General features: G+C 66.6%; 415 protein-coding genes, 4 tRNA genes, 3 pseudogenes and 2 riboswitches (2 of these 424 running past the window's edge). Of the genes and pseudogenes, 273 read left to right on the top strand and 149 right to left on the bottom strand.

The annotated features are described in order from the left end of the window. Together ERC79_RS08030 and ERC79_RS08025 are read left to right on the top strand one after the other, a co-directional pair. A protein-coding gene (locus tag ERC79_RS08030; RefSeq protein WP_242676774.1) for an FUSC family protein crosses the window boundary here: on the top strand, positions 1 to 7 show its final stretch. It extends 1139 nt beyond the left edge of the window; only the last 7 of its 1146 coding nucleotides appear in the window; its start codon lies beyond the left edge, outside the window; the stop codon is at positions 5 to 7. A gap of 70 nt (positions 8 to 77) precedes the next feature. Then, complete coding sequence (locus tag ERC79_RS08025) at positions 78 to 1004, top strand: cation diffusion facilitator family transporter (protein WP_131577213.1); 927 nt, start codon at positions 78 to 80, stop codon at positions 1002 to 1004. Between the two features lie 7 nt (positions 1005 to 1011). Here the strand turns inward: ERC79_RS08025 and ERC79_RS08020 are convergent, their stop codons facing one another. Continuing rightward, positions 1012 to 1935, bottom strand: coding sequence for an SDR family oxidoreductase (locus tag ERC79_RS08020; RefSeq protein ID WP_131577211.1), 924 nt, complete (start codon positions 1933 to 1935; stop codon positions 1012 to 1014). Next, positions 1932 to 2396 (bottom strand): pyridoxamine 5'-phosphate oxidase family protein, encoded by a 465-nt coding sequence (locus ERC79_RS08015; RefSeq protein ID WP_131577209.1) that lies wholly within the window; start codon positions 2394 to 2396, stop codon positions 1932 to 1934. The genes ERC79_RS08020 and ERC79_RS08015 overlap by 4 nt, the downstream gene beginning before the upstream one ends. A gap of 63 nt (positions 2397 to 2459) precedes the next feature. Between ERC79_RS08015 and ERC79_RS08010 the strand changes: the two genes are divergently transcribed. Beyond that, a complete protein-coding gene (locus tag ERC79_RS08010) occupies positions 2460 to 3422 on the top strand; it encodes a YafY family protein (protein ID WP_131577207.1) in 963 nt (320 codons plus the stop codon). A gap of 23 nt (positions 3423 to 3445) precedes the next feature. Here the strand turns inward: ERC79_RS08010 and ERC79_RS08005 are convergent, their stop codons facing one another. After that, entirely contained in the window at positions 3446 to 4405 is a 960-nt protein-coding gene (locus ERC79_RS08005) for a DUF389 domain-containing protein (protein ID WP_131577205.1), read from the bottom strand. Between the two features lie 103 nt (positions 4406 to 4508). Between ERC79_RS08005 and ERC79_RS08000 the strand changes: the two genes are divergently transcribed. Next, complete coding sequence (locus ERC79_RS08000; RefSeq protein ID WP_131577203.1) at positions 4509 to 5426, top strand: aminotransferase class IV; 918 nt, start codon at positions 4509 to 4511, stop codon at positions 5424 to 5426. A 71-nt stretch (positions 5427 to 5497) separates the two neighbouring features. Next, positions 5498 to 5806: a chorismate mutase gene (locus tag ERC79_RS07995; RefSeq protein WP_131577201.1), complete on the top strand. Its 309-nt coding sequence runs from the start codon at positions 5498 to 5500 to the stop codon at positions 5804 to 5806. A 66-nt stretch (positions 5807 to 5872) separates the two neighbouring features. Here ERC79_RS07995 and ERC79_RS07990 read toward each other — a convergent pair whose 3' ends face one another. After that, the gene (locus ERC79_RS07990; RefSeq protein ID WP_131577200.1) at positions 5873 to 6652 is read right to left on the bottom strand and encodes a site-2 protease family protein; all 780 of its coding nucleotides are present in this window, start codon (positions 6650 to 6652) and stop codon (positions 5873 to 5875) included. A 27-nt stretch (positions 6653 to 6679) separates the two neighbouring features. Next, positions 6680 to 7354 carry a hypothetical protein gene (locus ERC79_RS07985; RefSeq protein WP_131577198.1) on the bottom strand — a complete coding sequence of 225 codons (675 nt, stop codon included), beginning with the start codon at positions 7352 to 7354 and terminating at the stop codon, positions 6680 to 6682. Between the two features lie 327 nt (positions 7355 to 7681). On the opposite strand from ERC79_RS07985, the gene ERC79_RS07980 reads away from it, so the two are divergent. Continuing rightward, positions 7682 to 8971 (top strand): adenylosuccinate synthase, encoded by a 1290-nt coding sequence (locus ERC79_RS07980; protein ID WP_131577197.1) that lies wholly within the window; start codon positions 7682 to 7684, stop codon positions 8969 to 8971. Positions 8972 to 9067: 96 nt separating this feature from the next. Here ERC79_RS07980 and ERC79_RS07975 read toward each other — a convergent pair whose 3' ends face one another. Further along, entirely contained in the window at positions 9068 to 10270 is a 1203-nt protein-coding gene (locus tag ERC79_RS07975) for an FAD-binding oxidoreductase (protein WP_131577195.1), read from the bottom strand. A 193-nt stretch (positions 10271 to 10463) separates the two neighbouring features. Here ERC79_RS07975 and ERC79_RS07970 point away from each other — a divergent pair, with 193 nt between their 5' ends. Beyond that, positions 10464 to 11828, top strand: a complete 1365-nt coding sequence (locus tag ERC79_RS07970; RefSeq protein WP_131577194.1) for an ammonium transporter — start codon at positions 10464 to 10466, stop codon at positions 11826 to 11828. A gap of 90 nt (positions 11829 to 11918) precedes the next feature. Here the strand turns inward: ERC79_RS07970 and ERC79_RS07965 are convergent, their stop codons facing one another. From ERC79_RS07965 to glnT, 5 genes are all read right to left on the bottom strand, one after another. Next, positions 11919 to 12566: an XRE family transcriptional regulator gene (locus ERC79_RS07965; RefSeq protein WP_131577192.1), complete on the bottom strand. Its 648-nt coding sequence runs from the start codon at positions 12564 to 12566 to the stop codon at positions 11919 to 11921. Positions 12567 to 12763: 197 nt separating this feature from the next. After that, the gene (locus tag ERC79_RS07960) at positions 12764 to 14113 is read right to left on the bottom strand and encodes an FMN-binding glutamate synthase family protein (protein ID WP_131577191.1); all 1350 of its coding nucleotides are present in this window, start codon (positions 14111 to 14113) and stop codon (positions 12764 to 12766) included. A 24-nt stretch (positions 14114 to 14137) separates the two neighbouring features. Beyond that, positions 14138 to 14836 carry a protein glxC gene (locus tag ERC79_RS07955; RefSeq protein ID WP_131577190.1) on the bottom strand — a complete coding sequence of 233 codons (699 nt, stop codon included), beginning with the start codon at positions 14834 to 14836 and terminating at the stop codon, positions 14138 to 14140. Further along, positions 14824 to 15720 (bottom strand): glutamine amidotransferase, encoded by an 897-nt coding sequence (locus ERC79_RS07950; RefSeq protein ID WP_131577188.1) that lies wholly within the window; start codon positions 15718 to 15720, stop codon positions 14824 to 14826. Before ERC79_RS07950 ends, ERC79_RS07955 begins: the two co-directional genes overlap by 13 nt. Positions 15721 to 15750: 30 nt before the next feature. Next, complete coding sequence (glnT, locus tag ERC79_RS07945) at positions 15751 to 17124, bottom strand: type III glutamate--ammonia ligase (protein ID WP_131577187.1); 1374 nt, start codon at positions 17122 to 17124, stop codon at positions 15751 to 15753. A gap of 302 nt (positions 17125 to 17426) precedes the next feature. Between glnT and ERC79_RS07940 the strand changes: the two genes are divergently transcribed. The 5 genes from ERC79_RS07940 (at position 17427) to ERC79_RS07920 (ending at position 20942) form a co-directional block, all read left to right on the top strand. Next, positions 17427 to 17804, top strand: a complete 378-nt coding sequence (locus ERC79_RS07940) for an ethanolamine utilization protein (protein ID WP_131577185.1) — start codon at positions 17427 to 17429, stop codon at positions 17802 to 17804. A gap of 8 nt (positions 17805 to 17812) precedes the next feature. After that, positions 17813 to 18331 (top strand): dimethylamine monooxygenase subunit DmmA family protein, encoded by a 519-nt coding sequence (locus ERC79_RS07935; protein WP_242676773.1) that lies wholly within the window; start codon positions 17813 to 17815, stop codon positions 18329 to 18331. A 2-nt stretch (positions 18332 to 18333) separates the two neighbouring features. After that, positions 18334 to 19275 carry a PDR/VanB family oxidoreductase gene (locus ERC79_RS07930; protein WP_131580859.1) on the top strand — a complete coding sequence of 314 codons (942 nt, stop codon included), beginning with the start codon at positions 18334 to 18336 and terminating at the stop codon, positions 19273 to 19275. Next, on the top strand, positions 19272 to 20267 hold the full coding sequence (locus ERC79_RS07925) for a DUF3445 domain-containing protein (RefSeq protein WP_165497055.1): 996 nt from the start codon (positions 19272 to 19274) through the stop codon (positions 20265 to 20267). The genes ERC79_RS07930 and ERC79_RS07925 overlap by 4 nt, the downstream gene beginning before the upstream one ends. A gap of 63 nt (positions 20268 to 20330) precedes the next feature. Continuing rightward, positions 20331 to 20942: a hypothetical protein gene (locus ERC79_RS07920; protein WP_131577184.1), complete on the top strand. Its 612-nt coding sequence runs from the start codon at positions 20331 to 20333 to the stop codon at positions 20940 to 20942. A 41-nt stretch (positions 20943 to 20983) separates the two neighbouring features. On the opposite strand, the gene ERC79_RS07915 is transcribed toward ERC79_RS07920, so the two are convergent. From ERC79_RS07915 to ERC79_RS07900, 4 genes are all read right to left on the bottom strand, one after another. Continuing rightward, positions 20984 to 21643 (bottom strand): MBL fold metallo-hydrolase, encoded by a 660-nt coding sequence (locus ERC79_RS07915; protein ID WP_131577182.1) that lies wholly within the window; start codon positions 21641 to 21643, stop codon positions 20984 to 20986. Beyond that, complete coding sequence (locus tag ERC79_RS07910; RefSeq protein ID WP_131577181.1) at positions 21643 to 22731, bottom strand: S-(hydroxymethyl)mycothiol dehydrogenase; 1089 nt, start codon at positions 22729 to 22731, stop codon at positions 21643 to 21645. Before ERC79_RS07910 ends, ERC79_RS07915 begins: the two co-directional genes overlap by 1 nt. Before the next feature lie 142 nt (positions 22732 to 22873). Next, the gene (locus ERC79_RS07905) at positions 22874 to 24136 is read right to left on the bottom strand and encodes a LuxR C-terminal-related transcriptional regulator (RefSeq protein ID WP_131577179.1); all 1263 of its coding nucleotides are present in this window, start codon (positions 24134 to 24136) and stop codon (positions 22874 to 22876) included. A gap of 57 nt (positions 24137 to 24193) precedes the next feature. Beyond that, positions 24194 to 24412 carry a hypothetical protein gene (locus tag ERC79_RS07900; protein WP_131577178.1) on the bottom strand — a complete coding sequence of 73 codons (219 nt, stop codon included), beginning with the start codon at positions 24410 to 24412 and terminating at the stop codon, positions 24194 to 24196. 62 nt (positions 24413 to 24474) lie between these two features. On the opposite strand from ERC79_RS07900, the gene ERC79_RS07895 reads away from it, so the two are divergent. After that, positions 24475 to 25956 carry a PLP-dependent aminotransferase family protein gene (locus ERC79_RS07895; RefSeq protein WP_131577177.1) on the top strand — a complete coding sequence of 494 codons (1482 nt, stop codon included), beginning with the start codon at positions 24475 to 24477 and terminating at the stop codon, positions 25954 to 25956. A gap of 49 nt (positions 25957 to 26005) precedes the next feature. On the opposite strand, the gene ERC79_RS07890 is transcribed toward ERC79_RS07895, so the two are convergent. Further along, entirely contained in the window at positions 26006 to 27103 is a 1098-nt protein-coding gene (locus ERC79_RS07890; RefSeq protein ID WP_131577175.1) for a CaiB/BaiF CoA-transferase family protein, read from the bottom strand. Positions 27104 to 27236: 133 nt separating this feature from the next. On the opposite strand from ERC79_RS07890, the gene ERC79_RS07885 reads away from it, so the two are divergent. The 5 genes from ERC79_RS07885 (at position 27237) to ERC79_RS07865 (ending at position 32962) form a co-directional block, all read left to right on the top strand. Beyond that, complete coding sequence (locus ERC79_RS07885) at positions 27237 to 27617, top strand: VOC family protein (RefSeq protein WP_131577174.1); 381 nt, start codon at positions 27237 to 27239, stop codon at positions 27615 to 27617. Further along, entirely contained in the window at positions 27571 to 28341 is a 771-nt protein-coding gene (locus ERC79_RS07880) for an alpha/beta fold hydrolase (RefSeq protein WP_242676772.1), read from the top strand. The genes ERC79_RS07885 and ERC79_RS07880 overlap by 47 nt, the downstream gene beginning before the upstream one ends. A 623-nt stretch (positions 28342 to 28964) precedes the next feature. After that, positions 28965 to 30257, top strand: coding sequence for a Rieske 2Fe-2S domain-containing protein (locus ERC79_RS07875; protein WP_165497054.1), 1293 nt, complete (start codon positions 28965 to 28967; stop codon positions 30255 to 30257). 487 nt (positions 30258 to 30744) lie between these two features. Then, the gene (locus tag ERC79_RS07870; RefSeq protein ID WP_131577170.1) at positions 30745 to 31710 is read left to right on the top strand and encodes a PDR/VanB family oxidoreductase; all 966 of its coding nucleotides are present in this window, start codon (positions 30745 to 30747) and stop codon (positions 31708 to 31710) included. A 643-nt stretch (positions 31711 to 32353) separates the two neighbouring features. Next, positions 32354 to 32962 (top strand): GntR family transcriptional regulator, encoded by a 609-nt coding sequence (locus ERC79_RS07865; RefSeq protein WP_165497053.1) that lies wholly within the window; start codon positions 32354 to 32356, stop codon positions 32960 to 32962. 260 nt (positions 32963 to 33222) lie between these two features. Here the strand turns inward: ERC79_RS07865 and ERC79_RS07860 are convergent, their stop codons facing one another. The 7 genes from ERC79_RS07860 to ERC79_RS07830 all read right to left on the bottom strand — a co-directional run bounded on the left by ERC79_RS07860 (position 33223) and on the right by ERC79_RS07830 (position 45122). Next, the gene (locus tag ERC79_RS07860) at positions 33223 to 34707 is read right to left on the bottom strand and encodes a 2-hydroxymuconic semialdehyde dehydrogenase (RefSeq protein WP_131577166.1); all 1485 of its coding nucleotides are present in this window, start codon (positions 34705 to 34707) and stop codon (positions 33223 to 33225) included. Between the two features lie 60 nt (positions 34708 to 34767). Further along, positions 34768 to 35871 (bottom strand): beta-eliminating lyase-related protein, encoded by a 1104-nt coding sequence (locus ERC79_RS07855; RefSeq protein WP_131577164.1) that lies wholly within the window; start codon positions 35869 to 35871, stop codon positions 34768 to 34770. A 239-nt stretch (positions 35872 to 36110) separates the two neighbouring features. Further along, positions 36111 to 37529, bottom strand: a complete 1419-nt coding sequence (locus ERC79_RS07850) for an aldehyde dehydrogenase family protein (protein WP_131577162.1) — start codon at positions 37527 to 37529, stop codon at positions 36111 to 36113. 10 nt (positions 37530 to 37539) lie between these two features. Then, positions 37540 to 39102, bottom strand: a complete 1563-nt coding sequence (locus ERC79_RS07845) for a GMC family oxidoreductase N-terminal domain-containing protein (protein ID WP_131577160.1) — start codon at positions 39100 to 39102, stop codon at positions 37540 to 37542. A gap of 362 nt (positions 39103 to 39464) precedes the next feature. Next, on the bottom strand, positions 39465 to 40721 hold the full coding sequence (locus tag ERC79_RS07840) for an amidohydrolase (RefSeq protein WP_131577158.1): 1257 nt from the start codon (positions 40719 to 40721) through the stop codon (positions 39465 to 39467). Positions 40722 to 40806: 85 nt separating this feature from the next. After that, positions 40807 to 42132 (bottom strand): MFS transporter, encoded by a 1326-nt coding sequence (locus ERC79_RS07835; protein ID WP_131577156.1) that lies wholly within the window; start codon positions 42130 to 42132, stop codon positions 40807 to 40809. A gap of 554 nt (positions 42133 to 42686) precedes the next feature. After that, complete coding sequence (locus ERC79_RS07830; RefSeq protein ID WP_131577154.1) at positions 42687 to 45122, bottom strand: tetratricopeptide repeat protein; 2436 nt, start codon at positions 45120 to 45122, stop codon at positions 42687 to 42689. Positions 45123 to 45378: 256 nt separating this feature from the next. On the opposite strand from ERC79_RS07830, the gene ERC79_RS07825 reads away from it, so the two are divergent. From ERC79_RS07825 to ERC79_RS07800, 6 genes are all read left to right on the top strand, one after another. Next, positions 45379 to 45558 (top strand): hypothetical protein, encoded by a 180-nt coding sequence (locus ERC79_RS07825; protein ID WP_131577152.1) that lies wholly within the window; start codon positions 45379 to 45381, stop codon positions 45556 to 45558. Positions 45559 to 45900: 342 nt separating this feature from the next. Beyond that, positions 45901 to 45992: riboswitch (glycine riboswitch) on the top strand. A gap of 253 nt (positions 45993 to 46245) precedes the next feature. Continuing rightward, positions 46246 to 49044, top strand: coding sequence for an aminomethyl-transferring glycine dehydrogenase (gene gcvP, locus ERC79_RS07820; RefSeq protein ID WP_242676858.1), 2799 nt, complete (start codon positions 46246 to 46248; stop codon positions 49042 to 49044). Then, complete coding sequence (gene gcvT, locus ERC79_RS07815) at positions 49041 to 50156, top strand: glycine cleavage system aminomethyltransferase GcvT (protein WP_131577148.1); 1116 nt, start codon at positions 49041 to 49043, stop codon at positions 50154 to 50156. Before gcvP ends, gcvT begins: the two co-directional genes overlap by 4 nt. Positions 50157 to 50240: 84 nt before the next feature. Continuing rightward, a complete protein-coding gene (gcvH, locus tag ERC79_RS07810; RefSeq protein WP_131577146.1) occupies positions 50241 to 50645 on the top strand; it encodes a glycine cleavage system protein GcvH in 405 nt (134 codons plus the stop codon). After that, positions 50642 to 51913, top strand: a complete 1272-nt coding sequence (gene glyA, locus ERC79_RS07805; protein ID WP_131577144.1) for a serine hydroxymethyltransferase — start codon at positions 50642 to 50644, stop codon at positions 51911 to 51913. Before gcvH ends, glyA begins: the two co-directional genes overlap by 4 nt. Before the next feature lie 3 nt (positions 51914 to 51916). Further along, positions 51917 to 53299: an L-serine ammonia-lyase gene (locus ERC79_RS07800; RefSeq protein ID WP_131577142.1), complete on the top strand. Its 1383-nt coding sequence runs from the start codon at positions 51917 to 51919 to the stop codon at positions 53297 to 53299. Between the two features lie 58 nt (positions 53300 to 53357). On the opposite strand, the gene ERC79_RS07795 is transcribed toward ERC79_RS07800, so the two are convergent. Together ERC79_RS07795 and ERC79_RS07790 are read right to left on the bottom strand one after the other, a co-directional pair. Continuing rightward, a complete protein-coding gene (locus ERC79_RS07795; protein WP_131577140.1) occupies positions 53358 to 53999 on the bottom strand; it encodes a bifunctional 4-hydroxy-2-oxoglutarate aldolase/2-dehydro-3-deoxy-phosphogluconate aldolase in 642 nt (213 codons plus the stop codon). Continuing rightward, a complete protein-coding gene (locus tag ERC79_RS07790; RefSeq protein WP_131577138.1) occupies positions 53996 to 55618 on the bottom strand; it encodes a D-aminoacylase in 1623 nt (540 codons plus the stop codon). Before ERC79_RS07790 ends, ERC79_RS07795 begins: the two co-directional genes overlap by 4 nt. Positions 55619 to 55834: 216 nt before the next feature. Between ERC79_RS07790 and ERC79_RS07785 the strand changes: the two genes are divergently transcribed. Next, on the top strand, positions 55835 to 56938 hold the full coding sequence (locus ERC79_RS07785; protein WP_347563582.1) for a sugar kinase: 1104 nt from the start codon (positions 55835 to 55837) through the stop codon (positions 56936 to 56938). A 4-nt stretch (positions 56939 to 56942) separates the two neighbouring features. Beyond that, positions 56943 to 57695 (top strand): IclR family transcriptional regulator, encoded by a 753-nt coding sequence (locus ERC79_RS07780; protein ID WP_131580855.1) that lies wholly within the window; start codon positions 56943 to 56945, stop codon positions 57693 to 57695. Positions 57696 to 57898: 203 nt separating this feature from the next. Here the strand turns inward: ERC79_RS07780 and ERC79_RS07775 are convergent, their stop codons facing one another. From ERC79_RS07775 to ERC79_RS07760, 4 genes are all read right to left on the bottom strand, one after another. Continuing rightward, a complete protein-coding gene (locus tag ERC79_RS07775; RefSeq protein WP_131577134.1) occupies positions 57899 to 59290 on the bottom strand; it encodes a gluconate:H+ symporter in 1392 nt (463 codons plus the stop codon). Beyond that, positions 59287 to 59709: a Rid family hydrolase gene (locus tag ERC79_RS07770; protein WP_131577132.1), complete on the bottom strand. Its 423-nt coding sequence runs from the start codon at positions 59707 to 59709 to the stop codon at positions 59287 to 59289. The genes ERC79_RS07775 and ERC79_RS07770 overlap by 4 nt, the downstream gene beginning before the upstream one ends. A 99-nt stretch (positions 59710 to 59808) precedes the next feature. Beyond that, positions 59809 to 61113 (bottom strand): alanine racemase, encoded by a 1305-nt coding sequence (locus ERC79_RS07765; protein ID WP_131577130.1) that lies wholly within the window; start codon positions 61111 to 61113, stop codon positions 59809 to 59811. Beyond that, on the bottom strand, positions 61113 to 61781 hold the full coding sequence (locus ERC79_RS07760; RefSeq protein ID WP_131577128.1) for an RraA family protein: 669 nt from the start codon (positions 61779 to 61781) through the stop codon (positions 61113 to 61115). The genes ERC79_RS07765 and ERC79_RS07760 overlap by 1 nt, the downstream gene beginning before the upstream one ends. Positions 61782 to 61898: 117 nt before the next feature. Between ERC79_RS07760 and ERC79_RS07755 the strand changes: the two genes are divergently transcribed. The 6 genes from ERC79_RS07755 (at position 61899) to ERC79_RS07730 (ending at position 67976) form a co-directional block, all read left to right on the top strand. Beyond that, positions 61899 to 62597, top strand: coding sequence for a GntR family transcriptional regulator (locus ERC79_RS07755; protein WP_131577126.1), 699 nt, complete (start codon positions 61899 to 61901; stop codon positions 62595 to 62597). 216 nt (positions 62598 to 62813) lie between these two features. Then, the gene (gene purT, locus ERC79_RS07750; RefSeq protein WP_131577124.1) at positions 62814 to 64016 is read left to right on the top strand and encodes a formate-dependent phosphoribosylglycinamide formyltransferase; all 1203 of its coding nucleotides are present in this window, start codon (positions 62814 to 62816) and stop codon (positions 64014 to 64016) included. After that, complete coding sequence (locus ERC79_RS07745) at positions 64013 to 64495, top strand: DUF456 domain-containing protein (protein WP_131577122.1); 483 nt, start codon at positions 64013 to 64015, stop codon at positions 64493 to 64495. Before purT ends, ERC79_RS07745 begins: the two co-directional genes overlap by 4 nt. Positions 64496 to 64575: 80 nt before the next feature. Next, entirely contained in the window at positions 64576 to 65019 is a 444-nt protein-coding gene (locus ERC79_RS07740) for a helix-turn-helix transcriptional regulator (RefSeq protein ID WP_207390441.1), read from the top strand. 10 nt (positions 65020 to 65029) lie between these two features. Continuing rightward, a complete protein-coding gene (locus tag ERC79_RS07735; RefSeq protein WP_207390440.1) occupies positions 65030 to 65440 on the top strand; it encodes a VOC family protein in 411 nt (136 codons plus the stop codon). A gap of 121 nt (positions 65441 to 65561) precedes the next feature. Continuing rightward, entirely contained in the window at positions 65562 to 67976 is a 2415-nt protein-coding gene (locus tag ERC79_RS07730) for an excinuclease ABC subunit UvrA (protein ID WP_131577118.1), read from the top strand. An 11-nt stretch (positions 67977 to 67987) separates the two neighbouring features. On the opposite strand, the gene ERC79_RS07725 is transcribed toward ERC79_RS07730, so the two are convergent. Then, positions 67988 to 68728 (bottom strand): amidohydrolase family protein, encoded by a 741-nt coding sequence (locus ERC79_RS07725; protein ID WP_131577116.1) that lies wholly within the window; start codon positions 68726 to 68728, stop codon positions 67988 to 67990. 101 nt (positions 68729 to 68829) lie between these two features. Next, positions 68830 to 70209, bottom strand: coding sequence for an FAD-dependent oxidoreductase (locus tag ERC79_RS07720; protein WP_131577114.1), 1380 nt, complete (start codon positions 70207 to 70209; stop codon positions 68830 to 68832). Between the two features lie 314 nt (positions 70210 to 70523). On the opposite strand from ERC79_RS07720, the gene ERC79_RS07715 reads away from it, so the two are divergent. The 5 genes from ERC79_RS07715 to ERC79_RS07695 all read left to right on the top strand — a co-directional run bounded on the left by ERC79_RS07715 (position 70524) and on the right by ERC79_RS07695 (position 75316). Next, positions 70524 to 70946 (top strand): hypothetical protein, encoded by a 423-nt coding sequence (locus ERC79_RS07715; protein ID WP_131577112.1) that lies wholly within the window; start codon positions 70524 to 70526, stop codon positions 70944 to 70946. 68 nt (positions 70947 to 71014) lie between these two features. Next, positions 71015 to 71434 (top strand): rhodanese-like domain-containing protein, encoded by a 420-nt coding sequence (locus ERC79_RS07710; RefSeq protein WP_131580851.1) that lies wholly within the window; start codon positions 71015 to 71017, stop codon positions 71432 to 71434. Further along, the gene (locus ERC79_RS07705; protein ID WP_131577110.1) at positions 71431 to 72654 is read left to right on the top strand and encodes an O-succinylhomoserine sulfhydrylase; all 1224 of its coding nucleotides are present in this window, start codon (positions 71431 to 71433) and stop codon (positions 72652 to 72654) included. Before ERC79_RS07710 ends, ERC79_RS07705 begins: the two co-directional genes overlap by 4 nt. 69 nt (positions 72655 to 72723) lie before the next feature. Further along, positions 72724 to 74079 (top strand): bifunctional adenosylcobinamide kinase/adenosylcobinamide-phosphate guanylyltransferase, encoded by a 1356-nt coding sequence (locus ERC79_RS07700; protein ID WP_131577108.1) that lies wholly within the window; start codon positions 72724 to 72726, stop codon positions 74077 to 74079. 94 nt (positions 74080 to 74173) lie between these two features. After that, positions 74174 to 75316, top strand: a complete 1143-nt coding sequence (locus tag ERC79_RS07695) for a serine hydrolase domain-containing protein (RefSeq protein WP_131577107.1) — start codon at positions 74174 to 74176, stop codon at positions 75314 to 75316. Between the two features lie 12 nt (positions 75317 to 75328). Here the strand turns inward: ERC79_RS07695 and ERC79_RS07690 are convergent, their stop codons facing one another. Continuing rightward, the gene (locus ERC79_RS07690) at positions 75329 to 76126 is read right to left on the bottom strand and encodes an HAD-IIA family hydrolase (protein WP_207390439.1); all 798 of its coding nucleotides are present in this window, start codon (positions 76124 to 76126) and stop codon (positions 75329 to 75331) included. 14 nt (positions 76127 to 76140) lie between these two features. Beyond that, positions 76141 to 77142: an alpha/beta hydrolase family protein gene (locus tag ERC79_RS07685; RefSeq protein ID WP_131577104.1), complete on the bottom strand. Its 1002-nt coding sequence runs from the start codon at positions 77140 to 77142 to the stop codon at positions 76141 to 76143. A gap of 275 nt (positions 77143 to 77417) precedes the next feature. On the opposite strand from ERC79_RS07685, the gene ERC79_RS07680 reads away from it, so the two are divergent. The 3 genes from ERC79_RS07680 to fgd all read left to right on the top strand — a co-directional run bounded on the left by ERC79_RS07680 (position 77418) and on the right by fgd (position 79692). Next, positions 77418 to 78131, top strand: coding sequence for a hypothetical protein (locus ERC79_RS07680; protein ID WP_131577102.1), 714 nt, complete (start codon positions 77418 to 77420; stop codon positions 78129 to 78131). Continuing rightward, entirely contained in the window at positions 78128 to 78601 is a 474-nt protein-coding gene (locus ERC79_RS07675; RefSeq protein ID WP_131577101.1) for an RDD family protein, read from the top strand. Before ERC79_RS07680 ends, ERC79_RS07675 begins: the two co-directional genes overlap by 4 nt. 77 nt (positions 78602 to 78678) lie before the next feature. Further along, positions 78679 to 79692 carry a glucose-6-phosphate dehydrogenase (coenzyme-F420) gene (gene fgd, locus ERC79_RS07670; RefSeq protein WP_131577099.1) on the top strand — a complete coding sequence of 338 codons (1014 nt, stop codon included), beginning with the start codon at positions 78679 to 78681 and terminating at the stop codon, positions 79690 to 79692. Positions 79693 to 79719: 27 nt separating this feature from the next. Here the strand turns inward: fgd and ERC79_RS07665 are convergent, their stop codons facing one another. Then, the gene (locus tag ERC79_RS07665) at positions 79720 to 80229 is read right to left on the bottom strand and encodes a nitroreductase/quinone reductase family protein (protein WP_131577098.1); all 510 of its coding nucleotides are present in this window, start codon (positions 80227 to 80229) and stop codon (positions 79720 to 79722) included. A 39-nt stretch (positions 80230 to 80268) separates the two neighbouring features. Here ERC79_RS07665 and pta point away from each other — a divergent pair, with 39 nt between their 5' ends. The 3 genes from pta to ctaD all read left to right on the top strand — a co-directional run bounded on the left by pta (position 80269) and on the right by ctaD (position 85407). After that, positions 80269 to 82365 (top strand): phosphate acetyltransferase, encoded by a 2097-nt coding sequence (gene pta / locus ERC79_RS07660; RefSeq protein WP_131577096.1) that lies wholly within the window; start codon positions 80269 to 80271, stop codon positions 82363 to 82365. Next, positions 82362 to 83552 carry an acetate kinase gene (locus ERC79_RS07655; RefSeq protein WP_131577095.1) on the top strand — a complete coding sequence of 397 codons (1191 nt, stop codon included), beginning with the start codon at positions 82362 to 82364 and terminating at the stop codon, positions 83550 to 83552. Before pta ends, ERC79_RS07655 begins: the two co-directional genes overlap by 4 nt. Before the next feature lie 85 nt (positions 83553 to 83637). Further along, a complete protein-coding gene (gene ctaD, locus ERC79_RS07650) occupies positions 83638 to 85407 on the top strand; it encodes a cytochrome c oxidase subunit I (protein WP_131577094.1) in 1770 nt (589 codons plus the stop codon). 216 nt (positions 85408 to 85623) lie between these two features. Here ctaD and ERC79_RS07645 read toward each other — a convergent pair whose 3' ends face one another. Next, positions 85624 to 87888: a serine/threonine-protein kinase gene (locus ERC79_RS07645; RefSeq protein WP_131577092.1), complete on the bottom strand. Its 2265-nt coding sequence runs from the start codon at positions 87886 to 87888 to the stop codon at positions 85624 to 85626. A 71-nt stretch (positions 87889 to 87959) separates the two neighbouring features. After that, complete coding sequence (locus ERC79_RS07640; RefSeq protein ID WP_207390438.1) at positions 87960 to 89309, bottom strand: hypothetical protein; 1350 nt, start codon at positions 89307 to 89309, stop codon at positions 87960 to 87962. 157 nt (positions 89310 to 89466) lie between these two features. Here ERC79_RS07640 and ERC79_RS07635 point away from each other — a divergent pair, with 157 nt between their 5' ends. Further along, positions 89467 to 90306, top strand: a complete 840-nt coding sequence (locus tag ERC79_RS07635) for an NUDIX hydrolase (protein ID WP_131577091.1) — start codon at positions 89467 to 89469, stop codon at positions 90304 to 90306. Between the two features lie 4 nt (positions 90307 to 90310). Here the strand turns inward: ERC79_RS07635 and ERC79_RS07630 are convergent, their stop codons facing one another. From ERC79_RS07630 to ERC79_RS07615, 4 genes are all read right to left on the bottom strand, one after another. After that, the gene (locus ERC79_RS07630; RefSeq protein WP_131577089.1) at positions 90311 to 90730 is read right to left on the bottom strand and encodes a pyridoxamine 5'-phosphate oxidase family protein; all 420 of its coding nucleotides are present in this window, start codon (positions 90728 to 90730) and stop codon (positions 90311 to 90313) included. Positions 90731 to 90817: 87 nt separating this feature from the next. Next, positions 90818 to 91555 (bottom strand): thioesterase family protein, encoded by a 738-nt coding sequence (locus tag ERC79_RS07625; protein WP_131577088.1) that lies wholly within the window; start codon positions 91553 to 91555, stop codon positions 90818 to 90820. Next, a complete protein-coding gene (locus tag ERC79_RS07620; RefSeq protein WP_131577086.1) occupies positions 91552 to 92952 on the bottom strand; it encodes an MFS transporter in 1401 nt (466 codons plus the stop codon). Before ERC79_RS07620 ends, ERC79_RS07625 begins: the two co-directional genes overlap by 4 nt. Before the next feature lie 117 nt (positions 92953 to 93069). Next, positions 93070 to 93462 carry a phage holin family protein gene (locus tag ERC79_RS07615; RefSeq protein ID WP_131577085.1) on the bottom strand — a complete coding sequence of 131 codons (393 nt, stop codon included), beginning with the start codon at positions 93460 to 93462 and terminating at the stop codon, positions 93070 to 93072. A gap of 261 nt (positions 93463 to 93723) precedes the next feature. Between ERC79_RS07615 and ERC79_RS07610 the strand changes: the two genes are divergently transcribed. Then, positions 93724 to 95016, top strand: coding sequence for a glycosyltransferase 87 family protein (locus ERC79_RS07610; protein ID WP_242676770.1), 1293 nt, complete (start codon positions 93724 to 93726; stop codon positions 95014 to 95016). Between the two features lie 51 nt (positions 95017 to 95067). Here the strand turns inward: ERC79_RS07610 and thiE are convergent, their stop codons facing one another. Then, complete coding sequence (thiE, locus tag ERC79_RS07605; RefSeq protein ID WP_131577083.1) at positions 95068 to 95760, bottom strand: thiamine phosphate synthase; 693 nt, start codon at positions 95758 to 95760, stop codon at positions 95068 to 95070. Positions 95761 to 95786: 26 nt separating this feature from the next. After that, positions 95787 to 95898, top strand: a riboswitch (TPP riboswitch). On the opposite strand from thiE, the gene thiO reads away from it, so the two are divergent. From thiO to ERC79_RS07560, 9 genes are all read left to right on the top strand, one after another. After that, positions 95896 to 96963, top strand: coding sequence for a glycine oxidase ThiO (gene thiO / locus ERC79_RS07600; RefSeq protein WP_131577082.1), 1068 nt, complete (start codon positions 95896 to 95898; stop codon positions 96961 to 96963). Its footprint overlaps the riboswitch before it by 3 nt. 14 nt (positions 96964 to 96977) lie before the next feature. Beyond that, the gene (gene thiS, locus ERC79_RS07595) at positions 96978 to 97187 is read left to right on the top strand and encodes a sulfur carrier protein ThiS (protein WP_131577080.1); all 210 of its coding nucleotides are present in this window, start codon (positions 96978 to 96980) and stop codon (positions 97185 to 97187) included. A 1-nt stretch (position 97188) separates the two neighbouring features. Continuing rightward, positions 97189 to 97938, top strand: coding sequence for a thiazole synthase (locus tag ERC79_RS07590; RefSeq protein WP_165497051.1), 750 nt, complete (start codon positions 97189 to 97191; stop codon positions 97936 to 97938). A gap of 77 nt (positions 97939 to 98015) precedes the next feature. Then, entirely contained in the window at positions 98016 to 98573 is a 558-nt protein-coding gene (locus ERC79_RS07585) for a pentapeptide repeat-containing protein (RefSeq protein ID WP_242676769.1), read from the top strand. A gap of 110 nt (positions 98574 to 98683) precedes the next feature. Beyond that, positions 98684 to 99649, top strand: coding sequence for an ATP-binding cassette domain-containing protein (locus tag ERC79_RS07580; RefSeq protein ID WP_131577074.1), 966 nt, complete (start codon positions 98684 to 98686; stop codon positions 99647 to 99649). Continuing rightward, positions 99646 to 100398 carry an ABC transporter permease gene (locus ERC79_RS07575; protein WP_131577072.1) on the top strand — a complete coding sequence of 251 codons (753 nt, stop codon included), beginning with the start codon at positions 99646 to 99648 and terminating at the stop codon, positions 100396 to 100398. The genes ERC79_RS07580 and ERC79_RS07575 overlap by 4 nt, the downstream gene beginning before the upstream one ends. Positions 100399 to 100479: 81 nt before the next feature. Beyond that, positions 100480 to 101451 (top strand): helix-turn-helix domain-containing protein, encoded by a 972-nt coding sequence (locus tag ERC79_RS07570; RefSeq protein ID WP_131577070.1) that lies wholly within the window; start codon positions 100480 to 100482, stop codon positions 101449 to 101451. Between the two features lie 91 nt (positions 101452 to 101542). Then, positions 101543 to 103000: a M20/M25/M40 family metallo-hydrolase gene (locus ERC79_RS07565; protein WP_131577068.1), complete on the top strand. Its 1458-nt coding sequence runs from the start codon at positions 101543 to 101545 to the stop codon at positions 102998 to 103000. A 144-nt stretch (positions 103001 to 103144) separates the two neighbouring features. Beyond that, complete coding sequence (locus ERC79_RS07560) at positions 103145 to 103942, top strand: adenylate/guanylate cyclase domain-containing protein (protein WP_242676857.1); 798 nt, start codon at positions 103145 to 103147, stop codon at positions 103940 to 103942. A gap of 45 nt (positions 103943 to 103987) precedes the next feature. Here the strand turns inward: ERC79_RS07560 and ERC79_RS07555 are convergent, their stop codons facing one another. Beyond that, positions 103988 to 104653 carry a TetR/AcrR family transcriptional regulator gene (locus ERC79_RS07555; protein WP_131577064.1) on the bottom strand — a complete coding sequence of 222 codons (666 nt, stop codon included), beginning with the start codon at positions 104651 to 104653 and terminating at the stop codon, positions 103988 to 103990. Between the two features lie 107 nt (positions 104654 to 104760). On the opposite strand from ERC79_RS07555, the gene ERC79_RS07550 reads away from it, so the two are divergent. Both ERC79_RS07550 and ERC79_RS07545 read left to right on the top strand, forming a co-directional pair. Then, positions 104761 to 106212, top strand: a complete 1452-nt coding sequence (locus ERC79_RS07550) for a carotenoid oxygenase family protein (RefSeq protein ID WP_278249734.1) — start codon at positions 104761 to 104763, stop codon at positions 106210 to 106212. 173 nt (positions 106213 to 106385) lie between these two features. Continuing rightward, complete coding sequence (locus ERC79_RS07545; protein WP_131577060.1) at positions 106386 to 106571, top strand: hypothetical protein; 186 nt, start codon at positions 106386 to 106388, stop codon at positions 106569 to 106571. On the opposite strand, the gene thiD is transcribed toward ERC79_RS07545, so the two are convergent. Both thiD and ERC79_RS07535 read right to left on the bottom strand, forming a co-directional pair. After that, the gene (gene thiD / locus ERC79_RS07540; protein WP_131577058.1) at positions 106572 to 107423 is read right to left on the bottom strand and encodes a bifunctional hydroxymethylpyrimidine kinase/phosphomethylpyrimidine kinase; all 852 of its coding nucleotides are present in this window, start codon (positions 107421 to 107423) and stop codon (positions 106572 to 106574) included. A 158-nt stretch (positions 107424 to 107581) separates the two neighbouring features. Continuing rightward, the gene (locus tag ERC79_RS07535) at positions 107582 to 108451 is read right to left on the bottom strand and encodes a hypothetical protein (protein ID WP_131577056.1); all 870 of its coding nucleotides are present in this window, start codon (positions 108449 to 108451) and stop codon (positions 107582 to 107584) included. A 1336-nt stretch (positions 108452 to 109787) separates the two neighbouring features. Between ERC79_RS07535 and ERC79_RS07530 the strand changes: the two genes are divergently transcribed. Beyond that, on the top strand, positions 109788 to 110594 hold the full coding sequence (locus ERC79_RS07530) for a hypothetical protein (RefSeq protein WP_131577054.1): 807 nt from the start codon (positions 109788 to 109790) through the stop codon (positions 110592 to 110594). A 69-nt stretch (positions 110595 to 110663) separates the two neighbouring features. Here ERC79_RS07530 and ERC79_RS23365 read toward each other — a convergent pair whose 3' ends face one another. Both ERC79_RS23365 and ERC79_RS23360 read right to left on the bottom strand, forming a co-directional pair. Next, a complete protein-coding gene (locus tag ERC79_RS23365) occupies positions 110664 to 110969 on the bottom strand; it encodes a hypothetical protein (RefSeq protein WP_165497050.1) in 306 nt (101 codons plus the stop codon). 69 nt (positions 110970 to 111038) lie between these two features. Further along, positions 111039 to 111278 carry a hypothetical protein gene (locus ERC79_RS23360; RefSeq protein ID WP_165497049.1) on the bottom strand — a complete coding sequence of 80 codons (240 nt, stop codon included), beginning with the start codon at positions 111276 to 111278 and terminating at the stop codon, positions 111039 to 111041. 139 nt (positions 111279 to 111417) lie between these two features. Between ERC79_RS23360 and ERC79_RS22955 the strand changes: the two genes are divergently transcribed. Continuing rightward, positions 111418 to 112020 carry a hypothetical protein gene (locus ERC79_RS22955; protein ID WP_165497048.1) on the top strand — a complete coding sequence of 201 codons (603 nt, stop codon included), beginning with the start codon at positions 111418 to 111420 and terminating at the stop codon, positions 112018 to 112020. An 89-nt stretch (positions 112021 to 112109) separates the two neighbouring features. On the opposite strand, the gene ERC79_RS07515 is transcribed toward ERC79_RS22955, so the two are convergent. Next, positions 112110 to 113078, bottom strand: coding sequence for an alpha/beta hydrolase (locus tag ERC79_RS07515; RefSeq protein ID WP_131577052.1), 969 nt, complete (start codon positions 113076 to 113078; stop codon positions 112110 to 112112). A 188-nt stretch (positions 113079 to 113266) separates the two neighbouring features. On the opposite strand from ERC79_RS07515, the gene ERC79_RS07510 reads away from it, so the two are divergent. Continuing rightward, positions 113267 to 113626 carry a GNAT family N-acetyltransferase gene (locus ERC79_RS07510; RefSeq protein ID WP_131577050.1) on the top strand — a complete coding sequence of 120 codons (360 nt, stop codon included), beginning with the start codon at positions 113267 to 113269 and terminating at the stop codon, positions 113624 to 113626. Positions 113627 to 113755: 129 nt separating this feature from the next. Then, positions 113756 to 114118: a GNAT family N-acetyltransferase gene (locus tag ERC79_RS07505; protein WP_131577048.1), complete on the top strand. Its 363-nt coding sequence runs from the start codon at positions 113756 to 113758 to the stop codon at positions 114116 to 114118. Here ERC79_RS07505 and ERC79_RS07500 read toward each other — a convergent pair whose 3' ends face one another. The 3 genes from ERC79_RS07500 to ERC79_RS07490 are packed head-to-tail and all read right to left on the bottom strand — an operon-like array spanning position 114119 to position 115787. Continuing rightward, positions 114119 to 114919 (bottom strand): exodeoxyribonuclease III, encoded by an 801-nt coding sequence (locus ERC79_RS07500; RefSeq protein WP_131577046.1) that lies wholly within the window; start codon positions 114917 to 114919, stop codon positions 114119 to 114121. A gap of 18 nt (positions 114920 to 114937) precedes the next feature. Then, a complete protein-coding gene (locus ERC79_RS07495) occupies positions 114938 to 115195 on the bottom strand; it encodes a GNAT family acetyltransferase (protein ID WP_131577045.1) in 258 nt (85 codons plus the stop codon). After that, a complete protein-coding gene (locus ERC79_RS07490; RefSeq protein WP_131577044.1) occupies positions 115182 to 115787 on the bottom strand; it encodes a peptide deformylase in 606 nt (201 codons plus the stop codon). The genes ERC79_RS07495 and ERC79_RS07490 overlap by 14 nt, the downstream gene beginning before the upstream one ends. Positions 115788 to 116015: 228 nt before the next feature. Between ERC79_RS07490 and ERC79_RS07485 the strand changes: the two genes are divergently transcribed. The 6 genes from ERC79_RS07485 (at position 116016) to ERC79_RS07460 (ending at position 121198) form a co-directional block, all read left to right on the top strand. Further along, positions 116016 to 116342 (top strand): DUF3263 domain-containing protein, encoded by a 327-nt coding sequence (locus tag ERC79_RS07485; RefSeq protein WP_131577043.1) that lies wholly within the window; start codon positions 116016 to 116018, stop codon positions 116340 to 116342. 72 nt (positions 116343 to 116414) lie between these two features. Beyond that, on the top strand, positions 116415 to 116972 hold the full coding sequence (locus ERC79_RS07480) for a LytR C-terminal domain-containing protein (RefSeq protein ID WP_131577042.1): 558 nt from the start codon (positions 116415 to 116417) through the stop codon (positions 116970 to 116972). 62 nt (positions 116973 to 117034) lie between these two features. Beyond that, positions 117035 to 117739, top strand: coding sequence for a superoxide dismutase family protein (locus tag ERC79_RS07475; RefSeq protein ID WP_131577040.1), 705 nt, complete (start codon positions 117035 to 117037; stop codon positions 117737 to 117739). A 96-nt stretch (positions 117740 to 117835) separates the two neighbouring features. Further along, entirely contained in the window at positions 117836 to 118954 is a 1119-nt protein-coding gene (locus ERC79_RS07470) for a glutamate--cysteine ligase (RefSeq protein ID WP_131577038.1), read from the top strand. A gap of 24 nt (positions 118955 to 118978) precedes the next feature. Beyond that, positions 118979 to 120316, top strand: coding sequence for a phosphatase PAP2 family protein (locus ERC79_RS07465; RefSeq protein WP_131577036.1), 1338 nt, complete (start codon positions 118979 to 118981; stop codon positions 120314 to 120316). A gap of 9 nt (positions 120317 to 120325) precedes the next feature. Then, entirely contained in the window at positions 120326 to 121198 is an 873-nt protein-coding gene (locus tag ERC79_RS07460) for a DUF559 domain-containing protein (protein WP_131577034.1), read from the top strand. Positions 121199 to 121255: 57 nt separating this feature from the next. Here ERC79_RS07460 and mnhG read toward each other — a convergent pair whose 3' ends face one another. From mnhG to ERC79_RS07430, 6 genes are read right to left on the bottom strand one after another with little or no spacing between them, the layout of a single operon-like run. Then, the gene (gene mnhG, locus ERC79_RS07455; protein ID WP_131577033.1) at positions 121256 to 121594 is read right to left on the bottom strand and encodes a monovalent cation/H(+) antiporter subunit G; all 339 of its coding nucleotides are present in this window, start codon (positions 121592 to 121594) and stop codon (positions 121256 to 121258) included. After that, positions 121591 to 121851 carry a monovalent cation/H+ antiporter complex subunit F gene (locus tag ERC79_RS07450; RefSeq protein WP_131577031.1) on the bottom strand — a complete coding sequence of 87 codons (261 nt, stop codon included), beginning with the start codon at positions 121849 to 121851 and terminating at the stop codon, positions 121591 to 121593. Before ERC79_RS07450 ends, mnhG begins: the two co-directional genes overlap by 4 nt. Beyond that, entirely contained in the window at positions 121848 to 122420 is a 573-nt protein-coding gene (locus ERC79_RS07445) for a Na+/H+ antiporter subunit E (RefSeq protein ID WP_131577030.1), read from the bottom strand. The genes ERC79_RS07450 and ERC79_RS07445 overlap by 4 nt, the downstream gene beginning before the upstream one ends. Beyond that, complete coding sequence (locus ERC79_RS07440; RefSeq protein ID WP_131577028.1) at positions 122417 to 124018, bottom strand: Na+/H+ antiporter subunit D; 1602 nt, start codon at positions 124016 to 124018, stop codon at positions 122417 to 122419. The genes ERC79_RS07445 and ERC79_RS07440 overlap by 4 nt, the downstream gene beginning before the upstream one ends. Then, positions 124015 to 124569 carry a Na(+)/H(+) antiporter subunit C gene (locus ERC79_RS07435; protein ID WP_131577027.1) on the bottom strand — a complete coding sequence of 185 codons (555 nt, stop codon included), beginning with the start codon at positions 124567 to 124569 and terminating at the stop codon, positions 124015 to 124017. Before ERC79_RS07435 ends, ERC79_RS07440 begins: the two co-directional genes overlap by 4 nt. Beyond that, complete coding sequence (locus ERC79_RS07430) at positions 124566 to 127403, bottom strand: Na+/H+ antiporter subunit A (RefSeq protein WP_131577025.1); 2838 nt, start codon at positions 127401 to 127403, stop codon at positions 124566 to 124568. Before ERC79_RS07430 ends, ERC79_RS07435 begins: the two co-directional genes overlap by 4 nt. Positions 127404 to 127616: 213 nt before the next feature. Between ERC79_RS07430 and ERC79_RS07425 the strand changes: the two genes are divergently transcribed. Beyond that, positions 127617 to 128027, top strand: a complete 411-nt coding sequence (locus ERC79_RS07425; protein ID WP_207390498.1) for an NUDIX domain-containing protein — start codon at positions 127617 to 127619, stop codon at positions 128025 to 128027. Here ERC79_RS07425 and ERC79_RS07420 read toward each other — a convergent pair. Next, the gene (locus ERC79_RS07420; RefSeq protein ID WP_131577023.1) at positions 128024 to 129337 is read right to left on the bottom strand and encodes a hypothetical protein; all 1314 of its coding nucleotides are present in this window, start codon (positions 129335 to 129337) and stop codon (positions 128024 to 128026) included. The genes ERC79_RS07425 and ERC79_RS07420 overlap by 4 nt on opposite strands. A 20-nt stretch (positions 129338 to 129357) precedes the next feature. Continuing rightward, positions 129358 to 131538: an AAA family ATPase gene (locus tag ERC79_RS07415; RefSeq protein WP_131577021.1), complete on the bottom strand. Its 2181-nt coding sequence runs from the start codon at positions 131536 to 131538 to the stop codon at positions 129358 to 129360. Between the two features lie 194 nt (positions 131539 to 131732). On the opposite strand from ERC79_RS07415, the gene ERC79_RS07410 reads away from it, so the two are divergent. Further along, a complete protein-coding gene (locus tag ERC79_RS07410) occupies positions 131733 to 132632 on the top strand; it encodes a DUF559 domain-containing protein (RefSeq protein WP_131577020.1) in 900 nt (299 codons plus the stop codon). Between the two features lie 105 nt (positions 132633 to 132737). Here the strand turns inward: ERC79_RS07410 and ERC79_RS07405 are convergent, their stop codons facing one another. The 3 genes from ERC79_RS07405 to ERC79_RS07395 form a co-directional block, all read right to left on the bottom strand. Beyond that, positions 132738 to 133577, bottom strand: coding sequence for a phosphatidylcholine/phosphatidylserine synthase (locus tag ERC79_RS07405; RefSeq protein ID WP_131577018.1), 840 nt, complete (start codon positions 133575 to 133577; stop codon positions 132738 to 132740). Beyond that, entirely contained in the window at positions 133574 to 134287 is a 714-nt protein-coding gene (locus tag ERC79_RS07400; RefSeq protein ID WP_131577017.1) for a phosphatidylserine decarboxylase, read from the bottom strand. Before ERC79_RS07400 ends, ERC79_RS07405 begins: the two co-directional genes overlap by 4 nt. A 91-nt stretch (positions 134288 to 134378) precedes the next feature. Next, positions 134379 to 134846: an SRPBCC family protein gene (locus ERC79_RS07395; RefSeq protein WP_131577016.1), complete on the bottom strand. Its 468-nt coding sequence runs from the start codon at positions 134844 to 134846 to the stop codon at positions 134379 to 134381. A gap of 154 nt (positions 134847 to 135000) precedes the next feature. Between ERC79_RS07395 and ERC79_RS07390 the strand changes: the two genes are divergently transcribed. The 3 genes from ERC79_RS07390 (at position 135001) to groL (ending at position 138239) form a co-directional block, all read left to right on the top strand. Further along, positions 135001 to 135780, top strand: a complete 780-nt coding sequence (locus ERC79_RS07390; RefSeq protein WP_131577014.1) for an HAD-IIA family hydrolase — start codon at positions 135001 to 135003, stop codon at positions 135778 to 135780. 110 nt (positions 135781 to 135890) lie between these two features. Next, a complete protein-coding gene (locus tag ERC79_RS07385) occupies positions 135891 to 136412 on the top strand; it encodes a DUF6764 family protein (RefSeq protein ID WP_131577013.1) in 522 nt (173 codons plus the stop codon). A 201-nt stretch (positions 136413 to 136613) separates the two neighbouring features. After that, on the top strand, positions 136614 to 138239 hold the full coding sequence (gene groL, locus ERC79_RS07380) for a chaperonin GroEL (RefSeq protein WP_131577011.1): 1626 nt from the start codon (positions 136614 to 136616) through the stop codon (positions 138237 to 138239). A gap of 93 nt (positions 138240 to 138332) precedes the next feature. Here groL and ERC79_RS07375 read toward each other — a convergent pair whose 3' ends face one another. Then, complete coding sequence (locus ERC79_RS07375; RefSeq protein ID WP_131577010.1) at positions 138333 to 138539, bottom strand: PspC domain-containing protein; 207 nt, start codon at positions 138537 to 138539, stop codon at positions 138333 to 138335. A gap of 299 nt (positions 138540 to 138838) precedes the next feature. Between ERC79_RS07375 and ERC79_RS07370 the strand changes: the two genes are divergently transcribed. Beyond that, entirely contained in the window at positions 138839 to 139672 is an 834-nt protein-coding gene (locus ERC79_RS07370; RefSeq protein WP_131577008.1) for an alpha/beta fold hydrolase, read from the top strand. Between the two features lie 127 nt (positions 139673 to 139799). Further along, positions 139800 to 139940 carry a hypothetical protein gene (locus tag ERC79_RS22950; RefSeq protein ID WP_165497047.1) on the top strand — a complete coding sequence of 47 codons (141 nt, stop codon included), beginning with the start codon at positions 139800 to 139802 and terminating at the stop codon, positions 139938 to 139940. 71 nt (positions 139941 to 140011) lie between these two features. Here ERC79_RS22950 and ERC79_RS07365 read toward each other — a convergent pair whose 3' ends face one another. Beyond that, positions 140012 to 141064 carry an alpha/beta hydrolase family protein gene (locus ERC79_RS07365; RefSeq protein ID WP_131577007.1) on the bottom strand — a complete coding sequence of 351 codons (1053 nt, stop codon included), beginning with the start codon at positions 141062 to 141064 and terminating at the stop codon, positions 140012 to 140014. A gap of 70 nt (positions 141065 to 141134) precedes the next feature. Next, complete coding sequence (locus ERC79_RS07360) at positions 141135 to 143180, bottom strand: prolyl oligopeptidase family serine peptidase (protein WP_131577006.1); 2046 nt, start codon at positions 143178 to 143180, stop codon at positions 141135 to 141137. Positions 143181 to 143982: 802 nt separating this feature from the next. Here ERC79_RS07360 and ERC79_RS07355 point away from each other — a divergent pair. From ERC79_RS07355 to lpdA, 4 genes are all read left to right on the top strand, one after another. Beyond that, positions 143983 to 144711: a hypothetical protein gene (locus tag ERC79_RS07355; protein ID WP_131577004.1), complete on the top strand. Its 729-nt coding sequence runs from the start codon at positions 143983 to 143985 to the stop codon at positions 144709 to 144711. Positions 144712 to 146811: 2100 nt separating this feature from the next. After that, entirely contained in the window at positions 146812 to 147081 is a 270-nt protein-coding gene (locus ERC79_RS07350; protein WP_131577002.1) for a transposase, read from the top strand. 511 nt (positions 147082 to 147592) lie between these two features. Continuing rightward, positions 147593 to 148396, top strand: a complete 804-nt coding sequence (locus ERC79_RS07345) for a hypothetical protein (RefSeq protein ID WP_131577000.1) — start codon at positions 147593 to 147595, stop codon at positions 148394 to 148396. Positions 148397 to 149839: 1443 nt separating this feature from the next. Then, positions 149840 to 151246 (top strand): dihydrolipoyl dehydrogenase, encoded by a 1407-nt coding sequence (gene lpdA / locus ERC79_RS07340; protein WP_131576998.1) that lies wholly within the window; start codon positions 149840 to 149842, stop codon positions 151244 to 151246. Positions 151247 to 151359: 113 nt separating this feature from the next. On the opposite strand, the gene ERC79_RS07335 is transcribed toward lpdA, so the two are convergent. Both ERC79_RS07335 and ERC79_RS07330 read right to left on the bottom strand, forming a co-directional pair. Then, entirely contained in the window at positions 151360 to 152061 is a 702-nt protein-coding gene (locus tag ERC79_RS07335; RefSeq protein WP_131576996.1) for a GTP pyrophosphokinase family protein, read from the bottom strand. Positions 152062 to 152087: 26 nt separating this feature from the next. Further along, positions 152088 to 152657, bottom strand: coding sequence for a carboxymuconolactone decarboxylase family protein (locus ERC79_RS07330; protein WP_131576994.1), 570 nt, complete (start codon positions 152655 to 152657; stop codon positions 152088 to 152090). Positions 152658 to 152904: 247 nt separating this feature from the next. On the opposite strand from ERC79_RS07330, the gene ERC79_RS07325 reads away from it, so the two are divergent. From ERC79_RS07325 to ERC79_RS07295, 7 genes are all read left to right on the top strand, one after another. After that, positions 152905 to 153663 carry a TetR/AcrR family transcriptional regulator gene (locus ERC79_RS07325; RefSeq protein WP_131576992.1) on the top strand — a complete coding sequence of 253 codons (759 nt, stop codon included), beginning with the start codon at positions 152905 to 152907 and terminating at the stop codon, positions 153661 to 153663. Positions 153664 to 153800: 137 nt separating this feature from the next. After that, positions 153801 to 154994, top strand: coding sequence for an ABC transporter substrate-binding protein (locus ERC79_RS07320; RefSeq protein WP_131576989.1), 1194 nt, complete (start codon positions 153801 to 153803; stop codon positions 154992 to 154994). Between the two features lie 15 nt (positions 154995 to 155009). Further along, positions 155010 to 155885: a branched-chain amino acid ABC transporter permease gene (locus ERC79_RS07315; RefSeq protein ID WP_131576987.1), complete on the top strand. Its 876-nt coding sequence runs from the start codon at positions 155010 to 155012 to the stop codon at positions 155883 to 155885. Beyond that, positions 155885 to 156925, top strand: a complete 1041-nt coding sequence (locus ERC79_RS07310; protein WP_131576985.1) for a branched-chain amino acid ABC transporter permease — start codon at positions 155885 to 155887, stop codon at positions 156923 to 156925. Before ERC79_RS07315 ends, ERC79_RS07310 begins: the two co-directional genes overlap by 1 nt. After that, a complete protein-coding gene (locus tag ERC79_RS07305; protein WP_131576983.1) occupies positions 156922 to 157692 on the top strand; it encodes an ATP-binding cassette domain-containing protein in 771 nt (256 codons plus the stop codon). The genes ERC79_RS07310 and ERC79_RS07305 overlap by 4 nt, the downstream gene beginning before the upstream one ends. Beyond that, entirely contained in the window at positions 157689 to 158402 is a 714-nt protein-coding gene (locus ERC79_RS07300; protein ID WP_131576981.1) for an ATP-binding cassette domain-containing protein, read from the top strand. The genes ERC79_RS07305 and ERC79_RS07300 overlap by 4 nt, the downstream gene beginning before the upstream one ends. Further along, positions 158399 to 160051 carry a class I adenylate-forming enzyme family protein gene (locus ERC79_RS07295; protein WP_131576979.1) on the top strand — a complete coding sequence of 551 codons (1653 nt, stop codon included), beginning with the start codon at positions 158399 to 158401 and terminating at the stop codon, positions 160049 to 160051. Before ERC79_RS07300 ends, ERC79_RS07295 begins: the two co-directional genes overlap by 4 nt. On the opposite strand, the gene uca is transcribed toward ERC79_RS07295, so the two are convergent. The 7 genes from uca to ramB form a co-directional block, all read right to left on the bottom strand. Continuing rightward, positions 160041 to 163628 carry an urea carboxylase gene (gene uca, locus ERC79_RS07290; protein ID WP_131576977.1) on the bottom strand — a complete coding sequence of 1196 codons (3588 nt, stop codon included), beginning with the start codon at positions 163626 to 163628 and terminating at the stop codon, positions 160041 to 160043. The genes ERC79_RS07295 and uca overlap by 11 nt on opposite strands. Positions 163629 to 163676: 48 nt before the next feature. Continuing rightward, positions 163677 to 164369: an urea ABC transporter ATP-binding subunit UrtE gene (urtE, locus tag ERC79_RS07285; protein ID WP_131576975.1), complete on the bottom strand. Its 693-nt coding sequence runs from the start codon at positions 164367 to 164369 to the stop codon at positions 163677 to 163679. Positions 164370 to 164371: 2 nt separating this feature from the next. Then, positions 164372 to 165175, bottom strand: a complete 804-nt coding sequence (urtD, locus tag ERC79_RS07280) for an urea ABC transporter ATP-binding protein UrtD (protein ID WP_131576973.1) — start codon at positions 165173 to 165175, stop codon at positions 164372 to 164374. After that, on the bottom strand, positions 165172 to 166269 hold the full coding sequence (gene urtC, locus ERC79_RS07275) for an urea ABC transporter permease subunit UrtC (protein ID WP_131576971.1): 1098 nt from the start codon (positions 166267 to 166269) through the stop codon (positions 165172 to 165174). Before urtC ends, urtD begins: the two co-directional genes overlap by 4 nt. After that, positions 166266 to 167150, bottom strand: a complete 885-nt coding sequence (gene urtB / locus ERC79_RS07270; protein ID WP_131576969.1) for an urea ABC transporter permease subunit UrtB — start codon at positions 167148 to 167150, stop codon at positions 166266 to 166268. Before urtB ends, urtC begins: the two co-directional genes overlap by 4 nt. A 36-nt stretch (positions 167151 to 167186) precedes the next feature. After that, entirely contained in the window at positions 167187 to 168455 is a 1269-nt protein-coding gene (gene urtA / locus ERC79_RS07265) for an urea ABC transporter substrate-binding protein (RefSeq protein ID WP_131576967.1), read from the bottom strand. Between the two features lie 197 nt (positions 168456 to 168652). Continuing rightward, positions 168653 to 170062, bottom strand: a complete 1410-nt coding sequence (gene ramB, locus ERC79_RS07260) for an acetate metabolism transcriptional regulator RamB (RefSeq protein ID WP_131576965.1) — start codon at positions 170060 to 170062, stop codon at positions 168653 to 168655. Between the two features lie 116 nt (positions 170063 to 170178). On the opposite strand from ramB, the gene ERC79_RS07255 reads away from it, so the two are divergent. The 6 genes from ERC79_RS07255 (at position 170179) to ERC79_RS07230 (ending at position 177017) form a co-directional block, all read left to right on the top strand. Continuing rightward, positions 170179 to 170397: a hypothetical protein gene (locus tag ERC79_RS07255; RefSeq protein ID WP_131576963.1), complete on the top strand. Its 219-nt coding sequence runs from the start codon at positions 170179 to 170181 to the stop codon at positions 170395 to 170397. 354 nt (positions 170398 to 170751) lie between these two features. Further along, positions 170752 to 171501 (top strand): hypothetical protein, encoded by a 750-nt coding sequence (locus ERC79_RS07250; RefSeq protein ID WP_131576961.1) that lies wholly within the window; start codon positions 170752 to 170754, stop codon positions 171499 to 171501. A gap of 400 nt (positions 171502 to 171901) precedes the next feature. After that, the gene (gene aceA, locus ERC79_RS07245; protein ID WP_131576959.1) at positions 171902 to 173191 is read left to right on the top strand and encodes an isocitrate lyase; all 1290 of its coding nucleotides are present in this window, start codon (positions 171902 to 171904) and stop codon (positions 173189 to 173191) included. Positions 173192 to 173284: 93 nt separating this feature from the next. Then, positions 173285 to 174181, top strand: a complete 897-nt coding sequence (locus ERC79_RS07240) for a 3-hydroxybutyryl-CoA dehydrogenase (RefSeq protein ID WP_131576957.1) — start codon at positions 173285 to 173287, stop codon at positions 174179 to 174181. 115 nt (positions 174182 to 174296) lie between these two features. Further along, positions 174297 to 176585, top strand: coding sequence for a 5-methyltetrahydropteroyltriglutamate--homocysteine S-methyltransferase (gene metE / locus ERC79_RS07235; RefSeq protein ID WP_131576955.1), 2289 nt, complete (start codon positions 174297 to 174299; stop codon positions 176583 to 176585). A 210-nt stretch (positions 176586 to 176795) separates the two neighbouring features. Beyond that, positions 176796 to 177017 carry a hypothetical protein gene (locus ERC79_RS07230; protein ID WP_131576953.1) on the top strand — a complete coding sequence of 74 codons (222 nt, stop codon included), beginning with the start codon at positions 176796 to 176798 and terminating at the stop codon, positions 177015 to 177017. A gap of 18 nt (positions 177018 to 177035) precedes the next feature. Here the strand turns inward: ERC79_RS07230 and ERC79_RS07225 are convergent, their stop codons facing one another. The 3 genes from ERC79_RS07225 to ERC79_RS07215 all read right to left on the bottom strand — a co-directional run bounded on the left by ERC79_RS07225 (position 177036) and on the right by ERC79_RS07215 (position 180244). Next, on the bottom strand, positions 177036 to 177899 hold the full coding sequence (locus tag ERC79_RS07225) for a polyphosphate kinase 2 family protein (RefSeq protein ID WP_131576951.1): 864 nt from the start codon (positions 177897 to 177899) through the stop codon (positions 177036 to 177038). A 61-nt stretch (positions 177900 to 177960) separates the two neighbouring features. Further along, positions 177961 to 179334, bottom strand: a complete 1374-nt coding sequence (locus ERC79_RS07220; RefSeq protein ID WP_131576949.1) for an AarF/ABC1/UbiB kinase family protein — start codon at positions 179332 to 179334, stop codon at positions 177961 to 177963. Positions 179335 to 179491: 157 nt separating this feature from the next. Next, positions 179492 to 180244, bottom strand: a complete 753-nt coding sequence (locus tag ERC79_RS07215; protein ID WP_131576947.1) for a TetR/AcrR family transcriptional regulator — start codon at positions 180242 to 180244, stop codon at positions 179492 to 179494. Between the two features lie 186 nt (positions 180245 to 180430). On the opposite strand from ERC79_RS07215, the gene ERC79_RS07210 reads away from it, so the two are divergent. The 5 genes from ERC79_RS07210 to ERC79_RS07190 all read left to right on the top strand — a co-directional run bounded on the left by ERC79_RS07210 (position 180431) and on the right by ERC79_RS07190 (position 184573). Then, positions 180431 to 181681: a DUF445 domain-containing protein gene (locus tag ERC79_RS07210; RefSeq protein WP_242676855.1), complete on the top strand. Its 1251-nt coding sequence runs from the start codon at positions 180431 to 180433 to the stop codon at positions 181679 to 181681. A 105-nt stretch (positions 181682 to 181786) separates the two neighbouring features. Continuing rightward, positions 181787 to 182260: a helix-turn-helix transcriptional regulator gene (locus tag ERC79_RS07205; RefSeq protein WP_131576945.1), complete on the top strand. Its 474-nt coding sequence runs from the start codon at positions 181787 to 181789 to the stop codon at positions 182258 to 182260. Further along, positions 182253 to 183101 carry a heparin-binding hemagglutinin gene (locus ERC79_RS07200; protein ID WP_131576943.1) on the top strand — a complete coding sequence of 283 codons (849 nt, stop codon included), beginning with the start codon at positions 182253 to 182255 and terminating at the stop codon, positions 183099 to 183101. The genes ERC79_RS07205 and ERC79_RS07200 overlap by 8 nt, the downstream gene beginning before the upstream one ends. A gap of 85 nt (positions 183102 to 183186) precedes the next feature. After that, positions 183187 to 183480 carry a DUF2516 family protein gene (locus ERC79_RS07195; protein ID WP_131576942.1) on the top strand — a complete coding sequence of 98 codons (294 nt, stop codon included), beginning with the start codon at positions 183187 to 183189 and terminating at the stop codon, positions 183478 to 183480. 64 nt (positions 183481 to 183544) lie between these two features. Further along, positions 183545 to 184573, top strand: a complete 1029-nt coding sequence (locus tag ERC79_RS07190; protein WP_131576940.1) for an alpha/beta hydrolase — start codon at positions 183545 to 183547, stop codon at positions 184571 to 184573. Between the two features lie 10 nt (positions 184574 to 184583). Here the strand turns inward: ERC79_RS07190 and purU are convergent, their stop codons facing one another. Both purU and ERC79_RS07180 read right to left on the bottom strand, forming a co-directional pair. Then, positions 184584 to 185471 carry a formyltetrahydrofolate deformylase gene (gene purU / locus ERC79_RS07185; RefSeq protein WP_131576939.1) on the bottom strand — a complete coding sequence of 296 codons (888 nt, stop codon included), beginning with the start codon at positions 185469 to 185471 and terminating at the stop codon, positions 184584 to 184586. Between the two features lie 17 nt (positions 185472 to 185488). Further along, entirely contained in the window at positions 185489 to 186331 is an 843-nt protein-coding gene (locus ERC79_RS07180) for a class I SAM-dependent methyltransferase (protein ID WP_131576937.1), read from the bottom strand. Between the two features lie 38 nt (positions 186332 to 186369). Here ERC79_RS07180 and deoC point away from each other — a divergent pair, with 38 nt between their 5' ends. Continuing rightward, positions 186370 to 187059, top strand: coding sequence for a deoxyribose-phosphate aldolase (gene deoC / locus ERC79_RS07175; RefSeq protein ID WP_131576936.1), 690 nt, complete (start codon positions 186370 to 186372; stop codon positions 187057 to 187059). A 15-nt stretch (positions 187060 to 187074) separates the two neighbouring features. On the opposite strand, the gene ERC79_RS07170 is transcribed toward deoC, so the two are convergent. Beyond that, on the bottom strand, positions 187075 to 189006 hold the full coding sequence (locus ERC79_RS07170) for an NAD(P)/FAD-dependent oxidoreductase (protein ID WP_131576934.1): 1932 nt from the start codon (positions 189004 to 189006) through the stop codon (positions 187075 to 187077). 195 nt (positions 189007 to 189201) lie between these two features. On the opposite strand from ERC79_RS07170, the gene ERC79_RS07165 reads away from it, so the two are divergent. Genes ERC79_RS07165 through ERC79_RS07150 form a run of 4 tightly spaced genes read left to right on the top strand, consistent with a single transcriptional unit; the run spans position 189202 to position 193209 of the window. Next, positions 189202 to 189840 carry a nitroreductase family protein gene (locus ERC79_RS07165; protein ID WP_131576933.1) on the top strand — a complete coding sequence of 213 codons (639 nt, stop codon included), beginning with the start codon at positions 189202 to 189204 and terminating at the stop codon, positions 189838 to 189840. Continuing rightward, the gene (locus tag ERC79_RS07160) at positions 189837 to 191447 is read left to right on the top strand and encodes a class I adenylate-forming enzyme family protein (protein WP_131576931.1); all 1611 of its coding nucleotides are present in this window, start codon (positions 189837 to 189839) and stop codon (positions 191445 to 191447) included. The genes ERC79_RS07165 and ERC79_RS07160 overlap by 4 nt, the downstream gene beginning before the upstream one ends. Then, positions 191444 to 192088: a TetR/AcrR family transcriptional regulator gene (locus tag ERC79_RS07155; RefSeq protein ID WP_131576930.1), complete on the top strand. Its 645-nt coding sequence runs from the start codon at positions 191444 to 191446 to the stop codon at positions 192086 to 192088. Before ERC79_RS07160 ends, ERC79_RS07155 begins: the two co-directional genes overlap by 4 nt. Beyond that, positions 192088 to 193209: a CaiB/BaiF CoA-transferase family protein gene (locus ERC79_RS07150; protein WP_131576928.1), complete on the top strand. Its 1122-nt coding sequence runs from the start codon at positions 192088 to 192090 to the stop codon at positions 193207 to 193209. Before ERC79_RS07155 ends, ERC79_RS07150 begins: the two co-directional genes overlap by 1 nt. Here the strand turns inward: ERC79_RS07150 and ERC79_RS07145 are convergent. Continuing rightward, complete coding sequence (locus ERC79_RS07145) at positions 193206 to 193949, bottom strand: DUF2993 domain-containing protein (RefSeq protein ID WP_131580845.1); 744 nt, start codon at positions 193947 to 193949, stop codon at positions 193206 to 193208. The genes ERC79_RS07150 and ERC79_RS07145 overlap by 4 nt on opposite strands. A gap of 141 nt (positions 193950 to 194090) precedes the next feature. Here ERC79_RS07145 and ERC79_RS07140 point away from each other — a divergent pair, with 141 nt between their 5' ends. Then, entirely contained in the window at positions 194091 to 194702 is a 612-nt protein-coding gene (locus ERC79_RS07140; protein WP_131576927.1) for a type IV toxin-antitoxin system AbiEi family antitoxin domain-containing protein, read from the top strand. Positions 194703 to 194713: 11 nt separating this feature from the next. On the opposite strand, the gene ERC79_RS07135 is transcribed toward ERC79_RS07140, so the two are convergent. From ERC79_RS07135 to ERC79_RS07125, 3 genes are all read right to left on the bottom strand, one after another. Next, positions 194714 to 196555, bottom strand: a complete 1842-nt coding sequence (locus tag ERC79_RS07135) for an HNH endonuclease signature motif containing protein (RefSeq protein ID WP_131576925.1) — start codon at positions 196553 to 196555, stop codon at positions 194714 to 194716. Between the two features lie 78 nt (positions 196556 to 196633). After that, positions 196634 to 197134, bottom strand: coding sequence for a DUF2505 domain-containing protein (locus ERC79_RS07130; protein WP_131576924.1), 501 nt, complete (start codon positions 197132 to 197134; stop codon positions 196634 to 196636). 45 nt (positions 197135 to 197179) lie between these two features. Beyond that, positions 197180 to 197683, bottom strand: coding sequence for a DUF2505 domain-containing protein (locus ERC79_RS07125; RefSeq protein ID WP_131576922.1), 504 nt, complete (start codon positions 197681 to 197683; stop codon positions 197180 to 197182). A gap of 71 nt (positions 197684 to 197754) precedes the next feature. On the opposite strand from ERC79_RS07125, the gene ERC79_RS07120 reads away from it, so the two are divergent. The 6 genes from ERC79_RS07120 (at position 197755) to ERC79_RS07095 (ending at position 202816) form a co-directional block, all read left to right on the top strand. Further along, positions 197755 to 198801: a UDP-N-acetylmuramate dehydrogenase gene (locus tag ERC79_RS07120; protein ID WP_165497204.1), complete on the top strand. Its 1047-nt coding sequence runs from the start codon at positions 197755 to 197757 to the stop codon at positions 198799 to 198801. Positions 198802 to 198864: 63 nt separating this feature from the next. Continuing rightward, positions 198865 to 200049 carry an Ig-like domain-containing protein gene (locus ERC79_RS07115; protein WP_131576919.1) on the top strand — a complete coding sequence of 395 codons (1185 nt, stop codon included), beginning with the start codon at positions 198865 to 198867 and terminating at the stop codon, positions 200047 to 200049. Between the two features lie 159 nt (positions 200050 to 200208). Beyond that, on the top strand, positions 200209 to 200997 hold the full coding sequence (locus ERC79_RS07110) for an ESX secretion-associated protein EspG (protein ID WP_242676768.1): 789 nt from the start codon (positions 200209 to 200211) through the stop codon (positions 200995 to 200997). Positions 200998 to 201076: 79 nt separating this feature from the next. Continuing rightward, complete coding sequence (locus ERC79_RS07105) at positions 201077 to 201583, top strand: YbaB/EbfC family nucleoid-associated protein (protein ID WP_242676767.1); 507 nt, start codon at positions 201077 to 201079, stop codon at positions 201581 to 201583. Further along, positions 201576 to 201890 (top strand): type VII secretion target, encoded by a 315-nt coding sequence (locus ERC79_RS07100; protein ID WP_242676766.1) that lies wholly within the window; start codon positions 201576 to 201578, stop codon positions 201888 to 201890. The genes ERC79_RS07105 and ERC79_RS07100 overlap by 8 nt, the downstream gene beginning before the upstream one ends. Further along, complete coding sequence (locus ERC79_RS07095) at positions 201890 to 202816, top strand: hypothetical protein (protein WP_131576916.1); 927 nt, start codon at positions 201890 to 201892, stop codon at positions 202814 to 202816. Before ERC79_RS07100 ends, ERC79_RS07095 begins: the two co-directional genes overlap by 1 nt. Positions 202817 to 202859: 43 nt before the next feature. On the opposite strand, the gene ERC79_RS07090 is transcribed toward ERC79_RS07095, so the two are convergent. Further along, complete coding sequence (locus ERC79_RS07090; protein WP_131576915.1) at positions 202860 to 203912, bottom strand: DUF2804 domain-containing protein; 1053 nt, start codon at positions 203910 to 203912, stop codon at positions 202860 to 202862. Positions 203913 to 203922: 10 nt separating this feature from the next. Further along, positions 203923 to 204681, bottom strand: a complete 759-nt coding sequence (locus tag ERC79_RS07085) for an SDR family oxidoreductase (protein ID WP_131576913.1) — start codon at positions 204679 to 204681, stop codon at positions 203923 to 203925. 313 nt (positions 204682 to 204994) lie between these two features. On the opposite strand from ERC79_RS07085, the gene ERC79_RS07080 reads away from it, so the two are divergent. Further along, positions 204995 to 206245: an ROK family protein gene (locus ERC79_RS07080; RefSeq protein ID WP_131576911.1), complete on the top strand. Its 1251-nt coding sequence runs from the start codon at positions 204995 to 204997 to the stop codon at positions 206243 to 206245. Here the strand turns inward: ERC79_RS07080 and ERC79_RS07075 are convergent. Next, on the bottom strand, positions 206238 to 207242 hold the full coding sequence (locus tag ERC79_RS07075; protein ID WP_131576909.1) for a tocopherol cyclase family protein: 1005 nt from the start codon (positions 207240 to 207242) through the stop codon (positions 206238 to 206240). The two genes, ERC79_RS07080 and ERC79_RS07075, sit on opposite strands and share 8 nt — an antisense overlap. A 193-nt stretch (positions 207243 to 207435) precedes the next feature. On the opposite strand from ERC79_RS07075, the gene ERC79_RS07070 reads away from it, so the two are divergent. The 7 genes from ERC79_RS07070 to ERC79_RS07045 all read left to right on the top strand — a co-directional run bounded on the left by ERC79_RS07070 (position 207436) and on the right by ERC79_RS07045 (position 213437). Next, the gene (locus ERC79_RS07070; protein ID WP_131576907.1) at positions 207436 to 208614 is read left to right on the top strand and encodes an MFS transporter; all 1179 of its coding nucleotides are present in this window, start codon (positions 207436 to 207438) and stop codon (positions 208612 to 208614) included. Positions 208615 to 208635: 21 nt separating this feature from the next. Next, positions 208636 to 209508 carry an alpha/beta hydrolase gene (locus tag ERC79_RS07065; RefSeq protein WP_131576905.1) on the top strand — a complete coding sequence of 291 codons (873 nt, stop codon included), beginning with the start codon at positions 208636 to 208638 and terminating at the stop codon, positions 209506 to 209508. Between the two features lie 26 nt (positions 209509 to 209534). After that, positions 209535 to 210866 carry a D-inositol-3-phosphate glycosyltransferase gene (gene mshA, locus ERC79_RS07060; protein WP_131576903.1) on the top strand — a complete coding sequence of 444 codons (1332 nt, stop codon included), beginning with the start codon at positions 209535 to 209537 and terminating at the stop codon, positions 210864 to 210866. Continuing rightward, positions 210863 to 211405 (top strand): YbjN domain-containing protein, encoded by a 543-nt coding sequence (locus tag ERC79_RS07055; protein WP_131576902.1) that lies wholly within the window; start codon positions 210863 to 210865, stop codon positions 211403 to 211405. Before mshA ends, ERC79_RS07055 begins: the two co-directional genes overlap by 4 nt. A 415-nt stretch (positions 211406 to 211820) precedes the next feature. Continuing rightward, positions 211821 to 212150, top strand: a complete 330-nt coding sequence (locus tag ERC79_RS07050) for a transglycosylase family protein (protein WP_131576900.1) — start codon at positions 211821 to 211823, stop codon at positions 212148 to 212150. Between the two features lie 287 nt (positions 212151 to 212437). Further along, complete coding sequence (locus ERC79_RS22945) at positions 212438 to 212605, top strand: hypothetical protein (RefSeq protein WP_165497008.1); 168 nt, start codon at positions 212438 to 212440, stop codon at positions 212603 to 212605. A 31-nt stretch (positions 212606 to 212636) separates the two neighbouring features. Next, positions 212637 to 213437 (top strand): helix-turn-helix transcriptional regulator, encoded by an 801-nt coding sequence (locus tag ERC79_RS07045; protein ID WP_131576898.1) that lies wholly within the window; start codon positions 212637 to 212639, stop codon positions 213435 to 213437. A 275-nt stretch (positions 213438 to 213712) separates the two neighbouring features. On the opposite strand, the gene ERC79_RS07040 is transcribed toward ERC79_RS07045, so the two are convergent. Together ERC79_RS07040 and ERC79_RS07035 are read right to left on the bottom strand one after the other, a co-directional pair. Next, on the bottom strand, positions 213713 to 215479 hold the full coding sequence (locus ERC79_RS07040) for an ABC transporter ATP-binding protein (RefSeq protein ID WP_131576896.1): 1767 nt from the start codon (positions 215477 to 215479) through the stop codon (positions 213713 to 213715). Then, on the bottom strand, positions 215476 to 217215 hold the full coding sequence (locus tag ERC79_RS07035) for an ABC transporter ATP-binding protein (RefSeq protein ID WP_242676765.1): 1740 nt from the start codon (positions 217213 to 217215) through the stop codon (positions 215476 to 215478). The genes ERC79_RS07040 and ERC79_RS07035 overlap by 4 nt, the downstream gene beginning before the upstream one ends. Positions 217216 to 217438: 223 nt before the next feature. On the opposite strand from ERC79_RS07035, the gene ERC79_RS07030 reads away from it, so the two are divergent. From ERC79_RS07030 to ERC79_RS23355, 7 genes and pseudogenes are all read left to right on the top strand, one after another. Further along, entirely contained in the window at positions 217439 to 218452 is a 1014-nt protein-coding gene (locus ERC79_RS07030) for an ABC transporter substrate-binding protein (protein WP_242676764.1), read from the top strand. Next, positions 218449 to 219423 carry an ABC transporter substrate-binding protein gene (locus tag ERC79_RS07025; protein ID WP_131576892.1) on the top strand — a complete coding sequence of 325 codons (975 nt, stop codon included), beginning with the start codon at positions 218449 to 218451 and terminating at the stop codon, positions 219421 to 219423. The genes ERC79_RS07030 and ERC79_RS07025 overlap by 4 nt, the downstream gene beginning before the upstream one ends. Before the next feature lie 36 nt (positions 219424 to 219459). Next, entirely contained in the window at positions 219460 to 220350 is an 891-nt protein-coding gene (locus tag ERC79_RS07020) for a siderophore-interacting protein (protein ID WP_131576890.1), read from the top strand. A gap of 26 nt (positions 220351 to 220376) precedes the next feature. Continuing rightward, positions 220377 to 221423 (top strand): Fe(3+)-siderophore ABC transporter permease, encoded by a 1047-nt coding sequence (locus ERC79_RS07015; protein ID WP_242676853.1) that lies wholly within the window; start codon positions 220377 to 220379, stop codon positions 221421 to 221423. Then, the gene (locus ERC79_RS07010; RefSeq protein WP_242676763.1) at positions 221420 to 222517 is read left to right on the top strand and encodes an iron chelate uptake ABC transporter family permease subunit; all 1098 of its coding nucleotides are present in this window, start codon (positions 221420 to 221422) and stop codon (positions 222515 to 222517) included. The genes ERC79_RS07015 and ERC79_RS07010 overlap by 4 nt, the downstream gene beginning before the upstream one ends. A gap of 23 nt (positions 222518 to 222540) precedes the next feature. Next, on the top strand, positions 222541 to 223377 hold the full coding sequence (locus ERC79_RS07005) for an ABC transporter ATP-binding protein (protein WP_242676762.1): 837 nt from the start codon (positions 222541 to 222543) through the stop codon (positions 223375 to 223377). A gap of 1063 nt (positions 223378 to 224440) precedes the next feature. Then, positions 224441 to 224554, top strand: a pseudogene (locus ERC79_RS23355) (IS30 family transposase); the annotation flags it as partial. Positions 224555 to 224644: 90 nt separating this feature from the next. On the opposite strand, the gene ERC79_RS06990 reads toward ERC79_RS23355, so the two are convergent. After that, entirely contained in the window at positions 224645 to 225610 is a 966-nt protein-coding gene (locus ERC79_RS06990) for an ABC transporter substrate-binding protein (protein WP_131576886.1), read from the bottom strand. A gap of 125 nt (positions 225611 to 225735) precedes the next feature. Here ERC79_RS06990 and ERC79_RS06985 point away from each other — a divergent pair, with 125 nt between their 5' ends. The 3 genes from ERC79_RS06985 to ERC79_RS06975 all read left to right on the top strand — a co-directional run bounded on the left by ERC79_RS06985 (position 225736) and on the right by ERC79_RS06975 (position 228597). Continuing rightward, positions 225736 to 226491 carry a phosphoglyceromutase gene (locus tag ERC79_RS06985; RefSeq protein ID WP_207390496.1) on the top strand — a complete coding sequence of 252 codons (756 nt, stop codon included), beginning with the start codon at positions 225736 to 225738 and terminating at the stop codon, positions 226489 to 226491. 172 nt (positions 226492 to 226663) lie between these two features. After that, on the top strand, positions 226664 to 227911 hold the full coding sequence (locus ERC79_RS06980; RefSeq protein ID WP_131576882.1) for an ATP-binding protein: 1248 nt from the start codon (positions 226664 to 226666) through the stop codon (positions 227909 to 227911). Further along, positions 227908 to 228597 (top strand): response regulator transcription factor, encoded by a 690-nt coding sequence (locus tag ERC79_RS06975; protein ID WP_131576880.1) that lies wholly within the window; start codon positions 227908 to 227910, stop codon positions 228595 to 228597. Before ERC79_RS06980 ends, ERC79_RS06975 begins: the two co-directional genes overlap by 4 nt. Before the next feature lie 24 nt (positions 228598 to 228621). Here ERC79_RS06975 and ERC79_RS06970 read toward each other — a convergent pair whose 3' ends face one another. Then, entirely contained in the window at positions 228622 to 229416 is a 795-nt protein-coding gene (locus ERC79_RS06970) for a hypothetical protein (protein ID WP_131580831.1), read from the bottom strand. 66 nt (positions 229417 to 229482) lie between these two features. Here ERC79_RS06970 and ERC79_RS06965 point away from each other — a divergent pair, with 66 nt between their 5' ends. From ERC79_RS06965 to ERC79_RS06955, 3 genes are read left to right on the top strand one after another with little or no spacing between them, the layout of a single operon-like run. Continuing rightward, positions 229483 to 230436, top strand: coding sequence for a Ppx/GppA phosphatase family protein (locus tag ERC79_RS06965; RefSeq protein ID WP_131576878.1), 954 nt, complete (start codon positions 229483 to 229485; stop codon positions 230434 to 230436). Then, positions 230433 to 231395, top strand: a complete 963-nt coding sequence (locus ERC79_RS06960; protein WP_131576876.1) for a hypothetical protein — start codon at positions 230433 to 230435, stop codon at positions 231393 to 231395. Before ERC79_RS06965 ends, ERC79_RS06960 begins: the two co-directional genes overlap by 4 nt. Positions 231396 to 231435: 40 nt before the next feature. Further along, positions 231436 to 232278 carry a sugar phosphate isomerase/epimerase gene (locus tag ERC79_RS06955; RefSeq protein ID WP_131580829.1) on the top strand — a complete coding sequence of 281 codons (843 nt, stop codon included), beginning with the start codon at positions 231436 to 231438 and terminating at the stop codon, positions 232276 to 232278. A 9-nt stretch (positions 232279 to 232287) separates the two neighbouring features. On the opposite strand, the gene ERC79_RS06950 is transcribed toward ERC79_RS06955, so the two are convergent. Next, entirely contained in the window at positions 232288 to 232704 is a 417-nt protein-coding gene (locus ERC79_RS06950; protein WP_131576874.1) for a hypothetical protein, read from the bottom strand. A 120-nt stretch (positions 232705 to 232824) separates the two neighbouring features. Between ERC79_RS06950 and ERC79_RS06945 the strand changes: the two genes are divergently transcribed. The 7 genes from ERC79_RS06945 to ERC79_RS06915 all read left to right on the top strand — a co-directional run bounded on the left by ERC79_RS06945 (position 232825) and on the right by ERC79_RS06915 (position 238195). Continuing rightward, complete coding sequence (locus tag ERC79_RS06945; protein ID WP_131580826.1) at positions 232825 to 233487, top strand: MerR family transcriptional regulator; 663 nt, start codon at positions 232825 to 232827, stop codon at positions 233485 to 233487. A gap of 14 nt (positions 233488 to 233501) precedes the next feature. After that, positions 233502 to 234350 (top strand): thioesterase family protein, encoded by an 849-nt coding sequence (locus ERC79_RS06940; RefSeq protein WP_131580823.1) that lies wholly within the window; start codon positions 233502 to 233504, stop codon positions 234348 to 234350. A 69-nt stretch (positions 234351 to 234419) separates the two neighbouring features. Beyond that, complete coding sequence (gene proC / locus ERC79_RS06935; RefSeq protein ID WP_131576873.1) at positions 234420 to 235235, top strand: pyrroline-5-carboxylate reductase; 816 nt, start codon at positions 234420 to 234422, stop codon at positions 235233 to 235235. Positions 235236 to 235372: 137 nt separating this feature from the next. Continuing rightward, a complete protein-coding gene (locus ERC79_RS06930; RefSeq protein ID WP_131576871.1) occupies positions 235373 to 235615 on the top strand; it encodes a helix-turn-helix domain-containing protein in 243 nt (80 codons plus the stop codon). 197 nt (positions 235616 to 235812) lie between these two features. Next, positions 235813 to 235914, top strand: coding sequence for an AURKAIP1/COX24 domain-containing protein (locus ERC79_RS06925; protein ID WP_003402602.1), 102 nt, complete (start codon positions 235813 to 235815; stop codon positions 235912 to 235914). A 176-nt stretch (positions 235915 to 236090) separates the two neighbouring features. Then, on the top strand, positions 236091 to 237170 hold the full coding sequence (locus tag ERC79_RS06920; protein ID WP_131576869.1) for an NAD-dependent epimerase/dehydratase family protein: 1080 nt from the start codon (positions 236091 to 236093) through the stop codon (positions 237168 to 237170). Then, positions 237167 to 238195, top strand: coding sequence for a lysophospholipid acyltransferase family protein (locus tag ERC79_RS06915; protein ID WP_131576867.1), 1029 nt, complete (start codon positions 237167 to 237169; stop codon positions 238193 to 238195). The genes ERC79_RS06920 and ERC79_RS06915 overlap by 4 nt, the downstream gene beginning before the upstream one ends. Here ERC79_RS06915 and ERC79_RS06910 read toward each other — a convergent pair. Then, positions 238153 to 239235, bottom strand: a complete 1083-nt coding sequence (locus ERC79_RS06910) for an HAD-IB family hydrolase (protein ID WP_131576865.1) — start codon at positions 239233 to 239235, stop codon at positions 238153 to 238155. The two genes, ERC79_RS06915 and ERC79_RS06910, sit on opposite strands and share 43 nt — an antisense overlap. Before the next feature lie 181 nt (positions 239236 to 239416). Here ERC79_RS06910 and ERC79_RS06905 point away from each other — a divergent pair, with 181 nt between their 5' ends. The 13 genes from ERC79_RS06905 to ERC79_RS06845 all read left to right on the top strand — a co-directional run bounded on the left by ERC79_RS06905 (position 239417) and on the right by ERC79_RS06845 (position 250401). Next, positions 239417 to 239680 (top strand): glutaredoxin family protein, encoded by a 264-nt coding sequence (locus ERC79_RS06905; protein WP_131576863.1) that lies wholly within the window; start codon positions 239417 to 239419, stop codon positions 239678 to 239680. 207 nt (positions 239681 to 239887) lie between these two features. Further along, positions 239888 to 240685, top strand: coding sequence for a redox-sensing transcriptional repressor Rex (locus tag ERC79_RS06900; protein ID WP_207390437.1), 798 nt, complete (start codon positions 239888 to 239890; stop codon positions 240683 to 240685). Next, positions 240682 to 242052 carry a glutamyl-tRNA reductase gene (locus ERC79_RS06895; protein ID WP_131576860.1) on the top strand — a complete coding sequence of 457 codons (1371 nt, stop codon included), beginning with the start codon at positions 240682 to 240684 and terminating at the stop codon, positions 242050 to 242052. Before ERC79_RS06900 ends, ERC79_RS06895 begins: the two co-directional genes overlap by 4 nt. Then, on the top strand, positions 242049 to 243053 hold the full coding sequence (hemC, locus tag ERC79_RS06890; protein WP_131576858.1) for a hydroxymethylbilane synthase: 1005 nt from the start codon (positions 242049 to 242051) through the stop codon (positions 243051 to 243053). The genes ERC79_RS06895 and hemC overlap by 4 nt, the downstream gene beginning before the upstream one ends. A 72-nt stretch (positions 243054 to 243125) precedes the next feature. Beyond that, positions 243126 to 244691 (top strand): bifunctional uroporphyrinogen-III C-methyltransferase/uroporphyrinogen-III synthase, encoded by a 1566-nt coding sequence (locus tag ERC79_RS06885; RefSeq protein ID WP_131576856.1) that lies wholly within the window; start codon positions 243126 to 243128, stop codon positions 244689 to 244691. A 76-nt stretch (positions 244692 to 244767) separates the two neighbouring features. Further along, positions 244768 to 245757: a porphobilinogen synthase gene (gene hemB, locus ERC79_RS06880; RefSeq protein ID WP_131576854.1), complete on the top strand. Its 990-nt coding sequence runs from the start codon at positions 244768 to 244770 to the stop codon at positions 245755 to 245757. After that, positions 245754 to 246326 carry a hypothetical protein gene (locus tag ERC79_RS06875; RefSeq protein WP_242676761.1) on the top strand — a complete coding sequence of 191 codons (573 nt, stop codon included), beginning with the start codon at positions 245754 to 245756 and terminating at the stop codon, positions 246324 to 246326. The genes hemB and ERC79_RS06875 overlap by 4 nt, the downstream gene beginning before the upstream one ends. Positions 246327 to 246559: 233 nt before the next feature. Beyond that, the gene (locus ERC79_RS06870) at positions 246560 to 246982 is read left to right on the top strand and encodes a hypothetical protein (protein WP_131576852.1); all 423 of its coding nucleotides are present in this window, start codon (positions 246560 to 246562) and stop codon (positions 246980 to 246982) included. Then, positions 246951 to 247460 (top strand): hypothetical protein, encoded by a 510-nt coding sequence (locus ERC79_RS06865; RefSeq protein ID WP_242676760.1) that lies wholly within the window; start codon positions 246951 to 246953, stop codon positions 247458 to 247460. The genes ERC79_RS06870 and ERC79_RS06865 overlap by 32 nt, the downstream gene beginning before the upstream one ends. Further along, positions 247457 to 247714, top strand: a complete 258-nt coding sequence (locus ERC79_RS06860) for a hypothetical protein (protein WP_131576849.1) — start codon at positions 247457 to 247459, stop codon at positions 247712 to 247714. Before ERC79_RS06865 ends, ERC79_RS06860 begins: the two co-directional genes overlap by 4 nt. A 5-nt stretch (positions 247715 to 247719) precedes the next feature. Continuing rightward, positions 247720 to 248001, top strand: coding sequence for a metal-sensitive transcriptional regulator (locus ERC79_RS06855; protein WP_131576847.1), 282 nt, complete (start codon positions 247720 to 247722; stop codon positions 247999 to 248001). A 34-nt stretch (positions 248002 to 248035) separates the two neighbouring features. After that, complete coding sequence (locus ERC79_RS06850) at positions 248036 to 248239, top strand: heavy-metal-associated domain-containing protein (RefSeq protein WP_131576846.1); 204 nt, start codon at positions 248036 to 248038, stop codon at positions 248237 to 248239. Positions 248240 to 248280: 41 nt separating this feature from the next. Further along, positions 248281 to 250401, top strand: a complete 2121-nt coding sequence (locus ERC79_RS06845) for a heavy metal translocating P-type ATPase (RefSeq protein ID WP_207390494.1) — start codon at positions 248281 to 248283, stop codon at positions 250399 to 250401. A 9-nt stretch (positions 250402 to 250410) separates the two neighbouring features. Here ERC79_RS06845 and ERC79_RS06840 read toward each other — a convergent pair whose 3' ends face one another. Then, positions 250411 to 251043 (bottom strand): SUMF1/EgtB/PvdO family nonheme iron enzyme, encoded by a 633-nt coding sequence (locus tag ERC79_RS06840; RefSeq protein WP_207390493.1) that lies wholly within the window; start codon positions 251041 to 251043, stop codon positions 250411 to 250413. Positions 251044 to 251259: 216 nt separating this feature from the next. Here ERC79_RS06840 and ERC79_RS06835 point away from each other — a divergent pair, with 216 nt between their 5' ends. Further along, a complete protein-coding gene (locus ERC79_RS06835; protein WP_131576842.1) occupies positions 251260 to 252444 on the top strand; it encodes a PQQ-dependent sugar dehydrogenase in 1185 nt (394 codons plus the stop codon). Positions 252445 to 252454: 10 nt separating this feature from the next. Next, positions 252455 to 253381: a cyclase family protein gene (locus tag ERC79_RS06830; RefSeq protein ID WP_131576840.1), complete on the top strand. Its 927-nt coding sequence runs from the start codon at positions 252455 to 252457 to the stop codon at positions 253379 to 253381. Between the two features lie 24 nt (positions 253382 to 253405). On the opposite strand, the gene ERC79_RS06825 is transcribed toward ERC79_RS06830, so the two are convergent. Continuing rightward, the gene (locus ERC79_RS06825; RefSeq protein ID WP_207390436.1) at positions 253406 to 254383 is read right to left on the bottom strand and encodes a hypothetical protein; all 978 of its coding nucleotides are present in this window, start codon (positions 254381 to 254383) and stop codon (positions 253406 to 253408) included. 118 nt (positions 254384 to 254501) lie between these two features. Between ERC79_RS06825 and ERC79_RS06820 the strand changes: the two genes are divergently transcribed. Then, positions 254502 to 254897 carry a nitroreductase family deazaflavin-dependent oxidoreductase gene (locus ERC79_RS06820; protein ID WP_131576839.1) on the top strand — a complete coding sequence of 132 codons (396 nt, stop codon included), beginning with the start codon at positions 254502 to 254504 and terminating at the stop codon, positions 254895 to 254897. A gap of 120 nt (positions 254898 to 255017) precedes the next feature. Here the strand turns inward: ERC79_RS06820 and ERC79_RS06815 are convergent, their stop codons facing one another. Next, positions 255018 to 256319, bottom strand: a complete 1302-nt coding sequence (locus ERC79_RS06815; protein WP_131576837.1) for an HNH endonuclease signature motif containing protein — start codon at positions 256317 to 256319, stop codon at positions 255018 to 255020. 47 nt (positions 256320 to 256366) lie between these two features. Between ERC79_RS06815 and ERC79_RS06810 the strand changes: the two genes are divergently transcribed. After that, a complete protein-coding gene (locus ERC79_RS06810; RefSeq protein WP_242676852.1) occupies positions 256367 to 257029 on the top strand; it encodes an OB-fold nucleic acid binding domain-containing protein in 663 nt (220 codons plus the stop codon). Between the two features lie 117 nt (positions 257030 to 257146). Here ERC79_RS06810 and ERC79_RS22940 read toward each other — a convergent pair whose 3' ends face one another. Then, complete coding sequence (locus ERC79_RS22940; protein ID WP_165497046.1) at positions 257147 to 257320, bottom strand: hypothetical protein; 174 nt, start codon at positions 257318 to 257320, stop codon at positions 257147 to 257149. A 291-nt stretch (positions 257321 to 257611) separates the two neighbouring features. Here ERC79_RS22940 and ERC79_RS06800 point away from each other — a divergent pair, with 291 nt between their 5' ends. Next, the gene (locus ERC79_RS06800; protein WP_131576836.1) at positions 257612 to 258418 is read left to right on the top strand and encodes a putative protein N(5)-glutamine methyltransferase; all 807 of its coding nucleotides are present in this window, start codon (positions 257612 to 257614) and stop codon (positions 258416 to 258418) included. Here ERC79_RS06800 and ERC79_RS06795 read toward each other — a convergent pair. Then, the gene (locus ERC79_RS06795; protein ID WP_131576835.1) at positions 258412 to 260334 is read right to left on the bottom strand and encodes an acyl-CoA dehydrogenase; all 1923 of its coding nucleotides are present in this window, start codon (positions 260332 to 260334) and stop codon (positions 258412 to 258414) included. The two genes, ERC79_RS06800 and ERC79_RS06795, sit on opposite strands and share 7 nt — an antisense overlap. A gap of 149 nt (positions 260335 to 260483) precedes the next feature. Here ERC79_RS06795 and hemL point away from each other — a divergent pair, with 149 nt between their 5' ends. The 6 genes from hemL to ccsB are packed head-to-tail and all read left to right on the top strand — an operon-like array spanning position 260484 to position 266618. Further along, positions 260484 to 261806 (top strand): glutamate-1-semialdehyde 2,1-aminomutase, encoded by a 1323-nt coding sequence (hemL, locus tag ERC79_RS06790; RefSeq protein ID WP_131576834.1) that lies wholly within the window; start codon positions 260484 to 260486, stop codon positions 261804 to 261806. A gap of 43 nt (positions 261807 to 261849) precedes the next feature. Then, complete coding sequence (locus ERC79_RS06785; protein WP_131576833.1) at positions 261850 to 262533, top strand: histidine phosphatase family protein; 684 nt, start codon at positions 261850 to 261852, stop codon at positions 262531 to 262533. Then, a complete protein-coding gene (locus ERC79_RS06780) occupies positions 262530 to 263135 on the top strand; it encodes a TlpA disulfide reductase family protein (protein ID WP_131576832.1) in 606 nt (201 codons plus the stop codon). Before ERC79_RS06785 ends, ERC79_RS06780 begins: the two co-directional genes overlap by 4 nt. After that, positions 263132 to 263959, top strand: coding sequence for a cytochrome c biogenesis CcdA family protein (locus ERC79_RS06775; RefSeq protein ID WP_131576830.1), 828 nt, complete (start codon positions 263132 to 263134; stop codon positions 263957 to 263959). Before ERC79_RS06780 ends, ERC79_RS06775 begins: the two co-directional genes overlap by 4 nt. Then, positions 263956 to 265653, top strand: a complete 1698-nt coding sequence (locus ERC79_RS06770; protein ID WP_131576828.1) for a cytochrome c biogenesis protein ResB — start codon at positions 263956 to 263958, stop codon at positions 265651 to 265653. Before ERC79_RS06775 ends, ERC79_RS06770 begins: the two co-directional genes overlap by 4 nt. Then, entirely contained in the window at positions 265650 to 266618 is a 969-nt protein-coding gene (gene ccsB / locus ERC79_RS06765; protein WP_131576826.1) for a c-type cytochrome biogenesis protein CcsB, read from the top strand. The genes ERC79_RS06770 and ccsB overlap by 4 nt, the downstream gene beginning before the upstream one ends. 117 nt (positions 266619 to 266735) lie before the next feature. Here the strand turns inward: ccsB and ERC79_RS06760 are convergent, their stop codons facing one another. Both ERC79_RS06760 and ERC79_RS06755 read right to left on the bottom strand, forming a co-directional pair. Continuing rightward, positions 266736 to 266975, bottom strand: a complete 240-nt coding sequence (locus ERC79_RS06760; protein ID WP_131576824.1) for a hypothetical protein — start codon at positions 266973 to 266975, stop codon at positions 266736 to 266738. A gap of 66 nt (positions 266976 to 267041) precedes the next feature. Then, positions 267042 to 267254 (bottom strand): BldC family transcriptional regulator, encoded by a 213-nt coding sequence (locus tag ERC79_RS06755; RefSeq protein WP_131576822.1) that lies wholly within the window; start codon positions 267252 to 267254, stop codon positions 267042 to 267044. Between the two features lie 442 nt (positions 267255 to 267696). Between ERC79_RS06755 and ERC79_RS06750 the strand changes: the two genes are divergently transcribed. Both ERC79_RS06750 and ERC79_RS06745 read left to right on the top strand, forming a co-directional pair. Continuing rightward, positions 267697 to 268047, top strand: a complete 351-nt coding sequence (locus ERC79_RS06750) for a DUF4229 domain-containing protein (protein ID WP_131576820.1) — start codon at positions 267697 to 267699, stop codon at positions 268045 to 268047. Further along, positions 268044 to 269138: a PLP-dependent cysteine synthase family protein gene (locus tag ERC79_RS06745; RefSeq protein ID WP_131576818.1), complete on the top strand. Its 1095-nt coding sequence runs from the start codon at positions 268044 to 268046 to the stop codon at positions 269136 to 269138. Before ERC79_RS06750 ends, ERC79_RS06745 begins: the two co-directional genes overlap by 4 nt. Before the next feature lie 12 nt (positions 269139 to 269150). Here ERC79_RS06745 and ERC79_RS06740 read toward each other — a convergent pair whose 3' ends face one another. Next, positions 269151 to 269528 (bottom strand): GNAT family N-acetyltransferase, encoded by a 378-nt coding sequence (locus ERC79_RS06740; protein WP_207390435.1) that lies wholly within the window; start codon positions 269526 to 269528, stop codon positions 269151 to 269153. A 47-nt stretch (positions 269529 to 269575) separates the two neighbouring features. Between ERC79_RS06740 and ERC79_RS06735 the strand changes: the two genes are divergently transcribed. Next, positions 269576 to 270253 carry a TetR family transcriptional regulator gene (locus ERC79_RS06735; protein ID WP_131576816.1) on the top strand — a complete coding sequence of 226 codons (678 nt, stop codon included), beginning with the start codon at positions 269576 to 269578 and terminating at the stop codon, positions 270251 to 270253. Beyond that, on the top strand, positions 270250 to 271179 hold the full coding sequence (locus ERC79_RS06730) for a TIGR01777 family oxidoreductase (protein WP_242676759.1): 930 nt from the start codon (positions 270250 to 270252) through the stop codon (positions 271177 to 271179). The genes ERC79_RS06735 and ERC79_RS06730 overlap by 4 nt, the downstream gene beginning before the upstream one ends. 49 nt (positions 271180 to 271228) lie before the next feature. On the opposite strand, the gene ERC79_RS06725 is transcribed toward ERC79_RS06730, so the two are convergent. Then, entirely contained in the window at positions 271229 to 271540 is a 312-nt protein-coding gene (locus tag ERC79_RS06725; RefSeq protein WP_131576814.1) for a hypothetical protein, read from the bottom strand. Positions 271541 to 271809: 269 nt separating this feature from the next. Here ERC79_RS06725 and ERC79_RS06720 point away from each other — a divergent pair, with 269 nt between their 5' ends. Then, entirely contained in the window at positions 271810 to 272580 is a 771-nt protein-coding gene (locus tag ERC79_RS06720) for a lysophospholipid acyltransferase family protein (protein WP_131576812.1), read from the top strand. Between the two features lie 15 nt (positions 272581 to 272595). Here the strand turns inward: ERC79_RS06720 and ERC79_RS06715 are convergent, their stop codons facing one another. Next, complete coding sequence (locus ERC79_RS06715; RefSeq protein WP_131576810.1) at positions 272596 to 272925, bottom strand: succinate dehydrogenase; 330 nt, start codon at positions 272923 to 272925, stop codon at positions 272596 to 272598. Positions 272926 to 273041: 116 nt separating this feature from the next. Here ERC79_RS06715 and ERC79_RS06710 point away from each other — a divergent pair, with 116 nt between their 5' ends. The 3 genes from ERC79_RS06710 to ERC79_RS06700 are packed head-to-tail and all read left to right on the top strand — an operon-like array spanning position 273042 to position 274163. Next, a complete protein-coding gene (locus ERC79_RS06710) occupies positions 273042 to 273383 on the top strand; it encodes an inorganic pyrophosphatase (RefSeq protein ID WP_131576808.1) in 342 nt (113 codons plus the stop codon). A 38-nt stretch (positions 273384 to 273421) separates the two neighbouring features. Continuing rightward, positions 273422 to 273802, top strand: coding sequence for a phage holin family protein (locus tag ERC79_RS06705; protein ID WP_131576806.1), 381 nt, complete (start codon positions 273422 to 273424; stop codon positions 273800 to 273802). Between the two features lies 1 nt (position 273803). After that, the gene (locus ERC79_RS06700) at positions 273804 to 274163 is read left to right on the top strand and encodes a VOC family protein (protein WP_131576804.1); all 360 of its coding nucleotides are present in this window, start codon (positions 273804 to 273806) and stop codon (positions 274161 to 274163) included. An 11-nt stretch (positions 274164 to 274174) separates the two neighbouring features. Here ERC79_RS06700 and ERC79_RS06695 read toward each other — a convergent pair whose 3' ends face one another. The 13 genes from ERC79_RS06695 to ERC79_RS06635 all read right to left on the bottom strand — a co-directional run bounded on the left by ERC79_RS06695 (position 274175) and on the right by ERC79_RS06635 (position 284569). Continuing rightward, entirely contained in the window at positions 274175 to 275044 is an 870-nt protein-coding gene (locus ERC79_RS06695) for a 1,4-dihydroxy-2-naphthoate polyprenyltransferase (RefSeq protein ID WP_131576802.1), read from the bottom strand. A 226-nt stretch (positions 275045 to 275270) separates the two neighbouring features. Next, complete coding sequence (locus ERC79_RS06690; RefSeq protein ID WP_131576800.1) at positions 275271 to 275786, bottom strand: hypothetical protein; 516 nt, start codon at positions 275784 to 275786, stop codon at positions 275271 to 275273. Between the two features lie 224 nt (positions 275787 to 276010). Next, positions 276011 to 276568 carry a hypothetical protein gene (locus tag ERC79_RS06685; protein ID WP_131576798.1) on the bottom strand — a complete coding sequence of 186 codons (558 nt, stop codon included), beginning with the start codon at positions 276566 to 276568 and terminating at the stop codon, positions 276011 to 276013. A gap of 311 nt (positions 276569 to 276879) precedes the next feature. Further along, positions 276880 to 278043 (bottom strand): o-succinylbenzoate--CoA ligase, encoded by a 1164-nt coding sequence (gene menE / locus ERC79_RS06680; protein WP_131576796.1) that lies wholly within the window; start codon positions 278041 to 278043, stop codon positions 276880 to 276882. 26 nt (positions 278044 to 278069) lie between these two features. Continuing rightward, a complete protein-coding gene (locus ERC79_RS06675; protein WP_131576794.1) occupies positions 278070 to 278372 on the bottom strand; it encodes a DUF3349 domain-containing protein in 303 nt (100 codons plus the stop codon). A 22-nt stretch (positions 278373 to 278394) separates the two neighbouring features. After that, complete coding sequence (locus tag ERC79_RS06670; RefSeq protein ID WP_131576792.1) at positions 278395 to 278745, bottom strand: DUF3349 domain-containing protein; 351 nt, start codon at positions 278743 to 278745, stop codon at positions 278395 to 278397. A gap of 59 nt (positions 278746 to 278804) precedes the next feature. Continuing rightward, positions 278805 to 279077 carry a hypothetical protein gene (locus ERC79_RS06665; RefSeq protein WP_131576790.1) on the bottom strand — a complete coding sequence of 91 codons (273 nt, stop codon included), beginning with the start codon at positions 279075 to 279077 and terminating at the stop codon, positions 278805 to 278807. A gap of 13 nt (positions 279078 to 279090) precedes the next feature. Further along, a complete protein-coding gene (locus tag ERC79_RS06660; RefSeq protein ID WP_131576788.1) occupies positions 279091 to 280287 on the bottom strand; it encodes an inorganic phosphate transporter in 1197 nt (398 codons plus the stop codon). A 149-nt stretch (positions 280288 to 280436) separates the two neighbouring features. Beyond that, the gene (locus ERC79_RS06655; protein ID WP_131576786.1) at positions 280437 to 280817 is read right to left on the bottom strand and encodes a VOC family protein; all 381 of its coding nucleotides are present in this window, start codon (positions 280815 to 280817) and stop codon (positions 280437 to 280439) included. A 2-nt stretch (positions 280818 to 280819) separates the two neighbouring features. Beyond that, a complete protein-coding gene (locus ERC79_RS06650) occupies positions 280820 to 281269 on the bottom strand; it encodes a hypothetical protein (protein WP_131576784.1) in 450 nt (149 codons plus the stop codon). Between the two features lie 47 nt (positions 281270 to 281316). After that, a complete protein-coding gene (locus ERC79_RS06645) occupies positions 281317 to 282939 on the bottom strand; it encodes a RecQ family ATP-dependent DNA helicase (RefSeq protein WP_242676758.1) in 1623 nt (540 codons plus the stop codon). 4 nt (positions 282940 to 282943) lie between these two features. Beyond that, the gene (locus ERC79_RS06640) at positions 282944 to 283564 is read right to left on the bottom strand and encodes an alpha/beta family hydrolase (protein WP_131576782.1); all 621 of its coding nucleotides are present in this window, start codon (positions 283562 to 283564) and stop codon (positions 282944 to 282946) included. 111 nt (positions 283565 to 283675) lie between these two features. Next, on the bottom strand, positions 283676 to 284569 hold the full coding sequence (locus ERC79_RS06635; protein WP_131576780.1) for a 1,4-dihydroxy-2-naphthoyl-CoA synthase: 894 nt from the start codon (positions 284567 to 284569) through the stop codon (positions 283676 to 283678). 84 nt (positions 284570 to 284653) lie between these two features. Between ERC79_RS06635 and ERC79_RS06630 the strand changes: the two genes are divergently transcribed. Genes ERC79_RS06630 through ERC79_RS06620 form a run of 3 tightly spaced genes read left to right on the top strand, consistent with a single transcriptional unit; the run spans position 284654 to position 286796 of the window. After that, entirely contained in the window at positions 284654 to 285304 is a 651-nt protein-coding gene (locus ERC79_RS06630) for a PaaI family thioesterase (RefSeq protein WP_131576778.1), read from the top strand. A gap of 2 nt (positions 285305 to 285306) precedes the next feature. Continuing rightward, on the top strand, positions 285307 to 286302 hold the full coding sequence (locus ERC79_RS06625; protein WP_131576776.1) for an o-succinylbenzoate synthase: 996 nt from the start codon (positions 285307 to 285309) through the stop codon (positions 286300 to 286302). A gap of 47 nt (positions 286303 to 286349) precedes the next feature. Next, positions 286350 to 286796, top strand: coding sequence for a hypothetical protein (locus ERC79_RS06620; RefSeq protein ID WP_131576774.1), 447 nt, complete (start codon positions 286350 to 286352; stop codon positions 286794 to 286796). Positions 286797 to 286846: 50 nt separating this feature from the next. Here ERC79_RS06620 and ERC79_RS06615 read toward each other — a convergent pair whose 3' ends face one another. Continuing rightward, positions 286847 to 287437 carry a flavin reductase family protein gene (locus tag ERC79_RS06615; protein ID WP_131580810.1) on the bottom strand — a complete coding sequence of 197 codons (591 nt, stop codon included), beginning with the start codon at positions 287435 to 287437 and terminating at the stop codon, positions 286847 to 286849. A gap of 78 nt (positions 287438 to 287515) precedes the next feature. Between ERC79_RS06615 and menD the strand changes: the two genes are divergently transcribed. The 5 genes from menD (at position 287516) to ERC79_RS06590 (ending at position 293450) form a co-directional block, all read left to right on the top strand. After that, complete coding sequence (menD, locus tag ERC79_RS06610; RefSeq protein WP_131576773.1) at positions 287516 to 289162, top strand: 2-succinyl-5-enolpyruvyl-6-hydroxy-3-cyclohexene-1-carboxylic-acid synthase; 1647 nt, start codon at positions 287516 to 287518, stop codon at positions 289160 to 289162. 7 nt (positions 289163 to 289169) lie between these two features. Further along, the gene (locus ERC79_RS06605; protein WP_131576771.1) at positions 289170 to 289592 is read left to right on the top strand and encodes a DUF3592 domain-containing protein; all 423 of its coding nucleotides are present in this window, start codon (positions 289170 to 289172) and stop codon (positions 289590 to 289592) included. A 36-nt stretch (positions 289593 to 289628) separates the two neighbouring features. Then, positions 289629 to 290303: a phosphatase PAP2 family protein gene (locus ERC79_RS06600; protein WP_278249724.1), complete on the top strand. Its 675-nt coding sequence runs from the start codon at positions 289629 to 289631 to the stop codon at positions 290301 to 290303. Positions 290304 to 290326: 23 nt separating this feature from the next. Then, positions 290327 to 291025, top strand: coding sequence for a demethylmenaquinone methyltransferase (locus ERC79_RS06595; RefSeq protein ID WP_131576770.1), 699 nt, complete (start codon positions 290327 to 290329; stop codon positions 291023 to 291025). 142 nt (positions 291026 to 291167) lie between these two features. Further along, the gene (locus tag ERC79_RS06590; RefSeq protein WP_242676757.1) at positions 291168 to 293450 is read left to right on the top strand and encodes a LuxR C-terminal-related transcriptional regulator; all 2283 of its coding nucleotides are present in this window, start codon (positions 291168 to 291170) and stop codon (positions 293448 to 293450) included. Positions 293451 to 293465: 15 nt separating this feature from the next. Here ERC79_RS06590 and ERC79_RS06585 read toward each other — a convergent pair whose 3' ends face one another. Beyond that, positions 293466 to 294737: a geranylgeranyl reductase family protein gene (locus ERC79_RS06585; protein WP_131576767.1), complete on the bottom strand. Its 1272-nt coding sequence runs from the start codon at positions 294735 to 294737 to the stop codon at positions 293466 to 293468. Positions 294738 to 294853: 116 nt separating this feature from the next. Between ERC79_RS06585 and ERC79_RS06580 the strand changes: the two genes are divergently transcribed. Further along, on the top strand, positions 294854 to 295909 hold the full coding sequence (locus ERC79_RS06580; protein WP_131576765.1) for a polyprenyl synthetase family protein: 1056 nt from the start codon (positions 294854 to 294856) through the stop codon (positions 295907 to 295909). Between the two features lie 114 nt (positions 295910 to 296023). Continuing rightward, entirely contained in the window at positions 296024 to 296926 is a 903-nt protein-coding gene (gene htpX / locus ERC79_RS06575; RefSeq protein WP_131576764.1) for a zinc metalloprotease HtpX, read from the top strand. A gap of 93 nt (positions 296927 to 297019) precedes the next feature. Here htpX and ERC79_RS06570 read toward each other — a convergent pair whose 3' ends face one another. Continuing rightward, a complete protein-coding gene (locus ERC79_RS06570; RefSeq protein ID WP_131576762.1) occupies positions 297020 to 297511 on the bottom strand; it encodes a YajQ family cyclic di-GMP-binding protein in 492 nt (163 codons plus the stop codon). A 166-nt stretch (positions 297512 to 297677) separates the two neighbouring features. Here ERC79_RS06570 and ERC79_RS06565 point away from each other — a divergent pair. From ERC79_RS06565 to ERC79_RS06440, 26 genes are all read left to right on the top strand, one after another. After that, a tRNA-Tyr gene (locus ERC79_RS06565) sits at positions 297678 to 297760 on the top strand. A gap of 441 nt (positions 297761 to 298201) precedes the next feature. Continuing rightward, positions 298202 to 298274, top strand: a tRNA-Thr gene (locus tag ERC79_RS06560). A gap of 45 nt (positions 298275 to 298319) precedes the next feature. After that, a tRNA-Met gene (locus ERC79_RS06555) sits at positions 298320 to 298392 on the top strand. Between the two features lie 62 nt (positions 298393 to 298454). Continuing rightward, the gene (gene rpmG, locus ERC79_RS06550) at positions 298455 to 298622 is read left to right on the top strand and encodes a 50S ribosomal protein L33 (RefSeq protein WP_031937658.1); all 168 of its coding nucleotides are present in this window, start codon (positions 298455 to 298457) and stop codon (positions 298620 to 298622) included. A gap of 126 nt (positions 298623 to 298748) precedes the next feature. Beyond that, positions 298749 to 299264, top strand: a complete 516-nt coding sequence (hadA, locus tag ERC79_RS06545) for a (3R)-hydroxyacyl-ACP dehydratase subunit HadA (protein WP_131580805.1) — start codon at positions 298749 to 298751, stop codon at positions 299262 to 299264. After that, positions 299251 to 299676, top strand: coding sequence for a (3R)-hydroxyacyl-ACP dehydratase subunit HadB (gene hadB, locus ERC79_RS06540; RefSeq protein ID WP_131576761.1), 426 nt, complete (start codon positions 299251 to 299253; stop codon positions 299674 to 299676). The genes hadA and hadB overlap by 14 nt, the downstream gene beginning before the upstream one ends. Before the next feature lie 162 nt (positions 299677 to 299838). Then, a tRNA-Trp gene (locus tag ERC79_RS06535) sits at positions 299839 to 299911 on the top strand. A 33-nt stretch (positions 299912 to 299944) separates the two neighbouring features. Beyond that, positions 299945 to 300466 (top strand): preprotein translocase subunit SecE, encoded by a 522-nt coding sequence (gene secE, locus ERC79_RS23350; RefSeq protein ID WP_165497045.1) that lies wholly within the window; start codon positions 299945 to 299947, stop codon positions 300464 to 300466. Between the two features lie 59 nt (positions 300467 to 300525). Beyond that, positions 300526 to 301326 (top strand): transcription termination/antitermination protein NusG, encoded by an 801-nt coding sequence (gene nusG, locus ERC79_RS06525; RefSeq protein ID WP_131576759.1) that lies wholly within the window; start codon positions 300526 to 300528, stop codon positions 301324 to 301326. 79 nt (positions 301327 to 301405) lie between these two features. Then, positions 301406 to 301840 (top strand): 50S ribosomal protein L11, encoded by a 435-nt coding sequence (gene rplK / locus ERC79_RS06520; RefSeq protein WP_131576757.1) that lies wholly within the window; start codon positions 301406 to 301408, stop codon positions 301838 to 301840. 124 nt (positions 301841 to 301964) lie between these two features. After that, entirely contained in the window at positions 301965 to 302678 is a 714-nt protein-coding gene (gene rplA, locus ERC79_RS06515; protein WP_131576756.1) for a 50S ribosomal protein L1, read from the top strand. Between the two features lie 489 nt (positions 302679 to 303167). Beyond that, complete coding sequence (rplJ, locus tag ERC79_RS06510; protein WP_131576755.1) at positions 303168 to 303725, top strand: 50S ribosomal protein L10; 558 nt, start codon at positions 303168 to 303170, stop codon at positions 303723 to 303725. Positions 303726 to 303814: 89 nt separating this feature from the next. Then, positions 303815 to 304198, top strand: a complete 384-nt coding sequence (gene rplL, locus ERC79_RS06505) for a 50S ribosomal protein L7/L12 (RefSeq protein ID WP_131576753.1) — start codon at positions 303815 to 303817, stop codon at positions 304196 to 304198. Positions 304199 to 304429: 231 nt separating this feature from the next. Continuing rightward, positions 304430 to 305473 (top strand): ATP-binding cassette domain-containing protein, encoded by a 1044-nt coding sequence (locus ERC79_RS06500; protein ID WP_278249733.1) that lies wholly within the window; start codon positions 304430 to 304432, stop codon positions 305471 to 305473. Between the two features lie 12 nt (positions 305474 to 305485). After that, positions 305486 to 306280 carry an ABC transporter permease gene (locus tag ERC79_RS06495; RefSeq protein ID WP_131576752.1) on the top strand — a complete coding sequence of 265 codons (795 nt, stop codon included), beginning with the start codon at positions 305486 to 305488 and terminating at the stop codon, positions 306278 to 306280. 4 nt (positions 306281 to 306284) lie between these two features. Beyond that, complete coding sequence (locus tag ERC79_RS06490; protein ID WP_131576750.1) at positions 306285 to 307145, top strand: ABC transporter permease; 861 nt, start codon at positions 306285 to 306287, stop codon at positions 307143 to 307145. Next, positions 307142 to 308479 carry an MCE family protein gene (locus tag ERC79_RS06485; protein ID WP_131576749.1) on the top strand — a complete coding sequence of 446 codons (1338 nt, stop codon included), beginning with the start codon at positions 307142 to 307144 and terminating at the stop codon, positions 308477 to 308479. Before ERC79_RS06490 ends, ERC79_RS06485 begins: the two co-directional genes overlap by 4 nt. Positions 308480 to 308487: 8 nt before the next feature. Continuing rightward, the gene (locus ERC79_RS06480; protein WP_131580798.1) at positions 308488 to 309561 is read left to right on the top strand and encodes an MCE family protein; all 1074 of its coding nucleotides are present in this window, start codon (positions 308488 to 308490) and stop codon (positions 309559 to 309561) included. Continuing rightward, entirely contained in the window at positions 309558 to 310553 is a 996-nt protein-coding gene (locus tag ERC79_RS06475) for an MCE family protein (RefSeq protein ID WP_131576747.1), read from the top strand. The genes ERC79_RS06480 and ERC79_RS06475 overlap by 4 nt, the downstream gene beginning before the upstream one ends. Before the next feature lie 2 nt (positions 310554 to 310555). Continuing rightward, a complete protein-coding gene (locus ERC79_RS06470) occupies positions 310556 to 311794 on the top strand; it encodes an MCE family protein (protein WP_131576745.1) in 1239 nt (412 codons plus the stop codon). Positions 311795 to 311805: 11 nt separating this feature from the next. Beyond that, on the top strand, positions 311806 to 313044 hold the full coding sequence (locus tag ERC79_RS06465; protein WP_131576743.1) for an MCE family protein: 1239 nt from the start codon (positions 311806 to 311808) through the stop codon (positions 313042 to 313044). Next, a complete protein-coding gene (locus ERC79_RS06460) occupies positions 313044 to 314294 on the top strand; it encodes an MlaD family protein (protein ID WP_131576741.1) in 1251 nt (416 codons plus the stop codon). The genes ERC79_RS06465 and ERC79_RS06460 overlap by 1 nt, the downstream gene beginning before the upstream one ends. A 40-nt stretch (positions 314295 to 314334) precedes the next feature. Beyond that, positions 314335 to 314952: a mammalian cell entry protein gene (locus ERC79_RS06455; RefSeq protein WP_131576739.1), complete on the top strand. Its 618-nt coding sequence runs from the start codon at positions 314335 to 314337 to the stop codon at positions 314950 to 314952. Positions 314953 to 315038: 86 nt separating this feature from the next. After that, the gene (locus tag ERC79_RS06450; protein ID WP_131576737.1) at positions 315039 to 315863 is read left to right on the top strand and encodes a mammalian cell entry protein; all 825 of its coding nucleotides are present in this window, start codon (positions 315039 to 315041) and stop codon (positions 315861 to 315863) included. Positions 315864 to 316244: 381 nt separating this feature from the next. Beyond that, positions 316245 to 319751 (top strand): DNA-directed RNA polymerase subunit beta, encoded by a 3507-nt coding sequence (gene rpoB / locus ERC79_RS06445; protein WP_131576735.1) that lies wholly within the window; start codon positions 316245 to 316247, stop codon positions 319749 to 319751. A 145-nt stretch (positions 319752 to 319896) separates the two neighbouring features. Then, positions 319897 to 323853, top strand: a complete 3957-nt coding sequence (locus ERC79_RS06440; protein ID WP_131576733.1) for a DNA-directed RNA polymerase subunit beta' — start codon at positions 319897 to 319899, stop codon at positions 323851 to 323853. 73 nt (positions 323854 to 323926) lie between these two features. Here the strand turns inward: ERC79_RS06440 and ERC79_RS06435 are convergent, their stop codons facing one another. Next, positions 323927 to 324691 (bottom strand): acyl-ACP thioesterase domain-containing protein, encoded by a 765-nt coding sequence (locus tag ERC79_RS06435; RefSeq protein ID WP_242676756.1) that lies wholly within the window; start codon positions 324689 to 324691, stop codon positions 323927 to 323929. Between the two features lie 229 nt (positions 324692 to 324920). Here ERC79_RS06435 and ERC79_RS06430 point away from each other — a divergent pair, with 229 nt between their 5' ends. The 5 genes from ERC79_RS06430 to ERC79_RS06410 all read left to right on the top strand — a co-directional run bounded on the left by ERC79_RS06430 (position 324921) and on the right by ERC79_RS06410 (position 330332). Beyond that, entirely contained in the window at positions 324921 to 326615 is a 1695-nt protein-coding gene (locus ERC79_RS06430; protein ID WP_131576731.1) for an FAD-dependent oxidoreductase, read from the top strand. A gap of 96 nt (positions 326616 to 326711) precedes the next feature. Next, on the top strand, positions 326712 to 327677 hold the full coding sequence (locus tag ERC79_RS06425) for an NADPH:quinone oxidoreductase family protein (RefSeq protein WP_131576729.1): 966 nt from the start codon (positions 326712 to 326714) through the stop codon (positions 327675 to 327677). 149 nt (positions 327678 to 327826) lie between these two features. Then, positions 327827 to 328297 (top strand): MarR family transcriptional regulator, encoded by a 471-nt coding sequence (locus ERC79_RS06420; RefSeq protein WP_131576727.1) that lies wholly within the window; start codon positions 327827 to 327829, stop codon positions 328295 to 328297. After that, positions 328294 to 329784, top strand: a complete 1491-nt coding sequence (locus tag ERC79_RS06415) for a DHA2 family efflux MFS transporter permease subunit (RefSeq protein WP_131576725.1) — start codon at positions 328294 to 328296, stop codon at positions 329782 to 329784. Before ERC79_RS06420 ends, ERC79_RS06415 begins: the two co-directional genes overlap by 4 nt. A 197-nt stretch (positions 329785 to 329981) precedes the next feature. Further along, positions 329982 to 330332: a hypothetical protein gene (locus tag ERC79_RS06410; RefSeq protein WP_131576723.1), complete on the top strand. Its 351-nt coding sequence runs from the start codon at positions 329982 to 329984 to the stop codon at positions 330330 to 330332. A gap of 29 nt (positions 330333 to 330361) precedes the next feature. Here the strand turns inward: ERC79_RS06410 and ERC79_RS06405 are convergent, their stop codons facing one another. After that, the gene (locus ERC79_RS06405; RefSeq protein ID WP_242676755.1) at positions 330362 to 331219 is read right to left on the bottom strand and encodes a metalloregulator ArsR/SmtB family transcription factor; all 858 of its coding nucleotides are present in this window, start codon (positions 331217 to 331219) and stop codon (positions 330362 to 330364) included. Positions 331220 to 331367: 148 nt separating this feature from the next. On the opposite strand from ERC79_RS06405, the gene ERC79_RS06400 reads away from it, so the two are divergent. From ERC79_RS06400 to ERC79_RS06370, 7 genes are read left to right on the top strand one after another with little or no spacing between them, the layout of a single operon-like run. Then, on the top strand, positions 331368 to 332159 hold the full coding sequence (locus ERC79_RS06400) for a TIGR03084 family metal-binding protein (RefSeq protein WP_131576719.1): 792 nt from the start codon (positions 331368 to 331370) through the stop codon (positions 332157 to 332159). A gap of 56 nt (positions 332160 to 332215) precedes the next feature. Next, positions 332216 to 333883, top strand: coding sequence for an acyclic terpene utilization AtuA family protein (locus ERC79_RS06395; protein ID WP_131580793.1), 1668 nt, complete (start codon positions 332216 to 332218; stop codon positions 333881 to 333883). Next, complete coding sequence (locus tag ERC79_RS06390; RefSeq protein ID WP_131576717.1) at positions 333880 to 335061, top strand: acyl-CoA dehydrogenase family protein; 1182 nt, start codon at positions 333880 to 333882, stop codon at positions 335059 to 335061. Before ERC79_RS06395 ends, ERC79_RS06390 begins: the two co-directional genes overlap by 4 nt. Continuing rightward, the gene (locus ERC79_RS06385; RefSeq protein WP_131576715.1) at positions 335058 to 336656 is read left to right on the top strand and encodes a carboxyl transferase domain-containing protein; all 1599 of its coding nucleotides are present in this window, start codon (positions 335058 to 335060) and stop codon (positions 336654 to 336656) included. Before ERC79_RS06390 ends, ERC79_RS06385 begins: the two co-directional genes overlap by 4 nt. Positions 336657 to 336674: 18 nt before the next feature. Then, the gene (locus tag ERC79_RS06380) at positions 336675 to 338711 is read left to right on the top strand and encodes a biotin carboxylase N-terminal domain-containing protein (RefSeq protein WP_242676754.1); all 2037 of its coding nucleotides are present in this window, start codon (positions 336675 to 336677) and stop codon (positions 338709 to 338711) included. After that, on the top strand, positions 338708 to 339871 hold the full coding sequence (locus ERC79_RS06375) for an acyl-CoA dehydrogenase family protein (RefSeq protein WP_131576713.1): 1164 nt from the start codon (positions 338708 to 338710) through the stop codon (positions 339869 to 339871). The genes ERC79_RS06380 and ERC79_RS06375 overlap by 4 nt, the downstream gene beginning before the upstream one ends. Positions 339872 to 339881: 10 nt before the next feature. Then, positions 339882 to 340664 carry an enoyl-CoA hydratase family protein gene (locus ERC79_RS06370; RefSeq protein ID WP_131576711.1) on the top strand — a complete coding sequence of 261 codons (783 nt, stop codon included), beginning with the start codon at positions 339882 to 339884 and terminating at the stop codon, positions 340662 to 340664. Between the two features lie 52 nt (positions 340665 to 340716). Here ERC79_RS06370 and ERC79_RS23695 read toward each other — a convergent pair whose 3' ends face one another. Further along, positions 340717 to 340845: a hypothetical protein gene (locus tag ERC79_RS23695; RefSeq protein ID WP_278249723.1), complete on the bottom strand. Its 129-nt coding sequence runs from the start codon at positions 340843 to 340845 to the stop codon at positions 340717 to 340719. Positions 340846 to 341042: 197 nt separating this feature from the next. Here ERC79_RS23695 and ERC79_RS06365 point away from each other — a divergent pair, with 197 nt between their 5' ends. The 7 genes from ERC79_RS06365 (at position 341043) to tuf (ending at position 347538) form a co-directional block, all read left to right on the top strand. Further along, positions 341043 to 341672, top strand: a complete 630-nt coding sequence (locus tag ERC79_RS06365; RefSeq protein WP_131576709.1) for a TetR/AcrR family transcriptional regulator — start codon at positions 341043 to 341045, stop codon at positions 341670 to 341672. Positions 341673 to 341689: 17 nt separating this feature from the next. After that, a complete protein-coding gene (locus ERC79_RS06360) occupies positions 341690 to 342241 on the top strand; it encodes a DUF3558 domain-containing protein (RefSeq protein ID WP_131576707.1) in 552 nt (183 codons plus the stop codon). A gap of 1 nt (position 342242) precedes the next feature. Further along, entirely contained in the window at positions 342243 to 342776 is a 534-nt protein-coding gene (locus ERC79_RS06355; protein ID WP_131576705.1) for a DUF3558 domain-containing protein, read from the top strand. A 377-nt stretch (positions 342777 to 343153) separates the two neighbouring features. Then, positions 343154 to 343528 (top strand): 30S ribosomal protein S12, encoded by a 375-nt coding sequence (rpsL, locus tag ERC79_RS06350; protein ID WP_131576703.1) that lies wholly within the window; start codon positions 343154 to 343156, stop codon positions 343526 to 343528. Then, on the top strand, positions 343528 to 343998 hold the full coding sequence (rpsG, locus tag ERC79_RS06345; protein ID WP_131576701.1) for a 30S ribosomal protein S7: 471 nt from the start codon (positions 343528 to 343530) through the stop codon (positions 343996 to 343998). Before rpsL ends, rpsG begins: the two co-directional genes overlap by 1 nt. Before the next feature lie 154 nt (positions 343999 to 344152). After that, positions 344153 to 346255: an elongation factor G gene (gene fusA / locus ERC79_RS06340; protein ID WP_131576699.1), complete on the top strand. Its 2103-nt coding sequence runs from the start codon at positions 344153 to 344155 to the stop codon at positions 346253 to 346255. A 92-nt stretch (positions 346256 to 346347) separates the two neighbouring features. Next, positions 346348 to 347538 carry an elongation factor Tu gene (gene tuf, locus ERC79_RS06335; RefSeq protein WP_131576697.1) on the top strand — a complete coding sequence of 397 codons (1191 nt, stop codon included), beginning with the start codon at positions 346348 to 346350 and terminating at the stop codon, positions 347536 to 347538. Positions 347539 to 347659: 121 nt separating this feature from the next. On the opposite strand, the gene ERC79_RS06330 is transcribed toward tuf, so the two are convergent. The 6 genes from ERC79_RS06330 to ERC79_RS06305 form a co-directional block, all read right to left on the bottom strand. After that, a complete protein-coding gene (locus tag ERC79_RS06330; RefSeq protein ID WP_131576695.1) occupies positions 347660 to 348298 on the bottom strand; it encodes a pentapeptide repeat-containing protein in 639 nt (212 codons plus the stop codon). Positions 348299 to 348370: 72 nt separating this feature from the next. Continuing rightward, positions 348371 to 348934 (bottom strand): hypothetical protein, encoded by a 564-nt coding sequence (locus ERC79_RS06325; protein ID WP_131576693.1) that lies wholly within the window; start codon positions 348932 to 348934, stop codon positions 348371 to 348373. Continuing rightward, the gene (locus ERC79_RS06320) at positions 348931 to 349905 is read right to left on the bottom strand and encodes a DUF6286 domain-containing Asp23/Gls24 family envelope stress response protein (protein ID WP_242676753.1); all 975 of its coding nucleotides are present in this window, start codon (positions 349903 to 349905) and stop codon (positions 348931 to 348933) included. The genes ERC79_RS06325 and ERC79_RS06320 overlap by 4 nt, the downstream gene beginning before the upstream one ends. Then, entirely contained in the window at positions 349898 to 350077 is a 180-nt protein-coding gene (locus ERC79_RS06315) for a DUF2273 domain-containing protein (protein ID WP_127915643.1), read from the bottom strand. Before ERC79_RS06315 ends, ERC79_RS06320 begins: the two co-directional genes overlap by 8 nt. Beyond that, entirely contained in the window at positions 350074 to 350385 is a 312-nt protein-coding gene (locus ERC79_RS06310) for a hypothetical protein (protein ID WP_207390434.1), read from the bottom strand. Before ERC79_RS06310 ends, ERC79_RS06315 begins: the two co-directional genes overlap by 4 nt. After that, the gene (locus ERC79_RS06305) at positions 350382 to 350864 is read right to left on the bottom strand and encodes an Asp23/Gls24 family envelope stress response protein (RefSeq protein WP_131576689.1); all 483 of its coding nucleotides are present in this window, start codon (positions 350862 to 350864) and stop codon (positions 350382 to 350384) included. Before ERC79_RS06305 ends, ERC79_RS06310 begins: the two co-directional genes overlap by 4 nt. A 182-nt stretch (positions 350865 to 351046) precedes the next feature. Between ERC79_RS06305 and ERC79_RS06300 the strand changes: the two genes are divergently transcribed. The 3 genes from ERC79_RS06300 (at position 351047) to ERC79_RS06290 (ending at position 353834) form a co-directional block, all read left to right on the top strand. Next, positions 351047 to 351745 (top strand): SDR family oxidoreductase, encoded by a 699-nt coding sequence (locus ERC79_RS06300; protein WP_131576688.1) that lies wholly within the window; start codon positions 351047 to 351049, stop codon positions 351743 to 351745. Positions 351746 to 351845: 100 nt separating this feature from the next. Beyond that, complete coding sequence (locus ERC79_RS06295; protein WP_207390433.1) at positions 351846 to 353048, top strand: FAD-dependent oxidoreductase; 1203 nt, start codon at positions 351846 to 351848, stop codon at positions 353046 to 353048. Between the two features lie 18 nt (positions 353049 to 353066). Then, positions 353067 to 353834 carry an aspartate/glutamate racemase family protein gene (locus tag ERC79_RS06290; RefSeq protein ID WP_131576686.1) on the top strand — a complete coding sequence of 256 codons (768 nt, stop codon included), beginning with the start codon at positions 353067 to 353069 and terminating at the stop codon, positions 353832 to 353834. A gap of 10 nt (positions 353835 to 353844) precedes the next feature. Here ERC79_RS06290 and ERC79_RS06285 read toward each other — a convergent pair whose 3' ends face one another. From ERC79_RS06285 to mftR, 5 genes are all read right to left on the bottom strand, one after another. Then, positions 353845 to 354498 (bottom strand): TetR/AcrR family transcriptional regulator, encoded by a 654-nt coding sequence (locus ERC79_RS06285; protein WP_131576685.1) that lies wholly within the window; start codon positions 354496 to 354498, stop codon positions 353845 to 353847. A gap of 25 nt (positions 354499 to 354523) precedes the next feature. Next, on the bottom strand, positions 354524 to 354886 hold the full coding sequence (locus ERC79_RS06280) for an SPW repeat protein (protein ID WP_131576683.1): 363 nt from the start codon (positions 354884 to 354886) through the stop codon (positions 354524 to 354526). A gap of 192 nt (positions 354887 to 355078) precedes the next feature. Then, positions 355079 to 356134, bottom strand: coding sequence for a ferredoxin--NADP reductase (locus tag ERC79_RS06275; RefSeq protein WP_131576682.1), 1056 nt, complete (start codon positions 356132 to 356134; stop codon positions 355079 to 355081). A 150-nt stretch (positions 356135 to 356284) separates the two neighbouring features. Next, the gene (mftM, locus tag ERC79_RS06270) at positions 356285 to 357097 is read right to left on the bottom strand and encodes a mycofactocin oligosaccharide methyltransferase MftM (protein WP_131576681.1); all 813 of its coding nucleotides are present in this window, start codon (positions 357095 to 357097) and stop codon (positions 356285 to 356287) included. Further along, positions 357094 to 357720: a mycofactocin system transcriptional regulator gene (gene mftR, locus ERC79_RS06265; protein ID WP_131576679.1), complete on the bottom strand. Its 627-nt coding sequence runs from the start codon at positions 357718 to 357720 to the stop codon at positions 357094 to 357096. The genes mftM and mftR overlap by 4 nt, the downstream gene beginning before the upstream one ends. Before the next feature lie 124 nt (positions 357721 to 357844). On the opposite strand from mftR, the gene mftA reads away from it, so the two are divergent. From mftA to ERC79_RS06230, 7 genes are all read left to right on the top strand, one after another. Beyond that, a complete protein-coding gene (gene mftA, locus ERC79_RS06260) occupies positions 357845 to 357937 on the top strand; it encodes a mycofactocin precursor MftA (protein WP_131576678.1) in 93 nt (30 codons plus the stop codon). Positions 357938 to 357939: 2 nt separating this feature from the next. Beyond that, on the top strand, positions 357940 to 358242 hold the full coding sequence (gene mftB / locus ERC79_RS06255; protein WP_131576677.1) for a mycofactocin biosynthesis chaperone MftB: 303 nt from the start codon (positions 357940 to 357942) through the stop codon (positions 358240 to 358242). Between the two features lie 61 nt (positions 358243 to 358303). Beyond that, entirely contained in the window at positions 358304 to 359524 is a 1221-nt protein-coding gene (gene mftC, locus ERC79_RS06250; RefSeq protein WP_131576675.1) for a mycofactocin radical SAM maturase, read from the top strand. A gap of 35 nt (positions 359525 to 359559) precedes the next feature. Next, positions 359560 to 360738, top strand: coding sequence for a pre-mycofactocin synthase MftD (gene mftD, locus ERC79_RS06245; protein WP_131576674.1), 1179 nt, complete (start codon positions 359560 to 359562; stop codon positions 360736 to 360738). Positions 360739 to 360762: 24 nt separating this feature from the next. Continuing rightward, positions 360763 to 362763: a mycofactocin system FadH/OYE family oxidoreductase 1 gene (locus tag ERC79_RS06240; protein ID WP_131576672.1), complete on the top strand. Its 2001-nt coding sequence runs from the start codon at positions 360763 to 360765 to the stop codon at positions 362761 to 362763. A 10-nt stretch (positions 362764 to 362773) separates the two neighbouring features. After that, positions 362774 to 363586 (top strand): mycofactocin-coupled SDR family oxidoreductase, encoded by an 813-nt coding sequence (locus ERC79_RS06235; protein WP_131576671.1) that lies wholly within the window; start codon positions 362774 to 362776, stop codon positions 363584 to 363586. 47 nt (positions 363587 to 363633) lie between these two features. Continuing rightward, positions 363634 to 365547, top strand: coding sequence for a mycofactocin system FadH/OYE family oxidoreductase 2 (locus ERC79_RS06230; protein WP_131580784.1), 1914 nt, complete (start codon positions 363634 to 363636; stop codon positions 365545 to 365547). Between the two features lie 194 nt (positions 365548 to 365741). On the opposite strand, the gene ERC79_RS06225 is transcribed toward ERC79_RS06230, so the two are convergent. After that, positions 365742 to 366224 (bottom strand): ricin-type beta-trefoil lectin domain protein, encoded by a 483-nt coding sequence (locus tag ERC79_RS06225; RefSeq protein WP_207390432.1) that lies wholly within the window; start codon positions 366222 to 366224, stop codon positions 365742 to 365744. A gap of 887 nt (positions 366225 to 367111) precedes the next feature. On the opposite strand from ERC79_RS06225, the gene mftE reads away from it, so the two are divergent. From mftE to ERC79_RS06205, 4 genes are all read left to right on the top strand, one after another. Beyond that, positions 367112 to 367804, top strand: a complete 693-nt coding sequence (gene mftE / locus ERC79_RS06220; protein ID WP_131576670.1) for a mycofactocin biosynthesis peptidyl-dipeptidase MftE — start codon at positions 367112 to 367114, stop codon at positions 367802 to 367804. Between the two features lie 73 nt (positions 367805 to 367877). Next, a complete protein-coding gene (gene mftF, locus ERC79_RS06215; RefSeq protein WP_131576668.1) occupies positions 367878 to 369275 on the top strand; it encodes a mycofactocin biosynthesis glycosyltransferase MftF in 1398 nt (465 codons plus the stop codon). A gap of 2 nt (positions 369276 to 369277) precedes the next feature. Then, a complete protein-coding gene (gene mftG, locus ERC79_RS06210; RefSeq protein ID WP_131576667.1) occupies positions 369278 to 370759 on the top strand; it encodes a mycofactocin system GMC family oxidoreductase MftG in 1482 nt (493 codons plus the stop codon). Positions 370760 to 370800: 41 nt separating this feature from the next. Continuing rightward, positions 370801 to 372108, top strand: a complete 1308-nt coding sequence (locus ERC79_RS06205; RefSeq protein WP_131576665.1) for a GAF domain-containing protein — start codon at positions 370801 to 370803, stop codon at positions 372106 to 372108. A 15-nt stretch (positions 372109 to 372123) separates the two neighbouring features. Here ERC79_RS06205 and ERC79_RS06200 read toward each other — a convergent pair whose 3' ends face one another. Further along, positions 372124 to 373731 (bottom strand): AMP-binding protein, encoded by a 1608-nt coding sequence (locus tag ERC79_RS06200; RefSeq protein WP_131576664.1) that lies wholly within the window; start codon positions 373729 to 373731, stop codon positions 372124 to 372126. 272 nt (positions 373732 to 374003) lie between these two features. On the opposite strand from ERC79_RS06200, the gene adh reads away from it, so the two are divergent. The 6 genes from adh (at position 374004) to ERC79_RS06170 (ending at position 380017) form a co-directional block, all read left to right on the top strand. Next, entirely contained in the window at positions 374004 to 375527 is a 1524-nt protein-coding gene (adh, locus tag ERC79_RS06195) for an aldehyde dehydrogenase (protein ID WP_131576663.1), read from the top strand. Positions 375528 to 375603: 76 nt separating this feature from the next. Continuing rightward, on the top strand, positions 375604 to 376629 hold the full coding sequence (gene adhP, locus ERC79_RS06190) for an alcohol dehydrogenase AdhP (protein WP_131576661.1): 1026 nt from the start codon (positions 375604 to 375606) through the stop codon (positions 376627 to 376629). Further along, the gene (locus ERC79_RS06185) at positions 376626 to 377156 is read left to right on the top strand and encodes a DUF779 domain-containing protein (RefSeq protein ID WP_131576659.1); all 531 of its coding nucleotides are present in this window, start codon (positions 376626 to 376628) and stop codon (positions 377154 to 377156) included. Before adhP ends, ERC79_RS06185 begins: the two co-directional genes overlap by 4 nt. A gap of 113 nt (positions 377157 to 377269) precedes the next feature. Continuing rightward, positions 377270 to 378682, top strand: coding sequence for an ethanolamine ammonia-lyase subunit EutB (locus tag ERC79_RS06180; protein ID WP_131576657.1), 1413 nt, complete (start codon positions 377270 to 377272; stop codon positions 378680 to 378682). Beyond that, positions 378679 to 379431 (top strand): ethanolamine ammonia-lyase subunit EutC, encoded by a 753-nt coding sequence (eutC, locus tag ERC79_RS06175; RefSeq protein ID WP_131576655.1) that lies wholly within the window; start codon positions 378679 to 378681, stop codon positions 379429 to 379431. Before ERC79_RS06180 ends, eutC begins: the two co-directional genes overlap by 4 nt. Before the next feature lie 40 nt (positions 379432 to 379471). Then, positions 379472 to 380017, top strand: a complete 546-nt coding sequence (locus ERC79_RS06170) for a hypothetical protein (protein WP_131576653.1) — start codon at positions 379472 to 379474, stop codon at positions 380015 to 380017. A gap of 27 nt (positions 380018 to 380044) precedes the next feature. Here ERC79_RS06170 and ERC79_RS06165 read toward each other — a convergent pair whose 3' ends face one another. The 6 genes from ERC79_RS06165 to ERC79_RS06140 all read right to left on the bottom strand — a co-directional run bounded on the left by ERC79_RS06165 (position 380045) and on the right by ERC79_RS06140 (position 389360). Further along, the gene (locus ERC79_RS06165; protein WP_131576651.1) at positions 380045 to 380830 is read right to left on the bottom strand and encodes a TetR/AcrR family transcriptional regulator; all 786 of its coding nucleotides are present in this window, start codon (positions 380828 to 380830) and stop codon (positions 380045 to 380047) included. A 37-nt stretch (positions 380831 to 380867) separates the two neighbouring features. Next, positions 380868 to 382475 (bottom strand): FAD-dependent monooxygenase, encoded by a 1608-nt coding sequence (locus ERC79_RS06160; RefSeq protein WP_131576649.1) that lies wholly within the window; start codon positions 382473 to 382475, stop codon positions 380868 to 380870. Between the two features lie 171 nt (positions 382476 to 382646). Then, entirely contained in the window at positions 382647 to 384344 is a 1698-nt protein-coding gene (locus ERC79_RS06155; protein WP_131576647.1) for an AMP-binding protein, read from the bottom strand. Positions 384345 to 384387: 43 nt separating this feature from the next. Continuing rightward, on the bottom strand, positions 384388 to 386709 hold the full coding sequence (locus tag ERC79_RS06150; protein WP_131576645.1) for a hydantoinase B/oxoprolinase family protein: 2322 nt from the start codon (positions 386707 to 386709) through the stop codon (positions 384388 to 384390). Positions 386710 to 386720: 11 nt separating this feature from the next. Then, positions 386721 to 388823: a hydantoinase/oxoprolinase family protein gene (locus ERC79_RS06145; protein WP_131576643.1), complete on the bottom strand. Its 2103-nt coding sequence runs from the start codon at positions 388821 to 388823 to the stop codon at positions 386721 to 386723. 108 nt (positions 388824 to 388931) lie between these two features. Continuing rightward, the gene (locus ERC79_RS06140) at positions 388932 to 389360 is read right to left on the bottom strand and encodes a thioesterase family protein (RefSeq protein ID WP_131576641.1); all 429 of its coding nucleotides are present in this window, start codon (positions 389358 to 389360) and stop codon (positions 388932 to 388934) included. Between the two features lie 205 nt (positions 389361 to 389565). Between ERC79_RS06140 and ERC79_RS06135 the strand changes: the two genes are divergently transcribed. The 7 genes from ERC79_RS06135 to ERC79_RS06105 all read left to right on the top strand — a co-directional run bounded on the left by ERC79_RS06135 (position 389566) and on the right by ERC79_RS06105 (position 396050). Then, the gene (locus ERC79_RS06135; protein WP_131576639.1) at positions 389566 to 390324 is read left to right on the top strand and encodes a maleate cis-trans isomerase; all 759 of its coding nucleotides are present in this window, start codon (positions 389566 to 389568) and stop codon (positions 390322 to 390324) included. A 25-nt stretch (positions 390325 to 390349) separates the two neighbouring features. Next, positions 390350 to 390997 (top strand): VOC family protein, encoded by a 648-nt coding sequence (locus tag ERC79_RS06130; RefSeq protein WP_131576637.1) that lies wholly within the window; start codon positions 390350 to 390352, stop codon positions 390995 to 390997. Then, entirely contained in the window at positions 390994 to 391239 is a 246-nt protein-coding gene (locus ERC79_RS06125; RefSeq protein WP_131576635.1) for a hypothetical protein, read from the top strand. The genes ERC79_RS06130 and ERC79_RS06125 overlap by 4 nt, the downstream gene beginning before the upstream one ends. After that, complete coding sequence (locus ERC79_RS06120) at positions 391236 to 392471, top strand: alpha/beta hydrolase (protein WP_131576633.1); 1236 nt, start codon at positions 391236 to 391238, stop codon at positions 392469 to 392471. The genes ERC79_RS06125 and ERC79_RS06120 overlap by 4 nt, the downstream gene beginning before the upstream one ends. A gap of 82 nt (positions 392472 to 392553) precedes the next feature. Next, the gene (locus tag ERC79_RS06115) at positions 392554 to 393888 is read left to right on the top strand and encodes an MFS transporter (RefSeq protein WP_242676752.1); all 1335 of its coding nucleotides are present in this window, start codon (positions 392554 to 392556) and stop codon (positions 393886 to 393888) included. Further along, positions 393885 to 394796 carry an SDR family NAD(P)-dependent oxidoreductase gene (locus ERC79_RS06110; protein WP_131576631.1) on the top strand — a complete coding sequence of 304 codons (912 nt, stop codon included), beginning with the start codon at positions 393885 to 393887 and terminating at the stop codon, positions 394794 to 394796. The genes ERC79_RS06115 and ERC79_RS06110 overlap by 4 nt, the downstream gene beginning before the upstream one ends. 72 nt (positions 394797 to 394868) lie before the next feature. Next, positions 394869 to 396050, top strand: a complete 1182-nt coding sequence (locus ERC79_RS06105) for an acetyl-CoA C-acyltransferase (RefSeq protein ID WP_131576629.1) — start codon at positions 394869 to 394871, stop codon at positions 396048 to 396050. A 142-nt stretch (positions 396051 to 396192) separates the two neighbouring features. Here the strand turns inward: ERC79_RS06105 and ERC79_RS06100 are convergent, their stop codons facing one another. Continuing rightward, a complete protein-coding gene (locus tag ERC79_RS06100) occupies positions 396193 to 396939 on the bottom strand; it encodes an SDR family oxidoreductase (RefSeq protein WP_131576627.1) in 747 nt (248 codons plus the stop codon). Positions 396940 to 397213: 274 nt separating this feature from the next. Here ERC79_RS06100 and ERC79_RS06095 point away from each other — a divergent pair, with 274 nt between their 5' ends. The 6 genes and pseudogenes from ERC79_RS06095 to ERC79_RS06070 all read left to right on the top strand — a co-directional run bounded on the left by ERC79_RS06095 (position 397214) and on the right by ERC79_RS06070 (position 406736). Beyond that, the gene (locus ERC79_RS06095; protein ID WP_131576625.1) at positions 397214 to 398461 is read left to right on the top strand and encodes an amidohydrolase family protein; all 1248 of its coding nucleotides are present in this window, start codon (positions 397214 to 397216) and stop codon (positions 398459 to 398461) included. A gap of 207 nt (positions 398462 to 398668) precedes the next feature. Beyond that, complete coding sequence (locus tag ERC79_RS06090) at positions 398669 to 401941, top strand: protein kinase (RefSeq protein ID WP_131576623.1); 3273 nt, start codon at positions 398669 to 398671, stop codon at positions 401939 to 401941. 77 nt (positions 401942 to 402018) lie between these two features. Further along, positions 402019 to 402433 (top strand): annotated as a pseudogene (locus tag ERC79_RS23345) (IS701 family transposase); the annotation flags it as partial. 331 nt (positions 402434 to 402764) lie between these two features. Next, positions 402765 to 404381: an amidohydrolase gene (locus tag ERC79_RS06080; RefSeq protein WP_131576620.1), complete on the top strand. Its 1617-nt coding sequence runs from the start codon at positions 402765 to 402767 to the stop codon at positions 404379 to 404381. 28 nt (positions 404382 to 404409) lie between these two features. Continuing rightward, on the top strand, positions 404410 to 406035 hold the full coding sequence (locus ERC79_RS06075) for an NAD(P)/FAD-dependent oxidoreductase (protein ID WP_131576618.1): 1626 nt from the start codon (positions 404410 to 404412) through the stop codon (positions 406033 to 406035). A 326-nt stretch (positions 406036 to 406361) separates the two neighbouring features. Further along, positions 406362 to 406736 (top strand): cupin domain-containing protein, encoded by a 375-nt coding sequence (locus tag ERC79_RS06070; RefSeq protein ID WP_131576616.1) that lies wholly within the window; start codon positions 406362 to 406364, stop codon positions 406734 to 406736. A gap of 1209 nt (positions 406737 to 407945) precedes the next feature. Here the strand turns inward: ERC79_RS06070 and ERC79_RS06065 are convergent. Then, the gene (locus tag ERC79_RS06065; protein ID WP_131576614.1) at positions 407946 to 409298 is read right to left on the bottom strand and encodes a lipase family protein; all 1353 of its coding nucleotides are present in this window, start codon (positions 409296 to 409298) and stop codon (positions 407946 to 407948) included. A 509-nt stretch (positions 409299 to 409807) separates the two neighbouring features. Continuing rightward, entirely contained in the window at positions 409808 to 411154 is a 1347-nt protein-coding gene (locus ERC79_RS06060) for an MFS transporter (RefSeq protein ID WP_131576612.1), read from the bottom strand. A gap of 655 nt (positions 411155 to 411809) precedes the next feature. Here ERC79_RS06060 and ERC79_RS06055 point away from each other — a divergent pair. Then, positions 411810 to 413225, top strand: a complete 1416-nt coding sequence (locus ERC79_RS06055; RefSeq protein WP_131576610.1) for a PLP-dependent aminotransferase family protein — start codon at positions 411810 to 411812, stop codon at positions 413223 to 413225. Between the two features lie 753 nt (positions 413226 to 413978). Here ERC79_RS06055 and ERC79_RS06050 read toward each other — a convergent pair. From ERC79_RS06050 to ERC79_RS23340, 5 genes and pseudogenes are all read right to left on the bottom strand, one after another. Continuing rightward, complete coding sequence (locus ERC79_RS06050; RefSeq protein ID WP_131576608.1) at positions 413979 to 415343, bottom strand: MFS transporter; 1365 nt, start codon at positions 415341 to 415343, stop codon at positions 413979 to 413981. 688 nt (positions 415344 to 416031) lie between these two features. Beyond that, positions 416032 to 416991 carry an MBL fold metallo-hydrolase gene (locus ERC79_RS06040; RefSeq protein ID WP_131576606.1) on the bottom strand — a complete coding sequence of 320 codons (960 nt, stop codon included), beginning with the start codon at positions 416989 to 416991 and terminating at the stop codon, positions 416032 to 416034. A gap of 87 nt (positions 416992 to 417078) precedes the next feature. Then, a complete protein-coding gene (locus tag ERC79_RS06035) occupies positions 417079 to 417480 on the bottom strand; it encodes a RidA family protein (protein ID WP_131576604.1) in 402 nt (133 codons plus the stop codon). Then, positions 417477 to 419114, bottom strand: a complete 1638-nt coding sequence (locus ERC79_RS06030) for an FAD-dependent monooxygenase (RefSeq protein ID WP_131576603.1) — start codon at positions 419112 to 419114, stop codon at positions 417477 to 417479. Before ERC79_RS06030 ends, ERC79_RS06035 begins: the two co-directional genes overlap by 4 nt. Positions 419115 to 419327: 213 nt before the next feature. Then, positions 419328 to 419528, bottom strand: a pseudogene (locus ERC79_RS23340) (transposase); the annotation flags it as partial. Between the two features lie 111 nt (positions 419529 to 419639). Between ERC79_RS23340 and ERC79_RS06020 the strand changes: the two are divergent. From ERC79_RS06020 to ERC79_RS05985, 8 genes are all read left to right on the top strand, one after another. Next, positions 419640 to 419909: a transposase gene (locus tag ERC79_RS06020; RefSeq protein WP_165497042.1), complete on the top strand. Its 270-nt coding sequence runs from the start codon at positions 419640 to 419642 to the stop codon at positions 419907 to 419909. Positions 419910 to 419973: 64 nt separating this feature from the next. Further along, positions 419974 to 420642: a YoaK family protein gene (locus ERC79_RS06015; protein WP_131576598.1), complete on the top strand. Its 669-nt coding sequence runs from the start codon at positions 419974 to 419976 to the stop codon at positions 420640 to 420642. 117 nt (positions 420643 to 420759) lie between these two features. Next, positions 420760 to 422085, top strand: coding sequence for an MFS transporter (locus ERC79_RS06010; RefSeq protein ID WP_131576597.1), 1326 nt, complete (start codon positions 420760 to 420762; stop codon positions 422083 to 422085). 154 nt (positions 422086 to 422239) lie between these two features. Beyond that, positions 422240 to 423925, top strand: a complete 1686-nt coding sequence (locus tag ERC79_RS06005) for an AMP-binding protein (RefSeq protein WP_131576595.1) — start codon at positions 422240 to 422242, stop codon at positions 423923 to 423925. A gap of 18 nt (positions 423926 to 423943) precedes the next feature. Then, positions 423944 to 425593 (top strand): helix-turn-helix domain-containing protein, encoded by a 1650-nt coding sequence (locus ERC79_RS06000; protein WP_131580776.1) that lies wholly within the window; start codon positions 423944 to 423946, stop codon positions 425591 to 425593. A 96-nt stretch (positions 425594 to 425689) separates the two neighbouring features. Then, complete coding sequence (locus tag ERC79_RS05995) at positions 425690 to 427189, top strand: aldehyde dehydrogenase family protein (protein ID WP_131576594.1); 1500 nt, start codon at positions 425690 to 425692, stop codon at positions 427187 to 427189. Positions 427190 to 427228: 39 nt separating this feature from the next. Next, a complete protein-coding gene (locus ERC79_RS05990) occupies positions 427229 to 428341 on the top strand; it encodes an NDMA-dependent alcohol dehydrogenase (protein ID WP_131576592.1) in 1113 nt (370 codons plus the stop codon). 117 nt (positions 428342 to 428458) lie between these two features. Continuing rightward, entirely contained in the window at positions 428459 to 428719 is a 261-nt protein-coding gene (locus tag ERC79_RS05985; protein ID WP_131576591.1) for a GlsB/YeaQ/YmgE family stress response membrane protein, read from the top strand. Between the two features lie 16 nt (positions 428720 to 428735). On the opposite strand, the gene ERC79_RS05980 is transcribed toward ERC79_RS05985, so the two are convergent. Next, positions 428736 to 429380, bottom strand: coding sequence for a TetR/AcrR family transcriptional regulator (locus tag ERC79_RS05980; RefSeq protein WP_131576589.1), 645 nt, complete (start codon positions 429378 to 429380; stop codon positions 428736 to 428738). 112 nt (positions 429381 to 429492) lie between these two features. Between ERC79_RS05980 and ERC79_RS05975 the strand changes: the two genes are divergently transcribed. The 9 genes from ERC79_RS05975 to ERC79_RS05930 form a co-directional block, all read left to right on the top strand. Further along, entirely contained in the window at positions 429493 to 431061 is a 1569-nt protein-coding gene (locus ERC79_RS05975; protein WP_131576588.1) for a carboxyl transferase domain-containing protein, read from the top strand. A gap of 8 nt (positions 431062 to 431069) precedes the next feature. Next, positions 431070 to 433103 (top strand): acetyl/propionyl/methylcrotonyl-CoA carboxylase subunit alpha, encoded by a 2034-nt coding sequence (locus ERC79_RS05970; protein WP_131576586.1) that lies wholly within the window; start codon positions 431070 to 431072, stop codon positions 433101 to 433103. After that, the gene (locus ERC79_RS05965; protein WP_131576585.1) at positions 433100 to 434263 is read left to right on the top strand and encodes an acyl-CoA dehydrogenase family protein; all 1164 of its coding nucleotides are present in this window, start codon (positions 433100 to 433102) and stop codon (positions 434261 to 434263) included. The genes ERC79_RS05970 and ERC79_RS05965 overlap by 4 nt, the downstream gene beginning before the upstream one ends. A gap of 3 nt (positions 434264 to 434266) precedes the next feature. Next, positions 434267 to 434740, top strand: a complete 474-nt coding sequence (locus ERC79_RS05960; RefSeq protein ID WP_131576583.1) for a MaoC family dehydratase — start codon at positions 434267 to 434269, stop codon at positions 434738 to 434740. Continuing rightward, positions 434737 to 435597 carry a CoA ester lyase gene (locus ERC79_RS05955; protein WP_131576582.1) on the top strand — a complete coding sequence of 287 codons (861 nt, stop codon included), beginning with the start codon at positions 434737 to 434739 and terminating at the stop codon, positions 435595 to 435597. Before ERC79_RS05960 ends, ERC79_RS05955 begins: the two co-directional genes overlap by 4 nt. 4 nt (positions 435598 to 435601) lie before the next feature. After that, positions 435602 to 437563, top strand: a complete 1962-nt coding sequence (locus ERC79_RS05950; protein ID WP_131576581.1) for an acetoacetate--CoA ligase — start codon at positions 435602 to 435604, stop codon at positions 437561 to 437563. Positions 437564 to 437748: 185 nt separating this feature from the next. Next, on the top strand, positions 437749 to 438504 hold the full coding sequence (locus ERC79_RS05945; protein ID WP_131576579.1) for a GntR family transcriptional regulator: 756 nt from the start codon (positions 437749 to 437751) through the stop codon (positions 438502 to 438504). A gap of 541 nt (positions 438505 to 439045) precedes the next feature. Beyond that, positions 439046 to 459796, top strand: a complete 20751-nt coding sequence (locus tag ERC79_RS05935) for a non-ribosomal peptide synthase/polyketide synthase (RefSeq protein ID WP_242676751.1) — start codon at positions 439046 to 439048, stop codon at positions 459794 to 459796. A 21-nt stretch (positions 459797 to 459817) separates the two neighbouring features. Next, positions 459818 to 461373, top strand: partial view of a non-ribosomal peptide synthetase gene (locus ERC79_RS05930; RefSeq protein ID WP_131576576.1) — the 5' portion only. Its footprint extends 9130 nt past the window's final position; the window shows 1556 of its 10686 coding nt (coding positions 1–1556); the start codon lies at positions 459818 to 459820; its stop codon lies beyond the right edge, outside the window.

Here is a 461373-nt window from a genome sequence, read left to right as displayed (position 1 = left end):
GCAGTGATCGGACGCTCCGGTTCTCATACATGCGAATGTATGCATATGATGGGCCCGACCTACGGAGGAGGGTGATCATGGGAGCCGGTCACGGGCACAGTCACGGCAATACGGCGGGCGCGGGCGGCGTCGGTCCGTCGCACACGCGCATCCGCAAGATGGTGATCGCGCTCGGCATTCTCATCGCGTTCCTGGTGCTCGAGGTCGTGGTCGGCCTCGCTATCGGATCGCTCGCGCTACTCGCAGACGCCGGTCACATGCTCACCGACGTCGTCGGCATGTCGATGGGTTTGGTGGCGTTGCTGCTCGCGAAGCAGGGTTCCAAGGCCGCGGCCCGCACGTTCGGCTGGCACCGCGCGGAGGTGCTCACCGCGATGGCCAACGCGGTACTGCTCCTCGGCGTCGCGGCGTGGGTGATGTACGAGGCCATCGGCCGGATCGGTGACGTCCCCGAGATCCCCGGCGGCCTGTTGATGGCCACGGCCGCCGCGGGCTTGGCCGCCAACATCGTGGTGATGCTGATGCTGCGCGGCGACGCCAAGGATTCCATTGCTGTTCGCGGCGCATATCTCGAGGTGCTGGCCGACGCGGTCGGCAGCGTCGGTGTCCTGCTCGCGGGCGCTGCCCTGGTGTTGTTCGACTGGATCTACGCGGATGTCGTGGTCGGCGTCCTGATCTCGCTGTGGGTGGTCCCGCGCGCGCTCAAGCTGGCCGGTTCGGCCCTTCGGATCCTCACGCAGGCCTCGCCCGCGAATGTCGACATCGATGCGGTTCGCTCCGACCTGCGCGCCGTGCCCGGCGTCTCGGACGTGCACGACCTGCACGTGTGGACATTGACGACCGGCATGGACGTCGCGACGGTGCACCTGACCACCGATTCGGATTCGCGGCGGGTGCTGGCCGCGGCGAAGGCCGTGCTCGATGCGCACGGCCTGAGCCACGCCACCGTTCAGGTGGAGTCGGGCGTCGAGGGGTCCCGCTGCCAGGAGGACCTCACCTGGTGAGGCGCGGTCAGCGGTAGCCGTCGGTGTTCGCCGGCAGGTCGCGGTCCTGAACCTCGACGAGGTACCGCCAGCAGTCCGGGCGAGATCCGTCGATATCGGTGAAGCCGTACCGCTGCGCCAGTTGTCCGCTCGAGACGACCCGGCCGCTGAACTCGGCGGCACCTGGGTCCGCGGCCAGTGCCGTGACCGCCCGTCCGACGAACGTCGGGGTCTCCGAGATCGCGAAGTGCGGCACCCGCTCGAGCGCGTCTCGCCAGTTGTCCTCGGTGACGCCGAAGGCCTCGAGCATGTTCTCCGAACGGAGCCAGCCTGGGGTCACGGCGACGGCCGCGCCGCCGTGCGGGGCCAGCTCGTACGCCTGCGCGGTGGTCATCCGCTGCACCGCCGCCTTGACGAGGTCGTAATAGAACCCGACCTGGTGCCGGTAGGCGATGTTGTACTCGGCGGTGCCGTCGGTCATCTCGACGACCAGGCCGCCCGGCCGGCGGATCAACAGCGGCAGTGCGAAGTGGCCGGTGATTGCGTGGGTATCGATTCCCATCCGCAGCATCCGCAGGCCGCCGTCCAGGTCGTGCTCCCACAGCGTGGTGCCGAACTGGGCGTACCGGTCGCCGCCGAAGATGTCGTTGACGAGGATGTCGAGGCGTCTGTGGTCGGCGTCGATCCGTTCGACGAGGGCACGCACCTGATCGGGCTCTAGGTGGTCGACGCGCAGCGCGACGCCGTTCCCGCCGGCGGCCGTGATGAGGTCACCGGTTTCCTCGATGGTTTCGGGCCGGTCGATCTCGGACCGCCCGTCGACTCGGCTGCTGCGTCCGGTCGCGTAGACGGTGGCCCCCGCGCGGGCCAACTCGACCGCGATGGCCCGGCCTGCACCGCGCGTGGCTCCGGCGACCAGGGCGACCTTCCCGGACAGGTCCGGCGCGCTCACCGGCTGATCCTCGCGACGTCGGCGCCGGGGCGCCACAGATCGACGTGCAGGCGGTCCTCCGACACCGTGGTCAGCACCACCTCGTCGACCCCGAGTTCGAAGATGTGTGCCTCGTCGCCCGGGTTCGCCGGGTAGGAGTCGAGGATCGCCTGCTTCTCGGCGCCGGACAGTTCGCGAGCGCGGCCGGAAATCTTGGCGTCGCCGCCCTCCATCGTGTGATGACCCGGATTGGAGTGCAGCGAGTACCGCGGATCCCGCCGGAGGTCTGCTGCCTTCCGCGCGCCGGGCATCGATCCGAGCACCAGCAGGCCCCGGAAGGTTTCGACCTCGGTGCCGCTCACTCGTGGTGAACCGTCGGCGCGCAGCGTCGCCAGGACATGGTGTTTGTGCGCGGTGAGCCGTGCGTGCACCGCCTCGGCGAGCGCCGGGGCCTGTTCGCTGAATTCCTGCCAGGTTGCCATGACACCAGTGTGCGGACCCATCACTGACATCTTGTGTCAGTGATTTTCTCGTAGACTTCCGGCGTGCGCTCCAGTCGACTGCTCGACCTGATGCTCCGCCTGCAGGGCGGTCCAGGGACCACTGCGGCGCGGCTGGCCGATCAACTCGAGGTATCGGTGCGCACGGTGTACCGGGACGTCGCGGCGCTGCAGGCCGCGGGTGTGCCGGTGTGGACCGAGAGCGGGCCGGGTGGCGGAATCCGCCTGCTCGACGGCTGGCAGTCCAAGCTCAGCGGGATGACGGGTGCGGAGACGTCGGCGCTGATGCTGTTGGGCGTGCCGGCCGTCGCTCAGGATCTGGGACTGTCCGACATCACGGCTCGCGCCGAGTCGAAACTGCTGGGGGCCCTGCCGCTTCCACTGCGGGCGGGGGCGTTGCTGTGGCGCGAGCGGCTGCACGTCGACGTGCCGGGCTGGTTCGCCACCACGCCGTCGGTAGAGCAGCTCCCGGCCGTGGCGCAGGCGGTGCTCGAGGGGCGGCGGCTGCGGATCCGCTATCGCAGGGGCGCCGATGGGTCGACCCGCACGCTCGATCCACTCGGTCTGGTAGCCAAGGCAGGGACGTGGTATCTCGTGGCGCGGCATCGGGACCGGACGCTGTCGTACCGGGTGTCGCGGATCGAGAGCGCACTGGTGCTCGATGCCCCGGCCGTGCGCCCGGACACCTTCGACCTGGCTGGGTGGTGGTCGGCGTCGATCGCCGAGTTCGACCGTTCGCTGCTGCGATACGCCTGCCGAGTGCGGCTGTCGCCGTACGCGTGGCGGCGACTGCCGGACATCGTGGGCGAGGAGGCGGCCCGGGTGGTACCCGGTGAGCCCGATGAAAGTGGTTGGGTGGCAGTCGATCTGATGCTCGAGGCTGAGGAGGTGGCGTTGGGCCAGCTCACCGCGCTCGGTGCTGGTGTCGAAGTGCTCGCACCCGAGTCGCTGCGTGCGGGGTTGTGTGAGGTGGGGGCGGAGGTCGCCCGGCGGAACGCGGGGTGCTGAGGGCCAGGGGGAGTGGGGAGCCGTCAGAGCATCCGGCGGACCTGACGCTGTCCCGCGCGGCGCAGGGACAGCCGCGACCACACGGCTTGCTGGAAGGCCAGGGTCGCCCAGCCTGCGATGGCCATGCCGGTCAGGTTCAGCGCCAGCTGCAGAGTGCTGCCCAGGATGGCATCCTTGACGCCGAACACGATGCCGAGTGCCACGTTGCCCGCCGCCGGCACCGTCGTCACCGAGATGAACACCCCGGACAGTCCGCCGAGCTTGGATGAGGTGAGTGAGAGGACCCCGGCGGCTGCGGCGATGACTGCGACGATGAATGACCACTTGTCGGGGGTGTAGATGAAGGCGGTACTCGGTCTGGGGCCGGTCACATCGTCGATCGTCACCCAGCCCAGCCAGCGGGTGAATAGGGCCATGGCAGCGGTGACGGCGATCGCGACCGCGAACCCGACCAGGAGCGTGCGGGCGGCCAGCGTCAGGAGGGCGAACCGGCGCCGCACCAGGGCCACCCCCAGTGCGGCGATCGCCCCGAACTCCGGTCCCAGCACCATCGCGCCGATGACGAGGATCTGGGAATCGGTGACGATCGCGATCGCAGCCAGCATGGTCGCGAGTGTCATGAAGCTCAGATAGGTCCAGTTGAGTTCGGTGTCCTCGTAGGAGCGCTGCGCGACCTCCGCCCACACGACCGCGTCGGCGCTGCTGCCCGGAGCTTTCAGCTCGGCGTCGAACCCGCCCTGGGAGAGCCATGCGTGGACCGGTTCGATCTCGATGCTGCCGTGGTGGTGGAGATCGGTCGCCCGTAGCAGGTCGACGACGTCGTTAGCGGCCTCCCTGGCGACGTCGGCGAATATGAGGTCGCCGGGAGGCCGGAGCGAGGCGCCACGCACCACCGCGAGACCGCTGACTCCTGGATCCGCTTCGAGGATCGCGACGGCGTCGTCTGTCAGTTCGGTCGGCGCCAGGATCCTCAGGTGCAGCATGTCTACCAGTGTGCCGGGCGCGTCTGGGGATGTCGTGGGCCGGGGCCGACTCGGTACAAATTCGCTTCCCTACGGTCGGTGCGGGTGGATAGCATTGCCGGCCATGGCTGATCCGCATTCACACGTCTACTTCGGTGACCGGCTCGTTCCCACGCGGGAGGCGACGCTGAGTGTCGCGTCGTCTGCGGTCTTGTACGGCCTCAGCGTGTACACAGTCTTCCCGGTGCACGTCGACGGCGAGTCTCGCCGCACCGCGTTCCGGCTTCGCGACCACTATCGACGACTTGTCGAGTCCTGCAAGATCATCGGCATCGACCGGTTTGCCGACGAGTGGAGCTTTGACCGATTCGTCTCGGTGACAAAGGAACTCGTTGCGGCCAATGCGCCGAAATCGGATGTGTTCGTGCGGGCTACCGTGCACGTCGACGCGACTATTCCCGGCACCCGGGTGCGCGGCTGTCACACCACCGTCTCGATGTTCGTCTACGACGCGACGCCGATCGTTCCGCAGGACGGCATGCGCCTGAAGACGAGCATGTGGCGCCGGATCCCGGACGACGCGATCCCGTCCCGCGCCAAGGTCAACGGCGCGTACGTGAACTCGGTCCTCGCCAAACAGGACGCGATCGACGCCGGCTACGACGACGCAATCTTCCTCGACGGCAACGGGCACGTGTGCGAGCTCAGTGCCGCCAATATCTTCCTCGTCCGCGGCGGCACGCTCATCACCCCCGACGTGTCGTGCGACATTCTCGACGGCATCAACCGGCGGACACTACTGACGCTGGCGGCGGAGGACGGCATTCCCGTCGTCGAGCGCGCCGTCGACCTCACCGAGCTGTACATTGCCGACGAGGTGTTCGCCACCGGGACCTCCGCCGGCGTCGCGCCGGTGCTCGAGGTGGACGGCCGCGTTGTCGGGGACGGTCTCACCGGGCCCGTCTGCCAGGCGCTGCGCAAGCGCCACACGGCGGCTCTGCGCAGTGACGAGCTACACGGCTGGGTCAGCGACCTGGGGTGATCGGTGCCCGATTGAGATCGGGTAGTGAACTACCTACGCGTGCGGGGGCCGCTCTACCTAGCGTTGACGGCATGACCACGGGAACACATCTTGCACAGGCAACGGGCACGTCGGCTGCGGAGCACCCCCCGGACGCCGACATCGAGAAGCTGCGCGGCGAGATCGACCTCTTGGACGCGCAGATCCTTGGAGCGATCCAGCGTAGAACCGAGCTCTCCCGTCTCATCGGTGAAGTCCGCATGCTCGGCGGTGGCACCCGATTGGTGCACACGCGCGAGATGCGGGTGCTTTCGAGGTTCGACGATCTGGGCCCGGAAGGGCACACACTGGCGCTGCTGTTGCTCAGATTGGGCAGGGGACGTCTGGGTCATGCCATGTGACGAGGCTGGCCCCGACCCGGAACCGGTCGGGGTCAGCGTTGTCATGTCCCCAGCGGGGGACGAATCTCAGCGCATCCAGAACTGCATGAGGTGGTTGCCGAGCGCCGCGTACACCTCGGGCACACCGGACAGTGCGAACAATGCGTAGATCGCGTCGAAGAACGCGACATTGACCTGTGGGACGAACAGCAATCCGATGAGCACCAGCATTCCGAACGGCTTGAATCTGTCGAACTTCTGACGGGTACCCGGCTGCAGGTGCGGCTCGATCGCGCCGTAGCCGTCCAGGCCCGGGACAGGCAGCAGGTTCAGCACAGTCGCCATCACCTGCAGGAAGGCCAGGAAGCTCAGCCCGGACCAGAACACCCGGTGCTCGCCGTCGAGGCCGAAGATCCGGATCGAGACGAGCAACGCCACGGCCGCGGCAGCGTTGACGGCGGGACCGGCAAGGGAGGTCCGAGTCTGGACGCGGGCCGGCATCGTTCCGGTCCGCAGGTATACCGCTCCGCCGGGCAGGCCGATCCCGCCGAGCGCGAGGAACATCACCGGCAGGCCGATCGACAGCAGTGGCTGGGTGTATTTACGCGGATCCAGGGTGAGGTAGCCGCGCATCACGACATCGTGATCGCCGTTTCGCCATGCGACCAAGGCGTGTGCGAACTCGTGCAGGCACAACGTCACGACCCAGCCCGCGACGACGAGTAGGAACACTCCGATCTGGCCCGACAGCTCGCCCATCGGTGTTCGCCACGCGAGCACCCCACCGAGCACTGCGATCGCCACGATGCCGAGGAACACCGGACTCGGCCGAACGAGAGCGGTCCGGGTACCGGCGTCGTAGGTCATGTGTCCAGTATCCAGCGCTGCACAGCGTCAGGCGCCGTAGACGAGTAGCCAGTCCTGGTGGTGTCGGTAAAAGGTCGAGCGTTTGACAGGCCGCTGAGTCCGGACGCCGTCGCGGATCAGCACCGCCGAGGGTGAACCGAGCTGGACTGCCCGTCCGGCCACCCACCGGTATCCGCCGAACCAGCGTCGTTTGTCGACGGCCGCGCGCAGACCGGGAAGCTCGGCGGTCGGAACGATGCGCAGGCCCGGGACGGTGCCGGAGAACAGCCGGGTGTCGTCGACGTACGCCTCGCCCACCAGTTCGCCGTCGTGCTCGGATCCGTAGATCCGGGCCTCGCCCACCAGTGCGAAGCCGGCGTCGTCGCGGATCAGCGGTAGTGGGCGCGCCACGCCGGAGACGGCGATCGCTGCGGCCTTCGATCCGGTCCGGATCCCGTACGCGTAGGTTGCGTCCGATCGTTCCTCGGGGACGTAGGCGAGCTCGACGTGAAGGCGCTCGGCGCGCATCAGCCGAGTCAGGGCGGCGGCGAAGGCGCCGTCGTTCCCGACGATCACCAGCCGGGGATGTTCGGTCGTCTCGAGTCGCGCGAAAGCCTCGTCGAAGTCGTCCTTGTCCGGCAGTTCGGGGGCGCAGAGCACATCGAGCGCCCGCAGTGCGATAGGCAACGGCGCGTCACCGCATTTGAGCACTATCGGGGTCATGGCACTCCTCGCGGGGATCTCCCCACTGCGGTTCGGAAATGGGCGGTTCGGACGGGACAACAGACTGTCCGGCGCACGCCGGTGGGCGTGCGACGGTATGCGGACACCGAACGTACGCCGCACGCAAGGTCATTTCGATGTCTACCCGAATCGATATGGACGCCGCAAACGGTCGGGGCCGCCCTGGGCCTGTGCGGAACGTCTCCGGCGGGCTCGAGGGCCGGTCGGAGCCGGGCCTCGGCTAGACTGTGCGTCCGGCCACTGCCTTAGACACGGCAGGACCATGCAGTCGGATACGTCTGCACGTCGACCGTAGGAGACAGGGAAATGCCGGCAATCGTCCTCATCGGTGCCCAGTGGGGCGACGAAGGTAAGGGCAAAGCTACCGATCTATTGGGCGGACGCCTGCAGTGGGTCGTGCGGTACCAGGGTGGCAACAACGCGGGGCACACCGTCGTCCTGCCGAACGGCGACAAGTTCGCCCTCCATCTGATCCCCTCGGGCATCCTCACACCGGGCGTCACGAATGTGATCGGCAACGGTGTCGTGGTGGACCCGGGTGTGCTGCTCGAGGAGCTGGCCGGGCTGGAGGAGCGCGGTGTCGACACCAGCAGACTGCTGATCTCGGCCGACGCGCACCTGATCATGCCGTACCACGTGGCCATCGACAAGGTCACCGAGCGCTTCCTCGGCGCCAAGAAGATCGGCACCACGGGCCGCGGCATCGGCCCCTGTTACCAGGACAAGATCGCGCGTGTCGGGGTCCGCGTGGCCGATGTCCTGGACGAGAAGATCCTCACCCAGAAGGTCGAGGCGGCACTCGAGTTCAAGAACCAGGTGCTCGTCAAGATCTACAACCGTAAGGCCCTCGACCCACAGCAGGTGGTCGACGAGGTCCTGACGCAGGCAGCCGGCTTCAAGCATCGGATCGCCGACACGCGCCTGCAGCTCAACCAGGCCCTCGACGCCGGCCAGACGGTTCTCCTGGAGGGCTCGCAGGGCACGCTGCTCGATGTGGACCACGGCACGTACCCGTACGTGACCTCGTCGAACCCGACGTCCGGCGGTGCCGCGGTGGGCTCGGGCATCGGCCCCACCAAGATCACGACGGTCCTCGGCATCCTCAAGGCGTACACCACGCGTGTCGGCTCCGGTCCGTTCCCGACCGAGCTGTTCGACGAGTTCGGCGTGTACCTGGCGGACAAGGGTGGCGAGGTGGGTGTCACGACCGGACGCGGTCGCCGCACCGGCTGGTTCGACGCCGTGATCGCGCGTTACGCGACCCGCGTCAATGGCATCACGGACTACTTCCTCACGAAGCTCGACGTGCTGTCCAGCCTGGAGACCATCCCGATCTGCGTCGCGTACGACGTCGACGGCGTGCGCGTCGACGAGATGCCGATGACACAGACCGATATTCATCATGCGAAGCCGATCTACGAGGAGATGCCGGGCTGGTCCGAGGACATCTCCGGTGCCCGCACCTTCGAGGAGCTGCCGGTCGCCGCGCAGAACTATGTGCTGCGGCTCGAGAAGCTCTCGGGGGCATACATGTCGTGCATCGGCGTCGGCCCGGGCCGCGACGAGACCATCGTCCGCCGCGACATCCTGGCATAGCACCACCTGTCCCGTGTTCGGGGCGGAGGCCAGCGAATGGACCCTTCATGCGCTCTCGGCGCGTGCAGGGTCCATTCAGCTGTGGGGGACGGCTGCTCAGCGCATCTCGCCGGCGCCGGCGTAGGGGTGCCGGCTGACGAGCGGCTTGCCCTCGTCGAAGCGGCTGTAGCGGAAGTCGTCTCCGTCGACGGCGGCGTCGCTGCTGACGCCGTCGAGCAGTAGATCCGCGGCCAGGCGTCCGACGGCCGGGGAGATCTTGAAGCCGTGGCCGCTGAAGCCCACCGCGAGGAACAGTCCCTCGGCGGGCGAAGGGCCGATGATCGGGTTGTAGTCGGGCGTGATGTCGTAGCAACCGGCATAGGACGACGCGAGGCGTGCGTCAGGCATGTTCGGCAGGATCCGGTCGAGTTTGCCGATCGCGGTCTCGACGAACTGGTCGGTGGCGCGGTTCAGATACGCGTCCGGGTCGGCGAACTCGGGTGCCGAGTGGTCGCTGTTACCGACCAGCAGGTGTCCGTTCGGTTCGCGTCGAATGTATTGCAAATTCACCAGATCCGAGAAGGTTGGGACTTCCGGGGTGGGTTCGCCCTGGTCCACCAGCACCAGCTGTTCGCGCTGCGTGCGGATCGGCAGATTCACGCCCGCGGTCGCTGCCAGCGCGGGGCTCCACACTCCGGTCGTCAGTACTACCGTGTCGCAGTGGATCTCGGATCCGTCGGCGCACACGACGCCGCGGACCCCGTCCTTCCCGTCCTGGATCAGGCGAACGACGCTGGTGGACTGACGAATTCGCACTCCAAGCGTACGGGCTCTGGCGCCGTAGGCCATTCCGGTCATATAAGCGTCGCCGTGTCCACCGAGCGGCTCGTAGGCGAATCCGGCGAAGTCGTCGAGGTGGATGCCGGGCCACATCGTCCGGACGGCATCGGCGTCCACCAGCTCGACCGGGACTCCGATGGCGCGATGCATATCGACATTGGCGCGCAGGGGCGCGAGGTTGGCCGCGCCGACGCCGACGACGTATCCGGTCTGCCGGAACCCGATGTCGGTTCCGAAGAACTCGCGGGCGCGGGAGAACACGTCGACGCCGTGCCATGCCATGGCCGCGAGTGACGGAACACCGTAGTGGCAGCGGACGATTCCGCTCGACTTGCCCGTCATTCCTGAGCACAACGTGTCGCGTTCGAGCACAATCACGTCGCTTTCACCCCGGTCGGCGAGCTGCCACGCGATCGCCAGTCCCTCCAGCCCGCCGCCCACGATCACGATCCGCGCGCGCTCTGCCGTGTTGTCTGCCATCTGAACCTCCAGGTCGAATGTTTCCTATTGATTGACAGTGTTGCATAACGAGAAACATTCGCAACCCGGGTTTCATGTGCGGACCCTGTTACGCAGTGTTCACCGCAGCTACTCGCAGCCCTTACAGCCACCGATCACTCTCAGATGATCTCGATTCCCCGTGAAAGACGGGCCGACACAAGGGTGGGCAGATATGGAGCAGGCTCTCGCGGCTGCCGATACCGCATGGTTATTGGCCGCGTTCACTGTTGTTGCGTTGATGATCCCCGGACTCGCGCTGTTCTACGGCGGCATGGTGAGCATTCGCAACTCGCTCAACATGATGATGATGACGTTCGGCTCCTTCGCCGTCGTCGGTGTGCTGTGGGTGCTCTTCGGCTACTCGACCGTCCTCGGTAACTCGTTGGGCGGCTTGGGCATCCTCGGCGATCCACTCGAGTTCGTCGGACTGGGTCAGCTGCTCGATCCCGCCTCGGAGCCCGGGCTGCCGCCCGCTCTGGTGGCCGGGTACCAGATGCTGTTCGCAGCTATCACCGTTGCGCTCATCTCGGGCGCATTGGCCGACCGGATCAAGTTCGGTTCGTGGATGCTGTTTGCTGGGTTGTGGGTCACGCTCGTGTACTTCCCGGTGGCACACTGGGTGTTCGCGTTCGACTCCGATGACGGCAGTGTTGTCGGCGGCTGGATCGCAAACAAGCTGGGAGCCATCGACTTCGCGGGCGGCACTGCGGTCCATATCAACGCGGGCATCGCGGCGCTCGCGATGGTCCTCGTGCTCGGCAAGCGCCACGCCTTCCCGAACATGCCTCGGCCGCACAATCTTCCGTTGACCCTGCTGGGTGCCGGAATCCTGCTGTTCGGATGGTTCGGTTTCAACGGCGGGTCGGCCCTCGCGGCGGACAACGCGGCATCCGTCGTCATCCTCAACACCGTGTCCGCGGCCTGCGCCGGCATCTGTGGCTGGCTGTTGGTGGAGCGGCTGCGTGAGGGTCGGCCCACATCTCTGGGCGCGGCGTCGGGTCTCATTGCGGCACTGGTCGCGATCACTCCGGCCTGCGGCGCGGTGTCGCCGATCGGAGCCTTGTTGATCGGTGCGGCCGCAGGTGCGCTGTGCTGCTTCGCGGTGTCGCTCAAGTTCCGTCTCGGATACGACGACGCTCTCGACGTCGTCGGTATCCACCTCGTCGGCGGCATTCTCGGTACATTGCTGATCGGCCTGCTTGCCACCGAGGACGCGCCCAACGGTGTCGCGGGGCTGTTCTACGGTGGAGGCCTCGGACTGCTGGGTAAGCAGGCGCTGGCGGTGGCTGCGGTGCTTGCCTATTCGTTCGCGGTCACGTGGATCATCGCGAAGGTCATCGACCTCGTGATGGGTCTGCGAGTGCGGCCCGAGGACGAGCACGAGGGCCTCGACGTCACCGAGCACGGTGAGACCGCGTACGTGACGGAGACGGTCGCGGTGACGGTGTCGGGCTCGGGTCCCGTGGATCCGGCTGCGGTAGCGAATGCTGCGGAGCAGTTGGCAACCCGCGCCGCCAGTGCCGAGCAGCGCACGTAGCGCATTCGCTCGGTATCGAATACGCCAAGACGCGTCCGGAGATTCAGCCTCCGGACGCGTCTTGGCGTCCCGCAGTCTCGGTGGGGGACTTCAGTCCTGATGGTTGTCCGGGTATGCGGTGACTGCGAGAAAGCGAATCGGCAACTGCACCAGTTGGTTCGGTCCGTGCAGTCCCTCGCCGTCGAGTAGCAGTGAGTCACCTGGCCGCAGGCGGTACTCGCTCTCGCCGTGGCCGTAGACCATCTCGCCCTCGAGCATGTAGATCAGCTCGGTGCCCGGATGCTGGAAAAGCGGGAACACCTCGCTCGCATTGGTGAGGGTGACGAGCACCGGTTCGAGGCGCTTGTGCTGCCCGCGCAGGGCCCCGAGCAGTTCGTAGTGGTGGCCTACTCGGGTACCGCGGCCGACGATCACTGCACCGCTTCCGGATTCGACGAAGACCGCGTCGCGAGCGGTATCGGCGCCGCGGAACAGCGACGTGACGGGGACGTCGAGTCCTGCAGCCAGGCGCGCGAGGGTCGACAGACTGCACGACGTCTGCGCGTTCTCGATCTTGGAGAGCATCGCCTTGGAGATCCCGACCTTCGCGGCCATGTCACCCACCGACAGCCCACTTGCGAGGCGCAGTTTGCGGACCTGAACGGCGATGACGCGCTCGAGGTCGACGCCGGTGGGGGTGTCGGCCGGCACCTCCCGCTCGGTGGTGTCGCGATGCACGGGGCGCTTGGACGGACTCATTGCCCCACAGTAGCGCCCCGTCCACTGTCAGTGGACGGGGCGTGGAACCGGCGCCGGTTCGCGTCGCACAGGGGCTGACGGGATCCCACAGTCGTTCGGCACGATTTGCGGTGTGATCCCGTCAGAAGCGGTGCTGTCTCGGCAGGCGCGGTGTGATCCCGTCAGAAGCGGTGCGACGCCATGCCGCGGTGGCAATCTCAGAGGCGCCCCGGGATCCAGTCGGTGCCGGCGAGCGGGACCCGGGCCATCGCCGACGCCTCGACCGTCAGGGCAACCAGATCCTGCGGCTCGAGGTTGCGCAGGTGCGACTTGCCGCATGCGCGGGCGAGGGTCTGCGCCTCCATCGTCAGCACCCGCAGGTAGTTCGCGAGCCGGCGTCCACCCTCGATCGGGTCGAAGTTCTTCTGCAGCTCCGGGTCCTGCGTCGTGATGCCCGCGGGGTCCAGTCCGGCCTGGAAGTCGTCGTAGAAGCCGGCCGCCGAGCCGAGCGCCTCGTACTGCTTCTGGAAGCGGGGATGATTGTCGCCCAGAGCGATCAGCGCGGCGGTGCCGATCGCGACGGCATCCGCGCCCAGCGCCATCGCCTTCGCGACGTCGGCGCCGGAGCGGATGCCGCCGGACACGATCAGCTGCACCCCGCCGGATCCCCCCGTCGCTCCGCTCGCCCCGCCGCGATGGACGTCCAACTCCTGCAGCGCCTGCACCGCCTGCGGGATCGCGGCAAGCGTGGGGATGCCGACATGCTCGATGAACACGTCTTGCGTCGCGGCGGTCCCGCCCTGCATGCCATCGACGACGATCACGTCGGCGCCGGCCTTGACGGCGAGCTTGACGTCGTAGTAGGTGCGGGTGGCACCGACCTTGACGTAGATCGGCTTCTCCCAGCCGGTGATCTCGCGCAGTTCGATGATCTTGATGGCGAGGTCGTCCGGACCGGTCCAGTCGGGGTGACGGCAGGCGCTGCGCTGGTCGACGCCGATCGGCAACGTGCGCATTGCGGCGACACGGTCGGTGATCTTCTGCCCCAGCAACATTCCGCCGCCCCCCGGCTTGGCGCCCTGGCCCAGCACGATCTCGATGGCGTCGGCCTGGCGCAGGTCGTCGGGGTTCATGCCGTACCGCGACGGCAGGTACTGGTACACCAGGGTCTTGGACTGGCCGCGTTCTTCGGCGGTCATGCCGCCGTCGCCGGTGGTGGTCGAGGTGCCGACCTCGCTGGCGCCGCGGCCGAGGGACTCCTTCGCCCGACCGGACAGCGCGCCGAAGCTCATGCCCGCGATAGTGATCGGGATGTCCAGGTGCAGAGGGTGCTTCGCGTGCCGGTCGCCGAGCACGACGTCGGTGTCGCAGCGCTCGCGGTAGCCCTCGAGCGGGTAGCGGGACATCGACGCACCCAGGAACAGCAGATCGTCGAAGTGCGGGAGTTTGCGCTTGGCGCCCCAGCCGCGGATGTCGTAGATGCCGGTCTCGGCGGCGCGCTGGATCTCGTGGATGACGTCGCGGTCGAAGGTCGCGGATTCGCGCAGACCGGGGGTGTGCGTGGTCATGGGGCCTCCTGGAAGTGGCGCGCGTCAGTACGACGAGGCGTTGTCGACGTGGAAGTTGTAGAGCTTGCGGGCCGAGCCGTAGCGGGTGAACTCGGTGGGGTCGGCGTCGAACCCGGCGGCGTCCAGCAGTTCCCGCAGTTCGGTCAGGTGTTCGTTGCGTATCTCTTTCTTGATGCAGTCCGCACCGAGCGAGGCGACGGTGCCGCGCACGTAGATGCGGGCCTCGTACAGCGAATCACCAAGGGCCTCACCGGCGTCGCCGAGCACGACGAGGCGTCCGGCCTGACCCATGAACGCGCTCATGTGGCCGATGCTGCCGCCGACGACGATGTCCACGCCCTTCATCGAGATGCCGCACCGGGCGGCGGCGTTGCCCTCGATGACGAGCAGGCCGCCGTGCGCGGTGGCGCCCGCCGACTGCGACGCGTCGCCGGTGACGCGGACGCTGCCCGACATCATGTTCTCGGCGACGCCGACTCCGGCGTTGCCGTCGATCGTCACGCTCGCGTGCTGGTTCATGCCGGCCGCGTAGTAGCCGACGTGGCCCTCGATCCGCACGTCGATAGGTGCATTCAGGCCGCACGCGAGGGCGTGCGCACCGGCCGGTTCGACGACGCTGACCGACGCCGGGGCCGCGGTGGCCTGCAGCGCCGCGTTGAGGGCGCGGGTGCCGACATCCGAGACGTCGTACGTGGTGGTCGGGGCGGCGGTCAGCGGTGCCATACGTAAACCTCTTCCGGCTCGGGTTCGAAGATGCGGGCGCCCTCGATGCCGGGCAGCCCGGCGAGGGCGCGGTACTCGGATGCCATCGCGACGTAGTCGACGTGTTCGGCGATGATCGCGGGCTTGCACGCGATCGGGTCGCGCACCACCGCGAACGAGTCCTGCGTGGAGACAAGCAGCGTGTAGAAGCCGTCGAACCGCTCTCCGAGCATGCGCAACGCCTTCTCCAGGTCGACGCCCTCGGCGAGTTGCTTCGCGACGAATCGGGCGCCCACCTCGGTGTCGTTCTCGCTGTCGAAGGCGACGCCGTCGGCCTCGAGTTGCCGCTTGACGCTCAGGTGGTTCGAGAACGACCCGTTGTGCACCAGGCACTGGTCGGGGCCGACTGCGAACGGGTGCGAACCCGCCGCGGTGACCGCGGATTCGGTGGCCATGCGGGTATGCGCGACGCCCTGCCAGCCGGAGGCGGCGGGCAGTCCGAACCGGTGCGCGAGGTCGACGGGATCGCCCATGCCCTTGAGGACGGTAACGTCGTCGCCGAACCCGATGAGGATGGCACCGGGGGCCGCACCGAGTGCCGCGTCGGCCAGGGCCGATGCCGGAACTGCCCCGTGCAGGACGGTGTTCGGTCCGGCGTCGATGCCGACGACGGCGGTGCCGAGCGCGATCCCGACCGTCGCGGCAAGCGCCTCCGCGTCGGTATCGGCGTCGAGCAGTGTGACGGTCGAGTGCCCGGGCGGCGACCAGGTGGGGTCACCGTAGATGGCCATGCCCGCCGAGTCCGGTCCGCGGTCCACCATCTGGCCCAGCATTCCCGTGAGCAGCTCGCCGAGCCTCGGGTGCAGCGAGGGCTCTCTCAGATGGAGCCCGACGATTCCGCACATATGTTGTCTCCCTTGGGTTTCCTGTGAACGTCAGAACGCCGTGAGGTAGGTGTCCAACTCCCACGGCGTCACCGTGTTGTGCCAGTCGAAGAACTCCTCACGCTTGAGAGCGGCGAAGTAGTCGGCGACGCCGGTGCCCGCCGCGTCGAGGGCGCCGGTGACGACCGCGTCCTTCGCGAGCGCATCCATCGCGTGTAGCAGCGTCATGGGCAGATCGTCGGGGCACACGCCGCCGCCGGGTGCACCGGGGTCGGTACCGCGTCGAACACCGTCGAGGCCGGCCGCGATCGTCGCGGCCGACGCCAGATACGGGTTGGCGGAGCCGTCGCCGCCGCGCAGTTCCACGCGGTTGGCGTCGGGCACGCGCAGGTAGTGGGTGCGGTCATTGCCACCGTACGTGGGCCGGCGCGGCGACCACGTCGCCCCGCTGCTCGTCGAGATCGCCCCGGTTCGCTTGTAGGAGTTGACGGTCGGTGCGAGGACCCCCTGCAGGGCGCCGGCGTGTTCGAGGATGCCGCCGATGAACGAGTACGCCGTGGCCGACAGTCCCAGACCGCGCGGGTCGGCCGCGTCGGGGAACACCGGTTGGTCGCCCCGCCACAGCGACAGGTGCATGTGCATACCGCTGCCGGTCCGGTCGGCGAAAGGCTTCGGCATGAACGTTGCGGTCATACCGCGCTGTTCGGCGAGGACGGAGATGAGATAGCGCAGCGTCATCACCCGGTCCGCGGTGGTGAGGGCGTCGGCGTACTGGAAGTTCTGTTCGAACTGGCCGTTGCCGTCCTCGTGGTCGTTGGCGTAGTTACCCCAGCCGAGTTCGTTCATCGCTGCCGAGATCGCGGTGAGGTGCTCGTACATTCGGGTGACATCGCGGGCGTCGTAGCAGGGGCGCCGGGACGTGTCGAGGGCGTCGGCGGTGCGCAGTGTCCCGTGCTCGTCGCGGGCGACGAGGAAGTACTCGATTTCGGTGCCCACCTTCACTTCCAGGCCCAGTTCGGTGGCTTGCGCGAGCACCTTTCGAAGTATCACCCGCGGCGCGAACGGCCAGGGTTCGCCCTCGACGTGCGGGTCGCAGTGCACCAGCGCAAGTCCGGGACGCACGAACGGGATCGGGGTGAATGAGGCGAGATCGGGTATGGCCACCAGGTCGGGATCCTTCGGAACCTGGCCCATCGCACCGGCGGCGTACCCGGCGAATCCGACGCCGTCTTGCTGGAGCTCGTCTGCTGCCTCGACCGGAACGAGTTTGGCGCACGGTTTGCCGGCGAGGTTGGTGAACACCGCGAGGATGAACCGGGTGCCGGTGGCCCGAGCGAGCGCAGCGAGGTCGCGGTGCTCGGGGGCGTTCGGCGTCACGGCGGCCGGAATGCGCATCACGGTGAGATCGGCGGGGTCGAGCGCCATGTGTACTCCTCGGATTCGGCGACAAGTTGTTTCACTAGGGGAATCGATGTCGCATATGAGGAAACACGGAGTCGATGACGGTCGCGTTACGGGCGGGTGAGGTTGTCGTGACGGCCGCGCAGGGGCGGTGTCGGGAGGGCGCTGACCGGGACCTGTTGCCGTGAAAGATGATTCGTTTACAAGGGTTAACCGTGGCGTAATCACCTGCGGGTTTCACCTCATTACTGTTCGTTTCACGTCAGCGACCGTCGCTTGATTCGTCGCCGCATCGCCTTCCTTTCGCTACATCACGAGGAGCAGACATGTCCGACACCGCCACCACGCCCGCGTTCCGGGTCAGCCCGGACTTCTGGAAGTCGCTGCCGCAGATGTCCCAGGCCGAGTTCCCCGGTACCGAGGGGTATATCGCCGACGTCTATCCCAATCCCGACGGGTCGCCGATGGCCGCCGGCTATTTCGAGCTGTTCCACACCGACGCGCCGCTCGACTATGTCTACGAGTACGACGAGATGAAAGTGGTACTCGACGGCCGGTTCCGGCTCGAGAACCTCGACACCGGCCAGGTGGAGGTGGCCGGGCCGCGTGATGCGATCTTCTTCCCCGCCGGTTCGCGGATCCGTTTCACCACTCCCGATCGGGCGCTGGCGTTCTACGTCGGCCTGCGGTCGTTCGCGCCGTAGGAGGCGACGTGAGCGTATGCATGGAGACCACCAGTGTGCCTCGGTGGGACGTGGAGGCGCGGACGCTCGCCGACGGCGGACGCAGCGTCACCGTGCTGTCGTTCGGCAGAGCAGCCGAGCCGCGGGCGCGGGCGCTCGTCGCGGGCTTCGGGGGGCGTCGCGTCAGCTGGCTGCGGATGCCGCCGGGGTTCACGGCCGGTGCCGAGGCCGTACTGGGGCGCGAGTTGGCTGCGGCCCGCGTCGGATGGCGTCTGGTCCTGGTCGGTGACGAGGTGACGGTGTTGCAGGCACGGGCGCTGGCCGTCGCCGCAGGGGCGCTGGATCAGGAGATCCTCTCCGACGTGGTCGGCACCGACTCGCGCCGAGTGTACTGCGCGCACTGCCATCAGATGCACATCACGGACACTGCGGTGGGAGGCCGCAGTACCTGCCCTACCTGCGGCGTCACCCTGGTCGTCTACCACCATCTCTCACGCCGTCACGGCGCCTATCTCGGATACATGTGCGATGCGGAGGAACGCCCTTGACGATGCTTGTTGTCGGCTCGCTCTCCGACCTCACCGACGACGTCCGGCACCTGCGTCTCGTCGATCCCGGCGGCGCGGCTTTGCCGGCGTACGCTCCCGGTAGTCATGTCGTCCTCGAGTGTGGGGTCGGTCCGGACGGACTTCCACGTCGAAATGCTTACTCGCTCACGGGATCCGGAGTGGAGCCCGATTCGTACGCGCTCTCGGTTCGCCGTGACGACACCGGACGCGGTGGTTCGCGGTGGATCCACGCGCTGAGCCTCGGCGACAGCGTCGAGGTGAGCCGCCCGCGCAGCGCTTTCGCGCCGGTGTCGACCGCCAGGCACCATGTGCTGGTCGCGGGCGGGATCGGGGTCACGCCCATTCTGTCGCACGCCCGGGCGGCCGTGCGTTGGGGGCGATCGTTCGAGGTGCACTACGTGTTCCGGGGCGGTGACGGGCCGCACTTGGACGACCTGATCAATCTGTGCGGCAACAGTTTGCAGACGTACCGGGGCTCGAGCGAGTTGTGGTCGACGCTGGCACCGGCTCTGCTCGACCGCCCGCTCGGCACTCACCTGTACACGTGCGGTCCCGCGCCGCTGATTGACGAAGTGCACGATCGTGCGCGGGCCGCGGGTTGGCCACCCCAGCGAATCCACCACGAGCACTTCGGGATCGCTGCCCTGGAACCGGGAACAGCGTTCACCGTTCGATTGCGGAGCACGGGTGCCGACGTCGAGGTGCCGTCCGGGACGAGCCTGCTCGATGCGCTGGAGCAGCACGGCGTGGCGGTGCCGAACCTGTGCCGTCAGGGTGTGTGCGGCGAATGCCGTGTTCCGGTTGCCGCAGGTGCCGTCGCGCACCGTGATCTGTATCTGACCGAGGACGAGAAGGCCGCGGGTGACTGTGTGATGCCGTGCGTGTCCCGTGCCGAAGGCCCGCGATTGGAGCTGGAACTGTGAGTACTGCAACGGATTCCCGGGTGGCCACCTTCCCGTTCCCGTTCGCCCACGACACCTACCGCTACAGCACCAATGTCGAACCCGCCGGTGGCCGGGTGGTCACCGCAGCGGGTGGCTGGGGCGAGCACGTCGTCGACGTCGACGAGCGCTATCTGACCGAGCTCGCCGAACGCGACCGCATCCTGGCTGCGGATCCCACCCGGTTCCAGGCGTTGCCGCACATGGAGATCGCGCAATGGGATGCAATGCTCGCGATCATGCGCTCGCTGTCGGCGTCGTATCCGAGGACGATGTCGCTCGAGCGTGACGGAGGGCTCTGGCGGTGGACCAACCACGCCCTCGACCTCGAGCAGGCGTTCGTGCACGGGGAACGTGCGACGCTGCCGGAGCCGCCGCTGCGGTTCATCGGCCGGCAGATCCAGGAGGACGTCGTGCTGCTGGACCAGCGGGAGGGTCAGCTGTGGGGTGACGCGGGACTGGTGACGTTCGCGGCCGACTGGTCGCTGCGGTTCGACGTCGGGATGAGCTTCCTGCAGATCCACGGCCCGGTCCCGCGGATCCACACCGAGGGCGTGATTACGCGAGCGCAGAGCTTCCTGATGCGGCTCGAGTCGGGGCAGCAGTTTCGGCGCACCAACTGGACCCTCACCGTGGATGGCCGGCTCGACACCTCCACCGAGACGTACCCGGAGTGGGGCAGGGACCGGCGGACGCTCGCGGACGGTCCACTTGCCGAGGTGGGGGAGCGGCTGCACCTGCGAGTGGAGGTCCAGCACCTGATCCGACTCGGCGCCTCGGGCGCGATCATGTTCCTGGTCCGCACCCATATGCTGCCGTTCACCGACATCGCGCTGGTACCCGCATGGGCACAGCGTCTGCACTCCGTCCTCTCCGAACTGCCCGACGATATGGCCGAGTACAAGGGCATCACGCGGATCCGGCAGCCCGGCATCGACTGGCTGGCCGACTGCCGCACCCGGTCCGGGAGCTGACGGGGCCGCGCTGCGCGGACGAATGGACCATTCCGGAGGGGGGCGGCGATTACGATCGGCGACATGGCCCTTCTGTATGCCGCCCAGCTCTCGCCCACCAAGCCCGAACTGATCTCGGCCTGGATGCCGTCGGCGCCCTACTATCCGGGCGGAACGCCCACGCTCACGCCGGTCGGCGCGTACCGGTTCGACGATCCCGCCGGTGAAGTCGGTATCGAGGCCCACCTGGTGCGCGACACCGACGGTGCGATCTACCAAGTGCCGCTGACCTACCGATCGGCACCGCTCGCGGGCGCACGGTTGGCGGGCGAGATGGAGCACTCGGTGCTCGGACACCGCTACGTCTACGACGCCACGACCGACCCCGTCTACGTGCAGCAACTGCTTGCGACGATCTACGGGGGCGGCCGTGAGGCCGAGCAGTACGTCCATATCGACGGCGCCGAGCCGAGGCTGATCGACAACACCGCTTACGCCTCGGGCAGTGGCGTGACCGGTGTCGAGGCGCCCACGGTCGGTGATGTCCGTGCGGTCGCGGATGGTACCGACACTGTGATCAGTGCCGGTGGGATCACTGTCGTGGTGCATCACCGTCCGGTCGAGGTCGAACCGGACGGACCCGTCTTGTCCGGTGAATGGGACGGTGGGCGAGGAGTCTTCGCGTCGGTGCGCTGACTCCCGCCGCCCGTCGGCCTCCCTGGCCGAAGAAGGTGGGGTCAACTACCCCGCGCGATCCACTCCTCGAGGTGCGGAGCCTCGGTGCCCACGGCCGTGTCGTCACCATGGCCGGTGTGGACGCGGGTCTCCGCCGGCAGCGCGAACAGCTTGTCGCGGATCGACCCGATGATGGTCGGGAAGTCCGAGAACGAGCGTCCGGTGGCGCCCGGACCGCCGGAGAACAGAGTGTCGCCGGAGAACAGCTCACCGGCCTCCGGCAGGTACAGGCACGTCGAACCGGGGGAGTGGCCCGGAGTGTGGATGGCCTGGATCTCGGTGCCCGCCACCGCGATCCGCTGACCGTCCTCGAGCGCCAGGTGCCGCACTCCCGGATGGGTCATCTGCCACAGGACGTCGTCGGCCGGGTTCAGGTAGATCGGGGCATCGAGCTTCTCGGACAGTTCCGGTGCGACCGTGACGTGGTCGTTGTGCCCGTGCGTGCACACGATGCCGACCACCTTGCGGCCGCCGACGGCGTCGATGATCGGCTGCGCGGTGTGCGCGGCGTCGATGACCAGCACTTCGTCGTCGTCACCGACGAGCCAGATGTTGTTGTCGACGTCCCAGGCGCCGCCGTCGAGTTCGAACGTGCCCGACGTGACGACCCGGTCGACCCTGAGCTTTCCGCTGTGTCGATTCCCCGTCGCTTCGCTTGCCATTACAGGACCACCACCGAGCGCAGCACCTCTCCGCGGTGCATCGTCTCGAACGCCTGCTCCACGTCCTCGAGTTTGATCCGCTCGGTCACGAACTTCTCGAGCGGCAGACGGCCCTGCTGGTACAGGTCGACGAGCATCGGGAAGTCGCGCTCGGGCAGGCAGTCGCCGTACCACGACGACTTGAGCGAGCCGCCACGCGAGAAGAAGTCCACCAGCGGCATCTCGAGTGTCATGTCCGGGGTGGGGACGCCGACGAGGACGACGGTGCCGGCCAGGTCGCGGGCGTAGAACGCCTGCTTCCACGTCTCGGGGCGGCCGACGGCGTCGACCACGACATCGGTGCCGAAGCCGTCGGTGAGGTCCTGGATCGCCTCGACGACGTCCTCGACCTTGGACGCGTCGATGGTGTGGGTGGCGCCCAGTTCGACGGCCCACTCGAGCTTCTTGGGATCCCGGTCGATCGCGATGATCTTGTTGGCGCCGGCCAGGCGCGAGCCCATGATGGCGGCGTCGCCGACACCGCCGCAGCCGATGACCGCCACCGAGTCGCCGCGACTGACGTTGCCGGTGTTCATCGCGGCGCCCATGCCGGCCATGACGCCGCAGCCGAGCAGGCCGACGACGGCCGGGTCGGCGGTGGGATCGACCTTGGTGCACTGTCCGGCGTGGACGAGGGTCTTGTCGGCGAACGCGCCGATGCCCAGGGCCGGGGTCAGTTCGGTGCCGTCCTCGAGGGTCATCTTCTGCTTGGCGTTGTGGGTGTCGAAGCAGTACTGCGGGCGACCGCGCTTGCACGCGCGACACTTGCCGCACACCGCACGCCAGTTGAGGACTACGAAGTCACCCACCTCGACGGTGTCGACACCCTCGCCGAGGGCCTCGACGATGCCCGCGGCCTCGTGTCCGAGGAGAAACGGGAACTCGTCGTTGATGCCGCCGTCGCGGTAGGTGAGGTCGGTGTGGCAGACCCCGCACGCCGCGATCGCGACGACGACCTCGCCCGGCCCGGGATCGGGGATCGTGATGTTCACCAGTTCGACGGGCGCATCCTTCGAGCGGGCGATGACGCCCCGTACCTGCTGCGGCATGATTTCTCCACTCCATTCGGTCGACGTGAACGCACGGGCGCACATATCGTCAGGTGCGCATCCCACTACGAGGCTAGTCAGGAGTGGGCGGCGCGGGGACTGGCCGAGTGGAGGGGTGGGCCTGGCCGAACGGTCAGGGTGATCAGAGGGTGGGGCGGATTCCGGCCTCGCTGCCCAGCGCCGCGGCCTCCGCACGGGTAGCGACGTCGAGCTTGCGAAGCACCCCTGCGACATGGAACTTCACGGTGCTCTCGCTCACGCCGAGGCGTTCGGCGATGGCGCGGTTGCGGCGACCGGCGACCAGGTGCCCGAGCACCTCGAGTTCCCGTGGGCCGAGGTCGGTCAGGGCGTGGTGGGTCGTCGGTGCGGTCGGTGCATGCAGCGGCAGGGTCGCAAGGACCCGCGAACCCCAGCCCGCCGTCGACTCGATCTCGACGGCCCCACCCAGCGACTCCACGCGGGGACGGAGTTGCCGGTCGAGGTCGGCCGAGTCGGCGAGGCCGCGGCCGTCGTCACGGATATCGACCACCAGATCGGATTCGGAACACAGCCACGCGATGCGGATACGGGTGACCTCGGGCTGCGCGGACAGTGCCAGCACCGCCCCGCGGACGACGGCCCGCGCAGCGTGGGCCAACTCGCCGGGCACGGCGCGTCCGGCGACGGCGGGTTCCACGAGGTCGAGTGCGATGTCGCGGTGACGCAGCAGTCCACGAAGTTCGCCCCGCAGCCTCGCGAAGGCGGTGACGACGGATTCCTCCGCGAACTCGCGGTGCGTGTCGACGGCGGTCCGCAGCCCGATCAGCGCCGCCGACGCCGTTTCCCTGGCCGCGTCTCGGGCCCGGCCGTCGTCGAGGTCGGCGGACCGCAGCGTCGACAGCAGCGTTTCGAGCGTGGTGGCGTGTACCTCGGTCAGTTCGGCGATGGTGCGTGCCCTCTCGGCGGATGCAGCGCGCGACTCGGCGAGGTAGGCGGGGCTCGCGCCCTGCACCTGCAACTGGATGCCGGTGGCGACGATCCCGAACATCGACCGCGCGGTCTCCAGCGGCAGAGTCCGCGACAGCGCGCCGGTCGGAACGATCACCAGGAGTGTGTCGGTGCGGTCGAGGATCGCATAGACCTCGCGGGGCCGCCCCGCGATCGTGGCCTGGCCGCGGAAGATCCGGCCGTGATCGAGACCTGCTCGGAGAGAGTCTAACTCGGCGATCGTCACCCGATCGACGATGTCGGGATCGCCCGCCGTCTTGCGGGGGCGTCCGGTGCACTCGCGGGTGAAGATGACCAGCGCCGAGTGCGGAACGGTGCCGGCCAGCAAGGCCGAGAATCGTCGGCCGATGTCGGAGAGCCGGCCGACGAGAACGTCACGCAGGCCGTCCAGCAGCTCGTCGGGTGCGGTGTCGTTCACGCCGCCACGATATCGGCACCAGGAAGCGGCGGGTCGTGGCGGTGCATGCCTCTCCAATCAGTCCAGTTTCGGCATGCTGGCCCGGACTCCGCCGGGATCCCGATCGGGTTCGGGTGGCCCGCTCTGCTTCGGGTACTCGTTCAAGATCCCGGCCAAAGGTGCTGCAGGGCGGAACTGTTCGAGCCGAAAGGGTCCCCATCGATCTCCTTTGGGAGCGTAGCGGTAGACGAATGCAGCCAGTCCGGCGATGCAGGCCAGGGTGATCAGAGTGCTCATGATGGCCATTCTCAGCGGAGGTGGCATTGAAATGAACGGCCAGTTTGCGAATACTGGACCGCATGATGATGCATGCACTCGGCGCGCGGGCGGTGGCGCGCGACCTCGGCGCCTGGCAGGACGAGTCCGGACGCCGCTCGACGCGTCCGGCATACCGTGCGCTCGCGGACGGCATCCGGCTCCTCGTGCACGACGGTCGTGTGCCGCTGGGAACGGCCCTGCCGAGTGAGCGCGAGTTTGCGTCGGAGCTCAATGTCAGTCGCACGACGGTGACGACGGCCTACTCGGTGCTCCGTGACGAGGGTTACCTGGTGAGCCGGCAGGGCTCGCGGAGCACGGTGACGCTACCGCCGGCCGTCGACTCGAACCGGCGGCGGGTCCATGTGCATCTGCCAGTGTCCGACGGTGCGGGGGTAGATCTCAGCTATGCCGCGATGGTGGCGCCGGCGGAAGAGATCAGTGAGGCGTACAGTGCTGCGCTGCAGTCGCTTCCGCCCTTCCTGGACACACACGGCATGGAGCCGGTGGGTATCACAGTGCTACGGGAGGCTGTTGCGGCACGCTACCGGGCGCGAGGGCTCGAGACCGACACATCGCAAATCATGATCACCTCCGGAGCTCAGCACGCAGTCCGGCTACTGCTCGGTGTTCTCACTGCGCCGGGCGAGCGGGTGATTGTCGATCATCCAACCTATCCCAATGCGCTGGAAGCACTTCGGCGGGTCGGTGCCCGCCCCGTTCCGGTCCCGGTTCGACCCGAGGGCGGTGCGTCCCGCGCCTGGGATCTCGACGGAATACGCAGTGCAGCAAGGCAGACCGCTGCACGGATGGCGTACCTCCTACCGGATTTCCACAACCCGACAGGGCTGTGCCTCGACGAGCAGGGGCGGGCGGAGCTCGCTCGGATCGCCCGTGACACCCGAATGACACTCGTCGTCGATGAGACGATGGTCGACGTGTGGCTCGATGCGCCTCCGCCACCTCCGGTGGCGGCGTTCGCGCCAGGATCCGCGGATGCCGATGTGGTCACAGTCGGCTCGATTTCCAAGTCGCACTGGGGTGGTCTGCGGGTGGGCTGGATCCGCGCGAACCCGGAGCTGATCACCCGGCTCGTCGGCTCGCGGTCCGCGCTGGATCTCGGCACTCCCGTGATGGACCAGTTGGCCGCGCTGCATCTGCTCGAGCGTGGGGATGCCCCGATCGAGGTCCGCCGAGAATTACTCCGCACGCAGCGCGCGGCGCTGCTCGACGAACTGTCGGTCCGGCTGCCGGACTGGGTGCCCACGGTTGGCACCGGCGGGATGTCGTTGTGGTTGCGGATGCCGGCGCCGGTGTCGACGGCGCTTGCCGCGACGGCGCCCAGTCACGGTGTCGTCCTCGCCTCCGGCACTCGGTTCGGAGTCGAGGGCGCCTTCGAACGGTTCGTTCGGCTGCCGTATGCGCGCCCGGTCGACGAACTGCGGCGCGCCGTCGCCGGCGTCGCCGCAGCCTACGACGGGCTCGGCGTCGCGCGTGAGCCCGCTGAGCCAGCGTTGGTGGTGTAGGGGCCCGTGCGTGGTTGGGGTGGCTGGGGACTCCCCAACCACGCACGGGCTACTGCCACAACGTGTCGATGTCCGTCGCGGTGCGGGCCGGTGGCAGCGGCGCGCGGGTGGGTGTGCGGGAGAAGCGCGGCGCCGGGTAGTGCTGGGTGACACCGTCGACCTCGATCAGCGAGCCGCGCGCGGCGATGTGCGGATCGCTGGGCGCCTCGGCGAACGTGAGCACCGGGGTGGTGCACGCATCGGTGCCGTCGAAGATCTTGGTCCACTCGTCGCGCGACTTCGACAGGAAGCGGTCGGTGAAGATCTCACGCAACTCGGTCCAGCGGGCGGCGTCGTGCTGGCCCGGCAGTTCCGCGGGGTCGAGCTCGAGGCGCTTCAACAGCTCGGCATAGAACTGGGGCTCGATCGCGCCTACCGCCATGTACTTGCCGTCGGACGTCTCGTAGGTGTCGTAGTACGGGGCGCCGCCGTCGAGCATGTTCACGCCGCGCTCGTCGCTCCACATGCCCGATCCCCGGAAGCTCCACATCATGTGCGACAGCGCGAGGGTGCCGTCGACCATCGCGGCGTCGATCACCTGTCCCTGACCGGACGTCTGCCGCTCGACGAGCGCGGCGAGGATGCCGAACACCAGGAACATCGAGCCGCCGCCGAAGTCGCCCACCATGTTCAGCGGCGGCACCGGGCGTTCGCCCTTGCGGCCGATCGCGTGCAGCACGCCCGTGAGGGAGATGTAGTTGAGGTCGTGGCCGGCGGAGTGCGCGAGCGGGCCCTCCTGGCCCCACCCGGTCATGCGGCCGTAGACCAGGCGCGGATTGCGGGCGAGTGCCACATCGGGGCCCAAGCCCATGCGCTCGGTGACACCCGGACGGAAACCCTCGATCAGGACGTCTGCGCGCTCGAGCAGTCCGAGGACCTTCTCGATGTCGGCCGGATCCTTGAGATTGGCCTCGACGACCTTGCGGTTGCGCTGGATCTGGCTCGCACGCTTCCCCTCGGCAGGCAGCTGCCCGGCACGCTGGATGCACACGACATCCGCGCCCAGATCGGCGAGCAACAGCGCGGCGTGCGGGCCCGGACCGAGCCCGGACAGTTCGACGACGCGGATCCCGGCGAGCGGGCCCTTGCGTTCGGCACCTGCAGTCACGTCTTACCTCATTCCTCGATGGTTGGACCTGCAATGAAGTGACGTTAACCCCTGAGGGCGGCATGCTGTGTCCCGGGCCACGGGCGCGACCCACTCTTGCCACGTGCCTAGGCCTGGGCGCACAGTGGATGGCATGGCGTTCCCTGGAGAGCTCGTCGCATTTCTGGCCAGCACCGACCTGGACGTGTCGTCGATGTTCTATGTCGACACGCTGGGTATGACCGTCACCGAGCGGACGCCGTTCGCGCTGGTTGTCGAAGGCGGTGGCGGCACAGAACTCCGGATCACCCTGGTGCAGTCGAAGGCGGACACCGGCTACACCGTGCTGGGCTGGCGCACGAAGGACCTGGCGGCGACGGTGAACGAGTTGCGGGGCAAGGGTGTCGAGTTCCTCCGCTATCAGGGCATGGATCAGGACGAGTACGACGCGTGGACGGCGCCGGACGGCACCCGTGTCGCATGGTTCCGTGACCCGCACGGCAACGTCCTGTCGGTTCACCAGCCAGCGAGCTGAGTCGGTGGGGTTCGTCGATGCGGGTGGCGCGCGCCTGCACTACGAGGTGTGCGGTGCCGGTGAGCCGTTGGTGCTGCTGCACGGCAACAGTGAGAGCCTCGGGTACTTCGGCGCACAGATGCCCGTCTTCTCCGAGCGCTACCGGGTGGTCGCGCTCGACACCCGCGCACACGGCGAATCGACCCGCGGCGATGGCGTGCTCGACTTCGCGAGGCTGTCCGACGACGTCGTCGCCGTCCTCGACGCGCTCGGTATCGACAGCGCACACATCCTCGGCTACAGCGACGGTGGAAACACCGCACTCACCCTGGCGCTGCGCGAACCCGAACGGGTGCGGTCACTGATCATCAACGGCGCCAACCTCGATCCGCACGGGCTGGGCGCGAAGTTTCGCGTCCCAGCCACTCTCGCATGGATCGCCGGTGGTGTCGTCGCACCGCTGTCGGCTCGGGTGCGACGGCAGCGGGAATTGCTCGAGCTGATGGTCCGGCACCCGCACATCGCCGCGTCGGATCTCGGGTCGATCGCGGTACCGACGCTGGTGATCGTGGGGGAGGGCGACGCGATTCCGCGCAGTCACACCGAGTTGATCGCGCGGTCCATTCCCGGCGCCGAGCTGACGATCGTTCCCGACGCCGGACACGCGTGCGCCGAGGAACGCCCAGCTGCGTTCAACGCGGCCGTGCTCGGGTTCCTGGCCTGTGCGGACACATTCGGCCAGTGACGCCTGTCGGATCGTTGACCGGGTAGTTCTCGGCGCCGTGGGCGTGGGCGGGGCGCCGACAGTGGTGGCCGGCGCCCGCAACGAGGGCAACAACTGGATCGTCGAACATGTCAGGTCGCGATCGCGCCCGACTCCCTTGACACAACGCGCGTAGTGCCTTCATGATTGAAGACAATTTTGAAGGGTGGCAAATATGCCAAGCGCGAGCTTTCACGGGAGACGCCCACAACCCTGTGGGGTCCAACCCCTTTGCCTGAGTTCGCCGGTGAGGTGCGACAGCGGTCGGGTTCTTCCCTCGGCGATTTCTCACCTATGGGCCGAATATGACTGAGTTGGAAAGCTTTTCGTCGCGATTCCGGATCGTCGGCATTTTCATGATGTCGCCACGGCCACAGCCTGTGGACCGAATGTTCCCAACTGTTGCAGCCTGCTGCATCGCTCCTGTCTTGCCGTCGCGAGGTGGTTCTCGATACACCGACGGGACAACAACAGGCCAGCAGCATCGTTCGCAACATCTCGTTGACTTTCGAACCTGCTAGATCAACCCACCAGAACCCTAGGAGTGCGAGATGCTCAAGACCGCCGACAACGAAACTTTGTGCCGCGTAGGCCCAGGAACCCCGATGGGGACTTTCATGCGGCAGTACTGGGTACCAGCCGCGCTGTCCTCCGAGCTTGTCGCTGGGGGCGCGCCGGTGCGGGTGCTGCTTCTCAGTGAAAAGCTCGTCGGCTACCGGACCGCCGCAGGCGAACCGGTGTTGATGCCGCACAACTGCCCACATCGAGGTGCGTCCTTGTTCTTCGGCCGCAACGAATCCGGCGGGGTAGGCGGAGACGGGTTGCGATGTGTGTACCACGGCTGGAAGTTCGGGCCGGACGGGCGATGCGTCGATATGCCGAATGAGCCGGCCGAGAGCACATTCAACGATCAGGTCCGGGCCCGTTCATACCCATGCCGTGAAGCCGGTGGGCTGGTATGGGCGTACCTTGGTCCGCGCGCAGATCCTCCGCCGATGCCGGCGTTCGAGTGGTTCGATGAGCCTGCTGAGTCCCAGCTGTCCTGGGCATTCCAGCGTGAATGCAACTGGTTACAGGCACTCGAAGGCGACATCGACACCAGCCACTTCGGGTTCCTGCACGTAGGACACGCGGCAGCGGAAGACGCTCCCGAGGACAGTTTTCTGCGCTATGCAATCGAAGACCGAGCCCCACGCTACAAGGTCCTCGATACCGAATTCGGTGCAACTTACGGAGCGTACCGTCAGGCAGGTACCGAAGCGGAGCTGTACTGGCGGTTCGCGCACTTCCTCTTTCCCTTCTTCACCATGATTCCGACTGGTGTCCTAGGCACGAAGTGTGGCTTGCGTGCCTGGGTACCGATGGACGACACCCATACGATGGCCTTTCACAGTGAGCCCACAGGGGTCCGATTCGAGGCGCCTGCCAGTCAGCGGATCGGGCTGACCGAGCGGGAGCAAGATGCCCGCCGGACACTCCCGAATTCGCCCGACTGGCACGGCCGATTCCGACTGGCCCCGAATCGCGAGAACGATTACTTCCTGGACCGCGAGCTGCAGTTGAGCAACGAGAGCTTTACGGGGATTACCGGAGTGACAGTTGAAGATCAGGCGATCACCGAGAGTATGGGTGAGATCGTCGACCGCTCGGCTGAGCACCTCGGAAGCTCTGACGTCATGATCATTCGCGTCCGGCGTCGGCTGCTGCGGGCCGTGCGCGCTCTCGCGAATGACGCGACCACTGTGCCTCCAGGTCTGGAATCGCCGGACGCGTACCGCCAGCGCTCCGGAGGCGTGGTCCTGCCCGCAGCCGCCGACTGGATGGAGGCCACAGAGCAATTGCGCGCCGCTGGCTCCACCCACAGCGAACTGGACCCGACCCGAGCACGAGGGGCTTGAAAATGTCCGGCGCACAGTGGTATTTGGACATTCCTTATGTTCTGACGGTCGCCACAGTACCGGGGCCGGACGGGATCTGGCAGTGCCGGCTGTCCTATGACGAGTTGCCGAACTGCGTCGCCACAGCCGCCAACATTCTCGAGGCCCTGGAGCACGTTGAGCAAGCACGTGAGGATTGCCTGGCTCGGCTGCATCGATCCAACACACCGATCCCCATACCCCGCCCCGCACTCCCCGTTTGATGTCTCGTCTGGATAGACGCGAGCGCGAGGCGTCGGCCACGCACCGTGGTCAACGCCTCGCGCTGGGGCGGTTTGCTTCCGGAGTCGCCGAGTAGCGATCGGATGCCGCTTTCCCCGCACAGTCAAGAAGTCTCACTGTGCGGGGTGTAGGCCCGCATCGCCTTGATGTTGATCGAGGGGACCCCGTCCCTCAGCACGAGGTCTGTCTCGGCGCGCTCCTGTCCGCAATACCGAAGGAGTCCGAAATGAAGAAGGCTGATCTTTCCGTGATCGTGGAGCGGAAGAAGGTTGTGAGCGACGGTGTGGTCTCGCTCTGGTTGTCCGACCCCGACGGTAGGCCATTGCCGTCGTGGCAGCCGGGCGCCCACATCGACCTGGTCCGAGACGACGGACTTCGACGCCAGTACTCACTCTGCGGTGAACCTACCGCCAAACAGTGGCGACTCGGCGTTCTCCGCAATGACGCCCCTGACGGCGTGTCCACTTGGGTGCATGATGTTTTGCAGGCAGGTACCCAAGTCACGGTGTCACCACCCCGCAACCTGTTTGCCTTCACACCGTCGCCGGGATCGCCGGGCAGCATCATCTTCATCGCTGGTGGGATCGGTATCACGCCGCTACTGCCGATGATCGCTACCTGTCGTGATCGTGGTCTCGATTGGACTCTCTGGTACGGAGGCCGCACCCGCGAATCCATGGCATTTCTGGAGGAATTGCCAAAGAGTCAGCGGGTCCACATCTACCCCCTGGACGAGTGCGGGCCGCTACCGCTGGACACGATAGTCGGTGAATACGCTGGTGGACAACGGATCTACTGTTGTGGACCGTCCTCTCTGATCGATGCGGTGCGGTCTCACGGCAAGTCCTGGCCGGACGATACAGTCCGGTTCGAACGGTTCACGAAAGCGAATACCAGCGCCGACGAAACGGCGTCGAACTCCGCGGGTACCTTCGAGGTCGAATGCGCACGGTCCGGTCGCACGATCCGAGTCGACGCGAACGAATCCATCATCACCGCGCTCAGTCGTTCCGGAATTGAAGTCGAATCGTCCTGTCAGCAGGGATTCTGCGGGTCCTGTGAGACCGGCGTTCTGGCAGGCCTTCCTGACCACCGGGACGATGTGCTGAGCCCCGACGACCGGGAGGAGAACTCGAGCATGATCGTCTGCGTCTCACGCTCGTTGACGGATCGGCTCGTCCTCGATCTCTGAACTTCTCCAGGGCGAGTTGCCGGACGGCTCGTGAAACATCGAATGAGGCTCGAGCTTCTGTGGGCCCCGGCGCGTGTACGTGTCGGTTGAATGACGAGTCTCGGATTCGATTGTGAACCAAGCTGATCCCGGGACCGAGGGTGTGATTCTGTCAGACGGCATCCTCGCCGAGGGAGCGTACCGCGATTGGGATCGGCTGCCTTCCTCTGCGGCAGGCGACGAGCGTGTCCGAGGATCGCGACCTCCTGCGCCACCGGGGGAACCGCGGAGCCCGGATCCAGTACCTGCGACGTCGGCGCGGACCCGGCGGCACGTCGAAGAGTGCATGCGGAACCTTCCCTTGCCGCAGGCGGGCCGAAAAACCCCACCGTCGGGTTGATCTGAATCTCACCCTGCATCCGGGCTGCTGTGAACTGCTGGACTCACCCTCACATGCGGGGATCGTGCCGCCATTGCACACAAATTTGTGCTGCTGCACCGAACAGTCGATCGATCTGCAGAATTACACGAACAGGGATGGCGACCACCTGCGGGCAGCTAATCGTGGGTGCGCTATACCTGATAGTCTCGATTTATGTCGACCTTTGTCCCACCCGGGAGCCGGACAACTGCCAAGGTTCTGCAGATGATAAGAGCCGCAATCTTGAACGGCGACCTGGGGCCGGGCGAGCAGATCAGGCAGCAGGTGTGGGCAGAGCGCTGCGGTGTCAGCCGGCCGCCCGTTCGTGAGGCGCTCGAGATCCTGACGAACGCGGGGCTGCTGATGCACAGCCTCAATCAGGGTTACTTCGTGGCTAAGTACAGCATCCACGAGATGCACCAGCTGTACACCATGCGCCGACTGCTCGAACAGGAGGCGATCCGGACGCTGGAATGGCCCGACCCCGAGCAGCTGGAAGCCATCCGCAACAGGGCCTCCCTGATAGAGCCTCATGTCAAGGAGGGGCGGCCGGATCTGGCCATGCAGGATGTTGTCGCATTCTTTTTGGACGTCTATCGGCTTTCGCCAAGCAATTTGATCGTGGCCGAGATAGAGCGCCTGTGGACCGCTACCGCTTCCTATCGTTCCCGGAACTACGATGTGGTAGCCGCCCCGCAGGGCTCTACCATGCGTTTCGAACAAATCATCGTAGCGCTCGCAGCGTGCGACCGTGAGCAGCTCGCCGAGCTTATGGACCGCCCCACCAGACAGGGCCTCCAACTATCGCGCGGCGCATCGCAAGAGTTGGAACCTATCGCTGAGACTGGATGAAGCGACACCGAAGACGAGCTGTCCCGGAGAGCGTGATTCTGTGACCATCGCCCATTTGCAGACCGGCGTACCGCTGAGCTAATTCTCGGTGATTCACGCCCGGGGCGGAGGGGCAGCCCCTTCTGCAAGGGTTCGCCGGGGTGAAGCTTGCCGGTAGAGTCCGTTGCCCCGCGCGACGAGGGGCGGCTACGTGAACAATGCACACCCCAAGTATTTCTGGATGATTCTGCGGTTGCAGTGATTCGTCCTGATCCCGAGAATCAGAGTTTCACGCACACATTCACCGGTTCCGAAAAGAAGTCGAGAGAATACTCGCCGCCCTCGCGGCCGATACCTGATGCCTTCAATCCACCGAATGGTGTGCGATGGTCACGCAGATTCCAGCAGTTGACCCATACGATACCGTTCTGCAGACGGGGAGCAACCCGATGCGCTCGCGACAGAGAACTGGTCCACAGGCTTGCAGCCAGGCCGAACGCGCTTTCGTTCGCCAGTTCTACGGCCGTTGCCTCGTCGTCGAAGGGGGCAACGTGACAGATCGGCCCGAAGATCTCCTCTCGGACAGTACGAGCGTCTCGGGATAGACCGGTAATCACCGTCGGATCGACGAAGAACCCACTGTCCCGCTCGTCTCCGAATACCGGAACACCGCCGCCGGCGTGGATCTTCGCACCTTCCTGCTCGGCCAATCGGTAATAGCCGAGCACCTTGCTCCGATGGTCGGCCGATGCCAACGGACCCATCCAAGTGTCGGCGTCGTAGGGGCGTCCCACGGACAGGTTCTTGGCTCGGTCCGCAAGTGCCGCGACAAAATCGTCGAAGATCGGTCGTTCGACGTATACGCGTTCGGTACAGAGGCAAATCTGCCCCGCATTGGTGAACGCGGACCGTACCGTACCCTCTACCGCGGCGTCGAAGTCGGCGTCAGCGAAGACGAGGGCGGGGTTCTTCCCACCGAGTTCGAACGAGACCGGCGTCAGCTGTTCGGCGGCCGCTCCCATGATGGCTCTACCGGTGCCGGAGTCTCCGGTGAAGGCCACCGCATCGATATCAGGATGGCTGGTGAGATGGGCACCCGCACTTCCACCCCCGAAGCCGTGCACTACGTTGAACGCCCCCTCGACCAGGCCACAGTCGTGGATCACCTCGGCAAGCATGGTTGCTGAAGTGGGCGTCAGTTCGGAAGGCTTGGCGACGATGGCGTTGCCGGTGACCAACGCGGGCGCCACCTTCAGGCTCAGCAACAGCAGGGGCAGGTTCCATGGCGCCACGATTGCGACGACACCACGAGGCCTGTGCACTGTGTAGTTCAGTGCCCCGGCTCCGTCTGGGGTGGGTGTGGTGAAGGCTCGTTCGGATCGAGCCCACGCGAGATCCGCATAGGCGCGGAAGGTTTCGATGCTGCGGGGAATGTCCACGCTTCGAGCCAGAGATTCAGGTTTGCCAGTATCTGCCACCTCTGCCGCTACGAACTCGTCGAACCTGGCCTCGATGCCGTCAGCGATCGCACGCAGCAGAGCGCAACGCTCCTCCACCGAGGACTGGCCCCAAGGGCCGAGGAGGGCAGCGCGGGCCGCCTGTACAGCCGCGTCGACGGTCGCTGCGTCGGCTTCGGGTGCGCAGCCGACGACGGAACCGTCAGCTGGGTGAATTACATCGAACGAGGTGCCTGTGTCGGAAAATTGTCCGCCGATGTAATGCCGGGGCTGGGTGTGTGCGGCCTCGCTGGTTTCCTGCTCGTTCACGGTCGACTCTGCCTTTCGTTCAGGGGATGTTCTTCTATTGCGAATACTGATCCCAACGCATCAGTCACATGCGGTGGGATCGTCGCCGGACGTGCTTCTCGCAGCTGCGACAAGTCCGTCTACATCGTTTGGTGAGGTGTCGAAGGAACAGACGAGCCGCACTACGCCGGTCGATTGCTCCCAAATATTGGCCCCGAAGTCCTTACGCAGTCGGAGGGCGATCGCGGGGGGCATCGTGGCGAAGACGGAGTTGGCTTGGACCGGGTGGACTAGTTGTACCCCCGCGACCGAAGACAGTTGCTGCCCCAGATAGGTCGCCGCTGCGTTGGCCGCTGTCGCGTTTCTGCGCCATAGCTCATCGTTGAGCAATCCCACGAACTGCGCGGCCACGAAGCGCATCTTCGACGCCAACTGTGCGGACTGCTTGCGGATGTAGCGGAAATCGCGGGCCATTGCCAGACCAGCTGCGGTGCCCGCGAACACCACTGCCTCACCGAGTAGGAGTCCGTTCTTCGTGCCGCCGAAGGTGAGCACATCAACGCCGGCGGCGATGCTGACATCTGTCAGCGAGGACCTGGCGGATACGGCGGCGTTCGCGAGGCGGGCTCCGTCCATGTGGACCAGCATCCCCCGACTGTGGGCCCACTCTGCCAGGTCGGCTACCTGATCTGGCCGGTACACGGTCCCGAGTTCTGTGGCATTGGTCAGGGAAAGGACGGCAGGCACGACTTGGTGCTCGCCTCGATTCGATTGGGGGAGTGAGGCGTCGATTCGGTCGGGGGTCAACAGACCGTGCTCGGCGGGTACGGGAAGCACCGTGCTACCTGTGAAGCGCGTCGGTGCTCCGCACTCGTCGGTGAATAGGTGTGCAACGGTCGAACACACCACAGCCTGGTGGGGCCGAAGCATCGCGGACAGTGCTGAAACGTTGGCGCCGGTACCGTTGAGAACAAGAAACGCCTGGCTGCCGGCGCCGAATTGCTCGGCGAGTAGCCGGAGCGCGTCAGCTGTCCAGCGGTCGGCGCCGTACGCGGGCGCATGCCCGATGTTTGCCTCCGCGATTGCGGCGAGGACAGCCGGGTGGATGCCGGACGCATTGTCGCTGCGGAAGCCACGGCCAGCATCGGCTCCGTCGTGGAAGTCGCGATTGCTCTGCTGATGCATCGTTGTCATCCGTATCGCTGGTTTGTAGGTGCTCGCCGTCGGTGGACGCCAGTTGGTGAGGACGCAATTATCGTTCGTTCGCCGCAGATGAATCGACCGGTTATGCCGATTCGATCCCGCGAAGTGACGTCACCGATGATCTGGGAGGCCGGTCGAAGACGCTCATCGACCTCGCGCCGGTAGAGATTCCCTTGGGTAGTCTGCACTCTGGTACGGGTGGTCAGGGAACAGATGGTGGATCACGATCGCAAGGTTGGCCGGTATACCGAGGTAGGTCGGGTCGCCGCATCGTAGGTCGCATGGGAGCCTGTCGCACCCATGCCGCTGTTCTTGGCGGGCTCGTGGATGCTGTTCGGGCCGCCGCCACGCCATTGGTTGATCCAGATCTGGCCTGCGGGAAGGGTCGCGGCTGCCTCGGCGTGCTCGGCATTGTTCGTGTAGACGGTGGCCCCGAGGCCGTAGTGAGATTTCGCGGCGCACTCGAGGGCCTCCTCGAACGTGGAAACCACTTTCACTGGAGCAACCGGGCCGAAGGTTTCCTCTGTCATGACTGACATCGTCTCGTCCACATTGGTCAATACAGTTGCCGGATAATAGAATCCGGGACCTTCCGGCACCGTACCGCCGGTGAGAACGGTTGCTCCCCGCTCGACGGCGTCCATCACGTGCTCATGCACGAGGTTGCGCTGGCGTTGGTCGATCAACGGTCCAAGTTCGGTTGAACCGGAGGAGGATTCGGTGATCCTGTACTGCGCCGCTGCCTGAACCAACTCGTCGACGAATCGCGTCGCGATGTCGGAATGGACATAGATCCGTTCCATCGAGGTGCAAAGCTGTCCGGTGTTCATGAATGCGCCACGGGCGACCGCCGCCGCAGTCGTGACCGGGTCGACATCTGAGTCGACAATGACGGGATCCTTACCTCCAAGCTCCAGGATCGTGCGACGCAACGCGGCACCAGCGCTGGCGCCGACCCGACGGCCGGTGTCCACCGAGCCGGTGAAATGCACGAGTCCGATATCCGGATGCTCGACCAGTGGGGCACCAGCCCTGGAGTCGCCGAGGACGAGACTGACAACGCCGGGTGGTAGCGGTGATCTGTCGAGGAGTCGGACTGCGGAGAGTGGAGACTTCTCCGATGGTTTGATGACGACGCTGTTCCCCGCAGCCAGGAGCGGCCCGAGTGTCGAGAGCACACCCGCGAGTGGGTAGTTCCAAGGGGCAATGAGGGCAACGACCCCTACCGGCCTTCTCAGGATCCTCGTCTCGCCGTCGCCGTCCGCGATCACGGACTCGAATTCGTAGGTGAGAGCCTGCGCCGCGCTCGTTTCAAAGGCGTTGGCAGCGCGAATGATGGCCGTGCGCCCCACCTCTGGTGGTCGGCCCATCTCGAGGTACTCGGCCCACGCCAGAGCGTCTGCCTGATCTGCGATGGCGCGGGCCCACTCGGTAATCTCCCGCACTCGCTTCTCGACAGGGAGTGCAGCCCAGGAGCGCTGTGCCACTGCTGCGCCCGCGACGGCCAAGTCCACGTCCTCCGACGCTCCAGCGGGATAGCGTGCAACGACTTCTTCCGTGGCAGGGTTGACCAAGTCGGAGTAGGAGTCGGCGCAGGACTCGGTCCAAACGCCCGCGATGAGGTTTCGAAGGAATTCCATTCGCGTACTCCTAGTCGATCCGGTCGGCCATGAGCTCGCCGACCATGACGGCAGCAAGATGGGTGTTGGCCCGGGGGACAGTGGGGAAGATCGAGGCATCGACGACGTGCAAGGCTTCCACTCCGAGTACGCGGCAGTCGGAATCGACCACGGTGGTCGACTCCGCGGGGTCGCCCATGCGACACGTGCTGGTCGCGTGCTGTGCGTCCATCGAGGTCTCGAGCAAGAACTTGTCAAGCTCGTCGTCGTTGTCCAGCACACCGAAAAGCCGCTCGTTGAGCCGATCCACAGAATACTGCCGGATTGGCTCGACTTCATCGTGGCATGCGAGGTCGACGAGGTGGCGGATGCCGCTGCGCATTCGGGACAAGTCCCGTTCGTCGGAGAGCATCCGTTCGTGCACCTGTGGTTGCACCGTGGGATTCGAAGATGTCAGGGTCACAGATCCTCTCGAGTACACCTGATCGAGCCACAAGCCGAAGGAACCCATTCCTGACAGGTCGGGAATCTCCATGGCGAGGACTGTCTGGTTTCCTGCGACCAACATCATGTCCAGGAACTGCCCGGCGGGGTCATCGCTGGTGTAGCGAACGCACACGTTCGTGTGGCGGTCATCGACCGTGTTCACCATCGATTGTTTGTTCAGCGGGATCCGAACGAAGTTCAAAGGATGATCCTGCAATCCCCGCCCGACTGGCAGATCGCACCGCACGTCGATACCGAGGTCTTCCAGGTGAGCGGCCGGCCCGATGCCGGATCGAAGCAGGATCGCCGGCGAGTGGATGGAACCGGCGCACAACGCAATTCGATCAGCGTGGTGCACATCAGAACGATCTCCGGACAGAACCTGCACGCCGACCGCACGGTCTTCGTCGAAGACAATCCGGTCGACCAACACGTCACCGCGGATGGTGAGCGTGTTCAGATCGCGTGCCGGCTCCAGATACGCGTCGTTCGTCGACACTCGACGACCGTCGCGGGAGTTGATTGGGTACGGCGAGACACCCACTGCGCCTGGTGCGTTCACGTCTTCCGCCCAGCCATGGCCGGCGGCCAGCGCGGCGCGGTACAGCGCGCCGTCCACTGAACCCCATGCCTCCTTCGGCGTGCGGTGGATCGGGATCGGACCGCCCCGTCCGTGATAGGGCATCTCGCCGAACATTTCGTCGTCCTCGAGTCTCGCGAAGTACGGCAGCACGTCCTCGCGGGACCAGCCCTTGCAGCCGGTCCGAGCCCAGTCGTCGAAATCCTCCATCGGAGGGCGGATTGCAATCTGGCCGTTGATCGTCGAGCAGCCACCCATTCCTCGGCCGCGCCAGAACGGTGCGGGATCCTGCTTGTCGGTACGGGAAGCGTTGAGTCCCTGCCACACATAGGCTTCGCAGGCTATGGGATCACTCAATGCCCGCCAGGGATTCGGTGAGCGCCACACATCGGGCAGTTCGGCCGACCGGTAGTCGGATCCAGCCTCGAGTAGTAGCACCCTTTTCCCTTGGGCCGCCGACCGCGCCGCAAGGGCGGTCCCTGCGGATCCGGCACCGACCACGATGAGGTCCCATCCGTGCTCTGCCATAACTTCTCCTAACGCAGTCAACTATCGGACCGATTTTCTGTGTGGCGCATGTCACGCATACTCACGGTCAGGGTATGTCTTCAATTTTGCAAACGCAACTGTATCGGCGGTGATCCCGGCCGGATCGGCGGCGGATCGGCGGATCGGCGACTCGAGGCACTGGCCGGAAGGTCGGGTGCGCAGGGCGACAGAGGGGATACACGACGGTCTCAGAATTTCCGGGTGTGCTCTTGGAGCCGATCGCTCTGTTCGTGCAGCCGAAGTGGTCACGCCTGCGGCAACCCGGCACCCAACCATGACAGATCCGACGAAGTCCTACCGGGTGCATACAGTTCACGGACTCGTGCCTCGACAGGTCGGACTCAGTCCGCGCTGAGCCACGCAGCCGCGGCCGTCACCAGCGCTGTTACACCAGTGGTCAGCGTTGGCTGCACTGCTGGAGCAAAGAGAGGGGAGTGATTGGAGGGGATCTGCTCTTCGATCTTGCCCTCGGCCAGTGCCTCCGCGTAAGTCTTCGGGTCGACGCAGCCGAGCGCCCAGTACACCGAGGGAGCGCCAGCTGCCTTGCCGAACTCCCCGACGTCCTCACTGATCATGATGGGGTCGATCTCCACTACTTGGTCGTCACCGAGTTCGGACTTCAGGGCTTGGACGACACGGTCGGTGGCACGTGGGTCATTGACTGTGGCGTCGAATCGGGACAGCTCTGTGATTTCTGGCGGCCTGGGCGACCCTGCGGAGATGCACTCGGCTTCGATGACGCGGCGAACCGCCGCCTCAACACGTTCGGTGACGCCGCGGTCATACGTGCGAATGCTGAGTTTGAGGTCGGCGTGGTCGGGGATGATGTTGGCCTTGGTACCGGCGTGCAGGGCTCCGACGGTGAGTACGACCTGTTCGTTCGCGGCGACCTCTCGTGAGACGATTGTCTGCAGTTTCATCACGATCGACGCCGCCATCACAATTGGATCGATACCGGTTTCGGGTCGCGAACCGTGCGCGCCTCGACCGAAGACGCGGGCTTCGAAGCTGTCTGCAGCCGCCAGCATTGCGCCGGCCCGATACCCGACGGTGCCCGCCGCGTAGGGCAGCACGTGCTGACCGAGTACCACGTCGGGGTTGCCGACAATGCCGAAGACGTCGTCCTCGATCATTCGGAGCGCCCCTCCGCGGCCCTCCTCGGCCGGCTGGAAAAGCGCAACGAGGGTTCCGGACCAGAGGTCGGTCGACGTCGCCAGCTGCTGCGCAGCGCCGAGCAGGCAGGTGACGTGGACGTCATGCCCGCAAGCGTGCATGAGCGGCACAGCCTGGCCAGTCTCGTCGATCATCGTCGCAGTACTCGCATAGTCGAGCCCCGTCTTCTCCTCCACCGGGAGTGCATCCATATCGGCGCGCAGCATCACGGTCGGCCCATCACCGTTGCGAAGTACGCCCACCACCCCGGTCACACCGATACCCTCCGTGACCTCGTAACCGGCCTTGCGCAGCGACTCGGCGACGATTCCCGCAGTGCGGTGCTCGGAGTAAGCGAACTCCGGATGTGCGTGTAGGTCGCGGTAGATATCCTCGAGTGTCGGCATTGTTCCGGGCAGCGAATCGAGCATTCTGCTAATTGACATGGAAATCCTTACGTCGCTTGGTCGGATGGGTAGCGCCTAGGTCCGGCGCCCGCGAAGTTGTGGTTGCCTGGAAGGTTCGGCGACATCAGGCGGCTTGGCCCCTCAGGACTCTTCGGGCGTCGCGATCCGGATCCACCATCAGCACGATGATGATTCCTCCGACGACCACTGTCAGGCCGATGAGCTGGAAGATCTGATTGTAGCCCGATGCCGATGTGGCTGCCCTGTCGAGCAGAACGCCTGACAGCGCAGGCGCGAACAACCCCGCAAGTGATTGCACGGCAAGGAAGGTCCCCAGTGCGCCAGGCTGCTGAGCGGCCGGTGTGATCTGTGAGACGACTGCGTTCATCACCGGCATCACGATCAACATGAACCCATAAGCCGCGACGAGGATCGCCACCGAAGTCCACGCCCCGCTCGAATACGGCAGTAGGGCCAGCATTCCGCCGCCGACGATCAGGGCCCCTCCCGGAAACAGGCCGCGCCACACGCGGCTGTTACCTCCGCGCGAGAGCTTTCGGTCCGTCAGCCAACCGGCGCCGACCATCGTGATCAGGGCAGCAATGCTGGGGAGCCCGAACATGCTCCCGGCCTGCACCCGGGAGAAGCCGAGGCTGGCTTCGAAGTATGAGGGGAGCCAGGTGAGAACCACCGAGATCATGGCGTAAACCGAAAACGTACCGATTGCGCCGCCGATGAAGCTGGGGCTGAGTGCGATTCGTCTGAAGGGGACGCGGACCTGCTCTTCACATTCGCTCCGTTCCTTCTTGCCGCGCGGCGCAGCGTACGGTCCCGGGCGTCCGATGAACGCCCAAGCGAGACACCAGAGAAGTCCCACCAATGCCAACGAGATGAATGCGGCACGCCAGCCCCAGGAAACCACGATCAATGTCAGCACTGGTGCGATGGCGATCTTGGCAATCGATGCTCCGGATGCAATGCAGGCCGAGGGAAGGCTGCGCTTTTCCTTCGGGAACCATTCGAAAACGGCGGCATTGGCGACCGGCGCGGCAGGTCCTTCAGCGGCTCCGAGTCCGATCCGACTGATCAGCAATGTCAGCGCGCTGGCTGAGACCAGTACCGGGATCACCGTCGCCGACCACAGCGCGGCGATTGTGAACAACACCCACTTGGTCTTCACGCTATTGGCGACGAATCCGACAACTAGTCCGCTGATGCTGAACAGAAAGAAGACTGCACTACCGATCAAACCGAACTGCGCGGAGGTTAGGCCGAGTTCTTCCTTGATGGGCTGTGCGGCGATGCCGAGCACCGCCTTGTCGGCCCAGTTCAGAACCATGAAGATCACTAGTGCGCCGGTGATGGTCCAAGCCATCTTGGTGTTGGTGCGAGATGGCTCGTCCGCTTCGGGCGGTGGAGCCTGAACAGCGTCAGCTCGGTCAACGGTCATGTGCGTCGTTCCTTTCGGGTGGAAGCGAACTGCATTGGTACGGAGATTGATTCACGCTTACGGGAGTGCAATGGCGGCGAGCTCTGCATGGCGGCGAGCTCTGCACACGGCGGCGATCGCTTTCGTGATCCCGGGGCTGCTGAGTTGATCTGGTGCGGCGCACGTCGGCTACTCTCCAGGTTTCGGGAGGCCGGGTTCTGGTGAGGCCCTGCGACTCACGCGGCTTCTGTGCCCGGTGTGGGTAGTCAGGTCGCAGTCTGTGAGTCTGGGTGAGTGTTGTGGCCGATCGATAGAGTCTGCCCTTCTGCTGGACCCCGGGTAGCGATGAATTGCAGATCGCTGCATCGCCACACGGTCCAGGCGGGCCCCGAATCGGGACTTCCGCGGCCTCGTCAGATATCCAGCCCAGCTCGATCCGCTGGGAAGTGTGGCGCACATCACGCTGGAGTACTGCGACAGCTTATGTCTTCAATTTTGATAACGCAATGGTCGATTGTGGGCAGGTTGGACCGCGGCGGTCGGCGATCCCAGCCGCAGGGTCTTCGCCGCCCATGTCATCGGCAGTCCGCGACCCACGCCGCCACCTGTGCCCGAGAGGTGAATCCCAGTTTGGCCAGAATGTGCTCGACGTGGCCGCTCACAGTGCGGGGGGAGATCACCAGGCGCGTTGCGATGGCCTTGTCGGTCAGGCCCTCGTTGACCAGTCGGGCGATCTCGTTCTCACGTCTGGTCAGTGTTGCGCTGACTGGAGTTCGGGTCGTCTGGACCGTGGCGGGCGGGGGCTGCCGGGCCGACTCGTCGAGGGCGTACGCAAGGACGTCTGCGAAGCTCATCGATACGCCCAGTAGCCGGGCCGATTCGAATCCGGCTTCGCCGAGTGCATGGGTGGCCACGCGTACGCACTGGTCGTGATGGTGGTTCAGATGGAAGAGCAGGATCGTCGCGCTGCCTACTGACTTCTCCAGTTCGGTGGCAGCTCCCATCAGCACCGCAGCACGATGCGCATCCCGCTCGTCGGCATGGATCCATGCGAGCGCTTCCAGGCACACGGCGACGGTCCGTGGGTTCTCGACATCCCGTGCCAATCGAAGCGACTGTTTCAACAGGTGAAGTGCTCGGGCGCAATCACCCTGACGCCAAACAGCGACTGCCAACGCCCACAAGGAGTACGACCGGAAGACTGACTCGCCGCAGGACTCCGTGATCTCGATTACCCGCTCATAGCACTCGATCGCGCAGGCGGTCCTTCCGAGTCGCGTGTAGGTCACCCCGAGCATATGTAGCGCACCGACTTGTCGAGGATCGTTCCGAACTGCAGTCGATCCGCTCGCCCTTTCCAAGCATAGGCACGCATGCCGTAGGTCTCCGAGGAACAACGCGACAAGGCCGTCGGCGTGGTTGATGACCGTCTGGACCGATGAATCATCAACCTGTTCGGCAAGAGTGTGTGCCTTCTCAACCATCGCCCTTGCAGCCGACAGATCGCGTTGGAACCCGGCCAATATGCTGGCGGCGTCGAGCGCCTTCACCCGTGCCAGAGTTGCCCGCTCGGGTGCCGCCGCTAGCAGTCGCTCGAGCCATCGCCTGCCTTCGCCCAGTAGTCCCCGAGACATCCAGAACCAGTACATCGCCGCGGCAATTTGCAGCCCGGCCTCGGCCTCACGCCCGGTTTCCAGGCTGAACTCCAACGCTTCACGCACATTCGGGATCTCCCGCCCGAGGAGAGCTAGCCAGTCCGGCTGCCGGGAGCTGACCCACTCCTCTTCTGCGGTGAGAACCAGGTGCTGGCACCAGTTCCGGTGACTATCGCGCACCGACGACAGGACCCCCGACTGTCCGAGTTTCGTGCGACCGTAGTCGCGCAACGTCTCGAGCATCCGATACCGCGTCGAACGGGACGGCACCCGGACCAGGATCGATTTGTCCACAAGAGAGGTCACCACATCGACCAGGTCGAACGACGAATTCGGATCGGCACACACATGCTCGGCCGCGTCGATTTCGAAACCGCCGGCGAACACCGATAGTCGGGCCCACACTCGCTGCTCGATCGGGGTACACAGCTCGTAACTCCAGTCGACGCACAGCCGGAGTGTCTGCTGTCGTGCCGGGGCCACTCGGCTACCGCGGGTCAGCAACGCATATCGGTCAGTGAGACGACCGAGAATCTCCTGCGGCGACATCGCTCGAAGTCGGGCGGCGGCCAGCTCGATCGACAACGGCAACCCGTCCAGACGGTTACAGATCCGGGCCACCGCGACTCGGTTCTCCTCGGTGAGTTCGAAGCTGGGGACCGCGGCGGCGGCGCGGTCGGCGAACAAGGTCACCGCGTCGAATCGGGGAAGAGCTTGCAGGGCCGGCTGGTGATCCGGGTCCGGGACGGTCAGCGGAGGCACTGGCAGTACCGCCTCGCCGCCGATGTTGAGGGGCTCACGGCTGGTCGCCAAGATCGTCAGCCGTGGACATGCCAGCAGCAGGGACTCGACCAACTCAGCCGTCGAATCGATCACTCCCTCGCAACCATCGAGCACCAGCAGCAGATCGCGTGTCACGAGGAATTCGGTCAGGGCTTCCTGTGGGCTCCGGCCCGGATGGTCACCAACCTCGAGCGTTGCGGCGACCACGTCGTTCACCAACGACGGGTCGTGGACCTCTCCTAGCTCGACCAGCCACACACCGTCGGAGAAACTTCGTTTCGCCTTCTCCGCCAGACGCAACGCGAGCCGCGTCTTGCCGACACCCCCGATGCCGATCAACGTCACTAGTCGCGACGACGACATCATCTTTCTGACATCGGCCAGTTCGGCACGACGCCCTACGAAGCTGGTCAGTTCCGACGGCATGTTTCCCCGTCGGTTCCGTTCCGGCATCTTCGTAGGTGAATGCCTGTCCCGGTCGATCGCCACGGCGTCACCGCACCCGGACACCTTCAGCTGAACGGTGTCGGGAAGGGCCGAATGCTGCGCGTCCGGAGACTCATCTTTGGCCATGGTTGTGCACTTTTCTCAGACTCTGCATCTCAGACTCTGCATCTCAGACTCTGCATCTCAGACTCTGCACGTCCGCAGGTGCAATCGATGCCCCGCTGCCCGCGTGTGACTCCAAGTGTCGCCCTCGGGAATGGGCTTCGAGTCGATCCGCATCCACACCAAGCCTGCTACATGTTTCTATTGGGAAGGCGTGAGAGAACTGGCGGCTGTGGCGAGCGTTCGGCTACCCACGCCCCGCCGTTTCAGTCTACCTTGCGTGTGTTGGACAGAGCTCGACGTTCGCGGTCCGCACGCTGGGCGCAACCAGGGTGACGTCGCGGACCTTGGCGAGGGCATCGACGCCGACGCAGCGGCTTCCTTCGATCCACTCGTCCTATTGCTCGGCGAGCACGGCGCCGCCGCGCCGCCGCGTGCGTGCGGTCGGGGAGGGTTCTGACGCCGTCCGTCCCGCAGGATCTGCTTGTCGAGTCGTTCCTGCGAATCGTTTGGTCATGTCTGTCCCCAGGCCTGGGACACGTTGGGCACCAGCGGATTCAGAGGGCGGTTCTCCGGGTCACCGCAGGCGAGGTCCGCGATCAGGTGAAGAACCAGCGGGCCTGGCTCGAGGACCGGGACGTATCGGACGCTCGCGCTCGCCTAGCTACGGGAACGAAAAACCAAGCGATAAAACGGGAATCGGACTTGGGGCTTGCTTGCAAAGGGCGCAATCGCGGATCGGGGAAGGGACACCCGGCCGCGCTGTGTGTACAGTGGGCCGCATCACAAGTGAATACGCCGTCGACGCGCAGCGGGAGAACCTCCATGACGGAGGCGCCGTAGGAGCAAACTCCTCCCCAGGAATCTCTCAGGCCCCAGTACCGCAGCGCAGAGGCAACTCTGGAGAACAGGACCGGTCTCGCGGCCGGGCCTTACCGAAGGTGTAGAGCGTGCCGCGTGATGCGGTGCGTCCAGACTCTCAGGTGCCAAGGACAGAGCGGGGAGGTGTTCCTAGTCGTTGTCCGGTGCGGTCCGGACACCACCGAAACCGGAGTATCTCTTGTTCGACCAGACACGCGATGGCGCCCAACTCATCGGAGAGTTTCCCGCCCGCCACATCGGCCCGAACGTGCCGGCGACTCGGCACATGCTCGCCACCCTCGGATATGACAGTCTCGACGCACTCATCGATTCCGCTGTACCCGAACAGATCCGCAGCAATCGGGCTCTCGACTTACCGGAAGCTCGGAGTGAACAGCAGGTTCTCGCCGACCTGCGCGCACTAGCCGATCGCAACGAGACCCGTGTGCAGATGATCGGGCTCGGGTACCACGACACCGTCACTCCCGCGGTGCTGCGCCGAAACCTCCTCGAGTCCCCAGCCTGGTACACGGCCTACACGCCGTACCAGCCGGAGATCTCCCAGGGCCGGCTGGAGGCGTTGCTGACGTTCCAGACAGTGATCGAGGAGCTCACCGCGTTGCCGCTGGCGGGTGCCTCGCTGCTCGACGAAGCGACCGCAGTGATGGAAGCAGTGCTGCTGATGCGTAGGGCGAACAAAGCCAAGTCGTCAACGCCGCGGGTGGTCATCGACGCCGATACGCTACCGCAGACCCTGGCGGTAGTTCGCGGTCGCGCCAAGGCCGTCGGTATCGCTGTCGAGGTGGCCGACCTGACCGATGGAATTCCCGAAGGTGACTTCTTCGGCTTGGTGCTGCAGGCGCCGGGATCCACCGGCGTGGTCCGAGATCTCGCACCCGTGATCGCGGAGGCGAAGGAGCGCGGAGTGCTGACCACCGTTGCTGCCGACCTGCTGTCGCTGACCCTCCTCACGCCCCCGGGGGAGCAGGGTGCGGACATCGCGGTTGGTTCTGCCCAGCGTTTCGGTGTCCCATTGTTCTTCGGCGGCCCCCACGCCGGCTTCATGGCCGTGCGTGATGGGCTGGAACGGATGCTGCCCGGGCGCCTGGTCGGCGTCTCGGTAGACGTCGACGGAAATCCCGCTTACCGACTCGCGCTGCAAACCCGTGAGCAGCACATCCGCCGAGACAAGGCAACCAGCAACATCTGCACAGCCCAGGCCCTGCTGGCGAACCTCGCCGCCATGTACGCCGTTTACCACGGCCCGGAAGGGTTACGCGCCATCGCCGAACGCGTCCACAAGCACGCGAGGGCACTAGCGGCCGGTATTCGCGCTGCAGGCCACGACATCGTGCACGACAGCTTCTTCGATACTGTCCTCGTACGCGTCCCCGACTCCGCTCGTCAGATAGTCGACCGTGCCGATCGGGGCGGCATCAACCTCCGAATGGTCGACGCTGATCATGTCGCGATCGCGTGCGACGAGTGCACCACCGACGACATCGTGGCCCGGGTTCTTACCGTGTTCGGCGCCGAGGTGCAGATCTCGTCGGCGTTCGCGCTCGACGCCTCGTTGCTGCGGACGACGGCCTACCTGCGGCACGATGTCTTCCACGCGCATCGATCCGAGACCTCGATGCTCCGGTACCTGCGCGCACTCTCCGACAAGGACCTCGCGCTCGATCGGACGATGATCCCGCTCGGCTCGTGCACGATGAAGCTGAATTCCGCGGTGGAGATGGAACCGATCAGCTGGCCCGGGTTCGCCTCCATCCATCCGTACGCACCGGTGGATCAGGCCAGTGGCTACCTGCAGCTGATCCGCGGCCTGGAGCGTTGGCTGAGCGAGATCACCGGCTACGACCGAGTCTCGTTGCAGCCCAACGCTGGATCCCAGGGCGAACTCGCCGGTTTGCTCGCGATCAGCAGTTACCACGAGAGCCTCGGTGAGACCGACCGGGACGTCTGTTTGATCCCGCAGTCCGCGCACGGCACCAACGCCGCGTCTGCTGTGTTGGCGGGCATGCGGGTCGTGGTGGTCGCGACTGCGGACAATGGGAACATCGATCTCGACGACCTCCGAACCAAGATCGCCGCACATGAAGGTAGGGTCGCGGCGATCATGCTCACCTACCCGTCTACCCACGGCGTGTACGAGACGGACGTACAGACGGTGTGCGACCTCGTGCATGTCGCCGGCGGGCAAGTCTACGTCGACGGCGCCAATCTGAACGCCCTCGTCGGTCTGGCCCGGCCGGGCCAGTTCGGCGGTGACGTATCGCACCTGAACCTGCACAAGACGTTCTGCATCCCGCACGGCGGCGGCGGACCTGGCGTCGGCCCAGTCGCAGTGCGCAAGCACTTGGCCCCCTTCTTGCCGGGCAACCCCGTTCGCGCCGATCAACTCGGTGCTCCCGTCTCGGCTGCCAACTATGGATCAGCCGGAATCCTCCCGATCACCTGGGCGTACATCGCCTTGATGGGTCCCGACGGGCTGACCGAGGCAACCAAGAAGGCGGTCCTCGCGGCCAACTATCTCGCGAAGTCACTCGATGCGCACTTTCCTGTGCTCTACACAGGCCCGTCCGGACTGGTCGCGCACGAGTGCATCCTCGATCTGCGCCCACTTACCAGGGCCACAGGCGTGACCGCCGAAGACGTAGCCAAGCGGTTGATCGACTACGGATTCCATGCCCCAACGTTGTCCTTCCCAGTCAATGGAACCTTGATGCTGGAACCCACGGAATCCGAGAACCTCGCCGAACTGGACCGTTTCATCGAGGCGATGATTGCCATCCGCCGCGAGATCGACCTCGTCGACGAAGGCGTGTGGCCGCTCGAGCGCAGTCCGCTGCGTCAGGCGCCGCACACCGCGGAGCAGGTGACCGCCGATACCTGGGACCTGCCCTACCCGCGGCGCACGGCGGCCTACCCGATCGCTTCCCTGCATGCCGGCAAGTACTGGTCACCGGTCCGCCGTATCGACGGCGTCCACGGCGACCGCAATCTCGTCTGCTCGTGCCCGACGCCCGAGGCCTTCGAGACCGTCGCCGATACCGCACCGAAGCAGGAGGCATTCGCATGACCATTGGAGTGCCCCCAGTGTCACCGCTTCTCGCCGAGCACACCACCCTTGGTGCGAGTTTCACAGATTTCGCCGGCTGGCAGATGCCGCTCAAGTACGACAGTGAACTGGCAGAACACCGAGCGGTCCGTACTACCGCGGGCCTGTTCGACCTCTCCCACATGGGGGAGATCGGCATCCGGGGGGCCGATGCCGGAGTTCTGCTGGACTACGCGCTGGTCGGTGAACTGTCGAAGATCGGGGTCGGTCGTGCCAAGTACTCGTTGCTGTGCAACGTCGACGGTGGGGTGATAGATGATCTCATCGTTTACCGGCTTGCCGATGATCACTTCCTCGTCGTCGCCAACGCCGCCAACTCGCCGGCGGTTTACGGTGAACTGTCCGCGCGGGCTCAGGGATTCGCGGTTGCTGTCACCGACCTTTCGATCGAGACAGCGTTGATTGCGGTCCAGGGGCCGGCGTCCCAGGACATCGTCACCGCCCTAGTCCAGGACGAGCAGGCTCAGCTCGTCGACGACCTGAGGTACTACACGGTTGCCTCCGCGGAGGTAGCGGGCCTGCAGGTACTGCTCGCCCGGACCGGCTACACCGGTGAAGATGGCTTCGAGCTGTACGTGCCGAATGCCGGCGCCGTGCGGCTATGGCGGGCGCTATTGGCTGCGACGATCGAACGGGGCGGCGCAGCAGCCGGACTCGCGTGCCGCGATACGCTGCGACTCGAGGCCGGGATGGCGCTCTACGGCCATGAGCTCACCCTCGATACCAACCCGTATGAGGCCGGGCTCGCCAAGGTCGTCCGCCTGAACAAGGACTTCGTCGGCCGCGACGCCCTACAGGCGTTGTCGGAAACGGCACCGCAGCGCCGCCTCGTGGGGCTCGCCGGGACCGGACGCCGCGCGGCCCGCGCCGACTACACCGTGCACGACGCGGCCGGTGACCTGCACATAGGCACTGTCACCTCGGGTGCGTTGTCTCCGACGCTGGGGCACCCGATCGCACTCGCTTTCGTCGACGTCGTGCACAGTGAACCTGGCACCGCCGTCACCGTCGACATCCGCGGCAAGCTCGAGCGATTCACCGTCACACCGGCGCCGTTCTATCGCCGCTCCTGATCCGGTTCGCCCCGCGCTCCGCTCGGATCGCCTCGCCCGCTGTCACTGATTCGTGACCGAAGCCCACAACCGTTAGGTGTTCTCATGTCTTCCAACGCTTTTCCCAATGACCGCAGCTACACCGCTGACCACGAATGGGTCGCTATCCACCCGGGTCATCCGCTGCCCGACAACCCGGTCCGCGTCGGCGTCACCTCGATTGCCGTCGACTCACTCGGCGAGCTCGTTTTCGTCGAGCTTCCAGAAGTGGGGTCGACCGTCGTCGTCGGCGAAGCGTGCGGCGAGGTCGAGTCGACCAAGACTGTTTCCGATCTGTACCCACCGGTCAGCGGCCGGGTAACGCTCGTCAACACCGCCGCCGTTGACAGCCCCGAGCTCGTCTCCGCCGACCCATACGGGGAGGGCTGGCTGTTCGCGGTTCAGCCGACCGACGCCGGTGAGCTGCTCACCGCCGCCGAGTATGCCGAGAAGAATGGAGTCGACGCATGAGCGTCCTTGACCACCATCTGGCGGACTTCGACCCGGAGATCGCCGCGCTGATCGGCAAGGAGCTCGAACGCCAACGCACCGGACTCGAGATGATCGCCTCGGAGAACCATGCCCCGCTCGCGGTTATGGAGGCACAGGGCTCGGTCCTCACCAACAAGTATGCCGAAGGCTACCCCGGTCGCCGCTACTACGGCGGCTGCGAGCACGTCGACGCGATCGAGCAGATCGCGATAGATCGCACCAAGGCGCTGTTCGGCGCCGAATTCGCCAACGTGCAACCGCATTCGGGTGCCACTGCGAACGCGTCGGTGATGCATGCCCTGATCAAACCGGGCGACACCATCCTGGGGCTGTCCCTCGCCGATGGTGGGCACCTTACGCACGGTATGCGGCTGAACTTCTCCGGCAAGCTGTACAACGTCGCAGCCTATGGCGTGTCGGAGCACGATCACCTGATCGACATGGATGCCGTCGCCGCGGCGGCGCGCGAGCACCGTCCGCAGCTGATCATTGCGGGATGGTCCGCCTACCCGCGTCACCTCGACTTCGCCCGGTTCCGCGAGATCACGGACGAGGTCGGTGCGTATCTGATGGTCGACATGGCGCATTTTGCCGGCCTGGTCGCCACGGGGTTGCATCCGTCGCCGGTGCCGCATGCGCACGTAGTGACGTCGACGACGCACAAGACCCTCGGCGGACCGCGCGGCGGCATCATCCTCACCAACGACGCCGATATCGCCAAGAAGATCGACTCGGCCGTGTTCCCGGGCCAGCAAGGTGGCCCGCTCGAACACGTAATCGCTGGCAAGGCAACGGCATTCAAGATGGCATCGGAGCCCGCGTTCGCCGAGCGTCAGCAGCGCGTCCTCGACGGCGCGAAAGTGCTTGCCGAGCGCCTCAGCCGACCCGACGTGACGGGAGCTGGTATCAGCGTCCTGACCGGCGGCACTGATGTCCATCTGGTGCTCGTCGACCTGCGCAATGCCGCCATCAACGGCCGACAGGCCGAGGACTGTCTCGAAGCGATCGGAATCACCGTCAACCGCAATGCGGTCCCCTTCGACCCGCGACCGCCGATGGTGACCTCTGGCCTGCGGATCGGGACCCCCGCGTTGGCGGCGCGCGGATTCGACCGTGCGGACTTCGGGGTTGTCGCTGATCTCATTGCCCGCGCACTCATCAACTCGGACAAGGGGACTGAGACCTCCGAACTGGCGCAGAAGGTGCGCGTGCTCGCCGACAAGTACCCTCTCTACCCGGAGCTGTAACCGATGACAATTAGTGTGTTCGAATTGTTTTCAGTCGGTATCGGACCGTCGAGTTCACACACGGTCGGTCCCATGCGGGCGGCTGTCCGGTTTGTCGCCCATCTCGACGAGCACGGACTGTTCGCCGATGTCGCGGGTGTCCGGGTGGACCTGTACGGATCCCTCGCTGCCACCGGCGCGGGGCACGGAACCATGTCCGCCATCCTCCTCGGACTCGAGGGCAACCAACCAGCAACGATCGAACCCGACGTCATGGAGCGACGGCTCGCCGAGGTGAGGGCCGCGCGCGGGATTCGGCTCGGGGGAGTTGTGGACGTCCTGCTCACCGAGTCCGAGATCGTCCTGCACCCGCTCACTTTCCTCGACTTCCACCCCAATGCGATGACGCTGACCGCGACAGGCCGCGACGATCGCGATGTGTACACGCAGACCTACTACTCGGTCGGCGGCGGGTTCGTCGTCACTGCCGATGAGTCCGACACCCGATTGGCTCCGCCCGCTACTGAGTTCTCCTTTGAATCGGGGCGTGAATTGCTCGGCCTCACAGACCACTTCGGTGTCACCATCAGCGATGTGATGCTTGCGTACGAGTGTGTGCGCTGGAGCGAACATCAGGTCAGGGCTCGCCTCCTGCACATTCGCGACGTGATGGTCGCGTGTGAGAGACGAGGAATTTCTCGCGGTGGCTACTTGCCTGGGAATCTTCAGGTGCGTCGCCGGGCGAAGGACTGGTATGAGCGACTCGCCGCCGAGGACCCGGACCGGAGCCCGGCGTACGCCGAGGACTGGGTGAACCTTGTTGCGCTGGCTGTCAACGAGGAGAACGCTTCTGGCGGTCGCGTTGTCACCGCTCCGACCAACGGCGCGGCCGGGATCATCCCCGCCGTCCTCCACTATGCGGCTCACTACACTTCGGCAGGCCGAAGCGACCCGGACGAGACCGCGATCCGATTTCTCCTGGCCGCTGGGGCGATCGGATCGCTCTACAAGGAGCGAGCATCGATCTCCGGAGCAGAGGTCGGGTGCCAGGGCGAAGTCGGATCGGCTGCATCCATGGCAGCCGCAGGACTCGCCGAGATACTAGGCGGCACACCAGAGCAAGTCGAGAATGCTGCCGAGATCGCCATGGAGCACAGTCTCGGGCTCACCTGCGATCCGATCGGCGGGCTCGTCCAGATCCCTTGCATCGAGCGTAACGCCATCTCTGCCGGCAAGGCTATAAACGCGGCCCGAATGGCATTGCGTGGAGACGGAACCCACCGTGTCAGCCTGGACCAGGTGATCGAAACGATGCGGTCCACCGGAGCCGACATGAGCTCGAAGTACAAGGAGACGTCAATGGGTGGCCTTGCCGTCAACGTCTCGGTGAACCTCGTCGAGTGTTGACCCGTCTGGCCACGGTCGGATGTACCCGCACTTCGATCACGAGTGTGGGCCGAATGACTCAGCTACTCTGCCGGGATCGCAGCTCTGCTACGAATGCCTTTGCCCGATCGGTGATGTCGCTCCAGGCCCCCGCCTCGACACTGGCGGGAGGGACGACGCTGGTCCCCGCGCAGACCGCTAGTGCGCCCGCTTCCAGGTAGGCATGGGCATTGTGCTCGTTGATTCCGCCGGACGGGACCAGTTCGACATCGGGGTAAGGCCCGTGCAGATCTGACAAGTGGCCGGGACCCAACGTGCGAGCAGGAAAGATCTTGACAGCGGTCGCCCCGAGATCCACCGCCATCGCAACCTCGGTTGGTGTGAAGGCGCCGAGGAACACGGGGACTGCTCGGTCGGTGGCGACCTTCGCAACACCGGGGCGGATTCCCGGAGTGACCAGGAATCGCGCTCCCGCATCGATAGCGGCGCGTGCCTGATCGTCGGTCATCACAGTGCCGACACCGAGAATCGCACCGACCTGCGTTGCGGCAGCTACGGCACCGCTGATGTGCTGCACGACATCGGGAGTGGTGAAGGTGAGTTCCACCGTTCTGATTCCCCCTGCTACAAGGGCCCGGCACAGTTCGGATGTATCGGGAATGCGGTTGGCGCGTACCACTGCCAAGACCTGGTCGTGTCGCAGAATGTCGATCTCCGTCACTTGACGAATCCTCCCTCGTGGCGCCGCAGAGATCTCCCGGCCAGAGCGCCGGTCAGAACTCCGTTGTCGAGCGCGAGCTGGCCGCGGACGAACACATGCGAGATACCCACCGCCGCTTGCCGTGGCTCCGCATAGGTTGCGGTGTCGGAAATCGCTTCCGGGTCGAAGATCACCAGGTCCGCCGCGAAACCGCTACGGACGAGACCGCGGTCTGTCAGGCGCAACCGGGACGCGGCGCGGCCGGTCAGATGGCCAACGCACTCCTCGAGTGACATCAATCCGAGGTCGCGGCTGTAATGGCCCAGATACCGCGCGAAGGTACCCCATGCTCGCGGGTGGGGTTTCGCGCCGATCAACAGTCCGTCGCTGCCGCCGGTATGTCTCGGATGGTGCATGATCGCCCGGACGTTCTCTTCGTGACCCACATGCTGCAGAATCCCCGTGCCCAGCTGATCGCGGATGAGGATCTCGACACAGACATCAAAGGGAGGCCGGCCTTCGTGTTCCGCGATCTGCGCGATTGTGTGGCCTACATAATCCCCGAGCCGGGCATCCTCGACTCCGCTGATCTCGATCGTGTCCCACTCTGCTGTCACACCGTGGCAGCCGTCCGAACCGTTGACTTCGAGATCTTCACGGATTCTCCTCAGCGAGAGGGGGTCCGACAACCTGGACAGAGTCTCCTCGGGCCCACCGGACGAAGCCCAACTCGGTAAGATCGCAGAGAGCGTGGTGGCGCCCGGAAGATACGGGTAGGTGTCAAGGCTTATGTCTGTACCATCAGCTGTCGCTCTGTCGAGCAGCGCCAGTAGTTCTGGTGCTCGATTCTTGTTCGGGCCGAAGTTCAGGGTGGCATGGGCCAGGTGGAGGGCACAGCCTGACCTGGTGGCGAGCTCGACCATTTCTGCGTATGCCTCGATCGCGCCCGCTCCGTACGAACGATGATGCGGAGAGAAATAGCCGCCGTAGTCGGCGACGGTCTCACACAATGCCAGCAACTCGTCGTTGTCGGCGTACATGCCGGGCGTGTAGGTGAGTCCCGCGGACAACCCCACCGCTCCTTCCCGCATTGCCTGGGCGACAATCTCTTTCATTGCAACGATCTCGTTTGCGGATGCCGGCCGGTCGTCCCATCCCACTACGAGCGCCCGTACGACTCCGTGTGGCACCAGGTAGGCAACATTGGTGGCAACGCCCAGATCGAGCCGGTCGAGGTACTCGCCGACCGACCGCCAGCAGAAGTCGAAATCCTCCGGGTCGGTGTTCCAGCCCGCGATCTTCCGGCGCACCACGGCAAGGACATCGTCGGTGACAGGAGCGTAGGACAGCCCGTCCTGCCCGAGCACCTCTGTTGTCACTCCCTGGGTGATCCGTGCCGGGTGCAGTGGGTTGAGGAGAATCTGAAGATCGGAGTGAGCGTGCATGTCGATGAATCCGGGTGCCAGTACCTGCCCCTCGGCATCGATGACCCGATCAGCGGCCGGGCTCACGGCGGACTGGTCGGCTGCCCGCGGAAAGATCTCGGCGATTTTGTCACCGGCCACGAGTACATCGGCACGGTAGCGAGGGGTCTCGGTGCCGTCGACAACTGTGGCGGAGCGGATGAGTGTGGTCGTCATCTCGAATCCTCGGAATGAAGGTCGGTTACAGATTGATCAGGAACGGATCGGCTGCGTTGGTGCCGACACGCATCGACATCCGCCGACTTGGTTGGTCGAATCAGTACAGGGCGATTTTGAAAACGGAAAACCGCCTGGAACTGCATCGTTGCATTATGCGCAATCTACATTGCATTTTGTCTACGCCATGTTTAGCATTGAGTCGAACCATCGTCAATGGCCCTCCGCGAATCCCACTGCGCGCCGGGCGCTTTGTCGAATCATCCGATGGCAGAGGAACGACGCGTGCAACTTTCGACCTTCACTCCCGTCGACACCCATCGGGTCGTCTGCCTCGGAGAGGCACTGGTACTGGTCTGTGATGAAGCTGCAGATGCAAATCCGGCCACCGCTCATCTTGGGGGAGCGGAGGCCAACGTCGCGGCCGGTCTAGCAGCGCGAGGCATCCCTACCTCGTGGGTTGGGAGGGTCGGTAAGGACGCGTATGGCGATCTCATTCGGTCCGAGCTCGGTCGGCGCGGTGTTGATGTGTCGGCGGTTGAATCCGACCCGGACCGCCCGACGGGCTATTACCGCAAACGGAAGTCAGTTGACCCCGAAGGCGAGCACTGCACGGAAAGCGAGTACCACCGCGCTGGCTCTGCCGCCTCCGCCATGGGCCCGCAGTTCCTCGATCAAGGCCCGGTGCGGCGCGTCCTCCATCGGGCTACCGTGATCCATTGCAGTGGTATCACGGCCGCTCTCTCGGAATCCTGTGCCGCGTTGATGCAGCGCCTGGTCGGCGAGAGGGAGAGCTCAGGGGCACTGATCAGCTTCGACGTGAACTGGCGCGAACAGCTATGGCCGCACGGCGATCCCGGGATGGTCGTCGAGTTGGCGAGGCTCGCCGACATCGTCTTCGTCGGCGCCGACGAAGCTGTCCGGGTATTCGGATCGGAGGATCCTGCTGCGCTGCGACGGATTCTGCCCGGTCCCCGGATGCTGGTGATCAAGGACGGAGCGCGGGGTGCACTCGCGGTCGACATCGCAGGCCGCATCGACTTCGTTCCGGCGCTGACGGTGGACGTTGTCGAACCCATTGGCGCCGGAGATGCTTTCGCCGCCGGGTTTCTCGCCGGGATGGCACTGGGCGAAGAGGTCGGACAGTGCTTGCGCCGAGGCCATATCGGCGCTGCCGCTACCCTCACGGTCGAGTTCGACTCCGCGCCGCAGCCGCCAGCCGAGGTTGTCGCCGAACTTCTGTCCTGCCCAGAATCGGTCTGGGCCACAACGCGAGTCGATTCCAGTGGATTCGTCGCGACCGAAACCTCGGGGGATTAGTTCGATGAGTCAAAGTGTTGCTCGTGCACTGCACCTACTGGTTCAGCTGGGTCAAGGCCCGGCCAATCTCGACACACTCGCTGAGGCGACCGGGGTCCACAAGACGACGGTGCTCCGACTGCTTCGAACATTGACCGAAGCGCGGTTCACATTCCGGGACAACAACAACCGATACCACCTCGGTTCTCGAATTTTCGAATTGTCCGAACAGGCGATCGATCAGCGAGAGATCCGCCAGATAGCGTCGCCGCACCTCGCCGGGTTCAATGAAAAGTACGGTAGAACAACTCATTTGGCAGCTGCTGAATCCGGGAACGTGGTGTACATCGACAAGTTCGAATCTCACGACCAGATTCGGATGTACTCGCGTATCGGCCTACTGGCCAATCTCAATTCGACGGCCGTCGCCAAAGTGATCCTGGCCGACCTTCCTGATGCCGTACTACGAAGCACCGTGGCGTCCATGGACTTTACCCGCAGGACTGCGAATACGATCACAACCCCGGAGGGCTTTCTTGCGGAGATCGAACTCGTTCGACGGCAGGGGTGGGCGCACGACAAGGAAGAGAACGAGCCGTCGATAAACTGCATCGCCGTGCCCGTCCGCGGCGCCACGGGGCGAGTGCTCGCCGCTGTGTCGGTGTCGGTCCCGAACGTGGTACTCGGCTACGAACAACTCCTCGAATTGTTGGAACCACTGCACGCCGTGGCCGCGGCAATCTCGGCCGACTGCGGCTACCGCTCGCACAGCTCCTGAAGTAGATTTCAGAACTGTTTTGCAGCCGATGCCGTCGGCGCTCGTCGGAACCTGCAATTCGCACCATCTGCGTGCTCGTCGCCCTCCCTTCTGGAGGACCGTGAGCGGTGAGAGCTGTTCGTGTGCAGTCACTCTCGTTCGACTTGCGTCATGGACCATCGGTCACCCGCACATGTCTGCACTGTGCGGGTGACCGGGGATGGTCAGACGATCAAACCGAGCACCATCACGCCCGCCAGTCCCGAAACGGAGATGAGTGTTTCCATGACGGACCACGTCTTGAATGTGTCGATGAGGCTGGTACCCATGTACTCCTTCACGAGCCAGATACCTGCGTCGTTGAAGGAGAAGAAGAGCGACCCGGCACCGATTGCCAGAACGACCAGGGCGGGCTCGGTCCCTTGAACCTGAGCCATCACGGGAACCATGATTCCGGCAGCAGTCACGGTGGCGACCGTGGCCGAGCCGGTCGCGAAGCGAATCGCTACAGCGGTGAGCCACGCAAGGAGTAGGGGTGACATCTGCGAGGATTCGGCGGCCTTTCCGATGGCGTCACCGACTCCGGTATCGAGCAGCATCTGTTTGAAGGCGCCGCCCGCGCCGACGATGAGCGTTACCGCCGCAATCGGCGGGAAGGCACTGCCGACGAGTTCGGTGAGACGGGTAGCACCGGTGCCCCGGAGGATTCCGAAGGTGAACATCGCGACGATGACCGCGATGAGCATCGCGATGAGGGGATCGCCTATGAACTCGGCAAACGCCCGAATTCCACCGGTGCCCTCCTCGGTGCTGAAATCCACGACTGTCTTGAAGAGCATCAGCAGCACGGGCAGGAGCAATGTGCCGAGAGCAATCCCGAATGATGGCGGGTTCTGGGCCTTCTCTCGGCTCAGAAACTCCTCGACCATCGCCTTCGGGAGAGTCGGATTGACCGTCTTGGAGATGAAGTTACCGAAGATCGGCCCGGCGATGATCGCTACAGGAATTGCGACGATGAGTCCGTAGACCAACGTCTTACCGAGGTCTGCTTCCAGCGCCTTGATTGCGATCAGTGGGCCCGGATGTGGTGGAACCAAGCCGTGGAGAACCGATAGTGCCGCAAAGGCAGGAATTGCCACCTTCATCGGTGATCCACCGATCCGATGGCTTACCGCAAAGATGATCGGGATCATCAGTACGAACCCAACCTCGAAGAACAGCGGGATACCGATGATGATCGCGATCAGAGCCATCAACCAGGGAACAGCCCGAGGTCGAGCGCGGTGGAGCAGCCGTTCGACGATGACATCGGTCCCGCCGGAATCGGCCATGAGCTTTCCGAGAATGGAGCCGAGGACCACGAGCCCGGCGATCGCCCCGAGCGTCGCCCCCATTCCGGCTTCGAATGTCCCGACGATCTTGCTGGTACTGAGGCCGGCGGTGAAGCCCAGAAGCAGTGTTGCAATGGTCAGAGCGACGAACGCATGAACTTTGAAACGAAGGATCAGCACGACCGCCACTGCGATGGAGAACATCGCCCAGAGGATCAGCGTGGTGTCCTGGGTGGTCCACGTATTGCCGGGCGCGGCGAGCACCCCGGCGAGGGTTTCCGTCATCGAGACTCCTGGCGCGGTTGCGGTGGCGAGTCCAGCTCAGGACGCAGAGCTGCGACGACGTCGATCTCGACGCGAATCCCCCACAATTCGGATCCCACAGTCGTTCGAGCGGGAAGCGGCGCAGGGAAATGATGACGATAGACCTTGTCGAACGCACGGAAGTCCTGCGCGAGATCGGCCAGATGCACGGTTGCCTTCACCACATCGGACAGGTCGAGACCCTCCACAGCCAGGACCGCCTCTAGGTTCTTGATCGTTTGTTCGGTTTGGTCGGCAACGGTGGTGCCGACGATCTCACCGGTCTCCGGATGCTGCGGACCCAAGCCCGCGGTATAGAGAAACCCGTTGGCCACAATGGCCTGCGAGTAGAAGGCTCCGGGGGCGGCAGCCTTGGTGGTCGATACTTGACGTTTACTCATTTTGATCCCTCGCATTCAGGATGTAGTGATCGCCGCATGCATTGCGGCGCAAGTGCGTACAACTGCACCCTTGAATCGGTGCAGGTCAGGAGAATCGATTCAGAAGAAGGTCTGAACACAGTCGATGACGCGGTGGTCGTCGTCTACCACCGGGATGAGCTTCCATTTGTCGAAAGCGGTGCAGGGATGCGAGATTCCGAATCGCACCCAGTCCCCGACCTCCAGCTGCCCCCGGACGTCGCCGCGCAGATACGCGTGCTGGTCGTTGACCTCCTCGACGACAATGCCGCGTAGGTCGACAGTGCTGCCGTCCCGGCGCCGGACCGCCTCGGCGAGCGGCAGATGAATGTCGTACGGAACGTCACGTTTACCGGCTCCGACCAGGGCCAATCCGGGTTCCGGTATGGACAGCACGGACCCCCAGATCTCGATCGCTGCGGTCAGGCCGGGTTGTTCCGGCTCGTTCAGTGGGGATCGGCTGAAAGGGGAGAGCTCGGCGAAGTACTCCGAGTCGTGGGTGAGGTAGGCGCCACTACGAACTACGACCTGGACCTGGTCCGAATCCCAGCCACGCGTCAACTCGTCGGCGACAAGGTCGAAGTACGCGCTCCCACCGGCCGAGACGAGGAAGGGCTCGACAGGATTCGGGTCGTCGACTGGACCCAGTACCTGCCGGACTGCTTCCGCAACTGAACGCAACTCGCGCAGGTATCCGCGGATGACCTCCAACGAAGCCTCATCAGCGTGGTGAGCAAGCACGCCTTCGAAGCCGGAGACGCCACGCACCTTCAGCCGCGGGATCTCGGCGGCGCGGTTCGCAACTGCCATCACACCGGTCGAAGTCCGGTTTCCGGTCCTGCCCCCCGGGGCGCCCACCTCGATCAGTACCTGTAACTGATTCGATCCTGGGATGGTGTCCAAGGCACCCGCCAACAGCTCGACCCCCGCTACGGAGTCGACATAGCAGAGAAACTCGAACCCTGGGTCGGCGTCCATTTCGGTCATCAGCCAGGCGACCGCTGCAGGGTCGACGAGTTCGTTCGCGAGCAGGATGCGGCTGGCACCGAACGACCGATACATTCGTGCCTGCGACGGGGTCGCAACTGTGACGGCCCAGGCGCCGGCATCGAGCTGTCGCTGCACGAGCTGCGGAGCCATCATGGTCTTTCCGTGCGGCGCGAACAGGACACCGTGCCGACGGCAGAAGTCGGCCATCGTCGAGATGTTCGTGCGTAGGGCACTGTCCCTCAGCACCATGATCGGAGGAAGGAACCCTGCATCGAACAGGGAGGGGCCGCCTGCCGAGAAATCCTGCACGGTCGTACCGCCGGGGAGAACGGGAAACCCCTTCACGGTGCTGTCGATTACGTAGGCGTCCAGGGCGGCCAGGCGTTCTCGGTTCATCACAGGACTCCGTACTTGGCGTAGGCCGCGGTCGCGGTGGACCCTCCCAGCACCGCATCGATGAACTGGCGCTCGCTGGCGCGCTTCGTAAAGGCACTCGCAACCACTTCTGCTGCTCGCGCGGACGGAACGACGACGACGCCATCGGAATCGCCGAATATCAAGTCCCCCGGCTCGATACGCACGCCATCGATCAAGCAGGGTGTCCGGTGCGACACGATTTCGTGCCGGCCCATGCTGTCGTACGGAATCGTGCCCGCGGAGAAGACCGGAAAGCCGACCTCCCTGGTCTGTCGGGTGTCGCGCACCAGGCCGTCCGTCAGCGCGCCTACTGCGCCGCGGGTGCGGCTCACATTGGAGAGCAATTCGCCCCACACCGCCAGGTCCGTCGCCCGGGCAGTGGGGGTCACGAAGATCTCATCGTGACCTATTGCGTCCAATGCGGATACAAGCCCGCGAAACGGTGCGGCCGGAACGTCGTAGACACGCTGAATGGCGACGGGGAAGGCAAAACCCGCCATGACGTGATGATTCTCCAGCGGCGCGATCCCGGTACCGAGCGCTTGTCTCCGCAAGCCGAGACCGTCGAGTGCGTCGCAGATCACAGACGCCGTCAGTTCTGATCGCACGCGTTCCAGATCGATGGACTCGCAGGGATGGTCGGTCATCGCATACCTCAATCGTTTCATCGCTAATCGTCAATCGATTGGCGTTTTTGCTATAGTGGTGACCTGCATCACTTCTGTCAACCCCTGGCGGGCTTGTGAACGAAACGAGGACTACGCGTGGCAGCTTCTCCCCATCCGTCCGGCGACCTGTATGCCCCCGTCGGCCGGTTCAAACTGTCCGACCAGGTCTACGAGCGGCTCAAGAACGCCATCGCCTGTGGCGAGCTTCAGCCGGGCGAGCGCCTTGGCGAGCAAGACATCGCACGACGAATGTCGATCAGCCAGGCACCGGTACGAGAGGCTTTGCTGCGGTTGACCCGTGAACGGCTGGTACTTCAGATACCCCGAAAGGGCAGCTTCGTAGCGGAGATCAGCGAGCAGGAAGCGCGTGATGCGTACCAGGTTCGGATACCGCTCGAGCGCCTGGCAGCCAAGCTTGCCTGCGCGCAGACCAGCCCCGAGTTCATCAGCGCGCTCGAAATGGACCTTGACCGCATGCGCGAGGCCGCGGCCGCGGACGACCTGCGGGCGATGATCGAGGCGGACACGTCCTTCCACCGCCGAGTCTGGCAAGTCGGTGGCAATCCGTTGATGTCCGAAATCTGGGCGATGGTCGAAGGCTGCGTGCGCGGCTTCACGCTGGTCAGCAATCGCCTCTTCTACGCGGATCTCACTGAGATCAGCGAGACTCACGCACCGTTGGTCGAGGCACTGCGAATCGGTGATGCCGAGGTTGCCGCGGACCTGTTCGAGACCCATGCGGCGACCGTGTGGGACCGCATCGACTCGCCGACCGAAGTCGACTCCACTTGGTGACATTCGGGAATACCGCATCAGGTCCGGTAGTCGGTGCCGATCGTTCCTCGATCTGCTCGAGGCGCTGTGGGCCCGTTCGTCGGGCGCGAAGTACTTCCACACCACGAAAAGCTGTATCGGCAGGAGGGCCCGTCCTTCCCCTGGCAGCGTCGGACGGGCGTGGAGGCCGACTCCCATCGCGGCAGAATGACCGGACCAACCGCATATAGTCCGACCATGCGTGATGACATACCGTCCCGGATCGGCACCCCCCTGAGCCCGAGCGCCACCCGCGTGATGCTGCTGGGCTCCGGCGAGCTCGGCAAGGAGGTGATCATTGCGCTGCAACGCCTCGGCGTCGAGGTGATCGCTGTCGACCGCTACGCAGACGCCCCCGGGCATCAGGTGGCGCACCGCGCCCACACCATCGACATGGGTGATCGGGAGCAGTTGCTGCGCCTGATCGAGGACGAGTCCCCGCATTTCGTGGTGCCGGAAATCGAGGCCATCGCTACCGAGACGCTCGCCGAGGTGGAGGAGCGCGGCCTCGCCGTCGTCATCCCCACCGCCCGCGCGACGCAGCTGACCATGAACCGCGAGGGCATCCGCCGCCTCGCCGCCGAGGAACTGGGCCTGCCGACGTCTCCGTATGCGTTCGCGGACTCACTCGATGAGGTTCGCGCTGCCGCGGAGCGGATCGGGTTCCCGTGCGTCATCAAGCCGGTGATGTCGTCGTCGGGCAAGGGGCAGTCCGTGGCCCGCAGCGCCGAGGACCTCGAAAAGTCCTGGGATTACGCGCTTTCCGGTGGCCGCGTGAACAAGGGGCGGGTGATCGTCGAGGGCTTCGTCGACTTCGATTACGAGATCACCCTTCTTACCGTCCGTGCTGTAGACGGCACCCACTTCTGCGCACCGATCGGGCACCTGCAGGACTCGGGCGACTACGTCGAGTCGTGGCAGCCGCAGGCGATGACCCCGACCGCCCTCGCGGCCGCCCGTGAGGTCGCCGAGAAGGTCACCGCCGCGCTCGGTGGCCGCGGCATCTTCGGCGTCGAACTGTTCGTCAAGGGTGACGACGTCTACTTCTCCGAGGTGAGCCCGCGCCCGCACGACACCGGCCTGGTGACGTTGCGCTCGCAGCGGTTCTCGGAGTTCGAACTGCACGCCCGCGCGATCCTCGGTCTGCCCGTGGACACGACGCTCGCGGCGCCCGGCGCGTCCGCCGTCATCTACGGCGGCGTCGACGCCGTGGGTGTCGGATTCGAGGGCGTCGCCGACGCGCTGGCTGTCCCCGAGACCGATCTGCGCCTGTTCGGCAAGCCCGAGGCGTTCACCCGCCGGCGCATGGGCGTCGCGGTGTCCACGGGACCCGATGTCGAGACCGCACGTGAGCGGGCCCGCGAGGCCGCGTCGCGGGTGCGCGTCGTCGTGCCGGAGTGAGCGCCGGCGTCGAGGTTCTGCTCGGCCTGGTGATGCTCGTCGGGCTGGTCGGCATTGTCGTGCCGATCCTGCCCGGCACGCTGCTGATTGCCGCCGCGCTGCTGGTGTGGGCGATCCTCGACGCCACCTCCACCGGATGGATCGTGTTCGCGGTGGCCACGCTGCTGCTCGTGGCTTCGGGGGTCGTCAAGTACACGTGGCCGGGCAGACGGATACGCGACGCCGGCGTCCCCAACCGGTCGGTGATGTTCGGTGGACTGGTGGGGATCGTCGGCTTCTTCGTCGTCCCCGTCATCGGACTCTTCCTCGGCTTCCTGCTGGGCACGTATGTCGCCGAGGCCGCCCGGCACCGAACTCACCGCGACGCGTGGACCTCGACCGTGCACGCCACCAAGGCCGTCGGGTTGTCGATTCTCGTCGAACTGTTCGGTGCGCTTCTCGCGGTCGGGCTGTGGCTCGCCGCGGTGCTCCTCCTCTGATTCTGGGCTGATGGTCCTGGGCTGATGGTTCTTAGCCGAGGCCCTGGGCAACGAGGGTGCAACGTGGCACGATCGCGCAGGTGAGTAGGACACCAACCGAGGCGCAGCGCCTGCGCGATCTCACACTGCTGCGCCGCGTGCGCGACCGGATGGACCGGGACTATGCGCGGCCGCTGGACGTCGAGGCACTCGCCCGTGGCGTGCACATGTCCGCCGGGCACCTGAGCCGCCAGTTCCGACTCGCGTACGGCGAGTCTCCGTACAGCTATCTGATGACGCGGCGCATCGAACGGGCGATGGCGCTGCTGCGCCGCGGCGACCTCAGCGTCACCGAGATCTGTTTCGAGGTCGGCTGCTCGTCACTGGGAACCTTCAGCACGCGGTTCACCGAGCTGGTCGGTGTGTCACCCAGCACGTATCGGCGCCAGGCGGAGCGGGCAACGGAGGAGATGCCGTCGTGTGTCTCGAAACAGGTGACCAGACCGATCAGGAATCGAGAAGCGCGACCGGCGCACTGCACTTAGCGTGACTGCCATGGACATCACCATTCACTCCGCCTTCCTTCCGCACACCGACCACGAGGCCTCCCTGGCCTTCTATCGCGACCTTCTCGGCTTCGAGGTCCGCAAGGAGGTCGGCTACAACGGGATGTACTGGATCACGGTCGGCCACCCGGACCAGCCCGGCACCTCCCTGGTACTGCATCCCCCAGCCGCCGACCCCGGCATCACCGACGACGAACGCCGCACGATCACCGAGATGATGGCCAAGGGCACGTACGCCATCCTCACGCTCGCGACCCCCGACCTCGACGAGACCTTCGCGAAGCTCGAGGCCGGCGGCGCGGACATCGTCCAGGAACCGATCGACCAGCCGTACGGCATCCGCGACTGCGCCGTCCGTGATCCCGCAGGCAACCTGCTGCGCATCAACGAGGTGCGCTGACAGGTGGGACGCCATGTCCGTATAGGGCCCGTATAAAGGTTCGGGTAGGCGCACACGAAGTGAGACACAGAGACCGCAGGCCGCTGGGGCGGTTCCACTCGACGGATGGAGAGAACTGAGTATGGCCACGACGACGAACACGCAGTCGACCGGGCTGCACGCCGCCGACAGCCACGATCTGATCCGCGTGCACGGTGCGCGCGAGAACAACCTCAAGAACGTCAGCGTCGAACTGCCGAAGCGTCGGCTGACAGTGTTCACCGGCGTCTCGGGCTCGGGCAAGAGTTCGCTGGTGTTCGCGACGATTGCCGCGGAATCGCAGCGGATGATCAACGAGACCTACAGCGCCTTCGTACAGGGCTTCATGCCGACGCTGGCGCGGCCCGACGTCGATGTGCTCGACGGTCTGACGACGGCGATCATCGTCGACCAGGAGCGGATGGGCGCCAACCCGCGCTCCACCGTCGGTACCGCGACCGACGCCAACGCGATGCTGCGCATCCTGTTCAGCCGGCTCGGGAAGCCGTACATCGGTTCGCAGCAGGCATTCTCGTTCAATGTCGCCTCTGTCAGCGGCGCGGGGGCGATCACCGTGGAGAAGGCCGGCCGGACCGTGAAGGAGCGCCGCGCGTTCAGCGTCACCGGCGGAATGTGCATGCGCTGCGAGGGTAGGGGCAACGTCTCCGACTTCGACCTGACCGCGTTGTACGACGACAGCAAGTCGCTGAGCGAGGGCGCGCTGACGATCCCCGGCTACAGCATGGACGGCTGGTACGGCCGAATCTTCCGCGGCTGCGGCTTCTTCGACCCCGACAAGCCGATCGCCGAGTTCACCAAGAAGCAGTTGGACGATCTGCTCTACAAGGAGCCGACCAAGGTCAAGGTCGACGGCGTCAACGTCACCTACGAGGGGCTCATCCCGAAGATCCAGAAGTCGTTCCTGGCCAAGGACCGCGAGGCGATGCAGCCGCACATCCGGGCGTTCGTGGACCGGGCGATCACGTTCCAGACATGCCCCGAATGCGAGGGCACACGCCTGAGCGCGGAGGCGCGGTCGTCGAAGATCGACGGGGTCAGTATCGCCGACGCCTGCGCTATGCAGATCAGCGATCTCGCGGACTGGGTGCGCGGGTTGGACGGGCCGCCGGCGACAGGAGAACGGGTCGCCGTGGAAACGGTGGCGCCGCTGCTGAAGTCGTTGGGCGAGACGCTCGACTCGTTCGTCGAGATCGGGCTGGGCTACCTCAGCCTGGACCGTCCAGCGGGCACGCTGTCGGGTGGAGAGGCGCAGCGCACCAAGCTGATTCGTCACCTCGGCTCCTCGCTCACCGATGTCACGTATGTCTTCGACGAGCCGACCATCGGCCTGCACCCGCACGACATCGCGCGGATGAACGATCTGCTGCTGCAATTGCGGGACAAGGGCAACACCGTGTTGGTCGTCGAGCACAAGCCCGAGGCCATCGCGATCGCCGATCATGTCGTCGACCTCGGCCCGCGCGCCGGCACCGACGGCGGTGAGATCGTATTCGAGGGCACCGTCGACGGGCTGCGCTCGAGCGGCACCCTCACCGGAAAACACCTCGACGACCGCGCGTCGGTGAAGCCGTCGGTACGGAAGCCCTCGGGGGCGCTGGAGGTGCGCGGAGCCTCCACCCACAACCTGCTCGATGTCGACGTGGACATTCCGCTCGGTGTCCTCGTCGTGGTGACCGGTGTCGCAGGTTCCGGTAAGAGCTCGCTGATCCACGGATCGGTGTCCAAGCGGGACGGTGTGGTTGCGATCGATCAGGGCGCGATCAAGGGATCGCGGCGAAGCAATCCGGCGACCTACACGGGCCTGCTCGAACCCATCCGCAAGGCTTTTGCGAAGGCGAACGGTGTCAAACCCGCACTGTTCAGTGCCAACTCCGAGGGTGCCTGCCCCAACTGCAACGGCGCCGGCGTCCTCTTCTCGGACCTGGCGATGATGGCCGGCGTCGCGACGCCCTGCGAGGTGTGTGAGGGCAAGCGGTTCCAGGCCGAGGTGCTGGACTACACATTCGGCGGCAAGGACATCAGCGAGGTGCTCGGGATGTCGGTGGCGCAGGCGGAGGATTTCTTCCGGACGGGTGACGCGAAACTGCCTGCCGCGCACAAGATTTTGTTGCGTCTGGTGGACGTCGGCCTCGGCTACATCAAGATCGGGCAACCTCTCACCACGCTCTCTGGCGGTGAACGACAGCGCCTCAAGCTCGCCACCCACATGGGCGAGAAGGGCGACGTCTACGTCCTCGACGAGCCCACCACGGGTCTGCACCTTGCCGATGTCGAGAACCTGCTCGTCCTGCTGGACCGTCTTGTCGACTCCGGCAAGTCCGTCATCGTCATCGAGCATCACCAGGCGGTGATGGCGCACGCCGACTGGATCATCGACCTCGGCCCCGGCGCCGGTCATGACGGCGGCCGGATCGTCTTCGAGGGAACACCGCGGGCACTGGTAGATGCCCGCTCCACCCTCACCGGCGAGCATCTCGCGGCCTACATCGGCGCCTGACCGGGCGGGTCTCAGGATCCGCAGCGATACCACTCACGCGCGTTGCCGCCGAGTACGGCCTCGAGGTCGTCGCCCACCGCGTCGGCGATGATGTCGATGTCGGCGGCCTCGAACGCGCGTCGGGCACGGGTGCCGGGCAGGTCGGTTCCGAACATGAGCGCCTTGGGATTGACGGCGTGGATCCGGCGGATCGCGTCGCCGACGTCGTCGATGGAGGTGCGGCCGAAGCCGGTGGCCTTCACCTTGGCGCCACGGTCGACGAGATCGAGCAGATAGCGCAGGCCCCGCGTCGACATGCCCAGGTGGTCGATGCTGACCGCAGGGAGCTTCGCAAACACCGGCTCGAGGGACAGCAGCAGCGTCGCGTCCACATAGAACTCGGCGTGCCAGCCGACGAGTTCGTACGCGCGCTGCGCCTGCGTTGCGAGCAGTCGGACATCGGTGGCGCTGCGCCGCAGGTTGAATCGGACCGCGCGCACACCGGCACGGTCCAGTGCGAGGATGTCGTCGTCGGTGGCGTCGGCCGCCAGATGGGTTACGCCCACCCAGCCGTCGCCGAGTTCCTCCAGCGCAGCGAGCAGCCCGGGCTGCCCGGTGCCCTGGTACGACGCGGTCACCACGGCGCCGCCGTCGACACCGAACCCGGCCATCCGGGCGCGGTAATCGTCGATGGTGAACGGCTCGGGCAGGTACCCGTTGTTCTCCACCAGCGGGAACCGCGGGTCGATGATGTGTACGTGTGCGTCAAACACGTTGTTCATCATGCCCCGTAGAACGGCTGAGAGGTCCCTTCACGCGCGGTGAGCGCATGAAAGGACCTCTCAGCTCGTGGGCCCGCAGCTCGTGGGCCGGGTCAGGCCCGGTGCGGCTCGCTGGCGCGCAACATGTCCTCACGCTCGACGACCTTGATTCGCTCGCGGCCCTCGGGCTCACCGAGGGAACGCTCGTGGGCGTCGAGGCGGTACCAGCCCTGCCATGTGGTGAACGGGACGCCCTTGTTCTCGAGGAACTCGATGATCGCATCCAGGGCGGGCTCCGCCGGATCGGCGAATCCCGGGGCGTCCTCGAGCAGGCACGCAATGGTCTCGTTGGCGTCGCCCTTGGTGTGGCCGATGAGACCGACGGGGCCACGCTTGATCCAGCCCGTGACGTAGGTGGCCGGGATGAAGCGCGATGTGCCGCTCGCAGTGTCCTCGGAGAGGACGCGTCCGGCCTCGTTGGGGACGGTCCCGGCCTGCTCGTCGAACGGCAGCTGCGCAATGTTCTGTGACAGGTAGCCGACGGCGCGGTACACGGCCTGGACGTCCCAATCGTTGAACTTGCCGGTGCCTCGGACGTTGCCGGTGCCGTCGAGCTCGGTTCGTTCGGTCCGCAACCCCACGACCTTGCCGTTCTCCCCGAGAACCTCGTGCGGGGACTCGAAGAAGTGCAGGTACAGCTTGTGCGGGCGGTTGCCCTGGTCGCGGATGGCCCAGTCCTGCAGCGTGTTCGCAACCATGTCGACCTGCTTGGAGCCACGGCGCGCAGCCTCGGAGCCCTCGTCGTAGTCGATGTCCTCGGGGTCGACGATCACCTCGATGTTGGGCGAGTGGTCGAGCTCGCGCAGCTCGAGCGGAGTGAACTTGGCCTGCGCCGGGCCACGACGGCCGAACACGTGGACCTCGACGGCCTTGTTGTTCTTGAGGCCCTCGTACACGTTCGCCGGGATCTCCGTGGGCAGCAACTCGTCGCCGGTCTTCGCCAGGACGCGGGCGATGTCGAGTGCGACGTTTCCGACGCCGAGCACCGCGACCTTCTCGGCCTCGAGCGGCCACGTACGCGGGACGTCCGGGTGGCCGTCGTACCAGGAGACGAAGTCGGCGGCGCCGTAACTGCCGTCCAGGTCGATGCCCGGGATGTTCAGCGCGCGGTCGGCGTTGGCGCCGGTCGAGAAGATCACCGCGTCGTAGAACCGGCGGAGGTCGTCGAGCGTGATGTCGGTGCCGTAGTCGATGTTGCCGAGGAGGCGGACCGCGTCCTTGTCGAGCACCTTGTGCAGGGCAGTGATGATGCCCTTGATGCGCGGGTGGTCCGGTGCCACGCCGTAGCGGATGAGTCCGAACGGGGCCGGCATCCGCTCGAACAGATCGATGCTCACCTCGGTGTCGGACTTCATGAGCGCATCGGCGGCATAGATTCCGGCCGGGCCGGCACCGACGATGGCCACGCGCAGTGGACGAGTCTGGTCAGTCATCTGAGGCGAACTACCTTTTCGATTGGACGGACGTGCTTGTGCTGTACGCCAGGTGTGCGTGAGTTCTCAGCTTAGAGCTAAGTCCTGCCTAACACTCGGTGCTGCCTGGCTGCCGTGGGGACGTTGTATGCCGTCCCCTCGATTTCATGCTAGAACCCTCCGAATGGGCGGCGCCGAGCGGAGGACAACGGCTCCTGATTTTCCCGGGTCGAACCGTCTGCCGGTAGGCAGTTCACAGTTGAGGGGCCACAAGTTTGGTTTGTGCCCTCTGCGGCCAGGTTGAATTGCCGGACGTCGGAAGCGAGGATCCACGCATGACCGACACGCAGGAGCCAGTCGAAGACCCCCGCCGTACGACCGCAAAGCCCTTCATCTTGGCGGTTTCGATCGTCGCGCTGGTGATGATCGCCATCGTGCTCGCAGCGTTCCTGTCGCCGGCCGAGGAGAACCTCACCGAGTCCGACCGGCTCAACGCCACAGTCGGCGACTTCGCCCGTGCGCACAACAATGGTGACGCGATCGCGATGGACCGGATGGTGTGCCAGGAGTTCGCCGAGGACCGCTCGCCGTTCGCCGGCCGTGACGGCGAGATCACCGTCTCCGCGGTCGAGTCGGCCCAGGTCACGGGCGATCGCGCCACGGCCGTCGTGAAGGTCGGTGCGAAGGACGGTAAGGGAGACGTCACCTCCACTTGGAACTTCACCCGCGGCGACGACCGTTGGCTCGTCTGCAACTGACGCCAACTTCTCCCGATTTTCGACCATCCACGGAAGCGGCGGGCATGACACTGTGAAAAGCTGCAATGGTGAGCTACGCAGGTGACATAACGCCGCAGCAAGCCTGGGAGCTGCTGCGCGAGCATCCGGAAGCCGTGCTCGTGGATGTGCGGACCGACGCGGAATGGCGGTATGTCGGAGTTCCCGACACGTCGTCGATCGGCCGCCGGACCGTGCTCATCGAATGGGTGAGCTATCCCACGGGTGCGCGCAACGAGTCCTTCGTCGACCAGCTGTTCGCGGCGGGCATCGACGAAGGCGCGGAGCGTCCGGTGATTTTCCTGTGTCGCTCCGGTCAGCGCTCGATCGGTGCGGCCGAGGCTGCGACAGCTGCCGGCATCGGACCCGCCTACAACGTGCTCGACGGGTTCGAGGGCGGGCTGGGGGCTGACAACCATCGCGGAACCAGCGGCTGGCGTGCAGTGGGCCTGCCGTGGCGGCAGTCGTGAGCGCAATCCCGCAGGGTGGCTCCTTCCGCAAGACACTGCCCGACTGGGTGCGCCCGGCAACGCTCGGCGTACGCGGCGGCACGATGCGGTCGGGCTTCGAGGAGACGTCCGAGGCGATCTACCTCAACTCCGGGTTCGTCTACGAGTCTGCCGAGGCTGCCGAGCAGGCGTTCACCGGCGAGGTCGATCACTTCGTCTACTCCCGCTACGGCAACCCGACCGTGAAGATGTTCGAGGAACGGCTGCGGCTGCTCGACGGTGCCGAGGGCTGTTACGCCACGGCATCCGGCATGTCCGCGGTGTTCACGGCGCTCGCCGCGCTGCTCGCCAAGGGTGATCGCCTGGTTGCCGCGCGCAGCCTGTTCGGATCGTGCTTCGTGGTGTGCAACGAGATCCTGCCCCGCTGGGGCGTGGAGACCGTGTTCGTCGACGGCGAGGACTTGGATCAGTGGGAGCAGGCGCTGTCGGTGCCGACCGCGGCCGTGTTCTTCGAGACACCGTCGAACCCGATGCAGACCCTCGTCGATGTCCGCAAGGTGTCGGAGATGGCGCACGCCGCGGGCGCGAAGGTAGTGCTCGACAACGTCTTTGCCACCCCTCTGCTGCAACGCAGCCTGGATCTGGGCGCCGATGTGATCGTGTATTCGGGAACCAAGCACATCGATGGTCAGGGTCGCGTCCTCGGTGGCGCGATCCTGGGCCCGAAGGACTACATCGACGGCCCGGTGCAGCAGTTGATTAGGCACACCGGACCGGCCCTGAGCCCATTCAACGCGCACACCCTGCTCAAGGGGCTCGAGACGATGCCGCTGCGCGTGCGCCATTCGGTCGACAGCGCACTGCGGATCGCGAAGTTCCTCGAGGCCGAGGCGGCGACCCGTTGGGTCAAGTACCCGTTCCTCGACTCGCATCCGCAGCACGAGCTGGCGACATCGCAGATGAGCGGCGGCGGCACCGTCATCACGTTCGAGCTCGATTCGGCGGAAGGTGAAGGCAAGAAGCGCGCCTTCGAGTTGCTGAACAAGTTGCAGATCGTCGACATCTCCAACAATCTCGGCGATTCGAAGTCGCTCATCACCCACCCGGCCACCACCACGCATCGCGCCATGGGTCCGGAGGGACGCGCCGCGATCGGCCTGTCCGACGGCGTCGTGCGCCTGTCGGTGGGCCTCGAGGATCCCGAGGACCTGCTGGAGGACTTGACGCAGGCGCTGCGCTGACACTTCCTTGTGTCCGGAGTCCTTAGTGTCCAGAGCGTGTGTCCAGAGCGCGAACGGGAGGGTTGAGCCATCGAGGTCGTACTGCTGGGCACCGGCAGCGCCGACGGGTGGCCCAACCCCTTCTGCACCTGCGCATCGTGCCGCACGGCTGCGGTTCGAGGCGAGATCCGAGGCCAGACGGCGGCACTCGTCGACGACACGATTCTGCTCGACTGCGGACCCGAGGTCCCGCGTGCTGCCGTCCATGCCGGACGCTCGCTGGCCCGCGTCCGCCACATCCTGTTCACGCATGCACACCCCGACCACGTGGGGCCGGCAGCGCTGCTGTTCCGCGCGTGGGTCCGCCGCGACGAACCCCTCGACGTGATCGGTCCCGCCGAGGCCCTGGACCTGTGCCGGGACTGGGTGGGTCCCGACGATCCGGTGAACTTCGTCCCGGTTGGCGCTGGCGATCGGATTGCACTGGGCGGCTACACGATTCGGGTACTCGAAGCGGCGCATACCGCGGTTCGAGACGGTGACAGCGTGCTCTACGACATCACCTCACCCGGTGGCGACCGGATGCTGTGGGCCACCGACACCGGTCCGCTGCCGGCGTCGACGCTCGACGCTGTCCGGAACGCGGCATACGGCGCGCTGTTCCTCGAGGAGACGTTCGGCACCCGCACAGACCTCGGTGCCGGACACCATGACCTGACCACCTTCCCTCGCACCCTCGCCGCGTTGCGCGAGTCCGGCGCAATCACCGCCGCCACCGATGTGGTCGCCGTGCACCTGAGTCACTACAATCCGCCGACAACGGAACTGGCGGCGCGGCTTGCACCGTGGGGTGCTCGGGTGGTGGCGGACGGCGCGACGGTGACAGTGGGCGCGCGCACGACGACCGCGTCGCCGGGCATTCGTCGCACCCTCGTCCTGGGCGGCGCCCGGGCCGGCAAGTCCACGTACGCGGAGGCGCTGCTGGCGGCGCACCCGCGGGTGACCTACCTGGCGACGGGCGGGGTGCGCGAAGGCGACCGCGAGTGGGCCGAGCGGATCGCGCTTCACCGGGCCCGACGCCCGGACGGCTGGACCACCGTCGAGACCACCGATGCTGCTGCGGTGCTCCGCGGCGCCCAGGAACCGGTGTTGCTGGACTGTCTCGGCACCTGGCTCACCGGGCGACTCGACCACCACGGCGTGTGGAACGGCGGGGACTGGAGCGCCGTCGGCGCCGATATCGCAGACCTCCTCGGCGCGGTCCGTGCGGTGTCGGTGCCGGTCGTTGCCGTCAGTAACGAGGTGGGCAGTGGCGTGGTGCCGCCCACTCCGGCGGGTCGCCGATTCCGGGACCTGCTGGGCCGGGTCAACTCCGCCGTTGCAGCCGAGTCCGAGTCGGTGGTCCTGGTCGTGGCGGGTGTGCCGACGCTGCTGCAGATGCGCTGAACCGGAGTTTCCGCCGATCACGGCTCCACCTGCGGGCGTTCGTTCTAGCCTGAGTGCGGGGCCGTTGCGGGGGCAAGCCCGATTCGGGGTTTTCATGACATCTGTACAGGGTCAATGTGATTCGTCGTTCGAAGGTGTTCGCGAGGTGTTCGAGGAGAGCTTCGCCGACGGGCAGAATCTGGGCGCAGCGGTGGCGATATTCGCCGACGGACTGCCGGTGGTGGACCTGTGGGGTGGTGTTGCCGATCGGAGCTCGGGACGGCCATGGGCCTGGGACACCTCTTGCGTGGTGTTCTCGTGTACCAAGGCGGTGACGGCGGCGTCGGCACTGTTGCTCGCCGAACGCGGCTACGTCACCCTCGATGCGCCCGTCGCCCAGTGGTGGCCGGAATTCGCGGACAACGGCAAGGGTGACGTCACGGTCGAACACCTTCTCAGCCACCAGGCCGGGCTGCCGGCGTTCGCCACACCGGTATCGGTCGCGCAGGCCGCCGATCCGGTCGCGATGGCGGACCGACTCGCGGCGCAGACCCCGGAGTGGGAGCCGGGCACCGACCACGGGTACCACGCGCTCACCTTCGGATGGTTGATTGCAGAACTGGTGCGACGGCACACCGGACTCACGGTCGGCGACTTCGTGCGAAAGGAGTTCGGCTCCGACCTGTGGATCGGCGCGCCGCCGGGCGTCATCGCCCGGGCCGCGCGCATCAGCGTGCCGCGCCGGGGCGAGCCGAAGTCGCCGCTCACGGATGTGGCGACCCAGACGCGGGTTGACGCAGCCTACGCCGAGCCTGGGTCGTTGATCTTCCGTGCCACCTCGAATCCTGCTGCGTCGTACAACGATCCGGTACTGCTCCGCGGGGGCTGGCCGGCTGCGGGCATGGTGACGACGGCCCGGGCGCTCGCGCGCTTCTATCGCGACCTGATGTTCGGCGTGAGCCTGCGCCCCGATACATTGCGTGAGGCGATCCGGGAGCGGGTCCGTGGACCGGACCGAGTGCTGCTCACCGACAGCGCGTACGGGCTCGGGTTCATGCGTCCGGCACAGAGTTTCGAGCTTCCCGAGGCGGCTCGTGCCGCTGCGTTCGGGCATCCCGGCGCTGGTGGCGTCGTCGGCCTCGGAGACCCGGAACACCGCCTGGCGCTTGCGTTCGTACCGAACCTCAAGCGCGACTACTTTGCAGGTGACCGCCGGGCCTACCGGCTGATCGAGGCGGCGTACGCGTCGATCACGTGAAACAATCGCGTCTCAGAACGGATTCGAGGTGCGTCCGACCAAATCGGCCACCGACTCGAGTACGAGTGTCGGGCGGTACGGGAACGTCTCCATCGACTCACGGGTGGAGATGCCGGTGAGCACCAGGATGGTTTGCAGCCCGGCTTCGAGCCCGGAGACGACATCGGTGTCCATCCGATCGCCGATCATCAGAGTGTTCTCCGAATGCGCTCCGATGGCGCGCAGCGCCGACCGCATCATCAGCGGGTTCGGCTTGCCGACGTAGTACGGCTCGCGCCCGGTCGCGCGGGTGATCAGGGCTGCGACCGAACCGGTGGCCGGCAGCGAGCCGTCTCGGGACGGACCGGTGGCGTCGGGGTTGGTGGCGATGAACCGAGCGCCGCGTTCGACCAGTCGGATCGCGGTGGTGATCGCCTCGAACGAGTACGTGCGGGTTTCGCCGAGTACCACGTAGTCGGGATCATTGTCGGTGAGGACGTAGCCGATCTCGTGCAACGCGGTAGTGAGGCCGGATTCGCCTACCACATAGGCACTTCCGCCGGGGCGCTGGTTCTTCAGGAACGTCGCGGTGGCCAGCGCCGAAGTCCAGATGGACTTCTCGGGGATGTCGAGTCCACTGCGCAGCAGTCGCGCCCGCAGATCCCGTGGGGTGCGGATCGAGTTGTTGGTGAGGACGATGAACGGGGTTTCGGCCTCCTGCAGTTCGGTCAGAAAGGCGTCCGCGCCGGGAATGATGTGTTCCTCGTGGACCAGTACCCCGTCCATGTCCATCAGGTATGTCCAGCCGGGGTTCTGCTCGTCAGTACTCACGTCTCCAGTATCCGTCATGCCCCGATCGCGGGTCCGAGTACCGCCCACGAATCCTGCATCTCGGCCTCGAACAGTCCCCACGAGTGACTGCCCTCGCTGCGGTAGACGACGGTGGCGGGAATGCCGAGCGAGCGCAGGCGCGCATCCATCACCGCCGTGCACCCCTTCGTGATCGCCTCCACGGTGCCGCCGCCGATCGCTTGCGGGATGGTCAGCAGCGGGTTGTGATCGTCGATGGGGCCGGGTAATCCGGACGCTGCGGACAGGAACAATGCCTTGCCGCGCAACCGTTCTGCCTGCACTACCGGATCGTGCTGGATCCACAGCGGGCCACCGATCGGCCCCCACATGTTGGCCGCGTTGCCGCCGCCGCGCAGCTCCACCATCGATCGCACCATCGCCTGACCGTTGGGATCGCTGGTCTGCGCGCAGCCGCTGTACGAGCCGACGCCGCGGTAGACGTCGGGCGCCTGGATCGCGAGGTCCAGGACCGGGCCGGCACCCATCGACACCCCTCCGATCGCGTTGACGCCGGTGGTGCCGAACTGGCGGTCCACCACCGCGGGCAGCTCGCGGGTGAGGTATGTCTGCCACTTGTTGCGGCCCAGCACCGGATCGTCGGCGACCCAGTCGGTGTACATCGAGTATTTGCCACCCACCGGAAGCACCACGTTGACATTCTTGTCGGCGAAGAACTGCGCGACCTTGGTGTTGTTGAACCACGAGATCCCGTCCTCGCCGCCGCCGATGCCGGTGAGCAGGTAGAACGTGGGTGCCGGACCGCCGGTGGCCGGGTGGATCACGTCGTTGGGGATCACCCGGTTCATCGACGGCGAGTACACGAAGATGCGGGTGATCGTGTTGCTCACCTGGACGACGCCCTCGACGTATGCGCCCGCCGGGGCCGCGTGGGCGGAGAACGTCCCACCGAGCAGCGTCCCTACCAGCAACCCCGTGAGTGAGATCGAGTGGAGGATCCGGCGTCTGACACGGGCCGTCGTCCCAGGGCTTCTCATCGCGCACCTCCGGTCGGATCGACCTGAATTGCTGTCCGGCTGAGTGAAGCTCACGCCAGCATATCCGCACCGAGATGGAGTGGAGGCGGGATCGAGAGCGCGCGTCCGATTCGGGAGCGGATGTCGCGGTGTGTGCGGATTCGTGGACGACGGTTGGCCGCACATGGCCGAGCCTCGGGGGCGGAAGCTCTCTCCGGGGTGGGCGCCCGAGCGCCTTCGAGTTCCAGCGAGCAACCGAACGTGCATTTCCCGCCGGTTCGGTCTTGGATGTCGGTATGGACGGCAACCGAACTCCCGACCCGGTCCGCCTCGCGGCCGGGTCCGTCGCATTCGTCGGCGACGCGCTGCGATTCGCGGCGGGTACGACACTGGACCTTGCGCGCCGCGTGCCCGGGGTGGATGCGGGGCTGGCGGCGCTCGAGTCGCGTGGCGCCGAGACCTTGCGCGCGGCGGACGCGTTGACCGATCGCTTGCTGCATGCGGTGCTGCGCCGGGTGGTGGCGGCCGCCTTGACGGAGGTGGACATCACCGCGGTGGTCCGGGACCACGTCGACCTGGACACGATCGCCGAGGGGATCGACATCGAGCGGATCGTCGACCGAGTGGACGTCGACGCGATCGCGGCCCGGGTGGACATCGCGCCCATTCTGGACCGGGTGGACGTCAACGACATCGCCGCACGGGTCGATATCGAACAAATCATCGACAGGGTGGACGTGGACGCCATTGCGGCGAAGGTGGATGTGGACGCGGTGATCGAACGGGTCGATCTGGTCGATCTGTCGAACAGCGTCATCGAGGGCGTCGACCTGCCGCGGATCATCCGCGAATCGACGGGGTCGATTTCCACCGAGGCCGTGCGGGGGGCCCGCAGCCAGGGCATGCAGGCCGACGACGCCGTCGCCGGGTTCGTCGGCCGATTGTTCGGCAGGGGCGAGCCGGACGTGAAGACCGAGGGCGAGCGGGACGCCGACGGCGGTGCTCGGTGACGGGCGCCCGGCAGGATGACCCGCCGCACCGGCCCGCCGGCATCGTCACTCGCGGCCTCGGCGCGTTGATCGACATCGGGGTGGTGCTGTTCCTGATGGGTGGAATCTACGTGGGACTGATGTTCATCCGGTTGCTCTTCTCGCCGCAGGACTTTCGCTTCCCGCAGGCGCAGTTTCTGCTGTCCGCCACGACGTTCGTCGCGTTGTCGGTGCTGTATCTGACGGTGTGCTGGGGGACCAGCGGGCGGACCGTCGGTGCCGTGGCGATGGGGCTGCGGATGGTCAGCCGCAACGGCCGCCTGGTGCGGTGGCCGCGGTGCGCGGCCCGTGCGGTGCTGTGTGTGCTGTTCGGTTTCGGGCTGTTCTGGGCGGCCGTCGACCCGCGGCGGCGCTCCCTGCAGGACATTCTGTTGCGCACGTCGGTGGTTTACGACTGGCGGGCGGATCCCGGCCTGGTCGAGCATCGTTGAGACCGGACTCTGCCCCCGGAGACCGCTGCGGGGCATACTCGAACCCACATCGAATCGGGTAGACGATCGGAGAACCGGTGGTACAGGGATTGAAGTTGGGCTTGAAGGCGTCCGCGGAGCAGTTCGGTCCGCGCGACCTGGTGGAACTGGGCGTGATGGCCGAGGAACACGGCCTCGACAGCGTCACCGTCAGCGACCACTTCCAGCCCTGGCGGCACAACGGCGGCCATGCGCCGTTCTCGATCGCATGGATGACCGCCGTGGGGGAGCGCACTCAGCGTCTGCAGCTCGGCACCTCGGTGATGACTCCGACGTTCCGCTACAACCCGGCCGTCGTAGCGCAGGCGTTTGCGACAATGGGCTGCCTGTACCCAGGACGCGTCATGCTCGGTGTCGGCACCGGGGAGGCGCTCAATGAGATCGCGACCGGATTCAAGGGCGAATGGCCCGAGTTCAAGGAGCGTTTCGCGCGCCTGCGCGAGTCGGTGCAGCTGATGCGTGAGCTGTGGACCGGCAACCGCGTCGACTTCGAGGGCGAGTACTACCGCACCAAGGGCGCATCGATCTACGACGTTCCCGAGGGCGGCATCCCCGTGTACATCGCCGCGGGCGGTCCCGTCGTGGCGCGCTACGCGGGTCGCGCCGGCGATGGCTTCATCTGCACGTCCGGTAAGGGCATGGACCTGTACACCGAGAAGCTGATGCCCGCGGTAACGGAGGGCGCCGAAAAAGTGGGGCGCAACGTCGCCGACATCGACCGGATGATCGAGATCAAGATCTCGTACGACACCGATCCTGCGGCCGCGCTGGAGAACACCCGCTTCTGGGCACCGCTGTCGTTGACGCCGGAGCAGAAGCACAGCATCGAGGACCCGATCGAGATGGAGGCCGCTGCCGACGCGCTGCCGATCGAGCAGGTTGCCAAGCGCTGGATCGTGGCGTCGGATCCGGACGAGGCGGTCGCGCTCGTCAAGCCGTACCTCGACGCGGGTCTCAACCACTTGGTGTTCCACGCGCCCGGCCACGACCAGAAGCGGTTCCTCGACCTCTTCGAACGCGACCTCGCGCCGCGCCTGCGTGCCCTGGCCTGACAGTTGCCGTGAAGCGGGTCCAACTTCTCAGCGGCGGGTGAGCGCGAACATCCGCAGGTTCCGGTCGGTGCGGCCCTGATACACCGCGTAGGCACCGGCCAGTTCGATGAACTGCTGGTAGAGCCGGTCCTTGTCCTCGCCGGTGACTTCAGTGGCGAGGACGGGGATGTCGCGCCCGGCCATCGTGACACTCACTGCGGGGTGCGCCAGCAGGTTCGACGTCCACGCCGGGTGGTGCTGCTGCCCGAAGTTGCTGCCCACGACCACGAGGCGGTCGCCGTCGCGGATGTAGAGCAGCGGGGTGGTTCGCCGCTGCCCGGACTTGCGGCCGACGGTGTTGAGCAGCACTGTCGGTGCGCCGATGGGGCCCAGGACGGTGTACCGGCCCTTGCTGCGTTCGAGCAGTCTGCGGTCGACTCCGGCGAGCCGGCGGATGGTCCACGACCCCAGTCGGGTGGACGCAAACGCGGTGCCCGGGCGACGCAGGATGCTGTTCTCCGAACCCCATCGCACGTCCGGGAATGACGATTCGCTCATGGACGCCGATTATGCGCGATCGTCACTAGGCTGTCGCTCATGGCTGATTCGGGCAATGTATCGAGCGTTTACATCGCTTCGCCGGAGGGGGATACCGGAAAATCGACCGTCGCACTGGGCGTGCTGCAGATGCTGTGCGCGTCGACGGCACGGGTGGGGGTGTTCCGCCCCATTGCGCGCGGCACCGACGAGACGGACCACATTCTCGAGCTGCTCATCGACCACACCACCGCCGACCTGAACTACGAGCAGTGCCTCGGTGTGACTTACGAGCAGGTGCATGAGGATCCCGACGGCGCCCTCAGCGAGATAGTCTCGCGCTACCACCAGGTGGCCGAGCACTGCGACGCGGTGGTGATCGTCGGTTCCGACTACACCGATATCGCCAGTCCCAGTGAGCTCGGTTACAACGCCCGGATCGCGGCCAACCTCGAGGCGCCGGTACTGCTGACACTGCGCGGGGTACATCGCAGCCCGGTGGAAGTACGTCAGCTGGCGCAGCTGTGCGCGGTGGAGCTGGGCGCGCAGCACGCGCACCTGGTCGCGATCGTGGCGAACCGTTGCGCGCCGGAGATGCTCGACGAGTATGCCTCGGCCCTCGAATCATTGGGGGTGCCGGCGTGGAGCCTGCCGGAGATCCCACTGCTGGTCGCGCCCACGATGGCCGAGCTGCTCGATGCTGTCGAGGGCCGCTTGTACAGTGGCGACACCGCGCTGATGCAGCGCGAGGCGCTGAAGGTGATGGTGGGTGGGATGACGGCGGAACACATCCTCGAACGCCTCGGCGAGGGCACGGTGGTGATCGTGCCCGGTGACCGTTCCGACGTTCTCCTGGCGATGATGAACGCGCATGAGGCGCAGGGATTTCCGTCACTTTCCGGCATTATCATGAACGGCGGAATCGCGCCGCACCCAGCGATTGCGAAGCTGATGGCGGGACTCAATCCGCGGCTGCCGATCCTGGCCACCGAGATGGGCACGTTCGACACCGCCCATACTGCGGCTCAGACCCGTGGCCGGGTGGCGGTCGGCTCGCTGCGCAAGGTCGATACCGCGCTGAGTCTGATGGAGCGCCGGGTGGACGCTCCGACCCTGATCGAGCGGTTGCGTCTGCGAATCCCGTCGGTGATGACTCCACAGATGTTCGAGTACCAGCTGATCGACCGGGCTCGCTCGGACCGCAAGCACATCGTCCTCCCCGAGGGCGAGGACGATCGAATCCTGCGGGCCGCTGGACGCCTGCTCCGCAGGCAGGTGGTGGACCTGACGATCCTCGGTGAAGAGGCGAAGGTTCGGGCCCGCGCTGCCGAACTGGGGGTGGACCTCTCGTCGGCGCTGGTGCTCGATCCCACGCAGTCGGACTACATCACCGAGTTTGCGATCGAGTACGCCCGATTGCGCGCCCACCGCGGTATGACGGTGGAGCGCGCCCGCGAGGTCATGGCGGACATCTCCTATTTCGGAACAATGATGGTTCACAGGGGGCTTGCCGACGGCATGGTGTCCGGTGCCTCGCACACCACGGCCCATACGATCCGGCCGTCGCTCGAGATCATCAAGACACAGCCCGGAGTGTCGACGGTGTCGAGCGTGTTCCTGATGTGTCTGTCGGACCGGGTGCTCGCGTATGGGGACTGCGCCGTCGTTCCGGATCCCACGGCCGAGCAGCTCGCCGACATTGCGATCTCGTCGGCCGGGACCGCGGCTCGGTTCGGAATCGACCCGCGGGTCGCGATGCTGTCGTACTCGACGGGTGATTCGGGGTCCGGGGTGGACGTCGACAAGGTGCGCACCGCGACGGCTCTGGTCCGCCAGCGGCGTCCGGACCTGTTGGTGGAGGGCCCAATCCAGTACGACGCCGCCGTCGAGCCGACGGTTGCGAATGCGAAGCTGCCCGGATCGGAGGTCGCCGGCCGCGCTACGGTTTTCGTGTTCCCGGACCTCAACACCGGCAACAATACGTACAAGGCGGTGCAGCGTAGTGCCGGTGCCGTCGCGGTGGGGCCGGTGCTGCAGGGCCTGAACAAACCAGTGAACGACCTGTCCCGGGGCGCGCTGGTGCAGGACATCGTCAATACCGTCGCGATCACCGCTGTCCAGGCACAGGACGGTCCCGAGAAGGATATGACATCGTGACCGAATCTATTGTGCTGGTAATCAATTCGGGGTCTTCCTCGATCAAGTTCCAGCTGGTGCATCCGGTGACGGGGGACGCGATCGGGTCCGGTCTGGTGGAGCGGATCGGGGAGCCGGTGGGCCGCATCGTCTACCGGTATGCGGGCGGGGTGATGGAGCGTGAACTGCACCTTCCCGATCACATTGCCGGCCTGCGAGCCGCGGAGGCTGTGATCGCCGAGACCGGCCCGCCGCTACGCGAGCGTGGCATCGTGGCCGTAGGGCACCGGGTGGTCCACGGCGGCGCGGTGTTTCACGAGCCGACCATTGTCGACGACGCCGTGCTGAAGGAACTGCGCCGGCTGTCCACCCTCGCGCCGCTGCACAACCTGCCCAACGTGATCGGCATCGAGGTGGCGCGCCGGCTGCTGCCGGACGTCCCGCATGTCGCGGTGTTCGACACCGCGTTCTTCCATACGCTGCCCGATGCCGCTGCGACGTATGCAATCGATGCGGAGGTGGCCCGCACGAACCGGATCCGCCGCTACGGTTTTCATGGAACCTCGCACGAGTACGTGAGCGGCAGAGCGGCGGACTTCCTGGGTCGCGACGGCGCGGACCTTCGCCAGATCGTCCTGCACCTCGGGAACGGCGCATCGGCGTCCGCGATCCGGGGCGGGCGGGCGATCGACACGTCGATGGGCATGACCCCGCTCGAGGGCCTCGTGATGGGCACCCGCAGCGGCGACATCGACCCGGGTGTCATCCTGTATCTGCACCGGAATGCCGGTATGAAGGTGGATGAGATCGACGACCTGCTCAACCGGCACTCAGGGCTCAAGGGCCTGTGCGGGGAGAACGACTTCCGGTCGGTGCTCGAACTCGTGGCCGACGGCAATCCCGACGCGAAGCTGGCGTACGACGTGTACGTGCACCGGCTGCGCCGCTACATCGGCGCGTATCTCGTAGAGCTCGGCGGCGTCGATGCCGTCACCTTCACCGGAGGGGTGGGGGAAAACAATGTCGACGTCCGCCGCGACTCCCTTGCCGGACTCGAGGGTCTCGGTATCGTGATCGACGAGACCCGCAACGAGTCGCCGGAACGGGTGGCGCGCCGGATCAGTTCCGACACCTCGGCGGTCGAGGTGTTGGTGGTGCCCACCAACGAGGAGCTCGCCATCGCACGGAAGGCGATCGCGCTCTCCTGACTCGGAAAAGTGGTGCCACTAGGCCGGTGTGATCGGGACCTTCGACCCTCGTGGCGGAACCATCGGAAGTCCGACTATTTCGGATATGGTTGCCAACCCCGAGATCGACCTTGCTCCAACGCGAACGCCGACGCCATCACGACCGGCGCCGGCCCGCCGCGCGACAGTGGGACCCAAGGGCTCGTTCATCTACAAGATGATCACGACCACCGATCCCAAGGTGCTCGGTGTCATGTACCTGGTCACCGCGTTCGCGTTCTTCCTCATCGGTGGCCTCATGGCGCTGCTGATGCGGACCGAGTTGGCGATCCCGGGCTTGCAGTTTCTGTCGAACGAGCAGTTCAACCAGCTGTTCACGATGCACGGCACGATCATGCTGCTGCTGTACGCGACTCCGGTCGTGTTCGGCTTCGCCAACTTTCTGGTCCCTCTGCAGATCGGCGCGCCGGACGTGAGCTTCCCACGCCTCAACGCGCTGAGCTACTGGATGTATTTGTTCGGTGGTCTCATCGCGACGGCCGGCTTCATCACCCCGGGTGGCGCCGCCGACTTCGGGTGGACCGCCTACGTGCCGCTGTCGAATGCGGTGCACTCGCCGGGTCTGGGCGCCGACCTGTGGATCATCGGATTGACTCTCGGTGGTGTCGGCACCATCCTCGGTGGCGTCAACTTCATCACCACCATCGTGTGCCTGCGTGCCCCCGGCATGACCATGTTCCGGATGCCGATCTTCACGTGGAACATCCTCATCACGTCGCTGCTGATTCTGCTGGTGTTTCCGCTGCTCGCGGCCGCGCTCATCGGTCTGTGGGTGGACCGTCACCTCGGTGCGCATCTGTTCGACCCGGCGACGGGTGGAGTCATGTTGTGGCAGCACCTGTTCTGGTTCTTCGGTCATCCCGAGGTGTACGTCATCGCGCTGCCGTTCTTCGGCATCGTCTCGGAGATCTTCCCGGTGTTCTCCCGTAAGCCGATCTTCGGCTACAGCGGCCTGGTGTACGCGACCATGGGTATTGCGGCACTCTCGATCGCGGTGTGGGCGCACCACATGTATGCGACGGGAGCCGTTCTGCTGCCGTTCTTCTCGTTCATGACGTTCCTCATCGCGGTTCCGACCGGGGTGAAGTTCTTCAACTGGATCGGCACGATGTGGCGCGGTCAGCTGACGTTCGAATCGCCGATGCTCTTCGCGGTCGGCTTCCTGGTGACCTTCCTCTTCGGTGGGTTGTCGGGCGTGCTGCTGGCCAGCCCGCCGATCGACTTCCACGTCACCGACTCGTACTTCGTTGTCGCGCACTTCCACTACGTGCTGTTCGGCACCATCGTGTTCGCCACCTACGCGGGCATCTACTTCTGGTTCCCGAAGATGACCGGCCGGATGATGGACGAGCGGCTGGCGAAGGTTCACTTCTGGCTCACCCTGGTCGGTTTCCATGCGACCTTCCTGGTGCAGCACTGGCTGGGCGCCGAGGGCATGCCGCGTCGTTACGCGGACTACCTGCCGTCCGACGGCTTCACCATGCTGAACTCGATCTCGACGGTCGGCTCGTTCATCCTGGGCGCTTCGACGCTGCCGTTCCTGTGGAACGTCTTCAAGAGCTACCGCTACGGCGAGGTCGTCACGGTCGACGACCCGTGGGGCTACGGCAACTCGCTCGAATGGGCCACCAGTTGCCCGCCGCCGCGGCACAACTTCACCGAGCTGCCCCGGATCCGCAGCGAGCGTCCGGCCTTCGAGCTGCACTACCCGCACATGGTCGAGCGCATGCGCGAGGAGGCACACGTCGGAATCGGCCACGACAAGGGTAAGGGCGCCGGCAGGGAAACCGAGTTGCGGCACGAATCGAGGGTCTGACGATGGACGACGGGACGCGGTACGGCAACTGGATGGTCGATGTTCCACCCGTCGAACTGCGGCCGGATCCGGGCCGGATGCTGGCCCCGATGCTCTCCCTGGCATTGTCGTTGGCAACCCCACTGGTACTGCCGGTTCCGGTGACCGCACTGCTCGTCGCGGCCGCGCTGGGATGGATCGTGTCCCGAGTCCGGGAGGCCGGCAGGGGAGTACGGCTCAGAACAGGCTCCGCGGCCGCACCGCATTCGCCAGGTCGACCAGGGTGTAGCGGTGAGTGGGAGCGGGGGCGACGCGGGCCATCGCCCGCAACGCCGCCTCGGTGCCCGCCCGCAGGCCGCGTTCGGTGAACGGAACGCCCAGCAGCGGTTCGCGTCCCGTGGTGGTGTTGTGCCCGGAGAGGAGCCATTGCAGGGCGGTACCGAGCACCACGGTGCGCATCTGCGGCCCGCGTCGCTCGCCCGGGGGGAGGGCGCTCACCCGACGCGCCGATTCGCGCAGTGTCGATTCTTCGATGGCCCCGATCGGACGCTCCGAGAGGAGCGTCAGCACCGACGTCATCCGGGCCACCGTGTAGTGGCGTGAGCTCACCGGCACGCGGTCCAGCGCGTCGACGGCTGCCCGGTAATCGCCTTGCGCGGTGAGCTGCCGGGCCAGCCCGAAACCCGCGCTGACGATGTTGCGGTCGGTCCGCCAGACGATGCGGTACGAGCGCTCGGCGATCGACCGCCAGTGGTCGACATCGATATCGTGGCCGTGCTGGATCACCAGTTCGGCGGCAGCGGCCACCGCGAGCTCGGGAGCGGACTCGCCGGGCATCGCTGCGAGCACGGATTCGAAACGGCCATGAGCGGATTCGTGCCGACCGCCGAGCAGGTCCGCAAGCCCCCGGTACCAGTCGATTCGCCATTCGTCCGGCCGGTCGCGTGCCAGCGTCTCGAGTAGTTCGTCGGCTCTCTCGCCGCTACCGAGGTCGAGGTGGGCGCGGATCTCGGCGAGCATCAGCTCGAGCGACGGGGCCGTTACACCGGGACGCGTGAGTTCCTGGTCCCGGGTTCGTCGCAGCGCATCGAGTGTCAGCTGTGGTTCGCTGTGCGCCGCGGCGGCCACGAGGTGGGCGCTGGGATCGTCCGGGTCGACCAGGGGGACAGGCAGCGCCTGCGCAACCGCGTGCGCGCTGAGCGTGGCGTCCCGCTCGATGCCGTCCGCGAACACGTCGGTCTGCTCCACGAACTCCTCGGCGCCGAACGTGGCGCGCTGCGGGCTGAACACCGGCGACATGCCGGGATGTTCTCGGCCGGTCTGCTGGGCGAGGATCTCCCGCAGCACCCCGGTGAGTTGTCCGGCGATCTCATCGGCAGAGCGGAAGCGCCGCAAGGGGTTCGGATTGGTCGCCCGTAGAAGTAGCCGGCGGAACGAGACGTACTGCGCGAGCAGTGGCGCCTCATCCGGGGAGGGCAGGCCGTCGAGGTAACGGCCGTTCTCGGAGGGCAGGTCGAGGGTGAGGGCTGCGAGCGTGCGGCCCACCGTGTAGATGTCGGAGGCCACTGTCGGGCCGGTCTCGGGGACCTCCGGAGCCTGGTATCCGGGGGTCCCGTACAGGTAGCCGTAGCTTTCGATCGGGGCCACGGCGCCGAGATCGATCAGCTTGACCTGTTCGTCGGTGAGCATCACGTTCTCGGGCTTGAGATCGTTGTAGGCCAAACCGATCGAGTGCAGGTAGGCCAGCGCCGGCAGGATCTCGAGCACATAGGCGATAGCCTCTTCGACTGGCAGCCGTTCCGGCCGCGAATGCGTCGCGAGTATGTCCCGCAGCGACGCGCCGCCGACGTACTCCATCACCAGGTACCCGCACGGTTCGCCATCGGCGCGTGGATGTTCGACGAAGTTGTAGATGCGCACGATGCTCGGATGAGCCACCTCCGCGAGGAACTGGCGTTCGGCGAGCGCGACCGCGTGGGCCTCGGAGTCGCCGAAGTGCAGCAGCCCCTTGAGGACCACCCAGCGGTCATCGACGTTGCGGTCGACGGCCAGATACACCCAGCCGAGGCCACCGTGGGCGATGCAGCCCTGTACCTCGTACTGTCCCGCAACCAGTTCGCCGGGCGAGAGCAGTGGCGCGAACTGGAATGGTGCCCCGCAGTGCGGGCAGATTCCGGACGTGGCCCCGGGCCCGTCAGCGGTGGTACGCCCGACCGGCCGGCTGCACCTCCAGCAGAACCGTTTACGCTCGGGCACATAGGGATCGGTCAGAACTGCCGATGTGGGATCGCGTCGCGGAACAGGCGGCACCTCGACCAGACCTCCGCCGAGCCGGCGGCGCAGGGTAGTGCGGGCACGCTGGGTGCGGTCGCTGCGTCGTCCCGTGGTCTGGGACACCTCTTGGGTGGGTGTCGGTTCACCGAGGCCGGGCGACGCGCGCGTCACCGCGATCTCATCCGCTTCGTCCGGATCGTTCTCTCCCGCAGTCTTTCCGGTCATCACTCCTCGGCTCTGTCGATTGCCTCAGTTCGATGCAGCGTCGGCGGTCGTCGGGGCGCGGGCCCGATGGGCGGTCACTGGTACTCCCTCAACCGGGGCCACAGCCCCACCGGGATGCCGATCGCGGCGACAACGGTCAATACCACCGCGCCCGGCCCCAGCGCGGACAGCACTGTCGATGAGCGAGAGATGTCCCGTCGGAGCTCCGCCCGCGCGCTGTCGGCGGCGTTGGTGAGCGCGCCGTCCACCGCCGAGAATTGTGCGGCCGAGCTGTCCGGATCGGCGCCCGCCGTCATCGCCGCGGCAGACATCCAGTCACCGCTCGACAGCGCGTCCAGCATGCGCTGGTGGGACGCGTCCCACTGGCTCAGCTCCACCGAGGCACGGGCGACATCGTCGCGGCCGATACGGGCCGTGTACGTGTCGAGCAGATTGTGCAACTCGGTGGTGGCGGCGTTGAACGCCCGGGCGTGGTTCTCGGACTCGTCTCGCCGGACCAGCTGCAGGGTCTCCTCGGTCCGTGCCTGCTGCGCGAGGATGCGTGCGGCATCGAGTGTCGTGAGCGGACGCGAGCCCTCGGTCACCGCCCGGTGCGCACTGGTCGCCGAGACGAGGCCGGCGATCAGCATCCATGCGAGCAGCACAGCCACCATTGCGGTGGTGAACACCAGGCCCGGGTTGAGCGTGCGCCGGGTCCGCCGCGCCATCACGATCTGCGTCGCGACGAACGCGATCAGCAGCGCCACCAGCAACCCGATCGGCGTCCACAGGGGACGTCCGAATCCTGACTGCGGTGCCGTGGCGGCGGCGGCCCGCTCACTGTGCAGGGCCTCCGCGAGCGGCAGCAACCGGGTCTGCATCAGGGTCGATGCCTCTGCCAGATACGCCCCACCCATCGGATTGCCCGCGCGGTTGTTGGTTCGCGCGGTCTCCACCAGGCCCGTGTACACCGGCAGGTCGGTGGAGATTTGAGTGAGCAGCCGTCGGCTGGTGTCGTCGCCGGGCAGACCGTCCGATGTGGACACCAGCTCGGCCGCCGCCGTCCCGACCGCCTGCGTGTACGTATCGCGCACCGCCTGCGGCTCCACCCCTCCCGAGAGGAAGGCAGTTGCCGCGGCGGCATCGGCCACCGACAGCGAGGCGTACAGGTTTTGCGTCGATTGGGCGAGCGGTTCGGTGGTGGTGAGCAGCGTGTCGATCTCCTGCTTGCGCTCGTTGACCGTGGCCGACGCGATCAGGCCCACAGCGAGCGTGCCGAGCAGCAGTGCGACGCCGACCGCGAGCAGCCGCGCCGGGGTGGACCGCAGCAGTTCGCTGAGGGGAATCTGGGGTGAGAGGGCAGTCGAGGTTTCCCGCCGGGTCGGATCCCCCGACGGCTTCCGCTGCGTCGTGTTCCCCAGTATCGCGTAGTGATGCCGTGTCACGGCAGTCGCCTCGGCTTCCGAAGGTCATGTGGTTCGGGTCCGTATGCCGAGCATATAAGCAGGACCGGCAGGTTGATCCGCCATTGCGGTCCTGTCGCGGGGAATACTGTGGGGACAGGCGAGTGGCTCGGCGAACAGGGCAGGTGAGGGGTACTCCATGCGCGGTGACGGAGACGGGTGGGCAACCACCCCGGACGGGGTGCGACATTGGGGTCGGCACGGCGCGGCGGGGCTGTTGCTACGCGCTCCGCTGCCGGGCGGATCGGCCTCGGTCCTGCTCCAGCATCGAGCGGCGTGGAGCCACCAGGGCGGCACGTGGGCCCTGCCGGGCGGCGCGCGGGACAGCCACGAGACCACCGTCCACGCGGCAGTCCGCGAGGCGCAGGAGGAGACGGGCATCGACGTGGACGCGGTGCAGGTGCGCACCGAGCGGGTGACCGCGAGCGTCGACGGCGGCTGGACGTACACGACGGTGATCGCCGACGTGTCGGCGCCACTGCCGGTTGTCCCCAATGGTGAGAGCACCGAGCTGCGCTGGGTGCCTGAGAACGAGGTGGAGTGCATGCCGTTGCACCCCGGCTTCGCGGTGGCCTGGCCGACATTGCGCACCACCGAGATGAGGGTGCTGTTGGATACCGCGAACGTGCTCGGTTCGCGACCGAACGGTTGGTGGCGTGATCGCGCGGGCGCGACGACGGACCTGCTGGATCGGATCGCACAGGTGCTGCCGCGCACGATCGAACTGCCCGACGGCGGATTCGGCTGGCTGCCGCGGATCGAGGCTGTGCTCGAGGGTCAGGCCCGCGGCGCCGAGTATCTCGACGCCCGGGTACCGGTGCACGCGGCCGGGGGCAGCGGCGACGACGCAGTGGCCGCGCTCGCGTCGGGGGCAGCGACCCTGACCGCAGTCGTCACCGCCGACCGCGGCCTACGCGGACGGTTGCCGGCCTCGGTGCTGGCGCTGTCACCGTCCACCGTGCTGGCGTGGCTGGACTGATCGGTCAGCCGCGGTTGATGACGAACCGTCGGCCGGTGATCGACGTCGGCCGGATCTCCACGAAGTTGAACTTGTCGGTGGGCACCCACGACTGCAGGTCCAGCGCTTCGGCGGCGTTGATCTCGTCGAACCGCACCAGCGTGCGGGCCGCACCGTGCACGACGACGCTCCAGCCCGCGGTGTCGTCGGCGTGGTCCGCCTGGAAGGCGACCTGTGGGTGCACGGTGATCTCGGCGAGCTTGTCGCCCTCCGCGGTGCGGAAGTACACCTTGTCCTCGCGGACCGCGTAGTTCACCGGATAGATCTCCGGCGTTCCGTCTATCACCACGACGAGCCGGCCGAGGCGGCCGGTGCGCAGTTGCTCCCAGCTCTCCTGCTCGGTGAGCGCGGTGACGGGTCCGGTGGTGCGGGGCTGGTCCGGCATGTCTGCTCCGATCCTCGATGACCTTCTACCGTCGACTCTGCCCCCTCGTGAGGTCGCATGCCAGCAGGTTGGAGTGTGAGCTGCGCATCAGTGGTCGAGGATCCGGCGGAGTTGCCGAGCCTGCGCGGCGAGTTCACCGCTGGAGGTGAACAGTTCGGTCTCGTCCACGCACAGGTCGGGTGTCCACCACACCGTTCGGTGCCGCAGCCGGTGCCATGGTCCGGCCGAGGTGTGCACGGCCGGCGCGAAGTGAGCGGTGATCTCCGTCGTCGGGATCGGCACAGGCATGGTTCGGGTTGCGAACAGCCCCGGGGGCAGGGCGTCGAGCAGGATCGCCGCGCGTTCGACGCCGGTGAACTCTAGTGTCGGGAGGAGCCGGATCCACACGTCGAATTCGGGTTCGGCGCCACCCGCGAACGGCCGGGCCGAGTTGATCGGCCGGATGTCGAGGTGCTGCGAGAACGGTACGAAGTCGACCGGAATATCCAGGGCGGGAAGCTTCTCCGGATTGTCCGCGGCATCGGACATCGGCGCATGGACGGCGGGGGCGATGTTGCGCGACAGCCGGACAAGTGCCGTGGCGGCCGAGTCGAGGTCCACCTGCACGCCGGGCGAGCGGCCCCCGTGCCCGGGGCGGACCGTGGCGGCAATCGGACCGGGGCGCACCGGGGCGTAGAAGTGCGCGGTGGCGGCGACGGGAACCGCATCGGTCTCGACGGCCGCGGCGCGCAGCATGGCGGCGAGCACGAGCCCGCCGTGGATGCCGTCGAACGCGCGCCACGTGTCGTCGAAGTGTCCGGGGAACGGGGTGAGGGTTGTGGTCATACCGAGAACTCCTGTGCAGTAACGGTTTGCTGGATACGTGGGGCGGCGGGGCGCGGCGACATCGCGAGCGCAGTAACGGCGCCGAGCGCCGCGAGTCCGGCGATCGTCCACCATGCGGCGGTGAAGCCGGAGGCGGCGAGCACCGCGACCAGGACGGCGATGCCGAGGACGCTGCCGATCTGGCGGCTGGTATTGACGACGGCGCTACCGGTCGCACCCTGCGCCGCGGGCAGTGTCGCGGCGGCGGTGGACAGGATCGTGGGCAGGGCCAGTCCGACGCCCGCACCGACGATCAGCCAGCCGGGCAGCAGGCCGGTCGTGTAGTTGGCGGTGGCTTGGCCCTGCCCACCGACGCTGAGGAGGATCAGTACGGTGCCGCCCCCGCACAGTGTGCTGCCGAGTGCGGTGACGACACCGGTCGGCAGGCGTCTGCTCAGGATCTGGCCGACCACCGCGAACGCCGGCACCAGCATCGGTCCGGGTGCGATTGCGAGTCCGGTGCGCAGCGCGGAGTAGTCCCACTGGTTCTGCATCCACAGTATGTTCGCGAGAAGTCCGGCCGCGAACGACGCACTGAACGCGATCGCGGTGACATTGGCCCATGCGAAGGGACGCACCCGCAGCAGCGCCGGGTCGAGGAGGGGGTTCCGGTGCCGCACAGTGCGGCGGGCGAACCAGGCGAGCGCGAGCACTCCGAGGACAGCGGCCGCGAGCGTGCCGGAATGTGTCCATCCCCATTCGGGGCCCTGCACCAGGGCGAGGGACACTGCGCCGACGCCGAACGCGAGGACGGCCGCGCCGGTGAGGTCGACGGCGGTCGGGTTCGGGTCACGGGATTCGGGCACCGTGCGCGCGGCCACCCACAGTAGGACCAGTCCGATGGGCACGTTGATCAGGAAGATCCAGCGCCACGACGCGGCCACGAGCAACCCGCCGACGACAGGTCCGAAGGCGGCCGCCGCTGCGCCCGTCGCGGCCCACAGTCGCACGCCGAACGCACGTTTGGCGTCGGGCATGGCGGCGATGACCAGACCGAGACTAGCGGGGGTGAGGGCGGCGGCTCCTGCGGCCTGGAGCAGCCGGAATGCGACCAGTGCCCACAGCGACGGTGCAAAGGCGCATGCCGCGCTGGCGACGGTGAACAGCGCGAGTCCGGCGAGGAAGGCGCGGCGGCGTCCGATCCGGTCGGCCCAGCGGCCGGCGGGTATCAGCAGGGCGGCGTAGACGATCGCGTATCCGCTGAGTACCCAGCTCAGGTGCGCGAGCGAGGTGCCGGGAAAGTTGGCGGCGATGTCGTCCAGGGCGACGTTGACGATGAAGAGATCCAGGCTGGCCACGAACGGGGCGCCGGAAAGGACTGCAAGAAGCACCCCTGAACGCTGACTTTTGTTTGCCATGGTCAGGAGTGTGGACCCTGGCTATCACTTTTACAAGTCAGAACGTTTTGCGCACTTGTCGTGACTTCAGGGCGACGGATTCAGCGCGAAGTGCGCAAGACGCGCGGGCGGGGAGCGTCAGGAGGCGGAGTTGCGTCCGTTCTCCACCTTGTTCTTCACCAGCACGATCGGGAGGAGGACGGTCGCGAGGGCGGTCGCCAGCCACACGACGATGGTCGCGAGGATCCACGTCCGCCAGCCCGAGATGGACAGGCCACCGAACGCCGATGCAATGATCAGGGCGACGAAGGTGGACACCAGGCCGATCCCGCCGAGGAAGGCCGACGCGTTCTTGGCGGCGACCTTCATGATGAACGGCGACAGCACGCTCTGCGCGATCGCGAACACGACGACTGCGGTGGCAAAGCCGGATGCGCTCACCGACACCTCTGGCAGAAGCCACACGGCGGCGAGGATCCCGATCGCGGCGGATCCCAGGAAGATCGCGGCCCGTATCAGAAGGCGAATCATGTTACGGCCCTTTCGTCCCGACCCGGAGATCTCCGACGGATCGCGTGGTCGACTGGGGTGGAGTCTATCCAGCTCCGTATCGGGCGCGTCGCAGGTTGGTCGCTCGGCCGTGTTGGGCGCGTTGACATGCAATGCCGGCCTCCCGGACTGTGCAGCCTCTGGAGGTGGGCGTTGACGGCAGTCATCGCCGGTATCGTCTGGTGCGGGTTCCCGCTCCGGGAGTGGATTGTGCCCGCCTCGGCTTAGTTGCTTAGGCTCCGTATGAAGTTCGATCGAGGTATCGGATTCACGAGGGGGCGATCGCTGGTGCACGACAGGTCGCGCGGTTCGGTTGCCGCGCCCGAAATGCCTCGTCGGGTGTGGGATCTTGCGGTCCTGGCGTTGTGGGCGGCGGTCTCGGCGGTGCTGGTGTCGACCACCGTCCGCCTGTGGATGCCGAACATCGGCTTGTTCTCCGGTGGCGCCGATCTGGACGTGTACCGCGACGGCGCCCGGCACGTGATGGAGCACCTGCCGCTCTACACCCAGCCCGTCATCCACGGACTGCTCTACACCTACACTCCCTTCTCGACGCTTGCCTTCATCCCGCTCGGACTGCTGCCCATCGGTACCGGTCGGCACGTGTGGATGGGGATCAATCTGGTTCTGCTGGTGGTGATCGTTGCGCTGTGCTGGCGGATGCTCGGTTACCGGATCACCCCGTACGTCGTGACCTTGTCGGCGTTGCTGGCGGTCGCGTGTACGTTTCTCGAACCGGTCCGCACGACGCTGTTCTACGGCCAGATCAATCTCGTACTCATGCTGCTGGTGCTGTGGGATACCTCACGCGGCGAGCGCAGCAAGCTCGAGGGCATCGGTGTCGGCATCGCGGCGGGCATCAAGCTCACGCCGGGGTACTTCGTCCTCTACTACCTGGTACTGCGCCAGTGGCGGGCTGCGGCGGTGGCGGTCGGAACCATCGCGGCAACGATCGGGCTGAGCTGGCTTGTGCTGCCCGATGATTCGCGGCAGTACTGGACCAAGACGTTCTTCGAGTCCACCCGGATCGCGGCGGACACACACCCGTCGAACCAGTCGCTGCGGGGTGTCATCGCGCACCTGACCGGTGCGTCGGCGCCGCTGTGGCTGTGGCTGTCACTTGCAATGGTGGTGGTGGCCGGGAGTATGTGGGTGGTGTGGCGGCTGTATCACGGCGGGGAGCGCCTGCTCGCGGTGACGGTGACCGGCCTGACCGCCGCGGTGGTGTCCCCGTTCTCGTGGAGTCACCACTGGGTGTGGTTCGTGCCGTTGTTGGTGTACATCGTGCACCGGACGCTGACGAATCGCTGGTGGTGGATGGCCGCGCTGGTGGTGTACCTCGCTGCCGGCGCCTGGCCGTACCGGTGGGAAGAGGACAACGTGGTGGTGGGGCTGTTCTTGTTTCCGCCATGGTGGACCATCGCTGACGTGCTGATGAACATCTACGTCCTGCTGTACGTCGCGGTGATGATCGGCGCGACAATCATCGCGCGCCGCGCTGGACGCCCCATCCCCGACAGCGCCTTGCGCACTTAGCGCGGTTTCGCCGCTCGAGATCTCGCGACAAGTGCGCAAAGCGCGGGGAAGCTAGCTGCGCAGGGCGTCGGAGAGCGCCTGCGCGGCGGCTTGCGGGTCCTCGGCCGCGGTGATGGCGCGCACGACGACGACGCGGGTGGCGCCGGCGTCGAGGATCTCCGGCAGGCGCTCCTGGTCGACGCCGCCGATCGCGAACCAGGGCCGCACCGGCTGCGCCTCGGCGGTGCTGCGGACCAGGTCCAGCCCCGACGCCGTCCGCCCCGGTTTGGTAGGCGTGGCCCAGACCGGTCCGGTGCAGAAGTAGTCGACGTCCTCCTCGATCGCGGCGAGGCTGGCCTGTGCGCGGTTGTTCGTCGAGCGTCCGATCACGACGTCCGGGCCGACGATGCGGCGCGCATAGTGCACGGGCAGGTCGTTCTGGCCGAGGTGCAGGACGTCGGCTCCCGCGGCGAGCGCGAGGTCGGCGCGGTCGTTGACGGCGAGCAGCGCGCCGTGCCGGCGGGTCGCGGCACCGATCACCGCGAGCGCGGCCAACTCCTCCTTGACCTCCAGCGGTCCCAGCTCGCGCTCGCCGGCCGAGCCCTTGTCGCGCAGCTGGATGATGTCGACGCCACCGGCGAGCGCCGCCTCGACGAAGTGAGCCAGATCGCCCTTGTCGCGGCGGGCATCGGTGCAGAGGTAGAGACGCGCGTCCGCGAGTCGCTCGCGGGGCGTCAGGCGCTTGACGGACTGGGAGGCATGCACACCTGAAACGGTAGTCTCTAGCGTGGATGAATCAACACGGGAGTCCCGAGGGGTACGGGGCTGAGAGGGGGCCTGCCGGCCCCGACCGTCATACCTGACCCGGATCATGCCGGCGCAGGGAGTGAGGTGGAGTGAATGACCCGATCGGTATCCGTCGTCGGCGGCGGAGTGATTGGCCTGTCGATCGCCTGGCGCGCGGCACAGCGCGGCTGGGCGGTGACGCTGTACGACCCGGCGCCCGGTAGCGGCGCCTCGTGGGTGGCGGGCGGAATGCTGGCACCGCTGTCGGAAGGCTGGCCCGGCGAGGAGAAGGCGCTCGCACTGGGTGCGGCGTCGCTGCAACGGTGGCCCGGCTTCGGCACCGAACTCGAACGTATCGCGGGCGTGAGTCTGGTCACGTCCGACGATTCGCTGACCGTCGCTCTCGACGCCGCCGACGCTGCGGACCTGCACACGATCGCGGAGTGGGTCGAGACGCAGGGCCACGAGCTGCGCATCCTGAACCGCGCTCAGATCCGCGAGCTCGAACCGTCGCTGGGCCGCGGGATCCGGCTGGCGCTGCAGGCGCCCACCGAACTGGCCGTCGACAATCGACTGCTGGTACAGGCGCTGCGGACCGCGACGATCGCCGCCGGTGTCGAACTGGTCGAACGTGCGGTGACGGATCTCGACGAGCTCACCACCGATCAGGTGGTGCTGTCGGCGGGCTCGAACTCCGCGCAGCTGTGGCCGAACCTGCCGGTGCGCCCGGTCAAGGGTGAGATCCTGCGCCTGCGGGCCCGCCCGGGAGTGACGCCCGCGCCGCGCCGCACCATTCGCGGCAGCGTGCACGGACGGCCGTCGTACCTGGTGCCGCGCGCCGATGGCATCGTGGTCGGCGCAACGCAGTACGAGTCGGGACACGACACACAGGTCACCGTCGCCGGTGTCCGAGACCTCATTGCCGACGCGGAGGCACTGATGCCCGCGATCGGCGAGTACGAACTCTACGAGGTGAAAGCTGGTCTGCGACCGATGAGTCCGGACAACCTGCCGATCATCGGCCGGGTCTCGGACCGCATGGTGCTCGCCACCGGGCACGGCCGCAACGGCATCCTGATGACCCCGGTGACCGCGGACGCAACGGTCGCGATCCTCGATGGCACACCCCTGGCGGAGGCGGAAAGCGCCGCCGCCGAACGATTTTCACCTGTAAGAGCATGACAAGCGAGGTTTGGATGAGTGAGATGTTCGGGATTACCGTCAATGGTGAGGACCACGAGTTCGACGGATCGTTGACGGTCACGGAGCTACTGGACCGGCTGGAACTGCCGCAGCGCGGCATTGCGGTCGCGGTGGACGGGACGGTGTTCCCGAAGACGCGTTGGGACGAGCCGGTGGGTCGCGGCTGGGACATCGAGATCCTCACGGCAGTGCAGGGTGGCTGAGATGGGCAAGCTCACGATCGCCGACCGCACCTTCGGCTCCCGCCTGATCATGGGCACCGGCGGCGCCGCGAACCTCGCGGTGCTCGAGGAGGCTCTGGTGGCATCGGGCACCGAGCTGACGACGGTCGCGATGAGGCGCGTCGACGCTGTTGGTGGTACGGGTGTGCTGGACCTGCTGCGCCGACTGGACATCGCGCCCCTGCCGAACACCGCGGGCTGCCGCGGCGCGGCCGAGGCCGTGCTCACCGCGCAGCTCGCGCGCGAGGCGCTCGAAACCGACTGGGTGAAGCTCGAGGTGATCGCCGACGAGCGCACCCTGCTGCCCGACGCCATCGAATTGGTCAGTGCCGCAGAGCAGCTGGTAGACGACGGCTTCACCGTTCTGCCGTACACCACGGACGATCCGGTACTTGCGAAGCGCCTCGAGGACGTGGGCTGCGCCGCGGTGATGCCGCTGGGGTCGCCGATCGGTACCGGCCTGGGCATCTCGAACCCGCACAACATCGAGATGATCGTCGACGCCGCGAACGTCCCTGTCATCCTCGATGCCGGTATCGGCACCGCGAGCGACGCGACGCTCGCGATGGAACTGGGTTGCGATGCGGTGCTACTCGCGACGGCCGTCACCCGTGCGAAGGACCCGGCGCTGATGGCGTCGGCGATGCGCGGCGCGGTCACCGCCGGTTACGAAGCCCGGCACGCCGGCCGCATCCCCAAGCGGTTCTGGGCGCAGGCGTCATCGCCGATGTGACGGATTGATCGAATTCTCTGACCGGCGGCCGCCGCGACACCTAGGCTCGGAGGGACTGTTCCGTCCGTCCAATCCCCGTGAGTAGGACCGCCATGTCGACGACGCTGAACCCGGAACTCTTGAACCTGCTCCGCTCGGACGTCGTGGCGTGGAACGCCAGACGTGACGAGCTGTCGGACGCGCCCGATCTGCACGGCATCGACCTTTCCGGGGCCGATCTCGCCGGGGCCAATCTCACGGGGGCCAACCTCGTGGGCACAGATCTGTCGGGAGCGGATCTCACTGCGGCAGAACTCGGGGGCGCTGATCTGACCGGGGCCAATCTCGCCGGGGCGATGGCGGCGGACGCCGACTTCACGAACGCACATCTGACGAATGCGAACCTGTCGGGCGCGGTGCTCACGCTGTCGTTCCTGACCTCGACGTATCTGGCGCACGCCGTCCTGGCGGGGGCCGATCTTTCCGGCGCCTACATGACCGGCGCGTACCTTGGGGAGGCGGACCTGACGGGGGCGCGGCTGGCGGGTGCGTACCTGGCGCACGCGGATCTCACTGGCGCGGTGCTTTCCACAACGGATGTCAGCGGCGCGGATCTCACCGATGTGACGATGCCGGACGGCGTCATCCGGGCCTGAGTCCGGGTGATCCCTGACAGCGTCTCGGGGTCTGTGTCATCCCTGGGGATGACGCGCGAATAGACCCTCGGCCGATGTGCAGAAGGTCCTGATCGGGCAGAGTGGTCCCCATGATTGAAGTGAGCGGACTGACGAAGGCCTACGGGTCGACGAAAGCGGTGGACAATCTCACGTTCTCCGTGAAGCCGGGCATCGTCACCGGCTTCCTCGGCCCGAACGGTGCCGGTAAGTCGACGACGATGCGGATGATTCTCGGACTGGATACGCCGACGGCGGGTACCGCGCTGATCGAGGGGGTGCCGTATCAGCAGCTCAAGCAGCCACTTCGCACGGTCGGTGCGCTGTTGGACGCGAAGTGGGTGCACCCCAACCGGTCGGCGAAGGCGCATCTGCAGTGGATGGCGGCGGCCAACTCGCTGCCTGCATCACGTGTGGACGAGGTGCTGCGGTTGGTGGGTTTGAGCGAGGTTGCGGGTAAGAAGGCGGGTGGGTTCTCGCTGGGTATGTCGCAGCGGCTGGGTCTGGCCGGTGCGTTGCTGGGCGATCCGAAGGTGTTGCTGTTCGACGAGCCGGTCAACGGTCTCGATCCCGAGGGCATCGTGTGGATCCGCAAGTTCATGCAGAGCCTCGCGGCGGAGGGCCGTACCGTGCTGGTGTCGAGTCATCTGTTGTCGGAGATGTCGCTCACCGCAGAGCATCTGATCGTGATCGGGCGTGGTCGGTTGATCGCGGACACGAGCGTCAAGGACTTCGTCGACCGTTCGTCGGAGTCGTCGGTGCGGGTGCGTAGCCCCCAGCTCGACGCGTTGCGCAGTGTCCTGACCGGGCAGGGTTTCGCGGTCCGCGAGGATGCGGGTGTCGATCATCAGCCGGCGTTGCTGGTCTCGGGTGCGGTGACCGACGACATCGGTGCGCTCGCCGGTGCCAACGGAATCGTCCTGCACGAGTTGGCGTCTCAGCGTGGTTCGCTCGAGGAAGCGTTCATGAAGCTCACCGGTGACGATGTGCAGTATCACGCGCAGGTCGCCGGAGTGCCCGTCGACGGTGCGCAGAACATGGGAGGTGCGCTCCGATGAGCGTGTTGAATGCAGAACGTATCAAGTTGACGTCCACCAAGTCGCCGATGTGGTGCTCGCTGATCGCGGTCGTCGTCAGCATCGGATTCGCGGCCATCATGGGTGCGGCGTACAAGTCGCTGGTGTCGTCGGGCGACAATTCGATGGGCGAGTTCACGGTCGCCTACACCCAGGCCGGCGCGGCGCAGTTCGGCGCCATGCTGGTGATGATCATGTCGGCGCTGGCCGTCACCACGGAGTACCGGTTCGGCGTCATCCGCACGACCTTCCAGGCGATCCCCAACCGGACCCAGGTGATCGGGGGCAAGGCGCTGCTGCTGGCAGCCGTCGCCGCCGTGCTCGGTCTCGTGATCGCGCTCGCCTCGTTCTTCGTAGCGCAGGCGATTTCGGGGGAGTCGCTGTCGATCGGGGCGGGAAGCAACGCCCGTGAGCTGTTCGGCATCCCGATCTACTACGCCCTCCTGGCCGTGCTCGCGGTCGGTGTGGGCACGCTGATCCGTCAGTCGGCGGGTGCGATCTCGCTGCTGCTGCTGTGGCCGCTGGTGATCGAGAGCCTCGCGACGATGATTCCCAAGGTGGGCAAGTACATCGGCGAGTTCGGCCCGTTCAACAATGTGTCGTACTTCCTCGGATCCGGTGGCGCCTATGACTTCCATTGGGGCCCGTGGGGTGCGCTGGCGTACTTCGCAGCGTTCGTCGCGGTCGTGTTCGGCGCCGCACTGTTCGTGGTGAACAACCGCGACGCCTGATATCGCTCTCGAAGCGCCCGGCCGGACTTCCCGGCCGGGCGCTTCGGCTATCTTCGGCCCTGACGACGGAAGGGGGACGCGATGCGGATCGGGATCCTGGCCTACGAGGGCTGCCTGGCGGCCGAGATCTTCGTGTTCTCCGATCTACTCCTCATCGCCAACCGTGTGGTGCGCCAGGCAGGTGGACCGGCAGAGGATCCGTTCCAGGTGTCGGTGATCTCGGCGTCGGCGGCGCCGGTGGCAGCGGCCGGTGGATTCCCGATCGGAGCCCAGCGGTGGGGTCACCGGTTCGATCGGCTGATCGTGCCGGGGTTCGAGCTGGTTCCGGCCGAGGATCTCGATCCTCGGCTGGGGCTGTGGCGCCGCGAGTCCGCATTCCTCCGCGCGGCCGCGGCGCGGGGGACCCACGTCGCTTCGGTGTGCGTCGGCGCATTCCTGTTGGGCGAGGCCGGACTTCTCGACGGGCGCCGATGCACGACGTCCTGGCTGTTCGCCTCGGAGCTTGGCCGACGGTATCCGCAATCGATCGTTCAATCGGAGTCGCTGGTGGTGCGCGATGGCCGCGTCACCACCACCGCCGCGTTCAGTGCCGCACTCGATCTCGCGACGGACATCATCCGCGAACACCTCGGTGACGATATTGCCCGCGCCACAGCCAGAATCACGCTCGTTGCCGAGAACCGCACGAGCCAGTCGCCCTACGTCGTCGAGTCGATGCTGCCAACCGCGCGGGGACCGTTCGCACAGGAGGTCGCGGACTGGTTGGTGGCGCATCTCGCCGATCCCTACGACCTGAACCGTCTGGCGGACGCATTTCACGTGAGCACCCGGACGCTGTTGCGCCGCTTCCGCGCGGAGGCAGACGAGTCGCCGCTCACGTTCTTGCAGCGCGCGCGGGTCCGCGCCGCCAAACGACTCCTCGAGACCACCGATCGGCCCCTGGGCGAGATCATCGAGCGCATCGGTTATCAGGACGCGGGAACGTTTCGCCGTCTCTTCGTCACGCAGGTGGGTGTCAGCCCCGCCGATTACCGGCGAAAGTTCCGTGCCTGACGGGCTTTCCAACCCGGAGAGCTCGCCGTTCTTGGGCACGCCTCGCGGAGCGAGCGGGGTGAGCGTGCCGTGATCGGTTACGCTTCGCGACATGCGAAAGAGGGTGGCGTTCGTCATAGGACTGGCCGGCGCGCTGGTGGTCTCGGGGTGTAGCGATTCGGAGGACCCCGGTCCGCCGATCGACGGGCCGGGCCTCGCGGCGGCGATCAGCACCGACGCGGTTGTCGGTGATCTCGAGCAGCTCGAGCGGATCGCGACCGAGAACGGTGGCAACCGCGCGGCCGGCACACCCGGCTACGACGCGAGCGTCGACTATGTGGTGGGTCAGCTCGAAGATGCCGGATTCGATGTGGAGACACCGGAATTCGATGTGGAAGCCTTTTCGGCGACCACGCAGACACTGCAGGTTGCCGGTCGTGACATCCCGGTGCAGGCGCTGACGTACTCACCGGCGACCCCGGCCGGTGGGTTGGCAGCCCGGCTGGTGCCGGTGCCGTCGGACGACACCCCTGGCTGCGAGGTCACCGACTACGACGGCCTGGACGCGGCCGGCGCGGTGGTGCTGGTGGACCGCGGATCGTGTCCCTTCGTGCAGAAACAGCAGGTGGCGGCGGAGCGGGGTGCGGCCGCGGTCCTCGTAGCCAACAACGAGGATGCCGATCTGGCTGCTGGCACGCTCGGCGAGAGGGACGAGGTGCGCATCCCCACCGCTGGTATCAGTAAGGCCGACGGCGCGGCGCTGCGGCAGGGTGGCGACGTGACGCTCACACTCGACACAAGGATCGAAATTACCAAGTCCCGCAATGTGATTACGCAGACCAAGACCGGCTCCTCCGGCAATGTCGTCATGGTGGGAGCGCACCTGGACTCGGTGCCGGAGGGCCCGGGCATCAACGACGACGGGTCCGGCGTGGCGGTGCTGCTCGAAACAGCGCGCCGGCTCGGTGCGAAGCCGAACGTCGACAACGCGGTGCGGTTCGCGTTCTGGGGCGCCGAGGAGATCGGCCTGCAGGGCTCCGAGGCGTATGTGAACGGTCTCGACGACGCGGCCCGCGCGGATATCGCGATGTACCTGAACTTCGACATGGTCGGCTCGCCCAATGCCGGATTCCTCGCCTACGACGGCGACAATTCCGGCAAGGCGGGCGACGGTCCGGGGCCGGAGGGATCGGCGGGAATAGAGCGCACTTTCGAGGCGATCCTGTTGCAGTTGGGCATTTCGCCGGACGGCACCGCCTTCGACGGCCGCTCCGACTACGGCCCGTTCATTGCGGTCGGAATCCCGGCTGGCGGGCTGTTCACCGGCGCCGACGAGGACAAGACCGCAGATCAGGCAGCGAAATGGGGCGGGCAGGCGGATGCGGCGTTCGACCCGAACTATCACAAGACCAGGGACACGCTCGCAAACGTGGACCGGCAGGCGCTCGCCATCAGTGCCGAGGCGATCGGATACGGCATCGGACATTATGCGCAGTCCATCGGCGGGCCGAACGGGGTGCCAGCGGCAGGGGATGCGCGCACCTCTGCGCGCGCCGACGCGGGGAAATAGACGCCGAATTGGCCGCACGCTGGACCTCTGCGGGATCCATCGGGCGCGATTATCCTTGCCGGGGTGAGTGACGACTCGCTCGACGACGGCGCCACCCCGGACCCACCGCAGGTGGATGCCGGTGCCGAGGGTGGGTCTGCAACGGTGACGGGTTCGGTCGCGAAATGGGTGCGTGACACCGACCGGCAGCCACAGCTCGTGGACGCGGTCCGGCGGATCCGGCGGGCGCTTCCCGGCGATCCCGCGTTCGGTGACCCGCTGTCGACTGCCGGTCCGGGTGGGGCCCGGGCGGCAGCCCGCCTGATCGACGCAGGTCCGGGCGCTTCCCGCGAGGTGAGCATGGCGGCGCTCCAGGTGCTGCAGGCGGTCCTCGAGAAGGCCGAGAGGGCATGGGGCAGCCCTGCGGACGGTGAGGTCACGATCGTCTTCACCGACCTGGTGGGATTCTCCAGCTGGTCGCTGTCTGCTGGTGACGGCGCCACCCTCTCGCTGCTGCGGGAGGTCGCTACGACGGTGGAGCCGGCGATGAGTGAATACGGCGGCCAGGTCGTCAAGCGGCTCGGCGACGGACTGATGGTGGTGTTCGACCACCCGGACAAGGCGGTGGAGGCGGTGTTCGCGGCCCGTGCGGCGCTGGCGACGGTGACACACGACGGCTACCGTCCCCGCATGCGCGTAGGCCTGCACACCGGGAAGCCACAGCCCATCGGGGCCGACTGGTTCGGCGTGGACGTCAACGTCGCGGCCCGGATGATGGAGCTCGGCGGCAATGGCAACGTCGTGATGTCCGGCAACACGTACGACGCGATCGGCGCGGAGCGGCTCGCGGAGTTGGGCCTGGTGGCCAAGCGGTACCGGCGGGGGCTGCTGGCGGCGCCGCAGCGAGGAGTGCCGGAGGATCTGCGGATGTTCGTGCTGCGGCCGGCACCCACACCACGGTGAGCCTGTTGGCCGGAGGTACGAGGTCTTCTCCGACGTGCCGGCCGCTCAACCCCCGTTGGACTCGACCCTCTCGGTAGGGGTCTTGTCCATTGCAGACGCAATTGTGGCGTCTCGGTCTGCACCGAGTCCGACGATCAGATTGAGCAACAGCGGAGTGAGGATGAGCTCCTCGGCGTTGCCGTTGGTGCCGAAATGACCAGCGATTTCGAGGAGTAGGAACCCGTGTAGTGCGCTCCACAGTTGTGAGGCGACAAGATGCGGGTCGGCCGGGTCCAACCGTCCTGCCTCGATCGCCCGATCCGCCAGTGACACCAGCATTTCGAATGTGTGCAGTCCAGCCGCGGCGATATCCGCTGATTCTGGACGGTAGCCGCCCAGTGAAGCGCTGCCGAACATGACGGAGTACAGCTCCGGGTTGTCGAGCGCGTTCGTTCGATACGCACGGGCGGCTTCGGCCAGGTCCAGAATCGCGTCGTCGGTCTGGGGGACCAGCGCAAGTGCTGTTCCGAGACGGGTGAAGCCCTCCTCGACGATCGCGGCAACCAGATCGGGCATCGAACCGAAGTGGGTGTAGACCGACATGGTGGAGGTGCCGGCCTCGGCAGCGACCCGACGGGTGGAGAGCGCTGCGGGACCTTCAGAAGACAGTAGACGTGCACCGGCCTCGAGTAGCCCCATCCTCATCGACGGATCCACGCTGCGTCTGGCCATGTTTCGGATTATTCCACGCGGCGGTTCGTCAACCACTACTTTGGGTGACGCCAGCTATGTCATCTGATATCACGGCTGTTATAGATGCGATCAGGGGTGGGACCACGGTGGGGAACATGTATCTCGAAGGTGGATTCGGACCGGTGAGGGAGGAGCTGACTCTTACGGACCTGACGGTCACGGGTGCTATCCCGAACTATCTCGACGGCCGCTATCTGCGCAACGGGCCGAACCCCAGCGCCGAGGTCGATCCCGAAACCTACAACTGGTTTGCCGGTGATGGCATGGTCCACGGGCTGCGGATTCGGGACGGGAAAGCGGATTGGTACCGCAATCGCTTTGTCCGCAACGCCGAGGTGTCGGTCAGGCTCGGCGAGCGGCCACGAAGGATCTCGCGCGGCGCGGGCTACGGTGCGGTCGGCGCCAACACGAACGTGATCGGGCATGCTGGGCGCACGCTTGCCCTGGTTGAGGCCGGGGTCGCGAACTTCGAGTTGACGGACGAGCTGGAGACGATCGGGACGTGCGATTTCGACGGCACGCTGCCCGGCGGCTACACCGCGCATCCATTACGCGATCCGCTCTCCGGTGAACTGCACGCGATCTCGTACTTCTTCGGCCGCGGAAACACCGTGCAGTACTCGGTCATCGGCAAGGATGGGCGCGCGCGACGTCGACTGGACATCGAAGTGGGTGGAAGCCCGATGATGCATGGTTTCGCGCTTACCGAACAGCACGTGCTGATCTTCGATCTGCCTGTCACGTTCGATCCACGTCAGGCGGCGGCGATAACGGTGCCCCGGCCCCTCCGCTGGACTGCACAATTGGTGTTGTCGGCAATGGTCGGACGCGTCCGGATCCCGGACCCCGTCGGGTTCGCTATGGCGGAGAGGGCGCCCGGGAACAGCGGATTTCCGTATTGCTGGGACGATTCCTATTCAGCCCGGATCGGTGTCCTGCCCCGGGACGGCGTGGCATCCGACGTTCGTTGGTTCGAGGTGGATCCCTGCTACATCTTCCATCAGGCGAACGCATACGACGACGGAAACACCATCGTCCTCGATGCTGTCCGTCATGAGCGTGTCTTCGACAACAACCGTCTCGGGCCGACCGAAGGCGCACCGACGATGAACCGGTGGGTCCTCGACCTGAATTCCGGCCGTGTTCGCGAACAACTGCTTGATGGTCGGACGCAGGAGTTCCCCCGCATCGATGAGCGGCTGATCGGCCGTCGGCACCGTTACGCGTACGCACCGATCATGGACCGGGTCGATGGACATCCGTCCGGCACATTGCTCAAACACGACCTTGTTGCCGGCGCCGCAGTCTCGAAGGACTTCGGACCTGGAAAGGAGCTCGGCGAGTTCGTTTTCGAGCCCGCTGCACCGGATGCGTCCGAGGACGACGGCGTGCTCATCGGATTCGTATACGACAGAGCGGCCAATCGCAGCGACCTGACTTTCGTCGACGCTGAGACACTGGAGACCGTTGCGGCTGTGCATCTTCCAGCGAAGGTGCCACACGGATTCCACGGAAACTGGATTCCCGAGACCGGATGATCAGTGCCGATGGCGCCTGATCTCGGTGAAGGTGCTCGTCATCGGAGGGTTCCGAGGACGGGCCACATCGGGTCTCGTCGATGACTCTGATCCGGTAGCAGGCCCTAGCGGACCATTCGGACGACTTCGCGAAACTGTTGCCGCCCCCAGTACCCGGCGCGCACACTGGGGGCGTGGCCGAGCCCGAGCATCCACAGCGAACACCCTTTTACGGGGTGCTGATGATCATCGCGGCACTGGCGGCAGCGATCGTGGTGAGCTACTACGGGCCCACGTGGCTCCGGATTGCCGTCTACATCCTCGCGGTACCGGTGGTGGCCGTCGGTTTCGTCATGACTTTGCGGGACTACTCACGCTGATCAGGCGTTTTTCGGGTCCAGTCGCCACAGCGGCGACACTGGACCGTGTCCGGCGCCCAGGTCGTACGACGCCTCGAGGCACTTGGTGACCCACTCTTTGCCGAACGCCACCGCGTCGGGCATTCCGTAGCCGTTGGCGAGCGCACACGCGACGGCCGCAGCAAGGGTATCGCCGCCTCCGTGATCGTTGCCGGTGTCGATCCGTGGGCTGGTGAACTCGTGGAAGGTGTCACCGTCGAACAGCAGGTCGGTGCTCGATGTCGACGAGCGCAGGTGCCCGCCCTTGACCATCGACCACTGCGCGCCGAGTGCGTGCAGAGCCTCGGCGGCGCGGCGCGCGGTGGCGTCGTCGACCACCTCGATGCCGGTGATCAGACGCACCTCGTCGAGGTTGGGTGTCACCAGCGATGCGATGGGGATGAGAGTGTTCCGGACGGCGTCGAGCGCCTCCGTGTGGAGCAGTGGATCGCCGTGCATTGACGCGCACACCGGGTCCACTACCAGCGGGATCGAGCCATCGCGGCCGATGCCGACCTCGGTGCATACCTGCGCGACGGCCTCGATGATCGCGGTGGACGCGAGCATCCCGGTCTTGGCGGCGGCGACGCCGATGTCCTCGACCACGCAGCGCACCTGCGCGGCCACTGTTTCGGGCGGGATCTCGTGGAATCCGCTGACGCCCATCGAGTTCTGCACCGTCACCGCGGCGACCGCGACACACGCGTGCACCCCGCACAGCGCCATGGTGCGCGAATCGGCCTGGATGCCCGCGCCGCCGCCCGAGTCGGTGCCGGCGATGGTGAGGGCGCGGATCGGGGTCTGGCCGGTCGGCGTCAGGGGCAGGTAGTTCACGGCCTCGAGCCTACCCATGCGATCGGGTGCGGCGACCGCTGGTGCGAGGCGTTCATTCCGAGGCTGGGTGAGAGCACCCGCGACGTGAGTCGTCCCGGCGCCGGAAGGATACCGGCACCGGGACGAGGTCAGCGGTGGATCAGGTCATGCAAGGTGGATCAGGGCTCGAGCAGTTCCCAGCCCGCCACGTTGTAGACGGCGCTGGTGGTGGACAGGGAGTTGCCGGTGCCCGCGGAGGGCAGGCCCGCCCTCAGGTTGACAGCCCAGTTCAGGGATCCGAGCGGGCCGCATCCGGTGGCGCCGGGGACGGCGAAGTCCGCTGCCTCGTGGGTGGCCTGGGGCCAGACGCCACCGGGTACGTCGGGTCCGTTGGTAGAGATCCACTCGGCCGTCCCGGCCTCGACGAGATCGAGGGAGAGGTTGATCGGGTTGGCGGCGGAGCCGATGTAGCAGTTGTCGCCGAGGAGCGGGTTGGACAGCTTCATCCGCACAGGAAGCTGCACCGCGAGGTTGTAAGGGTCGACGGCGGGCAGGGCGACCGCTTCGACCGTTGCCTGGATGGCCGTGGGGCCGAAGTTCTCGGCTGAGGCGGCGCCGAATGCTCCGCCGGGGACGGTGATCGGGTTGGCGTACACGCCGAACTTGCCGTCGTCGGCGGCCGGGACGAAGGTTTGGATTGTGGGGTCGTCGGCGTCCTGGGAGACACCGCCGGCGATCATCAGGCTGCCGTCGGGGACCGCGACGTCGAGGTTGCCGATGCGCATGTCGCCGTCCCGGATGATCACCGTCATACAGGTGCCCAGGTCGGTGACGGGGTTGTAGACCAGATCGAGCTGGCAGGTGTCCCAGTTCTCGAACTCGTACGGCGTGCCGGGTGTGGCCGACGAGCCGGTAGAGGAGCCGCTGCTGCCGGAAGAGCCGGACAGGCTGCCGGAGCTGCCTTCGGCGGCGTTCGCCACGCCGCCACCGGCCAGGGCCAGCGCAGCCACGGCGGCCAGGACGGTGGAGCGTGTGGTCTTGTTCTGCACGTAGTACCCCCATACGTTTACTCGTGTCCACAATCCTGATTCGGTCGAATCCTGATAGGTGGTCCCGAGATGTTTACTGTCAGAGCAGGTGTCGGTCACGAGCGGCGAGTCGGGCTCGGGCTCGATGCCGTGGCGTCGGGGTGAGTCGGATGCCGGTTGGCGAAGGGGCTTACCGAGCGGTGGTGCAGCTCGGTAAGTTCCCCCCCGGGTTCCCCGTCCTGGGTCAGAGGCGAATCTGACCGCGAGCGTGTACGGATCGTTACATATACGACGCGGCCGAGTGAAGGTTTTGAAGAGAATTGATCGTGCTTTACAGGATTTCGAAAAATGAACTGCAGTACAGCAATTCGGTCGGTTCGCGCAGGTTGCGTATGGATCCGCGTGCAGGAGCGGCATGCGTCAACTCAATCGTCGGCGGTGGATCAGGGCATGCGGGGTGGATCGGGGCGCGATCAGTTCCCAGCCTGCCACGGTTGCAGACGGGGCGGTGGTGGACGGGGAGTTGCCGGTGCCCGCAGAGGGTGGGTCTGCCTGCAGGCGCACGGCCCAGTTCATCGAGCCGCAGAGCCCACGTCTGGTAGCTCCGAGGGCGGCGACCCTGCTATGTGGCGGTTTCGAGGCGATTCACGAATCCGAAATCGGAATCGGAAGATGTACTGCGGTGAAATCTTTGAGCTAAATGTCGTGTTTCGCGTACCGCAGGGCTGTGTATCGGCTCGGCGGTGATCGAAGCAATTCGATCGAGGCGGAAGGTCTGAGTCGAGGTGCCAGGCGATGAACGGTGGAACCAAGTGTTTGCGTCGAGATGGCTGGAGTTCGAATAGGAAGCCTGTGGCGGCGCGTCAGGAAGGTCCGCGGTTTTCGACAAGAGTGTCCGAAGATGTTGTGCACCAATGTGTATGGAATGCGACGTGGGGAACCCGGGCTCACGTTCGGCGATCATTGTGAGGTAGAGGATCGCGACTATCCAAGGGCCACAACATGTGTCGGACGGTTGTCTAAGTCAATGGGGGTCTCGACACGCCCGGAAATGGGATCGGCAAAAACCGTCACGCAGCGGCGTCGTGCATGTAACGATCTGTTACACGCTCACGGTCAGGCTGGCATCAGGCCTGGCTGAGGATGGGGAATCTCGGGGGAGACCGGGATGAGCACAACTCCGCTCATCTCGGACTAACGCCACCAGCGCATGCCCGACTCACTCCAACGCCATGCATCGCGCCGAGTCTCAGTGTGTTTCGAGGCGATGCTCTTCTGTCAGAAGTGCGCTCGGGCAGGAACATCGAACTCGCTCGAATAGGCCTGGCTGGGTGAATATTCCGTTTGGGGGTTCTACGTGCAAAAACTCATGGCCCGCTCCACGATCCTGGGTGCGGTGACAGCTCTGGCGCTGGTCGGTGGTGGTGTGGCGACCGCGGCCGCCCCCGCAGCGGGGGCGAAGTACGAATTCAAGAATTGGGACACCTGCCAGCTCGACAAGGTCTACGACCCTGTCACCGATCTCGGCACCTGTATGACCGTCGTGGTTCGGGACGGCACGATGCGCATCGGTGGCCTGGACGTTCAGATTGCGGATGGAAGCTTGATGATTGCCGGTGGTGTCAGCCAGCCTGATCCGGCCAATCCGACTAATCAGGTCTTCGTTCCCGCCGCAAACGATGGCAAGTTCGGTGTGTACTCGAAGTCGATCAGTGTCCCGGGTGGCGCACTCGGCACCAGTTCGTCCGAGGACTTCGGCCCCACCGCCATCCAGGCAACGGTCGAGGCGGTCGCCCTGCCCGACGTCCAGCCCTACACCCTCGGTGTGGAACTCCCGGTGCGGCTCAAGCTGTCCAATCCGCTGCTGGGGAACAACTGCTACATCGGTTCTGCGTCCAACCCGGTCCGTCTTTCACTCGATCTTCAAAATGCTGGTGCTGCGCAATGGATTTCGGATACAGTTCCCGGTGTGCCGGGTGGGGTCTGGCCCCAGGCAACCCACAAAGCCACCAACTTTGCCGTGCCCGGCGCTAGCGGGTGCGGGCTCTTCGGCTCGCTGAACTGGGCCGTCAACCAACGTGCGGGCCTGCCCTCGGGTGGCGGAGGGAACTTCCTCTCCACCACCAGCTCGGTCTACAACGCTGCGGGATGGGAGCTCCAGTAGCTCTGCAGTTCGATTCATTCCGTGAATGCCTTTCCTCCGCAAACCGTTCATCCGAACGGGGGCTCTACCTCACACAAAGGAGAAGTAGATGACGAAGAAGGTTCTCAATCGTGGTAGCGCGGTTCTCGCTGTCGCGGCAGTTGCGACGTTGACGGCTGCGGGGATGTCGTATGCCTCGACGACGATCACTCCCGCCAACACGCCGGTGACCGCGACGAGCAGTGATCTCCGGATGACCACCCCGGGGTACACCATGCGCTGCACCAATGTGTCCGGCAGTGGATCGACCCCGGCCGCCCCCGGCAACAGCAATCCCTCCGTCGGCGGGATCCCGATCGACATCACCACCGTGAGCATGTCGAGCTGCACGCTCAACGGTCAGACTGCGAATGTCGCAACCAGCGGGGTCTGGAAGCTGAATGTCAATCACGATGGTGCGTCCCCTCAGGGTTCGCTGATCATCCCCGCCGGTGGAGCGGTGGTAACCGTGCCGTCGAGTGGTTGCTCGATCACGGTGGGAGCGAGCACGATCGGGCCACTGCCGTATGCGAAGCCGTCGGTGACGGCGTCGAATTCCGGGACGATCAACTTCAACTCGAGTGGTGGCGGCGTGTGCCCGCCGGCAGGCCCCGGTACTGCCAACTTGACGGGCAAGCTGACGTTCACGCCGGGGGTGGATGTCACACCGTGACCCTGGCCTGAACTCGACCGTCCCGGTGCTCGTGTTGATGGGTACCGGGACGGTTGATGCAGTATGAGTTCAGATTGGGTTGGCTGCAAGGAAGATTCGAGTATCTCTCCTGAGGGCAATGAGGAGAAACGAATGGCGACGAAGGTTCTCAATCGCGGTAGTGCGGGTCTGGTCGTCGCAGCGGTTGCGATGTTGGCGGCTCCGGGGATGTCGTACGCCTCGACGACGGTCACTCCTCCGGATACGCCGGTCGTAGTGACGAGCAGTGAACTCCGGATGTACACCCCCGGATACACCCTGCGGTGCACGGATGTCTCGGGTTACGGGATGATTCCGGCCGCGCCTGCCAACAGCAGTCCTTCTCCCGGGGGAATCGCGATCGATATCAGTTCCATGAATCTGTCGAGCTGCGCACTCAACGTTCAGCCGGTGAGTGTCGTGGCCAGTGGGATCTGGAGACTGATGGTCGATCACGACGGAGCGTATCCACGGGGCTTCCTGATCATCCCTGCCGGTGGGGCGGTGGTTACAGTTCCGCCGATCGGTTGCTCGATCACTTTGGGTACGAGCACGATCGGGCCGCTGCCATACACGAAGCCATCGGTGATTGCCTCGAACACAGGGACCGTCAACTTCAATTCGACGGGTGGAGTGGGGTGCCCGCCAGCAGGGTCCGGTACGGCCACCTTGAATGGCAAGTTGAGGTTCTCGCCGGGGATCGATATCTTGCCATGACCCGAATCTGGTCGGATTGAAATTGATTGGATGCAAGTAAGATTCGACTATTCGCATCAGTGTGTAGGAACGGGCCTCGCGGGTTTGGGCTATTCCAGCTCCCCGGCGCCGTAGAGGGCGCGCTTCAAGGTCGTGGTGGCAAGTAGCATCCCGGTTCGCGCAGCGTGGGTATCGGCGAGGGCATTGAGCATCATGAAATCGTGGATCATCCCCTGGAACCGCACTGCTGTAACCGGAACGCCCGCGGCGCGCAGCTTGTTCGCGTACGCCTCGCCCTCGTCGCGCAGCACGTCGGCTTCGCCGTTGATCACCAGCGCCGGTGGCAGCCCCGTCAGTTGTTCGGTGGTGGCCCGCAGCGGCGAGCACGTGATCTCGGCCCGATGTGCCGGGTCTGTTGTGTACTGGTCCCAGAACCACCGCATCGCCTCCATGGTGAGGAAGTAGCCGTGGGCGAACTGGCGGTACGAGTCGGTATCGAACTCGGCGTTGGTCACCGGATAGAACAGCACCTGCTGCCGGAAGCGCGGGCCGCCGCGCTGCTTGGCCATCAGCGTCAGTGCGATCGTCATGTTTCCGCCCACGCTGTCGCCGGCAACGGCGATCCGCGTCGGGTCGAGATCGGCATCTGTGCCGTGGTCCGCGATCCAGATCGAGGTGGCGTACAGCTCCTCGATCGCGGTCGGGTACTTCGCCTCGGGGGAGCGGGTGAAGCTCGGAAACACCACGGCAGCTTCGGATCCCACGGACAGATTGCGGATCAGGCGGTCGTATACGTCGGCGTCGCCGAACACCCATCCGGCGCCGTGGTTGTACTGGATCACCGGTAGCGGTCCGGCCGCCCCGCGTGGGCGCACGATCCGGACCGGGATCTGCCCGGACGGCCCGCCGTCCACTACGCGGTCCTCGATCTCCACGGGTGGCTTGGCGATGTCCCCCGACTGCACCTCGTCGAACTGCGCCCGCCCCTCCTCGATCGGGAGCTCGTACAGGAAGGGTGGCTCGGCGGTGGCGTCGGCGAACTCCTGAGCTGCAGGTTCGAGAACCGGTTCGAGCGGCATCGGAACATCCTTCCGGCGTGCAAGGCGGTGTTCCTCGATTGTCTGCCCGCGCACGCTCACGGCCAACGGCTTTTGTCGGGAAAGCTGGATGCAAACATTTGGTCAAACGCCTGACAGGGGGTGAAGGTGCCTGTAGAAATAGTGGCGTGGATCACAGTATTGCATCGAAGCCGTCCAGAGGAGGTGTCGTGTTCGCCGATTCGCCCCGCGCCGACGTGACCGACAACGCCGACCAGAACCGATTCGAGCTGCGGCTCAATGGAGACCTGGTGGGGATCGTCGGCTACTACGACACCACGCCGGTTGCCGGAATGCGGCCGGGAGGCCGTCGCGCGGGTGCGCGGGTGGTGTCGTTCATGCACACCGTCGTGGTGGAGGACTTCGGCCACCAGGGACTCGCTGCAGTCATGGTCCGGCGTGCACTCGACCAGGCTCGGGACTACGGCTGGCGGGTCCGTCCGGTGTGCACGTACGTCCAGCGTTTCGTCGAGGCCAACCCCGAGTACCGCGATCTGATGGTGCCCCTCGAGGTCGTCTCCCTCAACTGATCGAGCTCAACTGATCGAGCTCAACTGATCGAGATTCGGTAACGAGCCAGTGGCGCATCCGCATCGAACTACCCCAACTGTCCCGAAACGGACTGCGCCGCCGCCGTGCCTTCTGGTTTCATAGCTGATGTGAACTACGCCACAGTCGAATCTGGTGCGCCGGGCAGCACGGCCCCGGCGACCGGCCCGGCTGTCTGCGTCGTCGACAGCCCGCCCCACGAACGCTATGAACTGTGGGTAGGGGGCGATCTCGTCGGCATTCTCGGCTACCAGCGTGACAGTGCCGCCAGGTCCGGTGACGTGCTCACGCTGCTGCACACCGTCGTCCGGGAGGACCGCGGCGGCAGAGGCTGGGCGGCCGTGCTGGTACGTGAGGTACTGGATCGGGCGCGGCGCGAGGGCACGAGGATCCGCCCGGTCTGCACCTACGTGCGACGCTTCCTCGGCATGCACACCGAATACCTGGACCTGCTCGACGAGCAGGGAGTCTGATCAGTCCAGATCGACCACGACCGGTGCGTGGTCGCTCGCGCCCTTCCCCTTGCGCTCGTCCCGATCGATGTGCGCGCCCGTCACCCGGGCCGCGAACGCGGGCGAGCCCAGCACGTAGTCGATGCGCATGCCCTGGCGCTTGGGGAACCGCAACTGCGTGTAGTCCCAGTAGGTGTAGACGCCCGGGCCAGGCGCGTGCGGGCGCACCACGTCGGTGAAGCCGGTATCGGCGAACGCGTCGAACGCGTCCCGCTCCGGCTGGGACGTATGCGTCTTGTCCTCGAAGAACGCCGGATCCCACACGTCCTCATCGGTGGGCGCGACATTCCAGTCGCCCACCAGCGCGATCTGCGCGTCCGGGTTGCCGGCCAGCCAGCCCTCCGCGTCCGCACGCAGCTTCGCGAGCCACTCGAGCTTGTAGACGTAGTGCGGATCCGTCAGCTCACGGCCATTGGGCACGTACAGGCTCCACACCCGCACCCCGCCCACCGTCGCGCCGATTGCGCGGGCCTCCTGTGCGGCCTCCGCCTCCGGATCCTTGTTGAACCCGGGCTGGTCCGCGAACCCGATCTGTACGTCCTCGAGCCCGATGCGCGACGCGATCGCCACGCCGTTCCACTGGCTCAGGCCCACGTGTGCCACCTCGTAGCCGGCCTCGGTGAACCGCTCGTACGGGAACTGCTCGTCCTTGCACTTGGTCTCTTGCATTGCCAACACGTCGGTGTCGGTGCGGGCCAGCCAGTCCACGATCCGGTCGGTTCGGGCACGGACCGAGTTCACATTCCACGTCGCGAGTCGCACACCGCAGAGGATAGTCAGCTAGTCCGACAGTCGCCGGACCCGGCTGTCGGACCGGCGCACCGGCTTGGGGCCCAGGGCCTTGAGCCGCACCACGTCGCCCCGGTCCACCTCGACGACCCGGCCGTCGGCGGTGCGGACCACGACCGCCGGCTCGAGCTGCTCGAGCGTGCCGATCACGTCGGTGAGCGGGTGGGTGCCACCGGGCGGCAGGCGATACCGCACCACCACCCGGCCACCGATCACCGGTGGACCCAGCGGAGGGTCAGTCTTCGTCATCGTCCTCGTCATGACCGAACGGGTCGTCCACCGTGCCCGGCGTCCAGCTCAGGTCCGGCACACCCCACCCGGCGCGCTTGATCGTCTTCTTCGCGGCCCGGGCGTTGCGGCCGATCAGTACGTCCACATACAGGAACCCGTCCAGGTGTCCCGTCTCGTGTTGCAGCATGCGAGCGAAGAACCCGTGACCCTCGATCTCCACCGGATTGCCCTCGGCATCCGTGCCGGTGACCTTCGCCCAGTCGGCGCGGCCCGTCGGGAACTGCTCGCCGGGCACCGACAGGCAGCCCTCGACGTCGTCGTCCTCGTCCGGCATGGTCTCCGGGATCTCCGACGTCTCGAGTACCGGGTTGATCACCTCACCGCGGCGGCGGATCGACTTGCCTGCGGAGTCGACGTCGGGGCAGTCGTAGACGAACAGTCGCAGCGGCACACCCACCTGGTTTGCCGCCAGGCCGACGCCGTTGGCAGCGTCCATCGTGTCGTACATGTCGCCGATGAGTTCGGCGATTTCGGCCGGCGACTGGGTCACCGGCTTGGTCGGCTCGTGCAGTACGGGGTCGCCGACGATCCGGATCGGAAGAATTGCCATGGTCACCAAGGATAATGGGCGTGATATTCGCGGCGCGCCCCACCGGAACCCGGTGCTCGCAGCGGTGATCATGGTTCAATGGCCACGAAGGACATCAGTGTAATTCGTGCTCGCGTCCGCAGTTGTCGTATCAGCGTCCGTGCACGGTGCTGGGCCACCGTTTCGGCTGGCCACCGGGGGCACGTGGATTCGCTGAGGGCGAGCGGAATCTAGCAGTCGAGGAGAGAGATGGACGGCGCAGCAGCGCGGAACCAGCTTGAACGCACCGACGGCGCGTCGGGCAACGAGGTCGGCGAGGACGGCCTCACCCGACGCGAACACGACATCCTCTCCTTCGAACGACAGTGGTGGAAGTACGCCGGCGCCAAGGAAGAGGCCATCAAGGAACTCTTCTCGATGTCTGCCACCCGCTACTACCAGGTGCTCAACGCGCTCGTCGATCGTCCCGAGGCATTGGCCGCCGATCCGATGCTGGTCAAGCGCCTGCGCCGACTGCGCGCCAGCAGGCAGAAGGCCCGCGCTGCCCGCCGGCTGGGCTTCGACATCTCCACGTAGGCCCGCCACCAAATCCCGGCCGTCGTCACCTCGTTACGGGAACAGTCCGACGCGCCGATTAAGGTCGGAACAGTGACCACCCCGAACCCAGAGTCGTCAGGCCCCCCACTGCGAGCGCTCGCGATGGTGTTGATCGCCCTTGCGATCCTCTTCGCCGGGCTGGGTGCCGCCTCACTGGGCAGCTCGGACTCCGGCGATGCGGCACCCGAAGCCGCTCCCACCACGACGTCCGCGCCCGCCGTGGCGCCGGTGCGCACCACCACAACCGCGGCGCCCACCACTACGGCAGCCGAGACGACGACGGCGGCCTCGGCCACCAGTTCCGTGTCGACCACCACCTCCGCGCGAGTCGACAAGTCGGTACCGGTGCGGGTGTTCAACAACAGCACGGTCTCCGGCCTGGCCGCGCAGACCGCGAACGAGCTGACGTCGAACGGCTGGGATATCTCCGAGACCGGCAACTACAGTTACGGGCAGATCCAGACCACCACCGTGTACTACGGCAGCAGCGCCTCCGAGAAGGCTGCTGCACAGGCCATCGCTGCCGAGCTCGGCGTCAAGGCCGAACCGCGTTTTGCCGGAATCGCCAGCGCGTCGCCCGGCGTGATCGTGATCGTCACCTCCGGATAACTCACAGCCACCCGCTAGCTATGATCATCCGCAGATTTCACCCACCTCGAAGGAGCGGTCCGATGGCCTCGCATTCCACCCGTCGCAAGTCCTGGCGAGTCGTGACCCCGCTGGTGGCGATCGCCGCGCTGGGTCTCACCGCATGCTCGAACAACGAGGAGCCCACCGACGTCCCCGGCACCACCCCGCCGGTGTGGACCGGTTCCCCCGCCCCCGGTGGCGCCGAGAGCGGATCCGCGCACGCCACCACCACCGAGGCCGGCACCGTCGAGGTGCAGCTCAAGGACGCCAAGGGGGTCAACGCCGGTACCGCGTCGTTCGCCGAGGAGGACGGCTACGTTCAGATCACCGTCAACGCGCAGGGTCTCGAGCCCGGTTTCCACGGCCTGCACGTCCACTCGGTCGGCAAGTGCGAGCCCAACTCGGTCGCCCCCACTGGCGGCGAGCCCGGCAACTTCCTCTCCGCCGGCGGCCACTTCCAGGTAGCGGGACGCACCGGTCACCCGGCCAGCGGCGACCTCACCTCCCTCGAGGTCCGCGAGGACGGCAAGGGCTATCTGGTCACCACCACCGACGCTTTCACCCTCGACGACCTGAAGAACGGCGGCAAGGGCACCGCGTTGATGATCCACGCGAATGCCGACAACTTCGCCAACATACCCACCCGCTACACGCTGCCCGACAACGCCGCGGTCCCGGACCAGGCCACCCTGTCGACCGGCGACGCCGGCGGCCGCGTGGCGTGCGGTGTCATCGGCGAGTACTGACGCTGAACCGACGCGAGAGCTGACAACGGCGGGGCCATCACGGCCCCGCCGTTGTGCGTCCTGCAGGCGCCCGGGTGCTGTGGTTGGATCGGCAATGTGGCAGTCCACTTTGCCGGTTCGCCGCGTCCCACCCTGGGCGTCGAGTGGGAGATCGCGTTGGTCGACAGGATCACCCGTGATCTCTCCAACTCCGCCGCCGACGTGCTCGACGCTGTCGGCGAGCTTGCTGACAAGCCCCGCGTCACCAAGGAATTGCTGCGCAACACCGTCGAATTCGTGACGGGCGTCTGCGACAACGTCGGCGAGGCCATGGACGACTTGTCGGAGACCATGTCACTGGTGCGCAGCGCCGCCGACCCGCTGAGCGTGGACCTGATGTGTGCGGGCACGCACCCGTTCGCGCAGTGGTCCACCCAGCTGATCACCCGCACCCCGCACTACGACGAACTCATCGAACGCACCCAGTGGTGGGGCCGGCAGATGCTGATCTGGGGTGTGCACGTGCACGTCGGAATCTCGTCCGCCGAGAAGGTGTTTCCGATCCTCAATGCTCTGCTGTTGAAGTACCCGCATCTACTGGCGCTCTCGGCGTCGTCGCCGATGTGGACCGGAGTCGACACCGGGTACGCCAGCAACCGGGCGCTGATGTTCCAGCAGCTACCCACCGCCGGTCTGCCGTTCCAGTTCGAGAACTGGACACAGTTCGAGGGCTACGTCGACGACCAGCTCACCACCGGCGTCATCGACAACCTCGGCGGCCTGCACTGGGACATCCGTCCCGCGCCCCGCTGGGGCACCATCGAGGTCCGCGTGTGCGACGGTATCTCCTCCCGAACCGAACTGAGCGCCCTCGTCGCGCTCATCCACTGCCTCATCGTCGACCTCGACACCCGGCTCGAGGCGGGGGAGACCCTGCCGTCGATGCCGCCGTGGCACGTGCAGGAGAACAAGTGGCGGGCCGCCCGATATGGCCTCGACGCCGAGGTGATCCTGGGTGCCGACAGCCGCGAACGGCTCGTCACCGACGATCTCGACGACCTGCTCGAGCAGCTCACCCCCACTGCGGTGAAGCTCGGCTGCGCCGACGAACTGGCCCGCGTCGCCGATATTCCCCGCCGCGGCGCGTCGTACCAGCGTCAGCGCAAGGTGGCCGCCGCGACCGGCGGGGACCTGCGCGCCGTCGTTCGCTCCCTCGTCGACGAACTCGACACGTAAGGCCGGATTCACCCGCCGTTTACTATGGACGGCGTGTTGACGGACGGTGGCGCACGTACAGAGCCGATACGGTTCGACGATCGAACCCGGAACCTCGTGCTCTCCGGGGTCGTTGCCGCCGGTGTCGCCATCCTGATCGCGCTGCAGATCTTCGCATCCACGCGTGGCTTCCAGGGCCCACTCGAGAGTCTCTTCAACGATTTCGCAGGCACCCCCAAGTCGGCGTCCGTGCCGTGGGCGGGCCTGGCACTCGCGATGGTGGGGCTGACCAACCGGCAGCGGGTGCTGGCGCTGTCGAGTGCGGTGGGCATCGATGTCGTGATCGCCGCAATCCGGTACCTGGCCGGAGGACCGCTCACCGTGGGCAACGGCGCGGTGATCGTGCTGACCGCGATCGGCGTCTATGCAGGCCTGGCGTGGCAGGGCGAACAGCGCCGCAGCGCGCTCATGGGTGTCGGCCTCGGTGCGCTGCTCATCGTCGCCACCAAATTCGGGGACGTATGGCTGCACATCACGGTCCTTGCCGGACCCGATGTCCTCGACCCGTATGTCCAGCTCGCCGACCAGGCCCTCGGCAACCCGGCGTGGGTGATGGGGAACGTAGTCGACGCCCTCGGCTCCGTCGGCTACGCCGTCCTGCACTGGGTGTACATCGAGTTGCCCGTTGCCGCGATCGCCGTCGCGCTGTATCAGCTGCGCAAGGGCTGGCCGTCGCATCACCTGGTGCGCACTTTTCTGTTGATCGGACTCGTCGGACCCGTCTTCTACATTCTGTTCCCCGTCGTAGGCCCGATCTTCGCGTTCGGGCCCGACGGCAACGGGTTTCAGGTCGGCGACTTCTGGCCCAGCGTCGTGCCCGTCGATCTGACGCCGTCGGCCATGCCCTTCGACGGCGTCACTCCCCGCAACTGCATGCCCAGCCTGCACACCGCGTGGGCGCTGGCGCTGTTCCTGCATTCCAGGCAGGGGCCGTGGTGGTTGCGCTGGGGCGGCACGTTCTGGCTGGTGTGCACCCTGGCGGCGACGCTGGGGTTCGGCTACCACTACGGGGTCGACCTCATCGCCGGCGCCGTCCTGACGCTGACGCTCGAATCCGCACTGCGCGCCCCCGAACGGGGCTGGGGCGCGTTCCGGGTGAAGCTGGTCGTCGGTGGCGCGGTGCTGCTCGCGGCGCTGCTGCTCAGCTACCGCTACCTGGCCGTGGAGATCGCCGAGTACCCGGCGTTGTCGGCGCCGCTGCTCCTGGGTGTCCCCGCGCTCTTCGCCTTCGCGTACTGGCGGGCGTTCTACCGGGACCGCGAGCTAGTCGAAATTGCGTCGGATTCGGTCGAAACCGCACCAGAACGACTAACTCGCGGATAGCTTTCGCGGGTGGCGCGCAGATCCGAGCTTCCCGAAGGCCCGATACGACGGGCGCGGCTGCTCGCGACGCTCACCCCGGCGCGCATCGCGCGGGAGTACGTGCCGGTCCTGACCGGTATCTACGTCCGCGCCGACCAGCCGGTGGATTTCGCACAGCGCTCGCGGGCCCTGGCCGTCGCGCACCCCGATGCAGTTCTCGCCGGCTGGTCGGCCGCGGCGCTGCACGGCTATCGCTACATTCCCGAAGACGCGCAGCCCGAGGCGATCCTGCCGCAACCGGCCCGCCGTCGTGCGGGCGTACGGTTTCGGTACGACACCCTCGCCGACGACGAACACGAGGACGTGTACGGCTACGAACTCACCGGCCACCTGCGTACCGCCTACGACCTGGGCCGACGCCTGCCGTTCGATGACGCCGTCGCCGCCGTGGACGGGCTGTGCAACAGCGGGCTCAAGGATCCGAAGTTGGTCGGCGAGCTCATGGACCGGCATCGCGGCGATCGCGGACTCAAGCAGCTCCGACGCGTTCTCGACCTCGCCGACGCGGGCGCCGACTCGCCTTGGGAGACCCGCACCCGGCTGCTGGTGATCCGCGCGGGACTGCCCCGCCCGCAGACCCAGTACATGTTCCACGGCGCGAACGGGCGGATCGACGCGCAGGTCGACATGGCGTGGCCGCAGTACCGCGTCGTGCTCGAATACGACGGCGATCACCACCGCGAACGGCGTCAGTACGCGCAGGATGTACGGCGTCGGGCAAAGGTTCGGCAGCGGGGCTGGGACGTCGTGGTAGCCACCAAGGAGCTGGTGCTGTTCCATCCTGACGAGCTGTTGGATCGGCTCACCACGGCCCTGCGCGAGGGTGGGATGCCCGCGAGTTAGTCGAGATTTCGCGGGATCGAGTCGAAATCGAATGAAAACGACTAACTCGCGGATGGGCTAGCGGAAGACCCCCGGATCGTCGTCATGGTCCATCAGCAGTCCGTCGCGCCCGCGCTGTTCGCGGTAGGCGACACGGCCGACACTGTGCGCGATCACCGGTGCGGTGAGCAGAGTGAACAGCCCGATGAGCACGAGCATCCAGATGTCGACGTTGCCGCGCAGCCGGATCACCGCACCGATGAGCACCAGCACCAGGCCCACGACCTGCGGTTTGGTGGCGGCGTGCATGCGGGAGAGGGTGTCGGGGAAGCGGACGATGCCGATTGCGGCGGTGAGTGCGAGTAGCGAGCCCAGCAGGAGGCAAGTGGCGGCGAGGATTTCCAGAAGCGTGTTCACGAGTCGTCACTCACCCGGAATCGGGCCACGCTGATCGAGCCGACGAATCCGACGAGGGCCAGCGCGACGATGGCGGGGACGATGGTGGTGTCGCGGGTGTACGCGGTCCACACCGACAGCCCGCAGATCGCGGTTGCGATGAGGGTGTCCATCGCGACCAGACGGTCGAGACTGCTCGGTCCGGCCAGCAGCCGGTACGTGGTGATCAGGGCGGCAACCACCAACATCACTCCGGCGATGATCATGACGGCCGTCATGCCCCGTCCTCCCTGCCTTGTTCGTGGTACTCGTAGTCGCGCAGGTGCCACGGCGCCGGCTGCCAGTCCGAATCCCGCTCGAACGACGCGATGAACAGCCGCTCGAGCTGCCGGACGGACCTGTAGAACTGGTCCACCGCCTTGGCGGTGCCCACGTCGAGGACGTGGACGTACACCGCGCGCCGTGCCTGATCCAACTCGAGGACCATGGTGCCGGGGATCAGGTTGAGCACGTAGATGCACAGCGTGAGTACGAGATCGGACTTGATGCCGAGTTTGCACCGCAGTACCCCGGTGAGCGGCGGCGGACCCGGCCGGATCGCCAGCCACGCCACCTGCGCGCTCGACTGCGCGGCGTAGAACACGACCATCCACAGCAGCTTCACTATCGACAGCAGGTGTACCCGGCCCTCGACCGGCACCCGGGGCAGCGGCAGCAACACCATGATCACCAGGCCGACAGCCACGCCGCCGAGCAGGTTGGCGATGCTGAAGGTGCCCCACAACAGGATCCATACCACCGTCAGCCACGCGAGCACGCCGACGCGGAGTACCCGTTCGCGGTTCATCGGTCACCTCCCTCACCGAGCACTGCGGTGATGTAGACGTCCCGGTTCTGCAGATCCTGCGCCGCGCGGTCGGCGATGTCGATCATCGGGCCAGCGAAGATCGTCAGCAGCAGTCCTACCGCGACCAGGCCGATCGTCGGCAACAGCATGAAGATCGGCATCCGGCCCACGTCCTCGCGGTCGACGAACGCGATGTCCTCCTCGGACTCGTCGATCAGCGCCGACGGGCTCGCGTCCGCGAGGCTGCCCTCGGGGGCGTCGGCGCGGGCCCGCCAGAACGCCTTGGTCCAGACGCGGGCCACGACGTACAGCGTGAGCAGGCTGGTGGCGGTGCCGCCCGCGACCAGCATCCACGACAGGGCGCTCGGGTGCGCGACGCCGGCCTGCAGCAGCGCCACCTTGCCTATGAACCCGGAGAACGGTGGGATGCCGCCGAGGTTGAGCGCCGGGATCAGGAACACGATCGCCAGCACCGGGCTGGCCGCCGCGAGCCCGCCGAGACGGCGCAGCGACGACGACCCGGCCTGCCGTTCGATGAGACCGACCACCAGGAACAGCGTCGTCTGCACGAGGATGTGGTGCGCGACGTAATAGACGGCGCCGGACAGGCCGGAGTGCGTCGACAACGCCACGCCGAAGATCATGTAGCCGATGTGGCTGACGAGGGTGAACGAAAGCAGACGTTTGATATCGCTCTGTGCGATGGCGCCGAGGATGCCGACGATCATCGTCAGCAGGCCACACACCATGAGCACGTTGTCGAGCTCGCCCTGTGGGAACAACAGTGTGTGCGAGCGGATGATCGCGTACACGCCGACCTTGGTGAGCAGGCCCGCGAACACCGCAGTGACCGGTGCGGGGGCGGTCGGGTAGGAGTCTGGCAGCCACGTCGACAGCGGGAATACTGCCGCCTTGATGCCGAACGCCACGAGCAGCACACCGAAGATCGCCATGCGGGTGCCGGACGGGATGTCGTCGAACCGCAGTGCCATCTGCGCCAGATTGAGGGTGCCGGTTGCGGCGTACGCGAACGCGATGCCGCACAGGAAGATCAGCGACGACACCATCGACACCATGACGTACGAGACGCCGGCGCGGACCCGGTCGGCGCTGGCCCCCAGCGTCAGCAGCACGAAGCTCGCGGCCAGCAGCACCTCGAAGCCGACATACAGGTTGAACAGGTCGCCCGCGAGGAACGCGTTGGACACGCCGGCCGTCAGCGCCAGGTATGTGGGCAGGAAGATCGACACCGGCTGGTGTTCGTGCCCGTCCCGGATGCCCTGGCCGATCGAGTAGATCATCACGGCGAGCAGCACGATCGACGACACCAGCAGCATCAGCGCCGAGAGCCGGTCGACGACCAGCGTGATCCCGATCGGGGTGTCCCAGCCGCCCACCTGGATCGCGGTGGTGCCGTGCCGGTCCGCGAGAAACAGCAGCATCGCCGAGACACCGGTGACACCGATCAGTGCGGCCAGGGTGATCCAGCGCTGCGCAGTGGGTCGGCGGCCGAGGATCAGCGTGACCGCTGCGGCGATCATCGGGATCAGGACCGGCAGCGGAGCGAGCGTGCCGATGAGTGCGGGGGAGAGCGTCATCGCGTGCCTCCCCTTGATGTCTCGATCTCGTCGTCCCCGTCGTGTAGTTCCTCGTAGGCTGTGTAGTCCTCGGGATCCTCGATCTGGTCGACTGGAATCGGGTTGCCCTCCGAATCGAAGGCGTCGCCGATCTTGCTGGGCGCGCCGGTGAGTGGATCGTCGGAGCGGTCGTGGTCCGGCGCGTCGGCCGGGGTGCGCCGCTTGGAGACCTTGGTGTCCTCGGGGTCGTCCTCGACCCGGTCCGCGGTATTGATCTTGAACGAGCGGTAGGCGAGGGCCAGGACGAATGCCGCGATGCCCATCGTGATGACGATCGCAGTCAGGATCATCGCCTGCGCCAGTGGATCGGCGATCTCCTCGTGCACCGACTCGCGGCCGACGATCGGTGGATTTCCGGAGGGCCCGCCGACGGTGAGGATCAACAGATTGACAGCGTTGCCGACGAGCAGCAGGCCCAGCAGCATGCGGGTGATGCTGCGTTCGATCAGCAGATAGACGCCGGACGCAGTGAGAACTCCGATGACGACGAGGGTGGCGAGGTCCGCGCTCATCGGGCGTTCACCTCCTCCTGCGCGTCGAGGCGGGCCCCGAGGCTGCGGAGCACGTCGAGCACGAGGCCCACCACGATCAGGTACACGCCCAGGTCGAAGATCAGCGCGGTGACGACCTTGATGTGGCCGAGCAGCGGCACAGTCATCTCGAACACTGCCGACGACAGCGGCGGTGCGCCCAGGAACAGAGATGTCAGCGCCGTACCAGCGGACAGCGCCAGGCCCAGCCCGAGGATCTTGCCGGCGTCGATCGGGACCGTCTCACCGAGCTCGTAGCGTCCGCCGGCCAGATATCGCAGCACCAGCGCCAGTCCAGCGGTGAGCCCGCCCGCGAATCCGCCTCCGGGTGCGTTGTGGCCGGAGAAGAAGAAGTACACCGACAGCACCATCATCGTCGGGAAGATCAGCCGGGTGGTGATCTCGAGGACCATCGAGCGGTGTTTCGGATCGATCAGGTCGCCGCCACGCAGCCACGTCGTCTCCGTGCTTGCCGATGCCGCATCCTGCACGACGGATGGGGCGTCGGATACGCGTGGCGCGGTGCCGAAGCGACGGTGCCGGAACACCAGACTCGCGACACCGGTGGCCGCGACCAGCAGGACCGAGATTTCGCCGAGGGTGTCCCACGCGCGGATGTCGACGAGAAGCACATTGACGATGTTGCGGCCGTTGCCGATGAGGTACGCGGCGTCCGGCAGCTCATGGTAGATAGGCGTCGAGTTGCGGGCGTTCATCGCGTACGCGGCGATGGTGGCGACCGCGGTACCGACGCCGACCGCGAGTATCGCCCGTGGCAGCCGGAAGCCGATTGCCTGCCGCTCGTCCACCTCGGCCGGCAGCTTCCGCAGGACCAGCACGAAGATCACCAACGTCAGGGTTTCTACCAGGAATTGCGTGAGCGCGAGGTCCGGGGCGCCGTGCAGCGCGAAGATGACGCCGCAGCCGTAGCCGCTGAGCCCCACCAGGATCACCGCGGCCAGGCGGTTGCGCAGCACGGTCGCGGTCACCGCGGCGGCCATCATCATCAGACCGGCGGTGAACTGCAGCGGCGACTCCCACAGGCGCAGGCTCGCCCACACATCGGTGTTGATCGCGAGCAGGATCACGGGCAGCAGCACAAGCGTTGCGAGGATCGTCGATTGCGTCAGTGGAAGCGAACCGCGCTGTGTGGAACCGGTGAGGCGCATCGAGAGCGTGTCCATGCCGCGCAGGATTGCGTCGTACACACGGTCGGCGTTGCCGAGCGGCGGATGTTGGAAACGCAGCCGGGTGACGGCCCACCGGTGCGCGACGAACAACACCGTGCCGAGTGTGACGATCGCGCCGGTGAGCAGCAGGGGCAGGTTGAACCCGTGCCACAGCGCCAGGTGGTAGTCGGCGTGCGGGCCCGCGGGCAGCGTCGTCGAGTACGGCGTGAGCAGCTTTTCGAGCTGCGGGGACAGCGGTCCTGCGGCGAGACCGGCGACCGCGAGTAGGGCGGGCGGTGCCAGGGAGAGCACGCCGGGTGTGTGCATGTTCGCGACGGGGGTGCTGGGGTTGCGCAGGCGCTTGCGGCCGAACGCGCCCCACACGAACCGGATGCTGTAGGCGACGGTGAGGACCGAGCCGATCGCGATCGCGACAAGCACGGTGGTCCGCTCCCACGGCTCGAGCATGTTCGCCTGGAGGATCGACTCGAGGGCCGCCTCCTTGCCGACGAACCCGAGGAACGGCGGTAGACCGGCCATGGACGCGGCGGCCAGCGCCGCGATCGTGGCCAGCCATGGGGCGCTCGGGCCGAGCCGGGCGAGTTTGCGGATGTCGCGGGTGCCGGTGGAGTGGTCGATGATGCCGACCACCATGAACAGCGCGGCCTTGAACATCGCGTGTGCGACGACCATCGTCATGCCAGCGAGGGCCGCGTCCCGGGAGCCGATGCCGACGAGCACCATGAGGAAACCGAGCTGGCTGACGGTGCCGAACGCGAGCACGAGTTTGAGGTCGAACGAGCGCAGCGCGCGCCAGCCGGCGAGCAGCATCGACGCCAGCCCGAGCGTGATGATCGTGACCCGCCACGGGGGCGAGTCGGCGTAGCCGGGTGCCAGGCGCGCGACCAGATAGATGCCCGCCTTGACCATCGCTGCGGCATGCAGATAGCCGCTGACCGGGGTGGGCGCGGCCATCGCGCCGGGCAGCCAGAAGTGCAGCGGGACGATCGCCGACTTCGACAGCGCACCGATCAGGATGAGCACGATCGCGACGTTCGCAAGCCACCCGGTCGCCGGGTTCGCGATGACATCGGAGAGGTTGTAGCTGCCCACCTGCTGGCCGAGCATGATGATGCCGACGAGCATCGCGAGGCCGCCGGCCGTGGTCACCAGCAGCGCCTGGGTCGCGGCTCGCCGGCTGGTGGCGCGCTCGGCGTAGTGACCGACGAGCAGGAACGACAGGACCGTCGTCAGTTCCCAGAACGTATAGAGGATCAGCATGTTGTCGCTGGTGACGAGGCCGAACATGGCGCCCGCGAACGCGACCATCTCGGCCGCGAAGATGCCGAGACGGGGTTCGTCGTCGGTGAAGTAGCGCGCGCAGTACATCAGGATCAGCGCGCCGACGCCCAGAACGAGTACCGACATGATCGCGGCGAGGGAGTCGAATCGCATCTCGAGGTTCATCGACAGGCCGGGCACCCACCGGATGCTCAGGCTCTGTTCGGTGCCCCAGTTCGCGATGACCCAGCCCAGGCTTGCGAGCGGCACCAGCGAGAGCGGGAAGAATGCGTTGCGCCCCATTGATCGCACGACGAGCGGAGCCATAGCAGCGGCTATCGCGTGGGCGATCAATATGACTAGCAAATGGCACTCCGTCGGGTTGTGGGGCGGCGGGGTGACGAATCGGTGTAAGCCGAGAGTCGAGTAGGCCGTTCGCTTAGCGAAGCAAAGTGGACTACGCGGTACATCTTACTGAGTCACCAAGTGATGGCCGCAATGGGCACAAAGTGGATGAACGACTCGCGTGGTCCGCGTGGCGACGTCGTGGCGAGTAGATTTCTTCGAGTGTCAGTGGAGATGCCCACCGTGATCCGAACCGCGGCCCTCGCCTACATTCGCGACCGTCGCCTGCTACAGGCGCGCTCAGCCGGCAAGACTGCCTTCTACATGGCGGGCGGCAAGATCGATCCCGGCGAGACCCCCGAACAGGCACTGCACCGGGAGGTTCGTGAGGAGCTCGACGCGGGAATCGTCGACGGGACCGTGCGTGAACTCGGGGTGTTCGAGGCCGAGGCTTTCGGGCACCGGACGGGCACCCGTCTGCACATGACCTGCTTTCTCGCCGAGCTCACCGACGACCCACAGCCCACCAGTGAGGTCGCCGAGATCCGCTACTTCACCGAGGCCGAGTACCGCGCAATGCCCGAAATGGCCCCCGGGTCGCTCCTGGTCTTCGCTCGGCTGCGGGAGCTGGATCTGGTGGACTAGTCGGTCGGTTCGGTGCGCTCGCGGGCGCCGAGTCCCCGGATCGCCAGCGCGCAGAACACGACGACCAGCAGCAGCGCAATTCCGGCGATCCGGTTGGGCGCCGGCGGTAGGAGAGTGTCGTAGCCGCTCGACAGCGGCACCCCTGGCAGCGGCTCATATGCCCCGTTGTAGGTGATCACGGTCCGGGTTGTGGTGACCACCTCTGTGAACACCAGCGCCAGCAGGGGGACGACGAGGCCGAGTGACGCCACGGCGCCACTGTCGGGCAGGGTCGAGCCGAGGGTGAGGCCAATCCCCAGCCCGAGCACCGCGAGCCGCACCAGCAGCCAGACGCCCTCGTTGCCGAAATCGGGATCCACAGCGGTGGACAGCGGCACCAGCGCCAGGACCGCGAGACCGATCGACGGTGTCGGCCGGCGCATCGACGTGGCGAGCCCGACGACGACGGTGGTGGTACCGACGACGACGGCCAACCACGGCTCGATTCGTGTCCACTGCGCGAGCTGCGACGCGACCAGTGCGGTGGCCGCGGCGACGGCGGTTGCGGCAAGCAGGAACGGGCTCTCGATGCGTTGGGCCCAGAACTCGGTGAGCGCCACGACCAACACGAGGCAGACGCCGATGACGACCCATTGTTGCAGCGTCGAGTCGGTGGTCTGCCCGTCGATCCATGCGCCCAGTAGCCGATGCGCGAGCGCGAGCGTGACGACGGCGGCGGCGACGTTGCGGACGAGTGCGGCGTCGGCCTTCGCGGGGGCGTCGGCGTCGACCACCGCGCACGCGACGGTCAGGACGACCACCGGTATCAGCAGCCACCAGAACGGTTCGCCGAGCGTCGACGTGCTGGGCTCCCATCCGGTATCCGCGGTGTGCGCGACGACGAACGTCGACGCCACCGCCGCAACGAACGTGAGGCGCGGAAGCGGACGGGTCCAGACCGCGGCAACGGTCGCTCCCAACAGGACTCCGGCGGCCACGCACTTGGCGTAGTGCAGCAGCGTCAACTGGTCGACACCCCCGGCGCCCGACACCATCAGCCGGACGCCGATCAGCACGGCCGACGCTACGGCCGCCGAAATCCATGCCGGCCGCACAGAACCCGCGCGCTGCAGCGCCGCGTACGCCAGCACCGCGAGCACCGTCGCGACCGCGATCGCGGTGGGCACGGTGTCCAGCCACGACTCCAACTGCCGGCCCGACGCACTGAACGCCCCGCGCCATTCGGGTGGGCTGACGAGCACGAATGTGGCTAGAGCCCCGGCCAACAGCGCGGCCACTGCGGACAGGGGAGCGCGGACGTTCGAGATCACCGACCCGACGCTACAGGGGCTCAGCGGTTCTCTGCGTATGCCTTGAGATGCGCCACCTGGTCGGGGTCCAGTGACGGGCGTACCTTCTCCCGCGCGGCGGCGACGTCGGCGGCAGTGACGTCGGCGGCATCGACACTGCGTCGCATCGCTGCGAGCGCCGCCTCGCGTAGCAGCGCCGCACAGTCGGCGGCCGAGTAACCGTCGAGATCGTCGGCGAGATCGGCAATGTCTATGCCCTCGGCCAGTGGCACCGACTTGCCCGACGTCCGCAGGATCTCCCTGCGCGCCTCCGCATCCGGTGGTGGCACGAACACCAGCCGCTCGAGCCGTCCGGGCCGCAGCAGTGCCGGGTCGATGAGGTCGGGGCGGTTGGTGGCACCCAGGACGACGACGTCGCGTAGTGGTTCGACGCCATCGAGTTCGGTGAGAAGCGCGGCCACCACGCGGTCGGAGACGCCGGAGTCGGAGCTCTGCCCGCGGCGCGGGGCGAGGGCGTCCACCTCATCGAGGAAGATCAGCGACGGCGCCGAGTCGCGGGCGCGCTGGAACAATTCACGCACGGCCTTCTCCGACGAGCCCACCCACTTGTCCATCAGCTCGGCGCCCTTGACGGAGTGCACGCTGAGCTGCCCCGAACTAGCCAGGGCGCGAACGAGATACGTCTTACCGCAGCCGGGTGGCCCGTACAGCAGGACGCCGCGCGGCGGATCCACACCCAGGCGTGCGAACGAATCCGGATGCTGCAGCGGCCACAGCACCGCCTCGGTGAGCGCCTGTTTGGTCTCGACCATGTCGCCGACGTCGTCGAGGGTGACGCTCCCGATCGCGAGTTCCTCGGTGCCCGAACGTGACAGCGGGCGGATCACCTCGAGTGCGCCCAAGAGATCGTCCTGCGTCAGCCGCGGTTCCGCCTTGGTGCTGCTGGCGCGGGACGCCGCCCGCAGCGCCGCCTCGCGGCACAGTGCGGCCAGGTCGGCGACAACGAATCCCGGAGTGCGCGAGCCGATCTCGCCGAGGTTGAGGTCCGCTGTGGGTACCCTACGGAGCAACAGTTCCAGCAGTTGGCGACGTCCGGCCCCGTCGGGCAGAGACAGTGACAGCTCCCGGTCGCACAGGTCCTGCCCGCGGAGGCGGTCGTCGAGCGCGTCCGGGTGCGCGGTGGTCGCGACGAATGCCACCGACTCGGTGTCCACGGCGCGCCGCAGCTGGTCCAGGATCAGCGTCGAGACGGGTTCGCGGACTGCGGGCAGTAGCGCGTCGATGTCAGTGACCAGCAGGACGCCACCGGAGCGAACGGCGTCCACTGCGGCGGTGACCCGTTCGAGCCGCGACTGTGATTCGGCAGCACCGACCCCCGGACCGTCCAGCTCGACGACTCGGCGCGGTGCGAGCACCGAGCGGGCGAGCATCGACTTGCCAACTCCGGCCGGTCCGGTGATCAGGACTCCGAGGTGCGGTGAGGCGCCGAGGGTGTGCAGTAGTTCGGGTTCGTCGAGTGCGAGGCCCAGCCATTCGGTGAGCTTCGCGGCCTGTGTGCGCGCACCGACGAGGTCCTCCACGGGCACGGGTATCGCCTCGGGCGCGGTGACTGCTGCCGACGTCGTGAGCGTCTTGCCTGGCGCCGGCATCGCGTGTGGCACGCCGGTGCCCCAGCTCACCGCCGAATTCGGTTGCACACTCACCGGCCCGCCCGACGGGTCGACACCCGTGACGGTGAGCAGCTCCGATGTCCACTGGACACCGAACGTCCGTGAGAGCGCCTTCGAGGCCGGCGCCGTGCTGGTGCCCGGACCGAGGTCGCGTGGCAGCAGGGACACCGCGTCGCCGACGGTGAGGACCTTGCCGAGTAGCGCCTGCCGCAGCGTGATGTCGGAGATGGACTGTTGTGCCATGGTCGACCCGCTCACCGTCACCGTCCTCGCGCCGAACACGGTGACCGGAGTGACGACCACGGTCGCGTTCTCGCGCAGCCCGGCGTTGGAGAGGGTGACGTCATCGAGCAGTGCAGTGCCCGTGGGCGTTCCGGTCGGCGCCAGCCCCGCGACCGCGGCGGTCCGGCGCGCCCCGACGAGTGCGATCGCGTCCCACTCCCGCAGTCCGAGCGCCGCTAGCACCTCGGGATGCAGCCGTACCACCCCGCGTCGAGCGTCCGCGGCAGACGTGTTGAGCCGGACTGTGAGTGTCAGTTCGGGGGAGGTCACGTCTGCCAGCCTAGTGGGCCGTCCTGTCCCCTTCCCTCCCGCGCTTTGCGCACTTCTCGCGCTTCCGACGGCTCGGAATCCGCGATAGGTGCGCAAAACGCGGGGCTTCCGGGGTTGTGGACAACTCCTGGACCTGTGGATGACGGGGACTCGGGGACGGGATCGGACGCGGAGCGTCGTGCATCGTGGGCGGCATGACGGTTCCAGGGTTGCCGGAGGTGTTCGTCGGACGGGATGCGGTGCGGGACGGTGTGCTCACCGCCGCACATCTGCGCGGGCCGAAGGTGCGTCGGCTGTTCCGCGGCGTGTACTGCCCGCGGAGTGTGCGGGACAGTCATGAGTTGCGGTGCCGTGCTGCCGCGCTCACGGGGGAAGGGGCACTGGTGCTGACCGGACGGTCGGCAGCGGTCGTGCGGGGCGTGCCACTGGCGTCGATGTCGGATCCGGTGGAGGTGATCGCGCTTCCCGGACACCGCGTCAACCGTCGCCCGGGGCTGCAGGTGCGTCGGGTCGTCATCGACAAGCAGGACTACGAGCCGTGGGAGCAGATCTCGATCGCCCGGCCTGAGCGGATGATGTTCGACGTCCTTGCGACCGGTTCGTTCATTCGCGCGGTGGCCGATGCCGACCGGATCCTCCGAGCCGAACTCACGACGCAGGCGCGGATGACGGCGTACCTCGAGGATCGGCACGATCACGGCGTGGTCCGCGCACGGGAGGTCTTGGCGCTCACCGATCCTCGTGCCGAGTCGCCTCCGGAGTCCGAGCTGCGGGTGCGCATGCACTTCGTGGGCCTGCACCCGGAGCCGCAGTTGCACATCTACTCGGGACGCAAGTTCATCGCACGTGTCGACTTCGCGTTCGAGGAGGTGAAGCTGGTGGTCGAGTACGACGGCGACTGGCACGGCCAGGGGTGGGCACTGTCGAAGGACCGGGACCGCATGAACAAGCTCAGCAAGGAGGGCTGGGAGATCGTGTTCGTCACCAAGGAGATGATGCGGGACCCGGCGGCGGTACTGGACATGATCGAGGCCGCGTTACGTCGAGTGGGCGGGGGGAGTGCCAGGCGCCGCCGGGCCGAGATCCCGCGCTAAGTGCGCGAAACGCGGGAACCCGGACCCGGAACTCGCGCCAAGTGCGCAAAACGCGGGAACCCGGACCCGGAACCCGCGCCAAGTGCGCAAAACGCGGGGGACGGGCTACCGCGGCCGACGCAGTCCCAGCCGTGCGGCGGAGCGCCGGTTGCCCCCGGGGGCGCGGCGGATGGCGCGGCGCTCGGAGGGCTTGATGTCCCAGGTCTCGGGGCGGGCGGCGACCCAGCGCTGGGAGCGGACTGCGAAGGGGATGTGCACGAGGTACACCAGCACCAAGACCATCAGCAGCACGAACGGGTAGGTGACGAGGGCCGCGGCGGCGAGGGCGACGAGCACCAGAAGGCCGGCGGCCATGCCGCCCGGTACCGACACGGTCTTCATCGCGAGGGTGGGGATCCGGCTGACGATCAGTGCCGCGGACGCGAGTGTCCACACCGTGACGACACCGATCGACGACCACCATCCCTCGCCCCATTGCACGTACACGGCGATGGGGGTCAGCGCGATGAGGGCGCCGGCGGGCGCGGGGACGCCGACGAAGAAGTCTCGCGTGTAGGCCGGTTTGGTGTCGTCGTCGAGCAGGGTGTTGAACCGGGCCAGTCGAAGCACGATGCTCACCGCGTACAGCAGGGCGATGATCCAGCCGAAGTTGTTGCCGTCGAGCAGCGTCACGTACAGCACGAGGGCGGGTGCGACGCCGAACGAGATGGCGTCGGCGAGGGAGTCCAGTTCGGCGCCGATCTTGCTGGTGGCGTCGAGCATGCGAGCGATCCGGCCGTCGAGAGAGTCGAGGACGGCGGCGGCGCCGATCATCGCGAGGGCGATGCCGAGTTCATTGTCGAGCGCGAACTTGACCGCGGACAGCCCGCTGCACAGCGCGAGGATCGTGATGATGCTCGGGAGTAATCGGACCGCGTTCCGTCCGCTGGGGCGGGCTGGCGTCACGACAGCTGCGCGAGGACGGTCTCGGCGCCAATCGTCCGCTGACCACGCTCCACGAGCAGCGCGGTGCCGGCAGGGAAGTACGTGTCGACGCGGGAGCCGAATCGGATCAGGCCGTACGTGTCACCGATGGTGAGCGTGTCGCCTTCCTTGGCGTCGCACACGATGCGGCGCGCGAGCAGTCCGGCGATCTGCACGACGGCGACGTCGTGGCCGCTTGCCGTCTCGATGAGCATGCTGTTGCGCTCGTTGACCTCACTGGCGTCGGCCAGGTCCGCGGACAGGAACTGGCCGGGCTGGTGCACAACCTTCTTCACGAGGCCGGCGACGGGCGTGCGCTGGACGTGCACGTCGAGTACCGACAGGAAGATGCTCACCCGCGGCAACGGCTGATCGCCCATGCCGAGTTCGGCGGGCGGGACGGCGGAGTCGACGAGCGCGACCTCACCGTCGGCGGGCGCAACGACGACGCCAGGACGGTTCGGTGGCACGCGGTGCGGGTGCCGGAAGAACGTGGCACACGCTGCCGCGGAGGCAAGTCCGGCGCGGCGTACCCACTTGCGGTTGCGTCCCACCGCTGCAACGGCGAGCGGCGCCAGCACGAACGGCAACCCGGCGGGATGCAGCGGCGGGACCGCAGCCTTGACGAGGCCGATGACGTGGCCGACGCCGGTGGGCTGGGGGGTACCGGGGGGTGTCGGTCGACGTGCCACGAGCTCCTCTTACCTGTTCGGGTGTGCGGCGGGTCGCCGCACGAGCTAGTACAGGCTACGTGAGGGCCGAGAACCGGCGGGTCGCGATGTGCTAGCGGGACCCGACGGCGAGCGCCTCGGCCTCGTTCTTGATGCGCGCGAGCGTGGCGTGCATGCCCACGATCATGTCGGCCTCGAATGCCTCCGCGCCGCCAAGCACGTGCTTGATCAGGAACTGCGACAGCTGGCTGGTGCCGGTGGGGGCCTCACGGCGCTCGATGACGCGGGTGCCGGTCTCGGTGGCCTCGAGGGTGTAGGACCAGACGGTGCGGTTCTCGGCGATCCGGAATGCGATGGCCTTGTTCGGCTCGAAGCGGATCACCTTGGATGTCGTCGGCCACACCAGCAAGCCCTTGCGGTTGATGTTGAAGGTCTTGGTGCCCTCACGGACCTCGCCGGACACGCGCATCTTGCGGCACTGCGGACTCCACTCGCCCATGCGCTTGAGATCGGACACGATTGCCCACACGTCCTGCGGGGTGGCGGCGATGTCGATGCTGGCTTCGAGGGTGTTCGTCACGGGTCGGCTCTCCAGTTCGAGTTAGGTGGTACAGGAGGTCACGCGTACACCTGGATCGTATGCCCTGGCGCGGGTGGTGTGTGTGGCAGGTCACGAAACGATCGGGATTTCGCATCCCCTACGCGCCCCGGTTCCGGCCGATACCCTCGAAGCCATGACCGGGGTCGAGGGTGTGCTGTTCGACATCGACGGTGTGCTGGTCACCTCGTGGCGTCCGGTGCCAGGCGCGGCAGAGGCGCTCGCGGAGGTTGCCCGTGACGGCCGGCGGCGAGCGTTCCTCACCAATACGACGTCCCGGACCTGCGAGGAGATCGCGTCGACGCTGGTCGACGCGGGCTTCGACGTCCGGCCCGACGAGATCGTCACCGCGGCCCGGCTCACCACCGAGTACCTGCGATCGACGTATCCAGGGGCCCGCGTGCTGCTGCTCAATCACGGCGACGTCGCGGCAGACATGGAGGGCATCGAGTTCGACGACATCGATCCGCAGGTGGTGGTGCTCGGCGGCGCGGGCCCGGAGTTCACGCACGACGCGCTGTCCCGGGTGCTGGATCTGATGGTCTCGGGTGTCCCGGCGGTCGCCATGCACCGCGGACTGATGTGGTCGACCGCCGACGGTCTCCGCCTCGACACCGGCGCGTATCTGCCGGGGCTCGAGGAGGCGTCGGGCGCGAGGATCATCGCCGTCGGTAAGCCGTCGCTGGCCGGGTTTCTCACTGCTGCGGAGTTGGTGGGCGCGGACCCGGCGGCGATGGTGATGGTGGGCGACGACTTCCGGGGCGACGTGCTGCCGGCGCAGCGGGTGGGGATGACGGGTGTGCTGGTGCGGACCGGCAAGTTCCGTCAGCCGATCCTCGATCTGGCGGTCGACCGGCCCGATCGTCTGATCGATTCGGTGGCTGATCTGCCGGCGTTGCTCACCGAGTTGGGCTGACGCGCCGGGCTACTTCGGCTCGCTATCGAAATGCCGAGGTTCGATCGCCTGAGCAGGTACTGTCGCGGTCACGCTCAGCGCCCTCCCTTTCTCGTTCTGAAGGAGCCCGAATGTCGACCTCTTCCCGCCCGCGTGTTCTCTCCAGCCTTGGTCGACGGATGATGCGGACGGCAGCCGTTGCTGCGCTCGGATTCGGTGTGGCACTTGGGGTTTCAACTGTCGGTGCCGGTGCCGCGTCCGCGGCTCCGGTGGTGTGCACGTCGCCGGCGACGGCCAATGACATCCAGGTCTCGGAGTTCGCGAGCTGCGGTGCGCAGGCGTTCGAGCAGAGTGTGGCTCGGTCGGCCGCGATGGATAGCGGTACGGCGGTCTCCGTCGCCCAGAACTTCGGATCCTCGAACAGCTTCGCGACAGGGTTCGGGACCGCGCTCAGCGCGTCGCGCGGCAACGGCCAGTCTCTCGCGCTGGCGATCGGCGGCGGCATCGCACACTCGTGGGCCGACGACGGTTACGCGACGTTCGCGGTGGCCGGTTGGGGTTCGGGCGCGACGGCCGAGCAGGGCGGCGTCAACTGCGTCGGCCCGCTGTCCTTCGCGTGGAATCTCAGGACCGGCCAGTCCTGCATCGGGTAGAGCACGTTCGCCCAGGGCTGAGACCGCCCCGCAACGTTGCACTCAACCCACTCGAGTGCTAAAAATGCACTTGGCACTCGCGACTCGTGAGTGCCAGGTCGGAGCGGTGAGACCGGGAACCATCGACACCCCTGGTCGTCCGTCGCGGGCACTGACCCCGGCCGGCAATGTGTCACCCCCAATCCGGAGGATCACTTCGCAATGGCCAAGATCATCGCGTTCGACGAAGAGGCACGTCGCGGCCTCGAGCGTGGCCTGAACAGCCTCGCCGACACCGTCAAGGTGACGCTGGGACCCAAGGGTCGCAACGTCGTGCTCGAGAAGAAGTGGGGCGCCCCCACGATCACCAACGACGGTGTTTCCATCGCCAAGGAGATCGAGCTCGAGGACCCCTACGAGAAGATCGGCGCCGAGCTGGTCAAGGAGGTCGCCAAGAAGACCGACGACGTCGCTGGCGACGGTACGACCACCGCCACCGTCCTCGCTCAGGCGCTCGTCCGTGAGGGTCTGCGCAACGTTGCCGCCGGCGCCAACCCGCTGGGTCTCAAGCGCGGCATCGAGAAGGCCGTCGAGGCCGTCACCGCCAAGCTGCTCGACACCGCCAAGGAGGTCGAGACCAAGGAGCAGATCGCTGCCACCGCCGGTATCTCGGCCGGCGACCCGTCCATCGGTGAGCTCATCGCCGAGGCCATGGACAAGGTCGGCAAGGAAGGCGTCATCACCGTCGAGGAGTCCAACTCCTTCGGCCTGCAGCTCGAGCTCACCGAGGGTATGCGCTTCGACAAGGGCTACATCTCGCTGTACTTCGCGACCGACGCCGAGCGTCAGGAAGCGGTCCTCGAGGACGCCTACATCCTGCTCGTGAGCTCCAAGATCTCCACGGTCAAGGACCTGCTGCCGCTGCTGGAGAAGGTCATCCAGTCCGGCAAGCCGCTGGTCATCATCGCGGAGGACGTCGAGGGCGAGGCGCTGTCCACCCTGGTCGTCAACAAGATCCGTGGCACCTTCAAGTCGGTCGCCGTCAAGGCCCCCGGCTTCGGTGACCGCCGCAAGGCGCAGCTCGCCGACATCGCCATCCTCACCGGTGGCGAGGTCATCAGCGAAGAGGTCGGCCTCTCCCTGGAGACTGCCGGACTCGAGCTGCTCGGCCGCGCCCGCAAGGTCGTTGTCAGCAAGGACGAGACCACCATCGTCGAGGGTGCCGGCGACGCCGACGCCATCGCCGGTCGCGTCAGCCAGATCCGCGCCGAGATCGAGGCGTCGGATTCGGATTACGACCGCGAGAAGCTGCAGGAGCGCCTGGCCAAGCTGGCCGGTGGCGTTGCAGTCATCAAGGCCGGCGCTGCCACCGAGGTGGAGCTCAAGGAGCGCAAGCACCGCATCGAGGACGCCGTCCGCAACGCGAAGGCTGCCGTCGAGGAGGGCATCGTCGCCGGTGGTGGCGTGGCGCTGCTGCAGGCCGCTCCGATCCTGGACGACCTGAAGCTCGAGGGCGACGAGGCCACCGGTGCGAACATCGTTCGCGTCGCCCTCGAGGCTCCGCTCAAGCAGATCGCGTTCAACGCAGGCCTCGAGCCGGGCGTCGTTGCGGAGAAGGTGCGCAACCTCCCCACCGGCCACGGCCTCAACGCCGCGACCAACGAGTACGAGGACCTGCTCGCTGCCGGCATCAATGACCCGGTCAAGGTCACCCGCTCGGCGCTGCAGAACGCTGCGTCCATCGCGGCTCTGTTCCTGACCACCGAGGCTGTCGTCGCCGACAAGCCGGAGAAGGCCGCTGCTCCCATGGGCGACCCGACCGGTGGCATGGGCGGCATGGACTTCTGATCCCCTTCGGAAGTTCCGCCTGAGTTCAGGTAGACGAGAAGCCCGGGACACCTTCACGGTGTCCCGGGCTTCTTGCTGTGCGGACTGGCGCGCTCACGCATCCTGAGGCATCAGCATCCAGGCCGCGAGATAGATCAGCGCGACGGTGCCGAGCGAGACGATTGCACCGAGAACGGCGCCGAGGCGCACGAGGTTGACGTCGATGCCGAAGTACTCGGCGACGCCGCCGCACACTCCGGCGAGCATGCGCTGGTTTCGGGAACGGAGGAGCTGCCGGGGGGAGTTGCTGTCGAAGGTCATGACATCGAGTCTGGTCGGCGCGGGCGCCGGTGACCATCGGGATTCCCCCGGAGATCGACCCTGAACTTCGAGCTCGGGGTCTGCTACCGAGGGCGCACCCGGCCGACGAGCGGGCGAACACCCGTCGTACTCATTGTGTTCGGCTCGGCGGCACGCGTCTCACACCTTCTGCCGGGATCTCACACGCAATGTGTCCCAACCCGTATGTGACGCGGCGAAGCAGTGTGCGGTGCGGATTCGGAGCACTCCGAGCGACGAATACCGGCCCCGGCGGGCCGCACGGGCATAGGCTCGATGCCGTGGAGACCGTGCCGATCCAGATGCCCGACGGGACGACGACGCCGGTGCGGTTGTTCCCCGGCCGCGAGGGTGCACCGGTGGTAGTGGTCGTACCCGGTCTCGGTATCCCGGGCGGCTTCTACGACAGGTTCGCGAGCGAATTGGTGGCGCGCGGCTTCTGCGCCGCGACATGCGAGTTACGTGGACAGGGCGACAGTCGTCCGCGTCCGAGCGCGTCGAGCACGTTCGGCTACCAGGAGCTCGTGGCGGTGGACCTGCCCGCGATGTTCGAGGTGGTGCGGGAGCGGTTCGACAGGAGCACGCCGTTCCTGCTGGGGCACAGCATGGGTGGGCAGTTGGGGGTGATGTACGCGGCGCGCATCCGGGGCCGGCTCGGCGGGCTGATCCTGGTGGCGTCCGGTTCGCCCTATTACCGAGGGTTTCCTGGATCTCGATCCCCCGGTGTGCTGCTGGGATCGGCGGCGATGTCGATCACCGCGAGCGTGGCGGGCTTCTGGCCGGGCGATCGTCTGGACATCGGGGGCTTCGGTCGACAGTCGAGGGTGCTTGTCTCGGACTGGTCGCGGTTCGCGCGCAGCGGCCGGATCGAGCCCGCGGGGGCGGATATCGACTACGAGGAACGCATCGCACGATTGACGCTGCCGGTGCTGTCGATCTCGATGGAGGGTGACGACTTGGCGCCGCGCAGTTCGGCGAAGAACCTGGTCGACAAGCTGCCACAGGCCGAGGTCACCATGTGGCACCAGCCCGAGCCGCTCGGCCACAATGGGTGGATTCGGACACCGGAGTCCACGGTGGACCGAATCGTGGACTGGTTGCACGATCACAGCTGAACTTCACCCTCGGTTTTCATCCTGTGTTAACGCGTCAATGTGACTCGTAAGTGTGTCCTTGCCGTTATATTTGCCGCAGCGCTTTCGCTTCGAGGCGCGACACCACACAGGATTGCAGGGAGTTTCCATGGGTTCGTCCGAAATCATCAGCCTCCTCAACACCGTCGTCTCGCTCGTGAGCGCGCTGAACAAGCTGAGCACCGCCAGCTCGAGCGGCGCCGGCGCCGAGGGCTCGCTCGACACCGCCTCGCTGACCTCGATGAGCTAATCTCCACCACAGGTTCCGAAGGGCGGCCCCCGCGCAGATCGCGTAGGGGCCGCCCTTCGTCGTCCGGGTCGTCAGATGCCGAGCGACGCCGCGAGTGTCGGCCAGGACTTGGGCAGTTCGTCGCGCCAGTACGCCCACGTGTGCACGCCCACCGGGTTGTAGACGAACGTCGCCGGGATACCGAGTGAGCGCAGCCGGTCGTCGAGCTGGTGGGTGCAGAAGTTGGTGACGGCCTCGATCGGTCCGCCCTGCGTCACGAGCGGGATCAGGTTGGGATTGTCGAGCGTCTCGTTGGGGCCTGGCAGACCGGTGGCTGTCGAGATGTACATGGCAGTGCCGCGTAGCTTCTCGGCGCCCCGGACAACGTCGTGCTCCGCCCACAGCGAGTCGGTGAACGGGCCCCACATGTTCGCGATGTCGCCGCCGTAGCTCGAGACGACGAGCTCCATCTGCCGCTGACCGAGCGCACCGGTGGACTCGTAGCAGCCGCTGTAGGCGGCGACGCCGCGGTACAGGCCGGGCGAACGCATGGCGAGCATCATCGCCGATTGCGCGCCCATCGACAGGCCGGCGATCGACGCGAGGCCATTGCCGTCGAAGCGATCGTCGATCAGCGGCGGCAGCTCCTTCGTCAGGAACGTTTCCCACTTGTAGTTGCCGAGGACGGGGTCGGGCCGGTCCCAGTCGGTGAAGTAACTGGCCCTGCCGCCGGTGGTCATGACGACGTTCACCGGTTTGTCCTCGAAGAACTGCACCGCGTTGCCCTGCGTGGTCCAGTTGCTCATACCGCGGGCGGCGGACCGGCCGTCGAGCATGTACAGCGTGGGCCGCGGGATGGAGATGTCACGGGGCAGCAGCACCTGCACCTCCTGCTCGGACAGCATCGCGGGCGAGTACACGAACACGCGCAGCCAGCGGTCGGTGATGTTCTCCACGCGGGTGATGTGGGCACCCGCAGCGACCTGAGCGGACGCCGGTACCGCCGCGTCCTGTGCGGAACTCGGGATGCCCCCGGCCACGGCCGTCGGCGCGACGCCCAACAGTGCACCCGTCGCGGTGGCCGCGACGAGGGCCGAGGCCCCGAGTCGGCGCAGCGACGGGCCCGCGTTCGCGTCGGATCTCATGTGGCAGCTCACTTTCCCGCAGTTGTCTGATTCGGGCGAATGGTAGCCCAGGGCGCTGAACCCCTGGGCGTCACCGGGCCAGCTGCGACCACAGGAACGTGTACGTGAGCGCCGACTTGAACGCGGCCTGTGCGTTGTCGGCGGCGCCGCCGTGGCCGCCCTCGATGTTCTCGTAGTAGTAGCAGGTGTGACCCTCCTCCTCGAGTCGGGCCGCCATCTTGCGGGCGTGCCCGGGATGGACGCGGTCGTCGCGGGTGGACGTGGCGATGAGGATCGGTGGGTAGGACGTGTTCGCGTCGGTGTTCTGGTATGGCGAGTACTCGGAGATGAACGCCCAGTCGTCGGGGTTGTCGGGGTCGCCGTACTCGGCCATCCACGACGCTCCCGCCAGCAACAGGTGGTATCGCTTCATATCGAGCAGCGGCACCTGGCAGACGATGGCGCCGAACAACTCCGGGTACTTGGTGAGCATGATGCCCATCAGCAGTCCGCCATTGCTGCCGCCCTGCGCGCCGAGCTGCTGCGGGGTGGTGATGCCACGGGCGACGAGGTCGCGGGCCACCGCCGCGAAGTCCTCATGCACCTTGTGCCGGCCTTCGCGCACCGCCTGGGTGTGCCACTGTGGCCCGTACTCGCCGCCGCCACGGATGTTGGCGACCACGTAGGTGCCGCCGCGCTGCAGCCATGCGGTGCCGTTGATTCCGCTGTAGCCGGGTGTCATCGAGTTCTCGAAGCCGCCGTAGCCGTAGAGCAGCGTCGGCCCGGCGGGCGCGTCCTCGCGGCGCGCGACGAAGAACGGGATGCGGGTGCCGTCAACAGATTCCGCGAAATGCTGTTCCACGGCGAGGCCGGCGGTCTCGAAGAACGCGGGTGCCGACTTGAGCGCCTCGAGCGGTCCGCCGACGGTGCCTGAGAACAGCGTCGCCGGGGTGAGGTAACCGCTGGAGTTGAGAAAGAAGTCGTCGCTCTCACGCGGGTCGGTGTCGATGATCTCGGTTGACGTCAGATCAGGGAGACCTTCGAGCGGTGTTGTCTCCCAGCCATTGTCGACCGGGGTGAGGGCGTGGACGTGGGACTGGACGTCGGAGAGCGTCACCATCAGCAGATGGCTGCGGGTCCACGAGTACTGCTCGAGTGACGTGTGCTCGTCGGGCTCGAACAGGACGGTGAGTTCGCGCGCGCCGGCGAGGAAGTCGTCGTACCTCGCGGCCAGGAGTGCACCAGCCTGGTAGGTGATGTCGCCGACAGTCCATGGTGAGCGGGTGCGGATCAGCAGCCACTCCCGGTAGACGGAGATGCGCGCGTCCTCCGGAGTATCGACGTGGACGAGTGTGCCGTCAGCGAGGAGTTGGAAGCGCTGCGAGGTGTAGAAGTCGATGGCCCGCTCGACGAAGCTGCGCTCGAATCCCGGGGTGCTGTCGTGCCACGCGGAGATCGCGACGTCGGACTGCTCGCCCTCGAACACGGTGACCGCGTCGGTGAGCGGGGTGCCGCGATGCCAGCGCTTCGCCAGTCGCGGATAGCCCGAATCGGTGAGGCTTCCGTCGCCGAAATCGGTTCCGATGTAGACGCTTTCGGAATCGATCCACCCGATGTCGGTTTTGGCTTCCTCGACGCGGAAACCACCCGCGGCGTCCTTGAATGTGAGGGACGCGAGGTCGAACTCGCGTACGACGACGGCATCCGCGCCGCCGCGGGAGAGGCTGATCAGCGCGAGGCTCTGCTCGGGGCGCAGCACCTGCGCGCCCGACCATACCCAGTTCTCGCCCTCACGGTCGGCCAGCTCGTCGACGTCGACGAGGATCTCCCACTCCGTTGTGTCGCTGCGGTATTCGTCCATCGTGGTGCGGCGCCACAGGCCGCGGACATGCTCGGAGTCGCGCCAGAAGTTGTAGAGATACTGTCCCCGCCGACGGGAGTACGGGATACGTGCATCGGTGTCGAGAATCGCGCGAATGCCCGATTCGAGTTCACTGAACTCTGTGGTGCCGGCGAACTCGGTGACGGTTCTGTCGTTGTGCGAGCGAACCCAGGCGAGGGCGTCGTCGCCGGTGACATCCTCGAGCCAGAGGTGCGGATCATCGGACGGGGTGGAGGTGGCTGGGTGGTGCGTCATGTGACCATTGTGATGGGTAGATGCGCTCTGTCCTGATACGAGTCGATCACTCGATTCTTATCCTACCGAAAAGACCCTGCGGAGTTCGAGTGAAGTTGAACCGCAGTGCAATTGCACTCAAGTTCAATTTGAACTGCAGTGCAATGTTATCTAAATGTCGAAAAATTTAGCGCAACGGAAACTTTTGCCTTACGCTTCGGTTACGGCTTGATGCTGGATCGATATTCACCCGAGAAGTGGTTGGGTGTTTGCGCACAAGGAGGTGCAATGGGTCCGATTGTGGGGAAGGAAACTTTCTACGCCATCCTGGGAATCTGCCATCGTCGATCCCATCGATCCCATCGATCCGGTCGCCCACGTCCTGTCGGCGGCAGTCATATTCTGGGGGATCAATCCGCCCTCGAATCAGATGTGCAGTTCCATTCCGGTCTGGTGTTCCCGCTTGCGGACTACCATGCTGAAAACAGGGACTACGAGCGGTCGCCTCCACGGGGTGCCAGCTCCGGTTGATCAACCCTGATCGGCGCAGCTTGTGCTGGGCGAGCGGAATTTCTGCTGGTTTCGACCGGGCCTTTACTTCTCTATGGGGATTTTCTCCATAGCTCATCTTCTTCTCTGCCGACCGAATCGCCATGTCATTAGTGGCGTCTCGACTGTCCGCGGTTTAGGTTTCATTTCTTGGAGGGAGGTGGTGTCGTGTATCCGGGTTTCGATTCTTCGAATTCCCGGCAAGATTGGTCAACCTGAGTTCGAATGATCTCGGAAAGATGCTCAATCAACCTGTCTCGAAAAAGGAGTGGTAATGGCTACATCTATTGCTCGGCGTGCATCTGTAGGAATCGCAACTTCAGCTGCGGCCGCAGCGCTGTTGCTCGGGGCCGCTGGACCTGCTTCGGCGACCTTCGCTGGGGCCACGACGACCAGCTTCAACAACGCTTGTGTTGGGCAGATCACGAGTCCGCCCACGACTGCTCACCAGGTCGAGCCCTTCTCGGTCACGGCCAATCACGTAGGCGTCGCTCCGGCTGGCTCGACCAATACGTTCAGGATCCAGACCGGCGCGCAGACCACTCCGGGTTCGGCCTTCGGGTATACCTTCCGAGGCCTCGAGAAGATCCGACTCGTCTACACGGTCGATCCGGCGACCTTCGTCAGCGCTTCGATCGTCGGCTCGGGTTCCGGTTTCTCGGGCACTCCGCAGCTGACGCTGTCGGGAACAAAGCTGGTTCTGCAAGGTACCGGGACCACCGGGTTGTCCGTCGGCGCCAGCACGACGTATCAGTTGCCGGAGATCGAGGTGTTGACGACCAATCCGGTCCTCGACGTGAAGTTCGACACGACGGGCACAGCCGCACAGTACGGAAACTACTCGGCGAACTACTTCACGTTCATCTCGAAGGCCAAGCCGTGGATCGGCGCGGAAGTCAGGGCGGAAACCTCGTGCATCCCGGCAAATGGGCCGCTCGGGGACCCGCAACTCAGCACTTACCCGACGCTGAATGCGGGTGCAACTGCTCCCAGCCATCCCTGATCGCTTGACCGGCCGTAGTGACGGTGCGCGGATCGAAACCGGCACAAGTCACGGGCCGTAGAAGACCGGCGCCGCCCTGTGTAGTCACCTGCACAGGGCGGTGTCCTTCTTCGTGTGCTCACTGTTCGACGCGTTTCACTGGTCAGCTGAAGACGCCCCCATTCGTAATGAAGATGTGTGCCTCGTCCGAGCGGATGTCCGAGTCGGCCCGTCGGGGTGCTCCGGTCCCGAGCCGATCTCTGATGTGTATCGCTTCGGGACATGCTTGACCGGTCGTTGTCAGGACTTACCCAACGGATCACCGACCGGGGAGGTCATCGTGACGTGTGCCCGCAGCAGTCCGGATCTGTGGGACGCGTCGTCACCACCGACGGTGGGAAGAACGGCGGATCGCCTTCGAACCGCGCCGCGAAGTCGGGAACGGCGCCCTATCCGTATTGGCGATCCATCGGGTCCTGATGCGTAACAGGTTGGTGGATCCTCAAGAGCGGCACTACGAACGGGTGTACTAGGAGACCCATGCACCTGTGGCAGCTCGATCAGGCAGGCAGGAATTTCGTCACCGACGGCCGCGGGTGCAAGATACTCACCGGTACCGACGACCACTCCAGATTCGTTGTCGTTGCCACTGTTCTCGCCAAGCCGTCGGGCACCGCTGTGTGCGAGCCGTTTATCGCTGCCATGGATCGCTGGGGTGGGCCGGACGCTTCCACTGAATACTGCGCTGCGAACTACTCGATGAGACAGGATCGGATCCACGCCTACGGTTCTTGTTGACGAGCCGGCGTCAGGACGGACCTCCCGCGGCTGACCACCTCTACCTCGAACGGCTTCAGATGCCGGGCGTCCGGCCCGGACGGCCCTCCCCGACAGCCGCGGTAGTCGACGCCACTGATACCAGCTCCAACTCTGCGTCGACACCGCCGGAACCAGGGTCACGTTGCACATCGATGGTGGCCTCATCCGCGCGACCGCCGAAAGAACCTGATCCAGAAGATGGTCAATCCCCTCGACGTCGATGAGATTCGAAGGTTGACAGGAGCGCGGGAGACATCGACACCACTACCTCCTGTATGAAGGGCAACGCCGTTGAGCTTGCGGGATGCCGAGTTGAACCTGGGGTGGCCCCCGGTGGTTGATGTCCCTGTGGTCGAGGCAGTCTCTGCTGTAGAAGCCACGTCGCGATCGCGGCGCCGTCCGTCTAGGCGGCGCCGAGCGGCTCACCTACGAGCAATGGTCGACGCTGCGCTACACACCGACATTCGCGGGTCCTAACGGGGACATCACTGCGGCAGGGGGCATTGCCCTGGACGAAGTCCTCGCCGGTGGGGACCTCCGAGACGCTTCTTCGGGATATGTTGGTGTGCAACGACAGTGGATCATAGGTTCTGGCAGGGCACCCGAGACCTGGGGGCCGAGGGGGATGGTCGAGGGGACGAGAGCGTTGTTCGGGCCGCCAAGAGTACGGGTGACCCGCGTGTTCAGACGTGTCGGCGGCAGCCGGATCGTGTGAACGTTGTCATCGACGAGGGCGCCGCCGCAGTCTCCCTGTCGATGGGATGTTGTCCACCCCGTTGAGGCGCGGGTGACCAAGGCCCCTGAGGGCGTCTACTACAGAAGATTGAATCATGTTGCGGTAGAACGAAACTAGATAATCGCATCAGCGGCACGCGTGCGCATTCATCCAGCACGCCGATCGGTTGCTCACTCAACCGGATCCGATGCGGGTGTGTGGATGGGTGGTCGATCCGTGGGCGACCAGTTTCGTCGACCTGTCCGGCGTCCAGGTACGGCTGGGGCAGAACGAGACCCTGGAGACGCGAGGATCGGCGCGGCGGCAGGATCAGCCCCGAGTTGGCGAACTGGATACCACCGACCGACCGACCTTGGTCAGGGCCGGGTTCACGAGCTGCTTCAGCTGGAATTGATCGACCACCAAGGTTGCATTCGGTAACCGGCCCGCGGCTCGGGTCGCGTCAGTGATCCGCGACGAGCGAAAATGGTTGTGGGACAAACAGTTTGTTGCGGTGTGGACCGCAATCGTCGACGAGGGCTCGAGTCCCCGGATCCTGTCTGCATACGCCGAGAGGGAGGGGAACTGTGGACGTCGTTGTCGACCGTTCGGGTCAGCGGGGGCTGGCACCTGTCGTGGCACCGGCTGCACACCTTCCTCGCCGGTGTAGCGACTCGCGCATCTCCGAACTACCCACGATGGCCAAGGCTGCCGAACTGCGGTGGCCGGAGATCTATGTGCTTGTCCTCATCGGGATCATCAACGCCCGCACCGAGGGCTGCAACCGGCTGGTCAAATCCGTGAGGCGAACGGTGTGTGGATTCCGGAACCGGAAGAACCCCGCCCATCGAATGTGATTCCACTGCAGCCGAGTCGAGCGCGCCGCGGCGCTTGATTATTTCCCCGATTGAATCTGGCGCGGTTGAGCGCATCATCCAGAGCTTCTGGTTGCGCGAATCAATACTGAGGCTTAGGAAAAGGATCGTGGATCCGAACGCCTGCGCGGTTCTTGTAGTACGAATCTCGAGTGTCCAGCTTTCGGGGAGATCATGCTTTCCATTCTCGTGCGGAATGGATTCCCGTGGAGGTGGCCTGCTCGGTGTGGTTGCTTGACGGGCGGGAAATTTATTGCGCTGGACTGGTTCTCGTCGACGATTTAGTGGAAACCTCCGTTTTGTCCAAGTTTTTACTATCCAGTTTTCCGGACGGATCGCGATCTATTTGATCTACTTGAGATGTGCCGGGGGATTGTTTGTCAATCGGATATCGAATCTAGCGCTGGAGTTCCCGGCAGTCGTGTTGCGACTCCTCCGCGACCTGTGCGACCAGTAAGAAACTGCATTCAATCGACCAGGAAATGGGGTAACCATGTCTGTCTCTGTTGCTAGGCGTTCTGCTGCCGGTGTCGCGGTCTCCGCGGCGGCGGTAGGACTCGTTCTCGTATCCGCCGGCCCGGCCACTGCTCACAACACCACCACCAACTTCAACAACGCCTGTGTCGCGCGAACGGGCACCTTCATCGGCAACATTCACCAGCCGAGCCAGGCGGCGTCGGTCTCGGTCGATCATCCGGGCTCCACTCCTGGTGCCTACATCATCAAGCCGGGACCGCAGACCGTCCCGACCTCCGCTTCCGGTGGCACAGTTGTCAACCTGTCGCGGATCGCTGTGGTGTTCAAGATTGATCCCGCTACCTATGTCTCGTCCTCGGTTGTTCCGGGCTCGTCGACCAACGTCAGTGGTACTCCGCAATTGACTCGAGTCGACATCAATTTGAATGAGGACCCGGCGGGCTCGTACCTCGCCTTACACGGCGGTGCGACGATCAGGGATGCAGTCGAGAAGATCCCCGCCATCGACGCCAACAGTCCCGACGCCGGCCTCACGGCACTCGCCGGGACGACATTCACTCTGCCGTCAGTCGAGGTCGTCACCACGGCTCCCGCTGGCGTGAATCCTCCGGTGTACGCCAAGACCGACGGGAACTCGGGCTTGTACGGCAGCACGAAGAACTATCTGACGTTCCTGTCGAAGGCTACCCATCCGTTGTTGCCCGGTCCGCAGTATGTGCCGACGATGTGCATGCCGAGCGACATGCCGGTTCCGCCGCGCGGCAACAGCGACCTGAACACCGCGATTCCACTGAACGGTGGTGCGGGCAACCTCCACTAACCGATTGAGGTAGTGCTTGGTTGTGATCAGAATCGGAAACTCGAGGTCTACCGCGATCCTGCCGCCTTCGATCCTCCGAGTGAACCGGTAGCAAGGATGTGAAGCCGCCCTGCCTGCTTGGTGTGCAGGGCGGCTTCACCGCGTTGTGATCTAGGCGGCTGATTCGCTCGAGTATGTCTGCCCGGCGGCACTTCTGGTTCCGTGTGAACACCGACTCCTGTCGTAGGGGGGCATGAAAGTTCGTGGATCAGCCTCGATGTGATTTCGCTCTTGGGTGACAATGTTGTTCGTAGTCGATCGACTGCCTTTGGGGGCTGACATTTCTCGCTCCGAGCGTCTGCTGGCTGTGTGCCGATGCGATCGATGGTGCGGATTCGCGACTCGACTCGTTCGAGCCTTGGCCATGCCGGGTCCATCCGTCGCCAGCGGGCCGGATCATCCGCAACGGCATTGCCGACTTCGGCGAAGGCAGGGAGATCGGACGCGCGTTTCAGCCGATCGAAGCTACTCGGATCGGGGGCGGCGACGCCCGAGCACTACAGGGCACGACGGGAGGATAACGGTCTTCGGCGCGCCGCCATACCTGCCCGCTCGAATCCCGGGGGTCAGCGCGATCGACGAGCCGGTTCGCGCCTGCGAGGGCGAGTGGGGGTGAAATTTCGAACATCCTGGACGCTTGCCCAGCTTTAGTCCCGATTCTGCGTACAGGCCCCTGCATCCTGGTTTATATTTCGATCACGGTCAGATAAAAGACCGTCTTCCCGCCCGGGCTACCAGGGGGTGTGTCGCACCGTACCAGGCGGTTTCGCGGGCGGGTTGTAGTGGGGCTTCGTGGATTCGGACTGCCAGGGTTCCCTGGTTCTGTAGGCCTACGCCGGATCTGTGCAAGGTCACACGGGAATAACAATGCTCGGCTCAACTCCTCCCCTTCGAAAGGCACCACAATGAACACTGAGGCCCTCTTCGCTGCTCTCATCGGAGTCATCGGCAACTTCATCAACTTCGGCAGCGTCACCAACATCAGCTAGTCCGGCCACTCCTCAGCCAGTCAGTCATCGTTCGTCAAGGTAAGGAAATGCAATGAACCTGGAGGCCCTCTTCTCCGCTCTCTTCGGAGTCATCGGCAACTTCGTGAACTTCGGCAGCGTCACCAACATGAGCTGAGCTCGATCAGTAACGGTACGTAGAAAGGCGACTGCTATGAACCTGGAAACTCTTTTCTCCGGCTCGCTCGTCACGATCCTCGGTCTCGGCATGAGGAGCAGTGTGGGAGACGTCGGGAGCACCTTCTCGTTCAGCTGAGCAATCGCACCTCCGACCCCAGCCGTCGCGGCGGCTGGGGTCGCGGGTGTTCGCAGACCTCGGGCCGTCAGGCGGTACCCTACCGTCGAGTAAGCGACCATACGGGGACAGGGATTCGGGTCGGGACTAGGCTAGGGCCTCGTGACCTCACACTATGACGTCGTTGTCCTCGGAGCCGGTCCCGGTGGGTACGTCGCTGCTATCCGCGCGGCACAGCTGGGCTTGAAAACCGCCATCATCGAAGAGAAGTACTGGGGCGGTGTCTGCCTGAACGTGGGCTGCATCCCCTCCAAGGCGCTCCTCCGCAATGCGGAGCTGGCCCACATCTTCCATAACGATGCCAAGACCTTCGGCATCTCGGGAGACGTGACCTTCGACTTCGGCGCTGCGTTCGACCGCAGCCGCCAGGTCGCGGACGGCCGCGTCAAGGGCGTGCACTTCCTGATGAAGAAGAACAAGATCACCGAGTATGGGGGTCGCGGCAGCTTCACCGACGCCAAGACCATTGTGGTGAGCAAGGCCGACGGGTCCACGGACACCGTCACCTTCGACAATGTCATCATCGCCACCGGCACCAAGACCCGGCTGCTGCCGGGCACCTCGCTCAGCGAGAACGTCGTCACTTACGAAGAGCAGATCCTCACCAAGGAACTACCGGGCTCGATCCTCATCGTCGGTGCGGGCGCCATCGGCATGGAGTTCGCCTACGTCCTGCACAACTACGGCGTCAAGGTGACCATCGTCGAGTTCCTCGATCGGGCCCTGCCCAACGAGGACGAGGACGTCTCCAAGGAGATCGCCAAGCGCTATAAGAAGTACGGGATCGACATCAAGACCTCCACCGGGGTCAAGACGATCACCGACAACGGCGCCGCCGGCGTCACCGTCACCATGGCCAAGAACGGCAGCGACCAGGTCGAGACCGTCGTCGTCGACAAGGTGCTGCAGGCGATCGGCTTCGCGCCGCAGATCGAGGGCTTCGGCCTCGAGAACACCGGCGTCCAGCTCACCGAGCGCGGCGCCATCGCGATCGACGAGCGCATGCGCACCAACGTCCCCGGCGTCTACGCCGTCGGTGACGTAACCGCCAAGCTGCAGCTCGCGCACGTCGCCGAGGCGCAGGGTGTCGTCGCTGCCGAGACCATCGGCAACGCCGAGACGATGGAGCTGGGCGACTACCGGATGATGCCGCGCGCCACGTTCTGCCAGCCGCAGGTCGCCAGCTTCGGTCTCACCGAGGCGCAGGCCAAGGCCGAGGGCTACGACGTCAAGGTCGCCACCTTCCCATTCACTGCGAACGGCAAGGCGCACGGTCTGGCCGATCCCTACGGCTTCGTCAAGCTCATCGCTGACAAGAAGCACGGCGAGCTGCTCGGCGGCCACCTCATCGGCCCCGACGTCTCCGAGCTGCTGCCCGAGCTGACGCTGGCCCAGAAGTGGGACCTCACGGTCAACGAGCTCGCACGCAACGTGCACACGCACCCGACGCTCAGCGAGGCGCTGCAGGAGGCCATCCACGGCCTCGCGGGCCACATGATCAACTTCTGACGGATCACCCCGCCGCATCACCTAGCTCGCGAGAAGCCCGCACAGGATTGTGCGGGCTTTCTTGCTCTCCGGGATCGGGAGCAGCTTCCGACCGAACGAGGCAGACGGCAGGCCTAGCTCTGCAGCCGCAGGTTGAGCGCGTCGAGCAGCTGTGGTGGCAGCGCGAGCTCGGGGGCGTCGTCTACGACACCCGGTTGAGCCTTGAGCTTGGCGAACTCGTCGTTGAGCCGTTCCATCTTCATATCGAGCCGGTGCGCGGTCTCGGCGGCCTCGGTGAGCTCGGCCAGCAGCTCGGGTGGGACCTCCCGATTGAACTTGTAGTAGATCTTGTGTTCGAGGCTCGCCCAGAAGTCCATTGCGATGGTGCGGATCTGGAGTTCGATCGGCACCTGCTGCACGCGGTCGCTCATGTACACGGGCACCTCGACGATCAGGTGCAGGCTCTTGTAGCCGTTGGGTTTGGGGTGCGCGATGTAGTCCTCCACTTCGCGCACCTCGATGTCCGGCTGGCCGGTGATCATGTCGGCGACGCGGTACGTGTCGGAGATGAAGCTGCACGTGATCCGCACCCCGGCGATGTCGAGAACGTTCGCGCGGACGTCGTCGAGAGTGAGCGGGATGCCGATGCGCTGTGCCTTGCGCATGATGCTCTCGGGCGTCTTCAAGCGGGACGTGACGTGCTCGATGGGGTTGTTCAGATTGATGTGGGTGAACTCGTCCTCGAGGACGCGCACCCGCGTCATCAGCTGGGCGATTCCGGACCGGTACGACATCATGAAACGGGAGAAATCGGTTCGGAGTTGCTCAGGGTCCACGCCATCAGTGTGCCATCGGTGGCGGATCAGAAGTCCGGCTGGACTCGCAGGGTGTCGATCGTGGTGGCCAGTCCGTCGTATTGCGTGACCAGCAGGCAGAACTCGACGAGCCGTCGATCGTCGAGGTGCGCGGCCAGCGCCGACCACTCCGGATCATCGACGTTCTTGCTGGTCACCAGCTGATCTACCGCCGTCAGCATAGCTCGGTGCCGGGGGCTCCAGTCGGGATCGGACGGGCCGGCCAGCACCCGCTCGAGGATCTGTGGCGTCACCCCGGCGCGGCGGCCGAGCCGGATATGGTGATCCATCTCGTACTCGCAGTCCCGTAGGTGCGCGACGCGCAGGATCACCAGTTCGATTTCGAACCGCGACAGCTTGGTGCCGGGCAGCAGCATCAGGACACCGGAGTAGTGCAGCCAGCCGCGGAACAGTCCACCGGTGCGGCCGAGCGTGCTGAATAGTTTGGCGTCGCGGGTGCGCGAGCCGAGCGAGAGCACCCGCCACGTGGCCCAGTTCACCGGCCCGAGATCCTTGAACCGTCCCGGCTGGATCCGCGGCGTGGCGTGGTTACCGACCTTCTCTTCGTACGCGGTCACGCGGCCCTCCTGAGTGCTCCGGCGGTTCGATCGCCCTCTGGGCGGGCGGACGCTGACACGTCGGGCGCCCACCAGCCTGGAGCGTAGACCGGCGAGCCCGCCGCGGGACGGCTTTCCGTGTGGTGGCAGGGCGGCCCCGACGCGATCCGGGTCAGCCGGCCGAGCCGTGTAACATCAGATCGTCAAGCAAGCGTTCGATTGGGATGGGTCGGTACTGCATCCGGCACCGTTGAAGGGGAGTCGTCAGGTGGGATCGACCCGGCGAGAAGAAATTCTATTTCACGCGGCGAAGCTGTTCAGTGAGCGCGGCGTCGCGAGCACCACCGTGCGGGACATCGCCGACGAGGTCGGCATCCTGTCCGGCAGCCTCTATCACTACTTCGGTTCCAAGGATGCGATCGTCTTCGAGATCGTCATCGCGTTCGTCGACGACCTCAACGAGCGCTACGAGGCGGCGCAGGTCACCGGGGAGACCGGCAGGGAGCGCCTCGACCATATGGTGGCCGTCTCGTTCGAGGCAGCCGCCGATCATCCGTTCGCCACCGAGATCTATCAGAACGAGAGCGGGCTCTCGTCGCAGCCGGATGACAGCCCGATCTCCGTGGCGGTGCGCCGGGCCCACGATTACTGGGCCGACGCCATCGCCCGCGGCGTCGAGTCGGGCGAGTTCCGTCAGGACATCGATCAGCAGCACTTCCACCGAATGCTCCGCGAATCCGTGTGGTCGACGGTGCGATTCAATCGCGCCTCGCTCGCGCATGATGCTGAGCGTCTGCGCCACGACCTGATCGCGGTGTTCCTCGACGGGTTCGCGTCGGGTGGGCCGGCGGGATCGGCCTCGGCCAAGGCTGCGCCCGGACCCGTGCGGCAATCCGAGGTCACCGGTCGAGTTGCGGCCACCGCGAATGCTCCCGCGGCGAACGATTCGGAACTCGACGACCTGCGACGCGACGTCCGCGAGCTCAAGGAAGCGATCCGCGAACTGCGTCTGCTGCGCGGGAACTGAAACCCTGTCCCATCGCTGATCTCTCGCCACGTTGACTTCCAAGTGTGACGCAGGGCATACTCCTGTCGCGTTTGGTCAATCAAGCGGTTGCTTGATTGACCAAGCGCTTGAAGGTCGGCTTGAGACGGGAGTCGGTTGTGAGAATCGGAAGGGTCGTCGTTGCGGCGGTGGCAGCTGCCGTGGGAACCCTCGGCGTCGCTGGATGCGGATCCGCGGGTGAGGTGTCGCCGGACGAGATCGTGATCGGTCTCGACGAGGACTCGACCGGTCCCGGTGCGTCGTACAGCACCATCGCCGGTAGCACCGCCAGGCTCGCGGTCGATCTGGTCAACGCCGACGGCGGGATCAACGGCAAGCGGGTGCGCCTGGTCGTCGAGAACGACGAGTCCAGCCCCACCAAGACACCGTCGATCATCCGCAAGCTCGTCGACCACGGCTCGAGCGCGATCCTGCTCGCCACCGGATCGGGCTCAGTGATCCAGGCGAAGTCGGTGCTGCAGCAGTCCGAGATCCCGGCCATCGCGCCGGTCGTGCTGTCCGACGCGTTCGCGAACAAGCCGGACAACGGCTACTCGTTCATGATCCCGAATTCTCTCAAGCAGTACGCCGAGGTTTACTGCGGCGCGTTCGAGAAGATGGGCTACAAAACGCTCGGCATCCTCGGTGACGCCAGCGCGTCGATCGACGGCATCATCAAGACGCTGCGGCCCGCGCTCGAGAAGTGCGCCACCGTCACGGCCGTCGAGAAGGCGCCCGTCGACGCCGCCGACCTCACCGCGCAGGCTTCCCGGGTCACCGGCACCAAGCCCGACGCGATCCTCGTCGCCAGCATCGGCGGACACTTCGAGATCCTCGCGCACAACACGCTCGCCAAGATCTACCCCGACGCGCAACGCTTCTCGCTCGCCTCGATCGGCAACCAGCCCAAGTCGTGGGCGCTTGCCGACCCGGGTGCGCTCACCGGCATGGTCTACATGGGCAGCCTCAGCGCGAACAATCCGCGTACCGCGGAACTGACCGAGAAGATTCGTGCGGTCAAGGGCGCGGACTACCAGCTCACCGCGTACGACGCGCAGGCGTACGACGCCGTCATGATGCTCAAGCGTGCCTTTGAGATCGCCGGTGACCACACCGACCGGACGAAGGTCCGTGACGCGCTGCAGCAGGTGTCGGGGATACCTGCGACGTTCGGCCAGGAGGGCCTGACGCTGTCCTACGGCCCCGAGGACCATCTCGCCCCCGACAGCTTGTGCGGCCTGGTGCTCGTCGGGTTCGGTGCCGACAACAAGCCGGCCGGTCCGTGGGCGTCCTACCAGCCCCCGTGCGGCTGACGAAGGAGAGAACTGATGACTGATCCTCAACTCTGGCTCGCCGCGCTCGAGATCGGCGCCTTCTTCTCGCTGATCGCCCTGGGCATGTACCTCGTGGTGGTGGGAGCGGACTTCTTCAACTTCGCGATGGGCCCGTACGCGATGGCCGCGGCGATGGCGTGCAGTTTCGTTGTCGTCGACCACGGCGTCCCGCTGTGGCTCGCGCTGCTGCTGGGCCTCGTCGTGGGTATGGCGCTGTCGGTGATCACCGAGAAGCTCGTCGTTCAAAAGGTCCAGAAGCGTTCGGGCCGTGGCGAACTGCCCGCGCTCGTCGCGGTCACCGCGGTCTTGTTCGGGGTGCAGCAGTTGGCCGGCACCATTTTCGGCCGCACGCCGCTGCCCGGACAGCAGCTGTTCGACTTTCAGCCGGTCACCGTCGCCGACGCCACCGTCGACAGCTCGTCGATCGTCCTGATCGTCGGCACCGTCGTCGTGTTCGTCGTGGTGGGGCTGTGGCTGCAGGCGACGCAGACGGGCCGGCTGCTGCGCGCGGTCGGTGACAATCAGGAGGCCGCGCGTGTCCTCGGACTTCCGGTGAACCGGGTTCGCCTGGTTGCCTTCACCGTCGCCGGACTCATCGCCGCCATCGCCGGACTGCTGTTCGCGCCCAAGGCGGGTGTGCAGTTCACGAGCGGGCTGTCGTGGACGCTCACGGCTTTCATCGCCCTGGTGATCGGCGGCACCGGACGCAGCTGGGCGCCGCTGATCGGCGGTGTGCTGCTCGGCTTCGTGCAGGTGTTCGCGCCGTACTACTTCGGCGCCAGTGCCGCACAGACCGCGATCCTGCTGATCGCGTTGGTGTTCTTCGCCTTCCGGCCGGAGGGCCTGCTCTCGAGGAAGGTCCGCGTCTGATGTCGACTCTCACGTCACCGCCGTCGGAGGCGGCAGCGCCGGCACGTCCCGCGCGGGCACGCCGGTCGCTCACCAACATCGCGATCGAGGCGGGCATCACGCTCGTCGTCGTCGCCGGGGTGCTGGTGTGGATGGGTCCGAGCCTGTATCGGCAGGACCTCGTGTTCCTGGCCGCGACGTACTCGCTGATCGCACTCGGCATGTACATCCCGTTCGTCATGGCCGGGTCGCTGTCGATGGCGTACAGCGCCTACGCCGCGATCGGCGCGTACGCCGTCGCTCTCATTTCGGCGAAGACCGGGCTGTCGATGTGGTGGGGCTGGGTGATCGGCGCCCTCGTCGCGGCAGTGGCCGCGGTGATCCTCGCGCTCGCGACGCAGAAGCTGTCCGGCTTCTATCTGGCCGCCGTCACGCTGCTGTTCGGAATCGCTTTCGAGCACTGGCTCATCGACGGCCCCAGCTTCACGGGCGGCTCGGCCGGCATCTCCGGCGTCGAGGCCGTCAGGCTGTTCGGGTGGCAGCCACCGCGCTACGCCCTGGTGGTGCTCGCGATCCTGTTCGTGTGTGCGATCGCGGTGATCGTCGACCGGATGCGGAAGTCGGTGTGGGGCCTGACCGTGCGGGCGGCGCGGGACAACAAGAACGCCGCCCGGTCGTCGGGGGTCAACCCGGCCCACCTGACGGTGACCGCGCTCGCGATCGGTGCGGCGATCGCGTCGACCGGCGGCTCACTGTTCACAGTGTCCGTGCAGGCCGTCACGCCCGAGACCTTCACGCTCAGCATCGTGTTCCTGGCGATCTTCATGCCGATCATCGGCGGACGTAACAGCGCGTGGGGCGCCCCGCTCGGTGCGCTCATCGTCGTGATCGTGACTCTCAACATGCCCGGATACCAGGGCAGCGGCGAACTGCTGCTCGCCGCCGCGGTGCTGCTGATCCTCATCGTCGCGCCGGGTGGCGTGATCGGCTGGGTGAGTGCGGCATTAGACAAGGTGACCGGCCGCGGAGGTTCGAGCGAGCAAGGAAGGGATCGGACGTGAGCGTGCTGCTCGAGGTCTCGGGCCTCACCAAGAACTACGGCGGTGTCCGTGCCGTCGACGACGTCTCGTTCACCGTCGCCCCCGGCGAGGTGGTCGGTCTGGTCGGCCCCAACGGTGCCGGTAAGACGACGCTGGTGGACTGCATCTTCGGGACGCAGAAGACGGACTCCGGCACCGTGCGCCTGGCCGGTCGCACGCTGACCGGGCCGAGCGAGAAGCGGGCCCGGCACGGGCTGTCCCGCACCTTCCAACATCCGCAGCTTGCACTGGAACTGAGCGCCGTCGAGAACATCGTGCCCGCGCTGTACGGACGCCGGATGCGCACAACGCTGCATTCGCTGTGGTGGGCGCTCAAGGGGCCGTTCGAGAACTGGGACGCCACCGCAGACCGGGCGCGCGCCGTCGCGCACGAGTACGCGATCGACGACACCACCAGCGCCTGCGGCGAACTGAGCCTCGGCGGGCAGCGCCTGGTCGAGGTGGCGCGCGCGATGGCCACGGATCCGCAGGTGCTGCTGCTCGACGAGCCGTTCGCCGGCGCCGACCACACGGGCATCGCGGCGATCGCCGGGGCGGTGCGCAAGATTCAGGCGCAGGGTCGCGGCGTCGTGCTGGTCGACCACAACGTCGACCTCATCGCCGAACTCGCGACGACCGTCGTGCTGCTCGACTTCGGATCCGTCGCGTTTCACGGCGCGCCCGCCGAATGCCTCGCCAGCGACGCGATGCGTGAGGTCTACTTCGGTGCAGGAGAGGAAGTGTCATGACCACGCTCGAGGTGACGCACCTGAAGGTCCGGTACGGATCGGCTCTCGCGGTCGACGATGTCTCTTTCACGGCGCTGTCCGGGACGGTGACGGCGATCGTCGGTCCCAACGGCGCCGGCAAGTCGAGTCTGTTCGGGACGGTCTACGGTTCGGTCCGCGGAACCGGGCAGGTGACGATGGACGGCCGCCGCGTAGACGGCCTGCCCGCGCTGCAACGGGTCCGTGAGGGCTTCGCGTACGTCCCACAGGGCCGACAGCTGTTCATGAAGATGTCGGTGCGTGAGAACCTGCAGGTCGGCGCCGACCTGCTCGGCTTGAATAAGGATGCGATCGACTCGGCGTTCGACCGGTTCCCGGTGCTGCGCGAGCGATCCGGCAGCTACGCCGGTGTCCTCAGCGGTGGCGAACAGCAGATGCTGGTGCTGGGGCGGGCGCTGTTGGCCACGCCGAAGGTGTTACTGCTCGACGAGATGATGACGGGCCTGGCACCGAAGATCGTCGCCGAACTGCGTTCGCTGGTGGCGGGTCTCGCGGCCGAGGGCGTGACGGTCCTGATCGCCGAACCTGCGCTGGCGGCGCTGAAGTCGGTGGTCCAGCGTGGCTACGTGATGCAGCGTGGCCGGATCGTCGACACCCGAGGAGACGCTCCGTCGCTCGACGCCGCGTACCAGCAGTCGATGGGCATGATGGAAGCGACAGTGGAGCAGTGACGGTGACCGAACGATTCTCGACCACCGCGGACGGCGAGCTCGGCGACTTGGAGGTCGGCGACTTCGCGGTCGATCCACGCAAGCTCGACGGTTTGAGCGTCAGTGAGCTGGTGCGGCACTGGGCTCTCACGATCGGCGAGCGGATCGCGTTCATCACGCCGGACTCGAGGATCTCGTGGGCGAGTTACGACTCGACCGCCGATCGGATCGCGTCGGCGCTAGCGGCGGTGGGTGAGGAGTCCGCCGTCGCGCTGTACCTGCCGGACACGATGGTCTTCCATGCCGCGCTGTGCGCCGCATACCGCACCGGTCGGATCGCGGTCGGTATCGGATCACGTTCGGGCGTCAAGGAAGTGGCGCACCTGAGCACCCGTGCCGGGTGCCGGACGCTGATCACCACACGGTCGCTGCGCGGGCAGGACACCGCGGCCCTCGTCGCGGAACTGCGGGAGCGGACCGGCGGACCGGAACACGTGATCTACGTGGACGACCTCGGCTCCGTGGAGGTCGAGGACGCCGCCAGCGAACCGGTCGAGATCACCGACCGGCGATTCGACGCCACCAGTCCGCGTTTCGGCGTCGACGACGTCTCGCTGCTCAACTCCACGTCCGGCACCACCGGGCGGCCGAAGCTGGTGACCCAGACCGAGCGGCGCTGGATCGGCTTCTCCGAGCTGGCTGTTCGGTCCGGGAGGCTCACCGGCGACGACGTCTTCTTCGGTGCGGTGCCGGCGCCCTTCGGCTTCGGGCTGTGGACGTCACACTTCCTGCCAGCGCTGCTCGGCGCGCCGAACGTGGTGGTCGAACGGTTCAGCGCCGACACCATGGTCGACCTGCTCGAGCGGGAGCGGGTGACGGTACTGAACTGTGTCAGTACGCAGTTCAAGATGCTGCTGCGGTCAGAGCGGGCACAGTCCGCCGATCTAGGCTCCCTGCGCGCGATGTTCACCGGCGGCGAGGCGGTGCCGTACTCGGAAGCACTCGCGTTCGAGGAGCGGACCGGTGCCGCCGTCCTCCAGTTCTACGGTTCCAACGAAACCGGGGCGGTGAGCGTCACGACCGTCGACGACGACGCCGACACCCGCCTGCGCACGTGCGGGCACGTGGTCGACGAGGCGCAGGTCCGGGTTTTCGACGACGCGGGCACAGAGGTGCTCGGCGCCGAGCGCCGCGGCCAGCCCGGCGTGAACGGCCCCCTGATGTGCCATGGCTACTGGGACGATGACGCCGCGAACGTCGAGTTGTACACCGACGACGGCTGGATGCTGCTCGGCGACGTAGTCGAGATCGACGCGGCCGGACGCCTCCGGGTGGTAGGCCGCAAGGCCGACATCATCATCCGCGGCGGCAAGAACATTTCGGCCGTGGAGGTCGAGGAGTACGTCCGCGCTCATCCGGCGGTCACGATGGTGACGGTGGTCGGTGTGCACGACGCCCTGTTCGGCGAGAAGGTGTGCGCCGTCGTGGTGACTGCCGACGGCACCGAACTGACCGCCGATGAGCTGTCCACGTGGCTCGCCGCACAGGGCGTCACTCGCGAGTACATCCCCGAGCATGTCGTCACCGTGGACGAGCTCCCGCTGGCGCCCGGCGGCAAGGTCGCCAAGGGATCCGTCAAGGTACTCGCGGAGCAGCGCCTCAGCCGATGACCGCCAGCGGTGTTCCAGGCGCGACCTTCGCACCCGGAACCACGAGCACCTGTAGGACGGTGCCCGACTCGGGGCAGGAGACCGGCATCTCCAGCTTCATCGCCTCCAGGATCACCGCCGGCTGGCCGGTTGATACCTGTTGTCCCGGTGAAATTTCCACGCGCCATACGTTGCCGACCATCGGTGCCTCGATCACGACGGCGCCCGGTGGAACGTCCACGCTCGGCGAATCCGGCTCTGGGACCGGCGGGGCCTCGTTCCGGTCGAACTCACCGGACGCATGCCATGCCCGTTTCTCCGTCTCGAAGGCCGCACTCTGCCGGGCCTCGAACTGCGTGATCGAGTCCGCGTTGGCGTCGAGGAACGCCAGATGCTCGGCGAGTGAGAATGTCCCCTCGCTGATGTCGGCGTCGAATCGTCCTGCGCGAGACTCCAGCCGCGCTTCCTCGAGCTGGTCGGGGGTGACGGGCTCCCACACGATCCGGTCGAAGAACCGGAACAACCACGGCTTGCCCGCCTCGAACGGCCCGCGCTGCCGGTAGCCGGACCAGATCGGCACCGTCCGCCCGATCAGCTGGTAGCCGCCGGGCGACTCCATGCCGTAGACGCACAGGTACTTGCCGCCGATGCCGACGGCGTCGGACGGCGTCCACGTGCGCGCCGGGTTGTACTTCGTGGTCACCAGCCGGTGGCGCGGATCCAGCGGAACCGCCAGTGGCGCTCCGAGATACACGTCGCCGAGACCGAGGACCAGGTACTCGGCGTCGAACACGGTGTCGCGGACCTCGTCGACACTGTCGAGTCCGTTGATGCGCCGGATGAACTCGGTGTTCGACGGCAGCCACGGCGCGGTGTCGCGGACGCCGCTGCGGTATCGGTCCAGCGCATCGGCGATGGACGGGTCGTCGAACGAGAGCGGCAGCCGCACGGTCCGGCTCGGCACCACCAGGTCGTGCGTGGCGGGAAGTTGTTCCTCGAGTTCCTGTAGCAGCCCCAGGAGCCGCGGCTGCGGAAGGATGTCGGGATCGATGTGCAGGTGCAGCGAGCGTACGCCTGGGGTGATGTCGACGATGCCCTCGACTCGCAGCTGCGCCAGGGCCTCCGACAGCGCGTGTACCCGCATCCGCAGGCCCAGGTCGAGTGTCATCGGCCCGTACTCGACGAGGATGTTGTCGTCCCCGCCGCGCCGATACGCCACCATCGGGCGGTCGTCACCCTCGGCGGTGCGCGCCAGCACGCCACCGTCGCCACGCGAGATGCGCACGGCGGGAGAGTCCTTCGCGCGCTCGGAATCCGACCGCCGCAGCGCGTCGGCGTCCTCGTCGTGTACGGGCACGAACCGCACCGCGTCGCCAGGCCGGATCTGCCCCATCTTCCAGCGGTGTGCGCTCACCACCGTCAGCGGGCAGGCGAACCCGCCGAGACTCGGGCCGTCCGGTCCCAGCAGAATCGGAGTGTCGCCCGAGACGTTCAGTGAGCCCACGCTGTACGGGTTGTCGTGCAGGTTCGACGGATGTAGTCCGGCATCACCGCCGTCGGGGCGTGACCATGTGGGCTTGGGCCCGTCGAGGCGGATGCCGGTGCGGTTGGCGTGACTCGCGGTGGTCCAGGTGGTCTCGTAGAACTGCGTCATGTCTGCTTCGGTGAAGTATGACGGTGCGGGCTGCGGCCCCTCCATGACGGCGAGGTGCCAGGTGTGGGTGAACTCGGGGCGGGTGTCGAGCGGCACCGGTGCGGCGTCGGTGAGAACGTCGGTGGCATCGAGGATGCCCAGCACGTCCCCGGTGGCGACGGCTCTGCCGGTGACACCGCCGAACCCTCCCAGCGTGAACGTCGACGCGCTGCCGTGGAAGAGTGGGATGTCCAGGCCGCCGCGCACCGCGAGGTACGTGCGCAGCCCAGCACCGGCGGGGGAGCCGATGTCGAGCACGGAACCTGCGGCGATGTCGATCGCTTCCCACATCGGTGCGGGCAGGCCGTCCACGGTCACCGGCACGTCGGCTCCGGTGACACACACGGTCGCCGGGACGGAGAACTCAAGCCGCGGACCCTGCAACGTGCACTCGAGACCGGGCACGCCGACCGGGTTGCCGACTGCAGTGTTGGCGAGGCCGAACGACAGGTCGTCCATCGGGCCCGATGGTGGAATGCCCACCTCCCACAGGCCGATCCGCCCCGGAAGATCCTGCACCGTGGTCATCGTCCCGGCTCGCAGCACGTCGATACGCGGCCCGGTCGACGGCACGTCCGTGAGGGACGCGGTGGTGTGCTCGGCGACCGGCCCCGCGCAGATGTGGCGCAGCTGCGGCAGATTTGTCTGTACGCCGTACAGATGGGTTGCGGCTAGGGCCGCACCGAGCGAATCGAATGCGTCCTCGCGGGTGGCGCCCCGGGTGACGATTTTCGCGAGCATCGGGTCGTAGTGCGCGCTCACCTCGGTGCCGGTGCCGACCCACGTCTCGATGCGGGCCGAATCCGGGAACTGCACGGACGTAAGGATTCCGGCACTGGGTCGGTAGTCGCGCCCGGGATCCTCGGCGTACACGCGGGCCTCGACGGCGTGCCCGATGATCGCGGGCCCGGACTCCGGCAGCCCGTCGAGCATCTGCGTGTCACCGGCTGCGAGGCGCAGCATCCACTCCACGAGGTCGACCCCCGTCACCTCCTCGGTGACCGGATGTTCTACCTGTAGCCGGGTGTTCATTTCGAGGAACGAGGCCTCGCAGCGATCGACGTCGTAGACGAACTCGACGGTGCCTGCCGAGCGGTACTGCACCGACGACGCCAAATCCCGTGACAAGCGCAGCAGATGCTCGATCACCTCTGGAGACAGCCCGGAAGCCGGCGCCTCCTCGACCACCTTCTGGTTGCGGCGCTGCAAGGAGCAGTCGCGGGTGCCCAGGCTCAGTGTGCGGCCGTGACCGTCGCCGAACACCTGTACCTCGATGTGCCGGGCACGGGCGACGAAGCGCTCCAGGAACACTCCCGAGGACGAGAAGTTCGCCGCCGCCAGCCGTTGCACGGTCTGGTGAGCCGCGCGTAGGGCCGCGGGAGTGAAACATGCCTGCATCCCGATGCCGCCGCCCCCGCCGACCGCCTTGAGCATTACCGGGTAACCGATGCGGTCCGCCTCGACCAGTGCATGGTCCACCGACTCGAGCAGCCCACTGCCGGGCACCAGGGGGACTCCCACGGCCCGGGCCGCCTCGCGCGCGGTGTGCTTATTGCCGAACACGCGCAGCTGGTCCGGGGTGGGGCCGACGAACGCGATACCGGCCTGAGCGGCAGCGGCCGCGAATTCTGCCTTTTCCGAAAGGAACCCGTAGCCTGGATGGATCGCCCCAGCGCCGGTCGCGAGCGCGGCCGCGATCACCAGATCGGCGCACAGGTACGACTGTTCGGCTGGTGCCGGGCCGAGCCGGACGGCCGCGTCGGCCATCTCGACATGCATTGCGGAGGCGTCCGCGTCGGAGTGGACGGCGACCGTCTTGAGGCCCAGCTTGCGGGCGGAACGAATGATGCGGCAGGCGATCTCGCCGCGATTCGCGATGAGGAGGGTGTCGAAACCGTGAGACACGGGAAGGGCTCCTTCGATCGATTCGGGGAGTGGCCCTGGATGGGCTCGTCAGATGGCCATGGCGTCGCGCACGACGGACTCGGCGTCGGCACCTCCGGCGCCACTCGACGTGACGCGGCCGGACTCGAGGATGTAGTAGCGCTCGGCGGATTGCAGAGCGAAACCGATATGCTGCTCCACCAACAGGACCCCGAGATTGCCGCGGAGGGTGAGCTCGACGATCGCGGCCTCGATCTCGGCCACCACAGACGGCTGGATGCCCTCCGTCGGCTCGTCGAGCACCAGCACCCGAGGCTCGGTGATCAGTGCCCGCGCGATGGCGAGCTGCTGGCGCTGACCTCCGGACAGCAGCCCGGCCCGGCGACTCAGGAGTGGTTCGAGTGCTGGGAACAGTGCGAGCTGCTGCTCGATGAGCGCCTTGCCACGCTTGCGACCGTCGGCGACCACCTGCAGATTCTCGGCACACGTGAGCTGCCCGAACGATTGCTGCCCCTGTGGGACGTATGCCAGGCCGCGGGCGACGCGGGCGCTGGGGCGCAGCCTGGTGATGTCGTCGCCGTCCAGCAGCACCTTGCCCGACGTGCACTTCGCGAGTCCGACGGCGGCGCGCAACAGGGTGGTCTTTCCGGCGCCGTTGTGCCCCATCACCGCGGCGACGCCGTCGGCAGGCACGGTGACGGTGGCGCCGTGGATGATCTCGGTGCGGCCGTAGCCGGTGTGAATGTCGATGAGTTCCAGCATGATCAGTGCTCCTCGAGGACATCGACGGCCGCGGTGGTGCCCAAGTACACCTGCTGGACCATCGGGTCGGCCTGGATCTCCTCGACACTGCCGTCGGCGATCACCTTGCCGCGGGCCAGCACCGTCACCGATGTCGCGAACGCCCGCATGAAGTCCATGTCGTGCTCGACCACGACGACGGTTCGTTCACCGCCGATGCGGCGCAGCAGGTTTCCGGTCTCCTCGCGCTCGTCGTGGCTCATCCCGGCCACCGGTTCGTCGAGCAATAGGACGTCGGCGTCCTGCACCAGCAGCATGCCGATCTCGAGCCACTGCTTCTGACCGTGCGCGAGGATCCCGGCCTTGCGGTCGCGCAGGTGGGTCAGGCCGGTCGTCTCGAGGGCCTCCTCGATGTGCGGCAGGACGGCCTTGCGGCGGCGCAGCAGCGTCAGCGCAGAACGTCCGGCTCCGGCGGCGATGTCGAGGTTCTGCAGCACCGTGAGCTGATCGAACACCGATGCGGTCTGGAAGGTTCGGCCAACTCCCTGCCGGGCGATCTTGTGGACCTTTTGTCCGAGCAGTTCGACGCCGGACTTGGTGACCGAACCGGTGGCCGGGACCAGGCCGGTGACGGCGTCGACCAACGTCGTCTTGCCGGCGCCGTTGGGGCCGATGAGGAAGCGCAGATCCCCCTGCAGAAGAGTGAGATTCACGCCGTCGACGGCGGTGAAGCCGTCGAACGTGACACGCAGGTCACGGATCTCGAGGTACTGGCTGGACATTCCGGCGTTGCCGCCGAGTGCCGGCTGGTGCTGGGTGAGGTTCATCGCGCGGCCTCCATCTCGCGGGCGGGCTCGGATTCGGGATCCGGCGGGGGTGTGGTGACGAGGGTCCGGCGCCGCAACAGCGTTGCGATCCCGGCGATACCCGCGGGGAAGAACCCGATCACGACGATGAACAGCAGACCCTGCGCGTATGTCCATGCCGAGGGGAAGTTCTCGGACAGCGTGGTCTGCGCCCATGCGACGCCGATCGCGCCGAGCACCGGGCCCAACAGCGTCGTGCGCCCGCCGATCGCGACGCCGATGAGGAACGCGATCGAGGGAACGATGCCGACGTCGGCGGGGGAGATGATGCCGACGATCGGCACGAACAGTGCGCCCGCGAGGCCCGCGAAGAAGGCTGCGACCGTGTACGCGACCACCTTGATGTTCGCGGGGTCGTAGCCGAGGAAGCGGACGCGCTCTTCCTGATCTCGCACCGCGACCAGCAGTTCGCCATAGCGCGAGTTCATCAGCTGACGGGTGAGGGCGACGACCGCCAGCAGCACCGTGGCCGCGATGAAGAACAGCATTCGCTTGTTCGTCGGATCGGCCAGGTTGAATCCGAAGAAGGTGCGGAAACGATTGAGGCCGTTGGAACCGCCGATCGACTGCTGGCCGATCAGCAGAATCGCGAACGCCGCCGCCAGGGCCTGCGACAGGATCGCGAAGTAGGCGCCCTTGACCCGGCGCTTGAACACGCCGAGACCGAGCAGAAACGCGACCAGGGCGGGGACGACAAGGATCGCGGCGATGGTCGTGAACGGTGACGCGAACGGCGTCCAGTAGCCGGGCAGCTGGCGGATCCCCGCGATCTGCATGAAGTCAGGCACCGCGTCGCCGCGAAGTTCCGCGTCGGCGATCTTGAGGTGCATCGCCATGATGTAGGCACCGAGGCCGAAGAACACTCCCTGGCCCAGGGTGAGCATTCCGCCTCGGCCCCAAGCCAATCCGATGCCCACCGCGACGATGGCGAAGCACAGGAACTTGGCCAACAGGTTGAGTCGGAAGTCCGAGAGCAGGGCCGGAGCGAGTCCGAGCAGCACGAGAGCGGATGCGGCGAATCCCGCCCACGCCCGGTAGCGACTGAGCACGGTCATGCCAGGCTCCTTGTCTTGGCGACGAACAGCCCCTGCGGGCGGGCCTGGAGGAAGATGACGATGAGCACGAACACGATCACCTTCGCGATCGACGCGGTGGTGGAGTACTCGATGAACGAGTTGAGGATGCCCAGCGCGAACGCCGCCACCACCGCGCCCGCGATCCTCCCGAGGCCACCGATCACGACCACGAGGAACGCGTCGATCAAGTACGACTGCCCGATCGTCGGGCTCGTCGATCCGATCAGCGTGAGAGCGACGCCGGCCACGCCGGCCAGGCCCGAGCCGATGAAGAACGTTGTCACATCGGTTCGTCGCGAGGAGATTCCGCTGGTCTCCGCGAGATCGCGATTCTGGACCACCGCGCGAATGCGCCGGCCCATCGAGGTCTTCGCCAGTGCGAAGGACAGCACCGCGACCGCGACGAGCGCCAGCATCAGAATGAAGATCCGGGTCTTCGGGACTACTGCGCCGAGGATCTCCACACCGCCCGAGAGCCACGACGGCGCAACGACGTTCACTGCGGGGGCACCGAAGATGTCGCGTGCCAGCTGCTGTAGTACCAGTCCGACGCCGAAGGTCACCAGCAGCGTATCCAGCGGACGGTGGTACATCCGCCGGATCAGGGTGGCCTCGAGCAGGACGCCCATCAGCCCGCCGACCACGAAACCGACCAGCAGCGACAGCAGCAGTGACGCCCCGGCGCTCGAAACGACCTGCTGCACCACGTAGGCGGTATAGGAGCCGGCCATGATGAACTCGCCGTGGGCCATGTTGATCACGCCCATCTGGCCGAAGGTCAACGACAGTCCCAGTGCCGCCAGTAGCAGGATCGACCCGATGCTCAGGCCGGTGAACAGCTGCCCGATCATCACATCCATCGGTGCTCGCCCTCCCTCTCGTCGTCTGCGAACGGACTAGCTACCGGAGCCGGACAGCCCCGCTGCCCATTCGTAGTTCGCGAGGTACGGGTCGGGCTGGATCGGGCCGTCGGACTCCCATACGGTGTAGATCAGTCCATCGCCACGGATCTCGCCGATACGAGCGGTCTTGGTGATGTGATGGTTGTCGCCGTCGATGGTGACGAGGCCCTCGGGCGCTTGGAAGGTGACGCCGTCGGCGGCGGCCTGGATGTCGGTAACCCCGAACGAACCGGCCTTCTCCACAGTGTTCTTCCACAGGTACACCGACGTGTAGGCCGCCTCCATCGGATCGGACGTGGGCTTGTTCGCGCCGTATCTGGCCTGGTACGCGTCGACGAACTTCTTGTTCGCCGGCGAGTCGACTGTCTGGTAGTAGTTCCACGCCGTCAGCTGGCCATCGACGTTCGCGACACCGATACCGCCCACTTCCTCCTCGGCGATGGACACCGAGACCACCGGCATGTCAGCGGCTTTCAGTCCCACATTGGAGTACTCGCGGAAGAATGCCACGTTGGAGTCACCGTTGAGGGTGTTGAAGACGGCATCGGCGTTCGCGGTGCGGACCTTGTTGACGATGGTCGAGAAGTCGGTGGAGCCGAGTGGCGTGTAGTCCTCGCCCTTGATCTCGATGCCGTTGGCCGCGGCGTACGCCTTGATGATGCGGTTCGCGGTCTGCGGGAACACGTAGTCGCTGCCCACCAGGTACAACGACGTGACGCCCTTCTCCTTCAAGTAGTCCAGGGCCGGCACGATCTGTTGATTGGTGGTGGCGCCGGTGTAGAAGATGTTGGGTGAATCCTCGAGGCCCTCGTACTGGACGGGGTAGTAGAGCAGCGAGTTCCGGTCCTCGAAGACCGGCAGCATCGCCTTGCGACTCGACGACGTCCACCCGCCGAAAACTGCTGCGACACAGTCGCTACTGATGAGCTTCTCGGCCTTCTCGGCGAACACCGTCGGCTCCGATGCGCCGTCCTCGGCCACGATCTGGACCTGCTTGCCCAGCACGCCGCCCGAGTTGTTGATCTCCTCGACGGCGAGGGTGATCGAGTCACGGACGGTGACCTCGCTGATCGCCATCGTGCCCGACAGTGAGTTCAGGGAGCCGACCTTGATCGTGTTCCCCGAGGTGTCGACGCAGGATTCTGTGGCGCCGGCGGCATCGGCGGTGGTGTCGGAGGCCTTGCTGCCGCAACCGGCGAGGACCAGACCGAGCGCGGCGAGGGCGGCGGGGGCGGTGAGAGCACGCTTGGAGAAGGTGGGCATGGACGGCCTTTCCGTCGGAGGTGTGACGCTGAGCTGCCGAAGAGGTGCGTATACGACGCTGTATCCGTGATCGCAGACAGTAGGCGGAAGTTGTTGCGCCGGAATGTCTGTCGATGACGAGTTCGTGTCGGGTGTTACGCACGCATGAACGGCTGCTCACACCGCAGGCGGAGAATGGTGGAACAGGTGCCGGAGAATCAGCGAATTGTGTACGGCGAGACCGAGCTTCGGTGCTCGTTGATGTCGAGTTCCTTGCCCAGAGGCGGGAAGGCGCGCTGCGGGCAGTTCATTCGTTCGCACACGCGACAGCCGGCGCCGATGGGAGTGGTCGTGCCGCCGCCCAGGTCGAGGCCCTCTGCATACACGACACGGGAAGCGTGCCGCAGTTCGCAGCCGAGGCCGATCGCAAACGTCTTACCGGGCTGGCCGTACCGCGATGCGCGACGCTCCACGGTGCGGGCCACCCACAGGTAGTTGCGACCGTCCGGCATCTGCGCGATCTGCGTCATGATCTTGCCGGGGTACGCGAATGTTTCGTACACGTTCCACAGCGGGCAGGTCCCGCCGCTCGATGAGAAGTGGAACCCGGTGGCGGACTGTCGCTTCGACATGTTTCCCGCCCGATCCACCCGGACGAACGACCACGGCACTCCGCGCTGCTTGGGGCGCTGCAGCGTCGAGAGCCGGTGGCAGATGGTCTCGTAGCTGATCGCGTAGAACGCTGAGAGTCGTTCGATGTCGTAGCGGAAGTCCTCCGCGATCTCGTGGAATTGGCCGTAGGGCAGCACTGTCGCGGCCGCAAAGTAGTTCGCCAGACCCAGCATCGCGAGCGAGCGCGCCTCATCGGAGGTGAAGTTGCCCTCGTCGACGAGCTTGCGCAGTAGATCGGCGCACTCGAGGTAAGCGAGTTCGGTCGCGAACTTGAACACCTGCTGCCCGCCGGACAGGTGCGGTGAAATCTCCAGGACCCGTGTCTCCGGGTCGTACCGGTGCAGCACGTTCTCGCCGAGGTCGATACGCCGTACGATCTGGACGTCGTGCACGTTCTCGAGGCGTCGGGCGATGCCCTCGGCGATGTCGCCGCGATGGAAGCGCATTCGCGCGGTGAGCTCCTCGGCCGCGGTATCCAGGTCGTGAATGTAGTTTTGACGCTGGTAGAAGTAGTCGCGGACTTCCTCGTGCGGCATCGTGATCGAGCCGCTCCCGCTGCCGTCGCTGAAACGGTCCTCGGTGGCGGCGGCAAGTTGCGCGGTGGTGTTGCGGTAGCGCCGGTGCATGTTCACCATCGCCTTCGCCAGACCCGGATGTGAGGACACCATCTCCGCGATCTCCTGTGCATCCGCGTCGATGCCCATGTCGTTGTCGAGCGCGACCTCGCGTAGTTCCGCGATCAACCGGGTGTCGTCCTGAGACGAGAAGAATGTGGTGTCGACCCCGAATACCTCGCTGATCCGCAGCAGCACCGGCACCGTCAGCGGGCGCACGTCGTGCTCGATCTGGTTGAGGTAGCTGGCGGAGATGTCCAGCGTCTTCGCGAGTGCGGCCTGACTGAGGCCGCGTTCGGTACGGAGCTGTCGTAGACGTGCGCCGACGAAGGTCTTGGACATGAACTCAGAGTACGAGGGGATTGCTAAGCGTGCAAAGGGTTGGATTAGCACGGGCGGATGAGGGGCTCCGGGTCGAGTGGATTGCGCGTATGCCCCCGCCGCAGGAAGCTGAACCCATGAACGGGGTGGAGGCAGTGCTGTTGGGCGTCGGTATCGCTGTTGTGACATGGCTGCCGTTCGCCGGCCTGACATCTTTGGGTGCGCGCCGCCGCGGTCAGGTGAGGACGCTGGCGGTGCTCAGTGGCGCGTTGTTCCCTGTCACCTGGGTGGTGTGGTACTTGCGCGACGAGCGTCGTGCCGAACCCGACAATGTCACGTGTGCAGACCGGTCATGACGTTTGTCGACAAGTCTTGACATCTCGGTCCCGGTGGAAAAGGCTGGGCAACAACCAGCACGCATTTTCGTAAAACATTGTTTGCGAGGCGGTTTGAGGCGGTCGGCGAGGGCCTGCACGTCTCGGACGCAATGATGCCGACGCCCAACAGGCCGACGGGCGTCTCCGGCTCACGCCAGCCCCCTGAACAGGGCGTGGGCTTTCCCCCGTTCAGGCGGTTCGGGTCCAGGGATCGCGAGGACTCCGGCTCGGTCAGTTCCGTCAGAGGTCACGATGATCTTTACCTCGAAGCGCCGCTCGCGGAGCGCGCGCCGGCAGTCGAGGGCGTTCACACCGCCCGTTGCGGAGGGCTGTGTGGCACCTGTGGCACCCGTGGTGGCGGCTGAACCAGAGGAGGCTTTCGGTGCCTCCGTCACCGCCCGATGGCTCGTCCTCACGACCGATGTCAATCCATCGTTCGCCCGGGCGGTGCTGCCCGAGGGCCTCGGTATTCCTGAGCAACCGCAGATCGCGGTGTGGATCGTCGAACCGCTGTCCTCCGGTTCGGCCGAGGTCGGTGACCCGTTCGACCGTCTGTTCGCAGGCCTGTCGTGTAGCTGCCTGCGGCCCGGGGATCTGCAGGCGAGTGCGTTCACATCGGACATCCTGGTGGGCTCGCCCACCACGGATCGCGGCGGCCGGGACGCCTTCGGCTTGCCGGCCATCCCGCACACGGGGCTCGCGCTCGTCAACGGGGTCGGCGGTATGGGACTCGCAATCTCCCCGGTCAGTGGCGACGGCCGCGGACTCGTGGGCACCGTCGCGCTCGACGGCTGCGGATCGCAGCAGACGCGGCTGACACCCGATTGGCTGGCCCGGCAGAGCTGGCGCGAACGACCGATGCGCCGACAGGGGACGACGGCCCGCGCAGCCGCGTCCGGCACAGCCGCTGACGGGTTGGTCCACACGCGATGGAAGCTCACTCGCCTGTCGCCGATCGTCGAGGGCTCGGCGGTTCTCGAATGCGCCGAGTTCGGTTCGCGCGGCTATGACATCTCGGCCACGGTGACATCGCTCGACGCTCGCTACGGCTTCGCACGCGTGACAATCCTCGGCAGGGACTAGCCGGCAGGGCTGGTCGGTAGGGGTCCGTCCCTACCTGCCGTGATTGCAGTCACAGTTTCCGTGCGGCCCTGGCTTCTCTCCGACTGTGGTCGTCTTTTCGACGTGGCCGAGTTCGGGTCCGATCGGCGCATCAGGTTTCCCGGTCAATGCCGAGGTAGATGCCTACTTGCGGGTAACTTTCATGCCTACTGGACGGTAAGCCAAGCGACCGTCTGGCCGCTAGGAACATTTGCAAGCTTTGCTGATTGGATTGAAAACCTAGCGAAGATTGGCATTAGCAACAGGTAGACGACCGTTTTCGTCTGTGCCATTGTCGGTTTGTACATCCGAACGGCCTGGCAACGATGTGAAGCAGTACATCCGTACCGGGCGACGCAGCAGAGAAGAAGTGGAGCTTTCGATGTCGACCACCGGAACCCCGAAGACCGCAGAGCAGATCCAGCAGGATTGGGACACCAATCCGCGCTGGAAGGGAATCACGCGCAGCTACACGGCCGAGCAGGTCACCAAGCTCCAGGGCACCGTCGTCGAGGAGCACACCCTCGCTCGCCGCGGCTCGGAGATCCTCTGGGACCTGGTGAACAACGAGGACTACATCAACTCGCTCGGCGCCCTCACCGGCAACATGGCGGTCCAGCAGGTCCGTGCCGGGCTCAAGGCCATCTACCTGTCCGGTTGGCAGGTCGCCGGTGATGCGAACCTCTCCGGCCACACCTACCCGGACCAGAGCCTCTACCCGGCCAACTCGGTTCCGGCCGTCGTGCGCCGCATCAACAACGCCCTCCTGCGCGCCGACGAGATCGCCAAGACCGAGGGTGACACCTCGGTTTCCAACTGGCTCGCTCCGATCGTCGCCGACGCCGAGGCAGGCTTCGGTGGCGCGCTCAACGCTTACGAGCTGCAGAAGGCCATGATCGCCGCCGGCGCCGCCGGCGTGCACTGGGAGGACCAGCTCGCGTCGGAGAAGAAGTGCGGCCACCTCGGTGGCAAGGTGCTCATCCCCACGCAGCAGCACATCCGCACCCTCACCTCCGCGCGTCTGGCTGCTGACGTCGCCGACGTCCCGTCGGTCATCATCGCCCGCACCGACGCCGAGGCCGCGACCCTCATCACGTCCGATGTCGACGAGCGCGACCGCGAGTTCCTCGACGGCACCCGCACCGCTGAGGGCTTCTTCGGCGTCAAGAACGGCATCGAGCCCTGCATCGCTCGCGCCAAGGCCTACGCCCCCTACGCCGACCTCATCTGGATGGAGACCGGCGTGCCGGACCTCGAGGTCGCGAAGAAGTTCGCCGAGGCCGTCCGCAGCGAGTTCCCGGACCAGCTGTTGGCCTACAACTGCTCCCCGTCCTTCAACTGGAAGGCGCACCTGGACGACGCGACCATCGCGAAGTTCCAGAAGGAGCTCGGCGCGATGGGCTTCAAGTTCCAGTTCATCACCCTGGCCGGCTTCCACTCGCTCAACTACGGCATGTTCGACCTGGCCTACGGCTACGCCCGCGAGGGCATGACGGCCTTCGTCGACCTGCAGGAGCGCGAGTTCAAGGCTGCTGCGGAGCGCGGCTTCACCGCCATCAAGCACCAGCGTGAGGTCGGCGCCGGCTACTTCGACACCATCGCCACCACTGTCGACCCCAACACCTCGACGGCTGCTCTCAAGGGCTCCACCGAAGAGGGCCAGTTCCACTAGGCCTTTCGACCTCCCGGGGAGGGATCGGCGGGGTGTCCTCCACGCCTGATCCCGCCCCGGGGTCCGACCTCCACTTTCCGAAAAGGAGCTGACGTGACCAGCGAAAAGATTCAGCGCGTCGGCGTGATCGGCGCCGGCATCATGGGTTCCGGAATCGCCGAGGTGTGCGCTCGTGCACACGTCGACGTGCTGGTGTTCGAGCAGACCCGCGAGCTCGCGGCAGCCGGACGCTCCCGCATCCTGCGTTCGCTCGACCGCGGCGTGAGTAGCGGCAAGATCACCGAACGTGAGCGGGAGCAGGCTGCCTGGCGGCTGCGCTTCACGTCCGATCTCGGCGACTTCGCAGACCGGCAGCTCGTTGTGGAGGCCGTTCTCGAGGACGAGAAGGTCAAGAGCGAGATCTTCACCGAACTCGACTCTATTGTCACGGATCCGGACGCGGTGCTCGCATCGAACACGTCCTCGATCCCGATCATGAAGCTGGGCATCTCGACGAAGGCGCCTGAGCGCGTTATCGGCATGCACTTCTTCAATCCGGTTCCCGTCCTACCGCTCGTCGAGCTGGTCACCACGCTCAAGACCAGCCCCGCGGTGTCGGAGCGGGCGGAAGCCTTCGCGAGTGAGGTGCTCGGCAAGCAGGTCGTGCGCTCGGCGGACCGTTCAGGTTTCGTCGTCAACGCGCTCCTGGTGCCGTACCTGCTCTCCGCAATTCGGATGGTGGAATCCGGTTTCGCCACCAAGGAAGACGTCGACAAGGCGATGGTGCTCGGATGTGCGCACCCGATGGGTCCGCTCGCGCTGACCGATCTGGTGGGACTTGACACCGTCAAGTCGATCGCCGACTCGATGTACGAGGAGTTCAAGGAGCCGCTGTACTCGGCACCGCCACTGCTGCTGCGGATGGTCGAGGCAGGGCTCGTCGGCAAGAAGTCGGGCGCCGGCTTCTACGAGTACGCCGACAACGGCCGTGTCACCAAGAAGGCAAGTTAGAGCGCACTTTACGGCAACACCAGCCAGCTCCTCGGCGCCCGTGCGCCTTCTCCGCAGCCTCGGCAGTGGGAAAGGCGCACGGGCGCAAGGTGCTTGAAGGGAAAGGTCGACCCGCATGTCCGCCGCAAACACCGCCGGGTACGGATCCAGCATCCTGGGATACCCGCGTATCGGTCCCCGTCGTGAACTCAAGCGCGCCCTCGAGGCGTACTGGCACGGCACGGGATCCCGGGCCGAACTCGTCTCCGTCGCAAAGGAACTGCAGGAGGAAACGTGGAGTGAACTGGCTGCCACCGGGCTGAGTCAGGTGCCGGGCAACACGTTCTCGTACTACGACCACGTCCTTGACAACGCGTTGATGTTCGGCGCGATCCCCGAGCGGTTCACCCCGCTGCAAGGCGAGCTGGACCCGCTCGACTTCTACTTCACCATGGCTCGCGGCCGCCCGGACTTCCCGCCGCTCGAGCTCGTGCGTTTCTTCGGCACCAACTATCACTACCGTCAGCCCGAACTCGATGAGCGCACCACGTTCTCATTGCATTCGGAGACCCTGCTCGACGAGTTCGAGCGCGCCAAGGCCCGCGGTATCGAGCTGCGCCCCGTGGTTCTCGGACCGGTCTCACTGTTGCTGCTGTCGAAGGTCGCGCCCGGGTCCACGCAGGAGGGGTTCTCCACACTGGATCTGCTCGATCAGCTGCTGCCGCAGTACGAGGCCCTGTTCGAGCAGCTCGCCAAGGCCGGCGCCACCTGCGTTCAGCTCGACGAGCCGTGCTTCACCGAGGACCGCACCCCCGCGGAACTGGCAGCGCTCGGTCGCACATACGACAAGCTCGCACACGCCCCGCTGCGTCCGCGCATCCTCGTGACCGGCCCGTACGGCCGGCTCGGCGAGGCGCTCGCGGTGCTCGCCGCCACGCCGGTCGAGGCACTCGGCCTGGACCTCGTCAACGGCCGGATCACCGCCGAAGAACTCGCGAAGATCCCCGGCATCAAGCGCAAGCGCCTGTATGCCGGCGTCGTCGACGGTCGCAACGTGTGGCGCGTCGACCGCTTCAACACCCTTACCTACCTGAACCAGATCAAGGATGTCGTTCCGGACCTGGTGGTCTCGACATCGTGCTCACTGCTGCACGTGCCCTACGACGTGCTCATGGAGTACGACCTGCCCGGTGATGTCGCCGACCGCCTCGCCTTCGCGAAGCAGAAGGTCGGTGAGGTGGTCTCGCTCGCGAAGGCGCTCACCGAGGGTCCGTCGGACCGCTGGCGCAAGAAGCCGACGTCGGTGCACTTCAAGCAGAAGCACGACGTCCGTTCGCGTGTCAACGCCATCAAGCCCGAACACCGCGTCCGCGCGCCGTACGAGGAGCGCCGCGTCGCGCAGCAGGCCCGGCTGAACCTGCCGCCAGTGCCGGCCACGACGCTGGGCTCGTTCCCGCAGACCGACGCGATCCGTCAGGCCCGGTACGACCTGGGCCAGGGCCGTCTCGACTGGGACGAGTACTACAAGCGCATCCAGGACGAGATCGCCCGCACGATCGCGTTGCAGGAGGACATCGGCCTGGACGTGTTCGTGCACGGCGAGCATGAGCGCAACGACATGATCCAGTACTTCGCCGAGCTGCTCGACGGTTACGCGTTCACCCACAACGGCTGGGTGCAGGCGTACGGATCGCGATGCACCCGTCCGCCGGTGTTGTACGGCGACGTCCGGCGACCGAAACCGATGACGGTGGAGTGGATCTCGTTTGCACAGTCGCTGACCGACAAGCCGGTCAAGGGCATGCTCACCGGGCCGGTCACGATGCTGGCTCGCTCGTTCGTGCGGCAGGACCAGCCGCTGCACGAGACTGCAGACCAGCTGGCGCTCGCCATTCGTGACGAGATTGCCGACCTCGAGGCCGCCGGCATCGCGATCATCCAGGTCGACGAGCCGGCGATCCGGGAACTGTTGCCGCTCCGGGAAACCGGGCGCAAGGAGTATCTGGACTGGGCAGTGGATGCGTTCCGTCTCGCTACCGGGGGCGCCAAGCCCGAGACGCAGATTCACACGCATCTGACCTACTCGGGACAGCGCTCGGTGGTCGACGCCATCGAACGACTCGACGCCGATGTCACCGCGATCGTCGCGACGCGCTCCATCACCTGGGTGCTCGACGCGATAAAGGAGAAGGCGCTCACCCACGGCGTCGGACCCGGTGTGTACGAGAGCCGTTCGGCACGGATTCCGGACATCGACGAGCTCGATGCGCTGCTCACCGAGGCCGCCGAATCGGTGGATCTCGACCGGCTGTGGGCAAACCCCGACGGCGGACTCAAGACCCGCCACTATTGGCAGCTGGAGCCGTCGCTGCGCAACCTGGTTGCGGCGGCTCGGCGATTGCGACGGCGTGCCACGCAGGGGTAGGCACGCCGTTCGGCGCGCGCCGGGACCGGATCGTCTGCGGGTCCGGCCCCGGCGCGCTGTGTCTGTTCGGCCAACCAGCACCGAGGTGCGATACCGCTTCGTGATCGACGCGGCCACCTTCTGATATCTGCGGCACCTGCCGTCCCTCCTCGATGTGGCGTAGCGTCGTGTCACAGACCTCGACGCCCGATCTCGAGGAGGGATTGTCAGATGACTCTGAACGACTTCGCTGGATGGGCCGGTTACGGACTCGCCTTACTGGGCATCGCGACCCTGGGGCTGTTCCTCGTGGCCGCCGGCAGTGGATTCGGGGGGTGGGCCTTGATCGCGGGATTGGCGAGCCTTGTGTTGCTGGCCGGTTCCGCCGGAATCTTCGGCGGCGTCACCCATCACGACCACAAGGTTCATCACAGCACCCCACACATGCTCTGATCAGGGCACATGCTCTGATCAGGAACGGGCCAACCGTTCTTTCTCGACCTCGATGTCGAACTCGGCCGGGGGCCATTCCAGGTCGAGTCGAGCGAGCGCATCTATGAGTAGCTCGGTGACGGCAATCCGGCTGTACCACTTGCGATCACACGGAACCACATACCACGGCGCGTAGTCTGTGGACGTCCGGTCGAGCATCGCCTGGTAGGCCTCCTGGTACTGCGGCCACAGCGCCCGCTCGGTGACGTCGCCCGGGTTGTACTTCCAGTGCTTGTCCGGCCGCTCGAGCCGTTCCGCGAGCCGGGCCTTCTGTGTATCCAGCGAGACGAACATGGCAACCTTCACCAATGTGGTTCCGGCGTAGGTGAGTTCGCGTTCGAACTGGTTGATTTCCTCGTACCGGCCGCTCCACACGTCCTCCGGCACCAGGTTGTGCACCCGGACCACGAGCACGTCCTCGTAGTGCGACCGGTCGAAGACTCCCAGTTGTCCGCCTCGCGGTAACGCCTTGTTGATCCGCCACAGGTAGTGGTGCCGCTTCTCGTCGCGTGTGGGCACTCCGAATGCGGCGTGGTCGACGCCCTGCGGGTCCACATGGCCGATCACGTGCCGGACCATCCCACCCTTGCCTGCGGTATCCATGCCCTGCAGGATCAGCAGCACTGACCGCTTGTCTCCCGAGCGCCCGTTCGCGTACAGCTTCTCCTGCAACGCCGAGAGAACTGCTCCGCGTTCCTCGAGTAGCCGTTCGCCGTCCGCCTTGTTGCCGGTGAAACCCGGCGTCGCTTTGGTGTCGATCTTCGCGACCTTGGTGCCGGGTCCCGCGCGCAGCGCCAGGGCCGCCGGGGTGGTCCACAGTTCCTTCTGATCGCGCGCCGTCATGGTCAGACTGTGCCATAGCGAGACGGGCCTTTGCCGAGGTTCGGCGGTCGGCGTGTTCCGTTCACCGACTGGGGCGCCACTTCTCCTCCGCCACACCGAGTTCGGTGGCAGCGGGGTCACCGTACGTCCATTCGCGGCTGATGCGGTGCCAGTTGGCGCACGCATCGAGTTGGCCCAGAACGCCGAAGGTCAGGAATTCGGCGCGTCGGGAGAACAAGTGCTCGGGCGGCAGGGTCTGACTCTTCATGCCCGAGAACTCGGCCGCCCGGGGATCGATCGCGAGGAGGAACCCGGCGTTCGCCATCTCCGGCGTGATGGCGATCTCCTCGTCGACCAGATTCCATTCGGCGGCGGCGAACACATATTCGAGGCACTCGTCAGGTGTCACCTCGGCAGCACGGGAGATGACGCCGCGGCGAACCATCAGCGCGTACAGGTCGTCCGCGCGGCCCTCCGTCGCGGCGCGCAGGCAGCGCTTCTCGAACTCGACGTGTTCGGCGTCCATGCTGTTGAACAACCCGAAATCCACGAACCCGACCCTGCCGTCGGTGCCGAGCAGCACGTTGCCGGGGTGCGGGTCCCCGCAGAATTCGTGGTATCGGTAGAGGGAGCCGATGTAGAACCGGAACAGGATCTCGCCGATCCGATTTCGCTCGTGCTGAGGCAGTGAACGGATCTGACTGAAGCTTGTGCCCTCGAAGAACTCGCTCACCAGCACCCGTCGGGTGCTCAACTCGGGGAGACTGTCCGGCACGGCGATGAACGGGTGGTCGGCGTACGTCGCCGCAATCCGGTGCTGAGTCTGCGCCTCGCGCTCGTAGTCGAGTTCGCCCTCGAAGTTCAGCTGCAGCTCTTCCAGCAGCGGCGGCATCGAGAACGACGGTACTGACGACCTCCAGATCTTGAGGAACATCGTCAGGTTCTTCAGATCGGCGCGGATCGCAGCGTCGATGCCGGGATACTGCACCTTCACCGCGACCTCGCGGCCGTCGTGCAGCCGTGCCCGGTACACCTGGCCGATCGATGCGGCCGCCACCGCCTCGGAATCGAACTCGGCGAACACCTCGCTCAAGGGCCGCCCGTAGTCGGCCTCGATCACCGCGCTCATCGTCTCGAACGAGGTTGTCGGCGCCTGGTCTCGCAGCGCGGCGAGCTTGCGCTGGAACTCATCCCGATGGTTCTCGGGTACCAGGTCGAGGTCCAGGATGGAGAGCATCTGGCCCAGCTTCATCGCGACCCCCTTCATGCCCCCGAGGACCGTGACGAGCTGGTCCGCGGCGGCGATCGCGGACTGTTCGGAGAGCCGTGCGCGCACCTCCTCCGAGCGCCCGACCATCGACAGGCGGGTACCCGCGTTTCGGATCGCGCGACCGGCTGCGACCTGGCCGAGCCTCGATCCGCGGAGGAGCCGGGACGTGGGGACCTTGTCGGCCAACGAAGACCTCCGGAAGGGGAGAAGAGGCGGCGAATTGCGGCGGGTGGGGAAGCCGAGGGCACATGCCACAGGTCACCCTAGAGCAGGCGGTCGGCGTCCTCCATCACGGGAAAGGGCGGGTGCGACAGGCCCTCGGCAAGGCACAACACCGGATCGGTCAGGCGTCCTCGGCCGCAGACTTCTCGAGCAGCGGATGCGGCGCCGCTTTGAAACGCGCCGGCGATCCGTTGGTCGCCGCGATCCCCGAGATTCCGCCCCACGTCATCATCACGAGGTAGTCGATGAGGTCCTCGGTCGACATCGACTTGTTCGAGATCCACCAGTGCGTCGCGAGCTGGACCGCGCCGACGATCCCGTACGCCCACGGCACGGATCCGCCCGAGTCCATGTCCATACCCCGCAGCCGTTCGCCGAGCACGGTGGCGAGCAGGTCGGCGATCATCCGCTCCGATTCGGCGACCACATCGCGATTGGGCCCGGAGCTGTTGGCCATGACGTACAGGTACACCTCGGGGTCCGCAGACACCGTCTCCACGTAGGCGGAGATGGCGACCCGGGTGAGCTCGAACTCGTCGAGGTCCTCGGCGATCGCCTCGTACATGCGTGGCGCGAGGATCGTCTCGACGTACCGAATCATGGTCGCGCTGGTGAGGTCGTTCTTGTCGGTGAAGTAGCGGTAGAGGACCGTCTTCGAGACACCGATCTCGGACGCGATGTCGTCCATGCCGATGTCCCGGCCGCGCGTGCGGATGGCCGAGATCGTGCCGTCGACGAGTTCCTCGCGGCGGGCGATCTTGTGCTCGCGCCAGCGCCGTTTGCGACCGTCCGGCTTCTCGCTTCTGACGGTTGTCTCGGATTCGGTTGTCTGCTGCGCATCTGCGGTTTGCTTCGGCACTTGGTTTCGCCACATCCGTTCGGTTTGATCCAGAAGGCCAGTTTAGTGGGCATCCTCACGGGGCGTGACGGCTGTCTCGGGCCCATGATCACGGATTTCGGCACAATGTCGGTTGTGCAGCCACTGCAGTCCGCCCAGCCTCCCCGTCGGTCCGAGGACAGATCCCCGCCGACGCCGACGACCGCCTCGCCGTTCGTCGGCATGTTCGACGACACCGCCAAGAAGCGTGACTTGCGGAGAATGAAGGCGGTCGCGACCGGCTTCCTCGTCTTCGCCACCGTCGTCTACCTGTTCTGCCGCTGGCAGGAGGCCCGCGGCGCCGGCGCCTGGGTCGGTTATGTGCGTGCGGCGTCGGAGGCGGGCATGGTCGGCGCGCTGGCCGACTGGTTCGCGGTGACCGCGCTGTTCCGTCATCCGCTGGGGTTGAAGATCCCGCACACCGCGATCATCAAACGCAAGAAGGATCAGCTGGGCGAGAGCCTGAGTCACTTCGTCGGCGACAACTTCCTGGCACCCGAGGTGGTGTCGGCGAAGGTCGAGGCCGCGCAGATCCCGCTGCGCTTGGGCACCTGGATGGCCGAGCCCGTGCACGCCCATCGGGTCGCCGCCGAGACCGCGACACTGCTGCGAGGGGTCGTCGAGGTGCTCCGGGACGAGGATGTCACCGCGATCATCGACAACACCATCGTGCGCCGTATCGCCGAACCCGACTGGGGCCCGCCGATCGGCAAGGTGCTCGCCGAACTGCTGCGTGAGAACCGGCAGATGCCGCTGCTGGATCTGCTGGCCGAGCGCGCACATCAGTGGGCGCTGAACAGTCAGGAGACGATCGACCGGATCATCAGCCGCGATTCGCCCTCGTGGTCGCCGAAGTTCGTCGACGCCATGCTCGGCGACAAGATCCACCGCGAGCTCGTCGAGTTCACGTGGAAGGTGCGCTCCAATCCGGAGCACGAGGTGCGGCTCGCCGCCAACCGCTTCCTGATCGACTTCGCCGACGACCTGCAGAACGACCCCGCCACGATCGCCAAGGCCGAGTCGATCAAGGCCGAGATCATGGGCCGCGAGGAGATCACCGGCCTCGCTGCCGCGACATGGCGGGTGGCCAAACGGCTGATCATGGAGTCGGTCGACGATCCGGACAGCACGCTGCGCCGCAAGGTCGCCGAGAACGTAGCCGGTCTCGGCGAGCGGCTGCGTGACGACGCGGACCTGCGGGCCAAGGTCGACGGCTGGCTTCTCTCGGGTACTCGCTACATCGCGGAGAACTACACCGACGAGATCACCGCGGTCATCACCGAGACCGTAGAGCGCTGGGACGCCGAGGAGGCGAGCCGCAAGATCGAGCTTCAGGTGGGCCGGGATCTGCAGTTCATCCGCATCAACGGCACCGTCGTCGGATCCCTCGCGGGCCTGCTCATCTACACCGTCTCGCAGCTTCTCTTCGCCTGATCAGAGGCGGTTTCTTCGACTCGGGATTCCGGGTGCTAACAAAGTGCTTGCAATTGTTAGCGCCCTGTTCTACCGTGGGAATTGCGAACAGAACAGGGAGTACTGATGGTCGATGAGCCCGACGACATGAGCGGTGCTGCACGAGCGGTGAGCAATGCCGCTCAGGACATCGGCGGCTTCATCCGCTCGCAACGGGAGGCGGCGCAGGTGTCACTGCGTCAGCTCGCCCAGCTCGCGGGCGTCAGCAATCCCTACCTGAGCCAGATCGAACGCGGGCTGCGCAAGCCGTCCGCCGATGTCCTCGCTCAGATCGCGAAGGGCCTGCGGGTCTCCTCGGAGGTCCTGTACATGCAGGCGGGGTTCCTCGAGCAACGCCCGCACGGTCCAGTCCGGGACGCGCTGCTGGCCGACGGTGCCATCACCGAACGGCAGAAGCAGGTGCTTCTCGAGATCTACGAGTCGTTCCGTCGCGAGAACGACCCGAAACAGTCCGAATCCGCCGCCGATCAGGCCGACCCCTCGGACGAACCAGAGCACGAGATCGCAGATCCACTCGACAGGAGATCCGAGAATGACTGATCCGAAGATCATCGAAAACGTGAAGACCCCGTTCTATGCTGCCGTCGGTACCGGTGACCTGGTGGTCCAGGCCGTCGCCGACGTCGTGGCGCAGATGCGTTCGCGCGCCGAGGACACCAACACCGATGTGTCCGGCCGCATCGAGGAGGCGCGCGAGCGCTGGGCCAACCTGCCCGCCGAGGTGTCCGAGGGCGTCGAGCAGCTGCGCGAGCGTCTCGCGGCGCTGCCGTCCGAGCTGCCCGAGGAGCTTGCCGAGCTGCGTGAGCGCTTCACCGCGGACGAGCTCCGTAAGGTGGCCGAGGCCTATCTCAAGGTGGCTTCCGACCTCTATGTCGCGCTCGCGGAGCGTGGCGAGGAAGCCGTCGACCGTATCCGTAAGCAGCCGGCCGTCGAGGAGCAGATCGAGCGCGCCGAGGCGGTGTTCGGTGACGCCGTCGAGCTCACCGAGGAAGCCCTCGGCACCGTGGCGCGTCAGACGCGTGAACTCGGCGAGCAGGCCGCCAAGCTCGCGGGCCGTGCTGCCGGACGCATCAGCGACGTCGCCGACGAGGCCGCGGTGGTGCTGTCCGAGACCGGCGACTCCGTTGCGAACCGCGTCGTCGGAGCTGGTGCGCGTGCGGAGTCCACCTCCGCCGCCGCTGCCGAGCGCGTCGAGGCCGCGGCCGAGGCCGCGGCGCCGAAGCCCGCCGAGAAGCCGGCTCCCGCCGCGAAGCCGGCCGCCCATGCTCCCGCCAAGAAGGCCGCACCGGCCAAGGCGCCCGCTGCCAAGGCGACCCCGGCTGCTGCCGCGAAGAAGGCTCCGGCCGCCAAGAAGGCTCCGGCCAAGAAGACCACCCACTGATTCGGTGACCATCGCGCGAGGATCCCCACGCTCCCGACTGCGTGGGGATCTTCGCGTCGGCGCCCTCGATTCGTAGGATGGTTACGTGTTCAACGTTCAAGGGATCACTGGTCTGATCATGTTCGCGCTGCAGCTGCTGGCACTTGCCGCGGCAGCCTTCGCGATCTTCCATGCGGTGCGCCAGCGAAAGGATGCCTTCACGGCCGTCGACAAGCTGACCAAGCCGATCTGGCTCGGCATTCTCGTCGCTGCCCTGTTCGTAGTGTTCTTGTTCGGTCCGGTGCACCTGCTTGGACTGATCGCCGTGGTCGCGATCTGTGTGTACCTCGTCGACGTGCGTCCGCGTGTGGACGATGTCCAGCGCGGACCGCGCTGGTAGCTCCTGGCTGATCGGCCGGGGCCATGAACGAGTACCGCAGCCAGCGGAGCAAAGGGGCGGAAGAGTGACCGCACGGAACCGGCACAAGGCGCTGTGGCTCCTGATCGGCGCCGCAGGGTTGGGCGCAGTGGCAGGCGGCGCCGTCGTCGCATTGCGGGCGCGAAGGGTTGCCGCAACAGCAGGTTCCGAGGCCGAGGCGTCGCTGTTCGACACCCCAGACCTCGAGCCGGAGATCATCCCCGTCACCACTGCCGACGGCGCCGAACTGCACGTGCGGGCCTACGGTTCTCCCGATGCCGATCCGATCGTGCTCAGCCATGGCTGGACATGTTCGGCCGACTTCTGGAACCCGCAGGTCAACGCGCTCGCTGGGAAGTATCGGGTCATCACCTACGACCAGCGCGGTCACGGGCGCAGTGGTATCGGTAATGCCCCGCTCAGCCCCGACGTACTGGCCGACGACCTGGCCGCGGTTCTCGCTGCGACGGTCCGCGACGGCCGCAAGGCCGAGATCGTCGGCCACAGCATGGGCGGCATGAGCATCGTGGCGTGGGCCGGCCGCTACCCCGAACAGGTGCAGCAGTATGCGAGTTCAGTGCTGTTGGCGAGCACCGGCACCGACAGCCTGATCGCCGAGACCACGGTGATCCCGCTGCCGCAAGGCTTCCCGCGTGTGCCGGTTCCGGTGGGTCGGGCCGTGCTGGGTTCGGTCATGCCGATGCCCACCTCCCCGCTCACCGCCCGCGCTATCAAGTACGTCGCGATGGCCCCGGGGGCGACCCCTGCCGAGGTCGAGTTCTGCGAACGCATCGTCTCGGAGTGCCATCCGCGTACCCGCGGCGGTTGGGGCGCCGCCATCAGCACCCTGGACATCAAGGACGGCCTGAAGAACCTGGACGTGCCGACCACCGTGATGGTGGGTACCGCCGACCGGCTCACCCCGCCGTCGCATGCCCGCCGGCTGGCGCAGGCGCTCGACGACGCCGAGCACCTCGAGCGTTTGATCGTGCTGAAGGGTGTCGGTCACATGACTTCGGTCGAGGCGATCGACGAGTTCAACGCCGAGGTCGAGCGCCTGCGCGGTCTGGCGTAGCGGTCAGCTTTCAGCTGAAGACGACGGTCTTGCGGCCGTGCACCTGAACGCGGTCCTCCAGGTGCCACCGCAGTCCGCGCGCGAGCACCAGCTTCTCGATGTCGCGGCCCTGGCGCACCATGTCGGCCACCTCATCGGTGTGGTCGACGCGGATGACGTCCTGCTCGATGATCGGGCCCGCGTCCAGCTCGGCCGTGACGTAGTGGCAGGTGGCGCCGATCAGCTTCACGCCGCGCGTGAAAGCCTGGTGGTACGGGCGGGCGCCCACGAACGACGGCAGGAAGCTGTGGTGGATGTTGATCGCACGTCCGGCCCAGTGGTCGCACAGCTCGGCGGGGAGCACCTGCATGAAGCGGGCCAGCACCACCGCATGCGGGTCGTGTGCGTCGACGAGCTTGCGTACCTGCTCGAACGCGGGGCCACGCTCGGCTGGGTCCTTCGGGAACGATACGTAGTGGAAGTCGACGCCATGTCGCTCCGTGACCCGCTCGAGGTCCGGGTGGTTACCGATCACGGCGGCGATCTCGCACGGTAGCTCGCCGGCGGCGACCCGGCCGAGGAGATCGTGCAGGCAGTGGCCCTCCTTGCTGACCAGCAGCACGACGCGCTTGCGCTCGCCGGTGTCGGTGAGCGTCCACTCGGTCTCGGGGCCGAGTTCCTCGGCGACGGCCGCGAACTTCTCGCGCATCTCCTCGAGGCTCAGGCTGATCGACGACGCCCGGACCGCCTGCCGGGTGAAGAACCAGCCGGTGTCGGCGTCGGCGTGGTACGCGGCCTCGACGATCCAGCCGCCGATCTCGGCGAGGAACGCAGAGATGCGGGCCACGATGCCGGTGCGGTCGGGGCAACCCAGAGACAGGACGTAACGACGGTCGTCGGTCGAAGCAGCTGAACTCATGCGCCCAGTCTCTCAGGTCACGGAAACGCGATGACCTTTGCCGTACCGACCAGCGTCGTGGCGTCCACGGTGTGCAGGCCGCGGTCGGTGATCAGCCCCACGAAGTCCCCTCGAACCCGCTCGACGACCTCCGCGGACAGCCCTGTCAGGGTCGCACGCAGCCCGCTGCCCAGCACGAAGTTCCAGCAGAACTCCTCGGTGGCGGGGATCAGGTTCGACAGGGTGCGTACCTCCACCGCCTCGGTACCCGCGTCGGCGAGCCACGCGCCGAGCTTGTCCGGGGCGTCCAGCCGCTGTGCGGGTGTCATCTCGGTGGCGCGGTCGGGAAGTGGCTGCGGAAGGTGCGGCTCGAGTGCGTCGAGGAACGTTGTCGCGTACTCCCGCAGCGCGGTGTCGCGCCATGCCGTGACGCCGACGACGCCCCCGGGCCGTACCAGACGGCACAGCCGGGCGAATGCCTGATCCATCTCGGGCAGGAAGAACACCGCGTACGAACTGAGCAGGGCGTCGTAGCCGGCCTCCGGGACGGTGCTCGGTGGCTCCCATGTGGTGGCGTCGGCGCACACGAACTCGATGTTCAACAGCGCCCGGTCCGACGCCTTCACCCGGCCGCGTTCGAGCATCTCGTCGGACAGGTCGATCGCGTGGACCAGCCCGTTCGGTCCGACAGCCGCTGCCGCAGGCAGCGCCGACGAGCCCGTGCCACTGCCGACGTCGAGCACGGCGTCACCCGGCCGCAGGCCCGCCTGGAACGCGAGGGCCTGCCCTGTGGGATTCCACACGTCGGCGGCGACCCGGTCGAAGTCCGCGGCGGCTGCGTCGAATGTGGCGGCGATCCCCTGGGCGTCATCGGAGCTCATACGCCCCGATGCTAGCGAGCTGTGCCAAGCTTCGAGGCATGTCGGACGCCGTCGAGACCACCCTGAACCGAACCCGTGTCGCCGCGATGGTCGATCACACCCTGCTCAAACCGGAGACATCGGATGCCGACGTGCGTGCTCTCGTCGCCGAGGCTCGTGAACTGGGCGTCCTCGCGGTGTGCGTGTCGCCGTCGATGCTGCCGCTGCGATCGGTCGAGATGGGGGACCTGGTACTCGCAACGGTCGTGGGATTCCCCTCGGGCAAGCATCATTCGCTCGTCAAGGGTGCCGAGGCGCGCCTTGCGGTCGACCAGGGTGCCGCGGAGGTCGACATGGTGATCGACATCGGCGCCGCCGTCGTCGGCGAGTACAACGCGGTGCTCGCCGACATCCTCACCGTCCGGGAAGCCATCGGGGCGGGACCCGTGCTCAAGGTGATCATCGAATCGGCCGCCCTCACCGACGACGCGATCGTAGAGACCTGCCGGGTCGCGGAACTCGCCGGCGCGAACTTCGTCAAGACATCCACCGGATTCCATCCAGCGGGCGGCGCGAGCGTCGATGCGGTGCGGTTGATGGCGCAGACCGTCGGCGGCCGCCTCGGTGTCAAGGCCAGCGGTGGCATCCGGACCGCCGAGGCGGCGCTGGCGATGATCCATGCCGGCGCCACCCGGCTCGGACTGTCCGGCACCCGCGCCGTGCTGGACGGGCTGCCGGACCAGTCCTGAGTGAACCCGGCCGGATCATTCGGCCTTCGGGACCGCCTCCTCGGTGAGGTAATCGCCGAGGTCGGCTGTCCGGGTCATGTTCCAGTAGTCGATGATTCGCCACGGCAGGACGGCGACGACGCGACCGTCCTCGTTCCGGTACCAGTTGTTCATGCCCGGATGCGTCCACACCATCTTCGAGTGCGCATCGTCGACGGACTCGACGTAGCGCTCGCACACATCGCTGCGGCATTCGACGGCACCGAGGTCACCGTCGGCCATCTGCGTGATGACATCCATGATGTATCGGATCTGGCATTCCAGCATCGTGATGAAGCTGCCGCCGTGACCGAGGGCGGTGTTCGGTCCGGTCATGATGAACAGGTTCGGGAAGTCGGGCACCGTGATACCGAGGTATGCGCGCGCGTCGTGCTCGCCCCACACCTCCCGGGTGGTCCGCCCGGAGCGGCCGACGACATCCATCGGGTACAGCAACCGGTCGGTGTGGAATCCGGTGGCCAGAATGATGACGTCGAATCGGTGCTGCCGGCCGGTGTCGTCCGTCAACCCGTCCTCGGTGATCTGGGTGACCGCGTGGGTGACGAGATCGACATTGTCCTTCTGCAACATCGCGTACCAGCCGTTGTCGAGCAGCATGCGCTTACCGAAGGGCGGGTAGTCGGGGAGGCACTTCGCGATCAGGTCGGGTCGACCGTCGAGCTGTGATGTCAGATAACGTGTGTAGAACTCGCGGTGACCGTGGTTCGTGCGATTGATCGACAGCTCCGGTTCCGTCCACTCAGGGTCCACCTGCAGCGTGGGGTGGACCTTGTCGTTGAAGATCCAGGACAGGCGTGCGCGGTACCAGGAGTAGTAGAGCGGCACGTTGTCGATCAGCCAGTGGATGTCGTTGCCGACGGGTTCGAAGTAGACGTCGTTGGGGGCGATCCACTGCGGTGACCGTTGGAAGACTGTCAGCGATGCGACGTTGTCGGCGATGGCCGGTCCGATCTGCATGGCGCTGGCGCCGGCCCCGACGAGTGCGACCCGTTTGCCGGCCAGGTCGATGTCGTCGGGCCACTGCGCGGAGTGGAAAAGCGTTCCGGAGAACCGGTCCAGGCCGGGCAGCGGGGGGATCTTGGGTCGGTTCAGCAGTCCGACTGCGCTGATCAGGATGTTGGCCGTGAACACCGATTCCTCGCCGTCGGTGCCGGTGGCGCGCACCGTCCAGAGCTGGTGGGCGCTGTCGTAGGTGGCGGAGGTGACCTCTGTCCCGAACCGGATGCGTTGGTCGATGTCGAAGGCGCGGGCGAAGTCTTCGAGGTACTCCTGGACCTCGTCACGTTTGCCGAAGTGGGTGGACCAGTCGCGCTGGAAGAACGAGTAGGAGTACAGGTAGCTGGGGGTGTCCACGCCGGCCCCGGGATAGGTGTTCTCCCACCACGATCCGCCCACTTGGGTGTTCTTCTCGAGAACCAGGTGCTCGACACCGGCCTCGGCGAGTCGGTGCGATGCGAGCATCCCCGCGGCACCGGCCCCGATCACCAGCGCGTTCAGATGCATGCCTGACGCGGGTGCGGGTCGAGCCGGTTCGTCGGCTGTGAAGCCCATGATCTCGCCCATCATGGGACCGAACTCGTGCGGAACCGGCTCGCCCATCACGAAGTCCATCAACGACATCAACTCTTCGCCCTCGAGGAGTGCGTGCGCGGGCGCGCGCCCGGCGGCCCAGTCCGTGACGGCTTCGACGAAACCGGCGCGGATCTCGTCCTGGACCTCGGGGCTCAGTCCGCCGCTCTGGTTGTCGTCCATACCGCGGCTGCGGGTGGGCCGGTACCGCTCGTCGAGCCACCGCCGATCACCGGTGAGCTGGTAGGTCACCGCGAGCAGGGTCGGGACATTGCCGCCGCGAACGGCGGTCGTCAAGCGGGCAGTGTCGAGAGCGGGAGCGGCGCTGGCTCTGATCATGGCGGGTACCACTTCCTCGAGAAACTAACGTTCGTTAGTAAAGGGTATACAAGCCCGAAAGAAGATTCGTCAATACCTTGACTTACCGTAGGGCTGTAGACATGATGTGCTTCATATCACGCTAACTGCTGTAAGTTAAATGAAGGTCCGATCCGAAGTCACCGGCCCAGCAGCCGTCCCGAGAAGGAGTCACCGATGGAACTCGTCGAGGCCATGCGCACCACCGGTACCTGCCGGTATTACTCCGATGAGCCCGTGCCGGACGAGGTGCTGCACCGGGCCTTCGATGCCGCCCGATTCGGTCCCCAGGGTGGCAACCGGCAGCCGGTTCGCTGGATCGTGGTTCGTGATCCGGAGGTCCGCCGGCAACTCGCCGCGCTCTACCTCCCGCACTGGGAGGGCTACTATCAGGCAGTTCTCGACGGCGTTCGCTCGGTCGGTGCCGTGCCGAAGACGGTGGAGAGCGCCAACGACTTCGCGCACCACCTCGCCGAGGTTCCCGTGCTGATCGTGGTGTGTGCCGACCTCGAGGGACTGCACCCCACCGACGCCGAGTTGGACCGGCTCAGCGTCGTCGGTGGTGCTTCGATCTATCCCACCGTCCAGAACCTGTGCCTGGCCCTGCGCGATCAGGGCGTGGGCAGCGCCGTGACGACCCTGCTGTGCCACGACGAGATCAAGGTCAAGGAATTACTCGGGATCCCGGACGGCTTCATCACCGCCGCGCACGTCGCCGTCGGCTACCCGGCCAAGGGATTCCCGACGAAGCTGAGCCGCAGCCCCGTCGAGGACAGCGTGTCCCTCGACAACTTCGACACCCCCCTGTTCGGATGACCACCACCCTGGAAGGCGTCATGCACCCGCAGTCCTCCATCCACACCAGTCCTCTCGGCCGCGCGACCCTCGGCGACCAGCTCCGCAGGCATGCGCGCACGATCGGGGACAAGCCGGCGTTCATCAGCTACTCGGCCGATGGAACCCGCGACGTGTGTACCTACCGAGACCTCGACGAGCGAGCAGCTAGGTTCGCACACGCCCTGCTCGATCGTGGGGTGCGCCGAGGCGACCGGATCGCCGTGATGGCGCGGAACGGTATCGAGACGGTCATCGCCTACTACGGGGCGCTCAAGGTGGGCGCAGCGTTCTCCGGTATCAACGTGCTGTTCGGCGCCCGTGAGGTGGGCGACCAGCTCGCGCATCTGGAACCCGCCGTCGTGGTGGCCGGCGCCGAATTCACCGCAGTGGTCGACGCGACGCGCTCCCGCTGGTTGTCCTCCTCCTACCTGGTGATCGGCGGCGAATCGAGCGAGGACTGGATATCGTTCGAGGCCGCGCTCGCCGATTCCGGTAGCACGGAGCCCGACTGCGACGTGGACGAACACGATCTGGCGATGATCGTCTACACGAGCGGCACCGAGGCGGCCCCGAAGGGCGTGATGATCACGCACCGCAACTACCTGATCTCGACCGCACCGGCGTGGAGTTGGGGCCTGCGCACCCAGCCCGACGACGTCTGGCTGTACGTCATGCCGTTCCACACGATCGCCGGAATCGGTTCCATGACCACCCTGACGATGATGGGCGCGACCCTGGTGCTGCCTGCCTCGACGGAGGCGGGTCGGTCGTTGGAGATGATCCGGGACGAGGGCATCACCGTCATCGCCCAGACTCCGACTTTCTACATCAGCCTGTCGAACCATCCGCTCTTCGCCGCGGAGACGGTCGGCACCGTGCAGCGGTGTATGACCTACGGCGGGCAGGTGTCGCCGCACGCGATCGCGGCGTGGTCGGCGGCGGCACCGTCGGTCGTGTGGGGGACGTACTGGGGGCAGTCGGAGCTCTCGCAGCTCGGCGCCGTCGGCTGGTTCCGCACGCTCGAGGACATTCCGGACCAGGATCCCACGTGGATCGGTAAGCCCGTGTCGCACCTGGAGATCCGGGTCGTCGACGCCGAGGGGAACGATGCCGAATCGGGTGAGCTGATCTGTCGTTCACCGTCGGTGATGTCCGGCTATTTCAAGGATCCGGAACGCACTGCAGCAACGCTGCGCGACGGCTGGGTGCACACCGGCGACATCGTCCGGCAGGACGAGGCAGGCAACCTGTTCTTCCTGGACCGGAGCAAGGACATGATCAAGACCGGCGGTCTCAACGTGTCCTCGCAGGAGGTAGAGCGGGCGCTGCAGAGCCACCCCGACGTGGTGCGGGCTGCGGTGGTGGGTCTGCCGGACGAGTACTGGTCCGAGGTTGTCACCGGATTCGTCATGGTGAAGCCTGATTCCTCGACGAGTGAGGAGGAGTTGCGAGTGTATTGCCGAGATCAGCTCGCCAACTACAAGGTGCCCAAGGCGATCAACATAGTCGAGGAGCTTCCCGTGGACCCCCAGGGCAAGCTGCTCAAGCGGGAACTCCGCCGAGTGCACGGCGGTGTGCGGTCATGAACGACGACGCCGTCGCCTCGATCGAGGAGGCGAAGTCCGTCCGCGCCGCAACGGGCGGCCGGCGCAGCGAAATCCTGTCCGCCGCCGCGCGGTGCTTCGCCGAACAGGGCTATCACACCGTCGGTATGCGGGAGATCGCGACCGCCGTCGGAATCAAGGGCGCGAGCCTGTACAACCACTTCTCTTCCAAAGAAGAGATCATGTACGCGATCGCACTCGGGATGACCCGGGACCTGGTGGACCAGCACATGCCGTTGCTGGATGCAGCGGGCACGCCGACCCAGCGGCTCACCGGATTGATCAGGGCGCACATCTGCACCCTGACCGAGAAGCGGGTGGAACACCTGGTCAGTCTGCGTGAGCTCACCGCGTTGACGCCGGAGCATCTGGCCGTCGTCACCGACATCCGGAAGTACTACCAGCGCCGGATCCGCGATGTGATCGCTGCGGGCGTGCGTTCGGGTGAGTTCGCGGTCGGCAATCCCGGCCTCGCGGCGATCGCCTTGCTGGACATGATGAATGGCATCAGCTGGTGGCTTCGGGCCGATCAGGACATGGACGACCTGATCGAGAACTACGTGGGGTTCGCGCTGGACGGGATCTTGCAGTCTCGGCGGCGCGGTGACGGGGTGCAGGTCTGATGGCGGGTCCATTGACGGGCCTGCGGGTGGTCGAGATGGCCGGCATCGGTCCGGTTCCGCATGCGGCGATGATGCTCGCAGACATGGGCGCGCACGTGGTCCGAGTGCAACGGCGCAGTGCCACGACGCCGGACGACGGTGTCCGGGATGCGGACCGCGCGATGCAGCGCGGGAAGCGGATCGTTCTGGCCGATCTGAAGGACGTCGATGACCTGGCCCAGGTGCGCCGGCTCGTCGAGGTGGCGGACGTCCTGCTCGAGGGCTTCCGGCCGTCGGTCATGGAGCGGCTGGGGCTGGGTCCGGAGGAGTTCGCTGACACCAATCCCGGCCTGGTGTACGGACGGATGACCGGCTGGGGCCAGCAGGGTCCGTGGGCGGCAAGGGCCGGTCACGACATCAACTACCTGGCGCTGACCGGGTTGCTCGAGACCATGGGCCCGCACGACGGCGTCCCGGTCCCGCCGTTGAGCCTGGTCGGGGACTTCGGCGGTGGGTCGATGCTGTTGGTGCAGGGCGTGCTGGCCGCGCTGTGGGAGCGTGATCGCACCGGTCTGGGGCAGGTGATCGACGCGGCGATGGTCGATGGCGCCGGCCTCCTCGCACAGTTGCAGTGGTCCTGGCGGGCCGCGGGCCGGTGGTCCGATCGGCGGGGAACCAACATGCTCGACGGATCGGCGCCGTTCTACGGGACCTACCGCTGTGCCGACGACCGGTTCGTTGCTGTCGGCGCCCTGGAAGACCAGTTCTACGCGGCCCTCGTGGCCGGGCTGCAACTGTCGCCGGAGGACCTGCCGGATCGTTGGGACCGCGGCCGGTGGGCGGAGTTGCGAACCGTCTTCGCGGGCCGATTCGCTACCCGGACCCGGGACGAGTGGGCGGAGATGTTCGACGGCGTCGATGCCTGCGTGACGCCGGTCCTCGCGTTCGGCGAGGCCCCGGAACATCCGCACAACACCGCGAGAACATCCTTCGTGACCGTAGACGGTATCGAGCAGCCGGCACCCGCCCCGCGGTTCTCCCGCGGCGCGGGCTCAGCTCCCGGACCGGCTGTGTACGACGAGATCGACGCAGTCGTCGGCCAGTGGTGCGAGCCGGATGCGTGCGGCCGCGGCATCGGCTAGAGGATGCTGCAGCCGCTCTGCACGCTCGGGTCCTGCGGCGGCATCGTGTACTGACCGCCGTCGAGGGTCAGGTTCACGGCGTTGTCGGAGACGGTCACCGATGTCGGGGCCATCCCCAGCGGGTACTGCTGCAGGCTGTCGGTGAGGGATTGCACGATCCCGTCCACGAGCGCGGTCGGTAGGCCGAGCCCCAGGATCGCGGCGCCCACCGTCTCGACGACCACCTCGCCGTTCTGCACCGTCGGGCGCACCGTCAGATCGGCCAGTCCCGCCGGCCCGACGGCGAACGTCAGTGTCCCCGCAGCCGGGTCGGTGGTCACCGTGCTGATGAGGTTGCCCAGCGGCTGAGATTGAACGGTCGCAAGGATGCCGGCGGTCGCCCACGTGATATCGGCGGACGAGCTGCCTATTGTGCCGCTGCTCTCGGGAGAGTCGGTGATACGGATGTCATTGGCGCGGGCGTGAACCTCCATGCCCTGCGCGGGACCGAACGACGAGCCGGAGCTGTCGATCTTCACGTACGGAACGTTCTTGTCTGTCATCTGCAGCAGGACCGGCTTCCAGCTCAGGCTCACGTTCACATCGGAGCCGAGCTGGCTCTGGAACTGTGACTCCATGCAGCTGGTCGCGCGCTGCCGCAGGAACAGCTCGCCGCCGATGAGCCCGACGATGAGCACAGCGACCACGATGAGCGAGATCGTGACCGCCCTGCGCCGCTTGGTCTTCGGAGGCGTGGGCATCTGGGGTGCGTTCACTGGTGCCGACATGACAGGGATTCTTCCCGAAGACTCTGAACGGTTTCTGTGAATGAGGACTCGGTATGGACACCCATGATCATCAAAACTGTGACCTGTTCCACAGTGTCGCAGTAGGGTGGCTACATGGCGGGCTGGACAGATCCGCGGCGCGAACCCACTCCGGAGGCGGGTGAAGATCTGCGCCGTCTTGCGCTCCGGCAAGCGGGGTATTTCACGACCGGGCAGGCGCTGCGCCTCGGGTGCACTGCCGAGGATATCGGCGGCCGCCTGGCCGAGGGGTCCTGGTTGCGGATAGAACGGGATCTGTTCCGCCTTGCCTCATTTCCGCGGAGCGATCTAGAGGAATACGCAAAATGGTGTGCGTGGTTCGAGGGCGCCGCAGTGGTGTCCCACCAGAGTGCCGCCGAACTGCACGGTCTCGGTCACTTGCACCCCAGCTTTGTGCATCTGACGACGTCCGGCGCGTCACCCGCGCCGACCCGGCGGCTCGCGTTGCACCGGCGCGAACTTCGGGCCCGGGATTGCGAACAGACCGGCACGTTCGGCCTCACGACGCCGCTGTGCACGGCCCTGGATCTCGCGACCGGGGGTATCGCACAGGATCTCCTCGACGAAGTGGTCTGTGACGGAGTCGCAATCGGGCGGATCGATCCTGGCCAGCTCCGCGCCGAATGCACGGGACACCCCGAGCAGGTCATCGAACGCATCGAGCACGCACTCGGCTCGTGCTGGTAGCTGCGGCGGCATCAAGGTCGGCCCACGTGTGATCGTCCTCGACGTGATCGAAGTGTCGCGATAGCGCGGTGCTCACCATGATGATCAGCGAGTTCTGCTGTGAGTCTGCGTAGTTCGGGATCGAGGATTCCGGCGATCTGCGCGGCTGATGGTGGTCGGTCGTCGGGGTGCATGTGCGCCTCCCACCATGTGGGCGAGTCGATCAGTTCGTCGATCTCGTGCGGGGTAGGAGTCGAACCGCCCCACGCGATCCTGCGCGCGTTGACTGGTTTCGCCTGTGCCGCTCCGAGGTTGGTTTCCGGGTCTGGGCGCGGGCCAGGTTCGGTTGTGTGGGCGTGGACCGTGCGATAACCGGTAGGGAGGCTGAGCGCGGTCAGGCCGTGGGCATCGGTCCAGCACATTGCCCCGCCGTCGAGCATCGAGGCATGCCAGATCTGCATCGTCTTGCACTGGTGGTGCGCCTTACACAGGCACTGCAGATTCGATGCGATGGTCCAGCCGCCACCATCGGGGCGGTCGTGATCGAATGGCACGATGTGGTCGAGTTCGCAGCGGGCAGCGGGCACGCTGCACCCCGGGAACCGGCACGAACCATCCCGCACGCGCACTCTCGTCGCGAGCGCTGCGCTGGGGGAGTAGATGAGCGCACCCGGTGGCGCAGTGACATGCCCGCCGTGCCCGTCGGGAAATCGTCCGGCGCGCAGCTGCGGCTCGCGCCCGAGCCGGGCGCGCAGTCGGTCGATGGTCTCGCCCGCCGAACGCGCTGCGGGCACGCGGTCGCCGCAGTCGGTAATACGCGCCGGAACCGTGCCGGCGCGGCGGCAGCGGCCGAAGACGGGCACGTCGGTGGCGAGGTTCGGTTCGGACGTGCTCGCTTCGGGTGCCTCGGGTTCGGCGGGGCCCGTGCCGACGCCTTCGAGTCGGTCTACTGCCGAACCCATCTCGACGAGGATCGCCTGCCACGTGGCGTCCTCGGCGAGGACGCGCGCGAGATCGGGGTCGATCGGACCGTGCCCGGCCAGCACCGGCGGACGGCTCGACAGCCCGAGCAGCGTCGCGACATCGCAGACCAGTTGTACCAGCGGCTTGCGCCGTGCAGGCAGGTCGACCACAGATCGCATCGGGCAGTCCGGCTGCTCGCATTCGCACGTCAGGCGGGATTCGCCGTGCATGATCGCCATCAATGCGTCTGCCCGCCGGGTGCGCGCGTCGCGACCGTCGTGTCGGCACACCGTGGCCGCAACCTCGCGGATCAAGGCGTCGGCCTCACGGCCCTCCGCGGCGGTGAGTGTCGCTCGCAACGAGGAAAGCCCGTAGCGATCCGACTTCACGCAGGCGTCTCGTTCGCCGAGCATGCGTTCGCGCTGCTGAGCCGCCGCGTCTGCGTCGTGCTCGAGCACCTGCCGCTCGACCTCGCGTTCGAGGCGGCCGGGCGGAAGTTCGCGGGCCGAGGCCACCGCTCCGGGTTCGACCGCCGCGATCGTGCCCGCGGCGATCCCGGTCAACGCCCGGACCACCGCACGCACGCGGGGGTAGTCGACCTCGCCGGCGACGAATGCAGTCTTCAGCTCGGGCAGCGACTCGTCGAGCATGTCGCCGGTCTCGATGTACCGCTCGGCGATCGTGGTCGAGCAGGTGAGCCGGACCGAAACTTCGGTGGCCGCGATCCGCCACGCCTTGTCGCAGTCGCCACTCGCCGCGACCTCCGCCTCGAAGCGGGCCTTCGACAGCATCGAGGCTGCGAGCACCTTCTGCGCAGCCAGCATGTTCTCGCCGCGCGCGCCCGCCGCGAGGATGTCCGGGAGATCGACGACATCGATCTCTCTCACCCCGAAACCAGCTCCATCGAACATGCGTACGAACATACGTCGGGGTGCCGACAGATTTCGGCGAACGGTTCGGCCTCAGGGAACGACCGTGCCGTCCACGCCCTACTGTCGAGCGAGCCAGGTGGCCGTGACCTCGGCTTCCGTGCGGAACAGATCGACCAGATTCACCAGCATCAGCTGCTCGAGCCTGCCACCGATGAACGGGATGTACACCTTCGCCTCCGACGTCGTGCGCAGCGTGCAGCCCGTTTCGGTGCCGAAGAGTTCGATGGTTCCCGTGAGGCTGCCCGGGCCTGCCGGGATGGACGCCTCGTAGGTGCCGGTGACGGGATCGCCGAACGGGGTGTACCGCTCCTTGCGCGTGATGATCAGGTCCTTCTTCAGGACTGTCTGTGCGATCTCCGGCAGGTCCTTGCGCGGCAGCACGTGGTGTAGCACCAGGTCGATTCCGCCGTCGTGAATGTCGAGCGTCTCGACGCGGTTCTCCGAGTACTTACGCATCTCCTCCATCCGCGCCTCCCAGTAGTCCGGGTCGGTCAGCGCGGCATACACCCGCTCGGCAGGGTGGGTGAACCGTGCTGAGTAGTCGATGCGGCGGGCCATGACCGGCAGATTACCGGCTCCGGTCCGCACTGTCGGAGAAAGTGACTACTCGGCCGCATCCGTCCAGTGCTCGGTGAAGTCCTGTTCGGCGTCGAGGAGTTCGAGCACCTGACCTGCGATCACGGACTCGATCTTGCTGCCGATCAGCGGGATCTTCACCTCGACCTCACCTGCCAGGACCAGCAGCGACCCGTCGCCATCCGGGGTCAGAGTCATGGTCCCGCGGACGTGCCCGGGGGTGCCGTCGACGTCGGCGGTGAAGGTGCCTTCGGCGCGATCGCCCTGCAGCGCACCCCAAGATTCGGCGCGGCTGATGATGAGGTCACCCGGACGGATCTTGGTGACGACCGGCGGTAGATGCTCGGCCGGGACGGCCTGGGCCATCGTGACATCGATTCTGCCGTCGCCCGCGACGATGCTCGTCAGCTGCGCGCTGGGGCCGCCGACCTTCGCCAGCCGGGCGTGCCAGTAGCGCTCGTCGGTGAGCGCCGCGTGGACCGTGGCTACGGGGCGGGGGTAGTGCGCGGAATGCTCGATGCGTCGTGCCATGGACGGCACGCTACCGTTTGTACGTGTTGGATCCACTCATCCGGGGGCAGCTTGACGACGCCGGTGCCCAGTTGTCCGAACAGGTGCCGCTGTCGACCCTGACGACCCTTCGGCTCGGCGGCCCGGCGGCGCTGCTCGCAGAATGTCCGTCCAGCAGGATCCTCGTCGACGTCGTCCGAGTGCTCGACGACGCCAGGGTGCCGACGCTGATTCTCGGCGGCGGCTCCAACCTGGTGATCTCCGATGACGGATTCGACGGTGTCGTGGTCCGCGTCGCCGACGCCGGGGTGGAGCTGGGTGAGGAGTCGGTGCTGGCGCAGGCGGGCGCGGTATGGGACGACGTCGTCGCCAAGACCGTCGCCGCCGGGCTCGGTGGGCTCGAGTGTCTCTCCGGGATCCCAGGTTCGGCGGGTGCGACGCCCGTGCAGAACGTCGGGGCCTACGGCGTCGAGGTGGGATCGTTGCTGCGCCGCGTGCAACTGCTCGACCGGGTGACCGGTGAGGTGCGCTGGGTGGAGCCGGATGCGCTCGGGCTCGGATACCGCACCAGCGTTCTCAAGCACCGCGACGATGCGCTCGTGTTGGCGGTCGAGGTGGCGGTGCGCCCCGACGGGTCGAGCGCGGCGCTGCAGTACCGCGAACTCGCGTCTGCGCTCGGTGCCGAGGAGGGTGAGCGACGCCCCACTGTCGACGTTCGCGAGAAGGTACTCGGACTGCGCCGCGGCAAGGGCATGGTCCTCGACGCCGACGACCACGACACGTGGAGTGCGGGCTCGTTCTTCACCAATCCGGTGGTATCCGATGTGAACCTGCCCACGGTTCTGGATGCGATCGCGTCGAAGGTCGGTGCGGACGTACGGATCCCGCAGTTTCCCGGCGCGGCGGGCACCAAGCTGTCCGCAGGCTGGCTCATCGAGCGGGCCGGATTCGGCAAGGGCTATCCCCGTGCGGATGCGCGGGTTCGGCTGTCCACCAAGCACACTCTCGCGTTGACGAATCGGGGCAGCGCGTGTACCGGCGATCTTGTCGCCCTTGCCCGTGAAGTCCGCGACGGTGTCGAGGCGGCGTTCGGGGTGCGGCTCGAACCGGAACCCGTCACGGTGGGCTGCGTCATCTGATCGGCATCGCGACGCGACCGGAGTGATGAAAGCCACTGTTGCGCGGCGAGTACCGTTGAACCCGTGCATGATCTGCGGATTCGGGCAATCAGAACGCGGCTGTCGGCGGTAGTTGCTGTTCTGCTGGGCGCGGCTTTGTTGGCGGGTTGCACCGTGGCAAACGGGTTGGAAGACATTGCATCCGCCCCGGAGGTTCCGGCCCCGCACGTCGTCCAGACGCCGGCCGCCGGCGCGAAGAACGTCAGCCCGATTGAGCCGATCAGGATGACGGTGGTCGACGGGACATTCGAGACAGTCGCGCTCACCAATGCCGCGGGCAAGCCTGTGCAGGGCGAGCTGATGCCCGACAAACATTCGTTCGCGATCACTGAACCACTCGGCTATGGGGCCACCTACACGTGGTCGGGCAACGCCGTCGGCGCTGACGGCACGAACGTGCCGCTCGCTGGCACGTTCACGACAATCGAACCGGATACGACGACGTCGGTGCGAACCAACATCGCTGACGGACAGGTTGTGGGCGTAGCGGCACCGCTCATCCTGCAGTTCGACGGCCCGATCGCCGACAAGGCCACTGTCGAGAGGGCGCTGCACGTCACCACCGTGCCGCCGACTCCGGGTTCGTGGGCATGGTTGCCCGACGATCGTGGGGCCCGTGCACATTGGCGCCCACAGAACTACTGGGCGCCGGGCACGACCGTCCACGTCGACGCCGGGCTGTACGGCGTCGATTTCGGCGGCCGAGCCTATGGCGCGAGTGACGTGAGCCTGGACTTCTCGATCGGCCGCAGTCAGATCGTCAGGGCGAACGCGCCCAGCCATCGCATGCAGGTGGTGCGCGACGGCGTGACGATCATGGACATCCCCGTCAGCTACGGCGAGGGCAACGAGGCGCGCAATGTCACACGCAGCGGCATTCACGTAGTCAGTGAGAAGCACGAGGACTTCCTCATGTCGAACCCGCCGTACTACGAGAATGTGCGCGAGCGGTGGGCGGTGCGCATATCCAACAACGGCGAATTCATCCACGCCAACCCCGCAACCGTCGGTGTCCAGGGCGCGTCGAACGTGACGAATGGGTGTATCAACCTGTCGCTGTCGGACGCCGAGGAGTACTTCGGCACAGCGATGTACGGCGACCCGGTGGAGGTCACCGGCACCCGCATCGATCTCTCGGCCGCGGACGGCGACATCTACGACTGGGCCATCGACTGGCCCGTCTGGCTGTCGATGTCGGCGCTGGCCTGAGCCTCGACAACCGGCGCGAAGGACGCCGAGATCCCGTATGCATCCCGCGGCGCGCATGAAGAGTCCGGGGAGTTGGGTTCGCCGGCAATGGAACCGGTCGCGGCGGGGATGCGTCTATCCACTGTGAGCGGTGTTGTGCACTCGGGGAGGAGTGACGGGGTGGGGGTTCGGATCGCCGGTGATCGGCCGATGAGCGGCGGAAGTTGGCGATTCACCGGTCTGGAATTCCAGGTCCTGTGGGCCCAGCTGGGCAGGGACCGACTGCCCTACCCGCTCCGATTCCGGCCCATCGCGGACACCCAGGACGACCTCGACCGGCAACGCCGCGCGGCTGCCCGGCAGTGGGCGCCCCGCGTCACCGAGACACTGCATCGACACCTGAATGCGCTCGCCGAGCCTGCGGTCCGGGTCGAGGTATGCGGCTACGCAGGTGCCGGCCTGGATGCCAAGGTTCGGATGCACGCCGGGATCCGGGGCGCATCGGGCGCGCTGGCGATCCAGCTTCCGGGCGTCGACGACGACACCGGCGGCGACATCTACCTGCACTGCGTTGCCCCGGCGCAGCTCGCGCACGCGATCGTCGCTGCACTGCCGGCGGCGCCCGCAGGCACCCGGCGGCCACTCACATTCCGGCGTGCCGACCTCGACTCCGGAGGTGGCCCGATTCTCGTTTCCGCCGGTAGCACCCGGACGAGGGACGAAGTGAACGGCTTCTTCCGCCGTCCGCGCACCGGGATAGGCGAGATCACCGCGTTCGCCGGCGTCGCCTACGACAGCAGGCCCACCGAGGATGGCATTGGACTGCACTGGCTCGACTTCGCCGACGACGGCCGGTACTCGGTTCGCGGGGTTGACAACGTCGTTGCGGCGCCCGTCTCCGCAGCCGACCTCGCATCCGAGATCGCGAGGCTGATGGCCCGGGTGCAGGCCCGCGCCGCCCGCTGCTGAGCCGGATCCCGATCTCGACGGAACCGAATCCGCGCCCGCTGCGTCTACTCCATCGAGAGCGGACAACATGGGGGGTGCGATGACCGACGATCAGGCTCGTGAGCAGCTGCGGCAGCGCAATGCGGTTCTGCGCGAACAGGTCGGCGCGATGCTCGAGGACGTGAAGACGCAGTGTGAGGCGCTGTCTCAGGCGCAGGCCCTGGTGGCGGCGAGCACCGGTGAGGCACTGTCGGCAGACGGCCTTGCCCGGGTCACCGTCGATGCATCGGGTGTCGTCGTGTGCGTGGACCTGGTCGCCGAGACCTTCACCCGGACCACCCCCACCAAGCTCGCACAGTCGATCACCGAGGCCGCGCGGGACGCGTCCGCCCAGGTGCGGTCGAAGACCGCGGAGATCATGGCGCCGATAGCCGGTCTCGGTTCCCGCATTCCCGACCTGCCGGACCTGGTACCCGGCGCGCCCAGCATCCGGAATCTGGTGCCCTCGATGGCCACCGAAATGCCAGCTGAACCGCAAGCCGCACTCGAATACGACGACGAATCCGCTTGGGGTGCAGCGATTCTGCGGGAGGCGCATCGTGAGTAGTCACATATGGGTCGATCAGGAGCATCTGCGGCGTGCGGCACCGGCGTTCGACGGACTGTCGGATGACCTCGCGGCGGCGCGGGCGACGCTGCAGCTGGCACTCGAATCCGAGGGCGCCAGCTGGGGCTCCGATGCGCCCGGTATCGCGTTCGAGGGCTCCTACCTGCCCGCCGCCAACTCCGCGATCGTTGCGCTGGAGACGCTCACCCGCGCGCTGGCGGCGGTCGGCGACAACCTGCGTGAGACGGCGTCTGTCTACGAGGCCACCGACACCGGGTTCGGAACGTTGCTGGGCGGGGGTCGCTGATGGGGATCGAGATTCCCGGCGCGCTGCGCACCGTCGCCGCGGTAGCGGTGGGACAGGAGTGGCCGGAGGCAGACGAGGCATCGCTGCGCCGGCTGGCGGATGCATGGGGAACCGTCGCCAATACGGTCACCGCACTCGGCGCCGACGGCGACAGCGCAATGCAGTTCGCGCTCGCGGGCCTGATCGGTGATGCCAACGACGCGATGGCAGGCTACTGGGACACAGTCGGTGGTGACAGCGGTGTGATGGCGGAACTGGCCGCGGTATGCCGTCAGCTCGCCGACTCGTGCGAGACCACCGCCGCCGACGTCGAAGAAGCCAAGTTGGCGATCATCGCCGCGCTGATCGCTTTGGCTGCCGAGATCGCGGCGCTCACGGCGTCGGCGGTCGCGACGTTCGGCGCCAGTACTGCAGGGATCCCGATCGCGGAGCTCGCGACCCAGGCGACCGTGCGGATCATTCTCGCGGAACTGTTCCAGAAGATGTTGCAGCAGGCCCTGATCGGCGCGGTGAAGGAGGTGGCGATCACAGGTGGTATCCAGGTTGTGCAGACCGTCCAGGGCAACCGCGACGGGCTCGATCTCGGTGATCTCGCCAGGAGCGCCGGGTCCGGCGCGATTGGCGGAGCCGTCTCTGCCGGGCTCGGTCGGGACGGCGGTTACGGCGGTCTCCTGGTCGACAAGGTCGAGGGCGCGGCAGCCAAGGGCGCGACCTCGATTGCTGTGGACGCGGCGGTAGGCGCGGCAGGCGCCACCGTCGGCGACATCGCGACCGGGCAGGGGGCCAGTTGGGATAGCGCCGGCCGCGGCGCCGCCGAAGGCGTGCTCGGCGGTCAGCGGGCGAGTACGCAGCCCGGCGCCGCGGACCCGTCGACCACACCGTCACCGACTCCGTCCGGGTCGGGTTCACTGAACATGGGTCCCTAGGCTGAGCCGCCGCGCGATTGTCGGCGACGAGCGGTAGCGCCCGTCACCAGCGGTTGCGGACCTCCTCGGCGAAGCCCAGTAGGTCCGCAACCTGGACCTGGCTGCCGTCATCGAGAACCACATGCCCGGTGAACCGACCGAACACCTGGTGTTGGATCGATCGCAGCACCTTCAGATCCGTCGATGCCGCCCGGTCGATGATCGGCTCGAACAGCATCTCGAACCGTCCGTCGTTGCTGCTGAACTTCCACGGCGCGCCGTCGTAGGTGCCCTCCGGCAGGTGGAACGTGACCCGGTCGAGCTTGTGGGCGACACCGTCGACGAACACCATGTTCTCGCTCGCAGCGGACGTATCTCCGAACCCGTACCCGATGTTGAAGCCGAATGGGCGCCCGTCGACCACGCCGGAGGCCGACCCCCAGTACCACGTGTTGTCGTAGGTCCACACGCCGCGGCCCCAGTCGAACACGCCGAAGGCCGTTGCCGGATCGAATTCGAAAGTCGTTGTACCGACGATGATTTCGCCTCGCGCGGGGAGGCAGTTGATCTTCTGGTTGTAGTAGAACGCCTTGGGGGCCTTCGGGAACGGGGTGGCGATCACCATCCGGTCGGGAGCGGAGCCAGCGGAGCGACCTGAGGGCGCAGTCGCGGGCGGGCCGAGATGTACCGCACCGCGCAGGCCGCGTCCGCCGTCGAAGCCCGGATGGTCGACGGTCAGCAGGCGTCCGCCGTCGGCGTGCCGGAACGCGAGCCGCATCTGCTTGCGATCCACCACCACGTCCCCGGTATCGGCGCTCGCGGGTAGCCCCATCCGGCCCATCGGGAACGGCAACACGATGTTCTCGGTGCACTCGCGGCGGGCCCGGAAGTCGAGCCACGACACCCCGAGCAGCCCCATGTACCCGTTGTCGGCGACCGTCAGCGCCAGTCCGTGATCGGGAGTGAGGATGCAGTAGTAGTCCCACTCCTTGATCCGCCATGACGGCGCGGACACCGCCGAGCGGTCGTAGCGACGGATCTCCGCGCTCGCCCACCCCGCTTCGGCGAGACGTCCGCGGGCGTCCAGGAGCTCGCCCGGCTGCAATCGGTGCTGCATGGCCGCGAGGCTACCGGGACTCGGTGCTGGTGCGGTGGAATCGGCCCGGATCGGCCTGATCGCGCGGTTTGACGATGATCTGGTCCAGGTTCACGTGCGGCGGCCGGGATGCGACGAACCCGATGATCTCCGCGATGTCCTGGGCCACGAGCGGTGTGATGCCCTCGTACACCTTCGCGGCGCGCTCGGCGTCGCCGTCGAACCGGACCAGCGAGAACTCGGTGTCCACCGCGCCCGGTGCGATCTCCGTCAACCGCACGGGCCGGCCGAGCAGTTCCCCACGCAGGGTGCGGTGCAGCACGGCCTGCGCGTGCTTTGCGGAGGTGTAGCCGGAGCCGTTGTCGTAGGCGGAGAACGCCGCCACCGACGTGATGGTGACGATCAGGCCGTCGCCGGATTCGATCAGCTTGGGCAGCAGGGCCTTCGTCACGCGCAGGGTTCCGAGGACATTGGTCTCCCACATCCAGCGCCAGTCGTCGAGATCCGCTTCGAGGACCGGGGCCAGGCCCTTGGCGCCACCGGCGTTGTTGACGAGCACGTCGACACGGGGGAGCACCGCGCAGAATGCGTCCACCGAGTCCTCGTCGGTGACGTCCAGCTCGAGTGCGGTGCCGCCGATCTCCTCGGCGATCGCCTCGAGCCGGTCGAGCCGGCGGGCCCCGAGGACCACGTGAAAGCCCTGATCGGCGAGGGTGCGGGCGGTGGCTTCTCCGATGCCGGAGCTCGCTCCGGTGACTACTGCGACGCGGGTGTCGGGTGACAGGCTCATGAGCCGATCGTAGTGCCGGCGCGTGCAGCGGGGATTGGTGAGCGCCGCCGCGGATGCTAACTTTGCCGGTATGCCATCCGGCCGTCGTATCTCATCACGGGTCACCTATGTGACCGCCGCGCTGGGTTCTCGGCTGCCTCTGGCGCGGGAACTGTGTTGTCCCTGCATCGACATTCGCCGTAGTTCCGCGCTGCCCACATAGCATTCCTTCGCCGATCCGCTGACCGGAGAGGTCCGCCCGATCGCGGTCGGCAGCGCGTCATCCGATCGCGTCGACATCCGTCCCGATCCGGGACGAGGCCAAGGACTCCGCATGCTCACCGCCGCACCTTTTCCGCCAACCCGGCCGCGAAACCGGCCGCGAATTGTCGCACCCAGTCTCGGAATCGCCGACGGTCCGGCCGCGTCGGTATTCCGGGTCGCCGCCGCAGGCGGGCCCATCTCCCGTGACACCGCTAGGCGCGCAGTCGATTCGAGCGTCGTGACGGTGAACCGTCAGGTGTCGGCCATGCTGTCGGCTGGGCTACTGCGCGAACGCCCAGACCTGGTGGCGTCCGGCGGGGTCGGACGACCGCGGGTGCCGTTCGAGGTCAACCACGAGCCTTACCTCACCGTCGGCGTCCACATCGGCGCGGTTGTCACCAGCGTCATCGCCAGCGACCTTCGCGGGAAGATCCTTGGGGCGGTGGAGATTCCGACGCCGACGGGGAAGGCGGAATCGGTGCTGGCCGCTGTCACCGGCAGCGCACGCGGTTTCGTCGCGCGCTGGCGCCGTCGCCGTCCGCTGTGGGTCGGTGTTGCACTCGGTGGTCGCGTCGACCCGGAAACAGGAGTCGTCGACCATCCCCGACTCGGCTGGCAGGCTGCCCCGGTCGGCGACATCGTCGGGGCCGGTTTCGGGTTGCCGGTATCCGTGGCCGCGCACGTCGAGGCGATGGCCGCCGCCGAACTGCTACTGACTCCGCAGCGGGCGGACGGCGCGGACGTCCGTGGCGGCGGCCTCTACTTCTACGTCCGCGAAACTGTCGGATTGGCAATGACACTCGATGGCCGGGTGCACACGCCGTCCACCGGCCCCGGTTCGATCGCGCACCTGCCGACTGGATCGGACGCGAAATGCGGCTGCGGTGCGACCGGCTGCCTCGAGGCCACCGTCAGCGATCGGGGCGTCCTGCTTGCTGCGCAGCGGGCAGGGATCCTGCCGGTCGGCGGCTCTCTTCCCCCGGTCTCGATGCTCTATCGGTCGGCGAGGTCGGGATCGGCAGGGGCTCAGACGATTTTGACCGAACGGGCGCGAGTGCTGGGCCGGACAGTAGCGATGCTGCGGGACTTGTTCAATCCCGACCGGGTGATCCTGGGAGGTCAGGCGTTCACCGACTATCCGGAGGGTGTTCCGCACGTGTCCCGGGCGCTGTCGCAGGCGTCCCGGATGACGAGCGCGGACACCCGCATCACCGGGTTCGGCGATCGTGTCCAGGAGCATGCCGCGGGTGTCGTTTCGCTCAGTTCGCTGTACTCGGATCCGCTCGCCGCCATGCGCAAGGCGGTGGCTGGGGCTAGGTAGCCTGTTCCCGTCGCCGCACCTCGGCTGCTGCGCGGGCGATTCCGCCGTGCTCGAGACCGGCCAGCCGCGATGTCCCTTTCCACACGCATCGGCCATCGCGGCGAACAGTCACGCGCAGGGAGCCTCCGAGATGTTCCAGCGCGCCCGGTATGTTGCGCCGCTCCGCGGGTAGCGGTACCGGCAAAATGTGGGCCGCGCTCAGCGGTGCGCATCCGTCGATCTCGACACTCCACCGGCGGTCGCCGCCGCGTAACCGCCAGTGCTCGTCGGTCACCTGCGCGCGGACGGGGGAGACGACGGGAGTGCACAGCCGCACGACCGTGCCGTCGGGCAGCGCGACCACGACGGAGGTGACCTCGGTGCGCAGTGGGCCGGCGGTCACCTCGCCGCCTGCGAAGGCGACGCACGCGGCGGGATCGTCGAAGCCCTGCGCCTGACCCCACCACCAGGAGTCCGGAAAACCGCCCTTGCCCCAGTTTTTCTCGCAATACACCTGCGCGCCGTCGAGGTCCCATGTCTCGTCGCCCACCGTCGCCGTACCCTCCGCCCGGCCGCCGAGCAGCCACGGATGCCAGTACTGATTGAGGGCGGGAACGATGTGGAAGACGCCGGAGCCGCCCAGCCCGCGGCGCGGCCACCGCACCGGGTCGGTGATCCGGACGTCGAGCCGCGCGCCGGGCCCGAGGTCGACCCCGAGTCGATCCTGCGTGCCGCGGAACGCACCCCCGGCGAATACACCGAGTCCGTCCGGGTCAGCCTGTGCCACAGGATGTTCAGCGGTGCGCAGGAAACCTCCGGGATGCACCGCGAGGCCGAGGGTGGCCCAGTGGCCGTCGGGCGCACGATTGATCCCGGCGAGCGCGATCACCACTCGGTCCTGCTCGCGCTGCGTGAACCGCCAGAAATAGCCCTCCATCGCGACGTCGTGCGCGGCGAGCAGATCGCCGAACGGTAGATCGGCGCCGGTACTGCGGTAGCGCGCAAGGAGGCCGGGCATGCCTGATTCTAGGTCCGAGTCGACGATCTCCGCAGACGTTGACGGCAACTACCCGGAGGTTCGGGGAAGCAGACCGGAACGCTCATGCGGTCAAACCGTGGGACCACGGACCGGGAACCGGACGAGGGTGCGAAACTTGTCACGCCGGCACCACCCACGCCGCCTCGAGGAAGCGTCAGGAGATATACCGGGAATGATTGGTACGTACCGGGAGATCTTCGCCATCCGGGGCACTGCTGCTTTCTCCGCGGCTGGGTTCCTGGCCCGCCTGCCCATCGCGATGGTCGGCATCGGCATCGTGACGATGCTGTCCCAGCTGCGCGGCGGCTACGGCCTGGCCGGTGCACTGGCCGCGGTGTTCGCGCTTTCGTACGCCGCGATCACCCCGCTCGTCTCCCGGGCCGTCGACCGGTATGGACAGGGCCGGGTGCTGCCGACCGCGTCAGCGGTCAGTGCCGCCGCTCTTGCCGCAATGCTGCTGTGCGTGCGGCTCGGGGCGCCCGATGCGCTGCTGTTCCTGCTCGCCGTCCCGGCGGGCTGCATGCCCACCATCGGTGCGATGGTACGGGCTCGCTGGACCGCGCTGTATCGCGGGAAACCGCAGCTGCAAACCGCATTCGCGTTCGAGTCCGTCGTCGACGAGGTGTGTTTCATCGCCGGTCCGGTGGTGTCGGTGGGGCTGTCGGTGGCGGTGTTCCCCGAGGCCGGCCCGTTGCTCGCGCTGATCCTGCTCGTGATCGGCACGCTCGTCCTCGTTGCCCAGCGCGGCACCGAACCCGCGGTGCGAGATCGCAGCGAGGGCGGTGGCGACTCGGTGGTGCGCAATCCGGCGGTGTGGGTGCTGGTCGCGGTGATGTTCGCGATGGGCACGATCTTCGGCTCCATCGAGGTAGTGAGCATCGCGTTCGCGGACGAACAGGGCACCAAGGGTGCGGCCACGATCGCCCTCGCGCTGTTCGCGGGCGGGTCGGCGGTCGCCGGGATCGTGTTCGGGGCGCTGCGTCCGGCCCGGGCGCTGCGCCGGCAGTTGGTCCTCGCTAGCGCCGCGGTGGCGGCGTTGCTGTGGCCGCTGCTGATGGTCGACTCGATCCCGACCCTCACCGCCGCGCTCGCCCTCGCCGGCATCAGCATCGCTCCGACTTTGATCGTCGCGACCACACTCGTCGAATCGACGGTGCCGGCCGCGAAGCTGACCGAGGGCATCACCTGGACCGTCACCGGACTCGGTGTCGGGGTGGCGCTGGGATCGGCGCTCGCAGGGCAGATGATCGACCACTTCGGCACGCGGACGGGGTTCGCCGTCCCGATCGCGGCCGGCGCGGTCGCGTTCGTCGTCGCGGCCGGGACCAACCTCGCGCGGCGCGGTCGTTGAGCGCACCCCTAAGGTGACCGCATGGCCATTCGCGAGATCGTCAGCGCCGACGGCACCACGATCGTCTATCGAACGCTGGGTGACCCCGATTCGCGTCCGCTGGTGCTGCTGCACGGCTGGGCGCAGTCGTCGAGGTGCTGGGGCGAGCCGGTGCTCGACCAGTTCGCCGCGGACCACCATGTGATCGCCGTAGACCTGCGCGGACACGGGTACTCCGACGCCCCCGCCGCAGGCTACGACAACTCCGCGAACTGGGCCGCCGACGTCGATGCGGTGCTCACCGCCGAGGGCGTCACTGCCGGCGCAGTGCTGCTCGGCTGGTCCTACGGCGGCCTGGTGATCTGCGACTACCTCGCCGCCCACGGCACCGCCGCGGTCGACGGTGTCGTCCTCGTCGGCGCGATCACCAGCATCGGCCGCGGCGAGCGGGGCGGCCGGGTCGGAGCCGCGATGAAGGCGGCGATCCCCGCCGCGATGGCTGACGATCCGGGCACCGCGATCGAGGCGCTCGGCAGTTTCGGCGACGCCCTCACCGGCCCGGTCGACGGCACGCTCGACGGCAAGGGCGCCCGGTCGCAGGCGCTGTTGGGGGCCAGCCTGTCCACCGCGCCGCGGGTGCGCTCGGCCCTGTTCGCGCGAGCTGTCGGCCATGACGACCTACTGCGCGCCCTCGACATACCCGTGCTGGTGCTGCACGGCACTGCGGACACCGTCGTCGACGTCTCCGCTGGTGAGCACGCGGCCGAGCTGATCCCGGACGCGCGAGCGTCGTACTGGGAGGGCTGCGGACACGGTCCGTTCGTGGAGGATCCGGAACGATTCGTCGGCGACGTGCGCGAATTCCTGGCCGACGTCCACTCCCACGCGCGTGCGTCCGGCGCAATTACTTCCTGAAACCGGCGACAGGGCAGTATGGACGCGTGACGAAGCACAGCACGCGGCCTCAGCGGGTGGCCGTTCTCTCCGTTCACACGTCGCCGCTGGCGCAGCCCGGCACCGGCGACGCGGGCGGAATGAACGTGTACGTGCTGCAGACCGCGATCCAGCTCGCGCGGCGCGGCGTCGAGGTCGACATCTTCACCCGGGCGACGTCGTCGGCCGATCCGGTGGTGCAGGACGCCGCACCGGGTGTACGCGTCCGCAATGTCGCGGCCGGCCCGTACGAGGGGCTCGACAAGCACGAACTGCCCACCCAGTTGTGCGCGTTCGCGGCGGGCGTCCTCCGAGAGGAGGTGCGGCACGAGCCCGGCTACTACGACCTGGTCCACTCGCACTACTGGCTTTCGGGCCAGGTCGGCTGGCTGGCCCGGGACCGATGGGGCGTACCGCTGGTGCACACCGCGCACACGCTCGCGGCGGTGAAGAACGCCGCGCTGGCCGACGGTGACACGCCCGAGCCGCAGGCCCGGCAGATCGGCGAGCAGCAGGTGGTCGCAGAGGCGGATCGGCTGATCGCCAACACCGCCGACGAGGCCGCCCAGCTCACCTCGATTTACGGGGCATCGCCCGACAGGGTGGACGTGGTCGCGCCCGGCGCGGACCTGTCCCGCTACCGGCCCGGCGACCGTCTTGCGGCGCGATCGCGCCTCGGGCTCGACCCCGACGAGACCGTCGTGACGTTCGTCGGACGGATCCAGCCGCTCAAGGCCCCGGATGTACTGCTGCGGGCGGCCGCCGAGGTCATTGCGCGCGAGCCGGGGCTGCCGCTGCGCGTGCTGGTGGTGGGCGGCCCGTCCGGCACAGGTCTCGAGCGTCCCGACTCGCTGATCGACTTGGCAGCTGCGCTGGGTATCACGGCACGCGTGACGTTTCTGCCGCCGCAGCCGCCGGACCGCCTCGCCGAGGTGTATCAGGCATCGAATCTGGTTGCGGTACCGAGCTATTCGGAGTCATTCGGCCTCGTGGCCATCGAAGCGCAGGCCTGCGGCACTCCGGTTGTCGCCGCTGATGTCGGGGGGCTGGGCGTCGCTGTGCGGGACCGTCAGACCGGTCTGCTGGTGGACGGGCACCGCACCGATGATTGGGCGGATGCGCTGCAGTCGCTCGTGACGGCTCCGGACTGGCTGGACGAACTGGCGGCACGGGCGCCGCGGCACGCGGAGAACTTCTCCTGGGAACACACCGCCGAGGGGCTGCTCGAGAGCTACCGGGCAGCGAGCGCAATGTACGACCGAACTGACGGCGGCGAATTCTCGCCCCGTAGGACGCGCGGGCTGCGGAAGCTGCGCCGGACGAGCGGAGTGCGAGCATGAGTGAGCCGGGCCGGACAGCCGATGTCATCGACACTGCGTTGCGGGAACGCGAACTCGACTACACCCGCAAGGGTGAGGGCCAGTTCGTCGTGGATCTGCCCGGTGAGCACAAGTTGAAGACGACGGCGCTGCTCACCGTCGGAAATCACGGCGTCAGGGTCGAGGCATTCGTGTGCCGCAAACCGGACGAGAACTTCGAGGGCGTCTACAAGTACCTGCTGCGCCGTAACCGCAGGCTGTACGGGGTGCATTACACGATCGACAAGATCGGCGACATCTATCTGGTGGGCCGGATCTCGACACACGCGGTGACCGGTGAGGAACTGGATCGCGTGCTGGGGCAGGTGCTCGAGGCGGCCGACGGCGACTTCAACGTGCTGCTCGAGCTGGGCTTCGCGAGCTCGATCAAGCGCGAATGGGCCTGGCGCGTCTCGCGTGGGGAGTCGCTCGCGAACCTGCAGCCCTTCAAGCATCTCGTCAAGGGTGACGAGGGCACCGCGCAGGGGCCCGGTTGGGCTGTCGATCCGGGGTCTCGCTGACGTCTCCGGGGCCTGTCCGGGTGTTATCCAGCCGAGATTTCGTGAGCCCGTTCACTAGTTTATTGTGATCTGAGTCACATAACGGATATGCAACGACGTGCGCACCGCGCCTCGGTTCTTGCGGGTTGCGCTGGGACTTTTACCTGTTCATGGCCCTTTTCGCGTACGGGCGTCTCAGAAAATCGTCCCGTGACCTTTCCGTGATGACGGCCTACGTTTGTTATCAGCCCGGTACGACAGGGCAGAGCAACACCAGCAAGACACGCAAGGCCCGGCCCGCAGCCGCTGACTCTGCCCCGCGGGATCGGAAAACAACCTTCCAGGGGCAGAGGCGAGGCCCATCGAGAGCCCGGATCGACATCCACGTCGTCCGCCGGCCGCCTCGCCAGCAACACGGAGAGGATCCACCCCGAAAATGGCTAAGTTCAACGTCAAGCGCACCCTCGGTACCGTCGCCGCCACCGCCGCCCTCGTCGCCGCCCCCTTCGCGATGAGCGCCGGCACCGCCAACGCCGCGTCCGGCAACTGGGATGCCGTTGCACAGTGCGAGAGCAGCGGCAACTGGGCGGCCAACACCGGCAACGGCTTCTACGGCGGCCTGCAGTTCACGGCAAGCACCTGGCAGTCCTTCGGCGGTTCCGGCATGGCGCACCACAACTCCCGCGAGGAGCAGATCCGCGTCGCCGAGAACGTGCTCGCCGGTCAGGGTCGCGGTGCGTGGCCGGTGTGCGGCCAGTACCTCTGAGACCACTGATCGAACCCTTCGACTGACGGGACCCTTCGCGCGCTGCGAGCGCACGTGAACTGCTCCCCGGAAGCTGGACTGAGAAATTCAGTTCGGACTTCTGGGGAGCAGCTTTATGAGGCCGACGAGTTCACCGTCCGAGGATCAGCGTGTTGCGGTGGGCGTTGTTCGAGTCCGGTGTGGGTGATCGCACGGCCGCTTGCAGTTGGGAGCGGGCCTGCCGTCGGTCAAACGGTTGTACGACCGGTGACGGGTTCGTGGAACGGGAGCGTTGGTGGCAAAACGTCGTGACAGGCACCAGCAGGGCAGGTCTGCTGCCGGCGTTGCATGCGGTCACGGAGGACTGGCCGCCGGGCACGACCCGGGAGAGCTACCTGGACGGACTCGACGTCCTGATCGGCGGTTACGTCCAGCGATTCGGCCATCGCGATGGCCGACGCCCGGAAGGTACTTAGGTTTACCTAAATCGCTTTGTATACTTCGCGCATGTCGATTGCATGCGAGTCTCGGCCGTTGCTCGGTCCGCCGGCGGTCGAGTACCCGTACTCGATGACGACCGGGACGCATCGGTGCTCGATCCGGCAGGCGTGGCGCCCGCACAGCCATCCCGAGCACGAACTGCTGTGGGGGCCGACCGGGGGAAGCCTGCAGGTGACGGCGGGGGGCGTCGACTGGATCGTGCCGCCCGACACCGGAGTATGGGTGCCGGCCGGAACGGTGCACGCCGCCGTGGCAGGACCGGGGACCAGTTTCTACTGCACGTTCTTCCGACCCGAGGCTCGGGCATGCCCCTGGACTCAGCCCGGCCTGTTCGAGGTCAGTCCGCTTCTGCGGGAAGTGCTGCTGCACATGCACCGCGAGAACATGCCCCATGCGGCGCGCGCCCGCGCCGAGCAGGTAGCGTTCGACATGCTCGCGCCGCTCGACGAGACGACCGACGTCGTGCCGATGCCCGCCGATCCCCGGGCCCGGGTGGTGGCCGAAGCGCTGCTCGCCAATCCCGGCGACCGGCGCAGCCTCGCGGAGTGGTCCGAGTCGGCCGGCGCCAGCGTCCGGACGCTGACCCGGGTGTTCTCGCAGGGGACCGGAATGACCTTCGCGCAGTGGCGCACCGACGTCCGGATCCGCGCCGCGATCCGCTATCTCAAGGCGGGAGTGCCGGTGTCCGTCGTCGGTCGGCGGGTCGGCTACGACACCTCCAGTGCCTTCGTCGCGGTCTTCCGCCGGGCCACGGGGCGAACGCCGGGCACCGTGCTGGCCGAGCATCGGGTGCGGTCGAGCACGTAGGCTCCGTTCATCGGTTCGACGCGCGGGCCACCCGGTGGTAGCCCGGGACTCCGACTTCTCGGTGATGGCCGAATTCGGTTATCAGTTGGCGCTTTCGGGCAACGTGGGCCGCGCGACAGCTCACTAGTTTGAAGGATGTCCCCTATATCCGGACCTCAACAGCGGCCTTGCCTTGACTGCGACAGCGCTCGCCGCAGATATCGCGGAACAGGTCCAGGTCATGCGCTGACCTCCGGTCGGTCGGTCGGGTGCTGGTCGATGGCCGTTGCCGTCGACTAGCGCGCCGATTCCCACGCGGCCCACAGCTTCGCGTAGACACCGCCGGCCGCGACGAGGATCTCGTGCGGGCCGTCCTCGACGATTCGCCCGTCCTCCACGACCAGCACCCGATCGGCGAGCGCTGCCTGCGAAAGCCGGTGCGCCACGGTGATCGTCGTCCGTCCCCGACCGAGTGCGGCAGCGGCCCGGTCCAGCTTCCGGGCGCCGGCGCTGCCCGCCTCGGCCGTCGCCTCGTCCAGGATCAGCACGGCCGGGTCCAGCAGTGCGACCCGGGCCAGGGCGAGTTGCTGCGCCTCGGTCGAGGTGACCGGCGCACCCCCGGCGCCGACGAACGTGTCCGGGCCGTCGGGCAGGGACCGCACCCAGTCGCTCGCGCCCACGACGGCCAGGGCCTCCATCAGGTCGTCGTCCGACGCGTCGGGCCGCGCCAGGCGCAGATTGTCCGCGATCGATCCCGCGAACACATGGGTCTCCTGCGAGACGAGGACGCACGTGCGGACCGCGTCCTCGGCCGCGAGCAGGCTCCGGTCCACGCCGCCGATCTCGACCCGCCCACGATCGGGATCATGCGTTCCAGCAACGAGTTTCGCCAGGGTCGACTTGCCGGCGCCGGTCGGACCGACGAGCGCGACACTGCTGCCAGCCTCGATCCGCGTACCGATCCCGTCGACGACGGGACGGACTCCGGCGCGGTACGTGAACGAGACTCGTTCGAGCGCGACGCATCCGTCCGTCGGGGTCGCCGGTTCGGCAGGATCCTGCGGACGAGGCATTAGGGTCACGCCGACGAGTCGCGACAGCGCGATCGATCCCTCCTGCAACTGGTCGAACACTGCCAGCGCGGAGGAGATCGGGTCGAACAGTCGGTGGAAGAACAGCGCCGCGGCGGTCGCGGCACCCAACGTGATCTGACCGTTCTGGACCAGTAGGAACCCGACCCCCAGAACCGCTGAAAGTCCCAGGGCCTCGGCCAGGTTCAGGCGTCCGAAGAACCGGGTGCGGAGCTTGGTGGTGAGCAGACTGAGCCGGACCGCGGCGAGCGATCGTGACTCGATCTCCCGCTCGTGGGCCGGCGCCAGGCGCAGCGCTCCGACGGTGTCGACGTCGGTGAGGGAGTCGAGCATCTGCTGCGCCCGGGCACCCTCGGCCTCCCGCTCCTGCCGGTACACCGGCGCCGACGTGCGCAGGTACCAGCGCAGCGCACCGATCTGGATGGGCGCCACGATCACCGCCGCGATCGCGAATCGCCAGTCCAGGCCGGCCAACCCGACGAGCGTCAGACCGATCGTCAGTGTGGCGGTCGCGAACACCGGGACCGACCGCGAGACGGCCTCCGCAACCAGGTGGACGTCGCCGGAGACGCGCGAGATCAGATCGCCGCGTCCGGCCTCTTCGAGATCCTCCTGCGGAAGGTCGAGGGCGTGGTCGAGAACCTCCTCACGCAGGTCGGCCACGAGTGTTTCACCGACCCGCGCGATCAGGTAGTTGCTCACCGCGACCATTACCGACTGCCCGACGGCGATCGCGACGAGCGCGCCGGCGAGCCAGCCGACGGTTCCGAGGACGTCCGATTCCGCGCGGGTGACCGCGTCGACCATCGCGCCGAGGGTGAGCGGCGTGCACAGTCCCACTGCGGTGCCGACGGTCAGGGCGACCACCGCGGCGACGGCCCCGATCCGGTGGCGGCGGAGCAGGCGCCACAGTTCCGCGCGGGTCCGCGCGGGGGAGGCGGTGGGCAGCAGCGTGCGTTCGGTCGTCGTCATGCGGTCACCATCGATCGGTAGGCCTGGGCGCCGGGATTGCCTGCGGCGTCGAGTAGTTGGGCATGCGTGCCCTCGACGATCCCGGCGGCGCCGGGGCCGAGGACGATCACCCGGTCGCAGATGCCGAGCAGCACGGGGCTGGTGGTCAGCAGCACGGTCGCGCCGTCCGGGCGCAGGGCCCGGATGCCGTCGGCGATACGCGATTCCGTCACCGAGTCCACCGCCGTGGTGGGGTCGTGCAGGACCAGGACGGGTGGGTCGGCGGCCAGGGCCCGGGCCAGCGCGATCCGTTGCCGTTGCCCGCCGGACAGTGACCGGCCCTGCTCGGTGACGTGCGTGTCGAGTCCCGCCGGCAGTGCCGTCTCGATCTCGTCGACTGCGGCGGCCGCCACGACCGGCGTCAGATCGGCTCCGGGGACGGCGGCGACGCCGACGTTGGCGGCGACCGACCCGGAGAACAACGCCGCATCGTGGGGCGGCGCGAAGACCGCCGAGCGCAGCTCGTCGATCGGCACCCGATCGATCGGGGTGTCACCGATCCGGATCGTCCCGGCCACCGGAGTCACCCGCCGGGCGAGACAGTCGACGAGGTCGCTCGCGTGCCGGCCGCTGCCGGTGACGACACCGAGGATTTCGCCCCGTCGAACGGCGAAAGTGATGTTCTCGAGGTGCGTGGTGTGCAGCCCGTCGACGGTGAGCGTGGTGGTGTCGGTGACGGGTTCGGGGCTCGTGGCCGGCCGGACCGCGTGGCCGGTGCCGAGCAGGCGAGCGACCCGCGTGGCCGACGCACGGGTACGAGCCAGGCCGGCGCCGAAGTAGGCGACGTCGACGAGGGGGCCCTGTAAGAACTGGGCCAACCCCACCACCGCGATCAACTGGCCCACCGAGATGGAACCCGCGACGGCCATCCGGGCACCCACGAACGCGATCAGCGCCAGAAACCCACTGCCCACCAACGTGTTCGCAGCCGAGTACAGCGACTGCGCGCGCTGCGCACTCATCGTCGCGTCGAGAGCCGAGCGACTCGCGGTGCGGTAGCGGGTACTCGCCTGGCCCGTCGCCCCCAATCCGGAGAGCACCCGCAGGCCACCGATCATGTCGGTGGCCAGGGCTCCGGCGTGCGCGCTCCGGTCCTGATCGATCTCGCTGCGGCGCTCGAGCGGCTTCGCGAGCCACTGCATCAGCAGCAGCACCGGCGGCGTGGCGATCAGGACCAGCAGACCGAGCGGGACCGAGATCAGCAGCAGCGACACCGCTGCGGTCAGCACACCTAGAGCGGCGGCGAGTTTGGTCGACAGTGTGTGCGTGAAGTAGGCGACGCCGGAGGCGTCGGCGGTCGCGATCGAGTACACCTCGCCCGGCATCCGACGCGGACTCATCCCGTGGGGATCGAGGGTGCGGCGCGTGATCGCCATGCGGAGAGAGTGGGCGCCGTACTCGCTCACCCCCGCGGCCGCCCGCGCGGCGAAACGCCAACTCAGGGTGAGCCCCGCGAACAGCACGCCGATCACCAGGACCCATCGGCCGAACGCGGCCGCATCGCTGGTCGCGACGGCCCGGTCGATGACAGCACCGATCACGACGGGCACTAGGGCCTCGGCGACCTGGTGGCCGGTGAAGCCCACGGAGGCGCCCGCGAGTCGGCGCGCCCGGCCGTCGTCGTTGAGCGCCTGACGGATCACGGCACGCGGCGTGGGACCGTCCGAAGGGGAGGAATCAGGGGTGGAGTCGGACACCCCGGTCACGTTAGGTGTGCTCCGGTGTCGTCGGAAGCTGTGAACCTGCCATCGCCTGTCGGATTGTGGACATTCGGTGGGAAATGGCCGATCTGCGATACTACTTGGCGCGTTCGGGCAGCTCAGGGCGTCGCGCATACGTGGACGCTCCCGTAGATTGAGGTGAGCCTTACCTCGCTTCGACGACCATTCGGCCGGCGACCGGACCCACCTGGAGAACGCTGTGACACCTCTTCCGACGCTCGTTCCGGACACGGTGCGACGCCTCGACCCCGACCGGCAGTGGGCGGAGCTGACGGCGGCACTGACCCGGCGTGGATTCCTCGGTGCCCTCGGCGTCGGCGCCGCGCTCCTGGCCGCCGGCTGCGGTTCGGGTTCTGCTGCCGATTCCTCCGAGGCCGAGACCCGCACCGTGACCACGCCGCTCGGCACGTACGAGGACCCCGTGTCGCCGAAGCGGGTGATCGCCGTCGACTCCCGGCTCGACCTCGAACCCGCTGTCGCCCTGGGACTTCCTCTCATCGGTTACAACCACAGCCGGGCCCGGGCCTGGGTGCCGGTCGATCCGACGGTGCCCTACCTCGGGGAGAAGCCGAATCTCGAGCAGATCCTCGGGCTCGCTCCGGATCTCATCATCTGCTGCAACGCCGGCGGCGACTGGTGGCCCACCGACCGGTTGCAGGAGATCGCGCCGGTCCTCACCACCGACTTCGGGGTGGATTGGCGCGAGAACTTCGCGGGACTCGCGAACTGGCTGGGCGCGACCGATCAACTCGCGAGGATCGACGCCGAGTACGAGGCCTTGATCGCCGAGATCGCGGCCCGGCACCGGGCACTGAAGTCGTCCACCACGGTGGCCTCCATCTCGTACCTGCCCAGCGACCGCATGGTCTACGTCACGAGCACCAAGAACCAGGGCAAGGGCCTGCTGCCCACCGAGGCGACGCTCACCGAGATCGGCGGACGCTCGCCGAGCCGATCGATGTTCTCCGACGCCGAGAACGGCCTGTCGCTCGAGCACCTCGATCTGATCGCCGAGTGCGACGGGTTCATGTTCACCGGTAGTCGTGAGGAATACGACGCACTGATGTCGGAGACGCTGTGGAGCAGGCTGCCCGCGGTGCAGGCTGGCCACGTCACCCTGCTCGAGGGCGAGACGTACTACGGCTCGGTCTACACGGTGCCGATCGTGGCCCGCGGTTGGGACGCGCTGTACACGCGGATGGCGGCGGCATGAGCGTCCCGACCATCACCGTCGCACCCGACGACGTCGAGTGGGCGCGCCTCGTCGACCGGCTGACCCGGCGCGGATTCCTCGGCGGCATCGGGGCTCTGGGGGCGACCGCATTGCTGACGGCGTGCGGAACCTCCGGTGCCGGGACGGAATCGTCTGCGGCGCAGTCCAGTCGCACCGTCACCACGCCGCTCGGCACGTACGACATTCCGACGTCGCCGCAGCGCGTCGTCGTCATCGACTCGCGCCTGGACCTGGAACCGGCTCTGGCGCTGGAGCTCCCGGTGATCGCGCACAGCTACGACGCGCCGGCGCCGTGGCTGCCGGAGATCACGGCGGAGGAGATCGCGTCACCGGTCAACCTCGAGCAGGTCCTGCGCCTGCAGCCGGATCTCATCGTGTGCGTGAATCTCGACAACGAGATGTGGCCGGCGCCGGCGCTGCTCGACATTGCACCGGTTGTCACCACCGAGTTCAGGATGCCGTGGAAGCAGAACATGAACCAGCTCGCGGACTGGCTGGGACGGACCGAGACGTTCGACCGCGCCATGGCTACGTACGACGATGCCGCGGCGGGTCTCGTGGACCGGCACGGCGAGACGATCCGGCAGGCCCGGATCGGCATCATCAGCCGACAGCCGGCCGAGTTCAGGATGGTGCACGACACCACCGCCTACCTGCCTCCGCAGGTGTACACGGACCTCGGCGGGACGCTGGGAACGATCGGAACACTCGGGAACGCGGATGCGTTCGGCATGGAGTCTCTCGACCTGCTCGCCGACCTCGACGGGCTTCTCGTCCTGTCGACCGGCGCCGAGCTCGGTTCTCTCACCACCGATCCGTTGTGGCAACGGGTCCCGGCGGTGGCGCGCGGTCGTGTTCAGGTCGTCGAGCAGCTCATCCAGTACGGCTCCGTGTACTCCGCCATCGAACTCGTCGCGCAGTACGACACGCTGCTCTCCCGGCTCGGCTGAGCCGAATCCCATTCTCGAAACGAGGAATACCTTCTCATGGAACTACTTCGCGGCACCGTTGTCGAGGCTGCCCCACTGACCCCCGGCATGGTTCGGATCGTCTTCGGTGGTCTCAGGGACTTCACATCCGCCGGTATCGGTGACGAGTATCTGCGGCTGCACTTCCCGGTGCCGGAGACGGGCGAATTCGTGCTTCCGGAGATCGATCCGAACGCCACGAACGGCCGCGGTTGGACGTACCCGGACGGCAAGGAACCGTCACCGTGCCAGCCGTACACCGTCCGTCGCTTCGATGCCGAGCGCGGCGAGATGACGATCGACTTCGTGGTCCACGAGGGCGGGGTGGCCAGCGACTGGGCACAGTCCGCGCAACCCGGCGACATGCTGTACCTGGGTGAGTCGCGTGGGCTGTACGAACCGCCGGCGCACACCGACTGGCAGATCTTCGTCACCGATGCCACGGGCCTACCGGCGCTGGGACGCCTGGTGGAGGAACTACCCGCCCACGTGCGGGCGACGGCGATCGTGGAGGTTGCCGACGCGAGCCACGAGCAGCTTATCGCGTCCGCCGCGGACGTCGAGTTCGTGTGGCTGCACGGCACCGGCAACGGCATCGCCGCCAGTGCGCTGCCCGAGGCGATTCGCCGCCTGAGCATCCCCGACGGTGCCGGGTACGTGTGGGTGGCGGGGGAGAGCACGATGCTCCGTGACATCCGCAAGTACCTGCGCCACGATCTCGGCCTGCCCGGCGACGCATACAAGGTGATCGGGTACTGGACGTACAAGGCCGAGGAGTGGCGCGCCCGCTACGACGCCCTCGACGACGCCGTCAAGGCGCGCCTGGATTCCGCCTGGGAGGACACCGAGCGCGACGAGGAAGAGATCCGCGACGAGGTGGACCGGACGCTGGAGAACGCGGGATTGTGACTGCCACCGTCTCCACCGAGGGGGAAGTGCGGAGTGAGGCCCTCGAGGCGGTGGACCGGCCGCAGGGTCTGGCCCGCATCAATACTCGCCGGGCGCTGGGCCTGCTGCTGTGTGTCGCGGCGCTCGCCGTCGTGGTGCTCGCGAGCATCGCGGTGGGGTCGAAGGGTATCCCCGTCGGTACCGTGATCGACGCGCTGTTCCGCTACGACGACTCCACCGACCACGTGATCGTGCGGGAGCTCCGGGTGCCGCGCACCGTGCTCGGTCTCCTGGTCGGTGCGGCCCTGGGCGTGGCCGGTGCACTGATCCAGGCGATGACGCGAAACCCGTTGGCCGATCCCGGAATCCTCGGAGTCAACGCCGGAGCCGGTTTCGCGGTCGTCATCGCGGTCGGCGTGTTCGGATTCACCAGCATCTGGTCGTACATCTGGTTCGCCTTCCTCGGCGCCGTCGTCGCGACCGTCGTCGTGTACGCACTCGGTTCGGTGGGCCGCGGCGGAGCGACACCGGTGCGGCTCACGCTGGCCGGTGTCGCGATCGGTTCGGTACTCGGCGGCGTCTCGTCGGCGATCACGCTGCTGGATCCCACCGCGTTCGACCAGATGCGGCACTGGAGCGCCGGCACCCTGGCCGGCCGATCGATGGAGGTGGCGCTCGGCGTCTCCCCGTTCATCGCGATCGGTCTGGTGCTCGCGCTCGTGATCGCCCGCCCGCTCAACGTCGTCGCCCTCGGCGACGACCTGGCCCGCACACTCGGCGCGCAGATCCTGCGCACCCGGGTTATCGGCGTCATTGCCGTCACGCTGCTGTGCGGCGGCGCGACGGCCGCTGCCGGGCCCATAGGGTTCGTCGGGCTGATGGTGCCGCACGTCGCACGCTGGTTCGTCGGCCCCGACCAACGCTGGATCGTGCCGTACACCCTGGTGTGCGCGCCGATCCTTCTGCTCGGCTCGGACATCCTGGGCCGCATCGTGATTCGGCCCGGTGAACTGCAGGTCGGTGTGGTGACGGCGTTCGTCGGAGCGCCCGTCCTGATCTGGCTCGTCCGGCGACGCAAGGTGAGTGGGCTGTGACGACGAAAACGACGACGAAAACGACGACGAAAACGACGACGAATACGAGTGCGGACATAGACTTCGGTCGGTCGACGCGGATCGTGCGCCCCGGTAGCTGGTCGGCGCGCATCGACGTGCGGACCACCGTCGTGTGCCTGGTGCTGGCCGCGATCACCGCCGTCGTCGCGGTGTTCGCACTCGGCAGCGGCGACTACTACGTGCCGCCCGGCCGAGTGGTGCAGGCGCTGTTCGGCGACGTCCCGGCCCGCGTCCACATGGTGGTCGTGGAGTGGCGCCTGCCCCGAGTCCTGCTCGCGATCATGCTCGGTGCGGCACTCGGGATGAGCGGCGCGATCTTCCAGTCGCTCACCCGGAATCCGCTCGGCAGCCCCGACATCATCGGCTTCAGCTCCGGCGCCTACACCGGTGCACTCGTGGTGATGTTGCTGATCGGCGGCAGCTACTACCAGGTGAGCGTCGGCGCGCTGGTCGGTGGCATCGCCACGGCCGCCGTCGTGTACTTGCTCGCGTACAAGCGTGGAGTGCAGGGCTTCCGGCTGATCATCGTCGGCATCGGTATCAGCGCGATGCTCGCGTCGGTGAACACGTGGCTGATCCTCAAGGCCGACCTCGAGGCGGCGATGTCGGCCGCGGTGTGGGGTGCGGGCTCGCTCGGATCCCTCGGCTGGCAACAGGTGGGCCCGGTCGCGGTCGTGCTCGTCGTGCTCGTCCCCGCGATCCTGATCCTCGGCGGCCGGATGCGGATACTCGAGATGGGCGACGACGCCGCCAAGGCGCTCGGGGTGCGGACCGAACCGACCCGGCTGGGTCTGGTGGTGCTCGGCGTGGCACTGACCGCGATGGTCACCGCCGCGGCCGGACCGATTGGGTTCGTCGCCCTGGCCGCCCCCCAGTTGGCCCGGCGAGTGACCCGCAGCGCCGGGGTCGCGCTGGTGCCGGCCGCCGCGATGGGCGCTGCGCTGCTGATGGTCAGCGACTTCGTCGCGCAGCGGGCGTTCGCGCCGCACCAGCTGCCGGTGGGCGTGGTGACCGTGTCGATCGGCGGCGTGTACTTCGCGTGGCTGCTCGCACGAGAGGCGCGCAAACAGTGATCGCGTCGGATACGAGGAACGAGATGAACAGCATGACAGCGGACACCCTCGCGACGGCCAATCGGCTGCGGGCCGAGGATCTCACCATCGGCTACGACAAGACGGTGATCTCCGAGCACCTCGCCGTCGAGATCCCGAACGGTGGCTTCACCGTGATCGTCGGCCCCAACGCCTGCGGCAAGTCGACGCTGCTGCGGGCGCTGTCGAGGCTGCTGGTCCCCAAGCATGGGCAGGTCCTGCTCGACGGTCGGGCGATCGCGTCCTTCCCCGCCAAGGAGGTGGCACGCCGCCTCGGCCTGCTGCCGCAGACGTCGATCGCGCCGGACGGTAGCACCGTCGCCGATCTCGTCGCGCGCGGACGCTACCCGCACCAGAAGCTGCTGCGACAGTGGTCCCGCGAGGACGAGGATGCCGTCGTCGGCGCGATGGCCGCGACCCGCGTGACGGAGCTGGCCGGGCGGCTGGTGGACGAACTGTCCGGTGGCCAGCGCCAGCGGGTCTGGGTGGCGATGGTGCTCGCGCAGCAGACGCCGCTGGTGCTGCTCGACGAGCCCACTACGTTTCTCGACATCGCGCACCAGATCGAGCTGCTCGAACTGTGCCGCGAGCTGAACGAGACCCGGGGGCAGACCCTGGTCGCGGTGCTGCACGACCTCAACCACGCGTGCCGCTACGCGAGCCACATCATCGCCATGAAAGACGGTGCGATAGTCGCCGAGGGCGCGCCGTCGGACATCGTCACCGAGCATCTCGTCGAGGACGTCTTCGGCCTGCCGTGCCGCATCATCGACGACCCCGTCACCAACACGCCGCTCGTCATTCCCCTCGGGCGGCCGCGACTCTCCGAAGGAGTGGGATAACCACACTGCTGTCGAATCGCCCTGTATCCGAACAAGAGTGGGCCGCCATCGTGGACGAGCCGAGCCGAGCCGAGCCGGCGCCGTGGCGCTGGCGGGCTGCTCGACCGGCAAGACGGCCGCATCCGCTGAGACCGTGCCGTACCGATGGGGCGACTTCATCGGCCAGGTGCGCCGGAGGATCCGCAGCGCGTCGTCGTGCTCGACGACCGCGTCGACCTCGAATTCGCGATGATGATGGCGTACCCCATCGTCGGGTCCGGGAACTCGTGGCTGCCGAACCAGCCCATCGGATTCCAGTTCCCGGGCCGCACCGTCGCCGGCGCGCAGGCCGTGAACACCTTGGGCCGCTCCACGATCAACTACGAGGCGTTGCTCGATCTGGTGCCCGACCTGATCGTGATGACAAAGAGTCGGTTACAACAGCGACTGGTACGGCAACCAGCGGCTCGCGTCCATCGCGCCGCTGCTCGTGGTGGGCGACGACGTCGCGCGGACCGGCGTCTGCATCGACGCCGGACTCGATCTGCCGTACCGCGACGACCACAACGCCGACAACTCGATCGAGCTGCCCCTCGAGTGACTCGACCGGCTGTCCGACATCGACTTGATCATCGTGCCGCCGCCAAGGCCGGAGCCGTCCCTCCGACCCGCGTCAGCCCGCCGTGGCTGCGGTTGCCAGCGTTGCAGGCCGGCAAGATCACCACCGATGCCCGCTACAACCAGGGCTTCGCGCTCACGGCGACTCTCCCTCGAGGTCCTCGAGGAGGGCAAGCCCGAGGCGAAGCGTCGCTGTCTGGAGTTGATCGCGGAGGGTTGGTCGACCACACGAGCGGCGCGTGGGGTCGGGGTCCACGAACGCACCCCGCGAGACTGGCGTCAGGGAATCCGGCATTCCGGCAACAGGCGGATCCGTCCGGACGGCCGGGTCGTGGACCACAACCGCCACGCCGTCTACAAACAGCCGGTGACCAGTGCGACCTGTGATGACACCGCGCGGCCGAGGATAAGCGACCGCCACTGCCGGAACACGGTCCTGAGGGAAGCGATCGAGGAAGGCTTGTCGCCGAAGGGCACCGAGCTGAGTGTCTACGGTCCCGAGTGTCTCGAGCACGTCGATCAGGAACTCAACGGCCGACCACGCAAAACGCTCGGCGGGGATACCCCAGCCGAGCGTTTAGCCGTGATCCAATCACCGCGAATTGACAGGCAGTGTTGCGATGACCCCTTGAAACCGCCCCACTCACCGGGGGCCGAGTCTCGTTCGGGGTCAGGCGACCTCGCGGGCGTTCTCCATCGCCGTGGCCACCTCCGCGAACCAGGCCGCGTAGTTGCCGTAGGTGTTGGGGCGCTTGTCGTCCCAGTCGATGACCTGACCGGCCGTGACGGCGGGCAGGCGGACGAAGACGGGAGAGGCGGCGAACGCCTCGTGCGACCGCACGTACTGCATCACGATGTCGGCGGGATAGGACGGCACCTGTTCCCAGCTCACGTCGGCCCATCCCGTGTCGCCGTCCGGTCCGGAGAAGTTGACGCCCAGCCCACTCAGGTAGCCGAGCTGGGCGAGCTTGGTGGTCCCCGTGTACAGCGAGCTGCTGTCGCCGTTGAGCGGGAGTAACGAGATGTCGGGGCGTTCGGCCGCGACCTTCCGGATCCGGTCGGAGTTCGCGTCGAAGGCCGCCTTGTCCGCCTTCGCGGCGTCGCCGTCCCCGCCGAGAGCCTCGGCGAGGTTGCGGTACTCGGTCAGGACGTCGGGCAGCGGAACACCGGAGAATTTCACGGCCGTGAACGGTGCGACCGTGTTGACCTTGTCGGCCATCGGTTCGTCCCACCACGTCCACGACGTGGGGTCGTCGGAGTTGCCGTAACCGATCACCAGATCGGGGTCGAGGTCGGCGAGCGCCTCCATGTTCATCTCGCCGTCGTTGCCGACGATCGTCATGGTGGAGACATCGGCATTGCCGGTGGCTTGGCCGCCCGTGATGCCGTACCCGAAGATGCCGGCGGGGCGGATGCCGTAGTCCCAGAGCGCGGCAGCGGAGTAGGCGTCGACGACGATCCTCTTCGGTGCGGCGTCGAGGGTGATGGTGTTGCCGTAGCCAGTCGTGTAGCTCCAGCCCTCACCGTCCGATGGGTGCGCTGTCGGAGTGGACTCGGCGGTGGAGCAGCCGGTCGCGACGACGGCGGCCGCACCGAGGAGGGCGGTCAGCTGTGCGGCCGCGCGGGTGAACTTCATGGGAAGCCTTTCGTAAAATAGGTGTGCCTAACCTAATTCTAGATGTCCGTTTCGTGGTGTGTCACGTCGCCGCTCACCGCCCTGTCCTGACGGCTCGCGCGCCCGCGGAAGCACGTCATGCCAGGATTGACGCCATGAGTACCGGAACACTTGTGCTGCTCCGCCACGGCGAGAGCGAATGGAACGCGCTGAATTTGTTCACCGGCTGGGTGGACGTGCACCTCACCGACAAGGGCATGGCCGAGGGCAAGCGTGCCGGTGAACTGCTCGCCGAGCACAACCTGCTCCCGGACGTTCTGTACACGTCGCTGCTGCGTCGCGCGATCAGCACCGCGAACCTCGCGCTCGATGCGTGTGATCGCCACTGGATCCCCGTCATCCGCGACTGGCGGCTCAACGAGCGCCACTACGGTGCCCTGCAGGGCAAGAACAAGGCGCAGACCAAGGCCGAGTTCGGCGAGGACCAGTTCATGCTGTGGCGCCGCAGCTACGACACCCCGCCGCCGCCGATCGAGGCCGGTAGCGAGTACAGCCAGGATCAGGACGTGCGCTACGCCGACCTGCCCGAGGTGCCGCTGACCGAGTGCCTGCTCGACGTCGTCAAGCGCCTCATCCCGTACTGGGACGAGACCATTGCGGCCGACCTGAAGGCGGGCAAGACCGTCCTGGTCACCGCGCACGGCAACTCGCTGCGGGCGCTGGTCAAGCACCTCGACGGCATCTCCGACGAGGACATTGCGGGTCTGAACATCCCCACCGGTATCCCGCTGCGTTACGACCTGGACGAGAACCTCGTGCCGCTGAACCCGGGCGGTACCTACCTCGATCCGGCGGCCGCCGCAGCCGGCGCCGCGGCCGTCGCGAACCAGGGAGCCAAGTAGCCCGGCCGTTCGTACGCTGAGAGGCCTCCGCCGTTTCCGTTCCGGAAGCGGCGGGGGCCTTTCGCAAACGACAGGTGAACTACCGGGAAACGTCAGCTCTCGGGCCCGTGACGTGCGAGAAAACCGTCACACCCGCCTTCGTTGTCGTGCTACTCGAACGTACGATTCACGTGTGACTGTTGTTCAGGCCGTGATGTTGGCCGTGGCGACCGCGATCGTCGGCGGTCTGATCGCCGGGGTGTTGATGCCCCGCCTCAACTCCCGTCACGCTCGGCGGCAGCAGGCCCAGTCCGGGCTGACCATGTCTCAGGTCCTCGATCTGATCGTCCTGGCCTCCGAGAGCGGCATTGCCGTTGTCGACAAGTTCAACGATGTCGTGTTGTTCAATCCGCGCGCCGAGGAACTCGGGCTGGTCAGCAACCGGATGATCGACGACCGAGCGTGGGTGGCCGCGGCGCAGGTCCTCGAGACCGGTGAGCCCGTCGAGGTGGATCTCACCGTCCGCGCCGCACAGCGTGGGCGCGACAAGATCGCGGTGCGTGGCGTCGCCCGCCTGCTCAGCGAAGAGGACCGCCGCTTCGTCGTCGTGTTTGCCGACGACGACTCCGAGCAGGTACGCATGGAGGCGACGCGGCGCGATTTCGTCGCCAACGTCAGCCACGAACTCAAGACCCCGGTAGGCGCGATGGGGCTTCTCGCGGAGGCGCTGCTCGAATCCGCCGACGACCCCGATTCGGTCCGATACTTCGGCCAGCGCGTGCTCACCGAGTCCTCCCGGCTCGGCAACATGGTCACCGAACTGATCGCGCTGTCCCGGCTGCAGGGCGCCGAGAAGCTGCCCGACCTCGAAGTGGTCGATGTCGACGATGTCGTCGCCGAGGCGCTGCGCCGCTCCACCGTCGCGGCCGAGGCCGCCGAAATCACGGTCCACGCCGACCCGCCCAAGGGGCTCGAGGTGCTCGGCGATCGGACGCTGCTGGTGACAGCGCTGTCGAACCTCGTCGAGAACGCCATCGCATACTCGCCCAAGGGGACCCCCGTGACGGTGAGCCGATCCATGCGCGGCGACAACGTCGCGATCTCGGTGACCGACCGTGGCATTGGCATCGCGAAGGAAGACCAGGAGCGGGTCTTCGAACGCTTCTTCCGAGTCGACAAGGCGCGGTCCCGTGCCACCGGGGGTACCGGTCTGGGGCTGGCGATCGTCAAACACGTCGCCGCCAACCACAACGGCACCATCGACCTGTGGAGCCGGCCCGGCACCGGTTCGACATTCACGCTGCACATCCCCGCGCATATCGAATCCGTCGACGACACCGACGAGGCGGACTATCCCGCCGCGACGCGCAAACCCGCAATGATCGATAAGAAGGCCGCGACGCTCAGCGACGCGGCAACGAGTTTGGAGGCCAACCGTTGACGCGTGTGCTGATTGTGGAGGACGAGGAATCGCTGGCCGATCCGCTGGCGTTCCTGCTGCGCAAAGAAGGCTTCGAAACCACCGTCGTCGGTGACGGGCCGTCCGCGCTGGCCGAGTTCGACCGCTGCGGCGCCGACATCGTCCTGCTCGACGTCATGCTGCCCGGTATGAGTGGCACCGACGTGTGCAAGCAGTTGCGCGCCAAGTCGTCGGTCCCGGTCATCATGGTCACCGCCCGCGACAGTGAGATCGACAAGGTGGTCGGACTCGAACTCGGTGCCGACGACTACGTCACCAAGCCGTACTCGGCGCGTGAGCTCATTGCCCGGATCCGTGCGGTGCTCCGGCGCGGCATCGATACCGAGCCGGAATCCGGCGGCGACGACGGGGTGCTCGAGGCCGGGCCGGTGCGGATGGACGTCGAGCGGCACCTGGTGCACGTCGACGGGGAACCCGTGACCTTGCCGCTCAAGGAGTTCGATCTGCTCGAGTACCTGCTGCGCAACTCCGGGCGGGTGCTCACCCGTGGACAGCTCATCGACCGGGTGTGGGGTGCCGACTACGTTGGCGACACCAAGACCCTCGACGTTCACGTCAAGCGGCTGCGCGCGAAGATCGAAGGCGATCCCGGCAAGCCGAAGCACCTCGTGACGGTGCGTGGGCTCGGCTACAAGCTCGAGGAGTAGCGGCTCACTCCCGTGACGGACGGGTCAGTCCTGCGACCGCTGTGCTCTTTCCTGAGCGGCAGTGGTCGCAGGATGCACCGCTATCAGGCCCAGACCCTCTCGGCGCCGACATAGCGCCGCCAGCACGTCGTATGCGGGCTTGCCGAGCAGTTCGGTGAGTTCCGGCGCATACGACTGCCACACCGGCTTGGTGCCGACGTGCGCGTCGGGGGAGCCGGAACAGTACCAATCGAGATCCTCGCCGCCCTCGCCCCAGCCGCGACGGTCGTACTCGGTGACCGTGGTCTCGAGGATCTGGACACCGTCCGGGCGGTCCACCCACTCCTGGGTCCGCCGGATCGGCAGCTGCCAGCACACGTCCGGCTTCACCTCCAGTGGCTCGATGCCCTTGCGCAGCGCCATCTGGTGCAGCGCGCAGCCGATGCCGCCCTCGAAGCCTGGACGGTTCAGGAAGATGCAGGCGCCCTTGTAACGACGGGTACGCAGCGCGGGCTCGTCCTCGAGGTCGTCCTCCTCCAGATAGCCCTTCTTGCCGAGACCCTTCTCCATCAGCTGCCAGTCCGCGGGTGTGAGCAGCCTCACGGAGGCGTCGAGCTTGTTCTTGTCCTCCTCGTCGGACAGGAACGCGCCGTGCGAGCAGCAGCCGTCGTCGGGGCGATCCGGGACCGTGCCCTGGCACGCTGGCGAGCCGAAGACGCAGGTCCAGCGCGAAAGTAGCCACGTCATGTCGGCTCTGATGGTGTGTTCGGAGTTCTCCGGATCGATGAACTCGATCCACTCACGGGGGAAATCGAGATCCACTTCCGGCGTGGGGACCATCTTGTGGGAGCCGCCGGTGTTGCCTGCTGTCACAGTGCCCGACGGTAGACCCAGTACCGTAACCGTGTGCGCCTTGGGGTACTCGACGTCGGAAGCAACACCGTCCACCTGCTCGTAGTGGACGCTCATCGTGGTGGGCACCCCACCCCGATGAGCTCAACGAAAGCCACACTGCGGCTTGCGGAGAACACGGACGACCGTGGTGACATCACGTCCCAGGGGGCGGACCGGCTGGTGACGACGGTCAACGACTTCTCCGGAATCGCCCGGTCCTCCGGATGCGGTGAACTGATGGCGTTCGCTACTTCCGCGGTGCGCGATGCCAACAACTCCGAGGCCGTGCTGTCCCGGGTGCGAGCCGAAACGGGCGTCAATCTCGAGGTGCTCTCCGGTGTCGACGAGGCCCGCCTGACGTTCCTCGCGGTGCGTCGCTGGTACGGGTGGAGCGCCGGACGCATCCTCAACATCGACATCGGCGGCGGCTCGCTGGAACTGACGTGCGGCGGCGACGAGGACCCCGATACCGCGTTCTCGCTTCAGCTCGGCGCAGGTCGGCTGACCCGCGACTGGTTGTCCGAGGACCCGCCCGGCAAGCGTCGCGTGGCGGTGTTGCGGGACTGGCTCGACGCCGAACTGGTCGCACCGGCCAAGCAGTTGCGCGCGGCCGGTGAGCCGGACCGTTGTGTCGGCACCTCCAAGACCTTCCGCTCGCTCGCCCGGCTCACCGGTGCGGCGCCGTCCACGGCAGGCCCGCGGGTGACGCGGACGCTGACCGCGAGCGGTCTGCGCCAACTGATTGCGTTCATATCGCGGATGACGGCGTCCGACCGTGCAGAATTGGAGGGCGTGAGTGCCGACCGCTCCCAGCAGATCGTGGCCGGTGCTCTCGTTGCGGAGGCCAGCATGCGTGCGCTCGGGGTCGACGTCCTCGAGATTTGCCCGTGGGCGCTGCGGGAAGGTCTGATCCTGCGCAAGCTCGATACGGAGATGGGTGGAGAACTGGTGGTGAACGCTCGATGACGGAGCCCGATGGTGTCGACACAGACAGCCAATCGATCTCGGTTGCGGAGCTGTTGGCCCGCAACGGTCAGCGGGTCGGCGCCGGTGGCGGCGGCCGACGCCGGCGCGGCGTCGCGGGCGGCATTTCCGTCGCCGAGCTGACCGGTGAATTCCAGGCCGTGGGTAGCCCGCCGGCGGCCGAGCCGGAACCGGAGCCCGAGCCGTCCGCCGACGACGCCCCGGTGGTCGCCGAAACGCCCGCTCTCGAGCCCGAGGCCACCGCGGTGTTCTCCCTTGCCGATCTCGACGCAGAGGACGCTGCGCCTGAGCCGAGCAAGCCGGAGCCGAGCAAGCCTGAGCCGAGCAAGCCGGAGCTGAGCAAGCCGGAGCCGAGCAAGCCGGAGCCGAGCAAGCCGGAGCTGAGCAAACCTGAGCCGAGCAAGCCCGAGCCGAGCAAGCCCGAGCCGAAGCCCGACGATGCTCCAGCAGCCGACGCCCCGGTGCTGCCGCGTGCCGACCGACAGTCCGTGACGGCGACGACCGTCCTCGCGCCGCCGCCAGCGCCGGCTTTCGCACACAGCAGTGAGCCCGAGCCCAGGCTGCTGTCCGGCCAGACCCTTGCCGGAGATCTGCTGCGGCAGTCGAACAATCCGCACGAGTCCGCCGAGGATCTCGCGGACGATGACCTCGATGACCTCGACGATCTGCCCGAGGCCTCCGGCGCCAAGCAGTGGGCGGTTCTGCTGGGGCAGGGCGCCGTCGCCGTCGTCGCGGGCGCGCTGATGTTCAAGGGCTTCGAGAAGCTGTGGGACATGCTGCCGATGGTGGCGCTGATCCTGGCGGTCCTGGTCATCGTCGGACTGGTGGCGATGGTGCGGATCCTGCGCCGGACCGACGACATCACCAGCCTGGTGATCGCGGTCGTGGCGGGTGTCTTCGTGACATTGGGTCCGCTCGCGTTCCTGCTCAGCACGAGCTGACCGGACGCCGGCGCAGGGAAAGGTCGTGGGGAGCGAACGCATGCCGGACCGGAAGATTCTCGTCGGATTGTCCACCGCGTCCGTCTATCCGGAAAACACGGAGGCGGCGTTCCGCTATGCGGCCGAGGTCGGCTACGACGGCGTCGAGCTGATGGTGTGGGCCGAGTCGGTCAGCCAGGACATCTCGGCGGTGAAGAAGCTGGTGCGCAAGTATGCCGTCCCCGTGCAGGCCGTCCACGTTCCGTGCTTGCTGATCTCGCAGCGCGTGTGGGGCGCCGACCCCGCCGCGAAGCTGGATCGGTCGGTGGCCGCGGCCGAGGCGCTGGGCGCGTCGAACGTGGTGGTACACCCGCCGTTCCGCTGGCAACGGCGCTACGCCGACGGCTTTGCGGATCAGGTGGCGGAGCTCGAGGAGAAGACCGGCGCTGTCGTGGCGGTCGAGAACATGTTCCCGATGCGGGCGGACAGCTTCTTCGGTGGCAAGGAGAAGTCGGCGGAACGGCTGCGCCGACGCGGTGGACCGGGTGCGGCGCTGTCGGCGTTCAGCCCGTCGTACGACCCCACGGATTCGGGTCATCAGCATTACACGCTCGACCTGTCGCATACCGCGACCGCTGGTATGGACGCGCTCGAGCTCGCGGAGCGGATGGGCGGCGGGCTCTCGCACCTGCACCTCGCCGACGGGCGCGGCGCTTCGGTGGACGAACACCTCATTCCCGGCCACGGCAGTCAGCCGTGTGTCGAGGTGTGCCGCCATCTGGTGGACGGCGGATTCGCCGGGCAGGCCGTGGTCGAGATCAACACCCAGAACGCGCGTACCCGGTCCGAGCGCGCGTCTATGCTCGGGCAGGCGCTGAGCTTCGCGCGTAAGCATCTCAACTGACCGGCATGGTCACAGTGCGGAGACACCCGCGCTGATCACCGCGATCCCGGAGATCACCAGACCCACCGCGAGGCAGGCCGCCCCGACCCAGATCGCGGCCAGCATCGGCCCGGGCTTCACCGGATCGCGTCCGAGGACGGACAGGAAGAACCCGGCGGGAATGAAGATCGCGGACACCAGCACTGCGATGGCGCCGGCCGCGGCCCAGCCGCGGCTCGCATCGACCACTGCGGTCAGGGTTGCAAGGACGAGACCGAGCGTGACCAGCACGCCGGCGTGAGCATGTCCGGCGCGGAAGAAGCTCTTCTGCAGGTCGTTCGCGCCCTGATGGCCGGTGAGGATGCGGAGCAGGAACGCGCCGCCGGAGGCAATGCCGACGACGGTGAGGACCGTGACGCCGACGACGATCGTGAGAAGGGGATCCATGGTGAGCTCCTCGGGTGCGCTAGGCTTGAACTCAAAATTGGATAGTTAAACTATCCAGTAGGCGTCATGGTCGACCCGCTGCGGGCCGGTGTCAAGAGTCGTCGCGGACGAAGGGGTGCGGTGCGGGTCTCCGAGCTGGTTGTGGTGAGCGGCGTGCCGCTGGCAACCGTCAAGTACTACCTGCGCGAGGGACTGCTCATGCCCGGAGCGGCCAGCAGCGCCACCCAGTCCGAGTACGGCGAGGAGCACGTCCGCCGGCTCGCGTTGATCAAGGCGCTCGCGGGCGCGGGTCTGCCCATCAACCGGATTCGCACCATCGTCGGCCTCGTCGACACCCCGGCGGACACCGTCTTCGAGACCTTGGGCCGCGCCCTGGCCGCGCTGCCGCCCTACGCGGCCGAGGCCGGGGGCCCCGACGAGTATCCCCGCGCGCGTGCGGTCCTCGAGCGGCTCGGGCAGGTGTACGACCCCACCTATCCGGCGGTCGCGCAACTCGAGCGTGCGCTCGCGGCGGCCGAGGATGTCGGCATTCCGATGACCAGCGAACGGCTCGACGCCTATGCCCCGCACGTTCGCGCCATTGCCGAGGTGGACCTTCAGCTCATGCCCACCGACTCGGTCGCATCGGCCGTCGAGTACGCGGTGCTGGGGACCGTGATCTACGAACCCGTGCTCGCGGCCCTGCGCCGGCTCGCGCACCAGGACCTCGGTGCGGGGATGTTCGCCGACCGCACCTTCGACACCGTTGCCACCCCCGACCCCCACGAACAGGACGACCAGTGACCCTCGAAACCTCCATCTCCACCCACCCGTTCCGGGACCTGACCGATGTCTCCCCCCAGGGTGACGGCCGGTATCGGGCGCACATCGACCCCATCTGGACCATCGGACCCAAGGTGCACGGTGGGTGCATGATGGCGCTGTGTGCGGCGGCGGCGCGGCAGGAACTGATCGGCACCGCGCCGGGCGGGACGACTGTCGACCCGGCTGTGCAGCCGCTCGCGGTGAGCGCCAACTACCTGGCAGCGCCGGACCCGGGCGACGTCGACGTCATCGCGACCGTACGCAAGCGGGGCCGTCAGGTCTCGCTCGTCGACGTCGAACTGTCACAGGCGGGCCGACCCGCGGTGCACGCCGCGGTGACCCTCGGAGTGCCGGACTCGGGGGATCCGCACTACGCACAGGTGCAGTCGCTCGCCCAGCTGCCCGCGGAGCCGCCCGCGGAGGCACACGTGCTCACGAAGGACCACCCGATGGCCCAGGTCGTGCACGTCTCGCAGGGGTGTGATCTGCGGGTGGACGGGTCGTCGGCACACTTCCTCAGTGGCAAGCAGGGTGAGCCGCAGGTGCGGATGTGGGCGCGGCCGTGGACGGAGGACGAGTCGGATCCGGCCACCGCGGCGCTGTTCGCGCTGATGACCGGTGACATCTGCGCGCCGGTGACGATGAACCGTGGCATGTTCGGCTGGGCCCCGACCGTTCAGCTCACGACATACCTGCGGCGGCAGCCGGCCCCGGGGTGGTTGCGCGTGATGGCCAACTCGACCGTCCTCGGCGGTACCTGGTTCGAGGAGGACCACACCGTCCTCGACTCGACGGGCGCCGTCGTCGTACAGAGTCGGCAGCTGGCCATGATCCCTCGCTGATTCCCCGCTGGTACCGGACCTGCGGTACCGGAGCCGATGCCGAATTCTCGTCGTGGCAGGCTTGTTGCCATGACGAGAATTGCGGTGATCGGTGGCGGCAAGATCGGCGAGGCGCTGATCTCTGGACTGTTGCAGGGCGGCCACGCCACCCGGGACCTCGTGGTGGCCGAGCAGTACGAGCCACGTGCTGCCGAGCTGGCGTCCACCTATTCCATCCGGGTCACCACGATCGCGGATGCGGCCGACGGCGCCGATGTGATCGTCATCGCCGTCAAGCCGGCCGACGTCGAGTCGGTGATGGCCGTGCTCGCTACCGTAGATCTCGACGGCGAACAGGAGCAGGTACTGGTCTCGCTGGCCGCCGGCATCCCGACGGTGAGGTACGAGGTGAAGCTGCCGGCCGGCTTCCCTGTCGTGCGGGTCATGCCGAACACGCCGATGCTGGTCGGCCTGGGCGCCAGCGTCATCGCACCCGGTCGCCACGTCAAGCCCGAACACCTGGACTTGGTGCGCGGCATCCTCGCGACCGTCGGCACCGTCAGCATCGTGCCGGAGTCGCAGATCGATGCGGTCACGGCCGTCTCAGGCTCCGGACCTGCGTACTTCTTCCTCACGGTGGAGGCGATGGTCGACGCCGGTGTAGCGCTGGGACTGACCCGGGCCACTGCCACCGAGCTCGTCGTGCAGACGATGGTCGGATCGGCGGCGATGCTGGCCCAGTCCGGCGAGAGCGCCACCGAGCTGCGGGCCGCGGTGACGTCGCCGGGTGGAACCACCGCTGCAGCGCTGCGTGAACTCGAACGCAACGGCCTGCGGTCGGCGTTCCACGACGCGCTCGCGGCCGCGCGGAACCGGTCTGCGGAGCTGGGCGCGGCGTCGGAGTAGATCGCAGTTGTCGATCTTGTTTGCAACACCCGTCGCATCAATCCCACTGGTCCCGCTAAGCTCGTGTCAGCACGTGCGTGTCTGTTCCGCCGGAGGGGAAGCCGGCGGCGCGACATGTGCCGGAGGTAATTGGATAGATGGCATCCATCGACAAGCCCGACAAGCCCTCCAAAGGGCCTGCAGAAGGGCAACCCGGCCTGGCCGGGACGCAGTTCCTCACGGTTGCAGAGGTTGCAACGCTGATGAGGGTTTCGAAGATGACGGTGTATCGGCTCGTGCACAGTGGCGAGCTGCCTGCTGTTCGTGTGGGGCGGTCATTCCGCGTCCACGCGAAAGCTGTACACGACTATCTGGAGACCTCGTATTTCAATGCCGGCTGACCAGCCGGAATGAAAAGGGTGAGCCTGGTTTTTCTCTAGCGCACCCGTCCCGGTACGATCATTAGTCGTCGTACCAGCCAGCCGGTGTCGTCAGGCGCTGCGCTAGTGACAACGAGGCCTTCAAGCGCCAGATGAAGACACAGGCGTACGTGACCGGCGTGCGCTGAACGCTAGAGAAGAACGTGAGGGAATCCACCATGGGTTCAGTGATCAAGAAGCGCCGCAAGCGCATGTCGAAGAAGAAGCACCGCAAGCTGCTTCGTCGTACGCGGGTGCAGCGTAGGAAGCTCGGCAAGTAAGCTTTGCGCTTGGATGCCCGTCCCCTCTCCGAGGTGGCGGGCATTCGGGTACCAGGGGGAAGTCGCGTTGCCCGAACCGCCGGTGTTGCCGATGTGTAAAAGGCTCGCGCAGAACTGTTGTGCCGTCCCGCAGATTCGTTAGGCTCCCCGTGGGGCGATTTGGACTGGGGGCGCGGATGAGTCTTGACGAACGGGGTGTGCAGCCACCGAAGGTGGTGCTGGTGACAGGTGCCAGCCGGTTCCCGGGTGGATTCCTCGTGGCCCGGCTCGCCCAGGACCCGGCCATCGAGCGGGTCGTCGCCGTCGACGCCGTTTCGCCCAGCAAGGACATGATGCGGCGGATGGGCCGTGCCGAATTCGTCCGCGCGGATATTCGAAATCCACTCATCGGCAAGGTCATTCGCGGCGCCGAGGTGGATACCGTGGTGCACGCGGCCACCGTCGCTCAGGCCCCGAAGTCCGGCAGCCGCGCGGCGATGAAGGACATGAACGTCATCGGGGCGATGCAGCTGTTTGCGGTGTGCCAGAAGTCGCCGACCGTGCGCAAGGTGGTGCTTCGGTCCGCGTCCGCGGTGTACGGCGGCAGTCCCAAGGATCCGGCCAAGTTCACCGAGGAAATGGGGGCGCGGCGCCCGCCGCAGGGGGCATGGGCACGCGACTGCATCGAAATCGAGGGCTATGCCCGCGGGCTCGGACGCCGGCGGCCGGACATCGCGGTGTCGATCCTGCGGCTTGCGCCGCTGATGGGACCGCACCTGCACGGCTGGGTGGCCCGCTATCTCACGTCGCCGCTCGTCCCCAGCATCTTCGGCCGGGATGCGCGTATGCAGCTGTTGCACGAGGAGGACGCGCTGGCAGCGCTCGCCCTCGCTACGGTCGCCGGACCGGCCGGGACGTTCAACGTCGCCGGGGACGGCATGGTGATGATGTCGCAGGCGATCCGGAGGGCCGGCCGCATCGAGGTCCTGATGCCGTTTGCGCTCTTCCGTAGCGCCGGACGCGCACTGATGGGTTCGCAGATGCGGTCCTTCACCCGCGAGCAGCTCGATTACTTCCACTTCGGCTGCGGATTGGATACCACCCGTATGCGCACCGAGCTGGGCTTCGAACCGCGGTGGACGACGGTGCAGGCGCTCGACGACTTCGTGCGCGGGACCGGGCTGAACCGGGTGATCCGACCGGAATGGGTGGACTCGGCCGAATCGGCCGCGCTCTCGCTCGTGGGTGCGGCCGGCGAGAACAGGGGGCAGCAGTGAACGAGGTGGCGAAGGTGATTCCGTTGCACGGTGGCACGGGCACCCGCCCGGCGCGCAACCGTCCGGCCGGTCGACATTCGTCCGTCTCGTACACCGACCGGTCGCGGTCCACGCCACAACCCGAACCCCCGAACGAGGATCGTCTGGACGAGCAGTCGGGCTCACCGCTCGACGGTCTCCGTTCCCGCGTCGCAGATCAGGTCGCGGGTGTGGCCGGATTCCTGCGGCGTCGGCTCGCCGGCGACTACGAGGTCGACGATTTCGGGTACGACCCACACTTTGCCGACGCGGTGTTCCTGCCCGCGCTGCGACCGCTCTTCGAGAAGTGGTTCCGTGTCGAGACTCGCGGCGTCGAGAACATTCCCGAGCAGGGCGGCGCGCTGGTGGTGGCCAACCATGCCGGTGTGATCCCGCTCGATGCCCTGATGACGTCGGTCGCGGTGCACGACCATCACCCGCAGCAGCGGGCATTGCGAATGCTCGCTGCAGACCTGGCCTTCGAGATGCCGGTGGTCGGCAACATCGCCCGTAAAGCCGGCCACACGCTGGCCTGCCACCCCGACGCCGAACGGTTGCTGCGTAGTGGGGAGGTCGCTGCAGTGTTCCCCGAGGGCTTCAAGGGGATCGGGAAGCCGTTCACCGAGCGTTACAAGCTGCAGCGGTTCGGCCGTGGCGGGTTCGTCTCCGCCGCGATGCGGGCCGGCGTGCCGATCATCCCTTGCTCGATTGTCGGATCCGAGGAGATCTACCCGAAGATCGGTGACATCGCCCCGCTCGCTCGACTGCTGGGCATGCCGTACTTCCCCGTGACGCCGCTGTTCCCGCACCTGGGGCCGCTGGGGCTCGTGCCGCTGCCGTCGAAGTGGTACATCGAGTTCGGCGCCCCGATCCACACTGACACCTATGACGTCGCCGAGGCGGACGATCCGATGGTGCTGTTCGAGGTCACCGACCACGTCCGCGAGACCATCCAGCAGACCCTCTACCGCCTGCTGGCGCAGCGGCGCAACGTCTTCATGGGCTGACGCCGCTGCGGCGCCTCGGTCGGGACCCGCTCGCGGCGACGGCTGAGGATTGCCCCCACCGCTCCGCCGACGGCTCCGAGCAGCAGCGCCGTCGGCACGCCGATCTGTGCGGCCTTACGTCCGGTGCGGAAGTCGCGTACCTCCCAGCCGCGGGTCTTCGCGAGCTCGCGAAGGTCGGCATCCGGGTTGACGGCCACCGCGGTGCCGACCAGCGACAGCATCGGGACGTCGTTGTAGCTGTCGGAGTATGCGGTGCAGCGTTTGAGATTGAGCCCCTCACGGACCGCGAGCGTCCGTACGGCGTGGGCTTTGCCGAGGCCGTGCAGGATATCGCCGACGAGACGGCCGGTGAAGACGCCGTCCTTGCTTTCGGCGACGGTGCCCAGCGCCCCGCTGAGCCCGAGGCGCTTCGCGATGACCTGGGCCAGCTCTACCGGTGTCGCGGTCACGAGCCACACCTGCTGGCCGGCATCGAGATGCATCTGCGCCAGCGCGCGGGTGCCGTCCCAGATCTTGTCGGCGATCACTTCGTCGTAGATCTCCTCGCCGAGTCGGGCGAGTTCGGCGGTGGAGCGTCCGGCTACGAACGAGAGCGCCTTCTCTCGGCCCTCGGCGACATCGTCGCTGTTCTCCTTGCCGGTGACCCGGAACTTGATCTGTTTCCATGCGAAGTCGACCAGGTCGGAAGTCCTGAGGTACTTGCGAGCGGCGAGTCCGCGGGCGAAGTGAATGATCGACGCGCCCTGCACCATCGTGTTGTCGACGTCGAAGAAGGCAGCTGCGGTCAGATCACTCGGCACCGCGGGTTCGGCGGGCGGCTCGGCAGTCTCGGGTTCCTCACCCTCGAGCGCGGCGGCTTCGAGCGCGGCAGCCTCCTGAAGAGCGAGCGCGGCGTCGGCGCTCGCCTCGCCGGCGAGGTTCGCGCGCAGCTCGGCTTCGCTCGGGCCCAGCAGATTCCGGATCCGGCGCCGACCCGGGCGCAGAATCCCGGACAGCCCCACACCGAATCCAGCGCCGTTCGGCAGTGATCGCCCAGGCACTCGCACCTCCCGCGTCGCAGATACCCCTGGCTCACCCTAGCCCGCGCGGTGGGGTGCATTCCGATGGATCCGGGCTCCTCCCGCGGGGTGTGATGTTCGTCTCCAAACGGAACGGTTCGGAACCCGGGGGAAGGGCGACGGCGCGGGTCGCCTCGCCCGACCCTGGGGGACACTGGTGTACATGGATCAGCCGCGAAACCGGATCACCCTTCTCACGCGCGCCGGTTGCGGCGCGTGCGTCCCCGCGCGGGAACTGCTCGAGGCGATCTGCGTCGAGTTCGAACTCGAACTGACCTGCACCGACGTCGACGAGGCCGCGGCCACCGACCCCGATCTGCGGGCCGAGTATGGGGACCGGCTGCCCGTCGTCCTCCTGGACGGACGCGAGCACAGCTACTGGGAGGTCGACGAGGAACGACTGCGCGCGGACCTCGCCGTGAGCTGAGTTCGTCCCACCGGTCGCCGGGCCGGTCGAGGAGTGGGAGAGGTCACCCCGCCCCGTCGCGGCGGTCGCTTTGCAGGTGAGAGCACGTCCGGCAGCGGTTGAGCAACTTTGTGCATGGCTTCACAAGCGGTTACCGTGGTGTGAACAAAAGCCCCGGACCACTGCGAAGGCCGGGGTACACGGCCGGCCGGACTAGGAGCCATCGACGTGACCGAACAGCACCAGGCGCAAGGGCCCGTGGCCCACGACGTCACCGGGGCTGATTCGACCACCGCTGCCGCGCCCACCGCGCCAGCCCTGCAGCACCGGGATATCCCTCAGGCTACGGTGACCCGTCTGGCCACCTATCTGCGGGTCCTCGGATTGCTCGCTGACGAGGGCACGATCATCGTCTCCAGTGAGGAGCTCGCGACCGCGTCGGGCGTCGGTTCCGCGAAGCTCCGCAAGGACCTTTCCTTCCTCGGGCCCAACGGTGTTCGCGGTGTCGGCTACGACGTCACCCGGCTGCGCGCCCGCATCGAGTCCGCGCTCGGTCTCGATCGTGGACATCGGGTCGTGCTCGTCGGTGTCGGCAATCTCGGCCGCGCGCTCGCCGGCTACGGAGGGTTCGATCGCCGCGGGTTCTCCATGGTGGGCCTGTTCGACAACGATGCGGCACTGGTCGGTTCCCGGGTCGGTGGGCTGGACGTGCGGAACGTGACCGAACTCGAGGACGCCTGCCGCGAACTCGAGGCCACGATCGGCGTCATCTCGACCCCGGACGACGCCGCGCAGGCCGTGTGCGACCTCCTGGTGCGCGCCGGACTGCGGTGCATCCTGAGCTTCTCGCCACTCGCCCTCGAGATTCCCGACCACGTAGAGATGCGTCGAGTCGACCTCGCGATGGAGATGCAGGTGCTTTCCTTCAACATGGCGCGTAACGAGGAACAGTTTCCCCAGCAGGTTGCCGCTGCGTCCGCGGCGGCCGGTGCCACGACCAGAAATGGACCGGTGATCAGACCGTGAGTGTGCTCCTCGTCGGGATCTCGCACCGAAGCGCTCCCGTGTCGATCCTCGAGCGGATCGCGGTGACCGACACCGACCGCCCGAAGCTGACGGACAAGATGCTCGCCTCGGCGCACATCTCCGAGGCGATGATCGTCTCGACGTGCAACCGCATCGAGATCTACGCCGTCGTCGACGCCTTCCACGGTGCGCTCACCGAGCTAGGTGAGCTTCTCGCCGGCCACTCGGGTCTCGATCTCGCCGAATTGCACAAGCACGTCTACGTCCGTTACAGCGAGGCTGCGGCCGAGCATCTGTTCGTGGTCGCGAGCGGGCTCGATTCGATGGTGATCGGTGAGCAGCAGATTCTCGGGCAGATCCGCTCCGCATACGCGGCGGCCGATGCCCAGCAGGCGGCCGGCCGGGCACTGCACGAGCTGGCCCAGCAGGCGCTGCGGGTCGGCAAGCGGGTGCACTCGGAGACCGGAATCGACGCCGCCGGTGCCTCGGTGGTGTCGGTGGCGCTCGATCGCGCCGCCGGGATCCTCGGCGGCGGGCTCGCCGGGCGTACCGCGGTCGTCCTCGGCGCCGGTGCGATGGGTGGTCTGTCGGTTGCGCATCTGACCCGCGCCGGGATCGGGCGGATCCTCGTGGTCAACCGCACCCGGGAGCGGGCTGAGCATCTTGCGGCCACTGCCGTCGGTAACGGCATCGATGCCGTCGCAATGGGATTCGACGACGTGTCGGACGCGATGGCGCAGGCCGACGTGCTCGTCACCTGTACCGGTGCGGTCGGCTCCGTCGTCACCCTCGCTGACACCCACCGCGCGCTGGCCCAGAAGGGTCGCGAGTCGGGCCGCCCGCTCGTGATCTGCGACCTGGGTCTGCCCCGCGACGTCGAACCCGCTGTCGCCGGCCTGCCCGAGGTGGTCGTGCTCGACATGGAAGCCCTGCAACGCGATCCGGCCGCCGGCGCTGCCGCGTCCGACGCGGATGCCGCGCGCGAGATCGTCGCCGCCGAGCTCGCCCAGTACCTTGCTGCCCAGCGGCTCGCCGAGATCACTCCCACCGTAACGGCGCTGCGCCAGCGCGCTGCCGAGGTGGTCGAGGCGGAACTGCTGCGGCTCGACTCGCGACTGCCCGGTCTGGACGATCCGCAGCGCGACGAGGTGGCCCGCACGGTCCGCCGCGTGGTCGACAAACTTCTGCACGCCCCGACGGTGCGGGTCAAGCAACTCGCGTCCACACCGGGCGGCGACACCTACGCCGAGGCGCTGCGCGAGCTGTTCGAGCTGCGGCCCGGATCGGCCGAGGCCGTCGCGGCGCCGATCGATCTCGGTGATGTCGTCACCGGACACGCTGTTTCACGAAAGGATGCGCAGGCATGAGCACCGACGCGGCCTCGTCGCCGGTCACCGGCCTGAACGGGGACACGGCGACCCGCACCCTGCGGATCGGTACTCGGGGAAGCCTGTTGGCGACGACGCAGGCCGGCACGGTCCGGGACGCGTTGATTGCCGCCGGCCATCCCGCCGAGCTCGTGATCATCAAGACCAAGGGTGACGTCACTGCCGGACCGGTGCAGCGCATCGGCGTCGGCGTGTTCGTCGCCGAGTTGCGTGAGGCGCTCGCGGCCGGCGAGGTGGATGTCGCCGTCCACTCGTACAAGGACCTGCCAACCGCGCAGCCCGACGACCTGCTGATCGCGGCGGTCCCCACCCGTGAAGACCCGCGCGATGCGCTCGTCGCCCGCGACGGCCTGGTGCTCGGCGAGCTGCCGGCCGGATCCCGGATCGGCACGTCCGCGCCGCGGCGCCGCGCCCAGCTGCGCGCGCTCGGTCTGGGCCTCGAGATCGAGCCACTGCGCGGCAACATCGACACCCGTCTCGGCAAGGTGGCGTCCGGTGAGCTCGACGCCATCGTGATCGCCCGTGCGGGCCTGTCCCGTATCGGCCGGACCGACCGCATCACCGAGACACTCGATCCGGTCCAGATGCTGCCCGCGCCGTCGCAGGGCGCGCTCGCAGTCGAGTGCCGCACCGACCGCCCGGACCTGATCGCGTTGCTCGGCGAGCTGGACGACGCGCCCACACGGGCCGCGGTTGTCGCCGAGCGGGCCCTGCTGGCCGAGCTCGAGGCCGGTTGCACCGCCCCGGTCGGGGCAATTGCCGAGGTCGTCGAGTCGATCGACGATGACGGCCACGTATTCGAGGAACTGTCCGTGCGCGGCTGCGCCGCTGCGATCGACGGTTCGGATGTGATTCGGGCGTCCATAGTGGGATCGCCCGAGCGTGCGGACGAGTTGGGACGCGCGGTGGCGCGCGAATTGCTCGAGCTCGGCGCACGCGATCTGATGACGATTGCCGAGGACGGTGATGCCGATGTTTGACGTGCTTGACCTCCACAGGCCCGATTTTGCAGATATTTCCTATCGACATGAGACCGCACTGGAGAACTACCGATGAGCCGAGTCCGCAAGAACACCCCCGGACGGATCCTCTTTGTGGGATCGGGGCCCGGTGATCCGGCGCTGCTCACCGTCCGCGCACGGGACGTGCTCGCTTCGGCGGCGCTGGCATTCACCGACCCCGACGTAGACAAGGGCGTGACCGCTCTCGTCGGCACCGCGCTGGGCCGGGATCCGGAGACCGACGAGCCGATCGCCGAGGTCCGGCCCGCCCTCGGTGAGCCCGCCGAGGTCGCCAAGACGCTGGTCGCCGAGGCCAAGAACGGCCACGACGTGGTTCGTCTCGTTTCGGGTGATCCACTGACCACCGATTCCGTCATTGCCGAGGTTTCGGCCGTGGCCCGCACCCAGGTGGTGTTCGAGGTGCTCCCTGGTCTGCCCTCCGGCTCTGCGGTGCCCAGCTACGCAGGTATGGCGCTCGGCTCGGGTCACACCGAGGCGGACGTGCGCGGCGAGGTCGACTGGGCGGCGCTGGCCGCGGCCCCCGGCCCGCTGGTGCTGCATGCGAGCGCCGCGCATCTCGCCGAGACCGCGAGTGCGCTGGTCGAGAACGGGCTGGCCCCGCAGACACCGGCCGCGATCACCGTCCGCGGCACCACACGCCAGCAGCGCACTGTCGAGGCCACCCTCGCGACGCTCAACGACGTCGGCTCCGAACTGGTCGGCCCGCTGATCGTGACGGTCGGCAAGATCGTCGCACAGCGCAACAAGATGTCGTGGTGGGAGTCCCGCGCGCTGTACGGCTGGACCGTGCTGGTTCCGCGCACCAAGGATCAGGCCGCCGATATGAGTGATCGTCTCGTGACGCACGGCGCGATCCCGATCGAGGTTCCGACAATCGCCGTCGAGCCACCGCGTAGCCCGGCGCAGATGGAGCGTTCGGTCAAGGGCCTGGTCGACGGCCGCTACCAATGGGTGGTGTTCACCTCCACCAATGCGGTGCGCGCCGTATGGGAGAAGTTCGAGGCCTTCGGGCTCGATGCGCGTGCGTTCTCCGGTGTGAAGATCGCTTGTGTCGGGGAGGCCACTGCCGCCAAGGTCCGCTCGTTCGGCATCACGCCCGAGCTGGTGCCGTCGGGCGAGCAGTCCAGTGAGGGCCTGCTCGCCGACTTCCCGCCGTACGACGACGTCTTCGACCCCGTCAACCGCGTCCTGCTGCCCCGCGCCGATATCGCCACCGAGACCCTCGCGGAGGGCCTGCGCGAACGCGGCTGGGAAATCGACGACGTCACCGCGTACCGCACCGTGCGGGCGGCGCCGCCGCCGGCCGAGACCCGCGAGATGATCAAGACCGGCGGCTTCGACGCCGTGTGCTTCACCTCGTCGTCGACCGTGCGCAACCTCGTCGGCATCGCCGGTAAGCCGCATGCCCGCACTATCGTCGCGTGTATCGGACCCAAGACTGCGGAGACGGCGATCGAGTTCGGTCTGCGGGTCGACGTCCAGCCGGAGACAGCGCAGATGGGCCCGCTCGTCGAGGCACTCGCCGAGCACGCCGCCCGACTGCGCGCCGAGGGTGCGCTGCCCCCGCCGCGTAAGAAGTCCCGCGCGAGGCGCTGACGCACCCGTGCGCCTTTCCGGTGGCGGACACCACCACAAAGGCGCACATGCCCGACGAAGGAGGGCCCAGGTTCCCGTGTTTCCAGTTCACCGTCCCCGTCGACTGCGCGGTACTCCCGCGCTCCGCCGACTGGTTGCCGAGACATCGCTCGAGCCGCGTCATCTCGTGCTGCCGATGTTCGTAGCTGACGGCATCGACGAGCCGCGGCCGATTTCGTCGATGCCGGGCGTCGTCCAGCACACGCTCGACTCGCTGCGGAAGGCGGCGGCCGATGCTGTCGCGGCCGGTGTCGGCGGGCTCATGCTGTTCGGCGTGCCCCGCGAGGAGGACAAGGATCCGGAGGGTTCGGGTGCCACCGACCCGGACGGCATTCTCAACCGTGGCCTGGCCGGGTTGAAGGCCGAGCTCGGTGACGCGACGGTGCTGATGGCCGACACGTGCCTGGACGAATTCACCTCGCACGGGCACTGCGGTGTGCTGGCGGAGTCCGAATCGGGGGGCGTCCGGGTCGACAACGACGCGACGCTCGCCAGGTATGTCGACATGGCGGTCGCGCAGGCCGACGCCGGCGCCCACCTGCTCGGACCCAGCGGCATGATGGATGGCCAGGTCGCTGCGATCCGCAAGGGGCTCGACGCCGCGGGCCACGTCGATGTGGGACAGCTCGCGTACTCGGCGAAATACGCGTCCGCGTTCTACGGGCCGTTCCGCGAGGCCGTCGGCTCGTCGCTCGAGGGTGATCGCCGCACCTACCAGCAGGATCCGGCCAACCGTCGTGAGTCGCTACTCGAGGTGGATCTGGACCTCGCTGAAGGCGCCGACGTGGTGATGGTCAAGCCGGCCATGTCGTACCTGGACGTACTGCGCGAGGTCGCCGACCGTTCGACCGTCCCCGTGGCCGCGTACCAGATCTCGGGGGAGTACGCGATGATCACCGCTGCGGCCCAGAACGGGTGGATCGACCGCGATGCCGCCGTCCTCGAATCGTTGCTGAGCATCCGCCGCGCGGGTGCCGACATCGTCCTGACCTACTGGGCCGCCGAGGCTGCGGGGTGGCTGTCGTGACCGATCAGTGGCCCGGCACGCCCGAAGGCATGCCGCAGTACCCGGCCGTGCCGCCGGTGCCGCCCGCCGGTCAGGACAAGCGGCCGGTGCCGACCGATGTCGTGACGGCGTTCCAGCTGTGGTTCGTAGTCGCGGCGCTCGGCATCGTGTATCTGGTCTCCGCGCTGGCTTTCGTGTACGGGGACCGGACCGCATTCGTCGACCAGCTGATGGACGAGGTGGCCAAGCAGCCCGATGTCGATCTCTCGCGTTCGCAGGCCGAGCAGCTCCTCGTGGTCGGGCTCGTGATCACGGGGATCTTCCTCAGCGTCGTGCTCACCGGTCTGCTGGCGCTGTTCGACTTCAAGATGCGCAAGGGCAAGAACTGGGCGCGGATGCTGCTCACGATGGTCGGGGTTTTCACCGTGTTCTCGGCGATTCCGACGGTGTTCGGGATCGGTGCTGCGACCGGACCGGCGGCCCTCGTCATGGGCGGTGCGGGGATCCTGCAGGCCGTCGCGGCGATCGGTGCGATCGTGCTGATGCACCGCAAGGAATCCAACGAGTACTTCCTGAACCCCGCGCGCTGACGATGCGGGGATTTCCCCCGACGCCAGGTATTGTGAGAAAGGTCACATGACCTAGGGGGTGGCGATGCGCGTCGAACATCGAGCCGGTGGGCGCCGGGAACTGCTGTGGTTTGCGTTGATCGCCCTGTTCGGCCTCGTGATGATGCTGTTGCTGATCGTTCCGGGCGTGCTCGCCGCGCCGTGAACCGCCCCGCTCGGCGGGCGCCACACCGCGATGACGCAGGATGGGGGGCGTGAGCGAGCGATCACCCCGACCGGTCTCGGTGGCCTACTGGATCTGGGTGCTGTGCGCGGCCCTGATGGTCCTGTTCGGGCTCCTGGCAGTGACAACCTCGGCGGACGCCATTCGTGGGCGCATGCCGGGCAGTTCGGGTGTCGATACGTTCATGTGGCTGTTGCGTGGAACGGGGGCGGCCTGGTTGGTGTTCGGCCTGGCGCTCGGCTTCCTGGCGGCGCCGGTGCGTGCGGGTGACCCGCGGCTGCGGACGGTGACCGTCGCGCTGTCCGGGGTGTTCGCCCTCGCCGCGATCGCGGCGGCGGTGATCGGCGTCGTCTCGCCGTTGCTCCTGGCCGTTCCGATATTGCTGCTGGTGGCGAGCGTTCTGGTGTATCGGGAGGGTGCACGTGAGTGGTTCGGTCGTGACCGGTCCGGATAGCCCCGAGGGGGCGTTGTTCTACGAGCCGGGTGGTCGGTGGCGCGTGGTTGCCTACGGTCCTGTGTTCTGTGTGATCGCGCTCGTCATCGAGCTGTTCACCGGACCGGTGGTGCACTGGTTCGCGCTCGCGCTGTTCGCTGCGATGCTTGCTGGAATCGTGTATGTACAGGTGGCGGCCGCGCGTCGGCACGTGAGCGTGCTGCTCACCGACACGACGCTGCGGCAGGGTGCCGAGGAACTGCCGCTGAGCGACATCGAGGCGATTCTGCCTGAGGCCGACTCGGATGCCGACGAACCGGAACGGTGGGAGAGTGCGCGCAGCCTCGGCGAATTGTCCGGGGTGCCGCGGCGGCGAACCGGGATCGGGTTGCGGCTGCGCGGCGGCTCGCTGGTGCAGGCGTGGGCCCGCGACGACGAGGTCCTGCGCGAGGAGTTGACCGCGGCGCTCGCGCGCGTGCACGGAGGGAAGTCGAGATGAATCGTCCGGTCGCGCCGATCGCCGAAGCGGTGGGGGTGCTCCTCGCGCTCGCGTTGGCGGGGTGGTGTGCGGCCCGTGGCGTGACGACGAGCGAGTTCGGGCCCATCGCGCCCGACGCGCCGTCATTCACCTCGGTGCACTACGTGGGATCGTGGATCACGGCGGCGTTCGCATCGGTGCTCGTCGCGGGATTGCTCGCGCTCGATATCGCGCGCAGACGCCGCTCCTGTCGGTACCCGCAGGGGGTATTATGAACGACATGAACGGATACAGCCCGCAGCAGGAGGACCTGCTCAAGCGTCTACGGCGCATCGAGGGTCAGGTGCAGGGCATCTCGCGCATGATCGCGGACGATCGCTACTGCATCGACGTGCTCACCCAGGTGTCGGCGGCGACGTCGGCACTGCAGTCCGTCTCGCTCAAGCTGCTCGAGGCGCACCTCGCCGGGTGTGTCGTCGAGGCGGCCAGGAAGGGCGGCCCGGAAGCCGACGCGAAGGTCAAGGAAGCATCCGACGCGATCGCGCGTCTGGTGAAGTCCTAGCAGGGGTGCGATCCTCGAGTACAGGAGATTTGCGATGGAGCACACCTACACCGTCAAGGGCATGACCTGCCAGCACTGCGCCGCCGCCGTCGCCGAGGAGATCGGCGAACTGTCCGGGGTCACCGGTGTCGACGTCGATGTCGAATCCGGACGGGTCGTGGTCCACAGCGACTCGCTGATGGACACGATCGCCGTCGCCGCTGCGGTCTCGGAAGCGGGTTACGAGCTGGTCCAGTGACCGTCACCGGGCTGCGTACTGTCGAATTGGACATCGGCGGGATGACGTGCGCGTCGTGCGCAGCCCGGATCGAACGCAGGCTCGGCAAGCTCGACGGCGTCGACGCGACCGTCAACTACGCCACCGAACAGGCGCATGTCCGTTTTCCGGAGTCGGTACCGACCCAGGACCTGATCGACGTGGTCGAGAAGGTCGGCTACACCGCGACGGTCGCAGCACCGGAGAAGCGCGCCGCGGAGGAGACCGGCGATCTACTCGGCGCTCGCCTGGTGGTCGCGATCGTCGCATCCGTGCCCGTGGTGCTGGTGTCGATGGTCCCGCCGCTGCAGTTCCACTACTGGCAGTGGGTGGCCTTCGCGCTCACCACGATCGTGGTGTTCTGGTGTGGGTACCCGTTCCACCGCGCCGCACTCGTCACCGCGCGTCACGGCATTTCCACCATGGACACGCTCGTCTCGCTCGGCACCCTCGCCGCGTACGGGTGGTCGCTGTGGGCGCTGGTCTTCGGCACCGCCGGGTTCATCGGCATGACCCACGAGTTCACCTTCCGTCCCGGTGCGCACGATGCTTCCGGGCAGATCTACCTCGAGGTTGCGGCCGGGGTCACCACGTTCCTGCTCGCCGGCCGGTATGCGGAGTCGCGCGCCAAGCGTCGATCCGGAGCGGCGCTGCGGGCGCTTCTCGCGGTGGGCGCCAAGGACGTTTCGATGCTGCGCGACGGCATCGAACAGCGGCTTCCGGTGTCGGCGTTACGGGTCGACGACGAGTTCGTGGTGCGACCGGGGGAGAAGATCGCCACCGACGGGCGCGTGGTCCGGGGCAGGTCCGCGATCGATACCTCGATGCTCACCGGCGAGTCGGTGCCGGTCGAGGTGGCGGAGGGCGACACCGTTGCCGGCGGCACGCTCAACACCGACGGGCTGCTCACCGTTCGCGCCGAACGCGTCGGAGCCGACACCCGGTTGGCGCACATCGCGAAGCTGGTCACCGAGGCGCAGAGCGGCAAGGCGCACGCGCAGCGGCTCGCGGACCGGGTGTCCGCCGTGTTCGTGCCGGTAGTGCTCGCGATCGCGGCGGTGACGCTCGCGGTGTGGTTGCTACTGGGACGGGAGGTCACCGAGGCGTTCACCGCGGCCGTCGCGGTGTTGATCGTGGCCTGCCCGTGCGCACTGGGCCTGGCGACACCGACGGCGCTGCTCGTGGGGACCGGGCGCGGGGCGCAGCTCGGCATACTCATCAAGGGACCGGAGGTGCTCGAGCAGACCCGCCGCATCGAGACCGTCGTGCTCGACAAGACCGGCACCGTCACCACCGGACGGATGGAACTCGAGCGGGTGGTCGCGGTGCTCGGTGTGGACCGCGACCATGTGCTCGCGCTCGCCGCCGCGGTGGAGTCGGGGTCGGAGCACCCGGTGGCGCAGGCGATCGTGCGTGCAGTACCCGGGGTGCTACCGGTGAGTGGGTTCGTCAACCGGCCCGGCATCGGGGTGGAGGGAGTGGTCGACGGTCACTCGGTGCAGGTGGGGCGAGCGACGGGCGCGATGCCGCCCGAGTTGCATGGCCTACTGCCGGACGGACTGACCTCGGTGATCGTGTCGTGGGACGGCGAGGTACGCGGTGCGCTCGTCGTCGCGGACGCCGTGAAACCGACCAGCGCCCAGGCAGTTCGGGAGATCCGGGCTCTGGGCATGACGCCGGTCCTGCTCACCGGCGACGCGGAGGCTGTCGCGCTCGCCGTGGCGCGGGAGGTCGGGATCGACCGGGTGATCGCGGATGTGTTGCCCGCTCAGAAGGCCGAGACGATTGCGCGGCTGCGGAAGGAGGGCGCCGTCGCGATGGTCGGAGACGGCGTCAACGACGCGGCCGCCCTCGCCACCGCCGACGTCGGGATCGCGATGGGCACCGGCGCCGACGCCGCGATAGAGGCCAGCGATCTGACTCTGGTGCGCGGCGACCTGCGGTCCGTGCCCGACGCGATCCGGCTGTCCAGGCGCACCCTCGGCACCATCAAGGGAAACCTGTTCTGGGCGTTCGCGTACAACGTGGCCGCGATTCCGCTCGCCGCGACCGGGCTGCTCAATCCGATGATCGCGGGTGCCGCGATGGCGCTGTCCTCACTGTTCGTGGTGGGAAACAGCCTGCGGCTGCGGCGGTTTCGGTGATCCTCCGGGTCACAGTGAGCGTGCCAGTCGGAAACCGAGGTCGTCGATGGCGAAGGTCGGATGGCTACGGCGGCGGCACGACGCCCCGCACCCCCGCGCCTCCTCGGCCCAGCTTCCGCCGCGGAACACCCGATAGGACCCGTACACCTCCGCGTCGTAGACGTCCCAGCACCACTCCCAGACGTTTCCCAGCATGTCCTGCAGACCCCATGGATTAGGCGCCTTCTGCCCGACTTCGTGCAGTGCTCCAGCGGAATTGTCTCGGTACCAGGCAATATCGTCGATCGGTCCGTATCGATATCCTGTGGTTCCCGCCTTGCAGGCGTACTGCCACTCGGCCTCGGACGGCAGCCGGTACCCGTCCGCGTCCCAGTTGCAGACGACATCCTGACCGTCGAACGAATAGCATTCCTGCAGTGCTGAGTCCCGCGACAGCCGATTGCAGAAGTCGATCGCATCGTTCCACGAGACGTTGACCACCGGTGTCGCGTCGCCGGGACGGGTGCCGATCGGCATGTGACCCGCATAGAGTGCGGTCGTGACGGGATGGCGGGCCAGCAGGAACTCTCGCACCGGCACCGTCCACTCGCTCTGCTTTCGGTCGTCCCGTAGTCGAACGTCTCCGGCCGGGATCCGCACCATCGTCCGATCGAGATGTCCGGCTGTCCTGCTCGACATGCCATCTCCTTGTCGGCGAATCGAGATTTCGTGCTCGACTGCGTAACTCGTTGACATGCAAGCTAATCCGTTTCACCCTGTCAAGGGTTGTGATCGGGCGGGTATTCCGATGGGGCATTTGTCCGTACCGTCCGGTATGGTCCGCAAGGTTATCGGCGGTGGCAATGGGAGGGCCAGTTCGTGCGTAGGTCATTCATCGGATCGGGTGCGCTAGCAGCAGCCGCGCTCATCGGTCTGGCGACGGCGCCGGTCGCGTGTGCGGAACCGGCGGGGACGTTTCCGGAGCTGGCGGTCACCACTGTCATGGGCGAGCTGTCCAGGCCGTGGGACGTGGTCGTGGCCCCGGACGGTGCGGTTCTCACCGGCGAGCGGGCCGGGCGCTTCGTCGTGAAGCGGGCCGACAACACCGTCGGTGACGTCACCGCGGATCTGTCCGACCTGTACGCCGAGGGCGAGACTGGACTGATGGGTATCGCGCTCGACACGAACTTCGCGGCCAACCGCACGCTCTACACGTGCCAGGGTCACCTCGGCGGTGACTCCGGACCGCTCGGCTCGCTCGACACGGGATCGCTGGGCAGCGCGGGCAATGACATCCGTGTCGTCGCGTGGGCCGTCGACCCGGGGTGGACCACTATGACGCGTACCGGCGACGTCCTGACTGGTCTGCCGGTGGGTGAGGGTGGACGCCACGGTGGCTGCCGCATCCTCGCCCACCCGGACGGCACGCTGTACATCGGTACCGGCGACGCCGCGATCCCCACAGTGCCGCAGGATCGGAACTCCCTGGGCGGCAAGGTGTTGCACGTCAATCGTGACGGTTCGCCCGCGGTCGGGAATCCGGATCCGGCCAGTGCGGTCTTTACTCTCGGGCATCGCAACGTGCAGGGGTTGGCGCTGCAGCCGGGGACCGGCCGACTCTACGAGATCGAGCAGGGCACCAGCCGCGACGACGAGGTGAACCTGCTCGCCGCCGGCAACAACTACGGCTACCGCCCCGATCGGCGGCCCGGCCGCTACGACGAGAGCGTTCCCATGACCGACCCGGGGCGCGTTCCGGGTGCGGTGGCGGCCGTGTGGAGTTCGGGTGCCCCCACCATCGCGACCCCTGGCGGGACGTTCGTGTCCGGTGCCGGTTGGGGTGACTGGAACGGGGCATTGGCCGTCACGAGCCAGCAGGGGAAGAAGCTGCTGTTCCTGAAACTGTCCGGCGACGGTACCGCCGTCGCCGACATCTCCTCGGCGCTGACCGGTGAATACGGGCGCCTGCGCTCGGCCACACCGATGCCGGACGGCAGCCTGCTGATCACCACCGACAACGGTTCCGGCGACAAGGTTCTCCGCGTCGCGCCGGCCGCGGGCTGAGGCCATCGCTGTGTGTTCACCCGAGGTGATGACGCAGGTCCATCGCACCATCCGCGACGGTGCGGCGGTGAGTCGGCGCAGCATGCTCGGCGTGGTAGGACTGGCGGCGCTGGGAGCCACGCTGACCCCCCGAACCGCCGGTGCGACGCCGGTGCCCACGCCCGCCGCGCCGCCGATCTCGATCACGGCCCGCTCCATTGTCGATCTCACGCACACCGTCAGCGCCGACTTCCCGGTGTGGCCCGGCAACAACTCTTTCGCGATGGAACCGGTCGTCGTGATCGACCCCCCGCCGGGACCGTTCGGTTCGCTTTCGGGGTCGGCGGAAGGATCGTCGGGCCCCGCGCGGGGCGAGTTCCTGGTCAACAAGCTCACCTACTGGGAACACACGGGCACCCACATCGACGCCCCTGCCCACAAGATCGCCGACGGCGCCACCGTCGAGGAACTGCCGATCGAGGACTTCGTCGCGCCCATCGCGGTCGTCGACATCTCGGCGAAGGCTGCAGTGGACGCCGACGCCCTCCTGACAGTCGCGGATATCGAGGCGTGGGAACGCGAGCACGGCCGTGTGCCCGCTCGGTCGATCGTCGCGATGCACTCGGGCTGGGAGGCGCGCCTCACCGATCCCGTGCGGTACGTCAACCGCGACATGGCCGGAACACCGCACTCCCCGGGTTTCGACCCAGATGCGGTGACGTTCTTGGTAGAAGCGCGCGACATCGTTGCGATCGGTGTGGACACGCTCAGCCTCGATGCGGCGAGCAGCCGCACCTACGGCGCGCACGTCGCGGCCCTCGGTGCCGGTAAGTACGGCATCGAATCGCTCGCGAACCTCGCCGCCCTCCCGCCCGTCGGTTCCACCGTCGTGGTCGGCGCGCCCAAACACCGGGGTGGTTCCGGCGGGCCGTGCCGGGTGCTGGCGTTCGTCGACTAGCCGGTCCTCGATCGACCGGGCTGCTCAGTTGGTGATCACGGGCTCGCCGGGATGCAGCGCGTCCTGTAACGCCGCGAGGGCATCGCCATCGAGTTCGGCCTGGTGCACCATCACCGCCCAGTCGTGGTCGTCGGTCGACCAGCGGTGGGCGGTGTTGTGCCATCGGAGATTCCACGGCTCGGTCGAGCGGGGTCGTCGGGCGAGCATGCCCGAGGTGAAACCGGCGGCGATGGAAGCCTGGAAGGCGCCGGTTTCCTCGTCGAGTGTGTGGACTTCTTCGACTCGTAGTGGGATTGCTAGCCGAACATTCGGCAGGTGGTCGGAGACGTTGGTACGGAACCACTCCCGCTTTTCGTTCCGTTCGGCGCGGTGCACCGCGGCGCGCTCGCGGCCCTCCTCGTCGAAGTCGCGGGTGGGGCCGGTCCAGGTGAAGAGTTCGGGATCGACGGGGTCCCCGACGGAAAGTTCGATGTAGGCGACACGGGTCTCGGCCGTGTCGTTGCCTTCCGAGAGCACCGCGCCGCTCTCGCGGTCGATCACCATGCGCAGCAAGCCAGTCTTGCGTGGAGGTGGCACCAGATCCACGGCCCAGCAGTCCCTGCCCAGGAATGTGACGGTCTCGATCGGTCCGGCGGGGCGTGTGTAGTCGTCGCCGAGCCAGTCGTGAGCGGGCCGATTGATCAGCAGCTCGCCCCCGGTTCCGAGGTAGCGGACACGTCCAGCGCTGCTGTGCAGCGGCGGCCCGTCAGGTTGCTCGAACCGCCAGGCGGTGATGCCGTCCGTGATGAACAAGGGTTGTCCGTCGAGGGTCTCGACTCGGACCTTGGAGCGCTCGCGCCAGATCCGCACATCGCCGCCGCCGATCCCGACGAACATCGGTGCATCCCCCGCGAACGCGAAGTTGATCCGCTCGGGTTCGTTCTCCGTCTTGCGGATCACGCCCCGGATCGGCAGGCTCGGCCCGTCCGCCATGCTGACCAGAACCTCGACCCATGCCGTCATCGTTCCCCCTCCGAATCGTCCCGTTCGTCCCAAGTTACTTGGGCGGCCGGCCCGCACGGTGGTCGATCGCGGGCGAATTGCCGGTGACACGCGCCGCGGCGGCGCTCATACTTCGGTTATGGCATACCTGAAACCGCCGCTGCTGGTTCGCGAGGTGTTCAACCGTATCGCCCTCGCGACCGGCGTCAGCGGAACCGAGAAGATCACTGTCACCGGCCGTCGTAGTCACGAACCCCGATCGGTGCCCGTCGTCCCCGTCGATGTGGATGGCGTGCGCTACCTGGTTTCCACCCGCGGCGAATCCGAGTGGGTACGTAACCTGCGTGCCAGCCCGGAGGTGGAGGTGAGCCGTCGCGGTCACACCGCGCACTACACCGCCACCGAGGTTCCTGTCGGCGACCGGGACCCGATCATCGAGGCGTACCGGGTGAAGGCGGGCAGGACGGTGCAGGGGTACTGGGACAAACTGCCGGATCCCGTCGACCACCCGGTGTTCGCCCTGACGACCGGCTAGTCGCAGGGCTCAGGGCTCAGGGCCCGGCCGCCGCCTGACCCGCAGATCGCCGCCGAGAATGCCGCGGCCCGCGTGCCATCCCGCGATAGCCGGCACCCGGTTCGGGTGCCGGCTATCGCGTCATGCGGCCTGTGGGCCCGCCCGATTGTGGGCCGGGACTGGCTTCTTGTAGGGATCGATGGTGCTCGGTGGGGTGAACCACGGTGTTCTGTCGGTGCCGATCTTCACTTGCCAGTGGGAGTGGTGCAGCAGTGTGTGGTGGTAGCGGCACAGGAGTACAAGGTTGTCGAGGTCGGTGGGTCCGCCGTCGGCCCAATGCATGACGTGGTGGCCCTCGCAGTGGGCGGGCGGTGCTCCGCAGCCAGGGAAAGCACAGCCGTGATCACGGGCGATCAACGCGCGCCGCTGCTTCTTCGACACGGTGCGGGTTGTTCTCCCCAGGTTCAGTGGCACTCCGTCGCTCATGACGATCGGGGTGAGGTGGCAGTCGCACGCCAACCTGCGGGCAGTCGCGATCGAGAGTGGGCCCATGTGGGGCATGCGTGCGATGTCTTTGTCGCCGAACAGGTCCGGGTCACCGTCTGACCCAAGGCTCTCGTGCTCTGCCTCACTGCGGGCAAGATCGGAGGCATTCACGTGCAGGGACAGGTGGGGTCGTTCTCCGCCTTCGATCGGTGCGTTGCCGGAGTCGAGGTAGCGGCGCAGGATTTCCGCGAACGCATCGGCTCGCTGCCGTGCCGGCGTACGGGCACCGGCTGGGTCGTCGGCCGGGTTGCGTGGCTTCGTCAGTGCGGACAGCGCGGTCAGGAGCATCTCACCGGTCACGGCATCGAGATCACCCTTCACCGCGACGCGCCCGTTCAGCGTTTTCGAGGCGTGGAACTCGTTGCGCTCAGTGTCTTCGCTCGGCGGGAGTTCGTCGGATTCGAAGATCCGCTCGAGCTTGCTGATGCAGCTGCGGACCGTCGTGGTGGTGGCGGTGGGTCCGGTGGCGCTGTCCAGCAGCACTTTCCGGCACGCATCCAGTGCTTCGTTCGGCATGCCGCGCGGCGGGGTTTCGCAGAACTTTCCGATCAGCGCGGCATGCTCGGCGGAAATGTCACCCGCGTTGAAGGCGTCGGCGATCTCGGGTTGCCGGCCGAGCATCCGCCCCAATGCGAGGATCCGTCCCGCGGTCGACACTTCCAGCAGCGTGTTGGCGGCGAGCCACTGTTTGACGCTGCGGAATCCGAGGGTGTCGAACGAGACGGCACGCTCGTGGACCTCGGCGACGGCAGCAGCACGTAGTGCTTCGAGTTGTTCGAGCGCATGGCAGATGCCGAGGGTGGTCTGCAGTAGCGCGATTTCGGTGAGCCCGCGCATGTCGTCAGGCCGCAGTGTGGTGACTGCGATCCCCGAATTGTTGAGTCCCCCCGGATTCATGCCCCAAGTTTAGTTCGAATGCATGTTCGAGTCAATGGTTGTCTGGAATGTCGTGGTGTGGTGGCACCGCGACGGACCCGATCGCCCACACCTCCCGGGACAACAACCAGGAGGTGAGCATCGTGCCACGCATCCTCAGTTCAGCACTGTCCACGACATCCGCATCGAAGCCCGGTGAACCCGTCACTGTCGAAGGCTCGGTCCACCGCCGCAGACAGCTCGCAACCGTGACGTTCGTCGTCGTTCGAGACCGTTCCGGTTTCGCGCAGGTCGTCGTGACCGACTCTGTAGTCCGTGGCGAAGTCGCGAACCTGCCGGAGGAAACCGTGGTCCGTGTGACCGGCACGCTCGCAGCGAACGAAAAGGCGCCCGGCGGCGTCGAGATCGTGGAACCGACCATCACTGCATTGAGTGAGCCGTCGCAGCCTCAACCAGTCGAGCTTTGGCGGCCGAAGCTCAAGGCCCCGCTGCCGACCATGCTCGACCACGCAGCACTGATCTGGCGGATCTCCCTCGACGTCGAGTTCGGTTTCATCGGCGACCACCGCGACGTCCTCTCGCTGCTACGGGACAGCCTCGCTGCACGGAATGCCCCCCACACGGAGGCTTCGCCATCGGCCTCGACCGACTTGTCTCACGACTACTCGAAGCCGACAACATCCGCTGCGCCGCCCTGTTCCCCCCGCGACATCCACCGAATCCAGCCCTGACGGCACCGGCGGTGCGGGCGAGACTTGCCCGCATCGCCTCAGGCTCACAATCTGCCAGATCCGTGACTCGAGACAGACTCGTCGCGCCCAGACCTATTGGCAGGGTCCTGCCGCCGGCTAGGAGGCGGCCTCAGCCGACGCGCGTCCGAGGCGGTCCGCGGTGTCCGTCTCCAGGCGGTGCAGTCCGGGGGCGGTGAATCTGCTGACGTAGAAAGTGTTCCGATACCGGACTCCGGGGGTTTCCTCCCAGCGGTAGTACTCCTCGGTGGCCTTCAAGGCGGATGGACGCATCGACAGTTCACCCCGCGTGCCCACCCCGAAGGGGCGTGGCGTGAGGTATCGAGTGCCGCTGATGGACCCGCACCAGGCAGGCGTGTTGTCGCGGGTCGGTTCGGCCCACGCGGATTCCACGGCGACCGACAAGCCGACGGAGAAGCGCCGGACGAACGGCGCCGTCTCCAGGAGCGTCCGTCACCGGCGGACAGTTCGAACCACTTCGGCATAGAACAATCGCAGGGATCAGCGCTCCGGCTCGCGGTAGTCTCGCTGGACAAGCCTCTTCGGTATCTCGAAAGGCGATTCGTGCACGCTCCCGAACCGGACACTCCGCATTGCGCGCTCGCGACGGTCGTCGCGACGCTGCGCGCGGCCGGATGCGTGTTCGCCGAGGACGAGGCGCGCCTCCTCGTCGACGCGGCGACGCACCCCGGCGAACTGGCCCGAATGGTCGAACATCGCACTTCCGGCGTGCCCCTCGAACATGTCCTCGGGTGGGTCGAGTTCTCCGGTGTGCGAATGGAAGTCGACGCCGGGGTGTTCGTGCCGCGTCGGCGCAGCGAACTGCTCGTCCGGCAGGCCGTCGCTCTCCTGCACCCGGGTGACGTCGTCGTCGATCTGTGCTGCGGGTCCGGCGCGGTGGGTGTTGCGGTCGCCGCCGCGTCAACGGGCGTCGAACTCCATGCCGCCGACGTCGATACCGCCGCAGTCCGGTGCGCGCGGCGCAACGTCGAATCCGTGGGCGGGCACGTACACGAGGGCGACCTGTTCGACGCGCTGCCCGCGACCCTGCGGGGACGCGTCGACGTCGTGGTCACCAACGTCCCGTACGTGCCCAGCGAGGCGATCGCACTGATGCCGCCCGAGGCTCGCGACCACGAACCGCAGATCGCGCTCGACGGCGGACCCGACGGCCTCGACTTCCAGCGGGCGGTGGCCGCCGAGGCTCCCCGATGGCTCCGGCCCGGCGGTCACCTGCTGGTCGAGACCAGCGCCCACCAGGCGGCCACCACGGCCGACATCGTCACGCGCGCAGGACTACTCGCGCGGATCGTCCGGTCCGGCGAACTCGACGCGACCGCGGTCGTGGGAACCTGGCGCGTCGACTACTGACCGTCGAGCATCGCCGCCCGTGCGAGAGCGTCCGGCACACCCAACCCGTCGACCAGTGTCGCGGCGTGTGGTCGGAGCGTCCGGCAACGCTCGTTGATGCCGCGCTGTACCGACTTGGCACGCTCGACGGACAGGTGCCGGTGCTCCATGAACCACGCCTTGTCCTCGTCGATCACCGTGAGGGCGAACAGATCGCACAGATCGCCGAGCAGGCCACGCGCGGTCTCGTCCTCGCACGCGTCGATGCCTGCGATGAACGCTTCGAGCACCACCCGGTCGATGTGGGCGCGGGCGGCGTGCAGCACATGATCCTGCACGAAGTTGAAGGCGTCGAACGGATCGTCCTCGCGTTTGCGTGCGCCTTGCAGACGGCGGGCGGCAGTCGCGAGCAGGTACTCCTCGCGGTCCTCGAGCATCGTCAGCTGGGTGCCGCGGTTGAAGAGGCTGCCGTCCTCCTCGTTGTCCTGCCGGGTGTCGAGGATGGTCTGGATGATCTGCTGCGCCGCGGTGCGGGTGCGGACCGCGTCACCGAAGGCGTTGGCGGCGAAGGCCATCCACTCGATGGGGTTCATCCCGCGAACCTCGTCGGCGTACTGGGTGAGCAGTTCCTTCGCGACGAGCTGGGTGAGCACGGTGTTGTCGCCCTCGAACGTGGTGAACACATCGGTGTCCGCCTTCAGCGCCGTCAGCCGGTTCTCCGCGAGATAGCCTGCGCCGCCGCACGCCTCACGGCACTCCTGGATGGCGCGGGTCGCGTGCCACGTGTTCGCGGCCTTGAGTCCGGCGGCGCGGGATTCGAGCTCACGCTGCTCGCCGGGATCGACGGCATCGGATGTCTGGATGTCATGCATCTTCGCGACCAGTTCGTTCTGCGCGAAGCCCAGCGCGTAGGCGCGGGCGATGTGCGGTAGCAACCGCTGCTGGTGCACCAGATAATCCATGATCAGCACCTCGGGATCCGGCGTGCCCTCGTCCCCGTCGGGTGCACTGAACTGCTTGCGCTGCAGCGCGTATCGGGTGGCGATCGTCAGCGCAACTCGGGCGGCGGCGGCCGCGGCCCCGCCGACGGTGACGCGGCCACGCACGAGTGTGCCGAGCATCGTGAAGAAGCGACGGTTCTTGTTCTCGATCGGCGACGAGTACACGCCAGTGGCATCCACCGAGCCGTAGCGGTTGAGCAGGTTCGTCCGCGGCACGCGCACGTGCTCGAACATGATGCGCCCGTTGTCCACACCGGGCAGGCCGCCCTTGAGGCCGCAGTCCGACGTCGTGACCCCGGGCAGGTCGCTTCCGTCGGCGTCCCGGATCGGCACGAGCAGGCAGTGCACACCGTGCGATTCGTCCCCGACGACCAACTGCGCGAACACCGCGGCCATTCGGGCGTGCTCGGCCGCGCCACCGATGTAGTCCTTGCGCGACGACGGGGTGGGGGAGTGGACGACGAACTCGTCGGTGGCCGGGTCGTACGTGGCTGTGGTCTCGAGGCTCTGCACGTCGCTGCCGTGCCCGGTTTCGGTCATCGCGAAGCAGCCCAGCAATTCGAGATCGATCATCGGGCGCAGGAACTCGGTGTGATGGTCCTCGGTGCCCAGATTCTCGATCGCGCCGCCGAACAGTCCCCACTGCACGCCGGCCTTCACCATGAGCGACAGGTCGGACATCGCGAGCATCTCGATCGCGGTGACCGCCGCGCCCGGATCGCCGGCGGTGCCGATCTCGACGCCGAAGCCGCGGTCGACGTAGCCGGACGCCGCGAGCACTCGCAACTGCTCGAGCGTCTTCGCGCGTGCATGCTCGATGTCCGGGGTGTAGTGCGGACGGAACTCTTCGGACGAGAGATCGACCCGCGCCTTCTCGCGTACGTCCCCCCATCGTCCGTCGAGAGTGGTCCGAAGGAAGTCCGGGGTGGTGGTCATGACCCGACGGTAATGCGGGCCGGACGACCCTGCTGGGGAACTCCGGTAGCAGCGGACCTGCGAGGATGGAGGCGCAAAAGCGGTGTGATTCCCGCCACCTCCTACACCCTGTCGTTGGCAAATTCGACAGAACTGGGACACTGGAATCCGTGACTGCTGCCTCCGCTGGACCCGACCTTCGCGACACCCGTTCCACCCAGCTCTTCGAGCGGGCGGCCAAGGTCATTCCCGGCGGCGTCAACTCCCCTGTCCGCGCGTTCGGTTCCGTCGGCGGCGCGCCCCGCTTCATCGCCTCGGCGTCCGGCTGCACCCTCACCGACGTCGACGGCAACGACTACGTCGACCTCGTGTGCTCGTGGGGTCCGATGATCCTCGGCCACGCCCACCCCGCCGTCGTCGAGGCGGTGCAGAAGGCCGCCACCACCGGACTGTCCTTCGGCGCGCCCACCGAGGGCGAGATCGCGCTCGCGGAGGAGATCGTCGCCCGGGTCGCTCCCGTCGAGCAGGTACGTCTGGTCAACTCCGGCACCGAGGCCACGATGAGCGCGGTCCGCCTGGCCCGCGGCTTCACCGGCCGTTCCAAGATCATCAAGTTCTCCGGCTGCTACCACGGCCATGTCGACGCGCTGCTCGCCGACGCCGGCTCGGGCCTGGCCACCTTCGGCCTGCCCACCTCACCCGGTGTGACGGGCGCGCAGGCCGAGGACACCATCGTCGTGCCCTACAACGACCTCGAGGCCGTCCGTGCCGCCTTCGCCGCGAACCCCGGCGAGATCGCGTGTGTCATCACCGAGGCTGCCGCCGGGAACATGGGCGCCGTCGCGCCGCTCCCCGGTTTCAACGAGGGCTTGCGCGCGCTCACCACCGAGCACGGCGCGCTGCTGATCATGGACGAGGTCATGACCGGCTTCCGGGTCAGCCGCTCAGGCTGGTACGGACGTGAGGGTGTCGCCGGCGACCTCTACACCTTCGGCAAGGTCATGAGCGGTGGGTTGCCCGCCGCCGCGTTCGGTGGCCGGGCCGACGTCATGAGCCGGCTGGCCCCCGAGGGTCCCGTCTACCAGGCGGGCACGCTGTCCGGAAACCCTGTCGCCGTCGCGGCGGGACTGGCGAACTTGCAGGCCGCCGACGACGCGGTGTACGCCGCACTCGAGCGCAACGCCACGCGGCTCGGCACCATCCTCGGTGACGCGCTCGCTGCGGAGGGCGTCGCGCATCGCGTCCAGTACGCGGGGACTCTGGTCAGCGTGTTCTTCACCGAGGATCCGGTCACCAACTACGCCGAGGCCAAGGCCAGCGACACCTGGCGGTTCCCCGACTTCTTCCATGCGTTGCTCTCGCGGGGCATCTACGCGCCGCCGAGCGCGTACGAGGCGTGGTTCGTCTCGTCCGCCCTCGACGACAACGCCTTCTCCAAGATCGCCGACGCCGCACCCCATGCGGCCAAGGCCGCCGCAGCCGCCCAGAACTGACCGCAGCAACACCGCCTGACCACCGAACGCAGGGACCACCACCGTGACCGACGCCCCGACCGGCGCTGACAAATCGAGCGCTGCCGCCGACCACTCCGACACCCGGACCATCGTGCACGTGCTCCGGCACGGCGAGGTGCACAACCCGAGCGGCATCCTCTACGGACGTCTGCCGAATTTCCGGCTTTCGGTGGCGGGCGAGTCGCAGGCCCGGTCGGTGGCGTCGGTGCTGGCATCCCACGACATCACCCACGTCGTCGCGTCCCCGCTCCAGCGCGCGCAGGAGACCGCCGCACCGATCGCGGAGAAGCACGGGCTGACGATCGCGACCGACGCCAACCTCATCGAGGCCGGTAACGAGTTCGAGGGCCTCAAGGTGGCGGTCGGCGACGGTGCGCTGCGCCGCCCGCGGCACTGGTGGAAACTGCGCGACCCGTTCACCCCGTCGTGGGGCGAGCCGTACCTGCAGATCGCACACCGCATGCTCGCCGCGGTGAATGCCGCGCGCGTCGCGGCTGTAGGTCACGAGGCGGTGTGCGTGAGTCATCAGCTCCCGGTGTGGACGCTGCGCCGGTTCCTGCAGGGTGAGCGTCTGTGGCACGATCCGCGCAACCGTCAGTGTGGCCTCGCGTCGCTGACATCGCTGGTTTACGAGGGGGACACCCTCGTGGACATCGTCTACTCCGAGCCGGCCGGTGCGTCGGACCCGAGGGTGACCGGCGCATGAAGTTCCCTTCCCTGCGATTGGCGGCCGCGGCGTGTTCGCTCGTCGTCACCGCGACAGTGGCCGGATGCGCCACTGGTGACGACGCCGTCGCCCAGGGTGGGACGTTCGTGTTCGTCTCGCCCGGCGGCAAGACCGAACTGTTCTACGATCCGCCGTCGGACCGCGGCACCATCGGTAACGTTTCCGGGCCCGACCTGATGACCGACGGCAAGACGACGTCGCTGTCGGATTTTCCGGACCAGGTGGTTGTGCTCAATGTGTGGGGCCAGTGGTGTGGGCCGTGCCGCGGAGAGGCCGACGATCTCGAGAAGGTCTACGAGAACACCAAGGACCTCGGCGTCCAGTTCCTCGGCATCAATGTGCGCGACCACACCAAGGACAAGGCGCAGGACTTCGTGATCGACAATCGGGTGACGTACCCGTCGATCTACGATCCGGCGATGCGTTCGCTGCTCGCGCTCGGCGAGAACTACCCGACCAGCGTCATTCCGACCACGATCGTGCTCGACCGTGAACATCGCGTCGCCGCGGTCTATCTCAAGGAACTACTGGCAGACGATCTCCAGCCTGTGGTCGAACGCATCGCCCGGGAACAGGGATGACCGGCGACATCATCCTGCTCGCCGGGGTCGGCGATGCGTTTCAGACGACTGCGTCCACTGGCCCGCTGCTGCTCGCGCTCGGCGCGTGTGTACTCGCCGGACTCGTGTCGTTTGCGTCGCCGTGCGTCGTACCGCTCGTCCCCGGTTACCTTTCGTACCTGGCGGGAGTGGTCGGCGCGGATGCGCCCGCGGTCACCTCGGCAGAGGCCGCGACCCGGACGAAGACCATTCGTGACGGTCGCCTGCGGGTCGCCGGCGCCGCGGGTCTGTTCGTCGCCGGGTTCACCGTGGTGTTCGTTCTCGCGACGGCGTCGGTCTTCGGGGCGATCCAGGCGCTGTCGATCAACCGCGAGGTGCTCCAGCGTGTCGGCGGTGTGGTCACGATCGCAATGGGCCTGGTCTTCATCGGCCTCGTCCCGGCGTTGCAGAAGGACACCCGTCTCGCGCCGCGCCGCATCTCGAGCCTTGCCGGCGCACCGCTACTCGGCGCGGTGTTCGCGCTCGGCTGGACGCCGTGCCTGGGGCCGACGCTGGCCGGGGTCATCTCGGTCGCGTCCGGCACCGACGGAGCGACTGCGGCGCGCGGCGTCGCACTCATCGTCGCGTATTGCCTGGGGCTCGGCCTGCCGTTCGTGCTCGTCGCACTCGGATCCGCCCGCGCACTGCGGGGCGTCGGCTGGCTGCGCCGCAACAGCCGAGCCATTCAGATCTTCGGCGGAATCATGTTGGTGGCGGTCGGCATCGCGCTGGTCACCGGCGCCTGGGACCAGTTCGTCGGCTGGGTCCGTGACGCATTTATCTCGGAGGTGACCCTGCCGATATGACGGCACAAGACAGTCCCCGTCCGCCGCGGCAGTCGCTGCCCGGCCGGATCGTCGCGCTCGGTCGCAACTCCTGGCGCGCCCTCACCTCGATGCGGACCGCCCTGGTCCTGCTCTTCCTGCTCGCCCTTGCCGCGATTCCCGGCGCGCTGCTCCCGCAGCGCAGCCTCAATGAGGGCAAGGTCAACACCTACATCGCGTCCCGGCCCACTCTCGGGCCGCTCATGGACAAGCTCGAGCTGTTCGACGTGTTCGGCAGCTTCTGGTTCACCGCGATCTACGTGCTGCTGTTCGTTTCGCTTGTCGGCTGCATCGTCCCGCGCTGCGTGGAGTACGCGAAGGCGCTGCGGGCCAAGCCGGTCGCCGCGCCGCGCAATCTCGGCCGGCTCCCGCACCATCGCAGCGAGACCGTCGACGAGGACCCGAAGGCCATGGCCGAGCGGGTCCGACGCCAGCTCCGCGGCTGGCGCATCGTCGAGCGAGAAGGTGGCGAACGTGCGCAGCACCCCGGTGAGATCACGCTTTCCGCGGAGAAGGGCTTCCTGCGGGAGGCCGGCAACCTGGTCTTCCACCTCTCCCTCGTGGCGCTGCTCGTCGCGATCGCCGTCGGCAAGCTGTTCAGCTACGAGGGCAACGTCATCGTCATCGCGAACAATGGTGCGGGACTGTGCACCACGTCGCCGGCGGTGTTCGACTCCTTCCGGGCGGGCAACGAGCGGGACGGAACCGGTATGGAACCGCTGTGCATCCGGGTCAAGGACTTCACGGCCGACTACCTCGAGAACGGTCAGGCCGAGATGTTCACCTCGAACATTTCGTACCAGGCCGGTGACGACCTCGAGACGAACACATGGCAGGACGCGCAGCTCAAGGTCAATCACCCGCTTCGCGTCGCCGGGGACCGCGTCTACCTGCAGGGTCACGGCTACGCGCCGACCTTCACCGTGACGTTCCCGAACGGTCAGACGCGAACGGAGACCATACAGTGGCAGCCCGACGACGCGACGACGTTCCTGTCGAGTGGCGCGATGCGCTTCGATCCGCCCGGCGGCCTGTACCCGAACGAGGACGACCGGCGTAAGAACCAGATCGCGATCGAGGGTCTGTTCGCGCCGACGGCCCTGTTCCACGGGAATCTGCTGTCGTCGAGTTTCCCGGCGATGAACGATCCGGCGGTCGCGATCGACATCTACAAGGGCGACACCGGGCTGGACACGGGTAACCCGCAGTCCCTGTTCTCACTGAACAAGGAAATGATCAACCAGGGCCGACTGGTCAAGCAGGAGCGCGTCAACCTCTTCCCCGGGGAGAGCAAGACCCTCGCCGACGGTACCCAGGTGCGGTTCGACGGTGCCGTCGACTTCGTGAACCTGCAGGTCTCGCACGATCCGGCCCAGCAATGGGTGCTGGTGTCGTCACTGTTCATGATGGGCGGACTGCTGGTCTCGCTCGTCATCAAGCGCCGGCGCATCTGGGTCCGGATCTACCCGGTGAACGGTCCAGGAAAGGATGCCGACACCGCGTCGGCTACATTGACCGAGGATGAACGACGTACCGTAGTAGAGCTCGGTGGTCTCGCCCGGACCGATCAGGCCGGATGGGGCGACGAGTTCGATCGGTTGAGCACCCGATTGTTGGGTGACGCCACGTCATCGCGGACAACACGAGCGCGCGACGCGCAGGAGATGAATTCATGACGATCAACGAGACACTCGCTCAGTACAGCGACTGGTCGTTCGAGTCGGCGTTTGCCGTCTACGTCCTGGCGACGGTGCTGCTGATCGCGCGGTACGCCTCGATGCGGGCCCGGGTCGTACAGGAGCGCGAACTCGTGGCCGCGGGCGGCGTCGATGTCGCGGCGACCGCGCAGATGCCCGGCCGGGTGGTCGAAGCACCCGGTAAGACCTGGTCGGAAAAGCTCGGCGGCATGGGTTATGCCCTGCTGATCGTCGGTGTCGTCCTGCACGTCGCGTCGATCGTGCTCCGCGGGTTCGCCACCGAGCGGTTCCCGCTCGGCAACATGTACGAGTTCGTCACGATGGCGTGCGCGGCTGCGATGATCGCGGGCATCGTCGTGCTCCGCAAGACCGCGGACCTGTGGGTGTTCCTGCTGGTGCCCGTGCTGATCCTGATGTTCCTCGCCGCCACCGTGCTGTATGCCGACGCGGCCCCGGTGGTTCCGGCACTCAAGTCCTTCTGGCTGCCCATCCACGTCACGATCATCAGCGTCGGCAGCGGCATCTTCATGGTCTCCGGTATTGCGAGCATGCTGTTCCTGTACCGGATGAAGTTCCCGATGGGCGAGGAGAGTTCCGGGCCCTTCGGCAAGATTGCACAGCGTCTGCCCGACGCACAGACCCTCGACCGGCTCGCGTACAAGACGACGATCGTCGCGTTCCCGCTGTTCGGTGCCGGCATCATTCTCGGTGCGATCTGGGCCGAGGCGGCATGGGGACGGTTCTGGGGCTGGGATCCCAAGGAGACCGTCTCGTTCATCGCATGGGTGATCTACGCGGCGTACCTGCACGCCCGGGCTACCTCGGGCTGGCGGGACACCAAGGCGGCCTGGATCAACATTGCGGGCTTCGTGGCAATGCTGTTCAACCTGTTCATCATCAACATGGTGGTGTCCGGCCTGCATTCCTATGCGGGTCTGACCTGATCGACACGCAAGTCGAGACCGGGTAAGTCGAAACAGAGCAGAGACGGGTGCGCCCGGGCCGATCGGCCCGGGCGCACCCGTCTCTGTTCTGCTGTTCGCCTGTTCCTCAGCCCGGTTCTAGCCCTCTGGATCGGGGGGCGTGTCCGAACCGGGTCGATGGTCGGACTGCCGACGGTGGGTGTCGCGTTCGACGCGCCACAGGAACTCGGGATCGTCGTCCGGGCCGCGAACGCTGCCGCGGCCACCACCCGCGCCACTGCCAGGACCCCGAGCGGCAGTGGCCGCGGTCGGCCCGAATGCCTTCCAGAACAGCACGGCGAGCGTTACCAGGCCGATCAACGCCAATAGGTAGATCACGGTGCACCTCCTGATACGAGGGTAGCCGTGTCCGGGCCGGTCGGGTATCGGCCGGCCGATCGGCGTCTAGGCGTGGTGCGCCTCGGTGGTCAGGGATGAGAGGAGCGCGAGCACCTCGGCTTCCCGGAACCGTCGGTGACCGCCAGGGGTGCGCAGGGACCCGAGCCGGCCGGCGTGCGCCCAGCGCGTGACGGTCTTGGGGTCGACGTGGAACAGTGCGGCAACCTGGCCCGGGGTCAGCAGGGCTTCCTTGGCGCCGTTGTAGGTGGGTGCGCTCATCGATCCTCCAACAATTCGGGGCCGACCCGAGGGTCCGCCAGGGGATTCGTGGACCGGTCGGAATGTTGACCGGCTCCGACATCGTGGCACTACACCCCCCAGGTACTCGAACGATCTAAAGTTGGTAAAGGGGAGGTAATAGACAAAACGGGCGAGTCGGGCGGCAAATCGAGGTCTTCATACCGGATCCCCGAAATCGCTGACGGCGTCGGGTCGGACCCCCTTATGGTGGTTCTGTCTGTCCGTTGTCAACGATTCGAAAACGGCCACCGATTCGAAAGCGGCCACTCGAACCCCGTCACGGTTGTCAGTCGACCTGATTCAGGAGTTCAGTCCCGACATAGCCGGGACCGGCGTGGTGCCGTTCGTCTTCGCGGCGGTGGACGACGGTCGGATCGGGACACACACAGGTCGCAAACTCGGTGATGGGTAGGCTGAGGTGGTGAGTGATGCAGCGCAGAATCGTCCGGATCGGCCCCGCGAGCAGGCCAGTAGCGATGGAGTGACGAAGGGGCGCCTCGCGCGCGATGTCGCGCTCTACTCGGTGGCGCGACTCGGGCTGGTTGTCGTGCTCGCCGTTGCCATCATCGGCGGCGCCAAACTGTTCGACGTCGAGATTCCGCTGCTCGTCGCTGCGATCTTCGCGGTCCTCATCGCACTGCCGCTCTCGCTCGTGCTGTTCGCGAAGCTGCGGCGTCGGGTCAACGAATCCATCACGGCGATCGACGCCCAGCGTCGCTCGGACAAGGCCGACCTCCATGCCAAGCTTCGGGGCGAGGACCAGAACCGGTGACCACCGTTCTCGACCGCAGGAGCTCACGGTCCTGGGTCGACAACGCGGTGCGCCTCATCGAGGCCGACGCCCAGCGCAGCGCCGACACACACCTGCTGCGATACCCGCTGCCGGCGTCGTGGAACGTCCAGCTGTACCTCAAGGACGAGTCGACGCACATCACCGGCAGTCTCAAGCACCGCCTGGCGCGCTCGCTGTTCCTGTACTCGATCTGCAACGGCTGGGTCACCGAGAACACGACGGTGATCGAGGCGTCGTCCGGTTCGACGGCCGTCAGTGAGGCGTACTTCGCGAATCTGCTGGGCCTCGAGTTCGTCGCCGTGATGCCGGCGAGCACCAGCCCCGCCAAGATCGCGCTGATCGAGGCGCAGGGCGGCCGCTGTCACTTCGTCACCGACCCGTCGAGCATCTATGCCGAGTCGCAACGCCTGGCCGCCGAGACCGGTGGGCACTACTTGGACCAGTTCACACATGCGGAGCGGGCAACCGACTGGCGCGGCAACAACAACATCGCGGAATCGATCTTCACGCAGCTCCAGCAGGAGGATCACCCGGTCCCGGAATGGATCGTCGTCGGTGCCGGTACCGGCGGCACCGGGGCAACGATCGGACGGTTCCTGCGGTACCGGAAGCTCGACACCGGACTGTGCGTCGTGGACCCCGAGAACTCCGTCTTCTTCGACGCGTGGCGCTGTGACGACTGCACCATCACGTCCACATCGGAGCGGGGCTCCCGCATCGAGGGCATCGGCCGGCCACGTGTCGAGCCGTCGTTCGTCGGTCAGGTAGTCGACCGCATGGTCAAGGTGCCTGACGCCGGTTCCGTCGCGGCCATGCGGCACGCCAGCGACGTGCTCGGGCGCAAGGTGGGCGGTTCCACCGGTACCAACCTGTGGGGTGCGTTCGGGCTCGTCGCCGAGATGCTCGCGTCGGGTCGTAGCGGCAGCGTCGTGACACTGCTGTGCGACGGTGGCGAGCGCTACTCCGGTACGTACTTCAGCGACGACTGGGTGGCGTCGGAGGGAATCGATCTCACCGGTCCCGCGGCGGTGCTCGACGAGTTCGCGCGCACCGGGCGCTGGACGGGGTAGGCCGGTCCGGACCTACGGCCTGATCGGGACGTGCCGGGTCATGGCGACGCGCGGCCACCGATCGAGCCCGCGCGTCGCCTCGTGATCGCGGACGGCCCGCAGCCCGGGGCCGAGATCTTCGGTGGCCAGAATCTCGAACCCGATCCGTGTGTAGTACGGCCCGTTCCACGGAACGTCGACGAATGTCGTGAGCGTCAGCTCGGGCAGTCCGCGGTCGCGCGCCCATTCGGCGACGTGGTGCTCGACGTGCGCACCACCGTCGACGATGTCGACCAGGCAGTACGCGACCGGCGGCGCTGAACCCGTCGCCCACACCCAGGCGCGCCCTTCGGTCCGGTAACTCTCGAACAGCGTGAAAGTGCATCGGTTCGTGCACTTGAACGTGTTCAACTCTGAGGCTACCCTCAAGTTGAACACGTTCAAGTGAGGGGGATGTCGTGGGCGATCGTGGGAACGAGACCCGAGAGAAGCTGGTGGAGACCGCTTTGCGGCTCTTTCGTGACGAGGGTTTCCAGTCGACGACCATGCGCCGGATCGCTGGGGAGGCAGGCGTTTCGCTCGGTAACGCCTACTACTACTTCGCGAGCAAGGACGAGCTCGTTCATGAGCTGTATCTGGTGATTCAGCGCGATCACCGCGACCGGGTGCTTCCGCTTCTGCGTGAGGGCGGCTCACTCGAGGAGAACCTGAGAACGGTTCTGCACGCCGGACTCGATGTCATGGCTCCCTATCACGGCTTCGGCGGCACATTCCTGCAGAGTGCGCTACCGACCACATCGCGATCCAGCCCGTTCTCGGTCGAGTCGACCGACGCGCGAGCGATGGCAATCGATCTGATGCGCGATGTTCTGATTGCCTCTCGGCAGAAGACGCCGCTGTCATTGGAGAAACAGTTTCCCACGCTTCTGTGGCTCACCTATCTCGGTGTGACGTTGCACTGGGTCACCGATTCGTCTCCAGGGCAGGTACGCACCCGTGCGCTGGTCGACGGACTTTCCCCTGTGGTTGCCAAGGCAGTCAAGCTCGCCCGATTGCCAGTTGCCCGGAGCATCGTCAGCGATCTCGCCAGATTGATGACCAATGTCAGTACGCGAGAAGGGGTCACCACGCGATGAGCACCATGAAGAGCGTCGTCATTTGCGGAGCGTCAGGCTACATCGGGCAGTACCTCCGCCGCTCGCTCGAAGCGGACCAGGTCGCCGTGCGGACGATCGGCCGACGCGACTCGAGTGATGCGACCTGGTCCGATGAACAAGGCGTCGTCGATGTTCTCAGCGGTGCGGATCTGGTCGTCAACCTCGCCGGCCGCTCGGTGAGCTGCCGTTACAACAAACGCAACGCCGATGAGATCTTCGCATCGCGGGTGGAAACCACCGCCCTACTCGGGCGCGCGCTGGCTCGCACGCCGCAGCCGCCGTCGCTGTGGGCGAATGCCAGCACCGGCACGATCTACCGCGACGCGCGTGATCGACCGATGGACGAGACGACCGGCGAACTCGGCCAAGGATTCTCCGTGGCTGTCGCACGAGCCTGGGAGCAGGAGCTACGCGATGCACCGACACCCATCCGGAAGGTCGCGCTCCGGATGTCGATCGTGCTCGGAGCCGGCGGCGGGGCGATCAACCCCGTCATCAATCTGGCCCGCCTTGGCTTAGGCGGCAAAATGGGCGACGGTCGGCAGATGTTCAGTTGGGTGCACATTGCTGATGTCGTTCGTGCGATCGCCCATGTCTTCGAACGCCAGGACATCTCCGGCCCCGTCAACATCGCTGCGCCGTTCCCTGTCACAAATGACGAGATGATGCGTGAGATGCGCGCGGTGCTGGGTCGGCGGCGAGGGTTGCCGACACCCGGCTGGATGCTGGAACTCGGTGCACGGGTGATCCGCACCGAGGCTGAACTGGTACTCAAGAGCCGTTGGGTCGACCCGGCTGTGCTCGCAGAGACCGGCTTCGAGTTCCAGTATCCAACTCTGGGGTCGGCGTTGCACCAGATCGCCCGGGAGACTCCACGCGGCCTACTTCCCGTGGCGCTCGGCTGAACGACAAGACTCCGGATAGTGCGTGTTGGCCCGCAACGCGGGCCGTAGCTCAGCTCTCGAGCGAGGGCTTGGCGACGATCTGCGAGGCGATCGCGGTGCCGGCGGCGACGGCGGCGACGGACGGCCACGCGCCGATCTTCTTCGCTAGCGGGTGCGAGCCGCCGAACGCCCCCACATAGGTGCCGAGGAGTGCCGCGGCGCGGCCCGGGCCGGAACTCTTGGCCCAGCTGTAGGTGCACACGCCGCCGACTGCCGCGAGCACCACGCCGCCCAGCTGGCGGTTGCCGGTCTGACGTGCGACGGCATATCCGCCTACGAGTCCGGCTGCGGCGAGAGCGGAGGTGGCGGTCTTGTTCAGCATCGAGGTGATCTCCCGTTCAGAGTGCGTGTCAGGGTTGTGAGAAGTGTGACAGTCGATTTCGAGGCTACGACAGGTCGGTGCCCGTGCCGACATGAGAACCCTCACGCGCGCCGATTCTCGCTATCCGGGTAGACGTCTGCACCCGCGGCGCTGGTCGCCGCGTTCCACGAACGTCCGGGCGGAGCTCCGCTCGGATGCCACACAACCTACGTAACCGTAAGTTGTGTACCGTCGAACCCGGATGAGGCGATCGGGAACGGAGGCTCGGCATGGGCGGGCTCGATTTGAACAGGCTGGTGCAAGGGCGTGCGACGCGGCCCGAGGTGGCCCTCGGCAACTTCGAGGCGGTCTACGACTACTACGTCGATCACCAGCAGAACCGGCTTGTCGCGCGCGCAGCCTATGCCGCGCTCAGTGCGCGATACCGTCCGCGGATTCGATACGCCGCAGGCGCTCGGGAACAGCTGCGCGATCTGCTCGCGTCGGGGACGCGGCTGATCGTCTCGGCGAACCACCTGTCGGACAGTGACCAGTACACGCTCGCCGCGACCGCGTGGCAGACTCCGCTGCGCCGTGCGATCGGCCGCACTCGGGTGCTTGCCAAGGATGAGCTGTTCGCCGAGCCTGGACTCCGCCGCAAGGTCGACATGATGGGTTCGATCCCGGTGTTCCGCAGCAAGAATCACGGACTTCGCGCGGTAGCAGAGGCGGGACGACGGATGATGGACATCTCCGCCGAGCGACTGCGCCGAGGGGACGTACTGGCGATCTTCCCGGAGGGGACCTGCAATGACGGCGACCCGACGCGCGTGCAGCTGATCAACAGCGGTATCGGCCATATCGCCGTGAAGGCTCGCAAGCTCGGCGCCCCTCCTGCGCTGCTGAGCATCGGGATCAGTTATCGCCCGGACGGCGTCCGGTCGGCGAGCGTGTTCGTCGGGGCGCCGATCGTCGAACTGCCGTCGACACCGATGGATATCGCGCGCACCGTCGCGGATGATCTGCAGCTTGTCGTCGACGGTGCTGTCGCGCGGCGCTGACGGCCCGGGGCGCAGTCAGCGGGTGGCCGCGCCGTAGGCCTCGATGCAGCCCTCCGTGAAACTCGGAGTGTCGAGTTCTCCGACCTGGATGACGCCACCCCGATACCAGACCTGGATGTTGGCGGAAAGGGCTGCGCCCTCGTGACACCACTGCTCGAGTTGTTCGTCGGTCGGGTATCCCGCATTGATCTGGTTGTACATCAGCGCCTGGCTCTCGCCGTATTCGCGTCCGGCGGCGAGCGACGGGTCGTCGCCCAGTGCGAAGTGGCCGGCGACAAGGGTGACCGCGACGAGCAGTGTGGCGGCAGCGAAGGCAGTCAGCCAGTTGTCGCGCAACGCGATCATGAGCAGATGGTAACCATACCGAACGGTACATTGTCTGGGTTTTCGGTTCAAGCGGCCGGATCGGGCACCGTGCCGAGTTCGATCCGCACGTGCGGTCGGCGTGGCAGTCTGAGGTCATGGACTCGTTCTTCGCGGCACTCGATCAGCTGGTCCGTCGCGTCCCGTTGCGGATCGATCGACCCCGGGGCGCAGCGCACCAGCGCTTCCCCGAGGTGATCTATCCCGTCGACTACGGGCATCTCGAGGACATCGGGGCCAGCGACGGCGAGGGCGTCGACGTGTTCCGGGGGTCGGCGGCCGGTGCCGGCATCGTCGGGATTGCGCTCACCGCGGATCTGACCAAGCGGGATGTCGAGGTCAAGGTCCTGCTCGACTGTTCGGAAGATGAGATATCGCTGATCGAGCACCTGCTGCACGAGCGTCTGCGTTTGAACGCGAGCATCATCCGGCGCCCGTGAGATGTCCGCATCGCGGGGGTTCGTGCCAGCATGTGCGTATGACATTTCTGATACGCCTGGTGATCAATGCGGTCGCCATCTGGCTTGCGTCGCAGTGGGTGAACGGCCTGGTGATTGCGGACTCCGGCGAGGGAGCAGGCACGGACGTCCTGATCATTCTCGGTATCGCGCTGGTTTTCACGGTGGTGAATGCGTTTGTGAAGCCGATTGTGCAGTTGCTCTCACTTCCGCTGCTCATACTTACGCTCGGCCTGTTCACTCTGGTGATCAACGCGTTGATGCTCATGCTCACGTCGTGGATCAGCTCGCAGACCGACTGGGGCTTGAGCGTCGACGGCTTCTGGACCGCGGTGTGGGGTGCCCTGATCATCTCGGTCGTGAACTTCGTGCTCAGCGCGCTGGTTCCGGACGACAAGTGACATGAGCGTTCGTCGGGTCGTTCCGGACATCCGATCGAGGTCGTTCGACGAGAGCCGAAACTTCTACGGCGCACTCGGATTCGTCGAGGTGATGAACCAAGGGTGGGTGATGACGATGGGGTCGCCGTCCAACCCCACTGCGCAGGTCACGTTCATGGGTGCCGATGCGACCGCGCCGGTGCACCCCGACATGAGCGTCGAGGTGGACGACGTGGATGCGATCCACGAGGCGATGGTCGCGCGTGGCGCGACCATCGTCCATCCGTTGCAGGACGAGGAGTGGGGCGTGCGGAGGTTCTTCGTGCTCGACCCCGACGGCCGCGTCGTCAACGTGCTCGGGCATCGCACCGAGCAGGGATAGCTGAGAACGGGTCAGCCGAGCCCGAGTGCCAGTCCGGTGGCCGTGGCCCACACCAGCATCGACATGCCGGTGACCGCGAGAGCAGGGATCAGCGCGGGGCCCCGGCCACCGCTGCGTACGGGTGCGTTGGCCTTGATCGCGAGCGGGAGTGCGATCAGACCCACCAGCGCCCACGGCGTGCGGGCCAGAAGCGCGAGCGTCACCACGAACGGCACCACCAGCAGCGCCAGGTGCAGCATGCGGGTCCGGGTGTCGCCCAGTTTCACTGCGAGGGTGATCTTCCCGGACTCGGTGTCGGTGGGGATGTCGCGCAGATTGTTGGCGACCAGGACGGCGCTCGAGAACGAGCCGACCGCAATCGCGGCGAGCAGGCCCGCCCAATCGACCCGGCCGGCTTGCACGAACTCGGTGCCCAGCACCGCGACCAGACCGAAGAACACGAACACCGCGATCTCGCCGAAACCGCTGTAGCCGTAGGGGTTCCTGCCGCCCGTGTAGTACCACGCACCGAGGATGCACACCGCGCCCACCAGGATCAGCCACCACGCCGAGACCAGCGCGAGGGTGATGCCCGCGACCGCGGCCACGGCGAAGCAGCAGATCGCAGCGGCCTTGACCGCACCCGGCGAGGCCAGCTTCGAGCCGACGAGGCGCAGCGGGCCGACGCGTTCGTCGTCGGTGCCGCGGATGCCGTCCGAGTAGTCGTTCGCGAAGTTGACGCCCACGATCAACGCGACCGACACCACCAGCGCGAGCAGTGCTTTCCACCACACGGCGGCGCCGAGGGACGCCGCCGCGCCGGTACCCGCGAACACCGGTGCGATCGCATTGGGAAGGGTGCGCGGGCGTGCGCCCTCGATCCACTGGGAGACAGATGCCATGCGCCGATCCTTTCACCTCGGCCGGATCGGGTGGCCGCACGGTCCGGCCGCACTCGTCGAGGATGGGTGGGGGGACACCCCGCCGACGCGTACTGGCCGGTGACGCCCATGAGGGAGCGCACCGCGAGGGGTTCCCAGACGATGTCGCGGTCGAAGATCAGGGATGCGACCGTGATACGGAGCGGGGCCGCAGCGCCATGCTGCGGCCCCGCTGGAGAACCTGCAGTTACGCGACGATGGCGCCGAGCAGACCGCCGAGGTCTATGTCGCCCAGGCTGCCCGTCAGCATGCCGACGCTGCCGTACGTCTCACCGATGCCGATGAGTTGTGGCTCGCCCAGCACGGGATCCGGAGAGAGGATGGAAACACACCCGCCGATGAAGGCGTATGCGCCATCGGCAAGCGGTGGGGTGGTGTAAGTCTTGGTGGTTCCCGCCGTTGCACCGTCGTGGACACTGTTCCACGCCACGAAGCCCGGCTCCAGGAGCTTGGTGGGATCTTCCGTCAACGCAGGTACCTTCGCGGAGTCGATGGCTGCCGCGACACAGGTACTCGTCTCGTCCTGGTTGGGGTTGGTGATCGTCACATTGACGACGTTGCCCGCGACTTCGGTGACCAAAACTGGTGGCTCGAGTCCGGCCGGAGCGGCGGAGGCCAACGCGGGAGCGGCTAGGACGGCGGCAGCGGCAACGGCGCTGCCGACGGCTGCGCGCGAGAGAAGGGTCGTGGTACGGATGCGCATAGTCGGACCTTTCGGGGCATGGGGGAGTGATGATCTCGGCGCGGGCCTACCAAACTAACTCGTGACCAAGATCACTTGCGGACAGCATTGACGGTGAATGCGGTTATGGCAAGTGGAAGTTGAAAAAGTGGACGTTTGTACTAGAAAAGCGCGGTGGTGCAGGCATCCCCGACTGGTGCCCGCACCACCGCGCCCGATTCGGTGTGGTGTCGAGAAGTCTGTGGCTACTCGGCCGGCTGTGCCGAGCCGGTGGTGAGGGCCGAGATCAGCGCGTCGACCTTTCCTGTGGTGACGAACTCGATGATGTTCTCGAGGCCGCCGTTCTTCAGGCTGCCGAGCATCGCGTCCTCGGGCAGGCTCACGCCCTTCGGCTGGCTCAGCACCGGGGTCGGGGAGGAGGCCGAGGTGCACTCGCCGAAAACGGCGTACAGCCCACCGTCGAGGTTCGGCGTTGTGTACGACTTGGTGCTGGAGGCGGCCACGCGGTCTGCCTTTGCGGTCTTCCAGATCGCGAAGCCGGGTTCGAGGATCTTCGACGGGTCGGCCTGTAGCTCCGACGTCCGCGACTCGGGAATTGCGAAGGCGCCGCAGCTCATCGATCGATCGGTATTGGTGTTCTTGACGGTGACCGCGATCGTGTTTGCCACGGAGTTGGCGGTGATCGTGGGTGCCTTGACTGCCGGTGCGGCCGTCGCCAGCGCAGGAACCGCGAGTGTCGACGCCGTGATCAGCGCGACGCCACCGAGGGTGCGGGCGAGGATGTTTCGAGTACGCAAATGCATGTACAACCCCTTGTCGATTCAAGTCTGCGGACAAGTGATCGCGGCCCTCGGTCCCCCGAAACCAAGATCACTTTCGACAGCATCAGCGCTCAATGGACTTCTCGCAACAGGAAGCCCGCGGAATCCCAAAACGAGGTGGCATTGCGGGAGATGAATCCTCGGGGCGGCAGGTGAGAAATGTCTCTGATCAGCGAGAATTGCAGTGGCGTAAGTAAATTCGCGAATCTATAACGATATTGTTTCGGTGAACAAACTGGTTGGGCGTTCAATTGTTTGTTCAACTATCTGGGTATATTTCGGGCTCGCTGACCTCAACTCCAGGATTCGCGTAGCGCCTGTCGATCGATCTTTCCGGGCCCGCGGAGCGGCAGCGCATCGACCAGGCGTAGCTCCCTCGGTGCCGCCGTCACATCGAGCGCGGCGCTTACGTGTTCACGTAACTCCACGAGGGTCGGGCGCGCTCCGGGTGTCGCGACGACCGCCGCTACCACGCGCTGGCCGAGGCGCTCGTCGGGAACGCCCACCACGGCGCACTCACGCACGGCCGGATGCTCTGCGAGAACCGCCTCGACCACCTGCGGCACCACAGTGAGCCCACCGGTGGAGATGGCCTCGTCCAGGCGTCCCCGGATCGTCAGGATTCCGGCGTCGAGGGTGCCGGCGTCGTCGGTGCAGAACCAGCCCGGCTCGGCAAACGCGGGGTGGTCGGGCCGCCCGCGGTACCCGGCGGCAAGCATCTCGCCGCCGAGCAGCACCCGCGAGTCCGCCGCGATTCGCACTCGTGCACCATCGATTGGGACGCCGTCGTACACGCAACCACCGCACGTCTCGCTCATGCCGTAGGTCCGCACAATCGTCAGCCCCGAATCCACGGCACGCCGCAGCAGGGGTGCCGGTGTTGCGGCACCACCGAGAAGCACCGCGTCGAGCGACGCGAGCGCCTCCATCGCGGCAGGATGGTCGAGGGCCTTGACCAACTGCGTCGGCACCAGCGATGTGTAGCGCCGCGGACCGTCCATCGCGTCGACTGCGGGCGGCAGGGCGGACGGATCGAACCCACCGGCGACATCCATGACGACCGGCGCCGTTCCGGCGAGGATGCTGCGCATCAACACCTGTAAGCCCGCGATGTGGTGGGCCGGCAGGGCGAGCAGCCACGAGCCCGGTCCGCCGAGGCGGCGGTGGGTGGATTCGCCGCTCGCCCGCAACGCCCTGGCGGTGAGCATCGCGCCCTTCGGTATGCCCGTCGTCCCCGACGTCGCCACGACGAGTGCGACGTCGCCGGCCTCGGGGATGTCGTCGATGGGCTCGCCGGGGCGTAACGCCTCACACAGCCGCGCGGTCTCGCGGTCGTCGCGCTCCGGTACCGGCAACAACGGCGGGCCGGCACCGTCGAGTGCGGCCTCGAGCAGGGGGAGGATCGACGCGACGGCAACGCCGGTGGGAACCGGCAGGGTCTTCAGGAGCGCGCTCACACCCCGATGCTTTCACGCGGGCGAGGTCACGTCCGGGGCGGTCCGGCCAGTGGCCACCCACCTGCGGACAGGTGGGAGCGCACTCGATCCACATCGGTTTCGAGTGGCATCTCGTTGGTGATCTTCGTGATCAGCACCTGGATGTCGGTCTTCGAGATCGGTAGATCGCCGTGCTCGATCAGAGCCGCGGCAACGATGTCGACCTCGTCCTCGGACAGGCGGCGGGTGAGCAGGGCGAGCAGGGGGACGTAGTCCTGTTCTGGGACGCCGTTGGGGTACCCGGCGCGCAGCCAGTCGATGATCGTCGAGAGAAACGGAGGCAGGCTCAATGGTGCTCCTGAACTCGGTCCGTCAGCTCTGGCTGCCGGGCACTTCCTGATCGTCGGCGATAACGGGCCAACCACCCGCCACGAGGCGTTCCGTGACCCGTTCGAGGTCCTCTGCGGTCGGCTCCTCGTGGATGACGCCCGCGATGATGCTCTTGAGGGCGTCGTAGTCGACGTGACGGTCCGGGTGTTCGTGCGCCGTCTCGATGGACAGCTCGACCACCTGGCTGATCTCCTCGTCGGTGAGCCGGCGCCCGAGAACGGCGAGCAGCGCGAAGTGATCCTTGGCGGGAACGCCCTCCGGATATCCGGCGCGGAGCCAGTCGAGTACCGAGCGCAGCGTGCTCTTGTGCGCCGAGCGGTGCGTGTCATTCATCACGGATACGGTCACTTTCACGAGGGGAGCGGGGGAGCTGGTTCTGTGCGCTGCCCCACTCAGAAGACGTGGATGCCGAAGCTGCTTTCGAGGAAGCCCTGCATCAACATCAGTATCCCAGCGATGATCGCAATCAGCACGACGGCGAAGCACACTGCCGCGCCGAGCTTCCCGGCAGCCGATGGCAGGGGTGCCCCTTCGGCGTCCGGGTGAGTGCCTGCGGACAGTGACTTGAGCCCGAGTGCGAAGATCGCCGGAAGCCCTGCGCCGAACAGAAGTCCCACGAGGACGACCTGCCATAGCGAATTGGCGGTTTGGGTCAGAAGATTCATCGGTCGCCTCCCCTCAGTGGTTCGCGCTGGTGTGGTCGGCGTCGGCGTCGGCGTCGGCGTCGGTGGCGGCGGGCGTTGCCCGCCCACCCTCCCACTCGGCGTTGACGTTGGTCGGATCGATCGGCGCACGGCGCGAGCGCATGTACATATAGCCGGACAGGGCAATCAGCAGCGCGAACACCACCAGAACTCCGGGCAGGCCGCCGATCACGTGCGCCAGTGCCCAGCAGATCGCACCGGCAATGCCTGCGGACGGCAGCGTTATCAGCCAGGCGACAGCCATCCGGCCGGCGACACCCCAGCGCACCTCGGCACCCTTGCGGCCCAGGCCGGTGCCCAGGATCGAGCCGGTCGCGACATGCGTTGTCGACAGGGGCAGACCCAGGTGGCTGGACGTGAGGATGATCGCGGCGGACGCCGATTCGGCGGCCATGCCCTGAGGCGCCGCGATCTCGACCAGGCCTTTGCCGAGCGTGCGGATGATCCGCCAGCCGCCGAGGTAGGTGCCGAATGCAATCGCGATTGCGCAGCTGAGCTTGACCCAGAACGGCATTTCCGCATCCGCGGAGATCGAACCGTGTGCGACGAGTGCCAGGAAGATCACGCCCATCGTCTTCTGGGCGTCGTTGGTGCCGTGTGCGAGGGAGACGAGGGACGCCGAGCCGACCTGGCCGATGCGGAACCCGCGGCCGCGGGTTTCTTCGGGGACTGCCCGAGTGATCCGGTAGATCAGCCACGTGCCGACGGCCGCCACCAGTGCGGCGACGACGGGTGCCAGCAGCGCGGGCACGATCACCTTGCTCAGGACTCCGCCCCACTCGACACCGCTCATGCCGATCGAGGCGATGGCGGCACCGATCAGGCCGCCGAAGAGTGCATGGGACGAACTCGACGGCATCCCGAACAGCCACGTGGTGAGGTTCCAGAGGATGCCGCCGACGAGACCCGCGAACACTATGAGCAGGAGGTCCTCGCCGCCGACCGTACCGAGGTTGACCACGCCTTTGGCGACGGTCGCGGCGACTTCGACAGACAGGAAAGCGCCGACCAGATTGAGGGCCGCCGACAGTGCCACTGCGACCTTCGGTCGAAGCGCGCCGGTGGCGATGGATGTGGCCATCGCGTTTCCGGTGTCGTGGAAGCCGTTCGTGAAATCGAAAGCGAGGGCAGTGACGACCACTACCAAGAGGACGACGAGCTCTGCGGTCACATGCGAATTGTGCGTATCGAACGCGTAAAAGTACAGCGAGCATCTCGTGAACGCGTGATGAACCGGTCCTCGTTCCCCGATCACCTCGCGCGACGGTCACATGGGTGTGTGAACAGTCACTTTTTCGGGAGCGACCGGCCTCGTGTGGATCAGCGCAGATCCCGTCGGATCGGATGGTTCTCCGGGATCTGGACCAGCACGATCGGGACGTCGTCCGGGTCGGCTATCCACATCTCCTGCAGGCCCCACGGCTCCTCGCGGGCCTCACGCACGATCGGCACACCCGCGAGAACCAGCTCGTCCCGTGCGTCAGGTAGGTTGCGCACCTGCATCCACAGCGCGCCCGCGAAGCGGACGTCGAGTTCGCTGGCGCCGTGCGAGGTCACTTCGATCAGTCCCTGACCGGCGAAGAACACTGTGCCGCCGGGGTATTCGCGGGCGATCGCCAGCCCGAGGAGATCGCGGTAGAACGCCAGAGTCACCTCGTAATCCCGCGGCCGCAGGATCGTTCGGCTACTGAGAATCTCCACGCTCATCCCTCCTGCGCGGGCCTGGCCTCGTGTCCGGGCCGGTCCCGGGTACGCCGTTCTTCCTTCATCTGCGCCTCGAACAGGTGCCGTCGCCCGCCGAGCAGGATGTCGCGCACCGCCTTCTCATGTTCGCGGAACTCCGACCAGTAGCCGTCGTCGAACTCCTCCACTACTTGGAACGACCACCGTCCCTCGAGTACGTTGCGCCCGACCATCGCGGTCTGCAACCGCTCCGCGCACGCGGCGTGCCCCGCATCGATCAACTGATCCACCGACTCGCCGAGTTGGAGGTCGGCCCGGCCCATCAGTTGGTGGAACGCGTACAGATGTCCCCGTGCCTGCTCCACGGTCTCGAGCGCTTCCGACAGCTTGCCGACCGCGGCGATGGTCTCGTCGGTGACACCATCCGGCCGGCGGTGTTCGGGCGCAGGTTTCTGACGGTCGACGGTCATGGGTCCAGTCTGCCTGGCGTGGCGTGGCGATCGCGTCGGTATACCCCTCACGGGACCCGTTGCAGCAATCCGGTGCCGCCGATCGCATCCAGTGAGAGGATCCGATAGCCCTGTTCGTCGAACAGGACAGTGATCCGATCCGGTTCCACTCGCATCACCACGCCGTCGCCCCACGCGCGGTGCCGCACCCGCGTGTCGACCGGAAACTCCGATCGGGTGGAAATGTCTGGGGTGGCAGGTGAGTCGTCATTGTCGCAGTTCCCGCACGGCCGATCGGGGTGGACGGGATGCTCGCCGAAGTACTCGAGCAGGAATCGCCGTCGGCACCCACGGGTCTCGGCGTAGCCGCGCATCATCTCTACCCGGGACCGGTCGATGCGCTGGTCGACGGTCGCGACACGCACCGCCGCCGCGACCGCGGACTCGGCGGACATCCCGGTCGTGGCGATCCCGGCGCGCCCATCCGTCACTGCGCCCGCCCGTACCAGCAGGTTCACCGCGTTGGTGACCGTTCGGGACCGCAGATCGACGTGGGGTCTCAACTCGCGCAAGGGGATCGGGGTCGAGGGGACCGCCTGATAGATCCGCCGGAGCGCATCCTCGTGAGGTCTTCGGGTCGCGAAGAAAGTGCGCAGCGCCAGGTCCTCCGGACGATAGAACAGCACCGCCAGAGCGGGTTCGGAGTCGCGACCCGCACGGCCGATCTGCTGGTAGTAGTCGTCCAGCGAGTCGGGCACCGACTCGTGCAGCACATACCGGACGCCGGGCTTGTCGATGCCCAGCCCGAACGCCGATGTCGCCACCACGACGTCATACCGGTCATCCAAGAAGCCCTCGTGGATCCGCGCACGCTCGGCCGCCCGCATCCCGCCGTGATATCCGGCTGCGTGCAGACCGGACTCGGTGAACCACTGCGCGTACTGCTGCGTCGCACGGCGGGTCGCGACGTACACCAGCCCGGTGCCGTCCACGGTGTGGATCCGCGCGAGCAATGCCCGGCGCTTGTCCTTCGCGGTGGTGCACCGCTGCACCTCGAGCCGCAGGTTTGGTCGGTCGAAGCCGCCCGCGACCAGGACGGGATCGCGCATCCGCAACTGCGTGACGATCTCCTCCCGAACCGGCGGCGAAGCCGTCGCGGTCAGCGCCAGCACCGGAGGATGCCCCAAGCGTTCGATCGCGGCGCCCAGGCGCAGGTAGTCGGGCCGGAAGTCGTGGCCCCACGCGCTGATGCAGTGCGCCTCATCCACCACGATCAGCGAGACTCCGGAGCGATCGATGCGGGCGAGGGTGTTCTCGTCGGCCAGTTGCTCGGGGGACAGGAACAGGTATTCGGCACCGGCCTGTTCCACTGTCCGCCAGGCCGTCTCGGTGGCGCGCCGGCCCAGCGTGGAGTTGACGGCGACCGCGATCGGCGCGTCGTCGGCCGACTCGATGCCCGACACCTGATCGCGCTCGAGCGCGATCAGCGGGGAGATCACCAAGGTCATGCCTTCGCGTAGTGCCGCGGTGACCTGGTAGATCGCCGACTTGCCGTACCCGGTCGGCATGGCCGCTACGACATCGCGGCCGGCGAGTAGCGGCGCCATCGCCTCGAGCTGCCCGGGTTTGAGCCGGTCCCAGCCGAAGTCCTCGCGGGCCACCCGGCGCAGGTCGTCGGAGCGGTTGCACACGGTGTCAGCCGTCGCCGTGCGCGATGAACCACTCGCGGGCCTGTTCGGCGACGATCTCGAGTGTGCCGGGTTCGGCGAAGAGGTGTGTGGCGCCGGGGACGATTCGTAGCTCGTGCTCGCACGTCATCTGTGCGGCGGCGAGTTCGTTGAGCTCGATCACCGTGGTGTCGAGCGACCCGACGAGCAGCAGCGTCGGCGCGCGGACCGCGGGGAGCCGGGCGGCGGCCAGGTCTGGCCGTCCACCGCGGGAGACCACCGCCGTGATGTCTGCGCCGGGCTCGGCGGCAGCCCACAACGCCGCGGCGGCGCCGGTGCTCGCACCGAAGTAGGCGATCGGCGGCATACCGTCCCGTAGTAGCTCGGTGACCTGCGTGAGCCGGTGCGCGAGTAGTTCGATGTCGAACACCAGCCGGCGGTCGCCCTCCTCGTCGGGGGTGAGCAGGTCGAACAGCAGGGTGGCGAGACCTGCGCCGTGCAGGTGCTCGGCAACGAACCGGTTCCGCGGACTGAACCGGCTGCTGCCGCTGCCGTGCGCGAACATCACCAGACCGCTCGCGTCGTCCGGTTCGGTGAGCGTTCCCGACAGTGCGACGTCGTCCAGGGGGAGAGCAAGCTCGGTGCCCATCTATCCATTGCACACCCGATCGGGGATGCACTCCAACCCCGTGTCGCTCCACAATCGGCGGTGCCGCGCCCGCGATCGGCGGCGCGGCACGACGAAAACTGGAGCGTCAGCTCAGAAGTACCAGGGGTACGGCGACCAGTCCGGGTCGCGCTTCTCGAGGAACGAGTCCCGGCCCTCGACGGCCTCGTCGGTCATGTACGCCATCCGGGTGGCCTCGCCGGCGAACAGCTGCTGGCCGACCAGTCCGTCGTCCTGCAGGTTGAACGCGTATTTGAGCATGCGCTGCGCCTGCGGCGATTTGCCGTTGATCTTGGTGCCCCACTCGATCGCGACGTTCTCGAGCTCGTCGTGGTCGACGACCTTGTTCACCGCGCCCATGTGGTGCATCTCCTCGGCGGTGTAGGTGTCGCCGAGGAAGAAGATCTCGCGGGCGAACTTCTGGCCCACCATCTTCGCGAGGTACGCGCTGCCGTAGCCGCCGTCGAAGCTGCCCACGTCGGCATCGGTCTGCTTGAAGCGGGCGTGCTCGCGCGAGGCCAGCGTCAGATCGCACACGACATGCAGGCTGTGCCCCCCGCCTGCGGCCCAGCCGTTGACCAGAGCGATCACGACCTTCGGCATGAACCGGATCAGCCGTTGCACTTCGAGGATGTGCAGGCGCCCGGCGCGGGCCTTGTCGACAGTATCGGCGGTCTCGCCGGACGCGTATTGGTAGCCGCTGCGGCCGCGGATGCGCTGATCGCCGCCCGAGCAGAACGCCCAGCCGCCGTCCTTCTCGCTCGGGCCGTTGCCGGTGAGCAGCACGCAGCCGACATCGGATGTCATGCGTGCGTGGTCGAGCGTGCGGTAGAGCTCGTCGACGGTGTGCGGGCGGAACGCGTTCCGGACCTCGGGGCGATCGAACGCGATGCGGACGATGCCCTGCGTGACATGACGGTGGTACGTGATGTCGGTGAGGTTCTCGAAACCGGGTACGGGACGCCAGAGCTGCGGATTGAAGGTCACGGATCCGAGGATATGCGTACCGCCAGGTGTGTCGGAGGCCACCTCGCGCAGGTCCCGGGGAACCCTCGGCGATACGGTGCAGAGATGAGCGAGCAGCAGCTACAGTCCGACGGCCGGTCCGACGCCGACGTCCACGAACATCACGGCGGGTTCCCAGTGTTCCGGCCGGTGCCGGCCGGGCCGGACTTCGGTCGCTTCGTCGAGGCGCTGCGGCGGCTGCAGGATCTCGCGGTCTCCACCCACATCCCCGACGACATCATCGACGATGCAATCGAGCGCGCCGAGGCACTTGGTGACCTGCTCGAGCCGTATCGCGTCCCCGAGGGCAGGTCGCCGGCCGGCTTCAATCCGCAGCTGCCCGGCCGCGGCAGCCTGTTGATGCTGCCGTGGATGCTCGAGAAGGTCGACGCCGAGTCGGTGCGTTCACGCGGTGTGTTCCGCCTTTACCACCGCGGCGGCAACGGCGCGGCGCACGGCGGCACGCTGCCGCTGCTGTTCGACGACCTGCTGGGCATGATCGTCCACGCGTCCGGCCATCCTGTCGCCCGCACCGGGTACCTGCACGTCAACTACCGCAAGATCACGCCGCTCGAGACGGAGCTCGTGGTGGAGGGCCGTGTCGACCGCGTCGAGGGCCGCAAGATCTTCTGCACGGCGGAGCTGCGCGACCTGGACGGTGTCGTCCTCGCCGACTGTGAGGCGCTGATGGTCCAGCTGCTGCCCGGCCAGCCCTGACCATGTTTCCGGTCGGCGACGAAATCCTGTCACGTGCCCGCGTGGTGGCGTTGCCCATGCGGGTGCGCTTCCGCGGCATCGCCACTCGCGAGGCAGTGCTGCTCGAGGGCCCGGCCGGGTGGGGCGAGTTCGCGCCGTTTCCCGAGTACGACGACGCCGAAGCCGCGCACTGGTTGCGTGCCGGGATCGAGGCCGCGTGGCTCGGCCCGCCGGCGCCGCTGCGCGAGCGTGTCCCGATCAATGCGACCGTCCCCGCGATCGACCCGGACCGGGTGCCGGAGATCCTCGCGCGGTTTCCGGGCGCGCGCACCGCGAAGGTGAAGGTCGCGGAGAAGGGGCAGACCCTTGCACAGGATGTCGCGCGGGTGACGGCGGTTCGAGAGCTGATCCCGAATGTGCGGGTCGACGCCAACGGTGGCTGGACCGTCGAGCAGGCGGTCCGCGCGCTCGCCGCGCTGACCGCCGACGGCCCGCTCGAGTACGCCGAACAGCCGTGTGCCACCGTGCCGGAACTGGTGGAGGTCCGCCGACAGTTGCCTGGCGTTCCGATCGCCGCCGACGAGAGCATCCGCCGCGCCGAGGATCCACTGAAGGTGGTCCGCGCGGGCGGCGCCGACGTCGCCGTGGTGAAGGTTCCACCGCTCGGCGGCATGCGCCGGCTGCTCGCGTTGGCTGACGAGCTCGCCGGCCACGGTGTGCCCGTCGTGGTGTCGAGTGCGCTCGATACCGCCGTCGGGATGGGTGCCGGGCTGGCGGCGGCCGCCGCGTTGCCGGGACTGCAGCTCGCGTGTGGACTCGGCACGGGAGGTCTGTTCGAATCCGATGTTGCGGCACCACGGGAGATGGCCGACGGCATGCTGGACGCGAGCCCCGTCGTCCCCGACCCGGACCGGCTCGAGGCCCTCGCGGCGCCGGCCGAACGCGCCGACTGGTGGTTCGCGCGGCTTCGCCGATGCCACGAACTGCTCGTGACCTGTGGGGACATCTCGTTCGTATAGTGTCGTGCCCGGCCAGAAATGGACCGATCGATACGGAGGCATTCAAAGTGGTTGCAGCGCTGAACGAAACCCTGTTGGACGATGCACGGAAGCCCGCGGTCCTCGCGGACGTCCAGGCGCTCGTCGACGCCGAGGTGTCGGACAAGAAGGGTGCGTCCGGTCTGGCGCTCAAGGGCGGGTACTCGGCGGTCAAGAAGGTTGGTCCGTCGATCGTTCCCGACGCCGTCGAGGGTCTGCTTCCGTCGTTCGTTGCGCGGCTCGAGCCGTTCTGGCAGGAGTTCGTGACCAGCGGAGAGGGCAGCTTCTCGGGCTTCCTGACCGCGCGCAGCGATGCCGCCGCGGACGCCCTGCTGGGCGTCACCGACGAGCGCATCGAGGGCACCGACAAGGGCGCGATCAAGAAGGTCTACTCGACCCTGCGTCCGTCCGCGAAGAAGCACGTGGTCGAGGCGCTCCCTCGACTGGGCGACCTGGTACAGAAGCACGCAGGCTGACGCCTGTGCGTGGTTGTCGAGCCTAGGGACTCGACAACCGCGCACAGGCGTCAGCCAGTCGGCCGGCTGATGCGGCGCACTGGCGGTGTCAGACCCCATTCGTCGCGGCCGAGTCTGCTCAGCGGTGCGATCGCGGTGAACTCCGGCAGGCCGTCGTCGGCAAGAGCGTCGGGTCGCACCGCCACCGCCAGCACGTCACCCATCACGACGAATGAGGTGCCCACCTCGATCACCTGGCGCAGCGAGCACTCGATCGCGATCGGTGAGTCCGTTACCCGGGGCACCCGCACCCGCTCGCTGGGCTCGCTCGCGATACCGAGGGCCGTGAACTCGTCCGCGCCCGGTTCGTACGGCGCCGAACTCGCGTTGACCTGGTCGACCATCCTTTCCGTCGCGAGGTTGACGACGAACTCGCCCGTCGCCTCGATGTTGCGGAGACTGTCCTTGCGGGTGACCGACGTGAACTGCACCACCGGAGGGCTCACGCTCGACACGGTGAAGAAGCTGTACGGCGCAAGATTCGGCACGCCGTCCGCGGACAGACTCGAGACCCAGGCGATGGGTCGGGGCACCACCGACGCGGTCAGTAACGGATAGAAACGGCCCGGAACCATCTCGGCGGGGTCGAAGACTGTGCGCACCATGCCGACCATCGTTGCAGTGACCGAGTACAGATGCCGCCTGGGACCTCGACCGCCGCGTCTGCCAATCTGGAAGGCGTGAATCCGTCCACTGCACAAGCCACCGCCGTCGTCGACGAACTGGTCCGGGGCGGGGTGCACGAGGTTGTGCTCTGTCCGGGTTCGCGCAACGCCCCGCTCGCCTTCGCGCTACAGGCTGCCGATGCCGCCGGACGGCTCCGCCTGCACATGCGGATCGATGAGCGCACCGCCGGTTTCCTGGCGATCGGCCTCGCGGTCTCCAGTGGCCGACCCGTCCCGATCGTCATGACGTCGGGGACCGCGGTTGCCAACCTCGGACCGGCGGTGCTCGAGGCCAACTACGCGCGCATCCCGCTGATCGTGCTCAGCGCCAACCGGCCCTACGAGATGCTCGGTACCGGTGCCAACCAGACCGTCGAACAGTTGGGACTGTTCGGCAGCCAGGTCCGCGCGACGATCAGCCTCGGCCTCGCCGAGGAGGCCGGTGACGAGTCGCAGCGCGGTCTCCGCTTCGACGAGCAGAACAGCCAGTGGCGCAGCGCCGTGTGCCGCGTCCTCGCGGCCGCCCGCGGCACGCGCTCCGGCAACGCCGGTCCCGTTCACTTCGACATCCCGTTGCGCGAGCCGCTGGTGCCGGACCTACGCCCGCAGGGCCTCGTTCCCCAGGGCCGGCCCGGTGGTGCGGCCTGGACCACTACCGTGAACGCGACGCTGGACGTCCCGATGGACCTCGACGTCACCGCCGACACGGTCGTGATCTCCGGCCACGGCTCCGCCCTCCGGCCCGAACTGGCACATCTGCCGACCGTCGCCGAACCGACCGCACCGCTGCACGGGCCGCCGCTGCATCCGCTGGTGCTGCCGCAGCTCAAGCCGCGACAGGCGATCATCACCGGGCGGCCGACGCTGCACCGTCCGGTCTCGAAGCTGCTCGCCGATCCGGCCGTCGCGGTGTATGCGCTCACCACCGGTCCGCGCTGGCCCGACGTCTCCGGCAACGTGCTCGCCACCGGTACCCGCGCGGTGGTCGCGGGGGAGCCTGATCCGGTGTGGCTCGCGCGGTGCCGGCACCTGACCGAGCACGCCGACAAGGCGGTGCGTTCGCAGCTGTCCGCGCATCCGAAGACCACCGGGCTGCACGTCGCGGCGGCGATCATGGATGCCCTCACCGACGGCGACCAGTTGCTACTCGGGGCGTCGAACCCGGTCCGGGATGCCGCGCTCGTCAGCTACCCGCGGCCGGGTGTGAAGGTGCTCTCCAACCGCGGTGTCGCAGGCATCGACGGCACCGTCTCGACCGCCGTCGGCGCGGCACTCGCTTACGAGAGCGAGGGCCGGACGGTCGCGCTGCTCGGGGATCTCACGTTTCTGCACGACGCGTCCGGCCTGCTGATCGGCACCGGCGAGCCACGTCCAGCCGACCTGACGATCGTGGTCGCGAACGACGACGGCGGCGGCATCTTCGAGCTGCTCGAGCAGGGCGATCCGCAGTACGCCGGCGTGTTCGAGCGGGTCTTCGGCACCCCGCACGGCATGGATCTGGCTGCGCTGTGTGCCGCCTACCGCGTCCCGCATCGCCGGGTGGGTCTGGCGGAACTGACCGCTGCGCTCATGACGCCGGGAGAGGGCGTCCGGGTGCTCGAGGTGGCGACCGAACGGTCCGGGCTGCGTGATCTGCACGCGTCGGTGCGGGCGCAGCTGTGAGGCGGTCATGAGCCCCCGAGCCGCGCATCGCGCGGCGGTGACGATCGTCGTCGTCGCCACCAGTATCTCGGTGCTCGCGGTGCTGCTGATCCTCGCGGCGTGGCGCAACGACCACACCATCGAGTCCGACATGGGCACCGCGACCGCCGAGGTGCTCTCTGCGGGATCGCTGCGGTCGGCCGTGAGTTTCGTGACTCCGGACGGCATCACCCACAATCCGGTACTCGGCGTGCTCTACCCGACCAAGCTCACCGCGGGGCAGCGCATCGACGTCGAGTACGCGCGCAGCGAACCCGATCTCGTCCGGGTCGCCGGGCGCGACGCGCGCGTCGCGATCGTGCCGGCAGGCTCGGTGATCGTGGTGACGTGGCTGATCACACTGCCCACATTGCTGATTCTGCGCCGGAAGTCGCCTACCAGGAGTTCCTGAGAAGTTCGCTCAGGAAGGGTTTCTAGACTCGGTCGGATGCGAAGGAGTTCGGAGCGCGCCGGGATGATGCTGATCGGTGCCGCGGTAGTAGTCGTGGTGCTGTATCTGCTGCGTGGCGTCAGCGCCGCGATCTATCGCGCGATCGTCCCGCACACCTCGGGCCTGCCGGGTATCGGCTTGATCGCCGACGTCGCGCTGCTCGCGCTCGTCGCGGTGTTCGGGGTGCTCGCCGCCCAGATGTGGCGCACCCGATCGCCGTACCTGGGGGAGTTGCTGATGGGCGGTGCCGGCGTCGGCATCGCGTACGGACTCAGCATGGCGGTCAAGTTGCTGGTCGGCGAGGATCGGCCATGCCGTGTCGAGCTGTCCCTCGCGGACTGCCCCGCTGCGGGGGACTGGTCGTTCCCGAGCAGTCATACCGTCATCGCTGTCGGCCTCGCGACGGCGATCGTGCTCGCGTCCGAGCGGCTGCTGTCGACGCGCCAGCGCGGTCTCGTGATTGCACTGGCGGCGCTCGTCGGCCTGGCACGTGTCCTGCAGGGTGTGCATTACCCGCACGACGTCCTCGCGGGTGCCGTCTTGGGTTCCTCGGTGACGATTGCGGTTGTCGTGATGCTCGTTCCGTGGGCGCGTGGCAAGGCGCGCTCACTCGCAGGCTCGCCCGCGCCGGATGGGAGCCGGGAGAGTCCGGCGGCGGACGTCGACGTGTGACCCGGTTGGTAGCGTTGCCGACCGTGGCAACTACACACGGGTCGCGGGCCTCGCTCGCGAAGGATCCGCACGAGGTCGCGTCCATGTTCGACGGTGTCGCCAAGCGATACGACCTGACGAACACGGTGGTCTCGTTCGGTCAGGACCGCAGCTGGCGCAAGGCCACGCGGGCGGCCCTGGACCTGAAGCCGGGGGAGCGGGTGCTGGACCTCGCGGCCGGAACCGGCGTCTCCACCGTCGAGCTCGGCCGCTCCGGCGCCTGGGTGGTGGCCACCGACTTCTCCAAGGGCATGTTGCAGGCCGGTGTCGGCCGCAAGGTCCCGATGGTCGCGGGCGACGCGATGAATCTGCCGTACGCCGACAATGTGTTCGACGCCGCGACCATCTCGTTCGGCCTGCGCAACGTCTCCGACTTCGACGCCGGACTGCGCGAGATCGCCCGCGTCACCAAACCGGGCGGACGGCTCGTGGTGAGCGAGTTCTCCACCCCGGTCTTCGGTCCGTTCCGCACCGTCTACATGGAGTACCTGATGAAGGCGCTGCCGCGGGTCGCGCGGGCCGTCAGCAGCAATCCCGACGCCTACGTCTACCTCGCCGAGTCCATCCGTGCATGGCCGACACAGGAGGAACTTGCGCTGCGTATCGAGGCCGCCGGCTGGCGGAACGTACAGTGGCGCAACCTCACCGGCGGCGTCGTGGCGCTGCACCGCGCGACCCGCTGATACACCAGTGCAGATACCGGTCAGCGAATCGTGTATCTCGTTCGTCGTCGGCGTAGCGTGACGGCAGGGGACTCCGCGAGAGGCGAGTGCGTTGCCTATGCCGACCACATCCATGAGCCGCCGCAGAGTCGGGAATCTTCCGGTGGAGTTGACGAGTTTCGTCGGCCGACGCGCGGAGGTCGCCGAGGCTCGCAGGTTGCTGACGACCGCACACCTGCTGACGTTGACCGGAATCGGTGGGGTCGGTAAGACACGTCTCGCACTGAGGGTTGCGAAGGCGTCGGAGCGGGCGTTCCCTGACGGGGTCTGGTTCGTGGAACTCGATGAACTGCACGACCCCGCGCTGCTCGCAGAGACTGTCGCCGGCGTCTTCGGGTTGCGGGATCAGTCGTCGCGGCCGGCTCGCGAACTGCTGGTCGAGTATCTGGTCGAGCGACGCGCACTGATCGTTCTCGACAACTGCGAGCACCTGGTCGATGCGGTCGCGGTACTCACGGAGTCATTGCTTCGCAGATGTCCGGATCTGCGCATTCTCGCCACCAGTCGTGAGGCGCTCGGAATCGGCGGCGAGGTGGTGCTGCGGGTGCCGCCCATGGTTGCCCCCGATCCGGGCCGGCCACGGTCGAAGCCCGGCATCCCCGAGAGCGAGGCGGTGACGCTGTTCGCCGAGCGGGCCGCGTCGGTGCTTCCAGGTTTCGACATCACCGAACACAATCGCCCCGCGGTCGCCTGGATTTGTCATCGGCTGGACGGATTGCCGCTGCCGATCGAGCTCGCCGCCGCCCGCATGCGGGCGATGTCCGCGGACCAGATACGGAACCGTCTCTCCGACCGCTATCGGCTTCTCACCGACGGGAGCAGAGTCGCACCGACCCGGCAGCAGACGCTCAGGCTGTGTGTCGACTGGAGCCACGAGCTGTGCACGCCTGACGAAAGGGTGGCATGGGCGAGGCTGTCGGTGTTCTCCGGAGGATTCGATCTCGAGGCGGCCGAGTTCGTTTGCGGGCGGGAGTTGCCGCCGGAGGATCTACTCGACGTGGTTGCGTCGCTGGTCGACAAGTCGATCCTGCTCAGCGAGAAGGCCAATCACGGGGTCCGGTATCGCATGCTCGAAACGCTCCGCCAGTATGGCCAGGAGCAACTCGCGGCCACGGGTGAGTTGTCGAATGCCCGGCGAAGGCACCGGGACTGGTTCGAAGGGCTGGTGCTGCAAGCGGACCGGGAGTGGATCGGTGCGCGGCAGGCGCACTGGATGCGGACATTGTTCGCCGAGCAATCGAACATCCGGAGCGCACTCGAGTACTGCCTGCACGAGCCAGGCGAGGCGGGTGCAGCGGTGAGGATTGCGGCGGCATTGCATGAGTACTGGTTGTGTCGCGGCATGCTGGGTGAGGGACGGCACTGGATCGCACGCGCCGTCTCCGGCAGCGATGACCGTCCCGGAGCGGATCGGGTCCGGGCACTGTGCGCGGCGGGGCAGTTCGCGGGCATGCAGAGCGACTTAGCGGAAGGGGCGGCACTCGTGGCGCATGCCAGGCGCCTGGCCGACGAGCTCGGGGATGCGGACTCGCTCGCTCTGGTCACGCACGGGGCCGGACGGATGGCGATGGTCAGCGGCGATCTCGACGGTGCCGTGGGTTCGCTGACGGATGCGCTCGCATCGTTCCGCGCGGCGGGCGACACACACCTGACTGTTCTGGCGTTACAGGGATTGGGCATTGTGCGCGGCATGTGCGGTGACGTCGAGCAGGCCGTCGCATGTCACGAGGAAGTCATGTCGATCACGGCTGCGCTCGGCGAATCCGAGTACCGTGCGCGCGCCATGTGGCTGCTCGGTCTGCAGATGTGGACGCGGGGAGATGCCGAGCGGGCCTCGGCTCTGGCGGTCGATTCGCTGCGGCTCTCCCGGATGGTCGACGACCACTTCGCGGCCGAAGGTTGTATCGAACTTCTCGCCTGGACCTGCGCTGACGGCCGATCGGAACGTGCCGCGGTCCTGTCCGGTGCTGCGGAATCGCTCAGCCGGGCGATGGGTACGCCGCCCGCGGCCATTCCGACGACGGTCGTCCATCATGAGGAGTGCCGGAGGCAGATCCGCCGTGTTCTGGGGGAACGAGAATTCGACGCCGCATTCGCGCGTGGCGGCGCGATGTCCTTCGAAGATGCTGTCGATTATGCACTCGAGGAGAAGACGCCCCCGGCGACACCGGCGGAGCCGCGGACCGCGGATGCGCACACCCTTACCCGGCGCGAACGGCAGGTCGCCGAGCTGGTCGCCCGGGGTCTGACGAACAAGGAGATCGCCTCCGAATTGGTCATCGCCCAGCGCACCGCGGAGGGCCACGTGGAGCACATCCTCTCCAAACTCGGGTTCACCTCCCGAGCGCAGATTGCCACCTGGGTTGCGGGCCAGGCAGCCGAGTGACGAGTGTGCGCAAACTCAGCTGAACGGCGGGCGGGTGTCGAGGCGCAGCGACGCTGCCCCGGATGCCCGCCACGCGCGGGCGGTCAGATCCAGATCCTCTTCGGTGACGAGATTGCCCATCACCCGTACCGCGACGGTCATCAGGGCGCGCGAGCGCAGCGCGACAGGCCCCGACGCCGGCAGGAACCGGGCCAGCGTCAGCAGGCCGGCGAGGCGGCGCGCGATCGAGAACGCGTGGCCGTAACGCTCCCGCAGGATCGCCGGCCACACGTCGCTCAGGTCGTCCCGGTCGAGGACCTCAGCGATCAGCCGTCCACCTTCGAGGCCATAGTCGATGCCCTCGCCGTTGAGCGGATTCACACAGGCCGCAGCGTCGCCGATCAGCGCCCAGTTGCGGCCCGCGACACCCGAGACCGCGCCGCCCATCGGCAGCAGCGCCGACGCCACCGAGCGCACGTCACCGTCCAGCTGCCACTCGGCTCGCCGCTGCGCAACGTACAGCTCGAGCAGCGGCCGCAACGCCCCCGGTGCGGGACGTTTGGCAGTCGCGAGCGTGCCCACGCCGATGTTGACCTCACCGGTCCCGAGGGGGAACACCCAGCCGTAGCCGGGTTGGACGGTGCCCGCCTCGTCGCGCAGCTCGAGGTGCGAGGTGATCCATGGATCGTCGCTGCGCCCGGACGTTGCGTACGCGCGCGCCGCCACGCCGAACGCGGTGTCGCGATGCCACTCGCGACCCAGCTGCTTGCCGAGCGTCGACCGGACGCCATCGGCGACGATCAGCCTCGAGCACGCGACAGTCCGGGTGCCGTCGGCCGTCTTCATTGTCACCGCGCGCACCCGGTCGCCCTCGCGTTCGACCCCGACTGCCTTGGCGCCCTGGACCATCTGCGCACCCGATTTCACTGCTGCCTGTCGAAGCCGGTCGTCGAGCTCGGTGCGGCGCACGGCGCTCCCGATGTGGGGGAGGGTGCCGCCGGGCCAGGGCAGCTCGAGTTCACGACCCCAGCCGGTCAGGCGCAGCCCCCGGTTGACCGTGTGTTCCCGGACCCACGTGCCGAGGCCCAGCCGGTCGAGCTCGGCCACCGCGCGCGGTGTCAGGCCGTCGCCGCACGTCTTGTCTCGGGGGAATGTGGCGGCATCGACGAGGAGGACGTCACGGCCGCTGCGTGCGGCCCAGTCGGCCGCCGCGGAACCGGCCGGGCCCGCGCCGACAACCAGGACATCTGTGCTTGCGGGCAGGGTCGGTGCAGCATCGGACCCAGCGGTCGGGAAATGTTCGGCCACCACCCCAGTATCTTCTCAGGCGAGGTTCGTGCACCGCGGCGAGGGCAGGTGGGGTGATGGCCGGAGAAACCGCTAGGTTCACTAGCGTGGTTACCGAGGCGTCACCGACTACAGGAATGGGTACTGACATCGTGAGCACTGAGGGGTCGGAGCAGGCCGCGGCCGCAGCGGGGTCCAGCACCGTCGTGGCCGGCGTGGATCTCGGCGACCAGCAGCTGGCCGACGTGGTCCGTGACGGTCTCGCCCGCGTCGAGGACCTCATGGTCAGCGAGCTGTCCGACGGGGAGGACTTCCTCACCGAGGCGGCCTTGCACCTCGCGAAGGCCGGCGGCAAGCGCTTCCGGCCATTGTTCACGGTGCTCACCGCGCAGCTCGGGCCCAATGCGTCGGATCCGTCGGTGGTCACCGCCGCCACCGTCGTCGAGCTCGTCCACTTGGCGACGCTGTATCACGACGATGTCATGGACGAGGCCACCATGCGCCGCGGGGCACCCAGCGCAAATGCCCGCTGGGGAAACAGCATTGCCATCCTCGCCGGTGACTACCTGTTCGCGCATGCCTCGCGCCTGGTGTCCACGCTCGGGCCGGAGGCCGTACGGATCATCGCCGAGACCTTTGCCGAGCTGGTCACCGGTCAGATGCGCGAGACGATCGGCGTCAGGGAACCACAGGATCCGATCGAGCACTACCTCAAGGTGGTGTGGGAGAAAACCGGCTCGCTCATCGCGGCCAGCGGGCGCTTCGGCGGAACCTTCTCCGGCGCCGGTGCCGATCAGATCGCGAGGCTCGAACGCCTCGGTGACGCCGTCGGCACCGCGTTCCAGATCTCCGACGACATCATCGACATCTCGTCTGCGTCCGAGCAGTCCGGTAAGACGCCGGGAACCGATCTGCGCGAGGGCGTGCACACGCTGCCCGTGCTGTACGCGCTGCGTGAGGAGGGCGCCGACGGCGACCGACTGCGCGAGCTGCTCGACGGCCCGGTCACCGAGGACGCGGCCGTAGCCGAGGCGCTCGCGCTGCTCGAGCGGTCCCCGGGTATGGCCGCTGCGAAGGCCAAGCTCGGTGAGTACGCCGATCGGGCGCGCGCCGAGCTGGCCGAACTGCCGCAGGGTCCGGCCAGTGCGGCGCTGGCGCGTCTGGTCGACTACACCGTCGAACGTGTGGGCTGACGTCAGTCCGGCATAGCGTGTCCACCAGTCCGGGAACCGTCTCGCCGGGCTGGTTCGTTGTCAGGAAAGATGCCGGCCGGGATCCGGCGTCGGTGAACAGGGAAGAGGCGAGTCGTGCACGGTTACGCAAACGGTGCCAAGACGTTCGGTCTGCTGGTTGGAATGTCGGCGCTGATCATCTTCATCGGCTCGTTGTTCCAGAATCGGAACATCCTGATCTTCTCGATCCTGCTAGCCGTGGGCACCAATGCATATGCGTACTTCAACAGCGACAAGCTGGCGCTGCGGGCTATGCACGCGCAGCCCATCACCGAGGTTCAGGCCCCGGTCATCTACAAGATCGTGCGGGAGCTCGCAACGGCTGCTCATCAGCCGATGCCGCGGCTGTACATCAGCCCCACAGCGGCCCCCAACGCCTTTGCCACGGGACGCAATCCGCGTCACGCCGCCGTCTGCTGCACCAGCGGCATCCTCGACATCCTGGATGAGCGGGAGCTGCGTGCAGTGCTCGGGCACGAGCTCTCCCATGTCTACAACCGCGACATTCTGATCTCATCGGTGGCAGGTGCGATGGCGGCCGTCATCTCCGGCCTGGCGAACATGGCGCTCTTCGCGAACATGTTCGGTGGCCGGGGCGGGCAGGGCGCCAACCCGCTTGCGCTGCTGCTGGTGTCATTGCTGGGCCCCATCGCGGCGACCGTCGTCAAGCTCGCGGTGTCCCGCTCGCGCGAGTACCAGGCGGACCAGTCGGGGGCGGAGCTCACCGGCGACCCACTGGCCCTGGCGTCGGCGCTGCGCAAGCTCGAGCGTGGCACCCAGGCGGCGCCGCTACCGCCGGAGCCGAAGATCGCGGCGCAGTCGCACATGATGATCGCGAACCCGTTCCGGGCCGGCGACAAGATGAGCCGGATGTTCTCCACACATCCGCCGATGGCCGACCGGATTGCCCGTCTGGAGAAAATGGCCGGCGGCGGCCCGTCCGACGGCGGTCTGCCGCCCACCTATCGAGAGTTCTGAGCCGACGCTGCCGGCCGCAGACCGCACACCTTCCGGGTAATCGGATGGTGTGCGGCCGGTGCGACGTACGGTGCGAGTCCGGACACCGATCGATCAGCGGTAGTTCACGAACTGCAGGGCGATTCCGAAATCCTCCCCCTTGAGCAACGAGATCACGGCCTGCAGGTCGTCCCGCTTCTTGCTGCTCACGCGCAGCTCCTCGCCCTGGATCTGGGCCTTGACGCCCTTGGGGCCCTCATCGCGGATCTTCTTCGAGATCTTCTTCGCGTTCTCGCTGCTGATGCCCTGGACCAGCGAACCGCTGAGCTTGTAGATCTTGCCGGACTGCGCGGGCTCGCCGGCGTCGAACGCCTTGAGCGAGATGTCGCGACGGATCAGCTTTTCCTTGAACACGTCGAGCGCGGCCTTGAGGCGCTCCTCGGTGTCGGCGGTCAGGGTGATGGTTTCCTCGCCGGACCACTCGATGCTCGCACCGGTGTTGCGGAAGTCGAACCGAGTCACCAGTTCCTTCGCGGCCTGATGCAGAGCGTTGTCCACTTCCTGCCGATCGACTTTGCTCACCACATCGAAGGACGAATCAGCCACTGCACACTCCCAAATTTCATCGCGGTCAACCCACTCACACAGCGGTGGGTGTCACTGACGCTATCGGTTCGCAACCGCCTGTATCCACCCGGTTTGCATATCGGGGGGTGGGTCGTTGTATTCTTCGATACGCATCGGAGCGAGTAACAAACTCTGCTTGCAGCCAGGCAGGTTGCCCGAGCGGCCAATGGGAGCGGACTGTAAATCCGTCGGCTTATGCCTACGTAGGTTCGAATCCTACACCTGCCACACAAGTTCAGCCCCGACCCTGAATGGGTCGGGGCTGAACTGTTTTCCGGGTCCCTGTGGGGACCGTAGTGATCCCGCCACACATCGACACTGTGTGATTTGCGCGGGGTGGTCTGCGCCAGTGGGTCTGCACCTGATCGATACGAACGAAACGTCCGCGCGAGACTGCAGCGTCCGGGAGCCCGCGCATGGCGGGCCGGGCGGAGTCGTCGACGGCCTCGCGTTCCGATTCGGGTGCGGCGACGCGGCAGCGTTCGCCGCGGTTGCCGAGGCTGATGCGCAGGAGCGGAGCCTGCTGTCCGTGAGGCATCCGATCGTGGGAACGCAAGTGCTCTGGGCGACCTTCGATTTACCTGGCCTGAGCTGCCAATTTGGTGGTGAAGCGAAGGTCTGTGTAATCTTCTGGAGGCTTAAGCGCGCAGAGATGCGCCGGACAGCCACGCCCCCTTAGCTCAGTCGGCAGAGCGTTTCCATGGTAAGGAAAAGGTCGACGGTTCGATTCCGTCAGGGGGCTCGCTGGATTGTGGTGCCGCAGTATTCGCGCGACACTCGACACCGAGGCGGTGTAGCTCAGTTGGTAGAGCAAACGACTCATAATCGTTGCGTCGCCGGTTCAAGTCCGGTCACCGCTACACAAGATGAATGATCCACCCTGATCGTCTCCTGATCAGATTCAAGCGAAAGAAGGCGTCCAGTGGCCTCCTCGACTGACGTACGGCCCAAGATCACTTTGGCCTGCGAGGTATGCAAGCACCGTAACTACATCACCAAGAAGAACCGCCGCAACGATCCCGATCGTCTCGAGCTGAAGAAGTTCTGCCCGAACTGCGGCACCCATCAGGCGCATCGCGAGTCCAAGTAAGTTCTTCTTCTCGGAGTCGACGCTCGCGCGTTAGGTTCACTGTCTCCACTGCCCTAACGATGTCGCGTCTACAGGGCAGGTAGGTGTTTTGCTGTGACAGAGACGGTCGTGAGAGAGCCTGAGGTGATGTTCGACCCCGCCGCACACGCGGCAGCGATGGTCGGGCACCACTATCGAGTCACCGACTTCTACGAGATCGGCCGGGAAAAGGTCCGCGAGTACGCACGCGCGGTACTCGATGACCATCCTGCCCATCACGACGAAGATGCGGCGAAGGTCCTCGGTTACGACGGTCTGCTCGCACCACTCACCTTCGTCTCGATCGTCGGCATGCTCGCGCAGCGCAAGCTGTTCGAGGAGATCGTCACGGGTTACGACCTCAGTCAGATCATGCAGACCGACCAGCGCTTGGTGTTCCACAGGCCGCTGCAGGCCGGCGATCGGCTGATCTGCGATGTGTTCTTGGAATCGTTCCGCCAGGTCGCGGGCAGTGACATCATCGTGACCAAGAATGTCATCTCCGATGTGAACGGCGAACTGGTGCAGACCACCTGGACCACGCTCGTCGCGCGCTCCGGCGGTGAAGTCGACGAGAACATCGCGCACGCTGTCAAGGATGTGATGATGCATGTCGCTCCGTAGGTTCGAGGACGTCGCTGTCGGCGACGAACTGCCCGAGCGCGTCGTCACCCTGACTCGGGGTAACCTCGTCAACTACGCTGGGGTTTCGGGTGATCCCAACCCGATCCATTGGAGCGACCATGTCGCCCGGCTGGCAGGTCTGCCGGATGTCGTGGCACACGGGATGCTCACGATGGGCCTTGGCGGCGGATTCGTCTCGTCGTGGCTGGGAGATCCGGGCGCAGTGACCGAGTACAATGTTCGGTTCACCAGCCCGGTGTACGTGGCGGCCGACAAGGCTGCCGAAGTGGAGTTCACTGGCAAGGTGAAGTCGGTGGACTCCGACAGCAAGACTGCAGTAGTCGCAATCGTGGCTCGTTCGGAGGGTCGTAAGATCTTCGGTCGGGCCACTGCAACGGTCCGTTTGGCCTGAGTGCCGGGCGGATTGGGTTTGTTCCGGGTCATTGAAGTACACTGAGATTTCTGGGGTTACTCAGGCGCTGCGCGCTGCCCTACGGTGCTGGTAAAGGCCGCGGAGGGTAGCGCGCATGTCATGTAATCGCAGATGGGTCGACCTGCTCAATCGGTCGTCCAAAGGGGCGTAGCTCAACTGGCAGAGCAGCGGTCTCCAAAACCGCAGGTTGCAGGTTCAAGTCCTGTCGCCCCTGCACCCGGATGGCCAGCGACTGAGAGGAACGACGGTGAGCGAGGAGCGCGGTAAGCGCGACGGCAGCACTCCCGAGTCTGCGGACTTCGGCCCTGTCGACGATTCAGCCGACGCGAACTCACGCGCCGACGCCTCCGCTGACGAGGCCGTAACCGGTCAGTCCGCAGCCGACGAGAGGGCCGCCACTGCGGCCCCGTCGGGCAAGCCGAGTGGCAAGCGCTCCGCGCGCCGCGCCGGCGCTGGCGAACCCATGGTCGCCGCATCCTCCGCCAAGTCTGCGGAGTCGAAGGTCGCCGTCAAGTCAGCGGCAAAGCCGGCCAAGGATTCGTCCAAGAGCGCCCGCAAGGCAGACAAGCCAGCCAAGCCGAACATCTTCAAGCGGCTTCGCCGCTTCCTGCGCGAAGTGATTGCCGAGCTCCGTAAGGTCATCTGGCCCAATCGCAAGCAGATGATCACCTACACCAGCGTGGTGCTCGTGTTCGTCGCCTTCATGGTGACGTTCATCAGCCTTCTCGACCTTGGATTCATCAAGGGCGTCACCTGGCTGTTCGGCTAACCGGGCGCGCCCGTCGGCGTTCCCGAACGATGTGATTGACGAGAGGAAGAGTGCCTCCAGTGAGCACCCCCGAGAACGACTCTGACAAGGCTATGGCCGAGGAGCGTGTTTCGGCCGAGGCGGTATCCGAAGACGGTGTGTCTGCCGACGTGGCGGTCGAGGACGCCGTCGACGCTACCGGCGAACAGGCCGAGGACGGTGCCGTGACGGAGGAGGCTCCCGAGGTCACCGAGGAAGCCGTCGATCCTGTTGCCGAGATGAAGGCGGCGCTACGGCGCGCACCCGGTGACTGGTACGTCATTCACTCCTACGCCGGGTACGAGAACAAGGTGAAGGCCAACCTCGAGACCCGCGTCCAGAACCTCGACGTCGGTGACTACATCTTCCAGGTGGAGGTTCCCACCGAAGAGGTCACCGAGATCAAGAACGGCCAGCGCAAGCAGGTCAATCGCAAGATTCTTCCCGGCTACATCCTCGTGCGTATGGAGCTCAACGACGAGTCGTGGGGCGCGGTGCGAAACACCCCCGGTGTCACCGGATTCGTCGGCGCCACGTCGCGCCCGTCGCCGTTGTCGCTCAACGAGGTCGTCAAGTTCCTCATGCCGCAGCAAGGGCAGAAGAAGCCAGCGACCGCGGCAGCAACCTCGGGCGACTCGGCCGGCGAGACCGCAGCCAAGCCGGTTATCGAGGTCGACTTCGAGGTCGGCGAGTCGGTCACCGTCATGGACGGCCCGTTCGCCACCTTGCCGGCGAGCATCAGCGAGGTCAATGCCGAGCAGCAGAAGCTCAAGGTTCTCGTCTCGATCTTCGGACGTGAGACCCCAGTGGAGCTGTCCTTCAATCAGGTCGCGAAGATCTAGAGCGGTCTCGTCAGAGACGCGCCCCTACACTTGCACGCAGTTCGCAAGAAACACACCCAGTAAGAAACAAGGAACGAAGATGCCCCCCAAGAAGAAGAAGCTCGCCGGGCTCATCAAGCTTCAGATCCAGGCTGGTCAGGCGAACCCTGCCCCGCCCGTGGGTCCCGCGCTCGGTCAGCACGGCGTGAACATCATGGAGTTCTGCAAGGCTTACAACGCGGCGACTGAGTCCCAGCGCGGCAACGTCATCCCTGTCGAGATCTCCGTCTACGAAGACCGGTCCTTCGACTTCAAGTTGAAGACTCCTCCGGCTGCCAAGCTGCTGCTCAAGGCTGCTGGTGTGCAGAAGGGCTCCGGCGAGCCGCACAAGACCAAGGTCGCGTCCGTGACCATGGATCAGCTGCGCGAGATCGCCAAGACCAAGCAGGAAGACCTCAACGCGAACGACATCGACGCGGCCGCGAAGATCATCGCCGGCACTGCGCGTTCGATGGGCATCACCGTCGAGGGCTGAGTGCAGCGGAAGCTCGCACTGGACAGCGGGTTTTTCATCCGTGGGAGGGCCGGCCAGGCCCGCAACCACAACTGAACCATTCATCCGGGTCGAACGCCCAGGGTGAGAAGTAAGGACAGAAGAAATGGCAAAGCGCAGCAAGGCGTACCTCGCCGCCGCTGAGAAGATCGACGCGGACACGCTCTACAGCCCCTTGCAGGCTGCGAAGCTGGCCAAGGAGACCTCGTCGAGCAAGATGGACGCGACCGTCGAGGTTGCCGTCCGTCTGGGCGTCGACCCCCGCAAGGCGGACCAGATGGTTCGTGGCACGGTCAACCTGCCGCACGGCACAGGTAAGACCGCCCGCGTCGTCGTCTTCGCCGTTGGCGAGAAGGCCGCCGAGGCCGAGGCCGCCGGTGCCGACGCAGTGGGCTCCGAGGACCTGATCGAGCGCATCCAGGGCGGTTGGACCGACTTCGACGCCGCGATCGCCACCCCTGACCAGATGGCCAAGGTCGGCCGCATCGCCCGTGTCCTCGGACCGCGTGGCCTGATGCCGAACCCGAAGACCGGCACGGTCACCCCCGATGTCGCGAAGGCTGTCGCGGACATCAAGGGCGGCAAGATCAACTTCCGCGTCGACAAGCAGGCGAACCTGCACTTCGTGATCGGCAAGGCCTCGTTCGACGAAGCCAAGCTGGTCGAGAACTACGGTGCGGCACTGGACGAGATCCTGCGTGCGAAGCCGTCGTCGGCCAAGGGCCGCTACGTCAAGAAGGTCACGGTTTCGACCACCACCGGACCGGGCATCCCGGTGGATCCGAACCGTACCCGCAACCTCCTCGAGGATGGCGAGTAGATCGCGACTTCTCGCGACCCGATAGACATCGAAGGCCGGTGCAGAGATTTTTCTGTGCCGGCCTTCGGCGTCGGCGGGGTGACGGTCGGTCCCGGTGCTCCGAAGTCCTGTGATCCACATCGCGTTCCGGGGCGCGGATGTCGCCGCGACTTGGTGATGTTCCCCGGGCTCGGGTACGCTCCTCGTTGGAGTTCGGTGCTGAATGCGAATTCCACCCCAAATCATGTTCTACCCAAGACCGTTGGTCACCGAGCCCAGCAATGGAGTCGGTTGAAGGTCCGGTGAATGCCGGCGACCCACGCAGGAGGACGAGGTGGGGGACGATTGTCCTGGTTCGATTCCGGTCGAGTGGACTGATCTCCTCGTGTACGCCCCGTGTGCCCTGCACCGGGGCGTTTTGCATTTCGCGGGCCGGCTTCCCAGGGTTCGATCCCAGGTGAGTGCGGCGGTTCGAAGTGGGATAACGACTGTCACGAGAGGAGGCGAAGTATGGCAAAGCCTGAGAAGGTTTCCGCAGTTACGGAAATCACCGAGCAGTTCAAGGATTCGACCGCCGCCGTGATCACGGAATACCGTGGTCTGTCGGTCACGAGTCTGACGCAGCTGCGACGCGCTCTCGGAGAGGGTGCCACCTACTCCGTCGCCAAGAACACCCTGGTCAAGCGCGCCGCTGCTGAGGCGGGCGTCGAGGGTCTTGACGATCTGTTCGTCGGTCCGACCGCCATTGCATTCATCAAGGGCGAGCCGGTCGACGCTGCGAAGGCCATCAAGGCCTTCGCGAAGGACAACAAGGCACTCGTCATCAAGGGCGGCTACATGGACGGCGCTGCGCTGTCCTTGGATCAGGTCAACCGGATCGCGGACCTCGAGTCCCGCGAGGTCCTGTTGGCCAAGCTGGCCGGCGCTATGAAGGGCAACTTGGCAAAGGCCGCTGGCCTGTTCAATGCTCCCGCGTCGCAGATGGCCCGTCTGGCCGCTGCGCTGCAGGAGAAGAAGGCTGCGGAGGGTGGGGCCGTCGAGGCTCCCGCCGACGCCGCTGCCGAATAGCTGATCCGCACCCCGCGCATCACTCTCATCACCACTCGTCCGGGTCGCGGATCGGCGACACAGGGACATAACAGGAAGGATCGCCCATCATGGCGAAGCTCACCACCGAAGAGTTGCTGGACCAGTTCAAGGAGCTCACCCTGCTCGAGCTCTCGGAGTTCGTGAAGGCGTTCGAGGAGACCTTCGAGGTCACCGCCGCTGCTCCGGTTGCCGTTGCCGCTGCCGGCGCCCCGGCTGCCGCTGAGGCTGCTGAGGAGCAGGACGAGTTCGACGTCGTCCTCGAGTCGGCCGGCGACAAGAAGATCCAGGTCATCAAGGTCGTCCGCGAGGTCGTCTCCGGCCTGGGCCTGAAGGAAGCCAAGGATCTCGTCGAGAGCGCTCCGAAGGCGATCCTGGAGAAGGTTGCCAAGGATGCCGCCGAGGCTGCCAAGGAGAAGCTCGAGGCTGCCGGCGCGAAGATCTCCGTCAAGTAAGACGGCTGTTCTCACGCTGCTTCCTCAGTGATGCAGTGAATAGAGGGTCGCTCCGTTGGGAGCGGCCCTCTTTTCTGTTTCGGGGCTGGGAGGCTCGTCGCAATCGCCCCTTTGTGATTCATTTCTTACCCATCGGTAGGAATCACTGTCATGGGTACCACTTCGATGCGATACAGTGACGCAACCCACAGTGGGCCCACGGTGGGAGCGACACGCCTGACGCAGGAGGTATTGGTGGGAGTCGAGGTAGCTGTCGAAGGACTCACGAAGTCTTTCGGCCCTCAGAAGATCTGGCAGGACGTGTCACTCACGCTGCCGGCTGGAGAGGTCAGCGCGCTGCTGGGCCCGTCCGGCACCGGCAAGTCCGTGTTCCTCAAGTCCCTGATCGGTCTGCTCCGGCCCGAAGAGGGCTCGATCATCATCGACGGAACGGACATCCTGCAGTGCTCATCACGTGAGCTCTACGAGATCCGCAAGCTGTTCGGCGTCCTGTTCCAGGACGGCGCGCTGTTCGGCTCGATGAACCTGTACGACAACGTGGCGTTCCCTCTGCGCGAACACACGAAGAAGTCCGAGTCCGAAATCCGCAAGATCGTGATGGAGAAGCTCGATCTCAATGGTTTGGTCGGCGCGGAGGGCAAGCTGCCGGGCGAGATCTCCGGGGGCATGCGCAAGCGCGCCGGTCTGGCGCGTGCGCTGGTGCTCGACCCGCAGATCATTCTGGTCGATGAGCCGGACTCCGGTCTGGATCCGGTGCGCACCACGTACCTCAGCCAGTTGCTGATCGACATCAATGCCCAGATCGACGCCACGATCCTGATCGTCACTCACAACATCAACCTGGCGCGCACGGTGCCCGACAACCTGGGCATGCTGTTCCGCAAGAACCTGGTGATGTTCGGCCCTCGCGAGGTGTTGCTCACCAGTGAAGAGCCCGTCGTCAAGCAGTTCCTCAACGGCAGCAAGATCGGTCCGATCGGGATGTCGGAGGAGAAGGACGACGCTCAGATGGCGCAGGAACAGGCGCTCGTCGACGCCGGCCACCATCACGGCGGCACCGAGGACGTTCGTGGCGTCGTGCCGCAGATGCAGGCCACGCCAGGGCTGCCGGTCCGGCAGGCCGTCGGCCGTCGTCAGGCTCGGGTGCGCGAGATCCTGCACACGCTTCCCTACGAGGCGCAGCAAGGGATCCTCGCAAGCCTGAACGAGGACACGCAGGTCCTTTCCATGTATGACGACGGAGGCCTCGAAGAGTCCACATTCGGGCGCGGATAGGGGATCCAGCGCATGGGGGGCACTCGAACATCGATGATGAAGCCGGTCACGGGGGCGCTGACCCAGGCCGGGAATATCGTTCAACTGTTCGTGGACGTGGTCCGCAGTACCTTCAAGCGGCCGTTCCAGTTCAAGGAGTTCATCGAGCAGGCGTGGTTCATCGCCAGCGTGACGATATTGCCGACCGCGCTGGTCGCGATTCCGTTCGGTGCCGTGGTCTCGCTCCAGACAGGCTCGCTGATCAAACAGCTCGGAGCTGATTCGTTCACCGGTGCCGCCAGTGTCCTCGCGGTGATTCAGCAGGGCAGTCCGATCGTGACTGCGCTACTGATAGCCGGCGCCGCCGGCTCCGCGGTCACCGCCGATCTGGGATCGCGGACGATTCGCGAAGAGATCGACGCGATGAAGGTGCTCGGCATCGATCCGGTCCAACGGCTCGTCGTTCCCCGGGTGTTGGCCATGGTGCTCGTCGCGGTGCTGCTCAACGGGCTCGTGTCGGTTGTCGGTATCGCTGGCGGCTATTTCTTCAACGTCGTCCTCCAGGGCGGGACCCCAGGTGCATACCTGGCGTCCTTCTCTGCGCTCGCACAGTTGCCGGACCTCTATATCGCCGAGGTCAAAGCGGCCATCTTCGGCGTGATCGCCGGCGTGATCGCCGCATACAAGGGGCTCACGCCGAAAGGTGGCCCCAAGGGGGTGGGCGAGGCAGTGAACCAGGCGGTGGTCATCACCTTCCTGATTCTGTTCTTCGCGAACATCATCCTGACCATGGTGTACCTGCAGGTTGTTCCGGCGAAGGGGGCGTGAGCGGATGACGATCGCGAGGGGACGCGGTGACTACGCGCTGATGCGTGCTCGGCGTTGGGCACGAAAGCCCCTGGATGTGCTTGACAACGCGGGCGAGCAGATGTCGTTCTACTCGCGGGCCATCGCATGGACGCCGCGCACGCTGCACCGTTATCGCAAGGAGATGCTGAGGCTGCTCGCCGAGGTCACCTTCGGAACGGGAGCCCTCGCTGTCATCGGCGGCACGATCGGTGTGATCGTGATGATGTCCGGGTTCACCGGCGTCGTCGTCGGCCTGCAGGGCTTCGCTGCTCTCGACCAGATCGGTAGCTCGGTGCTCACGGGCTTCCTCTCCGCGTACGTCAACACCCGGGAGATTGCTCCCATTGTGGCGGCGCTCGCGCTGTCTGCCACGGTCGGCTGTGGTTTCACCGCTCAGCTCGGTGCGATGCGGATCTCGGAGGAGATCGACGCTCTCGAGGTGATGGCGGTGCCGAGTATTCCGTTCCTCGTCACCACCCGGATGATCGCAGGCTTCGTGGCGGTGATCCCGCTGTACATCGTGGGCCTGCTTGCCGCTTACCTCGCGTCGCGCGTGGTGAGCACCGTGTTCAACGGCCAGTCGTCCGGCTCGTACGACCACTACTTCAACTTGTTCCTGCCGCCCGAGGACGTCTTGTGGTCCTTCGGCAAGGTGCTGGTCTTCGCGTTCGTACTGATTCTCATCCACTGCTACTACGGCTTCCATGCTCGCGGTGGCCCGGCCGGGGTGGGCGTCGCTGTCGGGCACGCAGTGCGTACCGCCATCGTCACCATCGCGATCCTGGACTTCTTCCTCAGCCTCGCGATCTGGGGCACGACGACCACAGTGCGGGTGGCCGGATGATCGAGTCGACATCGAAACTCCGGCGTCGTGTGCTGGGAGTGGTGTTCTTCCTGGTCTTGGCATTGTTCCTGGGGGGAACCGTGGCGAGCTACAACAAGGCGTTCACATCGGTCGTGAAGGTGACTCTGGTGACCGACACGGTCGGCAATGCGCTGCCGCGCAACGCCGACGTCAAGGTGCGCGGACTGATTGTCGGTGAGGTACGCAGCGCATCGACGGAGAATGGCCAGGTCACGTCGGTCATGGCAATCGATCCGGACAAGGCAGATCTGATCCCATCGAACGTGACCGCCCGGCTGCTACCGAAGACGTTGTTCGGCGAGCGCTATGTCGACCTCGTCATCCCGGCGAACCCGAGCCCCAACGCGATTGCGGCGGGTGCGACCGTTTATCAGGACAAGAGCGGCAATGCGATCGAGCTCGGGAAGATGCTCGACGGACTGCTACCGCTGCTGCAGGCGATTCCGCCGGAGAGCCTGGCCTCGACACTAGGGGCGCTCTCCCAGGCTGTCGACGGTCGCGGCGAGAAAATCGGGGTCACCCTCGACCAGCTCGACACGATCTTCGCCGGAGTCAACACTCGCATGCCCGACCTGCAGGCGGGGTTGCAGAGCTTCGCGACGTTCACCCAGACGTACTCCGACGCTGCGCCGCAGTTGATCAACGCGCTGGATGACTTGCGCACGACGAATGCCACGGTGGTCCAGGAACGCAAGTCCATCGATGCGCTGATGACGACGGTGACGGCGACGGGGTCGAGCACCGCTGATCTGCTGACCACCAACCGCGACTCACTGATTTCGATCGCCGCCGATTCGCGGGAGGCACTCGAGATCCTCGCGACCTACTCCGGAACCTTCGGCTGCACCTTCGCGAACTTCGCGGAGGTCATGGCGCGATCCGGTGCGATCACCGGCGAGAACTCGCCGAACCCCGGAGCCCGGGCGACGATCGAACTCGTCAACCCGCGCGGGCGCTACCTGCCCAATCAGGACGAGCCGCGGCTCATCGACACTCGTGGGCCGCGCTGCTACGAGCCGCCACCGCTGGGGACCGACATCGGGCAGTACCCGGGTGGTTCCATCCACGACGGGTCCTACCAGCTGCCGACCCGCAATGCCGGCGACCAGAACATCCCCGACGTCGCGATCCCGCAGTTCGCAGCGATGCCCGCGACGGCAACACCGGCGACCTTCGCCGGGTCGCCGATGGAACGGGAGACCTTGGCCGTCGTCTACGGCCAGGCGGCAGGCATCGACCCGGAGGAGGTGCCGTCGTGGACCACCATGATCGGCGCCCCCGCGCTCCGCGGAAAAGAGGTGAGTGTCAAGTGAAGCGACAGCTGCGAGGGGTCGCTGCCCCGCTCATCAAACTGTTGATCTTCGCGGTGGTCACCATTTTCGCGACGGGTGCACTGGCGCTCACGATCGCGAACTCGAGCGCCGGTGGCGGAACCAAGTTCGGTGCGCGGTTCACCGATGTCACCTCACTGAACAAGGGTGACGAGGTTCGTATCGCCGGTGTCCGGGTCGGCCAGGTGACCAAGATCGACATCGCGGACGACCGCGAGGCCCAGGTGGAGTTCTCGCTGACCGACCGCGACTGGCTGCCGGCGAGCACGACCGCCACCATTCGGTTCCGGAACCTCGTCGGACAGCGGTACATCGCGCTCGAACAGGGTGCCGGACAGCAGGGCTTCAAGATGACGGCCGGCGAGACGATCCCGCTGGACCGCACCAAGCCCGCAGTCAATCTGACGACGCTGTTCAACGGCTTCCGGCCGCTGTTCCAGACACTCAGCGCCGACGACGTCAACAAGTTGTCGTACCAGATCATTCAGGTATTCCAGGGGGAGGGCGGCACGGTCGAGGAGTTGGTGGCCAACACCGCGTCGCTGACGAACACTATTGCCGACAAGGACCAGGTGATCGGCGAACTGATCGACAACCTGAACCTGGTACTGGACACGGTGAACAAGCGTGACGAACAGGTCGACCAGTTGATCGTCAACACCGAGCGGCTGGTGACCGGACTGTCGGCGGACCGCGATGTGATCGGTCGGTCGGTGCAATCGCTGTCGGACCTGACGGATGCCACCGCGGACCTGCTGGTGCCCACCCGGCCGTCGATCCAGGGTTCGATCGCGGGTCTCAACACTCTGGCCGGGCACATCAACGAGAGAACCGACGACGTGAACCAGGTCCTCGCGAACCTGCCGGTGAAGATGGAGAAGCTGGGCCGCGCGGGCAGTTACGGTTCCTGGTTCCAGTTCTACCTGTGTGGTATCGACGTGGTCGCGGGTCCCGGTTCGGCGCCCGGCCTGAACTTGCCGACCGGCATGCCGACGATCAACCAGCCGATCTACACGAATGCTGCCCCGCGGTGCTACGCGGACTACGTGGACGGTGAGCGATGACCAGACGACGCAATCCCGCGGTCACCGGCGCCCTCGGCATCCTGGTGATCCTGCTCGCTACGGTCTCGGCATTCTTCCTCGACAGCCTGCCGATCATCGGCGCCGGCAACCGGTACACCGCCGAGTTCACCGAGGCTGCGGGCCTCAAGCCCGGCAACGAGGTTCGAGTTGCCGGTGTGAAGGTCGGCAAGGTGTCCGGCGTCGAACTCGACGGTGACCGGGTACTCGTGAAGTTCCAGACCAAGGACGCATGGATCGGTGATCAGACCACCGCGTCGATCCAGATCAAGACGATCCTGGGGCAGAAGTATCTGGCGCTGGATCCGCGTGGCACCGAGGTCGCGGATCCGAGCGTGCGGATCCCGCTCGAGCGAACTACATCGCCGTATGACGTCATCGACGCCTTCAGCGATGCGGCGACCACGCTGCAGGAGATCGACACGACGCAGCTGGCGTCGAGCTTCGACGTGCTGTCGCAGGCGTTCGCGGGCACCCCGGACGAGATCCGCGGATCGCTCGACGGCGTCACCCGTTTGTCGGAGACCATCGCGAAGCGGGATCAAGAGCTCAAGAAGCTCTTCGATGCGACCAAACAGACGTCTCAGATCCTCGCGGACCGCAACACCGAGTTCGAGAGGGTGCTCGCGAACGGCGGCACCCTGCTCGCGGAGCTCAACACCCGCCAGCAGGCGATCGCCCAGCTGCTCACCAGCACGCAGACGCTGTCCCGGGAACTCACCGGTCTGGTGGCCGACAACGAGGCGCAGATCGGGCCGGCGCTGACGCAGCTGCAGGGTGTGATCGACATCCTCAACGACAACCAGCAGAACGTCAGCAAGTCCCTCGAGCTCGCCGCGCCGTTCTACCGGATCTACGCGAACGTGCTGGGCAACGGCCGGTGGTTCGACTCTGCCGTCACCAACCTGATCCCGCCCGGTCTCCCCGAGATTCCCGGATACCGTGAGCCGCTGCGCACCATGGGGGGTAACTGACGATGAGTGAGGCACGGGCTCGTTCCCGCAGGTGGATTCCGGTCGCGATGGTAGTTGCTTTCGCGGTCGTGGCGGTCGGAGTCCTGTGGTGGGTGTTCCAGAACGCCGGCACCACCAAGATCACCGCGTACTTCGACAAGTCGGTCGGCATCTACGAGGGCTCCGACGTGCGGGTGCTCGGTGTCAAGGTCGGCACCGTGGACTCGGTGGTCCCGCTGGGCGATCAGGTCGAGGTCAAGATGACCGTCGACCGCGGCGTGGACATCCCGGCCGATGCCAAGGCCGCTCAGGTGACGCCGTCGGTGGTCTCGGACCGCTACATCCAGCTGACACCGGCGTACACGGGCGGCGACAAGATGGCGAGCGAGACGACTATTCCGCGCGAGCGTACGGCCACGCCGGTCGAGGTCGATCAGCTGTACGCGAGCGTCACCGAGCTGTCGGAGGCGCTCGGCCCCGACGGCGCCAACAAGGACGGCGCGCTGTCGAATCTCGTCGACACCGCCGCAGCCAATCTCGACGGCAATGGTGACGCGCTCGGCGACACGTTCACGCAGCTGTCCGCGGCGGCGCGGACGCTGTCCGATTCGCGCGCGGACATCTTCGACACCGTCAAGAATCTGCAGGTCTTCGTCAGCGCGCTGGCGGCAAACGACGCACAGGTCCGGCAGTTCAACACCCAGCTCTCCGAGTTCAGCGGCTTCCTCGCGGGGGAGAAGCAGAATCTCGGGGCCGCGCTGAACCAGCTGTCGCTGGCGTTGGGCGATGTCGCCCGGTTCGTCGAGGACAATCGCGAACTGCTCGACGGTAACCTGTCGAGCCTGACATCGGTCACGCAGACCGTCGCAGATCAGCGCGACTCGCTCGCCGAGGCGCTGGTGACGATCCCGCTCGCGATCAGCAACCTGGTCAATACTCACGATGCCGAGTCGGGCACGCTACAGATGCGCGTCGACCTGACGGACCTGCAGGACCCGTACGGTCTGGGCTGCAAGCTCATCGACGTCGCGAAGCTCAAGCCGGGCGACCCGAAGTTCGAAGCGCTCGGTCAGCAGATGAAGCCGCTGATCGACAACTGCAAGGCGATCACCGACCAGATGACTGCCGGAGTGAAGACTCCGACGCTGAACCTGCCGCTCGGGATCCTCAGCGGCGACAATCAGCAGCGCGACGCGGTACCTGGGACGGTTCCCGGCACGCCGTCGCCGCGACTGGGCGGGACACAGGGGGGCACGCCGTGACGAGTAGGCGGATGAGGGCCTGGGCTGTCGCAGCAGGCGCGTGTGTCGTTGCCCTGACGGCGACTGCATGCGGTTCCGGCGGTATCTATTCGATTCCGCTGCCCGGCGGCGCAGACATCGGTGACGACCCGATTCGCCTCAGGATCGAGTTCGAGGATGTTCTCGATCTGGTGCCGCAGTCGACGGTCAAGGTCGACGGTGTCGCGGTGGGTCGCGTGGAGAGTATCGGGGTGGCGCCCGACGGGTGGACCGCGCAGGTGGACACGGTGCTCAACCAGTCGGTGAGCCTGCCTGCGAACGCGATCGCAGAGGTTCAGCAGTCCAATCTGCTCGGTGAGAAGTTCATCGCGATCGCGGCACCTGCTCAGGATCCGTCCGCTGAACGCCTCGCGAGCGGCGACACGATTGGTATCGACCGGACGAGGCACGCCACGGATATCGAGCAGGTGCTGGGCGCGATGTCGCTGTTGCTCAACGGCGGTGGTGTCGCGCAGCTCCAGCCCATCGTCTCTGAGCTCGAGCAGGCGTTCGATGGTCGCGAGCTGAAGGTGCGCGGTCTGCTCGAGCAGGCGAATACGTTGATCGCCGGGCTCGAGGAACAGCGCGAGTCCATCACGCGTGCCCTCGACGGCCTCGATACCCTGAGTGGCCGGGTCGGCGACCAGACCGTGAAACTCGAGAAGATTCTCGATGAGCTGCCGCAGGGCGTGGAGATCCTCGCCGAGCAGCGTCCTCAGCTGATCGAGATGCTGCAGCAGGTCGATCGGCTCGGATCGGTGGGCGCCGACGTGATCAACCAGTCGAAGGACGACCTGATCACCGACCTGCGGGCGCTGCGGCCGACGCTGCAGCAGCTGGGGGAGGCGACCCCGGACATCATCACGTCGCTGCCACTGGTTCCGACCTTCCCGTTCCCGGACTCGGTCATCCCGTCGATCCACGGCGGTCAGGCCAACGTGTTCCTGTCGATCGATCTGCAGATCGGTGAAACGCTGTCCAACCTCGGCGTCGGTCAGGGCGATCCGGTTTATTACCCGCCGAAGTACGGCCCGCCGGTTCCCGTGAACCCGGACAATCCGTACTACAACGGCAACGGTCCGACGCCGGGCTGGCCCACGGTCTCGCTGCTGCCGATCCCGCCGATCGTGCCGAACCCGGTGCCGGCTCCCGGCGCCGCGGTGTCCGCCCCGTTGAACGCTCCTTCCAATCCGTTCGATGCGTTTCTGAAGCAGCTGGGGGTGGGTGAGTAATGGTCTCGCGTCTGGCCAAATGGCAGTTGGTGGCGTTCATCCTCGTCGCGGTACTGGGCGTCAGTTACGTCGGCGCCAAGTATGTCCGGCTCGACACACTCCTCGGCTTCGGCGAATACCAGGTCGACGCGCAGCTCGCCAATTCCGGCGGCATCTTCACCAACGCGGAGGTCACGTACCGCGGGGTTCCGGTCGGCCGTGTCGGTGATCTCATGCTGACGGACGACGGCGTGTCCGTCGCGCTGATGATCGACAATGGGGCGCCGCGGATCCCGGCATCGGCGAAGGCGGTCGTCGCGAACCGCTCGGCCATCGGCGAGCAGTATGTGGACCTGCAGCCGGACACCGACGAGGGCCCGTTCCTCACGGATGGCTCGGTGATCCTCGAGGAGAACACCTCCACGCCGATCCCGGTCGACCAGCTGATCGCCAGCGTCGACACGCTCGCGCGGTCGGTGCCCACCGATTCGCTGCGCACTGCGGTGGTCGAGCTGGGAAGGGCATTCGAGGGCAGGGGCGGCGACCTGCAGGTACTCGTCGATTCGATGGCACGGTTCACTGACGCCGCGAACGAGGCGCTGCCGGAGACTCTGGCATTCATCAGCGACGGCCGGACGGTCCTCGACACGCAGGCGGACCAGTCGGGGGCGATCCGCAACTTCAGCATCGGCCTCGAGCAGATCGCGGCCCAGCTCGAGTCGAGTGACCCCGACGTGCGCAGGCTCATCGGCACCGGGACGCAGGCGTCGGACACCGTCGGTACGGTGGTTGCGAACAGCGGCCAGGATCTCACGAACAACGTGAACAACCTGACGGCGACACTGGGCACGATCTCGCCCACATTCATCGCGTTGCGGCCGTTCCTCCAGTTCCTGCCCGCACTGTCGGCGGGTGCGTCCGCTGTGGCGCCGGGTGACGGCACGATCCATTTCGGCCTGGTCCTCGAGACCAACAATCCGGTGCCGTGCACTCAGGGCTACGAGGGGACGCAGCAGATCCTCGCGGAGATGCGTGCCCAGAATCCGAACTTCGACGACTCGGTCGACAACTTCCCGTTCAATGCGAACGCGCGATGCACTGTCCCGCAGGGAAATCCGACCGGTGTCCGCAGTGCCGAACGCATCGTCTATGCCGACCCGGCGATCCCGCAGCCGTGGGACAGCACGCCCAAGACCGACCCCGACAAGTTGAACCTCAACCCGATCGCGACCCAGCTCGCCACCGTCATGGGTGTCGTGCCGGCCCGGTAGCCTCGGGCAGGAACTTGTTACCGAAGAGTAAGGTTGCCGTGTGACGGAGACCACGAACAAGAACGACAACACGCTCGTCGCGGCAACCGTCGCGGTGAGTGTGCTCCTGGCTGCCGCACTCGTCGCGGCGGGGTGGTTCGGATACGGCTGGGCTCATGCGGCGTTGGTGGAGAAGCCTGCTGCGGATACGCGTGAGGCGGCCCTCGCCGACGCCCGTCAGGCCGCAATCAACCTCAACTCTTTCGACGCTGGCAACCTCGACGAGTCGTTCGCCGACATAGAGTCGTCCGTCACGGGCTCGCTCGTCGACGACCTGAATGCGACCCGCGCTCAGTTGGCGCAGCAGACCAAGGATACCGGCGCAGTCAGTCGGGCCGAGGTGCTCGGCGCAACCCTGACCTCGCTCAACATCGACGACGGCGCGGCCGACGCGCTCGTGGTGCTCGCCACCACGACGACATGGCCGAACCAATCGTCGAGCAAGGTGCGCGTCACGATGCGGATGACGATGGAAGAAGGCGAGAATGGCGTGTGGCGGGCCGCCACGGCCACGAATCTGGGTAGTCCGTCGGTGCTCGCGGAGACACCGGCCGCCGCGCCGGTCGCCCCGGGTGACGCGCCCGCGCCCGTGCCGCCGTCCGGCAGTGGCGGCCCGTAGTCCCCGATTGCCCGCCGACCATGCTGTAAGCCCCGGGGCGATGTCGCTCGTTTGCGGCATCGCTTCCCGCTGGAAGGAGTTCCTCAGTGCCTCCCATTCGCCGTAACGCCAGGCCCACAGCGACGCCCGCCCGGCGGCCCAAGATCGCCGGTGCTTCTGTTCGGGCTGGGTCGGGCGCGCAGTCGGGTCCGGGGCTCGCGACGGTCGATGACGACTCCGAGGTGCGAAGCGGGGTCTCGCTCGCGAAGGGGGGATCGGGCGAGGCTGAGGCCGCCGAGGCTGAGGCTCAGGTGGGTCCGGGCGAGGTCGAGATTGCCCCGCCGGTCCCGTCGGCTCCTCCCGCGCCGGTGGAGCCGGTCGAGCCCCAGGCGGTCGGTGAAGCCCAGGCGGTCGGCGAAGCCCCGTCGGCCGGCCGGAGCCGACTGAGCTGGTCGCTGGTGGCCATCCTCGGCGCGATTGCGGTGGTGCTGCTGGTGTTCGCGTCGGTGGTCGTGATCTGGAAGCCGTTTGCTCAGGTGAGCAACACTGCCTACGTCGACATTGCCGCCACCTCCGTGGTCACCGAGGCCACGACGACCGCGCTGACCACGTTGTATGCCTACAGCCCCGACTCGATCGACGAGTACCCCGCGAAGGCTCGCGGTGTGCTCACCGAGAACATGCGCGCGGAGTTCGACAAGACGGTCGATCCGACGGTGTCCGCGGTGAAGCAGTCCGGGACGAGCACGTCGGTCCAGCTGACCGACGTCGGGGTCAAGGTGCTCGACGGTGATCGCGCCGAACTGATCGTCAATCTCGTCGTCAGTGCCGAGAGCAACGGTGTTGCGCAGGACAGCGCGTCGGGCCCGCTGATTGTCCGGATGGAAAAAGTGGACGGCGTGTGGCTATTGTCTGACATTGCGGATCAGTAGATCCGCACGGCAGGGCGGTCAGCGCCTCCCTGCACGACGCGGTGTTTCGCGCACCCGGGCCTTTCGAGATCAAATCGCCGGGACAAGGCTTGACGCGGCGATGATCACGCGTCACTCTATCCGTGAACATTCGCGCGAAACCTCGCGCGCGGCACCCGCGACGGGTGTCCTTTCTGCTGCCCGGCTCGACATCGACTGAGTTTGGGTGTACTTTTGGACGTTGCGCTGGCTGCCTCCTGTCCACCTCTCGATCTCACTGCGGCGAAGTGATTTGCTTCCTGCTCCGGTGTCGGGGATTCGTTCGGGTTGTGACCAGCGAATTCGCCCCACAGAAGAAGCAGATACAGCGGCGGTCGCACCAGCAAGAGCGGCCCGCGTGAGGTGCTGGAAGGACGCATCTTGGCAGTCTCTAGCCAGACCAAGGCAGTTGCCGGAATCCCCGGAGCCCCGAAGAGGGTCTCGTTCGCGAAAATTCGCGAGCCCCTAGAAGTACCAGGGCTCCTCGATGTACAGACCGATTCGTTCGAATGGTTGATCGGCTCGCAGGGCTGGCGTGAGCGCGCAGCTGCGCGCGGCGACGGTGCGGTTACGGGTGGTCTCGAAGAAATCCTGGCCGAACTCTCGCCGATCGAGGATTTCTCGGGGTCCATGTCCCTGTCGTTCTCGGACCCGCGCTTCGACGAGGTCAAGGCCTCTGTCGACGAGTGCAAAGACAAGGACATGACGTACGCGGCGCCGCTGTTCGTCACCGCCGAGTTCATCAACAACAACACCGGTGAGATCAAGAGCCAGACGGTCTTCATGGGTGATTTCCCGATGATGACCGGTAAGGGCACGTTCATCATCAACGGCACCGAGCGTGTCGTCGTTTCGCAGCTGGTCCGCTCACCCGGTGTCTACTTCGACCACAATGTCGACAAGAGCACCGAGAAGGACCTGCACAGCGTCAAGGTCATCCCGGGTCGCGGTGCATGGCTCGAGTTCGACGTGGACAAGCGTGACACCGTCGGTGTCCGTATCGACCGCAAGCGCCGCCAGCCGGTCACCGTGCTGCTGAAGGCGCTGGGTTGGACCACCGAGCAGATCACCGAGCGTTTCGGGTTCTCCGAGATCCTCATGGCGACGCTCGAGAAGGACAACACCGCCGGCACCGACGAGGCGCTGCTCGACATCTACCGCAAGTTGCGTCCGGGCGAGCCGCCGACGAAGGAGAGCGCGCAGACCCTTCTGGAGAACCTGTTCTTCAAGGACAAGCGCTACGACCTCGCTCGCGTGGGCCGGTACAAGATCAACAAGAAGCTGGGCCTGAACATCGGCCTGCCGATCGAGGCGTCGACCCTCACCGAGGAAGACATCGTCGCGACGATCGAATACCTCGTGCGTCTGCACGGTGGCGACACCACGATGACCGCTCCCGGCGGCGTCGAGGTTCCCGTCGAGGTCGACGACATCGACCACTTCGGCAACCGTCGTCTGCGCACCGTGGGCGAGCTGATCCAGAACCAGATCCGCGTGGGCCTGTCCCGCATGGAGCGCGTCGTGCGTGAGCGGATGACGACTCAGGACGTCGAGGCGATCACGCCGCAGACCCTGATCAACATCCGTCCCGTCGTGGCCGCGATCAAGGAGTTCTTCGGAACCTCCCAGCTGTCGCAGTTCATGGACCAGAACAACCCGCTGTCGGGTCTGACCCACAAGCGTCGTCTGTCGGCGCTGGGTCCCGGCGGTCTGTCCCGTGAGCGCGCCGGCCTAGAGGTGCGAGACGTTCACCCATCGCACTACGGCCGTATGTGCCCGATCGAGACCCCTGAGGGTCCGAACATCGGTCTGATCGGTTCGCTTTCGGTGTACGCGCGGGTCAACCCGTTCGGCTTCATCGAGACCCCGTACCGCAAGGTCGTCGACGGCCAGGTCACCGACGATGTCGCGTACCTGACCGCGGACGAGGAGGACCGCCACGTCGTGGCGCAGGCCAACTCGCCCGTCAACTCCGCCGGTCACTTCACGGAGGACCGCGTCCTGGTCCGCCGTAAGGGTGGCGAGGTCGAGTACGTGTCCTCGCTGGACGTCGACTACATGGATGTCTCGCCGCGGCAGATGGTCTCCGTCGCGACCGCGATGATTCCGTTCCTCGAGCACGACGATGCCAACCGTGCCCTCATGGGCGCGAACATGCAGCGTCAGGCGGTGCCGCTGGTTCGCAGCGAGGCCCCGCTCGTCGGTACCGGCATGGAACTGCGTGCTGCTGTCGACGCCGGCGATGTGATCATCACCGAGAAGAGCGGTGTGGTCGAGGAGGTTTCGGCCGACTACATCACCGTCATGGCGGACGATGCGAGCCGCAAGACCTACCGGATGCGCAAGTTCGCGCGATCGAACCAGGGCACCTGCGCCAACCAGCGTCCGATCGTGGACGAGGGCCAGCGTGTGGAGGCCGGACAGGTCCTCGCCGACGGCCCCTGCACCGAGAACGGTGAGATGGCGCTGGGCAAGAACCTGCTCGTGGCGATCATGCCGTGGGAGGGTCACAACTACGAGGACGCGATCATCCTGTCGCAGCGCCTCGTGGAAGAGGACGTCCTGACCTCGATCCACATCGAGGAGCACGAGATCGATGCCCGCGACACCAAGCTCGGTGCCGAGGAGATCACTCGCGACATCCCGAACGTCTCCGACGAGGTCCTGGCGGATCTCGACGAGCGCGGCATCATCCGTATCGGTGCCGAGGTTCGTGACGGCGACGTGCTGGTCGGAAAGGTCACGCCGAAGGGCGAGACCGAGCTCACCCCGGAGGAGCGCCTGCTCCGCGCGATCTTCGGTGAGAAGGCCCGCGAGGTTCGCGACACGTCCCTGAAGGTGCCCCACGGTGAGACCGGCAAGGTCATCGGCATTCGCGTGTTCTCGCGCGATGACGACGACGATCTGCCCCCCGGTGTCAACGAGCTCGTCCGCGTCTACGTGGCCCAGAAGCGCAAGATCCAGGACGGCGACAAGCTCGCCGGCCGCCACGGTAACAAGGGCGTCATCGGCAAGATCCTCCCCCAGGAGGACATGCCGTTCCTGCCCGACGGCACCCCGGTCGACATCATCCTGAACACGCACGGTGTTCCGCGTCGAATGAACATCGGTCAGGTCCTCGAGACCCATCTCGGATGGATCGGAAAGACCGGCTGGAACGTGCAGATCGCCGGCGACGGCAGCCGCCCCGATTGGGCTGCGACCCTGCCGGAGGAGATGCTCTCGGCACCGGCCGACTCGAACATCGCCACCCCGGTGTTCGACGGCGCCAAGGAGGACGAGCTCACCGGTCTGCTCGGTGCAACCCTGCCGAACCGCGACGGCGTCCAGATGGTGGGCTCCGACGGAAAGGCCACGTTGTTCGACGGCCGTTCCGGCGAGCCGTTCCCGTTCCCGGTGTCGGTCGGCTACATGTACATCATCAAGCTGCATCACCTCGTCGACGACAAGATCCACGCGCGTTCGACGGGTCCGTACTCGATGATCACCCAGCAGCCGCTCGGCGGTAAGGCCCAGTTCGGTGGCCAGCGCTTCGGCGAGATGGAGTGCTGGGCGATGCAGGCGTACGGCGCCGCATACACCCTGCAGGAGCTCCTCACCATCAAGTCGGACGACGTTGTCGGCCGCGTGAAGGTGTACGAGGCCATCGTCAAGGGTGAGAACATCCCCGAGCCGGGCATTCCCGAGTCCTTCAAGGTGCTCCTCAAGGAGCTCCAGTCGCTGTGCTTGAACGTGGAGGTGCTGTCCTCGGACGGTGCTGCCATCGCGATGGCGGACGGCGACGACGAGGACCTCGAGCGTGCCGCCGCGAACCTGGGCATCAACCTGTCCCGGAACGAGGCCGCGACCGTGGACGATCTCGCGAACTAGTTTTCGGTCCCCGGGTCGTGGACCACGGCCTGTGACGCAGACCGTGGTCACGCGGCCCGGGGGCGCTAGAGCACATTTGAATTTGGCAGTCAGGAGAAGCGGCTTCACCCGCTGATCCACAATCCCTCTGGGGAAAGGAAGTTACGTGCTCGACGTCAACTTCTTCGATGAACTCCGCATCGGTCTGGCGACCGCGGAGGACATCCGCAAATGGTCCTACGGCGAGGTCAAGAAGCCGGAGACCATCAACTACCGCACGCTCAAGCCCGAGAAGGACGGCCTCTTCTGCGAGAAGATCTTCGGCCCCACCCGGGACTGGGAGTGCTACTGCGGTAAGTACAAGCGTGTCCGCTTCAAGGGCATCATCTGTGAGCGCTGCGGCGTCGAGGTGACCCGCGCAAAGGTGCGTCGTGAGCGCATGGGCCACATCGAGCTCGCCGCTCCGGTGACCCACATCTGGTACTTCAAGGGTGTGCCGAGCCGCCTCGGTTACCTGCTCGACCTGGCTCCGAAGGATCTCGAGAAGATCATCTACTTCGCTGCCTACGTCATCGTCGGTGTCGACGACGAGCTGCGTCACAATGAGCTCTCGACGCTCGAGGCCGAGATGGAGGTCGAGAAGAAGGCCGTCGCAGATCAGCGCGACGCCGACCTCGAGGCCCGTGCGCAGAAGCTCGAGGCCGACATCGCCGAGCTCGAGGCCGAGGGTGCCAAGTCCGACGTCCGCCGCAAGGTGAAGGACGGCGGCGAGCGCGAAATGCGTCAGCTCCGTGATCGGTCCCAGCGTGAGCTGGACCGGCTCGACGAGATCTGGACCACCTTCGTCAAGCTGGCTCCCAAGCAGCTGATCGTCGACGAGGGCCTGTATCGCGAGCTGGTCGACCGCTACGGCGAGTACTTCACCGGCGCGATGGGCGCGGAGTCCATCCAGAAGCTGATGGAGAATTTCGACATCGCGGCTGAGGCCGAGTCCCTGCGCGAGACCATCCGCAGCGGCAAGGGCCAGAAGAAGCTCCGCGCGCTCAAGCGTCTCAAGGTCGTGGCCGCGTTCCAGTCCACCGGCAACTCGCCGATGGGCATGGTGCTCGACGCCGTGCCGGTGATCCCGCCGGAGCTGCGTCCGATGGTTCAGCTCGACGGTGGCCGCTTCGCCACGTCCGACCTGAACGATCTGTACCGACGCGTGATCAACCGCAACAACCGCCTCAAGCGACTGATCGATCTCGGCGCTCCCGAGATCATCGTCAACAACGAGAAGCGGATGCTGCAGGAGTCCGTGGACGCACTGTTCGACAACGGCCGTCGCGGTCGGCCGGTCACGGGTCCGGGCAACCGCCCGCTGAAGTCGCTGTCGGATCTGCTCAAGGGCAAGCAGGGTCGCTTCCGTCAGAACCTGCTCGGCAAGCGCGTGGACTACTCCGGTCGTTCCGTGATCGTGGTCGGTCCGCAGCTCAAGCTGCACCAGTGTGGTCTGCCCAAGCTGATGGCGCTCGAGCTGTTCAAGCCGTTCGTCATGAAGCGTCTGGTCGACCTCAACCACGCGCAGAACATCAAGTCCGCGAAGCGCATGGTCGAGCGCCAGCGCCCGCAGGTGTGGGATGTCCTCGAAGAGGTCATCAATGAGCACCCCGTGCTGCTGAACCGTGCGCCTACGCTGCACCGTCTCGGTATCCAGGCGTTCGAGCCCCAGCTCGTCGAGGGCAAGGCCATCCAGCTGCACCCGCTCGTGTGTGAGGCATTCAACGCCGACTTCGACGGCGACCAGATGGCCGTGCACCTGCCGCTGTCGGCGGAGGCGCAGGCCGAGGCTCGCATCCTGATGCTGTCCTCGAACAACATCCTGTCGCCCGCGTCGGGTCGTCCGCTCGCCATGCCGCGTCTGGACATGGTGACCGGGCTGTACCACCTCTCCCGCGAGGTCGAGGGTGCGATCGGCGAGTACCAGCCGGCCACCGCCGATCAGCCGGAACGGGGCGTGTACTCGACGCCGGCCGAGGCTCAGATGGCCGTCGATCGGGGTGTGCTGTCCGTGCAGGCGAAGATCAAGGTACGCCTGACGCATCAGCGTCCGTCGCGCGAGATCGAGGCGGAGCTGTTCCCCGAGGGCTGGAACTACGGCGACGGCTGGATCACCGAGACGACTCTCGGCCGCGTCATGTTCAACGAGCTGCTTCCCCCGGACTACCCGTTCGTCAACGAGCAGATGCCGAAGAAGCGTCAGGCGACGATCATCAACGATCTCGCCGAGCGTTACCCGATGATCGTGGTCGCACAGACCGTCGACAAGCTCAAGGACACCGGCTTCTACTGGGCCACCCGTTCGGGCGTGACGGTCTCGATCTCCGACGTGCTCGTGCCGCCGGAGAAGACCCAGATCATGGAGGCGTTCGAGGCGCAGGCCGACCAGATCGAGAAGAAGTACCAGCGCGGTGCTCTCAACCACACCGAGCGCAACAGCGCCCTGGTGAAGATCTGGTCCGAGGCCACCGACGAGGTCGGTAAGGCCATGGAGGCCCACTTCCCCGACGACAACCCGATCCCGATGATCGTGAAGTCCGGCGCCGCCGGAAACATGACTCAGGTTCGCTCGCTCGCCGGTATGAAGGGTCTGGTGACGAACCCGAAGGGTGAGTTCATCCCGCGTCCGATCAAGTCTTCCTTCAAGGAAGGCCTGACCGTTCTCGAGTACTTCATCAATACGCACGGTGCGCGTAAGGGTCTGGCCGATACCGCGCTCCGCACCGCCGACTCGGGTTACCTGACCCGTCGTCTGGTGGACGTCTCGCAGGACGTCATCGTCCGTGAGGTCGACTGTGGCACCGAGCGCGGCATCGTCACCACGATCGCCGAGAAGCAGGCCGACGGCACGATGATCCGGGATGCGCACGTCGAGACTTCGACGTACGCGCGCACCCTGGCGTCCGACGCGGTCGACGCGAACGGCAACGTCGTCGTCGAGCGTGGTCACGACCTGGGCGACCCGGCGATCGACGCGCTGCTCGAGGCCGGCGTCACGCAGGTCAAGGTCCGTTCGGTGCTTACCTGCACCACCGGCACCGGCGTCTGCGCCACCTGCTACGGCCGCTCGATGGCCACCGGCAAGCTGGTCGACATCGGTGAGGCCGTCGGTATCGTCGCCGCGCAGTCCATCGGTGAGCCCGGTACCCAGCTGACCATGCGTACCTTCCACCAGGGTGGTGTCGCCGGAGACGACATCACCGGTGGTCTGCCGCGTGTTCAGGAGCTGTTCGAGGCCCGCGTCCCGAAGGGCAAGGCGCCGATTGCGGACGTCTCCGGACGGGTGCAGCTCGAGGACGGCGACCGGTTCTACAAGATCACCATCGTCCCGGACGATGGCGGCGAAGAGGTTGTCTACGACAAGCTCTCGAAGCGGCAGCGTCTGCGCGTGTTCAAGCACGACGACGGCACCGAGCGCCTGCTGGCGGACGGTGACCACGTCGACGTCGGTCAGCAGCTCATGGAAGGTGCCGCCGACCCGCACGAGGTGCTGCGCGTCATGGGCCCGCGCCAGGTGCAGATTCACCTGGTCAACGAGGTTCAGGAGGTGTACCGGAGCCAGGGTGTGTCGATCCACGACAAGCACATCGAGGTCATCGTGCGCCAGATGCTGCGCCGCGTGACGATCATCGATTCGGGTTCGACGGAGTTCCTGCCCGGCTCGCTCACCGAGCGTGCCGAGTTCGAGGCCGCGAACCGCCGCGTCGTCGCCGAGGGAGGTGAGCCCGCGGCCGGACGTCCGGTGCTGATGGGTATCACCAAGGCATCGCTGGCGACCGACTCGTGGCTGTCGGCCGCGTCGTTCCAGGAGACCACTCGCGTGCTGACCGATGCGGCGATCAACTGCCGTTCGGACAAGCTGATCGGTCTCAAGGAGAACGTGATCATCGGCAAGCTGATCCCGGCCGGCACCGGCATCAACCGGTACCGGAACATCCAGGTTCAGCCCACCGAGGAAGCACGGGCCGCGGCTTATGCTGTGCCGTCCTACGACGACCAGTACTACAGCCCGGAGGGCTTCGGCACCGGCACCGGTGCCGCGGTCCCGTTGGACGACTACGGTTTCAGCAACGATTACCGTTAGCCTGAGCTGACACGTTGGTCCCGTCCCCTTTCCGGGGGCGGGACCTTCGTGCGTTTCGGGGCGGGTTTTCCGGCTACAGCCTCTGCACCCGCGCCGCTGCACGGACGGCGCCGTCGACGAGGAACCACAGCGACAGCGCGGGTCCGTCGTCGAGGGCCCGCAGCACCACGTTGTCGCTCGCGAAGATCGGGCTCAGATGCTCGACGATCGCCCGGTGCGGAGTTTCCAGTAGGTCCGGCCGGTCCGCGAGGACTTCCTCGACCGCGTGCCAATAGGCCGCGTTGTTCACGTGGTTGAACGGGTCGATGTCCGTGACCCGCAGGGGAAAGGCGCGGTCGTCGGGTGAGCGCGGCGGCGTGGACGGCAGCCAGGGCCTCCATCTGAGCCGGTGCTCTTCGGTGGTGCGGCCCAGATCGTCGAGTAGTCCGTCGCTGATCCGCGCGGGCATTCCGCTGTGGGTGCCGATGTTGATCCAGAATCCCTCGGTCTCGATGAGGGCGTCCTCGTCGTCGGTCAGCTGTACCCGCATCGACGACCAGCGTGTCGAGTGGGCCGAGCACCAGCGGCGAAGATGTACCCGATTGGGCCACGTCGGGGCACGGTGCACGTCTATCACCGTCCGCCGCACGATCCACAGCGGATCGGTCCGATCGAAGCCGAAGGCCGCCAGGTTGTCGGTGCCGATGTCCAGGAGGTAGCGCGCGACGCCGTCGAGTCGCAGGCGATATGCGGTGTCGACGTCTCCAGTCCGGATCGGTCGGGAGGTCTCGAAGCACCGGACGTCGGCTGGCGGTGCGGCGAGAACCTGGTCTGCGGTGACGATCTGATCGGATGCCACGTGTCGTCCCTCGATTCGGCGGTGTGTCGACCGATTCTGACATCCGATCTGGCCTGCGGCGCCCCGAAACACCCGGAATTCGGGCGTCGATGCTTGTCTCGTCTCCGGTCCCCAAGTACAGTCCTGTACCTATAACTGTAACTCTACGTCACATGAATGCCGTCACATCGGTGACGGCCACGGGACATGCATCACCTCCGGTGTGGCGTGTGAAGAACGGGAACAGATCATGACCTACGTCATCACTCAGGCCTGCTGCAACGATGCCAGTTGTGTTTCTTCTTGCCCGGTGAACTGCATCCACCCGACACCGGAGGAAGCGGAGTTCGCGACCACCGAGATGTTGTATATCGAGCCGCAGGCCTGCATCGACTGCGGTGCATGTGTCGATGTCTGCCCGGTCGGCGCGATCTTCCCGGAGGATCAGCTGACGGAGTCGCTCGAGCGCTACCGCGAGATCAATGCCGACTACTACGCCCGCCGTCCGCTGCAGCCGGGTTGGGCTCCGCTCTCACCGGGAATCCCGCCCGTCCGCGATCTCGGGACGCTGCGTGTTGCGATCGTCGGCGCCGGTCCGGCGGCCTGCTATGCCGCCGAGGAGCTGCTCAAACGCTCGGATGTCGAGGTGGAGATGTTCGAGAAGCTACCCACGCCGTGGGGGCTGGTCCGTGCTGGCGTCGCGCCGGATCATCCGGGCACGAAGGTTGTCACCGACATGTTCGAGTGGTCGCTGCGGCGGGACGCGTTTCGGTTCCACCTCAATGTCGAGGTCGGTGAGCATCTCAGCCACGATGAGCTGCTGGCGCACCATCATGCGGTGATCTACGCGGTGGGCGCGCCGTGTGATCGCAGTCTCGGCCTTCCCGGGGAGGAGCTGCCGGGAAGTCACGCCGCCACCGAGTTCGTCGCCTGGTACAACGGCCACCCCGACTACGCCGATCGCATGTTCGACCTGTCCGGGGAGCGTGCGGTCATTGTCGGTAACGGCAACGTCGCGCTCGACATCGCTCGCATCCTGACGATGGATCCCGAGACGCTCGCGAGGACTGACATCGCCGATCACGCGCTCGCCGCGCTGCGCAAGAGCAACATTCGAGAGGTTGTGTTGCTGGGCCGTCGTGGCCCGGCGCAGGCGGCGTACACCAGTCCCGAATTCCTCGCGCTGGGCGACCTCGATGGTGTGGACGTAGTCATCGACCCCGCAGAGGTGGAACTCGACCCCGTGAGCCGAGCACTGCTCGACACCGACGAGGCCGGGACCGCAGTCTCGATGAAGGTCGTACTGGCACAAGAGTTCTCGCAGCGGACTGCGAGACCGGGCAACCGGAGGATCGTGCTGCGCTACCTGGTGTCGCCGACCGAGGTCCTCGGCGCGGAGCGGGTGGACGGCGTGACGATCGTCCGGAACGAACTGGTGGAGTCGGCCTCCGGCGTGCTGACAGCGCGTCCGACCGGCCGCACCGAGCGGCTCGATGCCGCCCTCGTGGTCCGTTCTATCGGCTACCGCGGCAAGCCGCTGCCGGGGATCCCGTTCGACGACCGTCGCGGGGTGATCCCCAACGATCGTGGCCGCGTGGTCGACGTCGCGGGCGAACCGGTCGCGGGGGTGTACGTCACCGGCTGGATCAAGCGCGGCCCGAGCGGCGTCATCGGTACGAACAAGACCTGTGCCAAGGAGACGGTGGCGCGGTTGACGGAGGATTTCGAGGCGCGGCGCCTGCCGGCTGCCTCCGGGAGTCGCAAGGAGCTGTCCAAGCTGCTCTCGCGCCGGCAGCCCGACCGCATCTCGTGGCGCGGCTGGGCGGCGATCGACGAGGTCGAGCGAAGCCGGGGCGTCGAGTCGGGCCGGCCGCGAGTGAAGATGACCGATGCCGGGGACATGGTCGAGGTGGGGCGCAAGCGCCGGGGGCTGTTCGGGAACTGACGGGCGCGGGGCAGTGGTGGCGGGTAACTTCGGTGCACGGGGTTTCGTCCCCGGGGCGCGGGGCGCCGGTCCCCGGTCCGGACGAAGGGTGGAAGCGTGCGCGCAGCGGTGGTGACGGATCTGACGGGTCCTTCGGCGATGGTGCTCCAGGACGTGCCGGAGCCGGACGCATCCGGCATGGTGCTGATCGACGTCAAGGCCAGCGGGGTGTGCTTCCCGGACCTGCTGATCAGCTACGGCAAGTACCAGCTCCGCCCCGAGCCGCCATTCGTGCCGGGCACGGAGGTCGCCGGTGTGGTGGTCAGTGCGCCCGAGGGCAGCGGCTTCGAGCCGGGGCAGCGGGTCCTCGCGGTGTCGAGTCTCGGTGGCTACGCCGAACGGGTCGCCGTCCATCCGCAGCTGGTGCTGCCGGTTCCCGAGGAGTTGGGGTTCGACGAAGCCGCGTCGCTGATCATCAACTACCAGACGATGGAGTTCGCGCTCGGCCGCCGCGCCCGGTTGCGGCAGGGTGAGACCGTTGTCGTTCTCGGCGCGGCGGGCGGTGTCGGCACGTCGGCGATCCAGCTCGCGAAGGCACACGGCGCCAGGGTGATTGCGGTCGTGCGTCGAGAGGGCACGGAGGACTTCCTGCGCGAACTCGGCGCGGACGAGGTACTGAGCCTCACGGAGGGCTGGGCCGGCCGGGTGCGCGAGCTCACCGGTGACCGCGGTGCCGACGTGGTGGTGGATCCGGTCGGCGGCGACGCGTTCGACGACGCGGTCCGCGCGCTCGCCCCCGAGGGGCGTTTGCTGGTGATCGGTTTCGCGGGCGGGGGAATCCCGTCGGTCAAGGTCAATCGGGTGCTGTTCCGCAACATCAGCATCGTGGGTGCCGCATGGGGGGAGTTCCTGCGCGCCGAGCCGAGCGCGCTCGCCGAGGTCCACGAGGCATTGGTGGCGCACGTGCGGGCGGGTCTGCGTCCGCTGGTGAAGGCGCGGTACCGGCTCGAGGAAGCGGCGGTGGCCCTCGCGGACCTCGAGGATGGTCGGGTGCTCGGAAAGGCCGTGCTCGTCCAGGATTGAGTGTGTTCTTCATCACGCGCTCGCCGGGGCGCGGAAACTCCGTTGCCGCAGGTAGGGAGTTTGTGTTCTGGTAGGCAGGCGGTCGAATCGCCGTACCGCTCGGATTATTTGCGTTCTTGCAATAGTTGCGCGAACGCTACTGTTGCGCCGTGGCTGAAGTGACTCCGGACGAGCTCTACATTGCAATCGAGGAATTCCTCGTGCGTCTTGTTGGCATGGGGGAATCCGAGTCGATGGACACCCTCCTCGCAATGGACCTGTCGTTCTCGCAGGTTCGCACGCTGTTCCTGCTCCTGCAGCTCGGCGAGCCTGTGGCGATCAACGAGGTCGCCGAGCGGCTGGGGCTTTCGGTGGCGGCGGCTGGTCGCAGCATCGACCACTTGGTATGCCAGAAGCTGGTTCTGCGCCGTGAAGATCCGGTCGACCGTCGGATCAAGCGGGTCTCGTTGTCGGAGGCGGGACGTAGTCTCGCTTCCCGGCATGTCGAGGACAAACGAGACGAGCTCCGAGCGTTCGCCGGGCGGCTCCCCGAAGGGGACCGTTCGCGACTGTTCGATGCCATTCAACCCATACTCGCGGGCGACGCCCTGCGGGCTCGCAGTCAGGAATTTTGCAGATGACGACGACCGAACCCGGAACCGGGGCCTCGGACAAACTAGACGGAGCGGTTCTCAAGATCGCATCCGTGGTGGTGCTCGGCGCCATCATGTCCATTCTCGACGTCACCGTGGTCAGCGTCGCGCTGCCCACATTTGCGGAGACGTTCGATACGACCTACGCGGTGGTCGCCTGGACCATGACCGCGTACACGCTGGCGCTGGCCACCGTCATCCCGGTCACGGGATGGGCAGCGGACAGGTTCGGCACAAAACGCCTGTACATGTCCGCGCTGGTGCTGTTCGTCATCGGCTCGGTCGCGTGTGCGTTCGCGTGGGACATCTCGTCGCTGATCGGCTTCCGCGTCCTGCAGGGCCTCGGTGGCGGTATGCTCATGCCGCTCGGTATGACGATCATGACCCGAGCAGCTGGGCCCGAGCGCGTCGGCCGCGTCATGGCGGTGCTCGGTATCCCGATGCTGCTCGGCCCGATCGGCGGCCCCATCCTCGGCGGCTGGTTGATCGACGCCGCCAGCTGGCACTGGATCTTCCTCATCAACCTGCCGGTGGGCATCGTCGCTCTCGTGGCGGCGTTCAAGCTTCTGCCGAAGGACCAGCCGAGCCCGGCTCAGTCGTTCGATCTCGTCGGCATGATCCTGCTCTCGCCGGGTCTGGCACTGTTCCTGTACGGCGTCTCGTCGATTCCCGAGCACGGTAAGGGACTCTCGCCTGATGTTCTGGTCCCAGTCGGTATCGGTCTCGCACTCATCATCGGCTTCGTCTTCCATGCGCTGCGCAAGAACGACCCCCTGATCGATCTGCGCCTGTTCAAGAATCGTCAGCTGACTATCGCCGTCCTCACCACGACGGTGTTCATCGTTGCGTTCATGGGCGCCGGTCTACTGTTCCCGAGCTACTTCATCCAGGTGCGCGGTGAGTCCGCGCTGACGGCCGGTCTGTTGCTCGCACCGCAGGGAATCGGCGCCATGATCACGATGCCGATCGCCGGCCGGCTGGTCGACAAGCTCGGACCCGGCAAGATCGTCCTCACCGGTCTGCCCCTCATCGCGCTGGGCATGTTCACGTTCACGCAGTTGACCGCGACGTCGTCGTACCCGCTCCTGCTCGGCTCGCTGTTCGTGATGGGCATGGGTATGGGTTGCACCATGATGCCGTTGATGACTGCCGCGATGGTGACGCTCAAGCACGAGATGATTGCCCGCGGCTCGACCCTGATGAACATCGTGCAGCAGACGGCGGGCTCGATCGGAACCGCGACGATGTCGGTCGTTCTCACTAGTCAGATGACGTCTCGCGGGCTCGACAAGGAGGCTGCGCCGCCCACCGATCCGAGCGGCGTTGCGCAGATGCTGAACGCGTCCGCCGAGTCCTTCGGTGGCACCTTCATGGTGGCGTTCGTCCTCGTTCTCGCCACGCTGATCCCCGCGTTCTTCCTGCCGCGTCGTCGTACCGTGCCGACCACTCAGGAAGTGCCGGTGATGATGCACTGAGCGCCCTCTCGATCCGGACCGCGAACCCCCGAGCGATTCTTCGCTCGGGGGTTCGTTTCGTTCGGTACGGGTGTGATGCCGGGCTTTCCGTGCGGAAAATAGCGGCCCGCCGGTCAGGCACCGGCGCGTCGGAAGCGAACGTGTCGGGGTGCGGGCCTATGGTCGCGTGGAAGCCTCGATCAGGGAAGGGGCGCATCATGGCTCGAGAGCCTGGCGTCGCGCACAACCCGGGCAACACCTCGCACTGGCACTACTACGCGGTTGTCGGAACCACCGTCGCCGGCGGTCATACCCTCGCCGAGTTCGGGCCACATTCCACCGCTGTGGCGGCACTGCAGATTGCCGTCCCCTCGGTGAACCACACGGCGTTCTCGCTCTTCGAGCAGGGCGTCGCGGGAAACATGTTGGCCGAGCCGGTTCTGGTGGAACGCCTTCCGATCACCGATTTCACGATCGAACGGCACCATCCGACTACGCAGGAGCCGGACCGGCAGTGGTCGCTCACGGGCGGGCGGCGGCGTGTGGCGGCGATCGACCTCACGGCCTGAGCGTCAGCGCTGTCACGACGTCAGCGCTGTCACGACTCGGCTCGGCGGACACGCTCGAGCAGGATGACGTCGAGCCAGTCGTCGCCGTGTCGCGCCATTGCTTCCCGGACTCCCACCGTCCGGAAGCCCGCTCGGTGCAGCAGTCTCAGCGCGGTCCGGTTCCCGGCGAGCACCGAGGTCTGGAGGGTTCGTAGCGTCGATGCGTCGGCGGCGGTGACCTGTTTCTCCAGCAGCGCTGTCGCGATTCCCCGCCCCCGCATACGGTTCTCGACGAACACCGTCGATTCCGCGACGTGCCGATAGCACCCTCGCGATGAGACGGGCGCCAGGGCTGCCCAGCCGACCACCACCCCATCCACCTCGGCGACCCAGCGGTGGCCGGGCAGCCAGCGCGCGTCGAGTTCGCGACGATCGACGGCGAGAGGGGCCAGAGTGGCGTTCGTGTGGTCGGCATCTCTCGGAATCCGGAGGACCGACTCCCAGTCGGCCTCGCCGAGCGCGCACACGCGCACATCCGACGGGTCGATGTCGCGGTGCGTTCCGCGGGTAGGGGTGGTGAGCGCGCCGATGACCACGTCGACAGGGTGAGGTAGTCGACCGGAACCGCCGCGGGCAATCGTGATGACGGTCGAGGTTCCGTCGCGGCGCAGCGCGACGATGCCCGCGTCGGCGAGCTTCCGGAGGTGGTGCGAGCACGTCGGCTGGCCGATGCCGAGAGCGCGGGCGAGCGGTCCGACGGTCACCGGTCCTGTGGCTTTGGCGAGCAGATGCAGCAGGCGGATCCGCGTCGGGTCGGAAAGGCATGCGAACAACGCGGCATAGGAGTCCGCATCGGGGAGCAGCGCATCCGCCGAGGTGAGTGTGCCGTGTGAGGGTGCCGGAATCACCGCGACACTGTATCGACCATTGATCGACCGATATCGATCGAGTGCTTCATCGACTTGCATCGATCATTGCCTGAACAAATAACAAGCAGCCGTGCTTGATTTTTTGGGATTGCGATGTGATGCTGATCTCGAGACCAGAGGAGGGCATGTGGCGGACGTGAAGAAGATCGTCGAGGACCTGCGTGCGGAGGGCGACCAGCTCGACGCGCTCGTGGCGGACCTGACCGACAGGGAGTGGGCGACTCCGACACCGGCGGTGGGCTGGACCGTCGCGCACCAGATCGGCCACCTGATGTGGACCGATCGCGCGTCCTTGCTTGCGGTCACCGACGGGGAAGGCTTCGCCGCACAGCTAGCCGAGGCATGGAAGAACCCGCTCGGTTTCGTCGACGAGGGTGCGGAGGCGGAGGCACTGCGACCGCCGGCGGAACTGTTGGCGGACTGGCGCGCCGGACGTGAGCAGCTGGCGGCTGTGCTCGAGTCGTTGCCGTCCGGGACGAAGATCCCGTGGTACGGCCCGCCCATGGGTGCCGCATCGATGGCGACTGCGCGCCTGATGGAGACCTGGGCCCACGGGCGTGACGTCGCCGACGCTCTGGGGGTCGCCACGCAACCGACCGATAGGCTGAAGCACATCGCGCGCCTCGGGGTTCGGACGCGGGACTTCGCCTACAGCGTCAACCAGCTCACGCCGCCCTCCGTGGAGTTCCGGGTGGAGCTCACCGCGCCCGACGGCACAGTGTGGGAGTGGGGGCCGCCCGACGCGCCGCAACGGGTAACCGGACCAGCCGAGGACTTCTGCCTGCTCGTCACGCAGCGCACGCACCGTGACGACACCGCCCTGCGCGCCACGGGCGCCGACGCCGAGGCGTGGCTCGGGATTGCGCAGGCGTTCGCCGGTCCCTCCGGCACAGGTCGTGACGCGAAGGCGGCCCAGTGAACGGCGCGGTCCGGATCGGAAACTGCTCCGGCTTCTACGGTGACCGCATTTCGGCGATGCGCGAGATGCTCGAGGGTGGTGATCTGGACTACCTGACCGGCGACTATCTCGCCGAGCTGACGATGCTGATCCTCGGGCGGGACCGGATGAAGGACCCGTCCCGCGGATACGCGAAGACCTTCCTCCGCCAGGTCGAGGACTGCCTGGGGCTCGCCCTGGACCGCGGCGTCAAGATCGTCGCGAATGCGGGCGGTCTCAATCCCGCCGGGCTTGCCGAGGCATTGCGTGAGGTGAACGACAGGCTTGGCCTCGGTGCGCGGATCGCGCACGTCGAGGGTGACGACCTCATCGCGCGGGTCGCAGAGCTCGGTCTCGACCGAGAGACGTCACCGCTGACTGCGAACGCCTACCTCGGCGCGTGGGGCATCGTGGAATGCCTGAACGCCGGTGCCGACATCGTGGTGACCGGCCGGGTCACCGACGCTTCGGTGATCGTCGGTCCGGCCGCAGCTCACTTTGGCTGGGCCAGAACAGATTTCGACAGGCTCGCCGGAGCTGTGGTGGCTGGGCACGTGATCGAATGCGGCACGCAGGCCACCGGCGGTAACTACTCCTGGTTCACCGAGATCGAGGACATGAGCCGACCTGGCTTCCCGATTGCCGAGATCCACGATGACGGCTCGTCGGTCATCACCAAACATGCCGGGACCGGTGGCGCGGTGAGTATCGGCACCGTCACCGCGCAGTTGTTGTACGAGATCACCGGCGGCCGCTACGCCAATCCGGACGTCACCGCGCGGATGGACTCGGTGGAGCTGTCGGACGACGGAGTCGACCGCGTCCGGATCGCGGGCGTCATGGGTGAGGCCCCGCCGCCGCAGTACAAGGTCTCGCTCAATGCGCTCGCCGGGTTCCGGAACGAGGCGACGTTCGTTGTCACCGGACTCGACATCGAACGGAAGGCGGAACTCGCTCGGCGGCAACTGGAGTCGTGGTTGACGGCGCGTCCACAGGAACTCGAGTGGACACTCGCGAGGACGGACCGTCCCGACGCCGACACCGAGGAGACTGCGAGCGCGCTGCTGCGCTGCACCGTCCGTGACACCGACCCGAACGTCGTGGGCCGGGCATTCTCGTCGGTCGCCGTCGAAATGGCCCTCGCGAGCTACCCGGGCTTCACGCTCACGGCGCCGCCCTCGAACGGACAGCCATACGCCGTCTTCACGCCCGGCTACGTCGACGCCCATGAGGTGCCGCATGTCGCGGTCCTGCCCGACGGGGTGCGCGTCGAGATTGCGCCGAGCGCCGTCACTCAGGCGCTCACGGACCTTCCGGAGCCGGTTCTGCCGGAGCCGCTGCCGCCGACCGAGACGGTGAAAGCTCCCCTCGGCACCATCGCGGCGGCGCGCAGCGGCGACAAGGGCGGCAATGCCAACGTCGGCGTATGGGTGCGGACCGACGAGCAGTTCTCGTGGCTCGTCCATGCCCTCACCGTTGGCGAGCTCGAGCGGATGCTGCCGGAGGCCAAGGGTCTGAACGTGACTCGTCACGTGCTGTCGAACCTGCGGGCGGTCAACTTCGTGATCGAGGGCATCCTCGGCCGAGGTGTCGCATCGCAGGCTCGGTTCGACCCGCAGGCCAAGGGTCTCGGTGAGTGGTTGCGCTCCCGGCACCTGGACATCCCGCAAGACCTCCTCGAATCGTCTCTGGAAGGACACGCATGAGTGTGTGGGACACACCCGAACGGCAACAGCTACGCAAGACCGTCAGTGGCTTCGTCGAGCAGGAGATCCTGCCGCACCTCAGCGACTGGGAGCGCGACGGCGAGCTGCCCCGCGAGCTGCACCGCAAGGCCGCGGCATTGGGTCTACTCGGTGCCGGTTTCCCCGAGGACGTAGGTGGTGAGGGCGGCGATCTGGTCGACGCGGTCCTGATCTGTGAGGAAATGCACCAGGCGGGTGCGTCGGGCGGGCTGTTCGCGTCGCTGTTCACATGTGGTATCGCGCTACCGCATCTCGTGGCGGCTGGCGATCCCGCGCAGATCGATCGCTGGGTGAGGCCGACGCTTGCGGGCGAGAAGATCGGCTCCCTCGCAATCACCGAGCCGGGTGGCGGCTCCGACGTCGGGCATTTGCGCACCACGGCCGTCCGGGATGGCGACCACTACATCGTGAACGGATCCAAGACGTTCATCACGTCCGCCGTCCGCGCCGACTTCGTGGTGACCGCGGTGCGCACGGGCGGCAGTGACCCTGAAAGGCGCGGCGCCGGCGGGGTGTCGCTGCTCGTGATCGAGAAGGGCACCGAGGGATTGAACGGGGCTCCCGGATTCGAGGTGACCCGCAAGCTCGACAAGATGGGCTGGCGCGCGTCGGACACCGCCGAGCTGTCGTTCACCGATGCCCGCGTTCCAGTGGAGAACCTTGTAGGCAAGGAGAATTCGGGATTTGCGCAGATCGCGCAGGCGTTCTTGACCGAGCGGATCGCGCTCGCGGCACAGGCGTACGCGAGCGCGCAGCGCTGCCTGGATCTCACGTTGCAGTGGTGCCGCGACCGCGAGACCTTCGGGCGTCCGCTGATCTCGCGGCAGGCCGTGCAGAACACAGTCACCGAGATGACCCGGCGCATCGACGTCGCCCGGGTGTATACGCGCACGCTCGTCGAACGCTCGCTGACTTCGGATGAGGACTTCGTCGCCGAGGTGTGTTTTGCGAAGAACACCGCAGTCGAGGCCGGCGAGTGGGTTGCCAACCAGGCCGTGCAGTTGTTCGGCGGGATGGGCTACATGCAGGAGAGCGAAGTGGAGAGGCAGTACCGGGATATGCGAATTCTGGGTATCGGGGGCGGGACCACGGAGATCCTGACCTCGCTGGCGGCGAAGCGATTGGGGTACCAGGCATGACGATCCTGAGGTCGGCACTGGACGTGAACTCCGCAGAGTACGCGTCGGCGGCGGAGTCGATGACGGCCAAGCTCACCGAGATCGAGGGCGAGCACGCCAAGGCGCTCGCCGGGGGCGGTGACAAGTACGTCGATCGGCATCACAAGCGTGGCAAGCTTCTCGCACGTGAGCGGATCGAGCTACTGCTCGACCCGGACTCGCCGTTCCTCGAGCTGTCCCCGCTCGCGGCGTGGGGCACCGAGTTTCCGGTGGGCGCGTCCACGATCGTCGGTATCGGCATCGTCAGCGGCGTCGAGTGCCTCGTCGTCGCGAACGACCCGACCGTGCGAGGCGGCACGTCCAACCCGTGGACGCTCAAGAAGGGCTTCCGCGCCAACGACATTGCGTTCGCGAACCGGCTTCCGGTGATCTCGCTCGTCGAGTCCGGTGGTGCCGACCTGCCGACGCAGAAGGAGGTCTTCATTCCGGGTGGCCGGATGTTCCGTGACCTCACCAAGCTCTCGGCCGCCGGCATCCCGACGATCGCGTTGGTGTTCGGCAACTCCACTGCGGGCGGTGCCTACATTCCCGGCATGTCCGACCATGTCGTGATGATCAAGGAACGGTCCAAGGTGTTCCTGGCCGGACCGCCGCTCGTGAAGATGGCCACCGGTGAGGAGTCCGACGACGAGGCCCTCGGCGGCGCCGAGATGCACGCCCGCAAGTCGGGTCTGGCCGATTACTTCGCCGTCGACGAGGCCGATGCGATTCGCATCGGCCGCAGCATCGTCAAGCGACTCAATTGGCGCAAGGAGGGACCGACGCCACGCGCCGAGGTAATCGAGCCGCTCGAGGATCCCGAGGAACTCCTCGGTATCGTGCCGCCGGATCTGAAGATCCCGTTCGATCCGCGCGAGGTGATCGCTCGGATAGTCGACGGGTCCGACTTCGACGAGTTCAAGCCCATGTACGGCTCGTCGCTCGTCACCGGCTGGGCGGAGCTGCACGGCTACCCGATCGGCATCCTCGCCAACGCCCGGGGCGTGCTGTTCAGCGAGGAGTCGCAGAAGGCCACCCAGTTCATTCAGCTCGCGAACCGATCGAACACTCCACTTCTTTTCCTGCACAACACCACCGGATACATGGTGGGCAAGGAGTACGAGGAAGGGGGCATGATCAAGCACGGATCGATGATGATCAACGCGGTCGCGAACTCGACGGTGCCGCATATCTCGATTCTGCTCGGTGCGTCCTACGGTGCTGGTCACTACGGCATGTGCGGACGCGCATTCGATCCGCGCTTTCTGTTCGCGTGGCCCAGCTCCAAATCTGCGGTCATGGGCGGTGCGCAGCTCGCAGGAGTCATCTCGATCGTCGGCCGCGCCGCCGCCGAGGCCCGCGGGCAGGCGTTCGATGCGGAGGCCGACGCCGGTATGCGCGCGATGATCGAGAACCAGATCGAAGCCGAGTCGCTGCCGATGTTCCTGTCCGGGCGTCTCTACGACGACGGCGTCATCGACCCCCGCGACACCCGCACGGTGGTGGGAATGTGCCTGTCGGCCATTGCCACCGCCCCGATCAAGGGCACCGAGAACTTCGGCGTCTTCCGGATGTGAGGACCTGTGAGGAACACTGTGAGTAGCACCGCGAGCATTTCTTCCGTCACTTCCGTGCTGGTCGCCAACCGCGGCGAGATCGCCAGGCGCGTTTTCGCTACGTGCCGCCGCGCGGGTGTGTCCACCGTCGCGGTGTTTTCCGATCCCGACGCGGCGAGCCCGCACGTGGCCGAGGCCGACGTCGCGGTCCGGCTGCCGGGTTCCACCCCGTCCGAGACCTACCTGCGCGTCGACACCCTCATCGCGGCCGCGGAGGCCGCGGGGGCCGATGCGATTCACCCCGGCTACGGGTTTCTTTCCGAGAACGCCGATTTCGCGCAGGCTGTGCAGGCGGCGGGCCTGACCTGGATCGGTCCACCGGCCAAGTCGATCGAGCTGATGGGCTCGAAGGTCGAGTCGAAGCGGATCATGGCCGAGGCCGGTGTCCCGGTCCTCGCCGAGTTGGACCCGTCTGCGGTGACCGAGGCCGATCTGCCGGTGCTCGTCAAGGCCTCCGCCGGTGGCGGTGGACGCGGCATGCGCGTCGTGCGTGAGCTCTCGGCACTGCCCCGGGAGATCGAGGCAGCTGCGCGCGAGGCTCAGTCGGCGTTCGGCGATCCGACCGTGTTCTGCGAGCGCTACCTCGAGACCGGACGGCACATCGAGGTCCAGGTGATGGCCGACAAGCACGGCACCGTGTGGGCGGTCGGTGAGCGCGAATGCTCGATCCAGCGCCGCCACCAGAAGGTCGTCGAGGAGGCACCGTCGCCGCTCGTCGAACGGCTCGAGTCCTCTTCTGGGCCAGGCATGCGCGCCAGGCTGTTCGAAGCCGCCCGGCTCGCCGCGAACGCGATCGGCTACGAGGGCGCGGGAACAGTCGAGTTCCTCGCCGACGAGCAGGGGGAGTTCTTCTTCCTCGAGATGAACACCCGCCTGCAGGTGGAACACCCGGTCACCGAATGCACCACCGGACTCGACCTCGTCGAGCTGCAGCTGCAGGTGGCGGCCGGAGCCGAACTTCCGGCCGAACCGCCTGCCCTGCGCGGACACTCGATCGAGGTCCGGCTGTACGCGGAGGACCCGGCGCACAATTGGCGACCACAGAGCGGCACTGTCGAACGGATCGAACTGCCGGGCAACACAGCGGAGTTCGAGGTGCTTGCCCAGACCGGGGTGCGGCTGGATTCCGGCGTCGAGGACGGGTCGGTGGTGAGCGTCTTCTACGACCCGATGCTCGCGAAGGTCATTTCGTTCGCGCCCACCCGCGCGCAGGCCGCTCAGGTGCTGGCGACGGCGCTGGCCCGCACCCGACTGCACGGGCTGCAGACCAACCGGGACCTACTGGTGAACGTGCTGCGCCACCCGGCATTCCTTGCGGGTGACACCGACACCGCATTCTTCGCCACGCACGGACTCGACGAGTTGTCGCGTCCGCTCGCCGACGAATCTGCGGAGAGGCTGTCGGCCTTGGCGGCCGCGCTCGCCGATGCCTCCGCCAACCGCGCCGCCGCGCGGGTGAATGCGGGCCTGCCGAGTGGCTGGCGGAACCTGCCGTCACAGCCGCAATGCAAGCGGTACAACGGAATCCACGGTGAGCACGACATCCGATACCTGTTGACCCGCTCGGGACTGACCGCGGAAGGCTTCGAGAGTGTCTCGCTGGTGTCGTCGTCGCCGGACCGCGTTGTGCTCGATGTCGCGGGGTTGCAGCGCGGCTTCGACGTCGCGCGCTACGGCGATCGAGTGTGCGTCGACTCACCGCTCGGACCGGTGGCGCTGACGGCAGTGCCGCGATTCGTGGACCCGTCGACCGTTGTGGCCGAGGGCTCGCTCCTCGCCCCGATGCCGGGTGCGGTGATCCGACTCGGTGCCGCGGCAGGTGATCGCGTCGAGGCCGGCCAGCCGATCCTCTGGCTCGAGGCCATGAAGATGGAGCACACGATCAAGGCGCCCGCCGCCGGTGTGCTCACCGAACTACCAGTCGCCGTCGGCCAGCAGGTCGACGTCGGATCCGTCCTGGCAATCGTGGAAGCCGCAGTAGTGGAAACACCGGTGGCAGAAGGAGAAAACGCATGAGCAGCTTCATCGAGACAGACGAGCAGAAGGAGCTGCGGTCGGCGGTCTCCAAGCTCGGTGAGCGCTTCAACTATCTCGACTACGTCCTGCCGAAGGCGCGTAAGGGCGAGCCGCTGACGGAGCTGTGGAACGAGGCAGGCAAGCTCGGATTCCTCGGCGTCAACCTGCCCGAGGAGTTCGGCGGCGGGGGAGCGGGCATCTACGAGCTGGCGCTGGTGCAGGAGGAGCTCGCCGCGCACGGAGCCGGTCTGCTGCTCGTCGTGGTCTCACCCGCGATCTGCGGCACCATCATCAGCAAGTACGGAACCGATGCGCAGAAGCAGGAGTGGTTGACCGCCCTCGCGGACGGTTCCAAGATCATGGCGTTCGGCATCACCGAACCCGACGCTGGTTCGAACTCGCACCAGATCACCACGACGGCCCGGCGTGACGGTGAGGACTGGATCCTGCGGGGCAACAAGGTCTACATCTCGGGTGTCGACCAGGCCGATGCGGTTCTCGTCGTCGCGCGCACCGAGGATCACAAGACCGGCAAGCTCAAGCCTGCACTGTTCATCGTGCCCACCGATGCCGAGAACTTCGTGAAGACGCCGATGGAGATGGACATCATCGAGCCGGATCACCAGTTCACGCTGTTCCTCGATGACGTCCGGCTGCCGGCAGAAGCCCTGGTGGGCTCGGAGGACGCGGCGCTGATGCAGCTGTTCGCGGGTTTGAATCCCGAGCGCATCCTGGGCGCGGCGATGGCGATCGGCATGGGTCGCTGGGCACTGGACGCGGCGGTCAAGTATGCGAAGGAACGGACCGTCTGGAAGACGCCGATCGGTGCCCACCAGGGTCTGGCACATCCGCTGGCGCAGTGCAAGATCGAACTCGAGCTGGCGAAGCTGATGATGCAGAAGGCGGCGGTGCTCTACGACAGCGGCGACGACTTCGGTGCAGCAGAGGCCGCGAACATGGCCAAGTACGCGGCCGCCGAGGCCAGCATCAGGGCGCTCGATCAGGCGATCCAGACCCATGGCGGTGCGGGCCTGGCCAAGGAATACGGGCTGTCCGCGATGCTCGGCGCGGCGCGGATCGCGCGGATCGCGCCGGTGAGCCGCGAGATGATCCTCAACTTCGTCTCCCAGCACTCGCTGGGCCTGCCGAAGTCGTACTGAGGCGGCCGGGATGACGGATCATTTCGTTCGGTACGACGTCGCCGACGGTTGCGCGACCCTGACGCTCGACTCTCCGCACAACCGCAATGCGATTTCGAGCCGGTTGGTCGAGGAGTTACAGCGGGGGTTGTCGGATGCGGCGGCCGATGATGCTGTCCGCGCGGTCGTGCTCACCCACACCGGGGGCACGTTCTGCGCGGGGGCGGACCTGTCGGAGGCGTCCGGAGCGGAGGGGAGTCCGGCGGAGCTGGCCGCTGGGCGCACACGGCAGATGACCGAGCTGCTCCGGTCGATCGTGGAGCTGCCCAAACCGGTCATCGCCCGGATCGACGGGCATGTCCGGGCGGGTGGCATGGGGCTGGTGGGCGCGTGTGACCTTGCGGTCGCGGGCCCGGAAAGCACGTTCGCGCTCACCGAGGCCCGGCTCGGGCTGGCGGCGTCGATCATCTCGTTGACGGTGCTTCCGCGGCTGACGTCCCGGGCTGCCGGGCGCTACTTCCTGACCGGCGAGAAGTTCGATGCACAGGAGGCAGAAGCGGTCGGGCTGATCAGCGAGGCCGCGCCGGATCCGGAGGCGACGGTGCGGGAGTTGGTGGCCGCGCTCCGGAAGGGGTCACCGCAGGGGCTGGCCGAATCGAAGCGGCTCACCACGATGCGGATGCTCGCCGACTTCGACCGCTACGGCGACGAGCTGGCAGGACAGTCGGCCCGATTGTTCGGCTCTGCGGAGGCCGCGGAAGGAATGATGGCGTTCTTGCAGAAGCGGCCCCCGGCGTGGGCTGTGGAGGGCTGAGACTAAGAACGGGCCCGCTCTCGTTCGAGTGGGCCCGTTCACCGGCTTCGGTTCAGCCGAGCACGCCACTGACGGTCTCGAGCGAGCCCGCGAAGAAGCTGAGGGCGGCGAAGAGGTCGCCAGCGGCGTCGGCGAAGTCGGTGAGGAACTTGAAGGCGGGGATGAGGTCGGCAGAACCCATGGTGATGCTCCTGTGTGTCGGGGTGATCGGAGGGGAGGCGATAATCCCTCCGGGCGAATTACTAACGTGTCGGGTCCGGCAAGGGCAAGCCGGATGTGACGAAGGTAACCGTCCCGAATAGCCGAAGCCATTACTCGAGGTCGCTGCGTAGCTCGTCCGAGAGCCTGCGCAGTGTTCATGAGAGGACATCAACCGCGATGCGTGCACCACAACAGGACCGGAGCCGTCTGACGCGGCAACGGCTACTCGAGGCCGCGGTCGACTGCCTGGCCGAACTCGGCTGGTCGGCCACCACGGTCGGGCTCGTCGCACAGCGCGCCGGCGTCTCCCGCGGTGCCACCCAGCATCACTTCCCCACGCGCGAGGACCTCATCACCGCGGCGCTCGAGTTCATGTTCGACGGCCGGATGGAGCAGGCGCGGCGGGAGGCCACCGAGCTGCCGGACGGCGAGGGCCGGACCGAGGCGGTGGTGATGCGGCTCGTCGACTACTACACAGGAACCCTGTTCAAGGCGGCATTGCAGGTGTGGGCGGCCGCGGCCGCCGATCCCGAGCTGCGCGCGCGGGTGGTCCCACTCGAGGAGCGCTTCGGGCGGGTGGCCCACCGCACCGCCGTCGAGAGCCTCGGTGTGGACGACTCGGATCCCGTCGTCCGCGGCCTCGTCCAGGCCACCCTCGACCTCGCGCGAGGGCTCGGACTGGCAGACCTTCTCACCGATGACTCGAGGCGCCGCGGCGAGATCGTGCGGTGCTGGGCGGCGCAACTCGATGTGGGCCTGACCGCATCGAAAGCGGACGCCGTGATGCCTGCCCCGACCGCGTCATAGCCGGTACAGTCCGCTTCGTGCCGATCAAGCTGGTGGGAGCGTTGACGGGGATTGCCCTGCTCCTCGCCGGCTGCGGTTCCGCCGCGGACGAGCCGCAGGCCGCGGACGGCGCCCACGCGGTGGGTGCCGAGACACGGTCGGCCGCCTCGGCCGGGCCGTTCTTCGGCGAGTGCGCGTCCGTCACGGACCAGGAAGTGGCCGAGACTTTCGGTGTTTCCGGATTCGGCACCGTGATCCGCAACTCCGTCGGCTGCGAGTGGCAGCTGGCCGGTCCGCGAGGTCCGCATGTCGCCTTCTCCTGGTACCGCGGCAGCCCGATCGACCGGGAACGCGCCGGATCGGACCTCATCGGCCGCCGCGGAGACGATATCGAGATCGCGGGCCGCCCCGGATTCGTGGCGTCCGCGCCGAACGCGCCCGGCCGGACGAACTCGCTGTGTGAGATCGGAGTCGGATTCGGCGCCGATTTCGTGCACTGGTCGGTGACGTACGGCGACACCGCGCCCGCAGCTGATCCGTGTGACGTGGCTGGTCGGCTCGCGCGGCTCACCGTCGAACGGGGGCGCTGAAGTGATACGGCTTCCTCGGCTCGGCGTGCCGATCGCGGCGGTGCTGCTCGCCGCCGGGTGCGGGTCCACCGTCGCCGGCACGCCGATCCCGGTGGGGGCGTTCAGGAGTGGGGCAGCGACGGAGTTCACGTCGCTGCTCAGCGAGTGTGATGCCGTTTCGGATCAGCGGATCGCCGAGGCTGTCGGTGGCGATGCGATCGAGCGGGGCTTCTTCGGCGCGATCTGCCGCTGGTCGGTCGAGGGTGCGAGCGGGCCCGCCCGCGTGACCTTCGACTGGTTCGAGGCAGGTTCGCTCGACGTCGAACGTGCGACGGCCGAGCGATTGGGCTACGCGGTGGCGGAACTCACGGTGGAGGGCCGGCGCGCAGTGCTCGCGCGGCAGCCGAAGGACCCGGCCTCGTGCGGGATCTCCGTCGGAGCCCCGGACTCCGGGGTGATCGGGTGGTGGGTGCAGTATCAGGCGCCCGGCAGGCATCCGGATCCGTGCGAGGCCGTCACGACTCTTGCGAAACTGGCATCGAGCCTCAGTCGCTGAGGTTCGGGGCCACGGAGGTTCACGTGGGGCATACCACCTCCTGCCCGCTTTGACCTCCAACCGCGCCGACGGGTATCGTTGGGGGTCGTGTCCGACCACTGGGGTCGCTTCGCAGGCTTTGCTCCGGCGTGCTCGGGCCGATTTGTGTGCCTATGCGAGGCATTGCCGTGCGCGAGTTTCTGTGGTTTCTGCAGGTACGAGCATCCGGTTGCCTGTGTGGGGGTACGCGACACGCCCGACCTCGTGTGCATGCGAGGGGCGGGTGAGGGGCAGCAGCTCTCTTGCCCCAACTGCTGGATCCCTAATTTCAGAACAGCCAAGGTTGCTTGAACGGGTTCTTGTACAAGCAGTCCGAAACCGAAGAAGAAAGCCGGTAAATGCCAACCATCAACCAGTTGGTCCGCAAGGGCCGCCGCGACAAGACCGTCAAGGTCAAGACCGCGGCCCTCAAGGGCAGCCCGCAGCGCCGTGGCGTGTGCACTCGCGTGTACACCACCACCCCGAAGAAGCCGAACTCCGCGCTGCGGAAGGTCGCCCGTGTGCGCCTGACCAGCTCTGTCGAGGTCACCGCTTACATCCCGGGTGAGGGCCACAACCTGCAGGAGCACTCGATGGTGCTCGTCCGCGGCGGTCGTGTGAAGGACCTCCCGGGTGTGCGTTACAAGATCATCCGCGGCTCGCTCGACACCCAGGGCGTCAAGAACCGCAAGCAGGCTCGCAGCCGCTACGGCGCCAAGAAGGAGAAGAGCTAATGCCACGTAAGGGCCCCGCTCCCAAGCGCCCGCTGATCGCTGATCCGGTCTACGGTTCGCCGCTGGTCACGCAGCTCGTCAACAAGATCCTCGTCGACGGCAAGAAGTCCACCGCCGAGCGCATTGTCTACCAAGCACTCGAGCAGGCTCGGGAGAAGACCGGTACGGATCCGGTCGTCACCCTCAAGCGCGCGCTGGACAACGTCAAGCCCGCTCTCGAGGTTCGGAGCCGTCGCGTCGGTGGCGCCACCTACCAGGTGCCGGTCGAGGTTCGTCCGGGTCGCTCCACCACGCTGGCGCTGCGCTGGCTGGTGACCTTCTCGCGTGCACGTCGTGAGAAGACCATGGTCGAGCGTCTCGCGAACGAGCTCATGGATGCCAGCAATGGCCTCGGTGCGGCCGTGAAGCGTCGCGAGGACACCCACAAGATGGCTGAAGCCAACAAGGCGTTCGCGCACTACCGCTGGTGACACCGCGCCAGGCCGGGGGAGCCTCTCCGGCACCGAATCCCTCGGCCTGGCGTTGTGGCTACTGTGTCGGTTCCGTCACCAGGACCGGCTGACAAGATTAAGAAGACGTGGTCCAGACGAGGACCGACACGAACGACGAGCGGGGAAGAATTCTGTGGCACAGGAAGTGCTGACTGACCTGAACAGGGTGCGCAACATCGGCATCATGGCGCACATCGATGCTGGCAAGACCACCACCACCGAGCGCATCCTTTTCTACACCGGTGTCAACTACAAGATCGGTGAGACCCACGACGGTGCGTCGACGACGGACTGGATGGAGCAGGAGAAGGAGCGTGGTATCACCATCACCTCCGCTGCTGTCACCTGTTTCTGGAACAACAACCAGATCAACATCATCGATACGCCGGGCCACGTCGACTTCACCGTCGAGGTCGAGCGCTCGCTGCGCGTGCTCGACGGTGCCGTTGCCGTGTTCGACGGCAAAGAGGGTGTCGAGCCCCAGTCCGAGCAGGTCTGGCGCCAGGCTGCCAAGTACGACGTTCCGCGCATCTGCTTCGTCAACAAGATGGACAAGATGGGCGCGGATTTCTACTTCACCGTGCAGACCATCATCGACCGCCTCGGCGCGAAGCCGCTGGTCCTGCAGCTGCCGATCGGTGCTGAGGACGACTTCGACGGTGTCGTCGACCTCGTCGAGATGAAGGCCGTCACCTGGCGTGGCGTCGTGCCGACCGGCACCGAGCCCACCATCGAGGAGATCCCCGCGGATCTGGCCGACAAGGCCGCCGAGTACCGCGAGAAGCTGCTCGAGACCGTGGCCGAGTCCGACGAAGCTCTCATGGAGAAGTACTTCGGCGGCGAGGAGCTCACGGTCGAGGAGATCAAGGGCGCCATCCGCAAGATGACGATCAACTCCGAGCTGTACCCGGTGATTTGTGGCTCCGCGTTCAAGAACAAGGGCATTCAGCCCATGCTCGACGCGGTCATCGACTACCTGCCGAACCCGCTGGACATCGGCGAGGTCGAGGGACACGCACTGAACAACGAGGAAGAGATCCTCACGCGGAAGCTGAGCAAGGACGAGCCGTTCTCGGCGCTGGCCTTCAAGATCGCAGCGCACCCGTTCTTCGGCAAGCTGACCTTCGTGCGCGTGTACTCCGGCCGGATCGATCCGGGCGCCCAGGTGCTCAACGCCACCAAGGGCAAGAAGGAGCGCATCGGAAAGCTCTTCCAGATGCACGCCAACAAGGAGAACCCGGTCGACGAGGCCGTGGCCGGCCACATCTACGCGATGATCGGCCTGAAGGACACCACGACCGGTGACACCCTGTGCGACCAGGCGAACCCGATCGTGCTCGAGTCCATGAGCTTCCCGGATCCGGTCATCCAGGTCTCCATCGAGCCGAAGACCAAGTCGGACCAGGAGAAGCTGGGCACCGCAATCCAGAAGCTGGCCGAAGAGGACCCGACCTTCTCCGTCGAGCTCGACGAGGAGACCGGCCAGACCGTCATCGGCGGCATGGGCGAGCTCCACCTCGACATTCTCGTCGACCGCATGCGTCGCGAGTTCAAGGTCGAGGCCAACGTCGGCAAGCCGCAGGTCGCGTACCGCGAGACCATCACCAAGACGGTCGACAAGCACGAGTTCACCCATAAGAAGCAGACCGGTGGTTCGGGTCAGTTCGCGAAGGTCATCATCGCGCTCGAGCCGTACGTCGGTGAAGAGGGTGAGCCCTACATGTTCGAGAACAAGGTCTCCGGTGGCCGTGTTCCGCGCGAGTACATCCCTTCGGTCGACCATGGTGCCCAGGACGCGATGCAGTACGGTGTTCTCGCCGGTTATCCGCTCGTGAACCTGAAGCTGACCCTACTCGACGGCGCTTACCACGACGTCGACTCCTCGGAAATGGCCTTCAAGGTTGCCGGTTCGCAGGCGCTGAAGGAAGCCGCCCGCAAGGCCGGCCCCGTCATTCTCGAGCCCCTCATGGCTGTCGAGGTCACCACGCCCGAGGAGTACATGGGTGATGTGATCGGCGACCTGAACTCCCGCCGTGGCCAGATCCAGGCCATGGAGGAACGCAGTGGTGCCCGTGTCGTGAAGGCGCTGGTTCCGCTCTCGGAGATGTTCGGCTACATCGGAGACCTGCGGTCGAAGACCCAGGGCCGTGCGAACTTCTCCATGGTGTTCGATTCCTACGCAGAGGTTCCCGCGAACGTCTCGAAGGAAATCATCGCCAAGGCGACCGGCGAGTAACCTCGGTTCTCGCCGATCGACTGCACGACCAACGTAATAACCAACCGCACTGCTGCACATAGCACGCACCAATCAGTCCAGGAGGACATCCAGTGGCTAAGGCGAAGTTCGAGCGGACCAAGCCGCACGTGAACATCGGCACCATCGGTCACGTCGACCACGGCAAGACCACGACCACCGCGGCCATCACCAAGGTGCTTGCCGATGCCTACCCGGATCTCAACGAGAGCTTCGCTTTCGATCAGATCGACAAGGCGCCGGAGGAGAAGGCTCGTGGTATCACGATCAACATCTCCCACGTCGAGTACCAGACGGAGAAGCGCCACTACGCGCACGTTGATGCTCCGGGTCACGCCGACTACATCAAGAACATGATCACCGGTGCTGCGCAGATGGACGGCGCAATCCTGGTCGTGGCCGCCACCGACGGCCCGATGCCGCAGACGCGTGAGCACGTGCTGCTCGCCCGCCAGGTCGGTGTCCCCTACATCCTCGTTGCGCTGAACAAGGCCGACATGGTCGACGACGAGGAAATCCTCGAGCTCGTCGAGATGGAGGTCCGCGAGCTGCTGGCGGCTCAGGACTTCGACGAGAACGCCCCGGTTATCCCGATCTCGGCTCTGAAGGCGCTCGAGGGCGACCCGAAGTGGACCCAGAGCATCATCGACCTCATGCAGGCCGTCGATGACTCCATCCCGGATCCGGTTCGCGAGACCGACAAGCCGTTCCTCATGCCCGTCGAGGACGTCTTCACGATCACCGGTCGTGGCACCGTCGTCACCGGCCGTATCGAGCGTGGCGTTGTCAACGTCAACGAAGAGGTCGAGATCGTCGGTATCAAGGAGACGGTCACCAAGACCACCGTCACCGGTATCGAGATGTTCCGCAAGCTGCTCGACCAGGGCCAGGCCGGCGACAACGTCGGTCTGCTGGTTCGTGGCATCAAGCGCGAAGATGTCGAGCGTGGCCAGGTTGTCGTCAAGCCGGGCACCACGACTCCTCACACGGAGTTCGAGGGCCAGGCGTACATCCTGTCGAAGGACGAGGGCGGCCGCCACACCCCGTTCTTCAACAACTACCGCCCGCAGTTCTACTTCCGCACCACGGACGTTACGGGCGTCGTGACGCTGCCTGAGGGCACCGAGATGGTCATGCCCGGTGACAACACCGAGATGTCCGTCAAGCTGATCCAGCCGGTCGCCATGGACGAGGGCCTGCGCTTCGCGATCCGTGAGGGTGGCCGCACCGTCGGTGCCGGTCGCGTCACCAAGATCAACAAGTAACAAGATCGATCATCCAGTGGTCTTCTGATCACTGACGCCAGTGGCGTCCACTCCTGCGGGAGTGGACGCCACTGGGCGTTTCAGGTCTCGGTGCGATAAGCACGCCGGGTGCGACCGGTACCTACAGACCGCTCACCCGAAGGCCGTGGGCGGCGGCGAAGGTCACCGCCTGGGCGAGCTCGACGTGCGCCCCGGTGAGCTTCGCCGATGTCCACAGCCCCGGATCCACCCGGGCGCCCTGGAGGTCCGCTTCCTCGAGCCGTAGTTCTCCGGTGCGGGCACCGGTGAGATCGGCGCCGCTGAGGTTCGCCTTCCGCAGGTCCGCCTTGACCAGGTTCGCTTCCCTCAGACGGCAACCGGACAGGTCTACGCCGCGCAGGTCCACCCCTCCGAGCGAGGCCAGCGTGAAGTCCACCTCGTAGAGGGTGAGCGGACGCATCCGGGTCTCCCGGATCACCGAGCCCATGAAGCTCGAGTGCCGGAAGGTGCTGTCCCACATTCGGGTGTATTCGAAGTGGCAGTTCCGGAACGCGGTGCCCGAATGGCTGGATCCGATGAGGTCGGCTCCCGTGAAGTCGCAGTTGGTGAAGGTGACCGACTCCGTGGTCAGCCCCGACATGTCGGTGTCGCGGAAGGTGCAGCCGGTGAAAGTGCGTCGGCGCCAGATCTGTCGGGAGAGGTCGGCGTCCGAGAAGTCCTCGTCGTGGTGTTCGGTGTCGTGGTGTTCGGTGTCGTCGTGTTCGGTGTCGATATCCGGCATGGGGCCAGTCTTCTCCCCGCCCCCGACAGTGCCGCCCCCGACAGGCCGCCGCCGGTCGCTTCTGCGCGGCAGTCAGTCCCGGAGCTCGGCACGGTCCAGGTGTAACAGGACTCGGACCGCGACCTCCGCTCCGTCGATTGCCGATGTGGTGGTGGCGGCGATTCGTTCCGATGCGCGGGTGATGGCGTCGACGTCGGCATCGGCGGCAGCATCGAGCGTCACCGAGATCGTCGCGAGCCCCCGGTCCGAGACTGCGCGTCCGCGGGCCCGGTGGACGCCGGGAAGGGTGGCCAGTTCGGCGGCGACACTCGTGGCGACGGGACCGAGGTCGATGCTCACCGGGGTGCCGGTAGCGGATTCGAGGAGCTGGCTGGGTGCGGCTCGTCGGCGCGTGAGGTCGACCGCGAGCACGAGGATGCCGAGGATGAGTGAAGCCGCGAGCGTGGTACCGAGCGCCCAGTGCCACCACGGTTGCTCCGGTACCGCGATGAGGCGGTCGCGGTCGAGGTGCGCGACGCGGTCGCGGACGAACTGCACGTTACGTTCCCACGCGATGGCCGTGGCTCCGGCGATGGCGAGGACGATCCCGACGACGAGGACGAGGAGGCGGTTCAGCGCCGCCGGGCGCCACTTCATGAGCTGGCCCTCACCCGAGTGGTGCGGACCTTCACCCGCAGCGGCAGCGGTCGGTCCAGGATGGCGAGTGCCGATTCGACGACGGCACGGACGGATTCGTCCACCGCCCCGGGTGTGGGATCGGTGGTCGCCGGGTCGGCGGTGACGCGGACTGTCACGCGTCGGCGATCCACCGTGGTGTGCGCGGAGACCACTCCCGCGACGGTGCTCGCCCGGGCACTGCACATCCGGGCGATGTCGGTGGGACGCATCCACACGGTTGCGGCGGCGCCGCCGATGCGCACCGCGACGTGGGTGCGGGTGCGGGGTGCGAGGGCGAGGAGAATGAACAGCACGCCGACTACGAGGCAGGAGAGTGCGACGGGGATCAGCCACTGCTGCCAGTGCAGGCGGCCCAGCCACTCGAAGGTGTTCTGCAGCCACGGCGCAGCGGCGAAGGCGCCGCGCGCGATCAGCAGCTCCCGGGCCGCAACTACAGCGAGGGCAAGCAGGCCGATCGCGATCACCACGGCGGCGGGCACTGCGGCAGGCGCCGCGGTGGGCGGGAGTGGGGGAGTGACGGTGGCGGCGGGCATCGGCTCGAGAGGGTCGACGGATTCCGCGCTGCCATCGTATTCGGTGCCGGCGACCAGGACTCCGAGCTGATGCAGCGGCATTCCGGTGAGGTCTTCGAGTTGCCGGCCGACTTCGGTGTGGACGCGCTGGGTCAGTTCCGTGATATCGCAGGGCCATTGCACGCCCAGGTAGAGGTTGACCGCCACCGACTGGGCGCCCGTCGACACGTCGGCGCGGGGCAGGTCCCGACCGGTGATGCGGGTCAGTCCGCCGCCCTGTGGGACCACCCCCGGTACATTGAGCGCCGCAGTGGCCGCGATCTTCGCGATCGCGCGGTCCTTGATGACCAGTCGCCCGCGGGTGCCGGGTTCGTCGGAGGTCGCGACCGGAGCGTCGGCGAATGCAGGGTCAGCCACGGCCGCGCGATCGGAGCAGAGCGCCGAGGTCGAGGTGACCATCGCGGTGGGCGCCGATTGCCATCCCGACGGCCCCGAGGAGCACTGCGAAGACGAAACCGCTGAAGCCGCCGAGGATTCCGGCGAGCGCGAGCAGCAGTCCCGCGATCAGTCCCATGCCCGTACTGGTCATAGCTCAGGTCCCGTCTCGTGATCTGTGGTGAGGTCTTCGATGGTCACGTCCACCGGCACGCGGACGATCGGGTGAACGGTGCTGCGGACACGTTCAGCGGTCCCGAACAGATCGGCCGGGTAGCGGACGGTGATGTGCACGGCGCACCCGTCGACGCCGATCCGGATGCCGGTGACCCGGCGGCCGGGCAGATATGTCGCGACCTCGCCGAACTCGCCGCCGTGCAGGCCCGTGACGCCCGGCACGGCGAGCACGGCGTCGGCCGCGAGCTCTGCCGTCGCCCGTTCCGGCGTCACGGGTTCCGTCACTGGACCCTCGGTTTGGTGTCGGCCTCGGGGCCGGTGGCATCGCCCTCGCCGAACAGCATGACGTCGAAGACGGTGATATCGACCTCGGTGACTTCGAGTCCGGTCATGCGTTCCACCGCGGCGATCACGTTGCGCCGGATGCCGACGGCGAGCTCGTGCAGTGCCACTCCGTACTCGGCGACGATGCCGATATCGATCGCGGCCTGCTTCTCGCCGACCTCCACCGCGACGCCCTGGCCGTGGTTGATGCGGGCTCCGGGGATGCGGTCGCGCAGCGCACCGACGACGCGAGCGGTTCCGCCGCCGACGTCGTAGACGCCGTCGATCTCGCGCGTCGCGATGCCCGCGATCTTTGCTACCACGGCGTCGGCGATGATCGTCCGGCCCTGCGAACTGACAAGTTCGGGCGCCGGTCCCGCTCCGAACCGGGCCCTGCCGCCGCCCGCGTTCCCAGCATCTGCACCCGAATCAGTTGTCATGTCTGCTCCTCTTCCGGTGTCGCCCTGGCGGCGCGCGCAACCTCGTGTCCAACTGTAGTGACTGTGAAGGCGCGGCGGGCGTCGCGACGGGCCGTCGATCGTGGGACAGTTCAGACCGGCAGGGACAGTGCACACGGACAGGTGCCTGCAGGCGGGTAGGTCGGTCGAGGAACGAGGGACATATGAGCGCAACGGTATTGGTGCCCGGCGGTACGGGCGGCCTGGGTGTCGCGGTGACGCATGCATTGTCGGCGGCCGGGTGGCGGGTCGTGGTGCCGTGGCATTCGAACGGTGCGCTCGAACGGCTCGGCGACGATTCCGCGGTGGTAACGGTGCGCGCGGACTTGTCGGATCCGGACAGCGTCGCCGAGGTGGTTGCAGTGGCGAGTTCGGACGCCGACGCTCCGCTGCGCGCGGTAGCGCATTTGGTCGGTGGTTTCGCAATGGGCAAACGGCTGCACGAGACGCCGGTCGAGGATTTCGAGTCGATGCTGCAGCTCAATCTGCGTCCCCTGTATCTCACCGTCCAGGGCGCGCTGCCACACCTCATCGAGGCCGGTGGTGGCTCGATTGTGACGGTGTCGAGCAAGACGGCGTTCGCACCGTTCGCGGGCGCGTCGGCCTATGTGACGTCGAAGGCTGCGGTGTGGGCGCTGACGAGTGCGCTGGCCGTCGAGTACGCCCGCGACGGGATCCGGGCCAACTCGGTGCTGCCGTCGATGATCGACACCCCGGCAAACCGGGCCCAACAGCCGTCCGCCGATCGGAGCAGTTGGGTCTCGCCGGAGCGGATCGCGGCGGTCGTCGCCTTCCTGTGCAGCGAGGCGTCGGCGGCGATCACCGGTGCACAGGTGCCAGTGCCGGGCGTTGCTGAGCGTTGACGCCCCCGAGTGGCGGGTACCCGAGCGCCGCTCGATTTGGTAAGAACATGTTCTAGTTTCGTGGGTACGTCCCGCACCGGGTGATGGAGGGTTGGCAGGCATGTCCAGTAACGAGAACACCGCGGGTCCGGTCGTGATCGTCGGCGCCGGTCTGGCCGCCGTCCGCGCCGCCGAGGAACTGCGTCAGTCGGGCTACGACGGCGAACTCGTCCTCGTCGGTGACGAACCGCACCTGCCGTACGACCGGCCACCGCTGTCGAAGGAAGTGGTCCGCGGGGAGAGGGACGACACGACGCTGCGACCACAGGAGTTCTTCGACGAGCGGCGGATCGATCTGCGCCTCGGCGTTGCCGCGACCGGTCTCGACCGGGACAGCCGTACCGTCTCCCTCGCCGACGGCACCGAGATCGCGTACGGCGAGCTGATCATCGCGACCGGGCTGGCGCCGCGTCGGATCCCCGGCCTGCCCGAGCTGGACGGGATCCACGTGCTCCGCTCGGTCGACGAGAGCCACGCGTTGCGCGCCGAGCTGCATGAGGGCACCAGGGCACTCGTTGTCGGTGCCGGGTTCATCGGCTGCGAGCTGGCCGCGAGCATGCGCGCACTCGGGGTCGAGGTGGTTCTCGTCGAGCCGCAGTCCGCACCGCTCGCATCGGTGCTCGGTGAGCGGATCGGCACTCTGGTCGGGCGTCTGCATACCGAGGCCGGCGTGGATCTGCGCACCGGCGTCGGGCTCGCGTCCCTCACCGGCGACGGCCGGGTGAGCGGGGCCGTGCTCTCCGACGGCACCGAGCTCGCCGTCGACGTCGTTGCGATCGGTATCGGTTCGATTCCCGTCACCGGCTGGCTCGAGGGTTCGGGCGTCGAGCTCGACAACGGGGTGCTGTGCGACGAGGTGGGCTGCACCGGCGACCCGCACGTGTGGGCGATCGGTGACGTGGCCTCATGGCGGCACACCGAGGGCGGGCACAAGCGTGTCGAGCACTGGAGCAACGCGGGCGACCAGGCGAAGATCCTCGCCGGCGCGCTCACCGGAACCGGTGATCCGGACGCCCTCGCCCAGGTGCCGTACTTCTGGAGCGACCAGTACGGTCTCAAGATCCAGGCCCTCGGAACGGTCTCGGCGGACGACGATGTCCACCTGATCAAGGACGACGGCCGCAAGTTCGTCGCGTACTACTCCCGTGGCGGTGTGCTGACCGCAGTCGTCGGCGCCGGTTCGGCGGGCGCCGTGATGAAGATGCGCGCGAAGATCGCGGCCGGTGCGCCGATCGGGGAGCTGCTCGAGTCCGCCCCGGCCTGAGCGGGCTAGATTTGTCGGGTGATCGTTGCGCTCATCGACTCGGGTCTCGGGCTGCTCCCGACGTCTGCCTGGCTGCGTCGGCTGCGTCCCGATCTTGATCTGTTGCTCTCCCTCGACCCGGAGAATGCGCCGTGGGGACCGAAGCCTGAGCAGTGGGTGATCGACCGCGTGGTCGGTACCGCGCGCCGGGCGGTGGACCGGGGTGCGGAGGTGGTGGTGCTCCCATGCAACACCGCGAGTGTGACGGCGCTCGAGCACGTGCGCGTGGAGGTCGGTGACGCGATCCCCGTGATCGGCACGGTTCCGGCGATCAAGCCGGCGGCCGCGGTCTGTGATTCCGTCGCGATCTGGGCGACGGCCGCGACCACCGCGAGCGCGTACCAGGCAAATCTGATCGACCGGTTCGGGAACGGGAGCTCGGTGGTGGGCGTCGCGTGTCACGGACTCGCCGATGCGATAGACCTCGGCGACGTCGAGGCGGCGCGGGCGGCTATCGAGGCCGCCGCGGCGAACACTCCGGACGATGTCGGCGGTGTTGTGCTGGGCTGCACGCATTACCCGTTGGTCGCGGAGGAGATCGCGAGTCACCTTCCGGACGGCGTCGTGCTGTTCGACAGCGCGGAGGCCGTGGCAGCGCAGACGCTGCGTCGTATCGATGCGCTCGGCCGTGACACCACCGGACAGGGGACCGTAGAGGTCCTGCTGAGTGGGTCACCGGGGGAACTCCCCGCCAGTGCCGCGAGTTTCGAAGCCGGACGCCTCCTGCTCGCCGCGCCGTCCAGGTGACTCTCAGGCGCTAACCGAGCTGCACCATCCCCGCAGCCACCACCTGCGCGACGGTGCCCAGTTCGTCGGTGTGCCGACGGGGGATGTCGTCGAGGTCGCGTATCCGGTCGCTGCTGGCAGCCGAGAACATCGCCGCCACCCACGCGTTGGCACAGGCCCTCAGGGTTCCGGGTCGCACCGGGGACACGGCGCTGGCCTGGAGTATCCGGATCGTTGCCTCGTGCAGGTATGCGCGGAATCGGCGCAGATACTCCCGGACGTCGGGGTGGGTATCGGCCTCCCGCCAGATGATCACCCGCATCATCGACGAGTGGTGATCGCGCTGGTTGAGCGCGTTGTCGAGATTCACCAGGCTGGCGGCGGGATCGCCCGGCGCGACGAGCGGCGTGAGGTCGTCGAGCGGGTCGGTCGGTAGTCGTTCGGCGAGCAGGGCGGCGAGAATGTCGGCCTTGGTGGGGAAGTAGTAGAAGATCAGGCCCTTGGGCACCCCCGCCGCCGCGGCCACGGCGGCGGTGGAGGTGGCGTCGAATCCACGGAGTGCGATCAGCGATTCGGCGGCGTCGAGGATCCTCGCGCGGGCGTTGCCGTCGGTTTTGGCGCCGCGGCGTCGGCGGTGCGGGGATTCATGGGCGCGCGGCACGTCACCGGAGTTGCCGGAATGCATGGTGGATTCGCAGGGTAAAGCAGGGTCAATGTGCGGCTACTCCACCATGTCCGTGCATGCGGGCGCTCATGGCCGGCAGTCCGGCGACGGAGACCGCCACGGTCAGTGCACCGACGATCCAGGCGGTCCAGGATGCCCCGCCCATCGCGTGGAAATTCATCACCCACGGGGAGATGAACATCAGAACGCCGAGCACGCCCATCGCATAGTCCGCCGCGACCATCTCGGGTCGGGCCATGTGGACGAGGCCGGCCAGGGCGACGAGCACGCCGAGCACGATCAGCGACCACCGGGCGCCGTTGTTGGTGGAGAGCCACAGCGGTGAGAGCGCCGCGTAGGCGCCGATGATGACAGCCGCGTAGTCCTGCCAACGAGTTGATGCCTTCATGTCCAGCCTCCTCGGGAAAGGATTGTGTCCTCATCTCAGTGTCACGCTGACTGACCGGCCGATCAATATGACCGGATTGCGCTCTCATCACAGGTTTGTGCAGATCAGGCCACAGTCCGTGGGTGGAGGTTCGACGAGAAGGGCCCGACTTCACCGGACGGTGGAATCGGGCCCTTCGGCGAGCTGGATGTGTCAGAACTCGATTTTGAGGCGGTCGCTCACCGGCTTGGCCTGGCAGCCCAGGATGTAGCCGTTGTCGATGTCCTCCTGATCGAGCACACCGGCGTGCTCCATGGAGACCTCGCCCTCGACGACGGTGCAGGCGCAGGAACCGCACTCGCCTTCCTGGCAGGAGTAGGGCACGTCCAGGCCCTTCGACAGCATGACGTCGACGAGGGTCTGCTTGCGCGGCCACGAGAAGCTGTGGGTCTCGCCGTCCAGTTCGACCTCGACGGTCGCGGCATCGGCGGCCTCCTCCTCGGAGACCTCCTCGAGCTCGACGTCCTTGAAAGGGTCGCCGGCGAGGGAGTTGAAGACCTCGGCATGGACCTGCGAACGGGGCATCCCTGCCTGGGCAAGAGCGGCGTGCACGGTGTCCATGAACGGGCCGGGGCCGCACATGAAGGCCTCGTGGGTGGCGAACGGCGCCGTGAGCGTCGCCAGCTGGGCGGGCGTCGGCAGGCCTTGCAGACTCTCGACCCAGTGAATGACCGTCAGCCGGTCGGCGAACTTGGCTGCCAGGTCGCGCAGCTCGGCCGCGAAGATCACCGAGTTCTCGTCGCGGTTGGCGTAGACGAGGACGACCTTGCCCTTGCCCTGCGTGAGCGCCGACTTGAGGATCGACATCACGGGGGTAATGCCACTACCGGCGCCGAACAGCAGGAAATCGTGCTCGAGGGACTTCGGCGTGAAGACGCCGGACGGCGGCAGGACCTCGATGGTGTCGCCGACCGAGATGTTGTCGCACAACCAGTTGGAGCCGTAGCCGCCCGCGGTCCGCTTGACGGTGACCTTGGGGGCGTCGTCGGTGAACGGCGAACTCGCGAGCGAGTAGCAGCGGGCGACCGACCCGGTGAGGTCGCTCGGGATGCGTAGTGTCAGGAACTGGCCGGGCTTGTATTCGAACTTGCTCGCGAGGTCCTCGGGGACGTCGAAGACCAGCGACCGCGAGTCGGGGGTCTCCTCGATCACCCCGGACACGGTGAGCACCGCGGATCGAGAGCTGTGCGGCACGTCGATAGTGGTCATGCGAACTCTGGTCCTCTCGTGGATCAGTTAGAACGTGTTCTAGTTTCAGCGTAGCAGCGTAGCGACGCTACCGGGGGATGGTAATTCTCCGATGCCGGACCGCGTGATCGGGAGCGTCGTCGAGTCCGGGTAACTGTGCTCGTCGAGAAGTCAGGCGTCGAGGATCAGCCACCCGCCGTGATGGTCGAAGACCTCGAACGGTCGGCCCGTCGATGCGCCGAGTTCGCGCAGCGCATCGGCATCGAAGGTGCGGACGTGCCCGTGGCAGGCGGTGGCCTCGTCCTCGTACGGGACCGCGATCACGACGCGCTCGCGGGCGATGCGCAGTGCCTCGTTGACCACGGCGGCGCCGGTTCCCGCGTCGACGTGCTCGAGTAGATGTATCGCGGTGACGGTGTCGGCGCTGTCGTCGGGCGCCGGGACGTTTGCCGCGTCGCAGACGAGCGTCTCGATCCGGGCGCCGAGACCCGGTGCGACGGCATCGAGCAGCGTCATCGTCCCGGGGAGGATGTCGGTGGCGGTCACCGGCACCCCCGCACGGGCCAGTCGCAGCGGCAGGAAGCCGAAGCACGAGCCCAGATCGAGGACGCTGCCACGGACCAGTTCGGCCGCCTGGTCGTGGATCGGGGCGAAGTCGGCGGTGCCGTCGAGGAGTTCGTCGAGAGAGTTGCGGTAGTACACCGTCCATGCCTCGAGTGGGTCGTGGATGGTCGAGCGCACCAGGCCCACCATCGTGAGTTCGAATTCGGTCTGGCCGAAGTCGGCATCGTCGATCGATGCCGTCACCTGGGCCACCAGGCGCTCGCTCAGGGCTTCGGGGCCGAGTGAGTGCCGCACGTGTAGCGCATCGGCGGTGCGGGTGAGGGCGATCGGGCCGGTGGGAACGCGCTCGACGGTGACGTGGTCGTGCGACCACAAGCCGGGGGCGCAAGGGGCAAGTGAATCGAGCGTCACGGCGGTCATCCTCGGTCGGTTGTCGGCGGGGGCAGTTCGGCAATGCCGGTGTGCAGGACGCGGCTGCCGTTGGAGAGTAGATCGATCAGGTCGAGGGACTCGTCGGTGAGCCATGTCTCGTAGGCCGCGATGGCGACGCCGAGCATCAGATAGCCGATGGTGCGGGGGAGCTGATCGCCGGGATCGAGGCCGAGGCGGGCCGCGACGTACTCGGCGATCACCTTACGCCACCCGTCGTACATCACCACCGAATATGCTTGCAGCGCCGGGACTTCGAAGATCAGTTTCATGCGCCGGCGGTGACCGGCCGCGACCTCTGGCGGAAAGGTATTGAACGCCAGCACCGCCGAGACGAGGCTGTCGAGCATGGACATGTCGTCCGGCATTTCCTCGAGCAATGTGCGCATCTCGGACAGGTGCGCGTCGAAATCGCCCCACGGGACGGCGTTCTTGGACGGGAAGTAGCGGAAGAACGTGCGTCGGGCGATCCCGGCGGCCTCGGCGATGTCGTCGACGCTGGTGTCGTCGAAGCCGCGGGTGGCGAACAAGTCGATGCCGACCGCAGCGATGCGGTCGCGTGTCGTGGTCGGCCGCCGGCCGATTCGCGACGACGGGTTCCTACGAGTTCGCACCTGTGTGGCCTCCTTCACTAGTCATTGTGCACCCGATGCCATTACAGTGGTGAGTCGAGTCACAGTGAAGCAGTCACTATGACCGCCGGCTCCGCTGTTGGGGTCCGATTTGGAGGAGGAATCGATGTCCGATCGCGAGAACGTCACCGAAGGCCAGCTCGTCGAGGAGTCCCTCGTGGAAGAGGTTTCCATCGACGGCATGTGCGGCGTGTACTGATCGTGTCCGAACCAGCCGCCGACAGCAGTTCGCCGGCCGGCGCGATCGATCTCGACGCGGCGTGGAAGCTGCACCCGCAGGTGGCGCTGCGCCCCGAACCTTTCGGGGCGCTGCTCTACCACTTCGGAACTCGCAAGCTCTCGTTCCTGAAGAACCGGACCATCGTCGAAATCGTCGAGTCCCTGCCGGAGCATCCGAATGTGGGGGCCGCCCTGCAAGCTCAGGGCATAGAGGCAGCAGCCTCCCGGCCATACCTGCGGGCACTGTCGACCCTCGCGGATTCGCACATGATCGTGCCGTCCTGATTTCTGCAGTTCCTTCACGTTCTGCACCCAACCAGACATCCCCGATATCGAGGACACAGCCATGACCTCAGTTCTCGAGCCGCCCGCGCCCCAGGTGGGTCGCCTCGTCGACCAGTTCGAACTCGGTCTCGACGCGCCGATCTGCCTGACGTGGGAGCTCACCTACGCGTGCAACCTGTCCTGCGTGCACTGCCTGTCGTCCTCGGGACGGCGGGACCCGCGGGAGCTTTCCACCGAGCAGTGCAAGTCGATCATCGACGAGCTGCAGCGCATGCAGGTCTTCTACGTCAACATCGGCGGCGGCGAGCCGACTGTGCGCTCCGACTTCTGGGAGCTCGTCGACTACGCCACCGAGCACCAGGTGGGCGTGAAGTTCTCCACCAACGGCGTGAAGATCGACAAGAAGGTCGCGCAGCGCCTCGCTTCGAGCGACTACGTGGACGTCCAGATCTCCCTCGATGGCGCGACTGCCGAGGTCAACGACGCCGTCCGCGGTCCTGGATCGTTCGCGATGGCGGTCCGTGCACTCGAGAACCTGGCAGAGGCCGGGTTCAAGGACGCCAAGATCTCCGTCGTCGTCACCCGGCAGAACGTGAGCCAGCTCGACGAGTTCAAGGAACTGGCCGACAAGTACGGTGCGACGCTGCGCATTACGCGACTGCGCCCGTCCGGTCGTGGAGCCGACGTGTGGGACGAGCTGCACCCGACTCAGGCGCAGCAGCGCGAGCTGTACAACTGGCTCGTCGCGAACGGTGAGGGTGTGCTCACGGGCGACTCGTTCTTCCACCTGTCGGCGTACGGCGATGCGCTACCGGGCCTGAACCTGTGCGGCGCCGGACGCGTGGTGTGCCTGATCGATCCGATCGGTGACGTCTATGCGTGCCCGTTCGCGATCCATGACCAGTTCCTCGCCGGAAACATCGTCTCCGACGGTGGATTCCAGCATGTGTGGCAGCATTCGGACCTGTTCCGGGACCTGCGGTCGCCGCAGACAGGTGGCGCGTGCGCCAAGTGCGACCACTACGACTCCTGCCGCGGCGGTTGCATGGCCGCGAAGTTCTTCACGGGTCTGCCGATGGACGGCCCGGACCCCGAATGCGTTCAGGGCTACGGGGAATCGGCGCTTGCCGCTGAGCGTAGCGTGCCGAAGTCCAGCCAGGACCATTCGCGAACCGGCATACGCGCCGAGCGGCGGACGCCGAAGGCACCGGTTCCGCTGACCCTGCTGACCCGTCCGCCGGCCAAGATCTGTGACGAAAATCCGCTCGCCGGAATGGCATAGACCGACAGCTTCCACTGCAGTACGAGAGGTTTGACATGGGCAAGAGTGCCTGGTTCGAGACGGTTGCCGAGGCTCAGCGGCGGGCGAAGAAACGCCTGCCCAAGTCGGTGTACGCGGCCCTGGTCGCCGGATCCGAGAAGGGCCTGACCGTCGACGACAACATCGCGGCATTCACCGAACTCGGGTTCGCGCCGCACGTGGCCGGGCTCGCCGGTGAGCGCGACCTCTCGACCACCGTGATGGGCCAGCCCATTTCGATGCCGGTGATGATCTCGCCGACGGGTGTGCAGGCCGTGCACCCGGACGGCGAGGTCGCGGTCGCGCGCGCCGCGGCGGCGCGGGGCACCGCGATCGGTCTCAGCTCGTTCGCGAGCAAGTCCATCGAGGAGGTGGCCGCGGCCAATCCGCAGACCTTCTTCCAGATGTACTGGGTGGGCGACCGCGACACGCTGCTCCAGCGCATGGAGCGGGCACGTGCGGCCGGGGCGACCGGGCTGATCATCACCCTGGACTGGTCGTTCTCCAACGGTCGTGACTGGGGTAGCCCGTCGATCCCGGAGAAGATGGACCTCAAGGCGATGTTCCAGTTCGCACCCGAGGGAATCACGCGTCCGAAGTGGTTGTGGGACTTCGCCAAGACGGGCAAGGTTCCGGATCTGACGACGCCGAACCTGGCGGCGCCGGGCCAGGCTCCTCCCACGTTCTTCGGTGCTTACGGTCAATGGATGGGTACACCGCTGCCCACGTGGGACGACGTCGCATGGCTGCGCGAGCAGTGGGGTGGGCCGTTCATGCTCAAGGGCGTCATGCGCGTCGACGACGCCAAGCGTGCCCTCGATGCGGGTTGTTCCGCGATCTCGGTGTCCAACCACGGTGGCAACAATCTCGACGGCACCCCGGCCCCGATTCGTGCCCTGCCGGCTGTTGCCGAAGCAGTGGGCGATCAGCTGGAAGTGCTGCTCGACGGTGGTATCCGGCGCGGTAGTGACGTCGTCAAGGCGCTGGCGCTCGGCGCCCGCGCCGTCATGATCGGCCGGGCGTACCTGTGGGGTCTGTCGGCTAACGGCCAGGCCGGTGTCGAGAATGTTCTCGACATTCTGCGCGGTGGTATCGATTCTGCGGTGCTGGGCTTGGGGCACAAGTCGGTTCACGATTTGAGTGCCGACGACCTGATCGTTCCTGAGGGATTCCGTCGCGACCTGGGCGTCGGCTAGAGCCCGCGCGTCGGATCAGGCGCGATGAGCGGCAACCTGACTGAGCAGTTCACCCTGGCCGGGCGTCACGCCCGGTCCCGGGTGCTGTTCGGTCCGCACGAGACCAACCTGGGTGACGGCCGCGCCCTGTCGCCCGGCCATGTCGCGTACTACGAGCGTCGTGCCCGTGGCGGCGCCGGTGTAGTGGTCACCGAGGTTGCATCGGTGCACGGTTCCGACTGGCCGTACGAGCGCGCGCCGTTGGCCGCGGAGTGTGGACCGGGCTGGCGGGACGTGGTCGCGGCGTGCCGCCCGCACGGGACGCTGGTGCTCGCAGGTCTCGGCCACACCGGGTTGCAGGGATCGAGCGCGTGGTCCCAGTCGGCGCTGTGGGCGCCGTCCCGGTTCCCGGATCCGGTCTCGCGGGAGCTGCCGATGGAGATGGAGCAGCCCGAGATCGCAGCGCTTGTACTGGGTTTCAGGGAAGCCGCGCGAGTTGCGGTGGCAGCCGACGTGGACGGTATCGAGCTCGACGCCGGAGTGTCCTCGCTACTGCGCCAGTTCCATTCCGGGATCACCAACCTGCGCGGCGACGAGTACGGAACCGACCGGTTGCGGCTCACGCGCGAGGTGATCGCTGCGGTCCGTGCAGAACTGGGCCCCGACCGAATCCTGTCGCTGCGGCTGAGTTGCGACGAAATGGCTCCCTGGGCCGGGGTGACGCCGGAGCAGGCCGCCGGGCAGGTGCGGGAGCTTGCAGATTTCGTGGATGTGTTGGTGGTGGTGCGGGGTGGTCCCTTCACGGTGCACGCCTATCGTCCCGACGCGCACACTGCGCCGGGTTTCAATGTCGAACTGTGTCGGGAGATGCGAGCCGCCGCCGATGGGCGTGTCCCGGTGGTGTTGCAGGGCAGCGTCGTTGGTGCCGATCAGGCGCAATGGGCACTGGACGACGGCGTTGCCGACCTGGTCGAGATGACCCGCGCTCAGATCGCGGACCCGGATCTCGTTCTCGCGGTTCACGATGGGAGTAGGCCGCGACCGTGCGTGCTCTGCAACCAGACGTGTTTGGTCCGCGATCCCCGAAACCCGATCGTCACATGTATCGGGAATCCGTCCGCCGGGCACGAGACCGTCGATCGGGAAATCACTCCGATCGAGCATCCGGCTTCGGCGCTCGTGGTGGGCGCAGGGCCCGCCGGACTCGAGGCCGCGCGGGTTCTCGCGCTGCGCGGGTTCCAGGTGACATTGTCGGAGAAGGGTGTTGGTCTCGGTGGAATGCTCCGGACCGCAGCTGCTGGAACGGGACGTGAGCGGCTGTCGCTGCTGGCAGGCTGGCTCGAGGCGGAGTGCCGACGGCTCGGCGTGCGGATCCGGACGAGTTGCGAGGTCGATGCGGCCGCACTCGACGTAGCCCGAGGCGCGGGGACCCTTGTCGTGTCGGCGACGGGTAGCAGTCCCCGTCCGGCGCCGTGCCCGGTAGGAGCCGGCGTGCAGAGTCTCGGCGCGGCTGCGGTGCTGTCCGGTGCCTCGCTCGAATCCGGACCGGTGCTGGTCCTCGATCCCGCCGGCGGCCCGGTCGCGGTGTCAGTCGCGCTGTGGTTGGCCGAGCGCGGCCGCGAGGTGGCGATCGTGACAGCCGATCAGCTGATCGGCTCCCGGCTCGGCCCCACCGGTGACCTCGTCGACGCCAATTCGCGAGTGCAGCGGGCGGGCGTCACCCGGTATCTGGCGTCGGTTGCGGTGTCGGCTGGTGCGGGAGAAGCGTTGCTGGAGAACCGTTTCACTGGAGTTCGCACACGGGTGCCGTGCGCTGTGCTGGTGTCCTGCGCGCATCCGCTGCCGAATGAGGAACTGGTCATCGAGGGTGCGCGCGTCGTGCGGGTCGGCGACTGTGTCGCGCCCCGGACCGCGCTCGAAGCTGTCCGCGAGGGCCACCTCGCGGCGCTGTCGGCGGTGCCGACGAGTTCAGCCGGGTCGGCGGTGCCGACGAGTTCAAAGGGGCCAGCGGCGCCACGGCGCCGATTCACGCCCGTCGACGGATAGGGAGATCATTGTGGGACAGCTGGATGGCAAGGTTGCGTTCATCACCGGTGCGGCCCGCGGGCAGGGCCGCACGCACGCGGTGCGGATGGCGCGGGAGGGTGCGTCGATCATTGCGGTGGACGTCTGCCGCAATGTGTCGGAGGACAATACGTACGACGCGGCAACGTCCGAGGACCTGGCGGAGACCATCCGCCTGGTGGAGGTGGAGGGTGCCAAGATCTACGCTCGCGAGGCTGACGTGCGGGACAGTGCCGCGCTGAAGGCGGTGGTGGATGCGGGTGTCGAGCAGTTCGGTCGGCTCGACATCGTCGTGGCCAACGCCGGCATCTGCAACTGGAACCGCTTCTGGGAGATGTCCGACGAGCAGTGGGAGACGCTGATCGACATCAACCTCACGGGCGCATTCAAGACGCTCAAGGCGGCGGTGCCGGCGATGATCGAGGGCGGCCGCGGCGGATCGATCATCGTCGTCAGCTCGGTCGCGGGGATGAAGGCGTTGCCGGGCCAGGCGCACTATGGGGCGTCCAAGTTCGGTTTGGTAGGCCTGACGCAGGCGGCGGCGAAGGAACTGGGCGAGTACAGGATTCGCGTCAACTCCATACATCCGTTTGGTGTCGACACCCAAATGGGAACCGATCAGGGCAGCCTCGTGATTCTGCAGAGGCACCCGCACTACGGGCCGAGCTTCGTGCCGATCCTCACCGAGAAGCCGATTGCCGACACCGACGATATCTCGGATGCGGTGCTGTGGCTGGCCGGCGATGGATCCAAGACGGTGACCGCGAGCCAGGTGGCGCTGGACCAGGGCAACACGAAGGTGTGACCGAGCACTATCCGTTGCTGTTCACCCCGCTCGGCCTGGGTCGTCAGATGCTGGCCAACCGGGTGGTGTTCTCCGCGCACCTGACGAACTATGCGCGCGGAGGACTGCCCACCGGCCAGCACGCCGCGTACTACGCGGCCCGGGCGGCGGGCGGGGCGGGGATGATCATCACCGAGGAGCAGTGCGTGCATCCCTCGGACTGGCCGTACGAGAAGGTGATTCACGGCTACCGTCCGGAGGTGGTCGACGGCTACCGCGGGATCACCGACGCCGTGCACGGCCACGGATCGGTGATCCTCGCGCAGCTCAACCACAATGGCGGCCAGGGCTCTGGGATGTATTCCCGTCGGCCGCTGTGGGCGCCGAGCCCGGTGCCGGACCCGCTGTTTCGGGAGGTGCCGAAGACGCTCGACCTCGGTGAGATCGCTGAGCTGATTGCCGGTTTCGCCACCGTCGCGCGGCACTGCCGGCGCGGTGGGTTCGACGGTGTCGAGTTGCAGGGTTCGCAGTCGTCGCTGATCCGCGGTTTCCTCGCGCCGCAGACCAACCTGCGCACCGATGGTTACGGGGGTTCGCTGGAGAATCGGGCGCGGTTCCTGCTGGAAGTGATCACTGCCGTGCGAGACGCGATCGGCCCGGATCTGATTCTGGGCGTGCGGCTCTCGGGTGATGAGCAGGTGACCGGCGGTATCGTCCTCGACGACGCGGTCGCCGTCGCGCGCCTGGTGGAAGCGTCGGGTGCGGTGGACTATCTCAACACGACGATGGGTATGGCCACCGAGACTCTGCACTTGGTGGAGCCGTCGATGGCGACTCCGCGCGGCTACGCCCTGCACATCGCTGACGCGATCCGCCGGAACGTGAGCTTGCCCGTAGTGGGCGTCGGACGGCTCAAGGGACCGGACGAGGCCGAGCAGGCACTGGCCGCCGGGCGGTGCGATCTGATCGGTGTGGTGCGCGGCCAGATCGCCGATCCCGACTTCGTGGCCAAGGCGCGGCGAGGTATTGCCGACGAGATCCGGACCTGCCTGTCGTGCAATCAGGAGTGCGTCGGCCGAATGGGACTGGGCCGCTGGCTCGGGTGTCTCGAGAATCCTCGTGCCGGTAGGGAATCGGTGGTACTGCCGGAGCCTCGCATGCCGGGGCGCCGGGTCGTTGTGGTCGGTGGCGGGCCAGGCGGTCTGTCGGCGGCGGCCACCGCGGCGGAACGTGGGCACTCCGTCACGCTGTACGAACGCGCCAACGTATTGGGTGGTCAGATCCGGGTGGCGGCGTCCGCTGCGGGACGTGGCGAACTCGGGGACCTGGTGCGCAATCTCGCCGGGGAGTGCGAGCGCCGGGGTGTGTGGATCGAGACGGGCGTCGACATCGGGGCGGAGACGCTGCGAGAGCTGGCGCCGGATGTCGTGGTGATCGCGACCGGGGCACGTCCCGTGCTCCCGTGGTGGGTGGGGGAGTGCGATCGGGTGGTGCATGCCCGCGACGTCCTCGAAGGTCGGGCAGCCCCGGCGGGCCGCGTGCTCGTGGTCGACGAGTTGGGATTCCATCAGGGGACGTCGGTCGCGGAGACGATGGCGGCGCGTGGTTGCGCGGTCACCATCTGTACTCCCGGCATGGTCGTCGGGCAGGACCTGGGCATCACCCTGGACATGGAGGGCTGGCAGCGTCGGGCGCACCGCGCGGGAATCGAGCAGTGGACCGAGCTCGTCGTCAGTGGCTCGTTCGAAGATGCCGGGCGCGTGCGAGTCACGCTCGAGAACCACGCGACCGGGGTCAGCCGAGACGAGGTGTTCGATTGGGTGGTCTGCGCGATCCACCAGGAACCGGAAGATTCACTGTGGAAGACGTTGTCGCACAGCGATTCGGTGCGCTTCGAGGTCTACCGGGTGGGGGACGCGGTCACACCGCGACGCTCGCACGCCGCGGTGCTCGAAGGGCACCGCGTGGCCGTAGCGCTGTAGTTCCCGCGTTCACGCCGCGTTTGGTCCGGCGCGGTTGTGGGCTGGGATGGGTTTCTTGTAAGGGTCGACCGATGTAGGTGGGGTGTATGCAGGGAGCGGTGGTCTCGTACGTGCCTGCCTCTTGTGAAGGCGTGGCGACAGCAAGTCCTCGGGGTTCACGCACGCCCGATTCGGGCGCCCCTAGTGCGGCATTCCTACAGCCACTTCTGGTACGAGCCGCCGTTGCCGCCCATGGTGTAGACGGTGCCGATACCGTTGCTGTCCAGGAAGCGGCCCGTCGCCACGTTCTGCAGCGTGCCGGAAGTGCCGTTCCAGACCCACGTCCACTGCTGGTTCGCACCTCCGTTGCAGGGGTACGGGTAGACGGTGCCGATAGCGTTGCTATCCAGGCACAGGGTCGTCCTCATGTTCCTCAGGGCGGTGGCACCGGGTCGGGCGGAAATCAACCAGTTCTGGTTCAGACCGCCATTGCAGTCGTGGGTGTAGATAGTGACGGAGTTGCCGTCGAGGCATTTACTTGTCGCCAGGTTCTTGAATGTGACCAAGTTGGGCAGCGTCGGCCCCGGGGAGTCGGCGCCGGCGATACCTGCGGAACCGAGGGCGAGGCAGGCGGCCGCCGCCAGGCCGAAGGCTGGCCGGCCGATCCAAGAAAGCTTCCGCGAACCGGTCATCGTCATTTATTTCTCCTTCATACGGAAAATTTGGTGTGTTCCCGTGCACCTTCTCATGATTAATGAAGGAAAGAAGGACAATTGGGCGCGCTCTTTTTTGGAAGGAGTATTTATTCAATTTGCTGATAGTCGAACGCGGCTATGGTATTTAGCCTGATTTTCCCATCAGGCCAGCGTGACCTGGGCCCGAGAGATCGGGACCGCCCCCCTTGATGCCCGGTCCGCCCCGCCTAGCACGCGCGGGTGGTGTGTCGATGCTGGCCGATGTGGATGTATTCCAGCCATTCGCCGAACCGTTCGCGAATGAGGCGTTTCGCACCTGTCGATTCATCGTGAGGAGAACGCGTTGTTTGAAGGTGCAGGGCGCCGGGGTGCGTGAGATCGCTCGCGTGCTGGGGCGAGATCTGTCGACCATCGGACGGGAGTGCGCGGCGACGACAATGTGGTTGCCGGTCCTGTTACACGCGAGTGGAAGGCTGGAACAAGCCGCATCGGGGCTACAGGGTGTGGGTGACGGCGTGGAGTCCGGAACAGATTTCCCGCAGGCTCGTCCCGTGCATGAAGAACGGGCCTGTACATGCCGATGACGGGGTAGTGGCGACGGCCGATGCTCTCACGCAGTCGATTACGGCGCTGCCTACCCAACTGCATGGCTCCGTCACCGGGGGTCGCGGCAAGGAATTCGCCGGTCACGCTCGCTGGCCTCACTGACGCCACGGAGGTGAATGCTCATGTCGCTGACCCGAAGAGTCCGTGGCAGCGCGGCGCCAACCACTAGTCTCTACACGAGCCTCCGCAGCTCGCCGGAGCCACACATTTAGTTCTGCATCGAACTCGGCCCGGTTTACTCGTCGCCGGCGTCCGCGTGGGGCCGACCCGCATACAATTGACCGATGCCCGATCGGCCTGACCTCGCCCCGGCTCCGTGGCCCGACATCAGCCGCGACGAGCTGACCGTCGCGGTCCCGGTCGGTTCGCTCGAGCAGCACGGCCCCCACCTGCCGCTGGACACCGACACCCGGATCGCGTCGGCGGTGGCGCGTTCACTCGACGGCGTGATCGTGGCGCCGGCCATCGAGTACGGCGCGAGCGGCGAGCACGAGGGCTTCCCCGGGACCATTTCGCTGGGTTCGGAGGTGCTGGAGATGCTCCTGGTCGAGTACGGCCGCTCGACCTGTCTGTGGGCTCGGCGGGTGGTGTTCGTCAACGGTCACGGGGGCAACGGGCCGGCGCTCGCCAAGGCAGTCACGCTCCTGCGGTACGAGGGACGCGATGCGGCCTGGCTGCCGTGCGCCGTGCCGGGGGCCGACGCGCATGCCGGCCGAACCGAAACATCGCTGCTGCTGCATCTTTCGCCGGGTGACGTGCACATGGGGCAGGCCGAGAAGGGCAACACGACGCCGATCGCCGAGCTGATGCCGCAATTGCGCGCGGGCGGAATGCTCGCCGCGACAACGAACGGCATCCTCGGGGACCCGACAGGCTCCTCCGCTGCGGAGGGTGCGCAGCTGTTCGGGGGCATGGTTGGGCGGGCCGACGCTGCTGTTTCCCGGTGGACAGTGGGCCCCGACGGGCGGCTCGGATGACCGCTCGCGGTATTAGTCCTGGTTTTTTGCAACAAGTTCTGCTTGCTGTGGCCCATGCCCTTACCATCGTCTGATGCACCACGCTCGACTGCCCGACGGGTTCGGTATCCGAATCGATCCCCGGGTACGCGCATACTCGGGGGGCCGGGTCCTCATCGGCGGTTCACCCATGCGCATGCTCAAGCTCGCGCCCAGCGCCGTGGAGATGATCGGCGACGGATACCTCGAGGTCGTGGACGCCCAGACTGCGGTGGTGGCGCGCCGCTTACTCGACTCGGGAGTCGCGAATCCGCGCCCGATGAGCACGCCTTCGCCGCACGAGGTCACGGTCGTCGTGCCGCTGCGCGACAATGTGGAGGGCATCGCTCGTCTCGTCCCGGCTTTGCGCGGGCTCGAGGTCATCGTTGTCGACGACGGTTCGTCCACCCCGCTCGAGTTGCCGGACCTGTTCGACGCCGCGGCACACGTGACGCTGTTGCGGCATGAGAACCCTCGAGGTCCTGCCGCAGCACGGAACACCGGATTACGTTCGGCGCAAACACCTTTCGTCGCCTTCCTGGACTCGGACGTGGTGCCGCGAACCGGCTGGCTGGAACGGATGCTCGGGCACTTCAGTGATCCCGCGGTAGCGCTCGTCGCGCCTAGGATCGTTGCGCTCGAGCCGGAGGGGTCGATGCTGGCCCGCTATGAGCACGCGCGGTCGTCGCTGGACCTGGGGCGCAAGGAGGCTGCGGTCCGTTCCGGCAGCCCCGTCTCGTATGTGCCGAGCGCGGCGATGCTGGTGCGCCGCGAAGTGCTCGTAGAAGCCGGTGGATTCGACGAGTCCATGCATGTCGCGGAGGACGTCGACCTGTGCTGGCGCCTGCAGGAGTCCGGGTGGCGCCTGCGGTACGAACCGGTCGCGCACGTTGCGCACGATCACCGGGTCTCGTTCGGCCGCTGGTTCACCCGCAGGCGGTTCTACGGCACCGGCGCGGCGCCGCTCGCGGCCCGGCACGAGGGAATGGTGCCGCCGATCGCGATGTCGAAGTGGACGCTGTTCGCGCTGCTCGCCGCCGCCACGTGCACGCGGATCGGTCTGCTCGGCGGCGTCGCGGCGCTCGGGGTGACGGTGCTGCGGCTGCGGCGGATCTTCGTCGAGCTGGATCAGCCGACCCGCATCGCGGCGATCCTCGCGACCCGCGGCTTCGTCGGCGGCGCGTGGCAGTTGGCGTCGGCGGTGTGCCGCCATTACTGGCCGATCACCCTGTTGGCCGTCCTGGCCTCCCGCCGGATCCGGCGGCTGACATTGGTGATCGGGGTTGCCGAGGGCATCGCCGACTGGTCGACGCACCGTGAGGCAGGCGGGCTGGGCCCGGTGCGGCACACGGTGTTCAAGCGCCTCGACGATCTTGCGTACGGTGCGGGACTGTGGCAGGGCGCGATCCGGGCCCGCGATCTTCGCGCGCTCGAGCCTCGTATCGGCAACTGACGGTGGTCCAGCCACCGGCCGACCTCGAGGACACCGCAGATGTCGTGGTGGTTGGCGGCGGCTCGTGCGGTAGCGTGCTCGCCGGCCGGCTCAGTGAGAACCCGGACCGATCGGTGATGCTGGTGGAATCGGGGCCGGGACATCGCATCCCGGCGGAGTTCCCGCCGGAGCTCGCCGATGCCGGGATCCTGCCCGTCGGACCCGGTAGCGGGTGGATCTGGCCTTATCCGGTGGAACTGACTGTGGGCCGGGCCGGATGGATCGCCCGCGGGCGGGTGCTCGGGGGATCGGGCGCGGTCAACGGCGGCTACTTCGTCCGGGCCGGAGTCGGCGATTTCGACCACTGGCCGGCGTCGTGGTCGTACGAGAATGTGCTGCCGTACTTCCGGGCGATCGAGACCGATGCCGATTTCGCGGGTCCCTGGCACGGTGACGCTGGGCCGATCCCGGTCCGGCGGGAACCTGCGGAACGCTGGCATCCGGTCAGTGCGGCGTTCGCCGAGGCCGCCCGCGATGCCGGGCACCATGACGACCCCGACAAGAATGCGCCGGGATCGCATGGAATTGGCCCGGTGCCCTTGAACATTCGAGACGGGGTCCGGGTCGGGCCGGCGTCGGCGTACCTGCTGCCGCATCTGGATCGGCCCAACCTGGCGGTCCGTCCGGACAGCACCGTCACCCGGGTGCTGTTCTCCGAGGGGTCGGTCACGGGAGTCGAGGTGGCCACCGGCGACACGGTGCGGATGATCCGGGCAGGCGCTGTGATCCTGACTGCGGGTGCTATCGCCACTCCGCACCTGCTGATGCTCTCCGGGATCGGCGACGCCGAGCATCTGACGGGGCTCGGCATTGCCGTGGTCGCGGACCTGCCTGCCGTGGGCTCGGACTTCAGCGATCACCCCGAGGTGGTGCTGCCGTATCGCTACAGACGACCGGTCGCCCGCACCACCCGCACGCCCGCGCTGCAGGTGACTCTCAACACCGATGAGATCGAAATGCGTCCGTATACAGCATCTTTCGGTGATCTGATACCGGGATCCGGCATCGGTAAGCCGTGTCTCGGAGTGGTGCTGATGAAGCCGCGCAGCCGAGGCGAGATCCGCCTCGCGTCGGCCGATCCGCGCGATGCGCCCCGGGTGTCGTACCGCTACCTCGAGTCGGTCGAGGACAGGAAGGCGCTCAGCTCCGCAGTGGGCCATGCGGCCGAGCTGATGCACGCCGGACCGATGAGCCGGCTGCTCGACCCGGAGCCGGTCGAGCTTTCCGGCGAGTGGCTGGCCGATCGCCTGGGCACGTCGCTGCACCTGTCGGGTAGCTGCCGTATGGGAACAGACGACAGGACATCGGTGGTCGACGACCGCTGCCGTGTGCACGGGGTCGACGGTCTGTTCGTTGCCGACACCTCGATCCTGCCGGCGGTACCCAGCCGCGGACCGCACGCCACCGCTGTGATGGTCGCAGAGCGTGCCAGCACCTTTCTGTGAGGCGCGTTACAGTTGGCTCCTGGGGTTGATGGAGGGCGTCGATGGCAGATCAGGAACCCGGCTCCCGCAATCCGTGGATTGCGGTGCGGCCCGGCGACGACCTCTCGGCGCTTGCCGCGCGCACTTCCTCTGCGCATCAGTTGTTCGTCGAGTCGGCGGGGGGCGCCGACGCGGCCGTGCGGTCGGTGGTGCGGGATTCGTGGCTGCGTAGCCGCGGGAGCGGGGTGAGCCCGGATCTCGTCGATGACGAGGTGGCGTTCGACGGGGTAGCGCTCGAGGAGTACCGGGCCGCCCATCCGCTGTCGGCGATTCGCCCCGTGGTGCGAAGGCTGCTGGTCGCGGACGCTGCGGACACCGGGCTGCTCGTTGCGATCAGCGATGCCCACGGCCGTTTGCTGTGGGTCGAGGGCGACTCGTCTGCAAAGGACCGGGCCTTGCGGATGAACTTCGTCGAGGGCGCCGACTGGAGCGAGGGCCGGGTGGGCACCAATGCGCCGGGCACTGCTCTCGCACTGGACCACAGCGTGCAGATCTTCGCGGCGGAGCACTTCAATCGAGCCGTCCACGAATGGAGTTGCTCGGCCGCACCGATCCACGATCCGTCGACGGGGCGGATCATCGGCGCGCTCGACATCACCGGAGGACCTCGTGTCGCGGTGCCGGAGGCTCTTTCCCTTGTCCGAGCCACCGTCGCTGCCGCCGAGGCCGAACTGCGGCTACAGGCCTTGATGACACCACATCCACCGGCAACCTCGGTTCCCCGGCTAGAGGTGCTCTGTACGGGGCGCCCGGCTCTGGTCGTCGAGGGTGACCGGCAGGAGTTGTCGCGGCGACACGCCGAAATCTTGCTGCTGCTCTCGGAGCACCCCGAGGGACTCACTGCCGATCACCTCGCCGTGCTGCTCGACGAGTCGGAACTGGACGCGGTCACGGTACGTGCGGAGATGTCCCGTCTGCGAAAGGTTTTCGGTGCCGATCGCCTGGGTTCACGGCCGTACCGACTGCTCGCGCCGCTGGACTCCGACGTCGGCGACGTGCGGTCGTTGCTCGATCGCGGCGATCTCGAGTCGGCGCTGCACCTGTACTGCGGTCCGGTCCTCGCGGGCTCGGATGCGCCCGGTGTCGAGGATGTCCGGGAGGAACTGCGCACACGGGTGCAGGCGACGGTCCTACGCGGCGGGGATGTCCGCCTCCTCGCATCGTGGACCAGTTCGATTCACGGCCGCCAGGATCGCGACGCCTGGCTCGCGTACCTGTCGACGCTCGACCGTGGTTCGTCGTTGCACGCTCAGGTGGAGGCTCACCTGCGCCTTCTCGATCGCCGATTCGGAACGGGTGCGGGACGCTGACGTCCCGCACCGAACCTACGACGACGCGACCGCGGTCGCCCAGCGATAATCGGCCTTTCCCGCGGGGGTGCGCTTGACCTCGTCGACGATCACCACTGATCGCGGGACCTTGTATCCCGCCAACGTCTTTCGGCAGTGCTCCTGGATGTCTTCCAGTGTCAGCGGCCCGGCGTCGGGATAGGTCGCGATCACCGCCGCGACCTGCTGGCCCATACGTTCGTCGGGAACCGGCACCACCAGTGCGTCGGAGATGGAGGGGTGCGCGTGGAGGGCTGCCTCGACCTCCTCGGCAAAGACCTTCTCCCCGCCGGTATTGATGCACTGTGAGCCGCGCCCGAGGAACACGATGGTCCCGTCGGGCTCCACCGTGCCCATGTCGCCGAGCACCGAGATGCGGGTGCCGTCGGCGCGGGTGGGGAAGGTTCGGGCGGTCTTCTCCTCGTCCTTGTAGTAGCCGAGGGGGACGTTCCCGATGCGGGCGATGTATCCCACCTGACCGGTGCCCGGCGGGATTTCGTCGAGCCGTTCGTCGACCAGGATCATGTTGGGAGACGGCGGCATCCGCAGGTTGCCGGACTCGTCGATCGTGAACGCGCCGTCGTTCCCGGATTCCGAGGCGCCGAAGTTGTCACGCAGGAGCAGCTCGGGTTTGACCGCGAGCATCCGCTCTCGCACGCTGAGGGACCAGAGCGCTCCGCCCGACGTGATCGAGAACAGCGAGCTCAGGTCGACCTCGTCCTTGCGGCGTTCCATCTCGTCCACCAGTGGCAGCCCCATGCCGTCGCCGACGATGAGGATCACCTGCAGTGACTCCTTCTCGATCGCCTCGACGACCTTCCGCGGGTCGAAGTCACGCATGAGCACCACTCGGGCGCCGAGGGTGAAGAAGGTGAACAGTGAGTAGAGGGCGGCGCCGTGCATCAGGGGTGCAGCGATCAGGAAGGCAAGTTCGGGGAATTCCTTTGCTGCAGAGGCAATCTCGGCCAGATCCTGCCGTGCACCCTCCCCGTAGGGGTTGCCGCCGGACAGCGGCTTGCGGAAGAAGTCGTCATGGCGCCACATGACGCCCTTCGGGTACCCGGTGGTGCCACCGGTGTAGAGCACGTACAGTTCGTCGCCGCTGCGAGAATCGAACTCCGAGGTCGGCGACAGCTCGCGAGCATCCGAGAAGGACGCCACGGTGATCGACCGTGCCTCGGCCGCGGCGCGCAGTTCCTCGGTGGTGTCTCCGACGACGATCACTGCCCGGATCAGCGGGCAGCTGTCGAGGAGCCCCGCGAGGGTGCGCTGGTGCTCGGGGAGTTCGACGACCACCGCGACCGAGTCCGAGTTGGTGAGGATGTATGCGAGTTCAGCCGGGGTGTACCGGTAGTTGACGTTGATCGGCACGGCGCGGATCTTAATCAACCCCAGGATCGAGGTGACGTGCTCGACGCTGTTCTTGAGGAACAGCGACACATGGTCGCCCGCAGCGATCCCGGCCCGGGTGAGTAGCTGGGCGGCCCTGTTGGCCTCGGCGTCCAGCTCGGTGTACGTCAGGTGCTCGCCCTCGTAGGTGAGCGCAACGCGGTCGGGCACCGCCGCCGCGACGGTTTCGAAGACATCCGCCAGGTTGAACTGCATCAGCAATTCCTTCCAGAACAGTGACTCGGTCGATGAACGCCTTCCACCTCTGGCCTGCACGATAACCAGCGAACTGCCAGTTTTGTCGCGATTTCCACCATTTCGGTGCGTGCAGCAGGGCGGGGGCGATAGCCGCGTCCGTTCGTCCGTCGCGCAGTTGTGACCTCTTCCGCAACGTAGTTGCAACGTTGACCTGCCTAGTGTCCTGAATCACATCTCGTGCGTGACTGTGACGGCACAGTCAGCACAGACAGCACCGACAGGAGTCTTCGATGAGCGTGTATGCCCGCCCCGGTTCACCCGACGCCCTGATGTCCTTCGAATCGCGGTACGACAACTGGATCGGCGGCGAGTGGGTCGCGCCGGTGAAGGGGCAGTACTTCGAGAACCCGACCCCGGTCACCGGAAAGACGTTCTGCGAGGTGGCACGGTCGACGGCCGAGGACATCGAACTCGCGCTCGATGCCGCCCACGCTGCCGCTCCTGCCTGGGGCAAGACGTCGGTGGCCGAGCGCGCGGTGATTCTCAACAAGATCGCCGACCGGATGGAAGCCAATCTCGAGCAGATCGCGCTCGCCGAGTCGTGGGACAACGGCAAGCCGATCCGTGAGACGCTCAACGCGGACATCCCGCTCGCGATCGATCACTTCCGCTACTTTGCCGGTGCGATCCGTGCGCAGGAGGGCTCGCTGTCGGAGATCAACTCCGACACCGTCGCATATCACTTCCACGAGCCGCTCGGTGTTGTCGGACAGATCATTCCGTGGAACTTCCCGATCCTGATGGCCGTGTGGAAACTGGCGCCGGCTCTGGCCGCCGGAAATGCGGTCGTCCTCAAGCCGGCGGAGCAGACCCCGGCATCGATCCTGCACCTGATCGGCATCATCGGCGACCTGTTGCCTGCAGGCGTGCTCAACATCGTCAACGGGTTCGGCACCGAGGCCGGCAAGCCGCTCGCGTCGAGCCCGAGGATCCGCAAGATCGCGTTCACCGGTGAGACCACCACGGGCCGGTTGATCATGCAGTACGCATCGCAGAACCTGATCCCGGTGACGCTCGAGCTCGGCGGTAAGAGCCCCAACGTCTTCTTCTCGGACGTCCTCGCCGTCGCCGACGACTACCAGGACAAGGCCCTCGAGGGCTTCACGATGTTCGCGCTCAACCAGGGCGAGGTGTGCACGTGCCCGTCGCGTGCGCTGATCCAGAAGGACATCTTCGACGACTTCCTCGCGCTCGCGGCGGTCCGCACCAAGGCCGTGCGCCAGGGGGATCCGCTCGACACCGAGACGATGATCGGCGCGCAGGCGTCGAACGACCAGCTCGAGAAGATCCTGTCGTACATCGAGATCGGCAAGAACGAGGGCGCACGCGTGATCACCGGTGGTGAGCGCGCCGAACTGGGCGGCGACCTGTCCGGCGGCTACTACGTGCAGCCGACGATCTTCACCGGCGACAACAGCATGCGGATCTTCCAGGAGGAGATCTTCGGTCCGGTCGTGTCGGTGACGTCGTTCGCCGACTACGACGACGCCATCGCGATCGCCAACGACACCCTCTACGGTCTCGGCGCCGGCGTGTGGTCGCGCGACGGTGGCGTCGCCTACCGGGCCGGACGCGACATCCAGGCCGGACGGGTGTGGACCAACACGTACCACCAGTACCCCGCGCACGCGGCGTTCGGTGGGTACAAGCAGTCCGGTATCGGCCGCGAGAACCACCACATGATGCTCGATCACTACCAGCAAACAAAGAACCTGCTCGTGAGCTACGCGCCCAAGGCTCAGGGCTTCTTCTGATCCAGCAGGAAACTTGCGCGGCGCCCGCAGGTGCCCCTCGGCGGGCGCCGCGCTCCCACATCCCCAGGAGGTTTTCATGACCGAGACGATGAAGGCTGCGGTCGTTCGAGAGTTCGGCAAGCCCTTGTCCATCGAGGACGTGCCGATACCGAAGCCCGGTCGCGATCAGGCGCTGGTGAAGGTTCGCTCCAGCGGCGTATGTCACACGGATCTGCATGCCGCCAAAGGTGATTGGCCGGTCAAGCCGACCCCACCCTTCATTCCGGGCCACGAGGGCTACGGCGAGGTCGTGGAGCTGGGTGAGGGTGTCACCGAGATCGCGGTGGGCGATCTCGTCGGCAATGCCTGGCTGTGGTCCGCGTGTCTCGAGTGCCGGTACTGCCGCACCGGCTGGGAGACGCTGTGCGAGAAGCAGATCAACGGCGGCTACTCCGTCGACGGATCGTTCGCGGAGTACATGCTGGTCGATTCGCGTTTCGCGGCTCGGGTCCCCGAGGGTGCCGATCCCATCGAGGTGGCTCCCGTGTTGTGTGCCGGTGTCACCGTCTACAAGGGGCTCAAGGTCAGCAATCTGATTCCGGGCCAATGGGTGACAATCTCCGGCATCGGCGGCCTCGGTCACGTTGCGGTGCAGTATGCCACTGCCATGGGGCTGCGGGTCGCCGCGGTCGATGTCGCCGACTCCAAGCTTGCCCTCGCTGCCCAGTACGGCGCCGAGGTGCTCGTCAACGCGTACGAGGACGATCCGGTCGAGAAGATCCAGAAGGTCACCGGCGGCACCGACGCAGTACTGGTGACTGCCGTCAATCCGGCCGCGTTCGGTCAGGCGATCGGCATGGCCCGCCGCGGCGGCACCATCACGTTCATGGGGTTACCGCCCGGTGACTTCCCGACCCCGATCTTCGATACCGTTCTCAAGGGTCTGACGGTACGAGGTTCGATCGTCGGTACTCGCCAGGACATGGTCGAGGCGCTCGACTTCTACGCGCGTGGCACCATCCACCCCACCGTCCACACCCGCCGTCTCGAGGACATCAACGACATCTTCGACGAACTCGACCGGGGGGCGGTCGACGGCCGCATCGTCCTGGACTTCGCGTGACCGCGGCGCCGCCGCGGGCGGTCGTGACCGCGGCGGCCGCCTCGCTACTACGACACCTGGCCGACGTCCACGGCCCGCTCATGCTGCACCAGTCCGGCGGCTGTTGCGACGGATCGGCGCCCATGTGCTTCCCATTGGGGGAGTTCGTGATCGGCGATCGTGACGTCCTGCTCGGTGTGCTCGACTTGCGTCTCGGCGTCGGGGAAGCCGGCGCCACCGAGCCGCAGGACGACGACGCCGTGCCGCTGTGGATCTCGGGTCCGCAGTTCGACGCGTGGAAGCACACGCAACTGGTGCTCGACGTGGTGCCCGGCCGCGGCGCCGGCTTCAGCCTCGAGGCGCCCGAGGGCTTGCGGCTGCTCAGTCGCGGCAGGGTGTTCGACGCAGACGAACTGACCGCCCTCTCGACCGACACCCCGATGGTGGGCGCGGACTGGGCTCTGGGCGTTCGGCCAGGCCCGTCGCCGCTTCCACTGGTCGTGGCGGAGGCCGCCGACGCGTGTCCGGTGCCCAATCGGCAGTCGTAACTCGACCGTCACGAATCGGTGATCGCGGCGCTCCATACTCGGTGGGTGACGACGCCCCCTCGTGGACAGCACCCCGGCGCTGTGGGCGTTGTCGGTAGCGGTGAGGAACTCGAATGACGCGGTACAGCAAACAGATCTCGGGAACGTCCTACACGTTCGACGGTCTCGTCGACCTCATGGCGAAGGCCACGCCGCTGCGTTCGGGTGACGAGTTGGCCGGGTGTGCCGCCGAATCCGACGCGGAACGGGCCGCAGCTCAGTGGGTACTGGCGGATCTGCCGCTCGGCACGTTCCTCGACGATCTGGTGGTGCCCTACGAGGACGACGAGGTCTCCCGCCTCATCGTCGACTCCCACGACCGCGTGGCGTTCGGAGCCGTCTCCCACCTCACGGTCGGGGGCCTGCGTGACTGGCTGCTGGAGACCGCCGCGGGTCCCGATGCGGCTGCGGCTCTAGCTGCCGTCTCGCGGGGCCTGACGCCGGAGATGGTGGCCGCGGTCAGCAAGATCATGCGTAATCAGGACCTGATCGCCGTCGCGCGGGCGATCACTGTGACGTCCGCGTTCCGGACCACGATCGGGCATCCGGGCACACTTGCGACACGCCTGCAGCCCAACCATCCGACCGACGATCCGCGCGGGATCGCGGCCGCGACGCTGGACGGTCTGCTCATGGGCTGCGGCGACGCGGTGATCGGTATCAATCCGGCGACGGACTCCCCGCAGGCGACGTCCGAACTGGTGCACCTGCTCGATGACATCCGGCAGCGCTTCGACATCCCGGTGCAGTCCTGCGTGCTCTCGCACGTCACCACCACGCTCGACCTCGTGTATGCCGGTGCGCCCGTCGACCTCGTCTTCCAGTCGGTCGCGGGAACTGAGGGCGCCAATTCCGGTTTCGGGGTGGACATCTCGCTGCTGCGGGAGGCCAACGAGGCGGGACGGTCCCTGCGCCGCGGCACGGTCGGGAACAACCTCATGTATCTCGAGACGGGGCAGGGTTCGGCGCTGTCGGCTGGCGCGCACCTCGGAGCCGGTGGCCGTCCGGTCGACCAGCAGACGCTCGAGGCGCGGGCGTACGCGGTGGCCCGGGACCTCGAACCACTGCTGGTGAACACCGTCGTCGGCTTCATCGGACCCGAGTACCTGTACGACGGCAAGCAGATCATCCGGGCCGGGCTCGAGGATCACTTCTGCGGCAAGCTGCTGGGCCTGCCGATGGGCGTCGATGTCTGCTACACCAACCATGCCGAGGCCGACCAGGACGATATGGACGGCCTGCTCACCCTGCTCGGTGTGGCCGGGACCGCCTTCGTCATCACCGTCCCCGGTGCGGACGACGTCATGCTCGGCTATCAGAGCCTGTCGTTCCACGACGCGCTGTACGTCCGCCGCGTGCTGGGGCTGCGGCCGACACCCGAGTTCGAGGAGTGGTTGCGGGGGCTCGGAATGGCCGATGCGGACGGGCGGATCCTGCCCGTCGATGTCGAATCGTCGCCGCTGCGGGAACTGGTGGTGGGGCGATGAGCGGCGTGTGGGAAGACCTGCGGCGTAGCACTCAGGCCCGGATCGGGCTCGGCCGCGCGGGTGACGCGCTGCCCACCGACCGAGTTCTCGAGCTGCGGGCCGCGCACGCCGCGGCGCGGGACGCGGTGCACGATCCGCTCGACGCCGAGGCGTTCGCGGCCCGGGTGGCCGCTGTGGGACTCGGCGAGCCGGTCCTCGTGCGGAGCCGGGCGCGCAACCGTGGTGAGTACCTGCGTCGCCCCGATCTGGGGCGGGTTCCGGAGACCCTCGAGCCGGTGAGCCGGACCGACGCGGACGTCGGGTTCGTCCTCGCCGACGGCCTGTCGCCACGCGCTCTCACCAGGCACGGCGTCCCGCTCCTGGCTGCGCTCGCGGAGGCGCTCTCGGGGCGCTACCGCATCGCGCCGCCGGTGATCGCCACCGATGCCCGCGTCGCGCTCGGCGACCACGTCGGGGATGCGCTCGGGGTGGGCATCCTGCTCGTCGTGATCGGCGAACGCCCCGGTCTCTCCGTTGCCGACAGCCTGGGGATCTACCTCACGCACCTGCCTCGGCCCGGCCGCGCGGACGCCGACCGGAACTGTGTGTCGAACATCCATCCGCCCGACGGCCTCGGCTACCGGGACGCCGCGCGGGTGGTGTCGGCGCTGGTCGACGGCGCCCGCCGACTCGGTCGCTCGGGTGTCGTACTCAAGGACACCTCTCGCTCGGTCCCGCAGGCGTTCCCGGCGACGATCCTCGAGCTGTAGGTTTCCTGTCGGACCTATCGGCACACACGAGGAGAACACGATGGCCTTCGCGGGCAACGTCGACGAACTGGCACTGCTGCAGACGATCCGACTGAAGGAGCGGGTGACGGTCGATGTTCTCGCCGCGCAGCTCGGTGTGGCCACCGCGTCCGCGGAGGCAGCGCGCGATGCGCTGCTGGCGCAGGGCAAGGCCGAGGCGGCAGGTGACGGCGCATTCGCACTCACTGCCGAGGGCATCGCCGAGCTCGGCGACCAGCTCGACGCCGAGCGGGTGTCGATCGACGAGGACTCGATCGCAGAGATCCACGAGCGCTTCGTCGAGCTGGACGGCCCGCTGCGTGAACTTCTGGCCGGCGCGGTCGATCTGGACGCGCTCGCCGCCCTCGACAAGAAGGCGCAGGATGTATTCGACGACGTCTCCGCGTTCGTGCCGCGCCTGTCGCGGTACCAGGATCTGTTCGCCGAGGCCCTGCAGAAGTCGAAGGCCGGAGACGTCGAGTGGATCGCCGCGCCCGGGATCGCGTCCTACGCCACGGTGTGGGACGAGATCACGCGGGAGCTGCGTGGCGCATGCGGGCTCGACTAGGAGACCGCATGCGCCGAGAACGTCGTTTCAGTCCGACGTCCGAGATTCGTCGAGGAGCCGCTCCAGATAGTTGAGGTCCTGACGAAGCAGGGCGATGGCGCGGGCGGGGCCTTCGGGTGTTTCGGGATGTGGATTCTCTTGAACCAGCGACCGTAATGCCATGTCCGCGAGTTGGGTTGCGACTGCCCGGTCGTTCTCGAGGTCGCCAGGCTGGTGCCACCAGGCGATCCAGTTGATCATGCCGATGACTCCGAGTGCCGCGGTGCGGGGGTCCACGGGGCGCATCTCGCCGACTCGGATTCCCTCCTCGATGACGCGGATGAATTCCTTGAGAACGTGTCGGCGGCTCTGCTGATACGTGGACGCGATGTCGTCCGGAAGTTCGGCTTCGGATCGGATGATCAGCCGGAATCTGTCCGGTCCTTGCGCCTGGTGCAGGGCGATGGCGGTCGCCATCTGTCGCAGTTTCTCGGTTGGGCCGAGCTCCGCGCGCTCGTTGATTTCGTGCAGGAGAGTCGCGGGTGTCTCGGTACTTTCACTCACGAGGCGGGAGAGGAGTTCGTCCTTGTTCGCCACGTAGTGGTACAGGGCCGGCCGGGTCAGGCCGGTCGCATCGGCGATGTCCTGCAGTGTCGTGCTCGCGAAGCCCTTCTCCGCGAACAGCCGAGTGGCCTGCTCCATCATTTGCTTTTCCACGAGCTCACGACGGGGGTTGCTGCGGCTCACGGTGCCCTCGGCCGTGGCCTGGCTGGTCGTGGTCGACTTACGTTGTCCCCGGGGACGGCTTCTGGCCGCGGCTTCCTCGCGTGTCATGCCCGAAGGATAACGGGAGCGGGAGACGGGCCCGCGCTCATGCCGATGCCCCTGATGCCGAGAACGCTGGATCGGTCGGTGTGGATGCGGGCTCGCTGAAGAAGGCGAGGTCGATGCGTGCGCTGGCCAGGCCGTCGGCGATGTCGTCACGGTATGAGGCGGGGGCTTCGACCACCACCAGCGTGCCGGCTCGGTGCCGGCGACGTTCGGCGAGATCGAGCCGGAGTCGTTCGGCGAGATCGAGCCGGGTGAGGACAGCTGCCCGACTGGAGGGGCCGGTCAGCCAGAGGACGCGTGCATCGGGTGCATTCTCGACGATGTCGTTGGCTTCGGATCCCCATGCGGAGTCGACATCGATGTCGAGTATCGACGTAGTGTCGGCCTCACGCAGGTCCGCAGTCGCTACGCGCTGCTCGAATCGGCCGTGGTCATGGTCGAGGGGCTGCGCGAGGATCCAGTCCGCGATAGCGGTGGTGGGGACCGAGTCGGCCGGTACGTTGGCGTAGCCGGCGAGCCCCTTTCGGACCAGGTCGGGGGCCGAGTCGTGGAAACGGCTGACGCTGACCTTCCCGGCTCGGGTCATGTAAGCGATCATCAGCTGTTCGAGGGGCAGGTTCATCCGCTGCGGGAACGACTCCCACCAGAGCTCACTGCGGTGCGCGATCTCCTGGAGGTATTCGACGGCGGGGCGCCGCACCCGCTCGTACTCGGTGAGCGCCTCCTCGATGGTCGATGCGGTGGTGAGTGCGCGGTCGAGGACGATGGCGTCCTCCATGGCCAATTTGGTGCCTGAGCCGATGGAGTAGTGAGCGGTGTGGGTGGCGTCGCCGAGCAGGACGATGTTGCCGCTGTGCCAGTGCTCGCACGAAATGGTGCGAAAGTGCGTCCACCGGGTGCGATTTCCGATCAGCCGGTGGTGTTGGAGGGTCTCGGCAAACGCGTTCTGCAGGTACTCGAGAGCGAACTCGTCGCTGTCGGTGGGGGCGGTCCGGTCGGTGGAGACGTCGAATCCTGCTCGCCGCCAAGTTTCCTCGTCGGTTTCGATGAGGAAGGTGCTGCGGTCGGCGGCATACGGGTAGGCGTGCGCGACGAAGGTGCCGTGCTCGGTGGTGACTGGGATGAAGATGGCCCTGGGGAGCGCGAAGTCGGTTCCGCACCACAGGTAGAGGCCGGCGCCGGTATCGATGCGGGGCCCGAATGCGTCGGACATCTGCGTACGGGTGGCGCTGTTGATGCCGTCGGCGGCGATGATCAGGTCCGCATCGAGCTCTGCCGCTTCACGACGTTCGCCGAAATGTATTTGCACCCCGGCATTTTGGGCCTGTTGCTGGAGGACGGCGAGCAGGGTTGTGCGTGCGATAGCGAGGAGATCGCCGTGCGCGAGACGGGCGCTCTGGTCGCCGACCTGCATCGACATTTCGTGGGCGTGCGCGGCCGCCACGATGGCTTCGAGCGATGCCGGGTCGGCTTCCCGCAGGTTTCGTTGAGTGCGAGACGCCAGGCCGACTCCGAAACCGAACGTCTGATCCGGGGGGCTCTGTTCGTAGACGGTCACCTCGGCGTTCGGATGGCTGCGTTTGATCAGCCTTGCGGCGTAGAGGCCGCCTGGTCCGCCGCCCAGTACTGCTACTCGCTCGAGATTCATGACGAACTCCACTCTCTGTGACGTATACGTAGATTATTCTACGCATACGTCGAAAGGTCAACTCGGTTGTCTCCGTGAGGGGGACGGAAGATCGGCTGCTGCGTTCAAGGACTTCGGGGCATGCCGGTCAGGCATGCCCCGAAGGTATTGAGGTGCGGTAGAACTACCGATCTATGCGTCCACGCGGCGTGAGTCGGCCTCGTTGGCCACCTTCGCCGCGATCTCGGCGCGCAGTCGTTTCTTGTCGATCTTGTTCACGTTCGTGTGTGGCAAGGTCGTCACCCACTCGAGCCGTTCGGGCCACTTGAACTTGGCGACTCCGAGCCGCGACAAGTGCTCCTGAATGTCGCGCATGGGCACAGCTTCTCCGTTGATCGACACCACGTATGCGCAAGTCTTCTCTCCGAGCCGGGGGTCGGGCATGGCGACCACCGCCGCGTTCGCGATATCGGGATGCTCGAGCAGAAGCAGCTCGACCTCCTCGGCGTTGATCTTCTCGCCACCCCGGTTGATGAGATCCTTGATCCGACCCTCGATCGACAGATAACGTGCGCCGTCGATCACCGTCATCGCGCCGAGGTCCCCGGTGCGGTAGAAGCCGTCGGAGGTGAAGGCGTCCCGGTTGTGGTCCGGGGCGTCGAAATAGCCGGGGAGCGTGTACGGGCCTCGGCAGCACAGTTCTCCGACCTCCCCGTCGCCGAGCTCGTTCTCGGTGCCGGGTTCGAGGATGCGTATCTCGTCATCGGCCGAGATGGCGGTACCCACAGTTGTCATTCGGGCTTGTGCGGGGGCGTCGAGTGGGGTCACCGTGAACAATCCCTCGGCCATGCCGAACAACTGACCGGCCCAGCGTCCGGTTCCGTCGTCGACGCGCTCGAACAGCTCGTGCGGAACCTTGGCGCCGGAGAGGATGACGCGTTTGAGCCAGGGTTCAGCCTGGTCGAAGTCCGGAGTCAGCACTGCCTGGTAGTGGCCGTGCCCGATGAGAACCTCGGTCGCCTTCGTCCGCGCCATGAGCTGGAAGGCGGTGGGGGCATCAGCGGTGGCCAGGACCAGGCAGGCGCCGACCGAGTGCGCGGCGTGGAGCCCGCACGAGATGCCGGCGTTGTGGATGATCGGGATCAGATGGGCGACGCGACTGTTCTCGTCCCATCCGAGCCGTTGTGCATACAGCAGCGCATTGTTCCAGTATTCGGCGTGGATGCGCGGGATGACCTTGGGAACTCCGGTGGTGCCACCGGAGAGCTGGAACGCAGCCACGTCGCAGGCATCGGTGTGTGCCGCGATCTGCTCGACGATGTCATGCGCGGTGTGGGGATCGATCTCGAGCCCGAGATCTTCGAGTCGAGTCACGTCGGCCCGGTCGTTGCTGTCCGCATCGCCGACGCTGATGATGTGCCGCACGGTGGGGTGTCCGTCGGCGTGTTCGCGGGCGAACTCGACGAGATCGAAGGTGGGCAGATTCGCCTCGACGAGGTGCGCGACGGCGCCTACCTTGCGACTGATGTGCCCGATCTCGTGCATGCGGTGCGCGGCCAGTGTCGCCACCGGGACCAGCCCGGCCTTGATGCAGCCGTACCACGCGAGGACTGTCTCCAGGCGGTTGGTGAGCTGGAAGATGACGGGATCGAGTCGCTGGAGCCCGAGTCGGATCAGCCCGGCCGCGATCTGGTCCGTGCGGCGATCGAGTTCTGCGAAGCTCATCTGCCCTCGGGCGGTGATCACCGCCGGTCGGTCCGGGAACCGGGTGGCGATCTGGTGTAGCCGCCGCCCGGTGGGATCGGCGCTCCACTCACCGCTGTCGCGGTAGCGGTCAGCACGATCCTCGGGGAACGGAACGAGGCGTCCACCCCAGTCCGAGAATGTCACCGTTGTTCTCCTTTATCAGTAACGATCATGGTTGTCTGGAACATCACCGCTGCGCCACTGCGGGCAGAAGCCGCGCCAGGTCGAGGGCATGGTCGGGGTGATCAGCCGGCACGATGCCCGAGTAGATGGCGGTCCAGCAGCCGGGGCAGCACAGCTGCCGGAAGACCACCGGGGCGTCGACGTACTCGGCGGGGTCGGATGTGACCTGTGGGCCGGCGGTCGACGACGGGCCCTCGAATCGGGCGAGCTCGAGGGTGGTGTTGTTCTTGTCGTCGCCCAGGAGACGTCCGCACTGCGCGCAGCCGATCGCGCGGGTGTCGCCGATCGTGACCTCGACCAGGTTGTCGTCGAGTCGACGAGCACCGGCCAACTCGAGTGTGGGGGCATCGGAGGGTGTGCTACCGGAGCGCTCGCGTCGCTCGGTGCGCATCTCCTCGCGCCGGCGTGCGGTCCGTCCCGCGTCGACGTCGCCATCGACGAGGACGACGCCGTACACGGTCTCGGCACCGTTTTCGGTGACCTTGCCTTCGCGGAAGTCGGCCGCCACCGCGGACGGGTCCCGCAGCAGCGGATCACCGTAGCCGCCGCCGCCCTGCCAGTGCATGTACAGCACCTCACCGGGTGCGACATAGCTCTCGGCGTAGCAGGCTCCGAGTTCACGACCGCCGGCGAGGTCGTCGAGCGAGCCGGGAATGCGGCCCGCCGCGAACTGTTCGATGAGGTCGGTGCCGCGGGCGAGGACCTCCACACCCGTGTTGCCCGGGTATCCGCCGGCGAGACCGTTGTTCTGGGCGACGGCCTTGCCGGCCGATGCCAGCACCAAGCCCATTGGCAGGCTGGTGCCGTAGGGCGTGATGGCGAGCGAGGCACTGACACCACCACGCTGGCGACCGGGTCCGCCGGAGTCGGGTTCCTCGCGGCGCCACAACGTGAGCAGTGGGTACAGGAACTCGGTCATCTCGGTGTCGGGGATGCGGCCCATCGGGACACAGAAGAGGCCGCCGGTGTCCATGCCGTCGGCGGCGGGACGCGCCCCGTAGCCACCGGCCATCGGCTCCATCATGATGTTGAGGAACGGCACCGATTGTTCGGGACGTTCATCGACTCCGGCGATCACGGCGGTGTCCCATGTGCCGCAGCAGGCCGCCTGCACGCTGCCGAGATCGACGGAGCGGTCGAGCATCTGGGACAGGCATTCGGCAATCAGGGTTCCGGTGAGCCAGGCCGGTCCGATCGGGCCACGGCTCACCGCCGCAGGGAACGTCGCGTTGTTGATGGTGCCCTCTTCTGCGACCAGGTCGAAGCAGCGCATCAGCCCGCCCGCGGACCAGGGGATGTCGCCAGCGAGGATCGGCAGCAGGGCGAGCATGACACCGCCTCGCATGCCCGCGTAGGTGCAGTTGATGACGCCGGTCTGCGGGTCGGTGCCGGTGAAGTCGAATGTGAGGTGATTGTCGGACTTGGTCATCGCCACGGTGATCTTGTGGATTCCGCGGTCGCCGATCTGCGACTGGTCCTGGTAGCCGGTGGCCTTCCAGGTCCCGTCCGGCAGTGCTGCGAGCTTGCCGCGCAGGCGCCCTTCAGCGTCGGCCATCATCCGCTTCATCACGGCCTTCACGGTGTCCGCGCCGTACTGTTCGATCACCGCTAGAAGCCGATTCCGGCCGACGGTGTTTGCGCCGATCTTTGCGCGCAGGTCCAGTCCGACGAGCATCGGCACCCGCGAGCGCCGCACCCAGGCGTCGGAGACGTCTCGCTGCAGCTCGTAGTCGCGGACCACCTTGATCGGTGGGGTGGGCAGCGACTCGGAGAACACGTCCTGGGCCGAGGGGTCGAACGAGCCGAGTCCGGATCCGCCCAGATCGGGTTCATGGCAGATGGCGCTGGTCCAGGCGAACAGCTTGCCCTCGTGGAAGACCGGCTGATAAACCATCACGTCGCTCTGGTGCAGACCACCACCCACCCACGGGTCGTTGCACAAGAACATGTCGCCCTCGGTGATGCCGGGGCTCGTCGAGCGGTGCTGCAGCGTCCAGTAGATGGCCAGATCGACGGCACCGACGAGCATGGTGTTGTACAGGCCGACCTGAACTTCCTGGCCGATTTCGTCACTGATGGCGAAGTCGAAGTCGTTGGCATCGGTGACGATGGGAGAGCCGGACATCCGCTTGAGAGCTTCGCCCATCTCGTCGGTGACGGACCACAGCCGGTGCCGGATGACCTCGTAGGTCAACGGGTCGAGGCTGTCGATCTGCTCTTGCGTGACGGTGTGGACTTCCAGCGTCGGGGGAAGTGATCGCGAGAGTGCGTCCGGGTCGACGGGTCGGCTCGAGAAGACTTCGGAGCCGGGAATCTGTGCGGTCATGGCTGGTGCTCCTAGTGGGCGACGATGTTGAGGTTGCCGAGGCGGTCGACGGTGCCGGTGGTGCCGTGGGGGACGACGACGGTGGTCGTGGGGACCTCGACGATCGCCGGGCCCGGCAGGACATGTCCGGCGAGCAGCTTGCTGTAGTCGTAGACATCGGTGTCGACGTAGCCGAGCTTGCCGTCGAGGCAGACCTTGCGGGTGCCGACCCGCGCGGCGGAGGCATCGGCCGAGTCCGCGGACTTCAGGTCCGGCAGCGTGGGGGAGAACGGCAGGATGCCGGTGGCCCGCACCCGGTAGGTGATCGCCTGGATTCCGGCCTCCCGGAATCCACTGTCCTCGCCGTAGAGTTCGGCGTAGCGCTGCTCGAACAGGTCCGAGGCCCGCGCGATTCCCGCTGCATCGAGGTTCCCGGCCGGGATCGGGGTGGCGACCTCGGCGAGCTGCATGGTGTAGCGCATGTCGATCTCGCGCTCGATCTCGACGCCGGTGAACGTCAAACCCTGCCGGTTCAGCTGCTCGAGTACCTGGGTTTCCAGCTGGGCGAAGTTCCGCTCGGCGCGGGTGGGGTCGAGAGGCATAGCAGCCGGATCGGACAGTTCCGCGGCGAGAACGATGTTGGACGAGGCAAGGCCGTACGCCGAGAACGCGGAGGCAACCTGGCCGAGCGGGACGATGACGTCACGGACGCCGACTTCGGCGGCGTACGCCGCGCAGTGGGCGGGGCCGGACCCGCCGAAGGCGTACAGGACGAAGTCGCGCGGGTCGTGTCCGGCCTCGACGACGGTCTTGCGCAACAGGTCACCGGTCTGGGCATTCTGGACCGCATAGATGGCTGCTGCCGCCTCCTCGATCGACAGGCCCAGGGGTTCGGCGATTCGGGTGCGGATCGCCTCCCGCGCGAGGTTCTTGTCGAGCCGCTTGCGACCGCCGAGCAGGCCCCGCTCGGGCAGAATCCCGAGCACCAGATTGGCGTCGGCATTGGTGGGCTCGGTGCCGCCCTGGCCGTAGCAGGCGGGCCCGGGGACGGCCTGGGCGCTGTGGGGGCCGATTTGCAGGTTGCCGCCGGCGTCGATCCAGGCGATGGCGCCGCCACCGGAGCCGATGGCATGGACCTCGAGGGTGGGCACGTTGATCGGATGGTGATTGATGATCGTGCTGGAGGAGCGGACGGGTTCCCCGTCGACGACGAGTCCGACGAGGAAGGTGGTCCCGCCCGCATCGGTGGCGATGATGTTGCGATGGTCGAGTTGTCTACCGAGGGAGACCGCCCCGACCACGCCGCCGGTCAGCACCGAACCGACCGTGCTGATCGCGTTCTTGGGCGCCTCCGCGGCTGCGACGGCGCCGCCGTTGCTCTGCATCACCAGCAGCGGTCCGGCGAGTTTTCGCTCGCGCAGCTTCGATTCCAGTTCGCCGAGGTAGTCCCGGAGCCCGGGGCCGATCTGGGTGCTCATGATGGTGGTCGCGTTGCGGGCGAACTCGCGGATACGGGGGCTCACCTCGCTCGACAGCGAGACGAACATCGTCGGGTCGATCTCGTGGACGAGCTCGCGAATGCGCTGTTCGTGCGTGGGATTGCGGAACGACCACAACAGCGAGACCGCGATCCCTGATACGTTCTCGGCGAGGAGCGCGCGGATGGACTCGCGGGCAGACTCCTCGTCGAGGGCGACGACGACATTGCCGTCACGGTCTAGTCGTTCGGTCACCTCGAGTGCGTGCTTTTTCGGGACGAGGCCGCGAGACTTGCTCTGCCCCATGACATTCTGGAGTTGCTCGGGTGAACTTCCCAGGTATCGGCCCTCGACGTTCATGATGTAGATCGAGTCGCGGTGGCCCTTGGTGGTCAGGAAGCCGACCGGGGGCACATTGCCCATGACGAGGGCATTGAGTGACGACGTGGTGCCGTGTGCGATGTGGTGCGTGTTTGCCAGCATCTCCTCGATGGGGCAGCCCAGTTGTTCGGCGAGCACCTCGAGAACGTCGATGACGCCGCGCGAGTAGTCGGGCGGGGTCGAGGGAGCCTTGGCGGCGAGAACAGTGCCGGCATTGTCATCCAACACCGCGTCGGTGAACGTGCCACCGACGTCCACTCCGATTACATATGCCATTGCCGCTGTGCTCCTTCGTCGGGGGGATGCGACGAGGTGTGAGGTCATCCTCGAACACCTCCTTACGTCAATGTCGAGTATTCGACGTGATTGACGGCATGTCAAGTGTCACATGTGAGGATCGACACGGGCAAGGTGCGTGCTTCGGTCGACCGATTGAGGTAATTGAGGGGTGATCTTCGCGCGAATCGCGTCCGGGACCGGCTGTGGACTGCCGGTGTCGTCGACGAAAACGGCGATTGTGCGGCCGGAGAAGCAGGGCTCGCCGCGAATGTGCGCAGACCAGAGGTAGACCACCGAGGTGGTGCCGACCTGCGCGATGCGTAGGTCGAGCGTGAAGCGGTCCCCGAATCGAAGGGGGTGGTGGAAGTCGACCTCGATCCGTCGTCGCGGAAAGCGATCGGGCGCCAAATGCAGCGTTCTGAGCAGGGCGTGCTCCACCTGTTCGGCCCAAATTGCGGCCATCGAGTGATGGGCTGCACCGCCGCCGTCCACGTCCACCCATTCCACCCGGATGTGCTCGCTCATGTGGGTCATCGGATCGTCCTTCCTCGTGCGCTCGAATGCTGTCGGCCAACGGTGGGTGCACGGTGCCCCGGTATCGAAAATCGCGACCGGGTGTCCGATTGGGCTTGACGAATCATCATATGCGTCGAATACTCGTCGTGAACGTAAATATACTTCAGTCGGGGCGGCTCCCTCTCGGTCACCGCCCGGGCATCCAGATCAGAAGGGCAACCTCATGGGCATTCACCGCATCGGGCTCGTCGTGCCGAGTTCGAATGTGACGGTCGAGACGGAAATGCCGGCCCTGCTCAGCCGGCATCCGGACGCTCGGTTCTCGTTCCACTCGAGCCGGATGCGGATGCAGGCCGTGTCGCCGGAACAGTTGCGGGCGATGAACGCTCAACGCGAGCGGTGCATCCTCGAACTCGGTGACGCGGGTGTAGACGGCATCCTCTATGCGTGCCTGGTCGCCCTGATGTCCGTGGGTCCCGGGGAACACCAGCGCGTGGAGGGCCTGGTTGCCGAACAGCTGGCGACCGGAGGTTCCGACGCGGTGGTCCGCTCCAGCGCGGGCGCCCTCGTCGAAGCACTCCACGCGATCGACGCGAAGCGGATTGTCCTGGTCACCCCCTACATGCGTCCGCTCGCCGAGCAGGTCGTCGCCTACATCGAGGCCGAAGGTATCCAGGTTGCGGACTGGCGCGCCCTCGAGGTCGCCGACAACGCCGAGGTCGGCTGCATCCCCGGTGACCGGGTCATGGAGGCGGCACGATCGCTCGACCGTGCCGGAGCCGATGCCATGGTCATCTCCGCCTGCGTGCAGATGCCCTCGCTCGACCTCGTCCAGGCGGCCGAGGACGAGTTCGGACTGCCCGTGCTCTCGGCCGCTACCGCCGGCGCCTACAGCCTGCTGCGCGGACTCGACCTCGCCGTCAACCTTCCCGGTGCCGGAAGCCTGCTGCGCGCCGACGCGCCAGCCGCTGCCCGCCAGTAGCCCGAACCCCTTGGGAGAGTTCATCATGTCCGAACTGCACCACATTGCCAAAGGCGTCGACCACGTCGCCTATCCGACCTTCGATCCCGCCGGTACCGTCAAGTTCTATCGTGACGTGCTCGGCTTCCCGGTGGTGCATTCGATCTGCGCCGCCGGGTGGGGCCCGGAGAAGCACCCGGACTTCATCCACTTCTTCTTCGACATCGGAAACGACGACCGGCTCGCGTTCTTCTACTATTTCGGACTCGAACCGTTCGAGGGTGGGCCGCAGGGCGATTCGTACTCCCGCTTCGCCGAGGACGTGCCGATCTTCTTCATCCGTTCGCGTCACCTTGCCATCCACGTCGACAGCGAAGAAGACCTGTTGGAGTATCGGCGTCGCCTCGATGACAGCGAGTGGCCGGTCGAGATGCAGATCCAGCACGAGACGATCGAGTCGATCTACACCCATGACCCGAACGGCTACATGATCGAGATCACCCGCGCCCTCCGTCCGGTGACCCTGCAGGAGGATCTCGATGCCAACATCACCATCGATGCCCTCGTCGACATCGTGTCCGGCCCCGAACCGAGCATGGCCGCACTACTCGCCCGTAAGGCCGAACTGATCATCGAGCGAGCCGAGGACTGGCAGCAGAAGCAGGACGAGAAAGAGACGGTGAGCAACCGATGACCACGATGTTCGTCCTCGATGTTCCGGAGAACGCTCCGATCGCCGCAGTCGCGGGACAAGACCCGGCGGTGACGATCGATCGTGTCGGACCCTACTTCCGAATTGTCTCCGACGCGCCGATCGTGATCGACCGACGGGCGACCGAAGCCCGCCACGCGGTGTGGTACAGCAGCGTCGCCGGACTGCACCTGTCCCGAATTACCCAGTGGGACAAGGACGCCATGCGAATCGAGCCGCGGTGACCGAGCAGCATCAGCGGCTCGGCGCCGGCCGCTACATCGATGCCGCCCAGGCGCCCGATAGCACCGTGATCTCCATGCACGAGCTCAGCACGGCGGACGGCGCGAAGGTCAGCGGTGTCCTGCGGGTCGTGCCCGGAGCCCGCACCGTGGTCACGTTGATGCACCCCCGGCAGGACCTCACTCATCACGTGCTCGTGCCAGAGTTGCTCGCGCGGGGATTCGCGGTGTGGACGCAGGGCACCCGCTCGGTCAACAACGACATCGCCTTGGTGCACGAGCAGGCTCTCCTCGATGCCGCGGCGGGACAGGTATTCCTGCGGGAGAAGGGCTTCGAGCACGTCGTCACCCTCGGGCACTCCGGTGGCGGCACCCTGTTCGCGTTCTACCACCAGCAGGCCGGACTACCGGCGGGGGAGCGGCTGGCCCGCACCCCCGCCGGCCGGCCCATCGACCTGGCAGGCGCGCAGATGCCGCTGCCCGATGCGGCAGTGTTCATGGCCCCACATCCCGGCCAGGGGGCGTTGTTGCTGCGGTTGATCGACCCGTCGGTCACTGACGAGACCGACCCGTTGTCCGTTGATCCGGGGTTGAACCCGTTCGATCCCGCCAACGGATTCGCCGAACCGCCGCACAGCTCCTCGTACGCACCCGAGTTCGTCACTCGGTACCGGGCGGCGCAGCGTGAGCGCATTGCCCGCCTCGATGCGATTGCCCGCGAACGAGTCGCTGAAGCTGCCGAGGCGCGCCGCCGCTACAAGAGCACTTCCGACCCGGCGGATCACCGTGCCTCGCTCGCACCCCGCGTGTTGACCGTGTACCGCACCGACGCGGACCTGCGGTTCACCGACCTGTCCCTGAGCCCGAACGAGCGCCCCTACGGATCACTGTTGGGTCGTAGACCCGACCTCACCAATTACGGACTCGTCGGCTTCGGACGCTTCGCCACCCCGGACGCCTGGCTGTCCACCTGGTCTGGACTGAGCAGCAACGCCGACTTCCTTCGCTGTGCCCCTGCTCTCACCGCACCGTCCCTGTTCGTCGAACTCACCGGCGACCAGGCCTGCTTCCCCGAGGACGCCACAACCATGGTCGATGCCCTCGGATCAGTGGACAAAACCCACGTCCGCGTCGCCGGCACCCACTTCGGCGGCCCGATCCACGACGGCGCCCCCACCGGCGCCAGCCTGGCCGCCGCCGACATCGGTGCCTGGCTGGCGACTCGGTTCGCCTAGACATTCCCCAGTCCCCCGTGGCCCCGCCTGGCCCGCATCCTGCGGACCAGGCGGGGCCACTCCTCTCCGAGCGGAGACAGCAATGTCTGTTCGTATCCCACCCGCAGCGCCCGTCGTCGGGCTCTGCCTCATGGCACTGGTCCTCGAAGGCTACGACCTTCTGATGTACGGAACTGTGGTTCCGTCACTGCTGAGTTACGCCCCCTGGAATCTGGACGCAACCGACGTGGGAATGCTCGGCTCACTCGTCGGCGTCGGCATGCTGGCCGGTGCTCTGCTCGCCGCGGCAGTCGCCGACCGATGGGGTCGCCGCCGCACCCTCCTCGCCGCCGTCCTTGTGTTCTCCGCCGCTATGGGCCTGTGTGCGATTGCGCCCAACCCCGCGGTCTTCGGAATCGGGCGGGTCGTCGTGGGTCTCGGTGCCGGCGTACTCATGCCGACCGCGGCAGCGACGCTGATCGAGTTCGCCGCCCCGGGCGCCCGGGCCAGGTCGGTGGCGCTCGGGTTCGTCGGCACCAGCATCGGCGGAATCTTCGCCGGGGTGCTCTCGTTGTGGCTCGTGCCCGAGTACGGGTTCCGGGCGATGTTCCTGGCCGGAATGGTTCCGGCTCTCATCTTCCTGCCCGTGATGCTCCGGTACCTCCCGGAATCACCGGCCTATCTCGCCTCTCGGGGCCAGCACGACGCTGCCGTAGCGATCGCTCAGCGATATCACCTCGAGCTCCCCGCCGACCCCAACTCGATCGCCGGACCGGACCTCACCGCCGCACCCGAACGCGGGCTGCGCGCACTCTTCGGCACCGAGCGCACCCTCGCGACATTGCTGTTCTGGGCAATGACCCTGGTCTGCCTTCTCGTGCTGTTCGGCGTCGCGACCTGGCTTCCCGCGCTCATGAAATCTGCCGGCTACCCGCTGGGGGCGGCCCTGTCCTTCCTGCTCGCCTTGAACGTCGGCGGCGCGGCAGGAGCACTCATCGGTGCCACGCTCGCCGACCGGTACGGCATCAAACCCGTCACCGTGGCCTTCTTCTGCAGCGCCGCACTGTCGTTGCTGGCCATAGCGACCGGCCCACCACTTGCGGTCATCTACCTACTGGTGATGCTGGCCGGGCTCGGCACCACGGGCACCCAAATCCTGCTCAACACCTACATCGGCACCTATTATCCCGCATCCTGCCGGGCCACCGGACTCGGAATGGCGCTGGGAGTCGGGCGGATCGGTGCCATCATCGGCCCCACGTACGGCGGACTCTTCGTTGCACTCGGCGCCGACACCACCTGGCAGCTGTTCGCCTTCGCGCTCCCGGCCGTCGTCGGAGCCGTGCTGACCCTGCTGGTACCGCGCAGCGCCACGGACAGCACGAGCGCCACCCTCACCCCTGCGACTCAGCCCGCCGACACGAAAGCTGTTTCATGACAATCGATTTCGCTGGTCAGGTTGCCATCATTACCGGGGCCGGCGGTGGACTCGGCCGCGCTCACGCCCTCGCCCTCGCGGCCCACGGCGCCCATGTGGTTGTCAACGACATCGGCGGATCCCCCGATGGCACTTCGGACACCCCCGCGGGCCGTGTCGTCGCCGAGATCACCGCCCGCGGCGGCTCGGCGATCGCCGACCGCGCCGACGTCACCGACTACACGCAGGTCACTGCCATGGTCGACCGCGCTCTCTCCGCTTGGGGCCGGATCGACATCCTGATCAACAATGCCGGAATCCTGCGCGATGCCAGTTTCCGTAACGCCGGCCTCGACGACTTCCGCACAGTCCTCGACGTCCATGTGATGGGCGCCGTGAACTGCAGCAAGGCCGTTTGGCAGCACATGATCACCCAGAACTACGGCCGAATCCTGATGACTACCTCCGCCTCCGGGATTTACGGAAACTTCGGGCAGGCCAACTACGCTGCGGCCAAATCCGCGCTCGTCGGGCTGATGAACGTGCTCGCCATCGAGGGCCGATCCAAGGGCATTCACGTCAATGCTCTGGCACCGCTCGCGACGACCCACATGACCGAATCGATCTTCGACGCCACGGCCGCCGAAATCCTGACTCCGGAGTCGATCACCCCCGGCGCACTGTTCCTGGTGTCCGCGGACGCGCCGACCAAGACGATCCTCGGCGCCGGCGGTGGAACGTTCGCGGTCAGCCGCATGCTCGAAGCCCAAGGCGTCTTCCTCCCCGCCGATACCAGAACCCCCGACGACGTTGCCCGGCACTGGGCGCAGATCAGCGACTCGAGCGTGCCGTCGGGCACCGACAGCACCACCGCCCAGATTCAGCACTTCGTCGACTCCGCCACCCGAGCCGCCACAGTTGCCCGTTGACGACGCGAGCCCGGCGTCACCAACCGTCACACCGACCATCACGGTGTGACTTCGTCCAGAAATGAGCACCACATGAGGGAAGCAGTCATCGTCTCGACCGCACGCACGCCGATCGGCAGGGCGTATCGAGGCTCCTACAACAACACCCAGCCCCAGCAGCTCGCCGCACACGCGATCGCCCACGCCGTGCAACGAGCCGGAATCAGCGGCCAGGAGGTCGAGGACGTCGTCCTCGGTTGCGCCATGCAGGAGGGCTCGACCGGAACCAACATCGCCCGCCAGGCCGCGTTGCGTGCCGGGCTCCCCACTTCTGTGCCGGGCATGACCATAGATCGGCAGTGCTCCTCCGGGCTGATGGCTGTCGCCACTGCCGCCAAACAGATCGTCGGCGACGGCATGCAGATCGCGATCGGTGGCGGCGTCGAGTCGATCTCGCTGGTCCAGAACGAACACCAGAACCGGTACCGTGCCACCGACCCCTGGCTCGTCGAGAACCTCCCGAGCACCTATCTGCCGATGCTGCATACGGCCGAGATCGTGGCCGAACGGTACAAGGTCGGCAGGGACCGGCAGGACGAGTTCGCACTGCTGTCCCAGCAGCGCACCGCCGCAGCGCAGGCTGCGGGCCGCTTCGACGCCGAAATCGTTCCCCTCGACAGCATCAAGACCACCGAGGACGGGAACGTACCCGTCCAGTTGATCAAGGACGAAGGGAACCGTCCCTCCACCACTGCTGCCGGGCTCGCCGCACTGCGGCCGGTCCTTCTCGACGGCGAGGTGACGAACACGTCGAGTGTGACCGCCGGCAACGCCTCCCAGCTCTCGGATGGCGCCTCGGCGTCGGTCCTGATGGAGGCAAAGGAGGCCGAACGCCGCGGTCTCGAACCGCTCGGCGTGTACCGCGGTATGGCTGTGGCAGGGTGCGGACCGGACGAGATGGGAATCGGGCCGATCTTCGCGATCCCGAAGCTACTCGGGCAGCACAACCTCACGGTCGACGACATCGGTCTGTGGGAACTCAACGAAGCCTTCGCTTCTCAAGCCGTCTACTGCCGCGACCATCTCGGTATCGACCCCGATCGATTCAATGTCAACGGCGGCGCAATCTCGATCGGTCATCCGTACGGGATGACCGGCGCCCGCCTGGTCGGCCACGCTCTCATCGAAGGTAAACGCCGAGGCGCTCGGTATGTCGTGATCTCGATGTGCGTCGGCGGCGGGATGGGCGCAGCCGGACTCTTCGAGGTCAACTGAAATCGGCCGTGCGGCAGGGCTTTTGCTCTACGCGCGGGAGATGAGGCAGACGCCGGGTCCGAATGCCTCATCCGGCGGATCCTGCTCTCGCACCGTCACCCCGAAGTCGGGGTGACGGTGCGAGAGCAGCAGCCAAAGCCCGTCAGGTCCACGGGAGGTCGACATGGTGGACGTCGGGCCCGGGAGTGGTCAGCGTGATTTCGGGAACGGCGCACCGCGGCGAGGTGCGCAGCAGAAAGCGCACCGCTTCGGCCACGTCCGAAGGCGGGAGCATGGCACTAGGGTCCTTTTCCATCCACGTGGATCCGGGTGTCTCGACCAGCCCCGGGCAGATGGCGGTGACCTGGATGCCGAGACGGCTGAGTTCGCCGTGCGCCGACTGGCTCAGGGCGATCATCGCCGCTTTGGTCATCGAGTAGGCGGCCACTCCCGCCCGCGGCAGCTTCCCGAAGATCGAGCTCACGTTGACGATCAATGCCTTACCGTGTTCGGCTCCCGCCACCTGCAATGTCGGAATGCAGCTTTGCATCAGCAGATAGGCGGACCGAAGGTTCAGATTGAGATGGAGGTCGAGCTTCGGCGTGGGCATGTCGGCAATGTTTCCGCTCAGGCCCAGGCCGGCGTTGTTGATCAGGACGTCGGTGCGGCCGTATCGTTCGACGTGCGAGGCCACTGCGGCCTCGCAGTCGGCGCTGTGGGCCAGGTTTCCGGACACCGGCAGGACCTCGACGCCACGCTTGCGTAGGTGAGTCGCGGCCTCGGCGAGCTTGACCTGGTCTCGCGCGACGATTGTCAGGTTGTAGCCCTCGTCTGCGAGTGCCTCGGCAATCGCCAGCCCGATCCCTGCGGATCCGCCAGTGACGATTGCGGCTCGTTGGTTCCCGTTCATCGCATCCTGCTTTCTGCTCGTGTTCGGTGTGGCACGTGGTTGTTCCGGGTGGAGGCTCCGGTATCCGCCCAGATGTCGAACGCGACCTCGGATGGTTGTGCATCGCCGGTGTGTCTCCACCGGTGAGGTCTGCGACGGCTGTGTGGGCGCCGGAGCGACGGGCAATGGACCCACGGGGGCCCGATTCCCCAAGTGTGGCCCTTGACACATTGTGTTACGTACCAGTTGAATATCCTACATCAACGTAAATACTCCGACCATGGATGGCAGTGCGATGAATCACGCAGAGTTCGTAATCAGGGATGCAAGGGTCTTCGACGGAGAGGAGGTTGTCGAGCGCGCGACGGTCCACGTCAGGAGTGGGTTGATCGAGGCGGTCACCACGCAGTTCGACCCGAGTGGCGAGATCGAGGTCATCGACGGGCGGGGCAAGACTCTGCTGCCCGGACTGATCGACAGTCACACGCATGCGCAGCCGCCCTCATTGGAGCACGCCTTGTTGTTCGGCGTGACAACGGAACTCGACATGTTCTCCTGCCCGGAATGGATGGACGGGCAGCGGCGTGACGCCGCGGAACGCAACGACCTCGCTGATGTGCGGTCCGCATCCATCGGCGCCACCGTATTGGGTGGACATCCGTCGATGATGATCGGAACCTACTTCGCTGAGCAGTATCCGGTGGTGACATCCCTCCAGGACGCCTCCGCGTTTGTGGGCGCCCGGGTGGCGGAGGGCGCGGATTACATCAAACTCCTCATCGACGACGGTACTTCGCTCGGGCACGATTCCCCCACCCTCAGCGAGGACGTGGCACGGGCCATCGTCAACGCGGCGCATGACCACGGGAAGATGGCGGTCGCGCACGTCACTTCATTGACCGGGGCGGAGCAGGCTCTTCGCGCCGGTGTGGATGGACTCGTCCACATCTTCTTCGATCGACCACCCACGGACGAGATCATTGCGCAGGCGCTCGATGCTGGAGTCTTCATCACGCCCACGCTCAGCACGGTTGGTTCCCTGGCGAGTGACATCGATGGGACTCACCTCGCCAACGACGACAGGGCCCGTCCGCTGATCCCGGCTTCGTGGCGAGAGAATCTGTGCCAGTGCTGGCATCTGGGTTCTCCGGGATCCATCGACCATGCGATCGAGGCAACACGGCGGATGCACGAAGCCGGAGTGGACATCTTGGCAGGCACTGATGCGGCAAGCATCGGTGTGGTCGGCACGGCGCACGGAGTGAGCATGCACGGCGAGCTCGAGCTCCTCGTTCGAGCGGGTCTGTCTCCAGTGCAGGCGCTGCGCGCGGCGACGTCCTTGCCCGCCCGACGGTTCGGTCTCCATGACCGGGGTCGTATCGCGCCGGGGCTCCAGGCTGACCTGCTACTCATCGACGGTGATCCCACGCAGGAAATCACCGCTACTCTCTCGATCGCGGGCATCTGGCGGCGCGGAGACAAACTCTCCCGTGTCCCGCGAGACTCCGGCGAGCCCTCGAAGATCGGCCAGTCGGCGGTCTGATCGACTGTGAACCGGTGTGCGCGATTGGCGTAGCGAAAGGTGTTCGTCGGCGTGGGGACCTGGTCCACCTCCCTGATTGCCATCGACCGCCATGCCGCCGGCGCCGGCACTCGCCCCACCATGGACGCTTCAGGAGGAGGACACTGGGGTTGCAGTGAGCGCAGGGCCGGCGCACTTCCCGGCGGTCTGGTCACGAGGGAGGCGACGATGAGCGAGGAAGACCGCGACCACACCGAGCGGTGTGTCCCTCCGGTCGCGGCGGGGGAGCTGGAAGCGGCCGGATTCGAGGATGTTCGGGAGATCGGCAGCGGCGGTTTCGGGGTTGTCTTCCGCTGTGTGCAACCGGACCTCGATCGCGTTGTCGCGGTGAAGGTGGTGGAGCGGGAGGCTGAACCGGACACGCTCTGCGACGGATTTCAGGAGGAACGTGCGCTGGGGCGAATGACTGGTCATCCGAACATCGTGAACCTCTTGGAGATCGGGAGGACGCCGTCCGGGCGACGCTTCTTCGTGATGCCCTACTTCGCCAACGGTTCCCTCAGCCGCCGGATCCGGGAATATGGCACGCTCAGTCTCGAGGAAGTGCTGCGGCTGGGGGTCCGGCTGTCAGGTGCAATCGCAACGGCTCATCGCCTCGGAGTCGTCCACAGTGACGTGAAGCCAGGCAACATACTGGTGAGCGACTACAGCGAGCCTGTTCTGTCAGATTTCGGTATCGCCCGAATCGGCGGCCACAACGATGCCGAAACGGGTGTGATCGCCGGTTCCGTGGCCTTTTCCGCCCCGGAATTGTTCGGCGGCGCGGGGCCCACGCCTGCATCCGATGTCTACGGGCTCGGCGCATCGATGCTGTGTGCGCTGACGGGATACGAGACATTCGACAGGCACACCGGCGAGACGCCCGTCGAGCAGGCCGAGCGCATCGCGTCCGTACCGGCTGCCGTTCTGTCCACCGCAGGGATGGCCGACGACGTCCGCGCCGCCATCGGCGCCGCGATGGCACGCGAACCAGGCGACCGGCCGTCCGCTGTGTCCTTCGGCGAGCAGTTGCAGCGCATACAGGCCGACAGAGGATTCCCGGTCGACGAGGTGGCCGTTCTGGGTGAGCAGGATGACGGTGGTCGGGCATTATTGCCCCGACGCCGGCCGCAGGCCAGTACACCGGCTGGTCCGATGTCGAGCGGCGAAGGGAACCTGCCGCTGACACTGACAAGCTTCGTCGATCGCCGGGCCGAGGTGACCGCGGCGAAGAACGCGCTCGCCGTGTCCCGGTTGGTCACGGTTGTCGGGATTGGCGGTGCCGGGAAGACTCGGCTGGCGCTACGCATCGCCGAAAAGACGCGATCGAATTTCCCTGACGGCGTGTGGATCGTCGAGTTGGCGGAACTGCGTGACGGCTCGCTGGTGGCGGAGTCCATAGCCGGGACGCTGCGGTTACGCTCCCAGTCGGCTCGGTCGCCCCTCGAGGTCTTGGCTGAGTCCCTCGCAGCGCGCACACTGCTGCTCGTCCTCGACAACTGTGAACACATTGTCGATACCGTGGCGGACATCGTCGCCACATTGTTGCGTCGATGCCCTGGACTTCGTGTTCTTGCGACGAGTCGTGAACCGCTCGGGATCGAGGGGGAAACGCTGCTGCACGTGCCGCCGCTGCCCGTTCCCGAGACGGTCGACAAGCTGTCGGTTGCCGAGCTACCACAATACGATGCAGTGACCCTCTTCACGGAACGGGCAGCAGCGGCGGTGCCGGGATTCGAAGTCACAGAAGCGAATTGCGTAACGGTGGCCCGAATCTGCGCGGTACTCGACGGCCTTCCGTTGGCTATCGAGCTCACTGCGGCAAGACTGACATCGATGTCGCTGGATCAGATCGCGGCCCGACTGGCGAGCCGTTACACCCTCCTGACTCACGGCCGCCGCGGGGCACCTGCCCGACACCAGACGCTGCGGGCAGCGATCGACTGGAGTTATGAACTATGTACCGCCACTGAGCAGGCAACATGGGCTCGGCTCTCGGTTTTCGCCGGGAGCTTCGAACTCGATGCCGCAGAAGAGTTGCTCGCCGGCGATCTGACGCCGACAGAGACACTCGATACGCTCTCGAACCTGCTCGACAAGTCGATACTGAACAGGGTGGAGGTGGAAGGCATCGTGAGATTCCGGATGCTCGACACCATCCGTGACTACGGGCACGACCGGCTCGAACGCAGCAACGACGCGGAGCGCTGGCACCGCCGTCACCGAGAGTGGTACGAGCGGCTTGCCGTCGCTGCAACTGCGGACTGGATCAGTGCGCGACAACGAGATTCAATCGATCGACTCGTTCGCGAACTGCCGAATCTGCGCGAAGCGCTGGCCTATACCATGACAGAATCCCGCGAGTTTGCCGCAGCCACATTGCATTTCGTCAACGCGCTGTATCTGTTCTGGCTCGCACGCGGCATGCTGAGCGAGGGCCGGTATTGGATAGACCGTGCACGAGGTACATCCGTCGATACGGGAAGCGACAAAAGCGGTTTGACCGAAGCACTTTCTCACGCAGTGGTATTCGCAGGATCGCAGGGCGATCTCGAGAACGCTGGGGCCCTCGTTGCGGAGGCAAAGTCCCTCGGTGCCGGAGCGAGTGAGGCTGTGGTTCGGGGACATGTTCTCCACGCGGAGGGATACCTCGCCCTCTTCGCCGGCGATCTCCCGCGGGCGAGATCGTGTTTGCAGGGGGCATATGACGTAGTCGAAGCAGGGAGCGACCTGGGCAGGCAGGTCGAGATCCTGCTACCGCTGGCATGGGCACACACGCTGTCCGGGAACTGCACGGAGGCACTCGCGTGGTTCGACCAGGCTCAGTCCATCACCGAGACCCACGGTGAGGAGGTATTTCGCTCGTACTCATCCTGGGGAACAGGCGTTGCGATGTGGAAACTCGGCAGGCTGGACGGCGCCGAGCGGGCGCTCCGGCAGGGCACCGCGCTCGCGACATCGAGAGACGATCCGTTCGTAGCATCTCTGTGTATCGAGACGCTGGCCTGGCTGGCCGGTACCAATGGTGACGCCATCCGCGCCGCAACGTTACTGGCGGTTGCCGAGAAGGTGGCTCGGATGGCGGGTTGTGCACCGGTGATCTTTCCTGCCTTGTGGAGATATCACGAGGAGTGCGTCGAAGCCACGTCTTCGGTGCTCGGCGCCGCCAAAGTCGAATCCGCTCGTCGCCACGCATTCTCGCTGAGCCTGTCCGAGGCCACAGCTCTTGCACTGGGCGAAACGGTCTCGAACGCTCATGCCGGTGACCAGCAGCTTGCGGGACTGACCAGACGCGAAAGCGAGGTTGCCGAACTCGTCGGGCAAGGTATGACCAACAAGGCGATCGCTGCCAAACTCGTCATCTCCCAACGCACCGTCCACGGACATGTCGAACACATTCTGTCCAAACTCGGGTTCACCTCGCGAACGCAGATAGCGGCCTGGGTAGCTCGCGGTGGCTAATACTGCACGCCCGTTTGTGACCAACGGCGCTCGTGTGGTGATTGATCGCGGTGCAATCGGCGGTGATGGATGGGACTGCGACGGTTGCGTGCCTGCCAGCGACCGAGTGACGGCCGATCGGTTGCGGAGACGGCGCCCACGAATCCCAGGCTCTGCGACTGGGCGGTGATCGACACCGGCCGCTACGCGAACGGGATCACGGTCATGGTTGCTGGCTCGACGATCGATCATCGATCCCGACGAGCCTGCCTAAGGCATCGGCATTGGCCCTCGCCGATACCGAACTTGCCGAGCCGGGTGGCCGGCAGCCGCTGGGCTATCGAGAAGTGTTTCCAGGCCACCGAGAACGAGGTCGGCCTCGACCGCTGCCAGGTCCGCGGGGTACTTGGCCTGGGACCGGCACGTGACCTTGTCGATGCCGGGGACTCCTTCCTGGCGATCCTGCGCCGCGGCGCTCACAAAGGGGATCTCCGACTGGAGCCGAAGCTCTAATTCCTCTGACAATCAACGAGATACGTCGACCGTTCAACCGCGTGACCTGCCCCGTGTGCCACGCTCTCACCCGCGTTTGGCCCTGGTCGACCTGGCGCCACGCCGGCCAGACGGCCGGTTCACACAGGAGTGCCTTCAGGAGCTGAGGTGGCTGGGCGTGTGCATCAGCAGCGAAAATTGATGTTACCCAATGCTTCATGCGGTGTGGGCACGACGGGATCGGGCGCAGTCGGTGACTCCACGAGGCCAGGCGCGGTGTGCAACATTGGACTGGTTTGTGACCACAAACCTGGACTGTATCGATGACCAAACGCCCGACTAGCTTCGATTCATGCCTTCCGAAATGTCGAGTGAAACTCTCGTCCGGGCCACCGTACGGACGATGGCCCCGGACAATCCAGTGGCGACAGGCTTGTTGTGCCGCAATGACCGCATCGTGGCAGTGGGCGACTGGCAGGAACTACGGGAGTCCGCGCGCCCAGCTACCGAGTTTCTCGATCTGCGGGGCGCGACAGTATTGCCAGGTTTCACGGACAGTCACAATCACATGCTTTGGACCGGGATGCAGGCGCGCAAGTTGGATCTCTCCGGTGCTGCCAGCATCGCAGAAATCGGAACTCGCCTTCGTCGGTATGCTGACGAGCACCCGGATCTGCCCTGGATCACCTCGAGCGAGGGCTGGTTCATCGAGGACCTGCGAGAACGCAGGATGCCCAACCGCTACGAACTCGACGAGTACTGCTCGAACATCCCGGTCTATCTGCCCCGTCTAGGCCACACTGCCTCGGTGAACTCTCGTGCCCTCGAGGTTGCTCGTATCCACGCAGACAGCCCGAATGTGGAAGGAGGCCACATCGTCCGGGCACCTGACGGGACTCCCACAGGTGAACTGCAGGAATCGCCCGCCATGTCGCTTGTTGCGCGGATGGTGCCCGACCCCTCAGTGGGAGAACTGCTTGGCGCGCTCCGTGACGTACAGAGGGACTACCACGCGAAAGGGATCACCGGCGTAATCGACCCCGCCTTGACGTCGCACGAACTGTCCGCTTACCGCGCTGCTCGTGACAGCAATGACCTCACGATACGTACGACGATGATGCCGGTGTTGGATCCAGCGCTTCCCGATGAACAGGTGGCCGATTGGTTGGCAGGTCTCGGGGGTCCCACCGGAAGCGGAGATTCCCGCCTCAAGATGGGTGCAATCAAGGTCTTCCTTGATGGGATCGTCTCGATGCGGACAGCGTGGGTGCGGGACGCCTATCCCGGTACATGTGACCACGGAACTCGCGTCGTCTCTGCTCACCGTCTTGATCATGTCGCACGGGAATGTGCGCTGGCGGGGTGGTCGCTGGGCATCCATGCCATCGGAGGACAGGCGATCGACGCCGCATTGAAGGCCCTCACTGCGGCAGCTGAAGGAACCCGGCTGTCTGAATTGCGGTGTTCACTGATCCATGCCTATCTCGGTCCAACCGACGACGACATGCGTGCGGCTGCAGCTTTGAGAATGGGACTGGCTGCGCAACCGCAGATGCATACCTGGATTGCGCCTCAGTTGACGCAGATGTGGGGGAGGGCAGTAGCTGACGCTGCTACACCACTGCGATCGTGGCTGAATGCAGGCGTGGTGGTAGCCGGAGGCTCTGACTCACCCTTGACACCGGCTGATCCACTCGCCGGTATCGGCGATGCTGTGACCCGACGAATGGCGGACGGCGATGTGGCGGGTGCAGATCAGAGCGTCGATGTAAACACCGCGTTGAAGATGTACACGACGGACGCAGCGTGGCTGGCGTTCTCGGACCATGAACGAGGTGTCCTCCGTCCGGGGATGCTTGCCGACTGGATCGCGGTCGACAAGGACCCATTGACAACCAATCCAGAAGATCTCGCAGCAATCGAGGTCCTCGAAACACGAATCGGTAACTGCTCAGTTACCGAACGCTGAATTGACCGTTCGATAGGAAGGACTTTCTGTGGGCTACGAGAAAGAGTACGACGGCATCATCGTCGGCGCAGGACACAACGGCCTGATCGCTCAGGCATATTTGGCCAGGGCCGGCCTGCGGACGCTGTCGATCGACAAGGGACAGCATGCTGGAGGAGGACTGCAAACACCAGAAGATACGAGTCTGCCAGGTTTCTTCCATGGCACCCACGCTGTCTCCCTTAAGGGGATCTCTTCGACAGCATGGTTCAAAGACCTCGAACTTGCGGAATGGGGAGTAAAGCTCGTTGCTCCAGACCCTTCCATCACGAGTATCCAACGAGACGGACGCGCGATCGTTTGGTACGCGTCTGCGGAACGGACCGCTGAGTCGATCGCCCAGTTCTCTGAGCGGGATGCGCACGCATGGAAGACCATCGCCGCGGAGTACGAAGACGTTGTTCGAGAGCTGGTGGGTCCTGAGATGTCGTCTCCGGCCGTCAGCCTCGACGAGCGTGACCGCATCCTGCAAGGTTCAGATCTGGGCCGGCGATACCTCAAGAGCGCTCCGCTGTCCCCGCGCCAGTTCATCGAGGACACCTTCGAGAGCGACGCCGTCAAGGCAATGCTCTTGTACTACTGCATCATCCGCGAGGTCGATGTCAATGTTCGCGACCAGGGCAACATCGTGCCAACATTCATCGGGTCCAGGCAGCCAGGCGAACTCGCCGTCGGTGGCTCCTACTCTCTGGCGCGGGCTCTGAAGCACGATGTCTACGCTCACGGCGGTCACATCATGGAACAGACCACTCCGCGCCGCATTGTGGTGGAGAACGGGCGGGCAGTCGGCGTCGAGCTCGAGGACGGAACCCTCATCCGCGCACGTCGATTCGTCGCAAGCAGTCTGAATCCGCACCAAACTTTCCTGGAGTTGCTCGGCGACAAGTCGACTGAGGAATTGACTCAGAAGACCAATGATTTCAAGTACCAAAAGGTGGGACAGATCTTTGGAGTGAATATTGCGCTGAAGGATGCCCCCGACTACTCCGCCGCCGCCGCCAACCCTGATATCAACAAGGCGCGGTTGACGTTCCTGGGCTTGGACGACCCCGCGGATGTTCTACGTCTGTACGCGAATGCGGATCGCGGAATCGTGTCTGATCAAGTAATGCTCATCGGGGGTTGCCCCACAGTGGCCGATCCAACTCAGGCGCCCCCTGGCCACAACTCTGCCTACATGTGGCAGAAGGCGCCTTACGCGATCGACGGCGACGCCAAAAACTGGGACAAACGAAAGGCACAGCAGCTCGAAACGGTGCTGGAATTCTGGCAGCGTTACGCCCCCAATGTGGGAGGCGCTAATCTCCTGGGGGCGTTCGCCACGACCCCACTCGATACCGAGCGTCGGTTCCCGAGCATGCAACGGGGAGATCTTTACCATGGCTGGCTTGGGCCCGGCCAACGCGGAGTGGACCGCCCGTTCCCCGGTATGCGCGGTCATGCAGTTCCGGGAATCGATGGTCTCTATCTTGCGGGATCGAGCGCGTATCCAGGTGGAAATATCACTGGCTTCCCCGGGTATCTGGCGGCAACCCAAATCGCAGATGAAGTCGGGGTCGATCGGTGGTGGAATCCGCGCAATCTGTGGGACGAGCTAGACCCCGAAAGGAATTGATGGCGATGTGTCGATGCATGGCGCAGAGAGCGTTCTAGCCGGACCGATTGTGGTGGTGTACGACCCACCTCGCTGACCGGACGCACCCCGAAGATGGGCAGCAATGCCTGTCTTCGGGGTGGTCGCTACTGGTCAGTTGCTTGGCCGGTTGCATTTGAGACCTGTCGGCGGTTCGACTGATGGCGTGCAAGAAAGAATGCACCACTATCGGGGTAGTTGCTAATCTTGTCCCGGACAGAAATCTGCTCGCTATCAATCCGACCTGTTCTCCGGCATTTTGGGCACTGTAGCCCGGCTGTAATCAACTAAAGGAGAATCAAAGAGAGATGACTATCCACTTCGATGCGCCAAGTCTGAAATCCACTGATCTGGAGGAATCTGAACTCAGGCCTCCGACCGCCCAATCATTGAGCGGACCCATTCTCACCCGCAGCAAGATAGTCCACTCAGATCCTGATCGCGGAATCACTGCAGGCGTGTGGGAAAGCGAACCTGGCACATCCCGATGGGAATTTCGCGACCGCGGCGAGTTCATCCACGTTGTAGCGGGTCGGATGACCGTAACCCAAGATGGCGGTGATGCGGTTGAGATCTCCGCCGGGCAAACCGCTCTGTTCCGGATCGGTTGGTGTGGCACATGGACAGTGCACGAGAGGTTGCGCAAAACGTTTCTCGTCCTAAGTGAAGCAAGCGGCGAGTAGATCGGCCGCCCCGAGCCCTTGGATAAGCGCCGAAGCCGATACGCGCTTCGACATGAAGTAGGTGCTGATCGAGTCTTCGACTGCGAGGGTCTGGTCCCGGTATTGCACCGGGACCAGGCCCTCGAGCTTGATCGAGATCCGTCCCGTGTTCTACGAGCGGATGTACTCGTGAAGCGCGTGGTCAACACGTCGATGTCGAGGTACTGGGTGTGGTGGAGAAGTTCTGCCCTGGGGCGGCCGAAGAAGTTCGCGATCACAGCGTTGTCGAGAACGGTTGGCCTTACGGGACATTGGGCGGGTCGCACCAGGCATCTGCGAGCAGTCGTTGACAAGACGAGCGCTGGTACTGGAATCCCTGGTCCGAGTGAACGAGCGGCGCCTTGTCCATCGTCAAGCGTCGCGAGCGCGGCCGAGGCGGAAACGGGTTTCGTCGGTGACTCACCTCTGATTCGGGGCACTCGCGTCGAAGTCGCGATCGAGCAGGTTCGGGGCGATACCGCCAGCCTCACCACGGTAGGAAGCGAACCCCTTTCCCTGCCGCACCCAGCAGGCCGGGCCGAAGCGTGGGCACGGCCTTCTTCGCCACCGTCTGTCCAGCATTGACCAGCTTGCGGTGGACACGGTGATGACCGTAGCGGCCGTTCCGGCGTCTCTCAAGGCACGCAGTTGTTGCGGGTCTTGTCTGCATCGCCGTCGGCGACTGATCGAAGGGTCTTCCTGAGGCCGACGCCACCGCCTGGGGTGGGCGCGATCGTCTGGACCTGCGTGATCCAACTGCCGCGCAACACCTTCCGCTATGCGTCATGCCGCTACTGGGGCGAGGTGGTGGCCTTGGTCGCTTGCCGTGACACTCTGTGTCATCGGGGATCACACCGCCGCAAGCAGGGTGCGGATCACAGACAGCAGTGCCGCGAATCTGTGCACTAACAGCGCAGGTATCGCGATAAGTCGTTCGTGAGCCATGACTTGTGCCCAGGCGACTCGTCGAGCCGTCCGGCCGTTCACTCAACATCGAGGCGGCAATTGGCCGGCCCCGACGCCAGGACAGCAACGACCTCGCGCTGTATGTGCGCCGCGCGACGTCGAACGAGAGACCGACATGACCGCGTCAAATACCCTGAGCTGCTGGGTCGTCGAGATGCGAACACCGTGGTGCGGCGCCGTGAAATCGGAAGAGCCCGAAACGGAAGAGACAGGTGACCCGACGATCTACCGCGGCCCGATCGGTCGGCCCATCAAGATGTCACCCGTCCCCAGGGTGGTCGACACGTAGGTCTCTGCGGCACCCGGCGCCTGCAGGGTCGAGGTCAGTGTTTGTGTATCGCAACCCGGCGCGCTCGGCTCGCCACCGATCCTGTCGCCCAGCCAGTTCAATGCGTCCGCGGCGCCGGTCACGATGAGCGTGGCATGCAGGCTGATCTCGTCGCGGCGGTAGGTGAGCGGAGTACCGCCCGCACAGTAGGTGTCGGCCAGACGATCGACGGTGGCGATCGGAACGATCTCGTCGTTTACGCCGCTGTACAGATACACGGGGGCCGTGGGTGCAGTGCCGCCGAGTTTCGTCTGCTCGATGGCGGCGGCAACCGCCGGCACCTGCAACAGTTCCGTCAACGGGACTGTCCAGTAACCGGTGTTGTCGCGAAAGAGGTTGTTGACCACCGTGGACGCCACACACTGATCAGACTGCGCGGCCAACGCTGCGCGTCCCTCCGGGGTGAGGCGTGCATCGATCTCACGGCCCGCGTCGGGGAATACCCGCCCTGTCGACGCGAGAACCATTGTCTGCAATCCAGCCCAGGGCATTCCGCTGAGATGATCGACGACCGGCACAGGATCCGGGGACGGCGAGCCCACAGCGAATCCTCGTATGTTCAGCTCCGGCGCGTACGACGGCTGCACTTGCGCGGCCCATGCGGACGCGAGACCGCCGCCCGAGTAGCCCCACAGCCCGACCGGAGTCTGTGCCCCGGAGAGCCCGAGCGGAGCGAACTGCTCCGCGGCCCGGATGCCGTCGAGCGCTACATAACCGGGCTCACGTGGAGTGCCTACACGCGGCACGGGCCCCGCGTGATCGGGAACCGAAACCGCCCAGCCCCGTTGGAGAGCCTGTCCGACGAAGGTCATCTCCCCCTGACTGGCGAACGCCTCGAGTCCGGACCCGGGCTGCATAGCGACTGAGGGCGCGCAGCCGGGATCGAGACTGTCCGTTGCCATCTGATACGACAGCAACGGGCGCCCCCCGGGAGGAGGCGTGCCGGCAGGCAGGATCACGGTGGTCACGGCGACCATAGGATCGCCCGCGAGATCCGTTGTTCGATAGAGAAGTTGCCATGCCTGCGCATTGAAAGGCAACGCGGAGTAGGACGCCAGCTGTATCGGACGTTCGCGCAGGATGGTGCCGGGAGCTGTCGTTCCGAATCCGTCCGGCGCACGGTAGAAGTCGTCGACACTCGGCTGTACCGGAGCGGCACCCGCGAGCACAGGAGGCGTGACTGCACCACCCCACACCGCCACCAGAGTTGAAAACGCCCCGATTGCCGCCAACATCCTCGATCTGCGCATGGGTCGCAGCGTAGCCACCCGCCGGGCCGTTACGGGGCGTTTCGCACGATGATCGCCATAGAGCGCAGCCGCACCTGAAATGGCTGCAGGGCCATGCTTCAACGCTCCGATTGCCTGCCGAAGCGTCCATCCCACATTCACCACGACGTCATCCTGAGTCGCGCGATCCCGCCGGATACCGCGGGGGCTTCCCGCCGACGGCCTGGCGGCGGCGCAGTCGACAAACCCTATTGAGGTTCGTTTCCTGGATACACAGTCCCTTCGTGCAAAGAGGAGCACTTTGACCGGTCGACCGGGGCAAGAACGGGCCGAAGATCCCTGTCCTCCCCAATGCCGCGGCAAGCTCGGCAGGGTTGCGGGTGAGAAAGTCTACGGCCGTCCTGCGCGCCGGCAGCGGTTGCAGTTCGGGGCGGGCACAACCGCGCATCGCCCGCCATGGCGAGAACGTCGCGGCGGCCCGCCGCCGCGGTGATCTGCCTCGAGACACCTACCGGTTGCGCCTCGCGATCCTATCTCGCAAGACTTTCATGCTCCTGCGTATTCGTGCCCGAGTGTTCGTCGTTGAGTCCGCGTGCGGATGTCTCCCGAATCAGGACGACGCAAACGAGGCTAACGATGGAAAGAGAGACCATGTAAATGATTAGCGGGGTGCTGTTGGAGAAGGAACCGTGTAGCGCTGTGGCGATCATCGGTGCGAATCCGCCACCCAGTACTGCACCAATCTGATAGGCAAGTGACGCACCGGAATAGCGGACGCTGGTGGGGAAGAGTTCAGCGAACATGGCTCCTTGTGCCGCGAATGTCCCCGCGAGAATGAATGCAAGAACGAATACGGCGAAGATAATGGTCGGGATTGAGCGAGTGTCTATCAAAGGGAAGAATGCGAAGCTCCAGACAAGCATCCCTACGGTCGCGAAGAGGTACACTTTCCTCCGGCCGATGAAATCGGATATGAACCCATAAACTGGAAGCATGACGAATTGGGTTGCCGACCCGATCAGTACGGCGACAAGCATGGTGTTTCTTTCGATTCCAAGAGTTTTGGTCCCGTAGCTCAGAAGATAGACCATGAACAGGTACCCGATGGCGTTCGAGGCAATGAATGTTCCCCCGCCGAGGGCAACTGCGCGCCAATGGTGCTTCAGAACCTCCCGTACAGGGTTCCGGACAACCGACTCCGTGTCGCGTGCCTTCCTGAAGTAGGGGCTCTCTTCGACTCCGACGCGGATGTACAGGCCGACGAAGAGGAGGACCGCACTTGCAAGGAAGGGGATGCGCCAGCCGTACGATTCGAACTGGTCCTGCGGCATCGCGGTGCTGGCCGCGAGCAGAGCTAGATTCGCGAGAATCATCCCTGCCGGCATTCCCATCTGCGGGAAGGACCCGAACAGCCCCCGCCGGTCCTTCGGGGCGTGTTCGACGCTCATCAATGCTGCACCTCCCCACTCTCCGCCAACACCTATGCCTTGCAGGAGTCGAAGCATGACGAGTAGCAGGGGCGCCCAGATTCCGATTTTCTCGTAGGCTGGAAGTAAGCCTATCAAGACTGTGGATACGCCCATGAGCATCAACGACGCAACTAGTACAGATTTGCGTCCGACGCGGTCGCCAAAGTGACCCATCACTACAGCTCCGACGGGCCGAGCGATGAATCCAATAGCGAATGTTCCGAATGAGGCCAACGTTCCCGCTAAAGGGCTGAGTGACGGAAAGAATTGTGGCCCGAAAATGAGCGCAGCAGCAGATCCGTACAAGAAGAAATCGTACCACTCGATAGTTGTTCCGACGAAACTGGAAACCACTGCGCGTCGACGCTCAGATCCTTTGGCGTCAACGGAGATTGGGGTTGAGCTCATCGTTTCTCACCTGTCTCATTTCGATAGAACGCATGTATTTCATGACCTGGACGAATGGGGGCGAAGCCCTTCCTGTTGAGGCACATCAAAGATTCAAGAGGCTACCGATACAGTTCAGACGGCGACAGAGGAGGGTTCTCGTCGCAGGACTCGTGGTTGCCGCCTTTGCAGCGAATCCGCACCGCGTGGTCGTGCTCAGCGGTTCGGACGATTGGATGTTTGGTACCTGAGAGTTGGTCTCGCCCACGTGACACGGCGAAGAGTGCGCGCAGCGCTCGTCGTCGAGTGCCGACGATGGCCCATGTTGGAACTACTTGACACTGCAGTGAGTGTGGTTGTACAGCACCACCTGCTGTCGGCAGTACTGCTATCTTGGCCGATTACGGTACTGACATCGTCGAGGCCGCGGACCAAGGTGCCGTGTCCACCGGTCAGTAACTTCGCGGCGGCAGCGATTGGATCTCATCGAGAGTGTCGGTGGACCAATCCCCGTGGCATGCACCGCCGGTGTCATGTCGACCGGTCCGCGCCCGACAACCATCTTGGAGCTGTCCATAGATCACCTTTTCCGATCTGTTCACGGGGCAAATTCGCCCTCGCTCAACGGGTTTCAGAAGCGTATTCAGCAAATCGGTCAGTGGTATAGTCCACTTTTGTGCCAGAAGACAAGACCAATTCTCCGCGGTTGGGGATCGAATGGAATCGATCGTCGGGGCATCCGAGCCTGACTCGCCAACTCGAGCAGAGCTTGCGAGCAGCTGTTCGACGGGGTCAACTGCCTACGGGTGCAAGGCTGCCCGCGACGCGTGTACTGGCGGATCAACTCGGGTGTTCCCGGTGGGTAGTCGTCCAGGCCTACGAGCAGCTGGTTGCAGAGGGCTACTTCGTCTCGTCGACAGGGTCGGGAACCTATGTTCAGGCGATAGCTCCGACTCGTGATCGCCCCCGGCAACCTGAATTCGGAAACACTTCGTGGAGATACGATTTCGGTGCAGGAACCCCCGACCTGTCGCTGTTTCCCCGGCATGAGTGGCTCGCGGCGGCAAAATCAGCGCTTGCCGCCGCTCCAACCTCGGCCTTCGACTACGGTCCGGCATCCGGCATCCGAGATCTCAGAGCGGCCCTGGCGGCCTACCTTGGGCGCGTGAGGGGGGTAGTCGCTGTTGCCGATGACCTGGTCATCACCAACGGGGCGGTGCATGCGGTATCGGTTATGGCGAGAACCCTGCATGCACGAGGCTTCGATCGCATCGCGGTCGAGCACCCCGGCTGGATTCCGCTCCGGGCACCGTTTGACGGTTCTGGTTTGGACCCCATCGCTGTTGGCGTCGACGACGAGGGTCTCATGGTCACCGATTTGATCAAGAGTGGCGCGCGCGCAGTACTTGTCGCACCTGCGCACCAGTTCCCCACTGGTTCTGTGATGTCGCCAAGACGACGAGCTGCGTTGATCGAGTGGGCAGAAGCGGTCGATGGCGTCATTATCGAGGACGATTACGACTCCGAATTTCGATACGACCGCCACCCGCTCGCCGCAATCCAAGGAATGTGTCCGGAGCGAGTTGTGCTGATTGGGTCCGTCAGTAAGAGCCTGGCACCGGCCCTGCGGATCGGTTGGATGGTCCTTCCGCCGCAATGGAGAGACTTAGCTCTGGATGCGGTGCGTGCCATTGATCCCAGCGTTTCTGCGATAAGTCAGCTGACGTTCGCGGAATATCTTTCCAGTGGTGGATTCGAAAGACATTTGCGCCGAATGCGCAAGGAGTACGCCAATCGTCGGCAGCAAATGGTCGCGGCGATGTTGGCGTTCTTCCCGAACGTAGACGTGCGGGGTATCTCGGCGGGGCTTCATCTGATGGCGGATCTTGGGGCGGGATCAGTGTCAGAGTTCACGGAATTGTCAGCTCGGCGGCAGGTTCGAATCTATCCGGTATCCCGATATTGTATGAGTGAAGAGGTTCCGATCGAATACAGGGACCGCCGTAGTATTGTCCTTGGGTACGGCGCCATACCTGCACATCGAATTTTGAAGGGCATAGAAACCCTCGCCATGGTTGCAAGCGAATTGTGAACCGCTGACTGCAAGTACATTTTTTGGATCTAAGGCTGATGAAGTGTTGTCGATTGTCGGTCTTCCATCGGGTTCAGGCTGCTGTTGAAGACACGCATCGCGATCCCCCGGGTCGGTGACCGGTCGGGTCTGTCCCGATGACTACCGGGTCAAACACGTCCTGAACCCATACACACCACGCTCACGTCGCCGCCGAGATGGGAATCTCGGGCCTGCGCCAGTGCATGGGACGACTGCTGGCGATGCTGGCGAGGGCGCCCCAGTGCCGGTCCTGGCCCCGTGCACCAGCCCGAACGCAGTACCACTCGACATCGTTGAACGGATCGAGACCTGGAAACGGGCGATACCTGGTCCGGCACATCGCCCACCTGGACGTGGAGAAAGTGGGCCGGATCCGTCGACGGTGGCAGGTGGCGCGCCCACAGGCGCAACAGCGACGAGGGCGGAGCCGCAGATCGAGCGAAGTCCGGCGGCGCGAAGCGCGGCCAGGTATACCTGCACTCTATCGTCGACCACTCTATCGTCGACCACTCTATCGTCGACGGCTCCTCCGTCTTTCCTGTATCGAACACCTTGGCGATGAAAAAGGCGCTACCGCAGCGGTTTTCCTTGCACGGGCGGTGTGGTTCGCCATCGGGTGCCGTACGTGCCGCCAGAGTGAGCCATTTCGAGAAGGCAAGGGAGGCCTGGCCCCGAAAGGCCTGTGGGCGAGTCCAGCACGCTGCTGGACTCGCCCACAGGCCTACGCCGTCGCTATGCGATGTGCTGCACTGCGGAACGACGCTGCTCTGCCCCTCCAGGTGCAGAAGGTTGGTCGAACTCATCGAGGCTGCGGGCGGAGGTTTCCCTGATCAGCGCGATGCAAACTAGGCTGATGACACACAGAGTCACCATATAGATGACCACCGGTGCGCTGGTGTCGAAGGAGCCATGCAGTGCAGTGGCGATCATCGGTGCGAACCCGCCGCCGAAGACTGCGCCGATCTGATACGCGAGGGAAGCTCCCGAGTACCTGACACTCGTTGGGAACAGTTCGGAGAACATCGCTCCCTGCGCTGCGAATGTGCCTGCAACAAGCAGTGCCAGAACGAAGACGGACAGGATGATCACCGGGGTCGATCGCGTATCGATCAAGGGGAAGAACGCGAGGCTCCAGACCAGAGTCCCGCCAGTGGCGAAGAGGTACACACGCTTTCGGCCTACGAAGTCCGAAATATACCCGTATACGGGAAGCATGACGAACTGGGTCGCTGAACCTATCAGCGCGGCAATCAGCACAGTGTTCCGCTCGAGCCCAAGGGTCTTCGTCCCGTAGCTCAACAGATACACCATGAAGAGGTAACCGATGGCGTTCGACGCGATGAAGGTTCCGCCGCCGAGGAGCACTGCTCGCCAATGGTTCTTCAATACCTCGGAGATCGGATTTCGGACAACCGCCGCGGCGGTGAGTGTCTTCTTGAAGTAGGGGCTCTCTTCGACGCCGATGCGGATGTACAGGCCAACAAGGATCAGGACGGCGCTGGCAAGGAATGGGATCCGCCACCCCCAGGACGCGAACTGCTCTTGCGGCATCGACGTGCTGACCGTCAGAAGGGCAAGATTCGCAAAGATCATGCCAGCCGGCATCCCCATCTGGGGAAATGCACCGAAGAGTCCTCTGCGGCCCTTGGGTGCGTGCTCGACGCTCATCAACGCGGCGCCGCCCCATTCGCCGCCGACACCGATTCCCTGAAGCAAGCGCAAGACGATCAGGAGGATCGGCGCCCAGACGCCGATCGACTCATAGGCGGGCAGGAGACCGATGAGGACGGTAGACAGTCCCATGAGCATCAGCGATGCCACGAGGACTGATTTGCGGCCGACTCGGTCGCCGAAGTAGCCCATGACCATAGCGCCGATAGGGCGGGCGATGAATCCGACGGCGAAGGTGCCGAATGACGCCAACGCTCCCGCCAGTGGACTCAGTGACGGGAAGAACTGCGGGCCAAAGATCAGCGCAGCCGCGGATCCGTATAGAAAGAAGTCGTACCATTCGATGGTTGTGCCGACGAAGCTCGAGATCACCGCGCGCCGGCGTCCTGACGTTGCGTCGCCTGCTTCGGGATTGGGAGTGGTCATTGGGTCTCGCTTGGTTTCGGTGGATGAGTGGGGCACAGACTGCATTAGGGCCCCGGCTAGGCGGTCGGGGTGGCATCTCGGATCTGGATGAAGTCGGGTGGCCTCATCGTCCAGCCCGACGCATACTGACGAGGCCGGTTGCCCGGTCTGGTTGAACCATGCGGTGAAGCCGACATCGTCCCAGGGCTTTTCGGGGTCATGAGATGAGTGGGTTCATCGGCTTCCACCCGCACGGTCGGCACGACCGGTGTGAGGGTGTAGGTGAAGTCTTCTCGGGTGCCTGGATTTCGATACTGTTCTGCAGCAACGAGGTTGATGTTCCCCAGGTAGTCCACAGCGGAGAAGACTGGTGCCGGTATAGGATCCGGCACCGAACGAGCGTGGCACGTTCGTAACGTCTGTGCCGGCCGCGGTGATCCACATCGGTTCGCCCTCCGGCCCAGTTCCTCGTTTCACGGGGGAGTCTGGTGTTGTCGTTGTGTCGCTGAGCGACGATGTTGTGCAGTGTCACAACATCGTCCACGGTGCGGACTATTGCTCCCGGTGAGCGAATGGCCGGTGGGTGCGCAATTCGTCCTCGGGTGGGTTTGAGCGCCACCTGACTGCAGCGGGCAGCTGGAGTACGGACCGATCCAGTCCGATCAATACCCACCGATGCCACGCCGACGCCGGTAGCCAGTGGCGCTTCCTACCCCTGCAGCTGATCCCAGATTTGCCGATCGCGCTCCGCGGTCCAGATCACGGGACGTTCGATCCCGGACAACTCGTCCCACACTCGCGAAACATCAAACGGAAGGCAGTGTTCGAAAATGGGCCAGTGCCCGTACTGATCGAACAGTGCTGAGTGGACCGCGTTGAACGCATCCTTGAGAGTTCCCCCGCGCTGCTGCACCGCACCGACCTCTGCCAGCATCACCTGAATGAAGTGGCGCGTCTGCTCGATCGCTCCGTCGACCGCCTCGCGACCGTGTGACACAGCACCACGACCGCCGATGAGCACGGCTGCCTGCAGTGCCTCGAGAGCGTCAAGGGTCGTCGTGGACCACTCGCGATGGAAGGCGTCACCGGTGTAGAGAGCGGCCTGAGCTTCGACGAGATCGCCGGCGAACAGGATCTTCTGACGGGGCAACCAGGCGACGATATCGCCTTCGGTGTGACCACGACCAAAGTGCTGAAGTACGAGGTTGCCCCGCTTTTCTCCCAAGTTGATCGTCATGCGGTCCGCGAACGTGACGGTCGGCCATGTCAGCCCGGGAACGGTCTCGGCACCAGCCGCCAATCGGGGCATCCGCCCGAATTCCGATTCCCAGTCCTCCTTGCCGCGCTCGGCGATGAGGGCTGCCGTGGTCTCGTGGGCGACAATCTGCTCTGCGTTGAACGCGGACGCACCGAGCACACGAACGGCATGATAGTGGGACAAGACGAGGTAGCGAATCGGCTTGTCCGTGTGCTCCCGAAGCCGAGCAAGCCACTTGCTCGCGGCTACAGGGGTTGCGAGCGCCTCGAAGCAGACGAGGAAATCGTCGCCCTCGATTGCGCCGATGTTCGGGTCCCCATCGGCGGTGAGTGCGTAGACGCCGTCCGCGAGCACCTCCAGCATCTGTTCCTTCTCGCCGAGATCTGCTGAGGACGCGAAATCCATACTCATGCGGTTTCCTTTCGATGTGATCGTGTTGAGACAACGCCGCCCCGGTGAGACCGCCACATGGATCGGGCATACCGGGGCGGCGGGAAGTCAGTTCGAGCCGAGCTCAGCGACCGCGCTGATTTCGACGAGGAACTCCGGTCGTGCCAGACCAGCGACCACGATGAGGGTGCTCGTCGGAGGGACGGGACCGTCGATGTACTCGACCCGCGCGTCATTCACCGCACCCAGGTGGTTGCGATCGGTCACGTAGGTCGTCGTCTCCACGAGGTCGTGCATCGATCCACCGGCGGCTTCGACCACGGCCTTGAGGTTCTCGAAGACCTGGTGAGCTTGGACCGCGATGTCATCAACTCCGACGACAGCGCCCTCCTTCAGAGCAACTTGGCCAGAGATGCGCAGCGTAGATCCGGACTGCACGCCGAACGAATAGCGGAACTTCTCAGCCGCAGCGTTGGGTAGGTTCTCGGCGGTGATTGCGGTGTTGGTCATTGGACCATTCCTTTCTCGGGTACTCGGAGTTCGAAGATCGAGTCGAGGGCGTTGGTGATTCGTCTCGAGTTCAACGGTGACCGTGCGGCGACATACGCGTCCGGCCGAATGATGTATGCCAGCCCGTCGGCCGGAACCCTCGGAGGACACCATTGCGCATGCAGGGACCCGTCGACATCGTGAACTCGGACGTGACGGCTGGTGCCTGTATCGGATGGCACGCCACGCACGACTTCCACGACAGTGAAGGGCAGTTCGGGCGGTACCGAGTCGAGAACATCCCTCGCAACATCGCCGGGTCGGGCGGGATCACTGCCGGCGAAGATCAACAGGGCAACGCCGTGGCGCAGGAGCTGCCCGAGCCTGGTGACAGACGAGTCGGCAGCTCGGATGACGCTGTCCGGGGCAATTGTGCCGACAGATACACCGCTACTGTCTTCGGTATTCGACCCGAGGAGCGCGGGTGGGTACGTGACGGCGGCATAGATCTGCCCGGAGTCAACCCGACTACGGGCAGCGGGGATCATCCTAGCGATTGCCAGTGTGGCCCGACGAGTGAGGCGTTCCCGAGTTGTACCGGGGCACATGAATCGTGCAGTCGCGCCAGTGATTTCGAGGTTCTCCGTAGAAGTGTACTCACGCTCGGTGCTGTAGCCGTCCAGAAGGCTCTCAGCTGCATCGCCACGTACGACAAGCGCCAGGCGCCACGCAAGGTTCTCTGCGTCAGCGAGACCCGAGTTCATGCCTCTCGCCCCATAGGGGCTTGTCAGGTGCGCGGCATCGCCGACAAGGAAGCAGCGCCCCTTGCGGAAGTCACGGGCACGCAGCTGCTTGAACTGGTAGGTCGTGAACCAGTGCAGGTCGTAGTCGACGCCTCCGATGATCGACCGAATTCGCTGGTCGAGCCTTCCGGATGCCTTCTCCTCTTCAGCGTCGACGTCCGGCCCGACCTGCCAGTCGAGATGCCACGTGGAGTTCGGCTGAGGATGGATGAGAACGGTTCGGCCGGGGTTGAACTCCGGGTCGAAGTGGAAGTGTCGCTCGTTGGGGAAAGGCAGATCAGCACTGATGTCCACGATGAAGAAGTTCTCCTCGTGGCCGTAACCCTCGAAGGGAATGCCGAGCGTCTTGCGAACGGTCGACCGTGAACCATCGCACCCCACCAACCAGGAGGTCGTGAGCACTTTCTCCCCAGATGATGTTTCGACCCGAACTTTGACACGGTCCCCGTCGTCGACGAAATCGAGCACGGTGGACTCGGACATGACTGTAATCAGGGGTTCGGCAAGCAGTCGCTCGAGTAAGAGTTCCTCGACGCGCTTTTGGGTCAGGTTGACGAGCTTGGGAAGCAAACCGGGAGCCGTCGACACATCGGTTGCCGAGATCTCCTTGCCCCGAATGAATGTACGTGTCTTCGTCCAGGCAACGCCCTCATCGGCGATGGTGGTACCGATGCCGATCGGGTCCGTTATGGCGATCACGTGTCCTGCGATGAGGACGGCTTTGGAACCTGGCAGAGTCTGATCTGCGCGCATCGGATCAACGATCACACTGGGTACGCCCCAGCGAGCGAGCAGCAGCGCAGTCGTCATGCCGACCGGTCCACGCCCGACAATCATCACGGGGCTGTCCATCGATCACCTTCCGTATCTGTTCACAAGGGGGATTCCCCTGTTTCCTCAGGTCAGGAGCCTAGTTCCGAAATCGGACTGCGATACAGTCCGGTTTCAAGGTTGAGTAGCAGTCCAATTGTCGAGGCTTGGAGCTGCGGTGGGTCCTGTGCCGGGCAGGTGTGACCTCCTCTGCGGGTTCGCTGGCGGCGTCGGGGGTGTCGCCGCGGTGCGGGAGATTTTTCGCCAGATCCGTTTCGGGGATCCGGTGAACGGGAGGAGATCGCCTCGGGCGGCTCCGTCGTGGTGGTCGGCGACGTTCGGGAGCTTCTCGTCGAGCTCTTTGATCGTCCGATCATATTGAGTGTGAACAGAATTCGAATCGGACTGGTCGTAGACTGAGTGCCGCAGTGTTGTCGACCCGGGCCACGACATCCGAAGAGCGCTTCGCAGACGAACTCGATTGAGGGAGGCGGAGGTCGGGGCCGCCCTCTCGTCCTGCTGATCGGTCCAGGTCAGGCCGGTAACTCGCCAATGTTCCCGATCCTGATGAACGCATTGTCGGTGCCCGGATCGGGTCTGGACGAGCCCGAACCCGACGACCAGAAGCGCTACCGCCTCCGGCGGGGCAGCCGCGGTGGCTGCCGGGTCGGCTTTGACACCGCGAAATACAAGGGCCGCAACATCGTCGAACAGTCCTCCGCGACCTTCGGGCAGTGGCGTGGACTGGCCTCACGCTACGACGAACTCGGACCCACCTACCGTGCGGGTGTGGTCCTCTCGGCGGTGCGCATCTGGCTGAGGTCCCTCGACGAATAGGAGACACGCTCCAGGCGCGATGCCCAGGGCGGTGGTCATGCGGCCTCGGGACTATCGTCCAGACATGGTGATTCACTATCCGCGGGGCTTGATCGTCGTCGCGGTATTCCTCTCCGGCATGGCCGGATTCGTGGACGCGATGGGTTTCATCACTCTCGGCGGGTTCTTCGTCTCTTTCATGAGCGGAAACTCGACCAAGCTCGCCGTGTCCGCGGCCGACGGCCTCGTGCACACGGCCTTGACGGGCGCGGGGGTCGTCGGGCTTTTCATCGTCGGCGTGATGATCGGGTCCGTGACCGGCCGCCGTGCGGGAGCCCGTCACCGGCCCGCCGTGCTGTCGCTCGTGACCGTACTGCTGCTCGCGGCCGCGACGGCCCACCTCGTCGGCTCGACCCCGCTCGCGATCTCCTTCATGGTCGCGGCGATGGGTGCCGAGAACACCACGTTCGAACGTGAGGGCGAGGTGAGCATCAGCCTGACCTACATGACGGGGACGCTGGTGAAGATGGGTCAACGCCTCGTGACCGCGCTGAGTGGGGGCGAACGCTGGGGGTGGTTGCGGTACTTCATGCTGTGGGTGGCCATGGTGGCCGGCGCATTCCTGGGCGCCACCGCGCACCGTTTCATCGGGCTGGGTGCGCTGTGGATCGCGGTCCTGTGGGGCGCCGTGCTGACGGTGGCGATTGCCCGGATGCCGCCCGGCATGCCCGCCGTCTCCCGACGGTGGGGGTGACGGGGATCACCCCACCCCCTTTTCGGGGGTAGTTGCGAAGTGATCCAAGTCACTACCTTTCCTCAGCAGTCGCTGACGCCAATCCCGGTGTCACGCACGGCTCGAGAAGAGGAATCCATGACGACTGTGTCGCCATCGGCCGACTCCGCGATTGCCACCCCACCCCCGCGCACCAGCGTGAGCAGAGTGGCCATCGCGAGTTGCATCGGCACGACGATCGAGTTCTACGACTTCTTCATCTACGGAACAGCCGCCGCACTGGTCTTCCCGAAGGTCTTCTTCCCGGCGCTCGGTTCCACGGCCGGCACGGTCGCATCGTTCGCGACGTTCGCGGTCGCGTTCATCGCACGACCGGTGGGTGCGATGCTGTTCGGGCACTACGGTGACCGGATCGGGCGCAAGAAGACGCTCGTCTCGACTCTGCTGCTGATGGGTGTTTCGACGCTCCTGATCGGTCTGCTGCCCGGAGCCGAGACCATCGGTGTCGCCGCACCGATCATCCTGGTGCTGCTGCGATTCGGCCAAGGTTTCGCTGTCGGCGGCGAATGGGCCGGTGCGACACTGCTCACCGCCGAGTACGCGCCGCCGGACAAGCGCGGGCTGTACGCGATGTTCCCGCAGTTGGGTCCGGCCATCGCATTCATACTGTCCAGTAGCACTTTCCTCATCACCGGAGCTGTGCTCGGCGATGCCAACGAAACCTTCCTCACCTGGGGCTGGCGCGTGCCGTTCGTGTTCTCCATCGTCCTGGTCGGCATCGGCCTGTACATGCGCCTGGCCATCGAGGAGACCCCGGTGTTCCGTGCGCAGCAGGCGGAGACCGCCGCATCCGGACCGCGGACGCTGCCGTTCCTCGACGCGTGGCGTCACCAGACCAAGGAGATCCTGCTCTCGGCCGGTGCGCTGGCGACCCTGTTTGCGTTCTTTTACATGGGCACCGCGTTCCTCACCAGCTATGGAACCAAGACCCTCGGGTTCAGTCGCCCGTTCGTGCTCGTGGTCGGCATCGTCGCGGCGGTCGTTTTCGGTGCGGCCATTGTCGTCTCGGCGCTGTACTCGGACCGGATCGGGCGCCGCCGGGTCATCATGCTGTCCTGTGTCCTCGCGGTCGGCTGGGCGCTGGCCCTGTTCCCGCTCCTCGACACGGGATCCCCGGCGGCGTTCGTCATCGGAATGTGCGTGACGCTGGCGATCTTCGGGATGGCCTACGGGCCGTGCGGTGCACTCCTGCCGGAGATGTTCCACACCCGCTACCGCTACACCGGCGCCGGGCTCGGTTACAACCTCGCGGGTGTGCTTGGTGGCGCGATCCCGCCGCTGATCGCGGCACCACTGGCTTCGGCTTTCGGGAGCTTCGCGATCGGCCTGATGCTCGCGGTGCTCGGCGTCGTCAGCTTCGTGTGCACCAAGGCGCTGGTCGAGACGAAGGACCGCGCACTCTGATCGCCCGACCGGTCGGGACTGTTCCAACTCTGGACAGTTGTCGACGCCCTCCACCCTCGACTATGTCTTACATCACACTCAGCGAGTACGTTGGGGAAGCCCGCACCGCCGGGCTTCCCCGTGGGCGCCGGAAGGCGCCCGGAGAGGAAACGCGATGACCACAACTTCGCTGTCAGAGTCCCTGCCGAGTTACGCCTCGGGCACATGGGACGCGCCCATGTTGGGCGACACCATCGGCGACAACTTCGACCGTACGGTCGCGGCGCACGGTGACCGCGACGCGCTGGTCGATCGCGGGTCCGGTCGGCGATGGACTTACAGTGAACTGGCCGTCGACGTCGACGTGGTCGCATCGGGGCTGCTCGGTCTCGGCGTCGGCAAGGGCGACCGGGTCGGTATCTGGGCGCCGAATTGCGCCGAGTGGACGATGGTGCAGTACGCCACCGCGAAGATCGGCGCGATCCTGGTCAACATCAATCCGGCCTATCGCTCCCATGAACTGCGGTACGTGCTGAATCAGGCGGGCATCCGCACGCTGATCGCCGCGCGGTCGTTCAAGACGTCCGACTACGCGGCCATGATCGAGCAGGTTCGTCCGGAGTGCGCGGCGCTGGGCGATGTCTTGTTGCTGGGCTCGCGCGAGTGGGAGGCGCTGGTCGCCGAGGGTCGGGCGGCGCTCGACGTCGGACGCGAGACGCTTGCGCGAGCGCAGGCATCGCTGTCCGCCGACGATCCCATCAATATCCAGTACACTTCGGGGACAACAGGATTCCCGAAGGGGGCGACGCTCAGCCACCACAACATCCTCAACAACGGGTACTTCGTCGGCGAGTTGTGTGGCTACACCGAGCAGGACCGTGTGTGCATTCCGGTGCCCTTCTACCATTGCTTCGGCATGGTGATGGGCAATCTCGCGTGCACCAGTCACGGGGCGGCGATGGTGATTCCCGGTCCGGCATTCGACCCTGCCGCGACACTGGCGGCGGTGCAGGCCGAGCGGTGTACGTCGTTGTACGGGGTGCCGACGATGTTCATCGCCGAACTCGCCGATCCCGGATTCGACACTTACGACCTGTCGAGTCTGCGCACCGGCATCATGGCCGGCTCGCCCTGCCCGGTCGAGGTGATGAAGCAGGTCATCGAGCGTATGGGTATGAGCGAGGTGTCGATCTGTTACGGGATGACCGAGACGTCTCCGGTGTCGCTGCAGACCCGCCGCGACGACAGCATCGACCAGCGGGTCTCCACCGTGGGGCGGGTCGGACCACACCTCGAGGTCAAGATCGTGGACCCCGCGACCGGGCTGACGGTGCCGCGTGGTGAGCCCGGCGAGCTGTGTACGCGCGGGTACTCGGTGATGCTCGGCTACTGGAACAGCTCCGATGAGACGGTAGGAGCGGAGCCGGCGGAGCGACCGTACAAGCTGGGGCCGATCGATTCCGCGCGGTGGATGCATACCGGTGACATCGGTGTGATGGACTCCGACGGCTACGTTGCGATCACCGGGCGGATCAAGGACATGGTGATCCGCGGCGGCGAGAACGTCTATCCGCGGGAGATCGAGGAGTTCCTCTACACCCACCCCGACATTCTCGACGCCCAGGTGATCGGGGTGCCCGATCCGAAGTACGGCGAGGAACTGATGGTGTGGATCCGCCTACGTGATGGTGCGGACCCGCTCGACGCGGAGAAGGTGCGGGCATTCTGCACCGGACGCCTCGCCCACTACAAGATCCCGCGGTACGTCCACCTGGTCGACGAGTTCCCGATGACGGTGACGGGCAAGATCCGCAAGGTCGAGATGCGGGAGATGTCGCTCGAACTGATCGATCGAGTCTGATCGGAGGATTCAGCAGTGGTGCACGGGTTGCGGCCGGAAATCGAATTGTCCTGGAAGCGTTCGAAGCTCAGCGGCATCGACCCCGCCCGGGTGCCGGAGCCGACGCTCCTCGACCCGTCGGACTCGGCCGGCCGGTTGCTGCGAGCGGCCCGTCCGGTGCTCGATGAACTCGGGGTTCAGCTGTCGGGGACGGGATGTGGCATCCTGCTGGTCGACCGGGACTGCCGCGTCGTGTCGCGGGTGTTCGACTCCGACGCGATGCGGTCCGCGATGGAGGGCGTCGGGGTACTACCGGGTGTCGCGCTCAGCGAGGACACGTACGGCACCAACGCGCTCGGTACGCCGTTCGAAGTACGGCAGGGTCTCGTGATCCACGGCCACGAGCATTTCCTCGAGTCATTCCGGCAGTTCAGTTGCTATGGGCACCCGATCGTCCATCCCGTCACCCGCCGGATCGAGGGCATACTCGACATCACCGCGACGGAGAAGACCGCCAACCCGTTGTTCGCGCCGTTCCTGGCCCGGGCCGTGCGCGATATCGAGGCCCGGTTGCTCGAGGGTGCCCGCGAATCGGATCGGCGGGTGGTCGATGCCTTCCAGCGCGCGGCGCGCCAACGCGGGCTCGCGGTGGCCGCGATGGGGCAGGACATCATGCTCACCAACAAGGCCGCGGTGGAAATGCTCGCACCCAGCGATCACGCCGCGCTGCGCACGCTCGCCGCGGACGTTCCGGCCGGTGAGTCGCGCAGGCTGGACTTCGTGCTGTCGACGGGCGGGAGCACCGGACTGCGGATCGACCGGGTTGCGGGTGCGGACAGCGGCGCGCTCTTCCTGCTCGACGTCGGCGACATGCGGTCTCCGGTCCGGCGCACCGCGACGCCACAGGATGCGACCTCGAGACTGCGGCGTCGGCTTCGTGAGTTGCGTTCCGGGACCGGCGCTCTCGCCCTCGTTGGGGAGCCGGGCAGTGGCCGGACGTGGGCGGCGCGCGAGTTCGCGGACGGCGCGCTCGACATGCTCGAGGTGGTCGACGCGGCGCAGATCGTCGGTCAGGGCGAGCGCGAATGGTCGGCGAGCCTGCTCGCGGTCGTTGCGCGCAGCCCCGAGTACCTGCTGATCGAGCACGTGCACCTGGCTCCCGAACCGGTTCTGGCGCTCGTCGCGTCACTCGTCGCGAACTCCGGCGGGCCACGGATCGTGCTCACGAGCGACCCCACCGACAGTGTGTCGCCGGCTGTTCGGGATCTGCTCGCGCGGTGCGGGAATCAGGTGGCCGTCCCCACGCTGCGCCAGCGGATTCGTGAACTCGATGGCCTCGTGGTGGCCCTGGCGAGGAAACTCGGCCGCGCTGATCTGCGGTTGGGACCGAGCGCGCTCGCCGCGCTGTGCGAGCACACATGGCCGGGCAATCTCGTTGAACTACGCGCCGTGCTCGCGGGTCTTCCCGACAAGCCGGACGGCAGCCCGATCCGGGCCCTGGATCTGCCGGAGGATTATCGCGCGCCGGGCAGGGTGGCGCGCCTCGGTGGCCGTGAGCGGGCCGAACGGGACGCAATAGTCGAGGCGCTGAGCGAGAGCGGCGGCAACAAGGTGCATGCCGCGGCACGACTGGGGATCAGTCGCACGACGCTCTACAGCCGAATCCGTGCGCTCGACATCACCGTCTGACCGCCCGCTGTCCAAAGCTTGAACAGTTGACGGCCATGCTCCCGAAGCACGATTGCTGTGTTGCACATCACACACAGAACTGCAGGAGGTTCGGGCATGACAGTCGTTGCCGAGCAAGCCGTTTCGCCGCGGGTCCGCGAGTTCCTGGCCGGCACCAAGCAGCTGTACATCGGGGGTGAGTTCGTCGACGCGGCGTCCGGACGCACCTTCGTCACACACGATCCCGCGACCGGAGACCGGCTCGCCGACGTCGCGCACGGTGAGGCTGCCGACATCGACCGCGCTGTGCGGGCGGCACGGCGCGCGTTCGACGAGGGGCCGTGGGCCTCGATGAAGCCGAACGAGCGGGAACGGATGATCTGGCGGGTCGGCGACCTACTGACGGAGCGCGCAGCGGAGTTCGGTCAGCTCGAGGCGCTCGACAACGGCAAGTCCGCCGCGATCGCGTCGGCGGTCGACACGGCGTGGGCTGCCGACGTCTTCCGCTACTACGCAGGCTGGGCTACCAAGATCGAGGGCAGCACGGTCAATGTATCGATGCCGTTCGCGCCCGGCGGCGAGTTTCATGCCTACACGCTGCGCGAGCCCGTCGGAGTATGCGGATTGATAGTGCCGTGGAACTTCCCGCTGCTGATGGCGTCGTGGAAGCTGGCACCCGCCCTCGCGGCCGGCAACACCGTGATCCTCAAGCCTGCCGAGCAGACGCCGCTCACGGCACTGATGCTCGCCGAGGTGTTCGAGGAGGCCGGATTCCCGCCCGGTGTCGTGAACATCGTGCCGGGCTTCGGTGATGCCGGGGCCGCGCTGTCGGCGCACGACGACGTCGACAAGGTCGCCTTCACCGGTTCCACCGAGGTGGGAAAGAAGATCGTCGACGCCGCGAAGGGCAACCTCAAGAAGGTATCGCTCGAGCTCGGTGGCAAGAGCCCCAACATCGTGTTCGCCGACGCCGATTTCGATGAGGCAGTACAGGGTTCGCTCAATGCCTGGCTGTTCAACCACGGTCAGTGCTGTGTTGCCGGCACCCGCCTGTACGTCGAGGACAGCATCTTCGAACGCTTCACCGAGGCTGTTGCCGAGGCCGCGAGCAGGGTCAAGATCGGCCCGGGACTCGACCCCACGACCGAGCTCGGACCGCTGGTGTCGCAGGAGCAGTTCGATCGGGTCACCGGCTACCTGCGCGACGGACTCGCCGACGGCGCCCGCGCGCTGACCGGCGGCAAGCGCTGGGGCGAGACTGGCTACTTCGTCGAGCCGACCGTTCTGGTCGACGTCAAGCCCGAATTCAGTGTCGTGCGGGAGGAGATCTTCGGGCCCGTCGTCGCGGCTATGCCGTTCGACGCGGACGAGGGCATCGTCACCGCCGCCAACGATTCCATCTACGGTCTCGCTGCCGGCATCTGGACCAGGGACATCTCGAAGGCGCACCGCACGGCCCGACGGCTCAAGGCCGGGTCGGTGTGGGTCAACCAGTACAACGGCTTCGATACCGCGATGCCGTTCGGCGGCTACAAGCAGTCCGGCTGGGGACGCGAGCTCGGCGCGTCGGGCATCGACGCCTTCACCCAGACCAAGTCCGTCAACGTCGCGCTCTGACCGCGGCACCCCCCGACAACAGATTCCGAAGGAGAACTCATGAAGACCAAGGCCGCTGTTCTGCTCGAGGCCGGAAAGCCGTTCGAGATCATGGAACTGGACCTGGACGGACCCGGTCCCGGCGAGGTTCTGATCAAGTACACGGCCGCGGGGCTGTGCCACTCGGACCTGCACCTCACCGACGGTGACCTGCCGCCACGTTATCCCATCGTCGGTGGGCACGAGGGCTCCGGGATCATCGAGGAGGTCGGCCCCGGCGTCACCAAGGTCAAGCCGGGCGATCACGTGGTGTGCAGCTTCATTCCCAATTGCGGCACGTGCCGCTACTGCGCCACCGGGCGGCAGAACCTGTGCGACATGGGCGCGACCATCCTCGAGGGCTCGATGCCCGACGGTTCGTTCCGCTTCCATTCGGGCGGAAAGGACTTCGGAGCGATGTGCATGCTCGGAACGTTCTCCGAGCGTGCCACCATCTCGCAGCACTCGGTCGTCAAGGTCGACGAGTGGTTGCCGCTCGAGACGGCTGTTCTGGTCGGGTGCGGTGTTCCGTCCGGCTGGGGGACCGCGGTCTACGCCGGTGACGTCCGCGCTGGCGACATCGTCGTGATCTACGGTGTCGGCGGGCTCGGCATCAACGCCGTCCAGGGCGCGGTGCACTCGGGCGCCAAGTACGTCGTCGTGGTCGATCCCGTCGAGTTCAAGCGGGAGACAGCGCTGAAGTTCGGTGCCAGCCACGCGTATGCGTCCGCCGCCGAGGCTGCGGAGAAGGTCAACGAGCTCAGCTGGGGTCAGGGCGCCGACGCTGCCCTGATCCTGGTCGGCACCGTCGACGAGGACGTCGTCTCGGCGGCGACCGCCGTGATCGGTAAGGGGGGCACCGTCGTCATCACCGGTCTCGCGGATCCGTCGAAGCTGACCGTCCACGTCTCGGGCACCGATCTGACGCTCAACGAGAAGACGATCAAGGGCACGTTATTCGGTTCCGCCAACCCGCAGTATGACATCGTCCGTCTGCTCCGCCTGTACGACGCGGGCAAGCTCGCGCTGGACGAACTGGTCACCACGCGCTACTCCCTCGAGGACGTCAATCAGGGCTACCAGGACCTTCGGGACGGCAAGAACATTCGCGGCGTGATCGTGCACGCATCGTAGGACGCACTCACACAACGATTTGTGCAAACTCCTGCCCTGGCTCGGTCGACGTCGTACCGTCGAGCCAGGGCGGGAGTATGTTCCGCGCACGGTGGGGTCGGACGGAAGGAGCCCGTCATGGGCGAGATCATCGGGACGATCATCTTCGGCGCAGTCATCGGTGTGCTGGCGCGTCTGGTACTCCCTGGCAGGCAGCCGATGGGCTGGATCATCACAGTCGTGATCGGTATCGCCGGCGCACTCATCGGGTACTGGTTGTGGGGTGCCCTCGGTGGCACCGACACATCCGGAATCGATTGGTGGCGTTGGGTGATCAGCATCGCCGCGGCGGCCGTGCTGGCTCTCGGCTACACAGCGATTACCGCCAGGCGGCGGTGACGGGCGCTCCAGGTCGCTACGCGGAATCCGCCAGCAGCGCGGCGAGGGCCATCCGCCGCAGCACCGTGCGTGTCATGTCCCCGTTCGTCTCACCGCCCGCGTTGTCGGGGGACGGGGACACTGCGCTGTACGGGGTGGAGTTGATCAGGCCGAACGTGCCGTGTGCAGCGATTCGGGCGCACGTCTCGTTCAGTGCGGGATCGACCCGGCGCAGCACACCGACCCAGATCTCGACGTACCGGCGCTGTGCCTGTCGCACGCGGTGGCGGGCCTCGTCGGGCAGTGAGTGCAGGTCGCGGTCCTGCACGCGGATGAGATCGGGTTCGCCGAGCGCGAAGTCGAGGTGAAAGTCGACAAGTTGCTCGAGGGCCGTTCGTGGGTCGGCGGTGTTCTCCGCGACGTCTGTTCCGCCGTAGAGCAGTCGCAGGCTGATGTCGGTGAGTAGTTCGTCCAGCAGCGCGTCCTTGTTGGGGAAGTGTCGGTACACAGCTGGACCGCTGATGCCGACCGCTGCGCCCAGGTCTTCCAGACGTACGCCGTGGAATCCGCGCTCGGCGATCAGCCGTGCCGCTGCGCCGAGCAGCTGGCGCCGGCGGTCGGCCTTCGCGCGGCTGCGGCGGCTGAGGGCCTGTTCGCCCTGGTCTGGCTGGAGATCGGTCATGAGTCACGTTTCCTGGAGAGTGTGATCTGGACAACTCAGTTAATCACAGATAACCTAGTTTCAGTTATCGAAGATTAACTCAGAATATCCACTCGACTGCGAGGACGGTGACGTGACGACCGCTCGAAGCGCAACATCCACTCCCTACCGAGAGCAGCACCTGGCTCTGGTGTCCGAACTGCGCAACAAGTTGAGCATGGCGGCCCGAGGTGGCAGCGAGAAGTCTCGCGAGCGCCACGTCGCGCGCGGCAAGCTCCTGCCCCGCGACCGCGTCGATACGCTTCTCGATCCCGGCAGCCCGTTTCTCGAGCTCGCACCTCTTGCTGCGAACGGCATGTACGACGACGAGTGCCCGGGCGCCGGCGTGATCGGCGGCGTCGGGCGGGTCTCGGGCCGCGAATGTGTGGTCGTCGCGAACGACGCCACCGTCAAGGGCGGCACCTATTACCCCATGACGGTCAAGAAGCACCTGCGCGCGCAGGAGATCGCACTGCAGAACAATCTGCCGTGCATCTACCTCGTGGATTCCGGCGGGGCATTTCTGCCGAAACAGGATGAGGTGTTCCCCGACCGGGAGCACTTCGGGCGCATCTTCTACAACCAGGCGACGATGAGTGCCAAGGGGATTCCGCAGATTGCCGCGGTCCTCGGCTCGTGCACCGCGGGCGGCGCGTATGTGCCGGCGATGAGTGACGAGGCCGTGATCGTGCGCAATCAGGGCACCATCTTCCTCGGTGGTCCGCCGCTGGTGAAGGCTGCGACGGGCGAGATAGTCACCGCCGAGGAGCTCGGCGGCGGCGATCTGCACTCGAAGGTTTCGGGGGTCACGGACCATCTCGCCGAGGACGACCGGGACGCGTTGCGCATCGTGCGGAACATCGTGGCCACGTTCGGCCCCCGTGCGCCGCGCCCGTGGGACATCGCCGAGACGGGGACATCGGTGGCGGACCAGACGGAGCTCTACGATGTCGTTCCGACCGATCCGCGGACCCCGTACGACGTGCGCGAGGTGATCGCGCGCATCGTGGACGGGGCCGCCGGCGGTGCCGGTCACGGCTCGAGCTTCCAGGAGTTCAAGGCCGAGTACGGCAAGACGCTCGTCACCGGGTTCGCCCGCATCCACGGTCACCCCGTCGGCATCGTCGCCAACAACGGCGTGCTCTTCGGGGAGTCCGCCATGAAGGGCGCACACTTCATCGAACTGTGTGACAAGCGCAGCATCCCCCTGCTGTTCCTGCAGAACATCACGGGCTTCATGGTGGGCCGCGAGTACGAGGCCGGGGGCATTGCCAAACATGGTGCCAAGATGGTCACCGCGGTCGCGTGCGCGCGAGTGCCGAAGCTGACGGTGGTGATCGGCGGCTCGTACGGCGCCGGCAACTACTCGATGTGCGGCCGCGCGTACTCGCCCCGGTTCCTGTGGATGTGGCCGAATGCGCGCATCTCGGTGATGGGCGGCGAGCAGGCGGCGTCGGTCCTCGGCGCCGTCGGATCGGGGAAGGACCCCGACGAGATTCGTGCGCAGTACGAGGCGCAGGGCAATCCGTACTACTCGACGGCCCGGTTGTGGGACGACGGCATCATCGACCCCGCGGATACCAGAAACGTTGTTGGACTGGCGCTGTCGGCGTGCGCGAACGCGCCGCTCGAACCGGTCTCCTACGGCGTCTTCCGGATGTGAGGACACATATGACTACGCAATTCGATACCGTTCTGGTGGCCAACCGCGGCGAGATCGCGGTTCGCGTCATCGGCACCCTGCGGCAGATGGGTATCCGCTCGGTCGCGGTCTACAGCGAGGCCGACGCCGGAGCTCGGCACGTTCGCGAGGCAGATACCGCGGTGCTGATCGGTCCCGCCGCGGCGCGCGAGAGCTACCTCGACATCGACAAGGTGCTCGACGCCGCGAAGCGGACCGGTGCGCAGGCCATCCATCCCGGCTACGGCTTCCTTTCGGAGAACGCGGCCTTCGCGGCGGCCTGCGCCTCCGCCGGGATCGCCTTCCTGGGGCCTTCGGCGCGGGCGATCGAGGTGATGGGCGACAAGATCACTGCGAAGAACGCGGTGGCCGAGTTCGATGTCCCGGTCGTGCCGGGCATTGCGCGGCCGGGCCTGGCCGACGCCGATCTCATTGCTGCTGCCGACGACATCGGCTACCCGGTGCTGGTGAAGCCGTCCGCGGGCGGCGGCGGCAAGGGCATGCGGCTGGTCGAGGATCCGGCGGACCTGCCGAGTGCCCTCGCCAGCGCCCGCCGCGAGGCGGCGTCGGCGTTCGGCGACGACACCCTGTTCCTCGAGCGGTTCGTGTTGCGGCCCCGACACATCGAGGTCCAGATCGTTGCCGACAATCACGGAAACGTCGTGCATCTGGGTGAGCGGGAGTGCAGCCTGCAGCGCCGGCATCAGAAGGTGATCGAAGAGGCGCCGTCTCCGCTGCTCGACGCCGAGACGCGCGCCCGAATCGGCGAGGCTGCCTGCAACACCGCCCGCAGCGTCGACTATGCGGGCGCCGGGACGGTGGAGTTCATCGTGTCCGCGGATCGGCCGGACGAGTTCTTCTTCATGGAGATGAACACCCGTCTGCAGGTGGAACATCCGGTCACCGAGATGGTCACCGGTCTCGACCTGGTCGAGTGGCAGGTACGGATCGCGGCCGGCGAGGCGCTCGGCTTCACACAGGATGACATCACCCTCACCGGGCACGCGATCGAGGCCCGGATCTATGCGGAGGATCCCGGCCGGGGCTTTCTGCCCACCGGCGGAACGGTCCTCGGCCTCGCCGAACCGGCCGGCCCGGGCGTGCGGGTCGACTCGGGTCTCCAGAATGGCACGGTGGTCGGCAGCGACTACGATCCCATGCTCGCGAAAGTGATCGCGCACGGCGCCGACCGCGCGGAAGCGCTGCGACGGCTCGACCGTGCGCTGGCGGGCGCGTCGGTCCTGGGTGTGACGACCAACATCGACTTCCTGCGGTTCCTGCTGTCCGACGCGGACGTCCGTGCGGGACGGCTCGATACCGGTCTGCTGGACCGTCGGGTCGGGGACTACCGCGCTCCGGCGGCCGACGACTGCGTCCTCTTCGCCGCGGCGGCGTTCCACTGGCTCGAGCTGTGGGCTGCAGGTTCCCGCCTCGGTGCCGACCTGTGGGACGCGCCCACAGGCTGGCGGGTCGGGGGAGCGCAGCCGATCTCGTTCCGTCTCCGGTCCGGTGACCGCACCGAGCACGTCCTGATCACCGGCACTCCGGTAGATGCCACCGTGCGGATCGAGAGCAGCGAGAACCGCACGCTCGCAGCGAGACTCGATGGCAAGGTCCTGACTGTCGAAATCGAGGGCGGCAGTGACACGTTTCGCGTCGCCGAGCAGGACGGCGACCTGTGGTTGGCCGGGGGCGACGGAACCTGGGTCGTCTCGCAGCTACGGGAGGCGAGCGTGCGCGGGGACGATGCGCACGCCGGCGAGGCCGAACTCGCCAGTCCCATGCCGGGCACGGTCATCGCCGTGCACGTCGCGAGTGGAGACGATGTCGCTGCGGGAACCGCTGTCGTGGTCGTCGAGGCCATGAAGATGGAACACACCCTGACCGCACCCGTCGACGGCACCGTCGAGGTTCTCGTCGCGGCCGGTGACCAGGTCAAGGTCGACCAACCGCTGGCGCGGATCCACCCGAACACCGATCCGAACGCACTTCCCGACACCACCACGGAGGACATCGCATCATGACCGACTATCTCTCCACCGGATCACTGCCCGATGAGTACCAGCAGCTCGCCAAGACCGTTCGCGACTTCGCGCAGAACGTCGTTGCTCCCGTGTCCGCGGAACACGATGCGAATCACACCTTCCCGTACGAGGTGGTCGACGGCATGGCCGACATGGGCCTGTTCGGCCTGCCGTTCCCCGAGGAGTACGGCGGCATGGGCGGCGACTACTTCGCGCTGTGCCTCGCCCTCGAGGAACTCGGCAAGGTCGACCAGTCCGTCGCGATCACGCTCGAGGCGGGTGTCTCCCTCGGCGCGATGCCGGTGTTCCGTTTCGGCAACGAGGAGCAGAAACAGGAGTGGCTACCACAGCTCACGAGCGGTAAGGCGCTGGCCGCGTTCGGTCTCACCGAGCCCGGGGCCGGCAGCGACGCGGGCGGCACGCGCACCCGGGCCGAGCTCGCCGACGGCGAATGGGTGATCAACGGCAACAAGCAGTTCATCACCAACTCCGGTACCGACATCACCAGCCTCGTCACGGTCACCGCAGTGACGGGCGTGAAGGACAACGGGCGCAAGGAGATTTCCACGATCCTCGTGCCGACCTCCACCCCGGGGTTCACTGCGGAACCGGCCTACAACAAGGTCGGCTGGAACGCCTCCGACACCCATCCGCTGACCTTCCAGGACGTGCGCGTTCCCGAGGAGAACCTGCTGGGCGAGCGCGGCCGAGGCTACGCAAACTTCCTGCGCATCCTCGACGAGGGCCGTATCGCGATCGCCGCCCTGTCGGTAGGTGCAGCGCAGGGTTGCGTCGACGAGTCCGTCCGCTACGCGAAGGAACGTGAGGCGTTCGGCCGGCCGATCGGTGCCAATCAGGCTATCGAGTTCAAGATCGCCCGAATGGAGGCGCGGGCCCACGTCGCGCGGACCGCGTACTACGACGCCGCGGCACTGATGTTGTCGGGCAAGCCGTTCAAGAAGCAGGCCTCGATCGCGAAGCTGATCGCGAGCGAGGCCGCGATGGACAATGCGCGCGATGCCACCCAGATCTTCGGTGGATACGGTTTCATGAACGAATACCCGGTGGCCCGGCACTACCGCGACAGCAAGATCCTCGAGATCGGGGAGGGCACCACCGAGGTGCAGTTGATGCTCATCGCACGGGAATTGGGGGTCTGACGGGTGACAGCGCGCAAGATCGTCCAGCGGGGCCTGTGGTTCGAGGAGTTCGAGACCGGGGTGGTGTACGCACACCGGCCCGGGCGCACGATCACCGAGGCAGACAACGTCCTGTTCACGACGATGACGATGAACACCCAGGCGCTGCACCTCGATGCGGCGTTCGCCGCCGAGACCCAGTTCGGTGAGCGCCTGGTCAATTCGATGTTCACGCTGTCGACGCTCGTCGGACTGTCGGTCGCACAGCTGACGCAGGGCACGATCGTCGCGAACCTCGGATTCTCCGAGATAGCCTTCCCCAAGCCGCTGTTCCATGGGGACACGCTGTACGCGGAGACCGTCGTGACCGATTTGCGCGAGTCCCGCAGCCGACCCGGCGAGGGCATCGTGACGTTCGAGCACACCGGGCGCAATCAGCACGCGGACGTGGTGGCGTCGGCCGTCCGCAAGACGCTCGTCCGGAAGAAGCCGGCATGACCGGCACCTATGGATCCGAGAGTGTCTGGGCGGGAACGATCCCCGGTCCGGCCTGGCTCTTCTGTCCGGCCGACCGGCCGGAACGGTTCGCGAAGGCAGCGGCGACGGCGGATGTCGTGATCCTCGACCTCGAGGACGGCGTCGCAGCAGCGGACAAGGAGGCCGCCCGCCGGGCTCTGGTCGATACACCGCTCGATCCGGACCGAACCGTGGTACGGGTGAATGCGCACGGAACCGACGATTACGCGCTCGACTGTGCGGCGCTGGACCGAACGCCGTACACCGCGGTGATGCTGCCCAAGTGCGAATCCGTCGACCAGGTACTCGATCTCGCGCCGCTGTCGGTGATCGCGCTGATCGAGTCGCCGCTCGGTGTGTTGACGGTGGAGCGTTCGGCTCGGGCCACCAACGCGATCGGCGTCATGTGGGGTGCGGAGGATCTGGTGGCGGGGCTGGGCGGTACGTCGAGCCGCCACCCCGACGGGGGCTACCGCGACGTCGCGCGGCACGCGCGTTGCACCGCACTGCTCGCGGCCAAGGCACACGGGCTGTTCGCCTTGGACTCTGTGTACCTGGACATTCCGGATCTCGACGGGCTGGGCGCGGAGTCCGATGACGCGGTCGCGGTCGGGTTCGACGCCAAGGTCGCGATCCACCCGCGTCAGGTCGAGGTGATCCGGCGCGCGTACGCGCCCACCGCCGAGCAGTCGGGGTGGGCGGAACGGGTGCTGGCGGCGGCGTCTCGCGAGCGGGGTGTGTTCGCGTTCGAGGGACGGATGGTCGACGCACCAGTGCTCCGGCATGCCGAGGAGATTCTGCGCAGATCCGGCATCGGGTCCGCCGGTGGGGAAGGCTGAACGCATGACGAGCGAGCACGTGACGGGCCTACGACCGCAGTGGGTGCCCAGCGACGAGGACGTCGAGCACGCCAGAATCACAGACTTCGCGCGCTGGGTGGAGCGGCGTACGGGGCTGTCGCTGCCGGATTACGGGACCCTGTGGCAGTGGTCCGTCGAGGATCTCGGGGCGTTCTGGCAGGCGGTGTGGGACTACTTCGCTGTCCAGTCCGACACCGATCCCGGCCCGGCGCTCGCGGATGCGACGATGCCCGGCGCGGTGTGGTTCCCGGGTGCCCGACTCAACTACGTCGATCACATTGCGCGGTGCGCGCGCACCGACCGGCCCGCGATCGTCTACGAGGCCGAAGACGGGGAGACCGAGACCGTGTCGTGGGCGGAACTGCTACGGCAGACGGGCGCGCTGGCGTCGACGCTGCGCGGCATCGGCGTCGAGCCGGGTGACCGGGTGGTCGGCTACCTGCCGAACGTGCCCGAGGCGATCGTCGCGTTCCTCGCGACCGCGAGCCTGGGTGCGGTGTGGGCGGCGTGTGGGCAGGACTATTCGGCGCCGGCGGCCCTGGACCGGCTCGGTCAGCTCGCACCGAAGGTACTGGTGGCGGCGGACGGATACTCCTTCGGCGGCAAGTTGTACTCGCGTGACGACGAGGTGCGGCAGTTGCGGGCCGGGATGCCGACACTCGTCGCGACGGTAGTGGTGCCTCGGATCGGCGCCGGTGTGGTCGACGGCGCCCTGCTTTGGCAGGACGTGACCGCCGTCGACGCCCCGCTCGAGCCGGTGCCGGTGTCGTTCGACCACCCGCTGTGGGTCGTGTTCTCGTCGGGCACGACCGGGTTGCCGAAGGGCATCGTGCACGGCCATGGCGGGGTGCTCCTCGAGCACCTCAAGGCGATCGCGTTGCAGATGGATATCGGCCCCGCCGACATCTTCTACTGGTACACCAGCCCCAGCTGGATGATGTGGAACTTCCAGGTCGCCGGTCTGCTGGTCGGCGCCACCGTCGTCTGTTACGACGGCAGCCCGTCGTTTCCGCACCAGGGCAGGTTGTGGGAGTCCGCCGATCGGCTCGCGGTGACGGTACTCGGAACCAGCCCCGGATACGTCCAGGCGTGTGCGAAGGCAGGGTTTCTCCCGTCCCGCGAAAATGACCTGCATTCGCTGCGTGCAGTCGGGATCACGGGTTCGACCCTGCCGGCCGAATTGTCGCAGTGGTTGTCCGACAATGTCGGATCGCATGTGCCGGTCGTCTCCATCAGCGGCGGCACGGATGTGGTGTCCGCGTTCGCCGGCGGTGCCCGCACCGTGCCCGTGTGGCCCGGCGAACTGTCGGTGCCGTACCTGGGCGTCGCGCTCGATGCCTTCGACGAGTCCGGCTGCTCCGTACGTGGGGAGGTCGGCGAGCTCGTGATCACCCGCCCGATGCCGTCGATGCCGGTGAGATTCTGGAATGATCCTGACGGAAATCGTTATCGTGAAAGCTATTTCGCGGACTTCCCCGGTGTATGGCGGCATGGTGACTGGATCTCGGTGACTGAGCGGGGCGGGATCGTCATGCATGGGCGGTCGGATTCGACGCTCAACCGCAACGGGATCCGCATGGGCAGTGCCGACATCTACCAGGTGGTGGAACGACTACCGGAGATCGTCGAATCGCTGGTGATCGGGGCCGAGCGCCCCGATGGCGGTTACTGGATGCCGCTGTTCGTGGTGCTGGCGGACGGTGCCGAGCTCGACGACGCACTACGGGAGCGGATCCGGGATGCGATCCGGGAACACGCGTCGGCGCGGCATGTGCCCGACGAGATCATCGCCGCGCCCGGCATCCCGCACACTCGTACCGGCAAGAAGCTCGAGGTCCCGATCAAACGTCTGTTCCAGGGTGGCGATCCGCACAGGGTTGTCGACCGTAGCGCCGTCGACGATGCCGGGCTGGTGGACTGGTTCGCCCGGTTCGGGGCGCGGTGACGGAGGCTCTCTACCCGCCGGTAAGATTCCCTGGCACGCACTTGACGGCCACCATCGACGGAGCGGTCCGCCGGAAGGGGGCGGAAAAGAGCTAAACCCTTGTACTCTTCGGTGACGCGTCCGGGCACCGGCCCGGGCGACGAGTCCGGGCGTGCATCGGGACCGGAGTCGAGGAGAGGGACACTGTGACGGTCGGAGCCAAATCGACTGTGGTGCGGGTGCCCAAGGCGGGTGAACTCGTGGCCGCGAATCTTCGTCGGCGCATCATCACCGGCGAACTCGGTGCCGGTGATCCACTGCCCAGTGAATCCGTGCTCATGGAGCAGTTCGGCGTCTCACGCCCTACGTTGCGTGAGGCCTTCCGGATTCTCGAGTCGGAGTCGATCATCACCGTGCTCCGAGGGGCTCGGGGTGGCGCCCGCGTCATGGCGCCGGACGCATCGGTGGCCGCGCGGTACACCGGGCTGCTGCTTCAATACCAGGGAACACCGCTCGTGGATGTCTACCGTGCTCGCGCCTCACTCGAGGTATCTGCGGTGGGTGTGCTCGCCGGGCCGGATCACGTCGATGCTCTCGATCGGCTCGCCGGCATGATCTCGACCGGTGCGGAATTGGTGGACGACGCGGCCGCGTTCGCACATCACGATGTGCTCCTGCACCAGAGTCTGGTCGACCTGGCGGGCAATGAGACCCTCGCCGTACTGGCGGGGATGCTGGTACACATCATCGAGGCGCACAATGCTCTGTTCATCGCTTCACACGGCGACGGCACCGAGCGGCCGGCGGCTCGTGCCGCACAGCGGGCGTACACCAAGCTGCTCGGTCACCTGCGCAACAGCGATGGGGTCGAGGCGCAGAATTTCTGGCGAAAGCACCTGGACGGCATCGAAAAGTACATGGTCGGCGACTCGGCGACCACTCTTGTCGAGGTCCTGTCCTGAACCGGTGGGTTCGGAAACTGGCGGTCCGCCGCCGCAATGGGGTGCCCGGTGAGCTTGTGGTGAGGGTGCGGCCGACCAAGGTGATCGTCGCCTTCGGCGTGACGTTGTAAGTGTGACGCGGCGTCCTACTAAATGAGCTTTTGTCAAAGCGACCCTGTAGATTGTCTTGGGTGCTCAACCCAGGAAATTCGGTGATCGACTGTCTCACGTGACCCGCTCGGACGGATCGGGGAGCGAGGCGGTCGATCACGATCCACGTGGTTGACAACCCCTCCGTGATCTGGCCTGCCCGGCGCCAGCCGACTCGGACTGTTGTAACGAACAGGGTCCGATCAGCAGATATACCCCGAGCGAGTACCTGTGACAGCGGTTCCTCCGTGCCTGCGTCGGGCTCGGCTCGAACGGGTTGTGTGCTCGGTGTCCGCCGCGTGTCGGGGTTTCCGCATGTGGTGGGCGCGCGTGATGGTGGGAGAGAGAGGCTTTGGGTTTGGACTCGCTAGGCGTCGGTGGACTAGAGAGTGGCAGCTCGATCAGGGAGGATGTGAACGCAGGTCCATTCCCGCTGTCTCAGGCTCAGCTCGGGATGTGGTTTGCACAACACGTCGATCCTTCGGTGCCGGCGAACATCGCACAGTACGTCGAGTTGCGTGGACACCTGGATGTCGACATCCTGCACCGGGCGAGTGCTGCTGCTGCGGGTGAGAGTGGGTCGGGCTACGTCCGACTCCTCGAGATCGACGCGCAACCTCACCAGATGATCGACACCAGCCTCGACGATTCGCCCGAGTACGTCGACCTGCGTTCGGACGCCGATCCCCGCGCTGCCGCGCTCGCATGGATGCGGGCCGACTACAGCGCGCCGGTCGACCTGCTCCGGGACCGCCTGGTGTCGGCGGCGGTCCTGCGGATCGAGGACGAGGTCTACTACTGGTACAACCGCGCCCACCACGTGGTCCTGGACGGCTTCGGCGCCACCACCTTCGTCAACCGCGTCGCCGAGCTGTACACGGCTGCGGTCGACGGTGTCGAGCCGACGGAGAACCTGGCTTCCCCGCTCGAGCGGGTGTACGAGGCCGAACGCTCATACCGCGCGTCCACTCGCTTCGCATCCGACCGCGACTACTGGCTCGATCGGGTGTCCGGGGTGGAGGAGACGAGTCTCGCCGGCCGTGCCGCTCCGCCTGCTCCGCTCAGCCGCATCGACAGTGCTGCGCTGACCGCGACCGCGTCCGCGCGGATGGACGCGTTCCTCGAGCGTGAGGACACGACGATCGCGACCGTGGTGATCGCGGCGTTCGCGGCGTATCTCGCGCAGATGACGGGGCGCGAGGACGTCGTGCTGAGCCTGCCGGTCACTGCCCGTACCAGCGCCGTCCTGCGGCGCTCCGGTGGCATGGTGTCCAACGTCGTGCCGCTGCGGCTGACCGTCGCCGCGCACACCACGGTCGCCGAGCTGCTCGGGGAGGTCGCCGCCGAGGTCTCGGGCGCGCTGCGCCACCAGCGGTACCGGCACGAGGACATCCGCCGGGACGTCAGCGGAACCGCCGGACAGGCGTCGTTCTTCGGCCCGTGGGTGAACATCATGATGTTCCACACGGAACTGCGCTTCGGCGACATGCTCGGTGAGCTCAACATCCTCTCGACCGGGCTCATCGAGGATCTCGGTGTCAACCTGTACCAGAGCGTCGCCGGTACGAAGACTCACGTGGATTTCGAGTCCAATCCCAATCTGTACACCGACGACGAGGCCCGCCGGAATCACGAGCGTTTCGTCGAGTTCCTCGATCGGTACATCGGCGCCGCTTCCGATTGCCGGGTGTGGGACCTGTCTCTGCCCACCGCGGTGGAGCGCCGGACGGTACTGGGCGACTGGGTTCGGACCCGCCACCGGTATCACGAGCGCACCCTGGCGCAGGCTTTCGAGGAACAGGTGGCGCGCACACCCGACGCCACCGCGGTGATCCATGAGGGCACGTCGCTCACCTACTCCGAGCTGAACGCGCGCGCCAACGGGCTCGCCCGCATCCTCACGGGTATGGGTGTCGGTCCGGAATCGCTTGTCGGACTGTCTATTCGGCGTTCGATTGATCTCGTCGCTGGGCTCTATGCCATCGTCAAGACGGGCGGTGCCTGGGTGCCGATCGACCCCGACCATCCGGTGGACCGCACCGCCTACATTCTCGAGTCGGCGCGTCCGGCCTGTGTGCTGACCACTGCACGCGACGAGGTCGACCTGCCGGCTGGAACTGTGACGCTCGAGATCGACACACTCGACGTCGATGCGCTCGACTGCCGTGCGGTGACCGACGCGGATCGTCTGGCGCCGCTGCGTCCGGACAACACCGCGTATGTGATCTACACGTCGGGATCGACCGGACGCCCCAAGGGTGTTGCGGTCTCGCATGCAGCGATCGACAACCAGCTCGAGTGGATGCTGCACGAGTATCCGATGACCACGTCCGACGTGTACCTGCAGAAGACCGCGACCACGTTCGATGTGTCGCTCTGGGGCTTCTTCATGCCGTTGCGGGTGGGTGCGGCAATGGTCGTGGCCACCCCGGACGGCCACCGCGATCCCGTCTACGTCGCCTCCAAGATCGCCGAACATTCGATCACGGTCACCGACTTCGTCCCCTCGATGCTGACCGTCTTCGTCGCGAATGCTCCTGCCGGAACGTGTGATTCGCTGCGCAATGTCTTCGTGATCGGTGAGGCGCTGCCGACCGAGACCGCAGCCGACTTCCGTGAGCTGTGCGATGCGGGACTGCACAACCTCTACGGCCCCACCGAAGCGGCCGTGTCGGTGACCTACTACGAGTCCGGTCCGCAGGACCTGACGACCGTCCCGATCGGTGTCGCCGAATGGAACACGCGGGCGTACGTGCTCGACCACCGCCTGCGGCCCACCCCTATCGGACAGCCGGGCGAGCTGTATCTCGCGGGAGACCAGCTGGCGCGCGGTTACGTCGGTCGGCCCGACATCACGTCGGATCGTTTCGTGGCCAACCCCTTCGGCGGCGTCGACGGGATCGGTGTCGCGGGTGAACGGATGTACCGCACCGGTGACCTGGTGCGATGGCGCGCGGACGGCACCCTGGACTACATCGGGCGCACCGATTTCCAGGTCAAGTTCCGCGGCCAGCGGATCGAGCTCGGCGAGATCGAGACGGCCCTGCTGGCGCATGACGACGTTTCTCAGGCAGTGGTGCTGGTGGTCGCCACCGGGACCGGCGACCAACTGGTGGCCTACACGGTCCCGGCCCCCGGACGAACGATCGTTCCCGCGGAGGTCTCCGAGTTCGCGGGCCGCTCACTGCCTGCGTACATGGTTCCGGCGTCGATCACGGTGCTCGACGAGTTCCCCCTCAATACCAGCGGCAAGCTCGACCGCAAGGCGCTGCCGGATCCACTCTTCCTGAGCAACAAGGAGTTCCGCGCACCCCGTACCGACGCTGAGAAGGCCGTCGCCACGGTGTTCTCCGAGGTGTTGGGGATCGAACGGGTCGGTCTGGACGACGACTTCTTCGAGCTCGGCGGCAACTCCCTCGTCGCGACACAGGTCGTCAGCCGCGTCGGCTCGGCACTGGGCATCCGGCTCGGAGTCCGCGAACTCTTCGAGGCGCCCACCGTCGCGGCGCTCGCCGCCCGCGCCGGTTCGGGAGCGATGCGAACTGCGGGACTTCCGGTCCTGGGTTCGGTGCCGCGCCCGGGGCGGGTCCCGCTGTCGCTTGCACAGCAGCGGATGTGGTTCCTCAACCGCTTCGATGCCACGACCGCGGTGTACAACCTGCCGTTCGCGGTCCGGCTGTCCGGCGCGGTGGATCCGCGGGCGTTTTCCGCGGCCTTCGCGGACGTGGTCGATCGTCACGAGTCGCTGCGCACGATCTACCCCGAGGTCGACGGCAGCGCGCACCAGCTGATCCTGCCGGTGTCCGAAACCGTTCGCGTACTGGATCCGGTCACGATCGACGAGGACGAACTCGCGCCCCGTCTGCTGCGACTCGCATCGCGTGGCTTCGACGTCACGACCGAGGTTCCGTTCCGTGTCGAGCTGTTCCGGATATCTGATACCGAGTATGTCGCGGCTGTGGTCCTGCACCACATCGCCTCGGACGGTTCGTCGTTCGGTCCGCTTGCGCGTGACCTCATGGTTGCGTACGCCGCCCGAGTCGAGGGTTCGTCGCCCGACTGGACGCCGTTGCCGGTGCAGTACGCGGACTATGCGGTATGGCAACACGAAGTGCTGGGTTCGGACGCCGATGCGGACTCTCTTGCGGCGCGCCAGATCAGCTACTGGACAGAGACTCTCGCGGGGCTACCGGACCAGCTGGACCTGCCGGCGGATCGACCCCGACCTGCCGTTGCGTCGAACGCCGGTGCCAAGTACCGGTTCGACATCTCGGCCGAGTCTCATGTTCGACTGCTCGAGATTGCGCGCGAACACAACTCGACGTTGTTCATGGTGATACACGCCGCGTACGCGGTACTGCTCGCGCGGCTGAGCGGCACCTCGGACATTGCGATCGGTACGCCCGTTGCGGGCCGCGGTGACGCGTCACTCGACGACCTCATCGGCATGTTCGTCAACACCCTGGTGCTGCGGACACACGTCGACCCGGCAATGTCGTTCGCGGATCTGCTCGGCAGCGTCAAGGAGAGCGATCTCGAGGCGTACGGACATGCCGAGATACCGTTCGAATGGCTCGTCGAGGCGTTGAAGCCGACTCGTTCTCCGGCCCGCCACCCCCTCTTCCAGGCGATGCTGTCGGTGGAGGTTGCGGGTGTGCGTGACCTGAGTTTCGCCGGCGTGCGAGCGACCGCCGCCGAGCTCGACGTCCCGATCTCGAAATTCGATCTGCAGCTGTCGATCTCGGAAAGATACGACGAGTCCGGTGCACCCGCCGTTATCGCCGCGGTCTTCGAGTACGCGACGGATCTGTTCGACGCGTCGACGATCGAGTCCTTCGCAGAGCGGTTCGTGCGAATCCTCGACGCCGTCGTGGCGGACCCAGCACAGCCGACCGGTGACGCCGAGATCCTCGGTAGCGGCGAGGCCGGTGCCCTCACCGCGGTGCACGGCGGACCGGTCGGCCACGAGCGTCTGCTGGTGGAGATCCTCGGTACGGGCGCCTCGGCCAACCCGGATGGTGTGGCGGTGAGCTGCGCGGGAACCGCGCTGACCTACGGTGAGCTCGATGTCCGGTCGAACCGTCTCGCGCGCCGGCTGATCGCCGACGGTGTCGGCCCGGAAACCGTTGTGGCGCTGAGCTTTCCGCGTTCCTGGGAGATGGTGCTGGGCGTGTGGGCAGTCGCGAAGACCGGCGCCGCGTACGTTCCGGTGGACCCGACCTACCCCGCCGACCGCATCGAGCACATGCTCGAGGACTCGGGTGCGATCCTCGGAATCACCTCCGATGCCGCGCTGTCGACGCTGCCCCAGGAGACGACGTGGTACGCGCTCGATGCGCTCGAGGCGTCTGCCTTCGACCTTGCGGACGCTCCGGTGACGGACGCCGATCGGATGGTGCCGCTGCGGCTCGATCACATTGCGTACGTGATCTACACGTCGGGTTCGACCGGACGCCCGAAGGGGGTCGCGGTGACGCACCGGGGTCTGTCGGGTCTGGTGGACCAGTCGGTCGATCTCTACGGCGTGACGGCGTCCGACCGGGTGCTGCACATCTGCAGTCCGAGCTTCGACCCATCGCTGTTCGAGTGGATGCTCGCCGCGTCCGCCGGAGCGGAACTCGTGGTGGTGCCGCCGTCGATCCTCGGTGGTGCCGAACTGCACTCGCTGCTCGCCGAGGCTCGGGTGACGCACGCGATCATCACCCCCGCAGTCCTCGGGTCGATGAACCCACAGGACCTCGGCCACCTGTGCCTGGTCTCCGTCGGCGGCGACGCCTCCACCTCGGAACTCGTCAGTCGCTGGGCCCCGGGCCGCCGCTTCTTCAATGCGTACGGGCCCACCGAGACGACGATCGTTTCGACCCGCGCCGAGCTGTTCTCGGGTCATCCCATCACGATCGGCGGACCGGTCCCGGGCGTTGGCGCGCTGATCCTCGACGCGCGATTGCGCCCAGTCCCGGTGGGTGTCGCGGGCGAGCTGTATCTGACGGGCGATGCCCTCGCTCGTGGATACCACGGCAGGCCCGGACTTTCCGCCGATCGCTTCGTCGCCGATCCGTTCGGCGCCGCCGGTCAGCGGATGTACCGCACCGGCGACGTGGTCCGCTGGAAGGCTGCGGCGTGCGAAGCGACCGAGGGTGTCACCGGCCACGCGATCGAGTACGTCGGCCGGTCCGATTTCCAGGTCAAGGTGCGTGGATTCCGGATCGAGCTGGGCGAGATCGACGCTGCCCTCACCAGCCATGCCGACGTGTCTTTCGCAGCGACTGTCGGGCACCGGCTGCCATCGGATCAGATCGCGCTGGTGTCGTACATCTCGGCATCTGACGATGTCGACGTCCGGTCGGTGTCCGAGCACGCGGCGTCGATTCTGCCGTCGTACATGGTGCCGGCATCGATCGTCGTACTCGACGAGATCCCGCTGACCCCGGTGGGCAAGCTGGACCGGGCCGCACTGCCGGCGCCGGTCTTCGAGGCCCGCGAGTTCCGGGCACCGACGACGCCGATCGAGGAGATCGTCGCCGATGTGTTCGCCGATGTTCTCGGTGCCGAGCGGGTAGGCCTGGACGACGACTTCTTCGCACTCGGCGGCAACTCGCTCATCGCGACCCAGGTGATGTCGCGGCTGGGTGCGGCACTGGACGCGCGCGTCCCGGTGCGGATCCTGTTCGAGACCTCGACGGTCGCCGCCCTGGCGGCCCGGGTCGAGCAGCATGCCGGTGCCGGTGCGCGCAAGGCGCTACTCGCCGGTCCGCGGCCGGACCGAGTTCCGCTGTCCCTCGCACAGCAGCGGATGTGGTTCCTCAACCGCCTCGACCCCGAATCTGCCACGTACAACCTTGCGTTCGGGCTGCGCATGTCCGGGATCCTCGACATCAGCGGCCTACAGGTCGCGGTGATGGACGTGCTCGATCGTCACGAGTCGTTGCGGACCGTCTTCCCGGATTCGCCGGACGGTCCGCACCAGGTGGTGGTCGATGCCGTGCAGATCGTTCCAAATCTGACTCCGCGAGAGGTCTCGCGTGCGGGCTTGCAGCGTGCCATGCTCGCGCTCGCCGCTCGCGGATTCGACGTCACCAGCGAGGTCCCGGTGCGTGCCGGGCTGTTCCGGATCAGTCCCACCGAGCACGTGCTGGCGATCGTGGTGCACCACATCAGCGCCGACGGCTGGTCGATGGGGCCGATGGCGCGGGACATCATGGTGTCGTACGCCGCCCGCACCCAGTGGGATCAGCCCGCCTGGGCGCAGCTTCCGGTGCAGTACGCGGACTATTCTCTGTGGCAGAAGGAGATCCTCGGTTCCGAGGACGATCCGGGTTCGGTGATCTCGAGTCAGACCAGGTACTGGCTCGACCAGCTCGACGGGCTGGCGGACCAGCTGGATCTGCCGTCCGATCGGCCCCGCCCGGCGAACCAGTCCTTCCGCGGTGCCCACACCGAGTTCGAGATCTCCCCGGAGGTCCATCGCGCGCTCATCGACCTCGCACACGCGCACAACGCATCGCTGTTCATGGTCGTGCACGCCGCACTCTCGGTGCTGCTGTCACGACTGTCGGGCACGAGCGACATCGCGATCGGTACGCCGGTCGCGGGCCGCGGCGAGCAGGCGCTCGACGACCTCGTCGGCATGTTCGTCAACACGTTGGTCCTGCGGACCGAGGTCGACCACGGCGCGCGGTTCACCGACGTGCTCGGTCACGCCCGCGACGTAGCGCTGGGCGCGTTCGCGCACTCCGACATTCCGTTCGAGCGCCTCGTCGAGGTGCTCAACCCGGCTCGCTCGACGGCGCGCCATCCGCTGTTCCAGGTGATGCTCTCGTTCGAAAACCTCGGTGTCACGCACCTCGACCTGCCGGGCCTGACGATCGACAAGGTCGATCTCGATGCCGCGGTCGCCAAGTTCGACCTGCAGTTCACCTTCCGGGAGACCATTGCGGAGAACGGCGACGCCGGGGGCATGACCGCCGAGTTCACCTATGCGACAGATCTTTTCGATGAACCCACGGTGCAGGCCTTCGCCCGCCGGTTCGTCCGGATCCTCGAAGCGGTCGCCGGCCCCGTCGACGTCATCGTCGGGGACGTCGAATTGCTCGACGCGGATGAGGCGAAGCAACTGACCATCCCGGTGGGCCCCGGCGCGCCGGATCCCGTCGTGCTCTCGGACCTGCTCGCCGCCGCCGCCGACATGGACCCGTCGGCGGTCGCGCTCGAGTGTGGCGAACGCCGGGTTACCTACCGCGAACTCGACGAGCGGTCCACCCGGCTGGCGCGACTGCTGGTCTCGCGCGGTGCCGGACCGGAGGACGTCATCGCCGTCGCGCTCACCCGGTCGATCGAATCGGTGACTGCTGTGTGGGCCGTCGCAAAGTCCGGGGCGGCCTTCGTGCCCGTCGACCCGAACTACCCCGGTGACCGTGTCGCACACATGGTGTCGGATTCCGGTGCCATTCTCGGTATCACCGTCGCCGAGCACGCATCCGGTCTGCCCGAGCAGTTGCCGTGGCTGGTGCTCGACGATGCCGCGGTGTCCAGTGCCATCGATACCCAATCTCCGAGCCGGGTGTCGAATGCAGACCGGGTTCGGATGCTGGCGCCGAGCCATCCCGCGTACGTCATCTACACGTCGGGATCGACGGGCGTTCCCAAGGGCGTGGTCGTCACGCACTCCGGCCTCGCCGCGTTCGCCGAGGAGCAGGTGGCGCGCTACGGGCTGGCATCGGATTCGCGAACCCTGCACTTTGCGTCGCCGAGCTTCGACGCATCGATCCTCGAGCTGCTGATGGCCGTCGGGTCCGGATCAACGATGGTGATCGCACCGACGTCGATCTACGGCGGCGCCGAGCTCACCGAACTGCTCGCCGTCCGGCGCGTGACCCATGCGTTCGTTACGCCGGCGGCGCTGGCGTCTGCGGACTCCGCGGGTCTCGACGACCTTCGCGTCATCGTGGTCGGCGGCGAGGCGTGCTCGGCCGAACTGGTCGCGCGCTGGGCTACCGGCGGTCGCCGGATGTTCAACGCGTACGGCCCGACCGAGGCAACGGTTGCCTCCAATATCTCCGACCCGCTCGTGCCCGGATCTCCGGTGACGATCGGCCGTGCGATTCGCGGGGCGAATACCTACGTGCTCGACGCACGGCTGCGCCCGGTTCCGGCCGGAGTCGTGGGTGAGCTGTATATCGAGGGCACGGGGCTGGCCCGTGGCTATCACGAGCGGGCTGCGCTGACCGCGGACCGCTTCGTGGCAAACCCGTTCGGGGCGCCGGGCACTCGCCTCTACCGAACCGGCGATGTGGTGCGCACCGGTGCCGATCGCGTGATCGAGTACGTCGGACGCGCTGATCATCAGGTGAAGCTGAGAGGCTTCCGCATCGAACTGGGCGAGATCGAAGCTGCTCTCCTCGGCGTAGATGCGATTGCCCAGGCGGTCGTGATCGTCAAGCGGGATCAGCTCGTAGCCTATGTCGTTGCAGCAGTGGGGTACCTTGTCGATCCGGTCGCAGTGAGGGAAGCGGTGGGGCTGGCACTGCCGTCCCACATGGTTCCGGCCGCGATCGTCGTGCTCGACGAGATTCCGCTCGGTGCCAGCGGCAAGGTCGACCGGAAGGCGTTGCCGGAGCCGGAGTTCGAAGTCAAGGCATACCGCGCGCCCGAGACGGCGGCCGAACGGATGGTCGCCGAGGTCTTCGCGGAACTCCTCGATGTCGGGGCCGTCGGCAGGGACGACGACTTCTTCGATCTCGGTGGTAACTCGCTGATCGCTACCCGTGCCGCCGCCCGCCTGGGGGAGGCCACGGACGCAACCGTTCCGGTGCGCCTGCTGTTCGAAGTGTCCACGGTGCACGGGCTGGCCGCGCGGATCGAGAGGAGCGCCGGTGGCGGCAGGCGTGCGCTCACTGCAAGTCCTCGACCGAGCCGGATCCCACTGTCCTACGCGCAGCAGCGCATGTGGTTCCTGGCCCGGTTCGACGCTGATTCCGCCGCGAACAACATCCCGGTGGCCATCCGGCTGTCCGGGTTACTGGACCGCCATGCCATGCGTGCGGCTGTGATCGATGTGCTGGGCCGGCACGAGGCCCTGCGCACCGTCTATCCCGAAGTCGACGGCGTCGGCCAGCAGGTGGTGCTGCCCATCGACCGGATCGAGGTTCCCCGCGAACCTGTCCCGATGCGGGCGGAGGATCTGAACGCGGCGTTGGCGGAGTTGGCCCACACACCGTTCGATGTAACACGTGAGGCGCCGATTCGGACGGCGGTGTTCGAGCTCAGCCCCACCGAGCACGTCCTCGCGCTCGTGGTGCATCACATTGCGGCTGATGGCTTCTCGATGGGACCGCTCACGCGGGATGTCGTCGTGGCTTACGCAGCTCGATGCGCCGGCGAGGTGCCCGCGTGGGCGCCGCTGGCAGTGCAATACGCCGACTACACGCTGTGGCAGCGGGAGGTTCTCGGTCGCGAGGACGATCCGGATTCGCTGATCGCGCGGCAGATCGGCTATTGGGCCGGTCAGCTCGCCGGGGTGCCGGATCAGCTTGACCTGCCGTCGGATCGGCCCCGCCGGGCGACGGCGTCGATGCGAGGTGCGGGGCACCGATTCTCGATCGACGCGGTCACACATCAGGCGATAGCGACGCTCGCGCAGCGCGAGAACGCGACTCCATTCATGGTGGTGCACGCGGCGCTTGCGGTGCTGCTGGCCCGACTCAGCGGGACGTCGGATATCGCGATCGGCACGCCGGTGGCCGGCCGTGGCGAGTCGGCGCTCGACGATGTGGTGGGCATGTTCGTCAACACCCTGGTCCTGCGGACCGAGGTGGACGGTGCGCGCTCGTTCATCGAACTGCTCGGGGCGGCGCGCCGGGTCGACGTCGGTGCATTCGCGCACGCGGACGTCCCGTTCGAGCGGCTCGTGGAGGTGCTCGATCCGCAGCGCTCACAGGCGCGGCACCCGCTGTTCCAGGTGATGCTGACGTTCCAGAATCTGGGACCACTTGCATTGGAGCTACAGGGATTGTCGGTGTCCGCCATCGACGTCGACGTGCCGGTGGCGAAGTTCGACCTGCAGATCACCGTCGCGGAAGCGGTCGACGAGGCCGGCGTGCCCGCGGGGTTGGCCGTCGACCTGACATATGCCACCGATCTGTTCGACGCGCCGACCATAGCCGGATTTGCGGCGCGGTTCGCGCGGCTGCTCGGCGCTGTGACAGCGAACCCGGAGTTGCCGGTCGGAGATGTGCCGCTGCTGGATTCGGCGGAATGTGACCTGGTGTTGCGTGGGTGGAACAACACCGATCGGGTGGTCGCGGGTGCGACGCTGGTGGAGTTGTTCGAGGCACAGGTGTCGCGGACGCCGGATGCGGTGGCATTGGTGTTCGAGGGTGAGTCGCTGTCGTATGGCGATTTTGCGGCTCGGGTGAATCGCACGGCGCGGATGCTGATCGCGGAGGGAGTGGGGCCGGACTCGTTGGTGGGTCTGGGGATGCGCCGGTCGATCGACCTTCTGGTCGGCATGTACGCCGTACTGGCGGCGGGTGGCGGATATGTGCCGGTGGATCCGGATCAGCCGGTCGAGCGCAGTGGTTACATCCTGCACACGGCGAGGCCGCTGCTGGTGCTGACGACCTCACGGGACGCGGCCGATCTGCCGAACTCGACCGTGCTCGAACTCGACCGGGTCGACGTGTCCGGCTTCTCTGATTTGCCGATTGCAGATTCGGATCGGGTTGCGCCGCTGCGGGGCTCGAACGCCGCGTACGTGATCTTCACATCGGGTTCGACGGGCAGGCCGAAGGGTGTGACGGTTTCGCATGCGGCGATCGTGAATCGCCTGGTGTGGATGCAGGCCGAGTATGCGCTCGCGGCATCGGATGTGGTGCTGCAGAAGACGCCATTCACGTTCGACGTTTCGGTGTGGGAGTTCTTCTGGCCGCTGCAGACGGGCGCCCGACTGGTGATCGCCGCACCCGACGGTCATCGCGACCCTGCGTACCTCGCGCGAACCATGGTCGAACACTCCGTGACCACGGCGCACTTCGTGCCGTCGATGCTGGCTGTCTTCGTGTCGGAACCGTCTGCTCACCAGGCAGATTCGCTTCGTATGGTCTTCGCCTCGGGTGAGGCGCTGCCGCCGCAGACCGCCGCCCGGTTCCGGGAGATCTCGAACGCCGCGCTGCACAACCTCTACGGCCCGACCGAGGCTGCCGTCGATGTCACGTTCCACGAGGTCACGGCGGCGGACGTGACGGTGCCGATCGGCGCGCCGGTGTGGAACACGAAGGTGTTCGTACTCGATGGACGGCTGCGACCGGTGCCGCTGGGTGTGCCCGGTGAGCTGTACCTGTCCGGTGTCCAGGTGGCGCGCGGGTACGTCGGCCGTAGTGATCTGACGGCGGATCGGTTCGTGGCGAACCCGTTCGCGGATAGTGGCGAGCGGATGTATCGCACGGGCGACCTCGTTCGGTGGACCGGTGACGGCGAGCTGGAGTATCTCGGGCGCACGGACTTCCAGGTGAAGCTGCGCGGTTTGCGGATCGAGCTGGGTGAGATCGAGGCTGCACTGTTGGCGCAGGATCCGATTGCCCAGGCGGTGGTCGTGGTGAAGAGTGATCAGCTGGTTGCGTATGTGGTCCCGGCCGGCGACGCGAGGGTGGATGTCGATCGGATCAAGCGGTCGCTGGCCGCGACATTGGCGTCGTACATGGTGCCGGCGGTGTTCGTGGAGCTGGACGAGTTCCCGCTGAATCCGTCGGGCAAGCTGGATCGTAAGTTGTTGCCGGAACCGGTATTCGAGGCGCGTGAGTTCCGCGCGCCGACCACGCCGATCGAGGAGATCGTCGCGGGGGTGTTCGCGGATGTGCTGCACCTCGAGCGGGTTGGACTCGATGACGACTTCTTCACGCGGGGCGGTAACTCGCTGATCGGCACACAGGTGGTCTCGCGACTGGGCGCCGCCCTCGACACTCAGGTGCCTGTTCGCGCGCTGTTCGAGGCGTCCACGGTGGAGGAACTCGCCGCCCGGATCGGTGCACTCGCCGGAAACGGTGCGCGGAAGGCACTCGTGGCGGGGCCGCGTCCCGAGCGGTTGCCGTTGTCGTTGGCACAGCAGCGCATGTGGTTCCTCAACAGGTTCGAACCGGACTCCGCCGTCGACAACATCCCGGTTGCGATCCGGCTGTCCGGTGCGCTGGACGTCGACGCGCTCCAGGCCGCGATTCGTGACGTGGTCACCCGCCATGAATCGCTGCGCACGGTGTTCCCGGACATCGACGGTGTGGGAGCCCAGGTGATCGTGTCGGCGGATCGCGCCGTCGTCGATCTCGGCGCGGAGTCGATTGCCGAGGCGGAGCTGCTCGAGCGGATAGCGGCATTCGCCTCCGCCGGGTTCGACCTGGAGACCGACCTGCCAGTGCGGGCGCGGCTGTTCCGGCTGGCGGCCGACGAGCAGGTTCTGGTCCTCGTGGTCCATCACATCGCGGCGGACGGCTTCTCGATGGCGCCGTTGACCCGCGATGTCATGGTGGCGTACGCGGCGCGGTCCGCGGGCGAGGCGCCGGCATGGGAGCCGCTCGCGGTGCAGTACGCGGACTTCACGTTGTGGCAACGGGACGTGCTCGGCAGTGAGGACGATCCGGGATCGGTGATCTCCCGGCAGATCCAGTACTGGGAGGCGGCTCTTGCGGATCTGCCTGACCAGCTGGATCTGCCGTCGGACCGCCCGCGCCCGGCTGTGGCCTCCAACCGCGGTGCCACGCACCGATTCTCGATCGACGCCGAATTGCACGCCGGAATCGACCGGGTGGCCCGCACACACGGGGCGACTGCGTTCATGGTGGTCCACGCCGCGCTGGTGGTGCTGCTGTCCCGGCTCAGCGGCACGTCGGACATCGCGGTCGGTACCCCGGTGGCCGGTCGCGGCGAGGCTGCGCTCGACGATGTGATCGGCATGTTCGTGGGCACCCTGGTGCTGCGAACCGAGGTCGACGGCGGAGCTCCGTTCGCGGAGCTGCTCGCGCGGGTCCGGTCGTCCGACCTCGACGCGTTCGGGCATGCGGATGTCCCGTTCGAGCGGCTGGTCGAGGTGCTGGACCCGCAGCGCTCGCAGGCGCGGCACCCGCTGTTCCAGGTGATGCTGGCCTTCCAGAACATGAGCCGGGCGTCGCTCGAGCTCGACGGACTGAGCGTGGCCGGTGTGGATTTCGACGCCGCGATCGCCAAGTTCGACCTGCAGATGACGGTGGAACCCGCGCCGTCCGGGGGCGAGCTGTCGGTGGAGCTCACGTATGCGACGGATCTGTTCGACGAATCGTCGATGGTTGCGTTCGCGGACAGATTCCTGGGCGTGCTCGGCGCGATAACCGAGGACGCCTCGGTAGCTGTCGGTGACATCGATCTGCTGGGGGCCGACGGCCGCGATCGTGTTCTGAAACAGTGGAATTCGACCGATCACGTGGTCGAAGACGGTGCCACGCTGGTGGAGTTGTTCGAGGTGCAGGCGGCTCGGACGCCGGACGCGACGGCGCTGGTGTTCGAGGGAGACTCGCTGAGCTACGGTGAGTTCGCGGCTCGGGTCAATCGCACGGCCCGGTTCCTCATCTCACAGGGTGTGGGACCCGACTCGCTTGTCGGACTGGGGATGCGGCGGTCGGTGGATCTTCTGGTCGGCATGTATGCGGTGCTGGCAGCCGGTGGCGGGTACGTGCCGGTGGATCCGGATCAGCCGGCCGAACGCAACGGGTACATCCTCGACACGGCGAAGCCGACGTTGATACTGACGACGTCGCAGGATGCGGCCGAACTGCCGGACTCCGCAACCGCAATCGAACTCGACACCCTCGACGTGTTCGGCTTCGAGGATCTTCCCGTGCGCGATGAGGAGCGCACCACCGCGCTGCGGGCGGAGAACACCGCGTACGTGATCTTCACCTCGGGGTCGACGGGGCGTCCGAAGGGTGTCGCAGTTGCGCATTCGGCCATCGTGAACCAGATCCAGTGGCTGACGGCCGAGTACGGCCTGTCGGCTGACGACGTGGTGTTGCAGAAGACGCCGTTCACCTTCGACGTATCGCTGTGGGAACTCTTCGGCACCCTCGTCGTGGGTGGCCGACTGGTGGTTGCGGCGCCGGACGGGCATCGGGACCCGGTCTATCTGAGGCGGGTCATCGAGGCGGAGTCGGTGACCGCGACGTCGTTCGTGCCGTCGATGCTGTCGGCGTTCACGTCCGAACTGGCTGCGGACAGGTGCGGCTCGCTGCGAACCGTGCTGGTCGCGGGTGAGGCGTTCCCGACGGCAACAGCGGCTGCGTTCTCGGCGGTCAACGGTGCTGAGCTGCACAATCTGTACGGGCCGACGGAGTTCGCGGTGCACGCGACCGCGCGGCCGGTCGACGGTGTGGTCGGCGCGAGTGTGCCCATGGGCGGTCCGGTCTGGAACACGCGGGCCTTCGTGCTCGACGGGCGACTGCGTCCGGTCCCGGCAGGTGTCGCCGGTGAGTTGTATCTGGCCGGTGCCCAGTTGGCGCGCGGCTACGTCGGCCGCCCCGATCTGACGTCGGACCGCTTCGTGGCGAACCCGTTCTCTCGCACCGGCGAGCGGATGTATCGCACGGGCGACCTCGTTCGGTGGACCGGTGACGGCGAGCTGGAGTATCTGGGCCGCACGGACTTCCAGGTGAAGCTGCGCGGTCTGCGGATCGAGCTGGGTGAGATCGAGTCGGCACTGCTGGCGCAGGACTCGATCGCCCAGGCGGTGGTTGTGGTCAAGAGCGATCAGTTGGTGGCCTATGTGGTTCCGGCCTCCGGACAGAGTGTCGACACCGATGCCACCAGGGCGGCGCTGGCGGCCTCGCTCGCGTCGTACATGGTCCCGGCATCGGTTGTCGTACTCGGCGAGTTCCCGCTGAATGCGTCGGGCAAGCTTGATCGGAAGCTGCTGCCGGAGCCGGTGTTCGAGGCCCGCGAGTTCCGGGCCCCGGTCTCCCCGGTCCAGGAGATAGTTGCGGGTGTCTTCGCGGAGGTCCTCGATCTCGAACGTGTTGGTCTCGACGACGACTTCTTCGCCCTCGGCGGCAACTCGCTGATCGCGACGCAGATCGTTTCGCGACTGGGAGCGGCACTCGACATCCGGGTGCCGGTGCGGGACCTGTTCGAGGCATCGACGGTCGATTTGCTGGCAAGGCGCTTGTCCGAGCAGTCCGGTGGTGGCCGTCAGGCCCTCACCGCCCGCACGCGCCCCGAGCGGATTCCGCTGTCGCTTGCGCAGCAGCGGATGTGGTTCCTCAATCGCTTCGACGCCGCGTCCGCGGCGTACAACATTCCGATGGCGTTGCGGCTGTCCGGCGATCTGGACATCGCGGCCCTGGCACAGGCTCTCGCCGATGTCCTGGGCCGGCACGAGTCTCTGCGCACCGTGTTCCCGGCGACCGACGACGGGCCGGAGCAACTGATTCTGTCCTCGGCGGATGCGGCCCGCACGACGATGAACCTGGAACCGATCGATGTCGACTCCGAGGACCTCGCCGACAGGATGCGGTCGCTCGCCGCGACACATTTCGACGTCACCGCGGACGTTCCGATCCGGGTAGCGCTGTACCGCGTCGGGGACAGGGACTTCGTACTGGGAATGGTCGTGCACCACATCAGCGCGGACGGTGTGTCGCTCGCGCCGCTGACGCGAGATGTGATGACGGCCTATGCGGCTCGTGTGCACGGTCAGGCCCCGCGCTGGGCGCCGCTGACGGTGCAGTACGCCGACTACGCGCTGTGGCAGCGCGAGATGCTCGGCGATGAGACCGATCCCGAGTCGGTGGCGGCGCAGCAGATCGCGTACTGGGCGGATGCGCTGGCCGATCTGCCGGATCAGCTGAATCTGCCGACCGACCGGCCCCGGCCGGCTGTTCAGAGTTTGCGAGGCGGGGTGATCGAGTTCGAGATCGACCCGGAAACCCATCGAGGACTGCGTGATCTCGCGCGGAAGCGCAGTGCGACGCTGTTCATGGCGATGCACTCGGCGTTCGTGGTGCTGCTGTCGCGGCTCTCGGGCAGCGATGACATCGCCATCGGTACCCCTATTGCCGGCCGCGGCGAGGCCGCACTCGACGACCTCGTCGGCATGTTCGTCAACACACTGGTGTTCCGGACCAGGATCGACGGTGAACTCTCGTTCGCCGATCTGCTCGGCCACGTCCGGGAGACCGACCTGCAGGCGTTCGCCAACGCGGACGTGCCGTTCGAGCGTCTCGTCGAGGTGCTCAATCCGGCGCGCTCGACCGCGCGGCACCCGCTCTTCCAGGTGGGCTTCTCGTTCCAGAACCACGAACGGGGCACCCTCGAGCTTCCGGGGCTCGCGGTCGAGGTTGCCGAGGTGGAAGCCGGTGTGGCCCAGTTCGATCTGCATCTCATCGTCGAGGATCACTACGATGACGGTGGTGATCCCGCTGGCATGAAGGCATCGATGACGTATGCGGCGGATCTGTTCGATGAGCAGACCGTCCGTTCGTTCGCCGACCGCTTCGGGCGGCTGCTCACATCCGTCGTGATCAAGCCTGTGGTGCCCGTCGGAGACGTCGACATGCTCGACGTCGATGAGCGTGCGCGGGTGCTCGCGGCGTGGAACGCCACCGATCGTGCGGTGCCGCCGGCGACTCTGGTGGATCTCTTCGACGCGCAGGTGGCGGCGACGCCATCGGCGGTCGCGCTGGTCTACGAGGATGGAACACTCACTTACGCCGAGTTCGACGCGCGCGTGAACCGTCTTGCGCGGCACCTCATCGCACAGGGTGTGGGTCCGGAATCCTCGGTGGGTCTCGCGGTCCGTCGGTCGGTGGATTTGCTGGTGGGTATGTATGCGGTCGCGAAGACCGGTGGCGCCTACGTACCGATCGATCCGGATCAGCCGGTGGAGCGGATCGGGTACGTGCTCGCCGCTGCGGCGCCGGTGTGTGTGCTGACCACAGTGCGGGATGGTTTCGCCGAAACAGGGAGCGGCACCGCCGCCCTCGACCCGTGGCCGGTGTTCGAGATCGATGCCCTCGAACTGTCGGCGTATGACGCGGACCCGGTCGCCGACGCCGAGCGCCGGGCGCCTCTGCGCCCCGACAACACCGCGTACGTGATCTTCACGTCCGGTTCCACGGGGCGGCCGAAGGGCGTGACGGTTTCGCATGCGGCCGTCGTCAACCAGTTGCTCTGGATGCGCGCCGAATACGAGCTCGACAGTTCCGATGCGGCACTTCTCAAGACTGCCGCGACGTTCGACCTGTCGGTGTGGGAGTTCTGGTCGATGGCGACGTGCGGTGGCCGCCTGGTGATCGCGACGCCGGACGGTCACCGTGATCCCGGCTACCTGCTGGATGCGCTGCGCGACCATCAGGTCACGACCTTGCACGTGGTCCCGTCGATGCTGTCGATGCTGCTCACGACAGCGGATGGTGTGTTGCCGGCGTCGCTGCGCCGGGTCTTTGCGATCGGTGAGGCGCTGCCGGCGGCGACCGCGCAGGCGTTCCGCGAGAGCAACGCTGCTGTGCTGCACAACCTGTACGGCCCCACCGAGGCCGCGGTGTCGGTGACCCATCACGAGGTCACCGCCGCGGACACCGTAGTCGTTCCGATCGGTAAACCGGAGTGGAACACCCAGGTGTACGTGCTGGATTCGCGGCTGAACCCGGTTCCCGCCAGGGTGGCCGGCGAGTTGTATCTCGCGGGTGCCCAGCTGGCCCGTGGGTATCACGGACGGCCCGATCTGACGGCGGAGCGCTTCGTGGCGAACCCGTGGGCAGCCGGTGAACGCATGTACCGCACCGGCGACGTCGTGCGCTGGACTGGCAGCGGCGAGCTCGAGTATGTCGAGCGGGCCGACTTCCAGGTGAAGGTCCGTGGCTTCCGGATCGAACTCGGCGAGATCGAGGCCGCACTGCGCGAACTCACGTTCGTGCACGAAGCCGCGGTCATGGCACATACCGACAGCCACACCGGCACACGGCTTGTGGCATACCTGGTGGCCGGGTCCGGTGTCGATACCGCGGCGAGCCGCGAGGTCGATACCGCGGCGAGCCGCGAGGTCGATACCGCGGCGAGCCGCGAGGTCGATACCGCGGCAGTTCGCGCCGAGCTGTCGCGGACGCTGCCGTCGTACATGGTTCCGTCGATGTTCGTGTCGCTGGAGGCGTTGCCGCTCAACGCGAACGGCAAGCTCGACCGCAAGGCGCTGCCCGTGCCGACGTTCGAGGCGCGAGACTTCCGGGCGGCCACCACGCCGCTGGAAGAGACCGTCGCCGGTGTGTTCGCGGACGTCTTGGGAGTCGGCCGCGTCGGATTGGACGACGACTTCTTCGAACTCGGTGGCAACTCGCTCGTCGCGACGCAGCTGGTGGCGCGGCTTGGCGCCGCACTCGATACTCAGGTGCCGGTGCGGATGGTGTTCGAGGATTCCACCGTGGCCGGCCTCGTTGCCGGTGTGACACCGCTGATCGGTCGCGGAGCGCGGGCCGCGCTCACGGCGCGCCCGCGTCCGGACGTGGTCCCGTTGTCGCTGGCGCAGCAGCGGATGTGGACGCTCAACCGGGTGGATCCGGAGTCGGCGGCCTACAACATTCCGGTGGCGGTACGGCTGTCGGGCGCGCTCGATGTGGCGGTCCTGCGGGAAGCGGTGTCCGATGTGATCGCGCGGCACGAGGTGCTGCACACGATGTACCCGGACTCGGTGGACGGTCCGATCCAGGTGCTGGTCCCGCCGACCGAGGTGGCGCCGGAACTGACGCCGGTCCGGGTCACGGAGGCCGAGATCGTCGACCGTCTCGCTGCGGTGCTCGGGCGGGGATTCGACGTCACCACGGAGGTTCCGGTTCGGGCAGCCCTGTTCGAGCTCGGCACACATGAACATGTGCTGGCGTTCGTCGCGCACCACATCAGCGCCGACGGGTTCTCGATGCGACCGCTGATCCGGGATGTGATGCTCGCGTACGTCGCGCGGATCGGCGGCGACGTGCCGGGTTGGCAGCCGCTCGGTGTGCAGTACGCGGACTTCAGTCTGTGGCAGCGGGAGGTACTGGGCGAGGAATCCGATCCGTCCAGTGTCATCTCGCGTCAGATCGCCTACTGGGCAGACGAATTGAACGGCGCGCCGGAACTGCTGGCGCTGCCGACCGATCGCCCGCGTCCGGCTCGCCAGTCGATGGCGGGTGACACCGTCGAGTTCGCGATGGACGCGGAACTCGCTGCGCGGGTGGAGAAGGTGGCGCGGGATCAGGGTGCCACCACCTTCATGGTCTTCCATGCGGCGCTGGCCGTGCTGCTGTCGCGACTCGGCGGCTCGAACGACGTCGTGGTCGGCACGCCCGTCGCGGGTCGCGGTGAGCAGGCCACGGGCGATCTGATCGGCATGTTCGTCAACACGCTGGCGTTGCGGACGCAGGTCGAGCAGGGCGCACCGTTCACGGCGCTGCTGGCGCAGGTACGGGAGAAGGATCTGGCCGCGTTCGGTCAGGCCGATGTCCCGTTCGAGCGGATCGTCGACGCGGCGGGGGTGCGCCGGTCGAGCGCGTACTCGCCGCTGTTCCAGGTGATGCTCACCTTCCAGAACATGGACACGGGGACGTTTGCGCTCCCGGGTCTCGAGGTGTCGGCGCTCGACCTGGGCGGCGACCAGGCAAAGTTCGACCTGCAGCTCACCGCGGTCGAGCAGTACGGCGACACCGGCGAACTCGCCGGAATCCGGGCCCAGCTCACCTATGCCACGGCGCTGTTCGACCGCACCACGATGGAGGCGTTCGCGGCGCGATTCCTGCGCCTTCTGGACGCCGTCACCTCCGATCCGTCGATCGTGTTGCGCGCCATCGACATCCTCAGCGACGGCGAGCGTGCGGCGCTCACGCCGAAGAAGGCGAAGACCGTCGAGGACTTGCCCGGTCTCGTGGCCGGTGCAGCCGGGGTCGCGCCGGATGCCATGGCGATCTCGCATGGCGGCACGGATGTCACTTTCGGCGACCTGCACGCCAAGCTCGAGGCGGTCCGTGCCGCGATGGGTGGAGCACTCAAGGCGGAGGCGCTCATGACGGTGGCGCTGTCCGGCTTGTTGCCGGGCATCCTGCCGGCACTGGGTGCGGACGGCTACTCGTCGGCGATCGCTGCGATGATTGCCGACGCCACGGAGCTGATCGAGAACAACCGGTAGATGTCGGGAGGACAGAAGTACATGACGGCCCAGAATCCCGGAGCCCACACGTTCACGGTGGAGGATCTGCCACGGCTGCTGGACGGTGTTCTCGGCGTCGATCCCGACCGGATCGCTTTGGAGCGCGGTGAGATCACCGTCACCTATGCCCGGCTGAAGGCGGAGATCGACACGCTGGATGCCGCGATGGGTGGGGTGCTCGGCTTCGACGCACTCGTACCGGTGGCGCTCTCCAGTCTGGTGCCCGGTCTGCTCGAGTCGCCCGAGACCGGGGGCCTGGCAGGACTGCTGGATGCGCTGTTCGTCGATGCCGGCGCGGTCCTCGGCGCCGACGCGATCGCGCCGGTGGACACCCTCGTGTCGCTGTTCGACGCGCAGGTCGCGCAGACGCCCGACGCCGTCGCTCTCGAGTTCGACGGCGCGACGCTCACCTACGCCGAATTCGACGCGCGTGCCAACCGACTGGCCCGGTACCTGATCGGGCTGGGTGTGGGCCCGGATACCCTGGTGGGCCTGGGAATTCGACGCTCGCTCGACCTGCTCGTGGGCATGTACGCGATCGTGAAGGCCGGCGGCGCCTACGTTCCGCTCGACCCCGACCATCCCGCCGACCGGCTCGGCTACGTACTCGACATCGCGCGTCCCGTGGTGATCCTCACGACGACCCGGGACGGGCTGACCCTCGACACGGAGACCCCGATCCTGCCGATCGACGGCCTGGATCTGCAGGACAGCTCGGACGCGCCGGTCACCGACTCGGACCGGTCGGCGCCGCTGTCGGCGGAGAACCTGGCGTACGTCATCTTCACGTCCGGTTCCACCGGGCGCCCCAAGGGCGTCGCGGTCGGGCACGGCGCGATCGTCGCCAATCTGCGTTGGCGCCAGCACATGTACCCGATGACCGACGCGGACGTGGTGCTGCAGAAGACGCCCTTCACGTTCGACGTGTCGGTGTGGGAGTTCTTCTGGCCGTTGCAGGCCGGAGCGCGACTGGTGATCGCGGCAGCCGACGGTCATCGCGATCCCGCGTATCTCGCGCGCACGATGATCGAGTGCGGTGTCACGGTTGCGCACTTCGTACCGTCGATGCTCTCGGTGTTCGTTGCCGAGCAGTCCGCGGCGGATGTCACCACGCTGCGGAACGTATTCGCCTCCGGTGAGGCGCTGCCGCCGCAGACCGCCGCCCGGTTCCGGGAGGTCTCGAACGCCTCGCTGCACAACCTGTACGGGCCCACGGAGGCCGCCGTCGACGTCACGTTCCACGAGGTGACGGCGGCCGACGAGACGACCGTTCCGATCGGTGCCGCGGTCGTCGACACCGACCTCTATGTGCTCGACGAGGGACTGCGTCGAGTCCCGGACGGTGTCGAGGGTGAGCTGTATCTCGCGGGCGTCCAGCTGGCGCGCGGCTATCTGCAGCGCCCGGATCTGACGGCCGACCGTTTCGTCGCGGACCCGTACGGCGCCCCCGGCGACCGCATGTACCGGACTGGTGACCTCGTCAAACTCGGTCACTCGGGCGAGTTGGAGTACATCGGCCGCACCGATTTCCAGGTGAAGCTGCGCGGTCTGCGCAT

It is taken from the genome of Rhodococcus sp. ABRD24 (assembly GCF_004328705.1).
Classification (GTDB): Bacteria; Actinomycetota; Actinomycetes; order Mycobacteriales; family Mycobacteriaceae; genus Prescottella.
The sequence above is the reverse complement of the archived record's forward strand: the minus strand, read 5'-3'. Positions and strand labels throughout refer to the sequence as shown.

What these genes read in the sequence shown, in the direction of transcription:
- purT (WP_131577124.1), top strand. Translation starts at nt 62,814, where the DNA reads ATGCGTGATGACATACCGTCCCGGATCGGCACCCCCCTGAGCCCGAGC.
- ERC79_RS06225 (WP_207390432.1), bottom strand. Translation starts at nt 366,224, where the DNA reads ATGACGATGACCGGTTCGCGGAAGCTTTCTTGGATCGGCCGGCCAGCC.
- ERC79_RS07125 (WP_131576922.1), bottom strand. Translation starts at nt 197,683, where the DNA reads ATGGCACGACGCATCGAGCATTCCGCGCACTACCCCCGCCCCGTAGCC.
- ERC79_RS06605 (WP_131576771.1), top strand. Translation starts at nt 289,170, where the DNA reads ATGAGCCCCCGAGCCGCGCATCGCGCGGCGGTGACGATCGTCGTCGTC.
- ERC79_RS07760 (WP_131577128.1), bottom strand. Translation starts at nt 61,781, where the DNA reads ATGACCGACCATCCCTGCGAGTCCATCGATCTGGAACGCGTGCGATCA.
- ERC79_RS06970 (WP_131580831.1), bottom strand. Translation starts at nt 229,416, where the DNA reads ATGGTCCCCACGCCGGAAGTGGATCTCGATTTCCCCCGTGAGTGGATC.
- ERC79_RS07130 (WP_131576924.1), bottom strand. Translation starts at nt 197,134, where the DNA reads ATGGCCCGCCGCATCGACTACTCAGCACGGTTCACCCACCCTGCCGAG.
- ERC79_RS08000 (WP_131577203.1), top strand. Translation starts at nt 4,509, where the DNA reads ATGGCTGATCCGCATTCACACGTCTACTTCGGTGACCGGCTCGTTCCC.
- ERC79_RS06775 (WP_131576830.1), top strand. Translation starts at nt 263,132, where the DNA reads ATGACCGGCGACATCATCCTGCTCGCCGGGGTCGGCGATGCGTTTCAG.
- ERC79_RS06165 (WP_131576651.1), bottom strand. Translation starts at nt 380,830, where the DNA reads ATGACACGCGAGGAAGCCGCGGCCAGAAGCCGTCCCCGGGGACAACGT.
- ERC79_RS06080 (WP_131576620.1), top strand. Translation starts at nt 402,765, where the DNA reads ATGCCTTCCGAAATGTCGAGTGAAACTCTCGTCCGGGCCACCGTACGG.
- ERC79_RS06005 (WP_131576595.1), top strand. Translation starts at nt 422,240, where the DNA reads ATGACCACAACTTCGCTGTCAGAGTCCCTGCCGAGTTACGCCTCGGGC.
- ERC79_RS06955 (WP_131580829.1), top strand. Translation starts at nt 231,436, where the DNA reads ATGCCGGACCGGAAGATTCTCGTCGGATTGTCCACCGCGTCCGTCTAT.
- rplL (WP_131576753.1), top strand. Translation starts at nt 303,815, where the DNA reads ATGGCGAAGCTCACCACCGAAGAGTTGCTGGACCAGTTCAAGGAGCTC.
- ERC79_RS23695 (WP_278249723.1), bottom strand. Translation starts at nt 340,845, where the DNA reads ATGGGTTCTGCCGACCTCATCCCCGCCTTCAAGTTCCTCACCGACTTC.
- gcvT (WP_131577148.1), top strand. Translation starts at nt 49,041, where the DNA reads ATGACCATTGGAGTGCCCCCAGTGTCACCGCTTCTCGCCGAGCACACC.
- ERC79_RS07075 (WP_131576909.1), bottom strand. Translation starts at nt 207,242, where the DNA reads ATGCCCGGCCTCCTTGCGCGCTACCGCAGTACCGGCGCCGATCTACCG.
- ERC79_RS07770 (WP_131577132.1), bottom strand. Translation starts at nt 59,709, where the DNA reads ATGAGTAAACGTCAAGTATCGACCACCAAGGCTGCCGCCCCCGGAGCC.
- ERC79_RS06275 (WP_131576682.1), bottom strand. Translation starts at nt 356,134, where the DNA reads ATGACCACTATCGACGTGCCGCACAGCTCTCGATCCGCGGTGCTCACC.
- ERC79_RS07765 (WP_131577130.1), bottom strand. Translation starts at nt 61,113, where the DNA reads ATGAACCGAGAACGCCTGGCCGCCCTGGACGCCTACGTAATCGACAGC.
- pta (WP_131577096.1), top strand. Translation starts at nt 80,269, where the DNA reads ATGGCTGATTCGGGCAATGTATCGAGCGTTTACATCGCTTCGCCGGAG.
- ERC79_RS06580 (WP_131576765.1), top strand. Translation starts at nt 294,854, where the DNA reads ATGGGTACTGACATCGTGAGCACTGAGGGGTCGGAGCAGGCCGCGGCC.
- ERC79_RS06730 (WP_242676759.1), top strand. Translation starts at nt 270,250, where the DNA reads ATGAGCACCATGAAGAGCGTCGTCATTTGCGGAGCGTCAGGCTACATC.
- rplK (WP_131576757.1), top strand. Translation starts at nt 301,406, where the DNA reads ATGCCCCCCAAGAAGAAGAAGCTCGCCGGGCTCATCAAGCTTCAGATC.
- ERC79_RS07210 (WP_242676855.1), top strand. Translation starts at nt 180,431, where the DNA reads ATGTTCGACGACACCGCCAAGAAGCGTGACTTGCGGAGAATGAAGGCG.
- ERC79_RS07950 (WP_131577188.1), bottom strand. Translation starts at nt 15,720, where the DNA reads ATGTGCGGAATCGTCGGGCTCCATCTGAGAGAGCCCTCGCTGCACCCG.
- ERC79_RS06695 (WP_131576802.1), bottom strand. Translation starts at nt 275,044, where the DNA reads ATGGCATCTGTCTCCCAGTGGATCGAGGGCGCACGCCCGCGCACCCTT.
- ERC79_RS06330 (WP_131576695.1), bottom strand. Translation starts at nt 348,298, where the DNA reads ATGCCGGATATCGACACCGAACACGACGACACCGAACACCACGACACC.
- ERC79_RS06685 (WP_131576798.1), bottom strand. Translation starts at nt 276,568, where the DNA reads ATGCATTTGCGTACTCGAAACATCCTCGCCCGCACCCTCGGTGGCGTC.
- ERC79_RS07895 (WP_131577177.1), top strand. Translation starts at nt 24,475, where the DNA reads ATGATGATGCATGCACTCGGCGCGCGGGCGGTGGCGCGCGACCTCGGC.
- mftF (WP_131576668.1), top strand. Translation starts at nt 367,878, where the DNA reads ATGCACCACGCTCGACTGCCCGACGGGTTCGGTATCCGAATCGATCCC.
- ERC79_RS07920 (WP_131577184.1), top strand. Translation starts at nt 20,331, where the DNA reads ATGGCCCTTCTGTATGCCGCCCAGCTCTCGCCCACCAAGCCCGAACTG.
- ERC79_RS06145 (WP_131576643.1), bottom strand. Translation starts at nt 388,823, where the DNA reads ATGGCATATGTAATCGGAGTGGACGTCGGTGGCACGTTCACCGACGCG.
- adh (WP_131576663.1), top strand. Translation starts at nt 374,004, where the DNA reads ATGAGCGTGTATGCCCGCCCCGGTTCACCCGACGCCCTGATGTCCTTC.
- urtE (WP_131576975.1), bottom strand. Translation starts at nt 164,369, where the DNA reads ATGCTGGAACTCATCGACATTCACACCGGCTACGGCCGCACCGAGATC.
- ERC79_RS07375 (WP_131577010.1), bottom strand. Translation starts at nt 138,539, where the DNA reads ATGACCTTCGACAGCAACTCCCCCCGGCAGCTCCTCCGTTCCCGAAAC.
- ERC79_RS06475 (WP_131576747.1), top strand. Translation starts at nt 309,558, where the DNA reads ATGACCAGACGACGCAATCCCGCGGTCACCGGCGCCCTCGGCATCCTG.
- ERC79_RS06770 (WP_131576828.1), top strand. Translation starts at nt 263,956, where the DNA reads ATGACGGCACAAGACAGTCCCCGTCCGCCGCGGCAGTCGCTGCCCGGC.
- metE (WP_131576955.1), top strand. Translation starts at nt 174,297, where the DNA reads ATGTCCGCCGCAAACACCGCCGGGTACGGATCCAGCATCCTGGGATAC.
- ERC79_RS05995 (WP_131576594.1), top strand. Translation starts at nt 425,690, where the DNA reads ATGACAGTCGTTGCCGAGCAAGCCGTTTCGCCGCGGGTCCGCGAGTTC.
- ERC79_RS07155 (WP_131576930.1), top strand. Translation starts at nt 191,444, where the DNA reads ATGAACGACGACGCCGTCGCCTCGATCGAGGAGGCGAAGTCCGTCCGC.
- ERC79_RS07445 (WP_131577030.1), bottom strand. Translation starts at nt 122,420, where the DNA reads ATGAACCGCGAACGGGTACTCCGCGTCGGCGTGCTCGCGTGGCTGACG.
- ERC79_RS07165 (WP_131576933.1), top strand. Translation starts at nt 189,202, where the DNA reads ATGGAACTCGTCGAGGCCATGCGCACCACCGGTACCTGCCGGTATTAC.
- ERC79_RS07830 (WP_131577154.1), bottom strand. Translation starts at nt 45,122, where the DNA reads ATGGCCAAAGATGAGTCTCCGGACGCGCAGCATTCGGCCCTTCCCGAC.
- ERC79_RS06065 (WP_131576614.1), bottom strand. Translation starts at nt 409,298, where the DNA reads ATGCGCAGATCGAGGATGTTGGCGGCAATCGGGGCGTTTTCAACTCTG.
- eutC (WP_131576655.1), top strand. Translation starts at nt 378,679, where the DNA reads ATGAGCGGCGTGTGGGAAGACCTGCGGCGTAGCACTCAGGCCCGGATC.
- ERC79_RS05990 (WP_131576592.1), top strand. Translation starts at nt 427,229, where the DNA reads ATGAAGACCAAGGCCGCTGTTCTGCTCGAGGCCGGAAAGCCGTTCGAG.
- ERC79_RS07985 (WP_131577198.1), bottom strand. Translation starts at nt 7,354, where the DNA reads ATGACCCCGATAGTGCTCAAATGCGGTGACGCGCCGTTGCCTATCGCA.
- ERC79_RS06855 (WP_131576847.1), top strand. Translation starts at nt 247,720, where the DNA reads ATGAACGGATACAGCCCGCAGCAGGAGGACCTGCTCAAGCGTCTACGG.
- ERC79_RS07715 (WP_131577112.1), top strand. Translation starts at nt 70,524, where the DNA reads ATGACCGACACGCAGGAGCCAGTCGAAGACCCCCGCCGTACGACCGCA.
- ERC79_RS06650 (WP_131576784.1), bottom strand. Translation starts at nt 281,269, where the DNA reads ATGACCGTCGACCGTCAGAAACCTGCGCCCGAACACCGCCGGCCGGAT.
- proC (WP_131576873.1), top strand. Translation starts at nt 234,420, where the DNA reads ATGACGAGAATTGCGGTGATCGGTGGCGGCAAGATCGGCGAGGCGCTG.
- ERC79_RS07850 (WP_131577162.1), bottom strand. Translation starts at nt 37,529, where the DNA reads ATGGAATTCCTTCGAAACCTCATCGCGGGCGTTTGGACCGAGTCCTGC.
- ERC79_RS06920 (WP_131576869.1), top strand. Translation starts at nt 236,091, where the DNA reads ATGAGTCTTGACGAACGGGGTGTGCAGCCACCGAAGGTGGTGCTGGTG.
- rpsG (WP_131576701.1), top strand. Translation starts at nt 343,528, where the DNA reads ATGCCACGTAAGGGCCCCGCTCCCAAGCGCCCGCTGATCGCTGATCCG.
- ERC79_RS06140 (WP_131576641.1), bottom strand. Translation starts at nt 389,360, where the DNA reads ATGACCCACATGAGCGAGCACATCCGGGTGGAATGGGTGGACGTGGAC.
- ERC79_RS07025 (WP_131576892.1), top strand. Translation starts at nt 218,449, where the DNA reads ATGAGCGTCCCGACCATCACCGTCGCACCCGACGACGTCGAGTGGGCG.
- ERC79_RS07975 (WP_131577195.1), bottom strand. Translation starts at nt 10,270, where the DNA reads ATGGCAGACAACACGGCAGAGCGCGCGCGGATCGTGATCGTGGGCGGC.
- mftM (WP_131576681.1), bottom strand. Translation starts at nt 357,097, where the DNA reads ATGACCGCCGTGACGCTCGATTCACTTGCCCCTTGCGCCCCCGGCTTG.
- ERC79_RS06700 (WP_131576804.1), top strand. Translation starts at nt 273,804, where the DNA reads ATGAGCGTTCGTCGGGTCGTTCCGGACATCCGATCGAGGTCGTTCGAC.
- ERC79_RS07980 (WP_131577197.1), top strand. Translation starts at nt 7,682, where the DNA reads ATGCCGGCAATCGTCCTCATCGGTGCCCAGTGGGGCGACGAAGGTAAG.
- mftC (WP_131576675.1), top strand. Translation starts at nt 358,304, where the DNA reads ATGACCTCAGTTCTCGAGCCGCCCGCGCCCCAGGTGGGTCGCCTCGTC.
- ERC79_RS07105 (WP_242676767.1), top strand. Translation starts at nt 201,077, where the DNA reads ATGACCGACGATCAGGCTCGTGAGCAGCTGCGGCAGCGCAATGCGGTT.
- ERC79_RS06050 (WP_131576608.1), bottom strand. Translation starts at nt 415,343, where the DNA reads ATGACCACTCCCAATCCCGAAGCAGGCGACGCAACGTCAGGACGCCGG.
- ERC79_RS07005 (WP_242676762.1), top strand. Translation starts at nt 222,541, where the DNA reads ATGAACAGCATGACAGCGGACACCCTCGCGACGGCCAATCGGCTGCGG.
- ERC79_RS06180 (WP_131576657.1), top strand. Translation starts at nt 377,270, where the DNA reads ATGACGCGGTACAGCAAACAGATCTCGGGAACGTCCTACACGTTCGAC.
- ERC79_RS07160 (WP_131576931.1), top strand. Translation starts at nt 189,837, where the DNA reads ATGACCACCACCCTGGAAGGCGTCATGCACCCGCAGTCCTCCATCCAC.
- ERC79_RS06490 (WP_131576750.1), top strand. Translation starts at nt 306,285, where the DNA reads ATGACGATCGCGAGGGGACGCGGTGACTACGCGCTGATGCGTGCTCGG.
- thiO (WP_131577082.1), top strand. Translation starts at nt 95,896, where the DNA reads ATGACCCGATCGGTATCCGTCGTCGGCGGCGGAGTGATTGGCCTGTCG.
- ERC79_RS05985 (WP_131576591.1), top strand. Translation starts at nt 428,459, where the DNA reads ATGGGCGAGATCATCGGGACGATCATCTTCGGCGCAGTCATCGGTGTG.
- ERC79_RS06905 (WP_131576863.1), top strand. Translation starts at nt 239,417, where the DNA reads ATGGATCAGCCGCGAAACCGGATCACCCTTCTCACGCGCGCCGGTTGC.
- ERC79_RS07450 (WP_131577031.1), bottom strand. Translation starts at nt 121,851, where the DNA reads ATGACGGCCGTCATGATCATCGCCGGAGTGATGTTGGTGGTTGCCGCC.
- ERC79_RS07070 (WP_131576907.1), top strand. Translation starts at nt 207,436, where the DNA reads ATGATTGGTACGTACCGGGAGATCTTCGCCATCCGGGGCACTGCTGCT.
- ERC79_RS06930 (WP_131576871.1), top strand. Translation starts at nt 235,373, where the DNA reads ATGGCATCCATCGACAAGCCCGACAAGCCCTCCAAAGGGCCTGCAGAA.
- ERC79_RS07150 (WP_131576928.1), top strand. Translation starts at nt 192,088, where the DNA reads ATGGCGGGTCCATTGACGGGCCTGCGGGTGGTCGAGATGGCCGGCATC.
- ERC79_RS07695 (WP_131577107.1), top strand. Translation starts at nt 74,174, where the DNA reads ATGACATCTGTACAGGGTCAATGTGATTCGTCGTTCGAAGGTGTTCGC.
- ERC79_RS06960 (WP_131576876.1), top strand. Translation starts at nt 230,433, where the DNA reads ATGACGGAGCCCGATGGTGTCGACACAGACAGCCAATCGATCTCGGTT.
- rplJ (WP_131576755.1), top strand. Translation starts at nt 303,168, where the DNA reads ATGGCAAAGCCTGAGAAGGTTTCCGCAGTTACGGAAATCACCGAGCAG.
- ERC79_RS06110 (WP_131576631.1), top strand. Translation starts at nt 393,885, where the DNA reads ATGACAATCGATTTCGCTGGTCAGGTTGCCATCATTACCGGGGCCGGC.
- ERC79_RS07255 (WP_131576963.1), top strand. Translation starts at nt 170,179, where the DNA reads ATGAACGGGGTGGAGGCAGTGCTGTTGGGCGTCGGTATCGCTGTTGTG.
- ERC79_RS06205 (WP_131576665.1), top strand. Translation starts at nt 370,801, where the DNA reads ATGGCAGATCAGGAACCCGGCTCCCGCAATCCGTGGATTGCGGTGCGG.
- ERC79_RS07635 (WP_131577091.1), top strand. Translation starts at nt 89,467, where the DNA reads ATGCGCGGTGACGGAGACGGGTGGGCAACCACCCCGGACGGGGTGCGA.
- ERC79_RS06690 (WP_131576800.1), bottom strand. Translation starts at nt 275,786, where the DNA reads ATGCGCATCCGTACCACGACCCTTCTCTCGCGCGCAGCCGTCGGCAGC.
- ERC79_RS07360 (WP_131577006.1), bottom strand. Translation starts at nt 143,180, where the DNA reads ATGACGCACCACCCAGCCACCTCCACCCCGTCCGATGATCCGCACCTC.
- ERC79_RS06860 (WP_131576849.1), top strand. Translation starts at nt 247,457, where the DNA reads ATGAATCGTCCGGTCGCGCCGATCGCCGAAGCGGTGGGGGTGCTCCTC.
- ERC79_RS06370 (WP_131576711.1), top strand. Translation starts at nt 339,882, where the DNA reads ATGACGGATCATTTCGTTCGGTACGACGTCGCCGACGGTTGCGCGACC.
- ERC79_RS06315 (WP_127915643.1), bottom strand. Translation starts at nt 350,077, where the DNA reads ATGACCAGTACGGGCATGGGACTGATCGCGGGACTGCTGCTCGCGCTC.
- ERC79_RS06295 (WP_207390433.1), top strand. Translation starts at nt 351,846, where the DNA reads ATGTCCAGTAACGAGAACACCGCGGGTCCGGTCGTGATCGTCGGCGCC.
- ERC79_RS06200 (WP_131576664.1), bottom strand. Translation starts at nt 373,731, where the DNA reads ATGCAGTTCAACCTGGCGGATGTCTTCGAAACCGTCGCGGCGGCGGTG.
- mftA (WP_131576678.1), top strand. Translation starts at nt 357,845, where the DNA reads ATGTCCGATCGCGAGAACGTCACCGAAGGCCAGCTCGTCGAGGAGTCC.
- ERC79_RS07315 (WP_131576987.1), top strand. Translation starts at nt 155,010, where the DNA reads ATGACTGATCCTCAACTCTGGCTCGCCGCGCTCGAGATCGGCGCCTTC.
- gcvH (WP_131577146.1), top strand. Translation starts at nt 50,241, where the DNA reads ATGTCTTCCAACGCTTTTCCCAATGACCGCAGCTACACCGCTGACCAC.
- ERC79_RS07870 (WP_131577170.1), top strand. Translation starts at nt 30,745, where the DNA reads ATGAAGAAGGCTGATCTTTCCGTGATCGTGGAGCGGAAGAAGGTTGTG.
- ERC79_RS06630 (WP_131576778.1), top strand. Translation starts at nt 284,654, where the DNA reads ATGAGCGAGCAGCAGCTACAGTCCGACGGCCGGTCCGACGCCGACGTC.
- ERC79_RS07140 (WP_131576927.1), top strand. Translation starts at nt 194,091, where the DNA reads ATGGCGGGCTGGACAGATCCGCGGCGCGAACCCACTCCGGAGGCGGGT.
- ERC79_RS07095 (WP_131576916.1), top strand. Translation starts at nt 201,890, where the DNA reads ATGGGGATCGAGATTCCCGGCGCGCTGCGCACCGTCGCCGCGGTAGCG.
- ERC79_RS07775 (WP_131577134.1), bottom strand. Translation starts at nt 59,290, where the DNA reads ATGACGGAAACCCTCGCCGGGGTGCTCGCCGCGCCCGGCAATACGTGG.
- ERC79_RS06125 (WP_131576635.1), top strand. Translation starts at nt 390,994, where the DNA reads ATGACCACGATGTTCGTCCTCGATGTTCCGGAGAACGCTCCGATCGCC.
- ERC79_RS07365 (WP_131577007.1), bottom strand. Translation starts at nt 141,064, where the DNA reads ATGAGATCCGACGCGAACGCGGGCCCGTCGCTGCGCCGACTCGGGGCC.
- ERC79_RS06015 (WP_131576598.1), top strand. Translation starts at nt 419,974, where the DNA reads ATGGTGATTCACTATCCGCGGGGCTTGATCGTCGTCGCGGTATTCCTC.
- ERC79_RS06430 (WP_131576731.1), top strand. Translation starts at nt 324,921, where the DNA reads ATGACCTACGTCATCACTCAGGCCTGCTGCAACGATGCCAGTTGTGTT.
- ERC79_RS06105 (WP_131576629.1), top strand. Translation starts at nt 394,869, where the DNA reads ATGAGGGAAGCAGTCATCGTCTCGACCGCACGCACGCCGATCGGCAGG.
- ccsB (WP_131576826.1), top strand. Translation starts at nt 265,650, where the DNA reads ATGACGATCAACGAGACACTCGCTCAGTACAGCGACTGGTCGTTCGAG.
- ERC79_RS07050 (WP_131576900.1), top strand. Translation starts at nt 211,821, where the DNA reads ATGGCTAAGTTCAACGTCAAGCGCACCCTCGGTACCGTCGCCGCCACC.
- ERC79_RS06470 (WP_131576745.1), top strand. Translation starts at nt 310,556, where the DNA reads ATGAGTGAGGCACGGGCTCGTTCCCGCAGGTGGATTCCGGTCGCGATG.
- ERC79_RS07875 (WP_165497054.1), top strand. Translation starts at nt 28,965, where the DNA reads ATGGGGACTTTCATGCGGCAGTACTGGGTACCAGCCGCGCTGTCCTCC.
- ERC79_RS06810 (WP_242676852.1), top strand. Translation starts at nt 256,367, where the DNA reads ATGTCGTGGTGTGGTGGCACCGCGACGGACCCGATCGCCCACACCTCC.
- ERC79_RS06840 (WP_207390493.1), bottom strand. Translation starts at nt 251,043, where the DNA reads ATGGTGCGGATCCCGGCCGGAGACGTTCGACTACGGGACGACCGAAAG.
- ERC79_RS07615 (WP_131577085.1), bottom strand. Translation starts at nt 93,462, where the DNA reads ATGATTCGCCTTCTGATACGGGCCGCGATCTTCCTGGGATCCGCCGCG.
- purU (WP_131576939.1), bottom strand. Translation starts at nt 185,471, where the DNA reads ATGAGTTCAGCTGCTTCGACCGACGACCGTCGTTACGTCCTGTCTCTG.
- ERC79_RS08015 (WP_131577209.1), bottom strand. Translation starts at nt 2,396, where the DNA reads ATGGCAACCTGGCAGGAATTCAGCGAACAGGCCCCGGCGCTCGCCGAG.
- ERC79_RS07425 (WP_207390498.1), top strand. Translation starts at nt 127,617, where the DNA reads ATGCCCACCGTGATCCGAACCGCGGCCCTCGCCTACATTCGCGACCGT.
- ERC79_RS07020 (WP_131576890.1), top strand. Translation starts at nt 219,460, where the DNA reads ATGGAACTACTTCGCGGCACCGTTGTCGAGGCTGCCCCACTGACCCCC.
- ERC79_RS07630 (WP_131577089.1), bottom strand. Translation starts at nt 90,730, where the DNA reads ATGCCGGACCAGCCCCGCACCACCGGACCCGTCACCGCGCTCACCGAG.
- ctaD (WP_131577094.1), top strand. Translation starts at nt 83,638, where the DNA reads ATGGTTGCCAACCCCGAGATCGACCTTGCTCCAACGCGAACGCCGACG.
- ERC79_RS06795 (WP_131576835.1), bottom strand. Translation starts at nt 260,334, where the DNA reads ATGACCACCACCCCGGACTTCCTTCGGACCACTCTCGACGGACGATGG.
- ERC79_RS06300 (WP_131576688.1), top strand. Translation starts at nt 351,047, where the DNA reads ATGAGCGCAACGGTATTGGTGCCCGGCGGTACGGGCGGCCTGGGTGTC.
- ERC79_RS06020 (WP_165497042.1), top strand. Translation starts at nt 419,640, where the DNA reads ATGAACGCATTGTCGGTGCCCGGATCGGGTCTGGACGAGCCCGAACCC.
- hadB (WP_131576761.1), top strand. Translation starts at nt 299,251, where the DNA reads ATGTCGCTCCGTAGGTTCGAGGACGTCGCTGTCGGCGACGAACTGCCC.
- ERC79_RS07555 (WP_131577064.1), bottom strand. Translation starts at nt 104,653, where the DNA reads ATGGCCAGACGCAGCGTGGATCCGTCGATGAGGATGGGGCTACTCGAG.
- ERC79_RS07085 (WP_131576913.1), bottom strand. Translation starts at nt 204,681, where the DNA reads ATGAGCCTGTCACCCGACACCCGCGTCGCAGTAGTCACCGGAGCGAGC.
- ERC79_RS07065 (WP_131576905.1), top strand. Translation starts at nt 208,636, where the DNA reads ATGGCCATTCGCGAGATCGTCAGCGCCGACGGCACCACGATCGTCTAT.
- ERC79_RS22940 (WP_165497046.1), bottom strand. Translation starts at nt 257,320, where the DNA reads ATGCGTCCATCCGCCTTGAAGGCCACCGAGGAGTACTACCGCTGGGAG.
- ERC79_RS07665 (WP_131577098.1), bottom strand. Translation starts at nt 80,229, where the DNA reads ATGAGCGAATCGTCATTCCCGGACGTGCGATGGGGTTCGGAGAACAGC.
- ERC79_RS07685 (WP_131577104.1), bottom strand. Translation starts at nt 77,142, where the DNA reads ATGAGAAGCCCTGGGACGACGGCCCGTGTCAGACGCCGGATCCTCCAC.
- ERC79_RS06390 (WP_131576717.1), top strand. Translation starts at nt 333,880, where the DNA reads ATGAGTGTGTGGGACACACCCGAACGGCAACAGCTACGCAAGACCGTC.
- ERC79_RS07885 (WP_131577174.1), top strand. Translation starts at nt 27,237, where the DNA reads ATGGCGTTCCCTGGAGAGCTCGTCGCATTTCTGGCCAGCACCGACCTG.
- ERC79_RS06950 (WP_131576874.1), bottom strand. Translation starts at nt 232,704, where the DNA reads ATGGATCCCCTTCTCACGATCGTCGTCGGCGTCACGGTCCTCACCGTC.
- adhP (WP_131576661.1), top strand. Translation starts at nt 375,604, where the DNA reads ATGACCGAGACGATGAAGGCTGCGGTCGTTCGAGAGTTCGGCAAGCCC.
- ERC79_RS07090 (WP_131576915.1), bottom strand. Translation starts at nt 203,912, where the DNA reads ATGCAGCACCGATTGCAGCCGGGCGAGCTCCTGGACGCCCGCGGACGT.
- hemC (WP_131576858.1), top strand. Translation starts at nt 242,049, where the DNA reads ATGAGCACCGACGCGGCCTCGTCGCCGGTCACCGGCCTGAACGGGGAC.
- ERC79_RS06925 (WP_003402602.1), top strand. Translation starts at nt 235,813, where the DNA reads ATGGGTTCAGTGATCAAGAAGCGCCGCAAGCGCATGTCGAAGAAGAAG.
- ERC79_RS07230 (WP_131576953.1), top strand. Translation starts at nt 176,796, where the DNA reads ATGACTCTGAACGACTTCGCTGGATGGGCCGGTTACGGACTCGCCTTA.
- ERC79_RS06305 (WP_131576689.1), bottom strand. Translation starts at nt 350,864, where the DNA reads ATGACAACTGATTCGGGTGCAGATGCTGGGAACGCGGGCGGCGGCAGG.
- ERC79_RS06815 (WP_131576837.1), bottom strand. Translation starts at nt 256,319, where the DNA reads ATGAATCCGGGGGGACTCAACAATTCGGGGATCGCAGTCACCACACTG.
- ramB (WP_131576965.1), bottom strand. Translation starts at nt 170,062, where the DNA reads ATGTCCAAGACCTTCGTCGGCGCACGTCTACGACAGCTCCGTACCGAA.
- ERC79_RS07475 (WP_131577040.1), top strand. Translation starts at nt 117,035, where the DNA reads ATGGCCTCGCATTCCACCCGTCGCAAGTCCTGGCGAGTCGTGACCCCG.
- ERC79_RS06670 (WP_131576792.1), bottom strand. Translation starts at nt 278,745, where the DNA reads ATGAATGACACGCACCGCTCGGCGCACAAGAGCACGCTGCGCTCGGTA.
- ERC79_RS06230 (WP_131580784.1), top strand. Translation starts at nt 363,634, where the DNA reads ATGCTGGCCAACCGGGTGGTGTTCTCCGCGCACCTGACGAACTATGCG.
- deoC (WP_131576936.1), top strand. Translation starts at nt 186,370, where the DNA reads ATGTCGGACGCCGTCGAGACCACCCTGAACCGAACCCGTGTCGCCGCG.
- ERC79_RS07990 (WP_131577200.1), bottom strand. Translation starts at nt 6,652, where the DNA reads ATGACCTACGACGCCGGTACCCGGACCGCTCTCGTTCGGCCGAGTCCG.
- ERC79_RS06990 (WP_131576886.1), bottom strand. Translation starts at nt 225,610, where the DNA reads ATGAAGTTCACCCGCGCGGCCGCACAGCTGACCGCCCTCCTCGGTGCG.
- ERC79_RS06460 (WP_131576741.1), top strand. Translation starts at nt 313,044, where the DNA reads ATGGTCTCGCGTCTGGCCAAATGGCAGTTGGTGGCGTTCATCCTCGTC.
- ERC79_RS06095 (WP_131576625.1), top strand. Translation starts at nt 397,214, where the DNA reads ATGAATCACGCAGAGTTCGTAATCAGGGATGCAAGGGTCTTCGACGGA.
- ERC79_RS07610 (WP_242676770.1), top strand. Translation starts at nt 93,724, where the DNA reads ATGAAGTTCGATCGAGGTATCGGATTCACGAGGGGGCGATCGCTGGTG.
- ERC79_RS06100 (WP_131576627.1), bottom strand. Translation starts at nt 396,939, where the DNA reads ATGAACGGGAACCAACGAGCCGCAATCGTCACTGGCGGATCCGCAGGG.
- ERC79_RS07515 (WP_131577052.1), bottom strand. Translation starts at nt 113,078, where the DNA reads ATGCCGCTCGAACCGGTTCTCGAACCTGCAGCTCAGGAGTTCGCCGAC.
- ERC79_RS06485 (WP_131576749.1), top strand. Translation starts at nt 307,142, where the DNA reads ATGATCGAGTCGACATCGAAACTCCGGCGTCGTGTGCTGGGAGTGGTG.
- ERC79_RS07490 (WP_131577044.1), bottom strand. Translation starts at nt 115,787, where the DNA reads ATGGCAATTCTTCCGATCCGGATCGTCGGCGACCCCGTACTGCACGAG.
- ERC79_RS06285 (WP_131576685.1), bottom strand. Translation starts at nt 354,498, where the DNA reads ATGCATTCCGGCAACTCCGGTGACGTGCCGCGCGCCCATGAATCCCCG.
- ERC79_RS07940 (WP_131577185.1), top strand. Translation starts at nt 17,427, where the DNA reads ATGTCCGACACCGCCACCACGCCCGCGTTCCGGGTCAGCCCGGACTTC.
- ERC79_RS07840 (WP_131577158.1), bottom strand. Translation starts at nt 40,721, where the DNA reads ATGTCAATTAGCAGAATGCTCGATTCGCTGCCCGGAACAATGCCGACA.
- ERC79_RS07440 (WP_131577028.1), bottom strand. Translation starts at nt 124,018, where the DNA reads ATGACGCTCTCCCCCGCACTCATCGGCACGCTCGCTCCGCTGCCGGTC.
- gcvP (WP_242676858.1), top strand. Translation starts at nt 46,246, where the DNA reads ATGCTCGCCACCCTCGGATATGACAGTCTCGACGCACTCATCGATTCC.
- ERC79_RS07845 (WP_131577160.1), bottom strand. Translation starts at nt 39,102, where the DNA reads ATGGCAGAGCACGGATGGGACCTCATCGTGGTCGGTGCCGGATCCGCA.
- urtD (WP_131576973.1), bottom strand. Translation starts at nt 165,175, where the DNA reads ATGAACCTCACCCAGCACCAGCCGGCACTCGGCGGCAACGCCGGAATG.
- ERC79_RS07680 (WP_131577102.1), top strand. Translation starts at nt 77,418, where the DNA reads ATGGACGGCAACCGAACTCCCGACCCGGTCCGCCTCGCGGCCGGGTCC.
- aceA (WP_131576959.1), top strand. Translation starts at nt 171,902, where the DNA reads ATGTCGACCACCGGAACCCCGAAGACCGCAGAGCAGATCCAGCAGGAT.
- ERC79_RS07915 (WP_131577182.1), bottom strand. Translation starts at nt 21,643, where the DNA reads ATGGCAAGCGAAGCGACGGGGAATCGACACAGCGGAAAGCTCAGGGTC.
- ERC79_RS05965 (WP_131576585.1), top strand. Translation starts at nt 433,100, where the DNA reads ATGACCGACTATCTCTCCACCGGATCACTGCCCGATGAGTACCAGCAG.
- ERC79_RS07970 (WP_131577194.1), top strand. Translation starts at nt 10,464, where the DNA reads ATGGAGCAGGCTCTCGCGGCTGCCGATACCGCATGGTTATTGGCCGCG.
- ERC79_RS06130 (WP_131576637.1), top strand. Translation starts at nt 390,350, where the DNA reads ATGTCCGAACTGCACCACATTGCCAAAGGCGTCGACCACGTCGCCTAT.
- ERC79_RS06705 (WP_131576806.1), top strand. Translation starts at nt 273,422, where the DNA reads ATGACATTTCTGATACGCCTGGTGATCAATGCGGTCGCCATCTGGCTT.
- ERC79_RS07565 (WP_131577068.1), top strand. Translation starts at nt 101,543, where the DNA reads ATGCGAAAGAGGGTGGCGTTCGTCATAGGACTGGCCGGCGCGCTGGTG.
- ERC79_RS06720 (WP_131576812.1), top strand. Translation starts at nt 271,810, where the DNA reads ATGGGCGGGCTCGATTTGAACAGGCTGGTGCAAGGGCGTGCGACGCGG.
- ERC79_RS06150 (WP_131576645.1), bottom strand. Translation starts at nt 386,709, where the DNA reads ATGACCGCACAGATTCCCGGCTCCGAAGTCTTCTCGAGCCGACCCGTC.
- ERC79_RS06725 (WP_131576814.1), bottom strand. Translation starts at nt 271,540, where the DNA reads ATGCTGAACAAGACCGCCACCTCCGCTCTCGCCGCAGCCGGACTCGTA.
- ERC79_RS06375 (WP_131576713.1), top strand. Translation starts at nt 338,708, where the DNA reads ATGAGCAGCTTCATCGAGACAGACGAGCAGAAGGAGCTGCGGTCGGCG.
- groL (WP_131577011.1), top strand. Translation starts at nt 136,614, where the DNA reads ATGGCCAAGATCATCGCGTTCGACGAAGAGGCACGTCGCGGCCTCGAG.
- ERC79_RS07135 (WP_131576925.1), bottom strand. Translation starts at nt 196,555, where the DNA reads ATGTTCGATGGAGCTGGTTTCGGGGTGAGAGAGATCGATGTCGTCGAT.
- ERC79_RS07145 (WP_131580845.1), bottom strand. Translation starts at nt 193,949, where the DNA reads ATGCCCACGCCTCCGAAGACCAAGCGGCGCAGGGCGGTCACGATCTCG.
- ERC79_RS05970 (WP_131576586.1), top strand. Translation starts at nt 431,070, where the DNA reads ATGACTACGCAATTCGATACCGTTCTGGTGGCCAACCGCGGCGAGATC.
- ERC79_RS06135 (WP_131576639.1), top strand. Translation starts at nt 389,566, where the DNA reads ATGGGCATTCACCGCATCGGGCTCGTCGTGCCGAGTTCGAATGTGACG.
- ERC79_RS07570 (WP_131577070.1), top strand. Translation starts at nt 100,480, where the DNA reads ATGCGGATCGGGATCCTGGCCTACGAGGGCTGCCTGGCGGCCGAGATC.
- ERC79_RS07900 (WP_131577178.1), bottom strand. Translation starts at nt 24,412, where the DNA reads ATGAGCACTCTGATCACCCTGGCCTGCATCGCCGGACTGGCTGCATTC.
- ERC79_RS07720 (WP_131577114.1), bottom strand. Translation starts at nt 70,209, where the DNA reads ATGACTGACCAGACTCGTCCACTGCGCGTGGCCATCGTCGGTGCCGGC.
- mftE (WP_131576670.1), top strand. Translation starts at nt 367,112, where the DNA reads ATGCCCGATCGGCCTGACCTCGCCCCGGCTCCGTGGCCCGACATCAGC.
- urtB (WP_131576969.1), bottom strand. Translation starts at nt 167,150, where the DNA reads ATGGATGTGATGATCGGGCAGCTGTTCACCGGCCTGAGCATCGGGTCG.
- ERC79_RS07205 (WP_131576945.1), top strand. Translation starts at nt 181,787, where the DNA reads ATGGTCGATGAGCCCGACGACATGAGCGGTGCTGCACGAGCGGTGAGC.
- ERC79_RS07995 (WP_131577201.1), top strand. Translation starts at nt 5,498, where the DNA reads ATGACCACGGGAACACATCTTGCACAGGCAACGGGCACGTCGGCTGCG.
- ERC79_RS07310 (WP_131576985.1), top strand. Translation starts at nt 155,885, where the DNA reads ATGTCGACTCTCACGTCACCGCCGTCGGAGGCGGCAGCGCCGGCACGT.
- ERC79_RS06385 (WP_131576715.1), top strand. Translation starts at nt 335,058, where the DNA reads ATGACGATCCTGAGGTCGGCACTGGACGTGAACTCCGCAGAGTACGCG.
- ERC79_RS08025 (WP_131577213.1), top strand. Translation starts at nt 78, where the DNA reads ATGGGAGCCGGTCACGGGCACAGTCACGGCAATACGGCGGGCGCGGGC.
- ERC79_RS07055 (WP_131576902.1), top strand. Translation starts at nt 210,863, where the DNA reads ATGAGTGAGCCGGGCCGGACAGCCGATGTCATCGACACTGCGTTGCGG.
- ERC79_RS07045 (WP_131576898.1), top strand. Translation starts at nt 212,637, where the DNA reads ATGTCGATTGCATGCGAGTCTCGGCCGTTGCTCGGTCCGCCGGCGGTC.
- ERC79_RS06410 (WP_131576723.1), top strand. Translation starts at nt 329,982, where the DNA reads ATGGCTCGAGAGCCTGGCGTCGCGCACAACCCGGGCAACACCTCGCAC.
- ERC79_RS06845 (WP_207390494.1), top strand. Translation starts at nt 248,281, where the DNA reads ATGACGTGCGCGTCGTGCGCAGCCCGGATCGAACGCAGGCTCGGCAAG.
- ERC79_RS06850 (WP_131576846.1), top strand. Translation starts at nt 248,036, where the DNA reads ATGGAGCACACCTACACCGTCAAGGGCATGACCTGCCAGCACTGCGCC.
- ERC79_RS07300 (WP_131576981.1), top strand. Translation starts at nt 157,689, where the DNA reads ATGACCACGCTCGAGGTGACGCACCTGAAGGTCCGGTACGGATCGGCT.
- hadA (WP_131580805.1), top strand. Translation starts at nt 298,749, where the DNA reads ATGTTCGACCCCGCCGCACACGCGGCAGCGATGGTCGGGCACCACTAT.
- ERC79_RS07215 (WP_131576947.1), bottom strand. Translation starts at nt 180,244, where the DNA reads ATGTGGCGAAACCAAGTGCCGAAGCAAACCGCAGATGCGCAGCAGACA.
- ERC79_RS06170 (WP_131576653.1), top strand. Translation starts at nt 379,472, where the DNA reads ATGGCCTTCGCGGGCAACGTCGACGAACTGGCACTGCTGCAGACGATC.
- ERC79_RS07800 (WP_131577142.1), top strand. Translation starts at nt 51,917, where the DNA reads ATGACAATTAGTGTGTTCGAATTGTTTTCAGTCGGTATCGGACCGTCG.
- rpsL (WP_131576703.1), top strand. Translation starts at nt 343,154, where the DNA reads ATGCCAACCATCAACCAGTTGGTCCGCAAGGGCCGCCGCGACAAGACC.
- ERC79_RS06825 (WP_207390436.1), bottom strand. Translation starts at nt 254,383, where the DNA reads ATGACGGCATGGGTCGAGGTTCTGGTCAGCATGGCGGACGGGCCGAGC.
- ERC79_RS07955 (WP_131577190.1), bottom strand. Translation starts at nt 14,836, where the DNA reads ATGGCACCGCTGACCGCCGCCCCGACCACCACGTACGACGTCTCGGAT.
- ERC79_RS06035 (WP_131576604.1), bottom strand. Translation starts at nt 417,480, where the DNA reads ATGACCAACACCGCAATCACCGCCGAGAACCTACCCAACGCTGCGGCT.
- ERC79_RS07355 (WP_131577004.1), top strand. Translation starts at nt 143,983, where the DNA reads ATGGCTACATCTATTGCTCGGCGTGCATCTGTAGGAATCGCAACTTCA.
- ERC79_RS07485 (WP_131577043.1), top strand. Translation starts at nt 116,016, where the DNA reads ATGGACGGCGCAGCAGCGCGGAACCAGCTTGAACGCACCGACGGCGCG.
- ERC79_RS07730 (WP_131577118.1), top strand. Translation starts at nt 65,562, where the DNA reads ATGGCCACGACGACGAACACGCAGTCGACCGGGCTGCACGCCGCCGAC.
- ERC79_RS07225 (WP_131576951.1), bottom strand. Translation starts at nt 177,899, where the DNA reads ATGACGGCGCGCGATCAGAAGGAACTGTGGACCACCCCGGCGGCCCTG.
- ERC79_RS07435 (WP_131577027.1), bottom strand. Translation starts at nt 124,569, where the DNA reads ATGAGCGCGGACCTCGCCACCCTCGTCGTCATCGGAGTTCTCACTGCG.
- ERC79_RS07960 (WP_131577191.1), bottom strand. Translation starts at nt 14,113, where the DNA reads ATGACCACGCACACCCCCGGTCTGCGCGAATCCGCGACCTTCGACCGC.
- ERC79_RS06030 (WP_131576603.1), bottom strand. Translation starts at nt 419,114, where the DNA reads ATGGACAGCCCCGTGATGATTGTCGGGCGTGGACCGGTCGGCATGACG.
- ERC79_RS07735 (WP_207390440.1), top strand. Translation starts at nt 65,030, where the DNA reads ATGGACATCACCATTCACTCCGCCTTCCTTCCGCACACCGACCACGAG.
- ERC79_RS06010 (WP_131576597.1), top strand. Translation starts at nt 420,760, where the DNA reads ATGACGACTGTGTCGCCATCGGCCGACTCCGCGATTGCCACCCCACCC.
- ERC79_RS07620 (WP_131577086.1), bottom strand. Translation starts at nt 92,952, where the DNA reads ATGGCAAACAAAAGTCAGCGTTCAGGGGTGCTTCTTGCAGTCCTTTCC.
- ERC79_RS07930 (WP_131580859.1), top strand. Translation starts at nt 18,334, where the DNA reads ATGCTTGTTGTCGGCTCGCTCTCCGACCTCACCGACGACGTCCGGCAC.
- ERC79_RS07965 (WP_131577192.1), bottom strand. Translation starts at nt 12,566, where the DNA reads ATGAGTCCGTCCAAGCGCCCCGTGCATCGCGACACCACCGAGCGGGAG.
- ERC79_RS06160 (WP_131576649.1), bottom strand. Translation starts at nt 382,475, where the DNA reads ATGAATCTCGAGCGAGTAGCAGTACTGGGCGGCGGACCAGGCGGCCTC.
- thiS (WP_131577080.1), top strand. Translation starts at nt 96,978, where the DNA reads ATGAGTGAGATGTTCGGGATTACCGTCAATGGTGAGGACCACGAGTTC.
- ERC79_RS07835 (WP_131577156.1), bottom strand. Translation starts at nt 42,132, where the DNA reads ATGACCGTTGACCGAGCTGACGCTGTTCAGGCTCCACCGCCCGAAGCG.
- glyA (WP_131577144.1), top strand. Translation starts at nt 50,642, where the DNA reads ATGAGCGTCCTTGACCACCATCTGGCGGACTTCGACCCGGAGATCGCC.
- ERC79_RS06885 (WP_131576856.1), top strand. Translation starts at nt 243,126, where the DNA reads ATGAGCCGAGTCCGCAAGAACACCCCCGGACGGATCCTCTTTGTGGGA.
- ERC79_RS07410 (WP_131577020.1), top strand. Translation starts at nt 131,733, where the DNA reads ATGACGGTTCCAGGGTTGCCGGAGGTGTTCGTCGGACGGGATGCGGTG.
- ERC79_RS06640 (WP_131576782.1), bottom strand. Translation starts at nt 283,564, where the DNA reads ATGGGCACCGAGCTTGCTCTCCCCCTGGACGACGTCGCACTGTCGGGA.
- ERC79_RS07790 (WP_131577138.1), bottom strand. Translation starts at nt 55,618, where the DNA reads ATGACGACCACACTCATCCGCTCCGCCACAGTTGTCGACGGCACCGAG.
- rplA (WP_131576756.1), top strand. Translation starts at nt 301,965, where the DNA reads ATGGCAAAGCGCAGCAAGGCGTACCTCGCCGCCGCTGAGAAGATCGAC.
- ERC79_RS06280 (WP_131576683.1), bottom strand. Translation starts at nt 354,886, where the DNA reads ATGAAGGCATCAACTCGTTGGCAGGACTACGCGGCTGTCATCATCGGC.
- urtA (WP_131576967.1), bottom strand. Translation starts at nt 168,455, where the DNA reads ATGCCCACCTTCTCCAAGCGTGCTCTCACCGCCCCCGCCGCCCTCGCC.
- ERC79_RS07590 (WP_165497051.1), top strand. Translation starts at nt 97,189, where the DNA reads ATGGGCAAGCTCACGATCGCCGACCGCACCTTCGGCTCCCGCCTGATC.
- ERC79_RS07385 (WP_131577013.1), top strand. Translation starts at nt 135,891, where the DNA reads ATGTCGACCTCTTCCCGCCCGCGTGTTCTCTCCAGCCTTGGTCGACGG.
- ERC79_RS06060 (WP_131576612.1), bottom strand. Translation starts at nt 411,154, where the DNA reads ATGAGCTCAACCCCAATCTCCGTTGACGCCAAAGGATCTGAGCGTCGA.
- ERC79_RS07495 (WP_131577045.1), bottom strand. Translation starts at nt 115,195, where the DNA reads ATGACGAAGACTGACCCTCCGCTGGGTCCACCGGTGATCGGTGGCCGG.
- ERC79_RS22955 (WP_165497048.1), top strand. Translation starts at nt 111,418, where the DNA reads ATGGCGACGAAGGTTCTCAATCGCGGTAGTGCGGGTCTGGTCGTCGCA.
- ERC79_RS06040 (WP_131576606.1), bottom strand. Translation starts at nt 416,991, where the DNA reads ATGAGTATGGATTTCGCGTCCTCAGCAGATCTCGGCGAGAAGGAACAG.
- ERC79_RS07390 (WP_131577014.1), top strand. Translation starts at nt 135,001, where the DNA reads ATGACCGGGGTCGAGGGTGTGCTGTTCGACATCGACGGTGTGCTGGTC.
- ERC79_RS07180 (WP_131576937.1), bottom strand. Translation starts at nt 186,331, where the DNA reads ATGAGCTCCGATGACGCCCAGGGGATCGCCGCCACATTCGACGCAGCC.
- ERC79_RS06600 (WP_278249724.1), top strand. Translation starts at nt 289,629, where the DNA reads ATGCGAAGGAGTTCGGAGCGCGCCGGGATGATGCTGATCGGTGCCGCG.
- ERC79_RS07345 (WP_131577000.1), top strand. Translation starts at nt 147,593, where the DNA reads ATGTCTGTCTCTGTTGCTAGGCGTTCTGCTGCCGGTGTCGCGGTCTCC.
- ERC79_RS06415 (WP_131576725.1), top strand. Translation starts at nt 328,294, where the DNA reads ATGACGACGACCGAACCCGGAACCGGGGCCTCGGACAAACTAGACGGA.
- ERC79_RS06780 (WP_131576832.1), top strand. Translation starts at nt 262,530, where the DNA reads ATGAAGTTCCCTTCCCTGCGATTGGCGGCCGCGGCGTGTTCGCTCGTC.
- ERC79_RS06710 (WP_131576808.1), top strand. Translation starts at nt 273,042, where the DNA reads ATGGACTCGTTCTTCGCGGCACTCGATCAGCTGGTCCGTCGCGTCCCG.
- ERC79_RS07785 (WP_347563582.1), top strand. Translation starts at nt 55,835, where the DNA reads ATGGCCCTCCGCGAATCCCACTGCGCGCCGGGCGCTTTGTCGAATCAT.
- ERC79_RS06325 (WP_131576693.1), bottom strand. Translation starts at nt 348,934, where the DNA reads ATGAAGTGGCGCCCGGCGGCGCTGAACCGCCTCCTCGTCCTCGTCGTC.
- ERC79_RS07465 (WP_131577036.1), top strand. Translation starts at nt 118,979, where the DNA reads ATGGACGGCGTGTTGACGGACGGTGGCGCACGTACAGAGCCGATACGG.
- ERC79_RS06465 (WP_131576743.1), top strand. Translation starts at nt 311,806, where the DNA reads ATGAGGGCCTGGGCTGTCGCAGCAGGCGCGTGTGTCGTTGCCCTGACG.
- ERC79_RS06665 (WP_131576790.1), bottom strand. Translation starts at nt 279,077, where the DNA reads ATGAATCTTCTGACCCAAACCGCCAATTCGCTATGGCAGGTCGTCCTC.
- ERC79_RS06395 (WP_131580793.1), top strand. Translation starts at nt 332,216, where the DNA reads ATGCGCGAGATGCTCGAGGGTGGTGATCTGGACTACCTGACCGGCGAC.
- ERC79_RS06715 (WP_131576810.1), bottom strand. Translation starts at nt 272,925, where the DNA reads ATGATCGCGTTGCGCGACAACTGGCTGACTGCCTTCGCTGCCGCCACA.
- ERC79_RS06495 (WP_131576752.1), top strand. Translation starts at nt 305,486, where the DNA reads ATGGGGGGCACTCGAACATCGATGATGAAGCCGGTCACGGGGGCGCTG.
- ERC79_RS07040 (WP_131576896.1), bottom strand. Translation starts at nt 215,479, where the DNA reads ATGACGACGACCGAACGCACGCTGCTGCCCACCGCCTCCCCCGCGCGG.
- ERC79_RS22950 (WP_165497047.1), top strand. Translation starts at nt 139,800, where the DNA reads ATGGGTTCGTCCGAAATCATCAGCCTCCTCAACACCGTCGTCTCGCTC.
- ERC79_RS07200 (WP_131576943.1), top strand. Translation starts at nt 182,253, where the DNA reads ATGACTGATCCGAAGATCATCGAAAACGTGAAGACCCCGTTCTATGCT.
- ERC79_RS07625 (WP_131577088.1), bottom strand. Translation starts at nt 91,555, where the DNA reads ATGACCACAACCCTCACCCCGTTCCCCGGACACTTCGACGACACGTGG.
- ERC79_RS07910 (WP_131577181.1), bottom strand. Translation starts at nt 22,731, where the DNA reads ATGCCGCAGCAGGTACGGGGCGTCATCGCCCGCTCGAAGGATGCGCCC.
- ERC79_RS06365 (WP_131576709.1), top strand. Translation starts at nt 341,043, where the DNA reads ATGCGTGCACCACAACAGGACCGGAGCCGTCTGACGCGGCAACGGCTA.
- urtC (WP_131576971.1), bottom strand. Translation starts at nt 166,269, where the DNA reads ATGACCGTGCTCAGTCGCTACCGGGCGTGGGCGGGATTCGCCGCATCC.
- ERC79_RS06070 (WP_131576616.1), top strand. Translation starts at nt 406,362, where the DNA reads ATGACTATCCACTTCGATGCGCCAAGTCTGAAATCCACTGATCTGGAG.
- ERC79_RS06820 (WP_131576839.1), top strand. Translation starts at nt 254,502, where the DNA reads ATGGCATACCTGAAACCGCCGCTGCTGGTTCGCGAGGTGTTCAACCGT.
- ERC79_RS05980 (WP_131576589.1), bottom strand. Translation starts at nt 429,380, where the DNA reads ATGACCGATCTCCAGCCAGACCAGGGCGAACAGGCCCTCAGCCGCCGC.
- glnT (WP_131577187.1), bottom strand. Translation starts at nt 17,124, where the DNA reads ATGGCGCTCGACCCCGCCGATCTCACCGTGATGCGCATTCCGGCCGCC.
- ERC79_RS07780 (WP_131580855.1), top strand. Translation starts at nt 56,943, where the DNA reads ATGAGTCAAAGTGTTGCTCGTGCACTGCACCTACTGGTTCAGCTGGGT.
- ERC79_RS07575 (WP_131577072.1), top strand. Translation starts at nt 99,646, where the DNA reads ATGAGCGTGTTGAATGCAGAACGTATCAAGTTGACGTCCACCAAGTCG.
- ERC79_RS08005 (WP_131577205.1), bottom strand. Translation starts at nt 4,405, where the DNA reads ATGCTGCACCTGAGGATCCTGGCGCCGACCGAACTGACAGACGACGCC.
- ERC79_RS06115 (WP_242676752.1), top strand. Translation starts at nt 392,554, where the DNA reads ATGTCTGTTCGTATCCCACCCGCAGCGCCCGTCGTCGGGCTCTGCCTC.
- ERC79_RS06090 (WP_131576623.1), top strand. Translation starts at nt 398,669, where the DNA reads ATGAGCGAGGAAGACCGCGACCACACCGAGCGGTGTGTCCCTCCGGTC.
- ERC79_RS06625 (WP_131576776.1), top strand. Translation starts at nt 285,307, where the DNA reads ATGTTTCCGGTCGGCGACGAAATCCTGTCACGTGCCCGCGTGGTGGCG.
- ERC79_RS06240 (WP_131576672.1), top strand. Translation starts at nt 360,763, where the DNA reads ATGAGCGGCAACCTGACTGAGCAGTTCACCCTGGCCGGGCGTCACGCC.
- ERC79_RS05950 (WP_131576581.1), top strand. Translation starts at nt 435,602, where the DNA reads ATGACGAGCGAGCACGTGACGGGCCTACGACCGCAGTGGGTGCCCAGC.
- ERC79_RS07855 (WP_131577164.1), bottom strand. Translation starts at nt 35,871, where the DNA reads ATGCATCAGCAGAGCAATCGCGACTTCCACGACGGAGCCGATGCTGGC.
- mftD (WP_131576674.1), top strand. Translation starts at nt 359,560, where the DNA reads ATGGGCAAGAGTGCCTGGTTCGAGACGGTTGCCGAGGCTCAGCGGCGG.
- ERC79_RS06755 (WP_131576822.1), bottom strand. Translation starts at nt 267,254, where the DNA reads ATGAGCGCACCCACCTACAACGGCGCCAAGGAAGCCCTGCTGACCCCG.
- ERC79_RS07080 (WP_131576911.1), top strand. Translation starts at nt 204,995, where the DNA reads ATGCTCACCGCCGCACCTTTTCCGCCAACCCGGCCGCGAAACCGGCCG.
- ERC79_RS07170 (WP_131576934.1), bottom strand. Translation starts at nt 189,006, where the DNA reads ATGATCAGAGCCAGCGCCGCTCCCGCTCTCGACACTGCCCGCTTGACG.
- ERC79_RS07580 (WP_131577074.1), top strand. Translation starts at nt 98,684, where the DNA reads ATGATTGAAGTGAGCGGACTGACGAAGGCCTACGGGTCGACGAAAGCG.
- ERC79_RS05955 (WP_131576582.1), top strand. Translation starts at nt 434,737, where the DNA reads ATGACCGGCACCTATGGATCCGAGAGTGTCTGGGCGGGAACGATCCCC.